327 protein-coding genes, 5 tRNA genes, 8 pseudogenes, 3 CRISPR repeat arrays and 1 riboswitch are annotated in these 391,267 nt (G+C 69.8%); of the genes and pseudogenes, 184 read left to right on the plus strand and 156 right to left on the minus strand.

The window, feature by feature from the left end:
- The first annotated feature begins 159 nt into the window (after nt 1–159).
- The 4 genes from ACIHCQ_RS08820 (at nt 160) to ACIHCQ_RS08835 (ending at nt 7,123) form a co-directional block, all read left to right on the plus strand.
- Nucleotides 160–1,167: a serine hydrolase gene (locus ACIHCQ_RS08820; protein WP_399659212.1), complete on the plus strand. Its 1,008-nt coding sequence runs from the start codon at nt 160–162 to the stop codon at nt 1,165–1,167.
- A gap of 152 nt (nt 1,168–1,319) precedes the next feature.
- Nucleotides 1,320–5,078 (plus strand): ABC transporter ATP-binding protein, encoded by a 3,759-nt coding sequence (locus ACIHCQ_RS08825; protein WP_399659214.1) that lies wholly within the window; start codon nt 1,320–1,322, stop codon nt 5,076–5,078.
- Between the two features lie 118 nt (nt 5,079–5,196).
- Nucleotides 5,197–5,577, plus strand: coding sequence for a hypothetical protein (locus ACIHCQ_RS08830; RefSeq protein WP_399659986.1), 381 nt, complete (start codon nt 5,197–5,199; stop codon nt 5,575–5,577).
- A 103-nt stretch (nt 5,578–5,680) separates the two neighbouring features.
- On the plus strand, nt 5,681–7,123 hold the full coding sequence (locus ACIHCQ_RS08835) for a S28 family serine protease (RefSeq protein ID WP_399659216.1): 1,443 nt from the start codon (nt 5,681–5,683) through the stop codon (nt 7,121–7,123).
- Nucleotides 7,124–7,193: 70 nt separating this feature from the next.
- Here the strand turns inward: ACIHCQ_RS08835 and ACIHCQ_RS08840 are convergent, their stop codons facing one another.
- Entirely contained in the window at nt 7,194–9,023 is a 1,830-nt protein-coding gene (locus ACIHCQ_RS08840) for a glycoside hydrolase family 3 protein (protein ID WP_399659218.1), read from the minus strand.
- Between the two features lie 137 nt (nt 9,024–9,160).
- Here ACIHCQ_RS08840 and ACIHCQ_RS08845 point away from each other — a divergent pair.
- Nucleotides 9,161–9,343 (plus strand): annotated as a pseudogene (locus ACIHCQ_RS08845) (EamA family transporter); the annotation flags it as partial.
- A gap of 3 nt (nt 9,344–9,346) precedes the next feature.
- On the opposite strand, the gene ACIHCQ_RS08850 reads toward ACIHCQ_RS08845, so the two are convergent.
- The 3 genes from ACIHCQ_RS08850 to ACIHCQ_RS08860 form a co-directional block, all read right to left on the minus strand.
- The gene (locus ACIHCQ_RS08850) at nt 9,347–10,135 is read right to left on the minus strand and encodes a sugar phosphate isomerase/epimerase family protein (RefSeq protein ID WP_399659221.1); all 789 of its coding nucleotides are present in this window, start codon (nt 10,133–10,135) and stop codon (nt 9,347–9,349) included.
- Nucleotides 10,132–11,067, minus strand: a complete 936-nt coding sequence (locus ACIHCQ_RS08855) for a GNAT family N-acetyltransferase (protein WP_399659223.1) — start codon at nt 11,065–11,067, stop codon at nt 10,132–10,134. The genes ACIHCQ_RS08850 and ACIHCQ_RS08855 overlap by 4 nt, the downstream gene beginning before the upstream one ends.
- A gap of 98 nt (nt 11,068–11,165) precedes the next feature.
- A complete protein-coding gene (locus ACIHCQ_RS08860; protein WP_399659225.1) occupies nt 11,166–11,687 on the minus strand; it encodes a hypothetical protein in 522 nt (173 codons plus the stop codon).
- Nucleotides 11,688–11,792: 105 nt separating this feature from the next.
- On the opposite strand from ACIHCQ_RS08860, the gene ACIHCQ_RS08865 reads away from it, so the two are divergent.
- A complete protein-coding gene (locus ACIHCQ_RS08865; protein WP_399659228.1) occupies nt 11,793–12,494 on the plus strand; it encodes a TetR/AcrR family transcriptional regulator in 702 nt (233 codons plus the stop codon).
- On the opposite strand, the gene ACIHCQ_RS08870 is transcribed toward ACIHCQ_RS08865, so the two are convergent.
- The gene (locus ACIHCQ_RS08870) at nt 12,486–13,082 is read right to left on the minus strand and encodes a TetR/AcrR family transcriptional regulator (RefSeq protein ID WP_399659231.1); all 597 of its coding nucleotides are present in this window, start codon (nt 13,080–13,082) and stop codon (nt 12,486–12,488) included. The two genes, ACIHCQ_RS08865 and ACIHCQ_RS08870, sit on opposite strands and share 9 nt — an antisense overlap.
- A 170-nt stretch (nt 13,083–13,252) precedes the next feature.
- On the opposite strand from ACIHCQ_RS08870, the gene ACIHCQ_RS08875 reads away from it, so the two are divergent.
- The 4 genes from ACIHCQ_RS08875 to ACIHCQ_RS08890 all read left to right on the plus strand — a co-directional run bounded on the left by ACIHCQ_RS08875 (nt 13,253) and on the right by ACIHCQ_RS08890 (nt 16,240).
- Nucleotides 13,253–14,212 (plus strand): alpha/beta hydrolase family protein, encoded by a 960-nt coding sequence (locus ACIHCQ_RS08875; RefSeq protein ID WP_399659234.1) that lies wholly within the window; start codon nt 13,253–13,255, stop codon nt 14,210–14,212.
- 238 nt (nt 14,213–14,450) lie between these two features.
- A complete protein-coding gene (locus ACIHCQ_RS08880; RefSeq protein ID WP_399659236.1) occupies nt 14,451–15,659 on the plus strand; it encodes a helix-turn-helix domain-containing protein in 1,209 nt (402 codons plus the stop codon).
- A gap of 168 nt (nt 15,660–15,827) precedes the next feature.
- Nucleotides 15,828–16,010, plus strand: coding sequence for a hypothetical protein (locus ACIHCQ_RS08885; RefSeq protein WP_399659239.1), 183 nt, complete (start codon nt 15,828–15,830; stop codon nt 16,008–16,010).
- Entirely contained in the window at nt 16,007–16,240 is a 234-nt protein-coding gene (locus tag ACIHCQ_RS08890) for a hypothetical protein (RefSeq protein ID WP_399659242.1), read from the plus strand. The genes ACIHCQ_RS08885 and ACIHCQ_RS08890 overlap by 4 nt, the downstream gene beginning before the upstream one ends.
- A 330-nt stretch (nt 16,241–16,570) precedes the next feature.
- Here ACIHCQ_RS08890 and ACIHCQ_RS08895 read toward each other — a convergent pair whose 3' ends face one another.
- From ACIHCQ_RS08895 to ACIHCQ_RS08910, 4 genes are all read right to left on the minus strand, one after another.
- Nucleotides 16,571–16,984, minus strand: coding sequence for a VOC family protein (locus ACIHCQ_RS08895; RefSeq protein WP_399659245.1), 414 nt, complete (start codon nt 16,982–16,984; stop codon nt 16,571–16,573).
- 97 nt (nt 16,985–17,081) lie between these two features.
- Nucleotides 17,082–18,338, minus strand: a complete 1,257-nt coding sequence (locus ACIHCQ_RS08900) for a D-arabinono-1,4-lactone oxidase (protein ID WP_399659248.1) — start codon at nt 18,336–18,338, stop codon at nt 17,082–17,084.
- A gap of 20 nt (nt 18,339–18,358) precedes the next feature.
- The gene (locus ACIHCQ_RS08905; RefSeq protein WP_399659988.1) at nt 18,359–19,651 is read right to left on the minus strand and encodes a jacalin-like lectin; all 1,293 of its coding nucleotides are present in this window, start codon (nt 19,649–19,651) and stop codon (nt 18,359–18,361) included.
- Between the two features lie 251 nt (nt 19,652–19,902).
- Nucleotides 19,903–20,973: a LacI family DNA-binding transcriptional regulator gene (locus ACIHCQ_RS08910; RefSeq protein ID WP_399659251.1), complete on the minus strand. Its 1,071-nt coding sequence runs from the start codon at nt 20,971–20,973 to the stop codon at nt 19,903–19,905.
- Between the two features lie 168 nt (nt 20,974–21,141).
- On the opposite strand from ACIHCQ_RS08910, the gene ACIHCQ_RS08915 reads away from it, so the two are divergent.
- The 5 genes from ACIHCQ_RS08915 (at nt 21,142) to ACIHCQ_RS08935 (ending at nt 28,467) form a co-directional block, all read left to right on the plus strand.
- Nucleotides 21,142–22,293 (plus strand): Gfo/Idh/MocA family protein, encoded by a 1,152-nt coding sequence (locus tag ACIHCQ_RS08915; protein ID WP_399659255.1) that lies wholly within the window; start codon nt 21,142–21,144, stop codon nt 22,291–22,293.
- Nucleotides 22,290–23,480, plus strand: coding sequence for a dihydrodipicolinate synthase family protein (locus ACIHCQ_RS08920; RefSeq protein ID WP_399659258.1), 1,191 nt, complete (start codon nt 22,290–22,292; stop codon nt 23,478–23,480). Before ACIHCQ_RS08915 ends, ACIHCQ_RS08920 begins: the two co-directional genes overlap by 4 nt.
- Complete coding sequence (locus ACIHCQ_RS08925; RefSeq protein ID WP_399659261.1) at nt 23,477–24,331, plus strand: sugar phosphate isomerase/epimerase family protein; 855 nt, start codon at nt 23,477–23,479, stop codon at nt 24,329–24,331. Before ACIHCQ_RS08920 ends, ACIHCQ_RS08925 begins: the two co-directional genes overlap by 4 nt.
- A 368-nt stretch (nt 24,332–24,699) precedes the next feature.
- On the plus strand, nt 24,700–26,928 hold the full coding sequence (locus ACIHCQ_RS08930) for an ATP-dependent RecD-like DNA helicase (RefSeq protein WP_399659262.1): 2,229 nt from the start codon (nt 24,700–24,702) through the stop codon (nt 26,926–26,928).
- Between the two features lie 249 nt (nt 26,929–27,177).
- On the plus strand, nt 27,178–28,467 hold the full coding sequence (locus tag ACIHCQ_RS08935) for a citrate synthase (RefSeq protein WP_399659265.1): 1,290 nt from the start codon (nt 27,178–27,180) through the stop codon (nt 28,465–28,467).
- Nucleotides 28,468–29,165: 698 nt separating this feature from the next.
- Here the strand turns inward: ACIHCQ_RS08935 and ACIHCQ_RS08940 are convergent.
- Entirely contained in the window at nt 29,166–29,507 is a 342-nt protein-coding gene (locus ACIHCQ_RS08940) for a heavy-metal-associated domain-containing protein (RefSeq protein ID WP_399659268.1), read from the minus strand.
- Nucleotides 29,508–29,606: 99 nt separating this feature from the next.
- Nucleotides 29,607–30,293, minus strand: coding sequence for a TetR/AcrR family transcriptional regulator (locus ACIHCQ_RS08945; RefSeq protein WP_399659271.1), 687 nt, complete (start codon nt 30,291–30,293; stop codon nt 29,607–29,609).
- A gap of 164 nt (nt 30,294–30,457) precedes the next feature.
- Here ACIHCQ_RS08945 and ACIHCQ_RS08950 point away from each other — a divergent pair, with 164 nt between their 5' ends.
- Nucleotides 30,458–32,767: an MMPL family transporter gene (locus ACIHCQ_RS08950; protein WP_399659273.1), complete on the plus strand. Its 2,310-nt coding sequence runs from the start codon at nt 30,458–30,460 to the stop codon at nt 32,765–32,767.
- Nucleotides 32,768–32,839: 72 nt separating this feature from the next.
- Here ACIHCQ_RS08950 and ACIHCQ_RS08955 read toward each other — a convergent pair whose 3' ends face one another.
- Together ACIHCQ_RS08955 and ACIHCQ_RS08960 are read right to left on the minus strand one after the other, a co-directional pair.
- On the minus strand, nt 32,840–33,037 hold the full coding sequence (locus ACIHCQ_RS08955; RefSeq protein ID WP_399659276.1) for a helix-turn-helix transcriptional regulator: 198 nt from the start codon (nt 33,035–33,037) through the stop codon (nt 32,840–32,842).
- 213 nt (nt 33,038–33,250) lie between these two features.
- Entirely contained in the window at nt 33,251–34,162 is a 912-nt protein-coding gene (locus ACIHCQ_RS08960; RefSeq protein ID WP_399659279.1) for a sugar phosphate isomerase/epimerase family protein, read from the minus strand.
- Between the two features lie 129 nt (nt 34,163–34,291).
- On the opposite strand from ACIHCQ_RS08960, the gene iolC reads away from it, so the two are divergent.
- The 6 genes from iolC (at nt 34,292) to ACIHCQ_RS08990 (ending at nt 41,292) form a co-directional block, all read left to right on the plus strand.
- Nucleotides 34,292–35,341: a 5-dehydro-2-deoxygluconokinase gene (gene iolC, locus ACIHCQ_RS08965; protein WP_399659282.1), complete on the plus strand. Its 1,050-nt coding sequence runs from the start codon at nt 34,292–34,294 to the stop codon at nt 35,339–35,341.
- Entirely contained in the window at nt 35,338–36,222 is an 885-nt protein-coding gene (locus tag ACIHCQ_RS08970) for a deoxyribose-phosphate aldolase (RefSeq protein WP_399659285.1), read from the plus strand. Before iolC ends, ACIHCQ_RS08970 begins: the two co-directional genes overlap by 4 nt.
- A 16-nt stretch (nt 36,223–36,238) precedes the next feature.
- The gene (gene iolB / locus ACIHCQ_RS08975; RefSeq protein WP_399659288.1) at nt 36,239–37,174 is read left to right on the plus strand and encodes a 5-deoxy-glucuronate isomerase; all 936 of its coding nucleotides are present in this window, start codon (nt 36,239–36,241) and stop codon (nt 37,172–37,174) included.
- A complete protein-coding gene (gene iolD / locus ACIHCQ_RS08980; RefSeq protein ID WP_399659290.1) occupies nt 37,171–39,084 on the plus strand; it encodes a 3D-(3,5/4)-trihydroxycyclohexane-1,2-dione acylhydrolase (decyclizing) in 1,914 nt (637 codons plus the stop codon). The genes iolB and iolD overlap by 4 nt, the downstream gene beginning before the upstream one ends.
- A 51-nt stretch (nt 39,085–39,135) precedes the next feature.
- Nucleotides 39,136–40,635, plus strand: a complete 1,500-nt coding sequence (mmsA, locus tag ACIHCQ_RS08985; protein WP_399659293.1) for a CoA-acylating methylmalonate-semialdehyde dehydrogenase — start codon at nt 39,136–39,138, stop codon at nt 40,633–40,635.
- Nucleotides 40,636–40,728: 93 nt separating this feature from the next.
- A complete protein-coding gene (locus ACIHCQ_RS08990; RefSeq protein ID WP_399659295.1) occupies nt 40,729–41,292 on the plus strand; it encodes a DUF4291 domain-containing protein in 564 nt (187 codons plus the stop codon).
- Nucleotides 41,293–41,296: 4 nt separating this feature from the next.
- Here the strand turns inward: ACIHCQ_RS08990 and ACIHCQ_RS08995 are convergent, their stop codons facing one another.
- A complete protein-coding gene (locus ACIHCQ_RS08995; protein ID WP_399659297.1) occupies nt 41,297–42,484 on the minus strand; it encodes a S8 family peptidase in 1,188 nt (395 codons plus the stop codon).
- A gap of 112 nt (nt 42,485–42,596) precedes the next feature.
- Here ACIHCQ_RS08995 and ACIHCQ_RS09000 point away from each other — a divergent pair, with 112 nt between their 5' ends.
- Nucleotides 42,597–42,758 carry a hypothetical protein gene (locus tag ACIHCQ_RS09000; RefSeq protein WP_399659299.1) on the plus strand — a complete coding sequence of 54 codons (162 nt, stop codon included), beginning with the start codon at nt 42,597–42,599 and terminating at the stop codon, nt 42,756–42,758.
- On the opposite strand, the gene ACIHCQ_RS09005 is transcribed toward ACIHCQ_RS09000, so the two are convergent.
- Complete coding sequence (locus ACIHCQ_RS09005; protein ID WP_399659302.1) at nt 42,739–43,206, minus strand: GNAT family N-acetyltransferase; 468 nt, start codon at nt 43,204–43,206, stop codon at nt 42,739–42,741. The two genes, ACIHCQ_RS09000 and ACIHCQ_RS09005, sit on opposite strands and share 20 nt — an antisense overlap.
- 132 nt (nt 43,207–43,338) lie before the next feature.
- On the opposite strand from ACIHCQ_RS09005, the gene ACIHCQ_RS09010 reads away from it, so the two are divergent.
- A complete protein-coding gene (locus ACIHCQ_RS09010) occupies nt 43,339–46,065 on the plus strand; it encodes an alpha/beta fold hydrolase (RefSeq protein WP_399659306.1) in 2,727 nt (908 codons plus the stop codon).
- Nucleotides 46,062–46,931, plus strand: a complete 870-nt coding sequence (locus ACIHCQ_RS09015; RefSeq protein ID WP_399659308.1) for an ABC transporter permease — start codon at nt 46,062–46,064, stop codon at nt 46,929–46,931. The genes ACIHCQ_RS09010 and ACIHCQ_RS09015 overlap by 4 nt, the downstream gene beginning before the upstream one ends.
- 20 nt (nt 46,932–46,951) lie before the next feature.
- Here the strand turns inward: ACIHCQ_RS09015 and ACIHCQ_RS09020 are convergent, their stop codons facing one another.
- The 5 genes from ACIHCQ_RS09020 to ACIHCQ_RS09040 all read right to left on the minus strand — a co-directional run bounded on the left by ACIHCQ_RS09020 (nt 46,952) and on the right by ACIHCQ_RS09040 (nt 51,562).
- Nucleotides 46,952–47,599 carry a DNA-binding response regulator gene (locus tag ACIHCQ_RS09020; protein ID WP_399659311.1) on the minus strand — a complete coding sequence of 216 codons (648 nt, stop codon included), beginning with the start codon at nt 47,597–47,599 and terminating at the stop codon, nt 46,952–46,954.
- A 244-nt stretch (nt 47,600–47,843) separates the two neighbouring features.
- A complete protein-coding gene (locus ACIHCQ_RS09025) occupies nt 47,844–48,185 on the minus strand; it encodes a GntR family transcriptional regulator (protein WP_399659313.1) in 342 nt (113 codons plus the stop codon).
- Nucleotides 48,186–48,240: 55 nt separating this feature from the next.
- Nucleotides 48,241–49,422, minus strand: coding sequence for a low temperature requirement protein A (locus ACIHCQ_RS09030; RefSeq protein WP_399659315.1), 1,182 nt, complete (start codon nt 49,420–49,422; stop codon nt 48,241–48,243).
- A 60-nt stretch (nt 49,423–49,482) separates the two neighbouring features.
- Nucleotides 49,483–50,727, minus strand: coding sequence for a cytochrome P450 (locus ACIHCQ_RS09035; RefSeq protein ID WP_399659991.1), 1,245 nt, complete (start codon nt 50,725–50,727; stop codon nt 49,483–49,485).
- Between the two features lie 103 nt (nt 50,728–50,830).
- Nucleotides 50,831–51,562 (minus strand): ArsR/SmtB family transcription factor, encoded by a 732-nt coding sequence (locus tag ACIHCQ_RS09040; RefSeq protein WP_399659317.1) that lies wholly within the window; start codon nt 51,560–51,562, stop codon nt 50,831–50,833.
- Between the two features lie 118 nt (nt 51,563–51,680).
- Here ACIHCQ_RS09040 and ACIHCQ_RS09045 point away from each other — a divergent pair.
- From ACIHCQ_RS09045 to ACIHCQ_RS09055, 3 genes and pseudogenes are all read left to right on the plus strand, one after another.
- A pseudogene (locus ACIHCQ_RS09045) lies at nt 51,681–51,845 on the plus strand (flavin reductase family protein); the annotation flags it as partial.
- 183 nt (nt 51,846–52,028) lie between these two features.
- On the plus strand, nt 52,029–53,615 hold the full coding sequence (locus ACIHCQ_RS09050) for a von Willebrand factor type A domain-containing protein (protein ID WP_399659320.1): 1,587 nt from the start codon (nt 52,029–52,031) through the stop codon (nt 53,613–53,615).
- Nucleotides 53,616–53,693: 78 nt separating this feature from the next.
- Nucleotides 53,694–54,161 carry a DUF1772 domain-containing protein gene (locus ACIHCQ_RS09055; RefSeq protein ID WP_399659323.1) on the plus strand — a complete coding sequence of 156 codons (468 nt, stop codon included), beginning with the start codon at nt 53,694–53,696 and terminating at the stop codon, nt 54,159–54,161.
- A gap of 1 nt (nt 54,162) precedes the next feature.
- Here ACIHCQ_RS09055 and ACIHCQ_RS09060 read toward each other — a convergent pair whose 3' ends face one another.
- From ACIHCQ_RS09060 to ACIHCQ_RS09095, 8 genes are all read right to left on the minus strand, one after another.
- On the minus strand, nt 54,163–55,185 hold the full coding sequence (locus ACIHCQ_RS09060; RefSeq protein ID WP_399659326.1) for a LacI family DNA-binding transcriptional regulator: 1,023 nt from the start codon (nt 55,183–55,185) through the stop codon (nt 54,163–54,165).
- Nucleotides 55,185–56,612: an arabinose isomerase gene (locus ACIHCQ_RS09065; protein WP_399659329.1), complete on the minus strand. Its 1,428-nt coding sequence runs from the start codon at nt 56,610–56,612 to the stop codon at nt 55,185–55,187. Before ACIHCQ_RS09065 ends, ACIHCQ_RS09060 begins: the two co-directional genes overlap by 1 nt.
- Entirely contained in the window at nt 56,609–58,033 is a 1,425-nt protein-coding gene (locus ACIHCQ_RS09070) for a BNR repeat-containing protein (RefSeq protein WP_399659332.1), read from the minus strand. Before ACIHCQ_RS09070 ends, ACIHCQ_RS09065 begins: the two co-directional genes overlap by 4 nt.
- A 28-nt stretch (nt 58,034–58,061) precedes the next feature.
- Nucleotides 58,062–58,382, minus strand: a complete 321-nt coding sequence (locus tag ACIHCQ_RS09075; protein ID WP_399659334.1) for an L-rhamnose mutarotase — start codon at nt 58,380–58,382, stop codon at nt 58,062–58,064.
- 16 nt (nt 58,383–58,398) lie between these two features.
- Nucleotides 58,399–59,490, minus strand: a complete 1,092-nt coding sequence (gene rhaS / locus ACIHCQ_RS09080) for a rhamnose ABC transporter substrate-binding protein (RefSeq protein WP_399659338.1) — start codon at nt 59,488–59,490, stop codon at nt 58,399–58,401.
- A gap of 62 nt (nt 59,491–59,552) precedes the next feature.
- On the minus strand, nt 59,553–60,542 hold the full coding sequence (locus tag ACIHCQ_RS09085) for an ABC transporter permease (protein WP_399659341.1): 990 nt from the start codon (nt 60,540–60,542) through the stop codon (nt 59,553–59,555).
- Entirely contained in the window at nt 60,539–61,597 is a 1,059-nt protein-coding gene (locus ACIHCQ_RS09090; RefSeq protein ID WP_399659344.1) for an ABC transporter permease, read from the minus strand. The genes ACIHCQ_RS09085 and ACIHCQ_RS09090 overlap by 4 nt, the downstream gene beginning before the upstream one ends.
- The gene (locus ACIHCQ_RS09095; RefSeq protein WP_399659347.1) at nt 61,594–63,123 is read right to left on the minus strand and encodes a sugar ABC transporter ATP-binding protein; all 1,530 of its coding nucleotides are present in this window, start codon (nt 63,121–63,123) and stop codon (nt 61,594–61,596) included. The genes ACIHCQ_RS09090 and ACIHCQ_RS09095 overlap by 4 nt, the downstream gene beginning before the upstream one ends.
- A 286-nt stretch (nt 63,124–63,409) precedes the next feature.
- Between ACIHCQ_RS09095 and rhaI the strand changes: the two genes are divergently transcribed.
- From rhaI to ACIHCQ_RS09110, 3 genes are read left to right on the plus strand one after another with little or no spacing between them, the layout of a single operon-like run.
- A complete protein-coding gene (rhaI, locus tag ACIHCQ_RS09100; protein WP_399659350.1) occupies nt 63,410–64,570 on the plus strand; it encodes an L-rhamnose isomerase in 1,161 nt (386 codons plus the stop codon).
- Nucleotides 64,571–64,575: 5 nt separating this feature from the next.
- Complete coding sequence (locus ACIHCQ_RS09105; RefSeq protein ID WP_399659353.1) at nt 64,576–66,657, plus strand: bifunctional aldolase/short-chain dehydrogenase; 2,082 nt, start codon at nt 64,576–64,578, stop codon at nt 66,655–66,657.
- Complete coding sequence (locus tag ACIHCQ_RS09110; protein ID WP_399659356.1) at nt 66,654–68,111, plus strand: rhamnulokinase family protein; 1,458 nt, start codon at nt 66,654–66,656, stop codon at nt 68,109–68,111. Before ACIHCQ_RS09105 ends, ACIHCQ_RS09110 begins: the two co-directional genes overlap by 4 nt.
- A 67-nt stretch (nt 68,112–68,178) precedes the next feature.
- Here ACIHCQ_RS09110 and ACIHCQ_RS09115 read toward each other — a convergent pair whose 3' ends face one another.
- Nucleotides 68,179–69,042: a DUF4394 domain-containing protein gene (locus ACIHCQ_RS09115; protein WP_399659360.1), complete on the minus strand. Its 864-nt coding sequence runs from the start codon at nt 69,040–69,042 to the stop codon at nt 68,179–68,181.
- Nucleotides 69,043–69,258: 216 nt separating this feature from the next.
- Between ACIHCQ_RS09115 and ACIHCQ_RS09120 the strand changes: the two genes are divergently transcribed.
- Entirely contained in the window at nt 69,259–72,399 is a 3,141-nt protein-coding gene (locus ACIHCQ_RS09120; protein ID WP_399659362.1) for an AfsR/SARP family transcriptional regulator, read from the plus strand.
- Between the two features lie 46 nt (nt 72,400–72,445).
- Here the strand turns inward: ACIHCQ_RS09120 and ACIHCQ_RS09125 are convergent, their stop codons facing one another.
- The 5 genes from ACIHCQ_RS09125 to ACIHCQ_RS09145 all read right to left on the minus strand — a co-directional run bounded on the left by ACIHCQ_RS09125 (nt 72,446) and on the right by ACIHCQ_RS09145 (nt 76,779).
- Complete coding sequence (locus ACIHCQ_RS09125; RefSeq protein ID WP_399659364.1) at nt 72,446–73,528, minus strand: M12 family metallopeptidase; 1,083 nt, start codon at nt 73,526–73,528, stop codon at nt 72,446–72,448.
- Between the two features lie 118 nt (nt 73,529–73,646).
- The gene (locus ACIHCQ_RS09130; RefSeq protein ID WP_399659367.1) at nt 73,647–74,222 is read right to left on the minus strand and encodes a hypothetical protein; all 576 of its coding nucleotides are present in this window, start codon (nt 74,220–74,222) and stop codon (nt 73,647–73,649) included.
- An 87-nt stretch (nt 74,223–74,309) separates the two neighbouring features.
- A complete protein-coding gene (locus tag ACIHCQ_RS09135) occupies nt 74,310–74,582 on the minus strand; it encodes a carboxypeptidase-like regulatory domain-containing protein (protein WP_399659369.1) in 273 nt (90 codons plus the stop codon).
- Nucleotides 74,583–74,631: 49 nt separating this feature from the next.
- The gene (locus ACIHCQ_RS09140) at nt 74,632–75,564 is read right to left on the minus strand and encodes a trypsin-like serine peptidase (protein ID WP_399659371.1); all 933 of its coding nucleotides are present in this window, start codon (nt 75,562–75,564) and stop codon (nt 74,632–74,634) included.
- 402 nt (nt 75,565–75,966) lie between these two features.
- Nucleotides 75,967–76,779, minus strand: a complete 813-nt coding sequence (locus ACIHCQ_RS09145; RefSeq protein ID WP_399659373.1) for an SDR family NAD(P)-dependent oxidoreductase — start codon at nt 76,777–76,779, stop codon at nt 75,967–75,969.
- A gap of 54 nt (nt 76,780–76,833) precedes the next feature.
- Between ACIHCQ_RS09145 and ACIHCQ_RS09150 the strand changes: the two genes are divergently transcribed.
- From ACIHCQ_RS09150 to ACIHCQ_RS09170, 5 genes are all read left to right on the plus strand, one after another.
- Nucleotides 76,834–77,265 (plus strand): MarR family winged helix-turn-helix transcriptional regulator, encoded by a 432-nt coding sequence (locus ACIHCQ_RS09150; protein WP_399659376.1) that lies wholly within the window; start codon nt 76,834–76,836, stop codon nt 77,263–77,265.
- 89 nt (nt 77,266–77,354) lie between these two features.
- On the plus strand, nt 77,355–77,948 hold the full coding sequence (locus tag ACIHCQ_RS09155; RefSeq protein ID WP_399659379.1) for a type IV toxin-antitoxin system AbiEi family antitoxin domain-containing protein: 594 nt from the start codon (nt 77,355–77,357) through the stop codon (nt 77,946–77,948).
- A complete protein-coding gene (locus ACIHCQ_RS09160) occupies nt 77,945–78,139 on the plus strand; it encodes a hypothetical protein (RefSeq protein ID WP_399659382.1) in 195 nt (64 codons plus the stop codon). The genes ACIHCQ_RS09155 and ACIHCQ_RS09160 overlap by 4 nt, the downstream gene beginning before the upstream one ends.
- A 363-nt stretch (nt 78,140–78,502) precedes the next feature.
- Nucleotides 78,503–79,351 carry an isocitrate lyase/phosphoenolpyruvate mutase family protein gene (locus ACIHCQ_RS09165; RefSeq protein WP_399659385.1) on the plus strand — a complete coding sequence of 283 codons (849 nt, stop codon included), beginning with the start codon at nt 78,503–78,505 and terminating at the stop codon, nt 79,349–79,351.
- A 137-nt stretch (nt 79,352–79,488) separates the two neighbouring features.
- Complete coding sequence (locus ACIHCQ_RS09170; protein ID WP_399659388.1) at nt 79,489–80,442, plus strand: FG-GAP repeat domain-containing protein; 954 nt, start codon at nt 79,489–79,491, stop codon at nt 80,440–80,442.
- A 114-nt stretch (nt 80,443–80,556) separates the two neighbouring features.
- On the opposite strand, the gene ACIHCQ_RS09175 is transcribed toward ACIHCQ_RS09170, so the two are convergent.
- The 4 genes from ACIHCQ_RS09175 to ACIHCQ_RS09190 all read right to left on the minus strand — a co-directional run bounded on the left by ACIHCQ_RS09175 (nt 80,557) and on the right by ACIHCQ_RS09190 (nt 84,810).
- On the minus strand, nt 80,557–81,609 hold the full coding sequence (locus ACIHCQ_RS09175; RefSeq protein WP_399659391.1) for a LacI family DNA-binding transcriptional regulator: 1,053 nt from the start codon (nt 81,607–81,609) through the stop codon (nt 80,557–80,559).
- The gene (locus ACIHCQ_RS09180) at nt 81,606–82,514 is read right to left on the minus strand and encodes a carbohydrate ABC transporter permease (protein WP_399659393.1); all 909 of its coding nucleotides are present in this window, start codon (nt 82,512–82,514) and stop codon (nt 81,606–81,608) included. Before ACIHCQ_RS09180 ends, ACIHCQ_RS09175 begins: the two co-directional genes overlap by 4 nt.
- Nucleotides 82,511–83,404, minus strand: a complete 894-nt coding sequence (locus ACIHCQ_RS09185) for a carbohydrate ABC transporter permease (RefSeq protein ID WP_399659994.1) — start codon at nt 83,402–83,404, stop codon at nt 82,511–82,513. Before ACIHCQ_RS09185 ends, ACIHCQ_RS09180 begins: the two co-directional genes overlap by 4 nt.
- A gap of 83 nt (nt 83,405–83,487) precedes the next feature.
- Nucleotides 83,488–84,810 (minus strand): ABC transporter substrate-binding protein, encoded by a 1,323-nt coding sequence (locus ACIHCQ_RS09190; RefSeq protein ID WP_399659997.1) that lies wholly within the window; start codon nt 84,808–84,810, stop codon nt 83,488–83,490.
- A 220-nt stretch (nt 84,811–85,030) separates the two neighbouring features.
- Between ACIHCQ_RS09190 and ACIHCQ_RS09195 the strand changes: the two genes are divergently transcribed.
- The 3 genes from ACIHCQ_RS09195 to ACIHCQ_RS09205 all read left to right on the plus strand — a co-directional run bounded on the left by ACIHCQ_RS09195 (nt 85,031) and on the right by ACIHCQ_RS09205 (nt 89,594).
- Nucleotides 85,031–87,052, plus strand: a complete 2,022-nt coding sequence (locus ACIHCQ_RS09195) for a beta-galactosidase (protein WP_399659396.1) — start codon at nt 85,031–85,033, stop codon at nt 87,050–87,052.
- Nucleotides 87,053–87,202: 150 nt separating this feature from the next.
- Complete coding sequence (locus ACIHCQ_RS09200) at nt 87,203–88,801, plus strand: arabinogalactan endo-beta-1,4-galactanase (protein ID WP_399659399.1); 1,599 nt, start codon at nt 87,203–87,205, stop codon at nt 88,799–88,801.
- Between the two features lie 100 nt (nt 88,802–88,901).
- On the plus strand, nt 88,902–89,594 hold the full coding sequence (locus tag ACIHCQ_RS09205) for a ThuA domain-containing protein (RefSeq protein WP_399659402.1): 693 nt from the start codon (nt 88,902–88,904) through the stop codon (nt 89,592–89,594).
- Between the two features lie 14 nt (nt 89,595–89,608).
- On the opposite strand, the gene ACIHCQ_RS09210 is transcribed toward ACIHCQ_RS09205, so the two are convergent.
- The 4 genes from ACIHCQ_RS09210 to ACIHCQ_RS09225 form a co-directional block, all read right to left on the minus strand.
- Nucleotides 89,609–90,292, minus strand: coding sequence for a ribonuclease H (locus ACIHCQ_RS09210; protein WP_399659405.1), 684 nt, complete (start codon nt 90,290–90,292; stop codon nt 89,609–89,611).
- A gap of 53 nt (nt 90,293–90,345) precedes the next feature.
- The gene (locus ACIHCQ_RS09215) at nt 90,346–91,362 is read right to left on the minus strand and encodes a DUF5954 family protein (RefSeq protein ID WP_399659407.1); all 1,017 of its coding nucleotides are present in this window, start codon (nt 91,360–91,362) and stop codon (nt 90,346–90,348) included.
- Between the two features lie 109 nt (nt 91,363–91,471).
- Complete coding sequence (locus ACIHCQ_RS09220) at nt 91,472–92,239, minus strand: hypothetical protein (protein WP_399659409.1); 768 nt, start codon at nt 92,237–92,239, stop codon at nt 91,472–91,474.
- Nucleotides 92,240–92,353: 114 nt separating this feature from the next.
- A complete protein-coding gene (locus ACIHCQ_RS09225) occupies nt 92,354–93,652 on the minus strand; it encodes a beta-ketoacyl-[acyl-carrier-protein] synthase family protein (protein ID WP_399660000.1) in 1,299 nt (432 codons plus the stop codon).
- 245 nt (nt 93,653–93,897) lie between these two features.
- Here ACIHCQ_RS09225 and ACIHCQ_RS09230 point away from each other — a divergent pair.
- Nucleotides 93,898–94,409, plus strand: a pseudogene (locus tag ACIHCQ_RS09230) (helix-turn-helix domain-containing protein); the annotation flags it as partial.
- 331 nt (nt 94,410–94,740) lie between these two features.
- Here the strand turns inward: ACIHCQ_RS09230 and ACIHCQ_RS09235 are convergent.
- Nucleotides 94,741–96,210: an MFS transporter gene (locus tag ACIHCQ_RS09235; RefSeq protein ID WP_399659411.1), complete on the minus strand. Its 1,470-nt coding sequence runs from the start codon at nt 96,208–96,210 to the stop codon at nt 94,741–94,743.
- A 205-nt stretch (nt 96,211–96,415) separates the two neighbouring features.
- On the opposite strand from ACIHCQ_RS09235, the gene ACIHCQ_RS09240 reads away from it, so the two are divergent.
- Nucleotides 96,416–97,147, plus strand: coding sequence for an MFS transporter (locus tag ACIHCQ_RS09240; protein ID WP_399659414.1), 732 nt, complete (start codon nt 96,416–96,418; stop codon nt 97,145–97,147).
- Between the two features lie 35 nt (nt 97,148–97,182).
- Nucleotides 97,183–97,638: a hypothetical protein gene (locus ACIHCQ_RS09245; RefSeq protein WP_399659416.1), complete on the plus strand. Its 456-nt coding sequence runs from the start codon at nt 97,183–97,185 to the stop codon at nt 97,636–97,638.
- Nucleotides 97,639–97,807: 169 nt separating this feature from the next.
- On the opposite strand, the gene ACIHCQ_RS09250 is transcribed toward ACIHCQ_RS09245, so the two are convergent.
- Nucleotides 97,808–97,880: transfer RNA gene (locus ACIHCQ_RS09250), tRNA-Arg, on the minus strand.
- Nucleotides 97,881–98,217: 337 nt separating this feature from the next.
- Here ACIHCQ_RS09250 and ACIHCQ_RS09255 point away from each other — a divergent pair.
- From ACIHCQ_RS09255 to ACIHCQ_RS09290, 8 genes and pseudogenes are all read left to right on the plus strand, one after another.
- Nucleotides 98,218–99,831, plus strand: coding sequence for a dynamin family protein (locus ACIHCQ_RS09255; RefSeq protein ID WP_399660003.1), 1,614 nt, complete (start codon nt 98,218–98,220; stop codon nt 99,829–99,831).
- Between the two features lie 5 nt (nt 99,832–99,836).
- Nucleotides 99,837–101,648, plus strand: coding sequence for a GTPase (locus ACIHCQ_RS09260; RefSeq protein ID WP_399659418.1), 1,812 nt, complete (start codon nt 99,837–99,839; stop codon nt 101,646–101,648).
- Nucleotides 101,649–101,771: 123 nt separating this feature from the next.
- Nucleotides 101,772–102,230, plus strand: coding sequence for a single-stranded DNA-binding protein (locus ACIHCQ_RS09265; protein ID WP_399659420.1), 459 nt, complete (start codon nt 101,772–101,774; stop codon nt 102,228–102,230).
- Between the two features lie 249 nt (nt 102,231–102,479).
- On the plus strand, nt 102,480–103,928 hold the full coding sequence (locus ACIHCQ_RS09270) for an LAETG motif-containing sortase-dependent surface protein (protein WP_399659423.1): 1,449 nt from the start codon (nt 102,480–102,482) through the stop codon (nt 103,926–103,928).
- Nucleotides 103,929–104,185: 257 nt separating this feature from the next.
- A complete protein-coding gene (gene ettA, locus ACIHCQ_RS09275; RefSeq protein ID WP_399659426.1) occupies nt 104,186–105,850 on the plus strand; it encodes an energy-dependent translational throttle protein EttA in 1,665 nt (554 codons plus the stop codon).
- Nucleotides 105,851–105,857: 7 nt separating this feature from the next.
- Nucleotides 105,858–106,298, plus strand: a complete 441-nt coding sequence (locus ACIHCQ_RS09280) for an acyl-CoA thioesterase (protein WP_399659429.1) — start codon at nt 105,858–105,860, stop codon at nt 106,296–106,298.
- A 2-nt stretch (nt 106,299–106,300) separates the two neighbouring features.
- On the plus strand, nt 106,301–107,008 hold the full coding sequence (locus tag ACIHCQ_RS09285) for a hypothetical protein (protein WP_399660006.1): 708 nt from the start codon (nt 106,301–106,303) through the stop codon (nt 107,006–107,008).
- 60 nt (nt 107,009–107,068) lie between these two features.
- Nucleotides 107,069–107,505: pseudogene (locus ACIHCQ_RS09290) on the plus strand (SRPBCC family protein); the annotation flags it as partial.
- 6 nt (nt 107,506–107,511) lie between these two features.
- On the opposite strand, the gene ACIHCQ_RS09295 reads toward ACIHCQ_RS09290, so the two are convergent.
- The 4 genes from ACIHCQ_RS09295 to ACIHCQ_RS09310 all read right to left on the minus strand — a co-directional run bounded on the left by ACIHCQ_RS09295 (nt 107,512) and on the right by ACIHCQ_RS09310 (nt 115,133).
- A complete protein-coding gene (locus ACIHCQ_RS09295; RefSeq protein WP_399659432.1) occupies nt 107,512–108,492 on the minus strand; it encodes an ABC transporter ATP-binding protein in 981 nt (326 codons plus the stop codon).
- Nucleotides 108,489–111,386: an ABC transporter permease gene (locus tag ACIHCQ_RS09300; protein WP_399659434.1), complete on the minus strand. Its 2,898-nt coding sequence runs from the start codon at nt 111,384–111,386 to the stop codon at nt 108,489–108,491. Before ACIHCQ_RS09300 ends, ACIHCQ_RS09295 begins: the two co-directional genes overlap by 4 nt.
- Before the next feature lies 1 nt (nt 111,387).
- A complete protein-coding gene (locus tag ACIHCQ_RS09305) occupies nt 111,388–114,660 on the minus strand; it encodes an FtsX-like permease family protein (protein WP_399659437.1) in 3,273 nt (1,090 codons plus the stop codon).
- A gap of 68 nt (nt 114,661–114,728) precedes the next feature.
- Complete coding sequence (locus ACIHCQ_RS09310; RefSeq protein ID WP_399659440.1) at nt 114,729–115,133, minus strand: globin; 405 nt, start codon at nt 115,131–115,133, stop codon at nt 114,729–114,731.
- A gap of 111 nt (nt 115,134–115,244) precedes the next feature.
- Here ACIHCQ_RS09310 and ACIHCQ_RS09315 point away from each other — a divergent pair, with 111 nt between their 5' ends.
- Complete coding sequence (locus ACIHCQ_RS09315) at nt 115,245–116,252, plus strand: methyltransferase domain-containing protein (protein ID WP_399659443.1); 1,008 nt, start codon at nt 115,245–115,247, stop codon at nt 116,250–116,252.
- Nucleotides 116,253–116,271: 19 nt separating this feature from the next.
- Here the strand turns inward: ACIHCQ_RS09315 and ACIHCQ_RS09320 are convergent, their stop codons facing one another.
- The 14 genes from ACIHCQ_RS09320 to ACIHCQ_RS09385 form a co-directional block, all read right to left on the minus strand.
- On the minus strand, nt 116,272–117,594 hold the full coding sequence (locus ACIHCQ_RS09320) for an FHA domain-containing protein (protein ID WP_399659446.1): 1,323 nt from the start codon (nt 117,592–117,594) through the stop codon (nt 116,272–116,274).
- A gap of 60 nt (nt 117,595–117,654) precedes the next feature.
- Complete coding sequence (locus tag ACIHCQ_RS09325) at nt 117,655–119,013, minus strand: VWA domain-containing protein (RefSeq protein ID WP_399659448.1); 1,359 nt, start codon at nt 119,011–119,013, stop codon at nt 117,655–117,657.
- A 103-nt stretch (nt 119,014–119,116) separates the two neighbouring features.
- Nucleotides 119,117–120,604: a PP2C family serine/threonine-protein phosphatase gene (locus ACIHCQ_RS09330; RefSeq protein WP_399659450.1), complete on the minus strand. Its 1,488-nt coding sequence runs from the start codon at nt 120,602–120,604 to the stop codon at nt 119,117–119,119.
- A 3-nt stretch (nt 120,605–120,607) separates the two neighbouring features.
- Nucleotides 120,608–123,304: a tetratricopeptide repeat protein gene (locus ACIHCQ_RS09335; protein ID WP_399659452.1), complete on the minus strand. Its 2,697-nt coding sequence runs from the start codon at nt 123,302–123,304 to the stop codon at nt 120,608–120,610.
- The gene (locus ACIHCQ_RS09340) at nt 123,301–124,656 is read right to left on the minus strand and encodes a hypothetical protein (RefSeq protein WP_399659454.1); all 1,356 of its coding nucleotides are present in this window, start codon (nt 124,654–124,656) and stop codon (nt 123,301–123,303) included. Before ACIHCQ_RS09340 ends, ACIHCQ_RS09335 begins: the two co-directional genes overlap by 4 nt.
- Before the next feature lie 92 nt (nt 124,657–124,748).
- Entirely contained in the window at nt 124,749–125,789 is a 1,041-nt protein-coding gene (locus ACIHCQ_RS09345; protein ID WP_399659457.1) for a glutamate ABC transporter substrate-binding protein, read from the minus strand.
- A 17-nt stretch (nt 125,790–125,806) separates the two neighbouring features.
- Entirely contained in the window at nt 125,807–127,225 is a 1,419-nt protein-coding gene (locus ACIHCQ_RS09350; protein ID WP_399659462.1) for a hypothetical protein, read from the minus strand.
- Between the two features lie 315 nt (nt 127,226–127,540).
- Nucleotides 127,541–128,533 (minus strand): N-acetylglucosamine kinase, encoded by a 993-nt coding sequence (locus ACIHCQ_RS09355; RefSeq protein ID WP_399660009.1) that lies wholly within the window; start codon nt 128,531–128,533, stop codon nt 127,541–127,543.
- Nucleotides 128,530–129,795, minus strand: a complete 1,266-nt coding sequence (locus tag ACIHCQ_RS09360; RefSeq protein WP_399659464.1) for a 6-phospho-beta-glucosidase — start codon at nt 129,793–129,795, stop codon at nt 128,530–128,532. Before ACIHCQ_RS09360 ends, ACIHCQ_RS09355 begins: the two co-directional genes overlap by 4 nt.
- Nucleotides 129,796–129,806: 11 nt before the next feature.
- Nucleotides 129,807–130,706 carry a carbohydrate ABC transporter permease gene (locus ACIHCQ_RS09365; RefSeq protein ID WP_399660013.1) on the minus strand — a complete coding sequence of 300 codons (900 nt, stop codon included), beginning with the start codon at nt 130,704–130,706 and terminating at the stop codon, nt 129,807–129,809.
- Between the two features lie 15 nt (nt 130,707–130,721).
- The gene (locus ACIHCQ_RS09370) at nt 130,722–131,687 is read right to left on the minus strand and encodes a carbohydrate ABC transporter permease (RefSeq protein ID WP_399659466.1); all 966 of its coding nucleotides are present in this window, start codon (nt 131,685–131,687) and stop codon (nt 130,722–130,724) included.
- Nucleotides 131,687–133,024 carry an ABC transporter substrate-binding protein gene (locus ACIHCQ_RS09375; protein WP_399659468.1) on the minus strand — a complete coding sequence of 446 codons (1,338 nt, stop codon included), beginning with the start codon at nt 133,022–133,024 and terminating at the stop codon, nt 131,687–131,689. The genes ACIHCQ_RS09370 and ACIHCQ_RS09375 overlap by 1 nt, the downstream gene beginning before the upstream one ends.
- 46 nt (nt 133,025–133,070) lie before the next feature.
- On the minus strand, nt 133,071–134,228 hold the full coding sequence (locus ACIHCQ_RS09380) for an ROK family protein (RefSeq protein WP_399659470.1): 1,158 nt from the start codon (nt 134,226–134,228) through the stop codon (nt 133,071–133,073).
- A gap of 472 nt (nt 134,229–134,700) precedes the next feature.
- Complete coding sequence (locus ACIHCQ_RS09385; protein ID WP_399659473.1) at nt 134,701–135,786, minus strand: mechanosensitive ion channel family protein; 1,086 nt, start codon at nt 135,784–135,786, stop codon at nt 134,701–134,703.
- A 254-nt stretch (nt 135,787–136,040) separates the two neighbouring features.
- Between ACIHCQ_RS09385 and ACIHCQ_RS09390 the strand changes: the two genes are divergently transcribed.
- The 4 genes from ACIHCQ_RS09390 to ACIHCQ_RS09405 all read left to right on the plus strand — a co-directional run bounded on the left by ACIHCQ_RS09390 (nt 136,041) and on the right by ACIHCQ_RS09405 (nt 139,267).
- A complete protein-coding gene (locus ACIHCQ_RS09390) occupies nt 136,041–136,577 on the plus strand; it encodes an HNH endonuclease (protein WP_399659475.1) in 537 nt (178 codons plus the stop codon).
- Between the two features lie 34 nt (nt 136,578–136,611).
- Entirely contained in the window at nt 136,612–136,887 is a 276-nt protein-coding gene (locus ACIHCQ_RS09395) for a hypothetical protein (RefSeq protein WP_399660015.1), read from the plus strand.
- 10 nt (nt 136,888–136,897) lie between these two features.
- Nucleotides 136,898–138,958, plus strand: a complete 2,061-nt coding sequence (gene malQ, locus ACIHCQ_RS09400; RefSeq protein ID WP_399659477.1) for a 4-alpha-glucanotransferase — start codon at nt 136,898–136,900, stop codon at nt 138,956–138,958.
- Between the two features lie 78 nt (nt 138,959–139,036).
- On the plus strand, nt 139,037–139,267 hold the full coding sequence (locus tag ACIHCQ_RS09405; RefSeq protein ID WP_399659480.1) for a hypothetical protein: 231 nt from the start codon (nt 139,037–139,039) through the stop codon (nt 139,265–139,267).
- 397 nt (nt 139,268–139,664) lie between these two features.
- On the opposite strand, the gene ACIHCQ_RS09410 is transcribed toward ACIHCQ_RS09405, so the two are convergent.
- The 7 genes from ACIHCQ_RS09410 to ACIHCQ_RS09440 all read right to left on the minus strand — a co-directional run bounded on the left by ACIHCQ_RS09410 (nt 139,665) and on the right by ACIHCQ_RS09440 (nt 148,358).
- Nucleotides 139,665–140,771, minus strand: coding sequence for a selina-4(15),7(11)-diene synthase (locus tag ACIHCQ_RS09410; protein WP_399659482.1), 1,107 nt, complete (start codon nt 140,769–140,771; stop codon nt 139,665–139,667).
- A 607-nt stretch (nt 140,772–141,378) separates the two neighbouring features.
- Entirely contained in the window at nt 141,379–141,999 is a 621-nt protein-coding gene (locus ACIHCQ_RS09415; RefSeq protein WP_399659485.1) for a GTP-binding protein, read from the minus strand.
- Nucleotides 141,980–142,342 (minus strand): DUF742 domain-containing protein, encoded by a 363-nt coding sequence (locus tag ACIHCQ_RS09420; protein ID WP_399659487.1) that lies wholly within the window; start codon nt 142,340–142,342, stop codon nt 141,980–141,982. The genes ACIHCQ_RS09415 and ACIHCQ_RS09420 overlap by 20 nt, the downstream gene beginning before the upstream one ends.
- A complete protein-coding gene (locus ACIHCQ_RS09425) occupies nt 142,339–142,725 on the minus strand; it encodes a roadblock/LC7 domain-containing protein (protein WP_399660017.1) in 387 nt (128 codons plus the stop codon). Before ACIHCQ_RS09425 ends, ACIHCQ_RS09420 begins: the two co-directional genes overlap by 4 nt.
- 17 nt (nt 142,726–142,742) lie before the next feature.
- Nucleotides 142,743–144,257: a sensor histidine kinase gene (locus ACIHCQ_RS09430; protein ID WP_399659490.1), complete on the minus strand. Its 1,515-nt coding sequence runs from the start codon at nt 144,255–144,257 to the stop codon at nt 142,743–142,745.
- Nucleotides 144,258–144,545: 288 nt separating this feature from the next.
- Nucleotides 144,546–147,134 (minus strand): aminopeptidase N, encoded by a 2,589-nt coding sequence (gene pepN, locus ACIHCQ_RS09435; RefSeq protein WP_399659493.1) that lies wholly within the window; start codon nt 147,132–147,134, stop codon nt 144,546–144,548.
- A gap of 51 nt (nt 147,135–147,185) precedes the next feature.
- On the minus strand, nt 147,186–148,358 hold the full coding sequence (locus tag ACIHCQ_RS09440) for a TerD family protein (protein ID WP_399659496.1): 1,173 nt from the start codon (nt 148,356–148,358) through the stop codon (nt 147,186–147,188).
- 83 nt (nt 148,359–148,441) lie between these two features.
- Between ACIHCQ_RS09440 and ACIHCQ_RS09445 the strand changes: the two genes are divergently transcribed.
- Nucleotides 148,442–148,939 carry a DUF1203 domain-containing protein gene (locus ACIHCQ_RS09445; RefSeq protein WP_399659498.1) on the plus strand — a complete coding sequence of 166 codons (498 nt, stop codon included), beginning with the start codon at nt 148,442–148,444 and terminating at the stop codon, nt 148,937–148,939.
- A 132-nt stretch (nt 148,940–149,071) separates the two neighbouring features.
- On the plus strand, nt 149,072–150,142 hold the full coding sequence (locus ACIHCQ_RS09450; RefSeq protein ID WP_399659501.1) for a hypothetical protein: 1,071 nt from the start codon (nt 149,072–149,074) through the stop codon (nt 150,140–150,142).
- 4 nt (nt 150,143–150,146) lie between these two features.
- Here the strand turns inward: ACIHCQ_RS09450 and ACIHCQ_RS09455 are convergent, their stop codons facing one another.
- Together ACIHCQ_RS09455 and ACIHCQ_RS09460 are read right to left on the minus strand one after the other, a co-directional pair.
- Nucleotides 150,147–151,046, minus strand: a complete 900-nt coding sequence (locus tag ACIHCQ_RS09455) for a pyridoxamine 5'-phosphate oxidase family protein (protein ID WP_399659503.1) — start codon at nt 151,044–151,046, stop codon at nt 150,147–150,149.
- 13 nt (nt 151,047–151,059) lie between these two features.
- Complete coding sequence (locus tag ACIHCQ_RS09460) at nt 151,060–151,515, minus strand: VOC family protein (protein WP_399659506.1); 456 nt, start codon at nt 151,513–151,515, stop codon at nt 151,060–151,062.
- A 161-nt stretch (nt 151,516–151,676) separates the two neighbouring features.
- Between ACIHCQ_RS09460 and ACIHCQ_RS09465 the strand changes: the two genes are divergently transcribed.
- The 3 genes from ACIHCQ_RS09465 to ACIHCQ_RS09475 all read left to right on the plus strand — a co-directional run bounded on the left by ACIHCQ_RS09465 (nt 151,677) and on the right by ACIHCQ_RS09475 (nt 156,918).
- Nucleotides 151,677–152,222, plus strand: coding sequence for a CGNR zinc finger domain-containing protein (locus ACIHCQ_RS09465; protein ID WP_399659508.1), 546 nt, complete (start codon nt 151,677–151,679; stop codon nt 152,220–152,222).
- Nucleotides 152,223–152,409: 187 nt separating this feature from the next.
- A complete protein-coding gene (locus ACIHCQ_RS09470; protein WP_399659511.1) occupies nt 152,410–155,733 on the plus strand; it encodes a S8 family serine peptidase in 3,324 nt (1,107 codons plus the stop codon).
- A 156-nt stretch (nt 155,734–155,889) separates the two neighbouring features.
- A complete protein-coding gene (locus ACIHCQ_RS09475) occupies nt 155,890–156,918 on the plus strand; it encodes an aspartate-semialdehyde dehydrogenase (protein WP_399659515.1) in 1,029 nt (342 codons plus the stop codon).
- Nucleotides 156,919–157,411: 493 nt separating this feature from the next.
- On the opposite strand, the gene pepN (ACIHCQ_RS09480) is transcribed toward ACIHCQ_RS09475, so the two are convergent.
- Nucleotides 157,412–160,000, minus strand: coding sequence for an aminopeptidase N (pepN, locus tag ACIHCQ_RS09480; protein WP_399659518.1), 2,589 nt, complete (start codon nt 159,998–160,000; stop codon nt 157,412–157,414).
- A 149-nt stretch (nt 160,001–160,149) separates the two neighbouring features.
- On the opposite strand from pepN (ACIHCQ_RS09480), the gene ACIHCQ_RS09485 reads away from it, so the two are divergent.
- Entirely contained in the window at nt 160,150–160,794 is a 645-nt protein-coding gene (locus ACIHCQ_RS09485) for a DsbA family protein (protein WP_399659520.1), read from the plus strand.
- 50 nt (nt 160,795–160,844) lie between these two features.
- Nucleotides 160,845–161,501 carry a hypothetical protein gene (locus tag ACIHCQ_RS09490; protein ID WP_399659523.1) on the plus strand — a complete coding sequence of 219 codons (657 nt, stop codon included), beginning with the start codon at nt 160,845–160,847 and terminating at the stop codon, nt 161,499–161,501.
- A gap of 40 nt (nt 161,502–161,541) precedes the next feature.
- Here the strand turns inward: ACIHCQ_RS09490 and ACIHCQ_RS09495 are convergent, their stop codons facing one another.
- From ACIHCQ_RS09495 to ACIHCQ_RS09505, 3 genes are all read right to left on the minus strand, one after another.
- Complete coding sequence (locus tag ACIHCQ_RS09495) at nt 161,542–162,183, minus strand: superoxide dismutase (protein ID WP_399659526.1); 642 nt, start codon at nt 162,181–162,183, stop codon at nt 161,542–161,544.
- A gap of 87 nt (nt 162,184–162,270) precedes the next feature.
- Nucleotides 162,271–163,347: a glycerophosphodiester phosphodiesterase family protein gene (locus ACIHCQ_RS09500; protein WP_399659529.1), complete on the minus strand. Its 1,077-nt coding sequence runs from the start codon at nt 163,345–163,347 to the stop codon at nt 162,271–162,273.
- A gap of 135 nt (nt 163,348–163,482) precedes the next feature.
- Nucleotides 163,483–164,892 carry an amino acid permease gene (locus ACIHCQ_RS09505; protein ID WP_399660019.1) on the minus strand — a complete coding sequence of 470 codons (1,410 nt, stop codon included), beginning with the start codon at nt 164,890–164,892 and terminating at the stop codon, nt 163,483–163,485.
- Nucleotides 164,893–165,144: 252 nt separating this feature from the next.
- On the opposite strand from ACIHCQ_RS09505, the gene ACIHCQ_RS09510 reads away from it, so the two are divergent.
- Entirely contained in the window at nt 165,145–165,729 is a 585-nt protein-coding gene (locus tag ACIHCQ_RS09510) for a biotin transporter BioY (RefSeq protein ID WP_399659532.1), read from the plus strand.
- On the opposite strand, the gene ACIHCQ_RS09515 is transcribed toward ACIHCQ_RS09510, so the two are convergent.
- Together ACIHCQ_RS09515 and ACIHCQ_RS09520 are read right to left on the minus strand one after the other, a co-directional pair.
- Nucleotides 165,710–165,778: a hypothetical protein gene (locus ACIHCQ_RS09515; protein WP_399660022.1), complete on the minus strand. Its 69-nt coding sequence runs from the start codon at nt 165,776–165,778 to the stop codon at nt 165,710–165,712. The two genes, ACIHCQ_RS09510 and ACIHCQ_RS09515, sit on opposite strands and share 20 nt — an antisense overlap.
- A 649-nt stretch (nt 165,779–166,427) precedes the next feature.
- Nucleotides 166,428–167,879, minus strand: a complete 1,452-nt coding sequence (locus tag ACIHCQ_RS09520; protein ID WP_399659535.1) for an amino acid permease — start codon at nt 167,877–167,879, stop codon at nt 166,428–166,430.
- 158 nt (nt 167,880–168,037) lie between these two features.
- Between ACIHCQ_RS09520 and ACIHCQ_RS09525 the strand changes: the two genes are divergently transcribed.
- The gene (locus ACIHCQ_RS09525) at nt 168,038–168,523 is read left to right on the plus strand and encodes a ribose-5-phosphate isomerase (protein WP_399659538.1); all 486 of its coding nucleotides are present in this window, start codon (nt 168,038–168,040) and stop codon (nt 168,521–168,523) included.
- Nucleotides 168,524–168,525: 2 nt separating this feature from the next.
- On the plus strand, nt 168,526–169,335 hold the full coding sequence (locus tag ACIHCQ_RS09530; RefSeq protein WP_399659540.1) for an Fpg/Nei family DNA glycosylase: 810 nt from the start codon (nt 168,526–168,528) through the stop codon (nt 169,333–169,335).
- Between the two features lie 41 nt (nt 169,336–169,376).
- Here ACIHCQ_RS09530 and ACIHCQ_RS09535 read toward each other — a convergent pair whose 3' ends face one another.
- From ACIHCQ_RS09535 to ACIHCQ_RS09565, 7 genes are all read right to left on the minus strand, one after another.
- On the minus strand, nt 169,377–169,682 hold the full coding sequence (locus ACIHCQ_RS09535; protein ID WP_399659543.1) for a helix-turn-helix domain-containing protein: 306 nt from the start codon (nt 169,680–169,682) through the stop codon (nt 169,377–169,379).
- On the minus strand, nt 169,679–170,065 hold the full coding sequence (locus ACIHCQ_RS09540; RefSeq protein WP_399659545.1) for a type II toxin-antitoxin system RelE/ParE family toxin: 387 nt from the start codon (nt 170,063–170,065) through the stop codon (nt 169,679–169,681). Before ACIHCQ_RS09540 ends, ACIHCQ_RS09535 begins: the two co-directional genes overlap by 4 nt.
- 99 nt (nt 170,066–170,164) lie before the next feature.
- The gene (clpX, locus tag ACIHCQ_RS09545; RefSeq protein ID WP_399659547.1) at nt 170,165–171,457 is read right to left on the minus strand and encodes an ATP-dependent Clp protease ATP-binding subunit ClpX; all 1,293 of its coding nucleotides are present in this window, start codon (nt 171,455–171,457) and stop codon (nt 170,165–170,167) included.
- A 145-nt stretch (nt 171,458–171,602) separates the two neighbouring features.
- A complete protein-coding gene (locus ACIHCQ_RS09550) occupies nt 171,603–172,295 on the minus strand; it encodes an ATP-dependent Clp protease proteolytic subunit (RefSeq protein ID WP_399659549.1) in 693 nt (230 codons plus the stop codon).
- A 49-nt stretch (nt 172,296–172,344) separates the two neighbouring features.
- A complete protein-coding gene (locus ACIHCQ_RS09555; RefSeq protein WP_399660024.1) occupies nt 172,345–172,950 on the minus strand; it encodes an ATP-dependent Clp protease proteolytic subunit in 606 nt (201 codons plus the stop codon).
- Nucleotides 172,951–173,219: 269 nt separating this feature from the next.
- Nucleotides 173,220–174,665: a trigger factor gene (tig, locus tag ACIHCQ_RS09560; RefSeq protein WP_399659551.1), complete on the minus strand. Its 1,446-nt coding sequence runs from the start codon at nt 174,663–174,665 to the stop codon at nt 173,220–173,222.
- A 188-nt stretch (nt 174,666–174,853) separates the two neighbouring features.
- A tRNA-Pro gene (locus tag ACIHCQ_RS09565) sits at nt 174,854–174,930 on the minus strand.
- Between the two features lie 154 nt (nt 174,931–175,084).
- On the opposite strand from ACIHCQ_RS09565, the gene ACIHCQ_RS09570 reads away from it, so the two are divergent.
- A tRNA-Gly gene (locus tag ACIHCQ_RS09570) sits at nt 175,085–175,155 on the plus strand.
- Nucleotides 175,156–175,249: 94 nt separating this feature from the next.
- Here ACIHCQ_RS09570 and ACIHCQ_RS09575 read toward each other — a convergent pair.
- Nucleotides 175,250–175,444: a hypothetical protein gene (locus tag ACIHCQ_RS09575; protein ID WP_399659553.1), complete on the minus strand. Its 195-nt coding sequence runs from the start codon at nt 175,442–175,444 to the stop codon at nt 175,250–175,252.
- A 433-nt stretch (nt 175,445–175,877) separates the two neighbouring features.
- Between ACIHCQ_RS09575 and ACIHCQ_RS09580 the strand changes: the two genes are divergently transcribed.
- On the plus strand, nt 175,878–177,068 hold the full coding sequence (locus ACIHCQ_RS09580; protein WP_399659555.1) for an acyltransferase family protein: 1,191 nt from the start codon (nt 175,878–175,880) through the stop codon (nt 177,066–177,068).
- On the opposite strand, the gene ACIHCQ_RS09585 is transcribed toward ACIHCQ_RS09580, so the two are convergent.
- The 3 genes from ACIHCQ_RS09585 to ACIHCQ_RS09595 all read right to left on the minus strand — a co-directional run bounded on the left by ACIHCQ_RS09585 (nt 177,054) and on the right by ACIHCQ_RS09595 (nt 179,681).
- A complete protein-coding gene (locus ACIHCQ_RS09585; RefSeq protein WP_399659557.1) occupies nt 177,054–177,518 on the minus strand; it encodes an HD domain-containing protein in 465 nt (154 codons plus the stop codon). The genes ACIHCQ_RS09580 and ACIHCQ_RS09585 overlap by 15 nt on opposite strands.
- Nucleotides 177,519–177,540: 22 nt before the next feature.
- Nucleotides 177,541–178,401, minus strand: coding sequence for an ABC transporter ATP-binding protein (locus ACIHCQ_RS09590; protein WP_399659560.1), 861 nt, complete (start codon nt 178,399–178,401; stop codon nt 177,541–177,543).
- A 134-nt stretch (nt 178,402–178,535) separates the two neighbouring features.
- Nucleotides 178,536–179,681: a PP2C family protein-serine/threonine phosphatase gene (locus ACIHCQ_RS09595; RefSeq protein ID WP_399659562.1), complete on the minus strand. Its 1,146-nt coding sequence runs from the start codon at nt 179,679–179,681 to the stop codon at nt 178,536–178,538.
- 106 nt (nt 179,682–179,787) lie between these two features.
- Here ACIHCQ_RS09595 and ACIHCQ_RS09600 point away from each other — a divergent pair, with 106 nt between their 5' ends.
- Nucleotides 179,788–181,017 carry a GNAT family N-acetyltransferase gene (locus ACIHCQ_RS09600; protein ID WP_399659565.1) on the plus strand — a complete coding sequence of 410 codons (1,230 nt, stop codon included), beginning with the start codon at nt 179,788–179,790 and terminating at the stop codon, nt 181,015–181,017.
- Between the two features lie 92 nt (nt 181,018–181,109).
- Here the strand turns inward: ACIHCQ_RS09600 and ACIHCQ_RS09605 are convergent, their stop codons facing one another.
- Nucleotides 181,110–182,120, minus strand: a complete 1,011-nt coding sequence (locus ACIHCQ_RS09605; RefSeq protein WP_399659567.1) for a hypothetical protein — start codon at nt 182,118–182,120, stop codon at nt 181,110–181,112.
- A 184-nt stretch (nt 182,121–182,304) separates the two neighbouring features.
- Here ACIHCQ_RS09605 and ACIHCQ_RS09610 point away from each other — a divergent pair, with 184 nt between their 5' ends.
- From ACIHCQ_RS09610 to ACIHCQ_RS09695, 18 genes are all read left to right on the plus strand, one after another.
- Complete coding sequence (locus tag ACIHCQ_RS09610) at nt 182,305–183,798, plus strand: bifunctional folylpolyglutamate synthase/dihydrofolate synthase (protein ID WP_399659570.1); 1,494 nt, start codon at nt 182,305–182,307, stop codon at nt 183,796–183,798.
- A 6-nt stretch (nt 183,799–183,804) separates the two neighbouring features.
- Entirely contained in the window at nt 183,805–184,140 is a 336-nt protein-coding gene (locus ACIHCQ_RS09615; RefSeq protein WP_399659572.1) for a DUF4233 domain-containing protein, read from the plus strand.
- Nucleotides 184,141–184,937: 797 nt separating this feature from the next.
- Complete coding sequence (gene ndk, locus ACIHCQ_RS09620) at nt 184,938–185,351, plus strand: nucleoside-diphosphate kinase (protein WP_399659575.1); 414 nt, start codon at nt 184,938–184,940, stop codon at nt 185,349–185,351.
- A gap of 260 nt (nt 185,352–185,611) precedes the next feature.
- On the plus strand, nt 185,612–186,631 hold the full coding sequence (locus ACIHCQ_RS09625) for a rod shape-determining protein (protein WP_399660027.1): 1,020 nt from the start codon (nt 185,612–185,614) through the stop codon (nt 186,629–186,631).
- Between the two features lie 135 nt (nt 186,632–186,766).
- On the plus strand, nt 186,767–187,705 hold the full coding sequence (mreC, locus tag ACIHCQ_RS09630) for a rod shape-determining protein MreC (RefSeq protein WP_399659578.1): 939 nt from the start codon (nt 186,767–186,769) through the stop codon (nt 187,703–187,705).
- A 13-nt stretch (nt 187,706–187,718) separates the two neighbouring features.
- Nucleotides 187,719–188,393 carry a rod shape-determining protein MreD gene (gene mreD, locus ACIHCQ_RS09635; protein WP_399659580.1) on the plus strand — a complete coding sequence of 225 codons (675 nt, stop codon included), beginning with the start codon at nt 187,719–187,721 and terminating at the stop codon, nt 188,391–188,393.
- A 31-nt stretch (nt 188,394–188,424) separates the two neighbouring features.
- Nucleotides 188,425–190,593: a penicillin-binding protein 2 gene (gene mrdA / locus ACIHCQ_RS09640; RefSeq protein ID WP_399659582.1), complete on the plus strand. Its 2,169-nt coding sequence runs from the start codon at nt 188,425–188,427 to the stop codon at nt 190,591–190,593.
- A 3-nt stretch (nt 190,594–190,596) separates the two neighbouring features.
- Nucleotides 190,597–191,799: a rod shape-determining protein RodA gene (gene rodA, locus ACIHCQ_RS09645; RefSeq protein ID WP_399659584.1), complete on the plus strand. Its 1,203-nt coding sequence runs from the start codon at nt 190,597–190,599 to the stop codon at nt 191,797–191,799.
- Between the two features lie 52 nt (nt 191,800–191,851).
- Nucleotides 191,852–193,387 carry a CHAD domain-containing protein gene (locus tag ACIHCQ_RS09650; RefSeq protein WP_399659587.1) on the plus strand — a complete coding sequence of 512 codons (1,536 nt, stop codon included), beginning with the start codon at nt 191,852–191,854 and terminating at the stop codon, nt 193,385–193,387.
- Nucleotides 193,388–193,595: 208 nt separating this feature from the next.
- Nucleotides 193,596–195,515: a TIGR03960 family B12-binding radical SAM protein gene (locus tag ACIHCQ_RS09655; RefSeq protein ID WP_399659590.1), complete on the plus strand. Its 1,920-nt coding sequence runs from the start codon at nt 193,596–193,598 to the stop codon at nt 195,513–195,515.
- 70 nt (nt 195,516–195,585) lie between these two features.
- The gene (locus ACIHCQ_RS09660; RefSeq protein ID WP_399659593.1) at nt 195,586–196,119 is read left to right on the plus strand and encodes a GNAT family N-acetyltransferase; all 534 of its coding nucleotides are present in this window, start codon (nt 195,586–195,588) and stop codon (nt 196,117–196,119) included.
- Nucleotides 196,120–196,125: 6 nt separating this feature from the next.
- Nucleotides 196,126–197,436: a hypothetical protein gene (locus ACIHCQ_RS09665; protein ID WP_399659594.1), complete on the plus strand. Its 1,311-nt coding sequence runs from the start codon at nt 196,126–196,128 to the stop codon at nt 197,434–197,436.
- Nucleotides 197,437–197,562: 126 nt separating this feature from the next.
- Entirely contained in the window at nt 197,563–198,354 is a 792-nt protein-coding gene (locus ACIHCQ_RS09670) for a TIGR03936 family radical SAM-associated protein (protein ID WP_399659597.1), read from the plus strand.
- A 217-nt stretch (nt 198,355–198,571) separates the two neighbouring features.
- A complete protein-coding gene (locus ACIHCQ_RS09675) occupies nt 198,572–202,744 on the plus strand; it encodes an Rne/Rng family ribonuclease (RefSeq protein WP_399659600.1) in 4,173 nt (1,390 codons plus the stop codon).
- Between the two features lie 383 nt (nt 202,745–203,127).
- Complete coding sequence (locus ACIHCQ_RS09680; protein WP_399659602.1) at nt 203,128–204,246, plus strand: DegT/DnrJ/EryC1/StrS family aminotransferase; 1,119 nt, start codon at nt 203,128–203,130, stop codon at nt 204,244–204,246.
- Nucleotides 204,243–205,256 (plus strand): Gfo/Idh/MocA family protein, encoded by a 1,014-nt coding sequence (locus ACIHCQ_RS09685; protein ID WP_399659604.1) that lies wholly within the window; start codon nt 204,243–204,245, stop codon nt 205,254–205,256. The genes ACIHCQ_RS09680 and ACIHCQ_RS09685 overlap by 4 nt, the downstream gene beginning before the upstream one ends.
- An 11-nt stretch (nt 205,257–205,267) precedes the next feature.
- Complete coding sequence (locus tag ACIHCQ_RS09690; RefSeq protein WP_399659607.1) at nt 205,268–206,911, plus strand: glycosyltransferase family 2 protein; 1,644 nt, start codon at nt 205,268–205,270, stop codon at nt 206,909–206,911.
- Nucleotides 206,908–208,191, plus strand: coding sequence for a nucleotide sugar dehydrogenase (locus ACIHCQ_RS09695; protein WP_399659609.1), 1,284 nt, complete (start codon nt 206,908–206,910; stop codon nt 208,189–208,191). Before ACIHCQ_RS09690 ends, ACIHCQ_RS09695 begins: the two co-directional genes overlap by 4 nt.
- 65 nt (nt 208,192–208,256) lie before the next feature.
- Here ACIHCQ_RS09695 and ACIHCQ_RS09700 read toward each other — a convergent pair whose 3' ends face one another.
- On the minus strand, nt 208,257–209,423 hold the full coding sequence (locus ACIHCQ_RS09700; protein WP_399660031.1) for an acyltransferase family protein: 1,167 nt from the start codon (nt 209,421–209,423) through the stop codon (nt 208,257–208,259).
- Between the two features lie 13 nt (nt 209,424–209,436).
- Complete coding sequence (locus tag ACIHCQ_RS09705) at nt 209,437–211,101, minus strand: hypothetical protein (RefSeq protein WP_399659612.1); 1,665 nt, start codon at nt 211,099–211,101, stop codon at nt 209,437–209,439.
- 359 nt (nt 211,102–211,460) lie between these two features.
- Here ACIHCQ_RS09705 and ACIHCQ_RS09710 point away from each other — a divergent pair, with 359 nt between their 5' ends.
- Together ACIHCQ_RS09710 and ACIHCQ_RS09715 are read left to right on the plus strand one after the other, a co-directional pair.
- On the plus strand, nt 211,461–212,990 hold the full coding sequence (locus ACIHCQ_RS09710; protein ID WP_399659614.1) for a glycosyltransferase family 4 protein: 1,530 nt from the start codon (nt 211,461–211,463) through the stop codon (nt 212,988–212,990).
- Nucleotides 212,991–213,139: 149 nt separating this feature from the next.
- Nucleotides 213,140–214,555: a glycosyltransferase gene (locus tag ACIHCQ_RS09715; protein WP_399659617.1), complete on the plus strand. Its 1,416-nt coding sequence runs from the start codon at nt 213,140–213,142 to the stop codon at nt 214,553–214,555.
- 88 nt (nt 214,556–214,643) lie between these two features.
- Here ACIHCQ_RS09715 and wecB read toward each other — a convergent pair whose 3' ends face one another.
- The 5 genes from wecB to ACIHCQ_RS09740 all read right to left on the minus strand — a co-directional run bounded on the left by wecB (nt 214,644) and on the right by ACIHCQ_RS09740 (nt 220,713).
- Nucleotides 214,644–215,747, minus strand: a complete 1,104-nt coding sequence (gene wecB, locus ACIHCQ_RS09720; protein WP_399659618.1) for a non-hydrolyzing UDP-N-acetylglucosamine 2-epimerase — start codon at nt 215,745–215,747, stop codon at nt 214,644–214,646.
- 111 nt (nt 215,748–215,858) lie between these two features.
- Nucleotides 215,859–217,016: a hypothetical protein gene (locus tag ACIHCQ_RS09725; protein WP_399659620.1), complete on the minus strand. Its 1,158-nt coding sequence runs from the start codon at nt 217,014–217,016 to the stop codon at nt 215,859–215,861.
- Between the two features lie 41 nt (nt 217,017–217,057).
- Nucleotides 217,058–217,471 carry a hypothetical protein gene (locus ACIHCQ_RS09730; RefSeq protein WP_399659623.1) on the minus strand — a complete coding sequence of 138 codons (414 nt, stop codon included), beginning with the start codon at nt 217,469–217,471 and terminating at the stop codon, nt 217,058–217,060.
- 290 nt (nt 217,472–217,761) lie between these two features.
- A complete protein-coding gene (locus ACIHCQ_RS09735; protein ID WP_399659626.1) occupies nt 217,762–220,011 on the minus strand; it encodes a glycosyltransferase in 2,250 nt (749 codons plus the stop codon).
- A gap of 102 nt (nt 220,012–220,113) precedes the next feature.
- On the minus strand, nt 220,114–220,713 hold the full coding sequence (locus tag ACIHCQ_RS09740) for an acyltransferase (protein WP_399659628.1): 600 nt from the start codon (nt 220,711–220,713) through the stop codon (nt 220,114–220,116).
- Between the two features lie 165 nt (nt 220,714–220,878).
- Between ACIHCQ_RS09740 and ACIHCQ_RS09745 the strand changes: the two genes are divergently transcribed.
- Entirely contained in the window at nt 220,879–221,391 is a 513-nt protein-coding gene (locus tag ACIHCQ_RS09745; RefSeq protein ID WP_399659631.1) for a hypothetical protein, read from the plus strand.
- 25 nt (nt 221,392–221,416) lie between these two features.
- On the opposite strand, the gene ACIHCQ_RS09750 is transcribed toward ACIHCQ_RS09745, so the two are convergent.
- Nucleotides 221,417–223,288 (minus strand): hypothetical protein, encoded by a 1,872-nt coding sequence (locus tag ACIHCQ_RS09750; RefSeq protein WP_399659633.1) that lies wholly within the window; start codon nt 223,286–223,288, stop codon nt 221,417–221,419.
- A gap of 350 nt (nt 223,289–223,638) precedes the next feature.
- On the opposite strand from ACIHCQ_RS09750, the gene rplU reads away from it, so the two are divergent.
- The 11 genes from rplU to ACIHCQ_RS09805 all read left to right on the plus strand — a co-directional run bounded on the left by rplU (nt 223,639) and on the right by ACIHCQ_RS09805 (nt 237,615).
- Entirely contained in the window at nt 223,639–223,959 is a 321-nt protein-coding gene (rplU, locus tag ACIHCQ_RS09755) for a 50S ribosomal protein L21 (RefSeq protein WP_399659635.1), read from the plus strand.
- Nucleotides 223,960–223,973: 14 nt separating this feature from the next.
- A complete protein-coding gene (gene rpmA / locus ACIHCQ_RS09760; protein WP_399659638.1) occupies nt 223,974–224,228 on the plus strand; it encodes a 50S ribosomal protein L27 in 255 nt (84 codons plus the stop codon).
- Between the two features lie 124 nt (nt 224,229–224,352).
- Nucleotides 224,353–225,789: a GTPase ObgE gene (gene obgE, locus ACIHCQ_RS09765; protein WP_399659641.1), complete on the plus strand. Its 1,437-nt coding sequence runs from the start codon at nt 224,353–224,355 to the stop codon at nt 225,787–225,789.
- A gap of 241 nt (nt 225,790–226,030) precedes the next feature.
- Nucleotides 226,031–228,148: a glycosyltransferase family 4 protein gene (locus ACIHCQ_RS09770; protein WP_399659644.1), complete on the plus strand. Its 2,118-nt coding sequence runs from the start codon at nt 226,031–226,033 to the stop codon at nt 228,146–228,148.
- A 225-nt stretch (nt 228,149–228,373) separates the two neighbouring features.
- Complete coding sequence (locus ACIHCQ_RS09775; RefSeq protein ID WP_399659647.1) at nt 228,374–229,873, plus strand: SDR family NAD(P)-dependent oxidoreductase; 1,500 nt, start codon at nt 228,374–228,376, stop codon at nt 229,871–229,873.
- Between the two features lie 246 nt (nt 229,874–230,119).
- A complete protein-coding gene (locus ACIHCQ_RS09780) occupies nt 230,120–232,228 on the plus strand; it encodes a hypothetical protein (protein ID WP_399659649.1) in 2,109 nt (702 codons plus the stop codon).
- 169 nt (nt 232,229–232,397) lie between these two features.
- Nucleotides 232,398–233,504: a glutamate 5-kinase gene (proB, locus tag ACIHCQ_RS09785; RefSeq protein ID WP_399660032.1), complete on the plus strand. Its 1,107-nt coding sequence runs from the start codon at nt 232,398–232,400 to the stop codon at nt 233,502–233,504.
- A gap of 134 nt (nt 233,505–233,638) precedes the next feature.
- Nucleotides 233,639–234,172: a hypothetical protein gene (locus ACIHCQ_RS09790; RefSeq protein ID WP_399659651.1), complete on the plus strand. Its 534-nt coding sequence runs from the start codon at nt 233,639–233,641 to the stop codon at nt 234,170–234,172.
- Nucleotides 234,173–234,293: 121 nt separating this feature from the next.
- Nucleotides 234,294–235,586 carry a glutamate-5-semialdehyde dehydrogenase gene (locus ACIHCQ_RS09795; protein ID WP_399659653.1) on the plus strand — a complete coding sequence of 431 codons (1,293 nt, stop codon included), beginning with the start codon at nt 234,294–234,296 and terminating at the stop codon, nt 235,584–235,586.
- 141 nt (nt 235,587–235,727) lie between these two features.
- A complete protein-coding gene (locus ACIHCQ_RS09800) occupies nt 235,728–236,339 on the plus strand; it encodes a hypothetical protein (RefSeq protein WP_399659656.1) in 612 nt (203 codons plus the stop codon).
- Between the two features lie 157 nt (nt 236,340–236,496).
- A complete protein-coding gene (locus ACIHCQ_RS09805) occupies nt 236,497–237,615 on the plus strand; it encodes a hypothetical protein (protein WP_399659659.1) in 1,119 nt (372 codons plus the stop codon).
- Nucleotides 237,616–237,638: 23 nt separating this feature from the next.
- Here the strand turns inward: ACIHCQ_RS09805 and ACIHCQ_RS09810 are convergent, their stop codons facing one another.
- Nucleotides 237,639–238,790 carry a M48 family metallopeptidase gene (locus tag ACIHCQ_RS09810; protein WP_399659661.1) on the minus strand — a complete coding sequence of 384 codons (1,152 nt, stop codon included), beginning with the start codon at nt 238,788–238,790 and terminating at the stop codon, nt 237,639–237,641.
- 259 nt (nt 238,791–239,049) lie between these two features.
- On the opposite strand from ACIHCQ_RS09810, the gene ACIHCQ_RS09815 reads away from it, so the two are divergent.
- The 6 genes from ACIHCQ_RS09815 to ACIHCQ_RS09840 all read left to right on the plus strand — a co-directional run bounded on the left by ACIHCQ_RS09815 (nt 239,050) and on the right by ACIHCQ_RS09840 (nt 243,093).
- Nucleotides 239,050–239,211, plus strand: a complete 162-nt coding sequence (locus ACIHCQ_RS09815) for a hypothetical protein (RefSeq protein WP_399659663.1) — start codon at nt 239,050–239,052, stop codon at nt 239,209–239,211.
- Nucleotides 239,212–239,248: 37 nt separating this feature from the next.
- The gene (gene nadD / locus ACIHCQ_RS09820; RefSeq protein WP_399659666.1) at nt 239,249–239,872 is read left to right on the plus strand and encodes a nicotinate-nucleotide adenylyltransferase; all 624 of its coding nucleotides are present in this window, start codon (nt 239,249–239,251) and stop codon (nt 239,870–239,872) included.
- A 19-nt stretch (nt 239,873–239,891) separates the two neighbouring features.
- A complete protein-coding gene (locus ACIHCQ_RS09825; protein ID WP_399659669.1) occupies nt 239,892–241,631 on the plus strand; it encodes an LCP family protein in 1,740 nt (579 codons plus the stop codon).
- Nucleotides 241,632–241,786: 155 nt separating this feature from the next.
- Nucleotides 241,787–242,218, plus strand: a complete 432-nt coding sequence (gene rsfS / locus ACIHCQ_RS09830) for a ribosome silencing factor (RefSeq protein ID WP_399659672.1) — start codon at nt 241,787–241,789, stop codon at nt 242,216–242,218.
- Nucleotides 242,215–242,877 (plus strand): histidine phosphatase family protein, encoded by a 663-nt coding sequence (locus tag ACIHCQ_RS09835; protein WP_399660035.1) that lies wholly within the window; start codon nt 242,215–242,217, stop codon nt 242,875–242,877. The genes rsfS and ACIHCQ_RS09835 overlap by 4 nt, the downstream gene beginning before the upstream one ends.
- Nucleotides 242,878–243,020: 143 nt before the next feature.
- Nucleotides 243,021–243,093, plus strand: a tRNA-Ala gene (locus ACIHCQ_RS09840).
- A 91-nt stretch (nt 243,094–243,184) separates the two neighbouring features.
- On the opposite strand, the gene ACIHCQ_RS09845 is transcribed toward ACIHCQ_RS09840, so the two are convergent.
- Nucleotides 243,185–244,087, minus strand: a complete 903-nt coding sequence (locus ACIHCQ_RS09845) for a helix-turn-helix transcriptional regulator (RefSeq protein ID WP_399659675.1) — start codon at nt 244,085–244,087, stop codon at nt 243,185–243,187.
- Nucleotides 244,088–244,190: 103 nt separating this feature from the next.
- Here ACIHCQ_RS09845 and ACIHCQ_RS09850 point away from each other — a divergent pair, with 103 nt between their 5' ends.
- The 3 genes from ACIHCQ_RS09850 to ACIHCQ_RS09860 all read left to right on the plus strand — a co-directional run bounded on the left by ACIHCQ_RS09850 (nt 244,191) and on the right by ACIHCQ_RS09860 (nt 246,370).
- Complete coding sequence (locus tag ACIHCQ_RS09850; protein ID WP_399659678.1) at nt 244,191–245,690, plus strand: MFS transporter; 1,500 nt, start codon at nt 244,191–244,193, stop codon at nt 245,688–245,690.
- Between the two features lie 237 nt (nt 245,691–245,927).
- Nucleotides 245,928–246,161: a hypothetical protein gene (locus tag ACIHCQ_RS09855; RefSeq protein WP_026277450.1), complete on the plus strand. Its 234-nt coding sequence runs from the start codon at nt 245,928–245,930 to the stop codon at nt 246,159–246,161.
- A 136-nt stretch (nt 246,162–246,297) separates the two neighbouring features.
- Nucleotides 246,298–246,370, plus strand: a tRNA-Ala gene (locus tag ACIHCQ_RS09860).
- A gap of 83 nt (nt 246,371–246,453) precedes the next feature.
- Here ACIHCQ_RS09860 and ACIHCQ_RS09865 read toward each other — a convergent pair.
- A complete protein-coding gene (locus tag ACIHCQ_RS09865) occupies nt 246,454–248,049 on the minus strand; it encodes a ferredoxin (protein WP_399659681.1) in 1,596 nt (531 codons plus the stop codon).
- The gene (locus ACIHCQ_RS09870; protein WP_399659683.1) at nt 248,046–249,548 is read right to left on the minus strand and encodes a hypothetical protein; all 1,503 of its coding nucleotides are present in this window, start codon (nt 249,546–249,548) and stop codon (nt 248,046–248,048) included. Before ACIHCQ_RS09870 ends, ACIHCQ_RS09865 begins: the two co-directional genes overlap by 4 nt.
- Nucleotides 249,549–250,252: 704 nt before the next feature.
- Between ACIHCQ_RS09870 and leuS the strand changes: the two genes are divergently transcribed.
- The 5 genes and pseudogenes from leuS to ACIHCQ_RS09895 form a co-directional block, all read left to right on the plus strand.
- Nucleotides 250,253–253,132, plus strand: a complete 2,880-nt coding sequence (gene leuS / locus ACIHCQ_RS09875; protein WP_399659687.1) for a leucine--tRNA ligase — start codon at nt 250,253–250,255, stop codon at nt 253,130–253,132.
- A 136-nt stretch (nt 253,133–253,268) separates the two neighbouring features.
- A complete protein-coding gene (locus ACIHCQ_RS09880; RefSeq protein WP_399659689.1) occupies nt 253,269–254,036 on the plus strand; it encodes a hypothetical protein in 768 nt (255 codons plus the stop codon).
- A gap of 92 nt (nt 254,037–254,128) precedes the next feature.
- Entirely contained in the window at nt 254,129–254,974 is an 846-nt protein-coding gene (locus tag ACIHCQ_RS09885) for a DegV family protein (protein ID WP_399659692.1), read from the plus strand.
- A 109-nt stretch (nt 254,975–255,083) separates the two neighbouring features.
- Nucleotides 255,084–256,148 (plus strand): helix-hairpin-helix domain-containing protein, encoded by a 1,065-nt coding sequence (locus tag ACIHCQ_RS09890; RefSeq protein WP_399659694.1) that lies wholly within the window; start codon nt 255,084–255,086, stop codon nt 256,146–256,148.
- A pseudogene (locus ACIHCQ_RS09895) lies at nt 256,145–258,760 on the plus strand (ComEC/Rec2 family competence protein); the annotation flags it as partial. The gene ACIHCQ_RS09890 and the pseudogene ACIHCQ_RS09895, both read left to right, overlap by 4 nt.
- A gap of 192 nt (nt 258,761–258,952) precedes the next feature.
- Here ACIHCQ_RS09895 and ACIHCQ_RS09900 read toward each other — a convergent pair.
- A complete protein-coding gene (locus ACIHCQ_RS09900) occupies nt 258,953–259,408 on the minus strand; it encodes a pyridoxamine 5'-phosphate oxidase family protein (RefSeq protein WP_399660037.1) in 456 nt (151 codons plus the stop codon).
- Nucleotides 259,409–259,544: 136 nt separating this feature from the next.
- On the opposite strand from ACIHCQ_RS09900, the gene ACIHCQ_RS09905 reads away from it, so the two are divergent.
- From ACIHCQ_RS09905 to holA, 8 genes are all read left to right on the plus strand, one after another.
- Entirely contained in the window at nt 259,545–259,733 is a 189-nt protein-coding gene (locus ACIHCQ_RS09905; protein WP_399659697.1) for a hypothetical protein, read from the plus strand.
- Nucleotides 259,734–259,774: 41 nt separating this feature from the next.
- Nucleotides 259,775–260,530, plus strand: coding sequence for a hypothetical protein (locus ACIHCQ_RS09910; RefSeq protein ID WP_399659699.1), 756 nt, complete (start codon nt 259,775–259,777; stop codon nt 260,528–260,530).
- Nucleotides 260,527–261,534, plus strand: coding sequence for a DUF6895 family protein (locus tag ACIHCQ_RS09915; RefSeq protein WP_399659702.1), 1,008 nt, complete (start codon nt 260,527–260,529; stop codon nt 261,532–261,534). The genes ACIHCQ_RS09910 and ACIHCQ_RS09915 overlap by 4 nt, the downstream gene beginning before the upstream one ends.
- Nucleotides 261,531–262,457, plus strand: a complete 927-nt coding sequence (locus ACIHCQ_RS09920) for a DUF6895 family protein (protein WP_399659705.1) — start codon at nt 261,531–261,533, stop codon at nt 262,455–262,457. Before ACIHCQ_RS09915 ends, ACIHCQ_RS09920 begins: the two co-directional genes overlap by 4 nt.
- Nucleotides 262,458–262,492: 35 nt before the next feature.
- The gene (locus ACIHCQ_RS09925; RefSeq protein ID WP_399659708.1) at nt 262,493–263,596 is read left to right on the plus strand and encodes a serine hydrolase domain-containing protein; all 1,104 of its coding nucleotides are present in this window, start codon (nt 262,493–262,495) and stop codon (nt 263,594–263,596) included.
- A 266-nt stretch (nt 263,597–263,862) separates the two neighbouring features.
- The gene (locus ACIHCQ_RS09930; protein WP_399659710.1) at nt 263,863–264,750 is read left to right on the plus strand and encodes a YceI family protein; all 888 of its coding nucleotides are present in this window, start codon (nt 263,863–263,865) and stop codon (nt 264,748–264,750) included.
- A gap of 25 nt (nt 264,751–264,775) precedes the next feature.
- Complete coding sequence (locus ACIHCQ_RS09935) at nt 264,776–265,021, plus strand: hypothetical protein (protein ID WP_399659712.1); 246 nt, start codon at nt 264,776–264,778, stop codon at nt 265,019–265,021.
- A 72-nt stretch (nt 265,022–265,093) separates the two neighbouring features.
- A complete protein-coding gene (holA, locus tag ACIHCQ_RS09940) occupies nt 265,094–266,089 on the plus strand; it encodes a DNA polymerase III subunit delta (protein WP_399659715.1) in 996 nt (331 codons plus the stop codon).
- A 280-nt stretch (nt 266,090–266,369) separates the two neighbouring features.
- Here holA and rpsT read toward each other — a convergent pair whose 3' ends face one another.
- Nucleotides 266,370–266,636 carry a 30S ribosomal protein S20 gene (rpsT, locus tag ACIHCQ_RS09945; protein WP_399659718.1) on the minus strand — a complete coding sequence of 89 codons (267 nt, stop codon included), beginning with the start codon at nt 266,634–266,636 and terminating at the stop codon, nt 266,370–266,372.
- 214 nt (nt 266,637–266,850) lie between these two features.
- Here rpsT and lepA point away from each other — a divergent pair, with 214 nt between their 5' ends.
- Together lepA and ACIHCQ_RS09955 are read left to right on the plus strand one after the other, a co-directional pair.
- Nucleotides 266,851–268,716 carry a translation elongation factor 4 gene (gene lepA, locus ACIHCQ_RS09950; RefSeq protein WP_399659721.1) on the plus strand — a complete coding sequence of 622 codons (1,866 nt, stop codon included), beginning with the start codon at nt 266,851–266,853 and terminating at the stop codon, nt 268,714–268,716.
- 306 nt (nt 268,717–269,022) lie between these two features.
- Nucleotides 269,023–270,909: an AMP-dependent synthetase/ligase gene (locus ACIHCQ_RS09955; RefSeq protein WP_399659724.1), complete on the plus strand. Its 1,887-nt coding sequence runs from the start codon at nt 269,023–269,025 to the stop codon at nt 270,907–270,909.
- Nucleotides 270,910–270,950: 41 nt separating this feature from the next.
- Here ACIHCQ_RS09955 and ACIHCQ_RS09960 read toward each other — a convergent pair whose 3' ends face one another.
- Together ACIHCQ_RS09960 and ACIHCQ_RS09965 are read right to left on the minus strand one after the other, a co-directional pair.
- Nucleotides 270,951–271,541, minus strand: a complete 591-nt coding sequence (locus ACIHCQ_RS09960; RefSeq protein WP_399659727.1) for a two-component system response regulator — start codon at nt 271,539–271,541, stop codon at nt 270,951–270,953.
- Between the two features lie 13 nt (nt 271,542–271,554).
- Entirely contained in the window at nt 271,555–275,736 is a 4,182-nt protein-coding gene (locus ACIHCQ_RS09965; RefSeq protein ID WP_399659729.1) for a HAMP domain-containing protein, read from the minus strand.
- A 246-nt stretch (nt 275,737–275,982) separates the two neighbouring features.
- Between ACIHCQ_RS09965 and ACIHCQ_RS09970 the strand changes: the two genes are divergently transcribed.
- On the plus strand, nt 275,983–278,034 hold the full coding sequence (locus tag ACIHCQ_RS09970) for a SpoIIE family protein phosphatase (RefSeq protein WP_399659732.1): 2,052 nt from the start codon (nt 275,983–275,985) through the stop codon (nt 278,032–278,034).
- 59 nt (nt 278,035–278,093) lie between these two features.
- Nucleotides 278,094–279,326: a radical SAM family heme chaperone HemW gene (gene hemW / locus ACIHCQ_RS09975; RefSeq protein ID WP_399659735.1), complete on the plus strand. Its 1,233-nt coding sequence runs from the start codon at nt 278,094–278,096 to the stop codon at nt 279,324–279,326.
- A 103-nt stretch (nt 279,327–279,429) separates the two neighbouring features.
- Here hemW and ACIHCQ_RS09980 read toward each other — a convergent pair whose 3' ends face one another.
- Both ACIHCQ_RS09980 and ACIHCQ_RS09985 read right to left on the minus strand, forming a co-directional pair.
- The gene (locus tag ACIHCQ_RS09980; RefSeq protein ID WP_399659737.1) at nt 279,430–280,248 is read right to left on the minus strand and encodes a DUF3097 domain-containing protein; all 819 of its coding nucleotides are present in this window, start codon (nt 280,246–280,248) and stop codon (nt 279,430–279,432) included.
- Nucleotides 280,249–280,258: 10 nt separating this feature from the next.
- Nucleotides 280,259–280,981 carry an MBL fold metallo-hydrolase gene (locus tag ACIHCQ_RS09985; RefSeq protein WP_399659741.1) on the minus strand — a complete coding sequence of 241 codons (723 nt, stop codon included), beginning with the start codon at nt 280,979–280,981 and terminating at the stop codon, nt 280,259–280,261.
- A gap of 189 nt (nt 280,982–281,170) precedes the next feature.
- Between ACIHCQ_RS09985 and hrcA the strand changes: the two genes are divergently transcribed.
- From hrcA to ACIHCQ_RS10005, 4 genes are all read left to right on the plus strand, one after another.
- Nucleotides 281,171–282,193, plus strand: coding sequence for a heat-inducible transcriptional repressor HrcA (hrcA, locus tag ACIHCQ_RS09990; RefSeq protein WP_399659743.1), 1,023 nt, complete (start codon nt 281,171–281,173; stop codon nt 282,191–282,193).
- Nucleotides 282,194–283,330 carry a molecular chaperone DnaJ gene (gene dnaJ, locus ACIHCQ_RS09995; RefSeq protein WP_399659746.1) on the plus strand — a complete coding sequence of 379 codons (1,137 nt, stop codon included), beginning with the start codon at nt 282,194–282,196 and terminating at the stop codon, nt 283,328–283,330.
- Nucleotides 283,331–283,541: 211 nt separating this feature from the next.
- Complete coding sequence (locus ACIHCQ_RS10000) at nt 283,542–284,618, plus strand: nitronate monooxygenase (protein ID WP_399659749.1); 1,077 nt, start codon at nt 283,542–283,544, stop codon at nt 284,616–284,618.
- Entirely contained in the window at nt 284,615–285,358 is a 744-nt protein-coding gene (locus tag ACIHCQ_RS10005; RefSeq protein WP_399659751.1) for a 16S rRNA (uracil(1498)-N(3))-methyltransferase, read from the plus strand. Before ACIHCQ_RS10000 ends, ACIHCQ_RS10005 begins: the two co-directional genes overlap by 4 nt.
- Before the next feature lie 8 nt (nt 285,359–285,366).
- Here the strand turns inward: ACIHCQ_RS10005 and ACIHCQ_RS10010 are convergent, their stop codons facing one another.
- Nucleotides 285,367–285,537: a hypothetical protein gene (locus ACIHCQ_RS10010; protein ID WP_399659754.1), complete on the minus strand. Its 171-nt coding sequence runs from the start codon at nt 285,535–285,537 to the stop codon at nt 285,367–285,369.
- Between the two features lie 136 nt (nt 285,538–285,673).
- Here ACIHCQ_RS10010 and ACIHCQ_RS10015 point away from each other — a divergent pair, with 136 nt between their 5' ends.
- The 4 genes from ACIHCQ_RS10015 to ACIHCQ_RS10030 all read left to right on the plus strand — a co-directional run bounded on the left by ACIHCQ_RS10015 (nt 285,674) and on the right by ACIHCQ_RS10030 (nt 288,625).
- The gene (locus ACIHCQ_RS10015; protein WP_399659756.1) at nt 285,674–286,237 is read left to right on the plus strand and encodes a hypothetical protein; all 564 of its coding nucleotides are present in this window, start codon (nt 285,674–285,676) and stop codon (nt 286,235–286,237) included.
- Nucleotides 286,238–286,299: 62 nt separating this feature from the next.
- On the plus strand, nt 286,300–286,656 hold the full coding sequence (locus ACIHCQ_RS10020; protein ID WP_399659760.1) for a histidine triad nucleotide-binding protein: 357 nt from the start codon (nt 286,300–286,302) through the stop codon (nt 286,654–286,656).
- A 36-nt stretch (nt 286,657–286,692) separates the two neighbouring features.
- Nucleotides 286,693–287,598, plus strand: coding sequence for a ribonuclease Z (locus ACIHCQ_RS10025; RefSeq protein ID WP_399659763.1), 906 nt, complete (start codon nt 286,693–286,695; stop codon nt 287,596–287,598).
- A gap of 25 nt (nt 287,599–287,623) precedes the next feature.
- Nucleotides 287,624–288,625 carry an adenosine deaminase gene (locus ACIHCQ_RS10030; RefSeq protein ID WP_399659766.1) on the plus strand — a complete coding sequence of 334 codons (1,002 nt, stop codon included), beginning with the start codon at nt 287,624–287,626 and terminating at the stop codon, nt 288,623–288,625.
- Between the two features lie 25 nt (nt 288,626–288,650).
- Here the strand turns inward: ACIHCQ_RS10030 and ACIHCQ_RS10035 are convergent, their stop codons facing one another.
- Both ACIHCQ_RS10035 and ACIHCQ_RS10040 read right to left on the minus strand, forming a co-directional pair.
- Nucleotides 288,651–289,508: an ABC transporter permease gene (locus ACIHCQ_RS10035; RefSeq protein WP_399659769.1), complete on the minus strand. Its 858-nt coding sequence runs from the start codon at nt 289,506–289,508 to the stop codon at nt 288,651–288,653.
- Nucleotides 289,505–290,395, minus strand: coding sequence for an ABC transporter ATP-binding protein (locus ACIHCQ_RS10040; protein WP_399659772.1), 891 nt, complete (start codon nt 290,393–290,395; stop codon nt 289,505–289,507). The genes ACIHCQ_RS10035 and ACIHCQ_RS10040 overlap by 4 nt, the downstream gene beginning before the upstream one ends.
- Nucleotides 290,396–290,612: 217 nt before the next feature.
- Between ACIHCQ_RS10040 and ACIHCQ_RS10045 the strand changes: the two genes are divergently transcribed.
- From ACIHCQ_RS10045 to era, 13 genes are all read left to right on the plus strand, one after another.
- Nucleotides 290,613–291,599, plus strand: a complete 987-nt coding sequence (locus ACIHCQ_RS10045; RefSeq protein ID WP_399659773.1) for a MarR family transcriptional regulator — start codon at nt 290,613–290,615, stop codon at nt 291,597–291,599.
- A gap of 68 nt (nt 291,600–291,667) precedes the next feature.
- Nucleotides 291,668–292,969 carry a glucarate dehydratase family protein gene (locus tag ACIHCQ_RS10050; RefSeq protein WP_399659776.1) on the plus strand — a complete coding sequence of 434 codons (1,302 nt, stop codon included), beginning with the start codon at nt 291,668–291,670 and terminating at the stop codon, nt 292,967–292,969.
- A gap of 85 nt (nt 292,970–293,054) precedes the next feature.
- Nucleotides 293,055–294,179 (plus strand): carbohydrate kinase family protein, encoded by a 1,125-nt coding sequence (locus ACIHCQ_RS10055; RefSeq protein WP_399659778.1) that lies wholly within the window; start codon nt 293,055–293,057, stop codon nt 294,177–294,179.
- Between the two features lie 410 nt (nt 294,180–294,589).
- Nucleotides 294,590–295,630, plus strand: a complete 1,041-nt coding sequence (locus ACIHCQ_RS10060) for a PhoH family protein (RefSeq protein WP_399659781.1) — start codon at nt 294,590–294,592, stop codon at nt 295,628–295,630.
- Between the two features lie 12 nt (nt 295,631–295,642).
- Complete coding sequence (gene ybeY / locus ACIHCQ_RS10065) at nt 295,643–296,140, plus strand: rRNA maturation RNase YbeY (protein ID WP_399659784.1); 498 nt, start codon at nt 295,643–295,645, stop codon at nt 296,138–296,140.
- Nucleotides 296,137–297,441, plus strand: a complete 1,305-nt coding sequence (locus tag ACIHCQ_RS10070) for a hemolysin family protein (RefSeq protein WP_399659786.1) — start codon at nt 296,137–296,139, stop codon at nt 297,439–297,441. Before ybeY ends, ACIHCQ_RS10070 begins: the two co-directional genes overlap by 4 nt.
- Nucleotides 297,438–297,791 (plus strand): MmcQ/YjbR family DNA-binding protein, encoded by a 354-nt coding sequence (locus ACIHCQ_RS10075; protein ID WP_399659789.1) that lies wholly within the window; start codon nt 297,438–297,440, stop codon nt 297,789–297,791. The genes ACIHCQ_RS10070 and ACIHCQ_RS10075 overlap by 4 nt, the downstream gene beginning before the upstream one ends.
- A 107-nt stretch (nt 297,792–297,898) precedes the next feature.
- Nucleotides 297,899–298,660: a hypothetical protein gene (locus ACIHCQ_RS10080; RefSeq protein WP_399659792.1), complete on the plus strand. Its 762-nt coding sequence runs from the start codon at nt 297,899–297,901 to the stop codon at nt 298,658–298,660.
- Between the two features lie 77 nt (nt 298,661–298,737).
- Nucleotides 298,738–299,091 carry a cytidine deaminase gene (locus ACIHCQ_RS10085; RefSeq protein WP_399659795.1) on the plus strand — a complete coding sequence of 118 codons (354 nt, stop codon included), beginning with the start codon at nt 298,738–298,740 and terminating at the stop codon, nt 299,089–299,091.
- A 333-nt stretch (nt 299,092–299,424) separates the two neighbouring features.
- Complete coding sequence (locus tag ACIHCQ_RS10090; protein WP_399659798.1) at nt 299,425–299,904, plus strand: hypothetical protein; 480 nt, start codon at nt 299,425–299,427, stop codon at nt 299,902–299,904.
- Between the two features lie 186 nt (nt 299,905–300,090).
- Nucleotides 300,091–301,440 carry a beta-xylosidase gene (locus tag ACIHCQ_RS10095; RefSeq protein ID WP_399659801.1) on the plus strand — a complete coding sequence of 450 codons (1,350 nt, stop codon included), beginning with the start codon at nt 300,091–300,093 and terminating at the stop codon, nt 301,438–301,440.
- Between the two features lie 244 nt (nt 301,441–301,684).
- The gene (locus ACIHCQ_RS10100; protein ID WP_399659803.1) at nt 301,685–302,638 is read left to right on the plus strand and encodes a WxL protein peptidoglycan domain-containing protein; all 954 of its coding nucleotides are present in this window, start codon (nt 301,685–301,687) and stop codon (nt 302,636–302,638) included.
- A gap of 11 nt (nt 302,639–302,649) precedes the next feature.
- A complete protein-coding gene (gene era, locus ACIHCQ_RS10105) occupies nt 302,650–303,600 on the plus strand; it encodes a GTPase Era (protein ID WP_399659806.1) in 951 nt (316 codons plus the stop codon).
- A gap of 194 nt (nt 303,601–303,794) precedes the next feature.
- On the opposite strand, the gene ACIHCQ_RS10110 is transcribed toward era, so the two are convergent.
- Complete coding sequence (locus ACIHCQ_RS10110; RefSeq protein ID WP_399659808.1) at nt 303,795–304,061, minus strand: protealysin inhibitor emfourin; 267 nt, start codon at nt 304,059–304,061, stop codon at nt 303,795–303,797.
- A 25-nt stretch (nt 304,062–304,086) separates the two neighbouring features.
- Nucleotides 304,087–305,157 carry a M4 family metallopeptidase gene (locus ACIHCQ_RS10115; protein ID WP_399659811.1) on the minus strand — a complete coding sequence of 357 codons (1,071 nt, stop codon included), beginning with the start codon at nt 305,155–305,157 and terminating at the stop codon, nt 304,087–304,089.
- Between the two features lie 310 nt (nt 305,158–305,467).
- Here ACIHCQ_RS10115 and leuA point away from each other — a divergent pair, with 310 nt between their 5' ends.
- Both leuA and ACIHCQ_RS10125 read left to right on the plus strand, forming a co-directional pair.
- On the plus strand, nt 305,468–307,261 hold the full coding sequence (gene leuA, locus ACIHCQ_RS10120; protein ID WP_399659815.1) for a 2-isopropylmalate synthase: 1,794 nt from the start codon (nt 305,468–305,470) through the stop codon (nt 307,259–307,261).
- A 210-nt stretch (nt 307,262–307,471) separates the two neighbouring features.
- Nucleotides 307,472–308,164 (plus strand): TerB family tellurite resistance protein, encoded by a 693-nt coding sequence (locus ACIHCQ_RS10125; RefSeq protein WP_399659818.1) that lies wholly within the window; start codon nt 307,472–307,474, stop codon nt 308,162–308,164.
- A 208-nt stretch (nt 308,165–308,372) separates the two neighbouring features.
- On the opposite strand, the pseudogene ACIHCQ_RS10130 reads toward ACIHCQ_RS10125, so the two are convergent.
- The 6 genes and pseudogenes from ACIHCQ_RS10130 to ACIHCQ_RS10155 all read right to left on the minus strand — a co-directional run.
- Nucleotides 308,373–308,939 (minus strand): annotated as a pseudogene (locus ACIHCQ_RS10130) (RNA-guided endonuclease TnpB family protein); the annotation flags it as partial.
- A 466-nt stretch (nt 308,940–309,405) separates the two neighbouring features.
- Nucleotides 309,406–311,454: an RICIN domain-containing protein gene (locus ACIHCQ_RS10135; protein WP_399659820.1), complete on the minus strand. Its 2,049-nt coding sequence runs from the start codon at nt 311,452–311,454 to the stop codon at nt 309,406–309,408.
- A gap of 102 nt (nt 311,455–311,556) precedes the next feature.
- Nucleotides 311,557–313,608, minus strand: coding sequence for a beta-galactosidase (locus tag ACIHCQ_RS10140; RefSeq protein ID WP_399659822.1), 2,052 nt, complete (start codon nt 313,606–313,608; stop codon nt 311,557–311,559).
- Nucleotides 313,609–313,733: 125 nt separating this feature from the next.
- Nucleotides 313,734–315,068, minus strand: coding sequence for an ABC transporter substrate-binding protein (locus tag ACIHCQ_RS10145; RefSeq protein WP_399659824.1), 1,335 nt, complete (start codon nt 315,066–315,068; stop codon nt 313,734–313,736).
- 110 nt (nt 315,069–315,178) lie between these two features.
- The gene (locus ACIHCQ_RS10150) at nt 315,179–316,120 is read right to left on the minus strand and encodes a carbohydrate ABC transporter permease (RefSeq protein WP_399659827.1); all 942 of its coding nucleotides are present in this window, start codon (nt 316,118–316,120) and stop codon (nt 315,179–315,181) included.
- 2 nt (nt 316,121–316,122) lie between these two features.
- Nucleotides 316,123–317,040, minus strand: coding sequence for a carbohydrate ABC transporter permease (locus ACIHCQ_RS10155; protein ID WP_399659830.1), 918 nt, complete (start codon nt 317,038–317,040; stop codon nt 316,123–316,125).
- Between the two features lie 453 nt (nt 317,041–317,493).
- Here ACIHCQ_RS10155 and ACIHCQ_RS10160 point away from each other — a divergent pair, with 453 nt between their 5' ends.
- Nucleotides 317,494–318,486: a LacI family DNA-binding transcriptional regulator gene (locus ACIHCQ_RS10160; RefSeq protein ID WP_399660040.1), complete on the plus strand. Its 993-nt coding sequence runs from the start codon at nt 317,494–317,496 to the stop codon at nt 318,484–318,486.
- A gap of 55 nt (nt 318,487–318,541) precedes the next feature.
- Here ACIHCQ_RS10160 and ACIHCQ_RS10165 read toward each other — a convergent pair whose 3' ends face one another.
- Nucleotides 318,542–319,909: an FAD-dependent oxidoreductase gene (locus ACIHCQ_RS10165; protein ID WP_399659833.1), complete on the minus strand. Its 1,368-nt coding sequence runs from the start codon at nt 319,907–319,909 to the stop codon at nt 318,542–318,544.
- A 536-nt stretch (nt 319,910–320,445) separates the two neighbouring features.
- Here ACIHCQ_RS10165 and ACIHCQ_RS10170 point away from each other — a divergent pair.
- The gene (locus ACIHCQ_RS10170) at nt 320,446–321,213 is read left to right on the plus strand and encodes a hypothetical protein (protein ID WP_399659836.1); all 768 of its coding nucleotides are present in this window, start codon (nt 320,446–320,448) and stop codon (nt 321,211–321,213) included.
- Between the two features lie 54 nt (nt 321,214–321,267).
- On the opposite strand, the gene ACIHCQ_RS10175 is transcribed toward ACIHCQ_RS10170, so the two are convergent.
- Nucleotides 321,268–321,750 carry a hypothetical protein gene (locus tag ACIHCQ_RS10175; RefSeq protein WP_399659838.1) on the minus strand — a complete coding sequence of 161 codons (483 nt, stop codon included), beginning with the start codon at nt 321,748–321,750 and terminating at the stop codon, nt 321,268–321,270.
- 236 nt (nt 321,751–321,986) lie between these two features.
- On the opposite strand from ACIHCQ_RS10175, the gene ACIHCQ_RS10180 reads away from it, so the two are divergent.
- Nucleotides 321,987–322,394 (plus strand): DoxX family protein, encoded by a 408-nt coding sequence (locus ACIHCQ_RS10180; RefSeq protein WP_399659840.1) that lies wholly within the window; start codon nt 321,987–321,989, stop codon nt 322,392–322,394.
- A gap of 11 nt (nt 322,395–322,405) precedes the next feature.
- On the opposite strand, the gene ACIHCQ_RS10185 is transcribed toward ACIHCQ_RS10180, so the two are convergent.
- From ACIHCQ_RS10185 to ACIHCQ_RS10195, 3 genes are all read right to left on the minus strand, one after another.
- The gene (locus tag ACIHCQ_RS10185) at nt 322,406–322,855 is read right to left on the minus strand and encodes a hypothetical protein (protein ID WP_399660043.1); all 450 of its coding nucleotides are present in this window, start codon (nt 322,853–322,855) and stop codon (nt 322,406–322,408) included.
- A gap of 338 nt (nt 322,856–323,193) precedes the next feature.
- Complete coding sequence (locus tag ACIHCQ_RS10190) at nt 323,194–323,469, minus strand: hypothetical protein (protein WP_399659843.1); 276 nt, start codon at nt 323,467–323,469, stop codon at nt 323,194–323,196.
- 65 nt (nt 323,470–323,534) lie between these two features.
- Nucleotides 323,535–323,840 (minus strand): helix-turn-helix domain-containing protein, encoded by a 306-nt coding sequence (locus ACIHCQ_RS10195; RefSeq protein WP_399660063.1) that lies wholly within the window; start codon nt 323,838–323,840, stop codon nt 323,535–323,537.
- Between ACIHCQ_RS10195 and ACIHCQ_RS10200 the strand changes: the two genes are divergently transcribed.
- On the plus strand, nt 323,794–324,012 hold the full coding sequence (locus tag ACIHCQ_RS10200) for a zinc-binding dehydrogenase (protein ID WP_399660045.1): 219 nt from the start codon (nt 323,794–323,796) through the stop codon (nt 324,010–324,012). The two genes, ACIHCQ_RS10195 and ACIHCQ_RS10200, sit on opposite strands and share 47 nt — an antisense overlap.
- 73 nt (nt 324,013–324,085) lie before the next feature.
- On the opposite strand, the gene ACIHCQ_RS10205 is transcribed toward ACIHCQ_RS10200, so the two are convergent.
- Nucleotides 324,086–327,466: a S8 family peptidase gene (locus ACIHCQ_RS10205; RefSeq protein ID WP_399659845.1), complete on the minus strand. Its 3,381-nt coding sequence runs from the start codon at nt 327,464–327,466 to the stop codon at nt 324,086–324,088.
- Nucleotides 327,467–327,642: 176 nt separating this feature from the next.
- Here ACIHCQ_RS10205 and ACIHCQ_RS10210 point away from each other — a divergent pair, with 176 nt between their 5' ends.
- Both ACIHCQ_RS10210 and ACIHCQ_RS10215 read left to right on the plus strand, forming a co-directional pair.
- A complete protein-coding gene (locus ACIHCQ_RS10210) occupies nt 327,643–328,155 on the plus strand; it encodes a SigE family RNA polymerase sigma factor (protein WP_399659848.1) in 513 nt (170 codons plus the stop codon).
- Nucleotides 328,156–328,242: 87 nt separating this feature from the next.
- Nucleotides 328,243–329,484 carry a hypothetical protein gene (locus ACIHCQ_RS10215; RefSeq protein WP_399659851.1) on the plus strand — a complete coding sequence of 414 codons (1,242 nt, stop codon included), beginning with the start codon at nt 328,243–328,245 and terminating at the stop codon, nt 329,482–329,484.
- Here ACIHCQ_RS10215 and ACIHCQ_RS10220 read toward each other — a convergent pair.
- Nucleotides 329,447–330,529, minus strand: coding sequence for a protein kinase family protein (locus ACIHCQ_RS10220; RefSeq protein ID WP_399660047.1), 1,083 nt, complete (start codon nt 330,527–330,529; stop codon nt 329,447–329,449). The genes ACIHCQ_RS10215 and ACIHCQ_RS10220 overlap by 38 nt on opposite strands.
- 378 nt (nt 330,530–330,907) lie before the next feature.
- Nucleotides 330,908–331,063: riboswitch (cyclic di-AMP (ydaO/yuaA leader) on the plus strand.
- 4 nt (nt 331,064–331,067) lie between these two features.
- On the opposite strand from ACIHCQ_RS10220, the gene ACIHCQ_RS10225 reads away from it, so the two are divergent.
- Nucleotides 331,068–331,838 carry a transglycosylase SLT domain-containing protein gene (locus tag ACIHCQ_RS10225; RefSeq protein WP_399659854.1) on the plus strand — a complete coding sequence of 257 codons (771 nt, stop codon included), beginning with the start codon at nt 331,068–331,070 and terminating at the stop codon, nt 331,836–331,838.
- 366 nt (nt 331,839–332,204) lie between these two features.
- Here the strand turns inward: ACIHCQ_RS10225 and ACIHCQ_RS10230 are convergent, their stop codons facing one another.
- Complete coding sequence (locus ACIHCQ_RS10230) at nt 332,205–332,477, minus strand: DUF397 domain-containing protein (RefSeq protein WP_399659857.1); 273 nt, start codon at nt 332,475–332,477, stop codon at nt 332,205–332,207.
- Nucleotides 332,459–333,292 (minus strand): Scr1 family TA system antitoxin-like transcriptional regulator, encoded by an 834-nt coding sequence (locus ACIHCQ_RS10235; RefSeq protein WP_399659859.1) that lies wholly within the window; start codon nt 333,290–333,292, stop codon nt 332,459–332,461. The genes ACIHCQ_RS10230 and ACIHCQ_RS10235 overlap by 19 nt, the downstream gene beginning before the upstream one ends.
- A 113-nt stretch (nt 333,293–333,405) precedes the next feature.
- On the opposite strand from ACIHCQ_RS10235, the gene ACIHCQ_RS10240 reads away from it, so the two are divergent.
- From ACIHCQ_RS10240 to ACIHCQ_RS10250, 3 genes are read left to right on the plus strand one after another with little or no spacing between them, the layout of a single operon-like run.
- Nucleotides 333,406–333,645: a hypothetical protein gene (locus tag ACIHCQ_RS10240; RefSeq protein ID WP_399659862.1), complete on the plus strand. Its 240-nt coding sequence runs from the start codon at nt 333,406–333,408 to the stop codon at nt 333,643–333,645.
- Nucleotides 333,642–333,857 carry a hypothetical protein gene (locus ACIHCQ_RS10245; RefSeq protein ID WP_399659866.1) on the plus strand — a complete coding sequence of 72 codons (216 nt, stop codon included), beginning with the start codon at nt 333,642–333,644 and terminating at the stop codon, nt 333,855–333,857. Before ACIHCQ_RS10240 ends, ACIHCQ_RS10245 begins: the two co-directional genes overlap by 4 nt.
- A gap of 49 nt (nt 333,858–333,906) precedes the next feature.
- Nucleotides 333,907–334,590, plus strand: a complete 684-nt coding sequence (locus ACIHCQ_RS10250; RefSeq protein WP_399659868.1) for a hypothetical protein — start codon at nt 333,907–333,909, stop codon at nt 334,588–334,590.
- A gap of 117 nt (nt 334,591–334,707) precedes the next feature.
- On the opposite strand, the gene ACIHCQ_RS10255 is transcribed toward ACIHCQ_RS10250, so the two are convergent.
- Entirely contained in the window at nt 334,708–334,953 is a 246-nt protein-coding gene (locus ACIHCQ_RS10255) for a PIN domain-containing protein (protein WP_399659871.1), read from the minus strand.
- A gap of 88 nt (nt 334,954–335,041) precedes the next feature.
- On the minus strand, nt 335,042–335,299 hold the full coding sequence (locus ACIHCQ_RS10260; RefSeq protein ID WP_399659874.1) for a type II toxin-antitoxin system VapB family antitoxin: 258 nt from the start codon (nt 335,297–335,299) through the stop codon (nt 335,042–335,044).
- Between the two features lie 145 nt (nt 335,300–335,444).
- On the opposite strand from ACIHCQ_RS10260, the gene ACIHCQ_RS10265 reads away from it, so the two are divergent.
- From ACIHCQ_RS10265 to ACIHCQ_RS10275, 3 genes are read left to right on the plus strand one after another with little or no spacing between them, the layout of a single operon-like run.
- Nucleotides 335,445–335,714 (plus strand): DUF1905 domain-containing protein, encoded by a 270-nt coding sequence (locus tag ACIHCQ_RS10265; protein ID WP_399659876.1) that lies wholly within the window; start codon nt 335,445–335,447, stop codon nt 335,712–335,714.
- A 48-nt stretch (nt 335,715–335,762) separates the two neighbouring features.
- On the plus strand, nt 335,763–336,509 hold the full coding sequence (gene recO / locus ACIHCQ_RS10270) for a DNA repair protein RecO (RefSeq protein ID WP_399659878.1): 747 nt from the start codon (nt 335,763–335,765) through the stop codon (nt 336,507–336,509).
- 24 nt (nt 336,510–336,533) lie between these two features.
- Nucleotides 336,534–337,373, plus strand: coding sequence for an isoprenyl transferase (locus ACIHCQ_RS10275; RefSeq protein WP_399659881.1), 840 nt, complete (start codon nt 336,534–336,536; stop codon nt 337,371–337,373).
- Nucleotides 337,374–337,877: 504 nt separating this feature from the next.
- On the opposite strand, the gene ACIHCQ_RS10280 is transcribed toward ACIHCQ_RS10275, so the two are convergent.
- The 4 genes from ACIHCQ_RS10280 to ACIHCQ_RS10295 all read right to left on the minus strand — a co-directional run bounded on the left by ACIHCQ_RS10280 (nt 337,878) and on the right by ACIHCQ_RS10295 (nt 341,093).
- The gene (locus ACIHCQ_RS10280) at nt 337,878–338,318 is read right to left on the minus strand and encodes a Fur family transcriptional regulator (protein ID WP_399659882.1); all 441 of its coding nucleotides are present in this window, start codon (nt 338,316–338,318) and stop codon (nt 337,878–337,880) included.
- 74 nt (nt 338,319–338,392) lie between these two features.
- The gene (locus ACIHCQ_RS10285; protein ID WP_399659883.1) at nt 338,393–339,301 is read right to left on the minus strand and encodes a metal ABC transporter permease; all 909 of its coding nucleotides are present in this window, start codon (nt 339,299–339,301) and stop codon (nt 338,393–338,395) included.
- A gap of 2 nt (nt 339,302–339,303) precedes the next feature.
- Nucleotides 339,304–340,062: a metal ABC transporter ATP-binding protein gene (locus ACIHCQ_RS10290; RefSeq protein WP_399659885.1), complete on the minus strand. Its 759-nt coding sequence runs from the start codon at nt 340,060–340,062 to the stop codon at nt 339,304–339,306.
- A 41-nt stretch (nt 340,063–340,103) separates the two neighbouring features.
- Nucleotides 340,104–341,093: a metal ABC transporter substrate-binding protein gene (locus ACIHCQ_RS10295; protein WP_399659888.1), complete on the minus strand. Its 990-nt coding sequence runs from the start codon at nt 341,091–341,093 to the stop codon at nt 340,104–340,106.
- 144 nt (nt 341,094–341,237) lie between these two features.
- On the opposite strand from ACIHCQ_RS10295, the gene ACIHCQ_RS10300 reads away from it, so the two are divergent.
- From ACIHCQ_RS10300 to ACIHCQ_RS10310, 3 genes are all read left to right on the plus strand, one after another.
- Nucleotides 341,238–342,617, plus strand: a complete 1,380-nt coding sequence (locus ACIHCQ_RS10300) for a glycine--tRNA ligase (protein ID WP_399659891.1) — start codon at nt 341,238–341,240, stop codon at nt 342,615–342,617.
- 101 nt (nt 342,618–342,718) lie between these two features.
- Nucleotides 342,719–342,922 (plus strand): hypothetical protein, encoded by a 204-nt coding sequence (locus ACIHCQ_RS10305; RefSeq protein WP_399659893.1) that lies wholly within the window; start codon nt 342,719–342,721, stop codon nt 342,920–342,922.
- 230 nt (nt 342,923–343,152) lie between these two features.
- Nucleotides 343,153–343,356 carry a DUF6243 family protein gene (locus ACIHCQ_RS10310; protein ID WP_399659896.1) on the plus strand — a complete coding sequence of 68 codons (204 nt, stop codon included), beginning with the start codon at nt 343,153–343,155 and terminating at the stop codon, nt 343,354–343,356.
- 76 nt (nt 343,357–343,432) lie between these two features.
- On the opposite strand, the gene ACIHCQ_RS10315 is transcribed toward ACIHCQ_RS10310, so the two are convergent.
- Entirely contained in the window at nt 343,433–344,791 is a 1,359-nt protein-coding gene (locus ACIHCQ_RS10315) for an MFS transporter (RefSeq protein WP_399660050.1), read from the minus strand.
- Nucleotides 344,792–345,003: 212 nt separating this feature from the next.
- Between ACIHCQ_RS10315 and ACIHCQ_RS10320 the strand changes: the two genes are divergently transcribed.
- Nucleotides 345,004–345,867, plus strand: coding sequence for a helix-turn-helix transcriptional regulator (locus tag ACIHCQ_RS10320; RefSeq protein WP_399660053.1), 864 nt, complete (start codon nt 345,004–345,006; stop codon nt 345,865–345,867).
- Here the strand turns inward: ACIHCQ_RS10320 and ACIHCQ_RS10325 are convergent.
- Nucleotides 345,840–347,294 (minus strand): MFS transporter, encoded by a 1,455-nt coding sequence (locus ACIHCQ_RS10325; protein WP_399659899.1) that lies wholly within the window; start codon nt 347,292–347,294, stop codon nt 345,840–345,842. The two genes, ACIHCQ_RS10320 and ACIHCQ_RS10325, sit on opposite strands and share 28 nt — an antisense overlap.
- Nucleotides 347,295–347,346: 52 nt before the next feature.
- Here ACIHCQ_RS10325 and dusB point away from each other — a divergent pair, with 52 nt between their 5' ends.
- From dusB to ACIHCQ_RS10340, 3 genes are all read left to right on the plus strand, one after another.
- A complete protein-coding gene (gene dusB / locus ACIHCQ_RS10330; RefSeq protein ID WP_399659901.1) occupies nt 347,347–348,498 on the plus strand; it encodes a tRNA dihydrouridine synthase DusB in 1,152 nt (383 codons plus the stop codon).
- Between the two features lie 402 nt (nt 348,499–348,900).
- Nucleotides 348,901–351,633: a pyruvate, phosphate dikinase gene (gene ppdK, locus ACIHCQ_RS10335; protein WP_399659904.1), complete on the plus strand. Its 2,733-nt coding sequence runs from the start codon at nt 348,901–348,903 to the stop codon at nt 351,631–351,633.
- Nucleotides 351,634–352,050: 417 nt separating this feature from the next.
- Nucleotides 352,051–353,187 carry an ArsR/SmtB family transcription factor gene (locus ACIHCQ_RS10340; RefSeq protein WP_399659907.1) on the plus strand — a complete coding sequence of 379 codons (1,137 nt, stop codon included), beginning with the start codon at nt 352,051–352,053 and terminating at the stop codon, nt 353,185–353,187.
- Here the strand turns inward: ACIHCQ_RS10340 and ACIHCQ_RS10345 are convergent.
- Entirely contained in the window at nt 353,157–354,317 is a 1,161-nt protein-coding gene (locus tag ACIHCQ_RS10345; RefSeq protein ID WP_399659910.1) for an alkaline phosphatase PhoX, read from the minus strand. The two genes, ACIHCQ_RS10340 and ACIHCQ_RS10345, sit on opposite strands and share 31 nt — an antisense overlap.
- 248 nt (nt 354,318–354,565) lie before the next feature.
- On the opposite strand from ACIHCQ_RS10345, the gene ACIHCQ_RS10350 reads away from it, so the two are divergent.
- Nucleotides 354,566–354,982: a VOC family protein gene (locus ACIHCQ_RS10350; protein WP_399659913.1), complete on the plus strand. Its 417-nt coding sequence runs from the start codon at nt 354,566–354,568 to the stop codon at nt 354,980–354,982.
- Between the two features lie 11 nt (nt 354,983–354,993).
- On the opposite strand, the gene ACIHCQ_RS10355 is transcribed toward ACIHCQ_RS10350, so the two are convergent.
- The 5 genes from ACIHCQ_RS10355 to ACIHCQ_RS10375 all read right to left on the minus strand — a co-directional run bounded on the left by ACIHCQ_RS10355 (nt 354,994) and on the right by ACIHCQ_RS10375 (nt 359,629).
- On the minus strand, nt 354,994–355,920 hold the full coding sequence (locus tag ACIHCQ_RS10355) for an oxidoreductase (protein ID WP_399659916.1): 927 nt from the start codon (nt 355,918–355,920) through the stop codon (nt 354,994–354,996).
- A gap of 61 nt (nt 355,921–355,981) precedes the next feature.
- Nucleotides 355,982–356,746, minus strand: a complete 765-nt coding sequence (locus tag ACIHCQ_RS10360; protein ID WP_399659918.1) for an SDR family NAD(P)-dependent oxidoreductase — start codon at nt 356,744–356,746, stop codon at nt 355,982–355,984.
- A 43-nt stretch (nt 356,747–356,789) separates the two neighbouring features.
- Complete coding sequence (locus ACIHCQ_RS10365; protein ID WP_399659920.1) at nt 356,790–358,145, minus strand: MFS transporter; 1,356 nt, start codon at nt 358,143–358,145, stop codon at nt 356,790–356,792.
- Nucleotides 358,146–358,222: 77 nt separating this feature from the next.
- Entirely contained in the window at nt 358,223–358,807 is a 585-nt protein-coding gene (locus ACIHCQ_RS10370; protein ID WP_399659923.1) for a TetR/AcrR family transcriptional regulator, read from the minus strand.
- 15 nt (nt 358,808–358,822) lie between these two features.
- Nucleotides 358,823–359,629 carry an AraC family ligand binding domain-containing protein gene (locus tag ACIHCQ_RS10375; RefSeq protein WP_399660056.1) on the minus strand — a complete coding sequence of 269 codons (807 nt, stop codon included), beginning with the start codon at nt 359,627–359,629 and terminating at the stop codon, nt 358,823–358,825.
- Nucleotides 359,630–359,774: 145 nt separating this feature from the next.
- On the opposite strand from ACIHCQ_RS10375, the gene ACIHCQ_RS10380 reads away from it, so the two are divergent.
- Nucleotides 359,775–360,803, plus strand: a complete 1,029-nt coding sequence (locus ACIHCQ_RS10380) for a DMT family transporter (protein WP_399659925.1) — start codon at nt 359,775–359,777, stop codon at nt 360,801–360,803.
- 77 nt (nt 360,804–360,880) lie between these two features.
- On the opposite strand, the gene ACIHCQ_RS10385 is transcribed toward ACIHCQ_RS10380, so the two are convergent.
- Nucleotides 360,881–361,876 (minus strand): ArsR/SmtB family transcription factor, encoded by a 996-nt coding sequence (locus ACIHCQ_RS10385; RefSeq protein WP_399659928.1) that lies wholly within the window; start codon nt 361,874–361,876, stop codon nt 360,881–360,883.
- A gap of 55 nt (nt 361,877–361,931) precedes the next feature.
- Between ACIHCQ_RS10385 and ACIHCQ_RS10390 the strand changes: the two genes are divergently transcribed.
- Entirely contained in the window at nt 361,932–363,224 is a 1,293-nt protein-coding gene (locus tag ACIHCQ_RS10390; protein ID WP_399659931.1) for an MFS transporter, read from the plus strand.
- Between the two features lie 414 nt (nt 363,225–363,638).
- Here ACIHCQ_RS10390 and nirD read toward each other — a convergent pair whose 3' ends face one another.
- The 4 genes from nirD to ACIHCQ_RS10410 form a co-directional block, all read right to left on the minus strand.
- Entirely contained in the window at nt 363,639–364,001 is a 363-nt protein-coding gene (gene nirD / locus ACIHCQ_RS10395; protein ID WP_399660059.1) for a nitrite reductase small subunit NirD, read from the minus strand.
- A 2-nt stretch (nt 364,002–364,003) separates the two neighbouring features.
- Nucleotides 364,004–366,595 carry a nitrite reductase large subunit NirB gene (gene nirB, locus ACIHCQ_RS10400; RefSeq protein WP_399659933.1) on the minus strand — a complete coding sequence of 864 codons (2,592 nt, stop codon included), beginning with the start codon at nt 366,593–366,595 and terminating at the stop codon, nt 364,004–364,006.
- 1 nt (nt 366,596) lies between these two features.
- A complete protein-coding gene (locus ACIHCQ_RS10405) occupies nt 366,597–367,775 on the minus strand; it encodes an NAD(P)/FAD-dependent oxidoreductase (protein WP_399659936.1) in 1,179 nt (392 codons plus the stop codon).
- Between the two features lie 205 nt (nt 367,776–367,980).
- Nucleotides 367,981–369,405, minus strand: a complete 1,425-nt coding sequence (locus ACIHCQ_RS10410; RefSeq protein ID WP_399659939.1) for a GntP family permease — start codon at nt 369,403–369,405, stop codon at nt 367,981–367,983.
- Between the two features lie 269 nt (nt 369,406–369,674).
- Between ACIHCQ_RS10410 and ACIHCQ_RS10415 the strand changes: the two are divergent.
- Nucleotides 369,675–370,006 (plus strand): annotated as a pseudogene (locus ACIHCQ_RS10415) (GntR family transcriptional regulator); the annotation flags it as partial.
- Between the two features lie 33 nt (nt 370,007–370,039).
- Nucleotides 370,040–370,562: direct repeats of the CRISPR family, unit length 28 nt; unit sequence GGACCATCCCCGCATGCGCGGGGAGCAG.
- Between the two features lie 387 nt (nt 370,563–370,949).
- Entirely contained in the window at nt 370,950–371,378 is a 429-nt protein-coding gene (locus ACIHCQ_RS10420; protein WP_399659941.1) for an NUDIX domain-containing protein, read from the plus strand.
- A 72-nt stretch (nt 371,379–371,450) separates the two neighbouring features.
- On the opposite strand, the gene ACIHCQ_RS10425 is transcribed toward ACIHCQ_RS10420, so the two are convergent.
- The 3 genes from ACIHCQ_RS10425 to ACIHCQ_RS10435 all read right to left on the minus strand — a co-directional run bounded on the left by ACIHCQ_RS10425 (nt 371,451) and on the right by ACIHCQ_RS10435 (nt 373,810).
- Nucleotides 371,451–371,942, minus strand: coding sequence for a hypothetical protein (locus ACIHCQ_RS10425; RefSeq protein ID WP_399659944.1), 492 nt, complete (start codon nt 371,940–371,942; stop codon nt 371,451–371,453).
- Entirely contained in the window at nt 371,939–372,436 is a 498-nt protein-coding gene (locus ACIHCQ_RS10430) for a hypothetical protein (protein WP_399659946.1), read from the minus strand. Before ACIHCQ_RS10430 ends, ACIHCQ_RS10425 begins: the two co-directional genes overlap by 4 nt.
- Before the next feature lie 588 nt (nt 372,437–373,024).
- On the minus strand, nt 373,025–373,810 hold the full coding sequence (locus ACIHCQ_RS10435) for a sulfite exporter TauE/SafE family protein (protein WP_399659948.1): 786 nt from the start codon (nt 373,808–373,810) through the stop codon (nt 373,025–373,027).
- 221 nt (nt 373,811–374,031) lie between these two features.
- Between ACIHCQ_RS10435 and ACIHCQ_RS10440 the strand changes: the two genes are divergently transcribed.
- Complete coding sequence (locus ACIHCQ_RS10440) at nt 374,032–374,793, plus strand: GntR family transcriptional regulator (protein ID WP_399659950.1); 762 nt, start codon at nt 374,032–374,034, stop codon at nt 374,791–374,793.
- Between the two features lie 382 nt (nt 374,794–375,175).
- On the opposite strand, the gene ACIHCQ_RS10445 is transcribed toward ACIHCQ_RS10440, so the two are convergent.
- Both ACIHCQ_RS10445 and ACIHCQ_RS10450 read right to left on the minus strand, forming a co-directional pair.
- Complete coding sequence (locus ACIHCQ_RS10445; protein ID WP_399659953.1) at nt 375,176–375,391, minus strand: DUF397 domain-containing protein; 216 nt, start codon at nt 375,389–375,391, stop codon at nt 375,176–375,178.
- A 2-nt stretch (nt 375,392–375,393) separates the two neighbouring features.
- Nucleotides 375,394–376,257, minus strand: coding sequence for a helix-turn-helix domain-containing protein (locus ACIHCQ_RS10450; protein WP_399659956.1), 864 nt, complete (start codon nt 376,255–376,257; stop codon nt 375,394–375,396).
- Nucleotides 376,258–376,337: 80 nt separating this feature from the next.
- Nucleotides 376,338–377,828: a CRISPR direct-repeat array (repeat unit 29 nt; unit sequence GGGACCATCCCCGCATGCGCGGGGAGCAG).
- Nucleotides 377,829–378,049: 221 nt separating this feature from the next.
- Between ACIHCQ_RS10450 and cas3 the strand changes: the two genes are divergently transcribed.
- The 8 genes from cas3 to cas2e are packed head-to-tail and all read left to right on the plus strand — an operon-like array spanning nt 378,050 to nt 387,478.
- Nucleotides 378,050–380,977 (plus strand): CRISPR-associated helicase Cas3', encoded by a 2,928-nt coding sequence (gene cas3 / locus ACIHCQ_RS10455; protein ID WP_399659959.1) that lies wholly within the window; start codon nt 378,050–378,052, stop codon nt 380,975–380,977.
- On the plus strand, nt 380,970–382,703 hold the full coding sequence (casA, locus tag ACIHCQ_RS10460; RefSeq protein WP_399659961.1) for a type I-E CRISPR-associated protein Cse1/CasA: 1,734 nt from the start codon (nt 380,970–380,972) through the stop codon (nt 382,701–382,703). The genes cas3 and casA overlap by 8 nt, the downstream gene beginning before the upstream one ends.
- A complete protein-coding gene (gene casB / locus ACIHCQ_RS10465; protein ID WP_399659964.1) occupies nt 382,700–383,404 on the plus strand; it encodes a type I-E CRISPR-associated protein Cse2/CasB in 705 nt (234 codons plus the stop codon). Before casA ends, casB begins: the two co-directional genes overlap by 4 nt.
- Entirely contained in the window at nt 383,401–384,600 is a 1,200-nt protein-coding gene (cas7e, locus tag ACIHCQ_RS10470; protein WP_399659966.1) for a type I-E CRISPR-associated protein Cas7/Cse4/CasC, read from the plus strand. The genes casB and cas7e overlap by 4 nt, the downstream gene beginning before the upstream one ends.
- Nucleotides 384,597–385,346 (plus strand): type I-E CRISPR-associated protein Cas5/CasD, encoded by a 750-nt coding sequence (gene cas5e / locus ACIHCQ_RS10475; protein WP_399659968.1) that lies wholly within the window; start codon nt 384,597–384,599, stop codon nt 385,344–385,346. Before cas7e ends, cas5e begins: the two co-directional genes overlap by 4 nt.
- Complete coding sequence (cas6e, locus tag ACIHCQ_RS10480) at nt 385,346–386,155, plus strand: type I-E CRISPR-associated protein Cas6/Cse3/CasE (protein ID WP_399659971.1); 810 nt, start codon at nt 385,346–385,348, stop codon at nt 386,153–386,155. Before cas5e ends, cas6e begins: the two co-directional genes overlap by 1 nt.
- Nucleotides 386,156–386,159: 4 nt before the next feature.
- Complete coding sequence (gene cas1e, locus ACIHCQ_RS10485; RefSeq protein WP_399659974.1) at nt 386,160–387,131, plus strand: type I-E CRISPR-associated endonuclease Cas1e; 972 nt, start codon at nt 386,160–386,162, stop codon at nt 387,129–387,131.
- The gene (gene cas2e, locus ACIHCQ_RS10490) at nt 387,128–387,478 is read left to right on the plus strand and encodes a type I-E CRISPR-associated endoribonuclease Cas2e (RefSeq protein ID WP_399659976.1); all 351 of its coding nucleotides are present in this window, start codon (nt 387,128–387,130) and stop codon (nt 387,476–387,478) included. Before cas1e ends, cas2e begins: the two co-directional genes overlap by 4 nt.
- 89 nt (nt 387,479–387,567) lie before the next feature.
- A CRISPR array of direct repeats spans nt 387,568–388,265; the repeat unit is 29 nt; unit sequence CTGCTCCCCGCGCACGCGGGGATGGTCCC.
- A 63-nt stretch (nt 388,266–388,328) separates the two neighbouring features.
- On the opposite strand, the gene ACIHCQ_RS10495 is transcribed toward cas2e, so the two are convergent.
- From ACIHCQ_RS10495 to ACIHCQ_RS10515, 5 genes and pseudogenes are all read right to left on the minus strand, one after another.
- Complete coding sequence (locus ACIHCQ_RS10495; RefSeq protein ID WP_399659979.1) at nt 388,329–389,153, minus strand: aldo/keto reductase; 825 nt, start codon at nt 389,151–389,153, stop codon at nt 388,329–388,331.
- A gap of 116 nt (nt 389,154–389,269) precedes the next feature.
- Nucleotides 389,270–389,905 carry a class F sortase gene (locus ACIHCQ_RS10500; protein ID WP_399659981.1) on the minus strand — a complete coding sequence of 212 codons (636 nt, stop codon included), beginning with the start codon at nt 389,903–389,905 and terminating at the stop codon, nt 389,270–389,272.
- Between the two features lie 76 nt (nt 389,906–389,981).
- Complete coding sequence (locus tag ACIHCQ_RS10505) at nt 389,982–390,521, minus strand: hypothetical protein (protein WP_399659984.1); 540 nt, start codon at nt 390,519–390,521, stop codon at nt 389,982–389,984.
- A gap of 209 nt (nt 390,522–390,730) precedes the next feature.
- Nucleotides 390,731–391,102, minus strand: a complete 372-nt coding sequence (locus ACIHCQ_RS10510) for a Uma2 family endonuclease (RefSeq protein ID WP_399660061.1) — start codon at nt 391,100–391,102, stop codon at nt 390,731–390,733.
- A gap of 18 nt (nt 391,103–391,120) precedes the next feature.
- Nucleotides 391,121–391,267 (minus strand): annotated as a pseudogene (locus ACIHCQ_RS10515) (transposase); the annotation flags it as partial.

A 391,267-nucleotide genomic window follows, 5' to 3' on the forward strand; every position in this document is an offset into this window, starting at 1 on the left:
GCCGCCCACCGGGGCGCCGGTAGGGGTTGCCGGTGCGAGTGCCGCGCAAGTGAGCCCTTAATTCGCCTAACTTATACCACGTTTGTGTCGGGGGTGTGTCTTGGGGGGGGGGCGCGCCATTGAGCGCGCCCGCCACAGCCAAGGGGACGGGAAGCCTCCATGACTCACCACCGAATGGCCCGGCGCGCATCCGGCCGCATATCAGGCCGTATATCAAGCCTCGTATCCGGTCGCGCGCGGGTCGTCGCAGCGGGCCTCGCCGCAGGCGTGCTCCTGCCGCTGGCCGCGGGCGCCACGCCCGCCGCCGCCGCAACGCCGACTGTCACCTGCACCTCCGGCAAGGCCGGACTCGCCACCAAGCTGGCGGCGGACATCACCGCGGCCCTCAAGGGCCGGGCATCGACCACCGCGGTCAGCGTCCGTGACAACACCACCAACACCACCTGCGGTCTGCGCAGCGGCGACCGCTACGACTCCGCGAGCGTCGTCAAGGTCACCGTCCTGACCACGCTCCTCTGGGACGCGCAGAAGACCGGCCGCAAGCTCTCCGCCCGCGAGCAGACGCTCGCCACCAACATGATCACCAAGTCCGACAACGCCGCCACCACCACCCTGTGGAATCAGCTCGGCACCACCAAGGTCAAGAACTTCCTCGCCGCCGCGAACATGACCCGGACCATCCCCGGCACCGGCGGCTACTGGGGCCTCACGCAGATCAGCGCAGGCGACGAGCGGCTGCTGATGAACCTGCTCGCCCTCAAGAACACCGTCCTCACCGACGCCTCGCGCGGCTACACCCTCGGCCTGATGTACAAGGTCGTGTCCTCGCAGCGCTGGGGCGTCTCGGCCGGCGCGCCGAGCACCGCCAGGGTCCAGATCAAGAACGGCTGGCTCTCGCGCGCCACGCACGGCTGGCGCGTACACAGCGTGGGCGCCTTCACCAGCGGCGGCCACAGCTACACGATCTCCGTCCTCACGCACGACAACAGCTCCATGCAGTACGGCGTCGACACCATCCAGCGAGTCGCCCGCGCGGTCCACAAGGACCTCGCCCCGGCCGCCACGGCGTCGACGGCCGAGGTCTTCACGCCGCCCGTCGTCCCGTACGAGGCCCTGCCCGACACCCCGGAGACGGCCCCGAGGGAAGCGATCCCGGCCACCCGCTGATGGGGTGAAAGGGCCGAGGTCCTAGGGCGCTCCTAGGACGGTCCTAGGACCTGAGGCCCGTATTCGCTGCGGCGGGATGAAATCCGCTGCTCCCCGCGTTGGTGCCTTCCGGTAGATCAGATCATCGGATCAGATCAAACGGGAGGCACCACGTGGCGGCGGCAGACCAAGGCTGGGCACAGCGGCTTTCCGGGTACGCCTGGCGCTACCGGAGCAATGTGGTGCTCGCCCTCGGCTCCTCGCTGGCCGGTATGGCCGTCATGGCAGTCGTCCCGCTGATCCTCAAGGTCGTCCTGGACGACATCATCGGGAACACCGGGCCCGACAGGCGCTCGCTCGCCCTGTGGACCGGCCTGCTGATAGCCGCCGCGCTCGTCGTGTACGTCCTCACCTACATCCGCCGCTACTACGGCGGACGGCTCGCGCTCGACGTCCAGCACGATCTGCGCACCGAGATGTACGGCACGATCACCCGCCTCGACGGCCGCCGCCAGGACCAGTTGTCCACCGGCCAGGTCGTCGGCCGCGCCACCAGCGACCTCCAGCTCATCCAGAGCCTGCTGTTCATGCTCCCGATGACCATCGGGAACATCCTGCTCTTCCTCATCTCCCTCGCGATCATGGCGTGGCTGTCGCTCCCGCTCACCCTGATCGCCCTCGCCGTCGCCCCCGCCCTCTGGTACATCGCCAAGCGCAGCCGCACCCGCCTGCACCCCGCCACCTGGTACGCGCAGAGCCAGGCCGCCACCGTCGCGGGCGTCGTCGACGGCGCCGTCTCCGGCGTACGCGTCGTCAAGGGCTTCGGCCAGGAGGACCAGGAGACCGGCAAACTCCGCGAGGCGGGACGCAAGCTCTTCGCGGGCCGGATGCGCACCATCAAGCTCAACTCCCGCTACACGCCCGCCCTCCAGGCGGTCCCCGCGCTCGGGCAGGTCGCGATGCTCGCCGTCGGCGGGTGGCTGGCCACCCGCGGGCAGATCACTCTCGGTACGTTCGTCGCCTTCTCGGCCTACCTCTCCCAGCTCGTCGGCCCCGTCCGGATGCTCGCCATGGTGCTGACCGTCGGACAGCAGGCCCGCGCGGGCGTCGAGCGCGTACTGGAACTGATCGACACCGAGCCGACAATGCAGGACGGCACAAAGGTGCTTCCGGCGGACGCGCCCGCCACCGTCGAATTCGACAACATCACCTTCGGCTACGACGACCAGGAAAGCCCCGAGCGCGCCGTCCTCGACGGCTTCTCGCTGGAGATCCGCGCGGGCGAGACCGTCGCCGTCGTCGGCTCCTCGGGCAGCGGCAAGTCCACCCTCTCGCTGCTGCTGCCCCGCTTCTACGACGTGACGCGCGGCGCGGTCCTCGTCGGCGGCCACGACGTACGCGAACTGACCCTCGACTCGCTGCGGGCCGCCATCGGGCTCGTACCGGAGGACAGCTTCCTCTTCTCCGACACCGTGCGCGAGAACATCGCGTACGGAAAGCCCGACGCGAGCCAGGAGGAGATCGAGACCGCGGTGCGCGTCGCGCAGGCCGACCGCTTCATCGCCGAACTCCCCGACGGCTACGACACCAAGGTCGGCGAGCACGGGCTCACCCTCTCCGGCGGCCAGCGCCAGCGCATCGCACTCGCCCGCGCGATCCTCACCGACCCCCGGCTGCTCCTCCTGGACGACGCCACATCCGCCGTGGACGCGCGCGTGGAACACGAGATCCACGAGGCCCTGCGCTCCGTCATGGCGGGCCGTACGACGCTGATGATCGCCCACCGCCGCTCGACCCTGGGCCTCGCCGACCGCATCGCCGTCCTGGACGGCGGACGGCTCGCCGCCATCGGCACCCACGACGAACTCCAGGAAAACTCGGCCCTGTACCGGCGGCTGCTGACCGACCCGGACGAGCTCGGCGGCGTATCGCCGGGGCACGCGCTGCCCGCCGACGCCCCGGAACCGGCCGAGGACCGCACCGTACGCGACGAGCTCGACGCGGAGTTCGACGCCGAGCGTGGCATCACACCCCGCCTGTGGGTACGGGACGAGAGCGCCGAGGAGTCCGCGGCGCCCGGTGCGACCCCGGAGCTGCTCGCGCAGGTCGAGGCGCTGCCGCCCGCCACCGACGTACCGGATGTGGACGAGGCGCGGGCCGTGCGCGGCGAGGAGGGGGCGTACGGGCTGCGCCGGCTGCTCGGCGGCTTCGGCCTGCCGCTGCTCGTCTCCCTGGGCCTGGTCGCGATCGACGCGGGCATGGGCCTGCTGCTGCCTGTACTGATCAGGCACGGCATCGACGAGGGCGTCGAGCAACTGGCGCTGGGCGCGGTGTGGGTGGCCTCCGGGCTCGCGCTGGCGACCGTGGTCGTGCAGTGGGCCGCGCAGACCGGCGAGACAAGGATGACCGGCCGCACCGGCGAACGCGTCCTCTACTCCCTGCGGCTGAAGATCTTCGCGCAGCTCCAGCGGCTGGGACTGGATTACTACGAGCGCGAGCTGACCGGCCGCATCATGACCCGGATGACGACGGACGTGGACGCGCTGTCGACGTTCCTGCAGACCGGTCTGGTCACGGCGTTCGTCTCGGTCGTCACATTCTTCGGCATCATGATCGCGCTGGTCGTCATCGATGTGGAGCTGGCGCTGGTGGTCTTCGCGACCCTGCCGGTGCTGATCATCGGCACGTACTTCTTCCGCCGTACGAGTGTGAAGGCGTACGAGCTGGCGCGCGAGCGCATCGCGCTGGTCAACGGCGACCTTCAGGAGTCGGTGTCCGGGCTGCGGATCGTGCAGGCGTTCCGGCGCGAGCGGGACGGCGGGGAGCGGTTCGCCGCCCGCAGCGACAGCTACCGCCAGGCCCGGGTGCGCGGCCAGTGGCTGATCTCGGTCTACTTCCCCTTCGTGCAGCTGCTGTCGTCGGCGGCCGTGGCGGCCGTGCTGATCGTCGGCGCGGGCCGGGTCGAGGCGGGCACCCTCACCACCGGCGCGCTGGTGGCGTACATCCTCTACATCGAGCTGTTCTTCGCGCCCGTGCAGCAGCTCTCCCAGGTCTTCGACGGCTACCAGCAGGCCTCGGTCTCGCTCGGCCGCATTCAGGAACTCCTCCAGGAGCCGACCTCGACGGCCCCGTCGAAGAAGCCGCTCGCCGTGCGCGAGCTGAGCGGCGAGATCGCCTTCGAGGACGTCGACTTCGTGTACGGGTCGGCGGACGACGCCAGTGACCCGGAGGAGGCGCTGACGGGCATCAGCCTGCGTATACCGGCAGGCCAGACCGTCGCCTTCGTCGGTGAGACCGGCGCGGGCAAGTCGACGCTGGTCAAGCTGGTGGCGCGGTTCTACGACCCGACGAGCGGCCGGGTCACGGTGGACGGCACGGACCTGCGCGACCTGGACCTGACGGCGTACCGGCACCGGCTCGGCGTCGTCCCCCAGGAGGCGTACCTCTTCTCGGGCACGGTCCGGGACGCGATCGCGTACGGCCGCCCCGGTGCGAGCGACGCCGAGGTGGAGGCGGCGGCGCGGGCCGTCGGCGCGCACGACATGATCGCCACGCTCGAAGGCGGCTATCTGCACGAGGTCTCCGAGCGGGGCCGCAACCTCTCGGCGGGCCAGCGCCAGCTGATCGCGCTCGCCCGCGCCGAGCTCGTCGACCCGGACATCCTGCTCCTGGACGAGGCGACGGCGGCCCTGGACCTGGCGAGCGAGGGCCTGGTCAACCAGGCGACCGACCGGCTCACGGGCCGCCGTACGACGCTCGTCGTCGCGCACCGCCTGACCACGGCGGCGCGCGCGGACCGGGTGATCGTGATGGACGGCGGCCGGGCGGTGGAGGACGGCACGCACGATGAACTGCTGGCGCGGGGCGGCCGGTACGCGATGCTCTGGCGCGTGTTCATCGGGATGGGGGAGGACGAGCCGGCCGCGGTCTGACAGCGGGTTCGCAACCGTTTCGCCGCCTACTGCGTCGTACGCATGTACGGGGCCGTGGCGAGGGGGACCAAGAGTGCTGGGTGGGGCGGGTAACAGCGGGGGGCGGCGGCTCATGCGGATGTTCGCGCAGTGCCTTGCCGTGATCATGACCGTGGGGGCGCTGACAGTGGCCGGTCCCGCGGTCCAGCGCTCCGACGCGGCAGCCTCCATAGCTTCCGCCTGCAGCGGGCGGCCGGCGAAGATCTTCAAGTTCGCCACCGGCGAGCTGCGCGTCTACAAGAACCGGCAGTACGCCTGCGCCATGACCGTCAGCAAGACGCCCGGCGTACGGCGAGCCATGTCCGTAGAGCTCCAGGCGCGCGGCGGCAGTCCCAAAAGGCTCAAGGGCACCTCCACCCGGAAGATGGGACCCGTCACCGTCCACGCGCTCAACCGTTGCGTACGGGCCACCGGCGCCATCTCCGGCAAGGCGCGGTCGACCGGCTGGATCCTCTGCTGACCGGTGCCACTTTCCCCAATGGGGTCTGGCGGGAGGGCCGTTGCCCCAGCTAGGTTCACCCGATCACTTGTGAAGCGTCACTGGTGAATCAAGGGGAGGGTGAATGCGCAAGGCGCTCAGATGGCTGCTGTCGCTCGTGGTGCTCATCGGCACCATGAGCGCGGCCGGTGCGACGGCCGGCGCGGCTACCGACGCGGAGCCCACGGCCGGCCCGGACATCACGGACATCAAGGACCGGATCCTGGCTGTTCCGGGGATGAGTCTCATAGAGGAAAAGCCCTATCCGGGTTACCGGTACTTCGTCCTCAACTACACCCAGCCGGTCGACCACCGGCATCCGTCCAAGGGCACCTTCAAGCAGCGGATCACGCTGCTGCACAAGGACACCAACCGCCCCACCGTCTTCTTCACCTCCGGCTACAACGTGTCCACGACACCGCGACGCAGTGAGCCGACCGCGATTGTCGACGGCAACCAGGTGTCGCTGGAGTATCGATTCTTTACGCCGTCCCGGCCCGACCCCGCCAACTGGTCCAAGCTGGACATATGGCAGGCCGCGAGCGACCAGCACCGTGTCTTCACGGCGCTGAAGAAGATCTACACCAAGAAGTGGCTCGCCACCGGCGGCTCCAAGGGCGGCATGACCGCCACGTACTTCGAGCGCTTCTACCCGCGCGACATGGACGGCGTCGTCGCGTACGTCGCGCCCAACGACGTGGTGAACAAGGAGGATTCGGCCTACGACCGGTTCTTCGAGAGCGTCGGCACCAAGGAGTGCCGTGACAAGCTGAACGCGGTGCAGCGCGAGGCGCTGGTGCGTCGCGCCCCGCTGGAGGCCATGTACCAGGCTGCGGCGGCGACCGAGGGATACACCTTCACGATCGTCGGCAACCTCGACAAGGCGTACGAAGCTGTGGTCCTCGACTACGTCTGGGGCTTCTGGCAGTACAGCACGCTGGCGGACTGCGAGGCGATCCCCACCGCGGCGACCGCGTCGGACCAGGAGATCTACGACTCGATCGACGCGATCTCCGGCTTCGGCTTCTACGCGGACCAGGGCCTGGCACCGTACACGCCGTACTACTACCAGGCGGGCACCCAGCTGGGCTCGCCCGACATCAAGCAGCCGCACCTGAACGGGCTGAGCCGGTACGGGTACCAGCCGCCGCGGAACTTCGTGCCGCGTGAGATCCCGATGAGCTTCGAGCCGTGGGTCATGAACGACGTCGACAAGTGGGTGCGGCACAACGCCAACCAGATGATGTTCGTCTACGGCGAGAACGACCCGTGGGGCGCGGAGCGGTTCGGCCCCGGCAGGAGCGCGCGCGACAGCTATGTGTACACGGCGCCCGGTGCCAACCACGGGGCCAATGTCGCGGGCCTGGTGGAGGACCAGAGGGCGAAGGCCACGGCGGCGATCCTGAGGTGGGCGGGTGTTGCCCCGGCCGCGGTGCAGGAGGACCCGGCGAAGGCGAAGCGTTTGACGACGTATGACGTGCGCCTGGACAAGCGGGACGTGGAGCGTGAGCTGACGCTGCGGCCGTAACTGCTTGGACTGCGCTGCGCCCGCCGCTTGCTGTTGAGCGGCGGGCGCAGCCTGCTTTCATTCGTCGTTTCTATTCGTACGACAGCCCGTGGCCGATCGGGTACAGCACGCGGGACGGGTCGTCCGCACGCTGTACGGGCACGGGCAGCCGCCCCTCGGGCTCGGCGCGGCCCGCGATCACCCGGGCGCCGGCGCGGAGTTCGACATCGGTCCAGCAGTACGCGGCGAGGGCCGCCCGGACGTTGGGCAGTTGGGCGATGTCGTACGGATTGCGGATGGCGAGCACGACGACGGGGACGCCGGTGGCGGTGAGCCGGGCCACCAGGGTCCGCTGGGCGCTGGTCGCCGAGACGTTGTACGTACCGACGATCACCGCATCCGCCTTGCCGCTCGCCGCCGCCACCGCCTCGTCGATCTTCGCGGCGGTCGGGGAGGTGGAGGTGGGCAGGGCGGTGGCGGTGAAGCCGAGCTCGGTGAAGGCCTTGGCCAGTACGGTGGTGGGCGGCCCGGTGGAGCCACTCGGCGAGGCGGGGTCGGCGCCGACGATCAGCAGACGGGGACTGCTGCGGCGGCTCAGCGGCAGCAGGGGGCCGTCGTTGACGCTGTCGTTGACGAGGAGGGTCGTCGTGGACTCGGCGATCCGGTCGGCTGCGGCGAGATGCGCGCGTACGCCAACCGTGCGGTCGACGCTGCGGTGGGAGGTCAACGGGTCGCGGAACAGGCCCAGTTTCTCCTTGAGGCGCAGGATGCGGAGGATGGATTCCTCAATCCGTGCGACGCTGATTTCGCCGCTCTTGACGGCGTCGAGTACGCCGTTCCAGGCGACGGCCAGGTCCGGCGGATTGAGCAGCTGATCCACGCCTGCCGCGAGCGCGAGCACCGGCACCCGGTGGTCGCCGTACTTGTCGCGTACGCCCTGCATGTTCAGCGCGTCGGTGACGACCACGCCGTCGTAACCGAGCTCTTCGCGCAGGATGCCGGTGAGGATGGGGCGGGAGAGCGTCGCCGGGTCGTTGCTCGGGTCCAGCGCGGGGAACTGGATGTGCGCCGTCATGATCGAGTCGATCCCGGCGGCGATCGCGGCACGGAAGGGCGGGGCGTCGATCTCCTCCCACTGACGGCGGGTGTGGGTGATGACGGGGATGCCGGTGTGGCTGTCGACGGTGGTGTCGCCGTGCCCCGGGAAGTGCTTGGAGGTCGCGGCGATGCCCGCGCTCTGGTAGCCCCTCACCTGAGCGGCGACGAGGCGGGCGACGGCGCGGGGGTCGGCGCCGAAGGAGCGTACGCCGATGACGGGGTTGGCCGGGTTGACGTTGACGTCGGCGACGGGGGCGTAGTTCTGGACGATGCCCATGGCGGCGAGCTCGGCCCCGGCGATACGGGCGGCGGTGCGGGCGTGGGAGGGGGACGGGCTCGCCCCGAGGGCCATCGCGCCGGGCATGAGCGTGGCCGGCGCGCCGACGCGGGCGACGATGCCGTGCTCCTGGTCGGTGGAGATGAGCAGGGGTACGGGGGTGGGCTGGGCGAGACCGGCCTGCTGGATGCCGTTGGAGAGGTCCGCGATCTGGTGCGGGTCGCGGGTGTTGTGCGCCCAGGCGAAGTAGATGATGCCGCCGACGTGATACTTGGCGACCAGCTCGGCGGCGGTACGGACGCCCATCTCTTTGAGGTTGAGGTCGATGTCGGCCTGGTCGGGGGCGGTGGCGGAGTGCCCGTAGGCGCGCATGACGAAGAGCTGGCCGACCTTTTCCTCCAGGCTCATGCGGGAGATGAGCCGTTTGAGGCGGTCATGGTGGGCGGTGGCGGTGGCGGGCGCGATGCCGATGCCGCTGGCGGTGATGGCGGCAGCGGTGGCGGTCGCGGTGAGGAGAGTACGTCTGGAGAGGCTCCGGTCGTGCACGGGTGCGCTCCTTCCGGCCTTGCTCGACAAGGGGGTTGAAGGAAACTTCCAAGGCTGACGGGTAGCCGGAAAGTTACTGCCACTCTGGGCCCTGTGGCAACAGGGGGGACGGGGCGGCGCGGAGGCTCACCGGGACGGCCGTGCGGGTCATGATCTGGGTGTCCACCGTCCCCGTACTGCCGCTGCTCGCGCTCTCGCTGCTCTTCGAGGGCCCGCAGGCCGACCTCGACGCGCTGCGCGCCCTGGACTGGAGCGGCGTCGGGACCATCATGTTTGTCGCCTGGGGGGCCACGGTCTTCGGCTTCGGCGCGTGGGGCTGGCGCTCACCTCGCTGTCGCGAGCAGGCGCTCCAGGTGTTCCCGCCCCGGGATCAGCAGGCCCGGAAGGTCCGCTGCCTCCGGATGCCAGCGCTTCTCGTACTCCCAGCTCAGCCATGTCTCCTCGGTGAGTGTCGCCAGACACTCGGCGAGCGGCAGCACGCCCGCGCCGAGCGGCAGCGGGGTCAGGTCCTCGGCCGAGGCCACGTCCTTGACCTGCATATAGCCAAGGTAGGGGGCCAGCGCCGCATGCGTCGCCGCCGGGCGCTCGTCGTCGAGCCAGGGGTGCACCACGTCCCAGATCGCGCCGGCGTGCTTGTGGCCGACCGTCCCCAGGATCCGTGAGACGTCCGCGCCGGTGCGGTGCGAGTCGTGGGTCTCCAGCAGGATCCGTACGCCCAGACCGGCCGCGGTCTCCGCGGCCGTGCCGAGGCGGCGGGCGGCGGTGGCTTCGGCGGCGGCGGGGTCCTGGTCGCCGCCGCCGGGGAAGACGCGTACGTACGGCGCGCGCAGGTCGCGTGCCAGCAGGAGCAGTCCGTCGAGCTCTGCGCGTACGGGCCCGTCGTCACCGGCGGATCCCACGCCGACGTACCCGCAGACGGTCAGGATCTGGACCCCGGCCTGTTCGAACTCGCCGACCACGGCGGCCCGTTCGCGTGCGCCGAGCCCGGGATGCACGGGCTCCTCGGGGTGGGCTCGCAGCTCCACGCCGTGATATCCGGTGTCGGTGGCCAGCCGGATCACGTCGGGGATCGGCATGGCCGGCACGCCGAGGGTGGAGAAGGCGAACTTCACTGGATCGTTCCTTCCTGCAGGGGCAGCCGCCAGTCCTGGCCGACGAGATCGACTCCGTACGAGCGGTGCGGTTTCTCGGCGACGAGGGTGAACCCGGCCTGCTGGTAGATCCGGCGGGCCCCGGCCAGTACGTCGTTGGTCCACAGCACCAGTTCTCGATACCCCACTTCGCGGGCGAAATCCACGACCGCGCGGACGAGCTGTCGGCCGAGGCCGTGTCCGCGCGCCTCCGGCTCGACCAGCAGCAGCCGCAGCCGCGCGGTGGCCGGGGCGTCGTCCCGTACGCACATGACCGTGCCCACCGGGCGGCCGTTCAGCTCGGCGATCCACACGCGTTCCAGGTAGGGGTCGTGGTCCTGCGCGAAGTCGGCGACGATACGGGCGACGAGGCCCTCGAAGTCGGCGTTCCAGCCGTACTCGGCGGCGTAGAGCGCGCCGTGGCGCTGGACGATCCACCCCAGGTCGCCGGGGCAGGGGTCGCGCAGCACGGGCTCCGCGGGGCGGGCGGGGCGGGTGTCGGCGAGGATCTCGCGGACCGTGCGCAGGGAGTCGGCCAGCCGCTCCCGCTCGTCGGGCTCCACCTTGGCGAGGAGCGCCCCCACGGACTGCCGGGACCGCTCGTCCAGCAGGGCGGCGGCCTCGCGGCCCTGCTCGGTGAGGGTGATGCGCTGCCGCCGCGGATCGGGCTCGGAGGGGGCGCGCGCGACGAGGCCGTCGCGCTCGAATTTGGCGAGCATTCTGCTCAGGTACCCGGCGTCGAGGGAGAGTTCGGTGCGCAGGTCGGCGGCGTCGGTACGGGGGTTGTGGGCGAGTTCGTAGAGGACGCGCGACTCGGTGAGGGTGTACGGGGTGTAGAGGTGCTTGCTGTAGTCGAGGGCGCCGATGAGGTTGGTGTAGAAGCGGTTGAAGGCGCGGATCTCATGGACGGTCATGGGCTGCTCCAAAGTTACCTTTGACTCAGTCAACGGTATGGCGGGGCCTGTCGCCCTCACAAGACCCTCGCAAGACCCTGGCAAGACCGGCCGTCGAGTCAGTTGAGTCCCATCAGGATGAGTACGGCGATCGAGCCCGCCATCACCACGGTGTGCCGGACATTCTGCAGACCGGGCAGCACCCAGGCCGGGAAGGCTTTCTCGGCGGCGACGAGCAGGGCCTTGACGTCGATTCGCCGCAGGGTGGCGTCGCCGGTCTTCACGAAATGGGCCGTCACGGACTTAACGGCGTTGACCTGGCTGTGCAGGATGAGCAGATTGCCGCAGAGGATCAACGGCTGGACGATCCAGGACAGGAGCTCACCCCACGAGCTTCCCGGCAGGTTGAGCACGGCCACGGCCACCATGATCAGGGCGACGCTCGCGGGGACCAGTGTCTCGTGACCGCCCGCGTCGAACCGGATCTTGTTCTCGGCCAGCACCGTGGACGGCACGCCCTGTCGGTCGAGTTCGGCTTCGGCGGCTACCTGGGCCTGTGCGCCGTAGCGGCTCCGCACCATCGGGATGCTGAGGAAGGCGAGGGCGATCAGTAGTTGCAGGGCTGCGGCGAATCCGGTCATGGGGCTCTCCTTCACGAGGACTTGAACTAAGTGCAAGTGAAGCCTAGCGGGCGACTTGAACTAAGTGCAAGCCCTACTTGCACTTAGTTTAACTATGCTGCGGACATGCCGCGAAACACGCTGACCGCAGAGCAGATCGTCCGCACCGCCATCGAGCTGCTGGATGCCGAGGGCCTGGACGGCCTGAACATGCGCAGCCTGGGCAACCGGCTGGGCTCGGCGGCCACGGCCGTCTACTGGCACGTGAAGAGCAAGGACAACCTGGTCAGGCTCGCCGGCGACGAGGTCTGGCAGGAGATCGAGCTGCCCGACCTCGACACGCTCGATTGGCGCACGGCCGCCACGACGATGGCCACTGGCCTGCACGCGATGATGACCAGGCACCCATGGCTCGTACAGGCGCTGGCGGGCCACCTCTTCTACGGCCCGGCCAAGGCGCGCCACGACGACCACACCCTCGAGGTCTACGAGAAGGCGGGGTTCGCCGGCGCGGACGCGGACCAGGCGGCGGCCGCGGTCTTCATGTTCGTACTGGGGAACGCGGTGGGTGCCGCCGCCACGATCTCGTTGACCAGGCGGCTGAACCGCGACGGGGGCAAGGCGGAGGAACTGCTGAGCGACACGATCACGCAGGCGAGCGAGATCGCCATGCGGTTCCCGCGGTTGCGCTCCCGCCTGGAAGCGGCGTCGGGGACGGACTATGGCGCGGCGCCGGACAGCAGCTTCGAGTTCGGCCTCAAGGCGATTCTCGACGGCTTCGAGGACCGCCTCGCGGGCCGCGTCGGCTCACCGTCGACATCAGGATGACTGCGGTCGCTGTAGTCCCTGAAGAAGCAGTTCGACCAATCGGCGGGGGTCATAGCGAGGGTCGCTGTCACGTCCGACGCAGAGGTTGCCGATGCCGCGCATCAGTTCGTAGGCCTGCGTACCGGGCCTGATTTCGCCGGCGTTGACGGCGGCGTCGAGCAACTGCGCGCAGACCGGCACCAAGCGGTCGAGGAAGTAGGCGTGTAGCGCCTCGAAGCCGCTGCTGTCCGATTGCAGCGCGTTGGCGAGTCCGTGCTTGGTGACCAGGAAATCAACGAAGAGGTCGACCCACTGACGGAGTGCTGCGAACGGAGAGTCGGCACTGGCCAGCAGGGTCGGGCCGGCCTCGGCGCAGGCCTCGACCTGGTGGCGGTAGACGGCGACGACGAGATCCGCCCGATTCGGGAAGTGGCGGTAGATCGTTCCCATCCCGACGCCGGCTCTGGCCGCGATCTCACGGATCGGCGCGTCGACGCCGGAGGTGACGAACACCGAGGCGGCGGCGGCAAGCAGCGTCTGCTCGTTGCGCAGCGCGTCGGCCCGCTTGCTTCGGGCCGGCAACTCCCCGGACTGGCCTGTAGTGGGCACCACGCTCTCCTTCCGGCGGCGGTCGTTGACAAAGCGGAACAGCGTTCCGTATATTAAACGGAACAGCGCTCCGCTTTCAGTTTAGCTGAAGCGCGACGCTTCTGACTGCCTCACGCGCCGCCGTCCGATTGAGACCCGGCAGCAGAGGCCATTGAAGGGACCTACGCATCATGAGCGAATCGACTTACGCAGCCGACACCATCGGCCCGCCCACTCCCGTCCTCTCGGTCAGTCCGGTGGTGCTGTCAGCTCCCGGCCGAGCCGTGGACCTGGAGATGCGGGTCTCCGCGCCCGTGACCGGGAGCGACCTGCCGGTCATCCTCCTCTCGCACGGCCAGGGCTACTCGAACAACCTCTCCTCACTGAACGGCTACGCCCCCCTCGTCAACTTCTGGGCGGCGCACGGCTTTGTCGTGATCCAGCCCACCCATCTGAGCTCCACGACGCTGAGCCTGGATCCCGATACTCCCGGGGCGCCCATGTACTGGCGATCACGGGCCGAGGACATGAAGCGCATCCTCGACCAGCTCGACGCGATCGAGGCCGCAGTCCCGCAGCTCCTCGGGCGCCTGGACCACAGCAAGGTCGCCGTGGCCGGGCACTCGATGGGCGGGCACACCGCGAGCCTGCTGCTGGGCGCCAGGCTCACTGACCCGCACGACGGAACGGAAGTGAACCTGGCCGAGCCCCGGATCAAGGCGGGTGTGCTGCTTGCCGCGCCCGGCAGAGGGGGAGATGCCCTCACCGAGTTCGTGGCCAAGAATTATTCTTTCTTCTCGACCGCGGACTTCTCCGAGATGACGACGCCCGCGCTCGTCGTCGCCGGGGACAAGGACGCCTCTGCCCACCTGACGGTTCGGGGCCCGGACTGGCACGCCGATCCGTACTTCCTCTCCCCGGGCCCCAAGTCCCTGCTCACCCTGTTTGACGCGGAGCACGGGCTCGGCGGGGTCTCTGGATATGACGTCGGCGAGACCACGGACGAGAACCCCGAGCGAGTGGCTGCGGTCCAGCGGCTCACCTGGGCCTACCTCCGCACCGAGCTCTACCCCGGGGATTCCGCTTGGCAGACGGCGCGTGACGCGCTGACGGCCGGACCCGACCCGCTCGGACGGGTCGAATCCAAGTAGGCCAAGAGGCGCCACCTCTGTAGCGGACCAACGGCACGAGATGGTCGCCCTCGACGATGAAACAGTCGCCACACCGGCCCGCGCCCCAGCGTGGACGGCCATCTCATCGTCGAGCCGGATCGGCAGGCCCTCCCGATCTCCCGGCGACCACTGGGGGTGTCCGTCTGAAGCTGATCACTTTCCACTGAGCCTGTGAGGGACCGGCGTGACGACGCCCACGCGGCGTACCGTCTGAACCATGGCTGAGCACTTGGGCGACCGCATTGCGCGACTCCGTCGCATGGCGGACCTGACGCAAGAGGGACTGGCCGCGCGATCAGACGTGTCCGTGGACGTGATCCGCAAGTTGGAGCAACGGCGCAAGCACAGTGCCCGGTTGCCCACGCTGCATTCGTTGGCGGCGGGCTTGGGCGTGGAGGTCACGCACCTGCTGGGTGACCCTCCTGCCGTGCCTTCCGGAGGGCAGAGCGAGCCTCCCGCGCTGGTGGCTGTTCGGCGCGCGATCATGCCTCCGCTGCTGGCCGCGCCGCCGGAGCCGGAGGGCGCGGAGCGGCTGTCTCTGCCGCTCATGCGGGCGGAGCTGGCGGAAGCCTGGACGCTGTACCACGCGGCGGAGTTCGGCCGAGTCATGGAGGTACTGCCCGGCATAATCGCGGACGCCCGCCTGCTTTCCTCCGTGGGCACACCGGAGGAGCGGGCGGCTGGGCAGGCCGCTTTGGGGAAGGCACTGCAACTTGGTGGCCACCTGTCCATTCGCCTGGGGAAGACCGACCTGGCGTTGTCCAGCCTGGAGCGCGCGGCCGACGCGGCGGACCAGTCGTCGGATCCGCTGCTGGCACCCATGGTCTACAACTCCGTGGCATGGGCGTACCAGCGTCAGAACCGACTGGGTGATGCCACGGGTCTGGCGGTCCACGCAGCCGACACCGTGGAGCGGGAGCACACCAAAACGGCGGAGGGCGTACGGGTGTGGGGTGGGCTCCTCATGTCGGCTGCGACCAGTTACGCCCGCAGCGGCGACTACGACCACGCCAACGACATGATGCTGACGGCCGAGAAGGCGGCGGGCCGCCTGGCCAAACTCCCGGCTGCGGAGAACAGCAAGCTGGTGAGCGTCTTCAACCATTCCTCCGTCCGCATCGAACGTGTCCGGCTGGCCGTCCAGCATGAACGCCCGGCGGAGGCCCTGGCGTTGGCCAAGGGCATGCGTCTGAGCGCGGACACCCCGGTGTCCTGGCGAACGTGGCTTCTCTTGGACGTGGCACGCGCCCACACGGACTTGGGCAACACCGCGGAGGCCGTGAAGTCCCTGGAGAAGCTGCGCCAGGTCGCTCCCGCCTGGATGCGCCACCACACCCTCGCCGTGGCCGTCGTGACCGATCTGTGGGCGCGACCTCCCCATCCCCCGGGCCTCCGTAAGCTGGTGGAGTTCCTTGGCGTGGCGTAATAGCGCTGCGTAACTAGGACATTCCGTCCCTGTAATCACTCCAAGCTGGTCGCCAGGATTGCACTCACCACACAGATGTGAGGGCGCTGTACCCGACGTAGCCCCTTGGCATTGGTGTGAGCGGACATCCGCCGAGGGCACGTACAGACGCGAAGGGGCACGGCGACCATGGCAGAACCGACCACAACACCGGCGACCGTTGGCGATGTGGATGAGCTTGCGGCGCTGATAAGGGCCGGTAGGTTCTGGCGGTTCGTTCCGGAGTGGGCGCCGCGAACGGGTTATGCGGAGCCGACGCCAGACATTCTCAGGGCTGTTGAGGTGGGGCTGCTGAGGCGGGTGCCGGGATGAGCCGGCCAGAGTTCGCTTATGTGCCCGCTGTGGGTGAGACGGCCAGGGATGCCAGTACGGGTCGCGTAGGCCGGGTGATGGGCCATGAGGGTCCGCGTTATCAGCTCCGGCCGCTCAATGGCGGCAAGGAATGGGAGGCCGAGCCGGAGCACCTGGTGCCGGTGCCGCTGTCCGACGCGCTCAGACCCGCAGTCGCTGAGGCGAACTCCCGTACACGCTGGGGAGTGTGAGGTGGCCGCGAACATGAACCCGCACGGGCTGAAAGTCGGCAGCGTTGTCTACGACCGGTTTTACGACCTGCCGGCGACAGTCGCCGACTTTCAAGGGCCGTTGATCCGCCTCACCCGCCCGAGCGGCTTTTCGTGGCGGTCACGTTGGGTCAACGTACGGCCGGCCACGGCGTACGAGCGGCGACAGCTACGGGCCATCGCCAAACTCCACGTGGCGCCAGGTCGGCAGTCCCGGGCCGGAGCGGTTCGGGATGACCGTGCGCGCTGAAGGTCATCACACGGCTTGGCTCGACACTCCGGACCACCCGATCCCATAACCGCCCCTTCGGCTCACCCCGATGCGGCTTCCCTCGCAAGAATCGCCGCGCGCTCCGCCGCCCCCACCTCGATGCAGAATTCGTTCCCCGCCGGGTCCGCGCAGACCGCCCAGCCCCTGCCGTTCGGCTTGCGTCGGTCATCGACGATGGTCGCGCCGAGCGCCAGCACCCGCTCCACCTCTTCGTCCCGCGTCCGGTCCGGCTCCAGGTCGAGGTGTACGCGGTTCTTCAGCGACTTCTTCTCCCGCACCCTCACGAACAGCAGGGTCGGCTGACCGGCGGGCACCTCCAGACCCACCTCGTCGTCGCCCGGCGCGTCCTCCGGGTCGACCGGGTGGCCGAGCACCTGGCTCCAGAACTCCGCCAGCGCGTAGGGCTCGTGCGGCTCGGCGCAGTCGAAGGTGATGTGCCGGACTATCGAGGTCACTCAGTCTCCCTGGTCTTGCGCGTCACGCCTGTCGCCTGTGGGGCGCAGTCGGCTGGCCCGGCGAGTCTGCACGATGGTCTCGCCCCAGCACACCTGCTTATCCGTGCAGCACCCGTCGTACGAAACCGTTCGTGAACTTCCCCGCCGGGTCCAGCGCCTCCCGCAGCGCCAAGAAGTCCCCCATCCGCGGATACCGCCCCCGCACCTCAGCCGGCGCCATGGCGAAAACCTTCCCCCAGTGCGGCCGTGGAGCGTAGGGCGCCAGCCGCTCCTCCAGCAGCGCGATCACCGGCAGTACGGCCGCCGTGTCCTTGACCCAGGTGAAGTGCAGCCCCACCGTCTCCTGCCCGTACGCCGGGCTCAGCCACAGGTCGTCCGCCGCCATCGTGCGGACCTCGCAGACCTGGAGCACCGGGGCCATCGTTTCGCCCAGGGCCGCCACCGCCCGCAGTGCCGCGAGCGCGTGGTGGCGCGGGACCAGGTACTCGGACTGAAGCTCCTCCCCGTTGCTCGGGGTGAACTCGGCGCGGAAGTGCGGCAGGCGCGCATGCCAGGGCCCCGGTACGCCGTGCTGCTCCGTGCAGTACGTCGCGGGCATGCCGGGTACGGGGTGCATCGCGCCCGTCGCCGGGGTCGCCCAGGGAAAGTCCGGGGCCAGCGCTGAGGGGTCTTCGTGCTGCTTCAGCCAGACCTGGGAGAAGACCGGGGCGCTCCAGTCCGTGAACAGGCTCACGCTGTACGCCGCCGAGGTGACCGCGTCGAAATGGTCCTCCAGAGTCGCCAGCGGCAGCCCCGTGAAGACGTACTGCCGCATGTCGAACGCCGGGACCAGGTCCAGGGTGAGCGAGGTCACGACGCCCAGCGCGCCCAGCGCCACCACGGAACCGGCGAATTGCTCGCCGTCCTTGTCGCGGTCCAGGGTCAGCAGCTCGCCGTCCGCGGTGACCATTTCCACCGTGCGTACGGCGGTGGCGAGGGAGCCGTTGGCGTTGCCGGAGCCGTGCGTACCGGTGGCGACCGAGCCCGCGACCGAGATGTGGGGCAGCGAGGCCATGTTGTGCAGCGCCAGGCCGCGGGCGTGCACCTCCCGGGCGAGCGCCGCGTACCGGACGCCCGCCGGGACACGGACCGTGGCGGCGGCCGTGTCGATCTCGACATCCCCCGGGAGCCCGGCCAGCGACACCAGAGCGCCGTCCGTGTCGGCGATGTCGTTGAACGAGTGCCCGCTGCCCAGCGCCCGTACCCGGGAACTGTCCGCCACGATCCCGCGCAGCTCACTGACGGTGGCGGGTCGGCTCACTCGTTCCGCCGAGAACGCGATGTTCCCCGCCCAGTTTGTCCCTGCGTCCGTCAACTGCCCGCCCCTGTACTTGTCTACGGGGCGTAGACCACCCCAAGCTTGTCGATCTCTGTGCCCGCGCGGCCCGTGAAGCCCACGATCCGCCAGCCCGCCGGTGCTGTGTACGTGACCGTGTTCGAGGTCGGGCTGCCCGCTGACAGCGTACGTCCGGCCGTCGTGGTGAAGGACGCCGAGAAGATACGGGTACGGCCGTCCTTCGTCCCCTGGGTCAGGGTCACCGACCTGAGTCCCTCGCCCGCCGCCAGGGTGAGCGAGGCCGCCGTGCCGCCTGTGCCGCCGTGCGTGAGGGTGGTGCCGCCGTCCAGGGTGAGTCCCACCGCGTCGAGACGGCTCCCGCCCCGCAGCGTCAGCGTGCGCGGAGCAGGGACGGCAGGCAGGTCGTCGGCGTCGTTGAAGGCCGTGCCGTGCGGACCGCCGAACTGGTCGCTCGCCCGCAGTCCCGCAGCAGCCTTCCAGCTGAAGTCCACGGTGTGCGGATAGTGGTCGGAGAGCGGCTTGCCCTCCGCGTCGAGGAAAGCCGTGTTCTCGTTGTGGTAGCGGACCGCGGTGAGGTCGAAGAGCGGGCTGCCGCGGTAGAGGATCTTGTCGACGACCTCGCAGTCGTCGGTGACCCGCGCCGGGTCGCAGACCAGGGCGTCGGAACCGGCGGCGGGCGCCGAGCCGCCGCGTACCAGTTTGACCCAGGCGTCCGTCAGGCCGTTACGGGTGGTCAGGTCCCGGATGTTGTCGCCGGTACGGGTGTAGCGGGTATTGGTGTCACCCATCACGATGACCGCGTTGCCACCGGAGTTGGCGGCGATGAAGTCGGACAGCTGGGTGATGTTGGCGCGGCGGGCGGCCAGGTCCGCGCCGGCCGAGCCCGCGTTGGAGTGGACGTTGTAGATGTCGACGAATATGCCCTCCGCGAGGCGTGTTCTCGCCAGCGTGAACCCTTTGGGCGTGAGGCAGTCGGTGCCGTTGCACTTCGTCCACTTCACGCGCTCGAAGTCGCTGTACGGCACGTCGGAGAGGGTGTTGAGACCGTCGCCGAAGGCCGCGCCGCCGCTGGTGGGGGTGCGGTAGGGGTGGTCGTCACCCGCGTACAGGGCGGCGTGGTAGTTGAAGTCCTCCTGCGCGTTGACGATGTCGTACGCGCCGAGGCGGGGCGAGATCAGCGGGGTGTTTTTCTCCGGGTTGCCGGACGACAGCCCCTGGGGCAGGCCCGCGACGTTGTAGGTCAGTACGTTGAACGAGCCCTCGGTCGCCTGCACTTGCAGTACTTGCGCTTGCGCGGGGGCGGGCAGCGCGGTCAGGGCAAGCGCGGCCATGGCGAGCGGCAACAGGATGCGTCGCACGACGAGTGTCCTCTCGATGGGGGTGCGGGACTCACGGCGGAGACACGACCGTGTCGGTCGTGGCCGCGGATGTCCAGAGGGCACCAGAGGACATAAGGGCGCAAGGACCGCCATTGGGGAGACGCAACCTGATCTTTCACGGCGGGTTCAGAGCCGGTACGGGCTCTGTACAGAGTCCGTACAGGGCCTGTACAGGGCCTGTACAGAGCCCGTACCGAGATCAGTCAGCGCCGCGGCGGCGCCGTCGACGCCCGCGCCATCAGCTCCGCCGCGATCGTCGCGATACCCCCCGGCGGCGGCGCCTCGTTCCCCATCGCCAGCCGCCCCGCCCGCGCCCCCGCCTCGTACAGCGGCAGCCGTACGGTCGTCAGCGCGGGCACCGCGTCCACCGAGAACGGCAGGTCGTCGAAGCCCGCCACCGAGATGTCGTCGGGGATGCGCAGCCCCTTGTCCCGCAGCGCCGCGCAAGCCCCCAGCGCCACCGTGTCGTTCGCGGCCACGATCGCCGTCAACCCGGGCTCCCGCCGCAGCAGTTCGAGCGTCGCGTCATAGCCGGACCGGCGCGCGTACGGACCGTGTACGGTCAGCCGCTCCTGGTCCCCGTCGAGTGCCGCCGCGGCCATCGCGTCCCGGTGGCCCTCCAGCCGGTGCCGGGTCGTCGTGCGCTCCGCCGGCCCCGCGACGTATCCGATCCTGCGGTGTCCCAGCGCGAGCAGATGCTCGGTGAGCCGCCGCCCGCCGCCCCGGTTGTCGAAGGTGAGCGCCGCGACGATGGCGGCGCTGTCCTCCTGCTCCGCCAGCGGTGGCCGCCCGCACAGCACCACCCGCGTCCCCGCGTCGGCCAGCTTCGTCAGCTTCAAGGTCATCGCCGCGATATGGGCGGGGTCCTCCAGCGCGCCGCCGGTCAGCACGACCGCCGCCGCCCGCTGCCGCTGGAGCAGGGTCAGGTAGGTCAGCTCGCGCTCCGGCGAGCCGCCGGTGTTGCAGACGACGGCCAGCTTCTCGCCGCCCGCGCGCCCGGACCCCTCCTGACCGCCGATCTCGGTCTGGGCCGCCCCGGCCATGATCCCGAAGAAGGGGTCGGCGATGTCGTTGACGAGAATGCCGACCAGGTCGGAGGTGGCGGCGGCCAGCGAGCTCGCCGGACCGTTCAGTACGTAGTCGAGCTCGTCGACCGCGCGCAGCACCCGCTCGCGGGTCGTCGCGGCGACCGGATAGTTGCCATTGAGTACGCGGGAGACGGTGGCCGGGGACACCCGGGCGCGCGCCGCGACATCCGCCAGGGTGACTGTCATCGCTTTCCTCCGTCGGGAGATAGGGCCGATAGGGCCCAGATAGGCCGAGATAGGGCCAGGCCCTTGTCCGGGCCGCTGTCGGCAGGCTAGCGTCATAGCGCATAGAAAGCGCTTGCTACGCTCTTATCGAGCAGACTAGAACATTCACGGAACGTGGAGGGCAACTTCGTGACACGCAGGACAGTGCGGATCGCCATGAACGGCGTCACCGGGCGAATGGGATACCGCCAGCACCTGGTGCGCTCCATTCTCGCCATTCGCGAACAGGGCGGTCTCGACCTCGGAAACGGCGAGGTCCTGTGGCCCGAGCCGATCCTCATCGGCCGCCGCGAGCACGCGCTGCGCGAGATCGCCGAACGGCATGGGCTGACGCACTGGTCGACCGACCTCGACGCCGTCCTCGCGGACGAGAGCGTCGACGTCTACTTCGACGCGCAGGTCACCTCCGCCCGCGTCACCGCGATCAAGAAGGCGATCGCCGCGGGCAAGCACATCTACACCGAGAAGCCGACCGCGACCGACGTAGCGGGAGCCCTGGAGCTCGCCCGCCTCGCCGAGGCCGCGGGCATCAAGCACGGTGTCGTACAGGACAAGATCTTCCTGCCGGGGCTGCTGAAGCTCAAGCGCCTCATCGACGGCGGCTTCTTCGGTGAAATCCTGTCCGTACGGGGCGACTTCGGTTACTGGGTTTTCGAGGGCGACTGGCAGGAGGCGCAGCGCCCGAGCTGGAACTACCGCAGCGAGGACGGCGGCGGCATCGTCGTCGACATGTTCCCGCACTGGGAGTACGTACTGCACGAGCTGTTCGGCCGGGTCACCAGCGTGACGGCGCACGTCGCCACGCACATCCCGCAGCGCTGGGACGAGCGCGGCAAGCCGTACGCCGCCACCGCCGACGACGCCGCGTACGGGATCTTCCAGCTGGAGGGCGGCGCCGTCGCCCAGATCAACTCCTCCTGGACCGTCCGGGTGAACCGCGACGAGCTGGTGGAATTCCAGGTCGACGGCACCCACGGCTCGGCGGTCGCCGGCCTGCGCCGCTGCCGCGTCCAGCACCGCTCCGCCACCCCGAAGCCCGTCTGGAACCCGGATCTGCCCGCCACGGAGTCCTTCCGTGACCAGTGGCAGGAAGTGCCCGACAACACGGAGTTCGAGAACGGCTTCAAGTCGCAGTGGGAGCTGTTCCTGCGCCACATCGCGCTGGACGAGCCGTACCACTGGGACCTGCTGGCGGGCGCGCGCGGTGTGCAGCTCGCGGAGCTGGGCCTGAAGTCGTCGGCCGAGGGCCGCCGTTACGACGTACCGGAGCTGTCGCTGTGACGATCCGACTGCCACAGCCACAGCCACTGCCGGGCGCGGGCGCGGGCGCGGGCGGCGAATCGCGCGTGTACGTACCGCGCGCCGAGCCCGCGCGCTTCACCACCGGGGGCGCCGCCCTGGCCTCTCGTACGGTGTTCTCCGCCGCGCACGTCGTGGCCGACCCGTACGCGGACGCCGCGTGGGACTCGCCCGCCGCCGTGGACTGGGACGCCACGCTCGCCTTCCGCCGCCACCTGTGGTCGAACGGGTTGGGTGTCGCGGAGGCCATGGACACCGCGCAGCGCGGTATGGGCCTGGACTGGGCAGGCGCGGCGGAGCTGATCCGGCGCTCGTCGGCGGAGGCCAAGGCGGTCGGCGGCATGATCGCGTGTGGCGTCGGCACCGACCAGCTGGGGCCTGAGGGCGGTTCGCTCACCCAGGTGCGCGAGGCGTACGAGGAGCAGCTGGCGCTCGTCGAGGCGAGCGGTGCGCAGGCGATCATCATGGCGTCGCGCGCGCTGGCGTCCGCGGCGGACAGCGCCGAGGACTACCTCTCCATCTACGGCCATCTGCTGCGGCAGGCCTCGGAGCCGGTGATTCTGCACTGGCTCGGTCCGATGTTCGACCCGGCGCTGGAGGGTTACTGGGGTTCCGCCGATCTCGACGTCGCCACGTCCGTTTTCCTCGACGTCATCGCCGCCCACCCCGACAAGATCGACGGGATCAAGGTCTCGCTGCTGGACGCCCAGCGCGAGATCGACCTGCGCCGCAGGCTCCCGGAGGGCGTGCGCTGCTACACCGGCGACGACTTCAACTACCCGGAGCTCATCGCGGGCGACGAGCGGGGCTTCAGTCACGCGCTGCTCGGGATCTTCGACCCGCTGGGTCCGCTGGCGGCCGAGGCGGTACGGATCCTGGACACGGGTGACGTCGAGGGGTTCCGCAAGGTCCTCGACCCGACGGTGGAGCTGTCGCGGCATCTGTTCCAGCCGCCGACGCGCTTCTACAAGACGGGTGTGGTGCTGCTGGCCTGGCTGGCCGGACACCAGTCGCACTTCACGATGGTGGGCGGCCTGCAGTCGGCGCGCTCGCTGCCGCACCTGAGCCGGGCGTACGAACTGGCGGACGGGCTGGGGCTGTTCCCGGACCCGGCGCTGGCGGAGTCCCGTATGAAGTCTCTTCTTGAAGTCTACGGAGTCACTCAATGAGTCGCCCAGTGACTGGTCTTGACCTGGACCTCAGCCGCTTCAGCATCAACCAGATGACGGTGAAGCAGCTCTCCCTCCCCGAGCTTGTCGAGGCGTGCGGGGAGCTCGGCGTCCCCGCCGTGGGCCTGTGGCGCGAGCCGGTGCAGTCGTACGGAGTCGAGGCGGCGGCCAAGCTCGTACGGGACGCGGGCCTGGCGGTCACCAGCCTCTGCCGCGGCGGCTTCCTCACGGCGATCGACCCGGCGGAACGGGCGCTCGCCCTGGACGACAACCGCGCGGCCATCGACGAGGCGGCGACGCTGGGCACGGACACGCTGGTCCTGGTCTCGGGCGGCCTCCCGCCCGGCAGCCGGGACCTGGCGGCGGCGAGGTCCCGGATCGCGGACGCGCTGACGGTGCTGGCGCCCTATGCGGGGGAGCGGGGCGTACGGCTGGCGATCGAGCCGCTGCACCCGATGTACGCGGCCGACCGGTGCGTGGTCTCCACGCTGACGCAGGCGCTGGACCTGGCGGAGGCGTTCCCGGCGTCGCAGGTGGGTGTGGTGGTGGACACGTACCACATCTGGTGGGACGACATGGCTCCGGCGGCGGTCGCGAGGGCGGGCGCCGCGGGCCGTATCCACTCCTTCCAGCTGGCGGACTGGACGACTCCGCTGCCGGCGGGCGTGCTGAACGGGCGGGGCCAGATCGGGGACGGTTCGATCGACATGCGGGAGTGGCGGGAGCGGGTGGACTCGACGGGGTACGCGGGCCCGATCGAGGTCGAGCTGTTCAACGAGGGCTTGTGGGAGCGGGACGGGGTGGAGGTGCTGAAGGAGACGGCGCAGCGGTTCGCCGAACACGCGCTGTAGCCGCTGTAACCCCGTGAATTCGTTCGGAAACTTCCTTCCGTGAGGACATAGCCACCAGGGTCGTCCGCCGTCTGAGACGTGTAGGCATTCACCTGTTTCTTGCGAGGAGGCCCCGGCGTTCACGCCGGGGAGGAATCGCATCCGGTTCAGGGCGCTCCGCGCCCTGAACCGCTGTCGGTATTGCCGGGGTGATGCGAACGCGTGTGCCTGTGGTCGCTGGTCGGGGTGGTGGTCGTGGGATCGGGGTGCGTGTGTGCTGCTGTCGTGGCGCAGCTGCGCGTCGGAGGCTTCGGCTTGACGTACGACCGAGCCATCGAAGTTATCCGCAGGGTGCCCGCACTGTCGGAGGTCAGCGGTAGCGTCGGATCATGTCCAATACGGCAGCGGCACCGGCACCGGCGATGGCGGTGGTCGAAGGAGTCCTTGAGCGGATCACCTACGCCAATGAGGAGAACGGCTACACCGTCGCCCGGGTCGACACCGGGCGCGGCGGCGATCTCCTCACGGTGGTCGGCTCGCTGCTCGGCGCGCAGCCGGGCGAATCCCTGCGGATGGAGGGCCGTTGGGCCTCCCACCCGCAGTACGGCAAGCAGTTCACGGTGGAGAACTACACGACGGTCCTGCCGGCCACGATCCAGGGCATACGCCGCTATCTCGGCTCGGGCCTGATCAAGGGCATCGGCCCGCGCATCGCCGAGCGCATCGTGGAGCACTTCGGCGTGGACACGCTCGACATCATCGAGCAGCAGCCGAAGAAGCTTATCGAGGTCCCCGGACTGGGCCCGAAGCGGACCAAGATGATCGGTATCGCCTGGGAGGAGCAGAAGGCGATCAAGGAGGTCATGATTTTCCTCCAGGGTGTCGGCGTCTCGACCTCCATCGCGGTGCGTATCTACAAGAAGTACGGGGACGGCTCGATCTCCGTCGTGAAGAACCAGCCGTACCGCCTCGCGGCCGACGTCTGGGGCATCGGCTTCCTCACCGCCGACAAGATCGCCCAGGCGGTCGGCATACCGCACGACAGCCCGGAGCGCGTCAAGGCGGGCCTGCAGTACGCCCTGTCGCAGTCCACCGACCAGGGGCACTGCTTCCTGCCCGAGGAGCAGCTGATCAGTGACGCCGTGAAGCTGCTCCAGGTGGACACAGGACTGGTCATCGAGTGCCTCGCCGAGCTCGCGGGCGAGGAGGAGGGGGTCGTACGGGAGAAGGTGCCCGCGCCGGACGGCGGAGAGCCGGTGACCGCCGTCTACCTCGTGCCGTTCCACCGGGCCGAGCTCTCCCTCGCCGCCCAGCTGGGGCGGCTGCTGCGGGCCGCGGACGACCGTATGCCCGCCTTCCGGGAGGTCGCCTGGGACAAGGCGCTGGCCTGGCTCGCGGAGCGTACGGGCGCGGAGCTGGCGCCCGAGCAGCAGGCCGCGGTCCGGCTCGCGCTCACCAACAAGGTCGCGGTCCTGACGGGCGGTCCGGGTTGCGGCAAGTCGTTCACAGTCCGCTCCATCGTGGAGCTGGCCCGCGCCAAGAAGGCGAAGGTGGTGCTCGCCGCCCCCACCGGCCGCGCGGCCAAGCGGCTCTCCGAGCTCACCGGCGCCGAGGCCTCCACCGTGCACCGGCTGCTCGAACTGAAACCCGGCGGCGACGCGGCGTACGACCGGGACCGCCCCCTCGATGCGGACCTGGTCGTGGTGGACGAGGCGTCCATGCTGGATCTGCTCCTTGCCAACAAGCTGGTCAAGGCGGTGGCGCCCGGCGCGCATCTGCTGCTGGTGGGGGATGTGGACCAGCTGCCGAGCGTCGGTGCGGGTGAGGTGCTGCGCGATCTTCTCGCGGACGGCGGGCCGGTGCCGAGCGTCCGGCTGACCCGGATCTTCCGGCAGGCCCAGCAGTCCGGTGTCGTCACCAACGCCCACCGCATCAACTCCGGAGTCCAGCCGATCACTTCGGGTCTCTCCGACTTCTTCCTCTTCGTGGAGGACGAGACGGAGGACGCGGGAAAGCTCACCGTGGATGTCGCGGCGCGACGGATTCCGGCCAAATTCGGACTGGATCCGCGGCGGGATGTTCAGGTGCTCGCCCCCATGCACCGCGGCCCGGCGGGCGCAGGGACGCTCAACGGCCTGCTCCAGCAGGCGATTACGCCCGCCAGACCGGACGTGCCCGAGAAGCGTTTCGGGGGCCGTGTGTTCCGCGTCGGAGACAAGGTCACTCAGATTCGCAACAATTATGAGAAGGGAAAGAACGGCGTCTTCAACGGCACGGTCGGCGTGGTCACCTCGCTCCAGCTGGACGATCAGCGGCTGACGGTGCTGACGGACGAGGACGAGGAGGTTCCGTACGACTTCGACGAGCTGGACGAGCTGGCGCATGCGTACGCCGTGACGATTCACCGCTCGCAGGGCAGCGAGTACCCGGCGGTGGTGATCCCGGTCACGACCGGGGCGTGGATGATGCTGCAGCGGAACCTCCTCTACACGGCGGTCACCAGGGCCAAGAAGCTCGTTGTGCTGGTCGGCTCCCGCAAGGCGATAGGACAGGCAGTGCGCACCGTTTCCGCAGGCAGGCGCTTTACGGCCCTCGACCACCGGCTGAGCGGCGGCTGAGCGGGCGGTTGAGTCGGCCGTGAGCGTCGGCTGCTGACCGGCCGCTGACCGGCCGCTGACAGGGTGGGAAACGCCACCCCGGCTTCCGGAAGCAGGGCGAACGGGGCAAGATAATCAGGTTCGCGGCACTGAGTGCCGCGAATAGGCCCAATGGTCGACCCCGAGTGCACTCTCCTGAGCCAAGTGGGGGATGGTAGAGAGACAGTCAGGGCACCTCGAAGAAGAGGCACTACGTCGGTGAGGGATGACGTGAGCGACAACTCTGTAGTACTGCGGTACGCGGACGGTGAACACACCTATCCGGTGGTCGAGAGCACCGTCGGCGACCAGGGCTTCGACATCGGGAAGCTCCGAGCCCAGACCGGTCTGGTGACCCTGGACAGTGGATACGGCAACACTGCCGCCTACAAATCCGCGATCACCTACCTCGACGGCGAGCAGGGCATCCTGCGCTACCGCGGCTACCCGATCGAGCAGCTGGCCGAGCGCTCCACCTTCGTCGAGGTGGCGTACCTGCTGATCAACGGCGAACTGCCGACGGTCGACGAGCTTTCGGCCTTCAAGGGCGAGATCACTCAGCACACACTGCTGCATGAGGACGTCAAACGGTTCTTCGGCGGATTCCCGCGCGACGCCCACCCGATGGCGATGCTGTCCTCCGTGGTCAGCGCGCTGTCGACGTTCTACCAGGACAGCCACAACCCGTTCGACGAGAAGCAGCGCCACCTCTCCACGGTCCGGCTGCTCGCCAAGCTGCCGACGATCGCGGCGTACGCGTACAAGAAGTCGATCGGCCACCCCTTCGTCTACCCGCGCAATGACCTCGGGTACGTGGAGAACTTCCTGCGGATGACTTTCTCGGTCCCGGCGCAGGAGTACGACCTGGACCCGGTCGTGGTGGCGGCGCTCGACAAGCTGCTGATCCTGCACGCGGACCACGAGCAGAACTGCTCGACCTCCACCGTGCGGCTGGTCGGCTCCTCGCAGGCGAACATGTTCGCCTCGATCTCCGCCGGTATCAGCGCCCTCTGGGGTCCGCTGCACGGTGGCGCCAACCAGTCGGTGCTGGAGATGCTCGAAGGCATCCAGGCCAACGGCGGCGACGTCGACTCCTTCATCCGCAAGGTGAAGAACAAGGAGGACGGCGTCCGGCTGATGGGCTTCGGCCACCGCGTCTACAAGAGCTTCGACCCCCGGGCGAAGATCATCAAGGCGGCGGCGCACGATGTCCTCTCGGCGCTCGGCAAGTCCGACGAGCTGCTCGACATCGCGCTCAAGCTGGAGGAGCACGCGCTCTCCGACGAGTACTTCGTCTCGCGCAACCTCTACCCGAACGTGGACTTCTACACGGGCCTGATCTACCGGGCCATGGGCTTCCCGACCGAGATGTTCACCGTGCTCTTCGCGATCGGCCGGCTGCCCGGCTGGATCGCCCAGTGGCACGAGATGATCAAGGAGCCGGGTTCGCGTATCGGCCGCCCGCGCCAGATCTACACCGGCGAGGTGCTGCGGGACTTCGTCCCGGTCGAGGCACGCTGACCGACTCGGGACCTACCTGAGACCGACTCGGTCCCGCCCCGGTCCCGACCTGGGACTGCCCCGGCGGCCGTCTGGCACTCGTCCGACGGCCGACTGGGGCTGCCTGCTGTCCGGCAGTTGTTCTGCTGCCCGGCAGTTGAACGACAGCCGCCGGCCCACATCAGCGGAAAGCGCCCCGCTGCCGATCCCCCCACGGGTCGGCAGACGGGGCGCTTCCCATATCCCCGGAGCGGATTCCCCCCACGGGATCCGGCCGGGTGTCTGCTGGGCCGCAGAACGCCGTGCACGCGGTCTGCCGGGGTACGTACGCACGGGAGGGCCGCTCAAAGCTCCCCGGGCACGTGCCCCGGCCAACGCTTGCCTGGGACGTCCCCCAAGACATCCCATGAACGTCCCCCAAGACGTTCTCGGCATTGCCAATCTAGACCCCCGAGGAGCCTGAATGGTTACCCCCAATATTCTGTGATCTAGGTCTCCTTGTGAAGGTCTTGTGACCCACTTGTAGTCGCGCGAAGGAGCGTGCGCAACGGCCACTGGTTACCCTAAATATGGACGAAATGGCTGCGGCGTATTCGGCGATCACGGGGCTGAGCAGGCCCGATGCCGTCGTCGGTGGTGTGGTGACGCTTTAGCCGAGCACTTCGGAAAAGATTTGGTCTCAATCGTGGCCGACGCGCGGAGCGCGGGGTTCGGGACGCTCAGGCGCGGCCGACGAGTTCGTAGCCGGCCTCGTCCACGGCCGCGCGCACGGCGTCCTCGTCGAGCGGGGCCTCGGAAACCACGGTCACCCGGCCGGTGGAGGCGACGGCCTTGACGGAGGTGACGCCCGGCAGCTCGGAGATCTCACCGGATACGGCGCCTTCGCAGTGACCACAGGTCATGCCGGTGACCTGGTATTCGGTGGTGACGCCGGCTGCCTTCGCGTCGGCCGCGCCGTCGTGGCAGGAACCGGTAGGAGAGCAGCAGGAGCCGGTCGCCTGAGAGGCCTCGGTCGCGGTCGCGGTCAGGGTCTGGATCTCGGGCCTTGTCTCGGCGGTCATGGCGTTCTCCTCTTCGAGGGGGTAATGCGTACGAGGTCATTGATGCGCCGGAGGGTCATGGGACTGCCGTGGCTCCCCAGCACGCCTCATACTATACCCCTAGGGGGTACCAGTTGGGAGCTCGGCTTCGCAGACGATCGGTTCCAGGTAGCGGAACATGACCTTCTTCAGCTCCGCGGCGTACGCCTGCCGTTCCGTGCCTTGGTGGGAGAGGATCTGGTCCAGTCCGGCTTTGAAGATCGAGAAGGTCATGGTCGCGATGCGGGTGAGTTCGGCGGGCGGGGTGTCGGGGAGGTAGCTCGCAAGTGCCTCCTCGATCCGCGAGAGCAGTCCCATGTGCAGGTTGGCGAACTCCTGGGCGATCCGGCCGGGAGTGTCGGGGCCGTGCATGAGGACGGCGAAGGCCGGGTTCTCCTCGTTGAAGGCGATCAGCGGATCGAGGACCGCGTCCAGCAGCTGGTCGAGCGGAAGGTGGAGGTTGGCGGCGGTGAGGCCGTGGGACTCGCGCCACCGGTCCATCAGCCGGTCGCCGAGCTCGACGGCGATGGCCTCCTTGTTCGGGAAGAACTGGTAGAGGGTGCCGGGGGAGACGCCGGCCTCGCGGGCGATGGCGTTGGTGCTGGCGGCGGTGTAGCCGGTGGCGCAGAAGACGTTCGCCGCGGCGTCGAGCAACTGGGCGATGCGTCGCTCTCCGCGGGCCTGCCGCCGCCGTGGGGGCGGCTTGGCGGCACTGCTTCCGGGCTTGCCGGTGGCCCCGGTCGGCTGCGGCTTCGTCGGCTCCGGCACGTGAAATCCCCAGCTTTCCTGGCGTGGTTGACAAACACGAGTGGTCGCTCGCATTCTTGGGTAATGCGAGTGACAGCTCGTGTTTGCCATTCTATGGCGATGGTCGACCCATGGCGCCTGTCGTGAATCGGGTGTATGGGCCACGGTGAAGGGGACACCGCACCATGTCCGAAGTCAACAGCCCGCCCGCGCTCGGGCGCTGGACCCGGCTCGTTACCGGACGGCCAGGCCTCTCGCTGCTGGCGGCCCTGGTCCTCACCGCGCTCGCCGTGTTCGCGGGCAGCGGGGTCGCCGACCGCATGGGGAGCGGCGGCTGGGACGACCCGGGCGCAGAGTCGAGCTACGCGACAGAGGCGCTGGAGCGGGAGTTCCCCGCCTCCCAGCCGAATCTGCTGCTGCTCGTGGACAGCGGGCGCGCAAGCGTGGACGCGCCGGCGGTCGCCGCCGAGGCGCGGCGGCTCAGCGAGCGGCTCGCCGCCGAGAAGGATGTCGTGGGCGTCGGCTCGTACTGGCAGACGCGCTCCCCCGCGCTGCGCGCCGAGGACGGGCGGCAGGCGCTCATCGCCGCCCGGATCGAGGGCGACGAGAAGGCCGCGGCCGAGGTGCTGAAGCGGATAGCGCCCGACTTCCGGGGGACGCACGGCCCGGTGGAGGTCTCATTGGGTGGCCCCCTCGCCGTGCAGGACGAGATGACGACCACCATCCAGGAGGACCTGCTGCGGGCAGAGCTGATCGCTCTGCCGGTGACGCTGGTGCTGCTGGTGATGATCTTCGGCAGCGCGGTCGCGGCACTGCTGCCGCTGGGCGTCGGCATCGTCGCCATCCTGGGCACGAACGCCATACTGCGCGCCATCACCGAGTTCACCGACGTCTCCGTCTTCGCGCAGAACCTCACCACGGCCCTGGGGCTCGGACTCGCCATCGACTACGCCCTGTTCATCGTGCGCAGATTCCGGGAGGAGCTGGACGCGGGGGCCGAGGTGCGCGAGGCGGTGGGCATCACCCTGCGGACCGCCGGCCGGACGGTGCTCTTCTCCGCGCTGACCGTGGCCGTGTCGCTGGCCGCGATGCTGGTCTTCCCCCAGTACTTCCTGCGCTCCTTCGCCTATGCCGGTATCGCGGTGGTGCTGCTGGCGGCGGCTGCCGCGCTGATCCTGCTGCCGGCCGCGCTGATGCTGCTGGGCCACCGGGTCAACGCGCTTGACCTGCGCCGCCTCTTCCGCCGCAGGCGGGGCAAGGGCGCGTCGTCCGACCGGGATGCGTCGTCGGGCCAGGGCGCGTCGCCCGACGGGAGCGCCGCACCGTCCGTGGAGGAGGCGGGTGCCGGATGGGCGCGGCTCGCCGACCTGGTGATGCGCAGGGCGCCGCTCTTCGCCTTCGGCACCGTCGCCGCGCTGGTGCTGCTCGGACTGCCCTTCCTGGGCGTGAAGTTCGGTACGCCCGACGACCGACAGCTGCCGTCGACCGCCGAGTCCCATGTGGTCCAGCAGCAGATACGGGACGGCTTCCCCGGAAGCCCGGACGGCGCCCTGGAGGTGTTCGCCGCCTCCACCGGGTCGGCGACGACTCCCGCGGCGTACGCCGACTACCGCGACCGCATCTCCGCCCTCCCAGGCGTGCTGCGGGTCGACGGACCGGTCACCTCGGGCGGCTCCGCCTACTTCACGGTGCAGCCCGAGGGCGAGGCCGTGGGGGAGGGAGCCCAGCGGCTGGTTCACGACCTGCGCGACATACCGGCCCCCTTCGATACTTCGGTGACGGGCAAGGCGGCCGTGCTGGAGGACTCCAAGTCCGCCATCGCGGACCAGCTGCCCCTGGCGCTGGGCATCATCGTCGTGGTGACCCTGCTGCTGGTCTTCCTGCTCACCGGCAGTGTGCTGATCCCGATCCAGGCGGTCGTGCTCAATGCCCTGAGCCTGACAGCGATGTTCGGCGCGGTGGTCTGGGTCTTCCAGGACGGCAATCTGTCCGGGCTGCTCGGCTTCACCCCCACGGGCGACATAGAGACGACCCTGCCCGTGCTGATGTTCTGCATCGCCTTCGGGCTCTCCATGGACTACGGCGTCTTCCTGCTCTCCCGGATCAAGGAGGAGTACGACCGCACCGGCGACCATGAGCACGCGGTCCGGTTCGGGCTCCGGCGCACCGGCGGGCTGATCACGGCGGCCGCGGTGATCCTCGCGGTGGTGATGGTGGGCATCGGCACCTCGCGGGTGACCAACACCAAGATGCTCGGACTCGGGATCGCGCTGGCTGTGCTGATGGACGCCATGGTGGTGCGCAGCCTGCTGGTGCCGTCGGTGATGAAGCTGATGGGCGCCTCGACCTGGTGGGCCCCCGGTCCGCTGCGCCGGTTCCACGAGCGGTTCGGGCTGAGCGAGGGAGAGATACCGCGGCCCGGACCGGATGCCGGGTCCGGGTCCGGGTCGGAAGAGGCATCCGTGCCACCCACGCGGGGCAAGGTCAGGACCTGACGCGCCGGCAATCGGGTCCAGAGGACTGAGCCCCGCACTGGAGGAGTGCGGGGCTCGGGGGAGCTCACAGGATCAGTCCCTGTGGCCTCTGTTCCTGGGACGGTTGGCCACCCAGATGCGGACCGTGTCCGCGTACCAGTAGGGCTTTCCGGCCTCCACATGGTCGGGCGGCGGAAGGAGGCCGTGCTTGCGGTACGAGCGGACGGTGTCCGGCTGTACGCGGATGTGCGCGGCGATCTCCTTGTAGGACCAGAGTTTCCTGTCCGTCATTCTGTGTGGCACCTCCCTGCGTGCGCGGCATCGTCGGCGCGGGGGGCCGGCGGTGGGGCTGCCGCGTGGGCATTGGCGATCACTGAGCCTGCGTTCGGTGAACGACGCCGAGTGAGCGGAGGGATGGTCTGTTGATCGCCTGTGACGGAAGATCCGCGTAATGGAGACATGCGTAACGAGAAGATCACAACACCGAAGGAGGTGGCGTGTGCGTCAGGCACCGCAAGAGCGCAGGAAACGGCGTGTGCGCCGGGCGATCGGGAAGGGTTTGTCCGGCGGGCAGGGGTACATGTCCTGCTCGACGATGGCGAAGAGCTCGACGCCGAGCGCCTGGGCCGCAGTCAGTACGGGCTCCAGCGCGGGAACCCCGGCCGGCGGCTCGCACATAACGCCGCGGCCCACAGCCGGCCCGAACGGCACCTCGTTCGCGACCACTTCGGCCAGGATCTCCGGGTCCACCTGCTTGAGGTGGAGGTAGCCGATCCGCTCCCCGTAGGTCTCGATCAGCTTGACGCTGTCGCCGCCGCAGTAGGCGTAGTGCCCGGTGTCCAGGCAGAGCGAGACCAGGTCGGAATCGGTGGCGTCGAGGAAACGGCTGACGTTCTCCTCGCTGTCGACATGGGTGTCGGCGTGCGGATGGACGACGAGTTTCAGCCCGTAGCGCTCGCGCACCTCGCGGCCCAGCCGCTCGGTCTGGACGGTCAGTTCACGCCACTGCGCCGGCGTGAGAGTGCGGTCCTCCAGCACCTGACCGGTCTTGTCGTCGCGCCAGAAGGAGGGGATGGCGACGAGATGTTCCGCGCCCATGGCCTGGGTGAGTGCCGCGATGTCCGAGACGTGGGCCCAGGTCTCGTCCCAGACCGCCGGCCCGTGGTGCAGCCCGGTGAAAACCGTTCCGGCCGAGACCTTCAGCCCGCGCCGGGCGGTCTCCTCGGTGAGGCGGGCGGCATCGCTCGGGAGGTAGCCGTACGGGCCGAGTTCGATCCACTCGTATCCGGCGGCGGCGACCTCGTCGAGGAAGCGCTGCCAGGGGACCTGCTGGGCATCGTCGGGGAACCACACCCCCCAGGAGTCAGGGGCCGAGCCGACCCGGATGCGGTTCAGGGTGGGGACGGAGGACGTCATGCGGAGCAGCTTTCAGGCCGTCGAAGAAAGGTGTCAAGTCTTCGTCCGAATGTCAGGACAAAATGTTGACAGGGCTCCGGGAGGAGCACTAGACCTGGGGTCTGCCGGCGTCGAATCGAAGGGACGCGTATGCCTGAGCCGTACGACGTGATCACGATGGGCCGGATCGGGGTGGACCTCTATCCGCTGCGTACGGGCGTCCCGCTGGCGCAGGTCGACACCTTCGGGAAGTTCCTCGGCGGCTCGGCCACGAACGTCGCGGTGGCGGCCGCCCGGCTGGGTCGGCGGACGGCGGTGATCACCCGCACCGGTCAGGACGCCTTCGGTGACTACGTCCACCAGGCGCTGGGGGAGTTCGGGGTGGACGACCGCTGGGTGACGCCGGTGGCCGCGTATCCCACCCCGGTCACGTTCTGTGAGATCTTCCCCCCGGACGACTTCCCGCTGTACTTCTACCGGCAGCCGAAAGCGCCCGACCTTGAGATCCATACGCGGGAGCTGGACCTGGACGCCATCCGTGAGACCCGGATGTTCTGGATGACCGGCACAGGGCTGTGCGAGGAGCCGAGCCGCAGTGCGACGCTGGCCGCGCTCGCCCACCGGGACCAGCCGGACCAGTCCGGCGTCACGGTCTTCGACCTCGACTGGCGGCCGATGTTCTGGGCGGACCCCGCCGAGGCCCGCCCGTACTACACCCAGGCCCTCGCACACGCCACCGTCGCCGTCGGCAACCTCGACGAGTGCGAGGTCGCCACCGGAGAGCGCGAGCCGTACGCCGCCGCCCGTGCGCTGCTCGCCGCCGGGGTCGAGCTCGCCGTCGTCAAGCAGGGCCCCAAGGGCGTCCTCGCCGTCCACCGGGACGGGACACAGGCCGAGGTCCCGCCCGTACCGGTCGAGGTGGTCAACGGCCTCGGCGCGGGCGACGCGTTCGGTGGGGCGCTCTGCCACGGTCTGCTTTCCGGCTGGGAGCTGGAGCGCGTCATGCGGTACGCCAATGCCGCCGGAGCCATCGTGGCCGCCCGGCTCGCCTGCTCCAGCGCGATGCCGTACGCCGCCGAGGTCGACCAGGTCCTCGCGGGCGGCCCGGTCCCGCCGTCCCCGGTCCCAGTCCCGGTCCCTCCGTCCGAAGCGCCCAGCGCCCCGTCCGGCTCACCCGCCTCCCCCGGAGCCGTGTCGTGAGCCGCGTCGACATCGGCGAGCTGGTCAGGATCCGCACCCGGCACCCCGAGGCCGTCGCCGAGGCCGCCGCCCGGCGCCACCGGCGGCCCCGGCTCATGGGTGAGAGCGGCCGGCTGATGATCGTCGCGGCTGACCACCCCGCCCGCGGCTCCCTCGCCGTAGGCACCCGCCGCCTCGCCATGGCCAACCGCCTCGACCTGCTGGAGCGGCTCTGCCTCGCCCTCTCCCGCCCCGGCGTCGACGGCGTCCTCGCCACCGCCGACATCCTCGACGACCTGCTCCTCCTCGGCGCCCTCGAGAACAAGGTCGTCATGGGCTCGATGAACCGCGGGGGCCTCGCGGGCGCCGCCTTCGAACTGGACGACCGGTTCACCGGCCACCGCGCCCAGGACCTGCACCGCCTGGGTTTCGACGCGGGCAAACTCCTGCTGCGCGTCGACTACCAGGACCCCGGCTCCCTCGACACCCTGCACGCCACCGCCCACGCCATCAACGAAATGGCCGAGCGTCAACTGCCCGTCTTCATCGAGCCGTTCATCTGTCACCGGATCGACGGCCACCTCAGAAACGATCTCAGTGCCGAAGCCGTCACCCGCTCGATCGCCATCGCCTCCGGCCTGGGCGGGACCTCCGCGTACAGCTGGCTGAAGGTCCCCGTGACCGAGGACCCCGACGACATGGCCGCCGTCATGGAGACCTCGACCCTCCCGGCCGTCATCCTCGGCGGCGAGATAGGGGACGACCAGCACGGCGCGTACGAGAAATGGCGCGGTGCGCTGCAACTGCCCACCGTGCAGGGCCTGGTAGTGGGACGCTCGCTGCTCTATCCGGTCGACGGGGATGTCGCCGGAGCGGTCGATACGGCCGTCGGACTGTTGTAGGGGGTACGGAAAAGGCATGAGCGACCACGACGACCAGAGGCATGTGCCGGAGCGACACGTACCGGCGGGCAGCGCGGCCGACGGACCGTACACGCTGCGCGTCGACCCCGAGCAAGCAGGCTGGGGCTACTCCAGCCTGCGCGTACTGGAGCTGGAGCCCGGCGGGTCACACTCCTTCGCGGCGGGCGACAGCGAGTGGATCGTGCTGCCGCTGACCGGCGGCTGCACGGTGCGTGTTCAAGGCGGGACCTTTGAACTGCGGGGCAGGAAAAGCGTATTCAAGGGCGTGACTGACTTCGCCTATGTACCGCGCGACGCCCACGCACAGATCGCCTCCGGTGCGGGAGGCCGCTTCGCCCTGGCAGGAGCGAAGTGCGAGCGACGACTCCCCGCCCGCTACGGCCCCGCGCCGGAGGTACCGGTCGAGCTGCGCGGCGCGGGCAACTGCTCGCGCCAGGTGAACAACTTCGCCGCGGCCGACACCTTCCCCTGCGACAAGCTCATCGCCGTCGAAGTGCTCACCCCCGGCGGCAACTGGTCCTCGTACCCACCGCACAAGCACGACGAGCACCGCCCCGGCACCGAGTCCGAGCTTGAGGAGATCTACTACTTCGAGATCGACGGCCCCGGCGGGCTGGGCTACCACCGGGTCTCCCCGTCGAAGCCCGGCGGTACGGACGTTCTCGCCGAGGTCCGTACGGGCGACGCCGTCCTCATCCCCGACGGCTGGCACGGCCCGTCCATCGCCGCCCCCGGCCGGGACATGTACTACCTCAACGTCATGGCGGGCCCTGGTGCGACCCGGGAGTGGCTGATCCGCGACCATCCCGACCACGGCTGGATCCGCGAGACCTGGCCGACGCAGCCAGTCGACCCCCGGCTGCCCCTGTACGAGGCCCCAGCAGGTGCCGGTACGGCAACCGTCGCCGCAGCCGAGAAGGAAACCCGATGAGCAGTACGCGCAGCCTCACCGTCGCCCAGGCGCTCGTCGCCTTCCTCGCCCGCCAGTACACCGAGCGCGACGGCCGCCGGCACCGCCTGATCAGCGCCACCTGGGGCATCTTCGGCCACGGCAATGTGGCGGGCCTCGGCCAGGCGCTCCTGGAGTGCGGCACCACCGAGCCGATGGGGGAAGGGCCTTCCGCCCCCCTCATGCCGTACATCCAGGGCCGCAGCGAACAGGCCATGGTCCACGCCGCCGTCGGCTACGCCCGCCAGTCCCGCCGCCTCTCCGCGCACGCCGTCACCACCTCCATCGGCCCCGGCGCGACCAACCTCGTCACCGGCGCCGCCCTCGCCACCATCAACCGGCTGCCCGTCCTGCTGCTTCCCGGCGACACGTTCGCGACCCGCCCCGCCGACCCCGTCCTCCAGCAGCTGGAAGTTCCGTACGCGGGCGATGTGTCCGTCAACGACGCCCTGCGCCCCGTATCGCGCTACTTCGACCGCGTCACCCGCCCCGAAGCGCTGATCCCGGCGGCCCTCCAGGCCATGCGCGTGCTCGCCGACCCCGCCGAGACGGGCGCGGTCACCCTGGCGCTCCCCCAGGATGTGCAGGTCGAGGCGTACGACTGGCCGGAGGACTTCTTCGCCGAGCGCGTCTGGCAGGTGGCCCGCCCGCGGCCCGATCTGGACGCCCTGGACGCGGCCCGCCGCGCGCTCAGCGCCGCCCGCCGCCCCCTGATCGTCGTCGGCGGCGGCGTCCACCACAGCGAGGCCGAAGAAGCGCTGCACGCCTTCGCCGACGCCACCGGCATCCCGGTCGCCTCCACCCAGGCGGGCAAGGGATCGCTGCCCCACGATCACCCCTGCGACGTCGGCGGCATCGGCCACACCGGCACCGCCACCGCCGATGAGCTGGCCCGTACGGCGGACCTGGTGATCGGGGTCGGCACCCGCTGGTCCGACTTCACCACCGCCTCCTCGACGCTCTTCCAGAACCCCGCCGTCCGTTTCCTCAACCTCAACATCACCTCCTTCGATGCCCACAAGATGGCCGGTATCTCCCTGATCGCGGACGCCCGCACCGCCCTCGGCGAACTCGCCGGCGCGCTGGGCCCCCGCTTCCGCGTCGAGCCCGCCTACGAGACGGAGTGCGCCGACGACAAGGAGCGCTGGGAGTACCGCGTCGACGCCGCGTTCGAGGCCGATGACCCCGATACGCACCCCACCCAGCCCCAGGTGCTCGGCGCGCTCGACGCGCTGGTCACCGGCGACGACATCCTGATCAACGCCGCGGGCTCGCTCCCCGGCGACCTCCACAAGCTGTGGCGGGCGCGCTCCGCCGACCAGTACCACGTCGAGTACGGCTACTCCTGCATGGGATACGAGATCCCGGCGGCCATCGGCGTCGCGATGGCCGCGCCGGGCCGACCGGTCTGGGCCCTCGTCGGCGATGGTACGTATCTGATGAATCCCACCGAAATCGTCACGGCCGTCCAGGAGAACATCCCCATCAAGGTCGTGATCCTCCAGAACCACGGATACGCCTCGATCGGCGGCCTGTCCGAGTCGGTGGGCGCGGAGCGCTTCGGCACCGCGTACCGCTACCGCGCCCCCGACCGTACGTACACCGGCGCCCCGCTCCCCGTCGACCTCGCCGCCAACGCCGCCTCCCTCGGCATGCGCGTGATCCGCGCCAAGACGGTGCGTGACCTGCACGAAGCGCTCGCCGTGGCGCGTGAAGCGGACGTGCCCACCTGCGTCTATGTCGAGACCCAAACGGCGGATACTGTGTCGGGCGCACCCCCGGCACAGGCGTGGTGGGATGTGCCCGTGGCCGAGACCGCGACCCGCCCGTCGGCGATCAAGGCCCGGAAGGAATACGACCGGCAAGCCGCAGCCCGACGCCGCCATCTGTAAGGCTCTGTAGCTCTGGCTCTGTAGTTTTGTAGTAGCCCGAAGGAGCACGAAATGAAGACCGTCAACCACTGGATCGGTGGCAAGACCGTCGAGGGCGCGTCGGGCAACTGGGGCCCGGTCACCGACCCCGCGACCGGCGCCGTCACCACTCAGGTCGCGCTGGCGTCGGCGGCGGAGGTCGACGCCGCGGTCGCGGCGGCCCGCGAGGCCTACGCGACCTGGGGCACGTCCTCGCTCGCGCAGCGCACCGGCATTCTCTTCCGCTACCGCGCGCTCCTCGACGCGCACCGCGACGACATCGCCGCGCTGATCACCGCCGAGCACGGCAAGGTCCACTCCGACGCGCTCGGCGAGGTCGCCCGCGGCCTGGAGATCGTAGAGCTGGCCTGCGGCATCACCACCCAGCTCAAGGGTGAGCTGTCCACCCAGGTCTCCAACCGGGTCGACGTCTCCTCGATCCGCCAGCCCGTCGGCGTCGTCGCGGGCATCACGCCGTTCAACTTCCCGGCGATGGTGCCGATGTGGATGTTCCCGCTGGCGATCGCCTGCGGGAACACGTTCGTGCTGAAGCCGAGCGAGAAGGACCCGTCCGCCTCCAACCTCCTCGCGGAGCTGGCCGCGGAGGCCGGGCTGCCCGACGGCGTACTGAACGTGGTCCACGGCGACAAGGTCGCGGTGGACGCGCTGCTGGCCCACCCGGATGTCGCCGCGGTCTCCTTCGTCGGCTCCACGCCGATCGCCCGCTACATCCACACCACCGCCTCCGCCAACCACAAGCGCGTCCAGGCGCTCGGCGGCGCGAAGAACCACATGCTGGTCCTCCCGGACGCGGACCTGGACGCGGCGGCGGACGCGGCGGTCTCGGCGGCGTACGGCTCGGCGGGCGAGCGCTGCATGGCCATCTCCGCGGTCGTCGCGGTCAGCTCCATCGCCGACGAACTGGTCCAGAAGATCCGCGAGCGCGCCGAGAAGATCACGATCGGCCCGGGCAACGACCCGGCGTCCGAGATGGGCCCGCTGATCACCAAAGCCCACCGCGACAAGGTCGCCTCGTACGTCACGGGCGCGGCGGCCCAGGGCGCGGAGGTCGTCCTGGACGGCACGGGCCACACGGTCGACGGCTTCGAGGACGGCCACTGGATCGGCCTGTCCCTCCTCGACCGCGTCTCACCGGACTCCGACGCCTACCGGGACGAGATCTTCGGCCCGGTGCTGTGCGTGCTGCGCACGGAGACGTACGAGGACGGCGTCGCCCTGATCAACGCGTCGCCCTACGGCAACGGCACCGCGATCTTCACCCGCGACGGCGGCGCGGCGCGCCGCTTCCAGCTGGAGGTCGAGGCGGGCATGGTCGGCGTGAACGTCCCGATCCCGGTCCCGGTGGGCTACCACTCCTTCGGCGGCTGGAAGGACTCGCTCTTCGGCGACCACCACATCTACGGCAACGACGGGGTGCACTTCTACACCCGCGGCAAGGTGGTCACGACACGCTGGCCGGACCCGGCGGAAACCCCGGCGGGCGTGGACCTGGGCTTCCCCCGCAACCACTGACGGCTGTCGGCCTGCGGCCCGTACGGGCCGCAGGCCAGGTAGTCGCGGGTAATTGGCTGGCACGGCCAGGGAGCTCGGCCGCACCCTGTTCCCATGCAGGAACCTTCGCGCCGCATCCGGGCGCTCCACACCGACTCCACCGTCACCGTCTACCAGGCGTACGCACCGGCCATCGGCCGGCCCGCCGCCCAGCACGGGACCTTTCCCGTCGCCTGGAAGCGGGACCGTATGACGTGGATCAAGCCCTCGTTCCTGTGGATGATGTACCGCTGCGGCTGGGGATCGAAGGCGGATCAGGAGACTGTCCTGGCCGTCGAGATCACCCGCGAGGGCTTCGACTGGGCGCTGCGGCACGCCTGTCTCTCGCACTACGACAGCGATCTGCACGCCGATCACGACGCGTGGAAGCGGGAGTTGAGGCGCGCTCCCGCCCGGGTCCAGTGGGACCCCGAGCGCGATCTGCGCCTCAACCCGCTTCCGTACCGCTCACTCCAGCTGGGCCTGGCGGGCGAGGCCTCGCGCCGGTACGCCGACGAGTGGACGGTCTCGATCACCGATGTGACCCCGCTGGCGCACGAGATCCATGACCTCGTACGGGACGGTGAACTGGACGCCGCGGGCAAGCTGCTGCCCGCGGAACGCCCATATCTTTTCTAGCGGCCTAGAACAGCGAGTACAGCAGCTTGTTCGGGGAACCGGTCCCGGGATTCAGGACCTTGCCGTTGGTCGCGTTGTTCACCAGAGCGTCCCGGACCTGCGCCGGGGTCGCCGTGGCGTTCGTCGCCAGGTAGAGCGCCGCGACGCCCGCCGTGTGCGGGGTGGCCATGGACGTGCCCGAGATCGTGTTCGTCGCCGTGTCGTTGGTCCGCCACGCCGATGTGATGCTCACGCCCGGCGCGAACAGGTCCAGGCACGTCCCGAAGTTGGAGAACGACGCCCGCCGGTCCGTGTTGTCCGTCGCGCCGACCGTGATCGCCTCGGGGACCCGCGCCGGGGAGTAGTTGCACGCGTTCTGCGGCGTGCCGAGGGCGTTGCCGTTGCCCGCGGCGACCGCGTAACTGACGCCCGAGGCGATGGACCTCTTCACCGCGTTGTCCAGCGAGGTGTTCGCCCCGCCGCCCAGGCTCATGTTCGCCACGGCAGGCTTCACCGCGTTGGCGGTCACCCAGTCGACGCCCGCGATGACCCCGGCCGTCGTGCCGGACCCCTGGCAGTTCAGGACCCGTACGGCGACGAGCTTGACCGCCTTGGCGACGCCGTACGTCTTGCCGCCGACCGTGCCCGCGACATGGGTGCCGTGACCCTGGCAGTCCTGGCCGTTCTGGCCGCCGCCCACCGTGTCCGTGCCCACGCTCGCGCGGCCACCGAACTCGCTGTGGGTGGTGCGGATTCCGGTGTCGATGATGTACGCGCTGACCGTCGCCGCGTCGGTGTTGTACGTGTACGTCGTCGACAGCGGCAGATCCCGCTGGTCGACGCGGTCGATGCCCCAGGTCGCGTTGGTCTGGGTGGCACTGAGGCTGACCTTGGTGTCCTGCTCCACGTACGCCACGCGCGCGTCGGCGGCCAGACGCGCCGCCTTCGCCTTGGACATCGTCGCGGAGAAGCCCTTGAGGGCGCTGCGGTAGGTGTGCCGGGCCGTGACGCCCAGCTCGGAGGCGCTGGTCGTGCCGTCCTTCAGGACGACGATCCAGCTGTTCTGTACGGCGGTTGCAGTGGGGGCGAGACGTAGATCGCCGGTGGGGGCGCTGTGCGCTGTGGGGGTGGCGGCGAACTGGAGACCGGCCGCGAGGGCGACTACGGGTATCAGTGCCCCTAAGCGGCGGGGGGTGGCTCTCATCTCGTGCACCTTGACCTTTCGTTGACCGGATTACGGACACGTACGGTCGTGCATGGCGCGCCTGACGCGGTGAAGCGGTGGCGTGTGACGTGTGATGCGAGTGGAGGCCACCATGTATCGCATGACAGACGACGACCAGTTGGTGAATACCCATCAGGCCGCGCCCTGGAACGGCTACGAGGGCAGGCACTGGCCGCGTTCGCGAACCGGCGGCGTACGGCTCACCGCCCGCCTCTGGCTGGTGACCGCCACCTGGTCCGGCCCTACGAATCCGGCGTCGTAGTCGCCGTCGTAGCCGCCGTCACCGTCGCCGCGGCCGTCACCGGGAACTCCCAGGTCAGCATGCGGAACACCCCGTCCTCCTGCGCCCCCGCCGACCGGTACGTCGCCAGCGCCGCGTCGTTGTCCGTGTCCACGCCGACCCACATGTCGTAGCAGCCCCGCTCCAGCGCCGCCTCGCGCAGTGCCTCCGTCAGCGCCCGCCCGATGCCGCGCCTGCGGTACGCCTCGTCCACCGACAGCTCGTACAGGCACAGCTCCGTGCCCTTGTCGGGGTGGAGCATCTCGATGCCCGAGACCATCCCGACAGGGCCGCCGTCGACGTACGCGATCAGCATCAGATGTCCCGGCGCGGCAAGGAAACGCTCGGCCCACTCCGGCCGCGCAGGGCCGTCGTAGAGGTGCTCGGCGGCGGTGAGTTCGGTCACGGTCGTCGCGCGCCGGATTTCCATTCGAGCCCCTCCCACAGCGGTGCATACCGCGTCTGGTGTACGCAGACCCTACTGCGTACTACCTGCGGAGGCTCGTGAGTTCCGCCTGGCGGCAGCCGAGAGGGCACAGCTCATCCGCTTAGGGTTTCACGTATGCAGATCCGACTTCCCCGGCCGCGCGGCCGATGGCTCACAGGCGTCGCCGCCTTTGCCGTCCTCGCCGGCGCGGGCACCTGGACCGCGGTCGCTGACGACAGCGCACCGACTGTGCACCGCGAGGACCGGGTGCAGGAGCTGCCCGGGGCGAAGATCGACACCTCGTACTTCACGACGGGCAGCAAGGAAAAACGGCGGCCCGCCGTCCTCCTCGGGCACGGCTTCGGCGGCAGCAAGAACGATGTACGCGCGCAGGCCGAGAAGCTGGCCCGCGACGGGTACGCCGTGCTGACCTGGTCCGCCCGCGGTTTCGGCGAGTCGACCGGGAAGATCGGGCTCAATGACCCGGACTATGAGGTCAAGGACGTCACGCGGCTGATCGACTGGCTGGCGAAGCGGCCCGAGGTGCGGCTGGACGCGGACGGCGACCCGCGCGTCGGGGTCACCGGCGCGTCCTACGGCGGGGCGGTCTCGCTCCTCGCCGCCGGATACGACAAGCGGGTCGACGCGATCGCGCCGGCGATCACGTACTGGAACATCGCCGACGCGCTCTTCCCGAACGATGTCTTCAAGAAGCTCTGGGCAGGGATCTTCTTCTCCACCGGCTCGACGACTTCGGTGGGGGGCGAGGGCACCGGCCAGGAGGCCACTCCCACGACCCCGACTCCGACCGCGACCCCGGCCGCGCCGACCGGCTGCGGTCGTTTCCAGCCCGTGCTCTGCACTATGTACGAGCGGGTCGCCGTCACCGGAAAGCCCGACGCCGCCGCCCGTGCGCTCCTCGAAGCCCGCAGCCCCTCCGCCTTCGGCGACCGCATCAAGGTGCCCACGCTCATCGTGCAGGGCCAGTCGGACTCGCTCTTCCCGCTCGACCAGGCCGACGCCATGGCGAAGCAGATCAGCGCCAATGGCGCGCCCGTCTCGGTCGACTGGATCGCGGGCGGCCACGACGGCGGGGACCGGGAGACCGCCCGCGTCGAGGGCCGGATCAGCGACTGGTTCAACCGGTATCTGAAGGAGGACAAGGGCACGGACACCGGGCCCGCGTTCCGTGTCAGCCGTACCGGAGGCGTCGACTCCACCGACGGGCAGGCGCTGCTGCGCGGCGCGACCGGCGACCGCTACACCGGGCTGGCGAGCGGCGCACAGCCGATCCCCCTGAGCGGCCGCAAGCAGACCTTCGCCAACCCGGCCGGCGCCAACCCGCCCGCCATCTCCGCCGTCCCCGGCCTCAGCGGCGGGCTCTCCCAGCTCTCCTCCCTCGGCGTCGGACTCTCCCTCGACTTTCCCGGCCAGTACGCGCGCTTCGAGTCGGCCCCGCTCGACCGTTCGCTGCGGATCACCGGCTCCCCGACCGTCAAACTCCGGGTGACCTCGGACAGCGGCGAGGCGGTCCTGTTCGGGAAGGTGTACGACGTCGGGCCCGACGGCCGCCAGCAGGTGCTGCCCTCCCAGCTCGTCGCCCCGGTCCGGGTCGAGGGCGCCAAGCAGGGCAAGGACGTGGAGCTGACCCTGCCTGCCGTGGACCACGAGGTGGACGCCGGGCACCGGCTGCGGCTGGTGCTCTCCGCGACCGACCTCGCCTACGCGTCTCCGGCCGCCCCCGCCGCGTACACCGTCGAACTCCTCTCCACCGGAAACGGCGCCGGCACGCTGACCGTGCCCACCGCGCCCGCCGTGAAGACCCAGGCCGCGGGACTGCCCTGGTGGACCTGGGCACTCCCGGCCGGGGGCGCGCTGCTGGCGGCGGCCCTGCTGCTCACCGCGCGCCGCCGGGTGGCCGCTCCTCCGGCCGACCCCGAGCTCGCCGACGTACCCCTGCAGATCACCGGCCTGACCAAGCGGTACGCCAAGTCCGCCGACCGGTACGCCGTACGGGACCTGTCCTTCCGCGTCGAGAAGGGCCAGGTGCTCGGCCTTCTCGGCCCCAACGGCGCGGGCAAGACCACCACCCTGCGCATGCTGATGGGACTCATCCGGCCCGACGACGGCGAGATCCGCGTCTTCGGCCACGCCATCCGGCCCGGCGCACCGGTCCTCTCCCGGGTCGGCGCGTTCGTTGAGGGCGCGGGCTTCCTCCCGCACCTGTCGGGACGCGAGAACCTGGAGCTGTACTGGGCCGCCACCGGCCGCCCCGCGACTGACGCGCAGCTCGAAGAGGCCCTGGAGATCGCCGGACTCGGCGACGCCCTCTCCCGAGCCGTACGCACCTACTCGCAGGGCATGCGGCAGCGTCTCGCCATCGCGCAGGCCATGCTCGGCATGCCGGATCTGCTCATCCTGGACGAGCCGACGAACGGACTCGACCCGCCGCAGATCCGCGAGATGCGAGACGTGATGATCCGGTACGCGGCCGGCGGCCGGACCGTCATCGTCTCCAGCCACCTCCTCTCGGAGGTCGAGCAGACCTGCACCCACCTGGTGGTCATGGACCGCGGACAGCTGAAGCAGGCAGGACTGGTCGCGGAGATCACCGGCGAGAGCGACACGCTCCTCGTCACCACCGCCGAGGAGGTGCCGGAGCCGCTGATCGAGAAGATCGCCGCGCTACCGGGCATCGGCGCCGCGTCCCGTACGGACGAGGGCCTGCTCGTACAGCTCGACGGGTCCACCGCCACCGAGATGATCGCCGAACTCGTCCGCCTGGACGTGCCGTTGACGGGCGTCGGTCCGCACAGACGCCTGGAGGATGCCTTCCTCACCCTGATCGGAGGATCCGCATGAGCACGCTGATGGAAACGGAATCGGCCCCGGGCTACCGGGCACGGCACACCCTGCCGTTGCGTGTCGAAGCGGTACGTCAGCTGAAGCGCAGGCGGACGCTGGTGATGGCCGGGATACTGGCGGCGCTGCCTCTCGTACTGGTCATCGCCTTCGCGATCGGCGGCACCCCGGACGGCGGCGACAACGGCGGCGGCCGGGTGAACCTGATGGACACGGCCACCGCGTCGGGCGCCAACTTCGCCGCCACCTGTCTGTTCGCCTCGGCGGGCTTCCTGCTGGTGGTGCCGGTGGCGCTGTTCTGCGGGGACACGGTGGCCTCGGAGGCGAGCTGGTCGTCCCTGCGCTATCTGCTGGCGGCCCCTGTCCCGCGCTCCCGGCTGCTGTGGTCCAAGCTGGCGGTGGCGCTCGGCTTCAGCGCGGCGGCGATGGTGCTGCTGCCGCTGGTCGCCCTGGCGGTGGGCACGACGGCGTACGGCTGGGGCCCGCTGGAACTGCCCACGGGCGGCTCCCTGGCCTCCGCCGAGACGCTGCCGCGTCTGGCGCTCGTCGTGGGATTCATCTTCCTCTCCCAACTGGTCACGGCGGGACTGGCATTCTGGCTCTCCACCAAGACGGACGCGCCGCTGGGCGCGGTCGGCGGCGCGGTCGGCCTGACGATCGTGGGCAACGTGCTGGACGCGGTCACGGCGCTCGGCTCGTGGCGGGAGGTGCTGCCCGCGCACTGGCAGTTCGCGTGGATCGATGCGCTGCAGCCACAGCTGGAGTGGACCGGCATGGTGAAGGGCGCGGCGGTCTCGGTGACGTACGCCCTGGTGCTGTTCGCGCTCGCGTTCCGCAACTTCTCCCGCAAGGACATCGTGTCCTAGAAGTTGGCCCACCTACCCCGCTACACCCACCCCCGACGAGCCGCTTCCGCTCCCGCCCGGAAGCGGCTCGTCGTGCCGAGGGCGGTGAGCAGCTCACCGACGCGCCGGCTGTAGGTACGCCCCGACATGCCGAGCCTGGTCGAGGCCGCTTCGTCCGTGAGCCCGGCCAGCAGGGCCTGAAGGACCGGCCGGAGATGAACGGGTAAGGCACCGGGTATGACGGGCGCGGTGAGGTCTTCGCCGGTACCCCACCAGCACCGGTGCGCGCGGACCAGCGCCCGGACGATGACGGGGTTACGGATCAGCAGCACGCCGTTGTGGTGCAGATCGAGGTCGATCGGCACCGCCGCGACCGTACGGTCGGCGATGACCATCTTGAACGGAATCGAGTCCGTCACCCGCGCCGCGCCGGGCAGCAGCCAGGGCGCCGAGAGATGCGTCAGCCCCTGCCGGGGAGCGATCCGCCGTACGGTCGGAGTCTGCTCGGCGGCCGTACGCACGCAGGAGCCGGCGAATTCCAGGAACGGCTCCGGAATGCCGTGCCCGAGAGCGCCGCCGGGATCGTCAAAGCTGAGGAGCTCACGCCGGGCAGAGCGAACGAGCCGGGTGAGGGTGGCCCGCACCTGCGCCGCACCCTCGACAGGCTGCCCTGTCGCCTCCAGCAGCACCGGCGGGGAATCCTGCTCCCGAGGAGCCGCCCGGGCATGCGCGTGCGTAACCGCTCGTGAAACGTCCAGAGGCAGAATCACCCCTACCACGGCAGATCACCCCCGTAGATCCGCGCGACTCCGTCCCCCCGGAGCCGTACACCACCCCATGTACCCACATGGCTTCATATGGCGACAAGAGTTTGATCTGAGAGTGGCGAGTCCTTGCCAGCGGCGCTGCGGTTACGTTTGGGCTGCCGCGCAGCTACCGCTCATCGCCGCTCGCGGCGGGCGGCGCGTAGATCACAAACGTGCCCTTGTGCGGCAGGGTCGCCACCAACCCGCGCTCCCGGAGTTCACGCAGCGCCCGACGTGCCGTGCCGATGCTCACGCTGTAGATCTCCGTCATTGCCCGCTCGCCGGGCAGCGCCGCACCGGTCGGCAGCTTGCCCGACTCGAAAATCGCCTCGCGGTCGACCCAGGCACCATCGATCGTGAAGCCCAACTCCAGCCGCAGCGGCACGATGTCTGACCGCCACCGCTCCACCCACTCGTCGAGCAAGCCTTCTTGGACGGTAAAGGTGCGCAGTTGTGTCGTCCTGGGCATGGGGAGTCCCTCCTGAGTGCCGCTTCGCCGCCGACCGAAGCGTAAGCGGCAGTCATCAGCGATCTTGGTGAGCTTCGACCCCCTGGGCCAGCGTCACGGACACTGCCGCCAGCGCGGCCACCGCCAGGCCCGTGCCAAGCACCGGAATGCCGGTGAAGGTGAGGGCGAGGACCACCGCTGCGGTGCCCGGCATCAGCAGCGCGTGTGCGGCCAGGGCGTGGTGCGGGCGGATGTGCAGCAGATAGAGGACCAGCAGGAAGACCGCCACTGGCACTGTCACCGCCGCGCCCGCGGCGGTGCGGGAGATCTCTGTGTGGTGCGTGGCGTGGTCGACGTTCACCGCCAGGCCCGCGCCGACCGCTGCCGCCGAGCCGAAGATCAGGTAGTGGCCGTAACCCCAGGGGAACGCTGCCCGGTTGGAGGTCAGAAAGCGGGCGGCGGGCTTGGCGAAGTAGAGCCACCACAGCGACAGGACAATGAGCAGGCCGCCCGCCGCCACGGCGTAGAGGCCGGCGGTCGCCTCCCGCGCGTCCAGAGCCTGCTGTACGGCCGTGGTCGCCGCCAGCACCGACTCGCCCAGGACGATCAGGGTGAACAGCCCGAACCGTTCGGCGATGTGATGCGGATGCCAGGCCGTCCCCCCGGCGGTCTCGGCCCAGACCGGGACGGCGGTGTCGCAGAGCGCCAGAAGTGCGAAGACCGGCATTCGCATGTCGGCCGGCAGGAAGAGCCAGCCGATCCAGGCACACTGGATGACGGCGATTCTGACGGCGTAACGCACCGTCGTCGCCCTGCTTTCCGGGTGGGCCCGGGCCGCCCGCAGCCACTGCGAGATCAGGGCCAGGCGCATGATGGTGTAGCCGACGACGGGCATGGTGAAGTCATGGTGCTCGAAGGCGCGCGGCACGCCGGAAGCGAGGACGAGGATCCCGGCGATCTGGACGAAGGTGGCCAGCCGGTACGGCACGTCGTCGATGTCGTACGCCGACGCGAACCAGGTGAAGCCCATCCAGGCCCACCAGATGGCGAAGAACACGGCGAAGTAGCTGAGGATCGCCGTCGAGGCGTGGTCCTCGCTCACCGCATGGTGGAGCTGCGCGGCCACCTGGGCGACGGCGACGACGAAGCACAGGTCGAACAGCAGCTCAAGCGGGGTGGCCCCGCGGTGCGGCTCGGCGGGATCGCGCGCCGTTATCGGGCGGACCCACAGTCGGAAGGGGCGGGCTCGTTCGCTCACGCTTCATTCTGCGGTACGGCGGTGCCTGTGGGGCAGAAGCGGGCCCGGTTACGTGGCCGGTCACGTAACCGGTGTCAGGTGTACGGGCAGCGTGCGGTGGCCATTGGCGATGAGGCTGGCGGCCGGTTCGAGGGAATCGGCAGGGACCGCGAGGCGGAGGTCCGGGAAGCGCTTGAAGAGGGCGGGAAGCGCGGCGGCGGCCTCGGCGCGGGCCAGTGGGGCGCCGAGGCAGAAGTGGACGCCGTAGCCGAAGGCCAGGTGCTGCTTGTCCGTACGGATGAGGTCGAACCGGTCCGCCGTGTCGCCGTGCAGGGCGGGGTGGCGGCCGGCCGCGGCGTACGAAGCGAGGATCGCCTCGCCCTTGCGGATCACGACGCCGCCGTCGGGGAGGGCGATGTCCTCGACGGCGTAGCGCAGGGGCAGGTGGGCGACCGGGGCTTCGTAGCGCAGGGACTCCTCGATGACGTCGTTCCAGGTCGCCCGGCCCTCGCGCAGGTGGGCGAGCTGGTCGGGGTGGGTGAGCAGGGCCGTGACGGCCTGGTCCAGGAGGTTGACCGTGGTCTCGTAACCGGCGCTGACGACCAGCAGGAGGGTGTCCAGGACTTCCTGCTCGGCGAGAGCGGATCCGTCGCCTTCCTCGCTGTCGTCGCGGGCGGCGATCAGGGCGGAGGTCATGTCGTTGCCGGGCCGGTCCCGTTTGGCCGCGACGAGTTCGCTCATGATGCCGTACAGCGCCTCGTTGTTGGCCATGGCCTGTTCGACGGTCAGGGTGGTGTCGAAAACTCCGTCGACCATGGTGCGGAAGCTCGGTACGGCGTGGGCGGGCAGGCCCATGAGTTCGCCGATGACCTGGATGGGCAGAGGGTAGGCGAAGTGCTCGCGCAGGTCGATGACTTCGCCTGGCGGAGTGGCCGCCAGATTGTCCAGCAGGGCCTGGGTGAGCTGCTCGATACGCGGGACCATCGCCGAGGTGCGGCGCGCGGTGAACGCGGAGCTGATCAGGCGGCGCAGCCGCCGGTGGTCTGTGCCGTAGGCGGTGAACATATTGGTGACGCTGGCCCACAGGGCCAGGGGCCAGGTGCCGGTGATCTCGCCATTGATGAATCGCGGCCAGTGCCGTCTGGCGTCCTTGGAGACGCGCGGGTCGGTCAGGAGTCGGGTCAGCAGGGCGGGGTCGCTCACCGACCAGGCCTGTACGCCGAGTATGTCTACGAGGGTGGCCGGGCCGCCGGTATGTAGTTCGGCTTCTTCGGCGCGACGGTTACGGCCAGTGGGGTCCAGTACGAGAGGTAAGGGCCTGTCCATGTCCATGCGAGGTCTCCTCAGTTCAACGAGGCCGACGACGTACGCTAACGATGTGCCGTGCCCGGCCGCCAGAGCGCGATGGCGGACGTGGCCTAAGACTGGCCTAAGACCAGTCGGCGGGAGCGTTCAGTACCGCTTCCCCGAGGCCCAGCTGCTGCCGCAGTACGGCACGTCCTCTGTCCGTCACGGCGATCACGCGGGTCGTGCCCTTGCGGGTGACCCAGCCGTCGTCGAGGGCGTGCTGGAAGAGCGCGGCGCCCACGGCGCCCGCCAGGTGCGCGCGCCGTTCCGTCCAGTCGAGGCAGCTGCGGATATGAGCGCGTCTGGAGCCGCGGGGACGGTGGTCGTCAATGCCCAGCTCGCGCAGCCAGGTCTTGCCCCCATCCGTGAGCGCAGGCCCGTAGTCCCAGGTCAGCAGGGTCCGCTCGGTCATCGCGTCGGTGATCGCGACGGCGACGGTGCCCGCCAGGTGGTCGTAGCAGGTCCGGGCGTGCGCCAGGGCGCGGCGGCGGTGGGCGTCGGACAGTGATCGGATCGGGACGGTCTGCAGAGGAGCGTGCGAGGCCAGGCATTCGATCATCTCCGCGGTGGCGGGTCCTGAGAGGCGTACATAGCGGTGCCGTCCCTGCCGCTCCTCCGTCAGCAGTCCGCCCCCGACCAGTTTATGAAGATGGCCGGTGGCCGTTGAGGGCGCGACCCCGGCATGCCGGGCCAGCTCGGTCGCTGTCCAGGCGCGTCCGTCGAGCAGGGCCAGGCACATCGCCGCCCGGGTGCGGTCGGCCAGCAGAGCTGCCAGCGAGGCGAGGTCGGGGCCGGTGACGCTGCCCACCGTCATGCTTGGAGGCTGAGGCTGAGGCTGAGGCTGAGGCTGGCTCATACATCCATTCTGGGCGGTCGACACTTCGGCGGTCACCGAAGTGCCGGCGCTCTAGCGTCCTGCGACAAGCGCCACGATTCCGACCGTCACCACAGTCATTTCCCCGGGCATTCTGTACTTCGGGACCGCCGTCGCCCTCCTCACCACCGAGAACCTGGACGGCACGGCCAACCTCGCCCCCATCTCCTCGCTCTGGGCGCTCGGCCACACCGTCGCCAATCTCGCGGACCGCCCGGAACTCGGCCACGGTTTCCGCTCGGAGACCGCGGGCTCACACCCGTAGATGCCCCGTCGCAGTCGCCCCGTCGTCGCGCTGTTGCCGCATCGAGACTCATCCGCAACTCCTTCGGCCGGTCCTGCCCGCCCTCGCGAACGTCACAGTGACAAGTGCTGACGATCCAGGGGGACAGGGGACAGGGGACAGATGAAACTCCGGACAACGACGTACAGGGGAGCGCTGGCCGCGCTGCTGGCCGGTGGTGTGCTCCTTACCGCCGGTTGCAGCGGCGCCGGTACGGCCGACAGTGCCACCTCCGGCGAAGGAAAACCGAAGCCCGGGCTGGTAGCGCCGGACGGGGGTGGCGGAGCGCCGGCGGAGCGGGCGGACGGTGCCGAGGAGCGGGCGGACGGTGCGAAGGAGGGGGAGCAGGAAAGTGATGAGGACCAGGGCTTCAGGGCGCCCGCCGACTATCTGTCGACCTTCGCGCTGGACGTGGACACCGCCTCGTACGGCTACGCCCGTCGCACCCTCTCCGACGGAAAACAGCCCGAGCCGAGCGACATCCGGCCCGAGGAGTTCATCAACAGCTTCCGGCAGGACTACCCGAGGCCCAAGGGCGACGGCTTCTCGGTGACCGTCGACGGAGCCCGCCCCCGCGCCGACAGCAGCAGTGGCGACGACTGGTCTCTCGTACGCGTCGGACTGTCCACCCGGCCCTCCGACCGCACCGGCGAACGGCCCCCCGCCGCCCTCACCTTCGTCATCGACATCTCCGGCTCCATGGCCGAACCCGGCCGGCTCGACCTCGTCAAGGAGTCGCTGGGCATCCTCACCGACGAGCTGCGCGACAACGACTCGATCGCCATCGTCACCTTCAGCGACGAGGCCGAGACCCGCCTCCCGATGACCAAGCTCGACAGCGAAGGCGACCGCGACCGGGTGCACTCGGTGATCAACGACCTGGAGCCGACCGACTCCACCAATGTCGAGGCGGGCGTACGGACCGGTTACGAGGAGGCCGTCGACGGGCGCAGGCGCGGTGCCACCAACCGGGTCGTGCTCCTCTCCGACGCCCTCGCCAACACCGGCGAGACCGAGGCCGACGCGATCCTCGACACGATTGACGACGCCCGCCGCGAGTACGGCATCACCCTCTTCGGCGTCGGCGTCGGCAGCGAGTACGGCGACGCGCTCATGGAGCGGCTCGCCGACAAGGGCGACGGGCACACCACCTATGTGTCCACCAGCGAGCAGGCCAGGAAGGTCTTCGTCGACCAGCTGCCCGCCAATATCGAGCTGCGCGCCCGCGACGCCAAGGCGCAGGTCGCCTTCGACCAGCAGACCGTCCGTCAGTTCCGGCTCCTCGGATACGAGAACCGCGCCGTCGCCGACGAGGACTTCCGCGACGACGGGGTGGACGGCGGCGAGGTGGGCCCCGGCCATACGGTGACGGCGCTGTATGCCGTACGACTCCGGGAGGGCGCGAGCGGCCATCTCGCCACCGCCACCGTGCGCTGGCTCGATCCGAAGACGCGCGCACCGCATGAGAAGACCGGCTCGATCGAGACGGACGCCGTCGACGGCGCGCTCTGGGACGGCTCCTCCAAGCGGCTCCAAGTCACCGCCGTGGCGGCGTACTTCGCCGAATCACTGCGGGGCAGCTCGATGCCCGGAGCGCCGGGGCTCAGTGAGCTCGCCTCGCGGGCCCGCAAGCTCGCCGCCGCGACCGAGGACAGCGCGGTGCGTCAGCTCGCCGATGCCATTGGGCAGGCCCAGCGCATGGAGGGGTGAGAAGCAGGTGGCGCGGCGCGGCGACTGATCAGCCGAAAGGTCGCTGCGCCGGCCTGCCGCCGCGCCATGATGTGCGCCATGGCCACCCTTCTCCTCGCCCTCGCCATCATCTCCACAGGCCTCTACGCGGGCTTCATGCTGATCTTCCTCACCGGCATCATGCCCGGTCTCGCCCGGCTGCCGGACGAGCAGTTCGTGCCCGTCATGAGCCGTCTCAACGAGACCGTGCCGCGTGGCGTCTTCCTGGTGGTTTTCGCGGGGATCGTCGTGTTCCCGGGCGCTGCCCTCGCCATCCCTGTCGACGGGCGTACCACCACTCAGTTCTGGCTGATGTGCGCGGGGCTGGTCTGCGCCGTCCTCAACCACCTCGTCACCATGGGCGGCAACATCCCGCTGAACGACGCCCTCGCCGCGGCCGAGTCGGCCCCGGCCGCCCCGGCCGCCGAGACCCGCGCGGCCTTCGAGCCCGGCTGGAACCGCCTCCACCTCGTGCGTACGCTCTTCACCCTTGCGTCGTTCGTGCTGCTTGTCGCTGCTGCCGTCTGACTCAGCGGGTGACGCGGCTGGAACCCCGCACCACCAGCTCCGGCTGCAGCACCACCCGCCGGTGCTCATGCGACGCGGCGGTGGCGGCTTCCGTCTCCTCCAGCAGCAGTTCCGCCGCCAGCGCGCCCATGGTCACGGCGGGCTGGCGCACCGACGTCAGCGGCACCGCCGCTGCGGCCGCGAACTCGATGTCGTCGTAGCCGACTATCGCCAGATCGTCGGGAACGCTCACCCCGGCCGCGTACAGCGCCTGCAGCACGCCCAGCGCCAGCAGATCGTTCGCGCAGAAGACCGCCGTGGGCCGGTCGCCCAGGCCCAGCAGCCTGGCACCCGCGTCCCGCCCCGCCGCCACGTCCTGACGCTCCGTCGGGATCTCCCGCAGCACCCCGGCGGGCAGTCCCGCCTGCGCCAGCGCGGCCAGCGCCCCCTCGCGGCGGTCCCTGACCTGCTTCAGATGCGGCGGGCCGCTGACGAACGCGATCGAGCGGTGCCCGGCGTCCACCAGATGGCGCAGGGCCAGCGCCCCGCCCGCCACGTCGTCCACCGATACGGAGCACTCCGTGGTGCCCTCGGACACCCGGTCGACCAGCACGAAGGGAATGTTGTGCCGACGGAAGGAGTCGAGGTTGCGGCCCGACGCGTCGGCCGGTGTGAGTAGCACACCGCGCACCCGCTGCTCGGCGAAGAGCGACAGATAGTCGGCCTCCTCCGAGGGGCTCTGCGCGCTGTTGCACACCATCACGCCCAGCCCCGCCTCGCGCGCCGCCCGCTCCGCGCCGCGTGCCACATCCACGAAGAAGGGGTTGCCCATGTCGAGGACGAGCAGCGCCATGATGCGCGAGCGCCCGGCCCGCAGCTGCCGGGCGCTCTCGCTGCGTACGTAACCGAGCCGGTCGATGGCGGACAGGACGCGCGCCCGGGTCTCGTCGGCCACCGATTCCGGCCGGTTGATGACGTTCGAGACCGTGCCGACGGACACCCCGGCGATACGGGCGACGTCCTTGATTCCCACCGACGATGCCATCAGGCACTGACCTCCACGAGCTCCAGGCCGGTCAAATCGGCCAGCGCCCGCAGATCGGGCACGAGGTGGCCGGTCGCGAGCGCCCAGTGGTGGGCGACTCCGCTGGCGCTCCACGCATCGGTCCATTCACCAGGGTCGCATCCGAAGTCGACGCGCGAGGTGGTGTTGCCGATCTCCAGCAGCGGACCGCCGACCACCCTACCTTCGGACGCGATGAGCTTGTACTTTCCGTCGCGTGTCTGGCCGAGCCCGAGCAGCGTGACGGGGCCGCGCTTGACGTCGAACTCCACCGAGACGCCCCAGCCGCGTTTGCCGTGGTAGACACCGAGGCCGCGCAGCAGCGGCTTGCGCTCGCTGATGGCGAGATGGCCGGGGCCGTCGTGGCCCATCTCGACCACGCCGTCCCGGAAATTCAGCGCCTGGAGCTCGGTGAAGGAGCCGCCCGCGCCCAGCCGGTCCGCGATCAGCATGGCCAGGGACGTACGCAGCTCGTACTCGCCGCAGGCGGGGATCCCGCGCGCGGTGAGCAGCGAGGAGCCGAGGATCATCCCGGCGCCGAGCTTCTCGTGGACCTCGCCGTCCAGACCCCGGTGGTAGTACGCGAGCGAGTCGAGGTCGAAGTCGGCGACCAGCCGGTCCAGGCCGACGGAGACCCGGGCCGCCCAGGTCAGATCCTCCGGCACGACGGAATCCGCGAGCTCGAAGACCTCCCGGGTCTCGGCGAGCTTCGCCTCCACCTCGCCGTCCTTCACCTGCTCGACCCGTACCCGCAGATCGTCGAATTCGAGGACTTCGACATGGCCGCCGAGGTTGCCCGGGACCATCGTCAGGTCGGTGGACACGTCGTACATGCCCGGGTAGAGGTGGCCCATCAGCCCGTGCCTGCCGTTGCGCAGCACGGACCGTACGCCCGCGGACCGTATCCAGCGGCCGATGCGCTGCCAGGCGCGCTCGTCCTCCAGGTGGCCGGAGACCGAGCGGAAGGGCACGCCGACCCGTTCGAAGGTGTTGGCCATCTCGGGCAGCGGGCAGACGCCGCAGTACGCGAGCCAGGCGCCGGTGTCGAAGGAGGCGTGGTCCATCGCCTCGGTGGGCTGGAGGTTGATCAGCAGGACGGGTGCGCCGCTGCGCTGTGCGATCGGCACGAGCATGGTCGCGGTCATGTACGTCGTCAGGAAGCCGAGGATCAGGTCGCAGTCGGCGGCGCGCAGTTTCTCGGCCGCCGCCGCGCCCTCGGCCGCGTCGGAGATGAAGCCGACGTCCACGACCTCGGCGTCGAAGCCGCGCATGCGCTCGCTGACGCGGGCGGCGGAACGTTCCAGCTGGGGCAGCAGCTCGGGGAACTGGGGCCAGTACGCGCCGAGCCCGCCGGCGACGAGCCCGATGCGCGGCCGACGCCCCACGGCGGGTGTACGCAGCCCGCTCATGACGGCAGGGCGAAGTCGACGACGCGGATCGCGGACGGGGTCGTGCCGCTGGACTTCTGCTGGTACATGATCGACAGGACGCCGTCCTGGGCGAGGCGGGTCTCGTCCACGACGACCTCGCCGAAGGCGTTCAGCCCGCTCCCGTCGAACAGCGTCTTCCAGTCGGTGTAACCGGAGGCCTTGGACGCGGCGGCGATGCGGCCGTACGGGAAGACGGCGTAGGCGTTGTCGTACTTGTCGAAGGCGAGCCGCGTGCGCTGGCTGGAGTTCAGCGGCAGCGGTATCTCGGTCTTCTTCCACGCGCCCGCGGCGTCTTTACGGAGGTGGAAGGCGCGGCCGTTGGCGGTGCGGTCGTTGACGTAGTTGGTGGTGCACTGGCCGAAGCGGCCGGGGACGTAGCTGATGATGGCGTGCGGCAGGCCGGTGGAGTCGGTGGCCTGGCTCTCCTGGTTCATCAGCGAGTGGTCGGGGTTGAGCGCGTCGACCACGGTGCCCGCGTCGCTCACCGCGACCCGGTCCGAGCCGCCGGTGGAGCCGACGACCGTGCCCGCCGCGTTGCGCCAGGTCCGGCCGCGGTCGGTCGAGTACACATAGCCGGTGTCGTGGTTGGTGATGCCACCGCCGTTGCACATGACGGCGTTGTTCTGCTCGCGCCAGGTGAAGAAGGCGTGCAGCCGCCCGTCGCCGCTGTAGTCGATGCCGTGCAGATACATGTTGCGGGCGGTGCTGGAGCCGTGCTCGCTGGTGTACGTACCGGTGGAGCTGGTCCACTCGCCGAGCGCGGTCCACTTCGAGCCGTCGTACTCGGCGAGGGCGTTGCGGCCGTTGCCGGAGATGCCGACGCGGTAGCTGAGCTGGAGGCGGCCCTCCGGTGTGGCGACGAACTGCGGGTAGGTGAACTGGGACGTGAGGCCCACCCCGTCGAGGCTGGTCTGCACGCCGCCGAACCGGCTCGCCGCCCAGGTGCGTGAGGCCGGGTTGTCGAAGAGCCCGGCCTCCGACTTCACATAGAAGAAGCCGTTGCTGTGCGAGTCCATGTTGAGGTGCAGCCGGCCGTCGACGCGCGAGATCCCCATGGAGATGACGTTGTGGGAGTCGTTGACGGTCAGCTTGTGCGCGAGCTTGACCGTCTGCCAGGCGGTGGCGCCCAGCGCGCGCCGTGCGACCACGGCGCTGCGGTCGGCGGTGTACCAGGTGGCGTACTGGTAGCCCTTGTAGGTCAGAAGCCCGTTCTTCTGGAACGAGTTGTTGTTGACCAGGCCGTTGTACGACACGAAGTACAGGGCCTGGGAGTCGAGCGAGGTGTCGGCGACCTTCCTGACCGCCGGTGCGGGGTCCGCCGCCTGGGCCGTGCCGGGCAGGGTTGCGGCGCAGATCAGTGCGGCGGCCGTTGTCGCGACGGCGGCCAGGGGGCGTCTCATGGCGTAGCTCCTCTTGAGAGAAATACGACTATGCGAGGTGGAACACTTCGGTGAGCGGCTTCATCGCCTCGTCCGGCCTCTCGCCGTCGAGCGCTTCGAAGAACTCACCCATCTCTGCCTGCCAGCGGGCGTTGATCTCGGTCGCCGCCATGGCGCTCTGGGCCTTGGCGAAGTCCTCGGTCTCCAGATAGCCGACGAGCAGCCCGTCCTCCCGCAGGAAGAGCGAGTAGTTGTGCCAGCCGGTCGCGGAGAGGGCTTCGAGCATTTCGGGCCAGACAGCGGCGTGCCGCTCCCGGTACTCATCGAGCCGGTCCTGGCGGACCTTCAGCAGAAAACAGACGCGCTGCATCGGTGACATCAGAACCTCAGAAGTTGAACTGGTCGATGTTCTTCGCGTCGAAGACGGCGGGCGAGCCGAGGATGACCTCGCCGTCCTTGCCGATGGTGTACTCGCCGAGCCTGCCGGCCTTGAACTTCTCGCCCTCCGCGCCGGTGATCTGGCCGGAAGCCAGGGCCGCCGCGGCGTGCGCGCCGAGGTAGCCGAGGTCCTTCGGGTTCCACAGCGCGAACTGGGCGACCGTGCCGTCCTTGACGTACTTGCGCATCTGGTTGGGCGTGCCGAGGCCGTTGATGACGACCTTGCCCTTGTACGAGGAGGAGCTGACGTAGCGGGCTGCCGCGGCGATGCCGACGGTGGTGGGCGAGATGATGCCCTTCAGCTTCGGGTACGCCTTGAGCAGGCCCTGGGTCTCCTGGAAGGACTTCTGGTCGTCGTCGTCTCCGTAGGCGACCTTGACCAGCTTCATGTCCTTGTACTCGGGCTTGGTCAGCTCGTCCTTCATGAAGTCGATCCAGGCGTTCTGGTTCGTCGCGTTCTGGGTGGCCGAGAGGATCGCGATCTCGCCCTTGTTGCCGAGCTGCTTGGCGATGTTGCGGACCTGGCTGCGGCCGATCTCCTCGGAGCTGGCCTGGTTGATGAAGAGCTGGCGGCAGTCCTTGGCGGTGTCGGAGTCGTAGGCGACGACCTTGATGTCCTGCTTCATCGCCTGCTTGAGCGGGCCGCAGACCGCGTTGGGGTCGTTGGCGGCGATGAGGATGGCGTCCTGGCGCTGCTGGATCAGGGTGTTGATGTACGAGACCTGGGAGGACGCGCTGGCGTCGGACGGGCCGACCTCCTTGGCCTCACCCCCGAACTCCTTGGCCGCCGCGATACCCGCCTCGTCGACGATCTTCTCGTACGGGTTGTTGATCTGCTTGGGCAGGAAGGCGAGCTTCAGGCCCTTCTTCAGCGGGGCGTCGGGGTTGGCCGAGGCGCCCGAGGCCTTCGACGCGGTGTCGTCCTTGGCCGCCGCCGAGTCCTTGGTGGTGCCGGAGCAGCCCGCCAGGGTGACGGCGAGGGCGCAGACGGCGGAGGCTGCCGCGAGCGTGGATCGGCGGGTGCGGGAGTGCAGCTGCATGGAGATGCCTTTCGGGGACGTACGACGGTGTACGAGGGGGAGCGGGGGAGTGGAGCGGGGGGTCAGGAGGGGGCCGCGGTGGCGGCCCGGCGGTGGCGGCGTTCGGAGACCACCGAGATGATCCGGGGAGTGAGCACGGACGCGATGAGCAGCAGTCCCGTCACGACGACCTGGATCTCGTTGGAGACATCGTTGAGGGTGAGCAGATTGCGCAGCACCCCGATCAGCAGCACCCCGGCGACCGCGCCGCCGAGCGTGCCCTTGCCGCCGTCGAAGTCGATTCCGCCGAGCAGAATGGAGGCGATGACGACGAGTTCGAGGCCCATGCCGTTGTCGGCGCGGGCGGATCCGTAGCGCAGGGTGAACACGATTCCGGCGAAGGACGCCATCACTCCGGAGACCACGAACAGCGCCAGCTTGATCCGCTTGACCCGGATGCCGGCGAAGTACGCGGCGTCCTCCTGCGCGCCGATGGCGAACAGCGAGCGCCCGAAGCCGGTGCAGTGCAGCACGACGGCCGCGATCACGGCGAGCACGATGAACAGCGCGATCGGATACGGGATGAAGGTGCCGGGCACGGTCTCGGTGTACGTCGCCCACTGGGCGTACGTCTCGGGGAAGTCGGAGACAGCCTTGGTGCCGAGAATCACCTGGGCCAGGCCCCGGAAGAGCGCGAGGGTGCCGATGGTGACGGCGAGGGAGGGCAGCCCGACCCGGGTGACCAGCCAGCCGTTCAGGAATCCGCCGCCCGCGCCGACCAGCAGACAGATCGGCACGATGAGTTCGAAGGTGTAGCCCGCGTCCCACAGGGAGCCCGCCAGGGCGCTGGACAGACCGAGCATCGAGGCGACGGACAGGTCCACCTGCCCGGCGACGACCAGCAGGATCATCGGGAGGGCGATCAGGGCGACTTCGGCGATGTCGTTCAGGGCCGCGGAGAGGTTCGCGGTCTCCGCGAAGCCGTCGGTGGTGCCGGTTCCGACGAGGAACACGGAGATCAGCAGGATGCCGACGACGCTGTCCCAGCGCAGAAATTTGGTGAGTGCGGTCATCGCCGGCTCCTCTTCCTCAGCGCGTTGGTGGTGCGCACATTGACGACGCGGTCGGTGGTGATGGCCGCGAGCAGCAGTACGCCGGTGATGGCCTGCGTCCAGAAGGAGTCGACCTTCAGGACGACCAGGGCGCTGGTGATGGTGGTGAGCAGCAGCGCGCCGAGGGCGGCGCCCCAGACGGAGCCGACGCCGCCGGTGATGGCGACGCCGCCGACGACGACGGCGCTGACGACGGTGAGTTCCCAGCCGTTCGCCGCGTCGGCGACGACGGTGCCGAAGCGGGCGAGCCAGAGGGCGCCCGCGAATCCGGCGACGGCGCCCGAGAAGACGTACGCGGCGAGGACGCGGCGGCGGATCGGGATGCCCGCGAGGCGCGCGGCCTCGGGGCTGGAGCCGATCGCGTACAGCTCGCGCCCGCTGCGGTAGGTGCGCAGGAAGTACGCGGTGGCGGCGAGCACGGCGAAGGAGATCAGCGGCAGATACGGGATGCCGAGGATGGCGCCGCTGCCCAGCGAGAGCACGTCGTCGGGGACGTTGGCGGCGTTGATCTGCTCGCCGTGCGCCCAGGCGTGGTCGATGCCCTGGATGACGTACAGCATGCCGAGGGTGACCACCAGCGCGGGCACCTTGCCGAAGCTGACGAGCAGGCCGCTGACCAGGCCGCACACCATGCCGAGTCCGATGCCGAGCAGGACGACGGTGAAGGCGCTGTGGTCCGTGCCGGAGGCGAAGTTGCCGCAGGCGAACGCGGTCAGGCCGACGACCGAGCCGACCGACAGGTCGATATTGCGGGTGAGGACGACGACGGACTGGCCGACGGCGAGCAGCACCAGGATGGAGGAGTTGAGCAGGAGGTCCTTGACGCCCTGTTCGTCCAGGAAGGACGGGTTGGCGATCCAGGTGAACAGGACGAGCAGGACGAGCGCGCCGCCGATGCTGATCTCGCGGGCGCGGAACACGGTGTCGACGAGGGACCGGGCCTCGCTCTTCTCCGGCGCGGGCCCGGATCCGGGTGTGGTCGGGGGCGTGGGTGTCTCTTCGAGTGCGGTGGTCATGCTGCCTTCGCCTCCTTTCCGCCCAGTCCGGTGGCGGCGGCCATGACGGTCTCCTCGGTGGCTTGATCGCGGGGGATCTCGGCGACGAGCCGGCCCTCGTGCATGACGAGGACGCGGTCGGCCATGCCGAGCACCTCCGGCAGGTCGGAGGAGACCATCAGCACGGCGAGTCCTTCGGCGGCGAGGGAGGAGAGCAGCCGGTGGACCTCGGCCTTGGTGCCGACGTCGATGCCACGGGTGGGCTCGTCCACGATGAGTACGGCGGGTTCGGTGGCCAGCCATTTGGCGAGCACCACCTTCTGCTGGTTGCCGCCGGAGAGGACCCCCACCTCGTCGGACAGCTTGTTGTACTTGAGCTGGAGTCTGACCGCCCAGTCGGCGGCGCGGCTCTGCTCCAGCGCGCGGCGCACCATGCCGCCCTTGCCGAGCTTGTCGAGGCCGGTGAGGCCGATGTTGCGCTCGATGGACATCGCCATCACCAGTCCGCGCTGGCGCCTGTCCTCGGGTACGAGCGCGATCCCGGCGTCCATGGCGGCGGTGGGCGAACCGGCGGGCAGCTTCTTGCCGTCCACCTCGACCTCGCCCGCGTCCGCGCGGTCCACGCCGAAGACGGCCTGGACGACCTCGCTGCGTCCGGCGCCGACGAGTCCCGCCAGGGCGACGATCTCGCCGCGGCGTACGTCGAAGGAGACGTCACGGAAGACGCCTTCGCGGGTGAGGCGGCGTACGGACAGCGCCGTCTCGCCGATCTCCGTCTGCTGCTTGGGGTAGAGCTCGCCGAGGTCACGGCCGACCATGCGGCGTACGAGATCGTCTTCCGTGAGCCCTTCGAGGGGTTCGGTGGAGACCCAGCGCCCGTCGCGCAGCGTGGTCACGCGCCGGCAGATCTCGAAGATCTCCGCGAGCCGGTGCGAGATGAACAGCACCGCGGCGCCCTCGGCGCGCAGGGCCTCGACCACGGCGAAGAGCCGGGCGGTCTCGCTGCCGGTCAGCGCGGCGGTCGGCTCGTCCATGATCAGGACGCGCGCCTCGAAGGAGAGCGCCTTGGCGATCTCGACGATCTGCTGGTCGGCGATGGACAGACCGCGGGCGGGACGCCCGGGATCGAGGTCGACGCCGAGCCGGCGCATCAGGCCGGCGGTGGCGGCGGTCACGGCCGCGCGGTCGATGCGGCGCAGGGCGCGGCGCGGCTGGCGGCCCATGAAGATGTTCTCGGCGATCGAGAGATCGGGGAAGAGCGTGGGCTCCTGGTAGATGACGGCGATACCGGCGTCGCGGGCGTCGGCGGGGCCGTGGAAGACCACCGGCTCTCCGTCCAGGAGCACCTGGCCCGCGTCGGGGCGGTGCACTCCGGCGAGGGTCTTGATGAGCGTGGACTTGCCCGCGCCGTTCTCCCCGGCGAGCGCGTGGACCTCACCGGGGAAGAGTTGCAGGGAGACGTCCTGGAGAGCCCGTACCGCGCCGAAGGACTTGGAGACGTCCTGCAACGCGAGAACGGGGGCAGGGCCCGGGTCGGACTGGGGCATGAAGGACTCCTCAACGGCGGCGGGATGTGGACTCCCGGACTCATCGCCGGACTCATCGCGCCGTGAAAGGTTTCAACAAGGTTTCACGGAAGCTAGGTCGGCCACCCTGGCGGAGTCAATGGTCCTGCGAAAAGAATCTTCGCCGGGTATCCAACTGTGAAGTGCGGCGATCTCAACCCGCATCAACCTGGTCGGCGGGGTTGACACCCCTTCCCCGCGCTCCTAACTTGCCCTATGAATCGATTCATGCGGTTCATGACGCCCTTATGACGTAGGAGCCATTACTTTGACCGAGCTCGCCGCGGTGAAGGCCGCTCTCAAGTCCCAGGCCATCGAGACACCGTCGTGGGCCTACGGGAACTCCGGCACGCGGTTCAAGGTGTTCGCGCAGCCCGGCGTCCCGCGCACCCCGCAGGAGAAGCTGGACGACGCGGCGCGCGTGCACGCGCACACCGGGGTCGCCCCCACCGTCGCCCTGCACATCCCGTGGGACCGTGTCGACGACTACGCCGCGCTCGCCACGCACGCCAAGGAGCGCGGACTGCGGCTCGGCGCGATCAACTCCAATGTCTTCCAGGACGACGACTACAAGCTCGGCAGCGTCTGCAACCCGGACGCCAAGGTCCGCCGCAAGGCACTGGACCATCTGCTGGAGTGCGTCGACATCATGGACGCCACCGGCTCGCGCGACCTGAAGCTGTGGTTCGCGGACGGTACGAACTACCCGGGCCAGGACGACATCCGCTCCCGCCAGGACCGGCTGGCCGAAGCGCTCCAGGCGGTGTACGAGCGGCTCGGCGACGACCAGCGGATGCTGCTGGAGTACAAGTTCTTCGAGCCCGCCTTCTACGCCACCGATGTGCCGGACTGGGGCACGGCGTACGCCCACTGCCTCAAGCTCGGCGAGAAGGCCCAGGTCGTGGTGGACACCGGGCACCACGCGCCCGGCACCAACATCGAGTTCATCGTGGCCCTCCTGCTGCGCGAGTCGAAGCTCGGCGCCTTCGACTTCAACTCCCGCTTCTACGCGGACGACGATCTGATGGTGGGGGCGGCCGACCCCTTCCAGCTGTTCCGGATCATGTACGAAGTCATCCGGGGCGGCGGCCTCACGCCCGAGGTCGCCTTCATGCTCGACCAGTGCCACAACATCGAGGCGAAGATCCCGGCGATCATCCGCTCGGTGATGAACGTCCAGGAGGCCACGGTGAAGGCGCTGCTGGTCGACCCCGACGCGCTCGCCGCGGCCCAGGCGGCCGGTGACGTGCTGGAGTCGAACGCCGTCCTGATGGACGCGTACAACACCGATGTCCGGCCCCTGCTCGCCGAGGTGCGCGAGGAGCTCGGGATCGATCCCGACCCCATGGCCGCGTACCGGCGTTCGGGGTGGGCGGAGAAGATCGTCGCCGAGCGGGTCGGCGGCGAACAGGCCGGATGGGGAGCTTGAGCACCATGGCACAGGAACAGCAGCTTTCAGGACCGGACCAGTCGGAATCGCAGCTCCACCCGCAGGTCAGCGCCCTGCTGGAGCGTTCGCACCGGCTCGGCGCCGATCCGCGCAACACCAACTACGCGGGCGGCAACACCTCCGCGAAGGGCAGCGTCACCGACCCCGTCACGGGCACGCCCGTGGAGCTGATGTGGGTCAAGGGCTCCGGCGGCGACCTCGGCACCCTCACCGCCGACGGCCTCGCGGCCCTGCGCCTCGACCGGCTGCGCGCGCTCACCGCCGTCTACCCGGGCGTGGATCGCGAGGACGAGATGGTCGCCGCGTTCGACTACTGCCTGCACGGCAAGGGCGGCGCGGCCCCCTCCATCGACACCGCCATGCACGGCCTCGTCGACTCGGCGCACGTCGACCATCTGCACCCTGACTCGGGCATCGCCCTGGCCTGCGCCGCCGACGGCGAGAAGCTGACCGCCGACTGCTTCGGCGACAAGGTCGTCTGGGTGGACTGGCGGCGGCCCGGTTTCCAGCTCGGTCTGGACATCGCCGCGGTCAAGGAGGCCAACCCGCAGGCCGTCGGCGTGATCCTGGGCGGCCACGGCATCACCGCCTGGGGCGAGAGCGCCGAGGAGTGCGAGGCCAACGCCCTGTTCATCATCCGCAAGGCCGAGGCGTTCCTCGAAGAGCGCGGCGACGCGGAGCCCTTCGGCCCGGCCCTGGACGGATACGCGGCCCTGGACGAGGCCGCGCGGCGCGAGCGCGCCGCCGCCCTCGCCCCGTACATCCGCGCCCTGGCCTCCCAGGACCGGCCCCAGGTCGGCCACTTCACCGACAGCGCCCCGGTCCTGGACTTCCTGGAGCGCGCCGAACACCCGCGGCTGGCCGCGCTCGGCACCTCCTGCCCGGACCACTTCCTGCGCACGAAGGTCAGGCCGCTGGTCCTGGACCTGCCGCCGGGCGCGCCGCTGGCGGACGCCATCGCACGACTGGGTGAGCTGCACGAGGAGTACCGGGCGGAGTACCGCGCGTACTACGAGCGTCACGCGACCCCCGACTCGCCGGCGATGCGCGGCGCGGACCCGGCCGTCGTCCTCATCCCCGGCGTGGGCATGTTCAGCTTTGGCAAGGACAAGCAGACCGCGCGCGTGGCGGGCGAGTTCTACGTCAACGCGATCAATGTGATGCGCGGAGCCGAGTCCGTCTCCTCGTACGCGCCGATCGAGGAGTACGAGAAGTTCCGCATCGAGTACTGGGAGCTGGAGGAGGCCAAGCTCCGGCGGATGCCGAAGCCCAAGCCGCTCGCCACCCGGATCGCGTTCGTCACGGGCGCGGGCTCCGGCATCGGCAGGGCCATCGCGCACCGGCTGGCAGCCGAGGGCGCCTGCGTGGTCATCGCCGATCTGAACGAGGAGAACGCCACCGCGGTCGCCGAAGAACTGGGCGGCCCCGACAAGGCGGTCGCCGTACGGGTCGACGTCACCGACGAGGAGCAGATCGCCGCAGCCTTCAACGCCGCGGTACTCGCCTTCGGCGGCGTCGACCTGGTGGTCAACAACGCCGGGATCTCCATCTCCAAGCCCCTCCTGGAGACCACGGCGAAGGACTGGGACCTCCAGCACTCGATCATGGCGCGGGGTTCCTTCCTGGTCTCGCGCGAGGCCGCGCGGATCATGCAGGCCCAGCGCATCGGCGGCGACATCATCTACATCGCCTCCAAGAACGCGGTCTTCGCCGGACCCAACAACATCGCGTACTCCGCGACCAAGGCCGACCAGGCACACCAGGTACGGCTGCTCGCCGCCGAGCTGGGCGAGCACGGGATCCGCGTCAACGGCGTCAACCCGGACGGTGTCGTGCGCGGCTCCGGGATCTTCGCGGCGGGCTGGGGCGCGAAGCGCGCGGCGGTGTACGGGGTCGAGGAGGAGAAGCTCGGCGAGTTCTACGCCCAGCGCACCCTGCTCAAGCGCGAGGTGCTGCCCGAGCATGTCGCGAACGCGGTCTTCGCGCTCACCGGCGGCGATCTGACGCATACGACAGGGCTGCACATCCCGGTGGACGCCGGTGTCGCGGCGGCCTTCCTGCGATGACCAGCTCTTCCGAGACTGTCGCTCTTGCCGCGGTCGACCTCGGCGCGTCCAGCGGACGCGTCATGGTCGGCCGCGCGGGGCCCGGCACCCTGACCCTCAGCGAGGCGCACCGCTTCCCCAACCGCCCCGTCCGGGTCGGGGGAACGCTGCACTGGGACATCCTCTCCCTGTACGCCGGGGTGCTCGACGGACTGCGCGCGGCGGGCCCGGTCGCCTCCGTCGGCATCGACAGCTGGGCCGTGGACTACGGTCTGCTGGACGCGGAGGGGCGGCTGCTCGCCAACCCCGTCCACTACCGGGACGCGCGCACCGAAGGCGTACCGGAGAAGGTCTGGGCGACCCTGCCGCCCGCCGAGCTGTACGCGGCGACCGGCCTCCAGTACGCGCCCTTCAACACCCTCTACCAGCTGGTCGCGGCCGGGGACCAACTCGCGTCGGCCTCCGGTCTGTTGCTGATCCCCGACCTCATCTCGTACTGGCTGACCGGCCAGCAGGGCACGGAGCTCACCAACGCCTCCACGACCCAGCTGATCGACCCCCGTACCGGCGACTGGGCCCACTCCCTCGCGGACCGGGTCGGCGTCGACCTGTCGCTCTTCGCGCCGCTGCGCAGGCCCGGCGACGCGGCCGGGCTGCTGCTGCCGTCCGTACTGGAGGAGACGGGCCTGACGGGACCGGTCCCGGTCACCGCGGTCGGCTCGCACGACACGGCGTCGGCGGTCGCCGCCGTGCCCGCGCGGGGTGAGCGTTTCGCGTATATCTGTACCGGTACGTGGTCGCTGGCGGGTCTGGAGCTCGACGCGCCCGTACTGACGGAGGAGAGCCGGCAGGCCAACTTCACCAATGAGCTGGGCCTCGACGGCACGGTGCGGTATCTGCGCAACATCATGGGCCTGTGGCTGCTTCAGGAGTGCTTGCGCGACTGGGGTACGGAAGGTACGGAAGGCCTTCAGGACCTGCTCCGGGGGGCTGCGGCAGTGCCGCCGCTGCGGAGCGTGGTGGACGCGGGCGACGAGGCGTTCCTGGCCCCGGGGCGGATGCCGGAACGGATCGCGGATGCGTGCCGCCGTACCGGGCAGCCGGTGCCGGGAACCCCGGCGGAGATCACCCGGTGCATCCTCGACTCCCTGGCGCTGGCCCACCGCCGCGCCATCGAGGACGCCCAGCGGCTCGCGGACCGGGCGGTCGACGTCGTCCATGTGGTCGGCGGCGGCGCCCGCAATGAGCTGCTGTGCCAACTGACGGCGGACGCCTGCGGCCTGCCGGTGATCGCGGGTCCGGCGGAGGCGGCGGCGCTGGGCAACGTACTGGTCCAGGCGCGGGCACACGGTCTGGTCGGCGACCGCGCGGGGATGCGCGAACTGGTGGCGGACACGCAGCCGCTGCGGCGGTACGAGCCCAGGGGGGACCAGGCGGCCTGGCGCTCGGCGGCGGACCGGCTCGCGAAGAGCTGACCGCTCCCTGGCAACAGAAACGGCGATCAGCCCGCCCCGGGAGAGTGCCGGGGCGGGCTGATCGGTGTCACATCGTGTCGAGTGTGACGGCTACGTCGGTCATGGCAAACGGGAATGGTTCTATGGGGGCGGTCTCCCCGGTGAACAGGTTGACGGTGTAGAGCGTCGAAACCGCACCCGAAGGCAGACTGGCGAAACCCACCACCGAGGTCGTCTTGCCGTTGGTCAGGTCGCTGTAGATGTCAAAGCCCGCGTTGAGGCCGGAGTCCCGGCCGAGCGCACCGGTCGCGGCCAGAAAGCCGTTGTTGGCCGGTGACTGGATGACGACCTGGTCCAGGGCCGTGTTGATGTCGAACAGCGTGGTCGCGGTGGTCGCGTCCAGGTCGTTGTTCGTGTAGGCGGCGGCGGTGACGCTCCTGGTGGGCCCGGTCAGGGGCGGGGTGGTCAGCGTCGTGTCCTCGGTCGTGGTGTGGTCGTGGAGGTTGTGGCGCAGGTTCTGGGCGTTGTCGCTGATCACTCGCAACCGGTCGGCCGCGGGGTTGAAGTCGACCCCGAAATTCGTGCCGTACAGCGGGACAGTGAGCTGGGAGACCTTGGTGACCACCACGTCCGCGGTCGTCGGCGGGGTCGTGATCGTGTAGATGCCGCCTTGGTTGCCGACGCCGTACATGAGGCCGTTCTGCACGCGGAAGTCGATCCCGATCAGTGCGGTGTCGCCCTTGAGCCCGGTGATGAGCTTGAACCAGTTGAGCGTGTCCGGGTTGTCGGTCGTGAACGCGGACATCACCGTGCCGTCAGCCGAGATCCCGAACGCTTGCAGGCTGGGGACGGTCGGGGCGGCGCTGCTGCTCGGGGCTGCCACAGCGACTGCCGCCATCGTGGATACGACCGCGACCGCCGCGGCCAGTCTCTTCTTGAACCTTGCCTTCATGGTTCTTCCCTCCCGGTGGACGTGGGGGCGTGGTAGGGCATTGCGGCATGGTCCGCTTGGCCGAACCAGCACCGGCGACCACAAGGTATGGGGCGGGACTGGACGTCCACTGGACGGTGATTGAAGAGAGTCGGCCTTCGCCTGACTGGATAGTGACTGGATCACATCTGGATCTCGTGTGAGGGTCGGGTGGGAAAAAAGTGAAGAGGTGGGCGAGTGCGCGTCCAGGTATTGGGCCCGGTCTGTGCGTGGCGTGACGGTGTCCGCATCGGTCTGGGCTCGGCCGGGCAGCGGGCCACCCTTGGCGTGCTGGCACTGGCCTGTGGCCGGCCGGTACAGCGGGCCGGTCTGGTCGACGCCTTGTGGGGTGAACGGCCGCCTCGTTCCGCGACCAATGTGATTCAGACACATGTCAAGAACCTGCGCCATCTGCTGGAGCCCGACCGGCCGGCCCGCGCGCCCAGCACGGTGCTGCCCGCGGTCGGCGACGGCTACGCCCTGCGCGTCCCCGGCGACGACCTTGACCTGCGTCATTTCCGCCGTCTGGTCGCGGAGGCCGGTCGTGCGCAACGGGAGGGCGACTGGCCGCAGGCGGTCGCCCTGCTGGACAGCGCACTTCATCTGTGGCAGGCGCCCGCGCTCGCCGATGTCCCGCTGCTCCACGCCCATCCCAAGGTGGTCTCCCTGCGCGAGGAGCGGCGGGCGACGCTGATCCGCTACGGCGCGGCGAAAATCGAGGTCGGCGACGCCGCTGACGCGATGGCCGTCCTGCGGGAGGCGGCAGCCGGGCAGCCGCTCGACGAGGCGGTACAGGCCCTGCTGATGAGGGCCTATCAGGCGGTCGGGCGGCGGGCGCAGGCCTTCGCCCACTACCAGGACGTACGCCGTCGGCTCGCCGATGAGCTCGGGGTCGGCCCCGGGCCGGACCTGGCCGCCGCGCACGCGGCACTCCTGCGGGAGAGTCCTGGACACCCGGGCGGACACTCGGGTGCCGGTCCGAAAGCGGCCCCGGCCCCTCCCGCTTCTGTGGCACGGCCGGTCCCGGCTCAGTTACCGGCGGACGTGGCGGGCTTTACCGGCCGGGCCGAGGAACTGTCCCGGCTGGACGGCGCGGCGGGGGAGGGCACGGCGGGGGAGGGTGCCGTTCCCATGGCGATCACGGTGGTGTCCGGTACCGCCGGAGTCGGCAAGACCGCTCTCGCCGTGCACTGGGCCCACCGGGTCCGCAGCCGTTTCCCCGACGGCCAGTTGTACGTCGACCTGCGCGGCTACCACCCGGAGCTGCCGTTGGCCCCCGGCGAGGCCCTCACCCGTTTTCTGGGCACCCTCGGCGTGCCAGGCCCGGCGATCCCGGTCGATGTCGATGAACGCTCCGCCCGCTACCGTACCGAGATCGCCGACCGGCGCATGCTGGTGATACTGGACAACGCCGCCTCGGCCGAGCAGGTCCGGCCACTCATGCCCGGCACCCCCTCCTGCGCGGTGATCGTCACCAGCCGCGACAGCCTGCCCGGACTGGTGGCGCTGCACGGAGCCCGCCGCCTCGAACTGGCCGGGCTCCCCGCCTCCGACGCGCTGGCGCTGCTGCGCACCCTCATCGGGCGGCGCGTCGAGGCCGAACCCGCGGCTTCCGCGGCCCTGACGGAGCAGTGCGCACGGCTGCCCCTGGTGCTGCGGGTGGCCGCCGAACTCGCCACCGCGCGCTCCGCCGTGTCCCTGTCCGCCCTGGTCGCCGAACTGGTCGACCACCAGCGGCGGCTGGAGCTGCTGGACGCGGGCGGCGACGAGCGCGCCGCCGTCCGTACCGTGTTCTCCTGGTCGTACAGGCACCTCCCCGCCGACGCCGCCCGCACCTTCCGGCTGTTGGGCCTGCACCCCGGCCCCGACATCGACCCGTACGCCACGGCCGCGCTCACCGGCACCCAGCCCGACCAGGCCCGCAGGGCACTGGAACTGCTCAGCCGCGCGCACCTGCTCCAGCGCACAGGCGCCGACCGGTTCTCCATGCACGACCTGCTGCGCGCCTATGCCGCGGACCGCACCCGGGGCGAGGACAGCGAGGACAGCGAGGCCGACCGGCAGACGGCGGTCACGGGCCTGTTCGACTACTACCTGGCCGCTACCGCCGCGGCCATGAACGTACTGCACCCCGGCGAAGCACCCCATCGCTCCCGCGCTCTGCCGTCCGTGAACTTCCTCCCGCAGCCGGCCAGTCCCGCCGCGGCCCGGGCCTGGCTGGAGAGCGAGTGGTTCACCCTCGCCTCGGTCTGCGCGGACGCGGCGGCGGGCGGCCACCCCAGCCACGCCACGCGGCTGGCCACCTCACTGTTCCGCTACCTCGACGGGGGCCACCACACCGAGGCACTCGTCATCCACACCCACGCCCTCCAGGCAGCCCGCCGGATCGGCGACCCCACCGCGCAGGCCGAGGCACAGACCAACCTCGGCGCCGTCCACTGGCGGCTGGGCCGGTACGAGGCGGCCACGGACTGTCTGGGCCGGGCGCTGAGCATCTTCGGCGCGACCGGAGACGCGGCGGGCCAGGCCCGGGCTCTCAGCAACCTCGGCAATGTCTGCTGGCGCCAGGGCAAGTACGAGGTGGCCGCGGACCACCACACGCGGGCGCTCGCCCTCTACCGGGGCATCGACGACGCCGTCGGCCAGGCCCGGACGCTGACCAACCTCGCCAACATCCTTCAGCGGCAGGGCAAGTACGAGGACGCCACCGCCCACCATCACCAGGCCCTCGCCCTGCACGACACCACGGGCGACCTGGCCGGCCAGGCCCGGACGCTGACCAACCTCGGCATCATCCTCGTACGGCAGGGCCAGTACGAGGAGGCGGCCGACCGCCACCGGCACGCCCTCACCCTGTTCCGCCGGCTCGGCCACCGGGGCGGCGAGGCGTACGCCCGGACCAACCTCGGCAACGCCCTGCTGCGGCAGGGACGGCGCAAGGAGGCCACCGACCAGCACCACCAAGCCCTCACCATGTTCCGCGAAACGGGCGAGCAGCACGGCGAGGCCTGCGCCCTCAACGGCCTCGGCGAGGCCCTGCACGATGCGGGCCGGCCGGCGGAGGCCCTCGCCCGCCACACCGCCGCTGCCACCATCGCGCTCCGCATCGGCGAGCGCGACGAACAGGCACGCGCCTTCGGCGGCGCGGCCCTCTGCCACCACGCGATGGGCGACCCGCGCCAGGCGCGGCACCACTGGCGACTCGCGCTGGCCCTCTACTCGGAGCTCGGGAGTCCCGAATCCGAGTCCATCCGCGCGCTTCTGACCTCGCTAGGCGACGCCGACGCGCGCACGGTGCCCGGCCCGCGGCTGGATCTTCACCGGGACGCTCCGGCGTGACCGACTCCGTTGGGACCGACCGCGGTTGGGAGCCGGGCGCCGGTGGTCACCAGACCATGATCGCGGCCTTTCCGGGACCCCAGGCGGAGTACAGCCGGGTGCGCAGTACGTAGCGCCGTCCTTCGAAGAGCCTGACCTTCAGGCGGGCGTTGCTGGCGGCGCCGCTGTCATCGTCCGCCGTGAAGTAGCGCGTTTGTTCTTCGCCGTCGACCTCCTCCTCGAAGAGGACCATGACGACGTCGCTGTCCCCGAACGTGCCGATTTCGTACATCCGTGTTTCTGTCGGGACAATGGCGAAGTCCTTCTGCCCACCGGCGGCGAGGTCCAGCTCCATCGACTGCAGTGGGTGGAGTTCGGCCGGCTTGGCAGTCAGGGCCGGATACCACTGCTGGACGTACTTCTTGTCCAGGGCGGAGAGGTCGAGGGGATCCGCTATTCCGCTCCGGTATTTCTCCGGCTGGATGATCAGGCCGGGCGGGAAGGGGTACTCCATGATCGATAGCGGGTCCCAGATGGATCCCTCGACTTCACTGGTGGAAAGCTTGCGCAGGATGTTGTGAAAGGTCTGCTCTCGTGGCCAGTTGTTCGGAGGGCCGGCGAGTGCGGCGTAGACCTTCTCCTCGTCCCATACGATGCCGGCGAACGGGTTCTGGTGCTCGTGGGCGAAGCCGAGCGTGTGCCCGATCTCGTGCAGGGCGGTGGACCTGCCGTGTCGGCTGGTCAGGTCCCAGCCGAAGTTCATCGTGCGCTGGAGCGTGCTGATGTTCAGGACATCCCGGCCTACGTACGACCAGGAGCCGTCGTTCCAATCGAAGCCGATGCGGACCTCGGCTTGCGAGGGCTGGTTCACCTCAACGAAATCCAGCCCGATTCCGATGTCCTTCCAGTCCCGGAAGGCTTGGCGGACCGCGTTGAGCTGCGCGCGGTGGCCATTACCCTCGTTGAGGAGGAAGTAGCGCAGTACGGTGCCGTTCACCCATTTCGTCCGGCCCACGAGTATGGCGCTGAGCCGGTCGCTACTGAGATCCGGGGGCAGAAGTGGTTTGGTTACCGGTTGCTGTGCGCAGTATTGGGGAGTTTCCTTCACGGGCGCCGCGCCTGCGGGTGCCTCGCTGTGTGTGACTGCCATGGCTGTTTCCTCTCTCAGTGCTGCCCCGAAAGCCCGACCGGGCCGGGAGCGGATCGTTCGAGCTGACCGGATACGGCAGCCGGAAGCGCCGTGAGGGCGCCGCTCGGTGGGTTCAGATTTACCGGGCCGGACCAGACTTTGACCGCTCTGACCACTCTGCTCGCGGTGTCGCGATGAGCAGGCAGGAGTCGAATGCCTGGCGGCGGACGTACATTCGAGGCCCGCTCATATCGGTCCAGAGGCTGCCGTCGTCGGCTTCTGCGTAGATGTACGACCAGTCGTTGTTCGTGTTCAGTACATGTGCCTCGCCATTGGGCGGGATGTTCCACCAACCGCGTGTACCCCAGCGGCCGTACTCGGCGCAGGTGTCGGGGCTGAAGTAGATGATGGCGGTGGTCGACGTCCCATCGGCTTCACCGGGCCGGGACATCGGCGCGGCGGCGCCGAAGGCGGAGGTCGGGTCTGGTGGCCGCTGTTCCTGGAACTGCTGCTGAAGCGGTCTGAGTTCGACAGGCCCGCCACCCGGAGGGAGCTGCTCGTCCGTGTTTGGGGCCGAGCCGCCTTCTCTCCGGGCCGCGGCGCCCTGGGCCGCCTGGAAGGATTCCCACAGGTCGGCGTCGCTCGGGTGTGACGATGTCTCGGCATCGAAGTCACTGGTGGGGTCAGGCTGCCGCCGTGGGGCTTTGGCACTCACTTTTCCTCCCGGGTGTCCGATGCTGCGACAGGTGATGGGAGAGCGTGCGAAGGGCTGCGGGAATACCCGGCTGGTCGTGCGCGGGGCTCAGAGCAGGAGCCGCACCTGGGCCGGCTGGTTGCCGCGTGCCGTGACTGCTGTCTCGGCGACTTTGCTGTCCGGTGTCCGGCATTGCAGGGTGTAGACACCCTCACCGCGGACGGAGAGTGTGAAGCTCCCGTCGGCCGCGGACAGCACGGCAATGTCGGGATACGGCGCGGGCCCGCCGGTGATGTACACGGTGGCGTCCGGGACGGGCCTGCCGTTTACGTCCTGCACGACTCCGGTGATCAGGCACGCCGGGCCATCGCTGCGCGGCACGGGCGTCTTCACCACCTTCGGCAGCCGGGTGGCAATGTGCAGATGACTGTCACGCTGTCCAGGCCACCAGGTTGTCATAGACGGGCCTGGTGATCCTGGTCCCGGAGTTGGTGGTCGCTCCACCGTAGGCGTGGATCGCGATTCCGTAGCGACCGCCGTTGACCTCGCGGTATACGGCGCTGCCGCTCTGCCCGCCGGCGGTGTCTATGTCGTAGTACACCTTCAGCGGGTTCACCGAGCTGATGCCGCGGGCGTCGTACCACTGGGTGCCGGACGGTTTGTCGCCCGGGTATCCGGAGATGTTGCCCGCGGTCTTGAGCAGGTCGGCGTCCGGCCATGCCCCGAAACCGAACCATCCGGTGGTGGAGCCCAGATCTGTGGGGATGATGATCGCGCCGTAGTCGTGGTTCTCGTCGCCGGAGCTGGTCCAGCCGGTCACTGAGTGGAAGTTGGCGCTGGTGACAGAGCCGTAGGGCAGTGCCGTGCCGTTGCGGCCGGGCATGACCTGAATGCTCTGGACCCACCCGTCTCGTCCAGGGACACCACTGTTCTTGATGTACAACACGTGGCCGGCGGTCGCCAGCGTGTGCGGCCCGATGAACCATGCCGTGCCGCTCCACCGCGAGCCGTCCGCGGCGGTGACGAGCAGTGAGGCGTGCACCCGCCACGGATAGATCGTTGTATCGGTGATCTGGACGCGGTCGTCCGGCAGGTGAACGGTCTCGGCAACCGGGGGCACCGGGCCGAACGACGCCTCGCCTATGTCAGGCAGTTCGGCCGTCGGCGCGGTCCACGCATCCGCCGACAGCCTGTCGTACTGCGGGCGCTGGTAGTCCCCCACCTGTTCCAGGCCATCGGCACCCGGCTGAGCCGGTGTTCCTTCCACGCCCTCCGACGGATCCCGGAAGAGGGCCTGCTCCGCGGTGAGAGCCGCCTGCTCTTCAGGCTGGTTCGACACCGCCATGTGCTGATCACGCGTCATTTCCTTGGTCCTTCCCTGGGCTGGGCATGCCTCTACAGGGGTAGCTGGGCTGACGATGACGGGCCGGGAGCAGAGAGGCCCAGCGCTTCCCGCAGCCGCGATTGTGGTGTGGAGCGACCGCAATTCCTCGCCGCGGCGGGTGGCGCGACCGACGCCACCCTCATACGCACGGCCGCACGGCGCTGTCTGTGGCTGAGGTGCGGCAAGAGGCCTGTCAACTGGAGCCGCACTGCATCTCGGTCCGGTTCACATCGGACCTTTATCACCGCATTAGTAATAATAGGGCTATTCGGGTGTTTTCGCATCAGGTTCCCCGGCGGGCGTGCGGCGTACGGCTGTGCGTGCGCGGCTAGTTGTGGCGTAAACGGAAGTCCGTACCCACCGGGTGGCCGGCTTGTCGCGTCAAGCCAGAAGGTCGCGGGTCAGTGCGGCGAGCCGTGCTCGTGCCGTCGCTTCGTACGCCTGCTCGTGGGCCGGGCTTTCGGTGAACTGGTCGAAGTACTTCCCGGTTACCGTCGCCAGAGCCGGGTCGGTGATCAGCCGTACGGTCGGCCGGACTCCCTCGTCAATGCCGACCGCGGGAGTGAGCCCGGACTCGCGCACGCCCCGGGTGTCCATCAGGTGTGCCGGGTGCACCGCGTTGACGGTGACCCGGTCGGCCGGGAGCTCGGCGGCCAGGTCAAATGTCGACATGATCATTGCCAGCTTGGAGCGGCAGTAGGCGTCTTCGCCGCCGTAGCCGTGCTCCAGCGTGACGTCGCCGAAGTCGAGGGGCGCCTGCCCGGCCGAGGCGACGTTGATGACTCGGGCGGGCGCGGAGGCGGTCAGCAGCGGCAGCAGTTCGCGGGTCAGCAGGCGGGGTGCCAAGTAGTTGACGGCGAAGCGAAGTTCGTGACCCTGGCGGCTCACTTCGCGCCTGGTGTGGTCGGTGCCGAAGCCGATGGCGGCATTGTTGACCAGGACATCGAGCCGGGCTTCGGCGTCGAGGACGCGGGCGGCCATGGCCCGCACCTGGCCGAGGTCGGCGAGGTCGGCCAGGTACGTGCGTACGGGCGCACCCGGCGAGACGGCGCGCACATCGGCGGCGACCTGGTCCAGCCGTCCCCGGTCGCGACCGTGCAGCAGGAGGGACGCGCCCTTGGCGGCGAGGTCGAGGGCGATGTGGCGGCCCAGCCCCTGGGTGGAGCCGGTGATAAGGACGGTCTTGTTATCCATGCCTTGACTTATATCAAACTCTTGATACACGTTCATGGCTGTACACTCACGGTCATGGAAATGCCCCCAGGCGAACGCCTCGGACTGGACATCAAGCGCACGGAACAGGCCCTGATGGCGGCGAAGAGCGCGGCCCTGAAGGGTTCGGGCCTGACCGTCGCGCAGTACGCCGCGCTGCTCGTCCTCGCCGAGAACCCGGGCATCTCCGGGGCAGCACTTGCCCGGACCTGTCTGGTCACCCCGCAGGCCATGGCGGCCGTGCTGAAGACCCTCGAAGAGCGCGGCCTGATCATGAGGTCGGCGCACCCGTGGCACCAGAAGATGCTGGAGACCCGGCTCACGGACGTCGGCCGCGAAACGGTACGGCTGGCTGACGAACAGGCCGTACGGATCGAACGCCGCCTCGCCGACGAGTTCACGGCGGAGGAACGCGACATGCTGCGAGCGCTGCTCGCGCGCTGCGTCACCGCCATCCAGCAAGGCTGAGGCCAGTCGCGGTTGCGCGGCGGAGGTTTATGCATACAGGTGTGGCCTGGGTGTAAGCATTTTCCGTCACCTCTTCGCGAGGGAGGAACGTGATCAGCGGCTCCATGGACATCAACGGCTTGCCTGAAACGTTCCGATACTCCGAAGCCCGCCGCCTGGGTGCGTCGGACGGCCGGCTGCGGCGAATGCTCCGGGACGGCCAAGTCGAACTGGTCAGCCGGGGGCTCTATCGGAGGGCGGATGCCGAGCCGATGGTGGACCTCGATCTGATCGAGGTTGCCCACCGCGTGCCGGACGGGACACTCTGCCTGGTCTCGGCACTGGCACGACACGGTCTGACGGACCAGAACCTCGCGGCCATCGACCTCGCGGTTCCCCGCGGCAGGCGGGAGCTCCGGGTGACCGCACCGGTCAGCCGGCATCACTTTGCTCGTGAGACCTTCCACGTCGGGCGTGAGTTGCTGTCCGTGGGGCCGAGCAAGCAGATCGGCATTTTCGGCGCGGAACGGTGCATCATCGACGCCTTCCGGCTACGCCACCGAGAGGGACCGGAACTCGCGGTGGAGGCGCTCCGCGGCTGGCTGAGCCGCAGGGGCAGCCGTCCCGCGGCGCTGATGGCGATGGCCAAGCACTTTCCGCAGGCCGCCGCACCTCTGCGCACGACCTTGGAGGTCCTGCTGTGACTCCCCGCCCCACGCGTGCCACGGAAGCCGGCCGCACCTACTTAGATCTGCAGAACCTGGCGCGACGCAGCGGCAGACCCACCGAGGAACTGCACCAGCTGTACATCTTGGAGTGCTTTCTGGACCGTCTCGTGCACTCCGCGCTCGCGGACCGGTTCGTCCTCAAGGGCGGTGTCCTGCTGGTCGCCTAGGGCGTGTTTGAGAAGTAGCGCCGTCCGCCCGCAGGGCGGGCCCTGCGGCGTCTGGTGCGTGCAATCGCAAGGCGGTGGGGGCACCCCCAGGCGGAGCTCTGGGGGAGTACTTGGGCGACTCCGACAACACCGCGAGTGCGCGTGCCAGGCGTCGCGGGGCTGGGGCCCCCCGGACGAAGTCCAGGGGGAGGGACTTCTAAAACACGCCCTAGACCGGCACCGACCATTTCCGGTGGGGCAAGCGCGTCTGGGCAGAACTCGTGGTGAAGGGCGAGCGGTGATCGGCCAGTCGGTGGCGACGGGCGGACTGCCGAACTTGGCCCAGCTCCGGCCCCGGCAGCAAATGGCTATCGACTGCGCCTGGTGCGCCCGCCACTTGGGGATGAGCGGCCGTGTGCTGGGCGAGGTGCTGCGCTGCACCACGGCGATGGCCCGCTCCTGCTTCCCAACGCCTGGGATGTGTCCTCGGCCGCCGCATTGGCCGCCGCGGGGTTCACCGCTGTCGGCACCACCAGCCTCGGTGTGGCGGCGGCTCATGGGCTGCCCGACGGCCGCGGGCTCGCCCGGGAGGAGACCGTCGCGCTCGCCCGGCGGCTCGGAAGGAGTGCGCTGCCCTGCCCGTACACCGTCGACATCGAAGGTGGTTTCGGCGGCGGTTCGGATGAAGTGGGAGCGCTGGTACAGGAGTTGGCGCGGGCCGGAGCGGCGGGCGTCAATCTGGAGGACGGTCTGCCCGGTGGCGGGTTGCGGGCCGTGGACCGTCAGGTGGAGTTGGTTCGCGCGGTCAAGCAGAGCGCACCGGCTCTTTACCTCAATGCCCGTATCGATACGCACTGGATGACGGACGCCCCACCACCGCTCTCATCGGCTCTGCGCCGCGCCGAGGCGTATCTGGAGGCGGGGGCGGACGGGATCTTCGTGCCCGGCATCGTCGACGGCAACGACATCGAGGCCCTGGTCGCCGCGATCCCCGCCCCGCTCAACATCCTCTACACGCCCGAGGCGCACACCGTTCCCCGGCTCGCTTCGCTCGGCGTCCGCCGTGTCAGCACCGGTTCGCTGCTCTACCGAGGCGCGCTGGGTGCCGCCGTCGCCATGGCAGAGGCGGTACGCGCCGGGCGCGAGGTACCCACCGCAGGGGTGCCGGGCTACGCCGAAGTGCAGGAGCCGGCCGCCGACGGTGTCGGCGAAGACGTCACTTCGGCCAAGTAGCAGGGATGAATCGGCCATCTCCTGAGGAAGATCCAGGATCTGGGCCGGCTGTCCTTCAAATCGGTTGACCCGTAAGGATGTTGTGCAACGATCATGATGATCCCGCGAAGATCTCGTGGGCGCAGCATCCTCACCACATGGAGAAAAACGTGGCCAATCTTCCCGGCCGTAAGCGTGGGCACGTCCTCTCGCGTCTCGCCGTCGCGGCCATCGCCGCCGCACTGGTGGGCACCTCCGCCGGGTCCGCCGTGGCCGACAGCAACCCGGTTCCCCCGGCGCTGAAGAGCCTGAAGAGCATCGACAAGGGCGCCATCGCCGAGGCCATTCCGGGGAACGCCACCGCGTCCGCCGCGGCAGCCGCTCCGGTCAACTCGCTGCTCGCCGCCGATACGTCGGGGAAGCTCTTCCTCTACTCCCCGAACGGCACCGGAGGCCTCTCCCCGCGCGTGGACCTCGACGCCAGCGGCATGGACCTCTTCAGGACCGCCGCTCAGGCGGACCACGACGGTGACGGCCACTCCGAGGGCACGTACTACTGGGACAACTTCGGCTACATGTACTACTTCGACGACAACGGGAACAGCAGCGACGGCAGCGGCTGGGACATCTACAGCAAGGTCCTCGCCCCCGGCAACCTCGGCTCCACGCAGGCCTACGACATCCTGGCCCGCGACGAGGCCGGTGCGCTCTGGCTCTACAAGGGCAACGCGGACGGCACCCTGCAGTCCCGCGTGAAGGTCGGCACCGGCTGGAACATCTACACCGAGCTGGTGGGCCAGGGCGACCTGTCCGGCGACGGCAAGGCCGATCTCCTGGCCCGTGACGCCTCCGGTGCGATGTGGCTGTACAAGGGCACCGGTGACGCCGCCGCCCCGTTCGCCACCCGCTCCTCGGTCGGCACCGGCTGGAACACGTACAACTACCTCATGTCCACCGGTGACCTGAACGCGGACGGCAAGACCGACCTGCTCGCCCGCGACACTACGGGCGCGCTCTGGCGCTACCAGGGGACCGGCAACTCCGCGGCCCCGTTCACGGCCCGTGTCAAGATCGGCAGCTCGGGCTGGAACATCTACCGCCTGATGTTCTGATCCTGAGCCACTGACAAGGCTTACAGGGTTTACAGGGCCGCATCCCCGTGACGGGGTGCGGCCCTGCTGCTGTGCACCACGTGCCCACGTGCCCACGTGCCCACGTGCGTACCGCTACGCCGACTCCCGCCGCACCAGCTCCGTCGGCAGGATCACCACCGCCGGGTCCTCCCCGCCGATCAGCGCCAGCAGCACCCGTACCATCTCCGCGCTGATGCGGTCATACGGCTGCCGGATCGTCGTCAGTTCCGGCCGCCCCGCCAGCGCGGCCGACGAGTCGTCGAAGCCGCCCACCGCGATGTCCTGCGGCACCCGCCGCCCCGCCTGCCGGCACGCGGACAGCACACCCCGCGCCATCAGGTCCGAGGCCACGAACACCGCGTCCATGTCCGGTACGCGCGAAAGGAGCTCGGCTCCCCCCGACTCGCCGCTGGCCCGGCTGTAGTCGCCGGAGACGATGAGCCGTTCGTCCGCCTCGATGCCCGCCTCCGCCAGTACCTCGCGGTATCCGGCCAGGCGTTCCGTACCGCCCGGAGTGTCGAGCGGGCCGGTGACCATGCCGATACGGCGGCGGCCCGTCGCCAGCAGATGGCGCACCATGTCCCGCGCGCCGTCCCGGTCGTCCGCCGCCACATAGCTGACCTTCGACGCCTGACCCAGCGGCTTCCCGCAGGCCACCAGCGGCACCCCCGCCTTGCGCAGCTGCTCGGCCACCGGGTCGCCCGAGTGGCTGGAGACCAGCAGGACCCCGTCGACATGGCCCGCCGTGATGTACCGCGTTATCCGTCGGCGCTCGGCGTCCGTGCCCGCGATCATCAGCAGCAGCGGGATGTCGTGGTTGGCCAGCGCCTGCGTACAGCCCCGCAGCAGCACATTGAAGTTCGGGTCCTCGAAGAACCGCTCCTGCGGCTCCGTGAGCAGGAAGGCCACCGAGTCCGACCGGCCCGTGATCAGCGACCGCGCGTGCCGGTTGACGACGTAACCCGTCTTGTGGATCGCGGCGTCGACCGCTTCCTGGGCCGCCGGGCTCACATAGTGCCCGCCGTTCAGGACCCGCGAGACCGTGCCCCGGGAGACACCCGCCTCCCGCGCCACGTCGTGGATCGTCGGCGGCCTGCGGCGCGGCTCCCGGCCGATCCCCTGGCCCCCTGCGTTACTCATAGTCACGACTTTACTGCTCCGGACAGCAGGTCCAGGGACCAGAAGCGCTGGATGACCAGGAACAGCGCGATGAGCGGAATGATCGCCAGCAGCGCGCCCGTGACCACCAGTGTGTAGAGCGCGGGCGTGTTCGAGCCCTGGGCGAGCAGCGTGTACAGCCCCAGCGTCATCGGGAACTTCTCGTCGTCGCTGAGCATGATGTACGGCAGCATGAAGTTGTTCCAGATCGCCACGAACTGGAACAGGAAGATGGTCACCAGCCCCGGCACCATCATCGGCAGCCCGATCCGCAGGAAGATCCGCCATTCCCCGGCCCCGTCCATCCGCCCGGCCTCGACCACATCGGCCGGCACGGAGGCGGTCGCGTAGATACGCGCCAGATACACCCCGTACGGGGAGAGGATCAGCGGCAGCAGTACGGAGGCGTACGAGTCGGTGAGGTCCGCCTCGGCCAGCAGCAGGTACTGCGGGATCGCGAGGATCACCGGCGGCATCAGCACCCCCGCCAGCAGGATGCTGAAGACCGTCTCGCGCCCGCGGAAGCGGTAGATCGCGAGCGCGTAGCCGGAGAGGGCCGAGACCGCCGCCGACAGCAGGGCGCCCACACCCGCGTAGAAGGCGGAGTTGGCCATCCACTGCCAGTACACGCCGTCGCGGTACGCGTTGAGGTCGGCGAGGTTGTCGGTGAAGCCCGTGCCCGGCAGGAAGGTGAACGTCGAGAAGAACTCGCGCCCCGACTTGGTGGCGGCCATCACCACCCAGACGACGGGCAGCAGGCAGTACAGCGCGCCGAGCAGCAGTACCGCGGTCGGGATGATCGCGACACGGCGGCGCCGCGGGGGCGGCCCCTGGGCGGTCCCCGGGGTGGCCCCGGCTGCCGGGGCCGCCTTGTGGACAGCAAGAGAACTCATCGGGCTTCCTCCTGCTTGGTACGGCGGTTCGCGACGCGCAGGAATCCGAAGGACATCAGGAGCGTGGCAACGGCGATGATCACGGCCTGAGCCGCGGCCGAGTGGATGTCGTTGTTGCCGAAGGCGTCCGTGTACACCTTCATCAGCGGACTCCACGTGGAGGTAAGAGAGTTGGTCAGCGGCTTGAGGGTGGTCGGCTCGGCGAACACCTGGAGCGTCGCGATGATCGAGAAGAAGAAGGTGAGCACCAGCGAGGGCGCCACCATCGGGATCTTGACGCGCAGCGCGAGCTGGAGCTGGGAGCAGCCGTCCAGCCTGGCCGCCTCGTACACCTCGACCGGGATCGACCGCAGCGAGGTGTAGATGACGATCATGTTGAAGCCGGTGCCGCCCCAGACCGCGATGTTCGTCAGCGCGATGAACAGCGGCCCGCCGTCCAGCATGTTGGGCGGCGGCAGTCCGACCGAATCGAGGACGTACGTGAACGGGCTGACGTCCGGCAGGTACAGGAAGCCCCACAGCAGGGCCGCGATCACGCCCGGGATGGCGTACGGAAGGAAGATCGCCAGCCGGGTGAAGGTGGTGAACCGTACCCGCTCCGTGTCCAGCATCAGTGCGAACAGCAGCGCCGAGCCGAGCATCAGGGGGACGACGAGCGCGCCGTAGCCCAGCACGCGCAGCGCGCCGTCGAGCAGCTCCGAGTCGGAGAGGGCGTCCGTGTAGTTCGACAGGCCCGCCCAGACTTCGTCGCGGGCGCCGGGTCCCAGGCCCAGGCCCTTGACCTCGACCTTGCGCAGGCTGAGGTAGATCGCGTAGCCGATGGGCAGGGCGAAGAACAGCAGGAACAGGACGACGGCGGGGGCGAGGAAGGCGTACGGAGCACGCCGCACCCGCCCACTGCTGGTACGGGCACTGCGGGCGCGAGGCGCACGGCTGCTGGAGCCGTGCGCCACCCGCTTGTTGGTGGAGCTGGTCACTGCGCGACCTCGAAGCCCTGCTTCTTGAGGTCGTCGAACGTGGTGCTCTGCATGGTGGCGAGCGCGGCCTCGAACTCCGACTTCTTCTTGGCCTTGGCGGCCTTGGAGAAGGCGTCCTTGAAGGTGGTGTACGCGACGTTCACATTCGGGCCCCAGGCGGACGGCGCGGTGCCCTTCGCGATCGCGGCGGCCTGGGTGTAGAAGTCGGGCTGGTTGGAGAAGAAGTCCGGGGCCTTGGCGAGCGCGGAGCCGGTCTGCGCGGCCGTGGCGGCCGGGTAGATGCCGCCTTCCTTCACCATCGCGGCCAGCGCCTCCGGGTCCGTGTTCAGCCAGCTGGCGAACTTCGCCGCGGCTGCCTTGTGCTTGGAGTCATTGGTGACGCCGGTGGAGGAGCCGCCCCAGCTGCCGGTGGCGTTCTCGCCCTTGGTCCACTGCGGGAGCGGGGCCATCGCCCACTTGCCCTTGGTGGCGGGGGCGGCGGTGGTCAGCGTGCCGGGCGCCCAGACCGCGCTGACCCAGGCGATCTGCTTGCCGGTGTCCAGCGCCTTGTTCCAGGCGGGGGTGTACATCGGCTGGTTGTCGATGGCGCCCTCCTCGACCAGGCCGCCCCAGAAGTCCGCGACCTTCTTGGTGGCCGCGTCGTTGATGCCGACCTTCCACGTGTCGTTGTCGGCGGTCCACCACTTCGCGCCGGCCTGCTGGGCGAGCCCGGCGAAGAGGCCGGAGTCGTTCGAGGAGAAGGTGGTCAGCGCCTTGCCGGAGTCCTTCTCCTTCAGCGCGCGGGCGGTCTCGGCGAACTCGTCCCAGGTGGTGGGGACGGTCAGGCCGTACTGCTTGAAGAGGTCCTGGCGGTAGTAGAACATCATCGGCCCGGAGTCCTGCGGGATCGCGAAGACCGAGTCGGTGCCGAGGGTGGTCTGCTGCCAGACACCGGGTGCGAAGTCCTTCTCGATGGCGCTGGTCTCGGCCGACACGTCCGCGAGGACGTTGTTGCTGACGAGAGTGGGCAGCGCCTGGTACTCGGCCTGGACCAGGTCAGGGGCCTTCTTGGCCTTGGCCGCCGTGATGATCTTGGTGACGAGGTCGTCGCCGGAGGCCTGCTTCTTGACCGTGACCTTGATGTTCGGGTTCTTCTTGTTCCAGATGTCGGCGACCTTGTCCATACCGGGCGCCCATGCCCAGTACGTCAGGGAGACGGGGCCGGAGTCGGGCGCGTCCTTGTCGCTGCCGCCGGCACTGTCGTCGTCGGAACCGCAGGCGGCGAGGGTCGTGGTGGCCAGCGCGATGGCGATGGACGTGACCACGAAGCGACGGCGCATCGTGAGGTGCATGGGTTTATCTCCCCTGACAAGGGTCTCCGACGGTGTGCGGTAGACCGGCCCTGCTCTGTGAGCGTTCACAGTAGAGAAACATTCCCGACACTTGTCAATGGTTGTTGCTGTGCGGTTATGTTGGGCCCACGTCAGACGCTGGGCTGTGTGCACGTTCCCACATGATCGCTTCAGTAGCCCATTAAGCCCGCTTCATCAGGAGATCTCCATGCCGGACACCGCACCCCAGGGCCTGACCGGGCTCGCCTACGGCGGGGACTACAACCCTGAGCACTGGCCGGAGACCGTCTGGCCGGAGGATGTACGGCTGATGCGCGAGGCCGGTGTCACCATGGTCAGCCTCGGTATTTTCTCCTGGGCGCTGCTGGAGCCCGAGCGCGGTGTCTACGACTTCGGCTGGCTCGACCGCATCATCGGCCTGCTGCACGAGGGCGGCATCCGGATCGATCTCGGCACCCCCACCGTCGTACCGCCCGCGTGGTTCTACCGCGAGAATCCGGAAGCGCTGCCGGTCAGCCGCGAGGGCGTGCGGTACGCGTTCGGCTCGCGCGGCGCGATCTGCCACAGCTCACCGGCGTACCGCTCGGCCGCCGCCGCGATCACCGAGCAGCTCGCGCAGCGCTACGGCGCGCATCCGGGCCTCGCCATGTGGCACGTCCACAACGAGTACGGCGTCCCGGTCAGCGCCTGCTACTGCGAGAACTGCGCCGCGCACTTCCGCGGCTGGCTCCGCGCCAGGTACGAGACGGTCGAGGGCGTCAACGAGGCCTGGGGCACGACGTTCTGGGGCCAGCGCTACGGCTCCTTCGAGGAGATCGAGCCGCCGCGCGCCACGCCCACCGCCTGCAACCCGGCGCAGCGCCTCGACTACGCGCGCTTCGCCGACGCCACCATGCGCGAGAACTTCGTCATGGAGCGGGACATTCTGCACCGGCTCTCGCCCGGCATGCCCGTGACCACCAACTTCATGACCGCGCTGAGCCAGTGCGACTCGGTCGACTACTGGGCCTGGGGACGTGAGGTCGACGTCGTCACCAACGACCACTATCTGATCACCGACGGCCGCCGCACCCACGTCAACCTCGCCATGGCCGCCGACCTCACACGCTCGGTGGCGGCCGGCGCCCCCTGGCTGCTCCTCGAACACTCCACCAGCGGCGTCAACTGGCAGCCGCGCAACCCCGCCAAGGCCGCCGGCCAGATGGGCCGCAACTCCCTCGCCCATGTGGCGCGCGGCTCCGACGGCGCGATGTTCTTCCAGTGGCGGCAGTCCCGGCGCGGCGCGGAGAAGTTCCACTCGGCGATGGTCCCGCAGGCCGGGACCGACAGCCGCGTCTGGCGCGAGGTCGTCACGCTCGGCGCGGACCTGGACTCGCTCGCGCCGGTGCGCGGTACGCGTACGGTCGCCGACGCCGCCATGGTGTGGGACTGGCAGTCGTGGTGGGCGCAGCAGCTGGAGTGGCGGCCGAGCGAGGAGCACGACGCGCGGGAGCGCGCCGACGCGTTCTACGAGACGCTCTACGACCGGCACTTGACCGTCGACTTCGCCCACCCGGAGGCCGACCTGTCGGCGTATCCGCTGGTCGTCGTCCCCGCCCTGTATCTGGCCACCGAGGCGGCGGGACGCAACCTGCGTACGTACGTCGAGAACGGCGGCACGCTCGTCGTCTCGTACTTCTCGGGGATCGTGGACGAGCACGACGCCGTCCACGAAGGGCCGTACCCGGGCGCGCTGCGCGACGTCCTGGGACTGACCGTCGAGGAGTTCTCGCCGCTGGGGGAGGGCGAGCGCGTCCGGATCGCCGCCGCCGACGGGTCGGAGCTGACGGGCGACGTATGGACCGAGATGGTGGTCCCGCGCGGCGCCGAGACGGTGTGGACGTACGCCGACTCACTCGCCGCCGGCCGGCCCGCGGTCACTCGGCACCGGCTGGGCGAGGGCACCGCGTGGTACGTCTCCACCCGGCTCGGCGCGGAGGCGCTGGATGTGATCCTGGGCGCCGCCGCCGAGGACGCCCGGATCGCGCCGCGCGCCGAACTGCCGCGTGACGTCGAGGTCGTACGCCGTCGGGGCGAGAGCGGCAGCTACCTCTTCGCGATCAACCACACGGAAGCGGACGCCAAGATCCCGCTCGACGCCCATGGCACCGAACTGCTCACGGGGGAGCGGGCCGCGGGGCGGCTGGCGGTCCCGGCGGGCACGGTGCGCGTGGTCAAGCTGGACGACTGATCCCCGGCTCGGGCCCTGATCCCGGGCTCGGGCCCTGATCCCGGGCTCGGGCCAAGGGATCCCTCAACTCCCCGGGCGTGGCCGTAGTCCGGCCGCGCCCGGGTGATTGGCACCACCTTCCCCCTCCCGCCACGTCGAAGGGACTCGACGATGCATGCCGTAGCCCGCCCACCGCGCAGACTGCGAACGCTGATCAGAGCCGCAGCGATACCCGCGCTCGGAGCCCTGCTCCTGACCGCACTGCCCGCTACGCAAGCACAGGCCGCCGCCACCCTCACCAACGCCGGATTCGAGGCGAACGCCACCGGCACCGCCACCCCCACCGGCTGGTCCACCTACTCCGCCGCCGGCCAGAACAGCGCCTCGTTCACCGAGGCCGGCGGCAGCGGCGGCAGTTACCGCCTGAGCCACTGGGGCTCGGCCGCGTACAAGGTCGAGACCTACCAGTACCTGTCGGGGCTCACCGACGGCACGTACACGCTCAGCGCCAAGGTCCGCTCCAGCGGCGGCCAGAACGCGGCGTATCTCGCACTGCGCGGCTGCGGCAGCACCGAGCAGCGCACGGACCTGCCGCCCACCGCCAACGGCACGTGGATCCGTCTCGTGACCTCCATCAAGGTCGTCGGCGGGGCCTGCACGGTCAGCCTCAACTCCGACGCGAAGGCGGGCCAGTGGGCCAACTTCGACGATCTGACCTTCACCCGGGCTTCCGGGGCGACGGGCCTCGCCATCAAGGGCGGTGACGTCTCCACCCTGAAGAAGAACGAGGACAAGGGCGGCGTCTACCGCTACGCCGACGGCACGGCGGCCGACGCGCTCACCATCCTCAAGTCCAAGGGCATGAACTACGGCCGCCTCAAGGTGTGGGTGAACCCGGCGGACGGCTACAACAACAAGGCCCGTGTCCTGACGATGGCCAAGCGCATCAAGGGCCAGGGCATGAAGCTGCTGGTCGACTTCCACTACAGCGACATCTGGGCCGACCCGGGCGTCCAGACCAAGCCCGCCGCCTGGGCCTCGCACAGCTACAGCCAGCTGAAGACGGACGTGTACAACCACACGTACGACGTGCTGAACGCCCTCAAGGCGCAGGGCACGACCGCCGACATGGTGCAGATCGGCAATGAGCTCAACGGCGGCATGATGTGGCCCGAGGGTTCCACGGACAACTGGGACCAGCTGGCCGGGCTGCTCACCTCCGGGTCCAACGCCGCCAAGGCGGTCTCGTCCTCCACGCAGGTCGCGTTGCACCTCGCCCACGGCGGGGACAACGGGCTCTACCGCTGGTGGTTCGACAACGCGGTCGCGAAGGGCGTGCCGTTCGACGTCATCGGCGCCTCGTTCTACGGCTACTGGCACGGGGCGCTGAGCAGTCTCCAGGCGAACCTGGACGATGTCTCGTCCCGGTACGGCAAGCAGGTGTTCGTCGCCGAGACCGCGTACGCCTTCCGTCTCGACAGCGACGACGGCCTGCAGAACATCATCGACACGTCGGGCGAGCTGATCCCCGGCTACGCGGCGAACGCGACGGGCCAGGCGGCCTGGCTCCGGGACGTCATGAACGTCGTAGAAGCCGTGCCGAACGGCCGCGGCCTCGGTCTCTTCTACTGGGAGCCGGCCTGGACGGCGGTCAACGGCAGCGGCTGGGACCCGACGGACCCGGCCTCGGGCAACGGCTGGGAGAACCAGGCGCTGTTCGGCTATGACGACAGGCTGCTGGCCGGGGCGAACTGGTTCAGCCACCGCTAGGAGCAAGGGGGGCTCCCTCCAGGTCGCCGACCTGGAGGGAGCCCCTCACCTGTCACCCGGCATGATGGAGATCGTTTCCCTTACGTCATGGAGGACTGTGATGCCGCACCACCCGCCGCGGATCCTGATCTACTCCCGCACCACCGCGTACCGCCACGAATCCATCCCGTACGGCGTCGACGCCTTCCGCGAGCTCGGAGCCGAGCACGGCTTCGCCGTCGAGGCGACGGAGGACCCGGCGGTCTTCGCGGACAGCGGCGACAGCGGCGACAGCGGCCTGGACCGGTACGCCGCGGTGGTGTTCCTCTCCACGAGCGGCGAGGTGTTCACCCCCGAGGGGCGCGAGAGGTTCGCCGCCTACTGCGAGGGCGGCGGCGGTTTCATGGGCGTACACGCTGCGGCGTGCACGGAGTACGACTGGCCGTACTACGCCGAACTGCTCGGCGCGCGCTTCACCCGCCACCCCGAACCGCAGCCGGGCACCGTCACCGTCGAGGACTCCGGCCACCCGGCGATGAAACACCTCGGCGGCGCGGCGACCTGGAGCCTCACCGACGAGTGGTACGACTTCGCCGCCAGCCCGCGCGGCGCCGTGCGGGTCATCGCCTCCGCCGACGAGTCCTCGTACGAGGGCGGCGGGATGGGTGAGGACCATCCGCTGGTCTGGTGCCATGAGCGCGACGGCGGCCGGGTGTTCTATACGGCGCTGGGCCATGCCCCCGAGGCGTACGCGGACCCCGAATTCCGCGCGCATCTGCTGGGCGGGCTCATCTGGACAGCACGCCTGGACTGACGCGGAACCGCGAGTCAGTCACGGCAGTCGGGGTGTCCCCAGCCCTGCGGGTTCTTCGCGATCAGGTCCTTGGCGGCGTACGTCCGGCCGCAATGGCACCGCCCGGCGAACTTCGCCCGGATGGTTCCTGTTCCTGTTCCTGTTCCGGCTCCGGCTTTGCGCGCCGTGCGGGGCTTGGTGCCGACACGGGCGGCGGAGGCAGGGGCGGAGGCGGGCAGCACCATCTCCGCGCCTCGCGAGGTGCCCGCGGCTTCCTGTGCCACCGCGGCCTCGCTGGCCGCCTGGTCGGCGATCGCGTTGAGGTGATCGCCGTCGGCGCGGTGAGCGGGCACGTACACGAAGTCCACGCTGCGACCGGTCAGCAGGGCGTCGATCCGCACGACGAGTTCGCGGTTGGCGACCGGCTGTCCGGCGGAGGTCTTCCAGCCGTTGCGCTTCCAGCCGCCGATCCACTTGGTGACGGCGTTCATGGCGTACTGGGAGTCCATCCGCACCTCGACGGGCACGGCGGCGTCGGTCGCTTCGAGCAGTTTCTCCAGGGCGGTCAGTTCGGCCACATTGTTGGTGGCTCGGCCCAGCGGCCCGGCCTCCCAGCGCTCGGGTCGGCCATGGGCATCGGCGACGACCCAGGCCCAGGCCGCGGGCCCGGGATTTCCCTTAGATGCGCCGTCACAGGCGGCGATGATGCGGTCAGACATCCCCCGATCATGGCACGATTCCGGACCGAGGATCACATCACCAACGGTCCGGTTCAGTCGTCGTAGTGCAGGGTGCCGTCCTCGTCCATGGTCGGGTGGATCTTCGTCGGCGCCTGGTCGTCCAGGTCCGATGGCCGCGGCGGCTCCGGCCCGTCGGCCCCGCATCTGACCATCCGCTCGACGCGGCAGATCCGGAACAGACTGTCGCCGACACTCACCTCGTCGGCGCGGCCGGCGGCCTTGAAGGTCTCCGCCGCCTTCGCGTACCGCGCGCGCTGTTCCTCGCTGAAACTGTGCATCAGGGGCCAGAATTCGGTCATGCCGTCGACGAGCATGCGGCGCGCGTCCTGCGGTGTCGGCAGGAGCGCGCCCCGGGGGTGCCACCCCTGCCTGCTCTGTTCCCCCACAGAGAAGGTGACGGGGAGGAGCATGATCTCCGGGTAGGCCGCGACCGCCCGCTCGGAGTCCTTGCGCACCTGGGGCGGGAACCGCGAGCCGGTGTAGGCGAACCCCCGCAGGCCCAGCCGCAAGGCGCCCGCCATGAGCCCGTCCTGTCGCCCGGGGTCGAGGACGAAGCCCAGGTCCGGCGACGGCGTGCTGCCCCGGTGGTCCCAGGACGTGTCGGCCTGGTCCGGGTCGGTGGGCCGTGGCGGCTCAAGGCCCTTGTCGCCGCTGCGTGCGAACTCGTCCCCCCGTACGACCCGGTAGCGCCCGCCGAGGACCTCCAGCTCATCGACCGGCTCGCGCTCCAGCACCGACACCGCGGCCAGCAGTTCGCGGCGCTCCTTGGGGTCGTCGGTGTCGTCCTTGGCCCTGAACCACAGCAGCGAGTTCAGATTGTCCCGCGCCTCCTGGGGCGTGCCACAGGTCACCGGCTTCACCACCCGCCAGTGTCCCGGGGGTTCGGGGTCCTGCGTGGCGAGGCCGAAGACCGGGCCGCGGATCGCCAGATGCGGATAGCGGTACGACGCGTCCACGGCGTCGGCCTCGGTCACCCACTCGGTGGGGTCGTCGCGGCGTACCAGGTTCTCCTGGAGCCGGTCGATCTGTCGCTTCCAGTCATCAACCATGCACGCATTGTTGGCGCCGGGCCGGCTCGGCAGGGTCTGATTGTCTCAAATGATCGGAATCCGACAGGGTACGAGCATCAACCCGGCCCCGCCCGTGCACTTCCGGCAATCATCCTGCCGCGGCTCTCAGATGGCGGTCGCGGTCAAAAGCGTCCCGGAAATGCGGAAACCGCTCGGATTTGGGATCCAAGAGGTCGATGAGCGCGACCAGATGCTGCTGGATCCGCTGCAGCCGGGGGAGCGCGGGGGTGACGTCCTCGGCGAGGCTGTCGATGTCCGCGAGCAGTTGCTGGAACCAGCGCCGGAAGACGTCATCCGTGTCGAGCTTCGCGGAGAACTCCGCGAACCCGAGACACCGGCGGCGGCCCGGCTCGCCGTCCGGGTGGACCATCAGCTCGCCGATCGCCCGCTGCTGGGCGCGGAACAGGCGCAGCTCGTTGCTGTCCGACGACATCCGGTTGAGAGCGGAACTGACGTCGGAGATTTTGATCATGACGCTCTGATTGGTACGGGACCGGCCGAGGTCGAGGAACTGGATGTCCCGGCGCATGATCTCCACCCAGCCGAGATATTCGGCGAGTACGAAGATGGTGGAGCGCCGCGCGTACTCCGCTTCCTCCGGGCTGCCGTTGACCAGGAACGTGGTGAGGAAGCCGTGCCTGGGCCCGGGCGCCAGGTCGATGGCGTAGCCGTACAGGATGTTGAACAGCCTGCTCTGCAGGTCGAAGGCGGCCCACGCCAGCGATGCGCCGTAGGCGTCCATCAGGTTGCGCTGCTCCAGAGTGCGCAGCCGCCGCTGGGTCCAGTAGCCCAGAACGGCGGCCGTGGCCGCACCGGCCAGGGCCACTGCCGCGGAGACCAGAGTCACGACATCCATCGGCAAGGGCTCCTGGTGGTCAGTGGGGTGGTGTCCGCCAGGTGCGGATCCTATGCCCGCCCGCGTGCCTTCGACCCTTGTGGGAGGTCGTGCTGAGGGCGTAAAGGACGTCAGTCAGTCGTTCTTGCGGAAGGCGAGGACGACGTTGTGTCCCCCGAAACCGAAGGAGTTGTTGAGGGCGACGACGGGCCCGTCGGGGAGGGGCCGCGGGCGGGAAGAGATCAGGGAGGGGTCGACCGCGTCGTCGAGGTCGGTGACGTTGATCGTCGGGGGCGCCGTCCGGTGGTGCAGGGCCAGCACCGTGGCGACCGTCTCGATGCCGCCTGCGCCGCCGAGCAGATGGCCGGTCATGGACTTGGTCGCGGAGACGGCGACATGACCGATGTCGTCCCCCAGCACCTTCTCCAGTGCCTTGAGTTCGGTGACGTCGCCCTGCGGGGTCGAGGTGGCGTGCGCGTTGATGTGCACGACCTCGGCGGGTCTGAGGCCGGTCGTGGTCAGCAGTTGCTCCAGCGCCGCCATGACACCGCGACCGCTCGGCTCCGGCTGGGCGATGTGGTAGCTGTCGGCGGACAATCCCTGGCCGACCGCCTCGCAGTAGACCGCCGCGCCGCGGCGGGCGGCATGCTCGGCCGACTCCAGGATCACGACGCCGGCGCCCTCGCCGAGTACGAAGCCGTCACGGCCCTTGTCGTACGGACGTGAGGCGCCCTGCGGGTCGTCGTTCCTCTTCGACATCGCCATCATGTTGCCGAAGGCGACGAGGTTCAGCGGGACGATGACCGCTTCGGTGCCGCCCGCGACCACCACGTCGGCGCGGCCGGTACGGATCATGTCGATGCCGTAGCCGATGGCTTCCGCGCCGGACGCGCAGGCGCTGACCAGGGTGTGCACGCCGGCCCGGGCGTCCACCTCCAGGCCGACGCAGGCGGCGGCGCCGTTCGGCATGAACATCTGCATCGTGTGGGGGGACACCTTGTGCGCCCCTTGCTCGCGCAGGACGTCGTACTGGCTGAGCAGCGTCGACACACCGCCGACGCCGGTGCCGACAACCGCTCCGACGCGGAGCGGGTCCACCGGGGCAGCGACGACGCCGGCCCCGTCGGACAGCGCGCCCGCCTCACCGGCCTTGCCGGTGAAACCCGCGTCCGCCCAGGCCTCCCGGGCCGCGATCAGCGCGAACTGCGCGGCGCGGTCCAGCCGGCCGGTGACCTGCGGGGGAAGCACATCGCCCGGTTCCACCGCGGCGGGTGCGGCAATGCGTACGGGCAGTTCGGCTGCCCAGTCCTGCTGGAGGCGGGTCACACCGGAACGCCCGGCGAGCAGCGCTTCCCAGGTCGACGCGGCATCCCCACCCAGGGGGGTCGTCGCACCGACACCGGTGACGACGACAGTGCGAGGGGATGAGGTCAGGTTCACGGATGCGTTCACTCCACGGCTGGATGGGGCTGGTTCAGGTCGCGTTGGAATGACGGCAGTCACGGCGAGCCGCACCGACCGTCATGCTTGCAACGTCCGGAAGCCCTGCGGAGTTCGCCAATGCTCCGGCTTCACCCGACTGCGTGCTCCACGGCAAGTGGTGGGGAGCGGCTGCCGCCCGAGCGGAGGAGTGAGCCGGGTTGTTGCTGAGGTCATGACGGGCGTCCCGTGGCTGTAGTAGGCGCCGCCCCACCTGGGTGGGGGCGATCGTCGTGGGCAACTTCCGTTGTCGGCCGGGCAGTGGCCGCGACGCGGTGCTGCGCAGTCTCTACCGCGAACCGGGCCGGTGCCCTCTGGACTGGACCGATCCCACGCCGGTCGGCGTCGACGGGCTGCTGGCTCGCCTGATCGACTACCTCAACCGGCAGGACCTCGCCGATGACGTGCGGCTGCGGGCCGAGGCGGTCGTGCTGGATCTGCTGCACTCTTTGAAGCCCATGCGCGGGCCGTCGGAGTGAGCCGACGCGCCCTGACACTGCTGTTCGTGCACGACACGGGCATGAGCTTCGATCGCTGGCGCACCCACGTGCGGCTGCGCGCCGCCCTGCCTCTCCTCGCCGAAGGCCGACCCGTGTCCCGGGTCGCACATGCCGTGGGATACGCGACACCGAGCGCGTTTCTCCCGGCGTTCCGCCGAACCGTCGGCACCTCCCCGAAGCGCTACCTCAACGGCGACGCCGGGCAGCCGTAGAAGCCCGGTTTCAGCCGGTGCCACCGGACTCCGGCCCCGGCGGAGTCATGGCACCCATTTCACTCGAAAGGTTGAATACACCCGCTCTGGCCAGGCAAAACGCAGGCTGACCGGCAAGACGTCAGTGGTGCCCCCGGCAGGAGCCACAAGACCCACAAAACATGGCTGGTCGTGCCCATGGCGCTGACCTGCGGATTTACGCCACGGTGGACCAGGCGGGTTCGTCCTCGTCTGGCTGGATGACGACGAAGGTGTTGTCCGCGTCGGGGTGACCGGTTCCGGCACGCCGATGACGAGTCGCCGTGATGGGGCTGTGGAGGTCCTCCGGGGGTTATCGGGTCCTGAAGCGCCGGAAGAGGTTTCGGGCCACGTACACGCCCGGGCCGCCGAAGCCGACGATGTCGACGCGTCCGTCACCGGTGATGTCGGCGAGGAAGCGGGGGTGGCGGTCGACCCGCCAGCCGCCTGCGTCCTCGTTGTACCCGAAGCCGCGGCACACCAGCTGGGCCTGCTCGAACTGGCCGTCGCCGGGGCTGTGCGACACCCAGACCCCCTCATCGCCGAAGCCGACGATGTCCGGGTTGCCGTCGCCGGTGACGTCGGCGAGGAACCGAAGGTGCTTCCCGCTCGTCCACCCCTGGGCGAGCCCGAAGTCGTTCAGGACGAGTTTCGAGGGCTCGAACGTGCCGTCGCCGCACCCGCGTGAGACGACGACGCCCTGCGGGCCGAACCCGACGATGTCCACTGCTCCGCCGCCGGTGGTCCTGACCAGGAACCGGGGGTGCTCCTCGACCGAGCTCCACCCCTGGTCAACCCCGAAGTCGTCAAGGATGTACAGAGGGTCGGAGAACGCCCCGTCCTCGTCCTGGAGTGACACCCAGACGCCGTCGTCGTGGCAGCCGACGATGTCAAGCCTGTCGTCGCCGGTGGTGTCGGCGAGGAAGCGGGGGTGCTTGTCGGCAAGCCATCCGCCGGCCTGCTGGCCGTGTCCGAACGCCTTGAGGACCAGCTCGCCGCCCGAGGGCGCGAACGTCCCGCCCTCGGTCAGGCGCAGCTGCCCCACGACGGCCACAGCCGCCGACACCACGAACAATCCGCGGGTCACAAGCGAACCGTCGGCGCCGAGTGCGTCAGTGGCGGCAAGTGGAAGGGCCATGTAGACCTGGAAAGCCAGGACGTACGACGCGGCCATGGACACGGCGAACAGAACGAAGGGCCGGTTGGCGGCCACTGTCCGCCACTGCGCCACAACCCCGCCCAGCGCGGTACCGGTCTCCCGGCCACGCCGGGCGGGCAACGCCCGCCACTGGAGAACCGAGAGCCCGGCGAAGACGGTTGCGGCAACCGCGCATACCAGCCGGAAGTCGACTGCCAGCAGCGCGAGCCCGGCAACCGGCCCCAGCAGCATCCCGCCTTGGTAGTAGACGTTGAAGACGGCGAAGGCGTCGACGCGGCGCTCGCCGGCCTCCGTGGCCAGGCAGGCGCGGACGGCAGGGTTGAACAGCGCTCCGGCGAAGCCCGTGGCGACGGACGCGCAGATCAGCGCGGGGAGACTCTCCGCCCAGCCCAGCATCCCGAAGCCCACCGTCCGCAGGAGACATCCCGTCAGAATGGGCGCTTTGTAACCCAGTCGGTCGGCGATCGTTCCGCCGAGGAGAAACATGCCCTGCTGGGAGAAATGACGGACGCCCAGTACCAGCCCCACGGCCCATGCGGCGAGCCCCAGACTGCCTGCCAGATGGGAGGCGAGGTACGGCATCAGCATGTTGAAACCGAGATTGATCGTGAACTGGTTCACCATGAGCAACCGCACGGTCGGCGAGAACGACCGTGTCTGCTTCCAGAGATGCCTCCTCAACGCCCCGGCCCGGTTCCGGCCGGAACGCACCCGTCCGCGCCGGACTCGCGACGGGCGCCCGCACCACCGAATGTCGACTACTGTCAGCGACCATTGAGGCATTCATCATTGCAGATAGTAGTTAATGCCTGACGTCGGAGATACGCTCATGTCGCGCGAACGAGTGATGACGCGAAGCCGGACGGCACTGTTCGCCGTGTCCGGCGGTGCGGCAGTGGGCAACCTGTACTGGGCGCAGCCGCTGCTCGCCTCCATCGCGAAGGACCTGCACGCCTCCACTGCGGCGGCCGGCGCACTCGTCACCACGGTCCAGTTCGGCTACGCGGCCGGGATCCTGCTCATCGTTCCCCTTGGCGACCTGCTCGACCGCAGGCGCCTCATCCCGGTCATGCTGATCGGCTCGGCCGTGGTGCTCGCGGCATGCGCACTGGCACCGACGTTCACGCTTCTCGCCGCCGCGCTCGCCCTGCTCGGGGTGACGACGGTGGTCGGCCAGCTCCTCACTCCGCTGGCCGGGGACCTTGCCCGCGACGATGAGCGGGGCAGCGTGGTCGGCACCGTCACGGCCGGCATCCTCGGCGGCATTCTGGTGTCGCGTACGCTCAGCGGGCTCGTCGCCGGTGCCGCTGGATGGCGTGCGGTCTGCGGGCTTGCAGCAGGCTGCGCACTGCTCCTCGCCGTCCTGCTGTACAGGGCGATCCCCCCGCTGAAGCCACGCGCGCATCTGCGCTACCCAGCGCTCCTCGCCTCCGTAGTGACCGTGGTGAAGCGGGAGCGCGCCATCCGGTGGACCCTGGCCCTCGGAGCGATCGCGTTCTCGGTCCTCACCCTGTTCTGGCCTCACCCTGTTCTGGCCTCACCCTGTTCTGGACGGCACTGACGTTCCTGCTCAGCAGCCCGCCGTTCACCTACTCTGTGACCGTCATCGGCGCCTTCGGCCTCGCCGGCCTGGTCGGCACCATCGCCGTGAGACGCGCCGGACGTCTGCACGACCGGGGTCGGTCGCTGCCCGTGACAGGCGCCGCGTGGGCGCTGGCCGTGGCGGCCTTCGTCCTCGCCGCCTTCGCGGGCCGTTCCGTCATCCTCGTCATCGGTGTGGCCGTACTGCTCGACGGCGCCATCCATACGGTGAATGTGCTCAACCAGTCGAGAGTCCTCACCATCGCACACGCGGCCCGGAGTCGCGTCAACGCCGCGATGGTGACCAGCAACTTCATCGGCGGCGCCGCAGGTTCCGCAGCCGCCTCCGGCCTGTGGGCAGCGGGCGGCTGGAAGGCTGTGACCGCCGCCGGGACGGCACTCAGCTGCCTCGGCCTCGCTGTCTGGGCGGTGGGCCGACGAGGCCCGCTCGCTGTGCGGCGACCCCGGTGAACTCGTAACGTCTGCCCGGCGTACTACGACACCCACAGCCAGAACGCGGACCTCATCGACCTGCTGCCGCGACTCGGCACAAGCCTCGCCAAGTTTCCCGAGGCCGAGCAGCGCCGCCTCTACGATGTTCACCGCGGGGCGCGCGGGGGCTGACCAGCCATGTTTTGAGTGCCCCCGGCAGGACTCGAACCTGCGGCCAAGCGCTTAGAAGGCGCCTGCTCTATCCACTGAGCTACGGGGGCCGAATGGTGGCCTCGGTGGCCTGGAGCCCCGATCGGGTGGTCCGTGACCTTGCCGGGCACAAGGATAGGGCTCCGATCGCCTTGGCCCGGTTGCTTCACCTGCGTGGCATGATGTGGAGGTTCGGTGAAGCGAACCGATAATCGCAGGCAGGTGCGATTCCCGCAGCGCTTTTGACGTCTCGGGTCACGGGTGTTGTGTACTCGTTATGCCTGTGCCCCACTCGTCCCATCTGTCCCGTCCGACCTGTGGGCCGTCCCGTCCGCCCTGTCGGCGCGCAGAGATCCCCATACGCTTCAAAAAACCACCAAAATTGGGCATTCTTCGCATGTGGTGACCTTGGATGCACGGCCTCAGCTGATCGACGCACTCTCCGCGCTGCGCGACCGGGTCGCCGCCGTGCGTCTGTCGCTCCCCCTTCCCGGTGCTCCGCGTGCCCGGCAGACCCGTGTCGAGCTGCTCGCCCAGCTTGACGACTATCTCGTGCCCCGGCTGAAGGACCCCGAAGCCCCGCTGCTCGCCGTCGTCGGCGGGTCCACCGGGGCGGGGAAGTCCACGCTCGTCAACTCCCTTGTGGGGCGGCGGGTCAGCGAGGCGGGGGTGCTGCGGCCCACCACCCGTACGCCCGTACTCGTCTGCCACCCCGACGATCACCACTGGTTCACCGGGATGCGCGTACTGCCCCAGCTCACCCGCGTATGGCTGCCGCAGCAGGAGGAGCCCTCCCAGGACGCGGACCCCCAGGAGGGCGCGCGTCACGCGGACGAGGAGAACACGCTGCGGGTCGAGACCGCCGCCGGGCTGCCCCGGGGGCTCGCCCTCCTCGACGCCCCCGACATCGACTCGCTCGTCGTCGAGAACCGCCTGCTCGCCGCCGAGTTGATCTGCGCCGCCGATGTGTGGGTGATGGTGACGACCGCCTCGCGGTACGCGGACGCCGTGCCCTGGCATCTGCTGCGTACGGCCAAGGAGTACGACGCCACGCTCGTGACGGTCCTCGACAGGGTGCCGCACCAGGTTATCGCCGAAGTCTCACGCCAGTACGCGGCGCTGCTGACCAAGGCGGGCCTCGGCGACGTGCCCCGGTTCACGATCCCCGAGCTGCCCGAGTCGGCCGGCGGCGGCAACGGACTGCTGCCCACCACCGCCGTCGCCCCCCTCTTCGCCTGGCTCGCCCACCGGGCGAAGGATCCGGCGGCCAGACAGCAGGCCGTGGGGCGTACGGCGTCAGGGGTGATCGACTCGCTCCGCGCCCGGCTGCCGGAGCTCGCCGCGGCGGTGGCCGCGCAGTACGCGGCGGCCGTACGGCTCACCACCGCCGTCGACGAGGCGTACGAGAAGGAGCGCGAGCGCCTGCTCCAGCGGCTGAGGGCCGGGGCGGTGCTTGCCGGGGACGCCCGGACCCGCTGGCGCGGCTTTCCGCGCGACAGCTCCGCCGGGGAAGTGCTCGACTCGCTGGTCGCCAGCCTGTGCTCGCTGCTGCAGTGCGCCGTCGCCGCCGCCGACGAGCGCGTACAGGAGGCCTGGCGGCGCGAGCCCGCCGCCCGCGGGGTCGTCATCCGGGGGCGCAGGGACCTGGAGTCGGGGGAGCGGATCGGGATCGCCGTACGCCGCTGGCGCCGGGTTCTGGAGGAGCTGGCCGAGGAAGAGTCGCAGCGGCTGGAGCGCAACGTCGCGTCGCCCGACCCCGAGACGGTGGCCGCGCTGGTCGCGGTGGCGGTGCTCGGCGGGCGGCGGGCGCGCGGCGCGGGGGAGCGGCTGGCCGAACGGATGGGGGCGCAGGGGGCGCTGCGGCTGCGCGACAAGGGAGGCGCGCTGGTGACCTCGTACATCGACGACGTACTGCACAGCGAACGCGACCGCGCTCTCGCGCCCCTCGACGCGCTCGACGTGACCCCTGAGCCGCAGGCCGAGCTGATTGCCGCGCTGTCCGTACTGGAGAAGGAGAAGTGAGCGCGGTGACCATCATCGATGACGGCGAGACGAGCGAGGCCCGTGGCGGCGAGCGCTGGGACGACGGGCTGATCGCCCGGCGCGCGGGCGGCGGCGGGCGGGACGGCGATGGAGAGCCCGGCGACGATCTCCCGGCCGAGGAGCACGTGCCCATCGGGGGCGCGTACGGCGGTCCGCTACGGGTACGTCTCGACGCCCTGCGCGAGCTGATCGGGCTGTCGCGGACCCGGCTGGAGGGGGCGACCCTCGCCGAGGCGGGGCGGGTCCTCGACGAGGCCGCCGCGCGGCAGCGGCTCTCCTCGCGGCACACCGTCGTCGCCATCGCGGGCGCGACCGGGAGCGGCAAATCGACGCTCTTCAACGCCCTGGCCGAGGTGCCGATCTCCGAGACGGGGCTGCGCAGGCCCACCACCTCCGCCCCCATCGCCTGCATCTGGTCGGAGGGCGCGGCCGGACTGCTCGACCGGCTCGCCATTCCGCCGCGGCTGCGGCGCAGACCGCTCGCGGGCGGTGACGAGGAGTTGTCAGGTCTGGTCCTGGTCGACCTGCCCGACCACGACTCGGCGCTGGTCAGACACCGGGAGCAGGTGGACCGGCTGCTGGCGCTGGTGGACGCGGTGATCTGGGTCGTGGATCCGGAGAAGTACGCCGATGCCGCGCTGCACGAGCGGTATCTGCGACCGCTCGCCGGGCACGCGGAGGTCACCTTCGTGGTGCTCAACCAGGTGGACCGGCTGCCGGGGGAGGCCGCCGACCAGGTGCTCGACGATCTGCGCCGCCTCCTGGACGAGGACGGCATGGCGCTCGGCGAACACGGCGAGCCGGGTGCCACAGTGCTCCCGCTCTCGGCGCTCACCGGGGACGGCGTCGATGAACTGCGGGAGCTGCTCGGCACGTTCGTACAGGAGCGGAACGCCGCGGCCCGTCGGCTGTCCGCCGATGTGGACGCCGCCGCGGGCAAACTCCGTACGGTGTACGTCGCCGATGGGCGCCACGGGCTGGGCGAGCGCTCGCGCGAGGACTTCGCGGCGCGGCTTGCGGAGGCGGTCGGCGCGCAGGCGGCCGGTGAGACGGCGGAGCGCGCGTGGCGCAGGAACGCGGGGCGGGCGTGCGGGACGCCGTGGCTGCGGCTGTGGCGGTGGTACGAGCGCGTGCGTACGCCGGGGGGCGGGGCGTCCGGGGCCGCCGAGGCCCCCATGGAGGACGAGCTGACGGCGCGCCAGCGGGTGGAGCAGGCGGTGCGTACGGTCGCGGAGGAGGCCGCGCACGGGCTGCCCGCACCGTGGGCGCAAGCGGTGCGCGAGGCGGCCGTGCGGGGGGCACAGGGGCTGCCGGAGGCGCTGGACGAGCTCGCGGTGCGCGAGGCGCGGGCCACGGCCGGGCGCCCGCTGCGGCCCGCGTGGTGGCCTGCGGCGGTGCTGGCGCAGGTGGCGATGACGCTGCTGCAGATTTACGGGGGGCTGTGGCTGGTGGGCCAGATCATCGGCGTACTGGAGCCGGGCCTGGTGGTGCCGGTGCTGGTGATGCTCGCCGGGATCGTGGGCGGTCCGCTGGTGGAGTGGGCGTGCGCGGCGGCGGCCAGAGGCCCCGCGCGACGGTACGGGCAGGACGCGCGGCGGCGGCTGCGGGAGGCGGCGGCGGGGTGCGGGCGGGCGCGGGTGCTCGATCCCATCGCGACGGAGCTGATGCGGTACCGGGAGGTGCGGGAGCGGTACGCGACCGTCTCGGGGGCGGGGTTGGGATGCGGGTCGGGGTCGGGGTCGGGGTCGGGCTCGGAGCCGGGGCCGGGGCCGGGTGTCGAAACGGGGGCCGGGTGACGGAGTTGTCCACAACTGCCGGGTGGTCCACAGGCGTCAGCGGGATTTTCCTGTCTGGTCCAGCATGAAGAACAACGGGACGGAATGCCTGGCTGAACTGGACTGAACGGGGAGGTGGCCGCCATGAACGACACTTTGGTGACGGTGGTAGGAAATGTCGCCACGAATGTGGAGTACCGGGATTCGCCGACGGGCGGGATGGCGCGGTTCCGATTCGCGGTGACTCCCAGGCGCTGGGACCGGCAGAGCGGAACGTGGCTGGACGGACGCACCAGCTTCTATACCGTCCTTGCCTGGCGCGCGCTCGCCGTGAATCTGGCCGGATCGGTCTCCGTCGGTGAACCTCTCCTCATCCATGGGCGATTGCGGGTGCATGAGGAAGAACGCGAAGGGAAACGCAGGACATTCGTGGACATCGAGGCGATGGCGGTGGGACACGACCTGGCGCGCGGGACCTCGGCATTCCGCCGAGTGGCAAAGGCCGAACCGAATCTGACGGTGCGTCCGCCCGAGACGCGAGAGCAGGATCAGGAGTCGGCTCCATCACCGGCACCGGCACCGTCACCGGTGCCCGTGTCCTGACCGGACGATTTGGAGATTTGTCGACTCGGAAACAATGAAACGGTGCTGGTCGGGGGCCAGATGGGCGGCGGTGATAACGATTTCGAGTCGGAATGGTTATCTGACGGCATGACGGGGGACGGCGCCGGGATGCATCCCTAGGATTCCCGCGTACCACGGGGAACTTGGGTCTGCAGGCGAGATACCTCCCCCCACGCGTTACGCGCGAAAAAAACAGGGTCTCGCCCGGAGGGGAATTCTGTGTTTGCTTTGTTCTCTGCGTCATCTGCGTCTCCTGTACGCAGGCGTGGCGTCGCTCGTCGTCTCGCCGCTGCGGCTTTGCTCTCGGGCCTCTTCGCCACCGGCTCCATAGCCGGTGCGAGCACGGCAGTCGCCGATGAGGGCGTTCAGCAGCAGGGTGGCGCTGTCGCCACTCTCAACGGTCTGAAGACTTTTGACAAAGCCGTACTGCATGGCCGCCCGATCGATGCTGGGCTGTTCGAGATGACCGTCGACGGCGGCGGTCTGCTGAAGACGTACTGCATCGACATCAACAACCCGACCCAGCGCCAGGCGAAGTACCTGGAGACCTCCTGGGGCCAGACGTCGCTCGCCAGCAACAAGAACGCGGGCAAGATCCTCTGGATCCTGGAGCACTCCTACCCGAAGGTCGACGACCTGGCCGCCCTGGCCAAGGACGCGGGCATCGAGGACAAGAACCTAGTGCTCTCCGAGAAGACCGCGGCGGCGGGCACCCAGGTCGCCATCTGGCGCTACTCGGACGGCGCCGACGTCACGGCCGCCGACCCGGCGGCGGAGAAGCTCGCCGACTGGCTCCAGGAGAAGGCCCAGGACGTCGAGGAGCCCAAGGCCTCGCTCAGCCTGGAGCCGAACGCGGTCTCCGGCAAGGCGGGCAGCCGGATCGGTCCGGTCACCGTCCGTACGGACGCCACTGAGGTCACCGTGACCCCGCCGGCCGACGCCGCCGCCAGCGGCATCAAGATCACCGACGAGGCCGGCAAGCCGGTCACTTCCGCCAAGGACGGCACCAAGCTCTACTTCGACGTTCCCGCGACTGCCGCCGACGGGTCGGCCACGCTGAGCGTGCAGGCCACCACCTCTGTGCCGGTGGGCCGGGCATTCGTCGGTGCGACGACCAAGAGCCAGGTCCAGATCCTGGCCGACTCCAGCGAGTCCACGGTGACCGCGAATGCGACGGCGAGCTGGGCGAAGACCGGTGCCATTCCGGCCGTCACCGCCGAGAAGAACTGCGCCGAGGGTGGCGTCGACATCACCGCCAGCAACAAGGGCGACTCTCCGTTCACCTTCGAGCTTGCGGGCCTGACCCACACCATCCCGGCCGGTGAGTCCAAGACCGTCACCATTCCGGTCGCCGAGGACCAGGCGTACGACTTCACCATCACCGGGCCCGACGGGTTCAAGAAGAACTTCAAGGGTGTGCTCGACTGCAAGACCGCCGGCACCCCGGCCCCGGAGGAGCCCTCGTCCGAGCCCACGCCCTCGTCCCAGCCCAGCGCGGCTTCGGCCGGAGGCACCTCCGCGGGTACCGGCGTCACCGCGGGTGTCGAGGGTGACCTCGCCGAGACCGGCAGCTCCAGCGCCACCCCGATGATCGCGGGCATCGCGATCGCGCTGGTCGTGGCCGGCGGCGGCGCGGTCTTCTTCCTCCGTAAGAAGAGGGCGACTGCCGCAGAGTAAGTACGCGTAAGCGCGACGTGATGTGATCTCGCGCCGACGACGGCCCCGGTACGCCCACGCGTACCGGGGCCGTCGCCGTCCCGGACCCCCGTCCCGGACCCCCGTCCCGGTCGCCTTCCCGCCGACGTTCCGCAGGCGGCCGAGGCCGCCTGCCCCGACGCCGTCTCGTCAGCCGGCCGTACTCATTTCCTTCGGGGGATGGACGTACGGCAAGATGGGGTGTATCTGCCCACCCACTTCCTGCCGGACGGTTTCTCTTGGCTGAGTTCATCTACACCATGCGCAAGACGCGCAAGGCCCACGGCGACAAGGTCATCCTTGACGACGTCACCTTGAACTTCCTGCCCGGCGCGAAGATCGGTGTGGTCGGCCCCAACGGCGCCGGTAAGTCCACCGTTCTCAAGATCATGGCGGGGCTTGAGCACCCCTCCAACGGCGAGGCGTACATTTCGCCCGGCTACAGCGTCGGCATCCTCATGCAGGAGCCGGAGCTGGATGAGACCAAGACGGTTCTGGAGAACGTCCAGGACGGCGCGGCCGAGATCATGGGCAAGCTCCAGCGTTTCAACGAGGTCGCCGAGCTGATGGCGACCGACTACTCCGACGCGCTGCTCGACGAGATGGGCAAGCTCCAGGAGGACCTGGACCACGCGGGCGCCTGGGACCTCGACGCTCAGCTCGAACAGGCCATGGACGCGCTGGGCTGCCCGCCCGGCGACTGGCCGGTCACCAACCTCTCCGGTGGCGAGAAGCGCCGTGTCGCGCTCTGCAAGCTGCTGATTGAGGCCCCCGACCTGCTGCTCCTCGACGAGCCCACCAACCACCTCGACGCCGAGTCGGTGAACTGGCTGGAGCAGCACCTCTCGAAGTACGCGGGCGCCGTGGTCGCCGTCACCCACGACCGGTACTTCCTGAACAACGTCGCCGAGTGGATCCTTGAGCTCGACCGCGGGCGTGCCCACCCCTACGAGGGCAACTACTCCACCTACCTGGAGAAGAAGTCGGCCCGCCTCAAGGTCGAGGGCCAGCGGGACGTCAAGCGGCAGAAGCGACTCAAGGAAGAGCTGGAGTGGGTCCGCTCCAACGCCAAGGGTCGCCAGACCAAGTCCAAGGCGCGCCTCTCCCGCTACGAGGAAATGGCCGCCGAGGCGGACAAGATGCGCAAGCTGGACTTCGAGGAGATCCAGATCCCGCCGGGCCCCCGTCTGGGCTCCATCGTGGTCGAGGTCAAGAACCTCTCGAAGGCCTTCGGCGACAAGGTCCTGATCGAGGACATGTCGTTCACGCTGCCGCGCAACGGCATCGTCGGCATCATCGGTCCGAACGGCGCGGGCAAGACCACGCTGTTCAAGATGATCCAGGGCCTGGAGGAGCCGGACACCGGCTCGATCAAGGTCGGCGACACCGTCAAGATCTCGTACGTCGACCAGAGCCGCTCCAAGATCGACCCCAAGAAGTCGCTCTGGGCGGTCGTGTCGGACGAGCTGGACTACATCAACGTCGGCCAGGTCGAGATGCCCTCGCGCGCATACGTCAGCGCCTTCGGCTTCAAGGGCCCGGACCAGCAGAAGGCGGCCGGAATCCTCTCCGGCGGTGAGCGCAACCGCCTCAACCTCGCGCTCACCCTCAAGGAGGGCGGCAACCTGCTGCTCCTCGACGAGCCCACCAACGACCTCGACGTCGAGACCCTCGGCTCGCTCGAGAACGCGCTGCTGGAGTTCCCCGGCGCGGCCGTGGTCATCTCCCACGACCGCTGGTTCCTCGACAGGGTGGCGACGCACATCCTCGCCTACGAGGGCGACTCCAAGTGGTACTGGTTCGAGGGCAACTTCGAGTCGTACGAGAAGAACAAGATCGAGCGCCTCGGCGCGGACTCGGTCCGTCCGCACCGCGCCACGTACAAGAAGCTCACCCGGGGCTGAGTCGGACATGGCCCGCCATATTTACCGCTGCCCCATGCGCTGGTCGGACATGGACGCCTTTGGGCATGTCAACAACGTCGTCTTCCTGACGTATCTGGAAGAGGCGCGTATTGACTTCATGTTCCGGCTGGCGCCGGGGAACGGCTCCCCGTCGTTCGCCGGCGGGTCCGTCGTGGCCCGGCACGAGATCGACTACAAGCTCCCGCTGGTCCACCGGCACGAGCCGGTGATCATCGAGTCGTGGGTGACGAAGATCAACGCCGCGTCGCTGACCATCGCGTACGAGGTCAAGGACACCGAAGGGGCCGCGCGGGTCTATGTGCGGGCCTCGACCGTCGTCGTGCCCTACGACCTGAGCGCCGAGAGGCCGCGCCGGATCACCGCGGAGGAGAAGTCCTTCCTCCAGCGGTATCTGGACGACGCGGGCGAGGGCGTTCTGGTCGGATGACCATGCCCGTGCCCGTACGGAGTCTGCACTTCGCCGATGCGAGGGAGGCGGAGGATCTCGCCGCCTTCCTCGCCCGGCTGATCCACTACGACCGCGCCGCCGCGGTGCGCCTGCAGGCGCACCACGGCGCGCTCGCCGTGTTCGGGCATCCGCCGTCCTTCGAGGTGTTCGCGATCCGTACGGCACGGCTCGGCGGCGATCCCGTCGAGCCGGATGTGACCGTTCTGGATGTCACCGTTTCCGCCGGTGAGCTGCTGGAATCCCTTGGCGGCCGGGGGGGTGAGTACGGCGCCGAGTTCGCCGTGCCCGCCGCCGTCACCGGTCCGCCGTGGGCCGGTGTGCTGCCGCCGCGCGGCGGCTGGCGCGAGCTTCCCGGGCTGCCCTCGGTGCCCGCGCTGCACGCCGCGGTGACCGCGGCCGTCGCCGAGTTCCGTGCGCGCGACGAGGCGCTGCCCGAGCAGCACCGCACCCGTGCCGAGCGCGACCGGATCGGGCGCGACATCTGGTCGCGTACGGTCGGCGACACCGGGCTGCCGCTGCGCGCCGTGCATGCCGCGCAGTCGCTCGGCTTCCTGCGCCCGGGCGCGCCCGTCGCGCTGCTGGCCACGGGAACGGAGACCTGGCTCCGGCTGCGTACGCCTTTCGGCTCGATCGCCGTACGCACCAAAGGGCTCGGCGGCCTCAGCGTGACTCCCACCCGGACCGGTTAACCTCCGCCCGAATGGACAGGCGCGGCACAGGGCGCATCGTGTAGCGCAAGGCGCAACCTCGCCGCCCAGTACTACGTCGGGCACGGCGCGGCCTTCGCGAAGGGCGCGAAGGGTTTCACGGTCGACGGCGAGGGCTTCGACCGGCTGCCCGGCCTCGCCGAGGACCAGGACCGGCGCTACTACGCGGTCACCGTCAAACCGCAGGTCTTCATCAACCTCGTCCCGGACCATGTGATCGTCCACGGATGTTCCCGATGAGTCATGACCGTACGGTGGTGGAGTGCGACTGGCTGTACGCGCCGGAGGTGGTCGACTCGGGGCGGACATCTCGCGGTCCGTGGAGCTGTTCCACCGGGTCAATGTGCAGGACTTCGACGCGTGTGAGCGTACGCAGCCGTCGATGGACTCGCGTGCGTACCGGGCGGGCGGGCGGGGTGCTGGTGCCGAGCGAGCACCACATCGGCGCGTTCCACCGGTGGGTGACGGAGATGGTCGCCCAGCGGTCAGCGGGCCTGGTCGTCGTCCGGCCAGACCCCGATGTGGTCCCGCTCCAGCTCCAGCGCGACCCGGTGTTCCATGCCCAGCGCCCCGGTGTACTCGGCGGGCAGCTGGAGCCGCCCGGCCCGGTCCAGCATCGCGTACTCCCGCGCCACCACCGACTCCTGGCCGGTCGTCGCGTCGACCTCGGTACGGCGCAGCACCTCGGAGGAGGTGCGGCCGTCACGGATGGCGACCGTGCGCCGTACCTCGCCCGCCACCGCCTGGTCGTGGGTGACGATCACGATGGTCGTGCCCAGCTCCTCATTGGCCCGGCGGAAGGCAGCGAAGACCTGCTCGCCGGTGGCGGAGTCCAGTTCGCCGGTCGGTTCGTCGGCGAGGAGTACGGAGGGGGAGTTGGCGAGGGCGACGGCGATCGCGACACGCTGCTGCTGGCCGCCGGACAGCTGTCGCGGGCGGCGGTCACGGCAGTCGGCGACGCCGAGCATGGAGAGCAGAGACTCGGCGCGCTGAGTCTTCTTTTTGGAACGGCCGCGGAGCTGCATGGGCAGCGCGACGTTCTGGGCGGCAGTCAGATAGGGGAGGAGGTTGCGTGCCGTCTGCTGCCAGACGAAGCCGACGACGTCGCGGCGGTAGCGGAGGCGGGACACGGCGTCCATGGCGAGAAGGTCGCAGCCCGCGACCTTGGCGGCGCCCGCGGTGGGGACGTCGAGGCCCGCGAGGATGTTCATCAGAGTCGACTTGCCGCTGCCGGACGCACCGACCAGCGCCATCAGCTCGCCCTCCTTGACCAGGAGATCGAGCCCTTGGAGCGCCTGTACCTCCACACCGTCCGTCGCGCTGTGCTTGCCCGGGGGACGACCCCCGGACCCCCGATCGGAAAAGATCCGGACGAGACGGTCACAGGTGATCAGCGCGTCGTGCCCGTACGAGGGGCGGCCGCGGAGGGCCGCGGCCCGCTGCTCCAGTTCGGTGAGCGTGGTCATCGGGTGTACTGCCTTTCTCCTGCTCTGAGTTCGTTGACGGATCCCCGGCTGCCCGCCCACCACGCCTGCACGGCGGCGATCGCGCCCGCGAGCAGCACCACGCAGAGCGCGGGAACCCCCAGCGACCAGGCGTCGGCACGCAGCGGCGCACCGTCCACCGGGGCGAAACCGGGCGCGGCGGCCAGGGCGAGCCGGACCAGATCGACGCCGGGCGCGAGCAGCACGATGGTCGCCCACCCGACCAGCGCGCCCCCGACCGCGGCCAGCAGCGCCTGGGGCAGCGCTTCAAGACCGAGCAGCTGCCGCCCCTGCCCGGTGGTCAGGCCCATGGTGCGCAGCCGGGCGAGCAGGGTGGCCCGCTCGGGCGAGGTCTGGAGGAGGGAGAGGAGCAGGGCGAGTACGGCGTAGCCGCCACCGGCCACGATGGCGGCGGCGTAGACCTGCTCGGCGCCCTCCTGCATGGGCGAGTCGACGTACGCGGCACGCGCCTCGGCCCGCGTCTGTACGGCGATGTTCTTGCCGCCCGTACGGCCGACGGCGGCGCGGAGCTGCTCGCCGCTCACCGAGCCGCCGGTGACCAGGAGCGCGGTGGCGGGGGCGCGGCTCAGCCCGGCGGTGTCCACCAGCAGGAAGTCCCCGCCGGCGGGCAGGGCGGGGGTGAGGTCACGTACGGCGGTGACGCGGACGGTGATGTTCCCGGCGGTCGACTCGATCCGCTGGGGCCCGTCGCCGAGCCGCGCGGCGACGGCGGGTGAGGTGACTACGGGAAGCGCCGTTCCGGAGCACCGGTGCGCATCTGTCGCCCGCGCGGGCAGGGACGTGGTGTCGGCTGGACGGGACGTTGCTGTCGCCGGACGGGAAGTACCGCGGGCCCGGTCAGTCGCCCCCGCACCCTCCCCCGGAGTGCAGGTCAGCTCGCCGGCCCCCACCGGCCCCAGGCCCGTCCGGGCCGTCAGGCGTGCGTACGAGCCGGGCTCCACGCCGAGCAGGCGGACGCCCTTCGCCTCCGTCAGGTTCCCCTTGGCGTCAGGCAGAGACACCTGGTCCGCGACGTGGACCGGCGTCACCTCCCGTACGCCCTCCGTGCCGCGCGCCGCGTCCGTCGCGCCCGCCGGGAGGCCGACCGCCGTGGCCGGGGCCGTCACCCGGGCGTCCGCGCCCGTCGTCAGCAGGGCCGCGCGGTCCCGGGCGGCCGACACGCCCGCCAGGACCGAGCCGCCGAAGCCCGCCGTCGTCAGAGCGACCAGCAGCGCCAGCAGCGGCAGCGCCCCGGTCGCCGAGGAGCGGCCCGCGCGCGCCAGTGACAGGAAACCGATCGCGCCCCGCGACCGGCCGACCGGGCGGGCCGCCCAGCGCAGGGGCAGCGGATAGAGCCGTACGAGCACCAGCGCGGCGATCAGCCCCACCAGCACCGGCGCGGAACTCACCAGGAAGTCCGTGCCGTCGGTACTGCCGACACCGCGCCGCCGCAGCGCGGCCACCGCGCCCACGGCCAGCACCACCAGGGTCAGTTCGGCGACCGTACGGCGGCGCGAGGGCCGCGCCGAGGCGAGGTCGTCCCGGCCGCCGTACGCTTGCGGCTTGCGGTGCGGCACCACCGCGCGTACGGGCAGCGCCGCGCAGGCGAAGACCGCCACCACGGCCGCGCCCGCCAGCGACGGCAGCAACCGGGCGTCCGGCACCGCCAGCAGGGCCGCGAGCAGCCCGAGCGCAGCGGAAGGGACCGCCACCACCGCCGTCTCCGCGAGCAGCCGCCCGCCGATGCCGCGCAAGGAGCCGCCGCGCGAGCGCAGCAGGGCGAGTTCGGCCCGGCGGCGGGCCGCGATCAGGCCGCCCGTCATCGCGAGCACCACCGCCGCGACGGCCCCGATCCCCACCGCCGCGACCGCGACCACCGGCGCGATCGCGGACCGCAGCGAGGTGTACGAGGCGATGACGGCGGTCAGGTTGGTGCGCAGGGCGGCATTCGAGCCTGCCGCCTCGCGCACCGACAGCAGCCCCGGGCCGCGCGAGAGCGAGGCGACCTGCTCGCTCAGCGCCTCCGCGTCCTGCGCCCTCAACCGGCCGCCGTCGGCCGCCAACCGCCAGTAGTACTCCGGCTCGCCCGCCACGCCGAGCAGCACGGGCGCGGCATCGGGCGGCAGCAGCAGTGAGGCCTTCCAGTAGGGGTCCCCGGTCTCGGGCGCGACCTCCAGGGCGGGCGTACGCAGCAGCGGATCGACGGACCAGTAACCGCCCTGTGGGCGCAGCGGCTCCACGATCCCGGTGACCCGTACCGCCAGCGTCCCCCGCGTCTGGCCCGGCACATGAAGCACCGAACCGACCTTGATCCGCATGGCCTTGGCGGTCTGCGTGGTGACGGCCGCCTCCACCTGCGCGGTCCGCGCGGTCACCGGCTCCCGTGCGACGGGGTGCCTGCCCGAGCGCAGCACCGTATGCCGGTCCAGTTCCGCCTGCGCGGCCAGCTGGAACAGCGGCGGCAGCATCCGGGTCGGCCGGGGCAGCCACGGGTCGGTGACCGGTACGGCCACGGTCGTCCGTACCCCGTACGAGGACTCGGTGGGGTCGGCGCGCACCGGCAGTGGCAACCCCTTCACGATTCCCCGGCGGACGGCCGACACCGTCCCGGCGCGCATGTCCTTCTCGCGGGCGGGCTGCGGCAGTTCGAGACCGGGCACCGGGGCCGTCACTTCGAGCACCGTGCCGCGCGGCCCGGCGGCGGTGACGGCCTGGCGCAGCCCCTCCGTCTCGTACGACTCGACAGCGCGCGGGAAGGCGGCAGCGAGGAACGCCGTCAGCGCCAGCAGCAGGGCCAGCGCGCAGGCCGCGCCGGGCGCGGTGCGCAGGTGGGTGCGTACCCAGGGGGCGACGGCGGGAACAGTCCGAGAACGCATGTCAGTTGTCCCCCTGGTGGCGCAGGCTGACGGCCGGGTCCGCCCGGCGCAGCGCGATCGCGGCGACGATCAGCAGGGGCAGCGCGGCCACCCCCGCGAGGAGCGCGGCGACCTGCCCCGCGGGCAGCTCCATCAGCACCCGCGGCACCGGACGAGCCGCCTGACCGGTCAGTACGACGAGCGGCACGACGGCCCGCGTGAGTACCGCTCCCAGCGCCACACCGACGAGCAGCCCGATGGAGATGAGCAGCCCCTGCTCGGCGGCGATCAGCCGGGCGAGCCGCCGGCGCGGCGCGCCCAGCGCCCGCAATACGGCGAACTCCGCGGACCGTTCACGCATCGACCCGGCCGTGCTCACCGCGAAGCCGACCGCCGCCAGCGCCGCTGCGGCCACCGCCACGGCCATCAGCGCGGCCCGCGGCCCGGTGCCCAGTGGATCGCTCAGCAGGTCGTCGGCGGCCTCGTCGCGCACCAGGACCTGCGCCGGGTCGACTTCGGGGCGGGCGCGCAGGGCCACCGCGACCGCACCGGCCCGGCCCGGATCGGTGCTGATCAGCCACTCGTTGGGGGTGATCCGGGAGCCGGCGCGGTGGGCGAGAACCTGGTTGACGGCGCGCAGGTCCAGCAGCAGGGCCGCGTCGCCCTCCGCCGTCCCGGCGGCGGTCGTGGGCAGTGCTCGTACCGCCCGCGCGATCCGTACGTCGAGTGACTCGCCCGCCAGCATCACCGCGACGGTGTCCCCGGTCTTCGCGCCCGCGGCGCGCAGGAACGCGTCCGTGGCGACGGCGGCCAGTGCGGGGGCCTTGGGCAGCTGCGCGGTGACCCGCAGGCCGAGGTCCCCCGCCCCGGTGCCGTAGGCGACGGACAGCGGTGTACGGGCGGAGGCGACGGGCGACAGCGGGACCGCGGGCAGCTGCTGCTCTCTCCCGGACGTGGACGTGATCAGCTCACCCTGCCAGCCGAAACCGGCGGGCACGGCCACCGGCCGCTCGGTGCCGCGCGCGTCGGCGGACAGCAGCCGTTCGACGCTCAGCCGGTGCGACCCGGCCCGCGCGGACGGCTGGTCGTCCAGCCAGATCCCGGTCAGGGCGAGCGGCCCGGCCGACAGGCCAAGATCCAGGGTGAAGCGCCTGGTGCGGCCGTCGGCAGGCAGCTTGCCGACGACCATCCGGTACGACAGCCCGTAACGGTCCTCCAGCACAGCCGTAGCCGTGGGCGCCCTGCCCGACGGTGAGTTGGCTTCCGTACGCAGCCGCAGATCGAGCGCCAGCCGCCGCGCCGACGCGGGCAGCGGCAGCCCGGGCCGCTCGGCCTTCGGTGGCGCGATCGCCCCAAGAACCTTCCCCGGCGGCCCGTCGCTCAGATCGTCGCGCAGCAGCAACTCCTCGTCGGCGTGCGCGGTGTCCACGGCCAGCACGGTCGCTGCCCCCGCCCCCTCGCCCGAGCCCGACAGATCCATGGAGTCGCGGTGGGCGGGGGCCGCGTCCCGTACGCCCGGCAGCGCGGCGTAGATCCCCGCCCGGCCCGGCTCACCGGCCCCGACGCCGACCATCCGGACCGCGGCCCCCGTTCTGAAGTCCGCCTGGTCGCTCTGCGAACGGTCCCAGGACGCGCTCTGGCCGATCGCCAGCATGCCCATCGCCACGGCGAGCACCAGCAGCAGCACCGGGCCCGCGCCGCGCAGCGGCCTGCGGCTGAACTGCCAGCCCGCGAGCGCGGCGGCCAGCCCGCGGCCACCCGCGGCCCGCCGTTCCGCGAGCCGGGCCGCGGGCGGCAGCAGGCGCAGCGTCAGTACGGTGCCCGCGAGCAGCGCCAGCGCGGGGGCGGCGACCAGCAGCGGATCGATGCCCAGCTCGCCCGCGCGGTCGCTGCTCAGTACTCCGCGCCGGTCCAGCTGCCAGTACGCCACCGCGGCGATCACCAGCAGCCCCACATCCGCCCCGGCGCGCACCGGGGCGGGCAGCGCGGCGCCCCGTCCCCGCCCGATACGCAGCGGGCCCGCCGACGACGCGAGCGCGAGCGCGGGCGCCACGACAGCGGCGGCACAGGCCAGCGCGACCCCGGCCCCCACCAGCCAGACCGAGCCGGACGGCGGCCCGCCGAGGTCCATGCCGATGGAGCCGAGCGAACTCCGGTCCGCCAGCAGCCCGGTGAGCGGCCCCGAGAGCAGCGGCGCGCAGATCGCGGCGGGCACGGCCAGCAACAGCGCCTCGATCGCGGCGAGTGAGGCGATCCGCTGCCGCGAACCGCCGCGGGCGCGCAGCAGATCGGTCTCCCCGGCCCGTTCCGTACTGAGCAGCCTGGACACCAGCAGCAGCGCGTACGCGGCGAGCAGCACCAGCTGTACGGCGACGATCGCCAGCGTGGAACGGGAGACCAGCAGCGCCCGCTCGATCCGGTCGAGCACGACCGGCAGCGAGGTCCGCGCGGTCGCGCCGCCCGTGAACACCGGGTCGGCGGCGAGCGCCTTGGGGCCGCTCCCGGCAGCGTTGCGCAGCGCGTCGATCCGGTCGGTGCCGACGCCGCGGAAGTCGGCGGTGGCCAGCCATGAGGTCTCGTCGGTGGCGATCCGGCCGGAGGCGGCCAGGGCGGCAGGGTCGGTGAGCAGCGGACCGTAGGTGGTGAAGGCGACCTTGCGTACGCCGCGCCCGTTCAGCGAGTCCAACTGCCAGTACGGGTCGGCCGGGTCGGCGGGCCGGTACAGGCCGCTGACCGTGACCGCCAGCGGCTTGTCGGTCAGCCGGTCGGTGAGCGTGATCGTGGCGCCGGGCCTCACCTTCAGCTGGAGAGCGGCGGTTTCGGGCAGGGCGACCTGAAGGCCTTCAGGGCCCGGCGCCGAAGGCCAGTTGCCCTGGCTGAGCCGTACGCGGGAACGGTCCAGCACGGCGAAGTGCGTCAGATCCGGCTCGCCCTCGCGCGCGGCGGCCGTCTGGAGCGCGCGGGGCAGTGCGTACGACCCCGAGCGCTCCAGCTTCCGTACGGTCACCGGCAGTCCGTCGAAGGTCCGCCGCGCGCCGCGTTCGACTGCCCGGTCCGCAGACTCCGCAGACTCCGCCGACTCCCGCTTGTCGGCCGGTGCTTGGCCGGTGGTGACGGTGAGCGCGACGGATGCGGCGTCGCGGGTGCCCAGGGTGTGGCGCAGCGCCGCGTCCCCGATCGAGCCGGAGAAGGCGGCGAGGGCGGACAGGACGGAGGCGGTCAGCAGTACGGCGAGAAGCGCGGCCGTGAGCAGCAGCCGGTGCGCGCCCACGCGCAGCAGTATGAACCCCGTCATGCGCCTGTCACCCGTTCCCCCATGACCGGATGCTTTCAGAGGGCACCGGTTAAGGGAAACCGCTTACGCTACTGGTCCGTGTTCACCATGGAGGCCGCGGCATACGTGAGGTAGTCCCACAGCTGCCGTGTGTGCTCCTCGGAGAGTCCCAGCTCCTCGACAGCCGTACGCATATGGGTCAGCCAGGCGTCGTGCGCGGCCCGGTCGACGGTGAACGGCGCGTGGCGCATGCGCAGCCGCGGGTGCCCGCGGTTGTCGCTGTAGGTGCGCGGGCCGCCCCAGTACTGCATCAGGAAGAGCACAAGCCTCTCCTCGGCCGGACCCAGATCCTCTTCCGGGTACATCGGCCGCAGCAGCGGGTCCTCGGCGACACCCTGGTAGAAGCGGTGGACGAGGCGCCGGAAAGTCTCCTCGCCGCCGACCTGCTCGTAGAAGGTCTGCTCTTGAAGGGTGCCGCGCGGAATCTCGTTCACCTCTCCATCGTCTCAGACGCGGGGGCGGAGGACTCAAGGCCTAGGACCACCCCGGCGGCATGCTCGGGCCGCATGCTCGCCTCAGCGGCGGCGGCGCAGGACAGTGGAGGCATGAGTGTGCCTCTGGAGCGGTTCGCCGAACCCGCCGCCGAGGCGCGGCGGTCCCTGGTGCGGGAGATCGTCGCGAACGGCGGGCTGACCGACCCGGCCTGGCTGGCGGCGTTCGAACAGGTCCCGCGCCATCTGTTCGTGCCGTACTACTTCGAGAGCCGGGTGGGCGGCTACGAGCGCCTGTGGTGCCACGACCCGGATCCCCTGCGGCGGGTGCGGTGGCTGAGAGGCGCGTACCGCGACGGGCCGCTCGCCACCCGCGTACGCGACGGCGAACTGGTCTCCTCCAGCAGCCAGCCCTCGCTGATGGCCAGGATGCTCGAAGCGCTCGACGTACGGGACGGCCAGACCGTCCTGGAGATCGGCGCGGGCACCGGCTACAACGCCGCGCTGCTGTCGCACCGGCTCGGCGACGACAGGGTGACGACCGTCGATCTGGACCCGGAGATCACCGAGTCGGCGCGGTCGCATCTGGCCTCGGTCGGCTACCACCCGACCGTGGTCACCGGCGACGGCGCGCGCGGCTGCCCGGAGCGCGCCCCCTTCGACCGCATCATCGCGACCTGCACCCTGTCGTCCGTGCCGTTCGACTGGCTGCCGCAGTGCGGGCCACAGGCGCGGATCCTCGCTCCCCTCTCCACCGGTCTGATCGCGCTGCGGGTGAGCGACGACAGCCGCGGCAGAGTCGCGGAGGGGCACTTTCTGCGGTTGCCCGCCTACTTCGTGCCGCTGCGCGGCGGCGAGTCCGCCCCGCCGGGCCACTTCGGCGGGCTGCCCAGGCACGCGATCGAGAACGACCTCTTCCGCTTCCTGCTGACCCTGACCGCGGGCAGTCTGGACCCGCACGAGGCGCTCTCGCTCTGGGAGCTGGAGCGGCGCCCGGAGCGGGACCGCTTCGGGATCACGGTGAGCGGTGACCATCAGTGGGCCTGGCTGGACGACCCTGAGGGGCCGTACGCCTGGCCGCTCGGGCGGCGTCCGAGCGGCTGGACCGACGCCGCGCTCTAGCCCGCTGGTCCGCCGCCGGCTAGCCCCGGCGGATCGTGATGGTCGTCCAGGCGCCTACGTGGACCCGGTCGCCGTCGTTCAGCGGGATGGGGACGTAGGGCTGGATCGGATCCTCGGCGCCGTTGAGCGTGGTGCCGTTGGTGGAGTTCTGGTCGACGACGGCCCAGGAGCCGTCGGGCTGCTGGACGAGCACCGCGTGCTGGTGCGAGACGCCCGGGTCCTCCGGCGGTACGGACAGGTCGATATCGGGTGATTCTCCCGTGGACTGCCGACGGCGGCCGATGGTGATCTGGTTGCCCGCGAGCGGCAGTTGCTGCTCGGGGGAGTACGCGGGCAGATTCAGGCCGGTGGCCTCGGGGCCGCTGCGCTGCATCATCGCCAGGAAGTACTCGCGGTCGGGCGCGACGACGGCGGTCCAGCCCGCGGGCGGCTGCTGGGCCTGGTACGGGGGCGGCTGCTGCTGGCCGGGGTGCTGGCCGGGGTGCTGACCTGGGTGGCCGGGGTGCTGGCTCTGCTGCTGACCGGGCTGGGCGTACGGCGGCGGCGTCGTCTGCTGCTGCATGGGCGACGGCATCGCCTGCTGCTGCATCGCCTGCTGTTGCATGGGCTGCTGTGGGCCTTGGGGCGCGTGAGGCCCCTGCGGCGTTGGTGGTGCCTGCGGCGCCTGCGGCTGCGAGGGCGGGGGCAGCACCCAGTCACCGCCGGTCGGCTGCCCGGCCTGCGGGAACGCGGGCGGAGTCGGCGGAACCGGCTGCTGCGGGAACCCCTGCGGCTGGTGCTGGGCCGGCGGCTCGTTCATCAGCGGCTCGGCGGGCCGGTTCACCTGCGAGGGCCGCGAGCCCTGGTACTCGTACGGATCATGCCGCTGCTGAGGTTGTTGTGGCTGCTGAGGCTGGTGCGCCTGGCGCGCCTGGTGTGGCGAATGCGGCTGCTGTGGCTGCGGCGGCTGCTGCGGATGTTGCTGTTGCGGTGGCGCGGGCGGCGGCCCCGGCTGGGACTGGAATCCCGGCGGCAGGTTCAGCCCGGGAGACGGCTGCTGGGACGGGGCCAGCGGGGTGTACGACGTCGCCGTGTGCGTCAGGAAGTTGTACCGGCACTCCTCGCAGAACGGGGCCATGGCCTCGCGCGGGGTGCGGCACTGCGGGCAGAGCTCGGCCTGGGCGGTGGCGTTCGGATCGCCCATGCCGGGGCCCCCGCCCGCGCCCGGGTAGCCGTACGCCGGTGGTGGCGGGGGAGGCTGCGGGACCGAGCCCGCGGGAGCGCCGGGACCGGCCATGCGGTGGCCACAGACCTCGCACCAGTCGTCGGAACCCGACTGGTGTCCGTTCGGGCAAGTCGGCATGTCGGCGTCTCCCCCTCTCCTCGTCCGGCCCGAGGGCCGTTCGCATCCTGCTTGAGCTGGCTATTTCTTCACACGAACCGTCTTGGTGGAGCGCGTTTCGAGTGTCATCTCGTCGGCTTCCGCGACCTTCGCCTTCAGTCGCACAGTACCTGTCGCTACATCGACAACGTCCACCACCTTCGAAAGCAATTTCGCGGTGTCCTCGTTCCCCGAGGCGGCGGCGAGCTGTACCGCACGCCCCAGTTTGGCCGTCGCGCCGTCGAAATCGCCCGACTTTCGGGCATCAAGTCCCTGTTGGATGACTTGTGCCAGTTCGGCCTGGCCTGTGTAGTGCGCGACCTGGGGGTTCATTGACGTGGACGCCACCATGTCGTCCGTCCACACAGCCCGTACAAGCCCCTGCGAAAGTACCTGCGGAGCGCCGCCGTCCACCGCCGGAATGATCAGCGAGACGCGGGCCGCGAGCATTTCCTGCCCGATTCCGGCCTCCGGCACCTGTACACATACGTGGTAGTCGCGCGACTCGTCACCCCAGGAGCCGGTCGGATAATCCCCGGCCCGTGGCCCCGCCTCCGTGCGCCGCCCGGTCAGCTCCTCCACCGTCGGCGCCACCTGCTTGACGTACTTGATCTGTACGCCGACGGGGGTCCAGAGCCGCAGCGCCACATCCGCGACACCCTTGCTCATCGCGTTCACCATCATGCTGGTGAAGTCAACGGCCAGCTCGGCCGGGTTGGCGACGATGTCCGCCGTGCCCAGCAGCGCGGAGGCGATGCCGGTGACCTCCTTGACCTCCCAGTCCGTGCCGACACCGCGGGCGTCACAGGTGAAGCGGCCCGAACTGGCCTCCAGCGAGGCCCGCAGATCCTCCGGCGACTCGTGCTCGTTGCGGCCGTCGGTGAGCAGAATCCCGTGCCTTATGGTGCCTTCGGAGGTGGCGAGTAGCCGGTCGGCCAGCCGCAGCCAGGTGCCGATCGCGGTGCCGCCGCCCGCGGTGAGCCGCCGCAGCTCCTCCTTGGCCCGGGCGCGGGTCCGCCGGTCGGCGATCGCCAGCTTGCCGTCTCCCGGATAGACCTCGGTCGCCACATGCGTACCGGCGACCACCGCGAAGGCAACGCCGTCGCGCAGAGAGTCGATGGCGGCGGCCGTGGCGTCGCGGGCGTTGCGCATCTTGGTCGGCGGATAGTCCATCGAGCCGGAGCAGTCCACCATGATCACCACAGCCGCGTCCGCCGCCTGCCCCGGTACCGACGAAGGAGAGGCTGACGCGCCCATGAGCGGAGCGCCGCCGCTGGTGCCGCCGCCGGTGGAGGTGACCGTGACGATCGCGTTGACCTCGCGTCCGCCCTCCGGCAAATATTCGTTCTGATACACATCGACCGAGAACTGCGGCACCTGGGACTTGGCGAAATTAGCCATCTGATGGGCTCCTTGAGGCCACTTGGCAGGGAGAAAGTCAGGCGTTACGGGTGTCCTGCGGGCAGCGTTCCGTTCGCCGGCGACTCGCCGGACAAAGAGGGGCTCAAGCCTTGTTGTAGGGCGATCCTGCCCCTGGCTGCTCCACGGCGAACGGCAGGATTGCCACTGTTACGTTGTCGTGGCCCCCGCCGTCGAGCGCATGGCCGACCAGCACCTGCGCGCTGTGCAGCGGACGCCCGGCGGCGTCGGCCGGGATGGCCTGGGCCATCTCGTCGGCGCCCTCCGCGTAGTTCCACAGGCCGTCGGTGCAGACCACGACCACACCGGACCGGTCCGGCTTGAACGAGGCGGTGTGCGGATCCAGTTCATACGCGTCGGCGCCCAGCCAGCCCGTAATGGCGTGGGCGCGCTCGTCGGCGTACGCCTCGGCCTCGTTCATCAGGCCCGCGGCGACCATCTGGGCGGCCCAGGAGTCGTCCTCGGTGAGGCGGGCGGGCGGGCCGCTGCGGTCGTCGGGGACCCAGTACGCGCGGCTGTCGCCGACCCAGCCGATGACCAGCAGACCGGCGGCGGCCACCGCGCCCACGATCGTGCACGCGGGCGCGTTCTGGTGGCGGTGCGGTTCGGGGTCGAGGGCGGAGGGGCCCTGGTCGGGCTCGGCGGCGAGGGCGTTGACGGCCTCGGAGGCGGCGATGATCGCCTCGTGCATGGCCTGCTGCGGGTGCGTGCCGCGCGGGAGCGAGTCGAGCAGCAGTTCATTGGCGGCGATCGCGGCGGCCTCGGAGGCCTCGTCGGGGCGGGTCGCCGACGAGACGCCGTCGCAGACGATCGCGACGACGGCGGGCGTGCCGTCGGGCAGGGCGGTGGAGGAGACCGCGAACGAGTCCTCGTTGCGATGGTGGCGCAGCCCACGGTCGCTGACGACGGCGACCGAGCCGAGCTCCTGCTCCATGTGGTCGCGTTCGCGGGGCTGGGCGTGGCCGCAGTTCTCGCAGTAGCCGTCGGTGTCGACATGGCCGGCGCGGCAGGCCACGCAGACCTTGGTGCCGGGCGGCGGCGGGAGCGGCGGGGCGACGGGGTCCACGGCGCGGGGATCGGCGGCGGGGATGCCGTAGCCGGGAGCGGACGTGGGTACGGGGGCAACGGGTGCGGGAGCCGGTGAGGGCGCGGGCGCAGGCGCGGGCAGCTCGAAGTCGCCACTCGACGAGCCACCGGGCGTAGCACCACCGGCCGTAGCGCCTGGCGACGCGTCGGCGGACGGGTCATGGCGGCCGGACGGGGCGTCGAACCGTACGGATGCGGCGGGCAGTTGCCCGTCCGGGTGCGCGCCGAGCGGTGCGCCGCCCGAGTCCGTGCCCGGCAGGTCGCTGCCCAGCTGCACGGGCGCGGGCGTGCCCGCGGTGTCCGTCCCGGTGGCCGCGGGCCACGAGCCACCCGTGCCGATGGCGATGGTGGGGTGGTCGTCCGGCGGCGCGGACACGGCCGACAGGTCGTACCCACAGGCCCCGCAGAACAGGTCACCCGTCTCCAGCGGCTCCGTGCAGCTGGGGCATGTCGACCGGGCGGCCGGCTGGTGCTTCTGCGACGACATCAATCACACCCACGTCCGGGGGCGGAAGCGGTTGGCCCGCTCCACCAGGTCAATCCGCTCCTCGCCGCGCTGGGCGAGCCGGGCGAGCACCCGGTAGGAGCGTTCCAGCCCGAAGCGCAGGCCGCGCTCGTCCAGTTCGCTGCCGAGCAGCACGATCGGTGCTTTCGCTGCGATCGATGCGGTCGGTGCGTTCGTTACGGACGGCCCGGCTCCGGGACTACCGGAGAGTACCCAGTCGAGGGCCGTACCGAGTACTTCTGTGGACAACTGCTCGCGGCGTATGGCGTCCAGACCGAAGTCTTTCAGGGCGTCCACCTGCGCGGCAGCGGCCAACAGATCGTCCAGCAGAGGGTCGTGCGCGGCGCGTCGCCGCAGTCTCGCCCGTACGGCCGCTATCCGCGCCGCCGTGTAGTGAATCGATGCCTCCGGCACCGACTCCAGGGTCCGTACGGCTCCGGTCCGGTCGCCCGCCGCGATCTGCACCCGGGCCAGGCCGAACGCGGCGCTGACATAGCTCGGGTCGGTCGTCCACACGAGGCGGTAGTACTCGGCGGCGTTGTCCAGCTGGCCAAGGACTTCGGCGCAGACGCCCAGCGCCAGCTTGGGCGCGGGCTCGCCGGGGAACGCGTCGTAGATCGCGTCGAAGGAGAGCGCCGCGATCTCGTTCTCCCCGGTCACCAGCGAGGTGAGGCCGCAGTACCAGACGACCCGCCAGTCGTCCGGGTGCCGGCTCTCCAGGGTTGTCAGCGCCCTGGTCGCGGCGTCCGGATCACGCATCTCGAGCCGGGCGCGCAGCTCACGCAGCCGGGTCTCGGGGGAGGCGGCGGCCACGGCTTGCAGCGCGGCGATCAGCTCCGCGGGCGCGGCGGCCATGAGACCGGCGAGGAAGCCCGCGTTCGGGTCGTTCGGGTCGACGCGCGGCATGGGCAGCGCGAGGGCGGTCGCCCGGGCGTCGAACACGGCGAGCTGCGGAGCGAGATGGGGGGCGAGATGCGGGGCGACGGCGAGACCCGCCGGGGACGCGCCGATGGCCCCTTGCGCGCGGGGCGCGGAGGCCGCGGAGGACGCGGGGATCGCGGCGGGTGTGGCCGGTGCGCCCTGTACGGCCGCGTGCGGGGCGGTCGCGCCGTTCAGCGCGAGGACGGGCTGCCGCCTGCCGCGGCGGCCCGGGGGCGTCACCCGCGCGCCCAGCTGCGACACGTCACCCGTCAGCTCGGCGAACAACACCGTGTCCGTGACCCGCTGTTCCGTGCCGAACAGCGTCGACAGCGAAGGCCGCGGGCGGCCCGTCTGGATCGACACGACCTCCCGCAGCACCCCCGTCAGCTGCTCCGCCATCTCCTGCGCCGAGGCGAACCGCCGTGCCGGATCCGGGTCGGTCGCCCGCACCAGCAGCCGGTAGAAGGACTCGTACGTCTGGAAGACCCCGATGTTCTCCGGGTCGGGCAGGGAGTCCACGAACACATTCGTGTAGCCCTGGAAGTCGAAGGTCAGCACCGCCAGCGTGCGCGCCACCGTGTAGAGATCCGACGCGACCGACGGGCCGAGCTCGCCGACCTCCGGGGCCTGGTAGCCGACCGTGCCGTAGATCGCGGACTCGTCGTCGTCCATCCTGCGGACCGCGCCCATGTCGATCAGCTTGAGCTGGTCCTGCTGCTGAATGGCGTTGTCGACCTTGAAGTCGCAGTACAGCAGGTTCCTGCTGTGCAGATGCCCGAGGGCCTCCAGCGCCTCGATGCCGTACGCGCACGCCTGCTCGACCGGCAGCGGGTCGCGCTTGCCGCCAGGGTCGCGCCGCTCGTTGGCGATTTCCTTCAGCGATTTGCCGCCGACGTACTCCATGACGATGTAGCCGTCGAGGGAGCCAGTCCGCTGGTCGAGGTGTTCGACGAAGTTGTAGATGCGGACAATGTTCGAGTGCTCGATCTCCGCGAGGAAGCGGCGCTCGGAGATCGCCGCGGCCATGGCGTCCTGGTCGCCCGTGTCGAGCAGGCCCTTCAGCACCACCCAGCGGTCGGACACCGCGCGGTCCACGGCGAGATAGACCCAGCCCAGGCCGCCGTGGGCGAGACACCCCACGACCTCGTACTGCCCGTGCACGATGTCGCCCTCGGCCAGCTTCGGCACGAAGGAGTACGGGTGTCCGCACTTGGTGCAGAAACCTTCCGTACGGCCGGGACGCTCACCGCGCGAACGTCCCACCTGCGCCCCGCAGTCGGACCGCGAGCAGAACCGCTTGCGCTCCGGGACCTCGGGGTTCTCCATCACCGCGGCGCGCGGCTCGGGCCGCGGCACCTGCGGTACGGAGACCAGGCCCGCGCCCAGGCGGTTGCGGCCGGACGAGGCCGAGTCGGTGCCGGAGCTGCGCACCGAGACCGACCGGGACGAAGGGACACTGCCGGACAGCGAACGCGACAGCCGCCCCGAGACGGAACGGCGGGAGGTCGACGAGCGCGAGGAGGAGCGGGACGACGCGCGCGATGAACCGCGGGACGATCCGCGCGACGAGACCTGCGCCGAGGTGCTGTCCCGGCCGCTGCCATGGCCGCCGCCCGTGATGCCGGTGGGCGGCGAGGAGAGCGACCCGGTGGACGAGACGACGGGCGCGAGACCGCAGTTGTCGCAGTACAGCTCACCGCCGCCCATGTCCTCGTAGGAGCCCTCACAACCGGGACGTTGGCATGCGTTGTTCTCGCTCATGAATCCCCCCTGCGATCAGACGGCCCGGACTGGCTCTGGCCCTGCCCCTGCCCCTGTCCCGGGACGAGTGCCTCGGCGGCGGCCCGCTGATAGCGCAGCACCGCCTCCTCGGCGACGCGCAGATCGCACGGCGCGCTCCACAGCATCCGGCGGGCCGCGTCGTACCGCTCGATCAGCAGCGGATCCTCCGCCAGTCCGTTCCGGGCGACCTTCGCCTTGTACGCGTCCAGCCGGCCGCGCAGCTCGGCGCGCACCGCGAGCGGCGCGGTGACCGAGGTCAGTGACTCGCGGGCGCGCAGCAGTTCATCCTCGGCCTCGCTCTCCAGGGACTCCAGCAGTGGGGAGAGCCGGTGCCACTGGGAGTGCCTGCGGTACTCGGCGGCCGTGGCCAGCCGCTCCTGCAGCGCGGTCGAAGGGCCGCTGACCGCGGGCACCTCGGAGGCGGCGATCTTCGCCAGCACCTCGCCGCGCGCCGAACGCGCCTCGGTCAGCGTCCGGTCAGCGCGCGAGAGCACATCGCGCAGCCGCAGCAGCCGCTGCTCGGAGTCCTGCCGGACCCGCAGCACCGCCTCGATCTCCCCGCGGATGTCCTCCAGGGCGCGCGCCGCCCGGTCGTAGCGCTCGGTGTCGGGACGGCCGCCACCTGGGGCCGAACTGCCGGGCGCGGGCCGCCAGAAGGCCAGCGGGTCGGAGATCACCTGGACGCGGAGCGTGGCCAGCTCATGGGTGATCGACTCCAGTTCGTCGCCCGAGGGGTGCTCCCCGGGCCGTACGCCCACGGAGTGCGCGAGCGAACGGGTGCGCTGGAGCTCGGCCGAGAGCAGGTCTATCCGGGCGGGAAGCGCGGACCACACCGAGTCGGCCGTCACCACCATGTCCAGCGACCGCGCGTACAGCTCGTTCATCCGGGAGACCAGCTCCGCGAGCGAGAACCGCTCGGAAAGCTGGGCGGGCCCGGTGATCGAGGGCGCGGGGTGGGCGGCCGAGCTGGCGATCGTCACGCTCCGGCCGCGCAGCCGGTCGGTCAGCTCCAGCAGGTCCTCGCGGTTGGGCCAGCGCCGTCGTGAGCGCAGCTCGCGGGTGTCGTGCACGGCGGCGCTGTACGCGTCGAAGTACCCCCAGAGCAGGGTGATCTCCTGCTCGGTGGAGGACCAGCGGTCCTTGGTGACGCCCGTCAGCTCGGCACCTTCGAGGAGCCTGCGGCCCGCATGGTCCTGCAGGGCGAGAAGCGAGGTCTCGATCGCCTCGTGCTCCGCGCCGAGCCGGCCCAGCGCGCGGTCCACCTCGTCCCGGTCCATCACCGGCACTGGTGGTTCACCCGCGAAGCTGGGGGAGGATCCCGCGACGCCCATCGATCACCTCTCCGCTCTTCCTTGCAACGTATTGCGCATGACACATGACGACCAATGACACATGACGACCGGCAACTCCTTCGCCGGGCCGCTCAGCCGGTGCGGTACTGCGGCACCGGCGGCGCGAGTATCCCGGGAAGATCGGCCTTCAGCCACTCGTTGTACGCCACGGTCCAGGCGCCTCTGCGGTAGGTGTCGAGCACGCTGTTCACCCGGCGCACCAGATCGTCCTTGCCGAGCTTCGTGGCGACGCCGTAGTACTCCTGGGTGAACGGCTTGTCGCCCTTGAGCTCGACCGCAGGGTCCTGGGCCGCCTGGCCCGCCGCGAGGGCGGCGTCCGTCACGATCGCGTCGACCAGGCCCAGTTGCAACCTCACCAGGCAGTCGAGTTGGTTGGCCACGGTCAGCTCGTCCTCGTCTCCCGGCTGCCCGTCGTGCGCGTCCTTGAACGTGGCCCCGAAGGAGTTCTTCACCAGCGCCTCGTACGCCGTCGAGCCCTCCGCCGTGCAGACCTTCTTTCCGGCGAGGGACGTGTTGTACCCCGTGATGGAGGACCCCTTGGGCGCGAGCACCTGCTGACCGGTCTCGAAGTACGCCGTGGAGAACGCGACCTGCTTGATCCGCGCACAGTTGATCGTCATCGTACGTACGACGATGTCCACTGTGCCGTTGTTCAATGCGGGTATCCGCTGGTTGGTCGGGATGGCGCGGAAGATGATGGCGTTTCGGTCGCGGAGGATGTCCTGGGCGATGGCGCGGGCGAGGGCGATGTCGAAGCCTTCGAGGCCGCCGGTGGCCGGATTGCGGTAACCCCAGCGGTAGCTGTTCTGGTCGACGCCGACGATCAGCTTGCCGCGCGCCCGGATCGCGGCGATGTTCGGCCCGTCGGCGGTGGACGGCGTCAGCGAACGCTCCGGGGCGTCGCACTCGTCCGCCTTGGCGGACGTGGCCGACGTCAGACCCGTCGGACTGTGGCCGGACGGCTGCGAACTCTCGCCGGCGCCGTGGGACAGCGGCAGCAGGGTGACGGACGCGGTCAGCGCGCACGCCGCGGCCATCCCCGCGACGCCGCCCCAACCGCGGAACCGGAACCGCGACCGGGACCTGGCCCTCACGTCCCTCACGTCCGCCATCGCTGCCCTCCTCACTCTCACCGGTACTCCGTAAGCCTGCGGTTGATACCGAGGATGGCACCCACCGCGCCCAGCACCGCCAGCGCCGCGGCGCCGATCGGCAGTCCTGCCAGCGCGCCGTGCCCGTCCTCGGCGGCACGGGTGAACTCACGCTGCTCGTGCTCCAGCGCCTTCGCAAGGGCGTCGTCCACCCGGTCGAAGGACTCGCCGGTGGAGGCCTTGGGACCGATCACCTTCTCCAGCGCGCCTTCATACTCGCCGTCCTTGTCGGTCTTGCTGGCGTCGGCGTGCCGGACTTTCCACTCGGACACGCTCGCGACCGCCGCCGCGACGGGATCGCGTCCCGCGCTGTCGTCGGCGAGCCTGCCCGCCTCGGTCAGCTGGGTGCCGAGCTTGTCCATGCCCGTGCTGTAGTCGCTTTCGTACTTGTCGCTCTTGCCGTCCTCGGTGAGCACAGCGCCCCGCGCGACCAGCGTGAGGTTCTCATTGGCGCGGGCCTTGAGGGAGTTGATCCGCGCGTCGTTGAGGACCTTGAGGGACCGCTGACCGTGCGCCTGGGCGTCGGTCAGCTGGGCGCGGGCCACGGTGTGCCCCACAGCCAGCCACAGCAGTACGACGGTGGAGGCGGCGGTGGCGGCGAGGAGACCGTGGTTGAACACACGGTTCGTACGCCGGTAGTTGCGCCGCTGGGCCCAGACCAGGCCGCCCAGCGCCACCACGCCCACCACCAGCGAGGCCACGGGCAGGAAGCGCGCGTCCTCGTCGTCCTGGTCCAGCCGCGCCGTCTCCGCGTCGTACAGCTTCTGGGCGGCGGGCAGCAGGTCCTTGGTCATGCGCTCGTTCGCGTACCGCAGGTAGGCGCCGCCGAGGGGCAGGCCCTGCCGGTTGAGGGCGCGGGCCGTCTCGATCCAGCCCGTGTAGCGGGGGAGGAGCTCATTGAGGGTCGCTATCTGGCGGCCCGACTCGCTCTTGCTGTCCGTGTTCGTCGCGGCCTTGACCAGCAGCGCGGAGGCGAGCGAGATGTCGTCCTCGTACCGCGTGTCCATGGGCTGCGACTTCTGGGGGCCGGTGAGGAAGCCGCTCGACGCCGCCGTGTCCGCGTCGGCCAGGGAGCGGTAGATGGACGCCGCGTCCGCGCTCAGCGGCTGGCTGCGGCTGACCACATCGTCCGCCGCGGACGCCCGGTCGGAGATCTCGAAGGCCGTCACCGCGCCGAACGCCACCACCAGCGCGGCCAGCAGGGCCCCGATGATCTGCAGCCGTCCGGGCTCGGTCGTCGCCGCCGTACGCAGCCGGTCCTTGCCCTCGGCCCAAGCACCGCGGGGCGCCGGCGGCGCGGCCCACGGCTGCGCCGCAGGGTCCGTGGCAGGCGGCTGCCCGGGCGCATGCGGCGGAGCCGATTGGGGCGCGGCGCGCACAGTCGGCGGGTATGTCACGTGACCTCCCCCTCGGTCGCTGACGTAGGGCCCACCCCCGGCGGGTCCGGGGACGACTCCCGGCCAGCAGTATGGCCGCAGTGACTGACATTCACACCAGGCTTGACTGGATCTTGTACCTTACGCGGCAATTCAGCCGGACCAGGTTGATCTCCCCACCATGAATACGCTTCAAGACCATGATCGGTTCCCATTTCACGCCCGCACGGAAGAGGGAAGAAGCGGAGGCCGGGCCCTGAACCGCGCCCACGGCGTACGAGTTGAGCGTACGAGTTGAGGCGTACGAGCTGAGGCGTACGAGCTGAGGTGTACGTGCTACGCGTAGTGCGCGCGCAGCCGGGCGCGTGCCTCGGGCCCCGCCCCCGTATGGTCCATCCCCAGCAGCGCCGCCCCCAGCACCGGCGGCGCCGTCACCACCTCGATGACCGCCCCGGGCGCCCTGGCCGCCAGCAGCTCGCCGATCCGCTCGTCCAGCTCCGGATGGCGGGCCGCCAGGACACTGCCGCCCAGCAGCACCGGCACCGCCTCGCCCAGCAGGTCGAGGCGGGCCAGCGCGACCGTGGCCAGCGCGACGACCTCCTCCGCCAGCCGGTGCACCAGCGAGCGGGCGATCGCGTCGCCGCCCGCGCTGGTGGCGAAGAGCACCGGAACCAGCTCGTGTTTGCGCGCATCCGGGATGCGTGCCAAGTGCAGCGCCTCGATGAGGGCGTACATCGAGTCGAGCCCGAAGTGCGCGGGCAGCGCGCGCGCCAGCGCCGTCGGCTCACCGCGCCCGTCCGCCGCCCGCGCGGCGAACCACAGCGACTCCTCCGCGAGCCCCAGACCGCCGCCCCAGTCGCCGGAGATCCGGCCGATCGCCGGGAAGCGGGCGGTACGGCCGTCCGGCAGCATGCCGACGCAGTTGATGCCCGCGCCGCACACCACCGCGACACCGCGCGGCTCGGCGTCGGCCAGCAGCCCTGCCCGCAGGATCGCGAAGGTGTCATTGCGCACCTCGGTCGTACGGCCCCAGCCGCGCGCCTGCACCGCCGCCGCCAAGTCCCGCTCCTCCACCGGCAGATCCGCATTGGCCAGGCACGCCGAGACATGCGCGACGAACGGCCCGGACAGGGGGAGGCCTGCGGCTGCCCTGGCCGCCGCCACCGTCACGCCCAGCGCGTCGACGGCCGCCTCGACCCCGACCACGGGCGGCTGGAAGCCACCGCCGCGGGCCGTGGCGAGGACGGTCCCGTCATCGTCGACCACCGCGACGTCGGTCTTGCTGTTGCCCGCGTCGATGGCCAGCACACCAGGTCGGCCCGTGCTCATGCCCACGCCAGGTGCTCCTGGTTGTGCGCGATCAGCTTGTCCGTGAGCGCCTCGGCGTACGCGTACTGCCCGATCAGCGGATGCGAAAGCAGCGCCCGGAAGACCCGGTCGCGCCCGCCGCGCAGGGCGGCCTCCAGCGCCAGGTCCTCGTACGCCGTGACATGGGCGATCAGCCCGGCGTACAGCGGATCCACGGCGGGCACCGGCAGCGGTGTCGGACCGTGGGCGCCGACGGCCGCCTGCACCTCGATCACGGCGTCGTCGGGGAGGAACGGCAGCGTCCCCTTGTTGACGGTGTTCACCACCTGGTACGGGCTGCCGCCCCCGCCCAGCAGCGACGCCGCCAGGTCCACGGCCGCCTCCGAGTAGAACGCGCCGCCGCGCTCGGCGAGCAGCTCCGGCTTGGTGTCGAGCGCCGGGTCGCCGTACATCTCCAGCAGCCGCCGCTCCATCTCGGCGACCTCGGCGGCCCGCGACGGCTTGGTCCCCAGCTCTCGTACGACCTCGTCGTGCGCGTAGAAATAACGCAGGTAATAAGAGGGGACAACGCCGAGCCGTTCGAGGAGCTGGCGCGGAACGCTGAGCTCGTCCGCGATCGCGTTCCCGTGCTCGGCCAGCAGCCGCGGCAGCAGGTCCTCGCCCTCCGGACCGCCGAGCCGCACACCCGTCTCCCACGTCAGGTGGTTGAGGCCCACATGGTTCAGATGAATGTCGTACGGGGCGACATCGAGGAACTTCGCGAATCTGCGCTGGAAGCCGATGGCGACATTGCACAGGCCGACGGCCTTGTGCCCGGCCTGCAGCAGTGCCCGGGTCACGATGCCCACCGGGTTGGTGAAGTCGATGATCCAGGCTTCCGGATTCGTACGGCGCACCCGCTCGGCGATGTCGAGGACGACCGGGACGGTACGCAGCGCCTTGGCGAGGCCGCCCGCGCCCGTCGTCTCCTGCCCGACGCAGCCGCACTCCAGCGGCCAGGTTTCGTCCTGCTGCCGCGCCGCCTGCCCGCCGACGCGCAGCTGGAGCAGCACCGCGTCGGCGTCGGCCACGCCCGCGTCGAGGTCGGAGGTGGTGACGATCTTCCCGTCGTGTCCCTGCCTGGCGAAGATCCGCCGCGCCAGGCCGCCGACCAGCTCAAGACGGTCGGCCGCGGGGTCGATGAGCACCAGTTCACTGACGGGAAAAGTGTCCCTCAGGCGGGCGAAGCCGTCGATCAATTCAGGGGTGTAGGTGGATCCGCCACCCACGACTGCGAGTTTCATGCGTGTCTCAACTAGCCCTTCACGCCGGTGAGTGTGACGCCCTCGATGAAGGCCTTCTGCGCGAAGAAGAAGACCACGATCACCGGGGCCATGATCAGTACGGTGGCGGCCATGGTCAGGTTCCAGTCGGTCTGATGGGCGCCCTTGAAGGACTCCAGGCCGTAGCTCAGGGTCCAGGCGGCCGGGTTCTCGGAGGCGTAGATCTGCGGTCCGAAGTAGTCGTTCCAGCAGTAGAAGAAGTGGAAGAGAGCCACCGCGGCGATGGCGGGCTTCGCCATTGGCAGCACGATCCTCACCATCGTCCGGAACTCCCCGCAGCCGTCGATCCGCGCCGACTCCGTGTACTCCTTCGGGATGGTCAGCAGGAACTGCCGCAGCAGGAAGATGGTGAACGCGTTGCCGAAGGCGAACGGAATGATCAGCGGCCAGAGCGTGCCCGCCAGGTCCAGCTGCCTCGCCCAGAACAGATACATCGGGACGATGATCACCTGGGGCGGCAGCATCATCATGGCGATGACCAGCATCATCACGAGATTCCGGGCGCGGAAGCGGAACTTGGCCAGGGCGTACGCCACCGGGAGGCTGGAGCCGACGGCGAGGACGGTGCCCAGTCCGGCGTACAGGAGTGTGTTGCGCCACCAGGTCAGGAAGCCCGGCGTGTTCCAGACGGTGGCGAAGTTGCCCCACTGCCAGTTGCGCGGCCACAGCGCGCGGGTGAGCGCCTGATCGTCGCTCATCACCGCCGTGAGGAACACGAAGACGAACGGCAGGAGGAAGAAGAGCGCTGCCACGATGGCGAGGGAGTGGATGGCGATCCACTCCAGGGCGGCGCGTCGGCGGGCGTCGCGCCGGGCTGTCGTCGCGGTCATGGAGGGCACGGAGGTCGTGGCCGTCGTGGGCGTCGGGGACATCGTGGACGTCATGGATCAGTCCTCCGCTGACATGAAGCCGGAGCGCCGCCGCATCAGGATCGCGGTGAACGCCATGGCCAGCGCGAAGAGCACCAGGGCCACCACACTGGCCGCCCCGGTGTCGAACCGCTGGAACCCGAGGTTGTAGATGATCTGCGGGACGGTGAGGGTGGTCTTGTCCGGATAGCCCGGCTCGAACTGCTGGCCGGAGCCGCCGATCACCCCGCTCGCGACCTTCGCCGCCACCAGCGGCTCGGTGTAGTACTGCATGGTCGCGATCACGCCGGTGACCACCGCGAAGAGCACGATGGGCGAGATGTGCGGCAGGGTGACGTAGCGGAAGCGCTGCGCCGGACCGGCGCCGTCGAGCTCGGCCGCCTCGTACTGCTCCTTCGGTACGTCGAGCAGCGAGGCCATGAAGATCACCATCAGGTCACCGATGCCCCACAGGGCGAGCAGCGTCAGCGAAGGCTTTGACCAGTTCGGATCGGTGAACCAGCCAGGCTGCGGCAGCCCGAGCCTGTCCAGGATCGTGTTCGCCGGTCCCGTACCGGGGTTGAGGAGGAAGACGAACGACATGGTGGCGGCGACGGGCGGGGCGAGGTACGGCAGATAGAAGAAGGTCCGGAAGAGTCCGGCGCCCGTCTTGATCTTGATGATCAGCAGGCCGACGCAGAGGCCGAAGACCACGCGCAGGGACACCATGACCAGCACCAGCCAGAGGGTGTTGCGCAGCGCGGGCCAGAAGAAGGGGTAGTCGTTGAAGACGTACGTCCAGTTCTTCAGGCCCACCCAGGTCGGCGGGGCGAACCCGTCGTACTTCATGAAGGAGAAGTAGACGGTGGACAGGAGGGGGTAGGCGAAGAAGACGCTGAACCCGATCAGCCAGGGGGAGAGGAAGGCGAGGGTGCGGAGGTTGGCTTTCCGGTGCTTGGCCCGCAGCCCTGGATGTGCGCCTGGATGTGCGGAATGGTGCTGCATCAGCCGGCCTGCTCGTTGTCCTTGTCGACCTGCGCGTCGGTCTTCTTCAGCCCGGCGGCCAGATCCTTCTCCCGTCCGGCCTCGTACCGTACGCCCAGGTCCTGGGCGGTCAGCAGGAACGCGCCGCCGTTGACGGAGGACGGCGCGTGCGCGCTCTTCGGGTGCTGCGCGATGTCCACGAACGTGCGGTAGAGCGGGTCGTTGTTGAGTTTCGGCGACTTCAGCGCCGCCATGGTGGAGGGCACATTGTGGATCGCGTTGGCGAAGGAAACGACCGCGTCGGTGTCGGTGGAGAGGTACTTCACCAGCTCCCAGGCGGCGTTCTGCTTCTTGCTGACGCTCGCGATGCCCAGGATGGTGCCCGAGAGATAGCCCTTGCCGTAGTCGGCGACCTGATCGTCCGGTACGGGGAAGGGGGCCGCGCCGATCTCGAAGCCCAGCTTGGCGTCCTTGGCCATCTTGCCGCGCCATTCACCGTCGAGCTGCATGGCGACCTGACCGGTGTGGAAGGGGTGCTTGGGACCCCACTCGTCACCCAGTCCGGTACGGAACTTCTCCAGCTTCTTGTAGCCGCCGAGCTTGCCGACCAGGGCCTTCTGCCAGGTGAACAGCTCCTTGGCGGCGGGGTCGGCGGCGAGGTTCGACTTGCCGGAGCCGTCGAAGTATTCGATGCCGAACTGCGAGGCGTAGTGCTCGAAGGTGGTCTCGTACCCCTGGAAACTCGGCATGAAGCCGAGCTGCTGGTAGCCGTCGCCCGTGGCCTTGGTGAGCTTCTCGGCGGCCTTGTCGAACTCCGAGAGCGTCTTGGGCGGGGCGGTGATCCCGGCCTCGGCGAAGGCCTTCTTGTTGTAGTAGAGGCCGTACGCGTCACCGAGCAACGGGACCGTGCAGCGCTTGCCCTGGTGCTCGGTGTAGTCGGCCATCGAGGGCAGGAAAGTCGTGGCCGGGTCGATCTTGGCCTTCTCCAGGAAGGGCTTCAGATCGGCGAGGGCGTTGGTGGTGCAGAAGCGGCCGACGTTGTCGGTGGTGAAGGAGGAGACGACATCCGGTGCCTTTGAACCGCCCGCGCGCAGCGCCTGGTTGAGCTTGTCGTCGGTGATGCCCTTGACGACGTTCACTGTGATGTGGGGGAAGGCGTCCTCGAAGGCCTTGATGTTCGCGTCGATCGCCGCGACCTCGCTGGGGGCCGACCAGCCGTGCCAGAAGGTGAGGGTGGTCCTGGCCTTCGGGTCGTCGGTCGCGCCGCTGTCGGCCGTACCCGTACAGGCGGAGGCGAGGAGGGATATCGCGGCGAGCGCGCCGAGTGCGGCGGCCGTCTTGCGGGGGCGTGTGGGCATGACGGTGTCTCCCTGTGACGGTTCGGGTCTACGGGATCTGGGCTGCTCAGGTGGTGTCGAAGACCTCGTCGCGGGTGGTGGCGAGGGCGCTCTCCAGGGCGCCGCGCAGGACGGGGTGTTCGCGTACGGAGCCGAGGACGAGGCGGGGCCGGGAGGCGGCGAGTTCGGCGAGCTCGGACTGGACTCGTTCGCGCAGGGGTTCGCCACCGGCGGCGATGGCCTCGCCGGACAGGACGACGAGTTCGGGGTCGAGGACGGCGACGAGGGAGGCGAGACCGGTGGCGAGGCCGGTCGCGTACGCGTCGAGGAGCTGCCGGTACGGCCCGGAGTCCGCGCACGCCGCCCGCGCGACCAGCTCGGTGGCGACCTCGGCGTGCGGGCCGTGCCCGACGCCTTGGATGCCCAGCTCCCGCGCCAGCCGGGGCAGCGCCTGCGCACCGGCCAATTCCTGGAAGCCGCCGCTGTTCGCCTTGGTCACCTGACGGACCAGCGGAGTACCGGGCACCGGCAGGAACCCGACCTCGCCCGCGCCGCCGGTGAAGCCGCGGTGCAGCCGCCCGCCGATGACGAGGGCGGCGCCGAGGCCGTCCTCGTTCCACAGGAGTACGAAGTTCTGGTGGCCGTGCGCGGCGCCGAGGCGCTGCTCGGCGACGGCGACGAGGTTGACGTCGTTCTCGTACTCGACGGGCATGGGCAACGCGGCGGCCAACTCGTCGAGGAGGGTGGAGGAGTGCCAGCCGGGCAGGTGGGAGGCGTACCGCAGCCGCCCGGTGGACGGATCGAAGGCACCGGGCGTCCCGATGACGAGCCGGCGCACATCGGAGCGGGTGAGCCCGGCGGCCTTCACGGCCCCGTCGAGTGCGTCGGCGACCTGGCGTACGACGGTCTGGGCGCGGCGCTTGGGGGTCGGCAGCTCGAACTCGCCGACGGTGGCACCGGTGATGTCGGCGACGGCGGCGCGGATGCGCTGGGGCGTCACGTCCATCCCGGCGGCGAAGGCGGCGCGGGCGTTGACGGCGTAGAGCTGCGCGTTGGGACCGGGCCGCCCCTCGGTGGTCCCGGTGGCGACGACGAGCCCGGCGGCTTCGAGCCGGGCGAGCAGCTGGGAGGCGGTGGGCTTGGAGAGGCCGGTGAGCTTCCCGATGCGGGTGCGGGAGAGGGGCCCGTGCGCGAGGAGGAGGTCGAGGGCGGCCCGGTCATTCATGGCGCGAAGGACGCGGGGGGTGCCGGGGGTGCTGGACGTACTGGGCGTTCTGGACGTGCCAGGTGTGATTCCGGCGGATCCGGTGTTTCCGGCCACGACGGATGCACCTGCCTTTCGCTGCCCTGCACTGTTAGGAAAGTTTCCTATTCTGTGAGAGGCAAAATAGGCCGCACGTCAGGGAGGCGTCAATGGCCGACACCACGTAGGCAGTCAAAGCGTTACCTGTGGCGGTCATTTGATCGATCGGGTGTGCCTTGCGGGTCTGAGGTGCGCCGACCGGGCTTCACAGAAGGGCTACGCCGCCACTCCGGGACCGGCGGCAGCCTCGACCGGCTGCGCATCTGGGCTGGCGCGATGTCGCCGAACGGGCTCGCGCAGGAATTGGCCCCAGCGACGGTCAGCTGACGCCGACATGAAGCGGGGCCCCTGCCGCCTCGTACGGCAGGGGCCCCGCGCGTTTCAGCACGTACGGCTACTTCGACAGCGGCGTCTGCGACGGCACCGGCGCGATCGGGGTCGCCGCCATCGACTGCGGCGACGTCGCCGACGCATACGCCGAAGGCGCCGCCATCGTCGCCGTCGGGTCCGGTACGGACTCCTCCGCCGTCTGCGGCAGGCCGCCCACAATGCGGATGCCCGCCGTGTCGAACGCCCGCTTGATGCGCCAGCGCAGCTCCCGCTCCACCCCCAGCGCCTTCCCCGGCATCGTCTTCGCCGTCACCCGCACCGTCATCGACTCCAGCAGCACCTCGTTCAGGCCCAGGATCTCCACCGGCCCCCACAGCTGCTCATTCCACGGCTCGGCCTTCGCCAGGTCCTCCCCGACGCCCGTGATCAACGCGCGCACCCGGTCCAGGTCCTCCGAGGGGCGGATCACCACATCCACCGCCGCCGTCGCCCAGCCCTGGCTGAGGTTGCCGATCCGCTTGATCTCTCCGTTGCGTACGTACCAGATCTCGCCGTTGTCGCCCCGCAGTTTCGTCACCCGCAGGCCCACCTCGACCACCTCGCCCGACGCGACCCCCGCGTCCACGCTGTCGCCCACGCCGTACTGGTCCTCAAGGATCATGAAGACGCCGGACAGGAAGTCGGTGACCAGGTTGCGCGCCCCGAATCCGATCGCCACGCCCGCGACGCCCGCCGACGCCAGCAGCGGCGCCAGATCGATCTCGAACGCCCCCATGATCATCAGGCCCGCCGTGCCCATAATCACAAACGACGCGACCGAGCGGAGCACCGAGCCAATCGCCTCCGAGCGCTGGCGGCGGCGTTCCGCGTTGACCAGCAGACCACCCAGCGCCGTGCCCTCGACCGCCTGGGCCGAGCGGTTCATGCGGTCTATCAGCTTGGTCAGCGTTCTGCGGATGGCGATCCGCAGCAGGATCGCGATGGCCAGGATCAGCAGGATGCGCAGGCCGGTGTTCAGCCAGGTGGACCAGTTTTGCTCCACCCAGCCCGCGGCGTCTCCCGCCTGCTTGGCGGCCTCGTCGAGCGAGCCCGGCTGGGACAAGCCTGGCTCGGGCGACGGATCGGCGGCCAAAAATACGGGCCAGGACACGGGGCAAACCTCCAGATATAGCGGCGACAGCCCACCCACCCTAACGGGGCACCCGGCGTACTCCGTTGTGCTGTTCGAGGGAGAGACAAGGCTCACCCGGGGATGAAAATGGAGTGTGCACCGGGGTGTGCTTCAAAACACCTCGAGCCCGTTACCACTACGTGGTGGCGTTCGGACCTGGCATGAGGAGAGACTGAAGAGCAGATCGTCCCGGCGCGAGCCACGCGCCGCCGGCGTACAAGGAGGCATCCACCGTGCCGCACGTCCTGGTCCTCAACGCGTCGTACGAGCCCCTCGGCGTCGTACCGCTCCGCCGCGCACTCATCCTCGTACTCGAGAACAAGGCTCTCTGCCTCGAGGAGTCGGGCGCCTTTATGCACAGCGCGACCCGTGTCATAGCCGCGCCCAGCGTCGTCCGGCTCAAACGGTTCGTGCGTGTCCCTTACCGAGGGCCCGTCCCCCTCACCCGCAAAGCGCTCTTCGCCCGCGACGGCGGGCGCTGTATGTACTGCGGTGGTGTCGCAACCAGCGTCGACCATGTCATTCCGCGCAGCCGCGGCGGACAGCACGCCTGGGACAACGTGGTGGCCGCCTGCCGCCGCTGCAATCACCTCAAGGCGGACCGGCATCTGCGGGAGCTGGGGTGGCGGCTGCGTCATCAGCCCGCCCCGCCGAGCGGGCTCGCGTGGCGCATCATCGGGACCGGGCATAGGGACCCGCGCTGGCTGCCGTACTTGCAGCCGTACGGCGCGGACGACGTGATGGCCCGGATCGACGGCATCTCCGCCTAGATCCGGGCCTTCCTGCTGGGAAGACCCTGAAAATCTGAAGATTCTGCAGATCTTCACGGGACGTGTACGTCTGCGGGCGTGCCCGCTGGGTAGGGCTGCTGTGTCCCACTACCGTCTCTTTGGAGTGATCACTGTGGCCGCATCCGCCCTGTCCAAACAGATCCCGGGCCCCGGCCCGCTGACCAGCGAACCCCCGCTCGCCGCCGCCGCCCCCCTGACCAGCGAGCCGCCGCTCGCCGACACCGCACCCCTCACCAGCGAGCCGACCGCCCCCGGCACGGCGGGCGGCACGGAGTCCCCAGGGGTCTGAAGGAGTCCGCATGGGCCTTGCCCGGCTCGCCGCACTGCATGGAGTCGCCACCGCCTACGAGCCCTCCGCGGGCGTTACCGTCCCGGTCCCCGCTCCCACGGTCGTCGCCGTCCTCGCCGCGCTGGGGGTCGACGCGTCCACGCCCGCGGCGGTACGTGACGCCCTGGCCCGCGCCGAATCCGTGGCGACGGGTCGGCTGCTGCCGCCGACGGTGGTCCTGTGGCGGGGGGACGGGGAGCTGCCCGCGGCGCTGAGAGGGCTCCCCGAGCGCACGGCGATCCGCGTCGAGACAGAGGAGACAGAGGAGGGGGAGGACGTCGAGGAGGTCGAGTCGCCTCCGTGGGATCGCCTTCCCCTCGGCGTCCACCAGCTGACCGTCACCGCACCCGACGGGCGGACCGGCCGCGCGACCCTCGTCGTCGCGCCCGAGCAGGTGCCGCAGGCCCGGGAGCGTTCGTACGGGCTTCTCGTCCAGCTCTACTCCCTCCTCTCCGCCCGCTCCTGGGGCATGGGCGACCTCGGGGACCTCGCCGAGCTCGCCGCCTGGTCCTGCCGGGCCCTCGGGGTCTCCTTTGTGCAGGTCAACCCCCTGCACGCCGCCGTGCCCGGCGCCCACACCGACCCCTCCCCCTACCGGCCCTCCTCGCGGCGCTTCCCCGACCCCGTCCATCTGCGCGTCGAAGCCGTCCCCGAGTACGCGTACGCCGGGCCCGCCGACCGGCAGCTGCTCGACGGCCTGCGCGACCGGGCCGCCGGCCTGCGCGCGTCCGTCCTGCGCGAGGGCGCGCTGATCGACCGGGACGCCGTTTGGGCGCTGAAGCGCGAGGCCCTGGAGATCCTGTGCCGCATCCCCCTCGGGCCCGGGCGGCACGCCGCCTACCGTGAGTTTCTGGCCGAGCAGGGTCAGGCCCTGGAGGACCACGCCACCTGGTACGCCCTCGCCGAGGTGTACGGCTCCGAGTGGCACAGCTGGCCCGCCGCCCTGCGCGACCCGCGCTCGCCGGAGACCGCGCGGGTCCGGCGCGGGCTGCTGGACCGGGTCGACTTCCACAGCCGCCTCGTCTGGCTCACCGACCAGCAGCTCGCCGCCGCCGAGCAGGCGGCGAGCGAGGCGGGCATGGGCGTCGGCATCGTCCATGATCTGGCCGTCGGCGTGCACCCGAGCGGCGCGGACGCCTGGGCGCAGCGCGAGGCCTTCGCCGCCGGGATGTCGGTCGGCGCGCCGCCGGACGCCTTCAACGCGCGCGGCCAGGACTGGGGCCTGCCCCCGTGGCGGCCCGACATGCTGGCCGCGTCGGGCTACGCCCCGTACCGCGGACTGCTCCGCGGCCTCCTCCGAAACGCGGGCGCGCTGCGTATCGACCACGTCATGGGCCTGTTCCGGCTCTGGTGGGTCCCCGAGGGCAGCCCGCCCACCGACGGTACGTACGTCCGTTACGACGCCGAGGCCATGCTCGCCGTCCTCGTCCTGGAGGCCCACCGCGCGGGCGCGCTCGTCGTGGGCGAGGACCTCGGCACGGTCGAGCCGGGTGTACGCGAGGCCCTCTCGCGGCGGGGCGTGCTTGGCACCTCCGTGCTCTGGTTCGAGCGCGACTGGGCCGGTACGGGGGGTCCGCTGCCGCCCGAGGAGTGGCGCGAGGGGTGCGTGGCCACCGCCACCACCCACGATCTGCCCTCCACCGCGGCACGGCTGAGCGGCGACCATGTGCTGCTGCGCCACCGGCTCGGCTTGCTCACCCGCCCGCTGGAACAGGAGCGCGCAGCGGACGCCGCGGATGTCGCCGAGTGGCTCGGCCTGCTGTCCTCCTACACAGACGATGCCCACACAGACGATGAGGAGGAGCAGATCCGCGCCGTCTACCGCTTTCTGCTCCGCACCCCCGCCCGCATGGTCGGCGTCTGGCTCCCCGACGCCGTCGGCGACCGCCGGCCGCAGAACCTGCCCGGCACCTGGGACCAGTATCCGAACTGGCGGCTGCCCATCGCGGACGCCGACGGGCGGCCGGTCACCCTGGAGGAGCTCGCGGCCTCGCCCCGGCTGCGCGCGCTGATGGACGTCTTCGTTCCCTAGGCAGTGCCTAGCAGTGCCTAGCAGTGCCTAGCGGACCCCGGGCGCGCGCCCCGGTCGGCCGTTCGCTACGTTGGCATCGTGGACAAGAAGAACGCTTTGCGCGCCGGCGTCGTCGCAGCCGGTACGACGCTGATGATGCTGCTGATGTCGTCGCCCGCGCTCGCGGTGAACCGCGACGACGGTGACGACCCGGGCCCCGGCCTGAGCGTGGTCGATACGCTCGGCCTCTACGTCGCCGCGCCGATCGGCCTCTTCCTGTTGATCGCGGGCCTGGTCGTCGTCCTCGACAAGTCCAAGAAGCAGCACTGACCACCTGCTACTCACGTAAAATGTTCGGGCTGGGACGCTCCACAGGGCGTCCCAGCCCGAGGCCTATCCGCTCTCGGTCAGAGTCTCGATGGGCCATCGCCTGCGCGCGGCGGCTCATGGTGTCCGCGTAGACAGCGATCTGCCTCTTGTGGAACATGGGCCGTATCAGTCGGCGCTGCCGACGGTGGACCTCGCCCCCGTGTCGATCTCTATTCGCTCTATTTGGACGAGGTCGCCGGTCTCACTCAGTGATCTGAGGAATGCGAGCGGTCTACGTCCCAGACTCCATGTGTGTCCGATCAGCGGCACACCGCCTGGCACCCGGGGGACCTGCTTCAAGGCAACTGGCATCGTGGGGGGATTCCTTTCTGGTGCTCTACGCGCCCTGCCGCACTGGTCAGGCGGGGACGGGTTCGGCCTGACGCGGTGCCTGGTGTCCCTGCGGCGCGGTGCCGGGCGGCAGGAGATTCCACCACCAGGAGATGGCGGGGATGTCCAGCGGCTCGTCGCTGGCGTCTGTGGGCGTCTCGCGGAAGGTGGAGGGCAGAGAGGCCGGATCTTCGGGGGTGGTGTAGCGCAGGGAACTGATGCCCCAGTCCTGAGACCCCCTGACGAAGGTCCCGAGGCTGTGAAGGTACTGCCGCAGCTGCGGGCTGGCCTGCTCCAGCAGCGCCTCGCGCAGGCGGAGGAACAGCACCATTACCCGGTCCCGCTGCGCTATGGCCCTGGTCAGGGCCTGGCGCTGGCTGAGGCCGTACTCGTGTGTCAGGACCCTGATGACATTGAGGTAGTAGCCGCTTCCCCGGCTTTCCTTGTGGTGGGAGAAAATGTCGTTGTCCCAGGTGATGATCAGCGAAGCCATCTCGCCGGCGGCCCGCACAGCCTCCTGATCTCGTTCATGCGACTGGAGCTCATACTCGTGCCCCATCTCCAGCAGCGGGAAAACCACGGTCGTCGCACCGTCGTACAGGCGCATCAGGGTGTAGTCGTTGAGGTCCGGGACGGTTTTCGTCCTGCGGAACTCCGCCTCCCACGCCACGGAGAGGTAGTACTCCCGCAGGGCGTCCACCCAGCGCGCCGTCTGTCCGACCGTGCCGTAGCGGGAGACACGGAGCCTCAGGTCGCGCAGGCCGTTGGCCAGCGGATCGTCCAGGAGGAAGGTGACCTCGGGATTCTGGGCCACCCGCACAAGACGCTGAAGCACCCCGGCCAACTCGCCTGGACGGTGCCCCAGTTCACTCTCCTCGCAGTATCCGTCATCCACCCCGAAAAGCCACAGAACGAAATCAGCGAGGAGGGAAACGACCTCATCCTGACCCTCGGGCAGGATCCGGGCCGCGAACGTGCCAATGTCCTGCCGCACGAGCCGACTGCGCAACTCCGTCGACCCGATGCCGAATTTCTCCGCCCAGACCGCGGTACCGGCGTTGACTGCCGCATGATGCGGGTGAATGGCCGAAGGTATGGGTGCGTAGGTCGGTGGAACGGCCATCGTTTTGGCCATGTTGGTCCCCTGTCAGTCGTCGGCGCGAGCACTCCCGGCCAAAACATGCACAGGAACGTGCAGAACCGGCACTTAGAGTGATCAACTAGAGGCGATAGTACTGATCGGCGTGTAGCCTTTCCAGGACTGTGTCTCCATACGCGGATCGGTGCGGCCCAGGCTGTGACACCGGAATAACTGCGGGAGCAACCTGCGCATTTGCCGCCGCCGGCCTCCGCGCCCTGGATGAGGCGTAGCGGCAGCCAGGGGGAGGGCGATCCTTGGTCTTCGCTCCATGGGCCGGAAGGTAGGAGCGCCCGGCCTTCATGTCCAGCCGCGCAGTGACGGCGCGGACGAGCAGCGGAGGCGCACTCGCAAGGCCGCTGACGCCCCCGTCCCCGACTCGGCGGAAGCCCGGCCGTGGCGGACGGCCGGGCGCCTTGTGCGGCCGTGAGCCTGTGAAACCTGTGAAACAGGAACCCGCTCAGCCGGTCGGACGACCGTGTTGGGCATCCCCGCCGTTCACGGCGGGGAGGAGATCAACAGCCGTCCGCGATCGCCCGGCCGATGTCCTGCACCGGGCATTCGTGCGGGCCGTTGCTGAAGCCCGGGGGTGGGGTGCGGTTGCTCAAGATGCCTCCCTGGCAACGGCAAGTGACTGCAGGTAACGCATCAGCGTCATCAGGACGTCGCGGCTGGAGCTCCGCTCCCGGGCGTCGCAGATGACTATGGGTACGGCGGCGGGCAGGTCGAGGGCCGTACGGAGGTCCTCGACGGGGTGGTCGGGGGCGTTCGGGAAGGAGTTCACGGCCACCACGAACGGCACGCCGCGCTCCTCCAGCCGGCCGATCACATCGAAGCTGACCTCCAGCCTGCGGGTGTCGACCAGCACCACCGCGCCGAGCGCGCCCTCAAACAGGCCGCGCCACAGGAACCAGAAGCGCTCCTGGCCCGGGGTGCCGAAGATGTACAGCACCAGCCGGTCGTTGATGCTGATCCGGCCGAAGTCCATGGCCACGGTCGTCGAGGTCTTGCGCTCCAGGCCCTGGGTGTCGTCGACCCCCACCCCGGCCTGGGTCATCGTCTCCTCGGTGGTCAGCGGCCGGATCTCGCTCACCGAACCCACGAGGGTGGTCTTGCCGGCTCCGAAACCGCCCACGATCACCACCTTGACCGCGGCGGTCGCCGTCTCCGGCAGCACGTCCTCACTCCGCGGCCCGACGGCCGTCTCAGAGCTTCTGAAGTCCATCGATCACTGCCTCAATCAAAGCGCGGTCGGGAAGTTGAGCGGGCGGGACCGGCGCGCGTGCCGTCACCTTGCCCTCGGCAAGCAGGTCGCTGAGGACCACGGTGACCACACTGACCGGAAGGCTCAGATAGGCGGAGATCTCAGCCACCGAGAGAGGCGCCTGGCACAGCCGGACGATCGCCTCGTGCTCGGGCTGCATTCCTGATTTGGGCCCTGACCTGGCCACTATTAACGTGACCAGGTCGAGGAGCGTGGGGGCGGAAGAGCCGCTACGGCCGCCGGTGATGACGTAGAGCCGCTCGGGGCTGTCGTCCTCCCAGCCCCGGCCGCCCGGTTCACTCACGCGGTCTGTCCGTCACGCCGCGGCGGGCTGCTGAGATGCTCTCCGATCCGGATCACCAGATCGCGCATACGCTGCCCCATCAGCCCCGCGTCCACCCCCTCGTCGGCCAGCACCGCGAGGTAGGCCCCCGCGCCCGCCGCCATCAGGTAGAAGAAGCCGCCGTCCATCTCGATGACGACCAGCCTCATCTTCCCTTCGCTGTGGGGGAGTTCCGCGCCGACCGCGCCCGCGAGACTCTGCAGTCCCGCGCAGGCCGCGGCCAGCCGGTCGGCGGTGTCGGTGTCCGCTCCGTACTGGGCGATACGCAGACCGTCCGCGGAGAGCACAACCACATGGCGGGTCTGCGGAACGCCCTCCGCCAGGTCCTTGAGCATCCAGTCCATATTGGCCCGCTGCTGAATCACTGCTGCTTCCCCTTGCTAGCCGACGCCGAAGGGGCGTCGCTGTCTTCTGCGTCCTCCGCGGTGGTGTCACCGGACAGGCCGCTCTGGAAGGCAGCCAGCCAGACACCTGGCTGTACCTGCGACTCGGGCTCGGGCTCCGGTGCGGTCCGGGCGGGAGCGACGGGCGCGATGGGCGGGGCCTTGCGGCGCCGCTGCGGCAGACCGTTGGCGGCCCGCTCGGTCACCACGGGCAGCTCGTCCTCGTACGCCGACGCCCGCGGTCCGGTGGTGGCCGCCGGACGGCGCAGCTCGGACGGCATCTCCGCGGCGGGCCTGGGCCCGGAGGAGGTGCCGATGCCATGAGCGAGGCCGGTCGCGGACGCGGCCGTGGTGATCTGGTCTTTCGGGATGATGAGGATCGCTCGTACCCCGCCGTAGGCGGAGGAGCGCAGCGCGACCTGGAAGTTGTACGCCTGCGACAGCCGACCGACCACGGCGAGGCCCAGGCGCGGAGTCTCGCCCAGGTCGTTCAGGTCGATGCCCTGCTGGGCCTGGCGGAGCATGCGCTCGGCCCGCTTGCGGGCCTCCTCGCTCATGTTCACGCCGCCGTCCTCGATCTCGACGGCGATGCCCGACTGCACCTCGACGGCGGTCAGATGGACCCGGGTCTGCGGCGGCGAGTAGCGGGTGGCGTTGTCGAGCAGCTCGGCGAGCGCGTGGATCAGCGGTTCGACGGCGGGGCCGACGACGGCGACCTCGGAGACCGAGTGGAGATCCACCCGCTGGTAGTCGATGATCCGCGACATCGCGCCGCGCAGCACGCTGTACAGCGGGACGGCCCTGCTCCACTGGCGGCCGGGGCGCGCCCCGCCCAGTACGGCGATGGAGTCGGCGAGCCGGCCGATCAGCGCGGTGCCGTGGTCGATCCGGAGGAGATCGCCGAAGACGTCCGGGGCCCGGCCGTGCCGGTCCTCCATCTCCCGCAGCTCCTGTGCCTGCTGGTGGACGATCGCCTGCACGCGGCGGGCGATGTTGACGAAGGCCCGCTGCGCCGAATCGCGCAGGTCCTCCTCGGCGGAGACGGTGTTGATTACGGTGGAGAGCACCGCCTGGTGCGCCGCCTTGAAGCCGGGGGTCAGTCCCGCCCCCTGCGGGGTGTACATGTCCCCCGTCGCGGTCGAGGCGAGCACGTCCTCGGGGAACTCACCCTTGCTCAGGCGCTGCACCACCTCGGGCAGCAGCACCTCGGCCAGTCGTGCGGTCTCGGTCTCCTGCTGCGTCAGCGCGATCTGCTGCGCGGCGAGTCTGTCCCGGAGTTCCGCGACCGTCCGGCCCCGCCGGGTGGCCTCACCGGCGGCGATGGCGACCGCGATGACCGCTGCGCCGCCGATCCAGGCGACCGGGGCCCGCACTGATGAGGAGACCAGCGCCACGGTGAGCGCGGTCGCCACCGCGGTCACGACAGCGGGCAGTATCCACGTGTATGACGCGGCGGGCCGCGAAATCCCTGGCCGCGATTGCTCTCGGACCATTAACACCCTCAACCCTCGGGTCATTGATAGAAAGATCAAATGATGTCGGGGAGCATATCGGCTTGCTGCCAAAGGAGTTGACCACTTCACTTGTCAATCCCCGGTCCGGGCGACACTCCGAGCGAACACCTTGCAAAATCCAGGTCAAGGACGTCCGAGGGCATCATCTCGGGCATCATCCAGGGCGACAAATCCACACAGGCACGTCGCGGCGGGCAGTCAACGCGGACCGCCCGCCCCCTGCCGGTGCAGGAGACGGGCGGATCCATTCCGGTCGGCGCCGGTGATTCAGCTGGTCACAGTGGCGGCTGCCGCGTCCGCTGCCTGGGCCTTCAGGGCGCGCTCGACGCCCGAGCGCGACTCCAGGATCATCCGCCGCAGCGCCGGCTTCGGCTCGGCCGAGGCCAGCCACGCGTCCGTCGCGTCCAGGGTGGCCTGGGCGATCTGCAGCGACGGGTAGAGCCCGACCACGATCTGCTGGGCGATTTCGTGGCTGCGAGTCTCCGACACACCCTTCACAGCGGCGAAGTACTTCTCCACATACGGAGCGAGCAGCTCACGCTGGTCGGTCTGGACGAAGCCCGCGATCACCGACTCCTGTACGGCGTTCGGCAGTTTGTCGGACTCCACGACCGACGCCCAGGCTTGCGCCTTGGCCTCCGCCGTGGGCCGGGCCGCGCGCGCCGTCGCCGCGTGCCGCTCGCCCGCCGCCGTCTTGTCGCGCTCGTACTCCGCCGCGATCCCGTCCTTGTCGAGCAGGCCGACCGCGGCCAGCCGCTCCACGAACGTCCACCGCAGCTCGGTGTCCACGGCCAGGCCCTCGATCGTCTCGGAGCCGTCGAGCAGCGCCCGCAGCAGCTCCAGCTGCTGCGGCGTCCGCGCGGTGGCGGCGAAGGCGCGGGCCCACGCCAGCTGGTGGTCGCTGCCCGGCTCGGCGTCGCGCAGCCGCTCCAGCGTCGCCTCGGTCCACCGCGCCAGACCCGTCTCGCGCCACTCGGGCGCCGCGTACAGGTCGATCGCCAGCTTCACCTGGCGGTGCAGCGACTGGACGACGCCGATGTCCGACTCCTTGTCGATGCCGGACAGCACCAGGGCGACGTAGTCCCTGGTCGCCAGCTCGCCGTCGCGCGTCATGTCCCAGGCCGAGGCCCAGCACAGGGCGCGCGGCAGGGACTCGCTGAAGTCCCCGAGATGCGCGGTGACGACCCGCAGCGACTCCTCGTCCAGGCGGACCTTCGCATACGACAGGTCGTCGTCGTTGAGCAGGATCACCGCGGGCCGCCGGGTGTTCTGCGGGAACGGCACATCCGTCAGCTCGTCGGCCGCGAGGTCCAGCTCGATCCGGTTCGTACGGACCAGCTTGCCGCTCTCGTCCAGGTCGTAGCAGCCGATCGCGATCCGGTGCGGGCGCAGCGTCGCCTCGCCCTTCGCGCCCACGGGCAGCGCCGGGGCCTCCTGGCGTACGGCGAACGAGGTCACATAGCCATCCTCCGGCGACACCTCGATCTCCGGGCGCAGGATGTTGATGCCCGCCGTCTGGAGCCACTTCTGCGACCAGGTCTTCAGATCGCGGCCGGAGGTCTCCTCCAGCGCGCCCAGCAGATCGGACAGCTGGGTGTTCCCGTACGCGTGCGCCTTGAAGTACGCCTGGACGCCCTTGAAGAACTCCTCCATGCCGACGTACGCGACGAGCTGCTTGAGCACCGACGCGCCCTTGGCGTACGTGATGCCGTCGAAGTTCACCAGCACATCTTCGACATCGCGGATCTCGGCCATGATCGGGTGTGTGGACGGCAGCTGGTCCTGCCGGTACGCCCAGGTCTTCTCGGAGTTCGCGAAGGTCGTCCACGCGTTCGGCCACTTCGAGCCCGGCGCGGACGCCTGGCAGGCGACCGAGGTGTAGGTGGCGAACGACTCGTTCAGCCACAGATCGTTCCACCACTCCATGGTGACCAGATCGCCGAACCACATGTGCGCCAGCTCGTGCAGGATCGTCTCGGCACGCCGCTCGTACGCCGCGTCCGTCACCTTCGAGCGGAAGACGTACTGGTCGCGGATGGTCACCGCGCCCGCGTTCTCCATCGCGCCCGCGTTGAACTCCGGCACGAACAGCTGGTCGTACTTGGCGAAGGGGTACGCGTAGTCGAACTTCTCCTGGAACCAGTCGAAGCCCTGCCGCGTGACCTCGAAGATCGCGTCGGAGTCCAGGTACTGGGCCAGCGAAGGACGGCAGTACACGCCGAGCGGCACGGACTGGCCGCCGTTCTCGTAGCTGCTGTGGACCGAGTGGTACGGGCCGACGATCAGGGCAGTGATGTACGTGGAGATCCGGGGCGTCGGCTCGAAGCGCCAGACGCTGTCCTTGGGCTCCGGACTCGGCGAGTTCGAGATCACCGTCCAGCCGTCGGGGGCCGTCACGGTGAACTGGAACGTCGCCTTCAGGTCCGGCTGCTCGAAGGAGGCGAAGACACGGCGCGCGTCCGGCACCTCGAACTGCGTGTAGAGATACGCCTGCTGGTCCACCGGGTCGACGAAGCGGTGCAGGCCCTCGCCGGTATTGGTGTACGCGCAGTCCGCGACGACCGTCAGTTCGTTCGGGCCCGCGTGCAGGTGCGGGAGCGCGATCCGCGAGTCGCGGAAGACGGCGGCGACATCCAGGGACCTGCCGTTCAGCTCCACCCGGTGCACGGCGGGGGCGACCAGGTCGATGAAGCTCTCCGCGCCGTCCTCGGCGGAATCGAAGCGGACGGTGGTGATCGAGCGGTAGGTCCCGCCCTCCTGCGCCCCACTCAGGTCGAGCTCGATCTCGTACGAGTCGACGGTCAGCAGACGAGCACGCCGCTGCGCCTCTTCGCGGGTCAGATTCGTGCCAGGCACGCTGTCATCTCCTCGGTTCGTGACATTTGCAGCCATCCTTCCACGCTTGCCTCAACGGCGTACGGCGCATTTCCAGTGGCCGTCGCCGGCGATGCGCAGCACGCCGGGGCCGGCCACCGGGGCGGACACGTCGACGATGCCGGCCTCGTTGACCAGTAGCTCCGCGTAGTCGTCCGCGGGGTCGGTGTGCAGGTAGACGGTGGTATTGCTCTCGCCGAGGTGGGAGAAGTCCAGCACGCAGCCGGGGCCCTCGTAGAGCAGCACGTCGGCGCCACGGCCTTCGATGGTGCCGGTACCGGTGAGCAGGCGCGCGTGCGCCAGGGGCAGTACGCGCATCACCCAGTCGGCGTCGCAATCGACACGCAGGGTGAGCGCGCGGTCCCCGGGAGCGGTGGCCAGCGTACGGCCGTAGCCCTCGCCGTCGTACGCGGCCAGCAGGTAGTCCTCGGCGCGGTCGTACTCGTCGCAGATCTCGATGGAGGCGTAATCGCCGCCCGGATACTCGATCTCGACGAGGACCCAGCCGGACGGCACGCTGGGGCCGCATCGGACGGTCTCCTTGCCGCGGCCCTGGCGGGTGAAGGGCGCGAAGGTGGCGGCACCGGCACCGGCACCGGCACCGGCACCGGCCCCGGTCGGGGCGGTCGGGGCGGGTGCGGGCACGGCGTCGATGGGCGTGGCGTCGTGGGGCGTGGCGTCGGACACCGCGATCCCGAAGTCCGTCGCGAGTCCGGCGAGCCCGGAGGCGTACCCCTGCCCCACGGCACGGAACTTCCAGCCGCCCATCCGGCGGTAGAACTCCCCGAAGAGGAAGGCGGTCTCGGTGGTCGCGCCGTCGATCACATAGAGGGTGACGGGCAGCCCGGCCGCGGTGTCGACCCGGATGCTCAGCCCGGGGATCTGCCCGAAGGCGCCGCCGTCGGCGGAGGCCGACACGACGATCCGGTCCACAGCCGGCTCGACGCGAGCCAGGTCCAGCCACAGCCAGTCGGCCTGCGCTCCCGCCGCGCCCGCCGACTTGCCCAGATGGCGCGCCGTGCCGGACGGATGCTCGCGATGGTTGTAGAAGACCATGTCCGCGTCCCCGCGCACGCGTCCGCTCGCGTCGAGCAGCAGCGCGGAAACATCCACGTCCGGCACTCCGGGGCCCGCGCTCCAGCTCACCGCGACATTGAGGGGCTCGGCGGGCACGGGCAGATTGCCGCCCTTGGCTATCTGTGTCATGGACGGATCTTGCCACGCGCGGCCGCGAACGCGACGGCCAAATCCCGCCAGCGCCAAGGGTTCCGGCGCGGAACCCTGGACCCATGACGACCTACACGCCACGCCCCATAGACCCCGCCGCCCTCAAGCAGCTCCGCGCCATGGACGACGCGGGCCGCCCCTGTGTTCCCTTCACCGCCACGGAGGGCGGCGATCCGCTGCGCTGCTGTCTGAGGCCGGTCAGGACCGGCGAGCGCGTCGCTCTCGTCTCGTACGCGCCGCTGCGCCGCTGGGCCGCCGAGACATGGGCGAAACCGGGCGCGTACGACGAGCAGGGGCCGGTCTTCATCCATGCCGAGGAGTGCGAAGGACCCGGGCCCTCACCGGCGTACCCCTTCGCCAGGACCGGCGCTCTGCGTACGCTCCGCCGCTACGACACGGAGGGCCGCATCGTCGGGGGCCGCCTCCTGGAGATCCCGGAGACGGCCGCCGAAGGGTTCGACGCGGCGTTCGCGGAGGCCTTCGCCGACCCGCGGGTGGCGCTGGTCCACGTCAGGGCGGTGGAGTACGGCTGCTTCCATTTCGAGGTGCGCAGGCCCTGAGGTGCGCGGGCGACGTAAAACGGACATTCTCGGCAGTCGAACGCCCGTACTTTAGGGCTGGCTTGTCCCGAATTGTCGACGAGAGCGTAACAGTGGTTAGCCACCCCTCCAGCCACGGGCATCTCTTACGACATGAACCACAACACCCCTCTCTCGCCCCGTCCCCTCTCCCATCTCTCCGCGGTGCAGCGGCGCGTCATGTCCGTCGCGCAGCTGCGCGCGCACGGCGTCCCGCCTGCCCGGATCGCTTCCCAGTGCCTGCCCGGCGGGCCCTGGCAGCTGCTGCTTCCCGGTGTGTACGTCCTGCACCCCGGGCCCCCGACCAGCGAAGAGCGGCTGCACGGCGCGCTGCTCTACGCCGGGCGGCCCCCCGTACCCGGGCAGGGCGGCCGGGGCGGGCGGGGCGGCGCGCAGGGGCGACCGGGCGCGGCCAGGAACCCCGCCGCGAATCCTTACGGAGAGGCCATGATCACCGGGCTGGCCGCGCTCGCCCTGCGGCGGTTCTCCACCGCGCCGCCGCTGCTCTCGCTCGACCGGATCGACGTCCTCGTGCCCCGCACCCGGCGGCTGCGGTCGACCGGGTGCGCCCGGCTGGTGCGGGCGCACGCGTTGCCGAGACCCGAAGAGATCACCGGGCTGCCCGTCGCCCCCGTGCACCGCGCCCTCGCCGACGCCGTCGCGCAGCTCGCCGACGCCCATGCCGTACGCGGGCTGCTCACCGAGGCGGTCCGCGACGGGCACTGTGAACCCGCTGCCGTCGTCAAGGAGCTGACCCGCGCGCGGCTGCTCGCCCGGCCGCATGTCGTGGACGCCGTCGACTTGCTGCTCGCCGAGGGGCGGGCCGCCGCCGAGGACCGGCTGTACGAGGTGGTGCGGGCGTACGCGCTGCCCGAGCCCGTCTGGAACGTGGACCTGCGCCTGCCCGGCGGGGGCCCCCACCTCGGCGGGGTGGACGCCTACTGGCCCGAGCTCGCCGTCGCCGTCGAGCTGGACACCCGCGCCTCCCGCCGCGACGCGGACGCGCTGTGGTCGCAGTACGCCCGTAAGCGCGAGCAACTGGAGCGGCTCGGGATCACCGTCGTACACCTCACGCCGAAGAAGCTGCGGGACTACCCGGAGCAGCAGGCGACCGTGGTCCGTACGGCTCTGATGGCGGCGGCGGACCAGGATCCCGCCGCCTATGTGGTGGTGCTTCCCCGCTGAGCGGCTACCGGAGCGGAGGATTGGCGGGTGAGTACTCGGGGGCCGACCAGCGCAACGGGCTGGCCGCGTCCGTCTGGACGACCCGTTCGACAGCGAACCGGGTGAACCGGCCGGCCGCGGCGTACTCGGTGCGCGCCGTGCCCGTGAGCTGGAGCGTCGTGCCGGTGCTCCAGTCCAGGAACAGCAGTCCCGCGCGCGGGTTCCTCTCCAGGTTTCCCAGCGTCAGGAACATCGCGTTGCCCGGATAGTCCTGCCAGCCGAGCGTGGTGGGCGACGCGACCTGTACGAAGCCGGGGTTGCCGCCGCGGTGGCCGGCATCGAGCCCGTCCGACGTACCGGTCGCGATGAAGAACGTATCGGCCTCGCGGATGAACTTCTCCTGAGCCGCGCTGAGTTGTTCGCCGCGCCACACATCCCCGTCGACCGCCGCGTCGACCGGTGCGTACGGGGTGTACAACTCCCGTTTCTGAAGGTACTTCGGGCAGTTGGCGAACACCCGGTCGGCCTCGATCACCAGCCCGCGCGCGGACGGGCGGACCGTACCGCCCATCCGCATCCGCCGCCGCGTGCGCGGGTCCAGCGCGATCGTCCCGACGGGTGTGCCGAGGGGCGTGTCAACCTCGGCGAGGACACCGGCGAGCGGATCCTCCTGGTGCACCCCGCCCGCGACCGAGACGGTGTGCGGCCCGGTCGCCCGTACGAAACCGGGCTCACCGGTCAGCAGCGAGCTCCACATCCGGCCTTCGCCGTCCGCCGCGCCGAGCACCAGCATGGGCTGCAGCCCGAGGAAGGCGGCGGCCACCGGCTTGATGCCCGCGCCGATGGAACGGCCGACGTGCGCCGCCTGTTCGCGTACGCCGACGCGGTCCTGCACGGCCAGCGAGCCAGAGTGATACGCGCCCACAGCAGCCAACTCCTTAGAAGAAGCCGCAGGTGGGCGCGGCGGCGGTCGGCGCGGGTGCGCCCTCGGCGCCGGACGGGGCGTAGATCTCCAGACGTGTGCCGTCAGGGTCGTGGAAGAAGATCCCGCCGGAGCCCGCGCCCTCGCCGTGGGCGACCACACCCTCGTACGCGAAGTCGACGCCGAGGTTTTTGAGCCGCGCCTCGGCGGCGCGGACCTGCTCGATGGTCTCCGTCTCGAAGGCGAGGTGGTGCAGCCCGGCGAGGGCCGGTGCGTACGCCCCGGCCGCCTGCTGCCAGAGCGTGAGGACGAGCTGCCCGTCCCGGCCGAGGAAGGCATAACGGCGGCCGTCCTCCTTGCCCTCGCCGAGGGTGTCGAAGCCGAGGGTGTCCCCGTAGAAGGGGAGCGAACGGTCGAGGTCGGTGACGTTGAGGCCGATGTGGCCCGTACGCAGGGTGCTGGTTGCCGTCATGGCGCGCCTCTCTGAAGGTCCGGTCGAGGTCCGGTCGAGGTTTGGTCGTCGGGGCGGAGTAACCGCCTAACTCAACTTTAGGGGTTAGTTTCCGTGAGCGTCAACCGGTCACGTAAACTTGAGCGGTTAGCCAAGGGATCCGGTGGCGAGAGGAGCCAGGGATGTCCGCCACACCCGACCCACGCCCACTGGTCGGCGAGCCCGTCTCCCTCGACCTGCTCAACACCCGCTGGGTGGGGGACGGCGGGCGCCAGGACCTGCTGGACAGCGTCGACGGGCTGCGCGTCTGGCTGGCGAGCAACGGCCTCGCGGACCGGTTCACCGCCGATGAAGCCACCCTGGAGCGGACCCTGATCGCCCGCGAGGCGCTCAGCACCCTCGTGGACAGCCCTGGCGACACCACGGCGATCGCACGCGTCGACGACGTGCTCGGCCACGGCCGCATCCGCGCCACGCTCACCGCACAGGGGCCGGGCGAAGAGCCCGAGTTCGCCGACCTCTCCTGGGGGCCCGGCTGGATCGCGGCCCGCGGGCACCTGGATCTGCTGCGCACCGCGCCCGGCCGCATCCGCGCGTGCGCGCACGAGGCGTGCGTCCTGCATTTCTTCGACACCTCGCGCAACGGCACCCGCCGCTGGTGCTCCATGGCCATCTGCGGCAACCGTGCCAAGGCCTCCCGGCATTACGCCCGCACCCGCGACAACTGACGGACAGACAGAACCAGGCAGAACCAGCCCTATTTGTTCCGCATGGCGCATGCTCCGCAGTGGCGGATGTGCGCCATGACCACATCCCGCTCCCGCCAACTCTCCACAAACCCCTGTCGTGTACGAGAGGCTGACCGGTCATCCGGCACCGAATTCCGGACCCTCTCTTCACCACACAGGGATGCTGATGACCCTCGAATCCCCGAGTTCCAAGTCAGGGCGCTCCACGCCCGGGCACAGACGCGCGGCCCGTATCGCGGCCACCGCCTCGCTGGTGGCCGCGCTGATCGCCACCGGCGCCGCACCGGCCGTCTGGGCCGCGCCGGCCGACGATCCGGCAGGCACCGCGGCCGGCGTCAAGGCCGCCAAGCCCTCCGACAAGCTCGGTTCGGCCGACGCCGAACTCCTCGCCCAGGCCGAGGCCGAGGGCGAGAAGACCGTGACCGTGATGGTCGCCACCGCGCCCGGCGCGACCGAGCAGGTCGCCGGGCAGCTGGACGCCGTCGAAGGCGCCTCGGTCGGCAGGACGTACGACCAGCTCGGTTACGTACGCGCCACGCTGCCCACCGCCCGGGCGGAGGCCGCGCTCAAGGCGGCGGCCAAGCTCTCCAGCGTCCACGGCATCGACCTCAAGCACGAGGTCAAGCTGGACGACGCGACCCCGGCGGGCGACACCGCCAAGGGCGCGCGGACCGCGAGCGCGCAGACGACGGCGTACCCGGCGCCCGGGAAGAAGACCCCGGCGAAGAACCCGTACAACCCGTCCTTCGAGACCGGCGCGGTGGACTTCGTCAAGGAGAATCCCAAGGCCGACGGTCGCGGCGTGACCATCGGCATCCTCGACTCGGGTGTCGACATCGGGCACCCGGCGCTGCAGAAGACGACCACCGGCGAGCGCAAGATAGTCGACTGGGTCACCGCGACCGACCCGGTGGCCGACAGTGACGGCACCTGGCGGCAGATGCGGCTCGATGTCAGCGGGCCGACCTTCGCGGTCAGCGGGCGTACGTACAGCGCCCCGGCGGGCGCGTACAAGTTCAACCTGTTCTACGAGTCCGCCACCATGGGCGGCGACATGGCCGGTGACCTCAACCGGGACGGCGACACCACCGACGTGTGGGGCGTGCTCTACGACCCGGGCACCCGCACCGCCCGCGTCGACCTCGACAACGACGCGAACTTCGCCAACGACACCGTGATGAAGCCGTACAAGAACGGCTTCCAGATCGGCTACTTCGGCACCGACAACCCGGCCACCGAGGTCGTCGAGCGCATCCCGTTCGTCATCGAGGTCCGCCAGGACGTCGTCTACAACGCCGCGGGCGCCAAGGCCGACTACGTCAACATCGGCGTCATCGAGGGCTCGCACGGCACGCACGTCGCCGGGATCACCGCCGCCAACAGCCTCTTCGGCGGCAAGATGAACGGTGCCGCCCCCGGCGCCAAGCTGGTCTCCTCGCGCGCCTGCACCTGGTCAGGCGGCTGCACCAACATCGCGCTCACCGAGGGCATGGCCGACCTGGTCATCGACCGCGGCGTGGACATCGTCAACATGTCCATCGGCGGGCTGCCCCCGCTGAACGACGGCAACAACGCCCGCTCCGAGCTCTACACCCGGCTGATCGACACCTACGGCGTCCAGCTGGTCATCGCGGCCGGCAACGACGGTCCGGGTACCAACACGCTCGGCGACCCCGCCGTCGCCGACAAGGTGATCTCGGTCGGCGCGTCCATCTCCAAGGAGACCTGGGCCGTCAACTACGGGTCGGCGGTGCAGAAGAAGTACGCCATGATGCCGTTCTCCTCCCGCGGCCCGCGCGAGGACGGCGGCTTCACGCCGACCATCACCGCGCCCGGCGCGGCCATCAACACCACCCAGACCTGGTCCCCGGGCGGCCCGGTCGCCGAGGCGGGCTACAAGCTCCCGGCCGGTTACTCCATGCTCCAGGGCACCTCGATGGCCTCGCCGCAGGCCGCGGGCGCGACCGCGCTGCTGCTGTCCGCCGCCAAGCAGCGGAATCTGGAACTGACCCCGGCGACCCTGCGGACCGCGCTGACCAGCACCGCGGGCCGGATCTCCGGAGTGCGGGCGCATGAGCAGGGCTCCGGCCTGATCGACGTCGTCGACGCGTGGGAGTCCATCGAGGACGGCGCCACCGCCCACGAGTACGCCGTCAAGGCGCCGGTCGACACCGCGATCGACTTCGCGCTGAAGACCCCGGGCTTCGGCACCGGCCTCTACGACCGCGAGGGCGGTCTGAAGACCGGCCAGAAGAAGTCGTACGACGTCGTCATCACCCGTACGACCGGACCGGACCGCGCCGTACGGCACGAGCTGGACTGGAAGAACAACGACGGCACCTTCAGGCTGCCCGGGAGCGACACGGTCTCGCTGCCGCTGAACACGCCGGTCACCGTCAAGGTCGAGGCCAAGGCCGGTACCGCCGGGGTGCACAGCGCGATCCTGGAACTGGACGACGGGCGCACCGAGGGCGTGGACCGGCAGATCCTCGCCACGGTGGTCGTGTCCAAGGAGCTGGCCACGCCCGCGTACGCCTTCTCGGCGTCCGGCTCGGTGCAGCGCAACAGCCACACGTCGTACTTCATCACGGTGCCCGAGGGCGCGAAGAACCTCGAGGTCGCGCTCGGCGGGCTCGCCAAGGACAGCCAGACCCGGTTCATCGGGATCCACCCCTACGGCGTCCCGGTGGAGGACAGCTCCACGATCTTCTGCTACCCGAACTACACGAGCCCGGCGAACACGTGCCGGCCGGATGTGCGCGCGTACGCCGAGCCGATGCCGGGCGTGTGGGAGATCGAGGTCGAGTCACGGCGTACGTCGCCGCTGCTGAACAACCCGTACCAGCTGGACGTCACGCTGCTGGGGGCCACCTTCGACCCGGCGGTCAAGACGCTCCCCGAGGCGAAGGTCGGCACGCCGGCCACCGTCGAGTGGACGGTCGGCAACGGCTTCGCCGCCATCGACGGCAAGCTCGCCGGCGGTCCGCTGGGCTCGGCGAAGGTCGCCCGTCCGTCGATCAAGAACGGTGAGGTGCAGGAGTCGACCGTCACCATCGGTGAGGGCGTCGAGCGTCTGGACATCGCCATCGGCGGGGTCTCCGACACCAACGCGGACCTGGACCTCGCGGTCTACCTGGGCACTCAGCAGGTCGGCCTGGCCGCGGACGGCGACTCGGAGGAGGCGGTCAGCCTGCTCAAGCCGGCCGCGGGTACGTACCGCGTCGTGGTCGACGGCTACTCCGTGCCGGCCGGGACCACCGAGTACGACTACCGCGATGTGTTCTTCTCACCGTCGTTCGGTTCGATCAAGGTCGACTCCGCGACGCCGGTCAAGCTGGCCAATGGGGCATCGGCGCAGGTCAGCGCCGAGGTTCTGGTGGCCGGCCCGGCTCCCGAGGGACGTCAGTTCTTCGGTGAGGTGCAACTGCAGACCGGTCGCGGTACGCCCGCGGGCGCGGGCAGCGTCGTGATCGAAAAGGTCACTCCGTAGCAGATGTCCGACAGGTGTACGGCGGGGCGGGTGCTCTTCGGAGCGCTCGCCCCGTCCCGCTTCCCGGACATTGGGGACAATGGATTGGACAAGGCGGCCGGGCACACACGCATCATGGGCGGCACGTAGACACAGACACGCATGAAGGAGTCGTCCGTGAAGGTCGGAATCGTCGGAGCCACCGGTCAGGTCGGCGGAGTCATGCGCAACATCCTCGCCGAGCGGAAGTTCCCCCTCGACGAGCTGCGGCTGTTCGCATCCGCCCGTTCGGCAGGAACCGTCATCGAGTGGGAGGGTCGCGAGATCACCATCGAGGACGCGACCACCGCCGACTACGCCGGACTGGACATCGTGATCTTCTCGGCCGGTGGCGCGGCCTCCAGGGCGCTCGCCGAGAAGGTCGCCGCGCAGGGCGCCGTCGTGATCGACAACTCCTCGGCGTGGCGCCGTGACCCCGACGTCCCGCTGGTCGTCTCCGAGGTCAACCCGCACGCGATCAAGGTCCGCCCCAAGGGCATCATCGCGAACCCGAACTGCACGACGATGGCCGCGATGCCGGTGCTGCGCCCGCTGCACGCCGAGGCCGGTCTCGCCGCGCTGGTGGCCACCACGTACCAGGCCGTGTCCGGCTCGGGACTGGCCGGAGTCGCCGAGCTCGACGGCCAGGTCAGGAAGGTCGCGGACCAGGCCGCCGGGCTGACGCACGACGGCGACGCCGTGGAGTTCCCGGAGCCCGCCGTCTACAAGCGGCCCATCGCCTTCAACGTCGTACCGCTGGCGGGCAACCTCGTGGACGACGGCTCCTTCGAGACGGACGAGGAGCAGAAGCTCCGCAACGAGTCCCGCAAGATCCTGGAGATCCCCGAGCTGAAAGTCTCCGGCACCTGTGTGCGGGTGCCTGTGTTCTCCGGCCACTCGCTTCAGGTCAACGTCCGCTTCGAGCGTCCGATCAGCGTGGAGCGCGCGTACGAGCTGCTCAAGGACGCGCCCGGGGTCGAACTCTCCGAGATCCCGACGCCGCTCCAGGCGGCTGGCAAGGACGCGTCGTACGTCGGGCGCATCCGCGACGACGAGACCGTGGAGAACGGCCTCGCGCTGTTCCTGTCCAGCGACAACCTCCGCAAGGGAGCGGCGCTGAACGCGGTCCAGATCGCGGAACTGGTCGCGGCGGAGCTGCGCGCCTGAGACCTGCCACGCCTCAGGGCCTGCGCCCTGGACCCTCCCCCTACGCCCTGGGGGACCCCGAGCGCGGCGTGGACGGGGGCACCTCCCACGCCGCCAGGCGTAGGGGAGTACCCCCAGGCGGGCTCAAGTTGCCGGGCCACCGGCAACTTGAGCCTTGTCGGCGGAAAACCCAGCCTAGCTGGCTTCGGAGGCAGCGTTTCCCGGCATGGGCCGGGAATTCCGGCCCCTCCGGTGTTTGAGGTGCGGGGGTTTTGGGGTTGGGGGGCGGCGTCTCCCGGCATGGGCCGGAAACTCCAGCCCCTCCGGCGATTGAGGAGCGGGGTTCGGGGCAGCGCCCCGACAAGGACCCGGGCCATGCCCGAGGGCTCAGGCCAGGACCTCGCCTCCCGACCGCGCCGCTCCCGCCGGGGCGTGGGTGCCCCGCACCCCACCGTTTCCTCGGGGGGCCGGGGGCCCGCCCCCGGTTCAGGGAAAAGGGCGGGTAGGGGAAAACTCAGGCTCCGCAGCCCGACGCCCCGTCGCACGCCTGGCCCCGCAGCCCCCTCGCCAAGTCGTCCCTCGCCTCCAGCACCAACCGCCGCAGCGCCGGCGCCGCCCCCTCGTGCGACGTCAGCCACGCGTCCGTCGCCGCCAGCGTTTCCTCGTCCGCCTGCAGCGACGGGAACAGGCCCCTCACCACATCCATCCCGATCTGGATCGACCGCTCCGACCACACCCGCTCGATCGCCTCGAAGTACTTCGGCACATACGGAGCCAGCAACTCCTCCTGCCCCACCTGCGTAAACCCCGAGATCGTCGCCCCCACCAACGCGTTCGAGAGCTTGTCCGACTTGACCACCTGCGCCCACGCCTGGTCCTTCACCGCCGCCGACGGGCGTGCCGCCAGGCAGCGGACCTGGTGCTGTTTGCCCGAGGCCGTGTCGTCGCGCGACAGCTCCGCCGCGAGCAGCGGCTCGTCCGCCGCCCCATGCGCGGCCAGCGGCTCCAGGAACGCCCAGCGCAGCTCCTGGTCCACCTCAAGACCGTCGATCTCGGCCGTACCGTCCAGCAGGTCCCGCAGCAGCTTCAGGTCCGCCGCGGACGTCGACGTCGACGCGAAGAACCTCGCCCACGTCAGCTGGTGCTGGCTGCCCGGCTCCGCCCGCCGCAGTTCGCGCAGCGCGCCCTCCGCCAGCAGCCGGCCGCTCTCCTCGCGCCATTCCGGCGTGGCGTAGTGCACCTGCGCCGAACGCGCCCACGCGTGCAGCGTCTGGAGCACCCCGACCTCCGACTCCCGCCCCCCGAACCGCAGCACCAGGTCGATGAAGTCCCGCGCCGGCATCAGCGCGTCCCGCGTCAGGTTCCACAGCGCCGACCAGCACAGCGCCCGCGCCAGCGGGTCCGTCAGGTCACCAAGACGCGCCCGCAGTGTCTCCAGCGAGTACTCGTCGAAGCGGATCTTGCAGTACGTGAGGTCCTCGTCGTTGACCAGCACCAGGTCCGGCCGGTCCGCGCCGGTCAGTTCGGCCACCACCGTCCGGGGCCCGGCCACGTCCACCTCCGCCCGCGCGTAGCGCAGCAGATGCCCGTCCGACCACCGGTACAGGCCCACCGCCACCCGGTGCGGGCGCAGTTCCGGATGCGACTCGGCCGCCTCCTGGAACACCGCCAGTTCCGTGATTCTGTTGCCCGCGTCGTACGTGACCACCGGCGTCAGCGAGTTGACCCCGGCCGTCTCCAGCCAGGAACGCGACCACGCCGTCATGTCCCGCCCGGACGTCTCCTCCAGCACCGACAGCAGGTCGCCCAGGCGCGTGTTCCCGTACGCGTGCCGCTTGAAGTAGCGCCGCGCGCTCTCCAGGAACGCGTCCCGCCCCACATACGCGACCAGCTGCTTCAGCACGGACGCGCCCTTGGCGTACGTGATCCCGTCGAAGTTCAGCTTCGCGGCCTCCAGGTCACGGATGTCCGCCGTGACGGGATGCGTCGACGGCAGCTGATCCGCGCGGTACGCCCACGACTTGCGGTTATTGGCGAACGTCACCCACCCGTTGGTGAACCGCGTCGCCTCCACCAGCGAGAACGAGCCCATGAAGTCCGCGAACGACTCCTTCAGCCACAGGTCGTCCCACCAGTGCATGGTGACCAGATCGCCGAACCACATGTGCGCCATCTCGTGCAGGATGACGTTGGCCCGGCGCTCGTACGACGCCTGCGTCACCTTCCCCCGGAAGACGAACTCCTCCCGGAAGGTCACACACCCCGGGTTCTCCATCGCGCCGATGTTGTACTCCGGCACGAACGCCTGGTCGTACTTCCCGAAGGGGTACGGGTAGTCGAAGTGGTCGTGGAAGAAGTCCAGCCCCTGCTTCGTCACCAGGAAGATGTCGTCCGCGTCGAAATGCCTGGCCAGCCCCTTGCGGCAGAGCGCGCCGAGCGGGATCTCCAGCGTCGTCCCGTCGTCGAACGTCCGGGTGTAGACATCGGTCTCGTAGTGGTACGGACCGGCGACGACCGCCGTGATGTACGTCGGGATCGGCTTCGTCTCCGCGAACTGCCACACGCCGTCCCCGTCCGGCGCGCCCTCCCGGTTGCTCCACACGGTCCAGCCCTCCGGCGCGGTCACCGACAGGCGGAACGGCGCCTTCAGGTCCGGCTGTTCGAAGGTGGCGAAGACGCGGCGCGCGTCGGCGGGCTCGTAGTTCGTATAGAGGTAGACCTCGCCGTCCTCCGGGTCCACGAAGCGGTGCAGACCTTCACCCGTACGGCTGTACGCGCACTGGGCGTCCACGACCAGCACATTCTCCGCCGCGAGGCCGTCCAGCGCGACGCGCGAGCCGTCGAAGACCGCGTCCGGGGCCAGCGACCGGCCGTTCAGGGTCACGGCGGTGACCGAGGGCGCCAGCAGATCGGCGAAGGTCGTCATCCCCGGCGCGGCGGAGCGGAAGCGGATCGTCGTCACCGAGCGGAAGGTGCGCGGACCGGAATCCTCCGGAGCCTCCCCGACGGCCGAACGCAGGTCGAGCGTCACCTCGTACCCGTCGACGGACAGCAGCTCTGCCCGCCGACGGGCCTCGTCGCGGGACAGATTCTCACCGGGCACGGGCACTCCTTCGTGTCTCGTTCGAACAGCAACGATCCTCGCATGGGCATCTGGCCCCCGGTATCCGGGAATCGCGCGGTGACCGCGGGCGTTGCCGTTCGAGACGTACGCGTTAAGTCACCACCCACATGAACACGTTACGGAGAGACATGTCCGAGAACGGCAAGCCCGGTAAGACGCCCGCCGACTTCTGGTTCGACCCGATCTGCCCCTGGGCCTGGATGACCTCCCGCTGGATGCTCGAAGTGGAGAAGGTCCGCGACGTCGAGGTCCACTGGCACGTGATGAGCCTTGCCGTGCTCAACGAGAACAAGCTCGACGAAGTCCCGGAGCGGTACCGCGAGCTCATGCAGCAGGCGTGGGGTCCGGTACGGGTCGTCATCGCGGCGCAGCAGAAGTACGGCGACGAGGTCATCGGCAAGCTCTACACCGCGCTCGGCACCCGCATCCACAACCGCGGCGAGGGCCCCACCGCCGAGGTCATCGCCGCCGCGCTGGAGGAGGTCGGCCTCCCGGCGGAGCTGATCGAGGCCGCCGACTCGGACGCGTACGACACCGAGCTGCGCGCCTCCCACAAGGAGGGCATCGACAAGGTGGGCCAGGACGTCGGCACCCCGGTCATCGCCGTCCCGGGCGCGGACGGACAGCAGGTCGCCTTCTTCGGGCCGGTCGTCACCCCCGCGCCGAAGGGCGAGGACGCGGCGAAGCTGTGGGACGGCACGCTGCTGGTCGCCTCCATCCCGGGCTTCTACGAGATCAAGCGCACCAGGACCGCCGGCCCGATCTTCGATTGAGTTCACGGCCTCGACGGGCGTCCGCGCGCGAGTCGGTTTAGCGTCCCCCTATGGAGATTGGCAGGGACGGCGGACGCGAGAACCCGGCCCTGCCCGGCGACAACGCCGAGCACGGCACCCTGCCCGCACGTTTCCCCGACCGGGGCGTACGGGCGGTGTGCCGTGCCCTGGCGGCGCTCTGGTGGCTCCTCGGCCTCCGCCGGGCGGCCGCCCTGCTGCGCCACTACGTCTCCGCCACGGGTGCTCCGTACTCCGTCGACGCCCGCGCCCTGCTCGACCTGCCACCGGTCCGCGAGGCGGTCGTCACCCAGCTGGCCCACTGGCGCGCCGAGGCCCTGGCGCGCGGCGTCCCCGGGACCCACCCGGCGGACAGCGGCTGGCGCGACATCCGGATCAGCCGCCGCGACAGTACGGACTGGTGGCTGGCCCTGCGCGGCCTCCAGTACCGCCTGACGGGGACGATCGTCCTCGCGCGGGACGGCTCGGCCCGCGCCGACTGCCGCCTGTCGGTCCACAAGCACTGGAAATTCGACCGGGGCGGGTCGGAGTGCGGCGTCCCCTTCACGCCTTTCGCGCGGCTGCACGAGACGGGCCTGGCCCGGGAGTTCACGGTCCTCGGCGAGTGCGCGGGCCTGCGTGGCGAAGAACCCCCGCGAGTCATGTCCTCGCGGGGGTCCTTCGTCATTCCGCCCGCAAGTGAAGGCTGAGAAGACGATCACGAGCGGGACGACCGGGTGTCCTACGGGACTACGGGACCAGCAGCAGGTTGTTGGCGCGCAGCTTCGCGGACGCGTAACGCTTGGCCACGTCCTGCCAGTTCACGACCTCCCACATCGCCTCGATGAAGTCCACCTTCTGGTTCTTGTACTGGAGGTAGAAGGCGTGCTCCCAGGCGTCGAAGACGAGGATCGGGACCGAGCCCTGGCCGACGTTGCCCTGGTGGTCGTAGATCTGCTCGACGATCAGACGGCCGCTGACCGGCTCGTAGGCGAGGACGCCCCAGCCCGAGCCCTGGGTGGTCGCCGCCGCCTTGGTCAGCTGGGCCTTGAAGCCCACGAAGGAGCCGAACGACTCGGTGAGCGCGTCCGCGAGCTCACCGACGCCGTCCGCGGCGAGGGGCTCGCCGCCGCCTTCGCCCGTCATGTTGTGCCAGTAGATGCTGTGCAGGATGTGGCCGGAGAGATGGAACGCGAGGCTCTTCTCCAGCCCGTTGATCGAGCCCCAGGCCTCCTTGGAACGTGCCTCGGCCAGCTGTTCGAGGGTGTCGTTGGCGCCCTTGACGTAGGCCGCGTGGTGCTTGTCGTGGTGCAGCTCGATGATCTGCGGGTTGATGACGGGTTCGAGCGCCGCGTAGTCGTACGGAAGCTCGGGAAGCGTGTACGTGGCCATGTCCGGTCGGTCCCTCCCACTGCTTATTGCACATCTTATGCAAGTGCACGCTAGCAGCAAGAGGGTTCCGGGATATGCCGGAGATGATCAGGCCCTGGCGATCATCGCGAGGTCCGGGAAGTCGGTGACCACGGCGTCCACGCCCAGGCCGTAGTGGAGGGCGTACTCGGCGAACGCGTCCCCGAAGTCGTTCGGACCCGCGCCCCGGCGCAGCGCGGCCGGAAGGAACTGGTTCTCCGCGCGGAAGGTGTACGCGCCGACCTTCAGCCCCGCCGCGTGCGCGTCCGCCAGCAGCGTCGACGGCGCGATCAGCGACGACTTGTCCGGGCCGATCCAGTCCGCGTACTCCGCGATCTCCCGCAGCCCCGCCGGGGTCATCATCCGCGCGTACGTCGTCGGGTGAGCGAACGGGCCGCCGGTGGTGCCGAGCGCCTGCCACAGGGGCAGCCGCAGGCGCGCCTCGGCGACGCGCAGAAGACTGGACGGCTCGAAGGACTGGACGACGCAGTCGCGGGCGTCCAGGCGGTTGCGCCTGATGACGCGGATCAGCTCCGGCTCCAGCGGGAGGCCGATGGAGCGGAAGTACGTCGGGTGCTTGGTCTCGGGGAAGACCGCGATCCGGCGGCCGTGCTGCCGGGACAGGGCGCGGGCGAGATCGATGACCTCCTGGAAGGTCATGATCTGCTGGCGGCCGTCGAAGACGGTGTTGCGGTTGCGGACGAGCGGCAGGCGCTCGACGGCGCGCAGGGTCTTGAGCTCGGCGAGGGTGAAGTCCTCGGTGAACCAGCCCGTCACGGCCCGCCCGTCGACCGTCTTGGTGGTGCGGCGGTTCGCGAACTCGGGGTGGAGAGCGATGTCGGTCGTCTGCGAGATCTCGTTCTCGTGGCGGACGACCAGCACATGGTCCTTGGTGGGGACGAGGTCCGGTTCGATCCAGTCGGCGCCGGCCTGGGCGGCGAAGGTGTACGAGGCGGCGGTGTGCTCGGGCCGCCAGCCCGCCGCGCCGCGGTGGCCGATCACCAACGGGCGGGCGGGGTGGGGTTTCTGACTCTCGGCAGCGGCAGCGGCAGCGGTGGCGGTGGCGGGTAGTGCGGTGGCGGCGGTAACCGCGCCCGCCGTGAGGAGGATCGAGCGGCGTCCCGGCAGTGCGGACCGTGCGGACATACGGGTCTCCCTGTTCAGGTCTTCCGTGGTGGGGGGTGCTCTGCCACACAGTCGCCACACCGGGTTGCCGCAAAGGAGCCGGAGAGTGTCCACGTCATGTCCTGCGTGCGCGGGCCCTGGCACGCCACCCCCACCTCACCGCCGGGAACGGGACCGCTGGAGCGCGTAGCCGGCCGCCGCCAGCGCCAGCGTCAGACCGCCCGTCCACAGCAGCTGCAGCCGGGTGTCGGCCTCGCGGGCCATCAGTACGAAGATGGCGGCCATGCCCGCCAGCGCCACCCACGTCAGCCCCGGGTACAGCCACATCCGCACCACCAGCTTCTGAGGCGACTCGCGCTCCAGCCGCCGGCGCAGCAGCAGCTGGGAGACGGCGGTGAAGGTCCAGACAACCAGGATCACCGCGCCGATCATGTTCAGCAGCCACTGGAAGATGTCGTCGGGCCGCCAGTAGCTGAGCAGCACACAGCCGAAGCCGAAGAGGGACGAGAACAGTACGGCGGTGCGCGGGACGCCGTTGAAGGTGCGGCCGAGCGCCTTCGGGCCCTGGCCGCGGCTGACCAGCGAGCAGGCCATGCGCGAAGCGCCGTACACATTGGCGTTCATCGCGGAGAGCAGGGCGACCAGCACGACGAGGTTCATGATTGGCCCGGCGGCGGGAATGCCCAGGTGGTCGAGGGTCGCGACGTACGGGCCCTTCTCGACCACCTTCGGGTCGTCCCACGGCACGAGCGTGACGATGACCGCCATGGAGCCGATGTAGAAGAGCGCGATGCGCCACATCGCCGTACGGACGGCCTTGGCGACACCCTGGACCGGGTGCTCCGACTCGGCCGCGGCGATCGTGACCGTCTCCAGGCCGCCGTATGCGAAGACCGAGGCCAGCAGGCCGACGACGAGGCCCTCGGAGCCGTGGGGCAGGAAGCCGCCCGCGCCGGTGAGGTTGGCCGTGCCGGGGGCGTCGGAGCCCGGCAGGATGCCCAGGATCGCCAGCACGCCGATGCCCAGGAAGACCGTGATCGCGCCGACCTTGAGCGCGGCGAACCAGAACTCGAACTCGCCGAAGTTCTTCACGGCGGCCAGGTTGGTCACGCAGAACACCAGCATGAACAGGGCGACCCAGGCCCACTCCGGGGTGCCCGGCAGCCAGCCCGTCATGATCTTGGCGGCGCCGATGCCCTCCAGGCCGACGGCCACACAGAGCAGAAACCAGAACGACCAGCCCGCGGTGAAGCCCGCCCAGGGGCCGATGGCCCGCTCGGCGTGCACGGAGAAGGAGCCGGACGCCGGGTTCGCCGCGGACATCTCGCCGAGCATGCGCATCACCAGCATGACGAGCAGGCCGGATATCGCATAGGCGATGACAATGGACGGGCCCGCGGCGGCGATGCCCGCGCCGGAGCCGACGAAGAGCCCGGCGCCGATGACGCCGCCGAGCGCGATCATCGACAGGTGGCGTTGCTTGAGTCCGTGCGAGAGCGGGGCGTCGGCCTGCGATCGGTCGGCCGGCGATCGGTCGACGGGCGCGGGCGCGGAGTTCCGAGACATGGGCATGCCCTGTTCAGTAGCGGAGGGGAGTGGCAGCAGCTTGGCAGGGTCCCGCTGACAGGGAACAGATGTCCGCTATACGGGCACGATGCTCACACAAGGTGAACACTCCCATACGCCGCACCCGCGCCACCTGTGCGAACACCACCAACTCGTCACCCACCGCTTTGTGCTCGCCCGATAGCGATCGGCCGATTCCCGTGGGTTAGCGTCAGCCTGTCCCGCACGCGCCCTACCCCTTGTGGAGTCCTGATGAGTACTGCTTCCGTCACCTTGCGTCCCGGAACGGTCCTCGCCGACCTGCTGCCCGCCTCCCGTACGCGTGACATCGCGCTGGTGATCGGCGGCGCGGCGCTCACCGGCATCGCCGCGCAGCTCTCCGTCCTGGTCCCCGGCTCCCCGGTCCCGGTCTCCGGGCAGACCTTCGCCGCGCTCCTCGTCGGCACGGCGCTCGGCGCCCGCCGCGGCTTCCTCTCCCTCGCGCTGTACGCGGTGGTCGGCATGGCGGGCATGCCGTGGTTCGCGGAGGGCGCCTCGGGCTATGGGATGCCGTCCTTCGGCTACATCCTGGGCATGCTCCTCGCCGCCACGGTCGTCGGCGACCTCGCGCGCCGCGGCGCGGACCGCTCGGTCCTGCGCACCGCGGGCGCGATGGCCGTCGGCTCCGTGATCATCTACGCGGTCGGGGTGCCGTATCTGGCGCTGGCCACCGGCATGTCGTTCGGCGCGGCGGTCTCCGCCGGCCTGGTGCCGTTCCTGATCGGGGACGCCCTGAAGGCGGCCCTGGCGATGGGCGCGCTGCCCACCGCGTGGAAGCTCATCGGCCGCCGGGGCTGATGCTGTCGTTCCGCCGGAAGAGGTTCGCCGGGTCGTACCGCGACTTGATCCCGGCGAGCCTCTTCTGCGTTCCGGCGTCGTAGAGCCCTTTCCGTCGCCGGCGCGCCGCCCAGGTGGTTGGTCTGCGTCACGCACCACATGGGCGACTCGGGCCCGGTCGGCGCCAGCAGCCGCCGCGCCGTACGCGACCCGGATGGAGGCGGTGTACCGGCCGCGCAGTTGCTCCGGGATCATCGGCAGGTCCGGGAAGACCATCACCGCCGGCGACGATGTCAGCTCGTCCGGGACTGTTTCGGTCCACTCCGGATACGTACGCAGAGCATCCTCGACCAGCTCGTCACCGAAGGGGACCGAACCGCCGTACAGCCGGGTCACCGGAATCAGACCGATATCGATCGCGGTCACCACGCCCAGGTTGTGCCCGGCGCCGAGCAGAGCCCAGTACAGATCTGGGTCGCTCTCGGGGGTGGCTGGGCCAACCAGCGTCCGGAGGGACGTGCTCACACGGGCCGACGGCTTGCCGACCGGCACCAGGGCACGATCACGATTGGCAATGCCCGGCATCTCACCAGGCACGAATCATGAGGAAACCTCAGGATTGCTCAGCCAATCAGAGACGCTCCCCGCGAAGCCGATCGGCTTCGCGGGGAGCATGGCTCCAAAACCTGACGGATGCCGTCAGGTTTTGGGACCAGGTTTCAGACCAGGTCGTCCACCTTGGTGTGGTCACGCTTGCCGAGCTTCTCGCGGCCCACTGCCACGGCCACCACGACCGCCGCCACCGCCATCGACAGCAGCACCTGTTCCCGCGCGTCGCCCCCGTCGTAGACCATGTAGCCCAGCACGAACACGATCATCGCGATGGTCAGCCACGTGAGATACGGGAAGAGCCACATCCGTACGACCAGCTTCTCCGGCGACTCGCGCAGGATGATCCCGCGCATCCGCAGCTGCGTGACACAGATGACCAGCCAGACGAACAACGCGACCGCGCCCGACGAGTTCAGCAGGAACGCGAAGACCGTGTCGGGCCACTTGTAGTTGAAGAAGACGGCGAGGAAGCCGAAGACGACCGAGCCGAGGATGGCCGCACGCGGCACACCCCGCGCGTTCGTCCGCCCGAAGGCCTTCGGCGCGTCGCCGCGCCGCCCCAGCGAGAAGGCCATCCGCGAGGCGGTGTACAGCCCGGAGTTGAGGCAGGAGAGCACCGCCGTCAGCACGATCACGTTCATGATCTGCCCGGCGTGCGCGATGCCGATCGAGTCGAGGGCGGCGACGTACGAGCCCTTCTCGAGAATCGACGCGTCGTTCCACGGCAGCAGCGTCAGCACCACGAAGATTGATCCGAGGTAGAAGACGCCGATCCGCCAGATCACGCTGTTCGTCGCCTTGGAGACCGCCCGCTGCGGGTCCTCGGACTCGCCCGCCGCCAGCGTCACGATCTCGCTGCCCATGAAGGAGAAGACGACCATCAGGACACCGGTGAGAATCGCGCCCGCGCCGTTCGGCATGAACCCGCCCGCGTCGGTCAGATGCGCGAAGCCCGCGCCCGGGTTGTCCGAGCCGGGCAGCACCCCGAAGACCGCGAGCACACCGATCAGTACGAAGGCGCTGATCGCTACGACCTTGATGCCCGCGAACCAGAACTCGAACTCGCCGTACGAGGCCACGGACGCGAGATTCGTCGCCGTCAGCACGACCATCACGATCAGCGCCCAGCCCCACTGCGGGACCGCCGGCATCCAGCCTTCGAGGATGAACGCTCCGGCCGTCGCCTCGACCGCCAGCACCACGACCCAGAAGAACCAGTACAGCCAGCCGATCGAGAACCCGGCCCAGCGGCCGAGCGCGCGGTCCGCGTAGGCGGAGAAGGAGCCGGAGCTCGGGTTGGCGGCAGCCATCTCGCCGAGCATCCGCATCACGAAGACGACCAGCGTGCCCACGAGCGCGTACGAGAGAAGGATGGCCGGGCCGGCCGCCGCGATGCCGGAGCTGGAGCCGACGAACAGCCCGGCGCCGATCACGCCGCCGATGGCGATCATGGACAGGTGCCGGTTCTTGAGCCCGGCCTGGAGACCGTCGGAGGGCTGCGGGTTACCGGTTGTACCGGCCTTTCCGCCTTCCTTCGGGAGGGTCTGCTGCGAGTTCATGGACGATTCCTTAGGTTTGAGTCCACTCGTTGTACGAGCACCCGCATTCAAACGTTTAGCTCTCCGCTACGGAACCCCTGACTCCGGATCGTTAACTGAGGGCATCCGTGCCCGCCCCCCTGATCGCAGCCGTCCCGCCCACATGCCACACTCGGACCATGCGCGTGCACCTCGGTTCCGACCATGCCGGATACGAACTCAAGAACCACCTCGTGGAGTGGCTCAAGGCCCACGGCCACGAGCCCGTCGACTGCGGGCCCCACGTCTACGACGCCCAGGACGACTACCCGCCCTTCTGTCTGCGGGCCGCCGAGAAGACGGCCGGGGACCCGGAAAGCCTGGGCATCGTGATCGGCGGCTCCGGCAACGGCGAGCAGATGGCCGCCAACAAGGTCAAGGGCGTGCGCTGCGCACTGGCCTGGAGCGAGCAGACCGCCGAGCTCGGCCGCACGCACAACGACGCGAATGTCATCGCCATCGGCGGCCGGATGCACACGCTGGAGGAGTCGACCAGGTTCGTCGAGATCTTCCTCACCACGCCGTACTCCGGTGAGGAGCGTCACACGCGCCGCATCGAGATGCTCTCCCTGTACGAGACCACCGGCGTGCTCCCCCCGATCCCGGCGCATCACCCGCAGGTCTGAGCGTGCCCGAGGGCCATACGATCCACCGACTGGCCGCCGACCACCACGACAGGTTCGGCGGCCGTCCTGTGTGCGCGTCCAGCCCGCAGGGGAAGTTCTCCGACAGTGCGGCGCTGGTCGACGGCCAGGTGCTGGAGACGACCGAGGCGCACGGCAAGCACCTCTTCCTCGGCTTCGGCCCGCTCGGCTGGATCCATATCCACCTCGGCCTCTTCGGCAAGGTCACCTTCGGCGCGACGCCCGCGCCGCCGCCCACGGACACGGTCAGGCTGCGTCTCGCCGCGCCCACGGCGTACGTGGATCTGCGCGGCCCGACGACCTGCGCGCTGATCACGGACGGCGAGAAGGACGCGATCCACGCCCGCCTGGGTCCGGACCCCCTGCGCGCGGCTGACGACCCGGACCGCGCCTGGGCCCGTATCTCCCGCTCCCGTACGACGGTCGCCGCGCTGCTGATGGACCAGAAGATCATCGCGGGCGTCGGCAACGTCTACCGTGCCGAGGTCCTCTTCCGGCACGGCATCGACCCCTACCGCGAGGGCAGGGACCTCGGCCGCGCGGAGTGGGTGGCGATCTGGCGGGACCTGGTGGAGCTGATGCGCGAGGGCGTACGCAACAACCGCATCGACACGGTCCGCCCCGAGCACATGCCCGAGGTGATGGGCCGCGCACCGCGGGTGGACGACCACGGCGGCGAGGTCTACGTCTACCGCCGGGCGACGATGCCGTGCCATATCTGCGGAGCCGAGATCCGCACGTCGGCTCTGTCGGCCCGCAACCTTTTCTGGTGCCCGGGCTGCCAGTCCCGCTAGCCGGCGAGGTGCCCCTTTCACCCGTAGGTCGCCTGGCCCCGTTAGAGCCGGATGGACCGGTTGCCCACCGTAGCCAGTATCGTCAGCTCTCCGCCGATGGCTTCGAGGTAGGCGGCCATCGTCGATGTATCCAGACGAACCCCTCCGCGCTCGATCTGGCTGATACGCCCCTGGGTCACACCCATGGCCTGCGCGACCTGGGCCTGCGTCATTCCCTGAGCTTTCCGGAGCGACGCCAGCTCATGTCCCCGCTCCGCATCGACCATCTCCCGCTTGATGGAGTCGATGCGTTCACGCTTCTCCGGGGTGATGTCTGACCTGAGGTCGGCCATGCTGCCGAGCTTCATGATTCGTCCTCCTCCTTCAGGGCTTCAAGGTAAGCGTTGTACTTGGCATCGGCCTCTTTGATCGCCTTGGGATACCAGGCCGCCCACTGCCGACCGCTCGCCTTGTTTCCCGCCACGAGAAACACTGCTCGTCGCACTGGATCGAAGATGAACAGCATCCGGATATTGACGGAGCTCCCGTTGCGCGGGCGGAGTTCACGCATATTGCGGAACTGACTGTTCTCGATGGCCCCCACGGTCGGACGTCGCAGCGCTGGTCCCGACTCCTGGAGTCGCTCCAACGCGGCGATGACGTGATCGTGACTATCCGGATCCTCCTTGGCGAGCGTTCGAATCCATTCCAGGACATCAGCGAAGAACCTCAACTCGTACGGACGGTCCACTTCAAAAATATTAGCAGGACCTAATGTTCGGTCGCAACGAAGGGGCGCCCGGCCAGGTGGACTGGCCGGGCGCCCCTTCGGCGTCGTATGCGTGTACCGCTACGCGGACTTCTCGTGCCGGCCGTCGTTCTTCACGATCCGCGGCTCGCGCGGGACGAGCGTCGGGTTCACATTGGACAGGACAACGTCCTGGGTGATGACCACGCGGGCCACGTCCTTGCGGGACGGGACCTCGTACATCACCGACTGCAGGACCTCTTCCATGATGGCGCGCAGGCCGCGCGCGCCCGTGCCGCGCAGGATGGCCTGGTCGGCGATGGCCTCCAGCGCCGGGAGGTCGAATTCCAGCTCCACGCCGTCGAGCTCGAACAGCCGCTGGTACTGCTTCACCAGCGCGTTGCGCGGCTCGATCAGGATCTTCAGGAGCGCTTCACGGTCCAGGTTGTGGACCGAGGTGATGACCGGGAGGCGGCCGATGAACTCCGGGATCATCCCGAACTTCACCAGGTCCTCCGGCATGACCTCCTGGAACTGGTCGCTCGCCTGGATCTCGCGCTTGGAGCGGATCGTCGCGCCGAAGCCAATGCCCTTCGCGCCCGCCCGCGACTCGATGATCTTCTCCAGGCCCGCGAAGGCGCCGCCCACGATGAACAGCACGTTCGTCGTGTCGATCTGGATGAACTCCTGGTGCGGGTGCTTCCGGCCGCCCTGCGGCGGGACCGACGCCGTCGTACCCTCAAGGATCTTCAGCAGCGCCTGCTGAACGCCCTCGCCCGACACGTCCCGGGTGATCGACGGGTTCTCGCTCTTCCGCGCCACCTTGTCGATCTCATCGATGTAGATGATCCCGGTCTCGGCCTTCTTGACGTCGTAGTCGGCCGCCTGGATGAGCTTGAGGAGGATGTTCTCGACGTCCTCGCCGACATACCCGGCCTCCGTCAGCGCCGTCGCGTCGGCGATGGCGAACGGGACGTTCAGCATGCGGGCCAGCGTCTGGGCGAGCAGCGTCTTGCCCGAGCCGGTCGGCCCGAGCAGGAGGATGTTCGACTTCGCCAGCTCGATGGCGTCCTCGCGGCTCGCGCCGCCACCGTTCTCACCGGCCTGGACGCGCTTGTAGTGGTTGTACACCGCCACGGAGAGGGCCTTCTTCGCGGGCTCCTGCCCGACGACGTACCCCTCGAGGAACTCGTAGATCTCGCGCGGCTTGGGGAGCTCCTCCCACCGCACCTCGGAGGTCTCGGCGAGCTCCTCCTCGATGATCTCGTTGCAGAGATCGATGCACTCGTCGCAGATGTACACACCGGGCCCTGCGATGAGCTTCTTCACCTGCTTCTGGCTCTTTCCGCAGAACGAGCACTTGAGCAAGTCGCCGCCATCACCGATGCGTGCCACGAGGTGCTTCCCCTTCGCCTGGGAGCAGCTTGGTTCAGCCGACTCCTGGTGCCTCATATCCGACGGTACCTTGCCTGGCCCCTCGTTCGGGCCCCCCTTGGCGCGGTTCACATGGTCGTGCGCCGCGCCAAGGGCGTCGGCCCGGTCAGGCCGGCACGGCGGCGGTGATCTTGCGGGTCGAGACGATCTGGTCGATCAGGCCGTACGCGAGCGCGTCCTCGGCGGTCAGGATCTTGTCGCGCTCGATGTCGTCACGGATCTTCTCGATCGGCGTGGTGGAGTGCCTGGCCAGCATCTCTTCGAGCTGCTGGCGCATCCGCAGGATCTCGTTGGCCGCGATCTCCAGGTCGGAGAGCTGCTCACGGCCGGTCTGCGAGGACGGCTGGTGGATCAGCACACGGGCGTTCGGCAGGGCCATGCGCTTGCCCTTGGTGCCGGCCGCGAGGAGCACGGCCGCGGCGGAGGCCGCCTGGCCCATGCACACCGTCTGGATTTCCGGCTTCACGAACTGCATCGTGTCGTAGATCGCGGTGAGCGCGGTCATCGAGCCGCCGGGGCTGTTGATGTAGACCGAGATGTCACGGTCGGGGTCCATCGACTCCAGGCACAGCAGCTGCGCCATGACGTCGTTGGCGGAGGCGTCGTCGATCTGGACTCCGAGGAAGATCACGCGCTCCTCGAAGAGCTTCGCGTACGGGTCGTACTCGCGCACACCCTGCGACGTGCGCTCCACGAAGCGCGGGACGATATACCGGTTCTCGACCTGCGGGCCGGTGTAGAGGCCACTCGCGGCGTGCGAAGCATGCGAAGAGAAGTTGCTCATGTGGGTGTTCACCATCCTGGGGCGTTCGTTTGACTGAGGCGGGCTACGGCAGAGGGCTGAAGGCTCAGGCCCCGGTGCCGCCGCCGCCCGGAACGCCCGAGGCGGCAGAGATGATCTCGTCGATGAGGCCGTACTCCTTGGCCTCTTCGGCCGTGAACCAGCGGTCGCGGTCACCGTCGCGGATGATCGTTTCGACTGTCTGGCCGGAGTGCTGGGCGGTGATCTCCGCCATGCGCCGCTTCGTACGGAGCAGGTACTCGGCCTGGATCTTGATGTCGGAGGCGGTGCCTCCGAGGCCGGCGGACCCCTGGTGCATGAGGATGTCGGTGTTGGGAAGCGCGAAGCGCTTGCCCGCGGCGCCGCCGGTCAGCAGGAACTGGCCCATGGAGGCCGCCATGCCCATGCCGATGGTCACCACGTCGTTCGGGATGTACTGCATGGTGTCGTAGACCGCCATGCCCGCCGTCACCGAGCCACCGGGGCTGTTGACGTAAAGGAAGATGTCCTTGTCGGGGTCCGCGGCAAGGAGCAGCATCTGCGCCGTGATCTTGTTGGCGATGTCATCGTCGACCTGCTGGCCGAGGAAGATGATGCGCTCGCCGAGCAGTCGGCTGTAGACCTGGTCACCGAGGCCACCACCGAGGGACGGCTCACCGGCGGCGTAAGGCATCAGATTCGTCACGTATCCACCTGCTCGTCTCTGACGGCTTCGGCCGTCTCAGCGTCTTCGTACCGGGGACGGGGCTCGTGTGGCTTGCCTCGCCTCGTACTCATGGACCCTAACGCGCTGGTAGGCGGGGGCCATCCCGCTTCCAGGGCTGTTCGCTCGGAGCGCAAGGTGAGCGCAGGGTAGTTGACCGGCGGGAGTACGACTCCGGGCCCCGGGCGCGTGTCGCGTCCAGGGCCCGGAACAAGGGGGCGTACGGGTCAGCGCGGGGCTCAGGCCTCGGGCTTCTCCGCGGGCTTGTCGCTCTCCACAGTCGCGGCGGCCTCGACGGTCTCAGCGGGGGCCTCGACGGTCTCGGCGGCCTCAGCCGCCTGGGTGGCCTCGTCCTCGTCGTTCTCGTCGTCGTACTCGTCGCTGAGGTCGACAACCTCACCGGCGGTGTCCACGACCCTGGCCGCCTCGACAACCACCGCGAGCGCCTTGCCGCGGGCGACCTCGCCGACCAGCATCGGCACCTGGCCACCCTCGACAACGGCCTTGGCGAACTCGTCCGGGCTCATGCCGGAGGAGGAGGCGCGCCGCATGAGGTGCTCGGTGAGCTCCTCCTGGTTGACGTTGAGCTTCTCCTTGGTGACCAGCTCGTCAAGGATGAACTGGGTCTTGATGCCCTTGACCGCCTGCTCCCGGGTCTCGGCGTCGAACTCTTCCTCGGTCTTGCCCTGGATCTCCAGGTACTTGCCGAGGTCGATGCCCATCTGCGCGAGCTGGTGGTTCACCAGGTTGTGCTTGCGGGTGTTGATCTCGTCCTCGAGAAGCTTCTCGGGGATCGGGACCTCGGTGAGCTTCAGCAGCTCGTCCAGCACACGCTCCTGCGCCTGCGTGGCCTGGTCGTACTGCTTCATGTTCAGCAGGCGCTTGCGGCTGTCCGCCCTCAGCTCCTCGAGGGTGTCGAACTCGCTCGCCATCTGCGCGAAGTCGTCATCGAGCTCGGGCAGCTCACGGGCGGCGACCGCGGTGACCTTGACGGTGACCTCGGACTCCTTGCCCTCGGCGCTGCCCCCCTTGAGCTCGGAGGTGAAGGTGGCCTCTTCGTCGGCCGACAGGCCGGTGACGGCCTCGTCGATGCCGTCGAGCAGCTCGCCGGAGCCGATGGTGTACGAGACGCCACTGGCGACGCCGTCCTCCAGGACCTCGCCGTCGACCTTGGCCTCGAGGTCGATCGTGATGACGTCGCCCTCGGCGGCGGCGCGCTCGACGGGGTTGGTGGAGGCGAAGCGCCCACGCAGGTCCTCGACGGCCTTGTCCACGTCCTCGTCGCTGACCTCAACGGCGTCGACGGTGACCTCGATGCCGGAGTAGTCCGGGATCTCGATCGTCGGACGGATGTCGACCTCGGCGGTGAAGGAGAGCGACTCGCCGTCCTTCAGCTCCGTGATGTCCACATCGGGCTGGCCGAGCGGGTTCAGCTCAGCCTCGTTGACCGCCTCGGTGTAGAGCTTCGGGAGGGCGTCGTTGACAGCCTCCTCCAGCACCGCGGGACGGCCGAACCGCTGGTCGATGATCCGGGCCGGGATCTTGCCCTTACGGAAGCCCTTGACCGTGACCTGCTGGTTGATCTTTTTGTACGCCGCGTCGAGGCTGTCCTTGAGCTCCTCGAAGGGCACCTCGACTGTGAGCCGAACCCGAGTCGGGTTCAGGGTCTCCACGGCGCTCTTCACGGTTCGGTCTCCTTGGTGGCTGATTCTGGGGTTCTGCCGCGTCCGCCGGATGAGAGGCGGTGCAGCGGATTCGGCCCGCTTTTTCGTCGGAATCGTGTCGACTCGTCAGGCATACGGGCACGCAGCTTGCATAGTAGCGGCAAGCGGGATGAGCCCCACAATGCGATCTTGAGGAGACGTCGTGGTGGTGGTCGGGGTGGCCGGATTCGAACCGACGACCTTCCGCTCCCAAAGCGGACGCGCTACCAAGCTGCGCCACACCCCGTCGGTGCGACACGTAGGGTACATGGCCGCAGGCGGCGTGGCTGCCGCATTGTCCGCCAGAGAGTGCGGGAGCTGATGGGGTGTGCGCCACCGCCCCCGGACCCGCTACGATGCTTTTCGTGCCGTGGCCCTCGTGACCTGCGGTGCGGTCTTTTGCGGGCGTAGCTCAATGGTAGAGCCCTAGTCTTCCAAACTAGCTACGCGGGTTCGATTCCCGTCGCCCGCTCTCCAGCAGGATCCGTAGCGCCTCAGGCCCGGCTCGGTGGTTGATCACCCGAGCCGGGCCTGAGGCGTTCTCCGGAGCGTGCGGAGGGACCGGGTCAGAAGTTGATCTCGTTGATGGTTTCGGCCAGCGAGTCGAGGAATCTCTGGATCGACGGCGCCATGCCCGTCGAGGCGAGAAAGAAGCCGAAGAGCACCGCGACGACGGCCGGTCCGCCCTTGAGGGATCCGCCGCGAATCAGCACAACAAGGACTATTGCCAACAGCAGCACAACAGACAGTGAAATGGCCACAACTGATCACACCCTCGGTCGGTCCGCCTTGCCCGGCCCGGCAGCGTGCGGCCCCGCACACCCCCGCCATGACCATCGTGCCACCAACAGCGCCGTACATGCCCCTCGCTGACGAATCGTCGACGGCGGGATCGCGCCAGCCGCACGGCCGGCGTGGCCCGAAGTGCCTCCCACGCAGGGGCCACCCCGCCCGGCGGGGTGAAATACCGGTTGAAATTCGGCCTGATCGTTTCCATGTCCGCACAGCGCGGTCACGACAAATTCAAAGATAAACGGTGAGTTAATTCACCTCGTCGTAACAGTGCAACAAAATGCCCCATTTAACGGGGATTAAATGGGGCATAGCGGGCGGTTGGCGACTGTTTCCGAATCGAATGGGGGACATGCCTGGGAGGTTTTACGAAACCGATTCGGCGCGGCTAGGGTGCGGCAGATGTTCCACGCTCCGCATGGATATCAGAGGGCCCCGCTCCCCACGGCCCGGGAGTCGGAGCCCGTCCCTACGACGCAGAGAATCGGGCAGGCGCGTACACCGGTGGCCGACGCGCCGGCCGAACCGGCCGAGAAGTCCACCCCGAAGCCCGCCCCGAAGTCCACCAGGCGAGACGCCTACTTCGACAACGTGAAGTACCTGGCGATCATGCTCGTGGCGGTGGCGCACGCGTGGGAGCCGGTGATGGAGGGCAGCCGGGCGTCCCGGGCGCTCTACATGCTGATCTACACCTTCCATATGCCCGCCTTCATCATCGTCTCCGGCTACTTCTCACGGAGCTACACCGGCCGGCCCGACCAGATCAGACGGCTGCTGACCGGGATCGCCCTGCCGTACGTGGTCTTCGAGGTGGTGTACTCCCTCTTCCGGCGGTGGGCGCAGAACGCCCCCGAGCAGCCGATCAGCCTGCTCGACCCGTTCTATCTGACCTGGTTCCTGGCGGCACTGTTCATCTGGCGGCTGACCACTCCGCTGTGGCGGCTGATCCGCTGGCCGCTGCCGGTCGCGCTCGCCCTGGCCTCGCTCGCCGCCATGACCCCGAACATCGGCGCCGACCTCAACCTCCAGCGCGTACTGCAGTTCCTGCCGTTCTTCGTGCTGGGGCTGTGTCTGAAGCCCGAGCACTTCCAGCTGGTGCGGCGGCGCGAGGTGCGGCTGCTGGCGCTGCCGCTGTTCGCGGGCGTGGGCACCTTCGCCTACTGGGTGGCGCCCCGGATGAACCTGGGCTGGTTCTACCGCTCCAGCGCGGCGCAGGACCTGGGCGTGGCGTGGTGGGCGGGGCCGGTGATGACCTTGGCGTTCTTCGGGTGCGCGGTGCTGCTGGCGGCCGGGTTCCTCGCCTGGGTGCCGCGCCGCAGGACCTGGTTCACGGTGCTGGGGGCGGGGACCATCTGCGGCTATCTGCTGCACGGCCTGCTGATCAAGGCCGCCGACTACGGGCACGTCTTCTCGTCCAACGCGTGGCTGTCCACACCGGGCGGCGAGATCGTGGTGACGGTCGTCGCCGCGGGCGCGGTGACACTGATGTGTACGCCGCCGGTGCGGCGGGCGCTGCGCTGGGTGACCGAGCCGGACATGACGTGGGCGTTCCGGCGCGACGCGACGGAGCTCGGGCCCTCATTCCGGCGCTGAGCCCCGCAGTCCGAGGAGGCCGCGTACCTTCGCGTACTTCGCGGTCAGCCGCGTCCGCGTCGCCTCGTCCAGCACGGCGAGCCGCGCCGGATCCGCGTTGTGCGCGAGATCGGCCTCCTTGACCAGGAGCGCGCCGGGAGTGGCCAGAATCCGGCGGGTGTAGTCCTCCAGTTTCTCGCCCTCCCGTTTGGTGAGGGCGAGAACCATGTCCTTGACCGGCTGCGGGAGCGGCGCCGCTTCCAGCCACTCCCGGGGGAGCGCCTCGTCCTCCACGGAGTCGTGCAGCCAGCCCGCTGCGATCTGCTCGTCGCTCCCGCCCCGGGCGCGTACGCCCTCGGCGACGGCGGCGAGATGCTCGGCGTACGGCCGTCCCGCCTTGTCCGTCTGACCGGCGTGGGCCGCGCGGGCGATGGTCTCCACCTCGGCCAGGCTCAGGATCTTCTGCACCATGCATCCGACCCTAGCGGCAGTGTTAAGCGGCTGCTCCCGCGAAGGCGGGCGCGGTCAGGGACGTCATACGCGTCGCGATCTGCTCGGCACTCGCGCGCGGCAGGCTGTCCGCGATCGCGCCGTCCGCGAGGAAGAGGACGCGGTCGGCGTAGGCGGCGGCCGTCGGGTCGTGGGTGACCATGACGACGGTCGCGCCATGGGGGTACCCCCTGCTCGAGCGAAGCCGAGAGCTTGGGGGAGAGTCCACCGCCGAGCGCAGCAGCGCGAGGACCTCCGCGGCGGTCGTGGTGTCCAGCGCGCCCGTGGGCTCGTCCGCGAAGAGCACATCGGGCTGTGCGATCAGCGCGCGGGCTATCGCGACCCGCTGCTGCTGGCCGCCGGAGAGTTCGGAGGGGCGGCGTGTCCCCTTGTCGGCGAGACCGACCTGCGCGAGCGCGTCGGCGGCGCGGCGGCGGCCCTTGCCGCGGGTGACGCGGTGACCGGCGAGGCGCAGCGGGAGCAGGACGTTCTGCTCGACGGTCAGCGACGGCAGCAGGTTGAACGCCTGGAAGACAAAGCCGAGGCGGGTGCGGCGCAGCTCGGTCAGCCTGTTCTCGCTCATGCTGGTGATCTCGGTGCCGTTGAGGTGCACGGACCCTGAGGTGGGCCGGTCGAGCCCGGCCGCGCACTGGAGGAACGTGGACTTGCCGGAGCCCGACGGGCCCATCACGGCGGTGAAGCTGCCGCGCGGCAGGGCGAGGTCGATGCCGCGCAGGGCGTGTACGGCGGACGCCCCACGGCCGTACTGACGGCGTACGTCACGGAACTCGACGGCCGCACGGCTGTAGGGCGCTGCCGTCGCGTCGTCGCTCTCGTGCCCGCGATTGGTGCGTCGTAGCCCCATGGTGTCGTCCGCCTTCCGGTGCGTGATCGCTGGTCGATGCCACGAACCTACGGATCAGGGGGCTGACCGGGCCATGACGGCTGCTGGCGGATCGGGGGTGGGGACAACCCCACCCCCCGCCGGCAGGGTGCCAGTCAGGCCTTGCGGCAGAGCAACAGCAGCGCCCGGTCGTCGTTGACGTCCTTCGCGACCGCCTCGATCAGATGCCAGGCCGCTCCCTCGAACCCCGAGGACACATAGCGGTCGGCCTCTCCGGTGAGCCGGTCGATGCCCTCGCTGATGTCCCGGCCCGACGCCTCCACCAGGCCGTCCGTGAACAGCATCAGCACATCGCCGGGGGCCAGCGTGCCCTTGACCGGGTCGAACTGCGCACCGTCGTAGATGCCGAGCAGCGGGCCCTCGGTGTCCTTCTCCTCCCAGCGTCCGCTGCCCGCGTGGAGCTGGAGCGCCGGAAGATGGCCCGCCGACAGCAATTCGTAGTCCCCGGAGTCCAAGTCCAGGACGAGATGGATGGAGGTGGCGAACCCCTCGTCCCAGTTCTGGCGGAGCAGATAGCCGTTGGCCGCGGGCAGGAAGCCGTGCGGCGGCAGCGAGCCGAGCAGGCCGCCGAACGCGCCGGAGAGCAGCAGCGCGCGCGATGCCGCGTCCATTCCCTTGCCGGATACGTCGGTGAGTACGACCTCAAGGGTGTGCCCGCCGTTCGTACGGGCCGCGACGACGAAGTCGCCGGAGAAGGACTGGCCGCCGGCCGGGCGCAGCGCCATCTCGCGGTGCCAGCCCGCCGGCAGCGGGGGCAGGGCGCTCTGCACCCGGATGCGTTCGCGCAGGTCGAAGAGCATCGTCCCGCCGCGCCGCCACGGGACGCCCACCCGGGCCCTGAACTGGGCGATGAGCAGCCCGAAGAAGCCGCAGGCCGCGACGGTCAGGACCGTGCCGGGGGTGACTCTCGCCGGGCCCGCGGTGTACGGGCCGAGCACGACCGACTCGACGATCAGGGCCGCGGCGGCGGACCCGTACAGACCGAGGAGGCTCGCCGGGCGCAGCAGTAGCCCGCCCGCCACGATCGGGAGGACCAGCGCCGCCGGGGAGACCCATACGGGCACCACGATCGTGCCCCATGTGAACGCCGGGATGGTCAGCAGCAGCGCGGCGAGCGCGATCCAGTCGGAGCCGTCGCCGCGGAAGTAGTCGACCCCGGATTTGCGCAGGGCGATGCGTGCCCGGTGCACTGTCTTGTGCAACCGGGCGGCGAATGAGTTTGTCGCAGCGCCACGAGCCATTGTCGTGGACCCTATCCACCCGCCCGCCTCCCGTGCAGGGGGACCCCAGTGACAATGTGTTCGAAATCGGGTCGCCTTGGGGCCGCTGCCCTGGTAGTCATGGCATATGACGACAGAGCTGCGGGTGCTGCGTCCGTCGGAATGGAGCCAGTGGTACGGGAGGTTGATGCTGGCCTTCGGCGGGGCCGGTGAGTCCCAGGAGGAGCAGGATCTCTGGTACGCGCTGACCGAGCACGAGCGCTCGATCGGCGCCTGGGACGGCGACGACTGCGTGGGTACGGCCGGGGCGTTCTCGTTCGGGGTCTCGGTGCCCGGCGGGGCGGTGGTCCCGGCGGCGGGCGTAACGCAGGTGAGCGTGGCGGCGACGCACCGGCGGCGCGGGGTGCTCACCTCGATGATGCGCCGCCAGCTCGACGATGTACGGGCGTGGGGTGAGCCGCTGGCCGTGCTGACGGCCTCCGAGCCGGAGATCTACGGGCGGTTCGGCTACGGCATCGCGACGCAGCAGCTGTCGGCCCATATCGACACGGTCCAGGGGCGCATCGACGCACCGGAGGGCGCTGACGCGGTCCGATTACGGTTCGCCGAGGTCGCGGACGTCGCGGCGGAGTGCGAGGCGGTGTACGTCCGCTCCATCGGCTCCCGGCCGGGGATGCTCGCGCGCAGGCCGGGGTGGGAACGGCTGCCGCTGCTCGACCCTCCGGACGAGCGGGACGGCGGGGGGCCGATGCGGTGCGTCGTCGCCGAACGGGACGGGGAGATCGTCGGATTCGTCCGCTTCCACAACAAGCAGGGGTGGGACCGGCGGGGTCCGGCAGGGAGCATCGAGCTGCGGCACATCGAGGCGCTGGACCCGGCGACGTACGCGGCGCTGTGGCGGTTGCTGTTCTCCATCGACCTGACGGTGAAGGTGGTGGCGCGCAACAGGCCCGTGGACGATCCGCTGCTGCACCTGGTCAACGATGTGCGGCGGTGCGAACTGCGGGTGCGGGACGGGATGTTCGTACGGCTGGTGGAGGTGGGGGCGGCGCTGGAGGCGCGTACGTACCGGGCGCCGGTGGATGTGGTGCTGGAGGTCGAGGACGCGTTCTGCCCGTGGAACGCGGGGCGCTGGCGACTCGTGGGCGACGCGAAGGGCGCGTCGTGCGAGCGGACCGGTGACGACGCGGATCTGGCGCTGTCGGTACGGGAGTTGGGGGCGGCGTATCTGGGCGGGGTCTCGCTGGGGGCGCTGGCGGGTGCGGGGCGGGTGCGGGAGTTGCGGCTGGGGGCGCTGGGGGAGGCGTCGGGGGCGTTCTTGAGCGACGTCGCGCCGTGGTTGCCGCACGGGTTTTAGCCCTTTACGGTGTCCGCCCAGGTGGAAATGCCGAAGGGGCGCCCGGCCAGTCCACCTGGCCGGGCGCCCCTTCGGCGTACGGGTCCGAGGGATCAGACCTTGGTGCGCGAGGTGTTGTAGAGCTTCGCCGTCAGCTCGGCGACTTCCTTGTGCGACATGCTCTTGCCCAGCGCCGCCGCCGCCACGTCGATGACGTTCACACCGGCCACGGTGGAGTAGTCGGCCCAGACACAGGTGGGAATCAATATCTCCTTGGGCCCGTTCTTAACCGACCCGTCAGCCTCCGGGTTGGCGAACTTGAGGGTCTGGCACTTCATCAGGGCGCCCTTGAAGCCCGCGGGGGTGAACGTCTCTGGGCTGCCGACCCGCTCGAACTTGAGGTTTTCCTCACCCTCGCCCGTGTTCTTCTCGATGCTGGCCAAGTAGTCGTCGATGGTCTTCTCGGGGTCGGCGATCTCGCCGTGCAGGCCGCTGAGGCTCAGCTGCTTGCCGCCCTTGGTGGGGTCGCTGGTGTCACCCGACGCGTACTGGCTGCTGGCCTGCTGCGGGCCCTTGACCCCGATTGCCTCAGCCCTCTTCTTCTGCTCATCGTCCAGAGGGGTCGTTTTGTCGCCCGTCGCGGACTTCTTGTAATCGCCCACCGACGCCGCGGGAGTGATCTTGTACCCCTTGGTGTCGTCCGCGACATCACTGTTGCCGCCGCCACCGGCCAGCAGGAAGTACGCGCCACCCGCTATCACCGCGAGCGCCACCACCGAGGCCACCACGATCAGGCCCGTCTTCTTCTTGGGGGGTGCGGGCGGGGGCGGTACCTGGCCGCCGCCGTACGGCTGCTGGCCGTAGGGGCCCGGCTGCTGGGGCTGGCCCCACTGGTCCTGCTGCTGCGGGGGCTGCTGCTGGGGGTACCCGTAACCGGGCTGCTGCGGCGGCTGCTGCTGGGGGTACCCGTAACCAGGCTGCGGGGCCTGCGGGGGCTGCTGCTGCGGGTAGCCATAGCCGGGCTGCGGGGCCTGCGGCGGCTGCTGACCGTAGGGACCCGGCTGACCGTACGGATCAGGCTGCTGAGGCTGGCCGCCGTACGGGCCCGGCTGGTTGTAACTCATTTCTGGGTTCCCCTCCAGATACTTATATGGTTCGAACATCCTCGCCCAAGCGCCCCCGCCTTGGGGCGTCGGGGGTCACACCGTTACGGAAGCTCCCCGTTTCAATACGGCCCTGTGACACCTCCGAGCGGCTCGACCGGGGCGGGTCGCGCCTCCTGTCAGTCCTCCTCCGTAGACTGAGTCCGTGAGCAAGCAGCCCGACCCATTCGACGACATCGTCGCCGCCGAGACCGACCGCGACCCCGACCTGGCGGTGATCGAGGCCGGCAGCCGTACCCTGCGCGCGTCGGCCGGATCACTCCTGGCTGATTCCGTGCCCGCGCGGCCCGCCGACCCGGAGGTGGACAAAGCGCTGCGCGCGGTGGAGCAGGAGCTCGCCGGCCGCTGGGGCGAGACCAAGCTGGAGCCCTCCGTCACCCGGATAGCGGCCCTGGTGGACGTGCTGGGCGAGCCCCAGCGCGCGTACCCCTCCATCCACATCACCGGCACCAACGGCAAGACGTCCACGGCCCGCATGATCGAGGCCCTGCTCTCCGCCTTCGACCTGCGCACCGGGCGGTATACCTCGCCGCACGTCCAGTCGATCACCGAGCGGATCAGCCTCGACGGCTCTCCCATCGACGCCGAGCGCTTCATCGAGACGTACAACGACATCAAGCCGTACGTCGAGATGGTCGACGCCGCCCAGGAGTTCCGGCTCTCGTTCTTCGAGGTGCTCACCGGCATGGCGTTCGCCGCCTTCGCCGACGCGCCCGTGGACGCGGCGGTGGTCGAGGTCGGCATGGGCGGCAGCTGGGACGCGACGAACGTCATCGACGCGTCGGTCGCCGTTGTCACGCCCATCTCCCTGGACCACACCGACCGCCTCGGCACCACCTCCGCCGAGATCGCCGCCGAGAAGGCCGGGATCATCAAGCCGGGTGCGACGGTGATCCTGGCGCAGCAGCCGGTGGACGCGGCGCAGGTGATGCTCAAGAAGGCCGTCGAGGCGGACGCCACGGTCGTGCGCGAGGGCATGGAGTTCGGCGTGGCCGCCCGCGAAGTCGCGGTCGGCGGCCAGATGGTCACCCTGCGTGGCCTCGGCGGGGAGTACGAAGAGATCTTCCTCCCGCTGTACGGGGCGCACCAGGCGCACAATGCCGCGGTGGCGCTCGCCGCGGTCGAGGCGTTCTTCGGCGTCGGCGCGGAGCGGGCCCGCACCCTGGACATGGAGACCATCCGCAAGGCGTTCGCGTCGGTGACCTCGCCCGGCCGCCTTGAGGTGGTACGCCGAAGTCCTACGGTCGTGCTGGACGCGGCGCACAACCCCTCGGGGGCCCGCGCGAGCGCCGACGGCGTCACTGAGGCGTTCGGGTTCTCCCGGCTCATCGGCGTGGTCGGCGCGAGCGCCGACAAGGACGTGAGGGGGCTCCTCGAAGCGTACGAGCCGATCTTCGCCGAGGTCGTCGTCACCCAGAACTCGAGTCACCGCGCGATGGACATCGACGAGCTGGCGGCGGTCGCCGTGGAGGTCTTCGGCGGCGAGCGGGTGGTGGTGGAGCCGCGGCTGGACGACGCGCTGGAGGCGGCGATCACGCTCGCCGAGGAGGAGTCGGAGTTCGCGGGCGCGGGGGTGCTGGTGACCGGCTCTGTGATCACGGTCGGCGAAGCCCGGCTGCTACTGCTCGGGAGGGGCTGACATCTGATGCGTACGCTCTGTGCGACGACCTTGATCGGCGAGTTCTTTGTGATCGGCTTCGCCGGTCTGGTGGCCATGAAGTCCGACGACCTCTCGATGGCGACGGTCTGGACGGTCTGCGCCATCGGGATGGCGTTCAGCGTGCTGCTCTGCGGAATGCTCGGGCGCCGGGGCGCGGTGCAGCTCGGCTGGGCATTGCAGATCGGGCTGATCATGAGCGGTTTCGTGCTGGGGACGATGTTCTTCCTGGGCGTGGTCTTCGCGGTCCTGTGGTGGGCCTCGATCCACTACGGCCGCAAGATCGACGAGGCGAAGGCCCGCTTCGCGGCGCAGCCGCAGTAGCGCCGGTGCCGGCCGGTGCCGGTGACTCGTGATGCCTGTGGCTCACGGCCGGTGGCCTGGCCCCGCGGTCCGCAGCTGGCGGGCCCTGGCCGGTTGCCGTGGCCGGGTGGCCCGTGGCTGGTAGCCGCAGTCGTGCCGGTTGCCCGTGGCCTGCACCCCATGGCCGGGTGGCACTGTGGCCCGCGGCTGGGTGGTCCGTGCCCGGGTGGCCGTGTCTGTGTCCGGCCCGCAGCCGGTGTCCGCCGGTGGCCTACGTCCATGGCCGGGTGGCCTGATGATCCGTGCCGGTGGCCCGTGTCTGCGCCGGGTGGTCTGGGGCCCGTGCCCGGGTGGCCGTGTCTTTGTCCGCTGGTGGCTTGCGTCCTATGGCCGGGGGGCTGGTGGCCCGTGCCGTGGCTCGTGTCCGTGGCTTGTGTCCGCGGCCTGCGGCAGGGTGACCCTGGCCCGCGGGCGGTGGCCTGTGTCCGCGGCCGAGTGGTCCGCGGCCCGTGTCCGCGGCCGGGTGGTCCGCGGCCTGTGTCCGCGGTCGGGCGGCTCGTGGCCCGTAGCCGGTGGTCCGCGGCCCGGGGCCGGGTAGCCAGTGCCGGGGGCGGCTCGTGGCCCGTAGCCGGTGGCCGCAGCCCGGGGCTGGGCCGGTGACCCGTGGCGTAACCCGTGGCCAGGTGGCCAGTCCCTGCGGCCCGCAGCCCGTACCCGGGGCGCCCGCGCCCCCCCCGCACCGTCCGGGTGCCGCCCTCTCCCCGCCCCCCTGTAGCCTCACCTCACCGCACACGTATGTCTGCAAGGAGCCGCACACCATGACCCAGCGCACCCTCGTCCTCCTCAAGCCGGACGCCGTCAGGCGCGGGCTGATCGGCGAGATCATCGGCCGCATCGAGCGCAAGGCCGGCTGGACCATCACCGCACTGGAGCTGCGCCACCTGGACCAGGCCACCCTGGAGCAGCACTACGGCGAGCACGTCGGCCGGCCCTTCTACGAGCCCCTCCTTGAGTTCATGCAGTCCGGTCCCGTCGTCGCGCTCGTCGTCGAGGGCGAGCGCGTCATCGAGGGCGTACGCCAGCTGGCGGGACCCACCGACCCCATTCAGGCCCCGGGCGGCTCCATCCGTGGCGATTTCGGCACCATCGTCCGCGAGAACCTCATCCACGCCTCGGACTCCGAAGAGTCCGCCATTCGGGAGCTCAAGCTTTTCTTCCCGGGCGTGTCCTGATCGAGAGTCAGCCAAACAGCGCTGATGACCTGGGGCGACCGATTGAATTTCGGTCGCCCCCCGGCATATGAACACGCCTTTCGGGAACGGATCGCACCGACACCTCGTCACTTGTAGAGAGGTGGACCACCGCGCCGTGTCCGTACAGGCGGCATTACGATGAGAGCCTCCACGCCACAGCGCACCACCCACCTCGCCATCCTGAAAAGCCATCAAACGCTTCGAATGGGAAGGCCAGACGCATCCTCATGGGGAACAACATGTCGTTCATCGGCCGTGACATGGCTGTCGACCTCGGGACCGCCAACACGCTGGTGTACGTCAGGGGCCGGGGGATCGTCCTCAACGAGCCGTCCGTCGTCGCCATCAACACCAACACAGGCGGCATCCTGGCGGTCGGCGCCGAGGCGAAGAAGATGATCGGCCGGACACCGGGCAACATCGTTGCCGTCCGGCCGCTGAAGGACGGCGTCATCGCCGACTTCGAGATCACCGAGCGGATGCTCCGCTACTTCATTCTGAAGATCCACAAGCGCCGATATCTCGCCCGGCCCCGCGTCGTCGTCTGTGTGCCCTCCGGCATCACAGGCGTCGAGCGCCGTGCGGTCATCGAGGCATCGACGCAGGCGGGCGCCCGGCAGGTGCACATCATCGAGGAGCCCATGGCCGCGGCCATCGGCTCCGGACTCCCCGTCCACGAAGCCACCGGCAACATGGTGGTAGACATCGGCGGCGGGACCACCGAGGTCGCCGTCATCTCACTGGGCGGAATCGTCACAGCACAGTCCATCCGTGTCGCCGGCGACGAACTGGACAACGCGATCATCCAGCACGTCAAGAAGGAGTACTCCCTCCTGCTCGGCGAGCGGTCCGCCGAGAACATCAAGATCACCATTGGTTCCGCGTACGCCAACGGCAAGGAGGAGCACACCGAGATCCGCGGCCGTGACCTCGTGTCCGGCCTGCCCAAGACCGTGGTGATCTCCGACGTCGAGGTCCGCAAGGCCATCGAGGAACCGGTCAACGCGATCGTCGACGCCGTCAAGACAACCCTCGACAAGTGCCCGCCGGAGCTCTCCGGCGATGTCATGGACCGCGGCATCGTCCTCACCGGCGGCGGCGCGCTGCTGCGCGGCCTTGACGAGCGGCTGCGCCGCGAGACCGGAATGCCGATCCATATCGCCGAGGACCCGCTGGACTCGGTGGCGCTCGGTGCCGGCAAGTGCGTCGAGGAGTTCGAGGCGCTCCAGCAGGTACTGGACGCCCAGCCCCGCCGCTAGCAGAACCGGCGAACCGACAGAACCGACCGATCTGGCCGACAGCCGAATCCGCCGTATGGGGGCCTGCCAACCCGTACGGCGGATCGTTGATATACAAAGATCACTATTCCTACGAGGAAGGCACGGCCGCCGCACGTGAGGGACACAAAGGAGAGCCGGCTGCTCCTGGTGCTGCTGATCGCCATCGCGTTCGCTTTGATCACGGTGGATATCCGCGGTGGCGAGGAGTCACCGGTCGACGGCGCCAGGCAGGCCGCCGCCACGGTCTTCGGACCGGTCGAGAAGGGCGTCGCGACAGCGGTCGACCCCATCGGCAACGCCATAGGAGCCGTACGCGACTCCGGCGAGCGCCACGACCGCATCAGCGAACTTGAGCGTGAGAACGCCGCTCTGAAGCAGCGCCTCGGCAGCGACGACCGCAACCGCAGCCGGGTACGTGAACTCGACACCATGCTCAAGAAGGCCGGCGCCGGCCAGTACGGCATCAAGGGCGCCGAGGTCATCGCCATAGGAGCGGCCCAGGGCTTCTCCTGGACGGTGACGATCGACATCGGCTCCCGCGACGGCATCACGCGCGATATGACCGTACTCAACGGCGACGGACTCGTCGGCCGGGTCACCACCGTCGGCCCCGACACCGCGACCGTACTGCTGGCCAGCGACCCGGACTTCACCGTCGGCACCCGGATGGAGAAAACCAACGAACTCGGCTTCGCCACCGGCCAGGGCGACCGGCCGCTCTCCGTCCAGCTGCTCAACGGCAAGGCCAAGGTCAAGAACGGCGACCGGCTGGTCACCTTCGGCTCGCAGGCCGACAAGCCCTTCGTGCCCGGAGTCCCGGTCGGCGAGGTCGTCCGCGTGGACCCGTCCGGCGGTGACCTCACCCGGAACCTCTACGTCCGTCCGTATGTCGGCTTCAGCAAGCTCGACATCGTCGGCGTCGTCGTCCAGGCGCCCCGGACCGATCCGCGTGACGTGGTCCTGCCACCCAAGCCCGCCGCGCCCAAGCCCACCCCGACGGTCACGGTGACGGTCACCCCGTCAGCGAATGGCCGGACTGACGAGCAGCAGTAGGAGCTGATCCGCCATGCGTTTCAACCGGATGCTGCTCTCCACGACACTCGTCGTGGTCGCCCTCGTCATCCAGGTCACCGTCCTCGCCCGCCTCCAACTCCCCGGCGCCGTCCCCGACCTGCTGCTGCTCGTCGTACTCGGCCTCGCTTTCGTCTACGGACATCTGGCCGGCGCCTTCATCGGCTTCGGCGCGGGCCTGCTCGCCGACCTCGCCCCGCCCGCCGACCACGCCGCCGGACGCTACGCGCTCGTGCTCTGCGTCATCGGCTACCTCGCCGGACTCGTACGTCCCGAGAAGGGCCAGCTCAAATCGGCCACCGCGCCGATGCTCGCGGTCGTCGGCGCCGCCATCGGCTCGACCCTGCTGTACGCGGGGGTGGGCGCCCTCGTCGGCGACACCGCCGCCCGCCATGTGGGCCTGGGCAGCCTGCTGTTCACCGCCGCCGTATACGACCTGCTGCTCGCGCCCTTCACCGTGCCGCTGATCATGGCGCTCGCCAGACGCTCCGAGAACGATCCGCTCGCCGACACTCAGAGCGGCGGCGGCAGCGGTGGCGACATCGCGTCGGGCTGGCTCTCCTCCGGCACCGGACTGCGCATCGGCGGCCGGCGCGGCGGACTGCGGGTCAAGGCGGCGCGGTCCAGGGCCGCGCGTGCCGGACGTATCAAGGGGGTCAAGCGACTGTGAAGGGCGACGCGACCGTGAGCGAGGCGGCAGCATGAGCAACATTCCCGAGACCGGACGCACGCCCCGGGTCCAGATCCGGCTCATCGTCATCCAGGTGCTCGTCTTCTCCCTCCTCCTCACCCTCGGCGGACGCCTCTGGTACCTCCAGATCCGCAACGGCCAGGAGTACACCGACGAGGCGAAGAACAACCACGTCCAGCAGGTCGTCCAGCCCGCCGTCCGCGGCTCGATCCTCGACTCCCGCGGCGTCCCGCTCGCCGACAACGAGACCCGTCTCGTCGTCTCCGCCTCCCGCACCGAGCTGATGACGATGGAGGACGACGGCAAGAGCGTCCTCACCCGCCTCGCCGAGGTCCTGTCCATGAAGCCGAAAGACGTCATGGACAAGGTCAGGCTCTGCGACTCCAAGACCCCGCAGCCCTGCTGGAACGGCTCCCCCTACCAGCCGATCCCGGTCACCGACGAGGCCACCACCCAGCAGGCCCTGCAGATCCGCGAGCGCGCCGAGGACTTCCCCGGCATCACCGCCGAGCCCACCGCCGTACGCCGCTACACCGCGCCCGGCAAGGCCAACACCGCGCAGGTCCTCGGCTACCTCTCGCCCGTCACGGACGAGGAGATCACCAAGGCCAAGGACAGCGACTCGCCGTACCTCCGCTCCGACCAGGTGGGCCGCTCGGGCATCGAGCGCACCTACGACAAGGAGCTGCGCGGCAAGGCGGGTGTCACCCGCTACGAGGTCGACAACCTCGGCCGCGTCATCGGCGAGGCCGACAAGGACGAGGCCCAGCCCGGCGCCAACCTCGTCACCTCCATCGACGCGCGCGTCCAGGCGGTCGCCGAGTACGAACTCAACGACGCGATGAAGGAAGCCCGCAAGGGGTTCGACAAGAACACCAACGAGAACTACAAGGCCGACGCCGGCGCCGTCGTGGTGATGGAGAACAAGACCGGCCGGATCGTCTCGATGGCCTCCCAGCCGACGTACGACCCCAACGCCTGGGTCGGCGGCATCTCCGGCAAGGACTACGCCAAGCTCACCGGCAAGGACTCCAACTACCCGCTGCTGAACCGCGCGATCCAGGGCCAGGCGGCCCCCGGCTCGATCTTCAAGGTCATCTCCTCCACCGCCGCCGTCAACGCCGGTTATGAGTTCGACGGCAACTACGGCTGCCCGAGCTCGTACTCCGTCGGCGGCCAGGTCTTCAAGAACTTCGAGTCCAAGGGCTACGGCAACATCACCCTCGGCCGGGCCCTGGAGGTCTCCTGCGACACCGTCTTCTACAGCCTCGCCCACCAGCAGTGGCAGAAGGACGGCGGCACCAAGCCCAAGAAGAACCCCAAGGACTGGTTCTACAAGACCGCCCACCAGTTCGGCCTCGGCAAGGAGACCGGCATCGACCTCCCCAACGAGGTCAGCGGACGCGTCCCCGACCGCCAGTGGAAGCAGAGCTTCTGGGAGGCCAACAAGGAGGGCTGGTGCAAGCAGGGCAAGAAGAACGGCAGCTACGTCGAGAAAATCGCGTACGAGAACTGCCTCGAAGGCAACCAGATGCGCGCGGGTGACTCCGTCAACTACTCCATCGGCCAGGGCGACACCCTCGTCACCCCGATCCAGATGGCCACGATCTATGCCGCCATCGCCAACGGCGGCACGCTCTACAACCCCACCATCGGCAAGGCGGTCATCAGCCCGGACGGCAAGACCGTCCAGGAGATCAAGCCCAAGTCCCACGGCAAGCTCCCCATGGACTCCAAAACCCGCTCGCAGATAGACAAAGCCCTCGCGGGAGTCACCACCACCGGCTCCGCCGCCTGGCGCTTCGGCGGCTGGCCGCAGGACGACATCCCGATGCACGCCAAGACGGGCACCGCCGAGGTCTACGGCAAGCAGACGACCTCCTGGTTCGTCTCGTACACCAGTGACTACACGATCATCATGACGATCGCCCAGGGCGGTACGGGCTCCGGCGCATCGGGCCCCGCTGTGCGCAATATCTACGAGGCGATGTACGGACTGGACGACAAGGGCAAGCAGGACCTGAAGAAGGCCCTGCTCCCCAAGCCGCAGCAGAAGCTGCCCAAGATCGAGGCGGACGGCTCCATCGAAGCCCCGGAGATCAAGCCGTACCGGCCGGAGAAGAAGAAAGAACCGGCCCAGGACGCACAGCTCGCGGGCGCTCCCGCGCGGAGGGACTGAGTCATGGCGGGCACACATGGCTTCTCCGTCCCCGGTTACGGGCCCGAGCGCGGCGGGCTGTGGTCCCGGCTCTCCGCCCGCGACTCCCTGGTGCGCAAGCTCGACTGGCCGCTGCTGTTCTCCGCGCTCGCGCTCTCCTTCGTCGGCGCGCTGCTGGTGTGGTCGGCGACGCGCGGACGCACCTCGCTCAACCAGGGCGACCCGTACTACTTCCTCGTCCGCCACGCCCTCAACACCGGCATCGGCGTGACGCTGATGATCGCCACGATCTGGCTCGGCCACCGCACCCTGCGCGGCGCGGTCCCGGTCCTGTACGGGCTGTCCGTGCTGCTCATCCTGCTGGTCCTCACACCGCTCGGCGCGACCATCAACGGCGCGCACGCGTGGATCGTCGTCGGCGGCGGCTTCTCCCTCCAGCCCTCCGAATTCGTGAAGATCACGATCATTCTGGGGATGGCGATGATGCTGGCCGCGCGGGTGGACGCGGGCGACCAGGCGCACCCCGACCACCGGACGGTCGCGAAGTCACTGGGCCTGGCGGTGCTGCCGATGGCCATCGTCATGTTGATGCCGGACCTCGGCTCGGTGATGGTGATGGTGGTGATAGTGCTGGGGGTGCTGCTGGCCTCCGGCGCCTCCAACCGCTGGATCCTCGGTCTGATCGGCGCCGGAGCCATCGGCGCCGTACTGATCACGGCGCTGGGACTGCTGGACGAGTACCAGATCAACCGCTTCGCGGCGTTCGCCAACCCCGAGCTCGACCCGGCGGGCGTCGGCTACAACACCAACCAGGCGCGGATCGCGATCGGATCGGGCGGACTGACCGGCACGGGCCTGTTCAAGGGCTCCCAGACCACCGGCCAGTTCGTCCCCGAACAGCAGACGGACTTCGTCTTCACGGTGGCGGGCGAGGAGCTCGGTTTCCTCGGCGCGGGCCTGATCCTGGTGCTGCTCGGCGTCATCCTGTGGCGCGCCTGCCGCATCGCGCGCGAGACGACCGAGCTGTACGGCACGATCGTCGCCGCCGGGATCATCGCCTGGTTCGCCTTCCAGTCCTTCGAGAACGTCGGGATGACGCTCGGCATCATGCCGGTCGCGGGCCTGCCGCTGCCGTTCGTGTCGTACGGAGGCACGTCGATGTTCGCGGTGTGGATCGCCATAGGGCTGCTCCAGTCGATCAGGGTGCAGCGCCCGCTCACCGCGTAGGCAGGCCAGGTGGGGGGTGCCGTTCGGGGCCGGTGACCACTAAATTCGGTTCATGGCGGACAACACGAAGCGCGAGATCGAGCGGAAATACGAGGCAACCCCCGAGACCCGGCTGCCGGACCTGACCCGGGTGGCCGGCGTCTCGGCCGTCCAGGACAAGGGCGTCGTGGATCTCGACGCCGTCTACTACGACACGGCGGACCTGCGTCTCGCCGCCGCCTCCCTCACCCTGCGCCGCAGAACCGGAGGGGCGGACGCGGGCTGGCACCTCAAACTGCCGGTCGCGCCCGGGGTACGGGACGAGATCACCGCGCCCCTGTCCGAGGCGTCCGTGTCCGAGACGGTGCCCGAGGACTTGGCATCCCTGGTCCGCGCCCGTACCCGGGGCGCGGAACTCGTTCCCGTGATGCGCCTGCTGTCCTCCCGGGCCGTCCACCACCTGGCCGACGCGGACGGCGCGCTGCTGGCCGAGCTCAGCAGGGACGCCGTGCGTGCGGAACGCCTCACCGGCGGCGGACGTACGGCTCAGTGGGACGAGATCGAGGTCGAGCTCGCCGATGGCGGGGACCCCGCCTTCCTCGACGCGGTCGACAGGAGACTGCGCAAGGCGGGACTGCGCCCGGCCGCGTCGCCGTCGAAGCTGGCCAGGGCGCTGGCGGAGACCTCACAGGACGGTCCGGGCGGCGCACCGGCAGCCCCGGAACCCGCACCCGCACCCCCGCGGACCGCGGGTGACCACGTCCTCGCGTACCTCCGGGAGCAGGCCGACGCCCTCAAGGCGTACGACCCCGCCGTGCGCCGCGACCTGCCCGACTCCGTCCACCAGATGCGGGTCGCCACGCGCCGCACGCGCAGCGCGTTCCGTACGTACCGCAAAATCCTCGACCGGACCGTCACCGAGCCCCTCGGCGAAGAGCTCAAGTGGCTCGCGGGCGAACTGGGCGCCGCCCGCGACCACGAAGTGCTTGCCGAACGCCTTCGCTCCCGGATAGACGCCCTGCCTGTCACCCTGCTGCTCGGTCCGGTGCGCGGGCGGCTGGTCAGCTGGACGGTCGCGCGCGGATCGGACTCGCGTCGCCGGGCCGTCGCCGTTCTCGACAGCGAGCGCTACCTCGGTCTGCTCGACGCACTGGACGCGCTGCTCGCCGACCCGCCGCTGCGCAAGGCCGCGTCCGGCCCGGCCGACAGCGTGCTCGCTCAGGCGGCCTGCAAGGAGTTCGAGCGGCTGGACGCCCGGATCACCCACGTACTCGCGCTCCCGCCCGGCGAGGAACGCGACGTGGCGATCCACAGCGCCCGCAAGGTCGCCAAGCGCGCCCGGTACGCGGGCGAGGTGGCGAAACCCGCGCTCGGCAAGCCCGCCAAGCGCTTCGTCAAGCGGATGAAGGCGGTGCAGACGGAGCTCGGCGACCACCAGGACAGCGTCGTGGCGCGCGAGGCACTGCGCCTCCTCGCGGCGCAGGCGCATGCGGCGGGGGAGACCGCGTTCACCTGGGGATTGCTGTACGGCCGTGAGGAGGCGGCGGCGGATGCCCGCGAACGCGAACTCCCGGCGGTGTGGGCGAAGGCGTCCCGGCCGGTGCTGTGAGTGGCGCGGGGCCGTACAGGCGGCCGGTCGTTGGTACTGGTGCACGGCTGCTCCGCAGATGCGGAAGTGAACCGGACTGGGACGCCTGCGATGTCCGCTGGGCGCTCTGTTCCCCGCGCACGCGGGGGTGTATTGATCGCCGTGCTGGGGCGACTCTCAAGCGGGTTAGGCTTGAGAGTCGCCCCATGCCAGCTCACGAAGGTACGAGATGTCCGAGTCGGTCTTCCCGCAGCTCGAAGCTCTGCTCCCTCATGTGCAGAAGCCCATCCAGTACGTCGGCGGTGAGCTGAACTCCACGGTCAAGGATTGGCACAGCTGCGACGTCCGCTGGGCGCTCATGTACCCGGACGCGTACGAGGTCGGGCTCCCCAACCAGGGCGTCATGATCCTCTACGAGGTGCTGAACGAGCGCGAGGGCGTGCTCGCCGAGCGTACGTACAGCGTGTGGCCGGACCTGGAAGCGCTGATGCGTGAGCACGGCGTACCGCAGTTCACGGTGGACAGCCACCGGCCGGTCGGGAAGTTCGACGTCTTCGGGCTGTCCTTCTCCACCGAGCTCGGCTATACCAACATGCTCACAGCCCTGGACCTCGCGGGCATCCCCCTCAGCGCCGTCGACCGCGGGCTTGACGACCCGATCGTGCTCGCGGGCGGCCACGCGGCCTTCAACCCCGAGCCGATCGCGGAGTTCATCGACTGCGCGGTGATCGGCGACGGCGAGCAGGCGGTCCTGGAGATCACCGAGATCATCCGCGCCTGGAAGGCGGAGGGCCGCCCCGGCGGTCGCGACGAGGTGCTGTTCCGCCTGGCCAGGACGGGCGGCGTGTACGTCCCGCGCTTCTACGACGTCGAGTATCTGCCCGACGGCCGCATCGGCCGCGTTGTACCGAACCGCTCCGGCGTCCCGTGGCGCGTGTCGAAGCACACCGTCATGGACCTCGACGAGTGGCCCTACCCCAAGCAGCCGCTTGTCCCGCTCGCCGAGACCGTCCACGAGCGGATGTCGGTGGAGATCTTCCGTGGCTGCACGCGCGGCTGCCGCTTCTGCCAGGCGGGCATGATCACGCGCCCGGTGCGGGAGAGGTCCATTACCGGCATCGGCGAGATGGTGGAGAAGGGCCTCAAAGCGACCGGCTTCGAGGAAGTCGGCCTACTCTCGCTCTCCTCCGCGGACCACTCCGAGATCGGCGACATCGCCAAGGGCCTGGCGGACCGGTACACGGAGGACAAGGTCGGCCTGTCGCTGCCGTCCACCCGCGTCGACGCGTTCAACGTGGACCTCGCCAACGAGCTGACGCGCAACGGCCGCCGCTCCGGTCTGACGTTCGCCCCCGAGGGCGGCTCCGAGCGCCTGCGCAAGGTCATCAACAAGATGGTCTCCGAAGAGGACCTGATCCGTACGGTCTCGACGGCGTACAGCAACGGCTGGCGCCAGGTGAAGCTGTACTTCATGTGCGGCCTGCCCACCGAGACCGACGAGGACGTGCTCCAGATCGGCGACATGGCGGTCAAGGTCATCGCCGAGGGCCGAAAGGTTTCCGGGCAGAACGACATTCGCTGCACGGTGTCGATCGGCGGCTTCGTGCCCAAGCCGCACACGCCGTTCCAGTGGGCCCCGCAGCTGAGCGCCGAAGAGACGGACGCGCGGCTGAAGAAGCTCCGCGACAAGATCCGCGCCGACAAGAAGTACGGCCGCTCGATCGGCTTCCGCTACCACGACGGCAAGCCCGGCATCGTGGAGGGCCTGCTCTCGCGCGGTGACCGCCGCATCGGTTCCGTCATCCGCGCCGTGTACGAGGCAGGCGGGCGCTTCGACGGCTGGCGCGAGTACTTCTCGTACGACCTGTGGATGGCGAGCGCCGCGAAGACGCTGCCGGAATTCGGCGTGGACGTCGACTGGTACACGACGCGGGAGCGCACGTACGAAGAGGTGCTGCCCTGGGACCACTTGGACTCGGGTCTCGACAAGGACTGGCTCTGGGAGGACTGGCAGGACTCCCTGGACGAGACCGAGGTCGAGGACTGCCGGTGGACGCCGTGCTTCGATTGCGGGGTGTGCCCGCAGCTCGACCTCGACATTCAGATCGGCCCGACCGGGAAGAAACTGCTGCCGCTGACAGTCAAGTAACGCGGGGCGAAGGCCCGGCCGCGGGGTAACTCCGTGGCCGGGCCTTCGTACGTCCCGGCACAATGGGGCGATGCCGCACCTCATCGCCCCCGACGTCCACGTCTATGCGTCGTTCCTCGGCGCGATGAAGGAGTTCGCCGCCGAGGGATTCAACCCCGACGCCCTTCTCGCGCACGAGGTCCGGGAGTTCGGCGCGACCTGGCACGAGCCGGAGGTCTTCGCCGCGTACGTGGCGCGGCTCAACGCCGACTCGCGTGAGGAGAGCCCGCGTCCCGAGGGCTGGGTCCCGAGCACCAACCTCTGGTACGTCGACAGCGACACGTATCTCGGACGGCTCACGATCCGCCACCGCCTCAGCCCGTTCCTCCTCGAACTGGGCGGCCACATCGGCTATGCCGTCCGCCCGAGCGCCCGGCGGCGCGGGCACGCGACCGCGATGCTGGGCGACTGTCTTCCGTACGCACGCACCGTCGGTATCGCGTCCCTCCTCGCCACCTGTGACGTCGTCAACTCTGCTTCGCGCAGGGTCATCGAGGCCAACGGCGGCGTTCTGGAGGACGAGCGCGGGGAAAAGCGCAGGTACTGGATCCGGACGGGCCTGTGAGGCGTCATGGCTGACATGGAGTTCGAGAAGTCCCCTCAGACCTACGGCAGTCATCAGGCGCCCGCGCACTACGAACCCGGCGAGGGCTGTCTGGCCACGGTCATCCGGATCCCGGTGCGGATCGTGGTGCTGCTCGTGGTCGTGCCCGTACGGATGGTCTGGGATCTCCTCGTCGTCTGCGCCCGGGGTGTGCACAGGGGGCTGCTGCGGCCTCTGGGCAGAGGGCTGGCCTGGGTGTACGAGACGGTGCTGACTCCGATCGGACGGGGTCTGGTCTGGGCGGCGGTCTTTCTGGGCAAGGCGTTGTTCGTGTGGCCGTGGGTGGCGCTGTGGCGGTACGGGGTGGTGGTGCCGGTGGTGTGGATCTACCGGCAGTTGCTGACTCCGCTGGGTCACGGGCTGGCCTGGATCTACCGGCGGCTGCTCGTCCCGGTGGGGCGCGGCATAGCCGCTGCGCTGGTGTGGCTGGGCATGGCGCTGTTCGTGTGGCCATGGGTCGCGCTGTGGCGGTATGTCGTGGTGCCCGTGGTGACGTACGGGCTGGTGGTGCCGCTGGTGTGGATCTACCGGCAGCTCCTGACCCCGCTCGGCCATGGGCTGGCCTGGCTGATCGAGAACCTGCTGGTCGTGCCGGTGAGCTGGATCTGGCGGCGGTTGCTCGTTCCGGCGGGGCGCGGCATCGGGGCTGCGCTGGTGTGGCTGGCCATGGCGTTGTTTGTCTGGCTCTGGGTCGGGCTCTGGCGGTATCTCGTCGTACCGGTCGTGACGTACGGGCTCGTGGTGCCCGTGGTGTGGATCTACCGGCAGCTCCTGACTCCCCTCGGCCACGCGCTCGTCTGGCTGGTCGTGACCCTGCTCGTCACCCCCGTCGTCTGGGTGTACCAGCACGTCCTGGCCCCGATCGGCCGGGAGCTCCTCGCGGCCGTCGGCGTCGCCTGGCGCATCGCCGGGTATATCTCGCGCGCCGTCGGCCGGGCCCTCAAGTGGCTCGCCTGGAATCTTGTCGGGCGGCCGGTGCGCTGGTGCTACCAGAACATCTGTGCCCCCGTGGGGCACTTCGTGCGCGATGCCGTCTGGCGCCCGGCCAGGACCGCCGCCGTGGAGGCGGGCCGGGCCGCGCTCGGCGCACTGCGCACGGCCCGTGAGACCGTGCGCCAGACGCGGCGCGACGCATGGCGGGCGCTCGTCGGCGGGCCGCCCGCGCCGCCGGCGCCGTCGCCTGGCGAACCGGTGGTGCGGCAGGCGCGTACTCTGGGTAGTACGACTGTTTCCGGCGCGGCGGCCGAACCCGAGATCTCCCTGCACAAGCGGGGGTGAGCCGGGCGGCGCCCCAGGAGACACCCCGTACGTCCGAGGACGGGCGCGCCACCCGCGCCCGCCCCGCACCGAGGAGAAGAACCACTGGGCAAGCGACAGCCCGAAGGCCCGCCGCCCGCACCGGCAGTGCAGCGAGTGCGACTGCGCTACACCAAGCGGGGCCGCCTCCGGTTCACCAGTCACCGCGACTTCCAGCGCGCCTTCGAGCGGGCGCTGCGGCGCGCCGAGGTGCCCATGGCGTACTCGGCGGGCTTCACCCCGCACCCGAAGGTGTCGTACGCCAATGCCGCAGCCACCGGCACGGGCAGCGAAGCCGAGTATCTGGAGATCGCCCTCGCCGAGCACCGCGACCCGGAGAAGCTGCGTGAGCTGCTCGACGAGTCGATGCCGGCGGGGCTTGACATCATCGACGCCGTCGAGGCCCGTACGTCAGGGCTCGCCGACCGGCTCACCGCCTCCGTGTGGGAGCTGCGGCTCGACGGAGTACCGTTCGAAGAAGCGGAGAAGGCCGCCGCCGTCTTTCTCGCCGCGCCGACCGTCGAGGTCGAGCGGAAGACGAAAAGCGGCATGCGGACCTTTGACGCACGTGGTGCCGTGGTGGAGCTGCGGGTGGACCGTCCACAGCCTGATAGGCCGGGGGACGGGCCCTGTGCGATACTGCGGCTGGTTGTTCGGCACGTGACACCTGCCGTACGGCCCGACGACGTCCTGTCCGGTCTCCGAGCTGTGGCCGACCTGGCGCCGCCGGTCCCCGCAGCGGTGACCAGGCTGGCGCAGGGGCTCTTCGACGAGGAGTCCGGCACGGTGACAGACCCGCTCGCGCCTGACCGCGAGGCAGTTCCGGCCGCAGTACTCACGGCCGCCGGACCCGCCCCAGCGACGGCGCCGGGTCCCGCCGCGCAAGGGCAGTCGTTGTAGCGCAGCCCTCGTACTCGGGAGCCACCTGGGTCGGGCCGCGCACTGACAAGAAGACTTTCGCCAGGCCGTACGTACAACGCGTAGGGAACCGGCGAGCCATACATCAGCTCCCGTGCGGCGCCCGCGCCCCGGACGGCGGCACCGCGAACAACACGCGGGCCGCGGCCGGACCGGAATCAGGCGTGGCGCCCGGGAGCGTGACGGGAGAACCGCCCGCATGCTTGAGATGAACGAATCCGGCAACGCCGGACCCAACGAGAACACTGAGAACAATTCACCCAGCGACACGCTGCCGCCGCGCCGCAGGCGCCGCGCGGCATCGCGGCCCGCGGGGCCGCCGACCGGCGCCGAAGGTGCCAAGGACGTCGTGAACGTCGCGGATGTGACCGAGATGGTCGCGCCGCCCGCCGCGCCCGAGGCCGTGGCGAGCGTGGAGACCGCCGAGCCGGCGGCCGCTGCCCCCGCGCCGCGTGCGCGTCGTCGTGCGACGCGTCAGGTGACGGCTCCGGAGCCGGTGGCCGAGCCGGTTGCTGAGTCGGCGGCCGAGGTCGAGGCGGAGGCCGGGATTGCCGCTGCTCCCGCGCCGCGTGCGCGTCGTCGTGCGACGCGTCAGGCGACGGCTCCCGAGCCGGTTGCTGAGTCGACGACCGAGGTCGAGGCGGAGGCCGGGATTGCCGCTGCTCCCGCGCCCCGTACGCGTCGCCGTGCGACGCGTCAGGCGACGGCCCCCGAGCCGGTCGCCCAGGCCGAGGTCGAGGCTCCCGCGCCTGCCGCTGAGCCCGAGGCCGAGGCCGAGCTCGCTTCGGGCCCCGCGCCGCGTGCGCGTCGTCGTGCCACGCGCCAGGTGACGGCCCCCGAGCCGGTCGCCGAGCCGGTCACCGAGGTCGCGGCCGAAGCCGAAGCCGCCGAGCCCGAGGCCGAGATTGCTGCGGCCCCCGCGCCCCGTACGCGTCGCCGTGCCACCCGTAAGGCCACCGCGCCCGCCGGCGCGCCGGAGGGCGCGGAGACGGTTGAGGCCCCCGAGCCGGCGGCCGAGGCCCCCGCGCCGCGTACGCGTCGTCGTGCCACCCGCCAGGTGGCAGCCCCCGAGCCGGTCGCCGAGACCGACGAGGAGCAGGTTGCCGGTGAGGCGGGCGAGAGCCTGCCGCAGGGCGCGGTCACGCAGATCTCCTCCGACGAGGCCGGGCCCGAGGTCGCGGCCGCCACGAAGGCGGCGACCCGGGGCCGTACGCGCCGTCGCGCCGTCTCTCCCGAGACGACCACGCAGGCCACCACGCAGGCCACCGCGCAGCCGGAGAAGCAGCCCGTCGCGGCCGAGCAGCCCGCGCAGCCGGAGAAGGCCGAAGCGCCTGCGCCCGCACGTGGACGCCGGGCCACGCGGCCCGCCGTCGCCGTGTTCCAGGCCCCGGTCTTCACCGAGCCGATGTTCCAGACCCCCGAGACGGCCGCTGCGGCTGCCGCCGCTGAGGAGCCGGAGGAGGCCGAGGAGGAGACGGTCCAGCCGGTCGCCGAGACCGCTGCCGCCCCGGAGCCCGCCGGCCGTCGCCGTCGCCGCCGCCGTGGGGAGGCCCCCGAGCCCGTAGAGGCCCCGGCCGCCCCCGTCCAGGAGGAGCGGCCCGAGCCGGAGGCCGAGCCCGAGCGTGGAGCCGAGGCGGCCGAGGGCGAGGAGTCGGACGAGTACGAGGACCGTCCCTCGCGCCGTCGCCGCCGTGGTGGCCGCCGTCGTCGCCGCGGCGAGCCCGCCGACACGGACGAGACCTCGGAGGAGCAGCAGCCCGAGGAAGCGGAAGCCGCGTACGAGGAAGAGGCCGAAGAGGCCGCCGAGGACGAGGAGCACGGCGACGCCGAGACCCCCTCGGCCGCCGGCACCAGCAGCAGCCGTCGCCGTCGCCGCCGCCGTCGCCGCAACGGTGACGCCGGACCCGAGGAAGAGACGGCCGCCACCGACCCGGAGCGTACGGTCGTCAAGGTCCGCGAGCCGCGTGCCCCGCGCGTCAAGGCCGAGGAGCCGTCGGACTTCCAGGACGCCGTCCAGTCCATCAAGGGCTCGACGCGTCTGGAGGCGAAGAAGCAGCGCCGCCGCGAGGGCCGCGAGCAGGGCCGCCGCCGTGTGCCGATCATCACGGAGGCCGAGTTCCTGGCCCGCCGTGAGGCCGTCGAGCGCGTGATGGTCGTCCGGCAGAACGGCGAGCGCACGCAGATCGGCGTCCTCGAGGACAACATCCTTGTCGAGCACTACGTCAACAAGGAGCAGGCGACTTCGTACGTCGGCAACGTCTACCTGGGCAAGGTCCAGAACGTGCTGCCGTCGATGGAGGCCGCGTTCGTCGACATCGGCAAGGGACGCAACGCCGTCCTGTACGCCGGTGAGGTGAACTTCGAGGCGCTGGGCATGGCCAACGGCCCGCGCCGTATCGAGGTCGCGCTCAAGTCCGGCCAGTCGGTCCTGGTCCAGGTGACCAAGGACCCGATCGGCCACAAGGGCGCCCGCCTGACCAGCCAGGTCTCGCTGCCCGGCCGCTACCTGGTGTACGTGCCCGAGGGCTCGATGACCGGCATCAGCCGCAAGCTGCCCGACACCGAGCGCGCGCGGCTGAAGACCATCCTCAAGAAGATCGTCCCCGAGGACGCGGGCGTCATCGTCCGTACCGCCGCGGAGGGCGCGAGCGAGGACGAGCTGCGCCGCGATGTCGACCGGCTGCAGGAGCAGTGGGAGGACATCCAGCGCAAGGCGAAGAGCGGCGGCAGCTCGAACGCGCCGACTCTGCTGTACGGCGAGCCGGACATGACCGTCCGGGTTGTGCGCGACATCTTCAATGAGGACTTCTCCAAGGTCATCATCAGCGGCGACGAGGCGTGGGAGACGATCCACGGCTACGTCAGCCATGTCGCGCCCGACCTGACCAACCGGCTGTCGCGGTGGACCTCCGAGGTCGACGCCTTCGCCACGTACCGCATCGACGAGCAGCTGATGAAGGCGCTGGACCGCAAGGTATGGCTGCCGAGCGGCGGCTCGCTGGTGATCGACAAGACCGAGGCCATGGTCGTGGTCGACGTCAACACCGGGAAGTTCACCGGGCAGGGCGGCAACCTCGAAGAGACCGTCACCAGGAACAACCTGGAGGCGGCCGAGGAGATCGTGCGCCAGCTGCGGCTGCGCGACCTGGGCGGCATCGTCGTGGTCGACTTCATCGACATGGTGCTGGAGTCCAACCGGGACCTGGTCATGCGGCGACTGCTCGAATGCCTGGGCAGGGACCGTACGAAGCACCAGGTGGCCGAGGTCACCTCGCTGGGCCTGGTCCAGATGACCCGTAAGCGGGTGGGCCAGGGTCTGCTGGAGTCCTTCTCCGAGACCTGCGTCCACTGCAATGGCCGTGGCGTGATCGTGCACATGGAGCAGCCGACCGCCCCCGGTGGCGGTGGCGGCGGCAAGCGTGCCAAGAAGCGCGGCCGTGGTGGCGTGGAGCAGGTGCACGAGTACGAGGCGGAGGCGGCCACCGAGGCCGACATCGAGGCCGAGGTCGCGGCCGACGCCGAGCTCGCCGCCGAGACCGAGGCGGAGCTTGCCGCGGAGACGGCCGCCCCGGTGCCGTACTTCGAGCCGGACGAGGAGCTGTACAGCAGCGCCGCGGAGGCGGAGGCAGCGGCCACGCGCGGTCGTGGACGGCGCAGGGCGACCCGTAAGGCGACGGCCCCGGCCGGTGCGCCGAGGGGCGCCAGGGCCGCCGAGCCCGAGGTCGTCGTCGCGGAGCCCGAGGCCCCCAAGGCCCCCAAGGTCCCTGAGGTCCCTGAGGCGCCCGAGGCCGTCGTGGAGCCCGAGGTGATCTCCGAGCCGGAGGCTCCCGTGGAGGAGGCGGCCCCCGCGGGCCGTACCCGCCGCAGGGCCACCCGTAAGGCGACCGCTCCGGCGGGCCCCCCGCCGTCGGTGACGCCGCCGGTCACGGAGATCCCCGCCGAGCCGGCGCCGAAGGCCGAGCCCGAGCCCCAGGCCCCCGAGCCCGCCGAGGAGGCGCCCGTCGCGGCCCCGCCGCGTGCGCGCCGCCGGGCGACCCGTAAGGCCACCGCTCCCGCCGGTCCGCCGGCCTCGGGCGCGGAGGAGCCCGCGGTCGTCGTGGTCCCCGCCGCTCCGGAGCCCGAGGCGCAGGCCCCCGAGGCCGGACCCGAGCAGCCCGAGGCCGAGGCCGAGGTCTCCGCACCGGCCAAGAAGGCGGCTCGCAAGACCGCCAAGAAGGCCACCGCGAAGAAGGCCGCCACCAAGAAGACAGCGGCCAAGAAGACCGCGGCGAAGAAGACGACTGCCAAGAAGGCCACCGCGAAGAAGACCTCGGCGGCCGGGCAGCAGACGTCATCGGTGACGGCATCGACCGACAGCGACAGCGACAGCTGACGGTGACAGGTGACAGCTGACAGCTCAAGGCCGACCGGCTGAACAGCTGAACAGTTGATGAGCCTTCAGTGAAGGACCGTGTCCCATCCCACAAGCCCGGGGGTGGGACACGGCCTTTGTCTCCGAATCGATGCGGAGCTCCCTTAACCGCCCCGAAATTCGCCAAGAAATCCCTGATAATGTGACGGCGGTCGTTGCCGGTTGTGGTCCCATTCCGCAGACTACGGCGGGTGACCGGCCCGGTTCGGGGCACAAAACCGGTCCCAGAATCCTCGGTAGGGCGTCGGCTTCGCGCCGGAGGGGTTTGCGCGGCCTCGAGAGACGTCCGCACGGCCCCTGATCCTCTGCCATAAAGAGCTCAGCGGTGTTCAAGGAGGACGTCCATGACGAGCAGCAACCAGCAGCCGATTCCCGCTGCCCGCCCGATCATTGGTGAGGAAGAGATCGAGGCCGCGGTACGGGTACTGCGTTCCGGCAGGGTCGTACAGGGTCCAGAGGTGGCGGCGTTCGAGGAGGGCTTCTCGGAGCTCGTCGAGGGGCGCCACTGCGTGGCCGTCAACTCGGGTACCTCCGCGCTGCACCTCCTTCTGCTGGCTCTTGGCATCGGCCCGGGCGACGAGGTGATCGTCCCCTCGTTCTCGTTCGCCGCCTCCGCCAACGCGGTCCGCCTGGTGGGCGCCGACGTCGTCTTCGCCGACATCGAGCCTGGCAGCTACGGCCTGGACCCGGCGGCCGTCGAGGCCGCGATCACGCCGCGCACCGCGGCGATCATGCCGGTGCACCTGTACGGCCACCCGGCCGCGATGGACAAGCTCATGCCCATCGCCGCCAAGCACAAGCTCGCCGTGGTCGAGGACGCCTGCCAGGCGCACGCCGCGGCGCTGAACGGCACTCCGGTCGGCGCGTTCGGCGCGGGCGGCACGTTCAGCTTCTACCCGACCAAGAACATGCACTCCCTCGAGGGCGGCATGATCTCCACGGGCGACGCCGAGACCGCCCGCACCCTGCGCCTGCTGCGCAACCAGGGCATGGAGCAGCGGTACGCCAACGAGATCGTCGGCGCCAACATGCGTATGACGGATGTCAACGCAGCCGTCGGCCGCGTACAGCTGGCGAAGCTGGGCGGCTGGACCGAGCAGCGCATCGCCAACGCCGCGTACCTCACCGAGCACATCACCGCGCCGAGCGTGAGCACGCCGTCGGTGGCCGAGGGCGCGCGTCACATCTACCACCAGTACACGATCCGGGTCAGCGGGGACCGCGACGCCGCGATGGCGAAGCTCACCGAGGCGGGCATCGGCAACGCCGTCTACTACCCGACCCCGATCCACCGTCTGAAGCCGTACTGGGAGCCGGACCAGAAGGCCGGCCGCAACTGGGACCTGCCCGAGACCGAGCGCGCGGCGGCCGAGGTCGTCTCGCTGCCGGTGCACCCTTCGCTGTCCGCGGAGGACCTTGAGCGCATCGTCGCCGCCGTGAACGAGCTGGGAGAGAACCTGTGACCACTGCGGGACTGCGGGCCGGCCTGGTCGGCCTTGGCTCGATGGGCCGTCACCACGCCCGCGTACTGGCCGGTCTGGAGGGCGTCGAACTCGTCGCCGTCGTCGACCCGATGGGTGACAAGAACGGCTGGGCGCAGGGCGTCCCCGTACTGAACACCGTCGAGGAGCTGATCGCGCTCGGCATCGACTACGCCGTCGTGGCCTGCCCGACCGCCCTGCACGAGGAAGTCGGCCTGGCGCTCGCCGAGGCCGGTGTCAGCGCGCTGGTCGAGAAGCCCGTCGCGGACACCGTCGCGGGCGCGCGCCGGCTGGTCAAGGCCTTCGAGTCGCGCGGCCTGGTGGCCGGCGTCGGTCACATCGAGCGCTACAACCCGGCCCTGCGCTCGCTGCGCGCCCGCCTGGAAGCCGGCGAACTGGGTGAGGTGTTCCAGGTCGTCACCCGCCGCCAGGGTCCCTTCCCGCACCGCATCGCCGATGTCGGCGTGGTCAAGGACCTCGCCACCCACGACATCGACCTGACGGGCTGGGTGACGGGCCAGGAGTACACCTCGATCGCCGCCCACACGGTCTCGAAGTCCGGGCGTCCGCACGAGGACATGGTCTCCGCGGTCGGCCAGCTCTCCGACGGCACGATGGTCAACCACCTGGTCAACTGGCTGAGCCCGCTCAAGGAGCGGTTCACCTCGGTCACCGGCGAGAAGGGCTGCTTCGTCGCGGACACTCTCACCGCCGACCTGACCTTCTACTCCAACGCCGCCCAGACCACCGAGTGGGAGGCCCTGCGGGCGTTCCGCGGTGTGGCCGAGGGCGACATGATCCGCTACGCCATCCCCAAGCGGGAGCCGCTGCTGGTGGAGCACGAGCTCTTCCGTGACGCGGTGCTCGGCAAGACCGAGGACATCTGCACGCTCCGCCAAGGCCTCCGTACGGTGGAGGTGGCGGCGGCCGTGCTCGAATCCGCGAACACGGGCAGCACCGTCGATCTCTCCGCGTACATCGCGGCCCAGTAGGGCGAGGAGCCTTGACCAGTCCAGATGTCACCGTCGTCGTCGCCGTGTACAACACGATGCCGTATCTGACGGAATGCCTTAACTCCCTTGTCGGGCAGAGCATTGGCCTGGGCAGGCTGGAGATCGTGGCCGTGGACGACGGTTCCACGGACGACAGCGGAGCGGAGCTCGACCGTTTCGCCAAGAAGTACCCGGACACAATCAAGGTGCTCCACCAGGAGAACTCCGGTGGCCCGGCCGCGCCCAGCAACAGGGCGCTGGACGTGGCCACCGGACGGTTCGTCTACTTCATCGGTGCCGACGACTACCTCGGCAAGGACGCGCTGCGGCGGCTGGTGGCCTGCGCCGACACCCACGGCTCGGACGTGGTGATCGGCAAGATGGTCGGCACCAACGGCCGCTATGTCCACCAGGCGCTCTTCAAGGAGAACAACCCGGACATCAGCCTGTTCGACTCGCAGCTGCCGTTCGGGCTGTCGAACACCAAGCTCTTCCGCCGTGAGCTGGTGGAGGAGCACAAGCTGCGGTTCCTCGAGGACCTGCCCGTCGGCAGTGACATGCCGTTCACCCTGGAGGCGTGTGTCAGGGCCCGGAAGATCTCGGTGCTCGCGGACTACACGTACTACTACGCGGTCAAGCGCGGGGACTTCAGCAACATCACCTACCGGGCGGGCGGTCACCTCTCCCGGCTGCGCTGCACCGCGCGGATCATGAAGCACGCGGCCGGGCTGATCGAGGCCGGACCGCAGCGGGACGCCATCATAAAGCGCCTCTTCACCTGGGAGCTGTCCAAGCTCCTCAAGGGCGACTTCACGGCGCTCGACCCGCAGACCAGAGCCGAAGTGTGCGCGGGCATGGCGGAGGTGGCGGACGACTACCTCACCGACGCCGTACGCGACTACCTGCCCGTCATGCGGCGGGTCAGGCTCACCCTGGCCCAGCACGGCGCGGTGGACGAACTGGTCGCGGCGATCGAGCTGGAGGAGACGGCCGGCGCGCCGCCGTTCCACCTGGAGGACGGCCGGGCCTTCGCCCGCTACCCCGGCTTCCGGGATCCCGTGCTGAACATCCCCGACCGGGTCTTCGAGGTGATCGAGGAGCCGGTCCCGCGCCAGCTCGCCGCCACCACCGGGCTGGTCTCGGCCGAGTGGGCGCAGGCCGGGGACGACCTGTCCCTGGCCATCGCGGTACGGACGGGGCTGACCGGCGAGACCGAAGGCGCCGTCATCCGCCTTGTCCCGGGCCATATGCCCAGGAGCGCGGACCGGGCGGGCGCCCGCAGGCTGCCTGCCGGTCAGGAACTTCCCGCCCCGGTGGGCGAGTTCACCCAGGAGGTCACCGACGACGGAGTCGGCACGGTCATCCGCGGGCGCATCCCGATCCAGGCCCGTCAGGCGTCGCTCGGCGTCCGGCTGTACGTGGAGGTCGCGGGCTGGACGTACGAGATCCCGGTACGCGGCGAGGACAGACCGATGCCGCTTGCCAGGCGCTGGCGCAGTGGCACCCCGTACCGGGTGGCGGCGCGCCTGAACACGAAGGGCAGGATGGTCGTCCTGACCGGCCTGCTGTTCCCGCCCGAGAATAAATTGTGGCCCAAGGTCTGGCCGCATGTGCGGCCCGTGCTGGTCCGGTTGAAGAGGAAAGTAACTCGATGAATATCTGTGTAGTCGCCCTCGGCAAGATCGGCCTGCCGCTCGCCGTGCAGTTCGCCGTCAAGGGGCACCGAGTGATCGGCGCGGACGTCAACGAGAAGGTTGTCGAGCTGGTCAACGCCGGCACCGAGCCCTTCCCGGGCGAGCACGACCTCGACGTCAAGCTGAAGCAGACCGTCGACGCCGGGCTGCTGACCGCCACCACCGACACCGCGGCGGCCGTCGCCCAGTCGGACGCGGTCGTGGTCGTCGTCCCGCTGTTCGTGGATGCCGAGGGCACCCCGGACTTCGGCTGGATGGACTCCGCGACCAAGGCGATCGCCGCGGGCCTGAAGCCGGGCACCCTCGTCTCGTACGAGACGACCCTGCCGGTGGGCACCACGCGCACCCGCTGGGCGCCGATGCTGGAGGAGGGCTCCGGCCTCACCGCGGGCACGGACTTCCACCTGGTGTTCTCGCCGGAGCGGGTGCTCACCGGGCGGGTCTTCGCGGACCTGCGCCGCTACCCCAAGCTCGTCGGCGGCATCGACGACGCCTCGGCGGCTCGCGGTGTGGAGTTCTACGAGCAGGTGCTGGACTTCGACGAGCGCCCGGACCTGACGGAGCCGAACGGCGTCTGGGACCTGGGCACCGCCGAGGCGTCGGAGCTGGCGAAGCTCGCCGAGACGACCTACCGCGACGTCAACATCGGTCTGGCGAACCAGTTCGCCCGGTTCGCCGACAAGAACGACATCGACGTCAAGAAGGTCATCGAGGCCTGCAACTCGCAGCCGTTCAGCCACATTCACCAGCCGGGCATCGCGGTCGGCGGGCACTGCATCCCGATCTACCCGCGGATGTACCTGTGGAACGACCCGGAGGCCACCGTCGTGCGCTCGGCGCGCGAGGCGAACGCCGCGATGCCCTCGTACGCCGTGGACCTGCTGGCCGCCGCGTACGGCGATCTGGAGAGCGTCGGCGTGCTGGTGCTGGGCGCGGCGTACCGGGGCGGCGTGAAGGAGACGGCGTTCTCGGGCGTCTTCCCGACCGTCGAGGCGCTCAAGGCGCGCGGGGCGGTGCCGTTCGTGTCGGACCCGATGTACACCTCTGAGGAGCTGACCGCGCACGGCCTCACGCCGCACGAGGGTCAGGTCGTCACCGCGGCGATCCTGCAGGCGGACCACGCGGAGTACCGCGAGCTGGCGGCGTCGGACCTGCCGGACGTCCGCGTCCTGGTCGACGGCCGCAGGACGACGGACCCGGCGCGCTGGGAAGGCGTCCGCCGCGTCGTCATCGGCGGCTGACGGGCGGTCTCATACGGTACGGCTGTGGGCCGGCACCCCCTCGGGGGCGCCGGCCCACAGCCGTATCAGGCAGCTACTCGGCGCGACCGACGGCCGGTGACGTCAGTACCGGAGCGGGCCGGGACCGAAGGGCCGGCCCGGCGCAGCAGCCGCTCGGCGGGATGCTCCACGAACCGATAGCAGAGCCCGGCGAGGCCCAGGCTCAGAGGAAGAACCAGCAGCCACACGGCCGCCGTCGGGATGCCGGGGGCCGGCCGGCCGCCGGACACGAACACAACGGCCCGGATGACGATCTCGTGCACGAGATACCAGGCGAACGACCAGTGCCCCAGCCGGATCATCCAGGGCCCGCCCAGATACGTACGTCTGTCATCCAGATCAGCGCGCGCGGCCGCGCAGATCAGCGCCGCGAAGAACGGCGCGGAGAGCCACTGCGAGGCGATGAACGGGCCGTACCAGAGCCCGTCGGGCACCGCCGCCGACCACGGGATGAGCGCCAGGTGCCACCCGGCCACCAGAGCGACCGCCCCCGCGAGCCCGACCGGCGGACGCCAGCCGCGCTTCACCGCGAGACCGGCGACCACTCCCAGGACGAACTGGAGGGAGCGGGTGAGCGGGAGATAGTCGAGTGCCCAGGACCTGTGGGCGGGGGAGAGACCGGCGGAGGCGAACCACAGCAGCAGCGCGGCGCCGAAGAGGGCGGCCGCGGCCCATGCCCAGACCCGGGCCCGGCGGCCCGCGAAGAGAGCCAGCAGCACCGGGAACGTCAGATAGAACCAGGCCTCGTCGCTGAGCGACCAGGCCGCCGGATTCCCGCCGGTGTACAGCACCGGGTCCGGGAACCACGCATGGACGAGCAACAGGGTCGCCGCTGCCGCCTTGAGCGATACGGCACGGTCCATCGCCACCCACACGGCGGCCGAGAGCCCGACACTGACCGCCAGTAGCGGCCAGATACGGGCGAAGCGCCGCCAGAGGAAGACCTTGACGGGGACCTTCGCACCGTCATACGTCCAGGCGAGTACAAAGCCGGACAGAATGAAGAAGAACGTCACACCGCTGCGCCCGTACCAGACCGTGTCACTGAGGCCGGGTACGGGGCCGACCTGCCGGGACAGGTGGTAGAGGACGACCAACAGGGCTGCCCAGAAGCGCAGTCCGGTCAGGGAGGGGAGACGGTCACGGCCGATCGGCCCGGTCTGCTGCTTGTCCGGTTCGCCCGGCAGCAGCATCACGGCAGCGACATCAGGGGAGCAGCAGCCGGTCGAAGTCCTGCTGTACCACCGGCCAGTCCCACGACGCGAGCGCGTGTTCGGACGCCGCCTGGCCCGCTTTCCGCCAGGACTCCTCGGTCGCGGTGACCTCCAGGATCCGGGCGGCGGCCTCCTGCGGTGTGGCGACGACCCAGTCCGCGGGGAAGAGCGTACGGGCGCTGTTGGCCTTGCCCGCGAAGAACGGCCAGTCGCGGCCGACGGGCACCGCGCCGCTCGCCGCGCCTTCGACGAACCCGCAGTGGAAGCTCTCCCGCACCGAGGAGCTGAGAATCACACCGACCTCGCTCAGTGCCGCCGGGACGTCGTCCAGCTGACCGAGTCGGCGGACGGCACCGGAAGGCTCCAGCTCGGCCAGATCGCGGCGGTACTGGACCACGTACTCGCGGGCCGCGGGGCTGTGCTCCGCGACGTCCGAGCCGAGCAGGAAGAGCCGGTACCTGGAGTCCTCGGCGCGCAGGATCCGCAGCACCTCGATGGCCCAGCGCGGGTCCTTGGCGACCGCCGAGATCCCCACCAGGCCGAGCGTGAACCGGGCTTCGGGCACCTTGGGGTGCACATACGCCGCCAGGTCCATGGCGTTGTGGATGACATGGAGCCGGGGAGCCTGTGCGGACTTCAGCTGTGGCACCGCCGCGATCGTCAGATCGCGCAGATGGGCGCCGACGAACACCAGATCGTCGATACGGGAGAAGTCGACCAGGAACGGCCAGAGGGTGAAGGTCTCGTAGCTGTGCAGCCGCACGACCACCCGAGTGGTGCCGGGGTCGACCGCGGTCAGCAGCGCGGCAGGACCCACACACCAGTCGATGAACACCGTGTCCGCCCAGTCGAGATGGGGGCGCAGCAGCTTCTCGGCCTCCCGGCCGTACTCCCGATCGCCGTCGAGACGGTGCTCGGCCATCCGGATGTAGGACGTGGCCAGTTTGTTGAGAGCCGGGACCTCTTGTATGTCCAGGGTGCGTACCTCCACACCGGGGTGCGCTTCGTAGCGCTCGCGGATCTCCGTGAGGAAGTTCGCGTTGTTCCGGGTGAGCATCAGCATCCGCAGCGGCCGGCCGGCAGGCGGTTCGGCGGCCGGGGCGGCGCGGCCGGCTCCGGTCGTCATGGCCCGGATGGCGGAGCTGCGGTGCAGCGGCGCCAGATACGCCTGCGGGTCGTCGGTGAGCGGCGAGGTGGTCCGGTCGAAGTGCAGCACCCGGTTGGTGGTGACCTGCAGCGCCGCGATCGCGAAGCGGGCGGCGGCGTTGGTGTCACCGCGGGCATACCGGTCGTCCGCACAGGCCAGCTCGGCGGTGATGGCGGCCGTGAGGGCCCGGGGGGCCTTGCCGCGGGCCAGCTCGATACGGGCCGCGCCGACCAGCAGATCGGCCCGGCGGCGCCGGTTCTTCGTGCGCCGTGCGGCGGACTCCAGGGCAAGGGCGCCGCCGGTGGGGCGGTTGGCCTTGTCCATGCCGCGGCCCACGCTCTGGGCCATCCGGAAGCGGAGCGGTTCGGGCAGTCCAGGGGCAGCCACGGCGAGCCGCCAGGCACGCGCGCCCACCCCCGTACGCAGCAACTTCGGGCCGAGCGCCCGGCGGGCCACGGCCCCGGGCAGCCGGGCGATGCGCCGCCCGGCTCTGCGACTGAGGACCTTCACGGGTGCTGCCCCTTTGACTGAGCGGTGAGCGGACGACAGGGTCCGATCATAAGGGCTTGCCAACAAGGCAAGGGGCGGGCCGATAAGGCGGTGCCACAGCGCCAGGAGGGGCGGTGAGCGGCCGGATGAAGGGCGGTATGCTTTAAGGCGGCCGGGTTCTGTGGCAGTGCTATGTGCGCGTACGCGCGCAACGCACGAGACGCCCGCTTCGAACGGCACTGGTGCACCGGCTCGATGTCACGGGCGGGCTCCTGAAAGTGTCAGACCTTCAGATCGTGAATCGTGAAAGGCGCGCATATATGGAGCTCGACAGCACCGCGGGGCGAAAGAGGCCCGGGGGCTCCCGAGGTCGGGTTGTCATGCTTGTTGACAACGGCGTCAAGAACGACTCACGTGTCCAGAAGTCGGCACGCTCCGCGGCCGAGGCGGGCTGGGAAGTGATTCTCTTCGGGATTTCACCGACCCGCGAGATGGAGACGTTCCACCTCGGCGATGCCGAGGTCCGGCTGATCCCCAAGGTGAGTCCGCTCGCGGTACGCAAGGCGGACATGCGGGGCCCGCGGATGCGAAACCCGCTCGCCTACCGGACGCCTCAGATCGCGGCCTACCGGCAGCAGGCGGTCAAGGCATGGCGCTCGGACCTCAGGTTCCGCGCTGCCGCCGCCAAGGCCGAGGGCCCCGGCCGCCCGAGCGCGGGCGGTTCCCCGGCCCGGCTGGCTGTGCCCAAGGCCAGTGCGAAGGCGATGAGCAAGTGGGTCGGACTGCGCTCGCGCATGACAGGCCGGCTGAAGCGGAAGCGCGCCAAGTTCGACGCTCCGATCGACAGGGCGGTCACCTCCGTACTGAAGACGACCAAGGGCGTGCGTGCCTGGCGGCAGCTGGAGCCCTACCTGTGGGACTTCGAGCTGGCCTTCGCGAAGCACATCGACGACCTTCAGCCCGACCTGATCCACTCGCACGACTTCCGCATGCTCGGCGTGGGAGCCAGGGCCGCTGTCCGCGCCCGTGCCGCGGGACGCCCGGTGAAGCTGATCTGGGACGCGCATGAGTTCGTAGGCGGGCTGCAGCCGGGTCACGAGCGCTGGCTGCCGGCCCATGTGGCCTGGGAGAAGGAGCACGCGGTGTTCGCCGACGCGGTGATCACTGTCTCGCCTTCGCTGGCCGAGCTGCTGGTGAAGAACCACAACCTGAAGGAGACGCCGGCCGTCGTCCTGAACACGCCGGTGACCAAGCCCGACCCGGAGGAAGTGGCCGCCGCGGACCCGCTGCCGGATCTGCGTGAGCTGTGCGGCATCGACAAGGACACACCTCTGCTCGCGTACTGCGGCGGCATCAACGCCGTGCGTGGTGTCGAGACGATGATCGAGGGTCTCGCGTTCCTGCCCGATGTTCATATCGCGTTGGTCTGCGTACCGCCCGGCGCCGGAAAGCTTTCCCCGCTCGTCGTCAAGATGCTGAAGTCGGCGGACGACCTGGGTGTCGGGGACCGCGTGCATCTGGTGCCGTATGTGCCGCACTGGCAGGTGCCGGAATTCCTCGCCACGGCGGACGCGGCGGTCAGCCCGCTGCACCATCTGCCCAATCACGAACTGGCGCTCAGCAATAAATTCTTCGAGTACTCGCAGGCCAAGCTTCCGCTGGTGGTCAGCGACACCCGCACCATGGCCGACATGGTCGAGAAGACAGGCCAGGGTGAAGTTTTCAAGGCGAAGGACGCCAAGGACTACGCACGCGCGGTGAAGGCCGTGCTGGCTGATCCGAAGCGCTACCGGGCGGCGTACGAGCAGCCGGGTCTGCTGGAGAAGTGGACCTGGGAAGCGCAGGCCGTGGTCCAGGACGAGGTCTACAGCCGTCTGCTGCCGGGCACCGCATCGGATGCCACTGGGTGACACGGTGGCCCCCGTGCGAGCCATAGGAGAAGCCGGCCGAGCCACTACGGCTACGGGATCGTTGCCCGCGTCCAGTCGTCCAGTACCGTGTCTGGTGCCCCGACGCCTCAGCCGCTCGCTGATCCCTGATTCACCCCAAGGAATTCTGAATGAAGAACCGTAGCGACCGGCGCCCCCGCGTGCTCTATCTGGCGTTCTACTTTCCGCCGTCACGTGCGAGCGGTGTGTACCGCGCTCGGGCGACCGCCAACCATCTGGTGGAGAAGGGCTGGGACGTTACGGTCTGCGCCGCTCCGCTGGACTTCCTCTACAACGTCATCGGGTCGGTCGACGAGCGGTTGTCGGAGACCGTCGATCCGCGTATCCAGGTCGAGCGGCCCTCGCTCAAGGACTACACCTGGCAGCAGGATCTGCGTGAGTTCAGCTGGCTGCGCCGCAGCTTCCCGCTGATGGCGAAGCGTGTGTACCAGTTCAGCCAGACGAAGCTGTTCCCCGAGCGGTACTCGTCCTGGGCCTGGGCGTCCGTGACACGCGCGCTGAAGCTGCACACCAAGAAGCGCTTCGACGTGGTGGTCGCCACCGGCAACCCGTTCGCCTCCTTCGGCGGGGCCTACGTCTTCAACCGGCTCACCGGTGTGCCGTATGTCATGGACTACCGCGACTCGTGGACGCTGGACCTCTTTCACGACGAGCCGGCCTTCCCCGAGGGGCACATCGCCTGGGCCTGGGAGAAGCGGATGCTGAACAGGGCGTCCGCCTCGGTCTTCGTCAATGAGTCGCTGCGCGGCTGGCATGCCGAGCGGTACCCCGAGGTCGCGGACCGGATGATGGTCGTCCCGAACGGCTGGGACGCCGATGTGCTGCCCAAGCCCCAGGTGCGGCAGGAGCTGGAGCAGGCCCAGGAGCCGGAGCCGGAGGCCGACGCGGCTGAGGAGGAGACGGCGGGGGCGTCGACGGCGAAGCGGCCGCTGACCTTCGCCTATCTCGGTACGCTCACGGCCAAGCAGCCGGTCGAGGAGATGGCCGAGGCGTTCAAGATCGCCCGTCGCCACCCCGAACTGGCCGACGCCGAGCTACAGCTCCACGGCCACCTCGGCTTCTTCAAGAGCAGCCCGGCGGCTCTGAAGGCCCGCCTGGGCCTCACCGACGCCCCGCCCGAGGACGGGGCCGAGGACACGGGGCTGCGCTACTGCGGCCCGGTCTCCAAGACCGAGGTCGGCGGGGTGTACGAGAGCGCCGATGTCCTGGTCTTCCTTGCGGGCGGCGGCAAGTACGTCACCTCCGGCAAGATCTTCGAGTACATGGCCTTCGGCCACCCGATCGTCTCGGTGCACGCGCCGGGCATCGCCGCACAGGATGTGCTGGACGGCTACCCGCTCTGGTTCAACGCCGACAGCCTGGACGTGGACGAGCTGGCGGCCTCCATGATCGCGGCCGGCAAGGCTGCCCGTGATATGAGCCCGGAGCAGCGGGAGGCCGCGCGCCGGCATGCGGACACCTACTCGCGCGAGGCCGTACTGACGCCCTTCGAGGAGCGACTGCGGGAGATCGTCGGCCTCGACTGAGGCGGTGGCGCGTTCCGCCGCGCGTATGCGCGTACGGCTGAGGCCCTGACCGGTTCACCGGTCAGGGCCTCAGCCGTAGGTCTGGGGGTCAGGCGGGCCGGTTGCCCCCGGACCACTCTTCCATGATCCGGATGACGTTCTGGGCGGCCCGTCCGTCGCCGTACGGAGTGCCGGGGTCGGCGGTCGGCACCGGGCGGGTGACCATGGCGGCCCACTCGTCGGCGGACAGTGTGTGCGGGTCGGGAACGAGAACGTTCCAGCCGGTGTCGACGGTCTCGACCCACTCCGTCTCGGGACGGATGGTGGTGGTGATCCGCTCCAGCAGGAACGCTTCCTTCTGCAGGCCGCCCGAGTCGGTGACCACACCGGTCGAGGCCAGTACGGCGGCGACCAGACCGGCGTACGGAAGGGGGCGGCCGACGTGGACGGAGCCCTGCTCCAGCTTGATGCCGTGCTCGGCGGCGCGGGCGACCAGGCGCGGGTGGGCGAGGAGCGCGACCGGCACGGGCAGCGCGGCCAGCGCACCGATGATCGCGGCGAGGCGCTCCGGGTCGTCGGTGTTGTCCGGCCGGTGCAGCGTGGCCAGCAGGAACGGCTGCGTCGGGTCGATGCCCTCGGGCAGCGCGGGGGCGGCGTGCTCACCGGCCAGCACGGCGTCCCGGATCCGCAGGCAGATGTCGACCATGACATCCCCGGCGAGTACGGCACGGTCCTGCAGGCCCTCGTCGGCGAGGTGGCGCATGGCCTCCTGGGTCGGGGCGAGCAGGACATTGGCGCAGTGGTCGGTCAGGACCCGGTTGTGCTCCTCCGGCATGCGCCGGTTGAAGGAGCGCAGGCCGGCCTCCAGGTGCGCGACCGGAAGGTGCATCTTCACCGCGGAGAGCGCACCGGCGATGGTGGAGTTGGTGTCGCCGTAGACGAGGACCCAGTCCGGCTGCTCGCGCTCCAGGACCGGGTCGAGCGCGGTGAGCACCGCACCGGTCTGGACGCCGTGGCTGCCGGAGCCGACTCCGAGGTGGACGTCGGGGTCCGGGATGCCGAGGCCGTCGAAGAAGACGTCGGAGAGGTCGGCGTCGTAGTGCTGCCCGGTGTGCACGATGAAGTGCTCGTGCTCCGTGCCGGCGAACGCGGCGGCGATGGGGGCGAGCTTCACCAATTGGGGACGGGCGCCGACAATGCTGATGACTTTCACTGAGCACTCTTCTTCTGGTCGGTCAGGTCATGGGCGGGGCGTGCACGGTCTCGTACCGCGCGGCTACCGCAATGGTAGGCAGTCGGCCGGTGCGGCGATGACGTGGCCCTGCTACTGAACCCCGGGGTTCAGCGCCTCCGGCACCCTGTCGAAGATGCCCCAGTAGCCCGACGCGTGTTTGCCGGTCGGCACTTGCCCAGCGGTGCCGGTCTCCACGTGCGTAAATGCCTCGATGCCCACCCAGCCCTGGAACTTTCCGGAATCATCGATGATCTGGAGCATCGGCCGGGGGTGTGAGTTGTACTTGTAGCAGGGCTGGCCCTGCGCGAGGGACTGGCACCAGTACCACTCGGTGTTGCGTCGGCCGCCGCCGATTTCCGCGATGTAGCGCACACGGTTGTTGTTGCCGTCGCAGGTGCTGTTGGGCTGCAGCCAGCCGATGCACGCACCGTTCTTGCAGACGGAATAGTCCTTCAGGGACCAGAAACCGGGTTTGTCCGCAGGCAGACTGCCCGTTCCTTCCCGGCCGACGATACCTGTCTTGGCGACGACAAACGCGCCCTTGTACCTGCGCCCATCGGTCGTGAGCTCGCTCATGGACGCTCGGCTTGCCCTGTCCGTCGGGGCATTACTTCCGTAGCCGACACCGAAGGTCGCCGTGTAACTGGAGAAGACGCCCAGCACGGGGACTTCTACCGTGCCCGGGGGGGTGTAGGCACCGTAGTAGGTGGGGCTGGTAATACGTGCCACGCCGCCGTCGTTCAGAGCCGGTTCCACGTTCCATTTCTCGGACAGCACGGGTGAAAGGGGAGTGCCTGCTCCGTCCGTGGTCCAGGTGACCGTGAGCCGCTTTGTGGTGGATGAGTAGTTGAACGTGCCGTGGAACCCACCATGCGGGTTGTCGCTGGTAAAGCCATCGACGGTCTGCACAGCGCACTGGGGAACGCCGCTGGCGCTGTCGCAATCGGCAGTCACCCCCGAGTCGACCCGGACCGGCATGTCACGCTGATTCCAGGACCAGTGCGAGGATGTCGCGGTGCCATCGGATTTGAAGGTGTAATACCCGAGCCGGGCCCAATTGCGGTAGTTGTTCACTGCGGCGGTGTTCAAACCACCCACCGAGACAACCCAGTTCGCCTTACCTCCCGGTAAGTCCACCTCTGCGGCCTGTGCGGGGCCGACTGTGGCCAGTAGCGAGGTGAGCAGGGCGAATGCCGCCAGCAGCGCTCCGATCGCCTTCCTCAGTGGGTTTCCGGGCAGTGCTGACATACGACTCTCCATCCATCGAGCAGGGCGGTCACGGAAAGCGTTTATCGGACGACGATGCCGTAGTCGATGAGATGGTAGCGGTCCCCTTTGGAGTCGAGGGTCCAGAGCTCGATATTGATCCGGCTGGCGCCACCGTCCACGTTCGTGGGAAGGGTGAATTCAAATCCCTTGCTGGTGCCGGTGCCGCGACCGCAAGCCGTGCGCGTCTCTTCGAGAAGGGGCTTTTCCGGGGCCCGGAAAGTCACCTGTGCGCAGCCCGTCGTGTTCGACTTCACCGTTCCAGTGATCAGCGACGAGCGCATGAATATGTCGATCGAGCCGAATGAGTAGCCGGCCTCGGTCGTATTGTTACCCAGGTAGTAGTCCGTTGCTGCGTTTGCGGTTCCGGTTCCCATGGTGGCGAAGAGTGCGGTGGCTCCAGCCATAACCGCGGCAGACTTGGCGGCTTTGCGCATTTCGAGCTCATCTCCTCTGATTTAAAGGTCAGGGTGGCTCTGTCCGGCAAGACGTTATGGCAATTTCGGCGACGCGAGAAGGCGTTGGCTTGATCTTGCTCACTTGTGTCCTAAAGGTGCGACCGAAGTGTGTCCGAAATTCTATTTGGCATTAATTGGCCGACCGTAACCCATTTCTGGGGTCGGGAGTTGTCCGAAACTGAGTTTCAGGCTGATCGGCCAATGGTGAAGGCCCCGACCGAAGTTGCGGTCGGGGCCTTCACCGTTCTGGCATCGGGTCTGCGTGTCGCCTACGCGTCCTTCTGGGCGTAGATCTCCTTGTCCATGTGCATGGTGACGGTGAGGTGCGGATGGGCCTTGGCCCACTTCCAGCCGGTCACCGTGGAGCTGATGTCGCTCACGAACACATGGTCGGCGAGGTCGAGGCGCAGCTCCGGCAGGACCACGCGCTTGGCCATACGGGACAGCAGATGCGGCCGGATCTCCCGGTAGCCGCGGGTGAACACCTTCCGGTGGAAGGCGTTGGCGGCCCTGGTGTGCACCCGCTGGACGGACGCGACGGCGAGCTCGGGTCCGATGGATTTGCGGTTGCGTGCGGCCATCCTCCGGGCCCTGCGCAGCACCGCGCGCGGCGCCCGGTAGACGAGGAAGCGCTCGCCGCGCGGAATGCGGAGCTTCTTCTCGGCTTCCTCGATGCTCAGGACGGGCACGCGGCTGTCCAGGCCCCACTGGGCCCAGAACTTGTCGGCCTTGCTCGCGACCATGGTGACTTCCGCACCCTGCTCGATCAGGATGTTGGCGAACTCGACGATGCGGCGCGGCTTGTTGGGGGTCGTCAGCGAGAGGATGACCGCGCGGCCGACCGGCTCGGCGCCCGGCTCGGCAGCGGGCCCGGGCTCGGGAACGCTCTGCTCGGCCTGCCCGGCGGCAACCAGAGCGGCCGCGGCCGTGACCACGGGGGGAGCCTCTTCGGCCGGGACCTGCTCGTAGACCGCGATCAGCTGCTTGGCCACCGCCTCGGCGCCGTAACGGCTCTCCAGCACCTCGCGGGCCGCCACGGGGTCGACCCCGGACACGTCCTGCCGCAGCCGCCAGTACGCGTCGGCGATGACCTTGGGGTCCTTGCTGACGTCCATGAGCGCGCCGGCCTTGGACTCGATGCCCGCCAGGCTCTCCTCGGGGCCGCCGCAGCGCGTGGCGAGGACGGTCATTCCGGCGGCGACCGCCTCCACGACCGTCATCCCGAACGTCTCGCCCTTGCTCGCGTGTACGAGGAGGTCGTGCTGGTGCATCAGCGCGTTGACGTCGGCGGGGTCCACGGGCGGCAGTATCCGCACGCGGTCGCCGAGCCCGAGCTCCTTGACCCGAGCTGTCAGGGCCTCCTCGCGGGGGCCGTGGCCGACCATGGTGAGCGTCGCCCGCTGCTCCTTCGCCGCCACCAGCGCGAAGGCCTCAAGCAGCTCGTCGACGCCCTTGGGCTGGACCAGCCGTCCCACGTACAGCCAGCTGAGCAGCTCCGCGGAGCGCTCGCCGCCCGGGGTGAAGCGGCTGAAGTCGATCACGTTCGGTACGACGCTGAGCTTGTGCGCGTACGCCGGGAACTCCGCGGCGATCTGGTCCCGCAGTTGGGAACTGACGCACAGGAACGCGTCCGCGCGCGCCAGCACCTGGCCGTAGAGCGCACGGGCGGCGGGCTGCGCGAACACCTTGTCCAGGAACGAGGAGTGCTCGGTCACGACCACACGCGCGTCGGGCCGGGCCAGCTGCAGGGCCAGCACACCGCCGTAGATGCCGGTGTGGGCGTGGACGAGGGGCGCCTCGATCTTCCCGGTGGGCAGGGCGGTGAGGAGCACCCGCTTCTGGGCGGCCACCCACGGGGCGTACTCCCTGCGGCGCATCAGCGGCACGGGCACCCGGACGACCGTGGCCTCGGGCGTGTCGAGGACGGGGATGAGGTCCCGGCGCTGCTCCCGCAGGCGGTCCGCGGCGACCTTGATCGCGTCGTGGAGCGCGGGGTGCGCCGTGCCCGACCAGTCCTCGGTGTGGAACACGGTGACCCGGTCGAACTGCTCGCTCACCGCGGCCGTCATGGCCTGTACGAAGGACCCGGCGTACGAGTTGTTCGGCGACGGGTACCACGGGGTGAGCACGGCGAGGTCCGCGGGCTCGGCGGTGTGCCGGTCCGTATTGGCGGGCTCCAGCTCCAGCGTGAGCTTCGGCCACCGCCGCATCGCGGCCCAGGCCGTCGGCAGCGCGTGCGCGTCACCGGCGATGAGCCGCTCCGCGGTGGCGAAGGGTCCCGACTTGTCGCCGACGAGCTTCTTGGCGGCGGCCCAGCCCGAACCGTGCCTGTCGGGGGCGAGCCGTACGACCTCCACGCGATCCAGTCGCGAGAGCTCGTCGGCGGTCTCCGCCCAGTCCGCGCTCTCCGGTACGACCAGTACGACCGGCGACCCGGACGACGCGAGTTCCTTGACATGCTCGCGTGCTGCCCGCACCCGGTATGTTCCGAGCGCGAGATAGAGCACGTGGCTTTTCATTCGGTTCCCTTCGCACAACATGACGCAGGGCCCCAGAGTATCGAAGCCCGGCGCGTGCTCTGCGGCCGAGGACGGCCGTCGGGCGGGTCGTCGGCCTCCGCGTCAGCCGCGGTCGTCGAGGACGCCGTCCTTCTCGACGTACACCGCCCCGGTCTGCGGGCAGTCCCACACGCCGGCCTCGCCGTCGCGCTCGACCAGCCGGACACCGGCGCGGCCGACCCAGCCGACCTGCCGGGCGGGGACGCCGACGACGAGTGCGAAGTCCGGCACGTCCTTGGTGACGACGGCGCCCGCGGCGACCATGGACCAGCGGCCGATCCGTACGGGAGCCACACACACGCACCGCGCGCCGAGCGAGGCCCCGTCACCGATCTTCACACCCACGGCTTCCCAGTCGCCGCCGCGCTTCTGCTTGCCTTCGGGGTCGACCGAGCGGGGGTTGTGGTCGTTGGTGAGGACGACGGCGGGCCCGATGAAGACACCGTCGCCGAGCTCGGCGGGCTCGTAGACCAGCGCGTAATTCTGCAGCTTGCAGTTGTCACCCATGGTGACGCCGGTGCCGACGTAGGCGCCGCGCCCCACGACGCACCCTTCGCCGAGCTTCGCACCTTCACGGATCTGAGCGAGCTCCCACACGCTGCTGCCGGCGCCGATCTCGGCACTGTCGTCGACCTGGGCGGTGGGCTGGACCCTGTAGTTCACTCTTCTGCCTTCCGGTGCGCGGTTTCGCCCGGCGAGCATACGTCGCTGCCGGGGGCAGGCGGCGGTCACGGTGACCGGGGCCGCCGGTGTGACCGTCGCGAGGGCGAGAGTCAGATACTTCGGGTACTTCAGGTACTTCGGGCAGACAACCGGATGGAAGGCACCGTGATGATCACAGGGAGCGACTTCGTCTTCGTGGCGCGTGCGCCGGTCTCCGTCGCGATCGAGCGATTCCTTGATGACTGGCTGGTCGCGTGGCCCTGGCTCAGGGTCGCTTCAGGCGCGGAGGGGGCGGACGGTGTGTTCTTTCCGTGGGTGTCCGGTGCGGTGAAACTGCCCGAAGAGACCGGACACCTGCTGGTCACGCGGGACGAGGCGATGGTGGCGGGCTGGGACGACACCGGCTATGCGCTCGACTCGCGACAGGAGGGACCGTTCTCCCTGATGTATGAGCCGGTGGGCTGGGAGTCCCTGGACGTTATGGCTCTGAGCGATCCCTACCGCCGGACGGGATTCGGATACGAGCCGTACGAGATCTCCGTTGTCGGTGCGGGTCTCCAGATGGTCACCGTGGTGGCACCGGAGAGCGGCCCGTTCCAGCAGGCCGTCCTGGACAGGCTGCTGGCGAGCTTCGGTCCGCCCCCGTCGTCGGAGAGTCCCAGCGGCCGCACACCTTGAACTGCCGGAATCCACGTAGGGCCGCTCAGTTGCCGCGCCGCGCAGCCCACGCCTTGCGCAGCTGGAGCGCGATGCCCAGGAACGCCAGCGTCGGGACGAGCGTGCGGTACCAGCTGATCTCCGGGGACCACCAGCCGTACGCCGCCGCCGGGGCGAGGATCAGCAGGCCCACGACACGCAGCACCCACCAGTGCCTCGGCCGGGGAACCGGGAAGGCGGGCATACCCAGGTCCGTCGACATCGTGTCCCGTATGCCCTTGAACACCCCGCGCCGGGCCAGGAGCCGGGCCCCCGGAACGCCGGCCAGGATCTCGTCGCGGTCGCCGAAGCCGTCCGGGAGCGGGGGCAGGCCGAGTGCGGTGACCAGTTCCCGCTGGCGCTGGGCCGGGTTGTTGGTGGAGCGGAGCAGGGCGATCAGGGGGCGCGGGTCCGGCACCGGGAGGACCTTGGCCAGGGCCTCGGCCGTGGCGGTGGCCTCCGCGTGGTCGGTGACCTGGGCCGAGGGGTCCCACAGGTGGGAGGCGCGCGCCTTGCCCTTGTGGAAGAGCGTGAAGCCGTAGCGGTCGGCGGTGCGGCGCAGGACCAGCGCGGGCCACTTCTCGCCGGTGGTGAAGTTGTCGGCGGCGGCCGTCAGCAGTTCCTCGCCGCCCGCCAGGCCCGCGCGTCTGCCGGGGGAGGGGTCCGGCACCAGCTCCACGTAACTCATGAGGAAGGGCGCCGGAGCGATACGGAGAGAGATGCCGCACATCAGGGCCGCCTCGGCGACCTCGTGGGGCGGGGCCGCCGCTATCGCGACCGAGCGCGGCGCGGGCACGGAGGGCAGCGCGGCCGGCGGTGTCGTGGGCCGCGGCGGGCGGGCGAAGAACGGGGTCTGCGACGCGACCTGCATCCGTACGCCGAGACGGAACTCCAGGAACTCCTTGCGGCTCTCGCCGACGTACCCCCACGGGTAGCCGCGCGCGTGCACGCCGATGGCCCGGAAGGTCTCCAGCGCCTCGGCCCAGCGCTCCGCGAAGATCAGCATCAGGGCGAGGTGGTTGCGGAAGTCCGCGGCGTCCGGGTCGCCGTGCGCGTACCAGGAGGAGAGCTCCTGGGCGCCGGCCACCGCCGCGTCGATCCGGGCGCGGTTGATCGGGCCGCCCCCTGAGGAGTCGGAGTCGTCGGACACCACCTCGTACTCGACGGCGGCCAGCAGCGGCAGCGCGCGCAGTTTCGACCCGGGCAGCGCGCCCTCGGCCGCCCGCTCGGCGAAGGCGAACATCTCCTCGTGTGAGCCGTACCACTTGTCGCACAGGTACTGCAGGGCGGTCGCATGGCAGCCGTAGTGGTGCGGGGCGCGGGCGACGGCCTCCGCCCAGTACGCGTCGAACACCTCGCGGGGCGCCTGGATGCCGCGCGCGTGCGTGAGCGCGACCTCCCACGGCACCGGGTCGGTGGGGTTCAGCGTCGCCGCCTCCGCGATCACCGGCAGGGCGTCCTCAAGCAGGGTGAAGAAGGCCCGGAACTGGTCCTCGGACACCCGGCTGGCGCGGTACCCCGTACGTATCTCCCAGGCCTGCCGCACGCGGAGATCGGCTTTCACGAGCACCGCGTCGGGGTCCCCGGGCGACTCCTCCAGCCAGGACCCCAGCCACCCCGGGTTGTGCAGCGCGCACTCGGACAGCTCCGAGACGTACGCGCTGCGCCGCTCCCACTGCGCGCCGAGTCGGGTCTCGGCGAGCAGCTCACGGGCGGGCCCGGCGTCACCGGCAGCGGCGGCGGCCAGGGCGGCGCGCAGGGCGGGCTCGGCGACGGCGTCGACAGTGACGGCCTCGTCGGGCGGCAGGTCCGCGCCGACGGCCGAGCCGTGGCGGAGCATACGAGGCACGGTGATGAAGGAGCGGGAGCGCAGGGGCACGCGCGTATTCTTGCCGATCCGCCGGGGGCGCCCCGAAGAGCCCCGAGGCGTGGGGCGGCGCGCGAACTCCGGGCGACCGCCGGGCGACCCGCGCGGGACCGGCGGGCGACCGGCGCGGGACCTCCGGGCGAACGCCGGGCAACGGTCGCGCCGACCCGGTTTGACCCTCCGGAGCGCGCCCCGTAACCTTGACCCTCGGTGTGTTTCCATGCACACACCCCCCTGAGCAACTCCCTCCCGATGGTTTCTGCCGGTCGGGAGAGGCCGCTCAATCCTTCCGGATCGTCACGGGCCCCGGCCCGTGCGAGCGGCTGGCATCAGGGGTCCGTTCCGAGCGAAAGAGAGTCCGCGTGTACGCCATCGTGCGCAGCGGTGGTCGCCAGCACAAGGTTGCTGTCGACGACATCGTTGAGGTTGACAAGATTCCCACCGCCAATGTTGGCGACACGGTCGAGCTCTCGACCTTGCTCCTCGTCGACGGCGACGCCGTGACGAGCGACCCGTGGGTGCTGGCCGGCCTGAAGGTCACGGCCGAGGTCGTGGACCACCACAAGGGTGTGAAGATCGACATCCTTCGCTACAAGAACAAGACCGGCTACCGCCGTCGCCAGGGTCACCGCCAGCAGTACACGGCGATCAAGGTCACCGGTATCCCCACGGCTGCGAAGTAAGGGACTGAGAACACATGGCACACAAGAAGGGCGCATCGTCCACTCGGAACGGTCGCGACTCGAATGCTCAGCGGCTCGGCGTGAAGCGCTTCGGCGGTCAGGTCGTCCTCGCCGGTGAGATCCTGGTCCGCCAGCGCGGCACCCACTTCCACCCGGGTTCGGGCGTCGGTCGCGGTGGCGACGACACCCTGTTCGCGCTGAACGCCGGTGCGGTGGAGTTCGGCACGCACCGTGGCCGCAAGGTCGTGAACATCGTTCCGGTCGCCTAGTCATCAGGCACCCGTAGAGCGATTTTCCTGCGAGGGGCGGACCTCACTTCCCGGATATCGGGAAGTGGGTCCGCCTTTCGCGTGTTACTAGAGTGATATTTCCGTACGTACTGGAGGCACAACCATGACCACCTTCGTGGACCGCGTCGAGCTGCATGCCGCCGCGGGTAACGGGGGCCACGGCTGCGCCTCCGTTCACCGGGAGAAGTTCAAGCCGCTCGGCGGCCCCGATGGCGGCACCGGCGGCCGTGGCGGTGACGTCATCCTGGTCGTGGACCAGTCGGTGACCACGCTCATCGACTACCACCACAGCCCGCACCGCAAGGCCACCAACGGCCAGCCCGGCGCCGGCGACAAATGTTCGGGCAAGGACGGCCAGGACCTGATCCTGGCCGTACCCGACGGCACCGTCGTCTTCGACAAGCAGGGCAATGTGCTCGCCGACATGGTCGGGCACGGCACCACGTTCGTCGCGGGCAAGGGTGGCCGCGGCGGCCTCGGCAACGCGGCGCTGGCCTCGGCGCGGCGCAAGGCCCCCGGGTTCGCGCTGCTCGGCGAGCCGGGCGAGACCCGTGACGTCGTCATGGAGCTCAAGACCGTCGCCGATGTGGCGCTGGTCGGTTACCCGAGCGCGGGCAAGTCCTCGCTGATCTCGGTGCTCAGCGCCGCCAAGCCGAAGATCGCGGACTACCCGTTCACGACGCTTGTACCGAACCTGGGCGTCGTCACCGCGGGCTCGACCACGTACACGATCGCGGACGTCCCCGGTCTGATCCCGGGCGCCAGCCAGGGCAAGGGCCTCGGCCTGGAGTTCCTGCGCCATGTCGAGCGCTGCTCGGTGCTGGTGCACATCCTGGACACCGCGACGCTCGAATCCGACCGGGACCCGGTCTCCGACCTCGACATGATCGAGCTGGAGCTCAGCCAGTACGGCGGCCTTGACGACCGGCCGCGGCTGGTCGTGCTCAACAAGATCGACATCCCGGACGGCAAGGAGCTGGCGGAGATGATCCGCCCGGAGCTGGAGAAGCGCGGCTACCAGGTCTTCGAGGTGTCGGCGGTCGCCCACACGGGACTCAAGGAGCTGTCGTTCGCCCTCGCCGGCGTCATCGCGGAGTCGCGTGCCGCCAAGCCCAAGGAGGAGGCGACCCGGATCGTCATCCGCCCGAAGGCCGTCGACGACTCGGGCTTCAAGGTCACCCTGGAGGAGGACGGCCTCTACCGCGTGCGCGGCGAGAAGCCCGAGCGCTGGGTCCGCCAGACCGACTTCAGCAACGACGAGGCGGTCGGCTATCTCGCGGACCGGCTCAGCCGCCTCGGCGTCGAGACGGAGCTGATGAAGGCGGGCGCCCGCGCGGGCGACGGCGTGGCCATCGGACCCGAGGAGAACGCGGTCGTCTTCGACTGGGAGCCGACGATGATGGCGGGCGCGGAGATGCTCGGCCGCCGTGGCGAGGACCACCGTCTGGAGGCCCCGCGGCCTGCGGCGCAGCGCCGCCGGGACAGGGACGCGGAGCGGGACGACGCGGACAAGGAGTACGACGAGTTCGACCCCTTCTAGCCTTCTGGAGACCACCCTTCTGGGCGCGTCTCCAAGACCGACACTCCGGCCGGGCACTTCGTGCCCGGCCGCAGTGCGTGTCGGACACGGCGCACCACGAGTCGTGGGGTACGCGTAGTCCGGCGTTTCTTGTGTGTTCGCCGGATCGACACAACCATAGGAGTCCGTCGCCTGTCTGACCGGCGTGACGGGGCTCCGCGCCCCCTCCCGCCTCTTGATCCGAACGGAGCACCAAGGGCCGATGAAGATCTCCTTCCTCATCCATACCGTTTACGGTATTGGCGGGACGATCCGCACCACCCTCAACCTCGCCGAAGAGCTGGTGAACCGGCACGAGGTCGAGATCGTCTCGGTCTTCCGGCACCGGGACGTCCCGCTCTTCACCATCGACCCCCGCATCACCGTCGTGCCCCTGGTGGACACCCGGGCGAACTCGCCGTCCAGTGAGAAGGAACACCCTTTCCAGCTCCAGGCCGCCTCGTTCTTCCCGCAGTACGAAGCGCGTTTCAAGGAGTACAGCCGCCTCACCGACGACCGCGTCCGCGAGCACTACGCCGACTCCGACGCCGACATCGTCGTAGGCACCCGGCCCGGACTCGTCGCGTACGTCGCACAGTTCACCCCTGACCGCGTGATCCGCATCGGCCAGGAACACATGACCCACAACCACCACAAGGCCGCGCTGCGCGCCGAGATGTACGAGCATCTCGCCGCGGTCGACGCCTTTGTGACGGTCTCCGAGGGCGACGCCGCGGTGTGGCAGGAGAAGATGCCGCTGCCCAGCACCCGCGTGCTCGCCATCCCGAACAGCGTCCCCGAGCCGCAGGTCGCCCCGTCCGACGGCACCGGCAAGACCGTTGTCGCGGCCGGCCGGCTCGCCTCGGAGAAGCAGTACAACGTCCTCATCGACGCCTTCGCCAAGGTCACGGCCGTACGGCCGGACTGGGTGCTGCGGATCTACGGCGGCGGCGACCAGCGCCCCAGGCTCCGCGACCAGATCCTGCGCATGGGCCTCTACAACAAGGTCCACCTGATGGGCTCGCACTCGCCCATCGAACCGGAGTGGGCCAAGGGCACCATCGCCGTCTCCACCTCCCGCCACGAGTCGTTCGGCATGACGCTGGTCGAGGCCATGCGCTGCGGCCTGCCGCTGATCTCCACCGACTGCGACTACGGGCCGCGCGAGATCATCAACGACAGCGTGGACGGCCTCCTCGTCCCGGTCGGCGATGTGAAGGCCATCGCCGACGCGCTGATCAGGCTGATCGACGACGAGGATCTGCGGCGCCGGCTGGGCACCGCCGCGCGGGAGAGCGCCCGCCGCTTCGACCCCGCGCAGATCGTCAAGGAGTACGAGAACCTCTTCGGCGAGCTTGCCGAGCCCGCGGCCAATCGCGCCGCCCTGGCCCTCGCCAACGCGAACTCCCCGGCGAACATGTACGGCGGCGACGCGGACTTCGCGCCGGTGGCCGACTGCGTGGTGGGTCCGGACGGTGAGCTGACCATGACACTCATCGGCCCGCGACCCCGCCCGGAAGCCCGCGACGGTGACAGTGACGGTGAAGGTGACAGCGGGCTGCGCCTGCTCTGCGCCCGTACCGAAGGCAGCACCGATGTGTGTACATTCCCCTTCGGCCCGGACGGAGCTGTGACCCTCCCGGCCGGCGAGCAGTTCGGCGAAGGCGTCTGGGACCTGTTCGTCGAGGTCGCGGCGACCGGTTCGCGCGCCCGCCTGCGCAGCCGCAATGTCGACCAGCGCGGCGCGATGCACGCCGCCGAGCGCCTGGTGCCGGGCGCGGCCGTCCGTAACCTCGTGCCGTACGTCAGCAAGGCCAAGAACACGCTCGTACTGCGGTCCTGGGTCAGGCAGGTTCACGCCGAGGCCGCGGACGTCCAGCTCGCCGGCAAGAAGCTGACCCTCTCCGGCCGCCTGCTCGGCGGCGGTGGCGGTGGCGCGGGCGCCGTCCCGTCCGGCGCGCCCGTACTCGTACTGCGCCGTCGCGGCAAACCCGCGCGTGACCTGACCTTCACAGGACGGTGGGAAGATGCGCATGTCTTCCGCTTCACGGTGCCCTGTGCCCAACCGGCCGCGCAGCAGACCACCGCACACGATGTGTGGGACGCCCTGCTGCGTTATGCGCCCGATGCCGAACCCGTGCGAATCGGGCGGGTACTGGACGACGTCGTGATGAAGAAGGACATCTACAACTATCCATTGACGATTCTGCCCAAGAAGAGAAAGGGAAGTCTGGCGCGGGCGGTCGCCAAGAAGGTTCTGAGAAAGCCGCAGAAGACAGTCCGGGTGCGCTTCTTCTACACGGACTCCAACGATCTCTCGCTCAACGTGGTTGATCTGTAGAGATTCCCCGGGGTGGGTGGGACGAATTCCCAACGCCCTTATCACGGACGTTACTTATGTGGCCTCGGTCACCTGAACTGTCGTCACGCGCGACGGGATCAGCCTGATTACAAGGTGAACGGCGGGTTTCTCCGGGGTGTGGGGTGGAAGGCTCCCGCCTTGCCAGACGGTAACTGAGAGTGCAACCATCGGAAATGTTCCCCAGTCCCACAAGGTAGGTCGTCTGTGTCTGTGCAGCACATAGCCAAGTCCCGGACCACAGCGGTCGTGCTCGCCGGTGGTACCGGTCAGCGTGTGGGTCTCTCGATCCCCAAGCAGCTGCTGAAGATCGCCGGCAAGGCTGTCATCGAGCACACGCTGACGATCTTCGAGCGCGCCGAGTCCATCGACGATGTGATCGTGCTGATGGCGCCGGGTTTTGTGCCCGACGTGGAGAAGATCATCGCCAGGGCCGGACTGACCAAGGTGACCCGCGTCATAGAGGGCGGCGCCACGCGCAACGAGACCACCGAGCGCGCCGTCGCCGCGATCGGTGAGGGACTTGGCGAGGGGGAGGACCGCAATGTCCTCTTTCATGACGCTGTCCGTCCGCTCCTGTCGCAGCGTGTGATTCAGGCGTGTGTCGATGCCCTGGAGCGCTATCAGGCCGTCGATGTCGCCATCCCGTCCGCGGACACGATCATCGTGACCCGCACCCACGGCGAGGACGGCGAGTTCATCACCGACGTCCCGGACCGCTCGCGGCTGCGCCGCGGCCAGACGCCGCAGGCATTCAAGCTCTCCACCATCCGCAGGGCCTATGAGATCGCGGCCGGCGACCCGAACTTCCAGGCCACGGACGACTGTTCCGTGGTGCTGAGGTATCTGCCGGACGTGCCCATTTACGTGGTCGCGGGCGACGAATACAACATGAAGGTGACTCAGCCGGTCGACGTATTCATCGCCGACAAGCTTTTCCAGCTGGCCACCACCCAGTCCCCGCGCCAGGCGGACGAGGCGACGTATCAGGAACTGCTGAACGGCCGGACGCTGGTCGTCTTCGGCGGCTCGTACGGAATCGGCGCGGACATTGCCGCGCTCGCCGAGAAGTACGGCGCGAAGGTGTACGCGCTGGGCCGCTCCACCACCGGCACGCATGTCGAGAACCCGGAACATGTGGATGACGCGCTGTCGAAGGCGTACGCCGAAACGGGCCGGATCGACTACGTCATCAACACCGCGGGCGTGCTGCGCATCGGCAAGCTCGCGGAGACGGACCACGCGGTCATTCAGGAAGCGCTGAATGTGAATTACCTGGCGCCCGTGCAGATTGCCCGCGCCTCGTACAAGTATCTGGCGGAGACCAAGGGCCAGCTGCTGCTCTACACCTCCTCCAGCTACACCCGGGGGCGTGCCGAGTACAGCCTCTACTCGTCCACGAAGGCGGCCATGGTGAACCTCACCCAGGCCCTCTCCGACGAATGGGCGGCCGATGGAATTCGCGTCAATTGCGTGAATCCGGAACGCACCGCGACCCCGATGCGCACCAACGCGTTCGGCGCGGAGCCGACCGGCTCGCTGCTCTCCTCCGAGACGGTGGCCAGGGCTTCTCTGGACGTACTGCTCTCCGAGCTGACCGGCCATGTCATTGATGTACGACAGCAGGATCCGACCCGTGGCGCGAGTGAAGCCTCCGGGTTCGAGCAGGCATTGGCATCCGTCCTGGACCGTCAGGAAGATGTGTAATGATCGCCGATAACTGAATTGTCCGGCCTCCGTGTTCGCAATGGTGCGAATCGGTGAATCGACGCATCAGCCCATTAACGAATGAGCGCATCGGTGAATCGGTACACCGATGAATCGGTGCACCGCAGAGGCCATGATTCGTGAAGTTTATCCTTCTTATGCTTCGCGTTTGCCATCCAATGTAGTAAAACCGGCACCCCCTGGAGCAGGTTCTTCGTGATTTCGACCGCCATTCGCCTGGCCCGAGTGGGCAGCGGAGCAGAATTGGTCGCCGCAGTCCTTCTGGGACTGGGCTTTCCCTGCGCGCTGTTCGCCGCGCTGCTTCCGAGTTTCTGGGGCTTCGTCGCGGCCATCGGCGTGACCTATGCCGCGGACTGGTATCTGCATCAGCGCGGCAGCTATCTGGTCAACAGACTCAACAAGATCAAGTTCGGTCTGCCGATGCACTTCCTGGTGCGTGAGCTGCTGCTGATCCTGCTGCTGTCCCGGCTGGACATGGCCGAGGAGACCCTCTTCTACCTGGCGGTCGGCGGCTTCCTGCTCCTCTTCGGCATCCAGGCCCCGCACGGCGCCCTGACCGCGCTGATCAAGCTGCGCCGCACCATGCCGGTGGTCACGCGCAATGTCGACCTCGGGGCCCTCAAGATCCCGGACGCCCCGCCGAGGGCCCTGCTGCACCGGTCCGCCGAGAAGCTGCTCCACCTGGACATTCCCGCCGTCGCCGGCGTGCTGATCGCCATCCGGACCGACGAGAACGTCGTCGCGTACGTCGGTCTGGGCCTCGCCGTCGGCCTGGCCGCGCTCTACACCTGCGCCCTCGTCCGCTACATCCTGGGCAACAGGCGCGTACCGGCCGCGCCCAGGGTCCTCAAAGGCATCGACACCTGGCTGCGCGAGTACCGCCCGGACGTGGCCCTGTACTTCTCCGGCTCCGAGGACTCCGCGTACCAGGTGAAGATGTGGACCGAGACGCTGGAGCAGCTGGATGCCCGGCCGGTGATCATCCTGCGCGAGCGCTACATCGTGCCGCAGCTCGAGTCGACCTCCGTCCCGGTGATCTGTGTGCCCGGCGGCATACACCTGATGAACATGGATCTGTCTACGATCCGCGTGACCCTGTACCCCGCCAATGTCGGCAAGAACGTCCACATCCTGCGCCAGCCGACCATGAAGCATGTCTTCGTCGGGCACGGCGACAGCGACAAGGTGGCCAGCATCAACCCGTTCAGCAAGGTGTACGACGAGGTGTGGACCGCGGGCCGGGCGGGCCGCGACCGGTACGCCCTCGCCCACATCGGCGTCCGCGACGAGGACATCGTCGAGGTCGGCCGCCCCCAGCTGGCCCCCATAGCGTCCTGGACCGGCGCGCCGAAGAACCCGATCCCGACCATCCTGTACGCCCCCACCTGGGAGGGCTGGGACGACAACCCCGGCAATACCTCCCTGCTGCTGGCGGGCGAGAACATCATCAGGCGGCTGGTCGACGCCGAACAGCCGGTCCGGGTGATCTACAAGCCGCACCCCTTCACGGGCAACCGCAGCGCCAAGGCCAAGGCCGTCCACACGCGCATCATGGCGCTCATCGAGAAGGCCGCCGCCGCGCGCGCCGCGGAGCCCCGGTGGCAGAAGGAGGCGAGTGCGGCACAGGCCGACCAGGCCGCCGCACGGGCCACGCTGGCCCGGGTCGAGGCGCGCCTCGCCGAACTGACCAAGCCCGGCCGTCCCGGCGGCGACGAGTCGGAGACGTCACGGGTGTCGCTCGCGGACCCGCAGCGCCTCGCCGAGATCAAGAAGCTGCGGGCGGAGTGGAACGAGGCGTACTGGCGCTCGTTCGGCTGGTGGGAGCACAAGACGGTCACCGGCACCGAGCCGCCTCTGTACGACTGCTTCAACGAGGCGGACGGCATGGTGTCCGACATCTCCAGCGTGGTCTCGGACTTCATCGCGAGCGGCAAGCCCTACGCCGTGACCGACTCGGCGGAGCTGGGCGCCGAGGAGTTCAAGCGGCAGAACACCGCCGTACGGGCCGCGGTCGTCCTCTCCAACAGCGCGGCGGAACTGGACGAGTTGCTGGCCGCCGTCGCCGACCCGGCCGCTGACACCCTCGCCGGGGCACGGCGCGAGCTGAAGAACTATCTGCTCGGCCCCGACGAACCCACCTCCATCGAGCGGTTCAACGCCGCGGTGGCGGCGCTGGCGGCCCGCGCGGAGGCGCGGAACGCCCAGGTCGCGCAGCAACTGATCAAACTGACGGACGCAGTGGGCGAGGCAGGGGAGGGCACGGCCGGAGAGGACTCGGTCGGGGAGGACCCGGACACCGCGGTACCCGGCCTTGACTCGCCCGTCGCCGGATGAACGCCGAGGCCGACGGGGACGCGGACCGCCTGACCAGGCCGTCAACCCGGCTGTCAACCCGGCCGTCTGTCCAACGGCCGGAATGCGCGCGCACCCCCTGCCTGCCCTGGCATAGATTCGGGCTGTGACAGAGGCAAGACAGCAGCCAAGCCAGCAGCCGAGGCAACAGGTGACACAGGCCCACAGGATCGTCGTCAAGGTCGGCTCGTCCTCCCTGACCACCGCCTCCGGCGGGCTCGACGCCGACCGCGTCGACGCCCTCGTCGACGTACTCGCCAAGGTCCGCAGCGGCGGCGAGAAGGAGATCGTGCTCGTCTCCTCCGGTGCCATCGCCGCGGGCCTGGCACCGCTCGGCCTGGCCCGCCGGCCCAGGGACCTGGCCCGCCAGCAGGCCGCCGCCAGCGTGGGCCAGGGCCTGCTCGTCGCCCGCTACGCCGCCTCCTTCGCGCGCTACGGCGTACGCGTCGGCCAAGTCCTCCTCACCGCCGACGACATCAGCCGCCGCGCCCACTACCGCAACGCCTACCGGACCATGGACCAGCTCCTCGACATGGGCGCCGTCCCCGTCGTCAATGAGAACGACACCGTGGCCACCGACGAGATCCGCTTCGGCGACAACGACCGCCTCGCCGCCCTCGTCGCCCATCTCGTACGCGCCGACCTGCTCGTCCTGCTCTCGGACGTCGACGGTCTGTACGACGGGGATCCCGCCAACCCCGGCGCCCGGCGGATCGAGGAGGTCCGCGGCCCGGCCGACATCGCGCATGTGCAGACGGGCAGCCCGGGCAAGGCAGGGGTCGGCACCGGCGGCATGGTCACCAAGGTCGAGGCCGCCCGGATCGCGGCCGCCGCGGGCGTCCCCGTCGTCCTCACCTCCGCCAGCCACGCCGCCGACGCCCTCGCGGGCCGCGCCACCGGCACGTACTTCCACAGCACCGGACGCCGCTCCGCCGACCGGCTTCTCTGGCTCGCCCACGCCTCCACCCCGCAGGGCTCGCTGACCCTGGACGACGGCGCGGTACGGGCCGTGGTGCACGGCAAGAAGTCGCTCCTGCCCGCCGGAATCGCCGCGGTCGAGGGCGAGTTCAACGCCGGGGACCCGGTCGAGCTGCGCGACGCGGCGGGCCGGGCCGTGGCCCGCGGGCTGGTCAACTTCGACGCCAAGGAGATCCCGCAGCTGCTCGGCCGCTCAACCCGGGAACTGGCGCGGGAACTCGGGCCGGAGTACGAGCGGGAAGTCGTACACAGGGACGATCTGGTCGTCCTGAGCCCCTGAATCGGCTGAAAGTCCGGGCTTCTGGCCGAGACCTTCAGCAAAACCGCCCCACGTCCGGCCCCGGGCTGGTCAACTTTGTTTCGGGGGCATGGCGGGGTACCGCAGGACCACACACTTGCGACAGGAGGCCGCCGGTGAGACGAGCGCGCCCAGGGGATGTGCCCCGCGGGACAAGGGGCATCCACCACGCCCGTAGGGCTGTGGGCGAAGAACGGGCCCTGACCAGCGTCGGAGCGGGCGCCGATTTCGGCGACGCGGGCGCGGAGGCAGGGGCCGCGGAGGGGGCTGCGGGGGCGGAGACGGCCGTGCAGGGCGAGGAGCGCGTGCTCTCCAAGCTGTGGCACATCACGCTCAGCGTGTCGGGGGCCGAGGCCCCGCTGAAGGAGGTCCGGCGCGGTCTTGAGCAGCTCGCGCACGACCATCCCTTCCTGCTGACCAGCCGGTACGCCAACGACCACGCGGAGATCCGCTACTGGGAAGAGGCGCGGGACCTGCACGACGCCGCGGCGGTGGCGCTGCGGCTGTGGGGCGAGCACCGCTCCACAGCGCAGCTGCCGCCGTGGGAGATCGTGGGCCTGGAGGTCATCGACCGCCAGACGTACCACCAGCGCGTCGCGGAGGGCTACGGCCCGCCACCCGCGGCCCGGGTGGGCGTACACCCCTTCTGAGGTCCTTCTGAGGTCCGGCTGAGGCTCCATCCGAGGTTCCTTCTGAGGGTTCCGCGCCGCGGTCGTCTCGCAGTGCGGAATACGTGCGGAACGCCCGCGGCGGGAGCACTACGCTGCGGGTATGACGTTGCCCTCGCCGCTTTCGCCGTACGACAACCTCTCCCCGGTCGCCCAGGCGGCCTACCGGGCTCGCGCCGCTTCCGCCGACCTCGCGCCCCTGCCGCGTTCGGCGAAGGACGACGCCCTGCTGGCGATCGCGGACGCCCTGGAGGTCCGTACGAGCGAGATCGTCGCGGCCAACGCCGAGGACATCGCACGCGCCCGCGAGGCGGGCACCAGCGAGACGGTCATCGACCGGCTCACCCTGACTCCGGAACGGGTGCGGGCCATCGCCGCCGACGTGCGCGCCGTGGCCGCGCTGCCCGACCCGGTCGGCGAGGTGGTGCGCGGATCGACGCTGCCCAACGGCATCGACCTGCGCCAGGTGCGCGTCCCCCTCGGCGTCGTCGGGATCATCTACGAGGCCCGCCCGAACGTCACCGTGGACGCCGCCGCGCTCTGTCTGAAGTCCGGCAACGCCGTGCTGCTGCGAGGCTCGTCCTCCGCGTACTCCTCCAACGCCGCACTGGTGAAGGTCCTGCGGGACGCGGTCGGCGGCTCCGGCCTGCCCGCCGACGCCGTGCAGCTCGTACCCGGTGAAAGCCGCGAGTCGGTACGGGAGTTGATGCGCGCCCGCGGCCTGGTGGACGTACTGATCCCGCGCGGCGGCGCCAACCTGATCCGTACGGTGGTCGAGGAGTCCACCGTCCCGGTCATCGAGACCGGCACCGGCAACTGCCATGTGTACGTGGACGCCGAGACCGATCTCGACATGGCCGTCAACATCCTGATCAACTCCAAGGCGCAGCGGCCCAGCGTCTGCAACGCCGCCGAGACGCTCCTGGTCCACCAGGACATCGCGGCCGACTTCCTGCCGCGCGCCCTGGACGCGCTCGCCGAGGCCGGGGTGACCGTACACGGCGACGAACGGGTCCTGGAGTACGCCGACGCCACCAAGGCCACGGTCGTCGCGGCCACGACCGAGGACTGGGAGACCGAGTACCTCTCGTACGACATCGCTGCCGCCGTCGTCGACTCGCTGGACGGGGCCGTCGCCCACATCCGGCTCTGGTCCTCCGGGCACACCGAGGCCATCGTGACCACGTCACAGGCCGCGGCCCGCCGCTTCACCCAGTTGGTGGACTCCACGACGGTCGCTGTGAACGCGTCCACCCGGTTCACCGACGGCGGCCAGTTCGGATTCGGCGCCGAGATCGGGATCTCCACGCAGAAGCTGCACGCGCGCGGCCCCATGGGCCTGCCGGAGCTCACCTCCACCAAGTACATCGTGACAGGCGACGGTCACACCCGGTAACACGCATCGGCGGAGGCTGCGGCGGTGGCGTGGCGCGGTGCCCGGCGCCTGCCAGGCACCACCGGTGTGTGCCGGGTCACCTGGGCGGGAGAGTTCCGACTCGCCCTGCCCAAACCGACCTCCCCGGTCTACTCTGAATGCGTGCCGGACGACGTGGGGGGCAGGCCGTTCCCGGACGGCTGGGAACCCGATGACGACCGCGGAGGCGCGGACGAGGACTTCGCCTCCGTGGTGTTTGACGAGGACTTCGTACAGGCCGCCACGATCCATGAACCGACCGCTGTCGAGCGGCTGCTCTCAGCTGCGCAGGCCCGCGCCGAGGCCGAGGGCACCCGCGCCCGCCCCGGCGGCGGACCGGCCGACGACGAGTCCTACGACGACGGCTACGGCCCCGGCGAGTACGGCCGGGAGCACGCGTACGGCGACGAGGACGCGGACGGCGACCTCGCCGGACCGTACGGCCGACACGGCGGAGCCCTGCGCCCCTACCGCGGCAGCGCCCGCTGGCACCGCCCGGTGGCCTGGATCCTGGCCCTGGTGATGGGCATCGGGATGGTCGCCCTCGCCTTCACGGCCGTGTACCGGGGAGCCGCGGGCAACCGCCAGGACCGAGTGCCGCCGCCCGCCACGACCGGCGTCGAACCGACGCCCGGAAGCAGCGCCGCGGGCGACCGGATCGGCAGGCCGTCGGTCTCCGCGGAGTACTCGCCGCACTCGCCGCAGCCCGTCCCGGTCGAGCCCCGCAGCCCCTGAACAGCAGCCCCTGAACAATCGCCCAACACCCCCTGGGCGCCCCCTCGGCACCCTCTGAAACACCCCCTCAACGACCGTGTGAAAACTGGTCACCGTTTTAAGTGTTTGTCGCGTACCAGCGCGTTTATCGTGGCCCTGCCAGACCTACCCTGAAAGTATGGCTGGGGACAGAGACCCGCCTGAGGGGACACCCGAGGGGCTCCCCGGCGGTGGTGAGGACGAGTACCGATCCGTCGTTTTCGACGAATCGTTCGTACGGGCTGCCCGGCTTCAGGAGTTCTCCGCGCAGGAGCGGATGGGCGATCACGCGAGAGCCGTACGCAGCCTCCCGGTCTGGAGCCGCAGAACCGGCGCCCGGCAGATCCTGGTGCTCGTCCTTCTGGTTGTGCTCGCCTTCGGCACCGCGATCTACTTCGGTCTCCGCAATCCCTACCAGGCCCCGCAGATCACGCAGGCCGAGCAGCTGCGCATCACGATGATCCCGCTCGCCCCCCAGGGCCCCGTCCCGGGCGGTACCCCCACCGACCTCTACGCGCACAGCCCCGCCGCGCAGTTCCGCACCGGAGCCTCCGGGGTCACGCTGCCCGCCTCCCGGCGTACCAAGAACTTCTCGGAGCACCAGGTGCTGACCGCCCTGACCAGCGCCAAGGACTATCTCGTCGAGTCCTCGCTCGACCCCGATGTGCTCACCGGCGGCGCGGTGCGAGCGGTGCGGGTGCTGCTCGACCCCGACCAGCTGGAGCAGTTCGACCGGAGCATGGCCGCCCCGGCGGACGACGGGCGCCATGCCGACGCGGGCTGGCTGGTGCGCTTCGACCCGGCGAAGGTCGCGCTGGCCGACCCCGAGATCCGCGTGCAGGGCACGTTGCGCTTCACCGAGGCAGGGCCGGACGCCCTGGAGGTGACGTCGGACCACATCTTCGCCTACACGCTGCGGCCGGTCGACACGAACGGCCCGCAGGGCCCGGGCCCTCAGGTGAGCGAGGCCTCCCTGTTCACCGTCCGCCGTGAACTGCACTTCCGCTTCGACCGGGACGATCTGCGCCAGCACCGGGTTCAACTGCTGGCCAGCTATGTCCAGGCCGGCCCGCAGGCCTGCTCGGCGGACGCTGCGGGCACCCTGCGCCCGCTGCTCGCCGGCCAGCGGGCCGCCGCGAAGGGCCCGGCGGGCACCGACCCCTACGCGACGGGCGAGACCACGGCGGCGCTCTGCGGGTCGCTCTCGCCCCGCGCCCAGCCCTCGACGCCCGCGCTGCCCACCCCGCTCTCCCCGTGACCGACGCTGCCTCTCAGCCCGTGTCAGCCCTTGCCCTGACCGCTGTCCTGGCCGCCGTCGCTGTCATTGGTCGCATCCCCATCGTCGCTGCCAGGCGCGGTGTCTGTGGCGGTGTCTGTGGCAGTTCCCGTCGCGGTGCCTGTCGCGGTGCCGCCTCCGCCCATGAACTTGCCGCGCAGCTTCCCGCCCAGGTCGCCCGCGCCGCCGGCTATGTCACCGACCAGCTTCATCAGGGGATCCTTGCTGGCCCGTACCGAGTCGGCATAGTGCGTGGCGGAGTCGCGGAAGGAATCGGAGACCGAGGTGTCCTTGTCCTCCGTGCGCCGCGGGTAGTGGCCGTCCATGATCCGCTGGAAGTCGCGGCTCTCGGCCCACGCCTTCAGCTCAGCCGCGCGGACTGTGGTGAACGGGTGCGAGCGAGGCAGCAGATTCAGAATTTTCAGCACGGAGTCGCGCAGGTCGCCGCCCGCCTCGTACTCCTCGGCCTGCTTCAGGAACGCGTCGACGTTCATCTCGTGCAGGTGGTTGCCACCGGCGATCTTCATCAGGCCGCGCATCGACGCCTGCAGGTCCTGGCCGACCAGCAGTCCCGCCCGGTCCGCCGACAGCTCCGACTTGCGGAACCACTCGCGGAGCGCGGTGACGATCGCCATGATCGCGACATTGCCGAGCGGGATCCAGGCGATCTTCAGCGCCAGACTGGTGAGGAACAGCAGGATCGTGCGGTAGACGGAGTGGCCAGAGAGCGCATGGCCCACCTCGTGGCCGACGACCGCCCGCATCTCCTCCTCGTCGAGAAGCTCCACCAGCCCGGTGGTGACCACGATGATCGGCTCGTCCAGTCCGATGCACATGGCGTTCGGGCGCGGGTCCTGCGTGACGTACATCGCGGGGACCTTCTCCAGGTCCAGGATGTAACAGGCGTCCCGCAGCATGCTGTTGAGGTGCGCGAACTGCGCATCGCTCACGCGCACCGAGTCCGAGAGGAAGAGCAGCCGCAGGGATCGCTCCGGCAGCAGTCCGCTCAGCGCCTTGAAGACGGTGTCGAAGCCCGTGAGCCGGCGCAGCGCGACCAGCGCCGAGCGGTCCGCCGGATGTTCGTACGCCCGTGACGAGATGCCGGGAAAGCGCTTGCGCTGCCTGCTCGGAACGTTCTCATGATTGGTTTCGGTCATCTGTGCCCCCTGTTGCGCGAGTCCCTGCTCGTCCCCCTGACAGACCCCAGCGTAGGGGCTGGGGCTACTGTGCGGCGGGGCCTGTGGATAACTTGGGAGTACTCCCCGCATGCCGTGCGGCTACCGCCAGAACGACGGCAGCGACAACCACAACGACTGAGTCGGCGTGAGCGTGCCCGGACCGCCCGCATACGATGTGGGCGAAGTCTCTCCGATCCGATTCCGAGCTCTGTCTCCCGATCGATAGGTCCTGCTGAAGATGAGCCTCACCAGCACTGCCGCCAACCTGGTCACTCTTGCCGAGGGTGGCGAGCACGGTGGCAACCACGAAAGCCTGAGCCCCTATCTCACGGGCGGCGGCGCGTTCCTCGTGCTGCTCCTGCTGCTGTGGATCACTACTCGCTTCAATCGCGACCGCTGAACCGGGCCGTGTTGCCGTGCCAGTAGGCTCTGCACGCATGGGAGAGCAGGAAGTGCCTACCGGGTCCGGCTCCGGCCGGCGCCGACTTGGCGTGATGGGCGGAACGTTCGACCCGATCCACCATGGACACCTGGTGGCCGCCAGCGAGGTGGCCGCGCTGTTCCACCTCGACGAGGTGGTGTTCGTACCGACCGGGCAGCCGTGGCAGAAGAGCCACAAGGTGGTGTCTCCGGCCGAGGACCGTTATCTGATGACGGTCATCGCCACGGCCTCCAACCCGATGTTCTCCGTGAGCCGTATCGACATCGACCGCAGTGGGCCGACGTACACGATCGACACACTGCGCGACCTGCACGCCCTCAACGCGGACTCGGATCTTTTCTTCATCACGGGAGCCGACGCGCTCTCCCAGATCCTCAGCTGGCGGGACGCGGCGGAACTGTTCTCGCTCGCCCACTTCATCGGTGTGACCCGGCCGGGTCACGATCTGACGGACGACGGGCTGCCCGAGGGCGGGGTCTCCCTGGTGGAGATTCCGGCGCTGGCCATCTCCTCGAGCGACTGCCGGGCGAGGGTCGCCAAGGGCGATCCGGTCTGGTATCTGGTGCCGGACGGCGTGGTGCGCTATATCGACAAGCGCCAGTTGTACCGCGGCGAGTGAGCCACGGAGAGGGGCACCGGTGAACGACCAGCAGAATCCGTACGACCCGTACTACCAGCAGCCACAGATCATCGGCTATGACGAGTACGGGCAGCCGGTCTATCAGCAGCCCCAGCAGTACGACCCTTACGCGCAGCAGCAGACTCAGTACCCAGAGCAACCACAGCAGTCGCAGCAGCAGCCGCAGGCTCCCGAGCAGGGCCAGGCGCAGGGGTATGGCTACGACCCGTACGCGCAGCAGCAGGGCCAGGGATACGGGTACGACGCATACGGCTATGACACGGACCGGCAACCCGCTGCTGTCGACATTGAGCTTCAGCAGCCGCAGCAACCCCACCAGGCTCAGCAGACTCAGCAGGCTCAGCAGGCTCAGCAGTGGAGCATCCCGCGGCAGCAGGCCCCCGCCGAGGACCTTGTCCAGGCACCGGCTCCCGGGCCGACCGCCGTGCCGGAACAGCATGAGCAGCGCGAGCAGCGTGCCCCCGAGCCCGACGGGGACTACCGGACCGAACAGTTCTCGTTCATCGAGGAGCCCGACCAGGACTCCCAGGACGTCATCGACTGGCTGAAGTTCACTGAGAGCCGCTCCGAGCGGCGAGAAGTGGCCAAGCGCCGGGGCCGCAACCGCGTCGTCGCGCTCGTCGTCGTCCTGGCGCTGGCCGTCGTGGGCGGCGTCGGCTACCTCTGGTACGCGGGCCAGCTGCCCGGGCTCGCGGACGCCGAACAGAAGACCACCACGGCGACCGGGCCGCAGAAGCGGGACGTCATCGTCGTGCATCTGCACAACACCAAGAAAAAGGGCACCTCCACGGCGCTCCTCGTCGACAACGTCACCACCAAGCAGGGCACCACCGTCCTGCTCCCCAACACGCTCTCCGTCGCCAACGACGACGGCACCGCCACCACTCTCGCCAAGTCCGTCGAGGACGACGGATCGGCCGGTACGCGTGAGGCGGTCGGCACCCTCCTCGGCGCGAAGATCACCGGAACCTGGCGGCTGGACACTCCGTACCTGGAGAACCTTGTCGAGCAGGTCGGCAATATCGACCTGACCACCGACACCGATGTGCCCGCCGCCGAGAAGGGCGCGGCGCCGCTGGTGCAGAAGGGCGAGAACCAGACACTCAACGGGCGCTCGGCGGTCGCGTACGCCACCTACCTCGGGCCCGGTGAGGCCGAGGCGAAGCAGCTGCAGCGCTTCGGGCAGGTCATGCAGAGCATCCTGAAGAAGTTCCCCGCCGACCCGAAGGCGGCGACCGTCACCGTGGAGACGCTGGCGCAGATCCTCGACCCGTCGCTGCGCGAGAGCGACCTCGGCGCCTCGCTCGCGAAGCTCGGCGAACGCGCCAAGGGCGGCGACTACACGACTGCGGTGCTGCCGGTGCAGCAGGACGGCACGCTCACAGAGCAGGCCGTCAACAGCGTCGTCAAGGACCTCCTGGGCGGCTCGGTCACCGCACCGGAGAAGGACGCCGCAGTCCGCGTGGGCGTCAAGAACGCCACCGGCAACGCCGACGTGACGGAGGCGGCCCGGGTCGCCCTGGTCAACGGCGGCTACTCCGTCATCGACAGCGGCAAGGCCGACACCGAGTCGTCCTCGCAGGTCACCTATGGGGACGAGACGCAGCAGGCGATGGCGGTCGAGGTCGCGAAGACCCTGGGCCTGCCGACGAGTGCGGTCAAGAAGGGCAAGGCGGCAGCCAACGCCGACGTCTCGGTCCTCCTTGGCAAGGACTACAAGATCGACCAAAGCGAGTAGAGAACCGAGTAGAGAACCGAGTAGAGAACGAGGAGAGAAGGCGCGCAGAAGGCGAGCAGAAGGCGAGCGAATCCGGGTCGAAACAAACCCGGCATGCTCCGTCGGCGGTACATGAGACCCTTGAAGTGTTCTTTACCGCCGACGAAAGCTTGCTTGTGACCGCCACTGACCGTTCCATCGAGCTCGTCAACGCCGCCGCTCAGGCGGCTGCCGACCGGCTCGCGCACGACATCATCGCGTACGACGTGAGCGACGTGCTCTCGATCACCGATGCCTTCCTGCTCGCCTCCGCGCCCAGCGACCGCCAGGTCAAGTCGATCGTCGACGAGATCGAGGAGCGGCTGAACAAGGAGCTCGGCGTCAAGCCGGTGCGCCGCGAGGGCGACCGTGACGCCCGCTGGATCCTGCTCGACTACGTCGACATCGTCGTGCACGTCCAGCACAGCGAGGAGCGCGTCTTCTACTCGCTGGAGCGGCTCTGGAAGGACTGCCCTCAGCTGTCGCTTCCCGAGGACGCTGTGAAGACCCGCGGCAAGGCCCAGGAGCACGCGCACCTCATGGGCGACCGGGAAGGTGGGCCGAGCTGAACAGCAGCGACAACAGCAAGCGCAGCAGAGGCCGTCGTGTCGTCCTGTGGCGACACGGCCAGACCGCGTGGAATCTGGAGCGCCGCTTCCAGGGCTCGACGGACATCGAGTTGACCGAGGCCGGTGTCGCCCAGGCGCGCCGGTCCGCCAGGCTGCTCGCCTCACTGCGGCCCGACGCGATCGTCGCGTCGGACCTCAAGCGGGCGGCGGCCACGGCGGTCGAGCTCGCCGGTGTCACCGGCCTCGACGTCTCCTACGACGCCGCCCTGCGCGAGACGTACGCGGGTGCCTGGCAGGGGCTGACCCACGAGGAGATCGTCGCGCGGTTCGGAGCGCAGTACACGGCCTGGAAGCGCGGCGAGGCCGTGCGCCGCGGCGGCGGTGAGCTGGAGACCGAGGTCGCCGACCGGGCGGCTCCTGTGGTGCTGCACCACGCCGAGAAGCTGCCCGACGGCGGCACGCTCGTCATCGTCAGCCATGGCGGGACGATCCGCACCACCATCGGCCGGCTGCTGGGCCTGGAGTCCCATCACTGGGAGGGTCTCGGCGGTCTCAGCAACTGCTGCTGGTCGGTGCTCGGCGAGGGCGCGCGCGGCTGGCGGCTGCTGGAGCACAACGCGGGCACGCTCCCGGAGCCGGTTCTCGGCGACGACGACTGAGCCTCCGGGCCCACCGTCCGGCCGCGTCCGGCCGCGTCTGGCCGCGCACCCTCGGATTTCACTTTCGGGCAGGTCGCAGGCTAAAGTTCTTCTTGTTCGCAGCGCGGAGCGCCAAGCACTCCGAAGAACGCCGTAGAACACGCGGGGCTATAGCTCAGTTGGTAGAGCGCCTGCATGGCATGCAGGAGGTCAGGAGTTCAATTCTCCTTAGCTCCACAATGTGGATCCCGCCCTCACTCGAGGGCGGGATTTCGCGTTTCCCAGCTCCTGCCTCAGCCCGCCCTCAGCCCGCGCCTCAGGCCCGCCCTCAGCCTTGTGCGCGCAGCTTCTCCATCTGGCGGCGGCTCTCTTCGTCGCTCGGGGCGTAAACGACGATCCGGCACTCCGGCATTCCATTGATCGACAGCGAGACCGAGGTCATCCGCACCTCCCCTATGGCGGGGCACCGGAAGGTCTTCACGCGCGGCCCCGGCGGAACGACATTCCCGCTCTCCCACAACTCGCTGAAGTACTTGCTCGCCGTGGACATCCGGTGGATGAACGATTCCCAGGCAGGCTCGCCCACATGCCGCCCGTACGCGCCGCGCAACTGCGCCACCATCAGCGGCAGCTCCACCTCCCGGAAGACCAGCGGGCAGGACGGCTCGGGCACCATGAACAGCGACCACAGCACATTGCGTATGCCGAAGTGCCCCGAATGCCCCTTCAAGGCGAACAGGTCGCGGTAGAGGCTGTTGGTCGCCAGTACGTCGTACCGCGCGTTGTAGACGGCGGCGGGGTGCGGATCGAGGGCGTCGATGATGCTCTGGATCTCCGGGCTGACGCTCTCCACGTCCGCCTGCCGGTGGTCCTGGGCGTACGGCACCTCCGCCAGGTGGTAGAGATGTTCCCGCTCCGGCTGGTCCAGCCGGAGCGTCCGCGCCACGGCGTCCAGTACCTGGGCCGAGGCGTTGATCGGACGGCCCTGCTCCAGCCAGGTGTACCAGGTGACGCCGACCCCGGAGAGCTGGGCGACCTCCTCGCGCCGCAGCCCCGGCGTACGGCGGCGCAGGCCCGGCGGCATGCCCACATCGGCGGGCGTCACCCGCGCCCGGCGGCTGCGCAGGAACCCGGCCAGCTCGGGTCTGCGGCGGTGGTGGCCTGCCGCAGACCCGGCACCGCCGCCGTCCTGCCCGGCAGTGGGATGGGTCGTCACCGTCATCGTCGTCATACCCCCCATGGTTGAGGCCCGGGCCCGTTCTTGCCAGGTGCTGCCAGTACCAGCATCGGCGGGCTCTCGTTACCCGTACTGGAACACCGTCAGGCTCGCCGGCATGACAACGGCCTCACGGATGACTCCACTGCTCAGTAAAGACCCAGGCACTGACAACAGACCGCGCCTGCTGCTCGCGACCGTCCTCACCGGACAGTTCATGGCGCTCCTCGACACCTTCATCGTCAACGTCGCGGCCCCCACCATCCGTACCGAATTCGACGCGTCCGGCGCGGCGTTGCAGCTGATCATCGCCGGTTACACCATCTCGTACGCAGTCCTGCTGATCACCGGCGCCCGGCTCGGCGACCTGCTCGGGCACCGACGGGCCTATCTGGGCGGTCTGGTGCTCTTCACCGGGGCCTCCCTCGCCTGCGGACTCGCCGTGGACACCGGCCAGTTGATTGCCTTCCGGCTGGTCCAGGGCGCGGGCGCGGCGCTGATGATCCCCCAGGTGCTCAGCCTGATCCAGCGGAACTTCGCCGGGGAGGGACGGGCGCGGGCACTCGGCGCGTACGCCGCGATCCTCGCCACCGGCGCCGTGGCCGGGCAGGTTGTGGGCGGCGTCCTGGTCAGCGCGGATCTCTTCGGCTCGAGCTGGCGGCCTGCCTTCCTGGTGAACGTCCCGATCGGCCTCGCCCTGCTGGCGCTCGGCGCGCGTGTACTGCCCAAGGATTGGCCGCAGGGCAGGCGGAAGGACAAGCAGGGGGACCGGCGGGACGGCAGGCGGGAGGGCCGGCGCGTTGAGACCGCGCCGCCTGTTCGGGGATTCGACGTGCCCGGTCTGGTGCTGCTCGCCGCGGCCGTGTCGCTGTTCACCGTGCCGCTGGTACTGGGACAGGAACAGGACTGGCCGGTCTGGTCCTGGCTCTCCCTGGCCGCCTCGGCAGCGCTCTTCGCCCTGTTTCTCGCGTACGAGTCGAGGCTGGCCCGTCGCGGCGGCGCCCCGCTGATCGCGCCGCGCGTGCTCCGTATCCCTGGCATGGGCCGTGCGGTACTGCGGATCACCCTGGCGATGGCGATGAACGCGGGCTTCCTCTTCACGCTCACGCTGCATGTCCAGGGCGGTCTCGGCCATAGTGCGCTGCGCGCCGGGCTGATGTTCGCGCCCGCCGCGCTGATCTTCGGAGTGGTCGGACTGACCTGGCGCCACTGGCCCGCGGTTTTGCGGAAGGCGCTGGTCCCGGGCGGTTTCACGCTGGCCGCGATCTCGTTCGTCGCGGTCGGCCGGCTGCTGCGGGACGGCGGCGACGGCGGCCTGTGGCTGTACGTCGCGTTCATGGGCTTCGGCGCCGGTCTGGCGCTCGCCTACAGCCCCACACTGACCGGCGCGCTCGCGACCGTACGACAGGAGGACGCGGCGGACGCCAGTGGTCTGCTGGTGACAGTTACGCAGCTCGGGCAGGTGATCGGCGTTGCCGCATTCGGCACACTCTTCCTGAATCGGCAGACCGTTCCGGGTGCGCAGGGGTCCGCCGAAGCGCTCTGGGCGTGTGCCCTCGCACTGGCAACCGCGTCGATCTTGGGGGCAGTGGCTGGTCTCGTACGTAATCGCCGCTGACGCTCTTGCGTGGTCATGGCAGAATCGGACGGCCGGGGGGACACCGGCCAGGACGGGAGGGAGAGCACGATGTCCGCCAGCGGCGGCGAGGAGGCCCATGACCTGCTTGCGACGGCGGAGGCTCGTGCTCGTCTCGGCTGCCCGTCCTGCGATTCTGCGCATGTCGCCCAGGTCCTCGGCGGCAGTGGCGGGGTTTCCTACGTGTGCGGGGCCTGCGGCCACAGCTGGAGCTGAGTGATGGGTGCACACAGGCGGAAATGCGACTGGTGCGGCAGTGGTACGCCGATCGTCCGGGACATGGATCCGGTCAATCCTGAATACCAGTACTGGTGCGAGGAGTGCGCACGGGCGCTGATCATAAAAGGCGACCCCATCGAGACCTACCGGGAACTCGAAGGGGAGCCCATCTATGGCCGTCTCCTTGACGAGCACTGCACTCTCAAGCGGTTCTACTCGTTCGCGACGGCGTGAGCCGCGGCGTCACGCCTCACGTCCCGGCGAAACGATTTGGTGCTGCACCAGCAGGAGCGTGTAATGTTGTCGACGTCGCCGCGGGGGAAACCACGAAGCAAGGCGACTCCGGTGACATCAAGGTGACACCTCGTACGGGGCTATAGCTCAGTTGGTAGAGCGCCTGCATGGCATGCAGGAGGTCAGGAGTTCAATTCTCCTTAGCTCCACTCATCAGTACATACTCATCGATACATACAGAAGCGGGCCATCCGAACCGGATGGCCCGCTTCTGTGTGCCCGTGTCTGCCCGTCAGCTACGGCCGCTGCCAAGGGCCTTGCGGCTGGCGCTGGGCAGAGCCGGGCGACTGGTGGGCGCGGGCGCCCTGGTGGCCGGGGCCTGCTCGATACGGAGGGCCAGCGCGGGACAGCGGCGTACGGCCCGCTGTGCGTTCGCCCGCAGGTGCATCGGAACGGTCGCGTCCGCCACCGCGGGGAAGCCGTCGGGGCCGAGGCGGATCAGTTCGGGGATGATGTCCGCGCAGAGCCCGTGGCCCTGGCAGAGCGTCCAGTCCACGGCGACCTTCTCGCCGCTCGGCATCGACTCCACAACGTCCTGGTAGCCGGGCCCGGGCAGCGGCAGCACGCCGATCGTCTCGCGTCCGCAGCCGCCGCCGAGCACATGGGCGGCGAGGTCGTCCGTAAAGGCGGACAGGGTCGACGCGAAGAAGCGCGCGGAGCCGTCGGGGTGTTTGCACGCGCCCCGGCCCTTCACGGCCTGGGTCACCTCGCGCAGCGCCTCCAGGGCGGCCGGGCCGCCACCGTTGATCACGTCGGACAGGCCACGGGCCGCGGCGGGCAGCCCGAGCTTGCAGGGGCCGCACTGGCCGGCGGTCTCGGCGGCGAGCCAATTGGCCACGGCCATCGCCTCACCCAGCGGACAGGTGTCGGGGCCGATCGGCAGAATCGCGCCCGCACCGAGCGCGCCGCCCACGGACGCCAGGGAGGCCTTGGAGATGACGGAGTCGTTGACGGCGACCGAGTTGATCCAGTTGCCGTGGTAGCCGCCGGTCAGCACGCCCTGGGGCAGCGGCGGAGCGCCCGCCATCTGCAGTACGTACCGCAGCGGCACGCCCGTGGGGACCTCGACGACCATCGGGCGCGCGACCGCCCCGGAGATCGTCAGCATGACCGTGCCCGGCTCGGTGTCCAGGCCGGTGTGGTTGTAGCGGCGCGAGCCGATGCGCGCGCCGATGGCGAGCTGCGCGTACGTCTCCGCGTTGGACAGCAGGGTCGGTGCGCCGCCGACGCCGGACTCGGCGGCGCGCTCACGGCGGCCGGGCGGCAGGGCCGGGCCGCCGTTTATCGCGCGGATGACCGAGGATGCCTCCCCGGAGACCATGCGCTCGGGGGTACGGACCACCCGCGCGCGCAGCTGCTGCCCGCGCCGGTCGGAGAGCCCGCGCTCGGCGAGCGCGGCGCGGATGGAGATCTCCGTGGAGTTACGGGTGACGGCGATGACGAGAGTGCGGGCGCCGAGCGCCTCAGCGGCGATCAGGGCGCCGTCGAGGATCAGATGCGGTGCGCGGTTGAGCATCACGGTGTCCTTGCGGCAGGCGGGCTCGCCCTCACTGCCGTTGACCACGACGACTGGCCGGACCCCGCGCTTGATCGAGGACTTGGCGACGGCGCGGAGCTTCTTCCCGAAGGGGAAGCCCGCGCCGCCGCGACCGGTCAGGGATATGTCGTCGGCGAGCTGGGCGAGCCGCTCGCCACTCATCGGTTCGAGCGGGCCGTGCACCTTGAGATGCATGGAGAGATCCAGGCGCTCGACAAGATCGAACCCCTGTGTCAGCTGGGGAAGGCCGACGACACGGACCTCAGGGACATCGGGGAGTTCGGTGTTCACGGTCGGTCTCCTGCGGGCGCGTGCCAGGGTTCCCCGGCCGGGGGCGGGAAGAGAGGCCCGGGCATCATCGCTGTCTCGTCGTACGCCTCGGCGGTGCCGCCGGCGTACGGGGGGGATGTCGCTTCGTACGGCGTGGCGGGGTTGTAGGCGGACGGGGTGTCGTACGACGCTGGTGCGCTGTACGAGGCGGATGTGTCCAGCGGGTCCAGGGGATCGAACGAGGGGTCGAACGCGGGCGAGGGCGGCTCGTACGCGGGTGAGGAACTGTACATGGACGGGGTGTCATACGCGGGCGCGGGCGGGGCGTCGTACGAGGGAGGCGGCTCGTACGCCGGGGGAGGCTCGTACGCCGCCGCAGGGTCGTACGGAGGAGGGACGGGCGCGGCGGGGACCGCGGACGGGACCGCCTGGGCGGGCCGCGGCGGTGAGGGCGTCGGCCACATGCCGTCCGGCGGGGGGCCCGTCTCCGAGATGATGGGCAGTTCCTCGGTCATCGGCACCCGCTCGGCGAGCGGGGCGGTCTCGGCGGCGAGGGAGACCGCACGGTAGGCGGCGGCGATCCCGGGGCCCGGACCGGCGCTCACGGTCGGCTCGGGCTCCGGCTGCAGCGGCACCTCGTACAGCTGCGGGGAGGGGGCCGCGAGCCGCCGGGGCTGCGCGCGCGGCTGGTCGAGAATCGACTGGTCGAAGGGCGACTGGTCGGGGCGGGACTGGTCGAGGCGCTGGAAGTCCTGCTCGTACAGGCGCTGTGACGGGATGCCGTTCATCCTGCCTCGGCCGTTCAGGTCGTTCGGACCGGCCGGGGCGGACGCGCCCACGGGGTCGGACGCGCCTTCGGCGAAACTGCGCCGCAGCTCCTCCTCCGTCGCTGACCTGCCGGAACCGGCACCCGAACGGGTCAACGAAGTGATCTTGTCGGCGATCTTCCGCTGCACCGGGCGCGGCATCAGCCGTATCGACACGATGGCGGCGACACCGACGAGGGAAAGGGAGTACATCGTTGTCACCCAGGCCGCGGCGGGCCGGCCGGTGTACAGACCGTGCATCAGGGCGAAGCACCAGGCCGGGTAGGCCAGCATGTGCAGTGGCCGCCAGCGGTTTGCCGTGCGGATGTTGCCCGCCAGAGCGCTGCGCAGGACTCCGGTGGTCGCGGCGGTGATCATGAGGAAGCCGGCCAGCGAGCCGAAGCCGATCAGTCCGGCCGTACCGGTGACGCCGAGTCCGAAGGGAACAAGGGCGCCGATCAGCGCCACATGTCCCAGCGCGACCTTCACGGTGATGTGCAGCAGCAGGAAGGCGAGCGAGGAGATCGCGGTGGTCCGGTGGATGGCCTGCGCGATGAGGCGGTGGCGCGTGGAGAGCAGCAGCCGGTCGGTGGCGATCAGACCCCACGCCACGGATGAGGTCAGGCACAGCAGTGACAGGACTCCGGCGGTGAAGTCGAGCGCGGCTTGAAAGCTGTCGCTCCCGCCGACGGCGATCACGGGCAGAAGTATCAACGCCGCGACGGTTATGCCGCCTTGGACAGGGCGGCTCAGTCCGGGGCCCGGGGCGGGCGACGAACGGCTCTTGCGGGAAGGCTTCATGGGGCGACTCCGAATGGTGCGGGAAGGGCGGTCCCGTTCAGGCATGCTAGGTCGCCCCATACCGGGCAGTACGACGTTTGCACGTTTAGAGAGGCGCACCACACGTAACTGACTCTGGGGTTGCCCCGGATAGGGGCGATACGCGGAGTAATTCGAGTGGTCAGAGACACGTGTCCATGCGAAGGGGGGCGTGCGCCGGGCGCATGCTCAGGGGTGCCCAAAGCGCCTTCGATGCGTCGGCCGGTGTCGGCCGACGCAGGTTCGCGAGCTGGTTTGAGGGTCTGCCGCGGGCTGGTTCGCGAGCCCGCCGAGAGCTTGCCGCGGGCGCGCCGTGACCTCGCTGAGGACCCACTGCGTATCTGCCGAGGCCCCGCCGAGGACCCGCCGATGCCCCCTGTGAGCCTTGCGGAATTTCCCCTATGCGCCCGGTTCGCTCACTGCGGTACCCTGACGCCATGCGTGCCGTACGCCTTCTGCTTAGCGAGCCGCGCTGATCAGTCCTGACCGGTGAGATGCCCGGTCGGAATCGGCGCGGCGGCCCCTCCTGTGCGAGGGGTTTTTTCGTTGGGTCACAGCCCAGACCGCCGGCAGAGACGATTGATGGAGCCTTAAGGATCATGAGCGAGACGAATTCTGCTGCCGAGGTGGCAGCTCCGCACCGCTATACGGCTGCCATGGCCGCCGACATCGAGGCACGCTGGCAGGACTTCTGGGACGCCGAGGGCACCTACGAGACACCCAACCCGAGCGGCGACCTGGCGGGTGACTCGGAGCTGGCCGCCAAGCCCAAGAAGTTCATCATGGACATGTTCCCGTACCCCTCGGGTGCGGGTCTGCACGTCGGCCACCCGCTGGGCTATATCGCCACCGACGTCTACGCCCGTCACCAGCGGATGACCGGGCACAACGTCCTGCACACGCTGGGCTTCGACGCCTTCGGCCTGCCCGCGGAGCAGCACGCGGTCGCCACGGGCACGCACCCCAGGGCGTCCACCGAGGCCGCCATGGAGAACATGAAGGTCCAGCTGCGACGCCTGGGCCTGGGCCACGACAAGCGCCGGTCGGTCGCGACGATCGACCCGGAGTACTACAAGTGGACGCAGTGGATCTTCCTGCAGATCTTCAACTCCTGGTACGACGAGGACGCCGGCAAGGCCCGTCCGATCGACGAACTGGTGGCCCAGTTCGAGAGCGGCGAGCGCATCCCGTCCGCCACGTCCGGCACGTCCTCCCTGTCCTCCACGCGCGCGTGGAGCGAGCTGAACGCCGCCGAGCGCGCCGATGTGCTGGGCGGCTACCGGCTGGCGTACGCTTCCGACGCGCCCGTCAACTGGTGCCCCGGGCTGGGCACCGTACTGGCGAATGAAGAGGTCACCTCGGACGGGCGCTCCGAGCGCGGCAACTTCCCCGTCTTCAAGGCGAAGCTGCGCCAGTGGAACATGCGCATCACCGCCTACGCGGACCGGCTGCTGGACGACCTGGACGCCCTGGACTGGCCCGAGGCCATCAAGCTGCAGCAGCGCAACTGGATCGGCCGCTCCGAGGGCGCGCGCGTCCACTTCCCCGTCGGCGGCCACGACGGCGCGCAGGTCACGGTCTTCACCACTCGCCCCGACACGCTGTTCGGCGCCACCTACATGGTGCTGGCTCCCGAACACGGCCTGATCGACTCCATCGTCCCGGACCAGTGGCCGCAGGGCGTCCCGGAGGCCTGGACCGGCGGCGCCGCCTCTCCGGCCGGGGCCGTCGCCGCGTACCGTAAGCAGGCCCAGACGAAGAGCGACGTCGAGCGGCAGACCGAGCACAAGGACAAGACGGGCGTCTTCACCGGCGCCTACGCCCTGAACCCGGTCACCGGCGAGGAGATCCCGGTCTTCGTCGCCGACTATGTCCTGATGGGGTACGGCACCGGCGCCATCATGGCTGTCCCGGGCCAGGACCAGCGGGACTGGGAGTTCGCCGAGGCGTTCGGCCTGCCGATCATCCGTACCGTCCAGCCGCCGGACGGCTGGGAGGGCGAGGCCTTCACCGGGCAGGGCCCGGCGATCAATTCCGCCAACGACGAGATCTCCCTGAACGGCCTGGGCGTCGACGAGGCCAAGACCAAGATCGCCGAATGGCTGACCGCGCGCGGCATCGGCGAGAGCACGATCAACTTCCGGCTGCGTGACTGGCTGTTCAGCCGGCAGCGCTACTGGGGCGAGCCATTCCCGATCGTCTACGACGAGGAGGGCATCGCGCACGCGCTGCCCGAGTCGATGCTGCCGCTGGAGCTGCCGGAGGTCGACGACTACTCGCCACGGACATTCGCCCCGGACGACGCGGACACGAAGCCGGAGACGCCCCTGTCGCGCAACGAGGACTGGGTCAATGTGGAGCTGGACCTGGGTGATGGCGTCAAGCGCTACCGCCGGGAGACCAACACCATGCCGAACTGGGCGGGTTCGTGCTGGTACGAGCTGCGCTATCTGGACCCGCGCAACAGTGAGAAGCTGGTCGACCCGGCGATCGAGCAGTACTGGATGGGGCCGCGGGAGGGGCAGCCGCACGGCGGCGTCGATCTGTACGTGGGCGGCGCCGAACACGCCGTACTGCATCTGCTGTACGCCCGTTTCTGGTCCAAGGTGCTGTACGACCTGGGGCACATCTCCTCGGTCGAGCCGTTCCACAAGCTGTACAACCAGGGCATGATCCAGGCGTACGTCTACCGGGACAGCCGGGGCTTCCCGGTGACGGCCACCGAGGTCGAGGAGCGGGACGGGAAGTTCTACTTCGAGGGCGAGCCCGTCAAGCGCGAGCTGGGCAAAATGGGCAAGTCTCTGAAGAACGCCGTCACTCCGGACGAGATCTGCGCCGAGTACGGCGCGGACACGCTGCGTCTGTACGAGATGGCGATGGGGCCGCTGGATGTGTCCCGGCCGTGGGACACGCGGGCCGTCGTCGGTCAGTACCGGCTGCTGCAGCGGCTGTGGCGCAATGTCGTCGACGAGGCGACCGGCGAGGTCACGGTTGTCGACACCGAGGCGGACGAGGCGACGCTGCGCGCCCTGCACAAGACGATCGAAGGCGCCGGACAGGACCTGGCGGCGCTGCGTTTCAACACCGCCATCGCCAAGATCACCGAGCTGAATAACCATCTGACCAAGGCGGGCGGCCCACTGTCGCGGAGCGTGGCGGAGCGGCTGGTGGCGCTGATCGCGCCGCTGGCCCCGCACATCGCGGAGGAGCTGTGGCGCAAGCTGGGGCACAGTGACTCGGTGGTGTACCAGGACTTCCCGGTCGCCGATCCGGCGTACGTCGTGGACGAGTCCGTGACGTGCGTGGTGCAGATCAAGGGCAAGGTGAAGGCGCGGCTGGAGGTGTCCCCGTCGATCTCGGACGGGGAGCTGGAGGCGCTGGCGCTGGGCGACGCGGCGGTGGTCGCGGCGCTGGGCGACGCGGGGATCCGCAAGGTGATCGTGCGGGCGCCGAAGCTGGTCAACATCGTTCCCGCGTAGGACTGCGTAGCGTCGCGTAGGACTGCGTAGGGCTCACAGGGGTTTCCCCTACGGGCGGGTTGGGGGTTCCTGCGGAACCCCCAACCCGCCCGTGCCGTTTACGGTGGAAGGACACAATCAACGCCGGAGGGCGCTCATGGAAGCCGCGATTCTCATCCTGGCGCTCATTTTTGTCACCTTTGTGGCATTGGGTGTATTTGTCACCGTGAAGGTGGTCAAGGCGGCGAAGCGCGGGGTGGAGCGTACGGTCACGCAGGCGCGCCGCACCGTGGAGGACAGCACGCTGCGCGCGAAGAGCTTTGGGCAGGTCGGGGTGGTCGGCGAGCTGGCGCAACTGCGGCTGACGCTGCGTACGTCGATGAGGGCGACGCAGGACGCGCTGGACGCGGGCGTGGCGGAGGATGCCTCGCTGTCCGAGTCGATGGCTCTTTTCCGGCGGCTGAGCGCGCATGGACACGAGCTGGACGATGAGCTCAAGCGGCTGGAGCGCGAGCCGGACCGGGCGACGGTGGCCTCGCTGCTGCCCGGGCTGCGTGAGCGTACGGAGCGGATCACGCACTCCGCGGAGTCCCTGCGGTGGGCGGCGCGGGACCGGGCGCGGAAGTTCGCGGACGACGATCTGGACGCGCTGAGCGCGCAGATCGACGTGGAGGCGGGGGCGTTGCGGCACTGGTCGGCAGTGGACGGGTCGGTGGACGGGTCGGTGAACGGTCCTGCGGGTGTGACGGAGCCGAGCTACTGGCCGGAAGCGGGGTCGGAGCGTGCGACGGCGCAGCAGCCGGAGCCGGAGAGGGAGCCGGAGAGGGAGCCCAAGGCGGGCCCGCAGGGGATTACGGCACGTGACCCGCGGAAGCAGACCACTTACCCATGGCAGAAGAGTGCCCGCCCGGAGACGACGAACTGATCCCGACGGACTGATCGAGTGGCGGAGGCGACGCGATCGTTCACGAGGGGCCGAGCTGCCGCGCGGCAGCCCCGGCGGGTAACCTCCCGCTCATGTCCCGCCATGTCGCGATCGTCACCGATTCAACGGCCTACCTGCCGCCGCCGGCGATGGAGCGGCACGCCATCGTCGCGGTACCGCTGACCGTCGTACTCGGTGATCAGGCCTTTGAGGAGGGCACCGAGATCTCGGCCCGCTCGCTGGCACTGGCCCTGCAGAAACGGCGCCCGGTGACCACGTCCCGGCCCAGCCCGGAGGTGTTCGCGGAGGTATACCGGCGGCGCGCGGAAGAGGGCGCGACCGGAATCGTGTCGCTGCATTTGTCGCGGGAGTTCTCGGGAACGTACGACGCCGCGGTGCTGGCCGCCAAGGACGCCCCCGTGCCCGTCCGGGTGGTGGACACCGGGATGGTCGCGATGGCCCTGGGATTCTGCGCGCTGGCCGCCGCGGAGGCGGCGGAGGCGGACGGCACGCTGGACGAGGTGGTGGCCGCCGCGGAGAAGCGGGCCGCGGGCACGGCCGCGTATTTCTATGTCGACACCCTGGACTACCTGCGCCGTGGCGGCCGGATAGGGGCCGCGCAGGCGCTGCTCGGCTCGGCGCTCGCGGTGAAGCCGCTGCTGCAGCTGGACGGCGGCCGGATCGAGCTGCTGGAAAAGGTGCGTACGGCATCGAAGGCGATTGCCCGGCTGGAGGAGATCGTCGTCGACCGGGCGGGTACGAGCCGGGTGGACATCGCGGTGCACCATCTGGCCGCGCCGGAACGGGCCGCCGCGCTGTCGGAGCGGCTGCGGGAACGGCTCGTCGGCCTGGCCGATCTGCATGTCAGCGAGGTGGGCGCGGTGATCGGGGCGCATACGGGGCCGGGGCTGCTGGGGGCAGTGGTCTCGCCGCGCTGAGGGGCGTTCTCACTCTTCGGGGTGAGCGAGTTGTCCACAACGGGTCGGTTGTCCACGGAAATTCGGCCTGCTCAGCGGGGTCGGCCGGTAGTGCCTACCGTCTTGTGGCATGACTCTCCGATCACGCTCCGCAACCAGTGGCCCGGCCCGCGCCCCGGCCTCGGACAGCCGCGCCCGTCATGGGCGCGGCTCACGATCAGGTCCAGGTCCAGGTCCAGGTCCAGGATTACGCTCACGCTCACGCCCGGGGGCAGGCCCGGGCCGAGGCTTACGCGGTCCCGGGCGATTGCGCGCCGGGCGCGTGTCCGCCGCATCGACCACAGCGCTGCGCCGCAGGGCGGATGCCCTGTTCGAGGGTGTGCCGCGTACGGCGGGCTGCTCTGCGCTCGACGCGGCTGTTGGGCGCTCTCGTGCCGAGGCAGGCGATCGTGCTGTCGCAGTGGCCGATCCGGTGCCGGGCGATACGGGCGATACGGGCGATACGGGCGATACGGGCGTCGGGCGTCGAGCGGGGCTTGCGGTGCGGGAACGGCTGCCGCTGTGGTTGCAGCTCAGATGCGGGCTGGAGCCGAGGACCCTCGCCGCGCTCGCCGTCGTTCTCGTCGTCGCCGCGGTCTTCGCGGCCCAGCACTTCTGGGCGGGGCGACCGCAGACCGTACGCGCTCCGGAGCTGGTCAAGCAGGTCGCGGCCACGCCGGAGCCGAGGCCTTCGCCGAGGCCACCGCTGTCCGACGCCGGGCCCGGTGGGCGGATCGTCGTAGACGTGAGCGGCAAGGTGCGGCGGCCGGGGGTGCACCGGCTGCCGTCCGGTTCGCGGGTCGCCGACGCGCTGCGGGCCGCCGGGGGCGTCAGGGCCGGTACGGACCTGACCGGGCTCAACCGGGCGCGGGTGCTCACGGACGGCGAGCAGGTGCTCGTGGGCGGACCCGCGCCGCCAGGTCGGGCCGCGACCGGATCGGGCATGGGCGGTGCGCAGGCCGCAGGACCGGTGAATCTCAACTCCGCCACCGTGGAGCAGCTCGACACCCTGCCGGGCGTCGGTCCCGTGCTGGCCCAGCACATCGTCGACTACCGCACCCAGCACGGTGGCTTCCGGTCCGTCGACGAACTCCGCGAGGTCAATGGGATCGGTGACCGCCGGTTCGCGGACCTTCAATCCCTTGTACGGCCATGACGCGCCCGGGAGTTCACGCCGCGTCGGGCCACCGCCTCGGAGCCTCGGACCCGCGTCAGGAGGGACCGGCCGACCTGCGCCTGGTGCCGTCGGCTCTGGCTGCGTGGGCCGCGGCGGCTCTGGCGGTGGGCGCGCGCGGGTGGTGGACGGTCGTGGCGGTGACGGCCTGTGTCGTCGTGGCGGGGTTGTCGCTGTGTCTGCGGGCAGTGTGCGCCACCCACGATCGTCGGAGTCGGAGTCGGAGTCGGAGTCGGAGTCGGAGTCGGGGATGGGGACGGTGGCGGTGGCGGCTCAACAGCACCGCCGTCGCGGCGATGCTGTTGAGCGCAGCCGCGGGCGCGGCTTCGGCCGGGCTGCATGGCGCGGATCTGCGCCGGGGACCGCTCCCCGCTCTGGCAGACCAGTACGCGCACATCACCGCCGAAGTGACGCTCACCTCCGATCCGAGACCGGCCCGGCCCCGGGTCCGTGGCGACCATATGGCGGCGGGATCAGTCGTACTGGACGCGGAGGCGACCAGGGTGACAGCCCGGGGCGGCGCGGTCACCGTGATCCGGACGCCGGTCCTGGTGATCGTGCCGACCGGCGGCTCCGCCGAACCTGGTGGGTCCGGTGCATCCGCCGCGCGGTGGCAGCGGCTGCTGCCCTCCACCCGGCTGAGCGTCGCCGGACGGCTGGCGCCCCCGCTGCACGCGGACGACCGGTTCGCCGCCGTGCTGAGGGTCAAAGGGGGCGAACCGCCGCGGATCATTAGTCCGCCAACCGCCCTTCAGCGCACAGCCGGCGGGCTGCGTGCGGGACTGCGGGAGGCGACGGGCGGGCTCCCTCCGGACGCGCGTGCCCTACTTCCCGGGCTGGTCATCGGCGATACCTCCCGGATTCCGGCCGAGCTCCACGAGGCCTTCGAGGCGACGGACCTCACACACTTGCTCGCTGTGTCCGGAAGCAACCTGGCGGTGGTACTCGTTCTGCTGATCGGGCCGCCCGGCACAGCGCTACTGGCCGAACGGCGCGGCCTCGCACCCCGCTTGGGCATCTCGCTGCGAGCGACCGCGCTCATCGGCGGGGCGCTCACCCTCGCCTTTGTGGTTGTGTGCCGACCGGACCCGAGCGTGCTGCGGGCCGCCGCGTGCGGGCTCGTCACCTTGCTCGCCATCGCCACCGGGCGCCGCAGGTCGCTCATCCCCGCCCTGGCCGCCGCCGTACTGCTGCTCGTGCTGTACGACCCCTGGCTCGCCCGCAGTTACGGCTTTCTGCTTTCCGTTCTGGCCACCGGCTCCCTGCTCACCATCGGGCCGACCTGGAGCGCGGCGCTGCAACGGAGACGGGTGCCGCCCCGGCTCGCCGAAGCGCTGGCCGCGGCAGCCGCGGCGCAGGCCGTGTGCGCGCCCGTGGTGGCGATCTTCGCGGCGAGGGTCAGCCTGGTGGCGATCCCCTGCAATCTCGTCGCCGAACTCGCGATCGCCCCGGCCACGATTCTCGGCTTCGCCACGCTCGCCGCGGCCCCCATGGCGATGCCGGTCGCCGAGCTGCTGGCGCACTGCGCGGGCTGGCCCACCGGGTGGATCGCCTCCGTCGCCCGCACCGGGGCGGCGCTGCCCGGGGCGGAGACGGGCTGGCCGGGCGGCTGGACCGGCGGGCTGCTGCTCGCCGCCGTCACGGTCCTGGTCGTGCTGCTCGCCCGCCGACTGCCGCGCCATCCTTGGGCGGCCCTCGGCTGCGCGCTGCTGCTCCTGCTCACTGTTCTGCGTCCGGCCCCGCTCACCAGGGTCATCACCGGCTGGCCGCCTCCGGACTGGAACTTCGCGCTGTGTGACGTGGGGCAGGGAGACACGGCAGTGCTCGCCGCGGGCGACGGAGCGGCCGTGGTCGTGGACGCGGGCCCCGACCCTCAACTCGCCGACCGCTGCCTGCATGACCTGGGCATCACCAGGATTCCGCTGGTCCTGCTGACGCACTTCCATGCCGATCACGTTCGGGGACTGCCCGGGGTGCTGCGGGGCAGGGCGGTGGGCGCGGTCGAGACGACGACGTTCGACCAACCGCGGGACCAGAGCGGCTTCGTACGGAGAACGACAGCCGCGGCCGGGGTAGCCCTGATCCATGCGGGCCCGGGGGAGCGGCGCAGAGTCGGGCGGCTCGACTGGCAGGTCCTCTGGCCGCAGGCCGCCCCCGCCCCGGGCTCGATGACCGCCCCCGCCCCAGCCCCGGGCCTCGCTCCCGCCTCAGGCGCGATCCCCGTTCCGGAAGGCCCCAATGACGCGAGTGTCACGCTGCTTGTACGGATCGCGGGCGGCCCGACGTTGTTGCTCCTCGGTGACCTCGAACCACCGGGCCAGCGAGGCCTCTTGCGGGCCCACCCGGCGCTCCCGCCGATCGATGTCCTCAAGGTCGCCCATCACGGCTCCGCCCATCAGCACCCCGGGCTGCTGCGCGGTGCGCGCCCGCGGCTGGCGCTGATCTCCTGCGGCCGGGGCAACCTCTACGGCCATCCCTCGCCCCGTACCGTCGGCGCGCTGCGTGCCGGAGGAGCGGTGGTGCTGCGTACAGACGTGGACGGGGCGATCGCGGTGACGGGCGGAGGCGACCGGGGCCTGCGGGCGGTGCCGAGGGGCAGGGACCCGCCGTTCTCCGGAGAGGGCCGTCACGCGGAGGCGGGGTCAGGTAGGGCGGGCTTGTGGCGGGTGTTCCGCAACCAGGCAATGCGGGCGGTGCTGTTCGCGCCTTCGGCACTGTTGAGCTGGTTCAGCTTCCTCTTCCGCATGCGCCTTGTGCTCTATGGCGTCGGGGAGTTCGGTCTGAGGTCAGACGAGCCACTCGCCGTGCCGCATCAACTCCCGCTCGGCCAGCTCGTTCTGCTCGCGCCACGCCTTCACCACCTGCGGGGTGACCCGGAGATAGACCCAAGCTCCCCGGTCCCGTGGATCCCAGCCCAGTTTCGCCGAGAAGGCGTCGGCCGACTCCGTTGCCAGCTCGGCCCCCTCCACCACCTCGCCGGTTCCCTCGATGAGGACCACGTCCCTGGTGTGTCCCACGGTAACGACGGCCTGCCCGCGCCTCGTCAGGTTCCGCGCGGTCGGGTTCGTACGCCGCGTGCACATCAGGACCGTGTCCCGGTCCCATACGAACGACAGTGGTACGAGGCAGGGTTCACCGTCCGCCGAAGCGGTGGCAATCCAGGCGTCGGTGTCCTGCTTCAGCCGCGTCAGTACGTCCTGCCTGCGCTGTTCCCGGCCTCGCGCCGGCTCCGAATCCGTCATGGCAGGCACGTTAGCGGCGCACCAGTCCCTGTCGCCTCGGCCTGTAGACCTAGGACCAGGAGTCCCTTTGCGACGCACGCCGATCTGCGTTCAACTGGAAGTGGAACTGCACATTTCTCCCATAAGGGGATGCGATATGGCTACCACCGAACCGGAGGTCCGGGACTTCGCGGAAGTGCTGGGCACCGACATTGAGGCTGCTCTCAATCCAGTTGAAGCCGAAGGTTTCTACCGCGACACGCGTGAGTGCGCAGCGCTGGCGCTGGAGGGCGGCAAGATCGGCCTCCTGCTGTCGCCGCCGACGCCTCGGCCCAAGAAGGGCTGACCGAGCCGACAGAGCAGCGACGCAGAACGATGGAGAGTTGAATGGAGCAATCAAGCACTTCCACCCGCTTGACGGGTGCGGTGCAGGATCTCGCTTCGGAGGTGGTCTCCGCTCTGCGGAGCGGAGACCACCCCGGAGCGGTCCGGGGCGTCGGAACCACGGGAGCCGACGAGCTCGCTCTCGCCGCCGTGCGAGTACTGGGAGCCGACGCCCTGCTGCCAAGTATTCTGTTCCGTCGGCCTCCTGACCCTGCGGATCTGGCCCTGTTCCAGCGGGCGGTCCTGGTTTTCCCGCCTGGAGCCGGAGGGTCGCCCGCGTCCATGGCGTCGGCCTGGAGTCATTGGGCGATGCGCCGGACGCTCCTGCGGCTGGGCGCGTCGGGTGCGCCGCTGGACGGCGCGCCCGCAGGCGGCACTGAACCGGACGCCCGAGGGCTGGAAGGCGCTACCTGGCAGTCCTTCACACACCAGCTCGCCCTCCTGGCCGCGCTCGCCGTGCCCGGCACGGACTGCGCGGTGGCCCGGCTGGCGAAGCAGCGCCCGGTCGACGTCGCCCGGGGGTTCGTACGGGCGGTGCGTCGCCGTGACTGGCTTCAGGCGGCCGGGGCGGGCCGCTGGCTCATGGTGCTCGACGGGGTGCCGGAGACGCTCGGCCTGGACACGGGCCTGGAGTTCGTGGCCCAGATGGGCGGCGACGACCCCCGCGTGGCGCTGCAACTGCACGCCGCCCAGACACTGCGGTTCATGACGGATACCGCGGGTACCGCGGGTACCGCAGGCGCCGGAGCGCTGGCATGAGCGCCGGTACGGGCGGCTCAACCAGCGCTTCGGGTACCGCTGCCGCGGTCCGCGCCCATACGACAGAACTCTCCATTCGGCGAGTCGGTGGGGCGGCGCTGCGCTGGCTGTCCGACAACCGGGACGGTTTCCGGCTCGGTGATGACGCGCTCGAAGCCGAGGGGGACGTGAACCGTTCGTGGAAGCCGCTCGGTGAGCTGGCCCAACTCTGCGTAGCGGTCCGCCGTCACACCAACCCCGGTGACCCGCTCCACCGGATCGCCTCCGACCTGCTGACATTCGCATGGCGGCAGACCGGGCAAGGCTCGCTCTTCCTCGAACTGCACAGGCTCGAACCGTTCGCGACGTACCCGCTGGAGGTATACGCGGCCTTCGCCTCGGCCGGTCTGCGGCACACCGGGTACGAGAAGGCCGCCGCACCGGTGGTACGTACGCGCGGCTGGCAGATGACGGAGCAGGAACCCAACCGCCGTCTCAGCGTGCTCAACTCCGAACGGCGCAGTGGTTTTCCGCTCCACGGTGAGTGTGGCGCGGCGCTGCGGCGCACATGGCTCGGGGCTCTTCCCGAGCCATGGATGTTCGAGGGGCCCGCCGGTTACGCGCTCACGCACGTCATTTTCCATGTCACCGACTGGGGCCACACCGTACGACACGTACCGCCCCCAGTCGCGGCCTACCTGGCGGCCTGGCTGCCGCCCTGGCTCGACACCTGCCTGGAGGACGAGCAGTGGGACTTGAGCTGTGAACTGCTGGCGGTCGCGGCGAGTCTGCCGCGACCACCGTCCCGCTCGCTCGTCGAGGAGGCGTGGGGCGCGCTGGCAGGGGCGCAGGACGCGTCCGGCGCCCTGGTCGAGGTGGGCCCGGGACGGCGGGGAAAGACGTACCCCCATACCTTCCTCACCTGCTATCACTCCACGCTGGTGGCCGTCTTCGCCGCCGTGCTGACTCTTTCTCGCCTTGGCGAGACCATGAGCCGAAAAGGGCGAGGAGCGCAGGAACCATGACCAGCACTCACCTCATCCACACCGTCGGCGTGCGTGCCGTCGAGTGGCTGCACGCGCACCGCGACGGATTCCGGCTGGAGCCGGACGTCGACCCGGAGGTGGGTTTCCTGGACCGCTTCAAGCCGATCGGGGAACTGGCTCTGATCTGCAAGGTGTTGTTCCGCGAAGGCGTGGCGGGCTCCCGCCAGGCCGAACTGGCCCGCCAGTTGCTCGACCACATCTGGCGCGGGACGCTCGACGGCGGCCGGATGCTGGTGCGCGGCCAGCGGATCGAGCCCATCTCCCCGATCCCCTTCGAGGTTTATGTACCGTTCAAGGAACTCGGATACAGCCAGCCCGAAATCGAGCGGGCGGCCCGGCTCAACCACCGGCTGCACAGCTGGGCGGCGCTGGAGGTGGTGCCCGCCCGCCGTCTGGGCCTCGCCACGTTCGAACGCCGTTTCGGGCTGCCGCCCACCATCCCGGTCGAAGACGCCCTCAGCCGGACCTGGCTGGCGCGTACACCGGAGCCGTGGACGGCCGACGGGCACATCAGCTACGCCGTCACCCACGCCGTCTTCTACCTCACCGACTGGGGTGAGAAGCCCGAGGGCCTGCCGCCCCGTATCGCCGACTATCTCGCCACGTGGCTGCCGGTCTGGCTGGACGACTGGCTGGACCTGCGGCGCTGGGACCTGATCGGGGAACTCCTCGCCGTCGACGCGTGCCTGCCCCGCCCGACCCTGGACGAGGAGGTCTGGGAAGGCTTCGCCGCCGCGCAGCAGCCCGACGGTGCGATGCCCTTCCGGGAGACGATGGAGACGGGCTCGCCGGACGAGGTGTTCGACGCCGTGTACCACCCCACTCTGGTGGCCGCGTTCGCCTCCGTACTGGCGACTTCTCGTGCCATGACGCAGCTGGCGCACGCGCCGTCGCGAGGGTGAGTGAGGTGAGTGAGGGTGAGTGAGGTGACGCCGCGATGACCGTGGCCGACGACGATGAGGGAGAGGAGCTGCGGGAGCGCCTCGACGCCGCCGTACGCGCGGTGGACGCGCCCGATGTCGTCTTCGCGCTGTCCCGGCACGGCCGGCGCTTTGTCCACTGCGGCGGCACGGCACCGCCCCCGCCGGTCCCGCGAGACCGATTGCGTTACGAGATCGGGTCGGCCTCCAAGCCCTTCGCCGGGCTGCTGCTGGCCCACCTGACGCACCTCGGCCGGGTGAACGGCGACGACCCGGCCGTCGCGCACTTGTCCCCGAACTGGTCACACGGGCCACACCGACGACACCGGCTGTACCGGCCCGCAGCCACCCTCACGCACCTGATCACGCACACCTCAGGACTGCCCCGGGTGCCCGCCGACTTCTACCCGCAAGCGCTGCACCGCTGGTCCACCAACCCCTACGTCGGGTACCCGGCCCACCGGGTCGTTCGCGCGTTCCTGCGGGCCAGGGCGGGGCCCGCTCCCGGGAACCGCTGGTGCTACTCCAGCTTCGGCGTCGCCGTTCTCGGACACGCCCTCGCGGCGGCCACCCAGACGCCCTGGGAGGACCTGCTCACCAGCCAGGTGCTGCGGCCCCTCGGGCTCACCGACACCACCCCGCGCTCGGACGGCTCGGACGGCCTCTACGGCTCGTACTCCGCCGGATGCGGCGCCGATGCCACCGGACACCGCGCGGACGGCACCACCCCCACACCACCCCTGCGTATCGGCGGTTTCCAGGCGGCCGGAGGCCTCCGGGCCACCCCGCACGACCTGCTCACCTTTCTGGAAGCCCACGTGGACCCCGAGGGCTCCGCGGCCCCGGCCGGCTCCGCGCTGGTGGACGCGCTGCGGGCGGTACGCCGTCCCGTCCTGCGACGCGGCCTCGGCCACCGGCACGTACACACGCTGACGTGGTTTCAGCATCCGTCCGCGGACGGCGGCACGTTCTGTTTCCACTGTGGGGCGACCATGGGCCAGCAAGCCCTTCTGGGGTTCCGTCGCGAGACCGGTACGGCGCTCGCAGCGGTCGCCACGCGCCGCATCTGCCGCCGGGACAGGTTCCTGCCGACGGCGTACGCGCTGCTCAGCGAGGTGTGAATCGAGGCGCGAATCGAGGTGTGAATCGAGGTGTGAACGGTGGCGCGAGCCCGTCTCGGGACGAGCGAGAGGGCGACAGGGACAACAAGGGTCCGCGAGGCGTGCACCAGGCTACGTAACAGCTGAGTTTGCTACCTGGCGGTACGTTTGCCTCCAGCCGCGCAAGGGTGATCGAATACCTTTTCACACGGGCCGCCGCACCGCCAGTTGACCGGGTTCTGTTGCGCGCGGTTCACGAGCACCTATCGCACGGGGGTGCGTGCACCATGCTCAAAAATCTGCTCGGCCGACGGCTGACGACAGATACCCCACAAGCCGGCAACGCGCTCGCCGGCCTTCCCGTACCGCCCGGTGCAGGGGTGCTGACCTGCCGCGTGCTCGACCCGGTCAGCGAGCCCATCCGGCGGGCCGAGTTCACGCTGAGCGACCTCGCCGACCGGAAGGTCCTCAGTGGCGAGACCGATCCCTTCGGGACGATTGTGGCGATCGTCCCGGTCGGTGAGTACCGGCTTGCCGTCTCCGCCGAAAGCTTTATGCCGTTCCGGGGGAACGTGACGGTCACCGACAGCGGTTACTCCGGCATCGGCGACATCGCGCTCCAGATAGCCCGGCCGTTTCCGCTGCCCGAGGCGGGTGAGTGGGAGATCGAAACGGCGCACAGCCGGATCGGATTCGTCGCCCGCCACATCGGCCTCGCCCGTGTACACGGCCGTTTCAACAACTTCGCGGGCGCCGTCCGTATCGCGGAGTCGGTGGAGCGCTCGGCTATGCATGTCGTCATCGAAGCCGCGTCGATCGACACGAGCGTGCAGCTGCGCGACGACCATCTGCGGTCGGCGGACTTCCTCGATGTCGAGCGCTACCCGACGCTGGAGTTCTACAGCGACCGTTTTGTGCACCGGGGCGGCAACAACTGGGCGGTGACGGGGGCGCTCAGCCTGCACGGCGTCACCCGCACGGTCACTCTCGACGCCCAGTACCTCGGCCTGGGCAGCGGCATGGAGGGCGAGATCCGCGCGGCGGTCCGCGCGTCCGCCGAGCTGCACCGCGAGGACTTCACGGTCAACTGGCAGTCGATGCTGGCACGGGGCATCGCGGTCGTCGGCTCCAACATCACGATCGACCTCGACATTCAGATCATCCCCAAGAGCTGACAAGAGCTGACAAGAGCTGAGCCATATGACGTACGAACGGCACGTGCTGGTGCTGCCCGACCGCGACGCGGCGCAGGAGGTGGCCGAGACGCTCGGCGAGCGGTTCGGCGTCGCCGAGGAGCCTCGGCTCGTACGGGACGCGCTGGCCGGCGAGGACGACGCCGAGGACGCACAGTGGCTGGTCGTGGTGGAGGACCCGGACGGACGCCTGGACGCGGGCGCGCTGGACGCGTACGCGGCGGAGTGGGACGGCTGGCGGGAAGCGCCGTAGGACGGACGTCCGGGACGTCCCGGACGTCCGAGGGAGCCCGGCTGTCAGTGGCCCATGGGATGCTGGACAGCAATGACCCGCTCAAGAAATCAGCAGAATTCGACCGACGACCTCCTCGCCCCGCTCACCCTTGCCGTGGGCCAGGAGGACCTGCTCCTCGACCGCGCCGTGCAGCAGGTGGTGGCGGCTGCCCGCGCCGCCGACGCCGACACGGACGTACGCGACCTGGCCGCCGACCAGCTCCAGCCGGGCACCCTCGCCGAGCTGACCAGCCCCTCGCTCTTCGCCGAGCGCAAGGTCGTCGTCGTGCGGAACGCGCAGGACCTGTCCGCCGACACGATCAAGGACGTCAAGGCGTATCTCGACGCCCCCGCCGAGGAGATCACCCTCGTCCTGCTGCACGCGGGCGGCGCGAAGGGCAAGGGCCTGCTGGACGCCGCCCGCAAGGCCGGTGCGCGTGAGGTCGCCTGCCCCAAGACGACCAAGCCCGCGGAGCGGCTCACCTTCGTACGATCGGAGTTCCGCGCGCTGGGCAGGTCCGCGACACCCGAGGCGTGCCAGGCGCTGGTCGACTCCATAGGCAGCGACCTGCGGGAGCTTGCGAGCGCGGTCTCTCAACTCACGTCGGACGTCGAGGGCACGATCGACGAGGCGGTCGTCGGGCAGTACTACACGGGCCGGGCCGAGGCCTCCAGCTTCACGGTCGCCGACCGTGCGGTGGAGGGGCGGGCGGCCGAGGCCCTGGAGGCCCTGCGCTGGTCGTTGTCGACGGGTGTCGCGCCCGTCCTGATCACCAGCGCGCTGGCGCAGGGCGTCCGGGCGATCGGCAAACTCTCCTCGGCCCGCGGCGGCCGGCCCGCGGACCTCGCCCGCGAGCTCGGCATGCCGCCGTGGAAGATCGACCGGGTCAGGCAACAGATGCGCGGCTGGACCCCGGACGGCGTGGCGCTGGCGCTACGAGCGGTGGCGGAGGCGGACGCGGGCGTCAAGGGCGGCGGCGACGACCCGGAGTACGCGCTGGAAAAGGCGGTAGTGGCAATCGCCCGCGCGGCCCGCACGCGGAGCTAGCCCCGCCCTCATAAAGGCCTCCCCGCACCTCATAAAGGCCTCCCCGCACATGACGAAGGCCCCGCCCCGGTCCTGGGGAAGGACCGGGCGAGGCCTCGTCGTACAGCATGTGCGTCAGGTGCGCCGCACCCGCGTGGCGAACGCGTTCGGTTGCGGCGCGGGGTGCCGGTCGGGAGCGGGAGAGAGGGCCCGCTGTGTCCCTGCCGACGGCAATACAAAACTTCAGAAGCCAGTCAGCCGATCAACCGGTCGGCTGCTGGCCAACCAGCCAGAGCTGACTTCAGGCCTTGAGCGCGCCGACCTTGGTCGCCAGCGCCGACTTCTTGTTGGCCGCGGCGTTCTTGTGAATGACGCCCTTCGAGACCGCCTTGTCGAGCGCCTTCGACGCGTCACGCACGGCCACAGTGGCCTTCTCGACGTCGCCGGCAGCGACAGCCTCACGGGCCTTGCGGACCGAGGTCTTGAGCGAGGACTTGACGGCCTTGTTGCGCAGGCGCGCCTTCTCGTTCGTCTTGTTCCGCTTGATCTGGGACTTGATGTTCGCCACGAAAGAGCCTCTGCAGGTTCGATGATCTTCGATGATCTCTTAACTTGCGTCCCACAACCTGACACGGCAGGAGACACAGCTGCTCAGACTACCAGTCGCCCCACTACCGGCCCAAACCGAGCGCAGTGCTCCAACCATGGGACCATGGAGCCTACGTATCGATCCGACATCGCCCGAGACGAGACGCCCGGCGTCTCAAGAATCAGGACCCTGCGTGCCCGCGACTCCTACCAACGTCCCCGAGCCGAGCCGTACCGACCCGGCGCTGATCCGCAATTTCTGCATCATCGCGCACATCGACCACGGCAAGTCCACGCTGGCCGACCGGATGCTCCAGCTGACCGGGGTGGTCGATGTGCGGCAGATGCGCGCGCAGTACCTCGACCGTATGGACATCGAGCGCGAGCGCGGCATCACGATCAAGTCCCAGGCCGTCCGGCTGCCCTGGGCGCCCACGGAGGGTGGGGATCACAACAAGACCCACATCCTCAACATGATCGACACTCCGGGGCACGTCGACTTCACCTATGAGGTGTCGCGGTCGCTCGCCGCCTGCGAGGGCACCGTCCTCCTGGTCGACGCCGCGCAGGGCATCGAGGCGCAGACCCTGGCCAACCTCTACCTGGCGATGGAGAACGACCTCACCATCGTCCCGGTCCTCAACAAGATCGACCTGCCCGCCGCCCAGCCCGAGAAGTTCGCCGAGGAACTCGCCAACCTCATCGGTTGCCAGCCGGAGGACGTCCTGAGGGTCTCCGCCAAGACCGGCGTCGGCGTCGAGGCCCTGCTGGACCGCGTGGTCCGGGACGTCCCGGCCCCGGTTGGCGACGCCGACGCGCCCGCCCGCGCGATGATCTTCGACTCGGTGTACGACTCGTACCGCGGTGTCGTCACCTACGTACGAGTCATCGACGGCCAGCTCAACCGGCGCGAACGCATCCGGATGATGTCCACCAACGCCACCCACGAGCTCCTGGAGATCGGGGTCTCCTCCCCGGAGATGACCTCGGCCGACGGCATCGGCGTCGGCGAGGTGGGCTACATCATCACGGGCGTGAAGGACGTACGTCAGTCCAAGGTCGGTGACACGATCACCTCCCTCCACAAGGGCGCGACCCAGGCGCTGGGCGGTTACAAAGAACCCAAGCCGATGGTGTTCTCCGGCCTCTATCCGCTGGACGGCTCGGACTACCCGGATCTGCGCGAGGCCCTCGACAAGCTCCAGCTCAACGACGCCGCGCTGGTGTACGAGCCGGAGACCTCCGCGGCCCTCGGCTTCGGCTTCCGCGTGGGCTTCCTGGGGCTGCTGCACCTCGACGTCGTCCGCGAGCGCCTGGAGCGCGAGTTCGGTCTCGAACTGATCGCCACCGCCCCCAACGTGGTCTACCGCGTGGTCATGGAGGACGGCGCCGAGCACACGGTCACCAACCCGAGCGAGTTCCCCGAGGGCAAGATCGACGAGGTCCACGAGCCGGTGGTGAAGGCGACCATACTCGCCCCCTCCGAGTTCATCGGATCGATCATGGAGCTCTGCCAGACCCGCCGCGGCACCCTTCTCGGCATGGACTACCTCTCCGCCGACCGCGTGGAGATCCGCTACACCCTCCCGCTCGCCGAGATCGTCTTCGACTTCTTCGACCAGCTGAAGTCCAAGACGCGCGGTTACGCGTCCCTCGACTACGAGCCCACCGGCGAACAGGCCTCGTCCCTCGTCAAGGTCGACATCCTGCTGCACGGTGACAAGGTCGACGCCTTCTCCGCCGTCACCCACAAGGACGCGGCGTACGCGTACGGCGTACGGCTCGTCGCCAAGCTGCGCGAGCTCATCCCGCGGCAGGCCTTCGAGGTGCCCATCCAGGCAGCCGTCGGCTCGCGGGTCATCGCCCGCGAGACCATCCGCGCCATCCGCAAGGACGTCCTCGCCAAGTGCTACGGCGGTGACATCTCCCGTAAGCGGAAGCTGCTGGAGAAGCAGAAGGAAGGCAAGAAGCGGATGAAGATGGTCGGCAGCGTGGAGGTCCCGCAGGACGCCTTCATCGCGGTCCTGTCCAGCGACGACAGCGGCAAGGCCAAGAAGTAGCCGGCCACAAGCAGTACAAGCAGTAAGCGACACGCGAAGAGCGCCCGCCGGGGGTCCGGACGGGCGCTTTTCGCGTGTCGGCGCACGCCTCACCCGGTACGCCGCCGGTACATCGCCCCTATAGGTGACGGATACACCCACCCGCTGTACCAGCCAATCGGGACGGGACGCGTTCGTTATCAAGCGGCAGCCCGTAGCCCCTTACGCCCAGGTCCCGTCAGCTCTACCCTGATCACGGCTCGATGGTTACTCGCCAGTTAAACAACCAGCCAGTCGTGCAGTGCTGCCGCAGGCCCGGAGGATGTCGTGAGCGACACAAATGCCCTGATCGAGAACCGACCGCCCTCCGTGGCGACGCTCTTCGCCGAGCGCGTGGCAGCCACACCGGACGCCGAGGCCTACCGCTATCCGGTGCCCGCCGCCGGCGAAGGTCCCGACGACTGGGAGTCGCTGAGCTGGGGGCAGGCCGCCGAGCGGGTCTACGCCATCGCCGCCGGCCTGATCGACCTCGGGGTACGCCCCGAGGAGCGGGTCGCGCTCGCCTCCGCCACCCGGGTCGAGTGGATCCTCGCCGACCTCGGCGTGATGTGCGCGGGCGGTGCGACCACCACGGTCTACCCGTCCACCAACGCCGAGGAATCGGCGTACATCCTCTCCGACTCCGAGAGCCGGGTGCTGATCGCCGAGAACGCCGCCCAGCTCGCCAAGGCGCGCGAGCGCCGCGCCGAGCTGCCCGAGCTGAGCCATGTGGTCGTGTTCGACATGGCGGACGTCGAGCCCGACGCCGGCGACCCCGAGGGCTGGGTCGTCTCGCTCGCCGATCTGGAGGCTCGCGGCACCGCGTACCTCGACAAGCACCCCGACGCGGTCAAGGAGCGGATCGAGTCGATCACCGCCGATCAGCTGGCGACCCTGATCTACACCTCGGGCACCACCGGCCGGCCCAAGGGCGTACGGCTGCCGCACGACAACTGGTCGTACATGGCCAAGGCCATCGCCGCGACCGGCCTGATCACCCAGGACGACGTGCAGTACCTCTGGCTGCCCCTCGCGCATGTCTTCGGCAAGGTGCTGACCTCCGGGCAGATCGAGGTCGGGCACGTCACCGCCGTGGACGGCCGCATCGACAAGATCATCGTGAATCTGCCGGTCGTGCGGCCGACCTACATGGCCGCCGTGCCGCGCATCTTCGAGAAGGTCTACAACGGAGTCGCGGCCAAGGCGCGGGCCGGCGGCGGCGCCAAGTACAAGATCTTCCAGTGGGCGGCGGCGCTCTCCCGCGAGTACGCCAAGGCCGCGCAGGACAACTTCCGCCGTACGGGCTCGGCCACGGTGCCCTTCGGCCTGGCGGCCAAGCACAAGATCGCCGACGCGCTCGTCTACTCCAAGCTGCGCGAGGCCTTCGGCGGGCAACTGCGCGCCGCGGTCTCCGGATCCGCCGCGCTCGCCCCCGACATCGGCTACTTCTTCGCCGGCGCCGGGATCCACATCCTGGAGGGCTACGGTCTTACGGAGACCAGCGCGGCGTCCTTCGTGAACCCGGGCGAGGCCTACCGCACGGGCACGGTCGGCAAGCCGCTGCCCGGTACCGAGGTGCGCATCGCGGACGACGGCGAGATCATGCTGCGCGGGCCCGGGGTCATGGAGGGCTACCACAACCTGCCCGAGCAGACCGCGGAAGTCCTCGAATCCGACGGCTGGCTGCACACCGGGGACATCGGCGAGCTGTCCGCCGACGGCTATCTGCGGATCACCGACCGCAAGAAGGACCTGATCAAGACCTCCAGCGGCAAGTACATCGCGCCGGCCGAGGTGGAGGGTCAGTTCAAGGCGGTTTGTCCGTTCGTCTCCAACATCCTGGTGTTCGGCGCGGACCGTAACTTCTGCACCGCGCTGATCGCGCTGGACGAGCCGACCATCCTGGGCTGGGCCAAGGAGAACGGCCTGGACTCCTCCTCGTACGCCGACGTGGTCGCCTCCCAGCCGGTCGAGCAGCTCATCGAGGGCTATGTGAAGCGGCTCAACGAGGGGCTGCAGCGCTGGCAGACGATCAAGAAGTTCCGGCTGCTGCCGCGCGACCTGGACGTCGAGCACGGCGAACTGACGCCGAGCCTCAAGCTGAAGCGGCCCGTCGTCGAGCGTGAGTACAAGGACCTGATCGACGAGATGTACGCGGGCTCCCGCGAGGCCTAGCACGCAGTACAGAGGCACGGGCGCGGGCGGGAGCGAGGGTGCTAGTCGCTCCGTCCGCGCCGCAGTTCCCCGAGGACGGCCTCTATCCGGGTCAGCTGCGCCCGCACCTCCGTGGGCGCGCCCGGACCGCCGCCCTGGCCCAGCTCCTTCTCGATCAGGCTCAGCCGCTCCGTGATCTGGCCCAGCTGCTCCTGCTCCCGCGCCAGCATCCGCTCCAGCTGGCGGTTCTTGCGGTGCAGATCGAGGAACACATTCACCTTGGCGCGCAACACCCACGGGTCGTAGGGCTTGGTCAGGAAGTCCGCCGCGCCCGTGGCGTATCCCCGGAAGGCATAGCCGCTGTCGGCCTCCGTCCCGGTCAGGAAGATGATCGGGACGTCCTTCGTCTGGTCGAGGCGTTTGATGTTCGAGGCCGTCTCGAAGCCGTCCATGCCGGGCATCCGCACATCGAGCAGGACCACCGCGAACTTCTGCCGGAGCAGGGCCTTCATCGCCTCCTCCCCGGAACGTGCCCGTACCAGTGGTTCGTTGAGGGATCCCAGGACTGCTTCCAGGGCCACCAGGTTGTCCTCCATGTCGTCCACCAGGAGGATGCTCGCGCGGTCGCCGGCGGCGGGTGCCTCTGTGCTCATCGTCGTCTCTGCCTCACGTCGTCGTCGGTGGGACGGCCGGTTCCCCGGCGGAGTCGGGGTCCGGGGCCGGCTCCGGGTCCGGGTCCGGGTCCAGGAGGGAGCACACGACCGTCAGCAGATGGTCCACGTCGACCGGCTTCGGCACGTACTCATGGGCACCCTGCGCGATGGCCTTCTCGCGGTCGCCCGGCATCGCCTTCGCGGTGAGGGCGATGATCGGGAGGTCGGTCCAGCGCGAGCTGCGCCGGATGGCGTCGATCGTCTCGTAACCGTCCATCTCGGGCATCATGATGTCCATCAGGACCAGTTCGATATCGGGGCTGCGCTCCAGGGTTTCGATGCCCTCCCGCCCGTTCTCCGCGTACAGCACGGACATGCCCACCCGGCCGAGCACCTGCGTGAGCGCGAAGACATTGCGGATGTCGTCGTCGACGATGAGGACGCGGCGGCCGGGCAGGATCTTCCCCGCACGGCCCGACTTCCACTCCTCCAGCTTCGTCGTCGCGGGCCAGCCGTCGTCCAGGTCGTCCAGACGCGAGGGCTCATGGCCGGATATGGCACCGGACTCTGTGCCGGACCCGGACCTGGACCCCGACTCGGACCCTGACTCGGCGGAGCCGGAGCCGGTGTCCGTGCGGTGCCGGTCGAGGGCCTCCAGTGGGACGGCGGCGCGTATGCCGCGACCCATGTCGGTCTCGCTCTCGCTGCCGCCATGTCCTGCGTGGACCACGGGAACGTACAGCGTGAAGGTCGAGCCGCGCCCCGGTTCGCTCTCCGCGATGATCCGGCCGCCGAGCAGCCCCGCGATCTCCCGGCTGATGGACAGGCCCAGCCCCGTGCCGCCGTACTTGCGGTTGGTAGTGCCGTCGGCCTGCTGGAACGCATCGAAGATCACCGCGAGCTTCTCCGGCGCGATGCCGATGCCGGTGTCGGCGACCGCGAAGGCGATCAAGTCGTCAACGCCCTGGAGCAGCTTGTCGGCCTGCTCGCCCCTGACTCTGTTCACGCGCATTTCGACGCGCCCTGCCGAGGTGAACTTGATGGCGTTGGAGAGCAGATTGCGCAGGATCTGCTGGAGCCGCTGCTCATCGGAGTGCATCTGTCGCGGTACGTCGGGCCCGACCGCGACCTCGAAGGCCAGCCCGAGATCGAGCGTGACCGGGCGGAATGTGGCGTGGACGTAGTCCAGCAGCTTGATCAGCGGCAGCTCCTTCGGGCGCACGTCCATCCGGCCCGCCTCAATCTTCGACAGATCCAGGATGTCGCTGATCAGCTGGAGCAGATCGGAGCCCGAGCGGTGGATCGTACGAGCGAAGTGCACATCCTGGTCGGAGAGATGGCCGTCGGGGTTGTCGGAGAGCAGCCGCGCAAGGATGAGCAGGGAGTTCAGCGGGGTCCGCAGCTCGTGCGACATGTTCGCCAGGAACTCCGACTTGTACTGCGAGGAGGTCGCGAGCAGCGCCGCCTTCTCCTCCAGCTCGGCGTTGGAGCGCTGGAGCTCACCCTGCTGGCGCTGGAGCTCGTCGGAGCGCTCCTGGAGCTGGGTCGCCAGCCGCTGCGACTCGCCGAGCAGGGACTCCGTACGGGAGTTGGCGATGATGGTGTTGATCGCGACGCCGATGGTGTTGACGAACTGGTCGAAGAAGGCCAGGTGCACATCGGAGAAGCGGGAGAAGGACGCCAGCTCGATGACGCCGAGCAGCTTGTTCTCGAAGAGGATCGGGATGATGACGACGCTGGCCGGAGACGCCTCGCCAAGGCCTGAGTTGATCTTGATGTAGTCCGGCGGGACCTCCTCCAGGAGGATTCGCTTCTTCTGCAGGGCCGCCTGCCGTACCAGGCCGTGGCCGGGCATGCCCGTGGTGTCGACGGTGGCGGCCTGCGCCGAGCCGTAGCCCGCGATGAAGGCCAGACCGCGCTGCGCGCCCGCGTTGATGGTGAGAGGGGGCGGGGCCCCCTCCTCGTCGGGCTCGGCCAGGAAGAACGCGCCGTACTGCGCGTTCACCAGCGGCGTCAGCTCACGCAGGATCAGGTCCGCGACCTCCATCAGGTCACGGTGGCCCTGCATCAGACTGGCCAGGCGGGCGAGATTGGACTCCAGCCAGTCCTTGGCGCGGGTGGTCTCCCGGAGGTTGGACACCATCAGGTTGATGTTGTCCTTCAGCTCGGAGACCTCGCCGCGGGTCTCCACCGTGATCGAGCGGGACATGTCGCCCTGGGCGACGGCCGACGCGACTTCGGCGATGGCGCGGACCTGGGTGGTGAGGTTGAGCGCCAGCTCATTGACGTTGGTGGTGAGCCGCTTCCACGTGCCGTAGACGCCCTCGACGCGCGCCTGACCGCCAAGCTGGCCCTCCGAGCCGACCTCGCGGGCCACCCGGGTGACCTCGGAGGAGAACGAGGAAAGTGTGTCCACCATGGTGTTGATGGTGGTCTTGAGCTCCAGGATCTCGCCGCGCGCGTCCACGTCGATCTTCTTGGACAGGTCGCCCTGCGCCACGGCCGTCGCCACCTGGGCGATATTGCGCACCTGCGAGGTCAGGTTGTCGGCCATGTAGTTGACGTTGTCCGTGAGGTCCTTCCACAGGCCGGTGACGCCGAGGACCTGGGCGCGTCCGCCGAGGCGGCCGTCCGTGCCCACCTCGCGGGCGACGCGGGTGACCTCGTCGGCGAAGGCGCGGAGCTGGTCGACCATGGTGTTGACGGTGTCCTTGAGCTCCAGGATCTCGCCGCGCGCGTCCACGGTGATCTTCTTGGACAGGTCGCCGTTGGCGACGGCGGTGGTGACCTGGGCGATGTTGCGTACTTGGCTGGTCAGGTTGGAGGCCATGAAGTTGACGTTGTCGGTGAGGTCTTTCCAGACGCCGGACACGCCGCGCACCTGGGCCTGGCCGCCGAGGTTGCCTTCGGTGCCGACCTCGCGGGCGACCCGTGTCACTTCGTCGGCGAAGGCGGAGAGCTGGTCGACCATGGTGTTGATGGTCGATTTGAGTTCGAGGATCTCGCCCTTCGCCTCGACCGTGATCTTCTTGCCCAGATCGCCCTGGACGACAGCCGTCGAGACGAGGGAGATGTTCCGCATCTGCGAGGTCAGGTTGTCGGCCATGAAGTTGACGTTCTGAGTCAGGTCCTTCCAGACCCCGGACACTCCCCGCACCTGAGCCCGGCCGCCCAACTTGCCCTCGGTGCCGACTTCGCGGGCGACCCGTGTCACTTCGTCGGCGAAGGCGGAGAGCTGGTCGACCATGGTGTTGATGGTCGATTTGAGTTCGAGGATCTCGCCCTGCGCGTCGACAGTGATCTTCTGGGAGAGATCGCCGTTGGCGACGGCGGTGGTGACCTGGGCGATGTTGCGTACTTGGCTGGTCAGGTTGGAGGCCATGAAGTTGACGTTGTCGGTGAGGTCTTTCCAGACGCCGGACACGCCGCGGACCTGAGCCCGGCCGCCCAGCTGACCCATCGTGCCGACCTCGCGGGCGACGCGGGTGACCTCGTCGGCGAAGGCGGAGAGCTGGTCGACCATGGTGTTGACGGTGAGCTTCAGCTCCAGCAGCTCGCCGGTCGCCTCGACCTTGACCGTACGGGTCAGATCGCCGCGGGCCACGGCCGTGGTCACCGCGGCGATGTCGCGCACCTGCGCGGTCAGCCGTGCGGCCATGGTGTTGACCGCCTCGGTCACATCCCGCCAGCTGCCCGACAGGCCACGGACCTTGGCGCGTCCGCCGAGCCGCCCTTCCGTGCCGACCTCGCGTGCGACGCGGGTCACCTCGCCGGTGAACCGCGACAGCTGGTCGACCATCTTGTTCACGGCGCTGCCCAGCCGTCGCAGATCCCCGCGTAACTCGCGGTTGCCGTCCTGCAGATCGACCCGCTGGGTCAGATCGCCGCCTGCCACCGCGTCGAGCACCCGGGCGGCGTTCGCGGCGGGCACCACGAGGGCGTCCAGCAGCGCGTTCGTACTGTTGACGCCGTTGGTCCAGGCACCCTGGCCGGGGCTGGCCGACAGCCGTTCGTCGAGCCGTCCGTAGCGTACGACTTCCCTGTGCACCCGCGACAGTTCGTCGGTGAAATGCTGATTGCGCGCCGCGATCTGGTTGAACATCGCGGCCAGCTCGGTGGGCATGCCGCCATCGGACGCGGTGTCAGGGGGCTGCGCCACACGTATCCGGAAGTCCCCGTCCCGCAGGGCTGTCATCGCCGCCAGCAGCGGACGCAGCTCCGAGACGCGGACCCACGCACCGTCCGACGGCGGCTGGGGAGTGGAGGAGATAGGTGAAGTAGGTGAAGTAGGGGGGAGAGTCGGCCGAGAGGACGGCGACGCACTGTCTCTGAGTTTCATAACTCGACCACTTCAGTGACTCGGCGCTTATGGGCAGGCTCAGTCTGTCACTCTGTCGGTGTCATAAGCGGCGCATTGCCAGAACCGATCAGGAGCCGCACCGTGGGGTCTCTTCCGACGCAGCGCGAAACTCTCCTCCGCTCAACTCCCTTTACACCGGCCCGTGATGACGCGCGATCAGTCGCGCGTACCAGCCTGCCCGGTACGCACTTCGCGCCGTCCGCCGCCCGCCGTTTCGTGCGCGCGGCCCTCGCCGACTGGACCACCCTCGGGCTGCTCGCCACCTGCGCCTTCTGCCGCGGGAACGGGGCCTGCGCGCCGGGACAGCACAGTACGGACCGGCTCGCCGAGGACGCCGTGCTCATCGTCAACGAGCTGGTCACCAACGCCGTCGTACACGCGGGGACCACCGTCGAACTCCTCTCCAGGCTGGAGGGGCCGACGGAATCGGCGGAGTCGTACGAGGGCGAGTCCGCCGCCCTCGTCCTCGAAGTCTCCGACCACCACCCCGCCAGGGCCGTACGCAATGAACCCCACAGCGGCGCGGGAGAACGCGTCGCCGTCCCCGAGTACGGGCGCGGCCTCTATCTGGTCGCCGCCCTCTCCGAGCGCTGGGGCATCACCTACCGCTCGGGGCTCAAGACGGTCTGGGCGCGCCTTCCCGTCGACGGCGGGGACGCGGGGCCGCTCACTGGCGTGGTCAACGGCGCGGACGCGGAACCCGCGCTGCAACGCGGGCTGCGCGCCGCCGAGATCCTCGCCCCCTCGCTGCGGCGCAGCGTGCGCGAGGACCGGTCCGACCACGGCATGTCCAGCCGCGGCGCCCTCTCGTTCCTCGCCGAGGCCTCCGACCTGCTCGCCGGACAGCTCGACCAGGACCTGGTAGCGGCGCTCGCCGGGCAGCTGCTGGTGCCGCGGCTCGCCGACTGGTGCGCGATCTGGCTGGACAGCGAGGCGGGCGGCGGAGCGGGGGAAGCGCCGAGGCTGGCCCGGGTCTGGCACAGCGACGAGTCCCGTACGGAGCAGCTGCGCGACCTGCTGGAGAAGGAGCCACCGCTGCTGCCGGTCACGGCTGATACGGCGGGCAATGGGCCCGTGCCGTTCCCCTGGCCGGGCGACGAGGAGGGCGGCGAGGGGGAGGTCGGCGAGGGCATGGGCGGCGAGGGCATGGGCGGCGAGGGCATGGCTTTCGCGTACCGCCTGGTCGCCGGCGGGCGCGGCCTGGGCACGCTCCTCGTCGCCCGGCAGGGCGTGGCACGGCTGCCCGACGAGGTCACCGCGCTGATCGAGGACTTCTCGCGACGGGTGGCGCTGGCGATCGGCGCGGCCCGCCAGTACAGCCGCCAGGCCACCATCAGCCGGGTCCTTCAGCGCGGTCTGCTGCCCGGCAACGTCGCGCAGATCCCGGGCGTGGACCGGGCCCTGGTGTACGAGCCCAGCGACGACGGCGTGGCGGGCGGCGACTTCTACGACATTTTCCCGGCCGGCTCCGGCGGGCGCTGGTGCTTCATGCTCGGCGACGTCCAGGGCAGCGGGCCCGAGGCGGCGGTCGTCACCGGCCTCGCCCGGCCCTGGCTGCGGCTGCTCGCCCGCGAGGGCTACCAGGTCGGCCAGGTGCTGGACAGGCTCAATGGGCTGCTGCTGGACGACGCCATGGAGGCGGCGGAGTCGGCCGCGCTGATGGTCGCGGCTGCGGGCGGACAGGAGGTGCAGGAAGGGCCGCAGCCGCGCTTCCTCTCTCTGCTTTACGGCGAACTGGTGCCCTCCTCCCGGCCGGGAGGAGGCCTGCGCTGCACCCTGGCGAGCGCGGGCCACCCGCTGCCGTTGCTGCTGCGGCCCGACGGGCGGGTGATCACGGCGGCCGAGCCGCAGGTGCTGCTCGGGGTGGTCGAGGACGTGGCGTACGAGTGCCAGACCTTCGACCTGGCGCCCGGCGACACGCTGCTCTGCGTGACTGACGGGGTGACCGAGCGGCGCTCGGGTCCACGCGGATCACGCATGTTCGACGACGAGGACGGGCTCGCGCAGGTGCTGGCGGGGTGCGCGGGCATGACCGCGCAAGGGGTCGCGGAGCGGATCAAGCAGGCGGTGTACGACTTCGCGCGGACGCCGCCGGACGATGATCTGGCGCTGCTGGTGTTCCAGGCGCAGTGAGCTGAGGGTCCGGGGTGCGTCCGTACGGGCTTGTCCGGACGTGACGGACAATGGGGTGCATGCCTTCCGTACTGCCCGATGGTGAGCCCATGCCCGAGGACGGCGCGCTGCCCGCGTCCGCCCTTGCGGGCGCCGGCGACCGGCCGCTCGCCTTCTATCTGCACGTGCCGTACTGCGCGACGCGTTGTGGCTACTGCGACTTCAATACGTACACGGCGACCGAGCTGCGCGGCTCGGGCGGCGTGCTCGCCTCCCGCGACAACTACGCCGACATGGTCGCCGAGGAAATCCGGCTCGCCCGCAAGGTGCTGGGCGACGACCCGCGCGAGGTGCGGACGGTGTTCGTCGGCGGCGGTACGCCCACGCTGCTCGCCGCGAGCGACCTCGTACGGATGCTCGACGCCGTACGAGAGGAGTTCCCTCTCGCGCCCGACGCGGAGATCACGACCGAGGCGAACCCGGACTCGGTGGACCCGGCGTACCTGGCGGCGCTGCGGGAGGGCGGCTTCAACCGGATCTCCTTCGGGATGCAGAGCGCGCGGCAGCATGTGCTGAAGGTGCTGGACCGTACGCATACGCCGGGCCGCCCCGAGGCATGCGTCGCGGAGGCGCGGGCGGCGGGGTTCGACCATGTCAACCTCGACCTGATCTACGGCACGCCGGGGGAGAGCGACGACGACTGGCGGGCGACGCTCGCGGCGGCGGTGGGGGCCGGTCCGGACCATGTGTCGGCGTACGCGCTGATCGTGGAGGAGGGCACACAGCTGGCGCGGCGGATCCGCCGGGGCGAGGTGCCGATGACCGACGACGACGTCCACGCGGACCGCTACCTGATCACCGACTCGGTGCTGGCGGAGGCCGGGTACGAGTGGTACGAGGTCTCCAACTGGGCCACGTCCGATGCGGGCCGCTGCCTGCACAACGAGCTCTACTGGCGCGGCGCGGACTGGTGGGGCGCGGGCCCCGGCGCGCACAGCCATGTGGGCGGGGTGCGGTGGTGGAACGTGAAGCACCCGGGGGCGTATGCGGCGGCGCTGGCGGGTGGGCGATCGCCGGGGGCGGGGCGGGAGCTCCTTACGGCGGAGGACCGCAGGGTGGAGCGGATATTGCTGGAACTCAGGCTGCGGGAGGGGTGCCCGCTGGAGCTGCTGCGGGCGGCGGGGCTGACGGCGTCGCGCCGGGCGCTGGCGGAGGGGCTGCTGGAGGCCGGGCCGTACGGGGAGGGGCGGGCGGTGCTGACCCTGCGGGGGCGGCTGCTGGCGGACGCGGTGGTGCGGGACCTGGTGGACTGAGGGGGCCGGGGGGTGCGGGTGGCGCCCGGCGATTGAGGCGCGGGGGTCTGGGGGCGGAGCCCCCAGTTACGGGAAGGGGCGGGTAGGGGAACAAATCGCACCCCTAACCCGGCGCCGTCACGAAATCGATCAGTTCCTCCACCCGACCCAGCAGCGCCGGCTCCAGGTCCCGATACGAGCGCACCCCGGACAGGATCCGCTGCCACGCCGCCCCCGTGTTCTCCGGCCAGCCCAGCGCCCTGCACACCCCCGTCTTCCAGTCCTCCCCGCGCGGCACCGACGGCCACGCCCGGATCCCCACCGACGACGGCTTCACCGCCTCCCACACATCGATGTACGGGTGGCCCACCACCAGCGCGTGAGCGCTGGAGACCCGGGACGCGATACGGGACTCCTTCGAGCCCGGGACCAGGTGGTCCACCAGCACCCCCAACCGAGCATCCGGGCCCGGGGCGAACTCCGCGACGATCGAGGGCAGGTCGTCGATGCCCTCCAGGTACTCCACCACCACCCCCTCGATGCGCAGATCGTCGCCCCAGACCCGCTCCACGAGCTCCGCGTCATGGCGGCCCTCCACGTAGATGCGGCCCGCCCGCGCCACCCGGGCCCGCGCCCCCGGGACCGCCACCGAGCCGGAGGCCGTACGGGTCGGGCGCACCACAGCAGCCGAGGGGCGGACCAGCGTGACCGGGCGGCCCTCCAGCAGGAACCTTCCGGGCGCCAGCGGAAACACCCGGTGCTTGCCGAAGCGGTCCTCCAGCGTGACCGTCGGGCCCTCCGCCGTTTTCTCCGTACGGATCACCGCACCGCAGAAACCCGTCGTGACCTCTTCCACGACCAGGTCGGGCTCGGCGGGGACCTCCGGGGCGACGGGCTGCTGCTTCTTCCAGGGAGGCGTCAGATCCGGGCTGTAGCTGCGCATTCGGCTGACGCTACGACACCCCGAAGCGCGCCGCCAGCACCTCGCGCTGCGCGCGCACGAACGCCGCGTCGACCACCGCCCCGTGCCCCGGAACGTACGCCGCGTCCTCCCCGCCCAGGGAGAGCAGCCGGTCCAGGGCGGCCGGCCAGCGGGACGGGATCGCGTCCCGGCCCGCCTGCGGCTCCCCCGACTCCTCCACCAGGTCGCCGCAGAAGACCACCTCCGGGCTGCCCGGCACGAGCAGCGCCAGGTCGTGGCCCGAGTGGCCGGGACCGACATTGGCCAGCAGCACCTGGCGGCCCCCCAGCTCAAGCGTCCACTCACCGCACACCAGATGCTGCGGCACCACCAGTACGTCCGCCGCCTCCGCCGCGTCGGGTTCGGCGACCCCGTGGCGTACGGCCGAATCGCGGATCTCGTCCCGTTCCCGCCGCATCAGCGCGTCCATGCCGACCGCGCCGTACACCTCCGCCCCCGCGAACGCCGCCGTCCCCAGTACATGGTCGAAGTGCGGATGGCTCAGTGCGATATGCGTCACTCTCCGCCCGCCCAGCAGCGCCTGCGCCTGCGTGCGGATTGCGGCGCCCTCGCGCACCGTCGAGCCCGTGTCGTACAGGAGCACGGCGTCCTCGCCGACGATCAGTCCGGTGGTCGCGTCCCAGCCGGGCAATCGCCTGCGGCCCACCCCCTCGGCCAACCGTTCCCAGCCGAAGTCTTCCCAACTGACGTCCATACGGGGACGCTATCGGCAACGACCTGCGATGTCGCACGGTAGCCACGGTAGCGTTGACGGGTCCCCGCCGACCGACGGCCTTGCTACGTCCGTACCTCACAGCCGTACACTGGCTCGGGGGAACGCTGGCACTCGGACCTCATGAGTGCCAAGGGGTCACCAACGAACCACTGTCTGGAGGTGTGCGCGATGCTCAGCGAACGCAGACTCGAGGTCTTGCGCGCCATCGTCCAGGACTATGTCGGCACCGAGGAGCCTGTCGGCTCCAAGGCGCTGACCCAGCGGCACAAGCTCGGCGTCTCCCCGGCCACCGTCCGCAACGACATGGCCGTGCTGGAGGAGGAAGGGTTCATCGCCCAGCCTCATACGAGCGCCGGGCGGATCCCGACGGACAAGGGCTACCGGCTCTTCGTCGACAAGCTGGCGGGCGTCAAGCCCCTGTCGTCGCCCGAGCGCCGCGCGATCCAGAACTTCCTCGACGGAGCAGTGGACCTGGACGACGTCGTCGGCCGTACGGTACGGCTGCTGGCGCAGCTGACCCGGCAGGTCGCGGTCGTCCAGTACCCCTCCCTGACCCGCTCCACGGTCCGGCATGTGGAACTCCTCTCACTCGCGCCCGCCCGTCTGATGCTCGTGCTCATCACGGACACCGGACGGGTCGAACAGCGCATGATCGACTGTCCCGCGCCCTTCGGTGAGACGTCGCTCGCGGACCTGCGGGCCCGGCTGAACAGCCGGATCGTCGGCCGCCGCTTCGCGGATGTGCCGCAGCTGGTGCAGGATCTGGCCGACTCCTTCGACCCGGAGGACCGCTCCACCGTCTCCATGGTGCTGGCGACCCTGCTGGAGACTCTGGTCGAGGAGACCGAGGAGCGGCTGGTGATCGGCGGCACCGCCAATCTGACCCGCTTCGGACACGACTTCCCGCTGACGATCAGGCCGGTGCTGGAAGCGCTCGAGGAGCATGTGGTGCTGCTCAAGCTGCTCGGCGAAGCCAATGACTCGGGCATGGGCATGACGGTACGTATCGGTCATGAGAACGCTCATGAGGGACTCAACTCCACGTCCGTCGTCGCGGTCGGCTACGGTTCGGGCGACGAGGCAGTTGCCAAACTAGGCGTGGTCGGACCGACCCGCATGGACTACCCCGGAACGATGGGAGCGGTACGCGCAGTGGCACGTTACGTCGGACAGATCCTGGCGGAGTCGTAAGTGGCCACGGACTACTACGCCGTACTCGGCGTGCGCCGCGACGCTTCACAGGACGAGATCAAGAAGGCTTTCCGCCGACTTGCCCGTGAACTGCACCCGGATGTGAATCCGGACCCGAAGACGCAGGAGCGCTTCAAGGAGATCAACGCCGCGTACGAGGTGTTGTCGGACCCGCAGAAGAAGCAGGTCTACGACCTCGGCGGTGACCCGCTGTCGCAGTCGGGCGGCGGGGGCGCGGGCGGCTTCGGAGCGGGTGGCTTCGGCAATTTCTCCGACATCATGGACGCGTTCTTCGGTACGGCGTCGCAGCGCGGCCCCAGGTCGCGTACGCGGCGGGGCCAGGACGCGATGATCCGCCTGGAGATCGACCTCAAGGAAGCCGCCTTCGGCACGACGAAGGACATCCAGGTCGACACGGCCGTGGTCTGCACGACGTGCAGCGGCGAGGGCGCGGCGCCGGGGACCTCGGCGCAGACGTGTGACATGTGCCGTGGGCGCGGTGAGGTCTCGCAGGTGACGCGGTCCTTCCTGGGCCAGGTCATGACCTCGCGGCCGTGCCCGCAGTGCCAGGGCTTCGGCACGGTGGTGCCGACGCCGTGTCCCGAGTGCGCGGGCGACGGGCGTGTGCGCTCGCGCCGGACGCTGACGGTCAAGATTCCGGCGGGCGTCGACAACGGGACGCGTATCCAGCTGGCGGGCGAGGGCGAGGTCGGCCCTGGCGGTGGACCCGCGGGCGACCTGTACGTCGAGATCCACGAGCTGCCGCACGCGCAGTTCCAGCGGCGCGGCGACGATCTGCACTGCACGGTGACGGTGCCGATGACGGCGGCGGCGCTCGGCACGAAGTGCCCGCTGGAGACGCTGGACGGGGTCGAGGACATCGACATCCGCCCTGGCACGCAGTCCGGCCAGTCGGTGCCGCTGCACGGGCGCGGCATCACGCACCTGCGGGGCGGGGGCCGGGGTGACCTGATCGTGCACGTCGAGGTGATGACGCCGACGAAGCTGGACGCGGAGCAGGAGAGGCTGCTGCGGGACCTGGCGAAGCTGCGGGGGGAGGAACGGCCGACGGGGCAGTTCCAGCCGGGGCAGCAGGGGTTGTTCTCGCGGCTGAAGGACGCGTTCAACGGGCGGTAGGTGTTGGGTGCGGGTCGCGGTGGTGCGGGTGGCCGCTGCGCGGGGCTTGTTCCCCTACCCGCCCCTTCCCGAACTGGGGCTCCGCCCCAGACCCCGGTCCTCAATCGCCGGACGGGCTTGATTTCAAGCCCCGCCGGCGATTGAGGCGCGGGGGTTCGGGGGCAGAGCCCCCGACAAGGACCTAACGCCCGCTCCGTGGGAACATGCACCCATGCCCACCGCACTGACCGATCTCTCCCGGTATCCGATCGTGCAGGCCCCCATGGCCGGCGGCGCATCCTGCCCCGCTCTCGCCGCCGCCGTGTCCGACGCCGGCGGTCTCGGGTTTCTCGCCGCCGGGTACAAGACCGCAGACGTCATGTACCAGGAGATCAAACAGCTTCGCGGGCTCACGCGCCGCCCCTTCGGGGTCAATCTCTTCATGCCGCAGCCGGGCACCGCCGACCCCGCCGCCGTCGGGGTCTACCGCAGTCAGCTCGCCGGTGAGGCCGCCTGGTACGAGACGCCCCTCGGCGATCCCGACCAGGGACGGGACGACGGGTACGAGGCCAAGCTGGCCGTCCTCCTCGACGACCCCGTGCCGGTCGTCTCCTTCACCTTCGGCTGTCCGTCCCGCGAGGTGCTCGGCTCGTTCGCCGAGGCGGGTGTCTACACCGTCGTGACGGTCACCACGCCCGACGAGGCGCGGGCCGCGCGGCAAGCCGGTGCCGACGCCTTGTGCGTACAGGGCGTCGAGGCGGGCGGCCACCAGGGAACCCACCGTGACGACCCCGCCGCCGACAACGCCGGGATCGGGCTCCTCGCACTCATCGGGCTGGTCCGCGACGCCGTGGACCTGCCGGTCATCGCCGCCGGCGGGCTGATGCGCGGCGGGCAGGTCGCCGCCGTGCTCGCGGCCGGCGCGGACGCCGCGCAGCTCGGGACCGCGTTTCTGGTCTGTCCGGAGTCCGGCGCGCACACGCTGCACAAGCAGGCAATGACCAACCCGGTGTTCGTACGCACCGAACTCACCCGCGCCTTCACCGGGCGGCCCGCCCGTGGGCTGGTCAACCGGTTCATGCGCGAGCACGGCCCGTACGCCCCCGCCGCCTACCCCGAGGTGGCGCACCTCACCAGCCCCCTGCGTAAGGCCGCCGCCGCTGCGGGCGACGCCCAGGGCATGCCGCTGTGGGCCGGACAGGGCCACCGGCTGGCGCGCGAGCTGCCCGCCGCGCGGCTGGTCGAGGTGCTGGTCGCCGAACTGGACTCCGCGCGCGCCGCGTTGGCGCTCGGCAGGAGGGTCCGATGACCGCGCCCGTATTCCTCGTGGACTCGCTGGCGGACGTGGAGCCGGGCGCGGTCCTGACCCTGGACGGGCCCGAGGGGCGGCACGCCGTCTCCGTACGCAGGCTGCGGTCCGGCGAGGACGTCGTGCTCACGGACGGGCACGGGCGCGGGGCTGCCGGTGTCGTCCTGCGGACGGAGGGCAAGGAGCGGCTGATCGTCGAGGTGTCCGAGTTCCGCAACGAGCCCGGGCCCACGCCCCGTATCACCGTCGTTCAGGCCCTCCCCAAGGGCGACCGTGGCGAACTCGCCGTCGAGACGATGACGGAGACCGGCGTGGACGCGATCGTGCCCTGGGCCGCCGCGCGCTGTGTCACCCAGTGGCGGGGCGAGCGCGGAGCCAAGGCCCTCGCCAAGTGGCGGGCCACCGCGCGCGAGGCGGGCAAGCAGTCGCGCAGGCTGCGCTTCCCGGACGTCGCGGACGCCGCGACGACCAAGCAGGTTGCGTCACTTCTGGCCGAAGCCGATTTCGCCGCCGTACTGCACGAGGAAGGCGCCGAACCGCTCGCCACCGCCGAACTCCCCGCCCAGGGCTCGATCGTGCTGGTCGTCGGGCCGGAAGGGGGCGTGTCCCCCGAGGAGTTGGCGGCCTTCGCGGAAGCGGGCGCGAAGCCGTACCGGCTGGGGCGCAGCGTGCTGCGTACGTCGACGGCGGGCACGGCCGCCACGGCGCTGCTGCTCGGCCGCACCGGCCGCTGGTCCTGAGCCGAGGCCTACGTCCCGGCGACGGTTGGCAGCAGTCCGCGCTCCGTCGCCTCGTCCAGCAGACGGCGCACAGCCCCGGGCTCGTACAGGTTCAGCGAGTCCCGCTCGGTGTCGCCCACCGTGCCCTCGTGCCCTCGTGCCCTCGTGGCGCAGCGGGCGGCTTGTGGCGTACCGACCACATATAGACGGTGCCCGCGTCGACGACGAGCCGACGCGTGCTTCGCAGCCTTCTGGTCATCGCACGACCGTACGGCGGGGCAAGGTGGCCGCAACCACTCTTTTACTTCAGGGCACTCGGATGACACGCTGCCCTCCATGCGGGCCTTGATACGAGTACGTCACCGCCGGGCCCTGGCCGCGATCGCCGCCGCCGGGGCGGTAGTTGTGTCCCTCGCGGCCTGCGAACCGGCGGCCGGCGACGCGCTGAGTTCGGTCGCCGTCGCGGTCACCACCGACAAGACGGGGACGAGCACCCTGGAGCGCATCGGCTTCGATGTGCGCTGGCTCAGCTGTACGGCGAAGGCCGAAGGCTCCGCCAAAGCGACCGGGACCGGGACCGGGACCGGGACCCGGTCCCGGACCGCAGGCTCCAGCGCGTCGCCGGCCCGCGCCGCGGCCACTGTTGACTGCCAGGGCGAGACCGACTCCGGCGAGGACATCACCCTCAAGGGCAAGGTGACGGAGGAGCGCCTGGGCCGGTGCGTACGCGGTGAGCTCATCTCCAGGATCGCCGGCAAGGTCGTCTTCGAGGCCACCGTGCTCGGAGACTGCGACGCCGCCCCGACGCGCACTCCGACGCGTAAGCCCACGCGCACTCCGAACGAGCCGCCACGGCCCACTGTCACCGTGACCGTGACGGAGACCGTGACTCCCAGCTGATCGCAATGGTCTCCTGCCTATACGATGCGGTCGAACCGACCACACCGCGAGGAGGCCCTGTCATGGCGGGAGAACCGCAGGCCGACTGCCTGTTCTGCAAGATCGCATCGGGGGAGGTGCCCGCCACCGTCGTGCGCGAGACGGCCACCACCGTCGCCTTCCGCGACATCAACCCGCAGGCCCCGACGCACGTCCTGGTCATCCCCAGGGCGCACTACCCGGACGCCGCCTCCCTCGCCGCCGAGCCCGCGCTCCTCGCCGACGTGATCCGTGAGGCGGGCGAGGTCGCCGCCGACGAGAAGGTCGTCGCCCCCGGCTACCGCATCGTCTTCAACACCGGCGCCGGCGCGGGCCAGACCGTCTTCCACGCCCACGCCCACCTCATCGGCGGGCGCGGCCTCGAATGGCCCCCCGGATAGCTGGACAGCCGGACAGCCGGATAGCAGGTAAAAGCCTTGTCCGTACGTGAATTGGTCGTCCTCGGCACCGCCAGCCAAGTCCCCACCCGGCACCGCAACCACAACGGCTACCTGCTGCGCTGGGACGGCGAGGGCATCCTCTTCGACCCGGGCGACGGCACCCAGCGCCAGATGGTCCGCGCCGGGGTCGCCGCCCACGACATCAACCGCATCTGCGTCACGCACTTCCACGGCGACCACTCCCTCGGCCTCGCCGGCGTGATCCAGCGGATCAACCTCGACCAGGTCCCGCACGAGGTCTCCGCCCACTACCCGGCCTCCGGACAGCGCTTCTTCGACCGGCTGCGGTACGCGACGGCATACCGCGAGTCCGTGCGGCTGACCGAAGCCCCGGTCGCCGCCGACGGCGTGCTGGCCAGCACCCCGTCGTACACCCTCGACGCCCACAAGCTCTCGCACCCCGTCGAGTCGTACGGCTACCGGATCACCGAGCCCGACGGCCGCCGCATGCTGCCCGACAAGCTCGCCGCACACGGCATCAAGGGCCCGGACGTCGGCCGCCTCCAGCGCGACGGCGTGCTCGACGGCGTCACCCTCGGCCAGGTCAGCGAGATACGCAGAGGCCAGCGCTTCGCCTTCGTCATGGACACCCGTCTCTGCGAGGGCGCGTACGCGCTCGCAGAGGGCTGCGACATGCTCGTCATCGAGTCGACCTTCCTCGACGGGGACGAACAGATGGCTGAGGACTACGGCCATCTGACCGCCGGGCAGGCGGCCCGCGTGGCCCGTGACGCGGGCGTACGCCACCTGGTGCTGACGCATTTCTCGCAGCGCTACAGCGAGCCCGACGACTTCGAGCGGCAGGCGCGCGCGGCCGGTTTCGAGGGCGAGCTGAGCATTGCCCAGGACCTGTGGCGGGTCCCCGTACCCAAACGAACGTAAGCGTCCCAGCGCCTAATATGGGTTGATGCCCCTCCCCAAAGCGGAACTGCACCTGCACATCGAAGGCACCCTCGAACCCGAGCTCGCCTTCGCGCTCGCGGCGCGCAACGACGTCGAACTGCCCTACAAGGACGCCGAAGAGCTCCGCCGCGCCTACCTCTTCAAGGACCTTCAGTCGTTCCTCGGCCTGTACTACGGGCTGATGGCCGTGCTGCGCACGGAGGACGACTTCGCCGAGCTCGCCGACGCTTATCTGGCGCGCGCCGCCGCGCAGGGCGTGCGCCACGCCGAGATCTTCTTCGACCCGCAGGCGCACACGGCACGCGGCGTCCCCATCTCCACGGTGATCGAGGGACTCGCCCGCGCGCTCGACCGCGGCGAGGAGCGGTACGGCATCTCCACCCGCCTGATCATGTGCTTCCTGCGGGACGCGTCCGCCGCGTCCGCGATGGAGACGCTGGACGCCGCGAAGCCGTATCTGCACAGGATCGCGGCGGTGGGTCTCGACTCCGCGGAGGTAGGGCATCCGCCGTCGAAGTTCCGCGAGGTGTACGAGGCCGCGGCGGCGCTGGGGCTGCGCAAGGTGGCACACGCGGGCGAGGAGGGCCCGCCCGCGTACATCCGGGAGGCCCTGGACGTCCTCGGTGTCGAGCGGATCGACCACGGGCTGCGCTGCATGGAGGATCCGGAGCTGGTCGAGCGGCTCGTACGGGACCGGGTTCCGCTGACGCTCTGCCCGCTGTCGAACGTACGGCTGCGGGCCGTCGACACCCTGGAGGACCACCCGCTCGCGCGTATGATGGAGGCGGGGCTGCTGTGCACGGTCAACTCCGATGATCCCGCGTACTTCGGCGGCTACGTCGGGGACACCTTCCACGCGGTACGGGAGGCGCTGGGGCTCGACGACGAGCGGCTGCGGGAGCTGGCGCGCAATTCGTTCGTGGCGTCGTTCCTGGACGATGACGAGGAGCGGCGGGCGCGTCTGATCGCCGAGGTCGAGGCGTACGACTTCGAACGGCCGGAGTAGCGCCCTCTCTCTCACCTCTCACCTCTTACCCGACCCGGCGCAGGGCCCTCTCGCGGCGCTCGGCCACGCTCGAACCCGACTCCCCGCGCGCCATCCGGCGCAGTACGACCGGCGCCAGGAGCAGGCCGAGTGCGGCCCAGACCCCCAGCACCCCGATGGTCTCCAGGTGGCGCCAGGACTCGCCGATCTCGACCGTGACCGCCGCGTCCGGCAGCAGGGCCGAACGCATGCCCAGGCCGAGCCAGTAGATCGGCGAGAGCTGTCCGGCCCATTGCAGCCACTCGGGCATCGAGGTGATCGGGTAGAAGATGCCGGAGATCGCGATCATGCCCAGGACGGGCAGCTGGATCAGTCCCTGGCCGCGGGCGCTGGAGAACACCGAACCCAGGATCGCGCCGATGGGCAGGGTCGCGATCAGGCCCAGGACCAGCACCCAGAGCAGGGTCAGCCAGGAGCCCAGGTCTGTGACCGCCAGGCCGTCGACGATGAGCATGCCGGGGATCAGCAGGATGGCGAGGTCGGCGAGCAGGCCGCCGGCCACCGCGACGACCTTGCCGACGAGGTAGCCGGGCATTCCGTTCGGCGTCGCCTTGGCGCGCAGGAGGGTCCCGTCCTCACGTTCGGCGGTCAGGGCCTGGCTCATGCTGACCATGCCCATCGCGGCGTTCATGCCCAGGATGCTCGGCAGGGCGAGGGTGGCGAGCAACAGCCCACCCGACCCGAAGGCACTGTCCCGCATGAAGAACATGACGGTCAGCATCATCACCGGCCACAGCAGGTGGGACAGCAGATCCGCGCCGTTGGTGAACGACTGCCGCAGTTCGATCAGGCCGCGGGTCCAGCCCGCCCGTACGGCCGTGGTGGTCGCGCTCGTCGCGCTCATCGGGCCGTCTCCTCCTGGCGTACCAAGGTCATGTATGTGTCCTCCAGCGAGGCCCGGCGGACCTCCAGTTCGCCGATCGCCTCGCCGTACTGGTGGAACAGCCCGCGCACGAACCCGGTCGATTCGGCGGTCGAAGCGACGAAGCGCTGCCCGTCGCGCGTCCAGCGGACCTCGTCCTCGCCCGCGGTCCGCCGCGCCAGCTCGTCCGCCGAGCCGTCGGCGATGATCCGGCCGCCGGCCAGGATCACGATGCGGTCGGCGAGCTTGGCGGCCTCGTCCAGGTCATGCGTGGTGAGCAGGATCGTCGTCCGGTGATCGGCGGCGAGGCGGTGGACGAGGTCGTGGAAGTCGTGCCGGGCCTCCGGGTCGAAGCCCGCGGTGGGCTCGTCCAGGAACAGCAGCTCGGGGCGGCCCACGATGCCGATCGCCACATCCAGCCGCCGCCGCTGCCCGCCGGAGAGTGTCTTGATCTTCTTGCCCGCGTGCTCGGTCAGGCCGAGTGTCTCCATGAGCTCGTCGGCGTCCCACGGCCGCTGGATCGCGTCGGTGGAGTAGGGGGCGTAGTACGTACCGAGGTGGGCGAGGAGTTCGCGCACCCGCCACTTGCCGTGGTCGCGCCAGGACTGGAGTACGACTCCCAGCCGGGCCCGCCACTGCTCGGTGCCGTGCGCCGGATCGGTGCCCAGGACCTCGACCTGGCCCGCCGAGCGCATCCGGAAACCCTCCATGATCTCGATCGTGGTGGTCTTGCCCGCGCCGTTCGGCCCGAGGAGCGCCAGCACCTCCCCGTGGTGCGCCTGGAATGTCACATCACGCAGAACGTCGGTCGTGCCGTACCGCATACGCAGTCCGTCGACATCGAGCACGACTTGCTCGCTTGCCGTCATCAGCTCACCACCTTCAGGTGGTGGGAAAGCTATGTTGCATTTTATCAATCGTCAAACAAATGTCGGCGGAATCAGCCGCTATGAGCGGGAATTTGATGACAGCTATTGCAATGACCTTGGAGTCAAATGCAATGCATTGCCGATTGTCCGTTGCAATGGGCTGCGGGTGAACGCACACTGGGCCCCGGACCGACGATCACGCAAGGAGGCGACCCGGATGCCCGGAGGCAGGCTGGTCCACCAGGACCGCCACGACATCGCGGCAGGGCTGGCCGAAGGACTCGGATACGCCGAGATCGCCAGACGGCTGGGCAGGCCCACGTCCACCGTCAGCCGGGAGGTGGCCCGCAACGGCGGACTCGACGGCTACCGCGCGGACCGCGCGCACCAGGCCACCGGGCGGCGTGCCCGTCGGCGTACGCCTGTTCCCGGCCAGGACCTGGACCCCTCCCCGGAGCTCTCGGCCGCCGTCGGCGCGTACGGACGTGGCGACGAGGCGGCGCGCGCCTTCGCCGAGCAGTTCGCGGCGCTGATGACACAGACCGGGCTGCCGCGGATGGCGGCGCGGGTGCTCGCCTGCCTCGTCACGACCGACTCCGGGGCCCTGACCGCCGCCGAACTGGTCCAGCGGCTGCGGGTCAGCCCCGCTTCCGTATCCAAGGCCGTCGGGTATCTGGAGGAGCTGGACGTGGTCCGCCGCGAACGCGACGCCAGGCGGCGGCGCGAGCGGTACCTCATCGATGACGACGTCTGGCTCCGGTCGTGGCTGACGAGCGCCCGCACCCACCGGATGTGGGCCGACGCGGCCCGCGAGGGCGCTGAGATCTTCGGCGCGGCCACCCCCGCCGGAGCCCGGCTGGACAGCATGGGTCAGTTCTTCGCGCAGCTCAGCGACGACATGTCGGGCGGCCCTTCCGAAGCGGCAGTGGGTGACGCGCTGACGGTGCTCGCCGCGCTCCTGTACGCCGGTACGCCGCTGTCCGTGGAACGACTCGCCGCCGCGCTGGACTGGCCCACGGACCGCGTCACCGACGCCCTGCGCGACGCCGGACAGCACCCGGGACTCGCCGATCCGGTGGCCCTCCGGCGTACCGTGAACGGCGATTACACCGTCACAGCCAGAGTCGAAAGGCTCACCGCGCCCCAGCGAGCGGCCCTGACCGGTGTCGGTGCCGATCGTGATCAGCGCAGGCGGGCACGTTGACGGCCGGACGTTCACCTACATAACCTCTGTTCTGATGTGTGCACGCCATCTATAGGGGGAGATGTGAGATGGATCCGGACAAGGATCTGATCATCACCGAGGTACGGCTGACCCCTGTCCTCATCAGCGACCCGCCGCTGCTCAATGTGCAGGGCGTGCACCAGCCGTACACCCCGCGCCTGGTCGTCGAGGTCGACACGGCGGGCGGGATCACCGGCGTGGGTGAGACCTACGGCGACACCAAGTACCTGGAGCTGGCCCGGCCGTACGCCGAGCGGCTGCCCGGCCGCTCCGCCGCCGACCTCAACGGTCTCTTCGCCCTCGCCGATCAGGTCGGCGTCGCCCACGCGCGCGTGGATCACGCCGTCGACGTCGGCGGGCTGCGTGGCGTACAGACTGCCGGCAAGCTGCGGCTCTCCGTCGTCTCGGCCTTCGAGGTGGCCTGTCTGGACGCGCTCGGCAAGGCGTACGGACAGCCTGTGCACGCGCTTCTCGGCGGCAAGGTCCGCGACGCCGTCGAGTACAGCGCGTATCTCTTCTACCGCTGGGCCGAGCACCCCGATGGCGGCGAACGCGACGACTGGGGCGCGGCCCTCGACCCCGCTGGGATAGTCGAGCAGGCGCGCCGCTTCGTGCGCGACTACGGCTTCCGCTCCTTCAAGCTCAAGGGCGGCGTCTTCGAGCCCGAGCAGGAGATCGCGGCGGTCATGGCGCTCGCCGAAGCCTTCCCCGGGCATCCGCTGCGGCTGGACCCCAACGGGGGCTGGACGCCGGAGACCTCGCTGCGCGTCGCCGCCGAGCTCAAGGACGTACTCGAATACCTGGAGGACCCGACGCCGGGCACCCTCGCCATGGCCGAGGTCTCGGCCGGGACCGAGGTCCCGCTCGCCACCAATATGTGTGTCACGACGTTCCCCGAGATCCGCAGCGCCTTCATGAAGGACGCGGTCCAGGTCGTCCTGTCCGACCACCACTACTGGGGCGGGCTGCGCAATACGCGCGAGCTGGCCGCGATCTGCCGCACCTTCGGGGTCGGCCTGTCCATGCACTCCAACACCCACATGGGCATCAGCTTGGCCGCGATGACCCACGTCGCCGCCACCGTCCCCAACCTCGACTACGCCTGCGACAGCCACTACCCGTGGCAGACGGACGACGTGATCACCGCCCGCCATGTCTTCCGGGACGGCCGCCTCGATGTCAGTAACGCCCCCGGGCTCGGCGTCGAGCTCGACCACGACGCCCTGAGCCGCCTCCACCGGCGCTGGCTGGACGACGACGGCGCGATGCGGGACCGCGACGACGCCGTCGCGATGCGCAAGGCGGCGGGCCACGGGGACTGGACGACCCCGGCCCTGCCTCGCTGGTAGCCCACCCACCCCCTGCGTCTCGCCTCCCGCTCCCGCTCCATCCGGCAGAATGGGCTGATCTGCACCACGTACGGGAGCGCGCACGGTGACCATTCGCCACGGGAAGCAGCTGACAGACGCCGACATCCTGGAACACGCCGCCATCCTGGACCCGCTCGCCGGGCTGCGTACCCCGGGTGACCCCGCGTGCGACGTCTACCTCACCGGCAACGTCTTCCTCGACATCATCTTCACCGGCCTGGACTCCGCTCCCGTGCGCGGCACCGAGTCCTGGGCGCGCGGCATGGGCTCCAGCCCCGGCGGGGTCGCCAATATGGCCACCGCCCTCGCCCGGCTCGGGCTGCGCACCTCGCTGGCCGCCGCCTTCGGGGACGACCACTACGGCGAGTACTGCTGGGACGCCCTCGAACAGGGCGAGGGCATAGACCTCACCCTCTCCCGCACCGTGCCCGGCTGGCACTCGCCGGTCACGGTCTCCATGGCGTACGAGGGCGAGCGGACCATGGTGTCCCACGGGCACGAGGCCCCGCCGCCCGACCCCCTCCCCGAGTGCCCGCCGCCCGCGCGCGCCGCCATCGCCTCGCTCGCGCCCGGCCGCGCCGAGTGGATCGCCCAGGCCGCCCGCAAGGGCACCCGCGTCTTCGCCGACGTCGGCTGGGACGACACGGGCCGCTGGGACCCGGACGACCTCGCCGACCTGGAGCACTGCGAGGCCTTCCTGCCCAACGCCGTGGAGGCGATGCGCTACACCCGCACCGACTGCCCGCTCGCCGCCGCCCGCGCGCTGACCGACAAGGTTCCGCTCGCGGTCGTCACGCTGGGCGCGGAGGGCGCGTACGCCGTGGACGGCGCGTCCGGCGAGAGCGCACAGGTCCCCGCGATCAAGGTGGAGGCGCTGGACCCGACGGGCGCGGGGGACGTATTCGTGGCCGGATTCGTCACCGGCACGCTCGCGGGCTGGCCGCTCGCCGACCGCCTCGCCTTCGCCGGGCTGACCGCGGCCCTGTCGGTGCAGGAGTTCGGCGGCTCGCTCTCGGCGCCCGGCTGGTCGGAGGTCGCCGCCTGGTGGCAGTACGTCCAGGGCTGCGCCGACCAGGACCCCCAGGCGCTGCGCCGGTACGGGTTCCTGGCGGCACTGCTGCCCGCGTCGGCCAGGCCGTGGCCGCTGCGCAGAGCGGTACCGACGATCGGCTTCGGCCGCTCGGCCTGAGGACGCGCTCGGTCGGAAGCGGCCTCGGTCTGAGCGGCCGGGCTTGAAGCGGCCAGGCTTGAACAGCGGCTTGAAGCGGCTCGGGCCTGAGGCGGCCCGGCCGGAAGCGGCTCGGCTTGAACAGCCCGGTCTGAGGCGCCCGGCTTGAAGCGGGCCCGCCCTGAGCACCTGGCCGGCAGCGGCCCCGCCTGAGCCGCCCACCCCAAAGCCGCCTCCCGCCTCCCGCCTCGCCCGAAAGCCGCAGGCCCAGCCCGTGGAAAGCCCGCCGGACGCCCCCGGCACAGCCCCATGGCAAAGCCCCGCGGAAAAGCCCTCGGTCTTGTCACTGCCAGGTCGTAGTCTGGAGGCAGAGGTTGTCGAGCAGCGAGAACCCTGCAACGGGAGGTATGTGCAGGCCACAGAGCCGGCCCATGACTCAGACACCTACAGCCAACGCCAACGTCCCCGCCTCCGCGCCGGGGCAGGCACGAGCCCACTTCAGCGTTCCAGCCAAGCATCCGATGGTGACGGTTCTCGGTTCGGGTGACGCCCTGCTGCGCGTGATAGAGAAGGCTTTCCCGGCGGCCGATATCCATGTCCGGGGCAATCAGGTGAGCGCGGTCGGCGACGCGAGGGAAGTCGCGCTGATCCAGAGCCTTTTCGACGAGATGATGCTCGTGCTCCGCACCGGGCAGCCGATGACGGAGGACGCAGTGGAACGTTCAATCGCCATGCTCAGGGCCACCCAGAACGGCAACGGCGAGCCCGAGACCCCCGCCGAGGTGCTCACCCAGAACATCCTCTCCAGCCGCGGCCGGACCATCCGCCCCAAGACCCTCAACCAGAAGCGGTACGTCGACGCGATCGACAAACACACGATCGTCTTCGGCATCGGCCCCGCCGGTACCGGCAAGACGTATCTCGCCATGGCCAAGGCGGTCCAGGCCCTGCAGTCCAAGCAGGTCAACCGCATCATCCTGACCCGTCCCGCCGTCGAGGCGGGCGAGCGGCTCGGGTTCCTGCCCGGGACTCTCTACGAGAAGATCGACCCCTATCTCCGCCCGCTGTACGACGCGCTGCACGACATGCTCGACCCCGACTCGATCCCGCGCCTGATGGCGGCGGGCACGATCGAGGTCGCGCCGCTGGCGTACATGCGTGGCCGTACTCTCAACGACGCCTTCATCATCCTGGACGAGGCGCAGAACACCAGCGCCGAGCAGATGAAGATGTTCCTCACCCGGCTCGGCTTCGACTCCAAGATCGTCATCACCGGTGACGTCACCCAGGTGGACCTGCCGACCGGTACCAAGAGCGGGCTGCGCCAGGTCCGGGCCATCCTGGAAGGCGTGGACGACGTCCACTTCTCTCTGCTGACGAGCCAGGATGTCGTCCGGCACAAGCTCGTCGGCCGTATTGTCGACGCCTACGAGAAGTACGACGACCAAAACGGGCACCCGAACGGGAAGTAGCAGCAGAGCACCATGTCGATCGACGTCAACAACGAGTCCGGAACAGAGGTCGACGAGCAGGCGATCCTCGATGTCGCCCGCTACGCGCTCGCGCGGATGCGCATCCACCCGCTCTCCGAGCTCTCGGTGATCGCCGTGGATGCCGCCGCCATGGAGCAGCTGCACATGCAGTGGATGGACCTCCCGGGTCCGACCGATGTCATGTCCTTCCCGATGGACGAGCTGCGTCCGCCGGCCAAGGACGACGAGGAGCCCCCGCAGGGGCTCCTCGGTGACATCGTGCTCTGTCCGGAAGTAGCCAAGAGACAGGGCGAAGAGGCCCCGACCCAGCACTCCATGGACGAGGAGCTCCAGCTCCTGACCGTCCATGGAGTGCTGCATCTGCTGGGCTACGACCACGAGGAGCGGGACGAGAAGGCCGAGATGTTCGGCCTTCAGGCCGCGATCGTCGACGGCTGGCGGGCGGAGAAGGGCCATACAGGCCCGTCCCCGGCGCCGACCGTCTCATGACGACCGAGCTGCTTTTCGGGGCGGTCCTGCTGGTTGTGGTCGCCTGGCTGGCGGCCTGCGCGGAGGCCGGTATCGCCCGCGTCTCCAGCTTCCGGGCCGCCGAGGCCGTACGCAACGGCCGCCGCGGCTCCGCGAAGCTCGCGGAGGTCGCCTCCGACCCCACCCGGTATCTCAATGTCGCCCTGCTGGTGCGGGTGGCCTGCGAGATGGCGGCCGGGGTGCTCGTCACGTACGTCTGCCTGGAGGAGTTCGGCGAGAACTGGGAGGCGCTGGTCGTCGCCATCGGGGTGATGGTGCTCGTCTCGTATGTCGCGGTGGGCGTATCGCCGCGCACCATCGGCCGCCAGCACCCGCTGAACACCGCGACGGCCGCCTCGTACGTACTGCTTCCGCTCGCCAGGATCATGGGCCCCATCCCGCAGCTGCTGATCCTCCTCGGCAACGCGTTCACGCCCGGCAAGGGCTTCCGCAAGGGCCCGTTCGCGAGTGAGGCCGAACTGCGGGCGATGGTCGACCTCGCCGAGCAGGAGTCGCTGATCGAGGACGAGGAGCGCCGTATGGTGCACTCCGTCTTCGAGCTCGGTGACACCCTCGTACGCGAAGTGATGGTGCCGCGTACGGACCTGGTCTGCATCGAGCGGTACAAGACCATCCGGCAGGCCCTGACGCTGGCGCTGCGCTCCGGCTTCTCGCGCATCCCCGTCACCGGGGAAAACGAGGACGACATCGTCGGCATCGTGTATCTCAAGGACCTGGTCCGCAAGACGCACATCAACCGCGAGTCGGAGGCGGATCTCGTCTCCACGGCGATGCGGCCCGCGATGTTCGTGCCCGACACCAAGAACGCGGGCGATCTGCTGCGCGAGATGCAGCAGAAGCGCAGCCATGTCGCGGTTGTCATCGACGAGTACGGCGGCACGGCCGGGATCGTCACGATCGAGGACATCCTGGAGGAGATCGTCGGCGAGATCACGGACGAGTACGACCGTGAGGTGGCGCAGGTCGAGGAGCTGGGCACGGGCCGGTTCCGGGTCACCGCGCGCCTGGACATCGATGATCTGGGCGAGCTGTACGGCCTTGACGAGTTCGATGACGAGGATGTGGAGACCGTGGGCGGACTGCTGGCCAAGGCCCTGGGCCGGGTGCCGATCGCGGGCGCGTCCGCGGTGGTGGACCTGCCGGACGGGCGCGCGCTGCGGCTGACCGCGGAGTCCCCGGCCGGCCGCCGGAACAAGATCGTTACGGTGCTGGCGGAGCCGGTGGAGGCCGCGGGTCGGCCCGAGGGGAGTACGGCAGCATGAAGGCGCGGGAGTTGCGGGCGTTCTGCCTCGAATTCAACGCGGCGGTGGAGGAGTTTCCGTTCGGTCCTGAGGCCTCGGTCTTCAAGGTCGCGGGGAAGATGTTCGCCCTGTCCGTGCTGGACGGGCAGCCGCTGACGGTCAATCTGAAGTGCGACCCGGACATCGCGGTCCGGCTCCGCGAGGAGCACCCGACGGCGATCGTGCCCGGCTGGCACATGAACAAGCGCCACTGGAACACGGTGACAGTGGAAGAACTGCCGGACGCGATGATGCGGGAGCTGATCGAGGACTCGTACGACCTGGTGGTGGCCGGGCTGCCGAAGGCGGAACGGCTGCGCCTGGACCGGTGACGTGGCCGGTTGCGGGCTGAGCTGGGCAATTGTGTATCCTCTGGCGGTTATCCGGGGAGGGGGGAAGCTCCCCATGAGCATTCGTAACTATGGGGAGTCACCACTTCATGCGTACTCATATACGTCGCGGCACGGCTGTCGCTGTCGCTGTTTCCGCGCTGTTCCTGACCGCGGCCTGCGGCGGCTCGGACAGTTCCTCCGACGACGACAAGAAGCCGACCGGCACGGCGAGCGAGGCCAAGGACACTGCTGCTGAGGCGCCCGCCGATGGCGCTCCGCTGACGGCCGCACAGCTCAAGGCCGCGACGCTGGAGGTCGCGGACCTGCCGGCCGACTGGAAGGCCAAAACGGTTCCCGTGGAGGACCTGCAGGAGCCCAAGGCGGACAAGCCCGCCTGCCAGCCGATCGTCTCGCTGTTCGCCACCAAGGTCGTCGGCGCCACGATGGGCAAGGACGCGGACTTCAAGTTCAAGGAGAGCGACGACGCGAGCCTGAGCGAGAGCGTCTTCACCTTCCCCGGCACCGGCGCCGCTGACTTCACGAAGGCGATCGGTACCGCGCTGGCGAGCTGCCCCGATGTCGCCTTCACTCAGGACGGCGAGAAGGCCACCTTCAAGCTCGAGAAGCTGTCGATTCCTACGGTCGCCGAGGAGTCGCACGCCTTCCGGATGTCGATGGACATGGGGGAAGTGGGGACGTACAGGCTCGACATTCTGGTGGCCCACCAGGGCACCGGTGCCATCCGCGCCGCGTACATCCCCACGCCGACCAACCCGATTGACAAGCCGGACACCCCGGCCAAGGTGAACCCCTTCGACGACCTGGCCAAGCGCATGGGCGACAAGCTGGTCAAGGGCGCCAAGAGCTGATCGGTCGGAGCTGACCACTTCACGCTGACGCGTCGGCCGCCCGGGGTCTTCCCGGGCGGCCGATCTATGCTCACCCCATGACCCAGAGCACCGACCTCAGCCCCGAAGACCGCAAGATCATCACGCTGGCGCGCTCCGCCCGCGCCCGCAACGCGGTGCCCGAGGGCGCGGCCGTACGGGACGAGACCGGCCGTACGTACGTCGCCGGGACCGTGGCGCTGGACTCGCTCAAGCTCAGCGCGCTGCAGACCGCCGTCGCCATGGCCGTCGCCAGCGGCGCCCAGTCCCTGGAGGCCGCTGCCGTCGTCTCCGAGGCCGACACCGCCTCGGACGCGGACCGTGCCGCCGTACGGGACCTGGGCGGGGCCGCGACGCCGGTGCTGCTGGCCGGTCCGGACGGGATCCTCAAGGCCTCGGTCACAGCGGGCTGACGACCGCCGCTATCCCAACTTCCTTAACAATCACGGCACTTTCCCTTGCAATCGTTGGCTGGTTGCGCATCAATGAACAGCAGATCAACCGACGGACCGTCAGATTTACGGGGCGGCCCGGTCCGGGACGCGGGAGCCGCGGTCCCGTCCCGAGTCGGCTGTCCCTCGTTCCGTGCAGCGTGCGCACCCCGCTCACGGACGGTCCGAGCGCATCCTTCACGCAGCCCTGCCCCGCTGCGCCGTGCCCGTGTGCCCGTACGTCCGCATGCCCGCGCGGCTCCGTGGCGGCGCGGCTGCCAACCGACTCCCTGAAACGTGAAAGGGGAAGAATCCATGCGAGGCAGCAAGTCAGGCATTGGTGTGGCAGTGGCGGCGGGAGCTCTGGCCGTTACCGCTCTGGCGTTCGCCCCGGCGGCTGCGGCCGTCGCGCCGTCGTCGGCGACGGCCACGTACGACTGCGGGATCTGGGGCGGCGGTGCGGCGACGCTCGCCGCCACCCAGAGCGGCACGGCGGCGACGATCACGATCACCTCGGCGGTGAAGACGCCGGTCGCCGTCGGTGCGGACACGATCGACGCGAAGCTCACGCTTGCCAAGAACGGCACCGGCACGACGCTGTTCACCGGCAAGAAGAACCCCGCCCTCGCTGCGAACGCGTCCGTCAAAATTGGCCCGCTGAGCGGGACCGTCGCCTCCGGTGACAGCCTCGACTCGTACTTCGACGGGACTGCGCTCCAGATGACGATCTTCGGCGTCGGCGTGAGCTGCGACGCCACGACGGGGCAGTCGCCGGGCCCCTTCATCTTCAGCTGAACTCGTTCCGGCTCCAGGGACCGGCGTCACCTTCCGGTGGCGCCGGTCCGATATTGACAGCATCTGATGGGTCATCAGACACTGCATTTCGCTTCCATTGACTTCTCACCGCCCCCGCCCGTCAATGGCCCCCTGCCGCCGCGGAAGAGCCGCCGCGTCCGCACTTTCATCAGGAGGGGGCCAACCATGCTGTCAGCCACCCGAAGACCCCGCCGATCCGCCGTGGTACGACGGCGGTGGACCGCCGCGCTGGGGGCCGTCGCCCTGGTCGCGGGCACGGCCTCACTCGCCGCGCCCGCCTCCGCGCTGGCCGTGGCCGCCGCGCCGGTGGACTTCGCGACCCACTGCGTACCGCCGCCCATCGCCGGAATCCCGCCCATCGACGGCACCACGACCGCCGAGATCGCCGTCGACAGCCACGCCCCCAAGGTGGGCGACACGGTCACCGTCACCTACACCGTCGCCAAACCCGCCGCCGCCAACCCCGTCGACCTCGCGCTCCCGGCCGACATCATGACGCCCACCGGCAAGGTCACCCTCGGCGGCGCGCAGTCCGGCAGCCTCACGGTCACCGGCCCCAAGAAGAACCCGCCCGTCCCCGGCAAGGGAGCTTTCCCGCCGTTCTCGATGACCGGTACGTTCACGGTCACCGCGCCCGGCTCGATCACCCTCTCGCCCGGCGACTACAACATCCACACCAGCTACATCATGGAGCTGGACACCCCCTGCACGGTGATCACCCCGCCCGCACCCGTCTCCGAGACGATCACCGCCACGAACCAGCCCGGAGCCAACGAGCGCGCCATCCGGCTCGCCACGGCCTCCGGTAAGCCCGGCGACCGGGTCACCGTCACCGGAACCAAGTTCACCCCGCTGGCGAGCATCACCGTCGCCGGGCGGGCCGGACCCGCCGAGACCGCCGACAAGCTGACCTTCACGGCCAACGCCACCGGCGGCTTCACCGCGCGCCTCGCCGTCAAGGACAAGGCGACCACGGGCATCGTCGCGTACGAGGGCGCCGCCTGGGCCGCGGAGTCGGGCGCGGGCCCGGCCGCGTACACCGTCATTGACGACACTCCGCTGCCCGAGAACAGCCAGAAGCTCAACATCTCGGTCGCGGCAGGCACCCTGTCCATGTCCCAGGCCGGTGACGCCGTCGCGATGTCGGCCGTCAACTTCGGCAACGGCGGTGCTTCCACCGGCGATCTGAAGACGGTGACGGTCAAGGACTTCCGCGGCGGCCCCGCGGGCTGGTCCCTGACCGGCAAGGTCACCGACTTCACCGGACCCGGCGGAAGGATCGACGCGGGCGCGCTGAGCTGGACACCGGTCTGCGCCACCAAGCAGGGCAGTCCCAGCACCTGCGCGGCGGGTTCCGCGGGCGTGGTGGGCAGCGCGGGCGCGAGCCTGGCGTCCACCCCCAATGGGGCGCTGACGGGAGGTGAGTTCACCGTGGACGCGAAGGTCTCCCTGAACGTCCCTGCGTTCACGCCCCCGGGCGCGTACGCAGCCGTACTGACCCTCACGCTCACCTGATCCCGATCTTGACCCTCTGACCCACACCCGGCGAGTGAGCCGAAGGGGCGCGCGCGGGTGTCGAAAGTGGAGAACGCGCGGAGGCCGCGCGGAACGAGCGGTCGAGCACGATCGACCGTCGACACACGCTTTGCGCCCCGGTGGGGGTCCCCCCGCCGAAGGTAGGGGGAGGGAGCCGAGCCACAAAAAAGGGGGGCCGGGCGCGCACCCGCCTGGTCCGCCTCAACCCCGGGGGCCCGTACCTATGCGCAAGTTCTGCCTCACCCTGCTGCCGGTCCTGGCCGCGCTGCTGCTGTCCGCGGTCCCGCCCGCCCACGCCGCCGACAACGGCAACTGGTCCGTCTACCCGAGCTCGGCGGAGCTCGGCAATCGGCCGTACTTCTACCTCTCCGCCGATCCCGGCACGACCCTCACCGACCAGGTCACCGTCACCAACAAGACCGCCGCGCCGCTGACCTTCCGGCTGTACGCCGCCGACGCGTACAACACCGAGCGGGACGGCGGCTTCGCCGTGCGCACCCAGCGGGAGAAGCAGCGCGGCGTCGGCGCGTGGGCCAGGCCCGAGCGGGACCGGGTCACCGTCCCGGCGCGCTCCTCGGTCACCGTGCCGTACACCCTCACCGTCCCCGAGGGCGCCGAGCCCGGTGATCACCCGGGCGCACTGGTCGCCCTCGACGAACGCATCGCCCCCTCCTCCGGCTCGGTCGCCGTCTCCGTCCAGCAGGCCGTCGGCGCACGCGTCTACCTGCGCGTGAACGGGCCCACCGTGCCCGCGCTCTCCGTCGAGGACGTCCGGCTCACCCACGCCAAGCCACTGGTGCCCGGCACCGGCGAGAGCAGCACACTCATCTCGTACACCCTCCACAACCGCGGCAATGTCACGCTCAGCCCCAAGGTCGCCCTCAAGGCCGAGGGACTCTTCGGCCGCGATCTGCTCAACCGGAACCTGAAGAAGATTCCATCCGAACTGCTGCCGCGCCAGAAGATCCGCCTCACCGAACGCTGGGCGGGCGCACCCCAGCTCGAATGGGGCGATATCAGGCTCACGGCCAGCGCGCGAGGCGTGCGCGAGTCGGCCGGAGCGTCGTTCTTCGCGCTGCCGTGGCTCGTCGCGGCGGTGGTCGCGGCGGCCCTCGCAGGGACCGGTGTATGGCTCAGAGTGCGCCATGGACGGGCACGCGTGCTTGGGGACGCGTGACATCAGGGACAATGGGCGCCATGAGCGCTCGTACCCAGCACAGCAACGCCCCCCACCGGGCAGGCTTCGCCTGCTTCGTGGGCCGCCCCAACGCGGGCAAGTCCACCCTCACGAACGCTCTGGTCGGTCAGAAGGTGGCGATCACTTCCAGCCGTCCGCAGACGACCAGGCACACGGTGCGCGGCATCGTGCACCGCCCGGAGGCGCAGCTGATCCTGGTTGACACCCCGGGCCTGCACAAGCCGCGCACGCTGCTCGGGGAGCGCCTCAACGACGTCGTACGCACGACCTGGTCCGAAGTCGACGTGATCGGCTTCTGTGTGCCCGCCGACCAGAAGCTCGGCCCCGGTGACCGTTTCATCGCGAAGGAACTCGCGGGGATCAAGAAGACCCCGAAGGTCGCGCTGATCACCAAGACCGACCTGGTCGACTCCAGGACGCTGGCCGAGCAGCTGATCGCGATCGACCAGCTCGGCAAGGAGCTGGGCATGGAGTGGGCGGAGATCGTTCCGGTCTCGGCGGTCTCCGGCGACCAGGTCCAGCTGGTGGCCGACCTGCTGATCCCGCTGATGCCGGAGGGCCCGCCGCTCTACCCGGAGGGCGACCTCACGGACGAGCCGGAGCAGGTCATGGTCGCGGAGCTGATCCGCGAGGCGGCGCTGGAAGGCGTACGGGATGAGCTGCCGCACTCCATCGCGGTGGTCGTCGAGGAGATGATCCCGCGCGAGGACCGCCCGGCGGACAAGCCGCTGCTGGACATCCACGCGAACCTCTACATCGAGCGCCCGAGCCAGAAGGGCATCATCATCGGCCCGAAGGGCAAGCGCCTGAAGGAGGTCGGCACGCAGTCGCGCAAGCACATCGAGGCGCTGCTGGGCACGCCGGTCTTCCTGGACCTGCATGTGAAGGTGGCGAAGGACTGGCAGCGGGACCCGCGGCAGCTGCGCAAGCTGGGCTTCTGAGGGTCTGGGGGCGGGGCGGTAGCCGCAAGTGTCCGGCCCTGGTCGGGGGCGCTGCCCCCGAGCCCCCGCGCCTCAAACTCCCCCTACTCCCCCTACTCCCCCTACGCCCTGAGGGCGTGGGGGGACCCCCAGAGGGCGTGGGGGGGACCCCCAGCGGGGCTGGATTTCCAGCCCCACCGGCGTTCGCGGCGGTGTCAGGAGCCTTCCTTGAGGACGAGCGAGATCAGCTGCCGCTGTGCGTCCGTCAGCCGGGGATCCGCGCAGTAGACCGTGCGCCCGTCAACCGTCAGCTGGTACGTGAACCCGTCCGGCACCCCGATCGGCGGCGTGTCCCGGCCGTCGGCGACTGCCTGGTCGGCCAGGGCATGCCACTGGCTCGCATCGGTCCGCCCGGAGGTGTCCACCTCCGAGAACCGCTCGATGCCGGCGAATCCTCCTGTGCGCCTTACCTGGATAACCATGGTTCCTGTCTAGTACGAGAACGGCTCAGTTGGTAGCAGCCACCCCCACCTGGGACCACGCTTTCAGCAGAGCGTCCAGCTCTGCCCCCTCGCCGTAGCGGGAGCGGGCCGCGGCTGCCGTGAGGCGCGCGAACTCGGTGAACTCCGCGGTCCGCGTCAGCTCGCCGCCGGTCAGCACGTCGTACCAGATCTGGCCCGCCCGTTCCCACGCATTGCCGCCCAGTGCGGTGGCGACCAGGTAGAAGGCGCGGTTCGGGATGCCCGAGTTGATGTGGACACCGCCGTTGTCGCGGCCCGTCGTGACGTAGTCCTCCATCTTTCCGGGCTGCGGGTCCTTGCCGAGTACATCGTCGTCGTACGCCGTGCCCGGCCCCTTCATCGAGCGCAGCGCGACCCCCGTGACATTGGGGCCCAGCAGACCCTTGCCGATCAGCCAGTCGGCCTGGTCGGCGGTCTGCCCCAGGGAGTACTGCTTGATCAGCGAGCCGAAGACGTCCGACAGGGACTCGTTCAGCGCGCCGGACTGGTTGAAGTACTCCAGGTTCGCGGTGTACTGCGTGACACCGTGGGTGAGCTCGTGCCCGATTACATCCACGGGCAGCGTGAAGTCCAGGAACAGCTCGCCGTCGCCGTCGCCGAAGACCATCCGGTGGCCGTCCCAGAAGGCGTTGCCGTACTTCTCGCCGTAGTGGACGGTCGCGTTCAGGGGCAGGCCGTTGTCGTCGATGGAGCGACGGCCGTACGCCTTGAGGTACAGCTCGAAGGTCGCGCCGAGGCCCGCGTGGGCGCGGTTGACCGTCGCGTCCTTGCTGGGCTTGTCGTTCTCGGAGTGCACCTTCTTGCCCGGCAGGGTCTCCTGGTTCTCGGCGTCGTAGATGGTGCGGTTGGGTTTGTCCGATACGGCTTCGCTCGCGGCCGCGGCGAGGCCGCGGACCGTGGTGATCCGGCGCCGGGTGCGCTGGAGAGCGTCGTGCTCCAGGGTGCGGGCGGCGGACTGGGCGATCGCGGGGTCCCCGGCGCGGGCCAGTTTGTCGAGGACATGGGGCGGCACGATGGTGCAGAAGACCGGGTGGTCCCGGTGGGCGTTGACGTCCATGTGCGGGACTGTGGCACTGAGTCATGTCCTTGTCACTACCTGCCACCATCATTGACGAAATGGAGTGATGGATCACCGTTTGGACCGCGCTTTGCCGCGGAATGTGCGTCCCGCATGCTGATACGGGACCGTCGGGCCCCTCAGGTCTCGGCTAGGCTGCGTCGCATCATGCGTTTTGGGCTGCTTCTCCTTAGCTGCCGCGGCGAGGGCCTGTAGTCGTAGGCCGACCCCCTCCCCGCGGGATCTGGTGCTGCTTCGACCCAGTCGGTTGGCCGTCCTTCCGCAGGACCTCCCGAGGAGCCCCACGCAAATGTCTGAGAATTCCGCCAGTCCTGTTGGACGGCCCACGCCCATCACCACGGCGACCCACACTCAGAAGCCGTCCGGGATGCCGATCCACAAGTACGGCCCGTACGAGGCCGTGGACATCCGCGACCGCGCCTGGCCGGAGAACCGGATCACGCGGGCGCCCCGCTGGCTGTCCACCGATCTGCGCGACGGCAACCAGGCCCTGATCGACCCGATGTCGCCCGCCCGCAAGCGCGAGATGTTCGACCTGCTGGTGAAGATGGGCTACAAGGAGATCGAGGTCGGTTTCCCCGCCTCCGGGCAGACCGACTTCGACTTCGTGCGCTCCATCATCGAAGAAGAGGGCGCGATCCCCGAGGACGTGACGATCTCCGTCCTCACCCAGGCGCGTGAAGAGCTGATCGAGCGCACCGTCGAATCCCTGCGCGGCGCCCACCGCGCCACCGTCCACCTGTACAACGCCACCGCCCCCACCTTCCGCCGCGTCGTCTTCCGCGGCTCGAAGGAGCAGGTCAAGCAGATCGCCGTGGACGGCACCCGGCTGGTGATGGAGTACGCCGAGAAGCACCTGGGCCCCGAGACCGTCTTCGGCTACCAGTACAGCCCGGAGATCTTCACCGACACCGAGCTGGACTACGCGCTGGAGGTCTGCGAAGCCGTCATGGACGTCTGGCAGCCGGAGGCCGGGCGCGAGATCATCCTCAACCTGCCCGCCACCGTCGAACGGTCGACGCCGTCCACGCACGCGGACCGCTTCGAGTGGATGTCGCGCAATCTGTCGCGCCGCGAGTACGTCTGCCTGTCCGTGCACCCGCACAACGACCGCGGCACCGCCGTCGCCGCCGCCGAGCTGGCGCTGATGGCCGGTGCGGACCGTATCGAGGGCTGCCTGTTCGGGCAGGGCGAGCGCACCGGCAATGTCGACCTGGTGACGCTGGGCATGAACCTGTTCAGCCAGGGCGTCGACCCGCAGATCGACTTCTCGCAGATCGACGAGATCCGTCGTACGAGCGAGTACTGCAACCAGATGGAGATTCATCCGCGCCACCCCTACGCGGGCGATCTGGTCTACACCTCCTTCTCAGGCTCCCACCAGGACGCCATCAAGAAGGGCTTCGACGCCATGGAGGCCGACGCGGCTGCCCAGGGCAAGACCGTGGACGACATCGAGTGGGCGGTCCCGTATCTGCCCATCGACCCCAAGGACGTGGGCCGCTCCTACGAGGCGGTCATCCGGGTCAACTCGCAGTCCGGTAAGGGCGGCATCGCCTACGTCATGAAGAACGACCACAAGCTGGACCTGCCGCGCCGGATGCAGATCGAGTTCTCGAAGATCATCCAGGCGAAGACGGACACCGAGGGCGGCGAGATCACGCCCAAGGCGATCTGGTCGGTCTTCCAGGACGAGTATCTGCCCCGCCCGGACGACGCGCCCGACGACGAGGCGGCTCGCTGGGGTCGTATCCAGCTGCGTTCCGGCCAGTCCACCACCGACAAGGACGGCGTCGACACGCTGACCGTCGAGGCGGTCGTGGACGGCGCGGAGACGGTGCTGAACGGCGTCGGCAACGGCCCGATCTCGGCGTTCTTCCAGGCGCTGGGCGCGGTGGGCATCGACGCGCGGCTGCTGGACTACCAGGAGCACACGATGAGCGAGGGCGCGTCCGCGCAGGCCGCCTCGTACATCGAGTGCGCGATCGACGGCAAGGTGCTGTGGGGCATCGGCATCGACGCCAACACCACGCGCGCCTCGCTGAAGGCGGTCGTGTCGGCGGTCAACCGCGCTGCTCGCTGAGCCCGCGGGGTCATCCGACCGTGCCCCCGGACGCGCCTTCGGGCAGCGTCCGGGGGCACGGTGCGTACGGGGCCCGGGGCACCCGCACAGGGAGGGGAATCAGCCATGTCCGCTTGTACAGGCACCCGGATGCTGTCGCCGCTTCACCGCTGTGGCTAACATCACGTCAACACGGCAGCGTTGCCGGAGAGTTACGGAGGTGCGAGCGTCGTGCAGCCAGACCGAGGACCATTCGGCCGAAAGGTGCTGGTCTGCGGCGTCCACACCACCTGGAACACCGTCGGCGACGGCGAGTTCTTCTGCTCCGACTGCGGAGGCGACCGCAATTACCGCCGCCGCACCGGCCGCCGGCGCTTCACCGTTCTCGGCGTGCCGCTGCTGCCGCGCGGTTCGGCCGGGCCCGTGATCGAATGCGCCGCCTGCCACACACGCTTCTCCATGGACGCCCTGGACCACCCCACCACCAGCCGCTTTTCGGCCATGCTGCGCGATGCCGTCCACACCGTCGCGCTGGCCGTCCTCGTCTCCGGCGGCACATCGTCGCGTTCGGTACGGGAGACCGCTGTCGCCACGGTCCGCGCCGCGGGCCTGGACGACTGTACGGAAGACCAGCTCACGGCCCTGATCGAGGCGCTGGCCGCGGACACCGGCCGGTACGTCGCCGACACCGGGCCCTTCGGCGCGGCGCTCGCCATCGAGCTGCACGAGGCGCTGGAACCGCTCGCGCCGCATCTGGCGGCGGCGGGCCGGGAGTCGATCCTGCTCCAGGGGGCGAGAATCGCGCTCGCGGACGGTCCGTACAGCCCGGCGGAGCGCGAGGTGCTGACGACGGTCGGCGCGGCGCTGCAACTGTGCGCGGACGATACGGCGCGGCTGCTGGCGGCGGCGCGTACGCCGTTCTAGCCGCCCCCGGCCGCCCGCCTTCAGCCGCTCGCGTACACCGCGAAGTACACCGTGCGTACTCCCCGGGGAGCAACCCCCGGCGATCGCCATCCCAGTAGTACCCCCATCTCACCCGTCCGCGCGATGAATCGGGCGCTGCCTGACCGCCGCCGCACTCGAAGGCACGCACGCTGAGGGGCAGTTCGGCTTTCACCACACCGCAGCGCGAGCAGGTCTTCGAGGAGGGGAACCAGCGGTCGGCGACGACGAGGCGTGTGCCGTGCCGACGGGTTTTGTAGGTGAGCCGGCGTCGGATCTCGCCGAACGCGGCATCCGCGAGGCGGCGGGACAGGCGGCGGTTGCGGCCCATTCCGGCGACGTTGAGGTCTTCGACGACGACCGTGCCGTACTGGGAGGCGAGGCGGGTCGTCATCTTGTGGAGGGTGTCCTCGCGGAGGTTCGCGACCCGGTGATGGATCTTGCTCCGCGCCTGGTTGGCCTTCTCCCAGCGGTGGGAGGGCTGCTGCCCGGTGGGCCGGTCGGGGCCGCGGCGGCAGGAGATGACCCGGCTGGCGCGGCGCAGCTGTTTCTGTGCGCGGTCCAGGTGGCGTGGGTTGGGTTCCTCGCTGAGGACACCGTCGCTGTCCGCGAGGACCGCGAGGGTCTTGATGCCGAGGTCGATACCGACCGCCGCACCTGGACGGGCCACTTTCACCAGCTGGTGCTTCTGCTCGGCCTGGAGGGACACGAACCAGCGGCCCCGGTCCAGGCATGCGGTCGCGGACAGGATCCGCATGTTCCCCGCGTCGCGGTCATCGCGCCGGCCTTCCCCGTCGCGGGCGAGCTCGAAGACGTACAGCGCGACAACGTGGTTGACTACCTCGTCTACCGCCGTGACGGCGGGCTGACCGCGGCCGACCGTGCCACGGCGGACCGGCAGGTCGGCGAGATTGACGTCGCGCAGCGGCCCGAAGCTGTTCCCTCGAAGGACGGCATGACGCTGATGTACCCGGTGTCGACCACCGAGCCCGGCGCCGACGAGGAGGCGCGCAGCGCCTTCGTCGAGGACGTACGGGCGACCGTGAGCGGCGCCGACGGGCTGAGCGTCGAGGTGTCGGCGGACCCAGCGCGCTCCAGGCCGACATGGCCCCAGAGACGCCGCCTGACGCCGCCCAACACCGGCGCGGGCCGGGTACACCGTGAGGCGTACCCGGCCCGCGCCGGTGGGGATCACCGTCAGACTTACCTCGCTTATGTCAGACCTACGTCACATCAGTGACGGTCCACCGCTGGTTGGTCCCGGAGTTCGGCAGCCAGGTCGAGACCCGCGAGCCGTCCGCCGTGGCCTGCCCGCCGACTTCGAGCAGCCTGCCGGTCTCCGCGTTGACGAAGGTGAAGGTCTTGTCGCCGGTGGTCGACAGGATCCACTGGGCGGCCGTTCCCCGCTCGCCCTCGTCCTTCTCCACTACAGCGGCGCCGTCACGGACCGCCAGCCGGAGCTGGTCCGCCGGGTTGCGCAGCACATAGCGCTCGCGGTTGTCGTTACCGCGCGACACCTTCTCGATCTGCCACTGCTGACCCGTGTCCGCCGCGTTCGTGGTGCGGATGACCGTGCCCGTGGCGTCGTCCGACACATCGAGCGACTTGCCGCTGCCCACGCCGGTCAGCCGGTAGGAGTGGCCCGGCTGGATCAGCGACGCGTTCGCCGCGACGCCCGAGACGCCGGTCACCAGCATGCTCGTCACCGACTCGGCCGGTACGGTGACAGTCGCGCTCCCGTGCGACACCTTCACCGGGGCCTGCTTGACGAGAGCGCCCGCGGCGTTGGTCACCACAGGGGTCACCGTCGCGTTCCGCGCCACCTTGGCGAAGCCGGAGAGGTCCACCGTCACCTTGCGCGGGGCCTGCGAGTCGTTGACATGCACGACCGTCGCGCCGCGCCCGTTCGCCGAGACCGCCGCCGCGCTCGCCGTGTCGTTCACCTTCACCAGCCGGTCGCCGGGCTTGATGAAGTGGGTGAAGTTCCTGGCCGTGTTGAACTTGGTGTTGGTCAGGACCGGGCAGCTGGCCAGGGTGTCCTTCGAGGTGCAGCTGAACGGCACCTGGATGCTGCCCCAGTTGCCGCCCTTCGCCGACTCCGCACCCGGCTTCATGTTGTCGTAGTCCTCCACCGGCTGCCAGAACAGCCAGGCGGTGGGCTCCAGTTCGCGCAGATCGTCCACGATGTGCTTGGCCAGCCCCAGACCGGGCTTCATACTCGTGAAGCTCTGGCCGTCGCCCCAGTCGCCGTCGACCTCGCTCATCCACAGCGGCTTGTCGGCCGCCTTGGCGATGTCCCGGGGAGTGGTACGGCCGCCGGTGCCGTACGTGTGCACATTGAGCTGCTCGACCTGGTCCCGTACGTCCTGCGGGTACGACTCCCAGTTACGGGCGAAGGTCGTCGGGTTGGTCTCGTCCATCGCCGAGATCACCGCGTCGGTCCTGGCCTTGCCCAGCTTGGCGGTGAGCGCCGTGATGACCTTCTGCTGCAGCTCGGGCCCTATGTGCGCGCCCTCCTGGCGGCCACCCACCGGTTCGCCGTCGGCGCCCAGCTTTGTGCCCCAGTAGGAGGTGTTCGGCTCGTTGAACGGGTCGATGGTGTCGACCTTGATCTTGTGCGCCTTCTCCAGCCGGTCCACCGCGCCGGTCATGTACGCCGCGAAGTCGTCCACCGCGTCCGGGCGCAGCTGGTCCTTGCCCGCGTCGAAGTTGCCGGACACATAGCCGCTCTCGGTCATGAACCACGGCGGGGAGTTGCTGAACGCCTCCCAGTGGTCGACCTCCTTGGCGATACGGTCCACCCACCAGCGCTGCGTCGCGTCGGCGTTCTTGTTCCAGTCGGCGGGATCGTCGGCGGACCACCAGGTGGTGTCCTCGCGGGTGGTGCCCGCGGGGGCCTTCCACCAGCCTTCGACCGCGCCGCCCGCGCGCAGGTAGTCCTTGACGTCGGGGGCGTTGCCGCCGCCGACGTTGTACCGGGCGATGTTCAGCGCCAGGCCCTGGTCGCCGAAGACCAGCTGCGCCAGCCGCTCACGTATCTCGGCGGGGTAGTCGCCGGTCGCGTTGGCGAACCAGACGAGGCTGGTGCCCCAGCCCTCGAACTTCTGCCCCTGGTAGGAGGGGTCCGGGCGTACGGTGACGGCCGAGGGAACCTCGTCCGCGGCCGAAGCCGCCGCCGCGGCGGGCAGTGGGCCGGAGGCCAGCGCGCCGCCGGTGGCGAGGACGACGGCGAGTGCCGCCGGGAGGAACCGGATCGTTCGTGGTCGCTTCAACGTGATCTTCCCTAACCTGTTCAGTCAATCGGGGGAGAACTGCCGACATGCTCGAAGGTGGTGCTGAAGGTGGTCCGGTGAGTTCCTCCTGTCTCACCTGTCTCAGCGGCGTACCACCGCGACGCCGCGCGGGCCGAGGACAAGGGGCCCGCGCTCCTGGGGGTTGTCGGCCGGGGTGAGCAATTCGCCGTCCACGCCCGGAAGTTCGACGGGCTCGTCGGTACGGTTGACGAGGAACCAGTAGGCGGTGCCGGTGTCGCTGTTGCCGCGCACCACCAGCTCGGCCCGGCCGCGGGCGGCCTCGGGCAGCTCGCTGGTGACCCCGGCGCCCGCCAGCAGCCCGGCGAGTACGTCCGCCAGGCCCTCGGCGCCCAGCCGGGTGGAGACGTACGCGGCGGATCCGCGTCCCACCGTGCGGCGGGTGATCGCGGGCCGGCCCGCCCGGTCACCGGAGCTGTAGGCGGCGAGCACCTCGACGGCGGCTTCGTCGGTGACGGTGATCCGGTCGGCCCACAGCGTGCCGGTCAGGCCGTTGTCCAGCGCGACGCTCTCCGCTTCGAGCAGGGGCGCGAACTCCTCGATCCTGATGCCGAGCAGTTCGCGCAGCGCGCCGGGGTAGCCGCCGAGCCAGGCGTGGTCGTTCTCGTCGACCACTCCGGAGAAGTAGGTGGTGACCAGATGCCCGCCGCCGTCGACGTAGCCGGTCAGTTCCTTGGCGAGGGCGCGGGGCACCATGTGCAGCACCGGCGCGACCACCAGGTCGTAGCCGTCGAGCGCCGCGCCGGTGTGGATGACATCGGCCCGTACGCCCAGGGCGAGGAAGGCCGAGTACCAGTCGAGGGCCTCCTGCCGGTAGCGCAGCAGGGAGGACGGGTGGGAGTCCTGTTCGCTGGCCCACCACGACTCCCAGTCGAACAGGATCGCGGCCCGGGCGGGGCTGCGGGTGGATCCCGCGACCTCGGCCAGCTTGCCCAGCAGGCCTCCCAGGGCGGCCACGGAGCGGAACACCTCGCTGTCCTCACCGGCGTGCGGAACCATCGCCGAGTGGTACTTCTCCGCGCCGGCCGCCGACTGACGCCACTGGAAGAAGCAGACGGCGTCGGCGCCGTGCGCCACATGCAGCAGCGAGTCGCGGGCCAGCTCGCCGTCCCGCTTGGCGACATTGACGGGCTGCCAGTTGACCGCGCTGGTGGAGTGCTCCATCAGGAACCACGGCCGCCCGGAGGCGAGGGAGCCGGTGAGGTTCGCGGAGAACGACAGCTCGTCCAGGCTCTGCGGGCCGGGGTGGGTGTAGTGGTCGTTGGATACGAAGTCCACCTCGGCGGCCCAGTCGGCGTAGTGCATGCCCTTGGTCTCGCCCATGACCATGAAGTTGGTGGTCACCGGGATCTCGGGGGTGAGGCGGTACAGCACCTCGCGCTCGGCTCGCAGACAGTCCTTGAGGGCGTCCGAGGAGAAGCGCTTGAAGTCGAGCTGCTGGGTGGGGTTGGGGTGCGAGGCGGCCAGCCGGGGCGGCAGGATCTGGTTCCACTGTGTGTAGCGCTGGGACCAGAAGGCCGTGCCCCAGGCGTGGTTGAGCGCCTCGATCGTGCCGTAACGGGTGGACAGCCAGACGCGGAAGGCGGCGGCCGCGTCGTCGGAGTAGTCGTAGACGTTGTGGCAGCCCAGCTCGTTGGAGATGTGCCAGGCGGTGAGCGCGGGGTGCTCGCCGTAGCGCTCGGCCATCGCGGTGACCAGCTGGAGCGCGTACGTACGGAAGACGGGGGAGGTGGGCCGCCAGTGCTGGCGGGCGCCCGGCCAGACGGTCTCGCCGGCCTGGTTCACCGGCAGGATCTCGGGGTGGAGCGTGGTCAGCCAGGGCGGCGGGGAGGCGGTCGCGGTGGCGAGGTCCACGGCGATGCCGCCCGCGTGCAGCAGGTCCATGATCTCGTCAAGCCACTCGAAGTCCCATACGTAGGGAGCGGGCTGGATACGGGCCCAGGAGAAGATGCCGAGCGAGACGATGTTGACGCCGGCTTCGCGCATCAGCCGGATGTCCTCGGGCCAGACCTCGCGCGGCCACTGCTCCGGGTTGTAGTCGGCGCCATAGGCGAACCCCGGTGTGGGGGCATCGGTGGGCCAACGCAGCCAGCGGGGCGAGGGGGCGCGGGTCATCATGCTCCTTGAAGCGGTTGAGCGGAGAGAATGGGGGGAATTGGGCGTGCCGGAGCGGCGACGGGCGGCCGTGAGGGGGTGCCGCCCGTCGCCGTCTTTCCGGCTGCCGTTGCGAACAGCAGGCGTTACTTGACGGTGAAGCCCTGCTCGGTGCCGTAGGCCTTGGACGCCTTCTGCCAGGCGTCGAGCCCCTGGACCAGGGTCGTGCTGGAGACGTATGCCTTGCCCACGTTGTCGTTGAAGACGCGGTTGGCGTAGACCTGGAAGGGCAGGTACGACCAGTCGGCGGCGACATTGGCGGCCGACTCGGAGAAGATCTTGTTGGCCTCCTGTCCGCCGAAGTAGTCGAACTTCTTGGCCAGGAATTCCGGGGACGTCAGGTCGGCCGTGGTCGCGGGGAACGCCCCGTTCTTGATGCGGGTCTTCGCCCCGGCGCCGGAGGTGGCGTACTCCATGAACGCGTAGGCGAGCTGCTTGTTGCCGCTGGCTTCGGGGATCGTCAGCGCGCTGCCACCGCTCTCGGCGCTCGCCTTCTCGCCCGCCTTCCACTGCGGCAGCGGAGCGACTCGCCAGTCGCCGGAGCCGGCCGCCGCGCTCGACTCCAGGTTGGGCGGCATCCAGGCGCCGGTGGCCAGGGTGGCGATGCTGCCGTCGGCCAGGCCCTTGAACCACTCGTCGTTCCAGGAGGTGACGGGCGCGACCAGCTTCTTGTCGATGAGCTTCTGCCAGGTCTTCGCGTACGTGGTGGAGCCCGCGTCGGAGAAGTCGATGGAGACGTTGGTGCCGTCGACCTTGTACGGGCGTCCGCCGGCCTGCCAGATCAGGCTGGTGGCGAAGCCGGCCTCGCCGGTGTCATTGGTGATGAAGACCTTGGGGTCGGCCTTGTGCAGCTTCTCGGCCGCCACCACGTACTCGTCCCAGGTGGCAGGCACCTTGATGCTGTGCTTGTCGAAGACCTTCTTGTTGTAGTACAGCGCCATCGGGCCGGAGTCCATGGGCATCCCGTAGATGCCCTCACCGGCCTTCACGGCCTTCCACGGGCCGGGGGTGAAGGTCTTCTCCTGCTTGTCCGCGCCGTACTTGGTGAGGTCGGTGATGGACTTGGCGAGCGAGAACTGGCCCATCGCGAAGTACTCGATCTGCGCGAGGTCGGGCACGCCCTTGCCTGCCTTGACCGCGTTCTGGACGGCGGTGTACTGGTCGTTCCCGGTCCCCGCGTTGACCAGCTTGATCTTCACCTTGGGGTGCGCGGTCTGGAAGTCCGCCACGACCTGCTTCAGGGTCGGTTCCCAGGCCCAGATGGTCAGCTCGCCGCCCTTGTCGACCGCCGCGTTGATGTCGGCGGGTCCGCTCGCGTCATCCTCTTTGTCGGAGGAGCCGCACGCCGTCAGGGAGAGGGACAGCGCGAAAACGGACGCCAGCCCGACGCCTCGCAGGGCGTGGCGCTTTGTGTTGATCATCAGTGCATCTCACTTCGTTGTCAGAGAACTGCCGAAAGGAACTGCCGAGGTCGGAAACCGCTGCGTGGGGGGTCACTCAGGAGTGGGGGGCGACATAAGACAGGAATGGCTCACTCCTTTACGCTTCCGGCGGCGAGTCCTGACTGCCAGAACCTCTGGAGCAGGAGGAATGCGGCGATCAGCGGCACGATGGTGAGCAGCGATCCGGTGAGCACCAGGTTGAACACGGCCTCGCCGCCCGCGGTGGCCGCCTGCTCGTTCCAGGAGTGGAGTCCCAGGGTGAGCGGGTACCAGTCCGGGTCCTTGAGCATGATCAGCGGCAGGAAGTAGTTGTTCCACGTCGCGACGATGGTGAAGAGCAGCACGGTGACGATGCCGGGGGCCAGCAGTGGCAGGCACACCGTGAAGAAGGTGCGCAGCTCGCTCGCGCCGTCGATGCGCGCGGCTTCCAGCAGCTCGGCGGGGATCGCCTCCGCGGCGAAGACCCACATCAGATAGAGGCCGAACGGTGAGATCAGCGAGGGGATGATCACGGCCCATGGGGTGTTGGTCAGGCCCATCTCGCTGAACATGAGGAAGGTGGGCACGGCCAGCGCCGTGCCGGGAACCGCGACGGCTCCGATGACGAGGGCGAAGATGCCGCGCTTGCCGGGGAAGTTGAACTTGGCGAGCGCGTAGCCGCCGAGCACGGCGAGGAATGTCGCGCCGCCCGCGCCGAGGACCACGTACAGGAGGGTGTTCAGCAGCCAGCGGACAAAGACGCCGTCGTTGTAGGTGAGGGTGTCGCCGATGTTGCTGAACAGCGCGAAGTCGCCGGCGAACCACAGGCCGAAGGAGTCGAACAGCCCTTCCTGGGTCTTGGTGGCGTTGATCGCGAGCCAGCCGAGCGGCACCAGCGTATAGAGCAGTACGAGGCCGGTGAGGAGGGTGAGCAGGACGCTGCGGCGGGGGCGGCCGGCCGAGTGCCGGGTGCGCGGTTTGCGCAGCGTGGTGAGGCCGCGGGGGCGGTCGCCCTTGCGCGGGGCAACACTGGTCGGGGCGGCGACTGGCATCGTCACGCTTCCTTTCGCATGCCGCGGAGTTGCACGACATAAGCGATGATCATGGTGAGAATGCCCATGACGATCGCCACCGTGGCCGCGTAGTTGTGCTGCTGGCCGGAGAAGGCAAGCGTGTAGGCGTAGAGGTTGGGCGTGAAGTCCGTGGTGATCGCGTTGGGCGCCAGCTTCTGCATGATGCTCGGCTCGTTGAAGAGCTGGAAGCTGCCGATGATCGAGAAGATGGTGGCGATGGCCAGCGCCCCGCGGATGGCGGGAATCTTGATCGCGGTGATGACCCGCCACTGTCCGGCTCCGTCGATCTCCGCCGCCTCGTAGAGCGAGTGCGGGATGACCTGTAGGGCGGAGTAGAAGATCAGCATGTTGTAGCCCACGAACTCCCAGGTCACGATGTTGCCGATGGAGGCGAGCACCAGATCGGGGGAGAGCGGGTCGGGCAGGGTGACGTCGAAGGTGTCGTTGATGTTGCCGACGAGACCGAAGCGGGTGCCGTACATGAAGCCCCACATCAGGGCGGCCACGACGGCGGGCACGGCGTACGGGAGGAAGATCGCGATGCGGAAGAAGTTCTTGCCGTAGAGCCGGCCGCTGTCGATGGCGAGCGCGACCAGCAGCGCGATCCCCAGCATGATGGGCACCTGGATGGCCAGGAAGATGGCGACCCGGCCGAGGGCGTCCCAGAAGATCGGGTCTTCGACGGCGCGCTGGTAGTTGTCCAGGCCGACGAACGAGTTGCCGCCGACGAGCTGGTTCCTGAAGAGGCTCAGGTAGATCGAGTAGGCGATCGGTGCGAGGAACACCAGCGCGAAGACCGCCATGAAGGGGCCGATGAAGCCCCATCCGACCCAGCCGCGCCTTCGCTGAAGCCCCCGTGGGGGGCGTCCCGCCCGGGAGGGCGGTGACAATGCCGTCATTGCTGGTTCCTTGCTGGTCGTCCCGTCCAACCCGGCCGCCGGGTGGAGACGTACGTGACAGGCTCCGTAGCCGATGTGGTTACCGGCTCAGGATGTTTACGTAAACATCGGCTGATGGGATGCTTACATTGCGCCCGGATGACGTCAAGATTCACGCGGGTTTCAATTCAGTTGCGGCAGCAGGGGTGGAGGAAGTAGATCGTGGACAGCGGGCAGACGGACGACCGGGTGGAGGCGGGCCCGGGGGCCGGGTCTGCGGTGGCTGGGGCTGGGGCTGCCGGGACCGCCGGGTCCGCGGGGACCGCCGGGTCCGCGGTGACCGGGTCCGCGGTGACCGAGCCCGCGGTGACCGAGCCCGCGGTGACCGAGCCCGCGGTGACCGAGCCCGCGGTGACCGAGCCCGCGGTGACCGAGCCTGCCGACGTGCCGCCGCGCCGTCGGCGCAGCGTGTCCATGGCGGATGTCGCCCAGCGGGCCGGGGTGTCCTCGCAGACCGTGTCCCGGGTCGCCAACGGCCACCCGGGCGTCGTGGAGAGCACGCGTGAGCAGGTGCTCACGGCGATGCAGGAACTGGGCTACCGGCCCAACAGCGCGGCTCGTGCCCTCAAGCGGGGTGACTTCCGCACCCTCGGGATCATCCTGTTCGGCCTGTCGACCACTGGCAATGTCTACACCCTTGAGGCCATCGCGACCTCGGCGGCGCAGCATGGGTACGCCACCACCCTGCTCCCGGTGGCCGTACCGACCCAGAGCCAGGTGCGCGGCGCGTTCACGCGACTGGGCGAACTGGCGGTGGACGCGATCATCGTGATCATGGAGGTCCACCTGCTGGACGCGGCGACGGTCTCACTGCCGCCCCATGTCGGCGTGGTCGTGGCCGACTCGGACGCCGACGACCAGTACAGCGTGGTCGACACCGACCAGGCGGGCGGCGCCAGGGAAGCCGTACGGCATCTGCTGGAGCTGGGGCATAAGACGGTCTGGCATCTCGCGGGCCCCGTGGAGTCGTTCGCGGCCCAGCGCAGGGCCGATGCCTGGCGGGCCACCCTGCGGGAAGCCGGCCGGGAGGTGCCGGAGCCGCTGCGCGGCGACTGGTCGGCCGACTCGGGATACCGGGCGGGGCTGCGGCTGGCCGCGGAGCCGGGCTGTACGGCGGTGTTCGCCGCCAACGACCAGATGGCGCTCGGGCTGCTGCGGGCGCTGCACGAGAGCGGCCGTACAGTGCCCGATCAGGTCAGCGTGGTCGGGTTCGACGACATCCCGGACTCCGCCTCGTATGTGCCGCCGCTCACCACCGTCCATCAGGACTTCGTGGAGGTTGGCCGCCTGTGTGTCGAGGGCGCGATGCGCCAGATCCGCTCGAACGCGGGGGAGCGGGGCAGGACGCTGGTGCCGACGCGGATGGTGATCCGCCAGTCCACGGCACCGCCGCCGCCGGCCCGCTGAGAGCGGACCGGCGGGTCCGCTCTCAGTCCTGTACGACCTGCACGGCCTGTACGGCCTATACGGCTTCAGTACTCGCGCGGACCATCTCGTCGCGCTCCACGATCTTGACGCGATCACGGCCCTCAGCCGCACCCAGGGCACGCTCGGCGGCGTCGAGCCGGTGCCAGCCCTCCCACGTCGTATACGAGACGCCCCGGCTCTCCAGGAAGCCGACCACGGCCTCCTCGGCGGGCGTGGCGGGCGACAGCAGCCGGTCATTGGCGTGGTCGTCCAGCAGGTGGGCGACCGTCTCGTTGGCGTCGCCCTTGGTGTGGCCGATGAGCCCGACGGGTCCGCGCTTGATCCACCCGGTCACGTACGTGGACGGAAGGTGCTCGCCGCCCTCGATGACACGCCCGCCCTCGTGCGGGACGGTCCCGGTGACGCAGTCGAACGGCAGCTTGGGCAGCTCCTCGGAGAGATAGCCGACCGCGCGGTAGACGGCCTGGATGTCCCAGGTGCGCATCTCGCCCGTGCCGGTGACGTTGCCGGTGCCGTCGAGCTGTGTGCGCTCGGTACGCAGCCCCACGACGCGGCCGTCCTCGCCGACGACTTCGGTGGGGGACTCGAAGAAGTGCAGGAACAGCTTGTGGGGGCGGTCGCCGACGTCGCGGATCGCCCAGTTCTCCAGCGTGGAGGCGACCATGTTGGCCTGCTTGTTGGCGCGGCGGGCGGCGATGGAGCCGTCGTCGTAGTCGATGTCCTCGGGGTTGACGATGACCTCGATGTTCGGCGAGTGATCGAGCTCACGCAGCTCCATCGGGCTGAACTTGGCCTGCGCGGGGCCACGGCGCCCGAAGACGTGGACCTCAAGGGCCTTGTTGGCGGCCAGACCCTCGTACACATTCGGCGGGATCTCGGTCGGCAGCAGCTCGTCGGCGGTCTTGGCGAGGATGCGGGCGACGTCCAGGGCGACATTGCCGACGCCGAGGACCGCGACCTTCTCGGCCTCCAGGGGCCAGGTGCGGGGGACGTCCGGGTGGCCGTCGTACCAGGAGACGAAGTCGGCCGCGCCGTGGGAGCCGTCGAGACCGATGCCGGGGATGTCCAGCGCCCGGTCGGCGTCCGCGCCGGTGGAGAAGATCACGGCGTCGTAGAACGCGTGGAGGTCGTCCAGGTTGATGTCACGCGGGTAGTCGACATTGCCGAAGAGACGTATCTGGGGCTTGTCCAGAACCTGATGGAGGGCGGTGATGATGCCCTTGATACGGGGGTGATCGGGCGCGACGCCGTACCGGATCAGACCGAACGGGGCGGGCATCCGCTCGAAGAGGTCGATGGAGACGCCGGGCTCGGCGGCGGCATCGGACTTCAGCAGCGCGTCGGCCGCGTAGATCCCGGCGGGGCCGGCACCGACGATCGCGACCCGCAGGGGGCGGTCCATGAGGGTTCCCTTCGAAAACGGTGTCCACGGGGAGGCATGGCCCCGGCGGGAGGGCGCGGCGCGTCACGGGCGACGGCTGCGGTCTCGTACGCCACCCTGGCAACGACACTCCCGCTGCGGTACCCGTCCTGTACCTATGGACCCATAAGCCTGGTTTATGAGCTGGTGCCCGAACGGGACCAGGTAAGGACACCCTAATCTGACCCATCTGGCCAGGTTGCACCGCCCCCGGCCGCTCGCGCGTGGCAGGCTGGAATCAAGAGGAATCTGCCGGAATGGGCAGGAATCGTCTGGATCTGACGGGAATTACGGGGACTGATCGCTGGGCCCAGCGCGGGCCCGGAAAGGGCCCCGCCATGAGCGACGCGACAGGCACCGCAGGCACAACGGGATCGGCGGGTTCCGGTAGCCCTGGCGGCCCTGGTGGACCGGGTGGCCCTGCCGGACCCGGAGGTCCGGCAGGCACGGCAGGCACGGCGGGCACGGCATCCGGAGGCGGCCGGCTCCGCGGCGTACTCCACAGCCCGATCGCCGGAATGTCCCCATGGATCATCTTCTCGGTCCTGGTCGGCCCGGGCCGCTTCGAACTGGCGGTGGCCCTCGCCCTGGCGGCGACGGTGGCACTCACCGCCACGGTACGGACCCTGCACCGCGGCAGCTCCCTCAAGATCCTCGAAGTCGCGAACATCGTCTTCTTCGGCGCGATGGTGGTCCTCGGGGCCGTAGCGTCCCCCAGCACCCATACCTGGCTGGAGAGATACGCGGGCGAGATCTCCAACCTCGCGCTGGTGGCCATCGCCTTCGGCTCGATGGCGGTGCGGTTTCCCTTCACCACTCAGTACGCCCGCGAACGGGTCGACCGCCAGTACTGGTACTCGCACGAATTCATCCGTGCCAACTACGTCGTCACGGCCGCGTGGGGCCTGGCCTTCCTGGTGGCGGCGCTCGTGGGCGGCTTCGGGGATCTGGTCCTGCACAACCCGGGCAACCTGTGGACGGGCTGGATCATCCAGATCACGGCGATCGTGGTGGCCCTGCGCTTCACGGAGTGGTACCCGCGACTGGCCCTCAGCCGCACTCTCCCCGGCCGTCCCGGTCCCCCGGTACGCAGCCTGCTGATCCCGCTGGTCGGCCTGATGATCGGGATCGGCATCGTGGTCCTGATCCTGGACGCGGCGGCGTCCTGGTTCGGGGTGGCGCTGCTGATGGGCGGGGTCGTACTGTCCCGGGCGATCAGGAAGGACGTGGAGCTGACGGAAGCCCAGCGCTGCCCGAAGGAACCCCGGCGCCGACGCCTGAGGTAGCCGGGAGCGCCCTGACATCCCGGCACCTTGACATCCCGGCACCCCGGTGCAACCTCACTGGCCTTCGTCGGGCTGCTCCGGCTCGTGTTCGGCGAAGGGCATTCCGCTCGCCTTCGCGATCCCTTCGACTTCCTTCTGATCGCGCCGCTGGCTGTCGAGCGCGTCGCGCATCGCGCGCAGCTTCTCCGGATCCTTGGCGACGTCGGCCGGAACCAGGGACATGGCCTCCTTGACGTGCTCGCCGTCACCGAGCGGAACGACGACGTGCTCGGCCCGGTCCTCGTGGCCCGGCTCCATGGCCCCGATGAGACCGAGCAGGGTGAGCAGCTCCTGCTTCACCTCGGCGGTGAACAGCTCCCTGTCCTCCGGGTCCATCTGCAGCCGAATCCGACCGCCACCGGCCTTCAGGTACAGATCGATCGCCTGCATCAGGAGGTCGAACTGTGCCTCGGGCATTCGGGCCCGGAGGGTTTCGACGTAGGTGGCGTAGCGCAGCCGGGCGAACTCTACGGAAGCCTTGCCGTCATCGTCTGCCATCGAGGTTCCCTTCGGTATGGCCCCTGGCGGCCCGTACACCTTCTACCCGCACCGGCCGCGGACGACAACTCGCATTCTGAAAGCATGATCGCGACTCGCGATGATCTCGAACCTGCGAAACAGGCGCATTCGACCCTTTCCCTAGCCAAGCTCCAGGCTCATACGTTCAGACAGGGGTAGCTTCCAAGCAGCCAGTTGCCTGGCCAAACCATGAAGAACAAAACTGGGGGACTTCGATGAGTAGGCAGGCGACGTCATCGGCCAACAGACCAGGCCGGGCTGCGGAAATCGCTCTGTGGGTGTTTCAGGCACTCTTGGTGCTGGTGTTCCTGGCCGCCGGCTTTGCAAAGCTTGTCGGCGCGGAGGCGATGGTCGAGTCCTTTGACGACATCGGAGCCGGCCAGTGGCTCAGGTACGTCACCGGCGTCGTTGAGGTTGTTGGCGCCTTCGGGCTACTTGTGCCGCGCCTCGTCGGCCTCGCCGCGCTCGGGCTGGCCGTTGAGATGATCGGAGCGGTGATCACGAACTTTGTCGTCGATGCGCCTTCGATCCTGGCAGTGGTCCTACTCGTACTCGCCGCCATGGTTGCGTGGGGGCGACGGGACCGCATCGGGGCCCTGATCCGTCCTGGCGCCGTCAGTTAGTGGAACCTTGGCTACTCGGATCGACGGCGGATTGCTGAGAGCAGGCGGCGCATGCCAACGACGTGTCCGCCCGTCCCAATGACGAGCCCTCGGTAGAAGCCGCCGGCCAGGCCGGGAAAGGCAGCTCGACTTTCGGCACGCAGCCGTGATCGCTCCGGACTGACATCTTCAAGGCGAAAGATCAGGGCGTAGGACGAGAAATAATGACGCCCCTTGAGCACGAGCTCGCGTCCCGGGACCGCGGCGACTACCCGAAAACCGGGAAACGTCGAGCCCTCGACCAGGGGCCGTGGCCCGGACGCTGTACGGTCGGCGGATCGAACCAGTCTCGCGTAGCCGGCCATACCAGGACGCGAAAAGGATTGGTCCAGTGTTTCGCCCAGACTGCGCCAGACGTCGTCGGTTCCCGCCGCGATGACCGTCACGTGCTCATCGATGTACGGCAACGAAGCGATCTCCATTAAAGCCTCCATGAGGTCTCGTCGCGGTTGGCAAGCCAGCTGCTCTTCGGTGAGGACGGTCAACCCATTTTTGATCGGCGGCAGTCTGGACGAGGTAATTACCAGCGTTGCGGAATTCCTTCCTGTCGATGCCGAATCGGTGTTCCAGCCCTTCGTGAGCCGCGCCGAGCAGGATAAGTCGCTGATATCCATGGGATTGTGCACGATTGGTGTAGGGCTCACCTTTCGGTATGCGTGGGGTCCGACTTCGTGAAGCAGGCTTCCGCAGCCACGGCAGCGTACGGTCGTATCCGGCGGTGAGACCAAAGCCGGGTACTGGTGCGAAGAATCCTGGGCCTTTAGGCAGGCGGCAGTGCTGACTGGGCCTCGTGGCCGGCGAGATAGAGCCTCAGGCCGCACTGGTCTTCGGCTTCGACGAACACCCGCTGTCCCCAGTGCGCGCTGAGGCGGTGAGCGACGCCGACCAGTCGGCGGCGGTCTTCTGGCGTGTACGCCGGGTAGCGCGCCCAGCCACGGTCGGCGATTTCGTTCCCGAGCTCACGGAACAGCACAGCCTGAAAGCGCCGCTCTTCCTCGTCGGTCAGCGGTGTGGAATTGCTCTCCGCGGGCTGCACTCGGACGTTGTACAGGTCTCGTATCACTGGGTGGCTCGCAGTCCGCTCGAAGGGTTCGGCCGAGACTACCGGCGCATGACTGGTGGCCGGGCGCCCTTGTGCCTTCGATATCGGCCGGGGGCCGTTCCGTACTCCCGCTTGAAGGCGTTGGCGAACGCGAACTCCGAGGTGTAGCCGATCCGATGGGCCACCTGCTGCCGGCGGCGGGAACCCGGGTACGTGCGCTGGCCCGCGATCCCGCAGCGGCCGGGCTGCCGGACGGCGTCGAGATCGTACGAGGCGATCTGGCCGATCCGGATTCGGCCTGGCGGCGTCGTCGTCTCGATCGCCACACCGGTCGAGCCGCCCGCCGACGCGAGCGTCACCGCCATGCACATGGTCGCCCGCAACGACGTCGGACAACTGGCGAGCATTGTCGAACTCATCGACGCCGGCGGGCTCGTCGTGGACATCGCAGGGTCCCACCCGATGTCGGACCTTGCCCTCGTCCATCGCAGCAGCGAGGCGGGCCAAACCCGCGGCAAGATCATCTTGCTCGCCTGAGCAGAGATCCCAGTGCCGGGAGCGGCCCGGCGGACTTGTGATCCGCCGGGCCGCTGCGCGTACTACAGGGACCTCACCTGCCCCGATACGCGTTGAGGAGCGTCTGGGCGAGCGTGTTGCCCTGCTTGTCGACGACATCGGCCCGGAACGAGATGCCCTGTCCCGCCTTCGGGTTGCGGACCGTCACCTTGCCCTTGACGACCTTGACCTTCTTCCAGGTCTTGCCGTCGTAACTGACAGACACCGCCAGCGACTTGAGGTTGTCGCCCGCGGCCGCGCCCTGGACGGTCACCGGCACGCTGGTGACGGCCCCCGCCTTGGCCGTGGAATCGGCGGCGAGTTGTGGCGTGAAGCGGACCACAGAGATCGGCAGTGCCTCTGGGGCGGTGGTGTGCCCGGAGGTGAACGTCCAGGTGGCGGAGACCTCGGTGGAGGCCGCGGCGGCACCCCCGCGGGTGGCCGACGCCGTCAGCCGGAACCTGCCCGCGTCCGCAGGGACGGTGGCCTTGTAACCGCAGTACAGCAGTTCTCCAGCGGAAGGAACCTCGACGTCGTCGCGGTACAGGGTCGTCGAGAACGTGTCCCCGTTCGCGAAACCCTCGTTGCCCCCGCCATCGGTGAGGAGGCTGATACAACCCGTGATCGTGTCGCCTTCGCGCGAGATACCCCGGCCGCCTTTGAGGGCGGGACCGAAGACCGCGATGCCGAGGTCGTGGTGGTATGCCTTTCCTGCCTCGTACGTCTTTCTACCGGCCCCGTGCGACAACTCGATGAAGGACTCGTCGTCCTGCTGGCCCAGCTGGTACAGCAGGAAAGCCCAGTCAGTGTTCTCCGGTGTAGTCACAAACGCCTTGACCGTGGCGGGCAGCGGCCGCGTCACGGTCGGGGTGATGATGGAGCCGAAGAGGCCCTCGGTGGACGGGTTCGCGACGAGATTTCCCTGTTTCCCGGGGACCGAGGCACCGAGCCTCAGGGAGACCTCGGCGAAGTCACCGGCCTTGGCATGGCGTTCGAAACCGGTGGCCAGCCGGGTCACCGGGTTGCCGTAGGTGAGGTGGTACTCGTTCTCACCCCGCACGTCGATTGCGTTGAACTGCTGGAACAGCGTGCCGCCCGTCGAGAAATCCGGCCCGAGTTGCGCGGTGCGAAAGTTCTTGAACGAGGTGCCGGCCGAGCCGAGCGAGAACCAGGTGTCAGGAGTCTTCACTTCGAGGAAGCCCTCGGCGAAGGTCCGCTCGGCGGCGGGGTCGGGACCGGTGATGTCGACCGGCTTGGCCGTGCGGGCGTCCAGGGTCACCGTGGTGTCCTCAGTCACCTCGAAGTGCGGCGCGGTAATCCGGCTCCTGTCGTCGGTCCCGCCGAAGATCATCGTGTTGAGGAAGTAGACGCCCTTCGGCAGCCGTGTCGTGTAGTTGCCATCGCCGTGAGCGGGCAACTCGAGCGGTGCGCCGACTTTTGACCCGGTGAGGGCGTCGAGGGAGGTCCAGTAGTCCGACGTGTCCTCCCCGTCCCGGCCGATGTGGCGGACCGTCACCTCATAGGCCGTGGTCTCGCGCTCCACCGTCGCCGTGGTTCGCACGGTCTGACCGGCGCCCTCGGCCGTCACCGTGGCGCTGTACAGCCCGTTCACGTCACCGCCCGGCCGGGTGTCGGCCGTCAGGTCGACCGTGGCGGTGCCGCCCGCGGGGACGGTCACCCGCTCGGCGTCAAGGGTGAACATTCCCGCAGCCGCGGGCTTGCTGTCCGGCCCGACGGCGCTCACCGACAGATCCAGGGTGACGGGCTCGCCGCCGAGATTGCGGTAGGTGACCTTTCTGGTCTCGGGCTTGTCGTCGGCGTGCGGGTACAACTGCTTCTCGAAACCGACTGACGTCGGCTCGGCGACGACCGTCTGCTTCAGGGCCGCAGTGACGTCGATACGGCCGTTGCCCTCGGCGAACACACCCGCACCGCCCGACCGGGCACTGGTGGCGAGTACAGCCTTGAGTTCCGTGTTCGTCCACTCCGGATGCTGCTGCTTGAGCAGCGCCGCGGCACCGGCCGCATGCGGGGTGGCCATGGACGTCCCGGAGATGGTGATGTAGCCCGGCGGCTGCTCGCCGACCCTCTGGGCGAGCACACTGCCGGGCGACGCAGAGGCCGCGGTGATGCTTACCCCAGGTGCCGTGACGTCGGGCTTGACGCCTCCGTCGCCGACGCGCGGGCCGCGGCTGGAGGATTCGGCGATGACATCGCTCTTGTCGACGGCGCCCACCGTCAGCGCGGCCTCCGCGCTGCCGGGGGATTCGACGGTGCCCGCGGCAGGGCCGGAGTTGCCCGCCGCGATCACGAAGAGCGTGCCGTGCTCGGCGGAGATCCGGTTGACGGCCTCCTCAAGGGGATCGATCTCAGAGCTGTCGGGGGCGCCGAGGCTGAGATTGATGATGTCGGCGTTCTGGGAGACGGCCCAGTCGATGCCGGCGAGAATGTCGGAAGTGGATCCAAAACCGTCGTCGTCGAGCACCTTGCCGTCCAGAAGGCGGGCGCCGGGGGCCACCCCGCGGAACTTGTCCGCGGACTTCGCTCCCGTACCGGCGGCGATGGCCGCCACATGGGTGCCATGGCCGAAGCGGTCCTTGGTGTCCGGAGATTGGGAGAAGTTCTGCTCGGCTTCCTGACGGCCCTGCAGATCCGGATGGGTCTCATCGACGCCGGTGTCCAGGACCGCGATCCGTACGCCCTTTCCGTCGTAGCCTTCCGCCCACGCCGCAGGGGCGCCGATCTGCGGAACGCTCCTGTCCAGGCTTGCCTTCCGGATTCCGTCGAGCGAGATCCGTTCGAGGCCGGGGGCCGCGCCACGCTGCACCGCACCGGACCCGGAGGTCCTGGTCAATGTCTCCCAGACGCTGCCCGCCGACTTGGCGGGCACCGTGAGCGCTTCCGCGTTGATCCGCGGGAAGGTCCGGCGGACCTTGGCGGTGCCGTCCTCCCGCAGCTCGGCCTTCAGCGTCCCGGCCGCTTTCGCGTCTGCCGCCTTCGCGCCCGGGCCGCCGTAGCTGACGATGAGCCCGAGCCCCGCGCGGTCACGGGTCCGGTACTCGGCCTTGGCGAGTTCGGTGACATCGAACAGCGCGCTGTCGACACGGCCCGAGTCGATCAGCCGCTGCGCATCGCCCGGAACAACGAGCGTTCGGCCGTTGGCCCGTCTGACAGCGATCGGTATGTCTTCGCGCCCCTTGCCGGGCATGATCCGTACGGGCTTGCCCTTTGCGTCGACGCCCACGCGGTCGCCGGTGACCAGCGTGATCCAATGTGCCACGGATGCGGGTGCTCCGTCGTTGTCCGCTCCGGCCGCGGCGCGGCCCGTGGCCGGCTCGTCGGCGGCAGTCGCCGGTAAGACGGCTGCCGGTCCGGTGACGAGTGCCAGCGCCGCTGCCGCGACGACCGTACCCAGTCGCCTGTGTTTTCTGTACAACTCTCCCCCTTGCAGAGGTAGTTGAGCCCCGAGTGGAACCAAGCGGCTCCTGCTGAGACGACGCGCTGAGCGGACGGGAATGTTGCACATCCACTTCTGCGGAAACGTATGAAACATCTCCCGGGGGCTGGCGCGTCAATGGAGTGAAGAACAAAAAACAATGCGAAGGGGACGGCATGAGAACGACCCGCGCGGACGAGTTCATAGAGTTCGCGGCCGGGCGTGCGGGGCCTCTCTTCCGATCCGCATGTCTGCTCACCAGTGGCGACACACATCTCGCCGAAGACCTGGTGCAGGAGACGCTCGGCCGGATGTACGGGCTGTGGCGGCGCATGGCGGGGATCGACAACCCCGCCGCGTACGCCCAGACCGTCCTTGTACGCGTCTACCTGACCCAGCGGCGGCGGCGCTCGGCGAGTGAGCGGCCGTTGGGCGAGCTTCCCGACACGCCCACCGAGCAGGGCGACGATCCGGCACTTCGGGTCGCGCTGCTCGACGCGCTGGCGCAGCTGGCGCCGAAGGACCGAGCGGTGGTGGTGCTGCGGTTCTGGGAGGACCGCAGCATCGAGGAGACCGCCGAAGCCATGAATGTCAGTTCCGCCGCTGTGCGTACGCGCAGCTCCCGGACGCTCGCCCGGCTCCGTGAGCAACTGGGCAGCAGCCTCGCCGAACTCGTCGCCGCGCACTGAGCGGACGTCCGCTCTCTGCGCGGCCCTGCGAGTCCGGCCCTCACGGATACGAAAGCCCCACGACCGACCCACGAACGGTGGCTCACCATGCCTTTTGAAGACGACCTGGAAAACGCGTTTCACCGCACGGGCGAATCGTTCACCGTGGACCACCGCGCGGTGGTCGAGGGAGCTCTGCGCCGCGGCCGGACCCGGCTGCTGCGCCGCCGTGCGGCCGTCGGGGCGGTCGCCATGATCGCGGTGACCGGCTCCACGCTGTACGGGGGCTGGGCGCTCGGGCTCACCTCCACCCGCGAGGTGGCAGCCCACGAGCGGTCGTCGGACCAGAAGCCCAGCGACCCTATGCACTTCGAGGTCTCCGCCGACCAGATGGTGCAGATCCTGTCGCGGACGCTGCCCAAGGGGCATATGACCGAGAAGCGCGGCACAGGCAACTCCGGCGACCCGAGCCGGCCCGGCAAAGCATCACTCGTGTACGACGACGGCTTCGGCAAGGCGCTCGTCGAACTCTCCATCAAGCGGGTGGCCCCCAAGGGCCAGGCCTACAAGGAGATCGTTCTCTGTCCCGAGGTCGTTACCCCACCGGACGTGAGCTGCACCAGCCCAATGGCGAGCGACAGGACGGGGACGGGCCCCAGCGTCTTCAAGGGCTTTACGGAGAAGGGAGGAAAGGGCCTGGTCAAGTGGCGGGCAGTCACCAGGTCCCGGGAAGGTTTCCTCATCGAGACGACGATCTACAACGGGCTGCCCGAGCAAGGCACGAAGACCCGCAACAACCCGCCGTTCACCTACGATCAGTTGCAGCAGCTGGCCGCAATGCTCAACCCGGCCATCAACGAGTACGGCATCCCGAACCCGCGCTTCCAGACCGGGGAGTGGCGTGCCAGGGAAAGCCAGGCCGTGACAACACGGCTCCAGCAGCTGCTGTCCCACACAGGGCTCTCGACAAAGTCCTGGGGCGGTGACAGCCGCACCGGCTACGTCATGGCGAACGACGTCAAAAACAAGACCGAGAGCTTCCTGCAGGTCATCCTCACCCCGAAGGGCTCCGTCAGCCTCACCGCGAAGGAGTCCCCGGGCGACAAGGCGCCGCGGTGGAGCGAGACCCTGCCGGGCGGTGCGAAGCTGGCCACGTCCGTACGGCCCGGTGAGGGCAAGGACGCCACGGAATGGCGGGTCGACGTACTGCACCCGAACGGGCTGCGGGTCACCGTCACCTCGTACAACGCGAAGTTTCCGGACCAGCAGGCCAACCGCACCACCCCGCCCGCCACACTGGAGGAGCTGAAGGTCATCGCCCTCGACGCGTCGTGGCTGACGATGAAGTAGCCACGGAGCGGCCGATCCGGCGGATCTCCTCCAGCGGGTAGGGGGTTTCCCTGCTCTCGTGCCGGAGCTTGCCGATGAAGTCCGCCATCACTGCGGCGAGCGGCGCATCGCGGGCGACGATCGCCGCGGCCGTCTCCGGGATTCCCGTGGGGTGCTCGCCTTGGGCATACGCGCGCATCCGCGCGTCGCGGTCGTCTCTCCCGTACCCGTACAGGGTGGTGACCAGCCAGTTCGCCAGGTAGCCGGTTGTGTAGTCACGGTCGTAGGTCTGGTGCCGGTCGAAGAAGTCGGCCTCTTCCCGCGACAGTTCGAACTGGGAGGAGATGGAGAGGCCGTAGTCCGTGAAGTAGAGGCGTCGGCCGTCGGTCAGGATGTTCTCGAAGTGGGCGTCGAAGTGCAGGAGGCCTTGGCTGTTCATGAATGAGGTGCCGGCTTCCAGTTCCTTCTCCACCATGGCGCAGGCCCGGTCGGTTGCCTCGTCGCCTGCTTCGACCTGAGTGCCCAGCCACTGGTGCAGGTTCTGCGGGATGTACTCCAGGAACAGCGCGAGGCTCGCCGTCGACTGCTGGAGAGCCTCGATCCGGCTGCGCACCTGCGGTCCGCCGCCCCAGAAGGCGACGGCCCGTTCGACGTCGGCGAATTCCTCGGGCAGGGGCGTCGAGTCCGGCAGCACCCGCCAGTGGTACATCAGGGGGAAACCCTCGTATTCGTTCGCGATCACCCAGTCCGTCGTCATGGTGTGTACGGCGAGTTCTCTCCAGGCCCCGAAGCCCGGCCCGCCGCCGATGCCGTACTGGCAGAAGACCGGCAGCTCGAACAGGTTCGCCGTGGACCGGACGTTCTCCGGTTGCCTCTCCGGATCGGTGAGGGGCACCCGCTTGACGAAGACCGGGGTTCCGCCGACGTCCAGCAGGGCCGACTTCCCGCCGATGCCGGAACCCATCGGCACGGCCGCGTCCACGAGCTCGTACAGCGCGCGATCACTGAGCGGGGCCAGGGTTGCGGAGACGGCGTTGTGTGCGGTGAGACGCGCACCGCGCGACATGTCGGGGCACTTCACTGCTGCCTCCACCTGGGCGTTTGAACTTCCGTTATGGGTTAATTTGCTCGCCATGGTTAGAAAATCCTATTCTGCACCATTAGTGTCAACTTGTGCTTCTCTGTGCGGCATTGTGGAGAGAACGATTTCACTGAAGGTCCGTGATGTGCGTCACGGTGTCGCGGGCCGCTGTTCTGGCCTCGGATGCCACTTCCCCCATGGAGAAGGAAAGTTGAGTTACCGGGAGCCGCACCGCGAAGGGAATCCCTCCCCGCCTGGTTCGTAAATGGGATTGCGCTGCGAATTCAGGACTTGTTTCACCCGGACTTCCTCGCCTACGTTCACGTCATTCCGGGTGGACCGCCAAATCCTGCCGCCGTCCGGAAATCACACTCACCCACCCACGTACGGCAGGAGCGGGGGAACCGGTAAGTCGCCGATCCGCAATCCGGATCGGCTTGGGGTGAAGCCGCATTCACTGCGGCCGGGCATCTCCAGTCCGAACCCGACAGCTCACCTCGCAGGCGACGGAGAGGAATTCGTCATGCTCGCAATGGGTAAACACCGTCGTCCCCGGACCACCAGTTCACTCGCCCGGCGTCTTGTCGCCGCGGGCGCGGGTGGCGCCGCGCTCGCCCTGCCACTGGTGGTCGCGAACACCGCTGTCGCGGCGCCGTCCGCACGGCCCGCCGTCGTCCAGTCGGCTCCGGCGACCGCCGCCGCGGCTCAGCCGGCCGGCCCCGCGACCTACTCCGTCGTCGCGGGCGACACTCTGTCCAAGATCGCCGAAACTCATTCCGTGAGCGGCGGCTGGAAGAAGCTCTACGAGGACAACCGGGGCGTCATCGGCGACGACCCGTCGCTGATACGCCCCGGCCTCAAGCTGAAGCTCGGCGACGGCAAGGCCGCCAAGGGCAAGGCGCCGGCAGCGGCCGGCAAGAGCGCGCAGGGCGGTGCGGGCGGGGGCGTCGTCCAGGCCGCGGCGAAGAAGTACGCCAACAACCTGGACGGCTGGATCAAGGAGTCGCTGGACATCATGGCCGCGCACGGCATCCCCGGCACCTACGAGGGCATCCACCGCAACATCATGCGCGAGTCCTCGGGCAACCCGTTGGCCATCAACAACTGGGACTCCAACGCCGCGGCGGGAACGCCGTCCAAGGGACTGCTCCAGGTCATTGCCCCGACGTTCAAGGCCTACCACGTGCCCGGCACGTCGATGGACAGCTACGACCCGGTCGCCAACATCACGGCCGCGTGCAACTACGCCGCCGACAGATACGGCTCGATCGACAACGTGAATGGTCCTTACTGACGGGCCGTCACACCTTTGTGAGCCGACCGGCCCCGCGTTCTGAACAAAGCCCGCCATAGTTCGGTGTTCTGACAAGGGGCCGGCGTGCTCGGCATTGAATTAACCAGAAACGAAACGAAACGGATTTGTCCTGGGCTCCGCAATGGCATCGACGGATTCGGACTTCATCTTCCGCTGCTTCATGGTGAATCCCGTGCCGCGTACGGAGGATGAGCGGACGGTCGTCAAGGTCCTGGAGCTTCCCGCCATCGACTTCTGCGTGCGTGCGTGCCGTTCCGGCTGGTGGTGGTCGTATGTCTGGTACGGGAATGATCCCGCCACTTGCGGAAGCCACAGGAGCTGGGCCGCTCTATGCGGCGCGGAGCGTCATCCGCCGGAGCTGACGCTACCGACGAATGCCGTCCAGGCGGTGGCCCCGATGACGAGGACGGGGCCGGAGGGGGTCTTGCTGTCGCGGACGGGGACGACGCCGGGGACGTCGTCCAGGACCTCGACGCAGGACTCGCCGCTGTACGTGCTCTTGCGCCAGGGGGCCGCGCCGGGGAAGTCGTACGCCACCTCGACGCAGTCCTCCCCGCCGGAGCCGCCGCTGTAGCTGCTCTTGCGCCACCGGGCGTTGCTCAGGTCGTACTCGCGCATCGTCTGAAGTCCTCCGCCGCCGACTCGATCAGGGTCAGGGACGCCTCCGTCGACAGCGCGGCGGCCCTGATCAGATCGTAATGCGCCTGCGCCCGCTTCACTACTGCCGGATCGTCCAGCAGATTCCCCGAAAGCACCGCCTCTGTATGGACAGTTGGCGGGGCGTCCTCGAACTCCATGAGTTTCATCATCTTGCCCATCTCCGGATGCGCCCCGGCCGAGAACGGGAGCACCTGAACCAGTGCCTTGCGCTCACGGACCATCGCCGCGATGTGGTCCAGCTGCCGGGCCATCACGGCGGGGTCGCCGACCGGGACGCGCAGTGCCGTCTCGTGCAGTACCACCCAGTACACGGGCCGTGTCGCGTCCTTGAGGAGCTGGGCGCGGTCCATGCGCAGCTTGACCATCTCCTCGATGTACTCGTCGGCGGCGAGAGGGTTGCTCGCCAGGTAGATCGCGCGTGCGTACTCGGGCGTCTGGAGCAGCCCCGGGACGACCGCCGGTGCGAACTCGTAGATCTCTGTCGCCAGCCGCTCAAGCTCTGCCGCGTGCGCGAAGTAAGCCGTGAACCGCTCCTCCTGGATCAGCTTCCGCCACATCCGCTCGAAAAGGCCTCCGGTTTGTAGCGTCTCGTCGATCCTCTCCGCCACATCCAATTGTGGCTTCCGAATGGCTTGTTCGAATTGACCGATGTACCCGCCGGACACGAAAACCCGCGTGCCCAGAACCGCCTGGGTAAGTCCCGCCTCCTCCCGGCACCGCTTCAACTCCGTGCCGAAGAACTCCCAAGCCGCCTGCCGTGAAGTTTTGGCCATAGCTCAACCTCCTTGTGCTGCCCATCCGTTGTAGGGCGCGTACCTCTGTTGAGAGTAGCTGCGCAGTGTCACCGTTGTAATGCAAAGAGTGAAACGGATCAGGAAGGGACCTCATGGCGAACTTGGAAAAGCCCCGGCACTCCGCGGAATGCCTCGCGGATGCGGAGGAGGCCGTGAATAAACTCCGCACTGCCCTGGGGCAGTCGGGCATTACCCTGCCCTCCCTGCGCGTGGAGCTCGCTTCGTACGGACGGGAAGCTCCCTGCCCTCTCGTGGAATTGGGGTGCTGCAACATCGACATGGTCCGCAGGCTCACAGCCGTGCTGCCGAAGGAAGGGATCGCACTACGGTGACGCTGCCCATCGGCTCGTACGTCGTGGACACCGGCACCGGCCGGGTCGGCAGGTTCGTCGGAGAGTCGGGCTCGTCCCAGAGCCTCAGACCCTTGGGCGGCGGCCCGGTGTGGGAGTGCGAGCCGGGACAGGTACGGCCGGCGACGACGGCGGAGCGGATCAGCGCGACGACGGCGTACGTGAACGCCCGCAGCCGCGGCAAGCTGCCGTGACCGCGGCCCCGCCCGTACACGTGTCAACGGCGGCGTTTACGCTCCGCTTATGCGAAACCCCAAGATTCTGATCGGCCTGGTCGCGGCCGGTCTGCTCACCGCCGGCTGCGGCTCTGACGGCTCCTCCTCCGACTCCAGTGGCGGAGGAGGAGCCGCGCAGAAGGCGCTGCCGGTCGCCATCAACGGCCCCCAGGAGGACGTGCGCAAGCGCGGCGAAGACAACCTCAAGGTCACCCCGGCCCCTGAGCGCGACGCGCCCTTCATCGAGCAGGTGCAGCACCGTCTGCGCGAGGTCATCCTCCTCGACGCCGAGGTGGCCGGTGAGACCAGCGCCAAGTGCCCCAATGGCGTGACCCAGAAGGCCGGCGCGGTCAGTCAGTGCGTCGTGACGTACGCGGGGGCCGAGATCCCCTACGAGGTCAAGATCAGCGACAGCTACCGGGAGGGCAGCAGCATCACCTCCTACAACACCACGCCCAAGAAGGGCCTGCTGGTGGGGAAGGTCGTGTACAACGCGCTGAACGAGCGCTACGGCCCCGAGTCGGGGAGTACCGACGCCAGCAAGCTCGCCTGCGAGGAGATCCCCGCCGCGAAGGCGGTCGATTTCAATTCCGACACCGGCTACAAGTGCCAGTACTGGGGCAAGCACGCCAACGACGGCAAGGGCGGCTACGAGACCCGTCGGGTCATGATCGGCCCCTCTGGCGGCATCGGCTTCGAGAACGTCAAGTAACGCACCGGCGTCACACGGGGCGGTCTCCGCAGCGAAGACCGCCCCACCCGCAGTGGAGCGCGACGACACCGGCCGGGTCGGCAGGCTTGTCGGGCAGTCGGGCAGTCGGGCTCCGGGTCAGGAACGCAGGCCAATCATGCGTTCCGGCTGACCGGTGGTGCGGGCGATCGTGGTGAAGTCGCGGTCATAGTGCAGGAGCGTGAGTCCGGACTCTTCGGCGACCGCGGACACGAGGAGGTCGACGGTTCCGGCACTACGGTGTTCGCCTTTGGCTGTGAGTTGCTCCTGCACTACGCGTGCTCGCCGGTAGACGCCGTCCGGGATCGGGCACCAGGCGTAGTAGGAGTTGAGTGCGTTCTTCACCTGCTCGCGATGTGCGGTCGGCCGTTGCCTGGCCGAGTAGTACGCGGGCGAGGGCCGCGGTGTCGATGAGGTAGTCCGCGACGTTCACTCATGCGCTCCGGCGCGAGTCGTCGGGCTCCTCGCCCTGCACGCCGCCGCGGTACTTGCGCTTGTCCAGGAGTATGTCCATGTCCAGGGCTCCGTCGGCGACGAGCCGGCGGGACTCTTCCAGAGCGCGCAGCCGCCGGTAGCGGGCCGTCACCTCGCGTAGCGCGGTGTTGATGGTGTCGCGTTTGGTGGTGGTGCCGAGTTCTCGCGCAGCTGCTTCCAGAGCTTCATCGTCGAGATCGATGACAGTGCGGCTCATGAGCGAGCCTCCTGAATGTATCCGCTGTCACATGTCAATGTGCCTGGTCCTTTGTATCCCGGGGTCCGGGCGCGATGAGTTTACCCGCGCCGCGCCGTCATATCTGGGAGAGAGCGTTGGCTCCCAAGGTGTGAGGACGTCCGTGATGAACAAGCAATTCACCGCAACCCTGCGGAAGAGCCCGGAGAAGGGCGGCTGGACCTACGTCGTCTGGCCCGAGTCCGTCGAGTTCTTCGGCACCCGGGGGCTCGTCAAGGTGCGGGGCACCATCGACGGGCATGCGTTCCGGAGTTCCTTCATGGCTCTGGGTGACGGTACGCACAAGCTCCCCGTCAAGGCCGAACTCCGAAAAGCCATCGGGAAGGAGGCCGGAGACAGTGTGACCGTGTGCCTGGAAGAGCGGATCGAGGGCTGAGGCTTTGGCGCGTGCGGGCGATGGCCCTCCGTACAGGAGAATGGGGCCATGAGCCTCTTCCGTGACGACGGCGTCGTCCTCCGCACCCAGAAACTGGGCGAGGCCGACCGCATCATCACGCTGCTCACCCGCGGCCACGGCCGCGTGCGCGCCGTCGCCCGAGGCGTACGGCGTACGAAGTCCAAGTTCGGGGCCCGGCTCGAACCCTTCTCGCACGTCGACGTGCAGTTCTTCGCTCGCGGCAGCGAACTCGTCGGGCGCGGGCTCCCTCTCTGCACGCAGAGCGAGACCATAGCTCCGTACGGTGGCGCGATCGTCGCCGACTACGCCTGCTACACCGCGGGCACCGCCATGCTGGAGACCGCCGAACGCTTCACCGACCACGAGGGCGAACCCGCCGTACAGCAGTACCTCCTCCTCGTCGGCGCCCTGCGCACCCTCGCCCGCGGCGAGCACGCCCCCCACCTCATCCTCGACGCGTTTCTGCTGCGCTCCCTCGCCGTCAACGGCTACGCGCCCAGCTTCGAGGACTGCGCGCGATGCGGCCTGCACGGACCGAATCGGTTCTTCTCCGTCTCGGCGGGCGGCATCGTCTGCGGCGACTGCCGGGTGCCCGGCAGCGTCGTACCCTCCTCGGAGGCCATTGAGCTGCTCAGCGCGCTGCTGAGCGGCGACTGGCCGACAGCGGACGCGTGCGAGGCGCGCCACGTCAGAGAGGGCAGCGGGCTGGTGTCCGCGTACCTCCACTGGCACCTGGAGCGCGGACTGCGCTCGCTTCGGTACGTCGAAAAGTAAGAAGTAAAGGGAGATGTGAGCCGCATGGCACGACGCGGAATCCTGGGCAGGTCCCGCCGCGAGTACAAGGCGCCCGAGCCGCACCCGTCCGGTGCGCGCCCGCCGAAGATCCCGGGCGAGCTGGTGCCGAACCATATCGCCTGCGTCATGGACGGCAACGGCCGCTGGGCCAAGGAGCGCGGCCTGCCGCGCACCGAGGGGCACAAGGTCGGCGAGGGCGTCGTCCTCGACATCCTCAAGGGCTGCATCGAGATGGGCGTCAAGAACCTCTCCCTCTACGCCTTCTCCACCGAGAACTGGAAGCGCTCACCCGACGAGGTGCGCTTCCTCATGAACTTCAACCGCGACGTCATCCGCCGCCGCCGCGACGAGATGGACGAGCTCGGCATCCGTATCCGCTGGGTCGGCCGGATGCCGAAGATGTGGAAGTCGGTCGTCCAGGAGCTCCAGGTCGCCCAGGAGCAGACCAAGGACAACGACAAGATGACGCTGTACTTCTGCGTCAACTACGGCGGGCGCGCGGAGCTCGCGGACGCGGCGCAGGGCATCGCGCGGGACGTGGCGGCGGGCAAGCTCGACCCGGCCAAGGTCTCCGAGAAGACCATCCAGAAGTACCTGTACTACCCGGACATGCCGGACGTGGACCTCTTCCTGCGGCCCAGCGGCGAGCAGCGCGTCTCGAACTACCTGATCTGGCAGAGCAGCTACGCCGAGATGATCTTCCAGGACGTGCTGTGGCCGGACTTCGACCGCCGCGACCTGTGGCGTGCGTGCCTGGAGTACGCGCAGCGGGACCGGCGCTTCGGGGGTGCGATCCCGAACGAGGAGCTTGAGGCGATGCGGGGGCGGCCCGAGGGCGGCTAGGCGTGCGGGCCGGGGTGGCGTTTTTTGCTCCCCTACCCGCCCTCCCCCTACGCCTAGCGGCGTGGGAGGTACCCCCATCCCGAAACTGGGGGCTTGCGCCCCCAGACCCCCTGCGGGGGAAGGGTTACGTGGGGGCTGACGCCCCCACACCCCCTTGCTCCAGCGGCTTCGCCGCGGAGCTGGTACGCCCCGGCTGCCCAGCGGCGGCGCTAGGTGCGCTGAGTGCGGTGCCGTCACTGTTGGCGCCGGGCCTGTGTCGGGGGCGCTGCCCCCGAACCCCCGCGCCTCAATCGCCGGCGGGGCTTGAGGCGCCGGGCCCGTACCCCGAGTGCGGTGCCGTCACCGTTGGCCCCGGGCCCGTGTCGGGGGCGCTGCCCCCGAACCCTCCCCCTACGCCCGGAGGGCGTGGGGGGACCCCCAGCGCCTCAAACGCCGGCGAGGCTGTGAGTGCCGGGGGCGCGGGGCCCGCACGCTACGGCCCGGGTGACCACAAAGGCCCCCTGGTCACTTCGCGGCAGCGGACGCGCACTCCGCGCAGGTGCCGAAGATCTCCACCGTGTGCGCCACATTCACGTACCCGTGCTGCGCCGCGATCGTCTCCGCCCACTGCTCCACCGCCGGGCCCTCCACCTCGACCGCCTTGCCGCAGACCCGGCACACCAGATGGTGATGGTGGTCATCCGTCGAGCAGCGCCGGTACACCGACTCGCCGTCGCTCGTACGCAGCACATCCACCTCGCCCGCGTCCGCGAGCGACTGCAGCGTGCGGTAGACCGTGGTCAGGCCCACCGAGTCGCCGCGGTGCTTGAGCATGTCGTGCAGATCCTGCGCGCTGCGGAACTCGTCCACCTCATCGAGCGCCGCCGCTACCGCGGTGCGTTGCCGGGTCGACCGGCCCCGCACCGGTGCAGGGGCTGCGTTTCCGCCCGTTGGCGCCGTCGCCACAGGTGCCTCCTCGATTCGCCCGCACGTTTGTCGGGCCATTCTGTCAGGCTCAGGCCCCGGCTCATTGCCAGTGCTCAGACCTTGACGTCGTCACTCGGCCGCCGAGGCTCACCGGGCGCACCCGGCGAACCGGGCACGGACTCCGTGCCCGCCGCCGCCAGGCGGCCCCGTGCCCGCCGTCTCGCCAGTGGCGTGGCCAGCGCCGTAAGCACCACGAAGACGCCGATCGCCAGCAGCACGATTGTCGCCCCCGGCGGCACGTCCTGGTAGTACGACGTGGTGGTTCCGGCCAAAGCGACCGCCACGCCGATTGTCACCGCCACCGCGAACGTCGCGCGGAAGGACCGGGATACCTGCTGCGCCGCCGCCACCGGCACCACCATCAGCGCGCTGACGAGCAGCAGACCGACGATCCGCATCGCCACGCTCACCGTGACCGCCGCGGTCACCGCGATGAGCAGGTTCAGCGCCCGCACCGGCAGCCCGGTCACCCGCGCGAACTCCTCGTCCTGGCTGACGGCGAACAGCTGCCGCCGCAGCCCCAGCGAGACCAGCATCACAAAGGCCGCCAGTATCGAGATCGCCCAGAGGTCTTCGTCGGCGATCGTGGACAGGGACCCGAAGAGGTACGAGCTGAGATTCGCCGTGGAGCCGGTGTCCGAGATGTTGATCAGGAAGACGCCGCCCGCCATGCCGCCGTAGAAGAGCATCGCCAGGGCGATGTCGCCGCGGGTGCGCCCGTACGCCCTGATCAGTTCCATCGTGACCGCACCGATGACGGAGACGAGGGTCGCCATCCACACCGGGTTGGTCGCGAGCAGGAAGCCCAGGCCGACGCCGGTCATCGCGACATGGCCGATTCCGTCGCCCATCAGCGCCTGCCTGCGCTGCACCAGATAGATGCCGACGGCGGGCGCGGTGATGCCGACCAGCACGGCCGCGATCAGCGCCCGCTGCATAAACGCGGATTCGAGCATGTCCATGATTAGGTCAGCAGTCCTGTGCGGAGCGGCTCGTCGGCCGCGTGCGGATGTACGTGGTCGTGGCCGGGCAGCGCGTGCTGCCCCACCGCCTTCGGCGGCGGCCCGTCGTGCACCACGCAGCCGTCGCGCAGCACCACCGCGCGGTCGATCAGCGGCTCCAGCGCGCCCAGCACCAGCAGCACCAGCAGCACCGTCGTACCGGCCGCGACCTGCTCGCGCAGTGTCCCGGCGAGGATCTCCTGGCTGGCCAGGTCCACGCCCGCCATCGGCTCGTCCATGATCAGCAGCTCGGGGTCCGATGCCAGCGCGCGGGCGATGAGCACCCGCTGGTGCTGGCCGCCGGAGAGTGCTTCCACGGAGTCCTTGGCGCGGTCCGCGAGCCCGACGAGCTCGATGCAGCGCTCGACGGCGGCCCGGTCGGCCCTGGTCAGCCGGCCCAGTCTCGTACGCGACAGACGGCCCGAGGAGACGATCTCCCGGACCGTCGCGGGCACGCCGCTCGCGGCGGTCGTGCGCTGCGGTACGTAGCCGATGCGCGCCCACTGCCGGAAGCGGCGCAGCTCCGTGCCGAAGAGGGAGATCCGGCCGCCGGTGAGCGGCACCTGACCGATCAGGGCCCGTACGGCGGTGGACTTGCCCGAGCCATTGGCGCCGAGCAGGGCGGCGACCTCACCGTGCTGGACGGTGAGGTCGATGCCGCGCAGGACAGGGCGCGAGCCGAGCGTGGCCTGCGCCCCGCGGACGGATATGACGGGCTCCATGAGTCAGGTCTCCCGGGTGGGGATGTACGTGGTGGTCGAGGTCACTTCGCGCCGAGGGCCTTCTCCAGCGCCGCGAGGTTGGATTCCATGACCTCGATGTAGTCAGCGCCCTTGGACTTGTCCGTAATTCCCTCCAGCGGATCAAGAACGTCCGTCTTCAGGCCGGTGTCCTTGGCGAGGGTCTTGGCGGTCTTGTCGCTGGCGAGGGTCTCGAAGAAGACCGTGGTGACCTTCTCCGCCTTCGCGACGTCCTGGAGGTCCTTGATACGGGCGGGGCTGGGCTCGGACTCGGGGTCGATGCCCGCGATGCCCTCCTGGTCCAGGCCGTAGCGCTCGGCGAGGTAGCCGAAGGCGGAGTGGGTGGTGATGAAGGTCTTGGTGGCGGTGGTCTTCAGGCCCTGCTGGAACTTGAGGTTCAGCCCGTCCAGCTTCGCGACCAGCGCGGTGGTGTTCTTCTGGTAGTCCGCGGCGTTGTCGGGGTCGGCCTTCTCCAGCGACTTTCCGACGCCCTTGGCGACCTCGGCGTACTTCACCGGGTCCAGCCAGATGTGCGGGTCGGCGCCCGCCTCGCCCTCGCCCGCGTGCTCGTCGTGACCGGCCTCTTCGCCGGCCTCTTCTTCGCCCGCGTGGTCGTCGTGGCCCTCGGTACCGTGGACCTCAAGCTTGGTGAGCGTGGCGGCGTCGACCTTGTTCTTCGCCTCGGACTGGGCGATGGCCTTGTCGACGGCGGGCTGGATACCCTTGAGGTAGAGGATGTAGCCCGCTTCGTTCAGCTCGACGGTCTGGCGGGGCGTGAGCTCCAGGTCGTGCGGCTCGACGCCCGGCTTGGTGAGGGTCGAGACGGAGACATGGTCGCCGCCGATCTGCGCGGCGAGGTACTGCATCGGATAGAACGACGTCACTACCTTCAGCTTGCCGTCGCTCCCCTTGTCGTCGGCGGAGCTGGAGGAGGAGCAGGCGGAGAGAGCCACGAGGCTGAGGGTGACAGCTCCCGCGGCGGTGACGGTGGGTATGAGGCGGCGTACGTTCATGACAGTCATTTTCAACAAAACTGGAAACGATTGTCAACAAAGGGCCCGCCTTGTCCCTTCCGCCCACCGATTTGATCCAGGGGGTGCGCCCGCCGGTAACCTGAAGCATTCGCCGTTCGTCGTCGTCGTAATGAAGAGAGCACCGTGGCCGCCGACAAGATCGACACCATCGTCAACCTGAGCAAGCGCCGTGGCTTCGTCTACCCGTGCAGTGAGATCTACGGCGGGCAGAAAGCCGCCTGGGACTACGGGCCGCTGGGTGTCGAGCTGAAGGAGAACCTCAAGCGCCAATGGTGGCGCTACATGGTCACCTCCCGCGAGGACGTTGTCGGTATCGACTCGTCGGTGATCCTGGCCAGCGAGGTCTGGGAGGCCTCCGGCCACGTGGCCACCTTCAGTGACCCGCTGACCGAGTGCACGTCCTGCCACAAGCGGTACCGCGCGGACCACCTGGAAGAGGCGTACGAGGAGAAGCACGGCAAGGCTCCCGAGAGCCTCACCGACCTCAACTGCCCCAACTGCGGCAACAAGGGCACCTTCACCGAGCCCAAGCAGTTCTCGGGGCTCCTCTCCACCCACCTCGGCCCCACCCAGGACACCGGCTCCGTCGCCTATCTGCGGCCCGAGACGGCCCAGGGTATTTTCACCAACTTCGGTCAGGTGCAGCAGACTTCCCGCAAGAAGCCGCCGTTCGGCATCGCGCAGATGGGCAAGTCCTTCCGGAACGAAATCACGCCCGGCAACTTCATCTTCCGCACGCGCGAGTTCGAGCAGATGGAGATGGAGTTCTTCGTCAAGCCCGGCGAGGACGAGCAGTGGCAGGAATACTGGATGGAGCAGCGCTGGAACTGGTACCGCGACCTGGGTCTCCGTGAGGAGAACATGCGCTGGTTCGAGCACCCGGCCGAGAAGCTCTCGCACTACTCCAAGCGCACCGCCGACATCGAGTACCGCTTCCAGTTCGGCGGCAACGAGTGGGGCGAGCTCGAAGGTGTGGCCAACCGCACCGACTTCGACCTCACCGCGCACTCCAAGGCCTCCGGCACGGACCTGTCGTACTTCGACCAGGAGGCGGGCGAGCGCTGGACGCCGTACGTCATCGAGCCCGCCGCGGGTGTCGGCCGCGCGATGCTGGCCTTCCTCCTCGACGCGTACAACGAGGACGAGGCGCCCAACGCCAAGGGCGTCATGGAGAAGCGCACCGTGATGCGCCTCGACCCGCGCCTGGCGCCGGTGAAGGTCGCTGTGCTGCCGCTCTCGCGCAACCCGCAGCTCTCGCCGAAGGCCAAGGGCCTGGCCGCCGACCTGCGCAAGAACTGGAACATCGAGTTCGACGACGCGGGCGCCATCGGCCGCCGCTACCGCCGCCAGGACGAGATCGGCACGCCGTTCTGCGTGACGGTCGACTTCGACACCCTGGACGACAACGCGGTGACCGTGCGCGAGCGCGACACGATGCAGCAGGAGCGGGTGTCTCTGGACCAGATCCAGGGGTACCTGGGCAGCCGACTGCTGGGCTGCTGATCGTTCACTAGGCAGCAAAAGGCCGGCCGGGCTTGAGCCCGGCCGGCCTTTCCGCGCTGTGCATGCGGCACACTGAGGCCTATTCGTCTCCAGGAGGTCCGATGCCGTCCATCACGACCAGCAAGGTCAGCAGGTGGGACCAGCACGGCCGCCAACACGTCGTGCAGGTACAGAAATCGGGCATGCAGCGGACGCTGAGCTGCGACACCTGCGGCTGGCGCAAGGGGGCGCAGTTCTTGCCCTGGCTCAAGGCCGAGGAGCACTTGGTGGAGGCACACCAGGCCACGGTGGACCCCACCGCCTGAGCCATCGCCTGAGCCATCGCCTGAGCCATCGCCTGAGTCATCGCCTGAGCCGAAGCTCACTCCCGCCGATGCGAAAGCGCCCGGAAACCGGTACCGAGACCGCTTGCCGGCGAGGTACCGTCAATCGCATGTCTTCGTTCTTCCAGATCTACGAGTGAGAGGGCGGCGGTCTCACCCCGCCCCCATCTGACGATTCCCCAGTCACTTCTCACCCCACATGGGAGAGCACCATGGCCAAGAAAAACAACCTCCTCGGCGTGGGCGGGCAGCGCAAGAAGCTGTCCCGCGCCGACCAGAAGGGCAACGGTCCCGCGCGTAACGCCGACCGTAAGACGGCCGACGAGCTGAAGCAGGAGCTGCTCCGCAAGATGCGCGAGCGCGCCGAGGGCACCAGCACCAGCAGCGCGGAAGCGCCGCAGGAGGACCAGGCCTGATCACGACTGTGGGCCCGGACCGCGCGTACATCACGCGGTCCGGGCCCACAGTCCTGTCCGGGTGGGGCTTCAGGCTTCACCGCACGGTGCGCGGCAGGCGCAGGCTCAGCAGCGTCGTCAGGGCGATCAGCCCCAGCTGCACCAGCAGCGTGACCGTCAGCGCCTGGCGCATCCCCGCCGACGAGACCAGCGACAGGAACAGCGAGCCCAGCGTGGCCACGCCCAGCGCCAGCGCGGACTGCTGCATTGTCACCATCACCCCGCTGCCCACTCCCGCCCGGTCCGTCGGGACCTCGGAGAGCACTATCCGGATGATCACCGGCAGTTGGAGCCCCTGCCCGAACCCGGCGAGCGCGACGCCCGGCAGCAGGTCCACGATCCCGAGGTCCGGCCAGCCGTGCCACACCGTGAGCGCCAGCACCGCGACGCCCACCGCCTGGAGCACCCCGCCCGCCGTCACGATCCTGGCCCCGTACCGCACGACCAGCCGCGGCCCCGCCAGCGACGCCACGAAGAAGGTCACCGCCATCGGCACCAGCGCCATACCGGCGGCGATCGCCCCCAGACCCAGGCCCTGCTGCAGCGCCACCGCGACCGCGAACATGAAGCCGCTGAAGCCGATCGAGAACGGCAGCACCAGCGCCAGGCCGCGCCGCAGCGAGGTCAGGGCGAGCAGGCTCGGCGGCAGCAGCGGCGTACGCCCTTGCCGGTCCGCGCGCAGTTCTACGAGGTAGAAGGCCACCGCCGCGAGCGGGAACACCGCCAGCGCGACCCAGGTCCACAGCGGCCAGCCCGCCGCCCTGCCCTCCGTCAGCGGCGCCAGCAGCGTCAGCAGGGCCACGGCCAGCAGCAGCGTGCCCGGTACGTCGACGGGCGCGGGGTTGGCCGCGCGAGTACTGGGGACCGAGCGGGCCGCCAGCACCAGGCCGATCAGCGCGACCGGCACGTTCACCAGGAAGATCGCCCGCCAGCCGGTGTCCGCGATGTCAGCCGCGACCAGGACGCCGCCCAGGATCTGCCCGGCGACCATCGCGAGGCCGGCTGTCGCTCCGTACAGGCTCATGGCGCGTGCCCTGCGCTGCCCGGTCGTCGTCGCCTGGATGGTGGCCAGCACCTGCGGCATCATCAGCGCCGCCGCCGCGCCCTGTGCCACCCGCGCGCCGACCAGCGTCCAGGCGTCGGGCGCGAGGCCGCAGGCCAGCGAGGTGAGACCGAACCCGGCCATGCCCACCAGGAAGAGGCGGCGGCGGCCGTACAGATCGCCGAGCCGTCCGCCGAGTACCAGGAGTACGGCGTACGAGACTCCGTACCCGGCGACCACCAGCTCCAGGAGCGAGGGGCCCGCGGCCAGGTCGTGTTCGATGGTGGGCAGGGCGACGTTGACGATGAAGAAGTCGATCAGCGGAAGCGCGGCGCCGAGCAGTACGGTGAACAGCCCGAGGGTGGAGAGCCGTGGCCCGGCGAAGGCGTCCTTGGCGGCGCGTACGGGGGTGGGGACGGGATCTGGGGTAAGGACCTTTGCGTCAGTTGCTTCAGTCACGTCTTCAACGATGGGACACCGCAGAGCCTGGTACCAGAGTGTCTTTATCCTGGTACAAGCACTACCTGGCAATGGTTTGAGTCGTTCTGCACCCTGGAGTCATGACGATGACGACGACAATGACGACGACAGACGAGAGTGACGTACGGCGGCACGAGCTCGCCGCCTTCCTGCGCAGCCGCCGCGAGCGCATCACCCCGGAACAGGTCGGCCTGGACCGCGGCCGGCGCCGCCGCACCCCCGGCCTGCGCCGCGAAGAGGTCGCCCAGCTCTCCGCCGTCGGCGTCACCTGGTACACCTGGCTCGAACAGGCCAGAGACATCCACGTCTCCCCGCAGGTCCTCGACGCGATCTCCCGCGCCCTGCTCCTCGACCCCAGCGAGCGCACCCACCTCTTCGCGCTGGCCGGAGCCGTCGACCCGGCGCCCGGCACTTCCTGCGCGACAGTCACCCCGGGGCTCCGGCAGCTGATGGAGCAGCTCGAACCCGTCCCCGCCTGCGTCCTGAACAGCCGGTACGACATCCTCGCCTACAACCGCACGTACGGACGGCTGTTCTGCGACCTCGACGCTCTGCCGCCCGAGGACCGCAACTGCATACTCCTGGCCTTCACCAACGACGACTGGCGGGCGTCGGTCGCCGACCTCCGCGAATCCACCCGGAGCATGGCCGCGAAGTTCCGCGCCTCGATGGCCGAACATCTCGCCGAGCCCGCCTGGAAGGCGCTGCTGGGCCGGCTGGAGGCGGCATCGCCGGAGTTCCGGGAGATCTGGGCGCGCCATGAGGTGGTGAGCCAGGCAGGCAGGACCAAGCAGATCCGTAACGCGCATGTCGGCCTGTTGAGCCTGGAGCACACCAACCTCTGGCTCGGCCCTGCGGCCGGGCCCCGCCTGATCGCGTACGTGCCGTGCGACGACGAATCCCGTGCGGCCCTGGAGAAGCTTCAGGCGTTCGTGCTCTCCGAGGTCTGAGCCCCGGTCCGCTCCTCCAGCCGTTCGGCGGTGCGCCTGGCCGTCTCCTGCGCCCAGGGGCCGCTGGTCAGCGCCCCCACCAGCAGGATGCCCACTCCGCACCCGGCGATGATCCACCAGGCGGGCCGGCTCGCCGCCACAAAGCCTTCGGCGTACGAGGTGGCGGCCACCCCCGCCGCCAGCACCGCCCCGATGACGGCGACGCCGAGCGTCTGCCCGATCTGCCGGCTGGTCGAGGCGACGGCGGCGGCGACTCCGGCCTGGGAGCGCGGCATGCCGGAGACGGCGGTGTTGGTGATGGGCGCGTTCACCATGCCGAAGCCGAGACCGAACAGGACGTACCCGGTGAACATCAGCGGATCGGACGTCTCGGCCTCGAACACGGCGAACAGCACTCCGCTCGCCGCCATGGCCGGGCCCGCGATCAGCAGCGGGAGGCGCGGCCCGTGGCTGCCGACCATCCGCCCCGCCAAGGGAGCGCAGACGAAGGTCAGCGCCGCCATCGGCAGCATGTACAGACCCGCGTGGAGGGCGGACAGGCCGCGGATGTCCTGGAGGTAGAGCGTGTTGAGGAAGAGGAAGCCGCCGAGCGAGGCGAAGGCACACACCGCGATGACCGTCGCCCCGCTGAAGGGCGCGCTGCGGAAGAACCGCAGGTCGATCAGCGGCTCGGTACGCCTGGGCTCGTACAGCAGCAGTCCGGCCAGCGCGAGGACGGCGACCGCGCTGAAGGCCAGGATCAGCGGCGAGGTCCACCCGGCCATGGGCGCTTCGATGATCGCGTACGTCAGTGAGCCGAGGAGCGCGATCACCAGGAGCTGGCCTACGGGGTCGGGGCGGCGCGCCTTGGGGGCGCGGGACTCCGGTACGTAGCGCCAGGTGAGCAGCAGTGCCGCCACGCCCACGGGAAGGTTGACCCAGAAGATCGAGCGCCAGCCGATGGAGTCGACCAGTACGCCGCCGATGAGCGGGCCCGCTGCCATGGAGATGCCGACGACGCCGCCCCACACGCCGATGGCGCGGGCGCGCTGGCGCGGCTCGGTGAAGGTGTTGGTGATGATCGACATCGCGACCGGATTGAGCATCGAGCCGCCGACCGCCTGCACCATGCGGAAGGCGACGAGCGATGCGAGGTTGGGTGCCAGCGAGCAGAGCAGCGAGCCGAGGGTGAACAGGACCAGACCCGCCCGGAAGACCCTGCGCCGCCCGATCCGGTCGGCAGTGGAGCCCGCGAGCATCAGGAGCGAGGCGAGGACCAGGGTGTACGCGTCGATCGTCCACTGCATTCCGGCGACGGACGCGTGCAGTTCCTTGCGCATGGAGGGCAGCGCGACATTGAGGATGGTGTTGTCGAGGCTGACGATCAGCAGGCTCATACAGCAGATCGCCAGCACGAGCAGTCGCCGCCGATGTGTGAGCTCGGGCATACGTCGATAGTACGAATAACTAACGACTCCCGCCGTGCGCGACAATGAGTGCATGACCACGCCCATCTCCTCTCCGTCTCCGCTGCTGCGGATCGGCCCGCACGCCGTACAGCCCCCGGTCGTGCTCGCGCCCATGGCAGGCATCACGAACGCTCCCTTCCGCACGCTCTGCCGCGAATTCAGCGGCGGGAAGGGACTGTTCGTCAGCGAGATGATCACGACGCGGGCGCTGGTCGAGCGCAACGAGAAGACGATGCAGCTCGTCCACTTCGACGCGACCGAGACGCCCCGGTCGATTCAGCTCTACGGAGTGGACCCGGCGACCGTCGGCAAGGCCGTCCGCATGATCGTGGAAGAGGATCTGGCCGACCACATCGACCTGAACTTTGGCTGCCCGGTGCCGAAGGTGACCCGTAAGGGCGGCGGCTCGGCCCTTCCGTACAAGCGGCCCCTGCTGCGCGCGATCCTGCACGAGGCGGTCACGGGCGCGGGCGACCTGCCGGTGACGATGAAGATGCGCAAGGGCATCGACGACGATCACCTCACCTACCTGGACGCGGGCCGGATCGCGGTCGAGGAGGGCGTGACGGCGATCGCGCTGCACGGGCGGACGGCGGCGCAGCACTACGGCGGTACGGCGGACTGGGACGCGATCGCCCGGCTGAAGGAGCACGTGCCCGAGATCCCGGTGCTGGGCAACGGCGACATCTGGTCGGCGGAGGACGCGCTGCGGATGATGCGCGAGACGGGGTGCGACGGGGTGGTCGTGGGGCGCGGCTGTCTGGGGCGGCCGTGGCTCTTCGGCGACCTGGTGGCCGGTTTCGAGGGCACGGACACGTACGCGACGCCCACGCTCAGGGAGGTCACCGTCGTGATGCGGCGCCACGCTGAACTGCTGGGGGAGTGGATCGGTGATGAGGCACGCGGTGTCATCGACTTCCGTAAGCATGTGGCCTGGTACCTCAAGGGCTTCGCGGTCGGTTCGGAGCTGCGCAGGAAGCTGGCGATCACCTCGTCCCTGGCGGAAATGGATGCTCATCTGAGCGAGCTGGATCTGGACCAGTCGTGGCCGGTGGGCGCGGACGGGCCCCGTGGGCGTACGGCGGGCAACAACCGGGTCGTACTGCCGGACGGCTGGCTCAAGGATCCGTACGACTGCGCGGGCGTCGGGGCGGAAGCGGAGCTCGACACGTCCGGTGGCTGACGGTGGCTGAGGGCGCCTGAGGGTGTCCGGATGCTGGAATTTCGCCGTGCACGGCGGCGTGATTCTCGCCACCTTTGATAGGGGCGGCGCTCACATGAGCGATTTGGGGGCGCGTGCACCTCTCAAAGGCTGGCACTCAGTGCCACCTTGGAGACCTTCACATGATCGATCATTCCGTGGCTCTGCGTACGCCATCCCGCCTCATCGCGTCGCTGTACGTATCGCTCCCTTCAGGGGTTGAATTGAAGCGCTAAACCTTCCTGCGCGCTGTGCGCTTTCGATCTGCTGGCGGACGGGTGGTTACAGCCGTATGACGTCCAGGTGGATATACCCAGGCACCTTCGATCTGGGTATGTTCCTCGCCGTCAGGGCAGGCCACCGAGCCTCAAGGAGTCGAGACCCGTGTCGGAAAACAAAGATCAGAAGTTCGTTTATGACTTCACCGAAGGCAACAGGGACCTCAAGGGCCTGCTCGGTGGCAAGGGCGCGAACCTCGCCGAGATGACCAACCTCGGGCTGCCCGTCCCTCCGGGATTCACGATCACCACCGAGGCGTGCAAGGTCTACCTCGACACCGGCGACGAACCGGCCGCGCTGCGGGACGAGGTGAGCACCCACCTCGACGCCCTGGAACAGACCATGGGCAAGCGGCTCGGTCAGGCCGACAACCCCCTCCTCGTATCCGTGCGTTCAGGCGCGAAGTTCTCGATGCCGGGCATGATGGACACCGTCCTCAACATCGGCCTCTCCGACGCGTCGGTGGCCGGGCTCGCCCAGCAGGCGGGCGGCGACGAGCGCTTCGCCTGGGACTCGTACCGCCGCCTCATCCAGATGTTCGGCAAGACCGTGCTGGGCGTCGACGGCGAGCTCTTCGAGGAAGCCCTGGAAGAGGCCAAGCGCGCCAAGAACGTCACCGTCGACACCGACCTCGACGCCGCCGATCTGAAGAAGCTGGTCAAGCAGTTCAAGAAGATCGTCTCCCGCGAGGCCGGGCGCGACTTCCCGCAGGACCCGCGCGAGCAGATGGACCTGGCGATCTGCTCGGTCTTCGAGTCGTGGAACACCGACCGCGCCAAGCTCTACCGCCGCCAGGAGCGCATCCCCGGCGATCTCGGCACGGCCGTCAACATCTGCTCCATGGTCTTCGGCAACCTCGGGCCCGACTCGGGCACCGGCGTCGCCTTCACCCGCGACCCCGCGAGCGGCCACCAGGGCGTCTACGGCGACTACCTCCAGAACGCGCAGGGCGAGGACGTCGTCGCGGGCATCCGCAACACCGTGCCTCTCGCCGACCTGGAGACGATCGACAAGCCGTCGTACGACCAGCTGATGCAGATCATGGAGACCCTGGAGACGCACTACAAGGACCTGTGTGACATCGAGTTCACCATTGAGCGCGGCCAGCTGTGGATGCTCCAGACCCGCGTCGGCAAGCGCACCGCCGGGGCCGCCTTCCGTATCGCCACCCAGCTCGTGGACCAGGGCCTGATCGACGAGGCCGAGGCGCTCCAGCGGGTCAACGGCGCGCAGCTCGCGCAGCTGATGTTCCCCCGCTTCGACGAGACCGCCCACGGCAAGAAGGGGTCGAAGCTGCTCGGGCGCGGTATCGCCGCATCGCCGGGCGCGGCCGTCGGCAAGGCGGTCTTCGACTCGTACACCGCCGTCAAGTGGTCGCGTTCGGGCGAGAAGGTCATCCTCATCCGCCGCGAGACCAACCCCGACGACCTCGACGGCATGATCGCAGCCGAGGGCATCCTGACCTCCCGCGGCGGCAAGACCTCGCACGCCGCCGTCGTCGCGCGCGGCATGGGAAAGACGTGTGTCTGCGGCGCCGAGGAGCTGGAGGTCGACACCAAGCGGCGACGGATGACGGTGAACGGCACCGTCATCGAGGAGGGCGACGTCGTGTCCGTCGACGGCTCCACCGGCAAGGTGTACCTCGGTGAGGTGCCGGTCGTGCCCTCGCCGGTCGTGGAGTACTTCGAGGGCCGGATGCACGCGGGCGCCGACGATGCCGACGAACTGGTCGCCGCCGTGCACCGGATCATGGCGTACGCGGACCGGGTGCGCCGACTGCGTGTACGGGCCAACGCCGACAACGCCGAGGACGCGCTGCGCGCGCGGCGGTTCGGGGCGCAGGGGATCGGCCTGTGCCGCACCGAGCACATGTTCCTCGGTGAGCGGCGCGAGATGGTCGAGAAGCTGATCCTCGCCGACACCGACGACGAGCGCGAAGAGGCGCTGCGCACGCTGCTGCCGCTCCAGAAGAAGGACTTCATCGAGCTGTTCGAGGCGATGGACGGGCTGCCCGTGACCGTACGGCTCCTCGACCCGCCGCTGCACGAGTTCCTGCCGGACATCACCGAGCTGTCGGTACGGGTCGCCCTCGCCGAGGCGCGCAAGGACCACAACGAGAACGACCTGCGCCTGCTCCAGGCCGTGCACAAGCTGCACGAGCAGAACCCGATGCTGGGGCTGCGCGGCGTACGCCTCGGGCTGGTGATCCCGGGGCTGTTCGCCATGCAGGTACGGGCCATCGCCGAGGCCGCCGCCGAGCGCAAGAACGCCAAGAGCGATCCGCGCGCCGAGATCATGATCCCGCTGGTGGGCACCGTCCAGGAGCTGGAGATCGTCCGGGACGAGGCGGAACTGGTCATCGCCGAGGTCGAGGCGGCAGCCGGCGTCGATCTGAAGCTCTCGCTCGGCACGATGATCGAACTGCCGCGGGCCGCGCTGACGGCCGGCCAGATCGCCGAGGCCGCGGAGTTCTTCTCCTTCGGCACGAACGACCTCACGCAGACCGTGTGGGGCTTCTCGCGTGACGACGTGGAGGCGAGCTTCTTCACCGCGTACCTGGAGAAGGGCATCTTCGGGGTTTCGCCGTTCGAGACGATCGACCGGGACGGCGTGGGCAAGCTCGTACGGGACGCGGTGGAGGCGGGCCGGGCCACGCGGCCCAATCTGAAACTGGGCGTCTGCGGCGAGCACGGCGGCGACCCGGAGTCGGTGCACTTCTTCCACGAGGTGGGTCTGGACTACGTGTCGTGCTCGCCGTTCCGCATCCCGGTGGCGCGGCTGGAGGCGGGGCGGGCGGCGGCGGTGAACGCGAAGGCGGCGGGCAGCGACTCCCGCTAGGACCGGCGGCGAAGTACTCGGTCGGCGAACTCTACTTTCCGGCACAGCTTTCGACAGAATCCCTGTTGAATTACGGACGTTTTCGGGGAAGTGAATTTCCGCCAGATTTCACGCCGTTTTCATGTAAGGAACGGGCGGAGCGCGGCCCGCGGATCCCCATCCGCGGGCCGCGCTCCATTACCCGTACCGGGCACGGAGCCGCACCCTCTGCCGCCCGCCGCCGAACGTGCAAAGCCCCCCACGGCCTTCGCACGTTCACCGGAGGCAGAAGGTTTCCTGCCCGGCGTCGTACAGCCTTTCGGTTTCCACCCCACCCCGCGAGGCGTTTCAACCCTGGCCGAAACACCCTGGTAACGTCCTGTGATGACGTGCATACTCAGTGATCAGGGGATTGCGGATGCAACTAGTGGGGGTTCGGTGCTACGTATCCATTTCACTGGGGACGACCTCGCCAGAGTGCGGATGGCGAGTAGACCGGATGTTTTGTGGGAAACGATTCTGAGTTTTCACCGATTGCGGGACCGACGCGGCTCGCTCGCCTTCGGGCAATGGCGCCGGGAAACGCGGTCGCGGTTGAATAATGAAACACGCCTGCTGGCCGCGCTGGTGCCGCCCAGGGGCTATTTCCCGGACTTTCTGACACCGCCGGAAGCAAAGACAGGGCTGGACGCGGGACTGGAGGCGCTGCGCGCAACACCGCCCGCGCGGCTGCACACCGAAGTCGCTCTCGCCGTCGACGGCCTGGCCGCCGCGGAGGCTCCCCCCGGCTCCGCGCCGTACGGCCGGCTGCGGGGCGGCAGTGGTGGCGGCAGCGGCGGCTGTGGCAGCGGCGGTGGCGGCAAGGCGAAGGCGGGCGGCCGTCTGCACGGTCAGCTCACCGCGCTCGCCGAAGGCGCCGGAGAGCCGCTCGCCCGGCTCGTCGGGGCCCTGCGCGGCTACCACCGCGCCGCCGTGGAGCCGTACTGGCCCCGCATCCAGGCCAGGGTCGAAGCGGACCGCGCCATGCGCGGACGGGCGCTCCTCGACGGCGGCGCGGACGAACTGCTCGTCTCCCTGCCGCCGGTGCTGCGCTGGCGGCCCCCGGTCCTGGAGGCCGACTATCCCGTCGACCGCGACCTGCGCCTGGACGGGCGGGGGTTACTGCTCCAGCCGTCGTTCTTCTGCCGCGGCACACCCGTCGTCTACCGCGACGCCACGCTCCCGCCGGTCCTGGTCTACCCCGCCGCCCACACCAGCGCGCCGGGCTTCAGCGAGGCGGGCGGCCCCTCGCTGGGTCCCTCGCTGGGCCGGCTGGTCGGCCACACCCGCTCCGCCGTCCTGCAGGCCATCCGCCTCGGCTGTACGACCAGCGAGCTCGCCCGCAGGGCCGGGGTCTCCCTCGCCTCCGCCAGCCAGCACGCCGCCGTCCTGCGCGACGCGGGCCTGGTGGTGACGCTGCGCCACGGCAACGCCGTGCTGCACACCCTCACTCCGCTGGGCGCCGCCCTGCTGCGGGGCGGCGCCGCCGTTGTGGAGCCCGCCGGCTACGCCCGGAACGGCCCCGTCACCTCGTAGGTGATACCGCCCGATGAGGAGCCGCTCGTACCGCGCTGGCTGGAGAAGTACAGCCGCGTGCCGTCGGGCGAGAAGGCCGGTCCGGTGATCTCGGAGCCCGACTGGCCGCTGATCCGCAGGAACGGCGCGACGACATCGGCCGGCGTGATCAGGCAGATCTCCATGGAGCCGCCGTCCTCCGCGACGTACAGATCGCCGGAGGCGGTGCCGGTGACATTGTCGACGCCGGTCAGCGGCGCGCCGCCCCCGCTCACCAGGGAGTCGTCGTAGGCGAGTTCGATCGTCTGCGCCGCCGCGTTGAACTGCCAGACGCGGTTGTCGCCCTTGGTGGTGAACCAGCAGGTGTCGTCCGCGTAGTAGCAGCCCTCGCCGCCGTTGAACCGCTTGGCGCCGGAGACCTGGCCGCGGGTCGACGCCGACGCGCCGCTCGGGTCGGAGACGACTCCCCAGGTGACGGGCCCGCTGGTGCCCGAGCCCATCTTGAGCGCCTCCAGCCTGCCCGCCGACAGATCGCCCCAGGTGGTGGGCGTGAAGCGGTAGAAGCAGCCGTCGGTGACGTCCTCGGTCAGATAGATGACCTTGCGGACGGGGTCGGCGGCGGTGGCCTCGTGCTTGAAGCGGCCCATCGCGTCGCGCCGTACCGCGGGCTTCACGCCCCACGGGTCGGTCTCGTAGACGTACCCCCGGTCGACCTCCTCGCAGGAGAGCCAGGTCTGCCACGGGGTCGTCCCGCCCGCGCAGTTCTGCCGGGTGGCGGAGAGAATCCGGTACGCGCCGGTGATCGCGCCCGTTGAGGAGAAGCGCACCGCGCTCGTGCCGCCGGACGGGTTGATCTCCGAGTTGGACACATAGATCCAGCCGGTGCCGTCCACGTAGCACGCGCCGCCGTCGGGCGCGCTGTGCCAGGTGTACGAGGTGGAGCCGACCCGCTGGCCGGAGCGGGCGACGACCCGGCTGCTGAAGCCGTTGGGCAGGAGGATTCCGTTGGCGTCGGCCGCCCGGAGGGCTCCGTAGGGCCCGGCGCCCGGCTGGGCGGGGGCGGCGACGGCGGCGCCGCGCCACAGAGTGCCGCCGAGTGCGGCGGCCGAGGTGCCGATGACCGCTCCGCGCAGGAAGCTGCGACGTTCCACTTGTCACTCCAGGTGGTGGGTGAACGCCCCACGGTGCCGGTCGGCGCCGTGGGGTCGCGCGCATCCGGAATCTAAGAGTGCCGAGTTGACAGGAGCTCAACAAGTAGTGACGCGCAGCGGTCGAGTATGAGTGCCCGAACGACCGATGAGTTTCACGCGGCCCCGCGGTCTAGCCTCTTGAAACGCCAATTACGGCAACCACGCCGGGCACGCCGGGCACGCCCGACAAACATGTGAGGGAGACAGCGATGTCCCAGATGATTTTCGTCAACCTGCCGGTGAACGACCTGGAGGTCACCAAGGCCTTCTGGAGCAAGCTCGGCTTCTCCTTCAACCCGCAGTTCAGCGATGACAGCACGGCGTGCCTGGTCTTCAGCGACACGATCTTCGCCATGCTGCTCACGAAGCCGCGGTTCAAGGAGTTCACCAAGAAGGAGATCGCGGACGCCGCCACCTCCACCGAGGTCATCCTCGCGCTGAGCGCCGACAGCCGCGAGAAGGTCGACGAGATGGCCGACGCGGCCCTCGCGGCCGGTGGCTCCCCCGCGAACGAGCCCCAGGACCACGGCTTCATGTACGGCCGCTCCTTCCAGGACCCCGACCACCACCTGTGGGAGGTCGTGTGGATGGACGTCGAGGCCGCCACGGCTGAGGGCCAGAGCTGACACCAGCCGGCTCAGGCCTTGAGAGCTTCGTACGTCACCGAGGTGAGCTGCTCGGACGCCGCCCACAGCCGCTCGCCCGCCTCATCGTTCCGTGTCCACCCGGCCCGCCAGGACGGCGCGGGCGGGCCCCGCCACCCCTGGAAGCGGGGGCCGGAGAAGGAGTCGGGCCGCACGCCGGGCGCGGTCGCCGCGTACAGCGTCGGCAGCGCGCCCGACTCGGCGGACTGGGCGAGGATCCGGTTGCCGAACCCCACGATCCGTTCCGCGGCCCTGCGGCCCTCCATCTTCACGCCCGCGGTCTGGAGGTTGGTGGCGGCGTAGCCGGGGTGCGCGGCCGCCGCGACAACCTCGGACCCGGCAGCCCGCAGCCGCCGGGCCAGCTCGTGCACGAAGAGCAGGTTCGCCGTCTTGGAGCGGCCGTAGGCGATCCAGCGGCGGTAATGGTGTTCGCTGTTGAGATCGCCCATGTCGATATTGGCCAGCGTGTGCATCGCGCTGGACAGGCTCACCACCCGTGCGCCCGGCGTGTCCAGCAGCTTCGGCAGCAGCAGCCCGGTGAGGGCGAAGTGCCCGAGGTGGTTGACGCCGAACTGCCTCTCGAAGCCGTCGGCCGTCCGGCCGTACGGCAGCGCCATCACCCCGGCGTTGTTGATGAGCAGATCGAGGTGCTCGTACGGATAGCGGGCCGCGAACTCCCGTACGGAGGCCAGGTCCGCCAGGTCCAGCAGCCCGAGCTCCACCTCCGCGCCGGGCACTGCGCGTCGGATGCGCTCCTGGGCCCGGGTGCCGCGCGCCTCGCTGCGGCACGCGAGTATCACTCGCGCGCCGCGGCGGGCGAGCTCCTGTGCCGTGACGAGCCCGATGCCGCTGTTGGCTCCGGTGACCACGGCGGTACGTCCGCCCTGATCGGGGATGTCGCTCGTGTTCCAGCCCGTCATGGCCTCAGCTCCTCGCTGGGATACCTGCTGCATGCCCGCAGCCACCCAGCCTACGAAACGGTCAGGCCGAAGAGCCGCTGTCGACGACGAGGTCGGTGCCGACCGCCGAGCCCGCGTCCGGCGAGGCGAGATAGAGCACCGCGGCGGCTATCTCCGCTGCTGCGGCGGCACGGCCGAGCGGGTTCTCGGACTTCAGCCGCTCGATCCGGTCGGCGTCGTTCTCGCCGGGCCGCAGCGACATGGGCGCGATGGCGGCGCCGGGGCTGACGGCGTTGATGCGGATGCCCTGGTGGATGTGGTCGAGGGCGGCGGCGCGGGTGAGCGCGGAGACGGCGGCCTTCGAGGTGATGTACGCGGCGAGATTCGGGATGCGCATGTGCGCGCCGAGGTTGGAGGAGATGTTGACGATCGTGCCGCCGCCGTTCTGTGCCATGTGCGCGATCTGGTGCTTCATGGCGAGCCAGACGCCGGTGACGTTGGTACGCAGGACCGCGTCCCAGTCCTCCTCGCTGATCTCGCCCGCGGGCTGCCCCGCGCCGCGCAGGATCCCGGCGTTGTTGACGGCGATGTCGAGGGTGCCGTAGCGGCCGACGGTGGCCCGCACCAGTTCGCGTACGTCGTCGGAGCGGGAGACGTCGGCGGTGACGGCGGCGGCCGTGCCGCCCGCCTTCTCGATCAGGGCGACGGTTTCGGCGAGGGTGACGGCGCTGCGGCCCGCGGCGACGACCGAGGCCCCTTCGGAGGCGAAGGCGAGGGCGATGGCCTGGCCGAGGCCGGAGCCGGCGCCGGTGACGAGGACGGTGCGGCCGTTGAAGCGAGCGGACATGAAGACAACTCCCCTTATAGACATGTAGGCATAGCTATCTGAGCTATTTCTTAAAACTGAGCAGCACGGAGACGAGGACGAAGGCGGTGGCGGTCGCCGCGAAGGACGAGGCGTCGCTGCCGAGGGTGAGGAGGGCGGCGAAGACGACAGTGGGGCCGAACTCCATCGCCGTGTTCAGCACGCCGCCCGCGAGCCCGGTCCGCTCCGGGGGCACCCCGTCGGTGGCGAGCACCGCGGCCCCGGCGAAGGAGGCCGCCGCGCCGGCGGGCAGCAGGAGGAGCCCGGGGAGCAGCCCGTACGCGTACGGGATGTGCGTATCGAGTCCGGTGGCCGCGAGGAGGGCGAGGCCCGCCGCGCCCGTGGAGAGCCCGCCGGCGGTGACGGCCCGCGGACCGTACCGCCCGATCAGCGCGCCCGCGACACGGCCCGAGCCGATCAGGGCGACGGCGAACGGCACAAAGGCGGCCGATGTCTGGATGGCGCTGAAGCCCCGTTCCTCCTGGAGGTGGAGCGAGAGGAGCACGAAGGTCGTCGCGCTGGCGGCGGCGGTGAGCACAATGGCGAGGAGCCCGAGCGCGCGCCGCCGATCGAGGAGGAAACGGGGCGGCAGGAGCGGATCGCGGGCGCGGTTCTCGGCGAGCACGAACGCGGCGAGCAGGGCGAGCCCGGTCAGCAGCGGGACGAGCACGGTGGCGGAGCCCCAGGGGTGGGCGTCGGTGAGGACCAGCCCGTAACTGGCCAGGGTGATACCGGCGGTGGCGAGAACGGCGCCGGGGAGGTCGAGCGCGGGCTGCGTCCTGAGTGGTGCGGGTGGCGTGGGCGGCAGCAGGCGGGGCGCCAGGGTGAGGGCCGCGACGGTCACGGCGAGCGGCACGGCGAAGCTCCAACGCCAGGACGCGAGCGACGAGATGACCCCGGACCCCAGGGTCCCGGCCGTCGCCCCGAGCATCGAGAGACCGCCCCAGGTGGCCATGGCCTTCCCGTACGCGGCGGGGGAGGGGAACAGTGCGCGGAGCACGGCCATGGCGGCGGGCGCGACGAGGGCCGCGCCCAGGCCCTGGGCGAAGCGTGCGGCGAGCAGGGTCCCGTAGCCGGGGGCGAAGGGCGCGACGGCGGACGCGACGGCGAGGACCAGCAGCCCGGCGGTCAGCAGGCGCCGCCCGCCGTAGCGGTCGGAGAGCCGCCCGCCGAAAAGGAGCAGTCCGGCGAAGGTCAGTCCGTAGGCGGCGCTGAGCAGGATCAAGTCGGCGCGGCCGAGGGCGAATTCACGCCCGATGCGGGGGAGGGGCACGGAGAGCGAGGCGAGGGTGAAGATCAGGGTGCTCTGGACGGTGCCGAGGAGTACGAAGGCGGGTCTCGTGGCTGGGCGGGTGGTGCCGGCAACCGTGGCGGTGCCCATAGTCTCGCTTTCTGAACCGATCGTTCAAGTATCGAGGCAGACTCAAGGAAGCCCCATGGGGCCATGGGCGACGGTGATCAATCCAGCAGGCTCAGCGCCTGCTCGGCGGCGTCCCGGATTCGGGACGGGTCGCTGGACGCCTTGCCGACGACGCGCATGCCCTGCATCAGTACGAGCAGCAGCCGGGCGAGGGCGCGCGGATCCCGGGTCTCGGGCAGCTCTCCCTGCGCCTGGGCGCGCACCAGCGCGGAGTGCAGCAGCGTCTCGACGTGCTCCCAGCTGAGCTCGACCCGGCGGGCGGCCTCGGTGTCGTGGGGCCCCAGCTCGGCGGCGGTGTTGGTGACAAAACAGCCGGTCAGCCGTACTTCCTCGGTGGTGGACTCGGCGGCGAAGTGCCGCACAACCGCCCGCACGGCGGGCAGCGCCGGGCCTGGCTGCGACAGGTCACCGAGCATCCGCGGATCGCGCGACTCTCCGTACCGGTCCAGCGCCTTCAGGTACAGCTGGTGCTTGTTGCCGAAGGTGGCGTAGATGCTGGCGCGGCCGATGCCGAGGTGCTCGACGAGATCCGCCATCGAGGTCGCTTCGTAGCCGCGCCGCCAGAACAGCTCAAGGGCCGACTGGAGGGCGGCGTCGGGATCGAATTCCTTGGTCCTGGCCACGGACGTAACGTAGCTCTATCTGGAACGATCGGTCAAGATGGGTCCCGGCAGGTGGGCGTCGCGGTACGCGCCCGGAGTCACACCGAAGCAGCGCACGAACCAGCGGTGGAAATGGCTCTGGTCCGCGAACCCGGACGCCGCCGCCGCGTCCGCCGCCGAACTGCCGCCCACCAGAAGTCCGCGCGCCCGGCGCAGCCGCAGCAGCCGCTGACAGTCGCTGGGCGACATGCCGTACTCCGCTCGGAAGGCGCGGTACAGCGCGAACCGGCTGCACCCGGCGGCCTCGGCCAGCCGGTCGGCCGGGATCTGCTCCGCGTACGCCTCGTCCAGCAGCGCCCGAGCCCGGCGCGCGGCGGCCCGCGCGGCCCGGCCGTCCGGCGCGGGTTCGGGCACCCGCGCCGGACGGGTGGCGCCACGCCGGGCCATGGCCGTGACGGTCGCGGTCAGCCGCTCGTCCCGCACGAGCGGATCGGCCTCGCCGACGAGCGCGTTGTGCAGCCGCAGCAACGCGGTCCGGAGCACCGGGTCACTCAGCGCGGGCTCCGTGAACAGCGGCATCGCGGCCCGTCCGCCAGCCGCGTCCGCTAGCACCTCGCGTACGACGTCGGGCCCGATATGGACGATCCGATACTGGTACCCGAGCTCGGCCGCGGCCTGCCCGTCGTGCGGCTCGTCCGGGTTGAATGCCATGACCATGCCCGCACCGCTGGTGTGCGCGGCGCCCCGGCAGCTGAAGCGCTGAGCGCCCGCCTCCGTGATGCCGAAGGAGTACGCGTCATGGCTGTGCGGGTGGTAGACGTGCCGGAAGAAGTGCGCGTGCATGGCCTCCAGCGGGCGGTCCGGGTCGCGCCAGTAGCGCGCCCAGCCGTCGCCGTCGCCGCTCTGTGCGCTCCGCGCGGTGTCCACCCGCCCATTGTCCCGCTCCAGCGTTCAAGACGGGCAGGGCCCGGTCCGCGAAGGTCGCCTCATGAGCACAGGCACAGGCACAGGCACAGGCACAGACGCGGGCCCAGGCATAGTCAGGGGCAAGGACAACCCGTACCTCCTGCTGACGGCCACCATGGTGCTGTGGGGCAGCGCCTTCAGCAGCTCGAAGGTGGTCGTGGAACAGGTGCCGCACGGCGTCGCGGCGCTGCTCCGCTTCGGCGGAGGCGCACTGGCCCTGCTGGTGGCACTGCGGCTATTCGGCAAACGGGACCGGACGGTGTCGGTACGCGACCGGGGGCGGGCCGCGCTCGCCGGGGTCCTCGGCGTCTTCGCGTACAACCTCTGCTTCTTCGGGGGTCTCGCGCTCGCGCCCTCCATGGACGGCAGCGTGATCATCCCGGTGATGAGCCCGGTGCTCACCACCGGCTTCCTGCTGGTCACCCGCCGGGAACAGGCGTCGCTCACGCGGATCGCGGGGCTGTGCCTGGGGGTGGCGGGCGCGGTGGTCTTCTTCCTGGGCGCGGGAGCGGAGGCGGCCTCCGGCGCGGGTTCGGCCCGGCTCGCCGGAGATCTGCTGTTCCTCCTCAGCGCCGTCTGCTGGGCCGCGTACACCCTGGCCGGCCCACGGGTCCTGGCGGGCATCGAACCGCTGCGCGCGACGACGTACGCGACGCTCGCCGGGGCGGTGTTGCTCGCCGGCTACGCCGCACCCGAACTCGGCGAGGTGCGCTGGGGCGAGCTGCCGACGGGGTTCTGGCTGCACGTCCTCTTCCTGGCTGTCGGCCCAGCCGCGGTGGCCAACCTCCTCTACTACCGGGGGGTCGGCGCGGTCGGACCTGCGTCCGCGTCCGTGATGATGTTCATGGTCCCGGTCTTCGGCACCTTCTGCGCCACGGTCTTCCTGGGCGAGTCCTTTGGCGCCGTCCAGACGGTGGGCGCGCTGATTCTCCTGGTGGGAGCGGTGCTGGCGGTGACACAGGGACGCCTGCCGGGCCGTCCGGGCCGTCCGGGGCGTCCGGGGCGCGCAAGTCACGGACCAGCAGGCCGGGTGCCGGGCCAGGGGCGATGACTTGCCCTTCCCTCCAGCGCGTTGCCAGTACTCGGCTGGGGCCGGTACGAGCCCGTCGGCGACCAGGCCCGCGCACGTCAGCTGCCGACCACCAGCGCCTCTCCCAAGCCCGTACGCGCATAGAGCACCACCCGCCCGGTGCGGTGCGCGCTCACCAGACCCGCCGCGTGCAGAGCCGTCAGATGCTGGGAGGCGCCGCCCGGCGAAAGCCCGGTGCGGCGCGCCAGATCCGTGGTGGAGGCAGGGGCCGCGAGTTCGGCCAGCAGCAGGGCGCGAGTGCGGCCCAGTACGCCGGCCAAGGCAGGGGAGTGCGGCCGGGGACGCTGCTCCCACAGGGTGCCGATGCCCTGCGGCGGGTAGCGCAGGGTGGGTTGCCCGTCCGCGCTGACGAAGCTGGAGAAGATCCGCGGCCAGACAAAAGCCGAGGGGACGAGCAACAGCCCTCGGCCGTCGAGCCGCTGTGCCCCACGGGTGCAACGGTGGGCCATCTGCAGGGCGCCCGACTCCCAGGTGAGCTGCGGGTCGAGGTCGTCGAGAAGGCGCCCGGCACCGCCTTCCGCGAAGTGCTTGGCCCGGTGCAGGATGTCGCCTTCGAACAGGGTGAGAATGCGGGGCCAGTACGGCGCGAGTGCCACCTCCCAGTACGCGGCGATCACCTCCGCCAGTCGGCTGAGCCCGCGCTCCGGGTCCTCGCGCAGCGCGGCGACACCCGCCTGGGCCCCCGGCGAGGTCGTACGCAGCAGATCGGGCGGCGTGGACCGCAGCGCCGCCAGCTCCACCTCCAGTGAGGGCTGCGGGGTGGTGGGAGGCGGCACGAGGAAGCCGGGGATGGAGACGGTGGGCACGGCGATCAGACAGAACAGCGGGGTGAGGTCCAGCTTCGCGGCCGCGAGCAACGGCCGTACCTGCTCGGCCCACCGGCGGTGCAAGCCCTGCTCGTCAGCGCCCTTGAGCACCCGCACGCTGGCCACGACCTCCCACAGCGGGGAGATGGCAAAGCGCGTACGTGCCACGTCCTCGGCGGAGAACACGATCTCCAGCGTGCCGCCTTCGGCCTGCCGCTCCTGCACCATTCAGCACAGGCTAAATCATTGGTACGGGATCTGGGCGCCTGGCACCGTACCGGCCATGCCGACAAAGAGCCCCTGGCGGGTACCCGACTTCCGCACGCTGTTCACCGCCACCGCGCTCAGTCAGCTGGCCACCAACATCGGCTATGTGGCCGTCCCGCTGATCGCCGTGTCCGCCCTCGATGCGGGCCCCGGCCAGGTCGGACTCCTGGCCACCTTGAGCACGGTCGCCTTCCTCCTGATCGGCCTGCCCGCCGGGGCCTGGGTGGACCGGATGCGCCATCGCCGGATACTGATCGCCGCGGACCTGGCACGGGCAGGCCTGTTCGCGTCGGTGCCGGTGGCCTGGTCGCTGGACGCCCTCACGTTCGGGCAGTTGTACACAGTCGTCCTGCTGAACGGCTGCGCCACGGTCTTCTTCGACGTGGGCTCCCAGAGCTTCTTGCCGCAACTGGTCGGCCGCGAAGGACTTCTGCAGGCGAATGCCGCGGTGGTGACCCTCCAGGCCGCGAGCAATGTGGCGGGCAGAGGCGCCGGCGGCGCACTCGTACAACTGCTTACGGCACCGGTGGCCGTGGTGGGCATGGGCGTGCTCTATCTCGCCTCGGCGCTACGGCTCCTTGGCATCCGCCCCGTACCGGCGCGCTCACCGGCCCCCGGGCAGCGACGGGCCCGGCTGGGAGCACAGATCGCGGAGGGGCTGCGGCACGTCCTCCGCAACAGCGAACTGCGTGCCCTGGCGCTCACCGCGACCCTCACCAATCTTGGCTCGCAGATCATGAACACTCTTCTGCCGATTCTGTTCACCCGCGAACTCGGACTGTCCGCAGGCATGCTGGGCCTGTACCTGGGGCTGGGCGGGGTCGGCATCTTCCTCGGCGCGCGGTGCGCCCGCCCCATCGCACGGCGCCTGGGCTACGGCCGCGCCCTCGGCCTCACCGGCCTCTGTGTGGCGCCGGCCGCGCTGGTCATCCCACTCATCGACCGGGGCCCGTGGTTCTGGCTGGCCGGTACGGGATGGCTGCTGGTCACCTTCAAGATGGGCCTCGACAACGTACTCGGCGTCAGCCTGCGTCAGCGCCTGACGCCCGATCCGCTCCTCGGCCGTATGAACGCCACCTTCCGCTTCATGCTCACCGGCGCGATCGCCATCGGCTCCGGCGTGGCGGGCTTGATTGGTGAACTCGCCGGAGTGCGCACGGCTCTGTGGGTGGGCGGTTGTTGCCTGACACTCGCCTTTCTGCCCGTCTTCCTCTCTCCGGTGCGCACCCGGCGCGAGCTGCCGCGGCAGACGGCCCCCGGTACGGCCGACTCCGGAAATACTCCAAGGGACCACCTGAGGCAGCGTTAGGTTCAGCGCCCGCGCTCACCCTGGGAGCGGGAGGACCGGCCACCGTCGTCGCCCCCGTATCCGACCGACGGCTGCACAGCGGTGGGCCCGCCCGCCGGGCAGATGTTCCACGACGCATGTGTGCAGCACGACTTCGGCTACCGCGACTACGGCGGCAGGGGGGCACCTGAAGCTCGAACCTACGGAGCCCCGCAGGGCGTGGATCGACGAGCGCTTCTGGCACGAGATGCGCAACATCCGCTTCGACCAGTACGGCGGGATCCTCCAACCAGGGTGCCTCGCCGGCGCGGAAATTATGTACAAGGGTGTGCGCGAGCACAGCCGCCGCCTCCGGCTACCGGAGGCGGCGGCTGTGCTCTCTGCCCAAGTGCGCCGGCTCGCTGCCTCGTACGCGCGAGGCCCGCTGACCGCCGGTCAGCTCAGCCGGACCTCGTACGCCGTCACCGACACCTCATCGTCGTCCAGGCATCGGCCCGTCTCCAGCTCGAAGCGCTGCTTGAGCAGCGGCGAGGCGACGAAGGGCCGGCCCCCGGACGAGCCGATCAACCCCCGCGACAGCACCGCCGCCCCCGTGAACGGGTCCCGGTTGTCGATCGCGTACGGCGTGCCCTCGCGGTCCAGGAACAGCGCGACCTGGCGGCCGTCCGGCAGCAGGGCCGCGACCCCGCGGCCCGGCGTGAGCTGCGACAGCGAGCAGAGGGCCAGCCAGTCTCCGTCCAGGCCGTCCACGCGAACCTGGACCTGGACCTGTGTATCCGTCGTCTGCTCAAGGGTCATCGTCATCGCGCGGCACTACCTTCCAGGACTTCTTCCAGCGTACGAATGGACAGCAGCGGCAGGTCCGGCTTGACCTGGTCGCGCTCGGGCACAAACTTCACCGTCGGGTCCGGGACATCCGGCGCGTTGACGAAGGAGACGAAGCGGCTCAGCCGCTCCGGGTCGTTGATGGTCTCGGCCCACTCGTCGCGGTAGCCCGCGACATGGTCCGCCATCAGGCCCTCCAGCTCCGCGCAGATGCCCAGCGAGTCATGGACGACCACATCCCGTACGTGGTCGAGGCCGCCCTCGACCCGCTCCAGCCACGTCGACGTGCGCTCAAGACGGTCGGCGGTACGGATGTAGAACATCAGGAACCGGTCGATGAGCCGCACCAGTTCCGCGTCCGACAGATCCTGCGCGAGCAGATCCGCGTGGCGCGGCGTCGCGCCGCCGTTCCCGCCGACGTACAGGTTCCAGCCGTTCGCGGTGGCGATGACGCCGAAGTCCTTGGACTGCGCCTCCGCGCACTCCCGCTGGCAGCCGGACACCGCCGACTTCAGCTTGTGCGGCGAGCGCAGGCCCCGGTAGCGCAGCTCCAGATCGATGGCCATCTTGACCGAGTCCTGCACGCCGTAGCGGCACCAGGTCTGCCCCACGCACGACTTGACCGTACGCAGCGCCTTTCCGTACGCGTGCCCCGACTCGAACCCCGCGTCGACCAGCCGCGCCCAGATCTGCGGAAGCTGGTCGACGCGCGCGCCGAACAGGTCGATCCGCTGGCCGCCCGTGATCTTCGTGTAGAGGCCGTAGTCCCGCGCCACCTCGCCGATCACGATCAGCTTCTCGGGAGTGATCTCGCCGCCCGGGATGCGCGGCACGATCGAGTACGAGCCGTTCTTCTGCATATTGGCGAGGAAGTGGTCGTTGGTGTCCTGGAGCGCGGCCTGCTCGCCGTCCAGGACATAGCCGTCCGCGCCGATCGTCGGGGCGAGCGAGGCGATGATCGAGCCGACGGTCGGCTTGCAGATCTCGCAGCCGTTGCCGCCGCGGGCCGCCTCCCGGCCGTGCCGGTCCAGGATCTCCTGGTAGGAGGTGAGGCGGAGGCTGCGCACGATCTCGTACAGCTCCTGGCGGGTCTGCCCAAAGCAGCCGCACAGGCCCTTGTCGACCTCGACGCCCGACGCCTCCAGCTCGGCGTTGACCAGCTGGCCCAGGACCTTGACGCAACTGCCGCAGCCCGTGCCCGCCTTGGTGCACTTCTTCACCTCCGGCACCGTCGAGCAGGAGTGCTCGGTGACCGCGCCGCGGATCGTGCCCTTGGTGACGTTGTGGCAGGAGCAGATGACCGCGCTGTCCGGCAGCGAGGAGGGGCCGAGCGCGACCGGCGCGCCGAGCCCCTCGGGCAGCACCAGTTGCTCCGGCGAGACCGGCAGGATCGAGCCGGTGAGCGGGCGCAGCATGCCGTACTGGTCCGCGTCGCCGACCAGCACACCGCCGAGCAGCTGGCCCTCGCTGCCGATGACGAGCTTCTTGTAGACGCCGGAGCGGGAGTCGGAGTAGACGACGTCGAGGCAGCCGTCGGCCGCGCCGTGCGCGTCACCGAAGGAGGCGACGTCGACACCGAGCAGCTTCAGCTTGGTCGACATGTCGGCACCGGTGAAGGTCTTGACCTCACCTTCAAGCGTGGCCGCGGCCGTCTCGGCCATCTCGTAGCCGGGCGCGACCAGTCCGTATACCTTCCCGTCCGACGCCAGCGCGCACTCGCCGATCGCGAACACCGCCGGGTCGGACGTACGGCACTGCTCGTCCACGACGATGCCGCCGCGCGGCCCCACATCGAGGCCCGTGTCGCGGGCGAGCTGGTCCCGGGGCCGTACGCCCGCCGAGAAGACGACCAGGTCGGTGGCGAGCACCGAACCGTCCGACAGGGCCATGCCGTTGACGGCCCCCGACTCGTCCACGGTGACTTCCTGGGTGCCGGTGCCCGTGTGGACGCTCAGCCCCATGCGCTCGATGGTGCGCAGCAGCGCGGCGCCACCGCCGTCGTCCACCTGCACCGGCATCAGCCGGGGCGCGAACTCCACGACGTGCGTCTTCAGGCCGAGGCCCTGGAGCGCACCCGCGGCCTCCAGGCCGAGCAGTCCGCCGCCGACGACCGCGCCGGTCGTCGCCGTCTTCGCGTACTCCTCGATCGCGAGCAGGTCCTCGATCGTGCGGTAGACGAAGCAGCCCTCGGCGTCCTTGTTGGGCACCGGCGGTACGAAGGGGTACGAGCCGGTGGCCAGCACCAGCGTGTCGTACGTGAAGGTCCGCCCGGCGCGCGAGGTGACCGTGCGGGACTCGCGGTCGATGGTCTCGGCCGGGTCGTCAAGGTGCAGCTCGATGCCGTGGCGCTCGATGAAGTCGCCCTCGACCAGGGAGAGATCGTCCGGGGTGCGGCCGGAGAAGTACGAGGTCAGCTGAACCCGGTCGTACGCGGCGCGAGGCTCCTCGCACAGCACGACGATCCGCGCCCGCCCGGTGACCCCGCGCTCGGCGAGGGCCTCCAGGAATCGCTGGCCGACCATGCCGTGGCCGACGACCACGATTGTGGGGGTGGACATCGCAGCCATGTCAGAGGCCTCCATCGTTGGTGAGCAGGTGGAGCAGTGGCACGGATTCGGGGATGGCTTCGTCGCCCTCCCAGGCCCGGGCGAGCGCGCCGACAGCGGCGAGATCCCCGAGCAGTACCCCGCCGACGAGCCGGTCTCCGCGGACGACGACCTTGCGGTACGCGCCGCGGGTGGCGTCGGCGAGCTGGATCACGTCGTCCCCGGGGCGGGGGGTCGGATCGCCGAAAGCGGCGAGATCGAGCGGGCCGGAGCCGGCGAGGGTGAGGCGGGTCAGGGCGCGGGTGCCGGTGTAGCGGGCGGCCGTCCCTGTCAGTACGGAAGCGAGGACCTCGGCCTGTTCCAGCGCCGGGCCCGCCAGGCCCTGGACGATGCCCGCGTGTTCCGCGCAGTCGCCGATGGCGTGGATGTACGGGTCCGAGGTGCGCAGCTCGTCGTCGACGACGATGCCCTTGCGGACGTCGAGACCGGCGTCCAGCGCGAGCGTGGCCCGGGGACGTACGCCGCACGCGAGGACGACGACATCGGCGTCCAGTACGTACCCGTCGGCGAGCTCGACATTCGTACCGCGCAGGCCCCTGACCCGGCACTCCGTGTGGATCTCCACACCCAGGGATTCGAGGTGCCGGCGCAGCAGGTCCGATGCGGCGACGTCGAGCTGGCGCTCCATGATGTGCTCGCCCTGCTGGGCGAGCACCACCTTCGCGCCACGTTCGGCCAGCGCGCGGGCCGCCGAGACGCCGAGCAGCCCGCCGCCGACGACGACCGCGCGGGTCCCGGGGCGTACGGCCGCGGACAGTGCCGCGCAGTCGTCCAGGGTGCGGAAGGGATGCACCCCTTCGGGGAGCCCGCGGGTGATTCCGCGGAGCGGCGGCAGCACCGGGTTGGAGCCGGTGGCGAGCACCAGCCGGTCGTACGCGACCGAGGTGCCGTCGGCGCAGTGCACCAGCCGCCGGTCGCGGTCGATGGAGGTCGCCCGTACCCCGAGGCGTACGGGCACCTCGGGCAGGGCGATCACCTCGGGGCCGTACCGCCCGGCGAGGACCTCCGCGAGCAGCACCCTGTTGTACGGGGCGTGCGGCTCCTCGCCGAGAACGGTGACGGGCATGCCCGCAGCGCCGAGCCGGCGCGCCAGCTGTGCGCCCGCCGTCCCGCCGCCGATCACCACGATCTCTGAAGCCATGACAAGAGAGTGCGTCGTCGGTGTTACCCGGCAGGTTCGCCTCTGTTTCCCGCGAGGAACGCTGCCCTCACGCGCCGGGGGCCTCGCTGTGAGGGATGTGTGCCTGTGAGGGCACTGCCGGGACACGGCGAAGGGCGCGGGTCCGTCTGAGACGGAGCCCGCGCCCCTTTTGCTTTGGCTGTGACCGGACGTAACACGGAACCCGTCAAACGACGGCCCACAGACCGAGGGCGATGAGGAACGCCGATACGCCGAGTGTCGTCTCCATGACGGTCCACGTCTTCAGCGTCGTCTTCTCGTCCATCCCGAAGAACCTGCTGACCAGCCAGAAGCCAGAGTCGTTGACGTGAGAGAGGACCGTGGCACCCGCGGCGATGGCGACGACCAGCAGGGCGATCTGGAAGTCACCCAGGTCGGCTTCCGCGACAGAGGTCGCGATCAGGCCGGAGGCGGTGGTCAGGGCCACCGTCGCCGAGCCCTGGGCGACCCGCAGGAGAGTGGCGATGATGAAGGCCTGGACGATCAGCGGCATGCCGAGGTCGGAGAGCGATCCGCTCAGCGCGGCGCCGATGCCGCTGAATTTCAGGACACCGCCGAACATGCCACCGGCACCGGTGATCAGGATGATCGAGCAGATGGGCCCGAGCGCGTCGTCGAGGGTCTTGGTGACCTGGGACATCGAGGACGCGCGGGGGTATCCGAGGAAGGCGATCGCGGCGATGACAGTGATCAGCAGGGCCACGGGTGTGTTGCCCAGGAGGCGCAGGAATTCGACCCAGCCCTGACCCTCGTCGAGGGCGCCGGCGGTGACGAGCGTGTTCAGGACGGTGTTGAACGAGATGAGGACGAGCGGCACGAGCAGCAGGAGGAGCACGGTGCTGAAGGCCGGCGGCTTCCGATCGCCCTCGCCCTTGTCCTTCTTGTCCTTGTCCTTGGCGCCGTTTCCGAGGGCGTCCTTGACCTCACCGAAGAGAGCGTCCGGCACGGGCACATGGATACGGGCCCCGAGGAAGCGGGAGACCGGCATGACGCCGACGTACCAGGCGACCACGGCGATGGGAATGCCCACGACCATGGTGACGCCGATGTTGCCGCCGAGAACCTCGGCTGCGGCGACCGGCCCGGGGTGCGGTGGGACTATGGCGTGCATGGCGGCGAAGGCTCCGGCCGCAGGCAGGGCGTAGAGCAGTACGGAGCCGCCGAAGCGGCGGGCCACCGTGAGGATGATCGGCAGGAAGACGACCAGACCGGCGTCGAAGAAGATCGGAAGCCCGAAGAGCAGCGCCGCCACCCCGAGCGCGAGCGGTGCTCTCTTCTCTCCGAACCGGCCGATCAGCGTGTCGGCCAGCACCTGGGCGCCGCCGGAGAGCTCCAGCAGCCTGCCGAGCATCACACCGAAGGCGACCAGCAGCGCGACGGAGCCGATCGTGTCCCCGAAGCCGAACTTCAGGACGTTGGGGATGTCGGCGAGCGGAAAGCCGACGGCGACCGCTGTGACCACGCTCACGAGGACGAGCGACACGAAGGCGTGGAGCTTGACCTTCATGATCAGGAACAGCAGCAGGGCGACGGCACCCGCGGCGATCAGCAGCAGCGTGGCGGTGCCGTATGCCGGCTCAATTGCTTCCATGAGAACACTCCATTGAATTCTCCAGACCTTCGGTGTGCGGGCCGGGTCGGAACCTGCCGGTGAGGGCGGTGGCCGCCGCCGCGGTGATGACGTTGAGCCACGGCTTCCGGTCGCTGTCGTCGTAGACGCGTCGATGCCGCAGCACACTCAAACCCATAGGTGCGACGTATTCAAGACCTGGGGGCTTAAAAGTCATACTTAATGGAGTGGAAGTGAACACATGTACGATCAATCCGTACGGGGAGCGCGGGTGGAAACCCGGAGGATCGATGACCAGCGAGGGGCGGGGCTGCACGTGCGGCTGCTCGCCTGCCTGGGGCCGAGAGGTCGAGCAGCGCTTCGCGGTCAGGGTCCTGGAGTCGATGCGCCTGGCGGAGTCCCGGTGCCGCGTCGGTGTGACGGTGCGGTCCGCGGAGGAGTGGAATGTCTACGATCCGCAGATCATCCGCTGACGGCTCGCGGGCTCCGACCGGCTGCGCTCGGCGGTCGAACCGGTCGACCGGTCGCGGCGGGACTGGCGGCCCGGCTGGCGACGCCACAGCAGTGCGCCGAACTGACCGGGCACGCGCTGGGCATGGTTGCCACTTCACGCGGGCGGCAGGGAAACGACGCCCCGGCCGCGGGCACCCTCGATGGGACCATCCCCGCATGCGCGGGGAGCAGATCCCGCTTCAGAACCGGATCAACCAAACCGTTGGGCCATCCCCGCATGCGCGGGGAGGGGGAGCAGGAGTACTTCGAGGGAGATGCCGACCCCGAGGCGGGACCATCCCCGCATGCGCGGGGAGCAGCCCCCAAACGCACGCTGCACGGACCCGCCGCCCGGACCATCCCCGCATGCGCGGGGAGCAGGACTGATTGCCCGCAGGCATATGGAAGGCCTGGGGACCATCCCCGCATGCGCGGGGAGCAGGCCGGGATGTCCGGGGTGACGAGGCCGTGGTGGGGACCATCCCCGCATGCGCGGGGAGCAGAACCCGATCTACCGGGCCAAGGTGCTGGGCGAGGGACCATCCCCGCATGCGCGGGGAGCAGGCCTTGCCCGCTCGGATTACCCGGCACGGGAAGGGACCATCCCCGCATGCGCGGGGAGCAGGGGGTGGTGGCCTGCTCATGGTCCGCCACACTGGGACCATCCCCGCATGCGCGGGGAGCAGACTGAGCGACCTGCGATTTTACCGCTGGGTTGCACGCTTTTCGAGCACTTTCGTTGATTCCGGCAAATAGGGCGAAAGGGGCATGTCTTGGCCTCGGTGGATTGTGTGACTCGGGTCGGGGCCATCGCAGAAACCGGGACGCATCGGCAGAGCTGAAGTAGACATGGGTTCCTGCGCTTGGCGCGGCACTGTGTGATTTGCCTGTATGTATACCTTCTGGACGCGCGGGATCAGGCCTGACCGGGCAGCCCGGTCGCGGTCTGGTGGAAGGTCATCGGATGGCGGAGACACACGGGCTCCGGGTCCCCGGTGGAGGTCACCACCCTTCGGACGGCGCGCTCACCGGTGTGCTCCTGGGACGGGACGGGCAGGCGATAGCGTCGCCGGGTGCATACGCGAGTGACGGGCATCGTCATCGAAGGCGGTCAGATCCTGATGCTGGACCAGGACACCGATGAGTCGCGGTCCTGGAGTCTGCCGGGCGGCAAGGTGGAGGACGGCGAGTCTCTGGACGAGGCTCTGGTGCGGGAGATGCGGGAGGAGACCGGTCTCGACGTCGAGGTCGGCCGCCTGCTGTACGTGTGCGACCACATGAAAGCGCACGTCGTCCACATCACCTTCGAGGCCCGCCGGATCGGCGGGCAGATCGGGGCCGTCACGGAGGGTGCGGACACGCGCCCGATCCGGAAGGTCGCGTTCGTGGCGCTCGGCGACCTGCCCAGCCTGGGGTTCAGCGAGAGGTTCGTGAAGCTGTGCCGGGACAGTTTTCCCGGCGCGGGCTCCTACCTGGGTCCCAAGTCCGCCATTGGACTATGAGCTGGCCTGGGGCGCGGTGGGCGCGGTGCCCAAGGGGTCAGTCGGGGAGACACTACCTGGCCCCGCACCGGATCATGAGCGCCCCTCCCGTCCTACGGAGAGGTCGACCGAGGCGACCACGCCGGGCCCGGCGGGGAGTGCGAGGTACCCGCAGGTGTGGGATCGGGTCCGTACCGCCTCGACCTCACCGGGATGGGTGCCATCGATGCGGCGGCCTCGCAGGCCGATCACGCTCACTGTGGCGCGGCCCGCATCAAGCGTGGTCGTCACGATGATGTGGTGAGAGCGGATCACCCGGAGCGTGTGGACTACCAGGTGCTCGGCGAGTTCTCCGAGAGTGCCCGCCCCGTCCGGACTGACGCCCCAAAGCCCGAACGTAACGCCCACGTTGAAGCCGACCCGGCTCGGCGTCGCCTCGTCAAAAGCCGGATACGCCAGCGTGCGGCTCTCTCCCTGACTCTCTGGACGTACGGCGGCGAGCTCGGCGAGTGAGGAACCGGCCCGCACGCGGTACAGCCCCAGCCGTTCCGCGATGCCGGGGGGTAACGCATCCCAGTCCGTCACTGACATGCACTTCTGCCCGCCTGATCGCTGTCCGAGGCCGCCGTCCGGCGCAGGGCGCCCCGCAATCCAGCGGCGTCCATCAGGACCGTGATCGCGCCTGGCGGCTGTACCCAGTGCCCGATCCGGAGCTGCCGACCGCCTGGCTTGGAGGCGGCCAGCCAGCTGCCTTTGCCCAGTGCGGTGGTCTCGGGCTCATCCCACTCCCCTGCTGTCCCGGCGGGGGTGAAGACGTACGTGCGGCCGGTCGTCAGATCGGCCAGCACTGGGGTGTGCGCCCACGCGAGCGGTCCCATGTCCGCCCAGACCGCGTGCAGTCGCCAGTACGGCATGGACACCACGTCCCAGCGCCTCCCGGCGGGCAGGAGAGCGACTTCCAGTTCGTGGGCCCACTCCCGCCACACCTGATCCGGATGGGGATGGGCGGCGGCAGCCCAGACCGCGCCGCGGTTCGCTGTCTCCAACTCGCCCATCACGACCCCCAGTTCGCGGGACACGAGCTGCACACCCGTACCGGCCATCCCAGACGGCCCGCGCCCTCGGAAGCGGTGTACGCGTAACCCCCGGGCCGCAATCCGCCCGGGGCGCCGCAGCGGGCACACCGCTCGCCGCGTAACTGGGCGCGCTGATGGCTGGTCATCGTGAGCGGGTCCAGGGTCGTGGCGCGTACATCGGTCTGCGCTGAGGACTGCATATTGAGCTCCGTCATCTCGGCCCGGCGATCAACAGTGCGCCACTTGGCCGCTACATCGCGTAGTGAAGTCCTGTTTAGAGTGCTCTGTGCAATCCCATGGTGCAAGACCATTCGTCAATCCTCGCTCGAACGAGGGACTTGCCGAGAAGAAATGGCGGCATGACTAACGCCGCGGAGGCGGAGATTCCTGCTTCCTCGCGTGCGGGGATGGTCACGCGCGGACCGTGATGCGCGAGTGGCTGGCCGCTTGCTCCCCACCCCCGCGGGGATGGTCCCAGCACCTACGATCAGCAGTTTGGTGTGCAGGCGCTTATTGCAGGCCGATCGTCGGGGGCCGTGCTGGAACGGGAGAGGCGGCCGGGCGTGGGTGAAGTGGATCCCACTCAGTCAGTTAAGCGGTCCACTGGTCGAACGCCAGCTTCGCAACCAGTGAGAAGACGACGACCAGCAGCACTCCGCGGACGAACTCGCTGCCCTTCCGGAGCGCCATCTGCGCCCCGAACAGGCCTCCCGCCAGGTTGAACACCGCCATCAGCGCGGCCAGCTGCCACATCACCGTGCCCTGGTACGCGAACATTGCGAGCGCCCCCGCGTTGGTGCAGACGTTCACGATCTTGGCGGTGGCGGAAGCGGTCACGAGGTCCAGATGAAGTACGGCGGTGAGGGCGAGCACCAGGAAGGTGCCGGTGCCGGGCCCGAACAATCCGTCGTAGAAGCCGATCCCGCCGCCGACGAGGACGATCGCGACGACGGTCCGGGCGCGGGTAATGGGCCCCTTCGCCGCGCCCACAGCGGTCCCGAAGGAAGGCCGCAGCATCACAAAGGCAGCGACGCCGAGCAGCACCACCATGATCACGGGTCGCAGCACGTCACTGCTGATCCCAGCCGCGAAGAACGCGCCGCCCATCGACCCGGCAAGCGCGACAAGCCCGATCCGTACCGCCGTCTTCACCTGCACGGGAGCCTTGCGCACATACGTGACGGCGGCGCCGGAGGTGCCCACGATGGCCACCAACTTGTTGGTGCCGAGGATCTGCGCGGCCGGCACCTGCGGCAGGCCGAGCAGCATGGCGGGTAGAAGCAGCAGCCCGCCGCCGCCCACCACGGCGTCGATCCAGCCGGCCGCGGCGGCGGCGAGGCAGAGAAAGACGATCACGGTCAGCGATATGTCGGGCATGATCGCGACCCTACTTGAGCGCGTCTTGCCCCAGGCGTCAGCGATGTCTGGGCCACCACACGAGCGCACGGCCCCGCAGCGTAAGCGTGCGCCTCGGGCGGCCCGTCGTTCGTGGCCTTGCAACTGGCGACCGTGCGGTGTGACCTAGGACACGAGAGGATCGGAACAACCTAGGTCATTTGCCAATGACCCTAGGACGCCGTCCGTGTAGGAGCACCGCTATGACAGAAGCCAAAGACAAGGGCGTCCAGCTGCCTTACATGCAGCTCGCCGTGCGTATCCGTCGACGCATCCTGGACGGCGAACTCACCGAGGGCAGCAGGCTCCCCCACCAGCGCGACTTGGCGCACGCCGAAGGCGTCGCCGTCGCCACCCTCGGCCGAGCTCTCGACCAGCTCCAAGTCGAGGGGTATATCCGCACCTCCCAGCGCGGAACTTTCGTTGCCAATGCCCCGGCGATTGCCGCCTCGGGTTACGACCGCATCACCCGCGTCCTGCGCACTGGGTCCGTGCTCGGTGAAGGCGAGACGGTAATCGTCACGAGCGCCGAGTTGGGCGTACCACCGCTGTACGTTGCCGAGATCTTCGGCCTGGACGACGGTGACCAGGTGGTGCGCCGTCAGTGGCACACCGGGCGGGGTGACCAGCGTCTGATGCTCGCGGTGACCTGGTACCCGCCGGAGTTCGCCGCCTCGGTGCCGGAGTTGCTGTCCACATCGCCCAGCAAGGCGGCCGGTCTGCTGCCGCGGATTCAGGAGGCCACCGGCCGCCGGGTTGCCGAGGGACGCGACGATATCCACGCCCGGGACGCTGATGCCCGCGAGGCAAACTTCCTTGGCGTGAAGGTTGGTACGCCCATTACTGCCGGTGCACACCGTCTCTGGGACGACCTGGGGGTTATCGAGTACGGCGAATGGTGCCTGCCGTACCGACTGGTCATCGGCTACCAGTACAAGTTGGAGGCATCACCCGATCAGACCTGATCCAGTGCGTTCAAGTACGGCAACACCGCCCGTACCCACCGGTGGCCTGACTTCCCGGGGCCACCAAGGCGCGGCGGCACGCCGAAGAGTGGGGAGAAATATCCTGCGCCAGGCGTACATGCGACACTGAGCCGACCGACGCCGAGTTGGCGTGGGCATGACCGTGACCCGGGCGACGCTGTCCGGAAGTGGCTCGCGGACTTCCGAACCGAACCTGCTCGGAAGACCGCCGCCGCCCTCCCCGCACAGCGGGGTGCACACGACCGCACGGCGGACGAGGCACCCGGCCCTTGTGCGGACCCGCAGGCTTCACGGAGCCGCACGCGACGAAGGGCCGCCGTCTTGGGCGGCCCTTTCTTGCGTACTGGAGCGGCAAGGAAGGCTAGAGCTCGTGGGCCCGTACCGCGTTGACGAGAGCGGTAAATGCGCCGGTTGGCACGACGAGACCGGGCCGACTGATGTCCTTGGAGTCACGCACGGCTAGCCAACTCTCCAGCACTCGCGCGACCTCTACGCATGCGCCCTGTTCGCTGCTGGCGGTCGCTTTGGACCAGGACAGTTCCGCAGGGTCGAAGGGAGGCCGGGTGAGGTGGTTCATGATCAGTTCTCCTCAGCGGCGAGGTTGTCCAGGAGCGCCGCAGTCTCTTCGGGATCGAGCGCGCCCGCCCGGAGGCGGTCGAGGGTGTGGACGAGGGATCGAATCTGTTTGTCCTTCTCCAGAAAAGCGTTCCCCGCTGGGCTGTCCACGTAGCCGATCCGGGGATCCAAGGGGCCGAACTCCAGCAGGCTGAATGACCCCCGCAGGCCCGGGTGTACGTCCTTGCTCGCTGGATACACCTGAATTGTGATGTTCGGCTGTTGGGCCGCGCTGGCCAGTGCTTTCAGCTGGTCACGCATGACAGGCCGACCGCCAATGTTGCGACGAAGGACGGATTCATCGATCACTGCCCAGACCTCCAGCGGCGAAGGCGAGGCGACGAGGCGTCGTTGGCGCTGCATGCGCACTTCTACCAGGCGGTCCACTTCATTGGGGGAGCTGAAGGGGAAGACGGCGTGCACTGCACGAGCGTAGTCCGCAGTCTGTAGCAGGCCCGGGATGAACCCCAGTTCCCAGGTCTGGACGGCGCGAGCGTCGTACTCCAGGCCCACATACACGCCAAGCCCGCTCGGTAGCACCTCTTCGTACTCGGCCTGCTCCCACCAGCCGACTTCGGCCGCGGTTTTGTGGATATCGAGGATCTTGGACCGCTCGGCATCGTCGGTGACGCTGTAGAGATCGAGCAAGCCGCGGATCTCCATCGCCTTGGCGAGCCCCTGCCCAGTTTCCAGGCGGCTGATCTTGGAGGTTGAGCACTCCAGGTGCGTGGCTGCGGCTGCTTGGTCAAGTCCCGCGCGCTCACGTAGCCGACGCAGTTCCCCGCCCAGGCGGCGCCGCCGGACAGTGGGCCCGCTTGGGTCGCTCATCCGTCAACCTCCCCGCCTTCGTCGTGGGTTTGCCGATTGCAGGTCTGTCTCATCGTCCGACAAGGCCGTTCTCCGCCTCCGGGACCACCCCCGCATGCGTGGGGAGCGGTGGTCCTGACGAGGGGCTCGAGGTTGGGCATGGGATCATCCCCGCGGGTGCGGGGAGCAGCCAGCGTAGCGGCCCTGATAGGTGTCAGCGCTGGACCATCCCCGCATGCGCGGGGAGCAGGTGTAGATGGGGGTTGCGGGAATCTGGTCAGGGGGACCATCCCCTCATGCGCGGGGAGCAGTCCGTGGACATCAGCCCGCTGGTGGCCGGCTCGGGACCATCCCCGCATGCGCGGGGAGCAGACGGGCCAGTGGATGGTCAGCTACGTCTACTGGGGACCATCCCCGCATGCGCGGGGAGCAGGCCATCAAGGACGTGAAGACGGCCACCGGCAGGGGACCATCCCCGCATGCGCGGGGAGCAGGCCATCAAGGACGTGAAGACGGCCACCGGCAGGGGACCATCCCCGCATGCGCGGGGAGCAGGCGTTGAGTTCGCACCGGTTGATCACCAGACCGGGACCATCCCCGCATGCGCGGGGAGCAGGCGGCGGCAGTTGACGGGACGGGACCGGGGCGAGGACCATCCCCGCATGCGCGGGGAGCAGCGCACCGGGTACCCCTACATCGTGCTCGGCACGGGACCATCCCCGCATGCGCGGGGAGCAGTACGGGACGCAGTACACGATGCGCGAGGGCGAGGGACCATCCCCGCATGCGCGGGGAGCAGGGAATGGGTCCACGCTCCGGCACGTCGTACCCGGGACCATCCCCGCATGCGCGGGGAGCAGCGCCCGGGTGGGAGTCCGACGACGGGCGGGTCGGGACCATCCCCGCATGCGCGGGGAGCAGTTGTTCATGCGTTTCGGCCGCGACGGCGAGGAGGGACCATCCCCGCATGCGCGGGGAGCAGCGAACATCACAAATCCTTCCCGCGCAAGGCGGGGGACCATCCCCGCATGCGCGGGGAGCAGGCGAAGTCTCAGCGGGTGGTTCTCTGGCCGAAGGGACCATCCCCGCATGCGCGGGGAGCAGATCATGGTCAAGGCGACCACGGTGCCCAGCCTGGGACCATCCCCGCATGCGCGGGGAGCAGGTCCGCCTTGCGGATGCGGGCTGAGAGCTCGCCGGACCATCCCCGCATGCGCGGGGAGCAGAACGTGCCGAGCGGCACTGACTCCTCGGATCCGGGACCATCCCCGCATGCGCGGGGAGCAGGCGGCTCTCAAAGACGCCTCGTTCGATCTGTGGGGACCATCCCCGCATGCGCGGGGAGCAGCATTTCTGAAGGGACCGCTGTGGGACGTCGTCGGGACCATCCCCGCATGCGCGGGGAGCAGCCACCTGCGCCGGAGAGGGCTATAGCGGCCCCGGGACCATCCCCGCATGCGCGGGGAGCAGCACGACGCGGGCCTGACCGACGCCCACGCGACGGGACCATCCCCGCATGCGCGGGGAGCAGTGAAACACCTCGTGCCACAGGTCGCCGCCCTGGGGACCATCCCCGCATGCGCGGGGAGCAGACTGAGCGACCTGCAGTTTTACCGCTGCGCGGCACGCTTTTCGAGTACTTTCATTGATTCCGGCGAATAGGTCAAAGGGGGCACGCCTTGGCCTTGGTGGATTGTGCGGCTCAGGTTGGGCCTATCACAGAACCATGGGCCGCGAGGGATGAAGGCTGAAGTAGGCGCGGGTTTCCTGCACTTGGCGCGGTCCCGTGTGATTTACCTGTAGGCATACCTTCATGACGGCTGGAAGAAGATCCGGTTCAGGGCTCGGAGGCCGCCTCTCCGGGCCTGTGCGGACCGTGTGGGCCAAGCATGACCGGGACAGCGACGGCTGGCTGCCCCTGTGGCGGCACATGGAGGACAGCGCCGCCGTGGCCGGGCTGCTGTGGGACAACTGGTTGCCCGCCAGCGTACGGAATCTGATCGCCGAGCCCTTGCCCGGCGCCGCGCCCGACGCCCGACGTCTCGTCGTGTGGCTGGCAGCCGTGCACGACATCGGGAAAGCCACCCCCGCCTTCGCCTGCCAGGTGGATGAGCTCGCCAACCGGATGCGTGCGGAAGGCTTGGAGATGCGGACCCAGCGCCAGTTTGGCCCCGACCGCAGGATCGCCCCGCATGGTCTGGCCGGGCAGGTGTTGCTGGGGGAGTGGCTTGAAGAGCGGCACGGCTGGAAGGGCAGGCAGTCCGGACAGTTCGCCATCGTTGCGGGCGGTCATCACGGCGTGCCTCCCGAGCATGGGCAGATCAAGGCACTGAACGACCGTCTTCATCTGTTGCGTACGCCCGGACCCAGCCGGGCGGCATGGCGGCGGGTCCAGGATCAGCTGCTCGACGCGTGTGCCGACGAGTACGTCGTACGTGAGCGGCTCAGCGCCTGGCGGACGGTGAAACTGCCGCAGCCCGTGCAGGTGTTGCTCACGGCCCTGGTGATCGTCGCGGACTGGATCGCCAGCAACCCCGACCTGTTCCCGTACTTCCCGCAGGAGCTGCACCGTACGAGTGAGGAGCGGGTGGCCGCCGCCTGGCGCGGGTTGCGGCTGCCTGCACCCTGGGTGCCCGAGGAGCCCGTCGAGGAGCCGCAGCAGCTGTTCGCATCCCGTTTCGCTTTGCCGCCGGGGGCCACGGCCCGGCCGGTGCAGGAGGCGGCCGTCCAGTTGGCGCGTGCGATGGACGTGCCGGGGCTGATGGTGATCGAGGCGCCGATGGGGGAGGGAAAGACCGAGGCCGCGCTGGCCGTCGCGGAGATCTTCGCGGCCCGCTCGGGGGCAGGCGGAGTGTTCTTCGCGCTGCCCACCATGGCCACCGGCAACGCGATGTTCCCTCGCCTGCTGGACTGGCTGGGCCGCCTGCCCGCCCAGGAAGGCACCCAACTGTCGGTGCTGCTGGCGCACTCCAAGGCGGCCCTCAACGAAGAGTTCGCCGATCTGATGCGCGGCAGTTGGCAGCAGGTCGCCGCCGTCGATGCGGATGCCGAGACCCAGGAGTGGCGGCCTTCGCACGCGAAGCGGTCTGCTCCGGCCGAGCTCGTCGCGCACGCCTGGCTGCGGGGCCGTAAGAAGGCCATGCTGTCGTCGTTCGTCGTCGGCACCGTGGACCAACTGCTGTTCGCCGGGCTCAAGAGCCGTCACCTCGCGCTGCGTCATCTTGCCGTCGCGGGCAAGGTCGTCGTGATCGATGAGGCGCACGCCTACGACACGTACATGAGTGTCTATCTGGACCGGGTGCTGTCGTGGCTCGGCGCATACCGGGTGCCCGTGGTGGTGCTCTCGGCGACTCTGCCCGCCGCCCGGCGTCGGCAGCTCGCCGAGGCATACGCGGGAGCCGGCGCCGGCGACCGTGCCGAGGAGTTCGAGGCGGTGGCCGACGACGTCGCCTATCCGCTGCTGACCGCCGTGGCACCTGGTCAGGCGCCCGTCGTCGCGCGCCCCGCCGCATCCGGCCGCGGCGGCGACGTCCATCTCGAACGGCTCGACGACGGCCTGGAGGTCCTCGCCGACCGGCTTGCCGCCGAACTCGACGGTGGCGGCTGCGCCCTCGTCGTACGCAACACCGTCAAGCGGGTCCTGGACACCGCCCGGGTGCTGCGTGAGCGATTCGGTGACGACCAGGTGACCGTCGCCCACTCCTGCTTCATCGACGTGGACCGGGCGGCGAAGGACGCCGGTCTTCTGCTGCGGTTCGGGCCGCCCGGCAAGTCGGACGGCCGCCCCGTGAAGCCTCACATCGTCGTCGCGAGCCAGGTCGCGGAACAGTCCCTCGACGTCGACTTCGACCTGCTCGTCACGGACCTCTGCCCGGTCGACCTGATGCTGCAGCGGATGGGACGTCTCCACCGCCACCAGCGAGGTGCCCGGCAGGCCGACCGGCCGGAGAAGCTGCGTACGGCCGTTTGCCTGGTCACCGGCGTCGACTGGAGCGGTGAGGTGCCCGCGCCGGTGAGGGGGTCGGTCGCCGTGTACGGCGCGTACACGCTGTTGCGTTCCGCGGCCGTGCTGGAGCCGCACCTTGAAGGTCCGTACCCACAGCCGGTACGGCTGCCGCAGGACATCAGCCCCCTCGTCCAGGGCGCGTACGCGGACGGGCCGGCCGGACCCGAGAGCTGGTCCGAGGTAATCGACAAGGCGCTGGAACGCCACGAGAAGCACCGTGCGGATCAGGCAGAGCGGGCCGACCGGTTCAGGCTGGACGCGGTCGGCCCGCCCGGACGGCCGCTCATCGGGTGGATCGCGGCGGGCGCGGGCGACGCGGACGACACCCGTGCCGGGCGCGCCCAGGTCCGGGACAGCAAGGAGAGCCTGGAGGTCGTCGTCGTACAGCGGCGCCCCGACGGATCGCTGGTCACCCTGCCCTGGCTGGAGAAGGACAGGGACGGCAGGGACAGGGGTGGCCTGGAACTGCCCCAGGACCGGCCTCCGTCGCCGAGGGCGGCCCGGGCGGCTGCCGGCTGCGGCCTGCGGCTGCCCATCCAGTTCTCGTCCGCCGACGTGATGGACCGGGCCATTGAGGAGCTCGAAGAACTCTACGTACCGGCCTGGCAGGTGAAGGACAGTCACTGGCTCGCCGGCCAGCTGATTCTCCCACTCGACGTCGATTGTCAGACCCGTCTGGCAGGCTTTTTACTCCGGTACAGCCAAGCCGATGGTCTGGAGGTGACAGATGTCTGAAGGCGTGTTGTCGTTCGATCTGACCTCGCGGCCGTGGGTACCGGTCTTACGGCTCGACGGGACGACGCAGGACGAGCTTTCGCTGCGCGAGGTATTCGACCAGGCCGGTGATCTGCGTCGTCTCGTCGGAGACCTGCCGACCCAGGAGTTCGCCCTACTGCGGCTGCTCCTCGCCATGGCTCACGATGCTCTCGATGGTCCGAGGGACGTCGAGCACTGGGCGGAGCTGTGGGCCGACGAGCAGTGCTTCGCCCCGGTCGGGGCCTACCTGGACGACCATCGCGGCCGATTGGATCTGCTCCATCTGCAGACGCCGTTCTTCCAGGTCGCGGGGTTACGCACGACGCGGGACGAAGTCTTCTCCCTCAACCGCATCGTCGCCGACGTCCCCAACGGCGACCCTTTCTTCAGCTCCCGTATGCCCACCGTCAGCCGTCTCGATTTCGCCGAAGCCGCCCGCTGGGTCGTCCACGGGCACGCGTACGACACCTCCGGCATCAAGACCGGTGCCGACGGCGACGGCCGGGCCAAGGGCGGCAAGGTGTATCCGCTCGGCGTCGGCTGGGGAGGCGCGCTCGGCGGGGTCTTCGCCGAGGGCGGCACTCTGCGGGAGACCCTGCTGCTCAACTTGGTCGCCGCCGATACCCCCGGTCTGCGGTTCGGCGCGGACGACCGCCCGGCCTGGCGGCGGGAGCCGTGCGGCCCCGGCGTGACCGGGCAGCGGCGGCCGTCCGGGGTGCGGGACCTGTATACGTGGCAGACGCGTCGCCTGCGCCTCCACTTCGATGCCGAGGGGGCATACGGAGTCGTCCTCGGCTACGGCGACCCGCTCGCCCCGCACAACATGCACACCCATGAGCCCATGACCGCCTGGCGCAGGAGCCCGGCGCAGGAGAAAAAGCGTGGGGAGGCGCTCGTCTACCTGCCCCGTGAGCACGACCCGTCCCGTTCCGCCTGGCGAGGGCTTGCCGCGCTGATCGCCGACGGGGCAGTAGCAGCGCCCGGTTCCGAAGCCGCGCCGGTGCTGCGGCCGGGGATTCTCGAGTGGATCGCCCGGCTAGTGACGGAAGGGGAGTTGCCACGCGGTTTCCTTATTCGGGCGCGCGTCATCGGCGCGGTCTACGGCACCCAGCAGTCCGTCATCGATGAGATCGTCGACGACCACCTCGCCATGGGTGTTGTCCTTCTGCACCAGCAGGATCGCGAGTACGCGCAGCAGGCCATCGACGCGGTCAGTGACGCCGACCTGGCGGTGAGAGCGCTCGGTGACCTCGCCACCGACCTGGCCCGCGCGGCGGGCATCGAATCGGAGGGAGGCCACCTCGCCGCCCGGGATCTCGGTTTCGCGGCCCTGGACGGCCCGTACCGCACCTGGCTGCTGAATCTCGCCGCAGCCGACGACCCGTACGAGCAGCGCACGGTCTGGCAGCGGGACGTCTACCGCCGCGTCAGAAAACTCGGCGAGCAGCTGATGGTCGGGGCCGGCGACGGGGCGTGGGAGGGCCGGATCGTGGATGTGAAGAAGGGGAAGGAGTGGCTCAACTCCGCCCTCGCCGACAAGTGGTTCCGCTTCCGTCTCAGCAAGAGCCTGGGCCATCCCTTCTCCTCTGACCCGTCGCCGGGCGCCGACTCCGTGCCGGGCGCCGACTCCGTGCCGGGCGCCGACTCCATGCCGGGGCCGGACCCCGTGCCGGGACCCGACTCCTCTCCGAAGGTGCCCGTATGACCACCGTCACTGTGCCCACGATCCCTCAACGGGTCGGACTGATCACCGGCGAGCTCGTCGCCCCGCTCCAGAAGGGCTACCTGGGCGACCGGTCCCATGCGGTCGCGGCGCTGGCCAGGCTGCGCCGCGGGGCGGGCAAGGAGTTCTCGCAGGTGCCGGACCTGTGGGGCCTGGCCGACACCGGAGCGCTGCACGACAAGCCGAAGGACGGCGGCCGGCTGCTGAGCGAGGACGAGCTGACCCGCGCCGAGGACGCTGTGCATATCGCGCTCACCCTGTGGGCTCTGCACCAGCAGTCGCGGAGGAAGGGCATGCACCAGCCCGACCGCCGCAAGTCGCCCAAAGGCCTCGGCGCCGCCGTACGTCGGCTGATGCCGCCGGGCGAGATCGCCGAACCTGTCCGCAAGCGCCTGGTCCGTGCTGGGAACGCGCCGGACCTGCCTGCCCTTGCCCAACGCCTGCGGGACATCGTTCTGCTGCTGCGCGGTGAGGACATCGAACTCGACTACGCGCTCCTCGCCGAACAGCTCTACCACTGGCAGGAACCCGGCGGCCGGGACGCCGTGCGCCGCGCATGGGGCCGATCGTTCCACGCCTACCGCGACCCAGAGGACGGCGACGGGCCGGGCGATCCGGCCACCCCCGCCGACAACAACGACACCACAGACGGCATCGACAGCACCGACAAGGACGCCTTATGAACCGCATCTTCCTCGACGTGCACGCGCTGCAGACCGTCCCGCCCAGCAATCTCAACCGCGACGACACGGGCGCGCCGAAGTCGGCGGTGTACGGCGGGGTGCCCCGCGCCCGCGTTTCCAGCCAGGCGTGGAAGCGCGCCACCCGTACCTACTTCGGTGCTGAGCACCTGCTCGACCCGAGTGAGCTCGGCGTACGGACAAAGAAGGTCGCCGAAGTCCTCGCCGCCCGTATCACTGGGCTCGACCCGTCTCTGAAGGACTCCGAGGCGCTGCGTCTGGCGGCCGAGGTGGTTGAGACGGCCACCGGCTCCAAGATCGAGGTGCCGAAGCGGAAGGCCGACGCGGTGAAGGAGGGAGACGACGAGCCTGCGCCGCAGTCCAAGTACCTGATGTTCCTCAGCGCCCGGCAGCTCGACGGCCTCGCCGCACTCGCCGTCGAGGGCGCGCCCGACATCAAGGGCTATCTCAAGGACAAGACCAACAGGGCCCGCGCCAAAGAGATTGCCGACACCCTCCACTCCGTCGACATCGCGTTGTTCGGCCGCATGGTCGCGGACTCCGCCGACATCAATGTGGACGCTGCCGTCCAGGTGGCGCACGCCATCAGCGTGCACCACGTCGAGAACGATTCCGACTACTACACCGCCGTCGACGACCACAACACCGACGCCGAGCCCGGAGCCGGAATGATCGGCACCGTCGACTTCAACTCCGCCACCCTCTACCGCTACGCCGCCGTCGGCGTCCACCAGCTCGCCGCCAACCTCGGCGAAGGCCTGCGCGAGGACGAGCCCCTGACCGTCCCCGTACGCCGCGCCGTCGAGGCGTTCGTGCACGGCTTCGTCGCCTCCCTGCCCACCGGCAAGATCAACACCTTCGGCCACCACACCCTGCCCGACGCCGTCATCGTCAAGCTCCGCACCACACGCCCCATCAGCTTCGTCGCGGCCTTCGAAGAGCCCGTATCCGGCGAAGGCGGCGGCGGACACCTTCGCGGGGCCTGCGCGCGCCTGGCGGAGTTCATTCCCGACATGGAGCGGGCGTATGGCGACGACGAGTCGACCGTCACATGGGTGCTGCGCGTCGGTACGAACACCGGGAAACTCGCCGGCATCGGCGAGGAGGCGGCCAGTCTCACCACGCTTGTCGAGTCGATCGGCCAGGCCGTCGCCGAGCGCCTGGACAAGCCCGCATGAGCGTGCTCACCCTGCGGCTGGCGGGCCCCCTGCAGTCCTGGGGGACCGCTGCCCGCTTCGTCCGCCGTACGACTGAGACCGCCCCGACCAAGAGCGGTGTCATCGGCATGCTCGCCGCGGCCCAGGGCCTCGCACGCGGCGACGACGAAGCCTTGGCGCGGCTCGGCGCCCTGCGCTTCGGTGTCCGTATCGACCAGCCCGGCACACGGGTACGGGACTTCCAGACCGCCCACCATGCGGTGACCGGCAAGTCCATGCCGCTCTCCGAGCGCTTCTATCTCGCCGACGCCGTGTTCGTCGCAGCGCTCGAAGGAGACAGGGCACTCCTCGGCGAGCTTCACGCCGCCCTGCGCGCACCGGTCTATCCGCCCTACCTCGGCAGGCGATCCTGCCCGCCGGCCTATCCGGTCGAGCTGAGTGTCCACGACGACATCGAGTTGCAGCAGGCTCTGCGGAACGAGCCCTGGCAGGCGGCCCCCTGGTACCGAAAGTTGCGCCGCAGCGGTACCACCGTGTCCCTGGCGGTGCTACGAGAAGCCTGCCCGGGCGAAGACCACTCGGACGTACAGCGCGACCAGCCCCTCAGCTTTGCCGCCGAGCACCGCCGTCACGCTCTGCGGACCGTCATCAGCACGGCCGTGGACGTACCGAACGTGCCTGACGTATCCAACCCGCGAGCTGTGGCCGCCGCCCGGGCTGTGCCCCGGCACGACCCGTTCGCCGCTCTGGAGGAAGAGAGCGCCTGATGTACCTGACCCGTTTCCGTATGAACACGGCGCGCCCCGGGGCCCGTCGCCTCCTCTCCTCGCCCCAGGCGCTGCACGCGGCGGTCATGTCGTCGTTCCCCGGCCTGCTGCCTGCGGATTCCGACAGCTCCGGGTCCGGGGGGCCACGGGTGCTGTGGCGCCTCGACCACAACGCCCGCGCCGACGTCTTCCTGTACATCGTCAGCCCCGACCGGCCGGACCTGACGCACCTCGTCGAGCAGGCGGGCTGGCCCGCGGCAGCAGCCGCCGACCCCGACACCCCCGGCTGGCAGAGCCGCCCGTACGCCCCGTTCCTCGACCGCCTCGCCGCAGGCGACACCTGGGCCTTCCGGCTCACCGCCAACCCGGTGCACGCCATCCGCCGCAAGGACGGCGAACCGACCAAGCGCACCGCGCACCTCACCCCTGTCCACCAGAGGGGATGGCTTCTTGACGCTGAACGTCAGAGGCGTTCGGGACTCCGCATTCTGGAGAAGCCCGACGACAAACGGCTGCTGCCCGGCGGCACGACGTACAAGAAGCACGAACACGACGGCGACCGGCATGAACTGACCGTCCGCGATCAGCGTTCCCTGGAATTCGCCAAGTCGCGCGACGACAGGGCGGCAGACAAGCGCCGCGTGAAGGTCGTGACCGTCACCTTCGACGGCCGTCTCGTCGTCACCGACCCGGACGCGCTGCGCCGCACACTCACCCAGGGGCTGGGCAAGGCCAGGGCGTACGGCTGCGGACTGATGACGCTCGCTCCGCTGCCAGTCGCGGCGGCGGTCGCGGCCGTAGCCGGATAACCCGGTGACGACGGTCGGAAAGCGCACCGCGCTGACCCCACGGCACCTCACCCGCACCGGCGAACGTCTCTCCTTCGTCTACCTGGAGCGCTGCACCGTCCACCGGGACGCCAACGCGATCACAGCCGAGGACGCCGATGGAACCACCCATATCCCGTCGGCCACGATCGGCACCCTGCTGCTCGGCCCCGGGACCCGCATCACCCACCAGGCGATGAGCGTCCTGGGCGAGACCGGGGCGGCGGTCGCCTGGGTGGGGGAGCACGGTGTGCGGTACTACGCGGGCGGCCGGGCGCTTACGCGCTCCTCGGCTCTTGCCGAGGCGCAGGCTGTTCAGTGGGCGAATGTCCGCACCCGCCTCGCCGTCGCGCGGGCCATGTACCGGCTGCGCTTCCCCGACGAGGACCCGGCCGGACTTACCCGCCACGAACTCCTCGGCCGCGAAGGCCGACGCGTCAAGGACTGCTATCGGGTGCAGGCCGCCCGTACGGGAATCCCGTGGCGGGGCAGGAAGTTCGCGCCGGGCGACTTCTCCAGCGGCGATGCCGTCAACCAGGCCATCACCGCGGCTGCCCAGTGCATGTACGGCATCGCCCACGCCGTGGTCGCCTCTCTGGGCTGCAGCCCGGCTCTCGGCTTCGTCCACTCCGGTCACGAACTGTCCTTCGTGCTGGACATCGCCGACCTCTACAAGACCGAGATCGGCATCCCGCTGGCGTTCGACATCGCGTCGGAGGACGACGAGGACGTGGGTCCGCGCACCCGCCGTGCCTTGCGTGACCGGATCAACGAAGCGTCGCTGCTGGACCGCTGCGTCGACGACATCAAGCGCCTGCTCCTGCCCGACGGTATCGCTGCGGGCGGCGATCCGACGGCCCCGCAGGCGGTTGAACAGGACCGCGTCACGCTGCAGAGCGACGGGGGCCGTGAGGTGGCGGCCGGGCGCAACTACGCGGACGAGGCGGTGATCTGGTGACCGTGATCGTCCTCACCAACTGCCCGGCGGGGCTGCGAGGGTTCCTTACCCGCTGGCTGCTTGAGATCTCCGCAGGCGTCTTCGTCGGCAACCCGTCGGCAAGGATCCGGGATGTCCTGTGGGACGAGGTTCAGCAGTACGCCGGCCAGGGCCGCGCGCTGCTGGCTCACACGACGAACAACGAGCAGGGATACACCTTCCGCACCCACGACCACGCCTGGCATCCGGTCGACCACGAGGGCGTGACGTTGATCCGACGCCCGAGCGGCGACGCGCAGCCGATGGGCGGCGGCCCGAAGCCCGGCTGGAGCAAGGCCTCCAAGCGGCGCCGCTTCGGCAGAGGATGACAGATGTCACCTATTTGTGCAGATTGCCGGAATTCATGAAAGTACCCAAAATCAGGGGGTGTCGGCGATAAAGCTGCAGCTCACGGAGTCTGCTCCCCGCGCCCGCGGGGATGGTCCCGCCGGCGTCCTCTCCGGCGGCGCGCAGCTCCTCTGCTCCCCGCGCCCGCGGGGATGGTCCCCGCGCCTTCACCTTGACGAACGTGATCGCGGCCTGCTCCCCGCGCCCGCGGGGATGGTCCCGCGCGCACCGTACTGACGGCCGCGACCAGCAGCTGCTCCCCGCGCACGCGGGGATGGTCCCGGGGCGAGGTGCGGGGACAGTCCGCGCTCCGGCTGCTCCCCGCGCACGCGGGGATGGTCCCACCCGCTCAAGAGCCTGGAAGTGGGCCGCGTCCTGCTCCCCGCGCACGCGGGGATGGTCCCGAAAGAGCGTCCTCGAACGCGAGGCAAAGAAACTGCTCCCCGCGCACGCGGGGATGGTCCCCCGAAGGTGCGCGAGTCGCTGGAGAAGATGCTCTGCTCCCCGCGCACGCGGGGATGGTCCCAACATCGAGCCCTGGTCGCCGCCGACCGGCGACTGCTCCCCGCGCACGCGGGGATGGTCCCTTCGCCCTCAGCTTTTCGATCATCAGTGTCCTCTGCTCCCCGCGCACGCGGGGATGGTCCCGACTGGCCCACCCCGGGCGTCGAGCAGATCCCCTGCTCCCCGCCCACGCGGGGATGGTCCCTCCGCGAACGGCAACACGACGCTGAACGCACACTGCTCTCCGCGTGCGGGGATGGTCCCCCTCGAACTCATCACGCCAGCGGGGACCTTCATGCGCGGATCCCGACCGACCGACGCTCTCGGTCAGTTCAGCGTGTCCGGGTCTGGGCCCATCCGCGTGTCCCGGTCGAGGGTCGTGATCGCCCTGATGTCGTCGTCCGTGAGCTCGAAGTCGAAGACGTCGATGTTCTCCCGGATGCGCGCCGGAGTGGACGACTTGGGAATGACGATGTTGCCGATCTGGAGGTGCCAGCGGAGCACGATCTGAGCCGGTGTCTTGCCGTGCCGCTCCGCGATCGTCGTGATGGTGTCGTCCTTGAGCACCGCCCCCTGGGCCAGCGGGCTCCACGCCTCGGTCGCGATGTCGTGCCGGGCGTGGAACGTACGCAGCTCCTGCTGCTGCAGGCTGGGGTGGAGCTCGACCTGGTTGACGGCGGGCACGATGCCGGAGTTGTCCAGCAGGCGCTGCAGATGGGCGGGCTGGAAGTTGGACACGCCGATCGCGCGAGTGCGGCCGTCGGCGAGGAGCTTCTCGAACGCGCGCCAGGTGTCGAGGTACTTGCCCCGCGCGGGTGTGGGCCAGTGGATGAGGTACAGGTCGACGTAGTCCAGGCCGAGCTTGGACAGGGAGGCGTCGAATGCCGTCAGGGTTGAGTCGTAGCCCTGGTCGCTGTTCCACAGCTTCGTCGTCACGAAGAGCTCGTCGCGGGCCAAGCCAGAAGAGGCCACCGCGCGGCCGACGCCCGCCTCGTTGCCGTACGCGGCGGCCGTGTCGATGCTGCGGTACCCGGCCTCGATGGCCGAGGTCACGACGTCGGCGGTCTGGTCGTCCGGCACCTGGAAGACGCCGAAGCCGAGCTGGGGCATGGTGACCCCGTTGTTCAGGATGATGTGGGGGACGGAGCTCATGGTGGTCCTTCGCGTTCCTGTGGCGGGCGATTGCTTAAGCGCCTTATCGGCGTCGACAATAGTTGCAAGCGCTGATTATGGGCAAGCGCGGCGAGCGCGCGTGGCCGGGCGAAGCGCTAATGGCGGGCACCGGCCTCCCGTACCCCGATCAGATGCGCGTACGCCACCACATTGCCCTGGTAGCCCCTCTTCTTCGTGAATCCGCCCCCGCAAGTGATCACTCGCAGTTCGGCCCTGCCCATGGGGCCGTAGACCTTCTTGTCGGGGAAGGCGTCCGCCTCGTACACCTCTATCGCGTCGATGGTGAACACCGCCGTACGGCCGTCGTCCCGGATCACCTCGATCCGGTGGCCCTTCTTCAGCGTGCCCAGGTTGTAGAAGACGGACCGCCCGCGCGCGTTGTCGACGTGTCCGGCGACGATCGCCGTGCCCTTCGCGCCCGGGGTCGTGCCGTCCTGGTACCAGCCGGTCAGGTTGGCGTTGCCTGCGGGCGGTACGTCCAGACTGCCGTCCTTGCGGAGGCCCAGCCGCATCACCGGGGCGTCGACCCCGATCTCGGGTATGCGCAGGCGTACGGGTGGGGACGGCGGCAGCGGGTCGGCCGCCGCGTCCGTGTAGTGGCGCGGACCTGCGGCGAAGGCCTCCGCCGCGGACGGCAGCGGCGGCGTCACGTACTCGGAGCCGTTCTGGACGAGCCAGGCGCCCGTGCAGACGGCGGCGGCTATGGCCCAGCCCTTCGCCTTGGTCTTCATCGTCCTTCGGTCCTCCGGGGGTATCGCCCGCTCCCGCCGGGCGCCGACGCATCCGGCGGGAGCGGGGACACAGCGGTCAGCTGTCCTGCGTCGCGCCGCTCGCCCGACGGCGCAGGAGCAGCGTCCCGCCGACGGCGGACGCGGCCAGTACGGCCACACCCGCCGCGATCTGGGTGGTGTCGGGCCCGACGCTGCCGCCGACGCCGGTGTCCACATGGCCGCTGGGGTGCTTGTGGTGGCGTACGACCAGGTCGCCGGCGGCCCGCTTGCCGTTGGCGCAGCGGACGGCGATGCCGTGGACGCCCGGCTTGGTGTGCCGGGGGATCGTGAACTGGCCGACGACGACCTCCTTGTGCGTACCGGGCGTCAGGTCGAACTTGCCCGCGCCCAGCGAGTGCGCGTCGCCCACGCCGTGGCCGCCGGGCCCGCAGGCGGTGGTGTTCACGGTGATGGTCGTGCCGGGCGGAGCGGTCGACGGGTACACCTCCAGCGCCTCGACTTTCCCGGCGTTCCCGCCGTTCCCGGCATCCCCGGCGTACGACGCTTGGGTGCCGAGGCCGAGCGTGGCGGCGACAGTCAGCGCGGTACCGGTCAGCAGGCGGGCGGTGGTGCGCATGATGGTCCTCCGAGGAAGTGCGGTGCCTCCTCTCAGAGGTAAGGCGCAGCCCCGCCGTCACGCCTGCTGATGGGCAATCAGGTGCGGTGGCTTCGACCGGCGTGTCGCGCTGGGCACGAGGCGTCGTCGCAGGTCATAGGCGGTGATGGGGAGTCTGATGTTCTGCTTGGCCCGGAATGCTGAACGGGTGAAGGGCGCGGCGGGCCCGGTCACTCGCCGCCCTGGGCCACGAACTCGGTCGTGTCGAGATCGAAGTCGAAGGGTGCGGGCACCCGCAGCGGCTTCCCGAAGGGGACCGTGGTGCGGGACTGGTAGCCCTGCGGCGACGGGTCCCAGAACGCCGTGATCTCCTCGCCCTGCATGTCCAGGACCAGATACACCGGGACTACGCGCCCGTACGCCTCCAGCTTGTCCTGCCAGTCGGCGTCCTTGGTGGAGACGGAAGTCAGTTCGGCGACGAGGGAGAGCGCCGCTGCGTCGGCGTGTCTTCCGTCGGCGTCGAACGCCGCTTCGTGGGCCACGTGGAGGTCCGGTCCGAACGCCCGCTCCAACTGCGGGAAGCTGAAAAGGAAGGGAGCCAGCTCCGCGTCATACCGTTCCTAAAGACTGAGCGGGAGTGAGTCCTGTTGCCAGAGCTCCTGCTCAGCCGCGTGCCCCGAACGGTGTTGGGCAGGCTGGTCTCCCGCTTTCGCTCCACGGCCGGCGGGGCGCATCTGGTGCGCGGTCCGGGAATGTGGGGGCGGGTT

Source organism: Streptomyces sp. NPDC052236, assembly GCF_044548015.1.
Taxonomy (GTDB): Bacteria; Actinomycetota; Actinomycetes; order Streptomycetales; family Streptomycetaceae; genus Streptomyces.

Excerpts from the sequence above, each read along its gene's own strand:
- ACIHCQ_RS08820 (WP_399659212.1), top strand. The coding sequence starts at position 160 with ATGACTCACCACCGAATGGCCCGGCGCGCATCCGGCCGCATATCAGGC.
- ACIHCQ_RS08830 (WP_399659986.1), top strand. The coding sequence starts at position 5,197 with ATGTTCGCGCAGTGCCTTGCCGTGATCATGACCGTGGGGGCGCTGACA.
- ACIHCQ_RS08835 (WP_399659216.1), top strand. The coding sequence starts at position 5,681 with ATGCGCAAGGCGCTCAGATGGCTGCTGTCGCTCGTGGTGCTCATCGGC.
- ACIHCQ_RS08855 (WP_399659223.1), bottom strand. The coding sequence starts at position 11,067 with ATGACCGTCCATGAGATCCGCGCCTTCAACCGCTTCTACACCAACCTC.
- ACIHCQ_RS08860 (WP_399659225.1), bottom strand. The coding sequence starts at position 11,687 with ATGACCGGATTCGCCGCAGCCCTGCAACTACTGATCGCCCTCGCCTTC.
- ACIHCQ_RS08865 (WP_399659228.1), top strand. The coding sequence starts at position 11,793 with ATGCCGCGAAACACGCTGACCGCAGAGCAGATCGTCCGCACCGCCATC.
- ACIHCQ_RS08875 (WP_399659234.1), top strand. The coding sequence starts at position 13,253 with ATGAGCGAATCGACTTACGCAGCCGACACCATCGGCCCGCCCACTCCC.
- ACIHCQ_RS08880 (WP_399659236.1), top strand. The coding sequence starts at position 14,451 with ATGGCTGAGCACTTGGGCGACCGCATTGCGCGACTCCGTCGCATGGCG.
- ACIHCQ_RS08885 (WP_399659239.1), top strand. The coding sequence starts at position 15,828 with ATGGCAGAACCGACCACAACACCGGCGACCGTTGGCGATGTGGATGAG.
- ACIHCQ_RS08890 (WP_399659242.1), top strand. The coding sequence starts at position 16,007 with ATGAGCCGGCCAGAGTTCGCTTATGTGCCCGCTGTGGGTGAGACGGCC.
- ACIHCQ_RS08905 (WP_399659988.1), bottom strand. The coding sequence starts at position 19,651 with ATGGCCGCGCTTGCCCTGACCGCGCTGCCCGCCCCCGCGCAAGCGCAA.
- ACIHCQ_RS08910 (WP_399659251.1), bottom strand. The coding sequence starts at position 20,973 with ATGACAGTCACCCTGGCGGATGTCGCGGCGCGCGCCCGGGTGTCCCCG.
- ACIHCQ_RS08925 (WP_399659261.1), top strand. The coding sequence starts at position 23,477 with ATGAGTCGCCCAGTGACTGGTCTTGACCTGGACCTCAGCCGCTTCAGC.
- ACIHCQ_RS08930 (WP_399659262.1), top strand. The coding sequence starts at position 24,700 with ATGTCCAATACGGCAGCGGCACCGGCACCGGCGATGGCGGTGGTCGAA.
- ACIHCQ_RS08940 (WP_399659268.1), bottom strand. The coding sequence starts at position 29,507 with ATGACCGCCGAGACAAGGCCCGAGATCCAGACCCTGACCGCGACCGCG.
- ACIHCQ_RS08950 (WP_399659273.1), top strand. The coding sequence starts at position 30,458 with ATGTCCGAAGTCAACAGCCCGCCCGCGCTCGGGCGCTGGACCCGGCTC.
- ACIHCQ_RS08955 (WP_399659276.1), bottom strand. The coding sequence starts at position 33,037 with ATGACGGACAGGAAACTCTGGTCCTACAAGGAGATCGCCGCGCACATC.
- ACIHCQ_RS08960 (WP_399659279.1), bottom strand. The coding sequence starts at position 34,162 with ATGACGTCCTCCGTCCCCACCCTGAACCGCATCCGGGTCGGCTCGGCC.
- iolC (WP_399659282.1), top strand. The coding sequence starts at position 34,292 with ATGCCTGAGCCGTACGACGTGATCACGATGGGCCGGATCGGGGTGGAC.
- iolB (WP_399659288.1), top strand. The coding sequence starts at position 36,239 with ATGAGCGACCACGACGACCAGAGGCATGTGCCGGAGCGACACGTACCG.
- iolD (WP_399659290.1), top strand. The coding sequence starts at position 37,171 with ATGAGCAGTACGCGCAGCCTCACCGTCGCCCAGGCGCTCGTCGCCTTC.
- mmsA (WP_399659293.1), top strand. The coding sequence starts at position 39,136 with ATGAAGACCGTCAACCACTGGATCGGTGGCAAGACCGTCGAGGGCGCG.
- ACIHCQ_RS08990 (WP_399659295.1), top strand. The coding sequence starts at position 40,729 with ATGCAGGAACCTTCGCGCCGCATCCGGGCGCTCCACACCGACTCCACC.
- ACIHCQ_RS09000 (WP_399659299.1), top strand. The coding sequence starts at position 42,597 with ATGACAGACGACGACCAGTTGGTGAATACCCATCAGGCCGCGCCCTGG.
- ACIHCQ_RS09005 (WP_399659302.1), bottom strand. The coding sequence starts at position 43,206 with ATGGAAATCCGGCGCGCGACGACCGTGACCGAACTCACCGCCGCCGAG.
- ACIHCQ_RS09010 (WP_399659306.1), top strand. The coding sequence starts at position 43,339 with ATGCAGATCCGACTTCCCCGGCCGCGCGGCCGATGGCTCACAGGCGTC.
- ACIHCQ_RS09015 (WP_399659308.1), top strand. The coding sequence starts at position 46,062 with ATGAGCACGCTGATGGAAACGGAATCGGCCCCGGGCTACCGGGCACGG.
- ACIHCQ_RS09025 (WP_399659313.1), bottom strand. The coding sequence starts at position 48,185 with ATGCCCAGGACGACACAACTGCGCACCTTTACCGTCCAAGAAGGCTTG.
- ACIHCQ_RS09035 (WP_399659991.1), bottom strand. The coding sequence starts at position 50,727 with ATGGACAGGCCCTTACCTCTCGTACTGGACCCCACTGGCCGTAACCGT.
- ACIHCQ_RS09040 (WP_399659317.1), bottom strand. The coding sequence starts at position 51,562 with ATGACGGTGGGCAGCGTCACCGGCCCCGACCTCGCCTCGCTGGCAGCT.
- ACIHCQ_RS09050 (WP_399659320.1), top strand. The coding sequence starts at position 52,029 with ATGAAACTCCGGACAACGACGTACAGGGGAGCGCTGGCCGCGCTGCTG.
- ACIHCQ_RS09055 (WP_399659323.1), top strand. The coding sequence starts at position 53,694 with ATGGCCACCCTTCTCCTCGCCCTCGCCATCATCTCCACAGGCCTCTAC.
- ACIHCQ_RS09060 (WP_399659326.1), bottom strand. The coding sequence starts at position 55,185 with ATGGCATCGTCGGTGGGAATCAAGGACGTCGCCCGTATCGCCGGGGTG.
- ACIHCQ_RS09065 (WP_399659329.1), bottom strand. The coding sequence starts at position 56,612 with ATGAGCGGGCTGCGTACACCCGCCGTGGGGCGTCGGCCGCGCATCGGG.
- ACIHCQ_RS09070 (WP_399659332.1), bottom strand. The coding sequence starts at position 58,033 with ATGAGACGCCCCCTGGCCGCCGTCGCGACAACGGCCGCCGCACTGATC.
- ACIHCQ_RS09075 (WP_399659334.1), bottom strand. The coding sequence starts at position 58,382 with ATGCAGCGCGTCTGTTTTCTGCTGAAGGTCCGCCAGGACCGGCTCGAT.
- rhaS (WP_399659338.1), bottom strand. The coding sequence starts at position 59,490 with ATGCAGCTGCACTCCCGCACCCGCCGATCCACGCTCGCGGCAGCCTCC.
- ACIHCQ_RS09085 (WP_399659341.1), bottom strand. The coding sequence starts at position 60,542 with ATGACCGCACTCACCAAATTTCTGCGCTGGGACAGCGTCGTCGGCATC.
- ACIHCQ_RS09090 (WP_399659344.1), bottom strand. The coding sequence starts at position 61,597 with ATGACCACCGCACTCGAAGAGACACCCACGCCCCCGACCACACCCGGA.
- ACIHCQ_RS09095 (WP_399659347.1), bottom strand. The coding sequence starts at position 63,123 with ATGCCCCAGTCCGACCCGGGCCCTGCCCCCGTTCTCGCGTTGCAGGAC.
- ACIHCQ_RS09105 (WP_399659353.1), top strand. The coding sequence starts at position 64,576 with ATGGCACAGGAACAGCAGCTTTCAGGACCGGACCAGTCGGAATCGCAG.
- ACIHCQ_RS09110 (WP_399659356.1), top strand. The coding sequence starts at position 66,654 with ATGACCAGCTCTTCCGAGACTGTCGCTCTTGCCGCGGTCGACCTCGGC.
- ACIHCQ_RS09115 (WP_399659360.1), bottom strand. The coding sequence starts at position 69,042 with ATGAAGGCAAGGTTCAAGAAGAGACTGGCCGCGGCGGTCGCGGTCGTA.
- ACIHCQ_RS09125 (WP_399659364.1), bottom strand. The coding sequence starts at position 73,528 with ATGGCAGTCACACACAGCGAGGCACCCGCAGGCGCGGCGCCCGTGAAG.
- ACIHCQ_RS09140 (WP_399659371.1), bottom strand. The coding sequence starts at position 75,564 with ATGACGCGTGATCAGCACATGGCGGTGTCGAACCAGCCTGAAGAGCAG.
- ACIHCQ_RS09145 (WP_399659373.1), bottom strand. The coding sequence starts at position 76,779 with ATGGATAACAAGACCGTCCTTATCACCGGCTCCACCCAGGGGCTGGGC.
- ACIHCQ_RS09150 (WP_399659376.1), top strand. The coding sequence starts at position 76,834 with ATGGAAATGCCCCCAGGCGAACGCCTCGGACTGGACATCAAGCGCACG.
- ACIHCQ_RS09170 (WP_399659388.1), top strand. The coding sequence starts at position 79,489 with ATGGAGAAAAACGTGGCCAATCTTCCCGGCCGTAAGCGTGGGCACGTC.
- ACIHCQ_RS09180 (WP_399659393.1), bottom strand. The coding sequence starts at position 82,514 with ATGAGTTCTCTTGCTGTCCACAAGGCGGCCCCGGCAGCCGGGGCCACC.
- ACIHCQ_RS09190 (WP_399659997.1), bottom strand. The coding sequence starts at position 84,810 with ATGCGCCGTCGCTTCGTGGTCACGTCCATCGCCATCGCGCTGGCCACC.
- ACIHCQ_RS09195 (WP_399659396.1), top strand. The coding sequence starts at position 85,031 with ATGCCGGACACCGCACCCCAGGGCCTGACCGGGCTCGCCTACGGCGGG.
- ACIHCQ_RS09200 (WP_399659399.1), top strand. The coding sequence starts at position 87,203 with ATGCATGCCGTAGCCCGCCCACCGCGCAGACTGCGAACGCTGATCAGA.
- ACIHCQ_RS09205 (WP_399659402.1), top strand. The coding sequence starts at position 88,902 with ATGCCGCACCACCCGCCGCGGATCCTGATCTACTCCCGCACCACCGCG.
- ACIHCQ_RS09210 (WP_399659405.1), bottom strand. The coding sequence starts at position 90,292 with ATGTCTGACCGCATCATCGCCGCCTGTGACGGCGCATCTAAGGGAAAT.
- ACIHCQ_RS09215 (WP_399659407.1), bottom strand. The coding sequence starts at position 91,362 with ATGGTTGATGACTGGAAGCGACAGATCGACCGGCTCCAGGAGAACCTG.
- ACIHCQ_RS09220 (WP_399659409.1), bottom strand. The coding sequence starts at position 92,239 with ATGGATGTCGTGACTCTGGTCTCCGCGGCAGTGGCCCTGGCCGGTGCG.
- ACIHCQ_RS09235 (WP_399659411.1), bottom strand. The coding sequence starts at position 96,210 with ATGGTGAACCAGTTCACGATCAATCTCGGTTTCAACATGCTGATGCCG.
- ACIHCQ_RS09240 (WP_399659414.1), top strand. The coding sequence starts at position 96,416 with ATGTCGCGCGAACGAGTGATGACGCGAAGCCGGACGGCACTGTTCGCC.
- ACIHCQ_RS09265 (WP_399659420.1), top strand. The coding sequence starts at position 101,772 with ATGAACGACACTTTGGTGACGGTGGTAGGAAATGTCGCCACGAATGTG.
- ACIHCQ_RS09280 (WP_399659429.1), top strand. The coding sequence starts at position 105,858 with ATGGCCCGCCATATTTACCGCTGCCCCATGCGCTGGTCGGACATGGAC.
- ACIHCQ_RS09285 (WP_399660006.1), top strand. The coding sequence starts at position 106,301 with ATGCCCGTGCCCGTACGGAGTCTGCACTTCGCCGATGCGAGGGAGGCG.
- ACIHCQ_RS09295 (WP_399659432.1), bottom strand. The coding sequence starts at position 108,492 with ATGACCACGCTCACCGAACTGGAGCAGCGGGCCGCGGCCCTCCGCGGC.
- ACIHCQ_RS09300 (WP_399659434.1), bottom strand. The coding sequence starts at position 111,386 with ATGCGTTCTCGGACTGTTCCCGCCGTCGCCCCCTGGGTACGCACCCAC.
- ACIHCQ_RS09305 (WP_399659437.1), bottom strand. The coding sequence starts at position 114,660 with ATGACGGGGTTCATACTGCTGCGCGTGGGCGCGCACCGGCTGCTGCTC.
- ACIHCQ_RS09315 (WP_399659443.1), top strand. The coding sequence starts at position 115,245 with ATGAGTGTGCCTCTGGAGCGGTTCGCCGAACCCGCCGCCGAGGCGCGG.
- ACIHCQ_RS09320 (WP_399659446.1), bottom strand. The coding sequence starts at position 117,594 with ATGCCGACTTGCCCGAACGGACACCAGTCGGGTTCCGACGACTGGTGC.
- ACIHCQ_RS09325 (WP_399659448.1), bottom strand. The coding sequence starts at position 119,013 with ATGGCTAATTTCGCCAAGTCCCAGGTGCCGCAGTTCTCGGTCGATGTG.
- ACIHCQ_RS09330 (WP_399659450.1), bottom strand. The coding sequence starts at position 120,604 with ATGTCGTCGCAGAAGCACCAGCCGGCCGCCCGGTCGACATGCCCCAGC.
- ACIHCQ_RS09335 (WP_399659452.1), bottom strand. The coding sequence starts at position 123,304 with ATGAGCGAGAACAACGCATGCCAACGTCCCGGTTGTGAGGGCTCCTAC.
- ACIHCQ_RS09340 (WP_399659454.1), bottom strand. The coding sequence starts at position 124,656 with ATGGGCGTCGCGGGATCCTCCCCCAGCTTCGCGGGTGAACCACCAGTG.
- ACIHCQ_RS09345 (WP_399659457.1), bottom strand. The coding sequence starts at position 125,789 with ATGGCGGACGTGAGGGACGTGAGGGCCAGGTCCCGGTCGCGGTTCCGG.
- ACIHCQ_RS09355 (WP_399660009.1), bottom strand. The coding sequence starts at position 128,533 with ATGAGCACGGGCCGACCTGGTGTGCTGGCCATCGACGCGGGCAACAGC.
- ACIHCQ_RS09360 (WP_399659464.1), bottom strand. The coding sequence starts at position 129,795 with ATGAAACTCGCAGTCGTGGGTGGCGGATCCACCTACACCCCTGAATTG.
- ACIHCQ_RS09365 (WP_399660013.1), bottom strand. The coding sequence starts at position 130,706 with ATGTCCCCGACGCCCACGACGGCCACGACCTCCGTGCCCTCCATGACC.
- ACIHCQ_RS09370 (WP_399659466.1), bottom strand. The coding sequence starts at position 131,687 with ATGCAGCACCATTCCGCACATCCAGGCGCACATCCAGGGCTGCGGGCC.
- ACIHCQ_RS09375 (WP_399659468.1), bottom strand. The coding sequence starts at position 133,024 with ATGCCCACACGCCCCCGCAAGACGGCCGCCGCACTCGGCGCGCTCGCC.
- ACIHCQ_RS09380 (WP_399659470.1), bottom strand. The coding sequence starts at position 134,228 with ATGAATGACCGGGCCGCCCTCGACCTCCTCCTCGCGCACGGGCCCCTC.
- malQ (WP_399659477.1), top strand. The coding sequence starts at position 136,898 with ATGGGCCTTGCCCGGCTCGCCGCACTGCATGGAGTCGCCACCGCCTAC.
- ACIHCQ_RS09410 (WP_399659482.1), bottom strand. The coding sequence starts at position 140,771 with ATGGCCAAAACGATGGCCGTTCCACCGACCTACGCACCCATACCTTCG.
- ACIHCQ_RS09415 (WP_399659485.1), bottom strand. The coding sequence starts at position 141,999 with ATGGACTTCAGAAGCTCTGAGACGGCCGTCGGGCCGCGGAGTGAGGAC.
- ACIHCQ_RS09425 (WP_399660017.1), bottom strand. The coding sequence starts at position 142,725 with ATGGACTGGATGCTCAAGGACCTGGCGGAGGGCGTTCCGCAGACCCGC.
- ACIHCQ_RS09430 (WP_399659490.1), bottom strand. The coding sequence starts at position 144,257 with ATGGTCCGAGAGCAATCGCGGCCAGGGATTTCGCGGCCCGCCGCGTCA.
- ACIHCQ_RS09440 (WP_399659496.1), bottom strand. The coding sequence starts at position 148,358 with ATGACACAGATAGCCAAGGGCGGCAATCTGCCCGTGCCCGCCGAGCCC.
- ACIHCQ_RS09445 (WP_399659498.1), top strand. The coding sequence starts at position 148,442 with ATGACGACCTACACGCCACGCCCCATAGACCCCGCCGCCCTCAAGCAG.
- ACIHCQ_RS09450 (WP_399659501.1), top strand. The coding sequence starts at position 149,072 with ATGAACCACAACACCCCTCTCTCGCCCCGTCCCCTCTCCCATCTCTCC.
- ACIHCQ_RS09460 (WP_399659506.1), bottom strand. The coding sequence starts at position 151,515 with ATGACGGCAACCAGCACCCTGCGTACGGGCCACATCGGCCTCAACGTC.
- ACIHCQ_RS09465 (WP_399659508.1), top strand. The coding sequence starts at position 151,677 with ATGTCCGCCACACCCGACCCACGCCCACTGGTCGGCGAGCCCGTCTCC.
- ACIHCQ_RS09470 (WP_399659511.1), top strand. The coding sequence starts at position 152,410 with ATGACCCTCGAATCCCCGAGTTCCAAGTCAGGGCGCTCCACGCCCGGG.
- ACIHCQ_RS09485 (WP_399659520.1), top strand. The coding sequence starts at position 160,150 with ATGTCCGAGAACGGCAAGCCCGGTAAGACGCCCGCCGACTTCTGGTTC.
- ACIHCQ_RS09490 (WP_399659523.1), top strand. The coding sequence starts at position 160,845 with ATGGAGATTGGCAGGGACGGCGGACGCGAGAACCCGGCCCTGCCCGGC.
- ACIHCQ_RS09495 (WP_399659526.1), bottom strand. The coding sequence starts at position 162,183 with ATGGCCACGTACACGCTTCCCGAGCTTCCGTACGACTACGCGGCGCTC.
- ACIHCQ_RS09500 (WP_399659529.1), bottom strand. The coding sequence starts at position 163,347 with ATGTCCGCACGGTCCGCACTGCCGGGACGCCGCTCGATCCTCCTCACG.
- ACIHCQ_RS09505 (WP_399660019.1), bottom strand. The coding sequence starts at position 164,892 with ATGTCTCGGAACTCCGCGCCCGCGCCCGTCGACCGATCGCCGGCCGAC.
- ACIHCQ_RS09510 (WP_399659532.1), top strand. The coding sequence starts at position 165,145 with ATGAGTACTGCTTCCGTCACCTTGCGTCCCGGAACGGTCCTCGCCGAC.
- ACIHCQ_RS09520 (WP_399659535.1), bottom strand. The coding sequence starts at position 167,879 with ATGAACTCGCAGCAGACCCTCCCGAAGGAAGGCGGAAAGGCCGGTACA.
- ACIHCQ_RS09525 (WP_399659538.1), top strand. The coding sequence starts at position 168,038 with ATGCGCGTGCACCTCGGTTCCGACCATGCCGGATACGAACTCAAGAAC.
- ACIHCQ_RS09535 (WP_399659543.1), bottom strand. The coding sequence starts at position 169,682 with ATGAAGCTCGGCAGCATGGCCGACCTCAGGTCAGACATCACCCCGGAG.
- ACIHCQ_RS09550 (WP_399659549.1), bottom strand. The coding sequence starts at position 172,295 with ATGGTGAACACCCACATGAGCAACTTCTCTTCGCATGCTTCGCACGCC.
- ACIHCQ_RS09555 (WP_399660024.1), bottom strand. The coding sequence starts at position 172,950 with ATGCCTTACGCCGCCGGTGAGCCGTCCCTCGGTGGTGGCCTCGGTGAC.
- ACIHCQ_RS09580 (WP_399659555.1), top strand. The coding sequence starts at position 175,878 with ATGTTCCACGCTCCGCATGGATATCAGAGGGCCCCGCTCCCCACGGCC.
- ACIHCQ_RS09585 (WP_399659557.1), bottom strand. The coding sequence starts at position 177,518 with ATGGTGCAGAAGATCCTGAGCCTGGCCGAGGTGGAGACCATCGCCCGC.
- ACIHCQ_RS09590 (WP_399659560.1), bottom strand. The coding sequence starts at position 178,401 with ATGGGGCTACGACGCACCAATCGCGGGCACGAGAGCGACGACGCGACG.
- ACIHCQ_RS09595 (WP_399659562.1), bottom strand. The coding sequence starts at position 179,681 with ATGGCTCGTGGCGCTGCGACAAACTCATTCGCCGCCCGGTTGCACAAG.
- ACIHCQ_RS09600 (WP_399659565.1), top strand. The coding sequence starts at position 179,788 with ATGACGACAGAGCTGCGGGTGCTGCGTCCGTCGGAATGGAGCCAGTGG.
- ACIHCQ_RS09605 (WP_399659567.1), bottom strand. The coding sequence starts at position 182,120 with ATGAGTTACAACCAGCCGGGCCCGTACGGCGGCCAGCCTCAGCAGCCT.
- ACIHCQ_RS09615 (WP_399659572.1), top strand. The coding sequence starts at position 183,805 with ATGCGTACGCTCTGTGCGACGACCTTGATCGGCGAGTTCTTTGTGATC.
- ndk (WP_399659575.1), top strand. The coding sequence starts at position 184,938 with ATGACCCAGCGCACCCTCGTCCTCCTCAAGCCGGACGCCGTCAGGCGC.
- ACIHCQ_RS09625 (WP_399660027.1), top strand. The coding sequence starts at position 185,612 with ATGTCGTTCATCGGCCGTGACATGGCTGTCGACCTCGGGACCGCCAAC.
- mreD (WP_399659580.1), top strand. The coding sequence starts at position 187,719 with ATGCGTTTCAACCGGATGCTGCTCTCCACGACACTCGTCGTGGTCGCC.
- mrdA (WP_399659582.1), top strand. The coding sequence starts at position 188,425 with ATGAGCAACATTCCCGAGACCGGACGCACGCCCCGGGTCCAGATCCGG.
- rodA (WP_399659584.1), top strand. The coding sequence starts at position 190,597 with ATGGCGGGCACACATGGCTTCTCCGTCCCCGGTTACGGGCCCGAGCGC.
- ACIHCQ_RS09650 (WP_399659587.1), top strand. The coding sequence starts at position 191,852 with ATGGCGGACAACACGAAGCGCGAGATCGAGCGGAAATACGAGGCAACC.
- ACIHCQ_RS09655 (WP_399659590.1), top strand. The coding sequence starts at position 193,596 with ATGTCCGAGTCGGTCTTCCCGCAGCTCGAAGCTCTGCTCCCTCATGTG.
- ACIHCQ_RS09660 (WP_399659593.1), top strand. The coding sequence starts at position 195,586 with ATGCCGCACCTCATCGCCCCCGACGTCCACGTCTATGCGTCGTTCCTC.
- ACIHCQ_RS09665 (WP_399659594.1), top strand. The coding sequence starts at position 196,126 with ATGGCTGACATGGAGTTCGAGAAGTCCCCTCAGACCTACGGCAGTCAT.
- ACIHCQ_RS09675 (WP_399659600.1), top strand. The coding sequence starts at position 198,572 with ATGCTTGAGATGAACGAATCCGGCAACGCCGGACCCAACGAGAACACT.
- ACIHCQ_RS09680 (WP_399659602.1), top strand. The coding sequence starts at position 203,128 with ATGACGAGCAGCAACCAGCAGCCGATTCCCGCTGCCCGCCCGATCATT.
- ACIHCQ_RS09695 (WP_399659609.1), top strand. The coding sequence starts at position 206,908 with ATGAATATCTGTGTAGTCGCCCTCGGCAAGATCGGCCTGCCGCTCGCC.
- ACIHCQ_RS09700 (WP_399660031.1), bottom strand. The coding sequence starts at position 209,423 with ATGCTGCTGCCGGGCGAACCGGACAAGCAGCAGACCGGGCCGATCGGC.
- ACIHCQ_RS09710 (WP_399659614.1), top strand. The coding sequence starts at position 211,461 with ATGCTTGTTGACAACGGCGTCAAGAACGACTCACGTGTCCAGAAGTCG.
- ACIHCQ_RS09715 (WP_399659617.1), top strand. The coding sequence starts at position 213,140 with ATGAAGAACCGTAGCGACCGGCGCCCCCGCGTGCTCTATCTGGCGTTC.
- ACIHCQ_RS09725 (WP_399659620.1), bottom strand. The coding sequence starts at position 217,016 with ATGTCAGCACTGCCCGGAAACCCACTGAGGAAGGCGATCGGAGCGCTG.
- ACIHCQ_RS09730 (WP_399659623.1), bottom strand. The coding sequence starts at position 217,471 with ATGCGCAAAGCCGCCAAGTCTGCCGCGGTTATGGCTGGAGCCACCGCA.
- ACIHCQ_RS09735 (WP_399659626.1), bottom strand. The coding sequence starts at position 220,011 with ATGAAAAGCCACGTGCTCTATCTCGCGCTCGGAACATACCGGGTGCGG.
- rpmA (WP_399659638.1), top strand. The coding sequence starts at position 223,974 with ATGGCACACAAGAAGGGCGCATCGTCCACTCGGAACGGTCGCGACTCG.
- obgE (WP_399659641.1), top strand. The coding sequence starts at position 224,353 with ATGACCACCTTCGTGGACCGCGTCGAGCTGCATGCCGCCGCGGGTAAC.
- ACIHCQ_RS09770 (WP_399659644.1), top strand. The coding sequence starts at position 226,031 with ATGAAGATCTCCTTCCTCATCCATACCGTTTACGGTATTGGCGGGACG.
- ACIHCQ_RS09795 (WP_399659653.1), top strand. The coding sequence starts at position 234,294 with ATGACGTTGCCCTCGCCGCTTTCGCCGTACGACAACCTCTCCCCGGTC.
- ACIHCQ_RS09805 (WP_399659659.1), top strand. The coding sequence starts at position 236,497 with ATGGCTGGGGACAGAGACCCGCCTGAGGGGACACCCGAGGGGCTCCCC.
- ACIHCQ_RS09810 (WP_399659661.1), bottom strand. The coding sequence starts at position 238,790 with ATGACCGAAACCAATCATGAGAACGTTCCGAGCAGGCAGCGCAAGCGC.
- ACIHCQ_RS09815 (WP_399659663.1), top strand. The coding sequence starts at position 239,050 with ATGAGCCTCACCAGCACTGCCGCCAACCTGGTCACTCTTGCCGAGGGT.
- nadD (WP_399659666.1), top strand. The coding sequence starts at position 239,249 with ATGGGAGAGCAGGAAGTGCCTACCGGGTCCGGCTCCGGCCGGCGCCGA.
- ACIHCQ_RS09845 (WP_399659675.1), bottom strand. The coding sequence starts at position 244,087 with ATGACGACGATGACGGTGACGACCCATCCCACTGCCGGGCAGGACGGC.
- ACIHCQ_RS09850 (WP_399659678.1), top strand. The coding sequence starts at position 244,191 with ATGACAACGGCCTCACGGATGACTCCACTGCTCAGTAAAGACCCAGGC.
- ACIHCQ_RS09855 (WP_026277450.1), top strand. The coding sequence starts at position 245,928 with ATGGGTGCACACAGGCGGAAATGCGACTGGTGCGGCAGTGGTACGCCG.
- leuS (WP_399659687.1), top strand. The coding sequence starts at position 250,253 with ATGAGCGAGACGAATTCTGCTGCCGAGGTGGCAGCTCCGCACCGCTAT.
- ACIHCQ_RS09880 (WP_399659689.1), top strand. The coding sequence starts at position 253,269 with ATGGAAGCCGCGATTCTCATCCTGGCGCTCATTTTTGTCACCTTTGTG.
- ACIHCQ_RS09885 (WP_399659692.1), top strand. The coding sequence starts at position 254,129 with ATGTCCCGCCATGTCGCGATCGTCACCGATTCAACGGCCTACCTGCCG.
- ACIHCQ_RS09890 (WP_399659694.1), top strand. The coding sequence starts at position 255,084 with ATGACTCTCCGATCACGCTCCGCAACCAGTGGCCCGGCCCGCGCCCCG.
- ACIHCQ_RS09900 (WP_399660037.1), bottom strand. The coding sequence starts at position 259,408 with ATGACGGATTCGGAGCCGGCGCGAGGCCGGGAACAGCGCAGGCAGGAC.
- ACIHCQ_RS09905 (WP_399659697.1), top strand. The coding sequence starts at position 259,545 with ATGGCTACCACCGAACCGGAGGTCCGGGACTTCGCGGAAGTGCTGGGC.
- ACIHCQ_RS09910 (WP_399659699.1), top strand. The coding sequence starts at position 259,775 with ATGGAGCAATCAAGCACTTCCACCCGCTTGACGGGTGCGGTGCAGGAT.
- ACIHCQ_RS09915 (WP_399659702.1), top strand. The coding sequence starts at position 260,527 with ATGAGCGCCGGTACGGGCGGCTCAACCAGCGCTTCGGGTACCGCTGCC.
- ACIHCQ_RS09920 (WP_399659705.1), top strand. The coding sequence starts at position 261,531 with ATGACCAGCACTCACCTCATCCACACCGTCGGCGTGCGTGCCGTCGAG.
- ACIHCQ_RS09925 (WP_399659708.1), top strand. The coding sequence starts at position 262,493 with ATGACCGTGGCCGACGACGATGAGGGAGAGGAGCTGCGGGAGCGCCTC.
- ACIHCQ_RS09930 (WP_399659710.1), top strand. The coding sequence starts at position 263,863 with ATGCTCAAAAATCTGCTCGGCCGACGGCTGACGACAGATACCCCACAA.
- ACIHCQ_RS09935 (WP_399659712.1), top strand. The coding sequence starts at position 264,776 with ATGACGTACGAACGGCACGTGCTGGTGCTGCCCGACCGCGACGCGGCG.
- holA (WP_399659715.1), top strand. The coding sequence starts at position 265,094 with ATGACCCGCTCAAGAAATCAGCAGAATTCGACCGACGACCTCCTCGCC.
- ACIHCQ_RS09960 (WP_399659727.1), bottom strand. The coding sequence starts at position 271,541 with ATGAGCACAGAGGCACCCGCCGCCGGCGACCGCGCGAGCATCCTCCTG.
- ACIHCQ_RS09965 (WP_399659729.1), bottom strand. The coding sequence starts at position 275,736 with ATGACAGCCCTGCGGGACGGGGACTTCCGGATACGTGTGGCGCAGCCC.
- hemW (WP_399659735.1), top strand. The coding sequence starts at position 278,094 with ATGCCTTCCGTACTGCCCGATGGTGAGCCCATGCCCGAGGACGGCGCG.
- ACIHCQ_RS09980 (WP_399659737.1), bottom strand. The coding sequence starts at position 280,248 with ATGCGCAGCTACAGCCCGGATCTGACGCCTCCCTGGAAGAAGCAGCAG.
- ACIHCQ_RS09985 (WP_399659741.1), bottom strand. The coding sequence starts at position 280,981 with ATGGACGTCAGTTGGGAAGACTTCGGCTGGGAACGGTTGGCCGAGGGG.
- hrcA (WP_399659743.1), top strand. The coding sequence starts at position 281,171 with ATGCTCAGCGAACGCAGACTCGAGGTCTTGCGCGCCATCGTCCAGGAC.
- ACIHCQ_RS10000 (WP_399659749.1), top strand. The coding sequence starts at position 283,542 with ATGCCCACCGCACTGACCGATCTCTCCCGGTATCCGATCGTGCAGGCC.
- ACIHCQ_RS10005 (WP_399659751.1), top strand. The coding sequence starts at position 284,615 with ATGACCGCGCCCGTATTCCTCGTGGACTCGCTGGCGGACGTGGAGCCG.
- ACIHCQ_RS10015 (WP_399659756.1), top strand. The coding sequence starts at position 285,674 with ATGCGGGCCTTGATACGAGTACGTCACCGCCGGGCCCTGGCCGCGATC.
- ACIHCQ_RS10020 (WP_399659760.1), top strand. The coding sequence starts at position 286,300 with ATGGCGGGAGAACCGCAGGCCGACTGCCTGTTCTGCAAGATCGCATCG.
- ACIHCQ_RS10030 (WP_399659766.1), top strand. The coding sequence starts at position 287,624 with ATGCCCCTCCCCAAAGCGGAACTGCACCTGCACATCGAAGGCACCCTC.
- ACIHCQ_RS10035 (WP_399659769.1), bottom strand. The coding sequence starts at position 289,508 with ATGAGCGCGACGAGCGCGACCACCACGGCCGTACGGGCGGGCTGGACC.
- ACIHCQ_RS10040 (WP_399659772.1), bottom strand. The coding sequence starts at position 290,395 with ATGACGGCAAGCGAGCAAGTCGTGCTCGATGTCGACGGACTGCGTATG.
- ACIHCQ_RS10045 (WP_399659773.1), top strand. The coding sequence starts at position 290,613 with ATGCCCGGAGGCAGGCTGGTCCACCAGGACCGCCACGACATCGCGGCA.
- ACIHCQ_RS10050 (WP_399659776.1), top strand. The coding sequence starts at position 291,668 with ATGGATCCGGACAAGGATCTGATCATCACCGAGGTACGGCTGACCCCT.
- ACIHCQ_RS10060 (WP_399659781.1), top strand. The coding sequence starts at position 294,590 with ATGACTCAGACACCTACAGCCAACGCCAACGTCCCCGCCTCCGCGCCG.
- ybeY (WP_399659784.1), top strand. The coding sequence starts at position 295,643 with ATGTCGATCGACGTCAACAACGAGTCCGGAACAGAGGTCGACGAGCAG.
- ACIHCQ_RS10070 (WP_399659786.1), top strand. The coding sequence starts at position 296,137 with ATGACGACCGAGCTGCTTTTCGGGGCGGTCCTGCTGGTTGTGGTCGCC.
- ACIHCQ_RS10075 (WP_399659789.1), top strand. The coding sequence starts at position 297,438 with ATGAAGGCGCGGGAGTTGCGGGCGTTCTGCCTCGAATTCAACGCGGCG.
- ACIHCQ_RS10080 (WP_399659792.1), top strand. The coding sequence starts at position 297,899 with ATGCGTACTCATATACGTCGCGGCACGGCTGTCGCTGTCGCTGTTTCC.
- ACIHCQ_RS10085 (WP_399659795.1), top strand. The coding sequence starts at position 298,738 with ATGACCCAGAGCACCGACCTCAGCCCCGAAGACCGCAAGATCATCACG.
- ACIHCQ_RS10090 (WP_399659798.1), top strand. The coding sequence starts at position 299,425 with ATGCGAGGCAGCAAGTCAGGCATTGGTGTGGCAGTGGCGGCGGGAGCT.
- ACIHCQ_RS10095 (WP_399659801.1), top strand. The coding sequence starts at position 300,091 with ATGCTGTCAGCCACCCGAAGACCCCGCCGATCCGCCGTGGTACGACGG.
- ACIHCQ_RS10100 (WP_399659803.1), top strand. The coding sequence starts at position 301,685 with ATGCGCAAGTTCTGCCTCACCCTGCTGCCGGTCCTGGCCGCGCTGCTG.
- era (WP_399659806.1), top strand. The coding sequence starts at position 302,650 with ATGGGCGCCATGAGCGCTCGTACCCAGCACAGCAACGCCCCCCACCGG.
- ACIHCQ_RS10110 (WP_399659808.1), bottom strand. The coding sequence starts at position 304,061 with ATGGTTATCCAGGTAAGGCGCACAGGAGGATTCGCCGGCATCGAGCGG.
- ACIHCQ_RS10115 (WP_399659811.1), bottom strand. The coding sequence starts at position 305,157 with ATGGACGTCAACGCCCACCGGGACCACCCGGTCTTCTGCACCATCGTG.
- leuA (WP_399659815.1), top strand. The coding sequence starts at position 305,468 with ATGTCTGAGAATTCCGCCAGTCCTGTTGGACGGCCCACGCCCATCACC.
- ACIHCQ_RS10140 (WP_399659822.1), bottom strand. The coding sequence starts at position 313,608 with ATGACCCGCGCCCCCTCGCCCCGCTGGCTGCGTTGGCCCACCGATGCC.
- ACIHCQ_RS10145 (WP_399659824.1), bottom strand. The coding sequence starts at position 315,068 with ATGATCAACACAAAGCGCCACGCCCTGCGAGGCGTCGGGCTGGCGTCC.
- ACIHCQ_RS10150 (WP_399659827.1), bottom strand. The coding sequence starts at position 316,120 with ATGCCAGTCGCCGCCCCGACCAGTGTTGCCCCGCGCAAGGGCGACCGC.
- ACIHCQ_RS10155 (WP_399659830.1), bottom strand. The coding sequence starts at position 317,040 with ATGACGGCATTGTCACCGCCCTCCCGGGCGGGACGCCCCCCACGGGGG.
- ACIHCQ_RS10160 (WP_399660040.1), top strand. The coding sequence starts at position 317,494 with ATGGCGGATGTCGCCCAGCGGGCCGGGGTGTCCTCGCAGACCGTGTCC.
- ACIHCQ_RS10165 (WP_399659833.1), bottom strand. The coding sequence starts at position 319,909 with ATGGACCGCCCCCTGCGGGTCGCGATCGTCGGTGCCGGCCCCGCCGGG.
- ACIHCQ_RS10170 (WP_399659836.1), top strand. The coding sequence starts at position 320,446 with ATGTCCCCATGGATCATCTTCTCGGTCCTGGTCGGCCCGGGCCGCTTC.
- ACIHCQ_RS10175 (WP_399659838.1), bottom strand. The coding sequence starts at position 321,750 with ATGGCAGACGATGACGGCAAGGCTTCCGTAGAGTTCGCCCGGCTGCGC.
- ACIHCQ_RS10180 (WP_399659840.1), top strand. The coding sequence starts at position 321,987 with ATGAGTAGGCAGGCGACGTCATCGGCCAACAGACCAGGCCGGGCTGCG.
- ACIHCQ_RS10185 (WP_399660043.1), bottom strand. The coding sequence starts at position 322,855 with ATGGAGATCGCTTCGTTGCCGTACATCGATGAGCACGTGACGGTCATC.
- ACIHCQ_RS10195 (WP_399660063.1), bottom strand. The coding sequence starts at position 323,840 with ATGGCGGTGACGCTCGCGTCGGCGGGCGGCTCGACCGGTGTGGCGATC.
- ACIHCQ_RS10210 (WP_399659848.1), top strand. The coding sequence starts at position 327,643 with ATGAGAACGACCCGCGCGGACGAGTTCATAGAGTTCGCGGCCGGGCGT.
- ACIHCQ_RS10215 (WP_399659851.1), top strand. The coding sequence starts at position 328,243 with ATGCCTTTTGAAGACGACCTGGAAAACGCGTTTCACCGCACGGGCGAA.
- ACIHCQ_RS10220 (WP_399660047.1), bottom strand. The coding sequence starts at position 330,529 with ATGTCGCGCGGTGCGCGTCTCACCGCACACAACGCCGTCTCCGCAACC.
- ACIHCQ_RS10225 (WP_399659854.1), top strand. The coding sequence starts at position 331,068 with ATGCTCGCAATGGGTAAACACCGTCGTCCCCGGACCACCAGTTCACTC.
- ACIHCQ_RS10230 (WP_399659857.1), bottom strand. The coding sequence starts at position 332,477 with ATGCGCGAGTACGACCTGAGCAACGCCCGGTGGCGCAAGAGCAGCTAC.
- ACIHCQ_RS10235 (WP_399659859.1), bottom strand. The coding sequence starts at position 333,292 with ATGGCCAAAACTTCACGGCAGGCGGCTTGGGAGTTCTTCGGCACGGAG.
- ACIHCQ_RS10240 (WP_399659862.1), top strand. The coding sequence starts at position 333,406 with ATGGCGAACTTGGAAAAGCCCCGGCACTCCGCGGAATGCCTCGCGGAT.
- ACIHCQ_RS10250 (WP_399659868.1), top strand. The coding sequence starts at position 333,907 with ATGCGAAACCCCAAGATTCTGATCGGCCTGGTCGCGGCCGGTCTGCTC.
- ACIHCQ_RS10260 (WP_399659874.1), bottom strand. The coding sequence starts at position 335,299 with ATGAGCCGCACTGTCATCGATCTCGACGATGAAGCTCTGGAAGCAGCT.
- ACIHCQ_RS10265 (WP_399659876.1), top strand. The coding sequence starts at position 335,445 with ATGAACAAGCAATTCACCGCAACCCTGCGGAAGAGCCCGGAGAAGGGC.
- recO (WP_399659878.1), top strand. The coding sequence starts at position 335,763 with ATGAGCCTCTTCCGTGACGACGGCGTCGTCCTCCGCACCCAGAAACTG.
- ACIHCQ_RS10275 (WP_399659881.1), top strand. The coding sequence starts at position 336,534 with ATGGCACGACGCGGAATCCTGGGCAGGTCCCGCCGCGAGTACAAGGCG.
- ACIHCQ_RS10285 (WP_399659883.1), bottom strand. The coding sequence starts at position 339,301 with ATGGACATGCTCGAATCCGCGTTTATGCAGCGGGCGCTGATCGCGGCC.
- ACIHCQ_RS10290 (WP_399659885.1), bottom strand. The coding sequence starts at position 340,062 with ATGGAGCCCGTCATATCCGTCCGCGGGGCGCAGGCCACGCTCGGCTCG.
- ACIHCQ_RS10295 (WP_399659888.1), bottom strand. The coding sequence starts at position 341,093 with ATGAACGTACGCCGCCTCATACCCACCGTCACCGCCGCGGGAGCTGTC.
- ACIHCQ_RS10305 (WP_399659893.1), top strand. The coding sequence starts at position 342,719 with ATGCCGTCCATCACGACCAGCAAGGTCAGCAGGTGGGACCAGCACGGC.
- ACIHCQ_RS10310 (WP_399659896.1), top strand. The coding sequence starts at position 343,153 with ATGGCCAAGAAAAACAACCTCCTCGGCGTGGGCGGGCAGCGCAAGAAG.
- ACIHCQ_RS10320 (WP_399660053.1), top strand. The coding sequence starts at position 345,004 with ATGACGACGACAATGACGACGACAGACGAGAGTGACGTACGGCGGCAC.
- ACIHCQ_RS10325 (WP_399659899.1), bottom strand. The coding sequence starts at position 347,294 with ATGCCCGAGCTCACACATCGGCGGCGACTGCTCGTGCTGGCGATCTGC.
- dusB (WP_399659901.1), top strand. The coding sequence starts at position 347,347 with ATGACCACGCCCATCTCCTCTCCGTCTCCGCTGCTGCGGATCGGCCCG.
- ACIHCQ_RS10350 (WP_399659913.1), top strand. The coding sequence starts at position 354,566 with ATGTCCCAGATGATTTTCGTCAACCTGCCGGTGAACGACCTGGAGGTC.
- ACIHCQ_RS10355 (WP_399659916.1), bottom strand. The coding sequence starts at position 355,920 with ATGACGGGCTGGAACACGAGCGACATCCCCGATCAGGGCGGACGTACC.
- ACIHCQ_RS10360 (WP_399659918.1), bottom strand. The coding sequence starts at position 356,746 with ATGTCCGCTCGCTTCAACGGCCGCACCGTCCTCGTCACCGGCGCCGGC.
- ACIHCQ_RS10365 (WP_399659920.1), bottom strand. The coding sequence starts at position 358,145 with ATGGGCACCGCCACGGTTGCCGGCACCACCCGCCCAGCCACGAGACCC.
- ACIHCQ_RS10375 (WP_399660056.1), bottom strand. The coding sequence starts at position 359,629 with ATGCACGCGCACTTCTTCCGGCACGTCTACCACCCGCACAGCCATGAC.
- ACIHCQ_RS10380 (WP_399659925.1), top strand. The coding sequence starts at position 359,775 with ATGAGCACAGGCACAGGCACAGGCACAGGCACAGACGCGGGCCCAGGC.
- ACIHCQ_RS10385 (WP_399659928.1), bottom strand. The coding sequence starts at position 361,876 with ATGGTGCAGGAGCGGCAGGCCGAAGGCGGCACGCTGGAGATCGTGTTC.
- ACIHCQ_RS10390 (WP_399659931.1), top strand. The coding sequence starts at position 361,932 with ATGCCGACAAAGAGCCCCTGGCGGGTACCCGACTTCCGCACGCTGTTC.
- nirD (WP_399660059.1), bottom strand. The coding sequence starts at position 364,001 with ATGACCCTTGAGCAGACGACGGATACACAGGTCCAGGTCCAGGTTCGC.
- nirB (WP_399659933.1), bottom strand. The coding sequence starts at position 366,595 with ATGGCTGCGATGTCCACCCCCACAATCGTGGTCGTCGGCCACGGCATG.
- ACIHCQ_RS10405 (WP_399659936.1), bottom strand. The coding sequence starts at position 367,775 with ATGGCTTCAGAGATCGTGGTGATCGGCGGCGGGACGGCGGGCGCACAG.
- ACIHCQ_RS10410 (WP_399659939.1), bottom strand. The coding sequence starts at position 369,405 with ATGGAAGCAATTGAGCCGGCATACGGCACCGCCACGCTGCTGCTGATC.
- ACIHCQ_RS10435 (WP_399659948.1), bottom strand. The coding sequence starts at position 373,810 with ATGCCCGACATATCGCTGACCGTGATCGTCTTTCTCTGCCTCGCCGCC.
- ACIHCQ_RS10440 (WP_399659950.1), top strand. The coding sequence starts at position 374,032 with ATGACAGAAGCCAAAGACAAGGGCGTCCAGCTGCCTTACATGCAGCTC.
- ACIHCQ_RS10445 (WP_399659953.1), bottom strand. The coding sequence starts at position 375,391 with ATGAACCACCTCACCCGGCCTCCCTTCGACCCTGCGGAACTGTCCTGG.
- ACIHCQ_RS10450 (WP_399659956.1), bottom strand. The coding sequence starts at position 376,257 with ATGAGCGACCCAAGCGGGCCCACTGTCCGGCGGCGCCGCCTGGGCGGG.
- cas3 (WP_399659959.1), top strand. The coding sequence starts at position 378,050 with ATGACGGCTGGAAGAAGATCCGGTTCAGGGCTCGGAGGCCGCCTCTCC.
- casA (WP_399659961.1), top strand. The coding sequence starts at position 380,970 with ATGTCTGAAGGCGTGTTGTCGTTCGATCTGACCTCGCGGCCGTGGGTA.
- casB (WP_399659964.1), top strand. The coding sequence starts at position 382,700 with ATGACCACCGTCACTGTGCCCACGATCCCTCAACGGGTCGGACTGATC.
- cas7e (WP_399659966.1), top strand. The coding sequence starts at position 383,401 with ATGAACCGCATCTTCCTCGACGTGCACGCGCTGCAGACCGTCCCGCCC.
- cas5e (WP_399659968.1), top strand. The coding sequence starts at position 384,597 with ATGAGCGTGCTCACCCTGCGGCTGGCGGGCCCCCTGCAGTCCTGGGGG.
- cas6e (WP_399659971.1), top strand. The coding sequence starts at position 385,346 with ATGTACCTGACCCGTTTCCGTATGAACACGGCGCGCCCCGGGGCCCGT.
- ACIHCQ_RS10495 (WP_399659979.1), bottom strand. The coding sequence starts at position 389,153 with ATGAGCTCCGTCCCCCACATCATCCTGAACAACGGGGTCACCATGCCC.
- ACIHCQ_RS10500 (WP_399659981.1), bottom strand. The coding sequence starts at position 389,905 with ATGAAGACCAAGGCGAAGGGCTGGGCCATAGCCGCCGCCGTCTGCACG.
- ACIHCQ_RS10505 (WP_399659984.1), bottom strand. The coding sequence starts at position 390,521 with ATGCGCACCACCGCCCGCCTGCTGACCGGTACCGCGCTGACTGTCGCC.